This window comes from Caballeronia zhejiangensis, assembly GCF_022879815.1.
GTDB classification, from domain to species: domain Bacteria; phylum Pseudomonadota; class Gammaproteobacteria; order Burkholderiales; family Burkholderiaceae; genus Caballeronia; species Caballeronia zhejiangensis.
This window is the reverse complement of the sequence record NZ_CP084284.1, coordinates 114,700-572,838: the sequence shown is the minus strand read 5'-3', so window position 1 is coordinate 572,838 and position 458,139 is coordinate 114,700. Positions and strand designations below refer to the sequence as shown.

General features: G+C 63.7%; 414 protein-coding genes, 1 tRNA gene and 2 pseudogenes (2 of these 417 cut by a window edge). 179 read left to right on the top strand and 238 right to left on the bottom strand.

From position 1 onward, the window contains the following. Nucleotides 1-555, top strand: the 3' portion of a protein-coding gene (motA, locus tag LDZ23_RS17130) for a flagellar motor stator protein MotA (protein ID WP_008353577.1). The gene continues 318 nt to the left of window position 1, outside the view; only the last 555 of its 873 coding nucleotides appear in the window; its start codon lies off the left edge, out of view; the stop codon is at nt 553-555. A 30-nt stretch (nt 556-585) separates the two neighbouring features. Continuing rightward, nucleotides 586-1,566 (top strand): flagellar motor protein MotB, encoded by a 981-nt coding sequence (motB, locus tag LDZ23_RS17125; protein ID WP_008353578.1) that lies wholly within the window; start codon nt 586-588, stop codon nt 1,564-1,566. A gap of 61 nt (nt 1,567-1,627) precedes the next feature. Here the strand turns inward: motB and LDZ23_RS17120 are convergent, their stop codons facing one another. Then, nucleotides 1,628-2,959, bottom strand: a complete 1,332-nt coding sequence (locus LDZ23_RS17120; protein WP_008353579.1) for an Nramp family divalent metal transporter — start codon at nt 2,957-2,959, stop codon at nt 1,628-1,630. 264 nt (nt 2,960-3,223) lie between these two features. On the opposite strand from LDZ23_RS17120, the gene LDZ23_RS17115 reads away from it, so the two are divergent. The 6 genes from LDZ23_RS17115 to LDZ23_RS17090 all read left to right on the top strand — a co-directional run bounded on the left by LDZ23_RS17115 (nt 3,224) and on the right by LDZ23_RS17090 (nt 12,024). Then, nucleotides 3,224-3,505, top strand: a complete 282-nt coding sequence (locus LDZ23_RS17115) for a DUF4148 domain-containing protein (protein WP_008353580.1) — start codon at nt 3,224-3,226, stop codon at nt 3,503-3,505. 320 nt (nt 3,506-3,825) lie between these two features. After that, complete coding sequence (locus LDZ23_RS17110; RefSeq protein WP_244808198.1) at nt 3,826-7,011, top strand: efflux RND transporter permease subunit; 3,186 nt, start codon at nt 3,826-3,828, stop codon at nt 7,009-7,011. A gap of 21 nt (nt 7,012-7,032) precedes the next feature. Beyond that, nucleotides 7,033-8,274 (top strand): efflux RND transporter periplasmic adaptor subunit, encoded by a 1,242-nt coding sequence (locus LDZ23_RS17105; protein WP_008353583.1) that lies wholly within the window; start codon nt 7,033-7,035, stop codon nt 8,272-8,274. Further along, nucleotides 8,271-9,725 carry an efflux transporter outer membrane subunit gene (locus LDZ23_RS17100; RefSeq protein ID WP_008353585.1) on the top strand — a complete coding sequence of 485 codons (1,455 nt, stop codon included), beginning with the start codon at nt 8,271-8,273 and terminating at the stop codon, nt 9,723-9,725. Before LDZ23_RS17105 ends, LDZ23_RS17100 begins: the two co-directional genes overlap by 4 nt. A gap of 92 nt (nt 9,726-9,817) precedes the next feature. After that, complete coding sequence (locus LDZ23_RS17095) at nt 9,818-10,531, top strand: heavy metal response regulator transcription factor (protein WP_008353587.1); 714 nt, start codon at nt 9,818-9,820, stop codon at nt 10,529-10,531. An 89-nt stretch (nt 10,532-10,620) separates the two neighbouring features. Continuing rightward, entirely contained in the window at nt 10,621-12,024 is a 1,404-nt protein-coding gene (locus tag LDZ23_RS17090; RefSeq protein WP_051079086.1) for a heavy metal sensor histidine kinase, read from the top strand. A 10-nt stretch (nt 12,025-12,034) separates the two neighbouring features. Here LDZ23_RS17090 and LDZ23_RS17085 read toward each other — a convergent pair whose 3' ends face one another. The 9 genes from LDZ23_RS17085 to LDZ23_RS17045 all read right to left on the bottom strand — a co-directional run bounded on the left by LDZ23_RS17085 (nt 12,035) and on the right by LDZ23_RS17045 (nt 23,584). Then, entirely contained in the window at nt 12,035-12,661 is a 627-nt protein-coding gene (locus tag LDZ23_RS17085) for a hypothetical protein (RefSeq protein ID WP_008353589.1), read from the bottom strand. A gap of 144 nt (nt 12,662-12,805) precedes the next feature. Next, the gene (locus LDZ23_RS17080; protein WP_008353590.1) at nt 12,806-13,777 is read right to left on the bottom strand and encodes a hypothetical protein; all 972 of its coding nucleotides are present in this window, start codon (nt 13,775-13,777) and stop codon (nt 12,806-12,808) included. A 144-nt stretch (nt 13,778-13,921) separates the two neighbouring features. After that, the gene (locus LDZ23_RS17075) at nt 13,922-14,269 is read right to left on the bottom strand and encodes a hypothetical protein (RefSeq protein WP_008353591.1); all 348 of its coding nucleotides are present in this window, start codon (nt 14,267-14,269) and stop codon (nt 13,922-13,924) included. A gap of 123 nt (nt 14,270-14,392) precedes the next feature. Then, complete coding sequence (locus tag LDZ23_RS17070) at nt 14,393-14,743, bottom strand: hypothetical protein (RefSeq protein WP_008353592.1); 351 nt, start codon at nt 14,741-14,743, stop codon at nt 14,393-14,395. Between the two features lie 603 nt (nt 14,744-15,346). Beyond that, nucleotides 15,347-18,076 carry a nitrate reductase gene (locus LDZ23_RS17065; RefSeq protein ID WP_034471868.1) on the bottom strand — a complete coding sequence of 910 codons (2,730 nt, stop codon included), beginning with the start codon at nt 18,074-18,076 and terminating at the stop codon, nt 15,347-15,349. A 28-nt stretch (nt 18,077-18,104) separates the two neighbouring features. Beyond that, nucleotides 18,105-19,364, bottom strand: a complete 1,260-nt coding sequence (locus tag LDZ23_RS17060) for an NAD(P)/FAD-dependent oxidoreductase (RefSeq protein WP_008353594.1) — start codon at nt 19,362-19,364, stop codon at nt 18,105-18,107. Beyond that, nucleotides 19,361-19,705, bottom strand: coding sequence for a nitrite reductase small subunit NirD (nirD, locus tag LDZ23_RS17055; RefSeq protein WP_008353596.1), 345 nt, complete (start codon nt 19,703-19,705; stop codon nt 19,361-19,363). Before nirD ends, LDZ23_RS17060 begins: the two co-directional genes overlap by 4 nt. Nucleotides 19,706-19,723: 18 nt before the next feature. Next, on the bottom strand, nt 19,724-22,246 hold the full coding sequence (nirB, locus tag LDZ23_RS17050) for a nitrite reductase large subunit NirB (RefSeq protein WP_008353598.1): 2,523 nt from the start codon (nt 22,244-22,246) through the stop codon (nt 19,724-19,726). 12 nt (nt 22,247-22,258) lie between these two features. After that, nucleotides 22,259-23,584, bottom strand: a complete 1,326-nt coding sequence (locus tag LDZ23_RS17045; RefSeq protein WP_008353599.1) for an MFS transporter — start codon at nt 23,582-23,584, stop codon at nt 22,259-22,261. A gap of 619 nt (nt 23,585-24,203) precedes the next feature. Here LDZ23_RS17045 and cobA point away from each other — a divergent pair. The 9 genes from cobA (at nt 24,204) to LDZ23_RS17000 (ending at nt 35,433) form a co-directional block, all read left to right on the top strand. After that, nucleotides 24,204-24,971 carry a uroporphyrinogen-III C-methyltransferase gene (cobA, locus tag LDZ23_RS17040; RefSeq protein WP_008353600.1) on the top strand — a complete coding sequence of 256 codons (768 nt, stop codon included), beginning with the start codon at nt 24,204-24,206 and terminating at the stop codon, nt 24,969-24,971. A 72-nt stretch (nt 24,972-25,043) separates the two neighbouring features. Continuing rightward, the gene (locus LDZ23_RS17035) at nt 25,044-25,616 is read left to right on the top strand and encodes an ANTAR domain-containing response regulator (protein ID WP_034471835.1); all 573 of its coding nucleotides are present in this window, start codon (nt 25,044-25,046) and stop codon (nt 25,614-25,616) included. A gap of 15 nt (nt 25,617-25,631) precedes the next feature. After that, the gene (locus LDZ23_RS17030) at nt 25,632-26,753 is read left to right on the top strand and encodes a CmpA/NrtA family ABC transporter substrate-binding protein (protein ID WP_008353602.1); all 1,122 of its coding nucleotides are present in this window, start codon (nt 25,632-25,634) and stop codon (nt 26,751-26,753) included. Between the two features lie 45 nt (nt 26,754-26,798). Next, nucleotides 26,799-27,284 carry an adenosine-specific kinase gene (locus tag LDZ23_RS17025; RefSeq protein ID WP_008353603.1) on the top strand — a complete coding sequence of 162 codons (486 nt, stop codon included), beginning with the start codon at nt 26,799-26,801 and terminating at the stop codon, nt 27,282-27,284. A 279-nt stretch (nt 27,285-27,563) separates the two neighbouring features. After that, nucleotides 27,564-28,160 carry a DUF2760 domain-containing protein gene (locus LDZ23_RS17020; RefSeq protein ID WP_008353605.1) on the top strand — a complete coding sequence of 199 codons (597 nt, stop codon included), beginning with the start codon at nt 27,564-27,566 and terminating at the stop codon, nt 28,158-28,160. Continuing rightward, a complete protein-coding gene (locus tag LDZ23_RS17015; RefSeq protein WP_008353607.1) occupies nt 28,157-30,049 on the top strand; it encodes an Hsp70 family protein in 1,893 nt (630 codons plus the stop codon). The genes LDZ23_RS17020 and LDZ23_RS17015 overlap by 4 nt, the downstream gene beginning before the upstream one ends. After that, nucleotides 30,050-32,845, top strand: a complete 2,796-nt coding sequence (locus LDZ23_RS17010) for an Hsp70 family protein (RefSeq protein WP_244808197.1) — start codon at nt 30,050-30,052, stop codon at nt 32,843-32,845. Nucleotides 32,846-33,008: 163 nt separating this feature from the next. Then, a complete protein-coding gene (locus LDZ23_RS17005) occupies nt 33,009-33,167 on the top strand; it encodes a hypothetical protein (protein ID WP_160172890.1) in 159 nt (52 codons plus the stop codon). A gap of 250 nt (nt 33,168-33,417) precedes the next feature. Continuing rightward, nucleotides 33,418-35,433: an ATP-binding response regulator gene (locus tag LDZ23_RS17000; protein ID WP_241484858.1), complete on the top strand. Its 2,016-nt coding sequence runs from the start codon at nt 33,418-33,420 to the stop codon at nt 35,431-35,433. Nucleotides 35,434-36,087: 654 nt separating this feature from the next. Here the strand turns inward: LDZ23_RS17000 and LDZ23_RS16995 are convergent. After that, nucleotides 36,088-36,762: an alpha/beta hydrolase gene (locus LDZ23_RS16995; RefSeq protein ID WP_008353612.1), complete on the bottom strand. Its 675-nt coding sequence runs from the start codon at nt 36,760-36,762 to the stop codon at nt 36,088-36,090. Nucleotides 36,763-36,778: 16 nt separating this feature from the next. After that, the gene (locus LDZ23_RS16990) at nt 36,779-37,168 is read right to left on the bottom strand and encodes an MAPEG family protein (RefSeq protein ID WP_008353613.1); all 390 of its coding nucleotides are present in this window, start codon (nt 37,166-37,168) and stop codon (nt 36,779-36,781) included. A 104-nt stretch (nt 37,169-37,272) separates the two neighbouring features. Between LDZ23_RS16990 and LDZ23_RS16985 the strand changes: the two genes are divergently transcribed. Further along, nucleotides 37,273-37,668: a PPC domain-containing DNA-binding protein gene (locus LDZ23_RS16985; RefSeq protein ID WP_008353614.1), complete on the top strand. Its 396-nt coding sequence runs from the start codon at nt 37,273-37,275 to the stop codon at nt 37,666-37,668. On the opposite strand, the gene LDZ23_RS16980 is transcribed toward LDZ23_RS16985, so the two are convergent. From LDZ23_RS16980 to LDZ23_RS16970, 3 genes are all read right to left on the bottom strand, one after another. Then, nucleotides 37,652-38,503 carry a metallophosphoesterase family protein gene (locus LDZ23_RS16980; protein ID WP_008353615.1) on the bottom strand — a complete coding sequence of 284 codons (852 nt, stop codon included), beginning with the start codon at nt 38,501-38,503 and terminating at the stop codon, nt 37,652-37,654. The genes LDZ23_RS16985 and LDZ23_RS16980 overlap by 17 nt on opposite strands. After that, entirely contained in the window at nt 38,500-39,498 is a 999-nt protein-coding gene (locus LDZ23_RS16975) for a diacylglycerol/lipid kinase family protein (RefSeq protein WP_033537147.1), read from the bottom strand. The genes LDZ23_RS16980 and LDZ23_RS16975 overlap by 4 nt, the downstream gene beginning before the upstream one ends. A 116-nt stretch (nt 39,499-39,614) precedes the next feature. Then, nucleotides 39,615-40,055, bottom strand: a complete 441-nt coding sequence (locus LDZ23_RS16970; protein WP_008353617.1) for a CBS domain-containing protein — start codon at nt 40,053-40,055, stop codon at nt 39,615-39,617. A 286-nt stretch (nt 40,056-40,341) separates the two neighbouring features. On the opposite strand from LDZ23_RS16970, the gene LDZ23_RS16965 reads away from it, so the two are divergent. Continuing rightward, on the top strand, nt 40,342-41,295 hold the full coding sequence (locus LDZ23_RS16965; RefSeq protein ID WP_008353618.1) for a chemotaxis protein: 954 nt from the start codon (nt 40,342-40,344) through the stop codon (nt 41,293-41,295). A 106-nt stretch (nt 41,296-41,401) separates the two neighbouring features. Here the strand turns inward: LDZ23_RS16965 and LDZ23_RS16960 are convergent, their stop codons facing one another. The 3 genes from LDZ23_RS16960 to LDZ23_RS16950 form a co-directional block, all read right to left on the bottom strand. Beyond that, complete coding sequence (locus tag LDZ23_RS16960) at nt 41,402-41,677, bottom strand: hypothetical protein (protein WP_008353619.1); 276 nt, start codon at nt 41,675-41,677, stop codon at nt 41,402-41,404. A gap of 322 nt (nt 41,678-41,999) precedes the next feature. Continuing rightward, nucleotides 42,000-42,431, bottom strand: coding sequence for a response regulator (locus LDZ23_RS16955; protein ID WP_008353620.1), 432 nt, complete (start codon nt 42,429-42,431; stop codon nt 42,000-42,002). A gap of 62 nt (nt 42,432-42,493) precedes the next feature. Continuing rightward, the gene (locus LDZ23_RS16950; protein ID WP_033537148.1) at nt 42,494-42,838 is read right to left on the bottom strand and encodes a hypothetical protein; all 345 of its coding nucleotides are present in this window, start codon (nt 42,836-42,838) and stop codon (nt 42,494-42,496) included. Between the two features lie 259 nt (nt 42,839-43,097). On the opposite strand from LDZ23_RS16950, the gene LDZ23_RS16945 reads away from it, so the two are divergent. After that, nucleotides 43,098-44,120 (top strand): transporter, encoded by a 1,023-nt coding sequence (locus tag LDZ23_RS16945; protein ID WP_008353624.1) that lies wholly within the window; start codon nt 43,098-43,100, stop codon nt 44,118-44,120. A gap of 12 nt (nt 44,121-44,132) precedes the next feature. Here LDZ23_RS16945 and LDZ23_RS16940 read toward each other — a convergent pair whose 3' ends face one another. Further along, complete coding sequence (locus tag LDZ23_RS16940; protein WP_008353625.1) at nt 44,133-44,600, bottom strand: nuclear transport factor 2 family protein; 468 nt, start codon at nt 44,598-44,600, stop codon at nt 44,133-44,135. Nucleotides 44,601-44,698: 98 nt separating this feature from the next. Here LDZ23_RS16940 and LDZ23_RS16935 point away from each other — a divergent pair, with 98 nt between their 5' ends. Continuing rightward, entirely contained in the window at nt 44,699-45,277 is a 579-nt protein-coding gene (locus LDZ23_RS16935; protein ID WP_008353626.1) for a TetR/AcrR family transcriptional regulator, read from the top strand. A 14-nt stretch (nt 45,278-45,291) separates the two neighbouring features. Here the strand turns inward: LDZ23_RS16935 and pdxR (LDZ23_RS16930) are convergent, their stop codons facing one another. Next, a complete protein-coding gene (gene pdxR, locus LDZ23_RS16930) occupies nt 45,292-46,785 on the bottom strand; it encodes a MocR-like pyridoxine biosynthesis transcription factor PdxR (protein ID WP_034471872.1) in 1,494 nt (497 codons plus the stop codon). Between the two features lie 188 nt (nt 46,786-46,973). On the opposite strand from pdxR (LDZ23_RS16930), the gene LDZ23_RS16925 reads away from it, so the two are divergent. From LDZ23_RS16925 to LDZ23_RS16905, 5 genes are all read left to right on the top strand, one after another. Beyond that, nucleotides 46,974-48,080: an ABC transporter ATP-binding protein gene (locus tag LDZ23_RS16925; protein WP_008353628.1), complete on the top strand. Its 1,107-nt coding sequence runs from the start codon at nt 46,974-46,976 to the stop codon at nt 48,078-48,080. Nucleotides 48,081-48,136: 56 nt separating this feature from the next. Beyond that, the gene (locus LDZ23_RS16920) at nt 48,137-49,171 is read left to right on the top strand and encodes an ABC transporter substrate-binding protein (RefSeq protein WP_008353629.1); all 1,035 of its coding nucleotides are present in this window, start codon (nt 48,137-48,139) and stop codon (nt 49,169-49,171) included. A 64-nt stretch (nt 49,172-49,235) separates the two neighbouring features. After that, on the top strand, nt 49,236-50,507 hold the full coding sequence (locus LDZ23_RS16915) for an ABC transporter permease (RefSeq protein ID WP_051079071.1): 1,272 nt from the start codon (nt 49,236-49,238) through the stop codon (nt 50,505-50,507). Between the two features lie 5 nt (nt 50,508-50,512). Continuing rightward, on the top strand, nt 50,513-51,349 hold the full coding sequence (locus LDZ23_RS16910; protein WP_008353631.1) for an ABC transporter permease: 837 nt from the start codon (nt 50,513-50,515) through the stop codon (nt 51,347-51,349). A gap of 348 nt (nt 51,350-51,697) precedes the next feature. Further along, nucleotides 51,698-52,165 (top strand): DUF3331 domain-containing protein, encoded by a 468-nt coding sequence (locus LDZ23_RS16905; RefSeq protein ID WP_144403834.1) that lies wholly within the window; start codon nt 51,698-51,700, stop codon nt 52,163-52,165. Nucleotides 52,166-52,171: 6 nt separating this feature from the next. Here the strand turns inward: LDZ23_RS16905 and LDZ23_RS16900 are convergent, their stop codons facing one another. Then, nucleotides 52,172-52,786, bottom strand: coding sequence for an NAD(P)-dependent oxidoreductase (locus LDZ23_RS16900; protein WP_008353633.1), 615 nt, complete (start codon nt 52,784-52,786; stop codon nt 52,172-52,174). Nucleotides 52,787-52,939: 153 nt separating this feature from the next. Here LDZ23_RS16900 and LDZ23_RS16895 point away from each other — a divergent pair, with 153 nt between their 5' ends. The 12 genes from LDZ23_RS16895 (at nt 52,940) to LDZ23_RS16840 (ending at nt 70,834) form a co-directional block, all read left to right on the top strand. Then, entirely contained in the window at nt 52,940-53,176 is a 237-nt protein-coding gene (locus LDZ23_RS16895) for a hypothetical protein (RefSeq protein ID WP_033537140.1), read from the top strand. 52 nt (nt 53,177-53,228) lie between these two features. After that, the gene (locus tag LDZ23_RS16890) at nt 53,229-53,426 is read left to right on the top strand and encodes a hypothetical protein (protein ID WP_008353634.1); all 198 of its coding nucleotides are present in this window, start codon (nt 53,229-53,231) and stop codon (nt 53,424-53,426) included. Between the two features lie 576 nt (nt 53,427-54,002). Further along, the gene (gene bcsD, locus LDZ23_RS16885; RefSeq protein WP_008353636.1) at nt 54,003-54,458 is read left to right on the top strand and encodes a cellulose biosynthesis protein BcsD; all 456 of its coding nucleotides are present in this window, start codon (nt 54,003-54,005) and stop codon (nt 54,456-54,458) included. A 122-nt stretch (nt 54,459-54,580) separates the two neighbouring features. Then, nucleotides 54,581-55,315 (top strand): cellulose biosynthesis protein BcsP, encoded by a 735-nt coding sequence (gene bcsP, locus LDZ23_RS16880; protein ID WP_008353637.1) that lies wholly within the window; start codon nt 54,581-54,583, stop codon nt 55,313-55,315. Beyond that, a complete protein-coding gene (bcsQ, locus tag LDZ23_RS16875) occupies nt 55,312-56,100 on the top strand; it encodes a cellulose biosynthesis protein BcsQ (protein ID WP_008353638.1) in 789 nt (262 codons plus the stop codon). The genes bcsP and bcsQ overlap by 4 nt, the downstream gene beginning before the upstream one ends. Continuing rightward, nucleotides 56,097-58,313 carry a UDP-forming cellulose synthase catalytic subunit gene (gene bcsA, locus LDZ23_RS16870; RefSeq protein WP_033537141.1) on the top strand — a complete coding sequence of 739 codons (2,217 nt, stop codon included), beginning with the start codon at nt 56,097-56,099 and terminating at the stop codon, nt 58,311-58,313. The genes bcsQ and bcsA overlap by 4 nt, the downstream gene beginning before the upstream one ends. Before the next feature lie 2 nt (nt 58,314-58,315). Next, nucleotides 58,316-60,805: a cellulose biosynthesis cyclic di-GMP-binding regulatory protein BcsB gene (bcsB, locus tag LDZ23_RS16865; RefSeq protein WP_008353640.1), complete on the top strand. Its 2,490-nt coding sequence runs from the start codon at nt 58,316-58,318 to the stop codon at nt 60,803-60,805. A gap of 1 nt (nt 60,806) precedes the next feature. Beyond that, nucleotides 60,807-61,949, top strand: a complete 1,143-nt coding sequence (gene bcsZ, locus LDZ23_RS16860; protein WP_008353641.1) for a cellulose synthase complex periplasmic endoglucanase BcsZ — start codon at nt 60,807-60,809, stop codon at nt 61,947-61,949. Next, the gene (locus tag LDZ23_RS16855) at nt 61,943-66,448 is read left to right on the top strand and encodes a cellulose biosynthesis protein BcsC (RefSeq protein WP_008353642.1); all 4,506 of its coding nucleotides are present in this window, start codon (nt 61,943-61,945) and stop codon (nt 66,446-66,448) included. Before bcsZ ends, LDZ23_RS16855 begins: the two co-directional genes overlap by 7 nt. A 70-nt stretch (nt 66,449-66,518) precedes the next feature. Next, nucleotides 66,519-67,472 carry a LysR family transcriptional regulator gene (locus LDZ23_RS16850; RefSeq protein ID WP_008353643.1) on the top strand — a complete coding sequence of 318 codons (954 nt, stop codon included), beginning with the start codon at nt 66,519-66,521 and terminating at the stop codon, nt 67,470-67,472. 401 nt (nt 67,473-67,873) lie between these two features. Further along, entirely contained in the window at nt 67,874-70,087 is a 2,214-nt protein-coding gene (locus LDZ23_RS16845; protein WP_008353644.1) for a TonB-dependent receptor, read from the top strand. Between the two features lie 63 nt (nt 70,088-70,150). Continuing rightward, nucleotides 70,151-70,834, top strand: coding sequence for a Fe2+-dependent dioxygenase (locus LDZ23_RS16840; RefSeq protein WP_008353646.1), 684 nt, complete (start codon nt 70,151-70,153; stop codon nt 70,832-70,834). A 1-nt stretch (nt 70,835) separates the two neighbouring features. On the opposite strand, the gene LDZ23_RS16835 is transcribed toward LDZ23_RS16840, so the two are convergent. Both LDZ23_RS16835 and LDZ23_RS34845 read right to left on the bottom strand, forming a co-directional pair. Next, entirely contained in the window at nt 70,836-71,795 is a 960-nt protein-coding gene (locus LDZ23_RS16835) for a LysR family transcriptional regulator (protein WP_033537142.1), read from the bottom strand. Nucleotides 71,796-71,822: 27 nt separating this feature from the next. Next, on the bottom strand, nt 71,823-71,957 hold the full coding sequence (locus LDZ23_RS34845; protein WP_277621790.1) for a hypothetical protein: 135 nt from the start codon (nt 71,955-71,957) through the stop codon (nt 71,823-71,825). Here LDZ23_RS34845 and LDZ23_RS16830 point away from each other — a divergent pair. From LDZ23_RS16830 to LDZ23_RS16820, 3 genes are all read left to right on the top strand, one after another. Beyond that, nucleotides 71,956-74,007, top strand: a complete 2,052-nt coding sequence (locus LDZ23_RS16830) for an FUSC family protein (protein ID WP_008353650.1) — start codon at nt 71,956-71,958, stop codon at nt 74,005-74,007. The genes LDZ23_RS34845 and LDZ23_RS16830 overlap by 2 nt on opposite strands. Nucleotides 74,008-74,276: 269 nt before the next feature. Continuing rightward, nucleotides 74,277-75,773 (top strand): succinyl-CoA:acetate CoA-transferase ScpC, encoded by a 1,497-nt coding sequence (locus LDZ23_RS16825; RefSeq protein WP_008353652.1) that lies wholly within the window; start codon nt 74,277-74,279, stop codon nt 75,771-75,773. 123 nt (nt 75,774-75,896) lie between these two features. Next, nucleotides 75,897-76,253 carry a host attachment protein gene (locus LDZ23_RS16820; RefSeq protein WP_008353653.1) on the top strand — a complete coding sequence of 119 codons (357 nt, stop codon included), beginning with the start codon at nt 75,897-75,899 and terminating at the stop codon, nt 76,251-76,253. A 51-nt stretch (nt 76,254-76,304) separates the two neighbouring features. Here the strand turns inward: LDZ23_RS16820 and LDZ23_RS16815 are convergent, their stop codons facing one another. The 5 genes from LDZ23_RS16815 to LDZ23_RS16795 all read right to left on the bottom strand — a co-directional run bounded on the left by LDZ23_RS16815 (nt 76,305) and on the right by LDZ23_RS16795 (nt 84,911). Beyond that, a complete protein-coding gene (locus tag LDZ23_RS16815) occupies nt 76,305-77,693 on the bottom strand; it encodes an FAD-binding oxidoreductase (RefSeq protein WP_033537143.1) in 1,389 nt (462 codons plus the stop codon). 408 nt (nt 77,694-78,101) lie between these two features. Continuing rightward, complete coding sequence (locus LDZ23_RS16810) at nt 78,102-78,776, bottom strand: DUF799 domain-containing protein (RefSeq protein WP_244808196.1); 675 nt, start codon at nt 78,774-78,776, stop codon at nt 78,102-78,104. 9 nt (nt 78,777-78,785) lie between these two features. Then, nucleotides 78,786-79,148, bottom strand: a complete 363-nt coding sequence (locus LDZ23_RS16805; RefSeq protein WP_008353656.1) for a DUF4810 domain-containing protein — start codon at nt 79,146-79,148, stop codon at nt 78,786-78,788. A 28-nt stretch (nt 79,149-79,176) separates the two neighbouring features. Continuing rightward, a complete protein-coding gene (locus tag LDZ23_RS16800) occupies nt 79,177-79,860 on the bottom strand; it encodes a CsgG/HfaB family protein (protein ID WP_008353657.1) in 684 nt (227 codons plus the stop codon). Nucleotides 79,861-80,045: 185 nt separating this feature from the next. Next, nucleotides 80,046-84,911 carry an NAD-glutamate dehydrogenase gene (locus LDZ23_RS16795; protein WP_244808195.1) on the bottom strand — a complete coding sequence of 1,622 codons (4,866 nt, stop codon included), beginning with the start codon at nt 84,909-84,911 and terminating at the stop codon, nt 80,046-80,048. A gap of 221 nt (nt 84,912-85,132) precedes the next feature. Between LDZ23_RS16795 and LDZ23_RS16790 the strand changes: the two genes are divergently transcribed. Next, complete coding sequence (locus LDZ23_RS16790) at nt 85,133-85,558, top strand: cupin domain-containing protein (protein ID WP_008353659.1); 426 nt, start codon at nt 85,133-85,135, stop codon at nt 85,556-85,558. Here LDZ23_RS16790 and LDZ23_RS16785 read toward each other — a convergent pair. After that, the gene (locus LDZ23_RS16785) at nt 85,555-86,049 is read right to left on the bottom strand and encodes an LEA/WHy family protein (protein WP_008353660.1); all 495 of its coding nucleotides are present in this window, start codon (nt 86,047-86,049) and stop codon (nt 85,555-85,557) included. The genes LDZ23_RS16790 and LDZ23_RS16785 overlap by 4 nt on opposite strands. A 27-nt stretch (nt 86,050-86,076) precedes the next feature. Beyond that, nucleotides 86,077-86,592 (bottom strand): metal-dependent hydrolase, encoded by a 516-nt coding sequence (locus tag LDZ23_RS16780; RefSeq protein ID WP_008353661.1) that lies wholly within the window; start codon nt 86,590-86,592, stop codon nt 86,077-86,079. Between the two features lie 252 nt (nt 86,593-86,844). On the opposite strand from LDZ23_RS16780, the gene LDZ23_RS16775 reads away from it, so the two are divergent. Next, nucleotides 86,845-87,351, top strand: a complete 507-nt coding sequence (locus LDZ23_RS16775) for a M48 metallopeptidase family protein (protein WP_008353662.1) — start codon at nt 86,845-86,847, stop codon at nt 87,349-87,351. 16 nt (nt 87,352-87,367) lie between these two features. On the opposite strand, the gene LDZ23_RS16770 is transcribed toward LDZ23_RS16775, so the two are convergent. Genes LDZ23_RS16770 through nthA form a run of 5 tightly spaced genes read right to left on the bottom strand, consistent with a single transcriptional unit; the run spans nt 87,368 to nt 90,587 of the window. Continuing rightward, entirely contained in the window at nt 87,368-88,069 is a 702-nt protein-coding gene (locus tag LDZ23_RS16770; protein WP_244808194.1) for a 4'-phosphopantetheinyl transferase family protein, read from the bottom strand. Further along, nucleotides 88,066-88,452, bottom strand: coding sequence for a tautomerase family protein (locus LDZ23_RS16765; protein WP_008353665.1), 387 nt, complete (start codon nt 88,450-88,452; stop codon nt 88,066-88,068). Before LDZ23_RS16765 ends, LDZ23_RS16770 begins: the two co-directional genes overlap by 4 nt. Nucleotides 88,453-88,474: 22 nt before the next feature. Continuing rightward, nucleotides 88,475-89,272, bottom strand: coding sequence for a nitrile hydratase accessory protein (locus tag LDZ23_RS16760; RefSeq protein WP_008353666.1), 798 nt, complete (start codon nt 89,270-89,272; stop codon nt 88,475-88,477). Then, on the bottom strand, nt 89,269-89,931 hold the full coding sequence (nthB, locus tag LDZ23_RS16755; protein WP_008353667.1) for a nitrile hydratase subunit beta: 663 nt from the start codon (nt 89,929-89,931) through the stop codon (nt 89,269-89,271). The genes LDZ23_RS16760 and nthB overlap by 4 nt, the downstream gene beginning before the upstream one ends. Next, entirely contained in the window at nt 89,928-90,587 is a 660-nt protein-coding gene (gene nthA / locus LDZ23_RS16750) for a nitrile hydratase subunit alpha (protein ID WP_008353668.1), read from the bottom strand. The genes nthB and nthA overlap by 4 nt, the downstream gene beginning before the upstream one ends. Nucleotides 90,588-90,711: 124 nt before the next feature. Between nthA and LDZ23_RS16745 the strand changes: the two genes are divergently transcribed. Then, entirely contained in the window at nt 90,712-90,906 is a 195-nt protein-coding gene (locus tag LDZ23_RS16745) for a DUF1059 domain-containing protein (protein WP_008353669.1), read from the top strand. Nucleotides 90,907-90,922: 16 nt separating this feature from the next. On the opposite strand, the gene LDZ23_RS16740 is transcribed toward LDZ23_RS16745, so the two are convergent. The 5 genes from LDZ23_RS16740 to LDZ23_RS16720 all read right to left on the bottom strand — a co-directional run bounded on the left by LDZ23_RS16740 (nt 90,923) and on the right by LDZ23_RS16720 (nt 94,852). Beyond that, nucleotides 90,923-91,816 (bottom strand): GNAT family N-acetyltransferase, encoded by an 894-nt coding sequence (locus tag LDZ23_RS16740; protein WP_051079073.1) that lies wholly within the window; start codon nt 91,814-91,816, stop codon nt 90,923-90,925. Nucleotides 91,817-91,955: 139 nt separating this feature from the next. Further along, entirely contained in the window at nt 91,956-92,195 is a 240-nt protein-coding gene (locus tag LDZ23_RS16735) for a hypothetical protein (RefSeq protein ID WP_008353671.1), read from the bottom strand. 298 nt (nt 92,196-92,493) lie between these two features. Continuing rightward, nucleotides 92,494-93,000: a cupin domain-containing protein gene (locus LDZ23_RS16730; RefSeq protein WP_244808193.1), complete on the bottom strand. Its 507-nt coding sequence runs from the start codon at nt 92,998-93,000 to the stop codon at nt 92,494-92,496. 23 nt (nt 93,001-93,023) lie between these two features. Continuing rightward, entirely contained in the window at nt 93,024-93,818 is a 795-nt protein-coding gene (locus LDZ23_RS16725; RefSeq protein WP_008353673.1) for an alpha/beta fold hydrolase, read from the bottom strand. Next, nucleotides 93,815-94,852 (bottom strand): M14 family zinc carboxypeptidase, encoded by a 1,038-nt coding sequence (locus LDZ23_RS16720; protein ID WP_033537145.1) that lies wholly within the window; start codon nt 94,850-94,852, stop codon nt 93,815-93,817. The genes LDZ23_RS16725 and LDZ23_RS16720 overlap by 4 nt, the downstream gene beginning before the upstream one ends. Before the next feature lie 209 nt (nt 94,853-95,061). Here LDZ23_RS16720 and LDZ23_RS16715 point away from each other — a divergent pair, with 209 nt between their 5' ends. Then, nucleotides 95,062-95,313 (top strand): DUF4148 domain-containing protein, encoded by a 252-nt coding sequence (locus LDZ23_RS16715; protein WP_033537146.1) that lies wholly within the window; start codon nt 95,062-95,064, stop codon nt 95,311-95,313. Nucleotides 95,314-95,324: 11 nt separating this feature from the next. On the opposite strand, the gene LDZ23_RS16710 is transcribed toward LDZ23_RS16715, so the two are convergent. The 4 genes from LDZ23_RS16710 to LDZ23_RS16695 all read right to left on the bottom strand — a co-directional run bounded on the left by LDZ23_RS16710 (nt 95,325) and on the right by LDZ23_RS16695 (nt 98,279). Continuing rightward, the gene (locus LDZ23_RS16710) at nt 95,325-96,506 is read right to left on the bottom strand and encodes an acyl-CoA dehydrogenase family protein (protein WP_008353679.1); all 1,182 of its coding nucleotides are present in this window, start codon (nt 96,504-96,506) and stop codon (nt 95,325-95,327) included. 81 nt (nt 96,507-96,587) lie between these two features. Next, on the bottom strand, nt 96,588-96,968 hold the full coding sequence (locus LDZ23_RS16705; RefSeq protein ID WP_008353680.1) for a nucleotide pyrophosphohydrolase: 381 nt from the start codon (nt 96,966-96,968) through the stop codon (nt 96,588-96,590). A gap of 73 nt (nt 96,969-97,041) precedes the next feature. Then, nucleotides 97,042-98,022, bottom strand: coding sequence for a 2-dehydropantoate 2-reductase (locus LDZ23_RS16700; RefSeq protein ID WP_008353681.1), 981 nt, complete (start codon nt 98,020-98,022; stop codon nt 97,042-97,044). Between the two features lie 68 nt (nt 98,023-98,090). Further along, entirely contained in the window at nt 98,091-98,279 is a 189-nt protein-coding gene (locus LDZ23_RS16695) for a DUF2970 domain-containing protein (protein WP_008353682.1), read from the bottom strand. 318 nt (nt 98,280-98,597) lie between these two features. Here LDZ23_RS16695 and LDZ23_RS16690 point away from each other — a divergent pair, with 318 nt between their 5' ends. From LDZ23_RS16690 to LDZ23_RS16670, 5 genes are all read left to right on the top strand, one after another. After that, on the top strand, nt 98,598-99,032 hold the full coding sequence (locus LDZ23_RS16690; protein WP_008353683.1) for an Hsp20/alpha crystallin family protein: 435 nt from the start codon (nt 98,598-98,600) through the stop codon (nt 99,030-99,032). A gap of 13 nt (nt 99,033-99,045) precedes the next feature. Further along, nucleotides 99,046-99,450 (top strand): Hsp20/alpha crystallin family protein, encoded by a 405-nt coding sequence (locus LDZ23_RS16685; RefSeq protein WP_008353684.1) that lies wholly within the window; start codon nt 99,046-99,048, stop codon nt 99,448-99,450. Between the two features lie 178 nt (nt 99,451-99,628). Beyond that, complete coding sequence (locus LDZ23_RS16680) at nt 99,629-100,375, top strand: ABC transporter substrate-binding protein (RefSeq protein ID WP_284502730.1); 747 nt, start codon at nt 99,629-99,631, stop codon at nt 100,373-100,375. Nucleotides 100,376-100,501: 126 nt separating this feature from the next. Further along, nucleotides 100,502-101,098, top strand: a complete 597-nt coding sequence (locus tag LDZ23_RS16675; RefSeq protein WP_008353686.1) for an H-NS histone family protein — start codon at nt 100,502-100,504, stop codon at nt 101,096-101,098. A 190-nt stretch (nt 101,099-101,288) separates the two neighbouring features. Beyond that, nucleotides 101,289-101,549, top strand: coding sequence for a hypothetical protein (locus LDZ23_RS16670; RefSeq protein WP_008353687.1), 261 nt, complete (start codon nt 101,289-101,291; stop codon nt 101,547-101,549). 45 nt (nt 101,550-101,594) lie between these two features. On the opposite strand, the gene LDZ23_RS16665 is transcribed toward LDZ23_RS16670, so the two are convergent. After that, entirely contained in the window at nt 101,595-103,010 is a 1,416-nt protein-coding gene (locus tag LDZ23_RS16665; RefSeq protein WP_008353688.1) for an aminotransferase-like domain-containing protein, read from the bottom strand. A gap of 149 nt (nt 103,011-103,159) precedes the next feature. Here LDZ23_RS16665 and aptA point away from each other — a divergent pair, with 149 nt between their 5' ends. Next, nucleotides 103,160-104,488: an omega-aminotransferase AptA gene (gene aptA / locus LDZ23_RS16660; RefSeq protein WP_008353690.1), complete on the top strand. Its 1,329-nt coding sequence runs from the start codon at nt 103,160-103,162 to the stop codon at nt 104,486-104,488. Nucleotides 104,489-104,542: 54 nt separating this feature from the next. On the opposite strand, the gene LDZ23_RS16655 is transcribed toward aptA, so the two are convergent. The 5 genes from LDZ23_RS16655 to LDZ23_RS16635 form a co-directional block, all read right to left on the bottom strand. Continuing rightward, nucleotides 104,543-104,992: a PaaI family thioesterase gene (locus LDZ23_RS16655; RefSeq protein ID WP_008353692.1), complete on the bottom strand. Its 450-nt coding sequence runs from the start codon at nt 104,990-104,992 to the stop codon at nt 104,543-104,545. Beyond that, the gene (locus LDZ23_RS16650; protein ID WP_008353693.1) at nt 104,989-106,452 is read right to left on the bottom strand and encodes an efflux transporter outer membrane subunit; all 1,464 of its coding nucleotides are present in this window, start codon (nt 106,450-106,452) and stop codon (nt 104,989-104,991) included. Before LDZ23_RS16650 ends, LDZ23_RS16655 begins: the two co-directional genes overlap by 4 nt. Nucleotides 106,453-106,479: 27 nt before the next feature. Further along, complete coding sequence (locus LDZ23_RS16645; protein ID WP_034471854.1) at nt 106,480-108,054, bottom strand: DHA2 family efflux MFS transporter permease subunit; 1,575 nt, start codon at nt 108,052-108,054, stop codon at nt 106,480-106,482. 11 nt (nt 108,055-108,065) lie between these two features. Then, complete coding sequence (locus tag LDZ23_RS16640) at nt 108,066-109,157, bottom strand: HlyD family secretion protein (RefSeq protein ID WP_008353695.1); 1,092 nt, start codon at nt 109,155-109,157, stop codon at nt 108,066-108,068. 155 nt (nt 109,158-109,312) lie between these two features. Beyond that, entirely contained in the window at nt 109,313-110,251 is a 939-nt protein-coding gene (locus tag LDZ23_RS16635) for a LysR family transcriptional regulator (RefSeq protein ID WP_033537151.1), read from the bottom strand. Between the two features lie 174 nt (nt 110,252-110,425). On the opposite strand from LDZ23_RS16635, the gene LDZ23_RS16630 reads away from it, so the two are divergent. After that, the gene (locus LDZ23_RS16630) at nt 110,426-110,962 is read left to right on the top strand and encodes a carboxymuconolactone decarboxylase family protein (RefSeq protein WP_008353697.1); all 537 of its coding nucleotides are present in this window, start codon (nt 110,426-110,428) and stop codon (nt 110,960-110,962) included. Here the strand turns inward: LDZ23_RS16630 and LDZ23_RS16625 are convergent. The 3 genes from LDZ23_RS16625 to LDZ23_RS16615 form a co-directional block, all read right to left on the bottom strand. Further along, nucleotides 110,959-111,732, bottom strand: coding sequence for a slipin family protein (locus LDZ23_RS16625; RefSeq protein WP_244808192.1), 774 nt, complete (start codon nt 111,730-111,732; stop codon nt 110,959-110,961). The genes LDZ23_RS16630 and LDZ23_RS16625 overlap by 4 nt on opposite strands. 25 nt (nt 111,733-111,757) lie before the next feature. Continuing rightward, entirely contained in the window at nt 111,758-113,140 is a 1,383-nt protein-coding gene (locus LDZ23_RS16620) for an NfeD family protein (protein ID WP_372492556.1), read from the bottom strand. Between the two features lie 76 nt (nt 113,141-113,216). Then, nucleotides 113,217-113,699, bottom strand: coding sequence for a hypothetical protein (locus LDZ23_RS16615; protein WP_008353704.1), 483 nt, complete (start codon nt 113,697-113,699; stop codon nt 113,217-113,219). A 124-nt stretch (nt 113,700-113,823) separates the two neighbouring features. On the opposite strand from LDZ23_RS16615, the gene LDZ23_RS16610 reads away from it, so the two are divergent. Both LDZ23_RS16610 and LDZ23_RS16605 read left to right on the top strand, forming a co-directional pair. After that, the gene (locus LDZ23_RS16610) at nt 113,824-114,243 is read left to right on the top strand and encodes a secondary thiamine-phosphate synthase enzyme YjbQ (protein ID WP_008353705.1); all 420 of its coding nucleotides are present in this window, start codon (nt 113,824-113,826) and stop codon (nt 114,241-114,243) included. 81 nt (nt 114,244-114,324) lie between these two features. Next, complete coding sequence (locus tag LDZ23_RS16605) at nt 114,325-115,566, top strand: aspartate carbamoyltransferase (protein ID WP_051079088.1); 1,242 nt, start codon at nt 114,325-114,327, stop codon at nt 115,564-115,566. Between the two features lie 593 nt (nt 115,567-116,159). Here LDZ23_RS16605 and LDZ23_RS16600 read toward each other — a convergent pair. The 7 genes from LDZ23_RS16600 to LDZ23_RS16570 all read right to left on the bottom strand — a co-directional run bounded on the left by LDZ23_RS16600 (nt 116,160) and on the right by LDZ23_RS16570 (nt 125,259). Beyond that, nucleotides 116,160-116,435, bottom strand: coding sequence for a BrnT family toxin (locus LDZ23_RS16600; RefSeq protein WP_034471857.1), 276 nt, complete (start codon nt 116,433-116,435; stop codon nt 116,160-116,162). 109 nt (nt 116,436-116,544) lie between these two features. Continuing rightward, nucleotides 116,545-117,309, bottom strand: coding sequence for a CDP-diacylglycerol diphosphatase (locus LDZ23_RS16595; RefSeq protein WP_235366335.1), 765 nt, complete (start codon nt 117,307-117,309; stop codon nt 116,545-116,547). Nucleotides 117,310-117,438: 129 nt separating this feature from the next. Then, entirely contained in the window at nt 117,439-118,902 is a 1,464-nt protein-coding gene (gene hydA, locus LDZ23_RS16590) for a dihydropyrimidinase (RefSeq protein ID WP_008353714.1), read from the bottom strand. Between the two features lie 785 nt (nt 118,903-119,687). After that, a complete protein-coding gene (locus LDZ23_RS16585) occupies nt 119,688-121,175 on the bottom strand; it encodes an NCS1 family nucleobase:cation symporter-1 (RefSeq protein ID WP_008353715.1) in 1,488 nt (495 codons plus the stop codon). Nucleotides 121,176-121,248: 73 nt separating this feature from the next. After that, a complete protein-coding gene (preA, locus tag LDZ23_RS16580; protein ID WP_008353716.1) occupies nt 121,249-122,535 on the bottom strand; it encodes an NAD-dependent dihydropyrimidine dehydrogenase subunit PreA in 1,287 nt (428 codons plus the stop codon). Between the two features lie 21 nt (nt 122,536-122,556). Beyond that, nucleotides 122,557-123,891: an NAD(P)-dependent oxidoreductase gene (locus tag LDZ23_RS16575; protein ID WP_008353717.1), complete on the bottom strand. Its 1,335-nt coding sequence runs from the start codon at nt 123,889-123,891 to the stop codon at nt 122,557-122,559. 87 nt (nt 123,892-123,978) lie between these two features. Beyond that, nucleotides 123,979-125,259, bottom strand: a complete 1,281-nt coding sequence (locus LDZ23_RS16570) for a Zn-dependent hydrolase (protein ID WP_008353719.1) — start codon at nt 125,257-125,259, stop codon at nt 123,979-123,981. Between the two features lie 382 nt (nt 125,260-125,641). On the opposite strand from LDZ23_RS16570, the gene LDZ23_RS16565 reads away from it, so the two are divergent. Beyond that, a complete protein-coding gene (locus tag LDZ23_RS16565; RefSeq protein ID WP_075583504.1) occupies nt 125,642-126,364 on the top strand; it encodes a TetR/AcrR family transcriptional regulator in 723 nt (240 codons plus the stop codon). Between the two features lie 178 nt (nt 126,365-126,542). Here the strand turns inward: LDZ23_RS16565 and LDZ23_RS16560 are convergent, their stop codons facing one another. The 17 genes from LDZ23_RS16560 to LDZ23_RS16480 all read right to left on the bottom strand — a co-directional run bounded on the left by LDZ23_RS16560 (nt 126,543) and on the right by LDZ23_RS16480 (nt 142,815). Then, nucleotides 126,543-126,866 carry a DUF4148 domain-containing protein gene (locus LDZ23_RS16560; RefSeq protein ID WP_033536343.1) on the bottom strand — a complete coding sequence of 108 codons (324 nt, stop codon included), beginning with the start codon at nt 126,864-126,866 and terminating at the stop codon, nt 126,543-126,545. A 318-nt stretch (nt 126,867-127,184) separates the two neighbouring features. Further along, nucleotides 127,185-127,991 (bottom strand): N-formylglutamate deformylase, encoded by an 807-nt coding sequence (gene hutG / locus LDZ23_RS16555; protein ID WP_008353722.1) that lies wholly within the window; start codon nt 127,989-127,991, stop codon nt 127,185-127,187. An 8-nt stretch (nt 127,992-127,999) separates the two neighbouring features. After that, complete coding sequence (locus tag LDZ23_RS16550) at nt 128,000-129,379, bottom strand: formimidoylglutamate deiminase (RefSeq protein ID WP_008353723.1); 1,380 nt, start codon at nt 129,377-129,379, stop codon at nt 128,000-128,002. A 31-nt stretch (nt 129,380-129,410) separates the two neighbouring features. Beyond that, the gene (locus LDZ23_RS16545; RefSeq protein WP_008353724.1) at nt 129,411-129,983 is read right to left on the bottom strand and encodes a HutD/Ves family protein; all 573 of its coding nucleotides are present in this window, start codon (nt 129,981-129,983) and stop codon (nt 129,411-129,413) included. Between the two features lie 2 nt (nt 129,984-129,985). After that, complete coding sequence (gene hutC, locus LDZ23_RS16540) at nt 129,986-130,681, bottom strand: histidine utilization transcriptional repressor HutC (protein ID WP_008353725.1); 696 nt, start codon at nt 130,679-130,681, stop codon at nt 129,986-129,988. Beyond that, complete coding sequence (hutH, locus tag LDZ23_RS16535) at nt 130,678-132,207, bottom strand: histidine ammonia-lyase (protein ID WP_008353726.1); 1,530 nt, start codon at nt 132,205-132,207, stop codon at nt 130,678-130,680. The genes hutC and hutH overlap by 4 nt, the downstream gene beginning before the upstream one ends. Nucleotides 132,208-132,329: 122 nt before the next feature. Then, nucleotides 132,330-132,809 carry a GNAT family N-acetyltransferase gene (locus LDZ23_RS16530; RefSeq protein ID WP_008353727.1) on the bottom strand — a complete coding sequence of 160 codons (480 nt, stop codon included), beginning with the start codon at nt 132,807-132,809 and terminating at the stop codon, nt 132,330-132,332. Between the two features lie 167 nt (nt 132,810-132,976). Then, nucleotides 132,977-133,354, bottom strand: coding sequence for a fluoride efflux transporter CrcB (gene crcB / locus LDZ23_RS16525; protein WP_008353729.1), 378 nt, complete (start codon nt 133,352-133,354; stop codon nt 132,977-132,979). Between the two features lie 33 nt (nt 133,355-133,387). Continuing rightward, nucleotides 133,388-133,636, bottom strand: a complete 249-nt coding sequence (locus LDZ23_RS16520; RefSeq protein ID WP_033536342.1) for a hypothetical protein — start codon at nt 133,634-133,636, stop codon at nt 133,388-133,390. Nucleotides 133,637-133,693: 57 nt separating this feature from the next. Continuing rightward, a complete protein-coding gene (locus tag LDZ23_RS16515; RefSeq protein WP_008353731.1) occupies nt 133,694-134,512 on the bottom strand; it encodes a M55 family metallopeptidase in 819 nt (272 codons plus the stop codon). Next, on the bottom strand, nt 134,509-135,519 hold the full coding sequence (locus LDZ23_RS16510) for a DmpA family aminopeptidase (RefSeq protein ID WP_008353732.1): 1,011 nt from the start codon (nt 135,517-135,519) through the stop codon (nt 134,509-134,511). The genes LDZ23_RS16515 and LDZ23_RS16510 overlap by 4 nt, the downstream gene beginning before the upstream one ends. Continuing rightward, nucleotides 135,516-136,406: a glutathione ABC transporter permease GsiD gene (gene gsiD, locus LDZ23_RS16505; RefSeq protein WP_008353733.1), complete on the bottom strand. Its 891-nt coding sequence runs from the start codon at nt 136,404-136,406 to the stop codon at nt 135,516-135,518. Before gsiD ends, LDZ23_RS16510 begins: the two co-directional genes overlap by 4 nt. 7 nt (nt 136,407-136,413) lie before the next feature. Beyond that, on the bottom strand, nt 136,414-137,334 hold the full coding sequence (gene gsiC / locus LDZ23_RS16500) for a glutathione ABC transporter permease GsiC (protein WP_008353734.1): 921 nt from the start codon (nt 137,332-137,334) through the stop codon (nt 136,414-136,416). 46 nt (nt 137,335-137,380) lie between these two features. Next, nucleotides 137,381-138,931 carry a glutathione ABC transporter substrate-binding protein GsiB gene (gsiB, locus tag LDZ23_RS16495; RefSeq protein WP_008353735.1) on the bottom strand — a complete coding sequence of 517 codons (1,551 nt, stop codon included), beginning with the start codon at nt 138,929-138,931 and terminating at the stop codon, nt 137,381-137,383. Nucleotides 138,932-138,980: 49 nt separating this feature from the next. Further along, complete coding sequence (locus LDZ23_RS16490) at nt 138,981-140,873, bottom strand: dipeptide ABC transporter ATP-binding protein (protein ID WP_008353736.1); 1,893 nt, start codon at nt 140,871-140,873, stop codon at nt 138,981-138,983. Then, the gene (locus LDZ23_RS16485; RefSeq protein ID WP_008353738.1) at nt 140,870-141,844 is read right to left on the bottom strand and encodes an isoaspartyl peptidase/L-asparaginase family protein; all 975 of its coding nucleotides are present in this window, start codon (nt 141,842-141,844) and stop codon (nt 140,870-140,872) included. The genes LDZ23_RS16490 and LDZ23_RS16485 overlap by 4 nt, the downstream gene beginning before the upstream one ends. Further along, nucleotides 141,841-142,815: a MurR/RpiR family transcriptional regulator gene (locus LDZ23_RS16480; RefSeq protein ID WP_033536341.1), complete on the bottom strand. Its 975-nt coding sequence runs from the start codon at nt 142,813-142,815 to the stop codon at nt 141,841-141,843. The genes LDZ23_RS16485 and LDZ23_RS16480 overlap by 4 nt, the downstream gene beginning before the upstream one ends. Before the next feature lie 218 nt (nt 142,816-143,033). Between LDZ23_RS16480 and LDZ23_RS16475 the strand changes: the two genes are divergently transcribed. Beyond that, nucleotides 143,034-144,299 carry a mechanosensitive ion channel family protein gene (locus LDZ23_RS16475; protein ID WP_008353740.1) on the top strand — a complete coding sequence of 422 codons (1,266 nt, stop codon included), beginning with the start codon at nt 143,034-143,036 and terminating at the stop codon, nt 144,297-144,299. Between the two features lie 187 nt (nt 144,300-144,486). Further along, nucleotides 144,487-145,479 (top strand): LysR family transcriptional regulator, encoded by a 993-nt coding sequence (locus LDZ23_RS16470; protein ID WP_033536340.1) that lies wholly within the window; start codon nt 144,487-144,489, stop codon nt 145,477-145,479. Nucleotides 145,480-145,492: 13 nt separating this feature from the next. On the opposite strand, the gene LDZ23_RS16465 is transcribed toward LDZ23_RS16470, so the two are convergent. Further along, complete coding sequence (locus tag LDZ23_RS16465; protein ID WP_008353742.1) at nt 145,493-145,789, bottom strand: YciI-like protein; 297 nt, start codon at nt 145,787-145,789, stop codon at nt 145,493-145,495. A gap of 150 nt (nt 145,790-145,939) precedes the next feature. Between LDZ23_RS16465 and LDZ23_RS16460 the strand changes: the two genes are divergently transcribed. Beyond that, nucleotides 145,940-146,176, top strand: coding sequence for a hypothetical protein (locus tag LDZ23_RS16460; protein ID WP_008353743.1), 237 nt, complete (start codon nt 145,940-145,942; stop codon nt 146,174-146,176). Between the two features lie 140 nt (nt 146,177-146,316). Further along, entirely contained in the window at nt 146,317-148,131 is a 1,815-nt protein-coding gene (locus LDZ23_RS16455) for an OmpA family protein (protein ID WP_008353744.1), read from the top strand. A gap of 97 nt (nt 148,132-148,228) precedes the next feature. Here the strand turns inward: LDZ23_RS16455 and LDZ23_RS16450 are convergent, their stop codons facing one another. Continuing rightward, complete coding sequence (locus LDZ23_RS16450) at nt 148,229-148,717, bottom strand: hypothetical protein (protein ID WP_008353745.1); 489 nt, start codon at nt 148,715-148,717, stop codon at nt 148,229-148,231. 202 nt (nt 148,718-148,919) lie between these two features. On the opposite strand from LDZ23_RS16450, the gene LDZ23_RS16445 reads away from it, so the two are divergent. Next, nucleotides 148,920-149,171: a GlsB/YeaQ/YmgE family stress response membrane protein gene (locus LDZ23_RS16445; protein ID WP_008353746.1), complete on the top strand. Its 252-nt coding sequence runs from the start codon at nt 148,920-148,922 to the stop codon at nt 149,169-149,171. A 65-nt stretch (nt 149,172-149,236) separates the two neighbouring features. On the opposite strand, the gene hutI is transcribed toward LDZ23_RS16445, so the two are convergent. From hutI to LDZ23_RS16430, 3 genes are all read right to left on the bottom strand, one after another. Beyond that, nucleotides 149,237-150,457, bottom strand: a complete 1,221-nt coding sequence (hutI, locus tag LDZ23_RS16440) for an imidazolonepropionase (protein ID WP_008353748.1) — start codon at nt 150,455-150,457, stop codon at nt 149,237-149,239. After that, complete coding sequence (gene hutU, locus LDZ23_RS16435) at nt 150,454-152,130, bottom strand: urocanate hydratase (RefSeq protein WP_008353750.1); 1,677 nt, start codon at nt 152,128-152,130, stop codon at nt 150,454-150,456. Before hutU ends, hutI begins: the two co-directional genes overlap by 4 nt. Nucleotides 152,131-152,285: 155 nt before the next feature. Next, nucleotides 152,286-152,750, bottom strand: a complete 465-nt coding sequence (locus LDZ23_RS16430) for an Lrp/AsnC family transcriptional regulator (RefSeq protein ID WP_008353751.1) — start codon at nt 152,748-152,750, stop codon at nt 152,286-152,288. Nucleotides 152,751-152,879: 129 nt separating this feature from the next. Here LDZ23_RS16430 and LDZ23_RS16425 point away from each other — a divergent pair, with 129 nt between their 5' ends. Next, nucleotides 152,880-153,503, top strand: a complete 624-nt coding sequence (locus LDZ23_RS16425; protein ID WP_008353752.1) for a LysE family translocator — start codon at nt 152,880-152,882, stop codon at nt 153,501-153,503. A 1-nt stretch (nt 153,504) separates the two neighbouring features. On the opposite strand, the gene LDZ23_RS16420 is transcribed toward LDZ23_RS16425, so the two are convergent. Continuing rightward, nucleotides 153,505-154,734: an ROK family transcriptional regulator gene (locus tag LDZ23_RS16420; protein WP_008353753.1), complete on the bottom strand. Its 1,230-nt coding sequence runs from the start codon at nt 154,732-154,734 to the stop codon at nt 153,505-153,507. 172 nt (nt 154,735-154,906) lie between these two features. Between LDZ23_RS16420 and LDZ23_RS16415 the strand changes: the two genes are divergently transcribed. Further along, nucleotides 154,907-155,116, top strand: a complete 210-nt coding sequence (locus LDZ23_RS16415) for a hypothetical protein (protein WP_008353754.1) — start codon at nt 154,907-154,909, stop codon at nt 155,114-155,116. 10 nt (nt 155,117-155,126) lie between these two features. On the opposite strand, the gene LDZ23_RS16410 is transcribed toward LDZ23_RS16415, so the two are convergent. The 3 genes from LDZ23_RS16410 to LDZ23_RS16400 all read right to left on the bottom strand — a co-directional run bounded on the left by LDZ23_RS16410 (nt 155,127) and on the right by LDZ23_RS16400 (nt 160,003). Beyond that, nucleotides 155,127-158,096, bottom strand: a complete 2,970-nt coding sequence (locus LDZ23_RS16410; RefSeq protein ID WP_008353755.1) for a putative bifunctional diguanylate cyclase/phosphodiesterase — start codon at nt 158,094-158,096, stop codon at nt 155,127-155,129. Between the two features lie 154 nt (nt 158,097-158,250). Next, on the bottom strand, nt 158,251-159,027 hold the full coding sequence (locus tag LDZ23_RS16405; RefSeq protein ID WP_008353756.1) for an N-acyl amino acid synthase FeeM domain-containing protein: 777 nt from the start codon (nt 159,025-159,027) through the stop codon (nt 158,251-158,253). 553 nt (nt 159,028-159,580) lie between these two features. After that, nucleotides 159,581-160,003, bottom strand: coding sequence for a hypothetical protein (locus LDZ23_RS16400; protein ID WP_008353757.1), 423 nt, complete (start codon nt 160,001-160,003; stop codon nt 159,581-159,583). Between the two features lie 325 nt (nt 160,004-160,328). On the opposite strand from LDZ23_RS16400, the gene LDZ23_RS16395 reads away from it, so the two are divergent. Beyond that, nucleotides 160,329-161,549 (top strand): EAL domain-containing protein, encoded by a 1,221-nt coding sequence (locus tag LDZ23_RS16395; protein WP_144403698.1) that lies wholly within the window; start codon nt 160,329-160,331, stop codon nt 161,547-161,549. Between the two features lie 12 nt (nt 161,550-161,561). On the opposite strand, the gene pip is transcribed toward LDZ23_RS16395, so the two are convergent. After that, nucleotides 161,562-162,551: a prolyl aminopeptidase gene (gene pip / locus LDZ23_RS16390; RefSeq protein WP_008353760.1), complete on the bottom strand. Its 990-nt coding sequence runs from the start codon at nt 162,549-162,551 to the stop codon at nt 161,562-161,564. Between the two features lie 153 nt (nt 162,552-162,704). Between pip and LDZ23_RS16385 the strand changes: the two genes are divergently transcribed. Further along, nucleotides 162,705-163,418 (top strand): lysophospholipid acyltransferase family protein, encoded by a 714-nt coding sequence (locus LDZ23_RS16385; protein ID WP_008353761.1) that lies wholly within the window; start codon nt 162,705-162,707, stop codon nt 163,416-163,418. Nucleotides 163,419-163,425: 7 nt separating this feature from the next. Here the strand turns inward: LDZ23_RS16385 and LDZ23_RS16380 are convergent, their stop codons facing one another. Both LDZ23_RS16380 and pcaQ read right to left on the bottom strand, forming a co-directional pair. Continuing rightward, nucleotides 163,426-163,944, bottom strand: a complete 519-nt coding sequence (locus tag LDZ23_RS16380; RefSeq protein ID WP_235366236.1) for a response regulator transcription factor — start codon at nt 163,942-163,944, stop codon at nt 163,426-163,428. Between the two features lie 53 nt (nt 163,945-163,997). Beyond that, on the bottom strand, nt 163,998-164,936 hold the full coding sequence (pcaQ, locus tag LDZ23_RS16375; protein ID WP_034471860.1) for a pca operon transcription factor PcaQ: 939 nt from the start codon (nt 164,934-164,936) through the stop codon (nt 163,998-164,000). 115 nt (nt 164,937-165,051) lie between these two features. Here pcaQ and pcaH point away from each other — a divergent pair, with 115 nt between their 5' ends. The 3 genes from pcaH to LDZ23_RS16360 all read left to right on the top strand — a co-directional run bounded on the left by pcaH (nt 165,052) and on the right by LDZ23_RS16360 (nt 166,761). Then, nucleotides 165,052-165,753 carry a protocatechuate 3,4-dioxygenase subunit beta gene (gene pcaH / locus LDZ23_RS16370; RefSeq protein ID WP_033536333.1) on the top strand — a complete coding sequence of 234 codons (702 nt, stop codon included), beginning with the start codon at nt 165,052-165,054 and terminating at the stop codon, nt 165,751-165,753. Nucleotides 165,754-165,759: 6 nt separating this feature from the next. Beyond that, on the top strand, nt 165,760-166,368 hold the full coding sequence (pcaG, locus tag LDZ23_RS16365) for a protocatechuate 3,4-dioxygenase subunit alpha (RefSeq protein ID WP_008353765.1): 609 nt from the start codon (nt 165,760-165,762) through the stop codon (nt 166,366-166,368). Between the two features lie 87 nt (nt 166,369-166,455). Beyond that, nucleotides 166,456-166,761, top strand: coding sequence for a DUF2288 domain-containing protein (locus LDZ23_RS16360; RefSeq protein WP_008353766.1), 306 nt, complete (start codon nt 166,456-166,458; stop codon nt 166,759-166,761). A gap of 48 nt (nt 166,762-166,809) precedes the next feature. Here LDZ23_RS16360 and LDZ23_RS16355 read toward each other — a convergent pair whose 3' ends face one another. Further along, nucleotides 166,810-167,898 carry an AI-2E family transporter gene (locus LDZ23_RS16355; protein ID WP_033536337.1) on the bottom strand — a complete coding sequence of 363 codons (1,089 nt, stop codon included), beginning with the start codon at nt 167,896-167,898 and terminating at the stop codon, nt 166,810-166,812. A gap of 174 nt (nt 167,899-168,072) precedes the next feature. Here LDZ23_RS16355 and LDZ23_RS16350 point away from each other — a divergent pair, with 174 nt between their 5' ends. Further along, a complete protein-coding gene (locus tag LDZ23_RS16350; protein ID WP_167561848.1) occupies nt 168,073-168,600 on the top strand; it encodes an OmpA family protein in 528 nt (175 codons plus the stop codon). On the opposite strand, the gene LDZ23_RS16345 is transcribed toward LDZ23_RS16350, so the two are convergent. Genes LDZ23_RS16345 through LDZ23_RS16335 form a run of 3 tightly spaced genes read right to left on the bottom strand, consistent with a single transcriptional unit; the run spans nt 168,590 to nt 173,410 of the window. After that, nucleotides 168,590-170,593, bottom strand: coding sequence for an acetyl/propionyl/methylcrotonyl-CoA carboxylase subunit alpha (locus tag LDZ23_RS16345; protein ID WP_008353769.1), 2,004 nt, complete (start codon nt 170,591-170,593; stop codon nt 168,590-168,592). The genes LDZ23_RS16350 and LDZ23_RS16345 overlap by 11 nt on opposite strands. A gap of 17 nt (nt 170,594-170,610) precedes the next feature. Next, nucleotides 170,611-172,218 carry a carboxyl transferase domain-containing protein gene (locus LDZ23_RS16340; RefSeq protein WP_008353771.1) on the bottom strand — a complete coding sequence of 536 codons (1,608 nt, stop codon included), beginning with the start codon at nt 172,216-172,218 and terminating at the stop codon, nt 170,611-170,613. A gap of 10 nt (nt 172,219-172,228) precedes the next feature. Further along, nucleotides 172,229-173,410, bottom strand: coding sequence for an isovaleryl-CoA dehydrogenase (locus LDZ23_RS16335; RefSeq protein ID WP_008353773.1), 1,182 nt, complete (start codon nt 173,408-173,410; stop codon nt 172,229-172,231). A gap of 163 nt (nt 173,411-173,573) precedes the next feature. Here LDZ23_RS16335 and LDZ23_RS16330 point away from each other — a divergent pair, with 163 nt between their 5' ends. After that, nucleotides 173,574-174,308: a TetR/AcrR family transcriptional regulator gene (locus LDZ23_RS16330; RefSeq protein WP_008353774.1), complete on the top strand. Its 735-nt coding sequence runs from the start codon at nt 173,574-173,576 to the stop codon at nt 174,306-174,308. Here the strand turns inward: LDZ23_RS16330 and LDZ23_RS16325 are convergent. Further along, nucleotides 174,298-175,194, bottom strand: a complete 897-nt coding sequence (locus LDZ23_RS16325; protein WP_008353775.1) for a ferritin-like domain-containing protein — start codon at nt 175,192-175,194, stop codon at nt 174,298-174,300. The genes LDZ23_RS16330 and LDZ23_RS16325 overlap by 11 nt on opposite strands. Nucleotides 175,195-175,280: 86 nt before the next feature. Then, complete coding sequence (locus LDZ23_RS16320) at nt 175,281-176,693, bottom strand: MFS transporter (RefSeq protein ID WP_034471865.1); 1,413 nt, start codon at nt 176,691-176,693, stop codon at nt 175,281-175,283. A gap of 374 nt (nt 176,694-177,067) precedes the next feature. Here LDZ23_RS16320 and LDZ23_RS16315 point away from each other — a divergent pair, with 374 nt between their 5' ends. Beyond that, nucleotides 177,068-177,862 carry an ABC transporter substrate-binding protein gene (locus LDZ23_RS16315; protein WP_008353777.1) on the top strand — a complete coding sequence of 265 codons (795 nt, stop codon included), beginning with the start codon at nt 177,068-177,070 and terminating at the stop codon, nt 177,860-177,862. A gap of 199 nt (nt 177,863-178,061) precedes the next feature. Then, nucleotides 178,062-179,177 carry a succinylglutamate desuccinylase/aspartoacylase family protein gene (locus LDZ23_RS16310; protein ID WP_008353778.1) on the top strand — a complete coding sequence of 372 codons (1,116 nt, stop codon included), beginning with the start codon at nt 178,062-178,064 and terminating at the stop codon, nt 179,175-179,177. 15 nt (nt 179,178-179,192) lie between these two features. Here LDZ23_RS16310 and LDZ23_RS16305 read toward each other — a convergent pair whose 3' ends face one another. Continuing rightward, complete coding sequence (locus tag LDZ23_RS16305; protein WP_008353779.1) at nt 179,193-179,561, bottom strand: nuclear transport factor 2 family protein; 369 nt, start codon at nt 179,559-179,561, stop codon at nt 179,193-179,195. Between the two features lie 240 nt (nt 179,562-179,801). On the opposite strand from LDZ23_RS16305, the gene LDZ23_RS16300 reads away from it, so the two are divergent. Then, on the top strand, nt 179,802-180,998 hold the full coding sequence (locus tag LDZ23_RS16300; RefSeq protein WP_008353780.1) for a porin: 1,197 nt from the start codon (nt 179,802-179,804) through the stop codon (nt 180,996-180,998). A gap of 60 nt (nt 180,999-181,058) precedes the next feature. On the opposite strand, the gene LDZ23_RS16295 is transcribed toward LDZ23_RS16300, so the two are convergent. The 4 genes from LDZ23_RS16295 to LDZ23_RS16280 all read right to left on the bottom strand — a co-directional run bounded on the left by LDZ23_RS16295 (nt 181,059) and on the right by LDZ23_RS16280 (nt 186,013). Further along, complete coding sequence (locus LDZ23_RS16295; protein ID WP_244808191.1) at nt 181,059-182,705, bottom strand: bifunctional aspartate transaminase/aspartate 4-decarboxylase; 1,647 nt, start codon at nt 182,703-182,705, stop codon at nt 181,059-181,061. A gap of 49 nt (nt 182,706-182,754) precedes the next feature. Further along, nucleotides 182,755-184,446 carry an aspartate-alanine antiporter gene (gene aspT / locus LDZ23_RS16290; protein WP_008353783.1) on the bottom strand — a complete coding sequence of 564 codons (1,692 nt, stop codon included), beginning with the start codon at nt 184,444-184,446 and terminating at the stop codon, nt 182,755-182,757. A 157-nt stretch (nt 184,447-184,603) separates the two neighbouring features. Next, nucleotides 184,604-185,665: an alkene reductase gene (locus tag LDZ23_RS16285; protein WP_008353785.1), complete on the bottom strand. Its 1,062-nt coding sequence runs from the start codon at nt 185,663-185,665 to the stop codon at nt 184,604-184,606. A gap of 54 nt (nt 185,666-185,719) precedes the next feature. Next, nucleotides 185,720-186,013, bottom strand: a complete 294-nt coding sequence (locus tag LDZ23_RS16280; protein ID WP_008353786.1) for an ArsR/SmtB family transcription factor — start codon at nt 186,011-186,013, stop codon at nt 185,720-185,722. Nucleotides 186,014-186,199: 186 nt separating this feature from the next. On the opposite strand from LDZ23_RS16280, the gene LDZ23_RS16275 reads away from it, so the two are divergent. Beyond that, on the top strand, nt 186,200-186,607 hold the full coding sequence (locus LDZ23_RS16275) for a DUF6232 family protein (RefSeq protein ID WP_008353787.1): 408 nt from the start codon (nt 186,200-186,202) through the stop codon (nt 186,605-186,607). A gap of 110 nt (nt 186,608-186,717) precedes the next feature. Continuing rightward, the gene (locus tag LDZ23_RS16270; RefSeq protein ID WP_008353788.1) at nt 186,718-187,044 is read left to right on the top strand and encodes a hypothetical protein; all 327 of its coding nucleotides are present in this window, start codon (nt 186,718-186,720) and stop codon (nt 187,042-187,044) included. An 8-nt stretch (nt 187,045-187,052) separates the two neighbouring features. Here LDZ23_RS16270 and LDZ23_RS16265 read toward each other — a convergent pair whose 3' ends face one another. From LDZ23_RS16265 to LDZ23_RS16240, 6 genes are all read right to left on the bottom strand, one after another. Further along, nucleotides 187,053-189,506, bottom strand: coding sequence for a glycogen/starch/alpha-glucan phosphorylase (locus LDZ23_RS16265; RefSeq protein WP_008353789.1), 2,454 nt, complete (start codon nt 189,504-189,506; stop codon nt 187,053-187,055). Between the two features lie 245 nt (nt 189,507-189,751). Then, entirely contained in the window at nt 189,752-190,570 is an 819-nt protein-coding gene (gene phnV, locus LDZ23_RS16260) for a 2-aminoethylphosphonate ABC transport system, membrane component PhnV (protein ID WP_008353790.1), read from the bottom strand. 1 nt (nt 190,571) lies between these two features. After that, the gene (locus LDZ23_RS16255; protein ID WP_008353791.1) at nt 190,572-191,513 is read right to left on the bottom strand and encodes a 2-aminoethylphosphonate ABC transporter permease subunit; all 942 of its coding nucleotides are present in this window, start codon (nt 191,511-191,513) and stop codon (nt 190,572-190,574) included. Beyond that, a complete protein-coding gene (phnT, locus tag LDZ23_RS16250; protein ID WP_008353792.1) occupies nt 191,491-192,552 on the bottom strand; it encodes a 2-aminoethylphosphonate ABC transport system ATP-binding subunit PhnT in 1,062 nt (353 codons plus the stop codon). The genes LDZ23_RS16255 and phnT overlap by 23 nt, the downstream gene beginning before the upstream one ends. Continuing rightward, nucleotides 192,552-193,625, bottom strand: coding sequence for a 2-aminoethylphosphonate ABC transporter substrate-binding protein (phnS, locus tag LDZ23_RS16245; protein ID WP_008353793.1), 1,074 nt, complete (start codon nt 193,623-193,625; stop codon nt 192,552-192,554). Before phnS ends, phnT begins: the two co-directional genes overlap by 1 nt. A gap of 873 nt (nt 193,626-194,498) precedes the next feature. Continuing rightward, nucleotides 194,499-195,254, bottom strand: a complete 756-nt coding sequence (locus tag LDZ23_RS16240; protein WP_008353794.1) for a DeoR/GlpR family DNA-binding transcription regulator — start codon at nt 195,252-195,254, stop codon at nt 194,499-194,501. A 181-nt stretch (nt 195,255-195,435) separates the two neighbouring features. Between LDZ23_RS16240 and LDZ23_RS16235 the strand changes: the two genes are divergently transcribed. Then, on the top strand, nt 195,436-195,621 hold the full coding sequence (locus LDZ23_RS16235; protein WP_008353795.1) for a hypothetical protein: 186 nt from the start codon (nt 195,436-195,438) through the stop codon (nt 195,619-195,621). A gap of 87 nt (nt 195,622-195,708) precedes the next feature. Further along, nucleotides 195,709-196,593, top strand: a complete 885-nt coding sequence (locus LDZ23_RS16230; RefSeq protein ID WP_008353796.1) for a DMT family transporter — start codon at nt 195,709-195,711, stop codon at nt 196,591-196,593. A gap of 15 nt (nt 196,594-196,608) precedes the next feature. Here LDZ23_RS16230 and LDZ23_RS16225 read toward each other — a convergent pair whose 3' ends face one another. After that, on the bottom strand, nt 196,609-197,433 hold the full coding sequence (locus tag LDZ23_RS16225; protein ID WP_425306902.1) for a L,D-transpeptidase: 825 nt from the start codon (nt 197,431-197,433) through the stop codon (nt 196,609-196,611). 20 nt (nt 197,434-197,453) lie between these two features. On the opposite strand from LDZ23_RS16225, the gene LDZ23_RS35005 reads away from it, so the two are divergent. Continuing rightward, nucleotides 197,454-197,720 (top strand): hypothetical protein, encoded by a 267-nt coding sequence (locus LDZ23_RS35005; RefSeq protein ID WP_425306901.1) that lies wholly within the window; start codon nt 197,454-197,456, stop codon nt 197,718-197,720. Nucleotides 197,721-198,040: 320 nt separating this feature from the next. On the opposite strand, the gene LDZ23_RS16220 is transcribed toward LDZ23_RS35005, so the two are convergent. The 8 genes and pseudogenes from LDZ23_RS16220 to LDZ23_RS16185 form a co-directional block, all read right to left on the bottom strand. Further along, a complete protein-coding gene (locus LDZ23_RS16220) occupies nt 198,041-198,307 on the bottom strand; it encodes a hypothetical protein (RefSeq protein ID WP_008353799.1) in 267 nt (88 codons plus the stop codon). A gap of 227 nt (nt 198,308-198,534) precedes the next feature. After that, entirely contained in the window at nt 198,535-199,068 is a 534-nt protein-coding gene (locus tag LDZ23_RS16215) for a hypothetical protein (RefSeq protein WP_008353800.1), read from the bottom strand. A 125-nt stretch (nt 199,069-199,193) separates the two neighbouring features. Then, nucleotides 199,194-202,349: an ATP-binding protein gene (locus LDZ23_RS16210; protein WP_235366170.1), complete on the bottom strand. Its 3,156-nt coding sequence runs from the start codon at nt 202,347-202,349 to the stop codon at nt 199,194-199,196. 218 nt (nt 202,350-202,567) lie between these two features. Beyond that, a pseudogene (katE, locus tag LDZ23_RS16205) lies at nt 202,568-204,802 on the bottom strand (catalase HPII); the annotation flags it as partial. An 816-nt stretch (nt 204,803-205,618) separates the two neighbouring features. Next, a complete protein-coding gene (locus tag LDZ23_RS16200; RefSeq protein WP_033536950.1) occupies nt 205,619-207,316 on the bottom strand; it encodes a S10 family peptidase in 1,698 nt (565 codons plus the stop codon). 43 nt (nt 207,317-207,359) lie between these two features. Beyond that, nucleotides 207,360-208,946 carry a S53 family peptidase gene (locus LDZ23_RS16195; RefSeq protein WP_008353804.1) on the bottom strand — a complete coding sequence of 529 codons (1,587 nt, stop codon included), beginning with the start codon at nt 208,944-208,946 and terminating at the stop codon, nt 207,360-207,362. A 151-nt stretch (nt 208,947-209,097) separates the two neighbouring features. Then, a complete protein-coding gene (locus tag LDZ23_RS16190) occupies nt 209,098-210,009 on the bottom strand; it encodes a DUF72 domain-containing protein (protein ID WP_008353805.1) in 912 nt (303 codons plus the stop codon). A gap of 7 nt (nt 210,010-210,016) precedes the next feature. Next, nucleotides 210,017-210,439 carry a GFA family protein gene (locus LDZ23_RS16185; protein ID WP_008353807.1) on the bottom strand — a complete coding sequence of 141 codons (423 nt, stop codon included), beginning with the start codon at nt 210,437-210,439 and terminating at the stop codon, nt 210,017-210,019. Between the two features lie 62 nt (nt 210,440-210,501). On the opposite strand from LDZ23_RS16185, the gene LDZ23_RS16180 reads away from it, so the two are divergent. The 6 genes from LDZ23_RS16180 (at nt 210,502) to LDZ23_RS16155 (ending at nt 217,269) form a co-directional block, all read left to right on the top strand. Continuing rightward, nucleotides 210,502-211,830, top strand: a complete 1,329-nt coding sequence (locus LDZ23_RS16180; RefSeq protein ID WP_008353808.1) for a hypothetical protein — start codon at nt 210,502-210,504, stop codon at nt 211,828-211,830. A gap of 4 nt (nt 211,831-211,834) precedes the next feature. Next, nucleotides 211,835-212,350 carry an isochorismatase family protein gene (locus tag LDZ23_RS16175; protein WP_008353809.1) on the top strand — a complete coding sequence of 172 codons (516 nt, stop codon included), beginning with the start codon at nt 211,835-211,837 and terminating at the stop codon, nt 212,348-212,350. Nucleotides 212,351-212,659: 309 nt separating this feature from the next. After that, nucleotides 212,660-213,352: a (2Fe-2S)-binding protein gene (locus tag LDZ23_RS16170; protein ID WP_008353810.1), complete on the top strand. Its 693-nt coding sequence runs from the start codon at nt 212,660-212,662 to the stop codon at nt 213,350-213,352. Nucleotides 213,353-213,362: 10 nt separating this feature from the next. Then, a complete protein-coding gene (locus tag LDZ23_RS16165; RefSeq protein WP_008353811.1) occupies nt 213,363-214,352 on the top strand; it encodes an FAD binding domain-containing protein in 990 nt (329 codons plus the stop codon). Continuing rightward, the gene (locus LDZ23_RS16160; protein ID WP_008353812.1) at nt 214,349-216,571 is read left to right on the top strand and encodes a xanthine dehydrogenase family protein molybdopterin-binding subunit; all 2,223 of its coding nucleotides are present in this window, start codon (nt 214,349-214,351) and stop codon (nt 216,569-216,571) included. The genes LDZ23_RS16165 and LDZ23_RS16160 overlap by 4 nt, the downstream gene beginning before the upstream one ends. A 110-nt stretch (nt 216,572-216,681) precedes the next feature. Then, nucleotides 216,682-217,269: a nucleotidyltransferase family protein gene (locus tag LDZ23_RS16155; RefSeq protein WP_008353813.1), complete on the top strand. Its 588-nt coding sequence runs from the start codon at nt 216,682-216,684 to the stop codon at nt 217,267-217,269. Between the two features lie 7 nt (nt 217,270-217,276). Here LDZ23_RS16155 and LDZ23_RS16150 read toward each other — a convergent pair whose 3' ends face one another. Then, the gene (locus LDZ23_RS16150; protein ID WP_008353814.1) at nt 217,277-217,987 is read right to left on the bottom strand and encodes a glycosyltransferase family 2 protein; all 711 of its coding nucleotides are present in this window, start codon (nt 217,985-217,987) and stop codon (nt 217,277-217,279) included. A 199-nt stretch (nt 217,988-218,186) separates the two neighbouring features. Here LDZ23_RS16150 and LDZ23_RS16145 point away from each other — a divergent pair, with 199 nt between their 5' ends. From LDZ23_RS16145 to LDZ23_RS16125, 5 genes are all read left to right on the top strand, one after another. Then, the gene (locus LDZ23_RS16145; protein WP_244808190.1) at nt 218,187-219,683 is read left to right on the top strand and encodes a UdgX family uracil-DNA binding protein; all 1,497 of its coding nucleotides are present in this window, start codon (nt 218,187-218,189) and stop codon (nt 219,681-219,683) included. 139 nt (nt 219,684-219,822) lie between these two features. Beyond that, on the top strand, nt 219,823-220,329 hold the full coding sequence (locus LDZ23_RS16140) for a hypothetical protein (RefSeq protein WP_008353817.1): 507 nt from the start codon (nt 219,823-219,825) through the stop codon (nt 220,327-220,329). Between the two features lie 295 nt (nt 220,330-220,624). Continuing rightward, on the top strand, nt 220,625-221,212 hold the full coding sequence (locus LDZ23_RS16135) for a glycosyltransferase family 9 protein (RefSeq protein ID WP_008353823.1): 588 nt from the start codon (nt 220,625-220,627) through the stop codon (nt 221,210-221,212). Nucleotides 221,213-221,251: 39 nt separating this feature from the next. Next, nucleotides 221,252-221,401, top strand: a complete 150-nt coding sequence (locus LDZ23_RS16130; RefSeq protein WP_162483418.1) for a hypothetical protein — start codon at nt 221,252-221,254, stop codon at nt 221,399-221,401. A 138-nt stretch (nt 221,402-221,539) separates the two neighbouring features. After that, the gene (locus tag LDZ23_RS16125) at nt 221,540-223,081 is read left to right on the top strand and encodes a methyl-accepting chemotaxis protein (RefSeq protein ID WP_034474397.1); all 1,542 of its coding nucleotides are present in this window, start codon (nt 221,540-221,542) and stop codon (nt 223,079-223,081) included. Nucleotides 223,082-223,087: 6 nt separating this feature from the next. Here LDZ23_RS16125 and LDZ23_RS16120 read toward each other — a convergent pair whose 3' ends face one another. Both LDZ23_RS16120 and pdxR (LDZ23_RS16115) read right to left on the bottom strand, forming a co-directional pair. Beyond that, nucleotides 223,088-224,281: a M20 aminoacylase family protein gene (locus LDZ23_RS16120; protein ID WP_033536952.1), complete on the bottom strand. Its 1,194-nt coding sequence runs from the start codon at nt 224,279-224,281 to the stop codon at nt 223,088-223,090. A 121-nt stretch (nt 224,282-224,402) separates the two neighbouring features. Next, on the bottom strand, nt 224,403-225,890 hold the full coding sequence (gene pdxR, locus LDZ23_RS16115; RefSeq protein ID WP_008353827.1) for a MocR-like pyridoxine biosynthesis transcription factor PdxR: 1,488 nt from the start codon (nt 225,888-225,890) through the stop codon (nt 224,403-224,405). A gap of 187 nt (nt 225,891-226,077) precedes the next feature. On the opposite strand from pdxR (LDZ23_RS16115), the gene gabT reads away from it, so the two are divergent. Together gabT and LDZ23_RS16105 are read left to right on the top strand one after the other, a co-directional pair. Continuing rightward, nucleotides 226,078-227,301, top strand: a complete 1,224-nt coding sequence (gabT, locus tag LDZ23_RS16110; RefSeq protein ID WP_235366316.1) for a 4-aminobutyrate--2-oxoglutarate transaminase — start codon at nt 226,078-226,080, stop codon at nt 227,299-227,301. A gap of 199 nt (nt 227,302-227,500) precedes the next feature. Next, the gene (locus LDZ23_RS16105; protein WP_008353830.1) at nt 227,501-228,961 is read left to right on the top strand and encodes an NAD-dependent succinate-semialdehyde dehydrogenase; all 1,461 of its coding nucleotides are present in this window, start codon (nt 227,501-227,503) and stop codon (nt 228,959-228,961) included. A gap of 143 nt (nt 228,962-229,104) precedes the next feature. Here LDZ23_RS16105 and LDZ23_RS16100 read toward each other — a convergent pair. Together LDZ23_RS16100 and LDZ23_RS16095 are read right to left on the bottom strand one after the other, a co-directional pair. Next, nucleotides 229,105-230,213, bottom strand: a protein-coding gene (locus LDZ23_RS16100) for an IS3-like element ISBcen22 family transposase (RefSeq protein ID WP_124633364.1) whose coding sequence is annotated in 2 segments (ribosomal slippage) — nt 229,105-229,952 and nt 229,952-230,213 — 1,110 coding nt in all. Because the reading frame shifts where the segments join, the coding sequence is not laid out codon by codon here. 122 nt (nt 230,214-230,335) lie between these two features. Next, nucleotides 230,336-230,932, bottom strand: coding sequence for a hypothetical protein (locus tag LDZ23_RS16095; RefSeq protein WP_008353834.1), 597 nt, complete (start codon nt 230,930-230,932; stop codon nt 230,336-230,338). A 259-nt stretch (nt 230,933-231,191) separates the two neighbouring features. On the opposite strand from LDZ23_RS16095, the gene LDZ23_RS16090 reads away from it, so the two are divergent. Next, nucleotides 231,192-232,355: a metallophosphoesterase gene (locus tag LDZ23_RS16090; RefSeq protein WP_008353835.1), complete on the top strand. Its 1,164-nt coding sequence runs from the start codon at nt 231,192-231,194 to the stop codon at nt 232,353-232,355. A gap of 282 nt (nt 232,356-232,637) precedes the next feature. Here LDZ23_RS16090 and LDZ23_RS16085 read toward each other — a convergent pair whose 3' ends face one another. The 5 genes from LDZ23_RS16085 to LDZ23_RS16065 form a co-directional block, all read right to left on the bottom strand. After that, nucleotides 232,638-233,612, bottom strand: a complete 975-nt coding sequence (locus LDZ23_RS16085) for a patatin-like phospholipase family protein (protein ID WP_244808189.1) — start codon at nt 233,610-233,612, stop codon at nt 232,638-232,640. 61 nt (nt 233,613-233,673) lie between these two features. After that, nucleotides 233,674-234,255 (bottom strand): hydrolase, encoded by a 582-nt coding sequence (locus LDZ23_RS16080; protein ID WP_008353837.1) that lies wholly within the window; start codon nt 234,253-234,255, stop codon nt 233,674-233,676. A gap of 38 nt (nt 234,256-234,293) precedes the next feature. Then, nucleotides 234,294-234,773: a peptide-methionine (R)-S-oxide reductase MsrB gene (msrB, locus tag LDZ23_RS16075; protein ID WP_008353838.1), complete on the bottom strand. Its 480-nt coding sequence runs from the start codon at nt 234,771-234,773 to the stop codon at nt 234,294-234,296. 42 nt (nt 234,774-234,815) lie between these two features. Then, nucleotides 234,816-235,577, bottom strand: coding sequence for an ABC transporter permease (locus LDZ23_RS16070; RefSeq protein WP_008353839.1), 762 nt, complete (start codon nt 235,575-235,577; stop codon nt 234,816-234,818). Next, nucleotides 235,574-236,500 carry an ABC transporter ATP-binding protein gene (locus LDZ23_RS16065; RefSeq protein WP_008353841.1) on the bottom strand — a complete coding sequence of 309 codons (927 nt, stop codon included), beginning with the start codon at nt 236,498-236,500 and terminating at the stop codon, nt 235,574-235,576. Before LDZ23_RS16065 ends, LDZ23_RS16070 begins: the two co-directional genes overlap by 4 nt. Nucleotides 236,501-236,617: 117 nt before the next feature. Here LDZ23_RS16065 and LDZ23_RS16060 point away from each other — a divergent pair, with 117 nt between their 5' ends. Together LDZ23_RS16060 and LDZ23_RS16055 are read left to right on the top strand one after the other, a co-directional pair. Further along, on the top strand, nt 236,618-237,103 hold the full coding sequence (locus LDZ23_RS16060) for a 2,4'-dihydroxyacetophenone dioxygenase family protein (protein ID WP_008353843.1): 486 nt from the start codon (nt 236,618-236,620) through the stop codon (nt 237,101-237,103). A gap of 89 nt (nt 237,104-237,192) precedes the next feature. Further along, nucleotides 237,193-238,044 carry a 3-hydroxybutyryl-CoA dehydrogenase gene (locus tag LDZ23_RS16055; RefSeq protein WP_008353844.1) on the top strand — a complete coding sequence of 284 codons (852 nt, stop codon included), beginning with the start codon at nt 237,193-237,195 and terminating at the stop codon, nt 238,042-238,044. Here LDZ23_RS16055 and LDZ23_RS16050 read toward each other — a convergent pair. Further along, a complete protein-coding gene (locus LDZ23_RS16050; RefSeq protein WP_008353845.1) occupies nt 238,032-238,982 on the bottom strand; it encodes a glutathione S-transferase family protein in 951 nt (316 codons plus the stop codon). The genes LDZ23_RS16055 and LDZ23_RS16050 overlap by 13 nt on opposite strands. Before the next feature lie 55 nt (nt 238,983-239,037). Continuing rightward, complete coding sequence (locus tag LDZ23_RS16045) at nt 239,038-240,000, bottom strand: alpha/beta fold hydrolase (RefSeq protein ID WP_008353846.1); 963 nt, start codon at nt 239,998-240,000, stop codon at nt 239,038-239,040. A 106-nt stretch (nt 240,001-240,106) separates the two neighbouring features. Between LDZ23_RS16045 and LDZ23_RS16040 the strand changes: the two genes are divergently transcribed. Continuing rightward, nucleotides 240,107-241,021 carry a LysR family transcriptional regulator gene (locus tag LDZ23_RS16040; RefSeq protein WP_008353847.1) on the top strand — a complete coding sequence of 305 codons (915 nt, stop codon included), beginning with the start codon at nt 240,107-240,109 and terminating at the stop codon, nt 241,019-241,021. A gap of 73 nt (nt 241,022-241,094) precedes the next feature. Here the strand turns inward: LDZ23_RS16040 and LDZ23_RS16035 are convergent, their stop codons facing one another. Genes LDZ23_RS16035 through LDZ23_RS16025 form a run of 3 tightly spaced genes read right to left on the bottom strand, consistent with a single transcriptional unit; the run spans nt 241,095 to nt 244,108 of the window. Next, complete coding sequence (locus tag LDZ23_RS16035) at nt 241,095-241,742, bottom strand: ankyrin repeat domain-containing protein (protein WP_008353849.1); 648 nt, start codon at nt 241,740-241,742, stop codon at nt 241,095-241,097. Nucleotides 241,743-241,745: 3 nt separating this feature from the next. Further along, nucleotides 241,746-242,369 (bottom strand): c-type cytochrome, encoded by a 624-nt coding sequence (locus tag LDZ23_RS16030; RefSeq protein ID WP_008353851.1) that lies wholly within the window; start codon nt 242,367-242,369, stop codon nt 241,746-241,748. Beyond that, nucleotides 242,366-244,108 carry a pyrroloquinoline quinone-dependent dehydrogenase gene (locus LDZ23_RS16025; RefSeq protein ID WP_008353852.1) on the bottom strand — a complete coding sequence of 581 codons (1,743 nt, stop codon included), beginning with the start codon at nt 244,106-244,108 and terminating at the stop codon, nt 242,366-242,368. The genes LDZ23_RS16030 and LDZ23_RS16025 overlap by 4 nt, the downstream gene beginning before the upstream one ends. Before the next feature lie 342 nt (nt 244,109-244,450). Here LDZ23_RS16025 and ydiK point away from each other — a divergent pair, with 342 nt between their 5' ends. Continuing rightward, the gene (gene ydiK / locus LDZ23_RS16020) at nt 244,451-245,623 is read left to right on the top strand and encodes an AI-2E family transporter YdiK (protein ID WP_075583509.1); all 1,173 of its coding nucleotides are present in this window, start codon (nt 244,451-244,453) and stop codon (nt 245,621-245,623) included. A 191-nt stretch (nt 245,624-245,814) separates the two neighbouring features. Further along, on the top strand, nt 245,815-246,357 hold the full coding sequence (locus tag LDZ23_RS16015; RefSeq protein WP_008353854.1) for a DUF6572 domain-containing protein: 543 nt from the start codon (nt 245,815-245,817) through the stop codon (nt 246,355-246,357). Between the two features lie 88 nt (nt 246,358-246,445). On the opposite strand, the gene LDZ23_RS16010 is transcribed toward LDZ23_RS16015, so the two are convergent. The 4 genes from LDZ23_RS16010 to LDZ23_RS15995 form a co-directional block, all read right to left on the bottom strand. Then, nucleotides 246,446-247,156 (bottom strand): hypothetical protein, encoded by a 711-nt coding sequence (locus tag LDZ23_RS16010; protein ID WP_008353855.1) that lies wholly within the window; start codon nt 247,154-247,156, stop codon nt 246,446-246,448. Nucleotides 247,157-247,269: 113 nt separating this feature from the next. Then, complete coding sequence (locus LDZ23_RS16005) at nt 247,270-248,382, bottom strand: enoyl-CoA hydratase/isomerase family protein (RefSeq protein WP_008353856.1); 1,113 nt, start codon at nt 248,380-248,382, stop codon at nt 247,270-247,272. Nucleotides 248,383-248,390: 8 nt separating this feature from the next. Continuing rightward, on the bottom strand, nt 248,391-250,097 hold the full coding sequence (locus LDZ23_RS16000; protein ID WP_008353857.1) for an AMP-binding protein: 1,707 nt from the start codon (nt 250,095-250,097) through the stop codon (nt 248,391-248,393). Nucleotides 250,098-250,112: 15 nt separating this feature from the next. Beyond that, nucleotides 250,113-251,246: an acyl-CoA dehydrogenase family protein gene (locus LDZ23_RS15995; RefSeq protein WP_033536104.1), complete on the bottom strand. Its 1,134-nt coding sequence runs from the start codon at nt 251,244-251,246 to the stop codon at nt 250,113-250,115. Nucleotides 251,247-251,459: 213 nt separating this feature from the next. Between LDZ23_RS15995 and LDZ23_RS15990 the strand changes: the two genes are divergently transcribed. Both LDZ23_RS15990 and LDZ23_RS15985 read left to right on the top strand, forming a co-directional pair. Next, on the top strand, nt 251,460-252,455 hold the full coding sequence (locus LDZ23_RS15990; RefSeq protein WP_404989953.1) for an AraC family transcriptional regulator: 996 nt from the start codon (nt 251,460-251,462) through the stop codon (nt 252,453-252,455). A 62-nt stretch (nt 252,456-252,517) separates the two neighbouring features. After that, nucleotides 252,518-252,679, top strand: coding sequence for a hypothetical protein (locus LDZ23_RS15985; protein WP_008353861.1), 162 nt, complete (start codon nt 252,518-252,520; stop codon nt 252,677-252,679). An 8-nt stretch (nt 252,680-252,687) separates the two neighbouring features. On the opposite strand, the gene LDZ23_RS15980 is transcribed toward LDZ23_RS15985, so the two are convergent. After that, a complete protein-coding gene (locus LDZ23_RS15980; protein WP_033536103.1) occupies nt 252,688-253,359 on the bottom strand; it encodes a hypothetical protein in 672 nt (223 codons plus the stop codon). A gap of 234 nt (nt 253,360-253,593) precedes the next feature. Further along, the gene (locus LDZ23_RS15975) at nt 253,594-254,889 is read right to left on the bottom strand and encodes an MFS family transporter (RefSeq protein ID WP_008353864.1); all 1,296 of its coding nucleotides are present in this window, start codon (nt 254,887-254,889) and stop codon (nt 253,594-253,596) included. Between the two features lie 380 nt (nt 254,890-255,269). On the opposite strand from LDZ23_RS15975, the gene LDZ23_RS15970 reads away from it, so the two are divergent. Beyond that, complete coding sequence (locus LDZ23_RS15970) at nt 255,270-256,292, top strand: DUF2891 domain-containing protein (protein WP_008353865.1); 1,023 nt, start codon at nt 255,270-255,272, stop codon at nt 256,290-256,292. Between the two features lie 6 nt (nt 256,293-256,298). On the opposite strand, the gene LDZ23_RS15965 is transcribed toward LDZ23_RS15970, so the two are convergent. Next, the gene (locus LDZ23_RS15965) at nt 256,299-256,619 is read right to left on the bottom strand and encodes a YnfA family protein (RefSeq protein ID WP_008353867.1); all 321 of its coding nucleotides are present in this window, start codon (nt 256,617-256,619) and stop codon (nt 256,299-256,301) included. Nucleotides 256,620-256,769: 150 nt separating this feature from the next. Between LDZ23_RS15965 and LDZ23_RS15960 the strand changes: the two genes are divergently transcribed. Beyond that, nucleotides 256,770-258,062, top strand: coding sequence for an MATE family efflux transporter (locus tag LDZ23_RS15960; protein WP_051079090.1), 1,293 nt, complete (start codon nt 256,770-256,772; stop codon nt 258,060-258,062). A 215-nt stretch (nt 258,063-258,277) separates the two neighbouring features. Here LDZ23_RS15960 and LDZ23_RS15955 read toward each other — a convergent pair whose 3' ends face one another. Next, entirely contained in the window at nt 258,278-259,270 is a 993-nt protein-coding gene (locus tag LDZ23_RS15955) for an alpha/beta fold hydrolase (RefSeq protein WP_235366205.1), read from the bottom strand. A 179-nt stretch (nt 259,271-259,449) separates the two neighbouring features. Between LDZ23_RS15955 and LDZ23_RS15950 the strand changes: the two genes are divergently transcribed. The 3 genes from LDZ23_RS15950 to LDZ23_RS15940 are packed head-to-tail and all read left to right on the top strand — an operon-like array spanning nt 259,450 to nt 261,015. Further along, complete coding sequence (locus LDZ23_RS15950; RefSeq protein WP_008353873.1) at nt 259,450-260,208, top strand: DNA/RNA non-specific endonuclease; 759 nt, start codon at nt 259,450-259,452, stop codon at nt 260,206-260,208. Beyond that, nucleotides 260,201-260,461, top strand: coding sequence for a hypothetical protein (locus tag LDZ23_RS15945; RefSeq protein WP_033536088.1), 261 nt, complete (start codon nt 260,201-260,203; stop codon nt 260,459-260,461). Before LDZ23_RS15950 ends, LDZ23_RS15945 begins: the two co-directional genes overlap by 8 nt. Nucleotides 260,462-260,499: 38 nt before the next feature. Next, nucleotides 260,500-261,015, top strand: a complete 516-nt coding sequence (locus tag LDZ23_RS15940; RefSeq protein WP_008353883.1) for a methylated-DNA--[protein]-cysteine S-methyltransferase — start codon at nt 260,500-260,502, stop codon at nt 261,013-261,015. Between the two features lie 85 nt (nt 261,016-261,100). Here the strand turns inward: LDZ23_RS15940 and LDZ23_RS15935 are convergent, their stop codons facing one another. From LDZ23_RS15935 to LDZ23_RS15925, 3 genes are all read right to left on the bottom strand, one after another. After that, a complete protein-coding gene (locus LDZ23_RS15935; RefSeq protein WP_160297400.1) occupies nt 261,101-261,616 on the bottom strand; it encodes an OmpA family protein in 516 nt (171 codons plus the stop codon). A gap of 390 nt (nt 261,617-262,006) precedes the next feature. Beyond that, nucleotides 262,007-262,627 carry a DUF2968 domain-containing protein gene (locus LDZ23_RS15930; protein ID WP_008353885.1) on the bottom strand — a complete coding sequence of 207 codons (621 nt, stop codon included), beginning with the start codon at nt 262,625-262,627 and terminating at the stop codon, nt 262,007-262,009. Between the two features lie 112 nt (nt 262,628-262,739). Further along, entirely contained in the window at nt 262,740-263,216 is a 477-nt protein-coding gene (locus LDZ23_RS15925) for a hypothetical protein (protein WP_144403652.1), read from the bottom strand. A 203-nt stretch (nt 263,217-263,419) separates the two neighbouring features. On the opposite strand from LDZ23_RS15925, the gene LDZ23_RS15920 reads away from it, so the two are divergent. From LDZ23_RS15920 to LDZ23_RS15910, 3 genes are all read left to right on the top strand, one after another. Beyond that, a complete protein-coding gene (locus LDZ23_RS15920) occupies nt 263,420-264,934 on the top strand; it encodes an ATPase domain-containing protein (protein ID WP_244808188.1) in 1,515 nt (504 codons plus the stop codon). Further along, nucleotides 264,931-265,287: a response regulator gene (locus tag LDZ23_RS15915; protein WP_008353888.1), complete on the top strand. Its 357-nt coding sequence runs from the start codon at nt 264,931-264,933 to the stop codon at nt 265,285-265,287. Before LDZ23_RS15920 ends, LDZ23_RS15915 begins: the two co-directional genes overlap by 4 nt. Before the next feature lie 85 nt (nt 265,288-265,372). Continuing rightward, entirely contained in the window at nt 265,373-265,627 is a 255-nt protein-coding gene (locus LDZ23_RS15910; protein WP_008353889.1) for a CsbD family protein, read from the top strand. A 57-nt stretch (nt 265,628-265,684) separates the two neighbouring features. On the opposite strand, the gene LDZ23_RS15905 is transcribed toward LDZ23_RS15910, so the two are convergent. The 4 genes from LDZ23_RS15905 to frc all read right to left on the bottom strand — a co-directional run bounded on the left by LDZ23_RS15905 (nt 265,685) and on the right by frc (nt 270,748). Next, nucleotides 265,685-266,347 carry a hypothetical protein gene (locus tag LDZ23_RS15905; protein WP_008353891.1) on the bottom strand — a complete coding sequence of 221 codons (663 nt, stop codon included), beginning with the start codon at nt 266,345-266,347 and terminating at the stop codon, nt 265,685-265,687. Next, nucleotides 266,344-267,132 (bottom strand): fumarylacetoacetate hydrolase family protein, encoded by a 789-nt coding sequence (locus LDZ23_RS15900; protein WP_008353893.1) that lies wholly within the window; start codon nt 267,130-267,132, stop codon nt 266,344-266,346. Before LDZ23_RS15900 ends, LDZ23_RS15905 begins: the two co-directional genes overlap by 4 nt. 64 nt (nt 267,133-267,196) lie before the next feature. Next, the gene (locus LDZ23_RS15895) at nt 267,197-269,404 is read right to left on the bottom strand and encodes an acetate--CoA ligase family protein (RefSeq protein ID WP_008353894.1); all 2,208 of its coding nucleotides are present in this window, start codon (nt 269,402-269,404) and stop codon (nt 267,197-267,199) included. A gap of 81 nt (nt 269,405-269,485) precedes the next feature. Continuing rightward, on the bottom strand, nt 269,486-270,748 hold the full coding sequence (gene frc, locus LDZ23_RS15890) for a formyl-CoA transferase (protein WP_008353895.1): 1,263 nt from the start codon (nt 270,746-270,748) through the stop codon (nt 269,486-269,488). 410 nt (nt 270,749-271,158) lie between these two features. Between frc and sucC the strand changes: the two genes are divergently transcribed. The 3 genes from sucC (at nt 271,159) to LDZ23_RS15875 (ending at nt 273,518) form a co-directional block, all read left to right on the top strand. Beyond that, entirely contained in the window at nt 271,159-272,361 is a 1,203-nt protein-coding gene (sucC, locus tag LDZ23_RS15885; protein WP_008353896.1) for an ADP-forming succinate--CoA ligase subunit beta, read from the top strand. Beyond that, nucleotides 272,358-273,230 (top strand): succinate--CoA ligase subunit alpha, encoded by an 873-nt coding sequence (gene sucD / locus LDZ23_RS15880; RefSeq protein WP_008353897.1) that lies wholly within the window; start codon nt 272,358-272,360, stop codon nt 273,228-273,230. The genes sucC and sucD overlap by 4 nt, the downstream gene beginning before the upstream one ends. 90 nt (nt 273,231-273,320) lie before the next feature. Next, the gene (locus tag LDZ23_RS15875) at nt 273,321-273,518 is read left to right on the top strand and encodes a hypothetical protein (RefSeq protein ID WP_033536086.1); all 198 of its coding nucleotides are present in this window, start codon (nt 273,321-273,323) and stop codon (nt 273,516-273,518) included. 54 nt (nt 273,519-273,572) lie between these two features. Here the strand turns inward: LDZ23_RS15875 and LDZ23_RS15870 are convergent, their stop codons facing one another. From LDZ23_RS15870 to oxlT, 5 genes are all read right to left on the bottom strand, one after another. Further along, a complete protein-coding gene (locus LDZ23_RS15870) occupies nt 273,573-274,316 on the bottom strand; it encodes a GntR family transcriptional regulator (RefSeq protein WP_008353900.1) in 744 nt (247 codons plus the stop codon). Then, the gene (locus LDZ23_RS15865; protein WP_051079075.1) at nt 274,306-274,527 is read right to left on the bottom strand and encodes a hypothetical protein; all 222 of its coding nucleotides are present in this window, start codon (nt 274,525-274,527) and stop codon (nt 274,306-274,308) included. Before LDZ23_RS15865 ends, LDZ23_RS15870 begins: the two co-directional genes overlap by 11 nt. A gap of 113 nt (nt 274,528-274,640) precedes the next feature. Then, on the bottom strand, nt 274,641-275,654 hold the full coding sequence (locus LDZ23_RS15860) for a 2-dehydropantoate 2-reductase (RefSeq protein ID WP_008353901.1): 1,014 nt from the start codon (nt 275,652-275,654) through the stop codon (nt 274,641-274,643). Between the two features lie 157 nt (nt 275,655-275,811). Then, nucleotides 275,812-276,747 (bottom strand): LysR family transcriptional regulator, encoded by a 936-nt coding sequence (locus LDZ23_RS15855; RefSeq protein ID WP_008353902.1) that lies wholly within the window; start codon nt 276,745-276,747, stop codon nt 275,812-275,814. Next, on the bottom strand, nt 276,744-278,075 hold the full coding sequence (gene oxlT / locus LDZ23_RS15850) for an oxalate/formate MFS antiporter (protein ID WP_008353903.1): 1,332 nt from the start codon (nt 278,073-278,075) through the stop codon (nt 276,744-276,746). The genes LDZ23_RS15855 and oxlT overlap by 4 nt, the downstream gene beginning before the upstream one ends. A 120-nt stretch (nt 278,076-278,195) precedes the next feature. On the opposite strand from oxlT, the gene LDZ23_RS15845 reads away from it, so the two are divergent. The 3 genes from LDZ23_RS15845 (at nt 278,196) to LDZ23_RS15835 (ending at nt 279,934) form a co-directional block, all read left to right on the top strand. Further along, a complete protein-coding gene (locus tag LDZ23_RS15845) occupies nt 278,196-278,492 on the top strand; it encodes a hypothetical protein (protein ID WP_160172892.1) in 297 nt (98 codons plus the stop codon). 61 nt (nt 278,493-278,553) lie between these two features. Next, complete coding sequence (locus LDZ23_RS15840; RefSeq protein WP_033536098.1) at nt 278,554-279,498, top strand: LysR family transcriptional regulator; 945 nt, start codon at nt 278,554-278,556, stop codon at nt 279,496-279,498. 97 nt (nt 279,499-279,595) lie between these two features. Next, the gene (locus LDZ23_RS15835) at nt 279,596-279,934 is read left to right on the top strand and encodes a hypothetical protein (RefSeq protein ID WP_008353905.1); all 339 of its coding nucleotides are present in this window, start codon (nt 279,596-279,598) and stop codon (nt 279,932-279,934) included. Nucleotides 279,935-280,019: 85 nt separating this feature from the next. Here the strand turns inward: LDZ23_RS15835 and LDZ23_RS15830 are convergent, their stop codons facing one another. Beyond that, the gene (locus LDZ23_RS15830; protein WP_008353906.1) at nt 280,020-281,471 is read right to left on the bottom strand and encodes an aldehyde dehydrogenase family protein; all 1,452 of its coding nucleotides are present in this window, start codon (nt 281,469-281,471) and stop codon (nt 280,020-280,022) included. A 222-nt stretch (nt 281,472-281,693) separates the two neighbouring features. Between LDZ23_RS15830 and LDZ23_RS15825 the strand changes: the two genes are divergently transcribed. Further along, nucleotides 281,694-282,626 (top strand): M23 family metallopeptidase, encoded by a 933-nt coding sequence (locus LDZ23_RS15825; protein WP_008353907.1) that lies wholly within the window; start codon nt 281,694-281,696, stop codon nt 282,624-282,626. 44 nt (nt 282,627-282,670) lie between these two features. Here LDZ23_RS15825 and tssJ (LDZ23_RS15820) read toward each other — a convergent pair whose 3' ends face one another. From tssJ (LDZ23_RS15820) to LDZ23_RS15760, 13 genes and pseudogenes are all read right to left on the bottom strand, one after another. Next, on the bottom strand, nt 282,671-283,426 hold the full coding sequence (gene tssJ, locus LDZ23_RS15820; RefSeq protein ID WP_284502726.1) for a type VI secretion system lipoprotein TssJ: 756 nt from the start codon (nt 283,424-283,426) through the stop codon (nt 282,671-282,673). A gap of 118 nt (nt 283,427-283,544) precedes the next feature. Next, nucleotides 283,545-284,078: a type VI secretion system lipoprotein TssJ gene (gene tssJ / locus LDZ23_RS15815; RefSeq protein ID WP_008353910.1), complete on the bottom strand. Its 534-nt coding sequence runs from the start codon at nt 284,076-284,078 to the stop codon at nt 283,545-283,547. Between the two features lie 8 nt (nt 284,079-284,086). Then, entirely contained in the window at nt 284,087-285,217 is a 1,131-nt protein-coding gene (gene tssG, locus LDZ23_RS15810; RefSeq protein WP_008353912.1) for a type VI secretion system baseplate subunit TssG, read from the bottom strand. Further along, nucleotides 285,181-287,040, bottom strand: a complete 1,860-nt coding sequence (gene tssF / locus LDZ23_RS15805; protein ID WP_008353914.1) for a type VI secretion system baseplate subunit TssF — start codon at nt 287,038-287,040, stop codon at nt 285,181-285,183. Before tssF ends, tssG begins: the two co-directional genes overlap by 37 nt. A gap of 7 nt (nt 287,041-287,047) precedes the next feature. Continuing rightward, on the bottom strand, nt 287,048-288,631 hold the full coding sequence (gene tssA / locus LDZ23_RS15800; protein ID WP_033536085.1) for a type VI secretion system protein TssA: 1,584 nt from the start codon (nt 288,629-288,631) through the stop codon (nt 287,048-287,050). Then, nucleotides 288,628-289,326 (bottom strand): annotated as a pseudogene (locus LDZ23_RS15795) (type VI secretion IcmF C-terminal domain-containing protein); the annotation flags it as partial. The pseudogene LDZ23_RS15795 and the gene tssA, both read right to left, overlap by 4 nt. Beyond that, nucleotides 289,209-290,867 (bottom strand): type VI secretion system Vgr family protein, encoded by a 1,659-nt coding sequence (locus LDZ23_RS15790; protein WP_081987201.1) that lies wholly within the window; start codon nt 290,865-290,867, stop codon nt 289,209-289,211. The pseudogene LDZ23_RS15795 and the gene LDZ23_RS15790, both read right to left, overlap by 118 nt. A 457-nt stretch (nt 290,868-291,324) precedes the next feature. Then, nucleotides 291,325-291,819, bottom strand: coding sequence for a MaoC/PaaZ C-terminal domain-containing protein (locus LDZ23_RS15785; RefSeq protein WP_235366203.1), 495 nt, complete (start codon nt 291,817-291,819; stop codon nt 291,325-291,327). A 44-nt stretch (nt 291,820-291,863) separates the two neighbouring features. Continuing rightward, nucleotides 291,864-293,021: a dihydrodipicolinate synthase family protein gene (locus tag LDZ23_RS15780; RefSeq protein WP_008353921.1), complete on the bottom strand. Its 1,158-nt coding sequence runs from the start codon at nt 293,019-293,021 to the stop codon at nt 291,864-291,866. Between the two features lie 5 nt (nt 293,022-293,026). Continuing rightward, the gene (locus tag LDZ23_RS15775; protein WP_144403650.1) at nt 293,027-293,878 is read right to left on the bottom strand and encodes a shikimate dehydrogenase family protein; all 852 of its coding nucleotides are present in this window, start codon (nt 293,876-293,878) and stop codon (nt 293,027-293,029) included. Nucleotides 293,879-293,886: 8 nt separating this feature from the next. Then, the gene (locus tag LDZ23_RS15770) at nt 293,887-295,491 is read right to left on the bottom strand and encodes an acyl CoA:acetate/3-ketoacid CoA transferase (protein ID WP_008353923.1); all 1,605 of its coding nucleotides are present in this window, start codon (nt 295,489-295,491) and stop codon (nt 293,887-293,889) included. A gap of 49 nt (nt 295,492-295,540) precedes the next feature. Next, nucleotides 295,541-296,884: an MFS transporter gene (locus tag LDZ23_RS15765; RefSeq protein ID WP_008353924.1), complete on the bottom strand. Its 1,344-nt coding sequence runs from the start codon at nt 296,882-296,884 to the stop codon at nt 295,541-295,543. 61 nt (nt 296,885-296,945) lie between these two features. Then, nucleotides 296,946-297,704 carry an enoyl-CoA hydratase/isomerase family protein gene (locus LDZ23_RS15760; RefSeq protein ID WP_008353925.1) on the bottom strand — a complete coding sequence of 253 codons (759 nt, stop codon included), beginning with the start codon at nt 297,702-297,704 and terminating at the stop codon, nt 296,946-296,948. Between the two features lie 346 nt (nt 297,705-298,050). On the opposite strand from LDZ23_RS15760, the gene LDZ23_RS15755 reads away from it, so the two are divergent. The 15 genes from LDZ23_RS15755 to LDZ23_RS15685 all read left to right on the top strand — a co-directional run bounded on the left by LDZ23_RS15755 (nt 298,051) and on the right by LDZ23_RS15685 (nt 312,620). Further along, complete coding sequence (locus tag LDZ23_RS15755) at nt 298,051-298,644, top strand: TetR/AcrR family transcriptional regulator (RefSeq protein WP_033536083.1); 594 nt, start codon at nt 298,051-298,053, stop codon at nt 298,642-298,644. A gap of 77 nt (nt 298,645-298,721) precedes the next feature. Further along, a complete protein-coding gene (locus LDZ23_RS15750) occupies nt 298,722-299,768 on the top strand; it encodes a Gfo/Idh/MocA family protein (protein ID WP_008353927.1) in 1,047 nt (348 codons plus the stop codon). Further along, a complete protein-coding gene (locus LDZ23_RS15745) occupies nt 299,765-300,580 on the top strand; it encodes a shikimate dehydrogenase family protein (RefSeq protein WP_008353928.1) in 816 nt (271 codons plus the stop codon). Before LDZ23_RS15750 ends, LDZ23_RS15745 begins: the two co-directional genes overlap by 4 nt. A gap of 64 nt (nt 300,581-300,644) precedes the next feature. Next, entirely contained in the window at nt 300,645-301,673 is a 1,029-nt protein-coding gene (locus LDZ23_RS15740; RefSeq protein WP_008353929.1) for a LacI family DNA-binding transcriptional regulator, read from the top strand. Nucleotides 301,674-301,858: 185 nt separating this feature from the next. Next, nucleotides 301,859-302,845 carry a TRAP transporter substrate-binding protein gene (locus LDZ23_RS15735; RefSeq protein ID WP_008353932.1) on the top strand — a complete coding sequence of 329 codons (987 nt, stop codon included), beginning with the start codon at nt 301,859-301,861 and terminating at the stop codon, nt 302,843-302,845. A gap of 18 nt (nt 302,846-302,863) precedes the next feature. Continuing rightward, nucleotides 302,864-303,421, top strand: coding sequence for a TRAP transporter small permease (locus LDZ23_RS15730; protein WP_008353934.1), 558 nt, complete (start codon nt 302,864-302,866; stop codon nt 303,419-303,421). Next, nucleotides 303,418-304,683 (top strand): TRAP transporter large permease, encoded by a 1,266-nt coding sequence (locus LDZ23_RS15725; protein WP_008353936.1) that lies wholly within the window; start codon nt 303,418-303,420, stop codon nt 304,681-304,683. The genes LDZ23_RS15730 and LDZ23_RS15725 overlap by 4 nt, the downstream gene beginning before the upstream one ends. Further along, nucleotides 304,659-305,453, top strand: coding sequence for a 3-ketoacyl-ACP reductase (locus LDZ23_RS15720; RefSeq protein WP_008353938.1), 795 nt, complete (start codon nt 304,659-304,661; stop codon nt 305,451-305,453). The genes LDZ23_RS15725 and LDZ23_RS15720 overlap by 25 nt, the downstream gene beginning before the upstream one ends. Before the next feature lie 23 nt (nt 305,454-305,476). After that, on the top strand, nt 305,477-306,235 hold the full coding sequence (locus LDZ23_RS15715) for an enoyl-CoA hydratase/isomerase family protein (RefSeq protein ID WP_008353939.1): 759 nt from the start codon (nt 305,477-305,479) through the stop codon (nt 306,233-306,235). Between the two features lie 12 nt (nt 306,236-306,247). After that, a complete protein-coding gene (locus LDZ23_RS15710) occupies nt 306,248-307,066 on the top strand; it encodes an aldo/keto reductase (RefSeq protein ID WP_008353940.1) in 819 nt (272 codons plus the stop codon). Nucleotides 307,067-307,077: 11 nt separating this feature from the next. Next, nucleotides 307,078-307,542, top strand: a complete 465-nt coding sequence (locus LDZ23_RS15705) for a MaoC family dehydratase (protein ID WP_008353941.1) — start codon at nt 307,078-307,080, stop codon at nt 307,540-307,542. Nucleotide 307,543: 1 nt separating this feature from the next. Continuing rightward, the gene (locus tag LDZ23_RS15700; protein ID WP_008353942.1) at nt 307,544-309,067 is read left to right on the top strand and encodes an acyl CoA:acetate/3-ketoacid CoA transferase; all 1,524 of its coding nucleotides are present in this window, start codon (nt 307,544-307,546) and stop codon (nt 309,065-309,067) included. A 20-nt stretch (nt 309,068-309,087) separates the two neighbouring features. Next, nucleotides 309,088-310,248 (top strand): acyl-CoA dehydrogenase family protein, encoded by a 1,161-nt coding sequence (locus tag LDZ23_RS15695; protein ID WP_008353943.1) that lies wholly within the window; start codon nt 309,088-309,090, stop codon nt 310,246-310,248. Nucleotides 310,249-310,252: 4 nt separating this feature from the next. Then, nucleotides 310,253-311,848, top strand: a complete 1,596-nt coding sequence (locus LDZ23_RS15690) for an acyl CoA:acetate/3-ketoacid CoA transferase (RefSeq protein ID WP_008353945.1) — start codon at nt 310,253-310,255, stop codon at nt 311,846-311,848. Then, entirely contained in the window at nt 311,841-312,620 is a 780-nt protein-coding gene (locus LDZ23_RS15685) for an enoyl-CoA hydratase/isomerase family protein (RefSeq protein WP_034471896.1), read from the top strand. The genes LDZ23_RS15690 and LDZ23_RS15685 overlap by 8 nt, the downstream gene beginning before the upstream one ends. A gap of 3 nt (nt 312,621-312,623) precedes the next feature. Here the strand turns inward: LDZ23_RS15685 and LDZ23_RS15680 are convergent, their stop codons facing one another. Together LDZ23_RS15680 and LDZ23_RS15675 are read right to left on the bottom strand one after the other, a co-directional pair. Beyond that, a complete protein-coding gene (locus tag LDZ23_RS15680) occupies nt 312,624-313,469 on the bottom strand; it encodes a sugar phosphate isomerase/epimerase family protein (RefSeq protein ID WP_008353948.1) in 846 nt (281 codons plus the stop codon). 391 nt (nt 313,470-313,860) lie between these two features. Next, complete coding sequence (locus LDZ23_RS15675) at nt 313,861-314,655, bottom strand: IclR family transcriptional regulator (protein ID WP_244808186.1); 795 nt, start codon at nt 314,653-314,655, stop codon at nt 313,861-313,863. 156 nt (nt 314,656-314,811) lie between these two features. Between LDZ23_RS15675 and LDZ23_RS15670 the strand changes: the two genes are divergently transcribed. The 4 genes from LDZ23_RS15670 (at nt 314,812) to LDZ23_RS15655 (ending at nt 319,587) form a co-directional block, all read left to right on the top strand. Then, the gene (locus LDZ23_RS15670; protein WP_008353950.1) at nt 314,812-315,795 is read left to right on the top strand and encodes a hydroxymethylglutaryl-CoA lyase; all 984 of its coding nucleotides are present in this window, start codon (nt 314,812-314,814) and stop codon (nt 315,793-315,795) included. After that, nucleotides 315,792-317,066 (top strand): CaiB/BaiF CoA transferase family protein, encoded by a 1,275-nt coding sequence (locus LDZ23_RS15665; protein ID WP_008353951.1) that lies wholly within the window; start codon nt 315,792-315,794, stop codon nt 317,064-317,066. The genes LDZ23_RS15670 and LDZ23_RS15665 overlap by 4 nt, the downstream gene beginning before the upstream one ends. 80 nt (nt 317,067-317,146) lie before the next feature. Further along, a complete protein-coding gene (locus LDZ23_RS15660; protein ID WP_008353952.1) occupies nt 317,147-318,454 on the top strand; it encodes an MFS transporter in 1,308 nt (435 codons plus the stop codon). A gap of 2 nt (nt 318,455-318,456) precedes the next feature. After that, nucleotides 318,457-319,587: an amidohydrolase family protein gene (locus LDZ23_RS15655; RefSeq protein ID WP_008353953.1), complete on the top strand. Its 1,131-nt coding sequence runs from the start codon at nt 318,457-318,459 to the stop codon at nt 319,585-319,587. 93 nt (nt 319,588-319,680) lie between these two features. Here LDZ23_RS15655 and LDZ23_RS15650 read toward each other — a convergent pair whose 3' ends face one another. From LDZ23_RS15650 to LDZ23_RS15625, 6 genes are all read right to left on the bottom strand, one after another. Then, nucleotides 319,681-319,986, bottom strand: a complete 306-nt coding sequence (locus LDZ23_RS15650) for a hypothetical protein (protein ID WP_008353954.1) — start codon at nt 319,984-319,986, stop codon at nt 319,681-319,683. Nucleotides 319,987-320,511: 525 nt separating this feature from the next. Next, nucleotides 320,512-320,588 (bottom strand) — tRNA-Ile (locus LDZ23_RS15645). A gap of 125 nt (nt 320,589-320,713) precedes the next feature. Next, nucleotides 320,714-322,771, bottom strand: coding sequence for an RNA polymerase sigma factor RpoD (gene rpoD, locus LDZ23_RS15640; protein WP_075583507.1), 2,058 nt, complete (start codon nt 322,769-322,771; stop codon nt 320,714-320,716). 409 nt (nt 322,772-323,180) lie between these two features. Next, nucleotides 323,181-325,058, bottom strand: coding sequence for a DNA primase (gene dnaG, locus LDZ23_RS15635; RefSeq protein ID WP_008353957.1), 1,878 nt, complete (start codon nt 325,056-325,058; stop codon nt 323,181-323,183). Between the two features lie 19 nt (nt 325,059-325,077). After that, the gene (locus tag LDZ23_RS15630; RefSeq protein ID WP_008353959.1) at nt 325,078-325,524 is read right to left on the bottom strand and encodes a GatB/YqeY domain-containing protein; all 447 of its coding nucleotides are present in this window, start codon (nt 325,522-325,524) and stop codon (nt 325,078-325,080) included. A 213-nt stretch (nt 325,525-325,737) separates the two neighbouring features. Next, a complete protein-coding gene (locus LDZ23_RS15625) occupies nt 325,738-326,964 on the bottom strand; it encodes a BaiN/RdsA family NAD(P)/FAD-dependent oxidoreductase (RefSeq protein ID WP_008353960.1) in 1,227 nt (408 codons plus the stop codon). 75 nt (nt 326,965-327,039) lie between these two features. On the opposite strand from LDZ23_RS15625, the gene tsaD reads away from it, so the two are divergent. After that, nucleotides 327,040-328,068 carry a tRNA (adenosine(37)-N6)-threonylcarbamoyltransferase complex transferase subunit TsaD gene (gene tsaD / locus LDZ23_RS15620; protein ID WP_008353961.1) on the top strand — a complete coding sequence of 343 codons (1,029 nt, stop codon included), beginning with the start codon at nt 327,040-327,042 and terminating at the stop codon, nt 328,066-328,068. 6 nt (nt 328,069-328,074) lie between these two features. On the opposite strand, the gene LDZ23_RS15615 is transcribed toward tsaD, so the two are convergent. Beyond that, a complete protein-coding gene (locus tag LDZ23_RS15615; protein WP_008353963.1) occupies nt 328,075-328,701 on the bottom strand; it encodes a glutathione S-transferase family protein in 627 nt (208 codons plus the stop codon). 39 nt (nt 328,702-328,740) lie between these two features. Then, nucleotides 328,741-329,964 carry an MFS transporter gene (locus tag LDZ23_RS15610; protein ID WP_008353964.1) on the bottom strand — a complete coding sequence of 408 codons (1,224 nt, stop codon included), beginning with the start codon at nt 329,962-329,964 and terminating at the stop codon, nt 328,741-328,743. Between the two features lie 105 nt (nt 329,965-330,069). Between LDZ23_RS15610 and LDZ23_RS15605 the strand changes: the two genes are divergently transcribed. Beyond that, nucleotides 330,070-330,987 (top strand): LysR substrate-binding domain-containing protein, encoded by a 918-nt coding sequence (locus tag LDZ23_RS15605; protein WP_008353965.1) that lies wholly within the window; start codon nt 330,070-330,072, stop codon nt 330,985-330,987. A gap of 4 nt (nt 330,988-330,991) precedes the next feature. Here the strand turns inward: LDZ23_RS15605 and folE2 are convergent, their stop codons facing one another. The 4 genes from folE2 to LDZ23_RS15585 form a co-directional block, all read right to left on the bottom strand. Further along, nucleotides 330,992-331,798 carry a GTP cyclohydrolase FolE2 gene (folE2, locus tag LDZ23_RS15600; protein ID WP_008353966.1) on the bottom strand — a complete coding sequence of 269 codons (807 nt, stop codon included), beginning with the start codon at nt 331,796-331,798 and terminating at the stop codon, nt 330,992-330,994. A gap of 146 nt (nt 331,799-331,944) precedes the next feature. After that, nucleotides 331,945-333,861 carry a 1-deoxy-D-xylulose-5-phosphate synthase gene (gene dxs / locus LDZ23_RS15595; protein ID WP_008353967.1) on the bottom strand — a complete coding sequence of 639 codons (1,917 nt, stop codon included), beginning with the start codon at nt 333,859-333,861 and terminating at the stop codon, nt 331,945-331,947. An 88-nt stretch (nt 333,862-333,949) separates the two neighbouring features. Continuing rightward, nucleotides 333,950-334,837, bottom strand: coding sequence for a polyprenyl synthetase family protein (locus LDZ23_RS15590; protein WP_008353968.1), 888 nt, complete (start codon nt 334,835-334,837; stop codon nt 333,950-333,952). Then, entirely contained in the window at nt 334,834-335,169 is a 336-nt protein-coding gene (locus LDZ23_RS15585; protein ID WP_008353969.1) for an exodeoxyribonuclease VII small subunit, read from the bottom strand. Before LDZ23_RS15585 ends, LDZ23_RS15590 begins: the two co-directional genes overlap by 4 nt. 310 nt (nt 335,170-335,479) lie before the next feature. Between LDZ23_RS15585 and LDZ23_RS15580 the strand changes: the two genes are divergently transcribed. After that, nucleotides 335,480-336,586, top strand: a complete 1,107-nt coding sequence (locus LDZ23_RS15580; protein WP_008353970.1) for a putrescine 2-hydroxylase Put2H — start codon at nt 335,480-335,482, stop codon at nt 336,584-336,586. A gap of 105 nt (nt 336,587-336,691) precedes the next feature. Next, nucleotides 336,692-337,561 (top strand): sulfurtransferase, encoded by an 870-nt coding sequence (locus LDZ23_RS15575; protein ID WP_008353971.1) that lies wholly within the window; start codon nt 336,692-336,694, stop codon nt 337,559-337,561. Between the two features lie 6 nt (nt 337,562-337,567). On the opposite strand, the gene LDZ23_RS15570 is transcribed toward LDZ23_RS15575, so the two are convergent. The 3 genes from LDZ23_RS15570 to polA all read right to left on the bottom strand — a co-directional run bounded on the left by LDZ23_RS15570 (nt 337,568) and on the right by polA (nt 342,887). Continuing rightward, on the bottom strand, nt 337,568-338,443 hold the full coding sequence (locus LDZ23_RS15570) for a dienelactone hydrolase family protein (protein WP_008353973.1): 876 nt from the start codon (nt 338,441-338,443) through the stop codon (nt 337,568-337,570). Nucleotides 338,444-338,632: 189 nt separating this feature from the next. Continuing rightward, nucleotides 338,633-339,997 carry an NAD(P)/FAD-dependent oxidoreductase gene (locus LDZ23_RS15565; protein WP_008353974.1) on the bottom strand — a complete coding sequence of 455 codons (1,365 nt, stop codon included), beginning with the start codon at nt 339,995-339,997 and terminating at the stop codon, nt 338,633-338,635. A gap of 151 nt (nt 339,998-340,148) precedes the next feature. Beyond that, nucleotides 340,149-342,887 (bottom strand): DNA polymerase I, encoded by a 2,739-nt coding sequence (polA, locus tag LDZ23_RS15560; protein WP_244808185.1) that lies wholly within the window; start codon nt 342,885-342,887, stop codon nt 340,149-340,151. Between the two features lies 1 nt (nt 342,888). Between polA and LDZ23_RS15555 the strand changes: the two genes are divergently transcribed. After that, nucleotides 342,889-343,638: an LOG family protein gene (locus tag LDZ23_RS15555; RefSeq protein WP_008353977.1), complete on the top strand. Its 750-nt coding sequence runs from the start codon at nt 342,889-342,891 to the stop codon at nt 343,636-343,638. A 57-nt stretch (nt 343,639-343,695) separates the two neighbouring features. On the opposite strand, the gene LDZ23_RS15550 is transcribed toward LDZ23_RS15555, so the two are convergent. Further along, complete coding sequence (locus LDZ23_RS15550) at nt 343,696-345,222, bottom strand: AMP nucleosidase (RefSeq protein WP_008353978.1); 1,527 nt, start codon at nt 345,220-345,222, stop codon at nt 343,696-343,698. 231 nt (nt 345,223-345,453) lie between these two features. Here LDZ23_RS15550 and LDZ23_RS15545 point away from each other — a divergent pair, with 231 nt between their 5' ends. The 5 genes from LDZ23_RS15545 (at nt 345,454) to LDZ23_RS15525 (ending at nt 348,900) form a co-directional block, all read left to right on the top strand. Continuing rightward, entirely contained in the window at nt 345,454-345,864 is a 411-nt protein-coding gene (locus LDZ23_RS15545) for a hypothetical protein (RefSeq protein WP_008353979.1), read from the top strand. Between the two features lie 120 nt (nt 345,865-345,984). Continuing rightward, entirely contained in the window at nt 345,985-346,953 is a 969-nt protein-coding gene (locus LDZ23_RS15540) for a homoserine kinase (RefSeq protein ID WP_008353980.1), read from the top strand. Nucleotides 346,954-346,961: 8 nt separating this feature from the next. After that, complete coding sequence (locus LDZ23_RS15535) at nt 346,962-347,783, top strand: BPSS1780 family membrane protein (protein WP_008353981.1); 822 nt, start codon at nt 346,962-346,964, stop codon at nt 347,781-347,783. 104 nt (nt 347,784-347,887) lie between these two features. Further along, nucleotides 347,888-348,349 (top strand): MarR family winged helix-turn-helix transcriptional regulator, encoded by a 462-nt coding sequence (locus LDZ23_RS15530; RefSeq protein ID WP_033536081.1) that lies wholly within the window; start codon nt 347,888-347,890, stop codon nt 348,347-348,349. A 131-nt stretch (nt 348,350-348,480) separates the two neighbouring features. Beyond that, complete coding sequence (locus tag LDZ23_RS15525; protein ID WP_008353984.1) at nt 348,481-348,900, top strand: organic hydroperoxide resistance protein; 420 nt, start codon at nt 348,481-348,483, stop codon at nt 348,898-348,900. Between the two features lie 70 nt (nt 348,901-348,970). On the opposite strand, the gene LDZ23_RS15520 is transcribed toward LDZ23_RS15525, so the two are convergent. Both LDZ23_RS15520 and LDZ23_RS15515 read right to left on the bottom strand, forming a co-directional pair. Then, nucleotides 348,971-349,144 carry a DUF3563 family protein gene (locus tag LDZ23_RS15520; RefSeq protein ID WP_008353986.1) on the bottom strand — a complete coding sequence of 58 codons (174 nt, stop codon included), beginning with the start codon at nt 349,142-349,144 and terminating at the stop codon, nt 348,971-348,973. A 139-nt stretch (nt 349,145-349,283) separates the two neighbouring features. Continuing rightward, complete coding sequence (locus tag LDZ23_RS15515; RefSeq protein ID WP_008353987.1) at nt 349,284-350,444, bottom strand: extracellular catalytic domain type 1 short-chain-length polyhydroxyalkanoate depolymerase; 1,161 nt, start codon at nt 350,442-350,444, stop codon at nt 349,284-349,286. A gap of 332 nt (nt 350,445-350,776) precedes the next feature. On the opposite strand from LDZ23_RS15515, the gene LDZ23_RS15510 reads away from it, so the two are divergent. Continuing rightward, nucleotides 350,777-351,463: a phosphatase PAP2 family protein gene (locus tag LDZ23_RS15510; protein ID WP_033536080.1), complete on the top strand. Its 687-nt coding sequence runs from the start codon at nt 350,777-350,779 to the stop codon at nt 351,461-351,463. Nucleotides 351,464-351,492: 29 nt separating this feature from the next. On the opposite strand, the gene LDZ23_RS15505 is transcribed toward LDZ23_RS15510, so the two are convergent. Both LDZ23_RS15505 and LDZ23_RS15500 read right to left on the bottom strand, forming a co-directional pair. Next, a complete protein-coding gene (locus LDZ23_RS15505; protein WP_034471893.1) occupies nt 351,493-352,317 on the bottom strand; it encodes a molybdenum-dependent transcriptional regulator ModE in 825 nt (274 codons plus the stop codon). Between the two features lie 38 nt (nt 352,318-352,355). Beyond that, on the bottom strand, nt 352,356-353,813 hold the full coding sequence (locus tag LDZ23_RS15500) for a CHAD domain-containing protein (protein ID WP_008353990.1): 1,458 nt from the start codon (nt 353,811-353,813) through the stop codon (nt 352,356-352,358). A 182-nt stretch (nt 353,814-353,995) separates the two neighbouring features. Here LDZ23_RS15500 and LDZ23_RS15495 point away from each other — a divergent pair, with 182 nt between their 5' ends. Together LDZ23_RS15495 and LDZ23_RS15490 are read left to right on the top strand one after the other, a co-directional pair. Beyond that, complete coding sequence (locus LDZ23_RS15495) at nt 353,996-355,582, top strand: inorganic phosphate transporter (protein ID WP_008353991.1); 1,587 nt, start codon at nt 353,996-353,998, stop codon at nt 355,580-355,582. Between the two features lie 318 nt (nt 355,583-355,900). After that, a complete protein-coding gene (locus tag LDZ23_RS15490; protein ID WP_008353994.1) occupies nt 355,901-356,059 on the top strand; it encodes a DUF3309 family protein in 159 nt (52 codons plus the stop codon). An 82-nt stretch (nt 356,060-356,141) separates the two neighbouring features. Here the strand turns inward: LDZ23_RS15490 and LDZ23_RS15485 are convergent, their stop codons facing one another. Further along, the gene (locus LDZ23_RS15485) at nt 356,142-356,450 is read right to left on the bottom strand and encodes a hypothetical protein (protein ID WP_008353995.1); all 309 of its coding nucleotides are present in this window, start codon (nt 356,448-356,450) and stop codon (nt 356,142-356,144) included. 17 nt (nt 356,451-356,467) lie between these two features. Continuing rightward, nucleotides 356,468-356,692 (bottom strand): hypothetical protein, encoded by a 225-nt coding sequence (locus tag LDZ23_RS15480; RefSeq protein ID WP_008353996.1) that lies wholly within the window; start codon nt 356,690-356,692, stop codon nt 356,468-356,470. Nucleotides 356,693-356,968: 276 nt separating this feature from the next. On the opposite strand from LDZ23_RS15480, the gene LDZ23_RS15475 reads away from it, so the two are divergent. From LDZ23_RS15475 to LDZ23_RS15465, 3 genes are all read left to right on the top strand, one after another. After that, nucleotides 356,969-357,241 carry a DUF2866 domain-containing protein gene (locus LDZ23_RS15475; RefSeq protein WP_008353997.1) on the top strand — a complete coding sequence of 91 codons (273 nt, stop codon included), beginning with the start codon at nt 356,969-356,971 and terminating at the stop codon, nt 357,239-357,241. Nucleotides 357,242-357,334: 93 nt separating this feature from the next. Next, complete coding sequence (locus LDZ23_RS15470; RefSeq protein ID WP_008353999.1) at nt 357,335-357,772, top strand: MbcA/ParS/Xre antitoxin family protein; 438 nt, start codon at nt 357,335-357,337, stop codon at nt 357,770-357,772. After that, complete coding sequence (locus LDZ23_RS15465) at nt 357,772-358,503, top strand: RES family NAD+ phosphorylase (RefSeq protein ID WP_008354001.1); 732 nt, start codon at nt 357,772-357,774, stop codon at nt 358,501-358,503. The genes LDZ23_RS15470 and LDZ23_RS15465 overlap by 1 nt, the downstream gene beginning before the upstream one ends. Nucleotides 358,504-358,516: 13 nt before the next feature. Here the strand turns inward: LDZ23_RS15465 and LDZ23_RS15460 are convergent, their stop codons facing one another. The 5 genes from LDZ23_RS15460 to LDZ23_RS15440 all read right to left on the bottom strand — a co-directional run bounded on the left by LDZ23_RS15460 (nt 358,517) and on the right by LDZ23_RS15440 (nt 364,102). After that, entirely contained in the window at nt 358,517-359,845 is a 1,329-nt protein-coding gene (locus LDZ23_RS15460; RefSeq protein ID WP_008354002.1) for a DNA topoisomerase IB, read from the bottom strand. A 73-nt stretch (nt 359,846-359,918) separates the two neighbouring features. Further along, nucleotides 359,919-360,656 carry a metallophosphoesterase gene (locus LDZ23_RS15455; RefSeq protein WP_081851854.1) on the bottom strand — a complete coding sequence of 246 codons (738 nt, stop codon included), beginning with the start codon at nt 360,654-360,656 and terminating at the stop codon, nt 359,919-359,921. Between the two features lie 153 nt (nt 360,657-360,809). Further along, nucleotides 360,810-362,018: a cytochrome c gene (locus LDZ23_RS15450; protein WP_008354004.1), complete on the bottom strand. Its 1,209-nt coding sequence runs from the start codon at nt 362,016-362,018 to the stop codon at nt 360,810-360,812. Then, nucleotides 362,015-363,610 (bottom strand): GMC family oxidoreductase, encoded by a 1,596-nt coding sequence (locus LDZ23_RS15445; RefSeq protein WP_008354005.1) that lies wholly within the window; start codon nt 363,608-363,610, stop codon nt 362,015-362,017. The genes LDZ23_RS15450 and LDZ23_RS15445 overlap by 4 nt, the downstream gene beginning before the upstream one ends. 36 nt (nt 363,611-363,646) lie before the next feature. Further along, entirely contained in the window at nt 363,647-364,102 is a 456-nt protein-coding gene (locus LDZ23_RS15440) for a sugar dehydrogenase complex small subunit (RefSeq protein WP_235366202.1), read from the bottom strand. 98 nt (nt 364,103-364,200) lie between these two features. Here LDZ23_RS15440 and LDZ23_RS15435 point away from each other — a divergent pair, with 98 nt between their 5' ends. From LDZ23_RS15435 to treY, 9 genes are all read left to right on the top strand, one after another. Beyond that, entirely contained in the window at nt 364,201-364,857 is a 657-nt protein-coding gene (locus LDZ23_RS15435; protein ID WP_008354009.1) for a DUF1345 domain-containing protein, read from the top strand. Nucleotides 364,858-365,164: 307 nt separating this feature from the next. Beyond that, on the top strand, nt 365,165-366,814 hold the full coding sequence (gene glgA / locus LDZ23_RS15430; RefSeq protein ID WP_033536079.1) for a glycogen synthase GlgA: 1,650 nt from the start codon (nt 365,165-365,167) through the stop codon (nt 366,812-366,814). Between the two features lie 335 nt (nt 366,815-367,149). Then, nucleotides 367,150-370,551 carry a maltotransferase domain-containing protein gene (locus LDZ23_RS15425; RefSeq protein ID WP_008354011.1) on the top strand — a complete coding sequence of 1,134 codons (3,402 nt, stop codon included), beginning with the start codon at nt 367,150-367,152 and terminating at the stop codon, nt 370,549-370,551. A 31-nt stretch (nt 370,552-370,582) separates the two neighbouring features. After that, a complete protein-coding gene (gene treS / locus LDZ23_RS15420; protein ID WP_051079077.1) occupies nt 370,583-373,993 on the top strand; it encodes a maltose alpha-D-glucosyltransferase in 3,411 nt (1,136 codons plus the stop codon). Next, nucleotides 373,980-376,205, top strand: a complete 2,226-nt coding sequence (glgB, locus tag LDZ23_RS15415) for a 1,4-alpha-glucan branching protein GlgB (RefSeq protein WP_008354013.1) — start codon at nt 373,980-373,982, stop codon at nt 376,203-376,205. Before treS ends, glgB begins: the two co-directional genes overlap by 14 nt. 171 nt (nt 376,206-376,376) lie before the next feature. After that, nucleotides 376,377-378,602, top strand: coding sequence for a glycogen debranching protein GlgX (glgX, locus tag LDZ23_RS15410; protein ID WP_008354015.1), 2,226 nt, complete (start codon nt 376,377-376,379; stop codon nt 378,600-378,602). Between the two features lie 46 nt (nt 378,603-378,648). Continuing rightward, entirely contained in the window at nt 378,649-380,547 is a 1,899-nt protein-coding gene (gene treZ, locus LDZ23_RS15405) for a malto-oligosyltrehalose trehalohydrolase (protein ID WP_008354017.1), read from the top strand. Then, entirely contained in the window at nt 380,544-382,751 is a 2,208-nt protein-coding gene (gene malQ, locus LDZ23_RS15400; protein ID WP_008354018.1) for a 4-alpha-glucanotransferase, read from the top strand. The genes treZ and malQ overlap by 4 nt, the downstream gene beginning before the upstream one ends. Continuing rightward, a complete protein-coding gene (gene treY / locus LDZ23_RS15395; protein ID WP_244808184.1) occupies nt 382,748-385,693 on the top strand; it encodes a malto-oligosyltrehalose synthase in 2,946 nt (981 codons plus the stop codon). Before malQ ends, treY begins: the two co-directional genes overlap by 4 nt. Before the next feature lie 735 nt (nt 385,694-386,428). Here treY and LDZ23_RS15390 read toward each other — a convergent pair. Both LDZ23_RS15390 and LDZ23_RS15385 read right to left on the bottom strand, forming a co-directional pair. Continuing rightward, entirely contained in the window at nt 386,429-387,793 is a 1,365-nt protein-coding gene (locus LDZ23_RS15390) for a hemolysin family protein (RefSeq protein ID WP_008354020.1), read from the bottom strand. A 60-nt stretch (nt 387,794-387,853) separates the two neighbouring features. Next, the gene (locus LDZ23_RS15385) at nt 387,854-388,975 is read right to left on the bottom strand and encodes a sensor histidine kinase (RefSeq protein WP_244808183.1); all 1,122 of its coding nucleotides are present in this window, start codon (nt 388,973-388,975) and stop codon (nt 387,854-387,856) included. Between the two features lie 690 nt (nt 388,976-389,665). On the opposite strand from LDZ23_RS15385, the gene LDZ23_RS15380 reads away from it, so the two are divergent. The 10 genes from LDZ23_RS15380 to LDZ23_RS15335 all read left to right on the top strand — a co-directional run bounded on the left by LDZ23_RS15380 (nt 389,666) and on the right by LDZ23_RS15335 (nt 401,236). After that, a complete protein-coding gene (locus LDZ23_RS15380) occupies nt 389,666-390,949 on the top strand; it encodes a flippase (protein ID WP_033536876.1) in 1,284 nt (427 codons plus the stop codon). 296 nt (nt 390,950-391,245) lie between these two features. Continuing rightward, nucleotides 391,246-391,407, top strand: coding sequence for a hypothetical protein (locus LDZ23_RS15375; RefSeq protein WP_160297408.1), 162 nt, complete (start codon nt 391,246-391,248; stop codon nt 391,405-391,407). A gap of 414 nt (nt 391,408-391,821) precedes the next feature. Further along, a complete protein-coding gene (locus LDZ23_RS15370) occupies nt 391,822-392,976 on the top strand; it encodes a glycosyltransferase (RefSeq protein ID WP_008354025.1) in 1,155 nt (384 codons plus the stop codon). A gap of 10 nt (nt 392,977-392,986) precedes the next feature. Next, nucleotides 392,987-394,066, top strand: a complete 1,080-nt coding sequence (locus tag LDZ23_RS15365) for a glycosyltransferase family 4 protein (protein WP_008354026.1) — start codon at nt 392,987-392,989, stop codon at nt 394,064-394,066. Nucleotides 394,067-394,132: 66 nt separating this feature from the next. Beyond that, nucleotides 394,133-395,236: a glycosyl hydrolase gene (locus tag LDZ23_RS15360; protein ID WP_008354027.1), complete on the top strand. Its 1,104-nt coding sequence runs from the start codon at nt 394,133-394,135 to the stop codon at nt 395,234-395,236. Nucleotides 395,237-395,742: 506 nt separating this feature from the next. Further along, nucleotides 395,743-398,094 (top strand): polysaccharide biosynthesis tyrosine autokinase, encoded by a 2,352-nt coding sequence (locus LDZ23_RS15355; RefSeq protein ID WP_008354028.1) that lies wholly within the window; start codon nt 395,743-395,745, stop codon nt 398,092-398,094. A gap of 138 nt (nt 398,095-398,232) precedes the next feature. Then, complete coding sequence (locus LDZ23_RS15350) at nt 398,233-398,478, top strand: hypothetical protein (RefSeq protein WP_144403777.1); 246 nt, start codon at nt 398,233-398,235, stop codon at nt 398,476-398,478. A gap of 84 nt (nt 398,479-398,562) precedes the next feature. After that, the gene (locus LDZ23_RS15345; RefSeq protein ID WP_008354030.1) at nt 398,563-399,978 is read left to right on the top strand and encodes a hypothetical protein; all 1,416 of its coding nucleotides are present in this window, start codon (nt 398,563-398,565) and stop codon (nt 399,976-399,978) included. Nucleotides 399,979-400,085: 107 nt separating this feature from the next. After that, nucleotides 400,086-400,427 (top strand): FKBP-type peptidyl-prolyl cis-trans isomerase, encoded by a 342-nt coding sequence (locus LDZ23_RS15340; protein WP_008354031.1) that lies wholly within the window; start codon nt 400,086-400,088, stop codon nt 400,425-400,427. Between the two features lie 11 nt (nt 400,428-400,438). Continuing rightward, nucleotides 400,439-401,236, top strand: a complete 798-nt coding sequence (locus LDZ23_RS15335; RefSeq protein WP_008354032.1) for a helix-turn-helix transcriptional regulator — start codon at nt 400,439-400,441, stop codon at nt 401,234-401,236. Nucleotides 401,237-401,432: 196 nt separating this feature from the next. Here LDZ23_RS15335 and purF read toward each other — a convergent pair whose 3' ends face one another. The 16 genes from purF to leuC form a co-directional block, all read right to left on the bottom strand. Next, on the bottom strand, nt 401,433-402,980 hold the full coding sequence (purF, locus tag LDZ23_RS15325; RefSeq protein WP_008354035.1) for an amidophosphoribosyltransferase: 1,548 nt from the start codon (nt 402,978-402,980) through the stop codon (nt 401,433-401,435). 143 nt (nt 402,981-403,123) lie between these two features. Then, nucleotides 403,124-403,657, bottom strand: a complete 534-nt coding sequence (locus LDZ23_RS15320) for a CvpA family protein (RefSeq protein ID WP_008354036.1) — start codon at nt 403,655-403,657, stop codon at nt 403,124-403,126. A 9-nt stretch (nt 403,658-403,666) separates the two neighbouring features. Continuing rightward, complete coding sequence (locus LDZ23_RS15315) at nt 403,667-404,530, bottom strand: SPOR domain-containing protein (RefSeq protein WP_008354037.1); 864 nt, start codon at nt 404,528-404,530, stop codon at nt 403,667-403,669. Between the two features lie 41 nt (nt 404,531-404,571). Then, nucleotides 404,572-405,882: a bifunctional tetrahydrofolate synthase/dihydrofolate synthase gene (gene folC, locus LDZ23_RS15310; protein ID WP_008354038.1), complete on the bottom strand. Its 1,311-nt coding sequence runs from the start codon at nt 405,880-405,882 to the stop codon at nt 404,572-404,574. Nucleotides 405,883-405,960: 78 nt separating this feature from the next. Next, nucleotides 405,961-406,833 carry an acetyl-CoA carboxylase, carboxyltransferase subunit beta gene (gene accD / locus LDZ23_RS15305; RefSeq protein ID WP_008354039.1) on the bottom strand — a complete coding sequence of 291 codons (873 nt, stop codon included), beginning with the start codon at nt 406,831-406,833 and terminating at the stop codon, nt 405,961-405,963. 70 nt (nt 406,834-406,903) lie between these two features. Beyond that, nucleotides 406,904-407,707, bottom strand: coding sequence for a tryptophan synthase subunit alpha (gene trpA, locus LDZ23_RS15300; protein ID WP_008354040.1), 804 nt, complete (start codon nt 407,705-407,707; stop codon nt 406,904-406,906). 76 nt (nt 407,708-407,783) lie between these two features. Further along, nucleotides 407,784-408,659, bottom strand: a complete 876-nt coding sequence (locus LDZ23_RS15295) for a DNA-methyltransferase (RefSeq protein ID WP_008354042.1) — start codon at nt 408,657-408,659, stop codon at nt 407,784-407,786. A gap of 11 nt (nt 408,660-408,670) precedes the next feature. Beyond that, nucleotides 408,671-409,864: a tryptophan synthase subunit beta gene (trpB, locus tag LDZ23_RS15290; RefSeq protein ID WP_008354043.1), complete on the bottom strand. Its 1,194-nt coding sequence runs from the start codon at nt 409,862-409,864 to the stop codon at nt 408,671-408,673. A gap of 48 nt (nt 409,865-409,912) precedes the next feature. Next, on the bottom strand, nt 409,913-410,581 hold the full coding sequence (locus LDZ23_RS15285) for a phosphoribosylanthranilate isomerase (protein ID WP_033536877.1): 669 nt from the start codon (nt 410,579-410,581) through the stop codon (nt 409,913-409,915). Continuing rightward, entirely contained in the window at nt 410,578-411,381 is an 804-nt protein-coding gene (gene truA, locus LDZ23_RS15280) for a tRNA pseudouridine(38-40) synthase TruA (protein ID WP_008354045.1), read from the bottom strand. The genes LDZ23_RS15285 and truA overlap by 4 nt, the downstream gene beginning before the upstream one ends. Before the next feature lies 1 nt (nt 411,382). Continuing rightward, a complete protein-coding gene (locus LDZ23_RS15275) occupies nt 411,383-413,455 on the bottom strand; it encodes a motility hub landmark protein FimV (protein WP_008354046.1) in 2,073 nt (690 codons plus the stop codon). 149 nt (nt 413,456-413,604) lie between these two features. Then, nucleotides 413,605-414,726 carry an aspartate-semialdehyde dehydrogenase gene (gene asd / locus LDZ23_RS15270; RefSeq protein ID WP_008354047.1) on the bottom strand — a complete coding sequence of 374 codons (1,122 nt, stop codon included), beginning with the start codon at nt 414,724-414,726 and terminating at the stop codon, nt 413,605-413,607. An 82-nt stretch (nt 414,727-414,808) separates the two neighbouring features. After that, nucleotides 414,809-415,009, bottom strand: coding sequence for a hypothetical protein (locus tag LDZ23_RS15265; RefSeq protein WP_152563205.1), 201 nt, complete (start codon nt 415,007-415,009; stop codon nt 414,809-414,811). Between the two features lie 101 nt (nt 415,010-415,110). Next, nucleotides 415,111-416,178: a 3-isopropylmalate dehydrogenase gene (gene leuB, locus LDZ23_RS15260; protein WP_008354048.1), complete on the bottom strand. Its 1,068-nt coding sequence runs from the start codon at nt 416,176-416,178 to the stop codon at nt 415,111-415,113. A gap of 22 nt (nt 416,179-416,200) precedes the next feature. After that, nucleotides 416,201-416,851, bottom strand: coding sequence for a 3-isopropylmalate dehydratase small subunit (gene leuD / locus LDZ23_RS15255; RefSeq protein ID WP_008354049.1), 651 nt, complete (start codon nt 416,849-416,851; stop codon nt 416,201-416,203). A gap of 24 nt (nt 416,852-416,875) precedes the next feature. Then, nucleotides 416,876-418,285, bottom strand: coding sequence for a 3-isopropylmalate dehydratase large subunit (gene leuC / locus LDZ23_RS15250; protein WP_008354050.1), 1,410 nt, complete (start codon nt 418,283-418,285; stop codon nt 416,876-416,878). A gap of 344 nt (nt 418,286-418,629) precedes the next feature. Here leuC and LDZ23_RS15245 point away from each other — a divergent pair, with 344 nt between their 5' ends. Both LDZ23_RS15245 and LDZ23_RS15240 read left to right on the top strand, forming a co-directional pair. Continuing rightward, nucleotides 418,630-418,878 carry an AbrB/MazE/SpoVT family DNA-binding domain-containing protein gene (locus LDZ23_RS15245; RefSeq protein ID WP_008354051.1) on the top strand — a complete coding sequence of 83 codons (249 nt, stop codon included), beginning with the start codon at nt 418,630-418,632 and terminating at the stop codon, nt 418,876-418,878. After that, nucleotides 418,872-419,192, top strand: coding sequence for a type II toxin-antitoxin system PemK/MazF family toxin (locus LDZ23_RS15240; protein ID WP_008354052.1), 321 nt, complete (start codon nt 418,872-418,874; stop codon nt 419,190-419,192). Before LDZ23_RS15245 ends, LDZ23_RS15240 begins: the two co-directional genes overlap by 7 nt. Before the next feature lie 91 nt (nt 419,193-419,283). On the opposite strand, the gene gltA is transcribed toward LDZ23_RS15240, so the two are convergent. The 7 genes from gltA to LDZ23_RS15205 form a co-directional block, all read right to left on the bottom strand. Further along, nucleotides 419,284-420,585 (bottom strand): citrate synthase, encoded by a 1,302-nt coding sequence (gene gltA, locus LDZ23_RS15235; protein ID WP_008354054.1) that lies wholly within the window; start codon nt 420,583-420,585, stop codon nt 419,284-419,286. A gap of 136 nt (nt 420,586-420,721) precedes the next feature. Further along, entirely contained in the window at nt 420,722-420,991 is a 270-nt protein-coding gene (locus tag LDZ23_RS15230; protein WP_008354055.1) for an FAD assembly factor SdhE, read from the bottom strand. A 1-nt stretch (nt 420,992) separates the two neighbouring features. Next, nucleotides 420,993-421,694 (bottom strand): succinate dehydrogenase iron-sulfur subunit, encoded by a 702-nt coding sequence (locus LDZ23_RS15225; RefSeq protein ID WP_008354056.1) that lies wholly within the window; start codon nt 421,692-421,694, stop codon nt 420,993-420,995. A 22-nt stretch (nt 421,695-421,716) separates the two neighbouring features. After that, the gene (gene sdhA / locus LDZ23_RS15220; RefSeq protein ID WP_008354057.1) at nt 421,717-423,492 is read right to left on the bottom strand and encodes a succinate dehydrogenase flavoprotein subunit; all 1,776 of its coding nucleotides are present in this window, start codon (nt 423,490-423,492) and stop codon (nt 421,717-421,719) included. Nucleotides 423,493-423,497: 5 nt separating this feature from the next. Then, nucleotides 423,498-423,866, bottom strand: a complete 369-nt coding sequence (sdhD, locus tag LDZ23_RS15215) for a succinate dehydrogenase, hydrophobic membrane anchor protein (RefSeq protein ID WP_008354058.1) — start codon at nt 423,864-423,866, stop codon at nt 423,498-423,500. 2 nt (nt 423,867-423,868) lie between these two features. Further along, complete coding sequence (gene sdhC / locus LDZ23_RS15210) at nt 423,869-424,279, bottom strand: succinate dehydrogenase, cytochrome b556 subunit (protein ID WP_008354059.1); 411 nt, start codon at nt 424,277-424,279, stop codon at nt 423,869-423,871. A gap of 169 nt (nt 424,280-424,448) precedes the next feature. After that, nucleotides 424,449-425,246: a GntR family transcriptional regulator gene (locus tag LDZ23_RS15205; protein ID WP_033536962.1), complete on the bottom strand. Its 798-nt coding sequence runs from the start codon at nt 425,244-425,246 to the stop codon at nt 424,449-424,451. A 585-nt stretch (nt 425,247-425,831) separates the two neighbouring features. Here LDZ23_RS15205 and LDZ23_RS15200 point away from each other — a divergent pair. The 6 genes from LDZ23_RS15200 (at nt 425,832) to acnA (ending at nt 434,023) form a co-directional block, all read left to right on the top strand. Next, a complete protein-coding gene (locus LDZ23_RS15200; RefSeq protein ID WP_008354061.1) occupies nt 425,832-426,818 on the top strand; it encodes a malate dehydrogenase in 987 nt (328 codons plus the stop codon). A 157-nt stretch (nt 426,819-426,975) separates the two neighbouring features. Next, nucleotides 426,976-427,983 (top strand): HpcH/HpaI aldolase/citrate lyase family protein, encoded by a 1,008-nt coding sequence (locus tag LDZ23_RS15195; RefSeq protein WP_008354063.1) that lies wholly within the window; start codon nt 426,976-426,978, stop codon nt 427,981-427,983. 36 nt (nt 427,984-428,019) lie between these two features. Then, nucleotides 428,020-429,192, top strand: a complete 1,173-nt coding sequence (prpC, locus tag LDZ23_RS15190) for a bifunctional 2-methylcitrate synthase/citrate synthase (RefSeq protein ID WP_008354064.1) — start codon at nt 428,020-428,022, stop codon at nt 429,190-429,192. An 89-nt stretch (nt 429,193-429,281) separates the two neighbouring features. Continuing rightward, the gene (locus LDZ23_RS15185) at nt 429,282-429,794 is read left to right on the top strand and encodes a hypothetical protein (protein WP_008354065.1); all 513 of its coding nucleotides are present in this window, start codon (nt 429,282-429,284) and stop codon (nt 429,792-429,794) included. A 32-nt stretch (nt 429,795-429,826) separates the two neighbouring features. Further along, complete coding sequence (locus LDZ23_RS15180) at nt 429,827-431,278, top strand: bifunctional 2-methylcitrate dehydratase/aconitate hydratase (protein ID WP_008354066.1); 1,452 nt, start codon at nt 429,827-429,829, stop codon at nt 431,276-431,278. 39 nt (nt 431,279-431,317) lie between these two features. Then, the gene (gene acnA, locus LDZ23_RS15175) at nt 431,318-434,023 is read left to right on the top strand and encodes an aconitate hydratase AcnA (RefSeq protein ID WP_008354067.1); all 2,706 of its coding nucleotides are present in this window, start codon (nt 431,318-431,320) and stop codon (nt 434,021-434,023) included. Between the two features lie 96 nt (nt 434,024-434,119). On the opposite strand, the gene LDZ23_RS15170 is transcribed toward acnA, so the two are convergent. Then, nucleotides 434,120-434,443, bottom strand: a complete 324-nt coding sequence (locus LDZ23_RS15170) for a DUF2917 domain-containing protein (protein ID WP_008354068.1) — start codon at nt 434,441-434,443, stop codon at nt 434,120-434,122. Between the two features lie 301 nt (nt 434,444-434,744). On the opposite strand from LDZ23_RS15170, the gene LDZ23_RS15165 reads away from it, so the two are divergent. Continuing rightward, the gene (locus LDZ23_RS15165) at nt 434,745-436,169 is read left to right on the top strand and encodes an aminotransferase-like domain-containing protein (RefSeq protein ID WP_008354069.1); all 1,425 of its coding nucleotides are present in this window, start codon (nt 434,745-434,747) and stop codon (nt 436,167-436,169) included. On the opposite strand, the gene LDZ23_RS15160 is transcribed toward LDZ23_RS15165, so the two are convergent. Together LDZ23_RS15160 and LDZ23_RS15155 are read right to left on the bottom strand one after the other, a co-directional pair. Then, on the bottom strand, nt 436,166-436,996 hold the full coding sequence (locus LDZ23_RS15160; RefSeq protein ID WP_008354070.1) for an NAD(P)-dependent oxidoreductase: 831 nt from the start codon (nt 436,994-436,996) through the stop codon (nt 436,166-436,168). The two genes, LDZ23_RS15165 and LDZ23_RS15160, sit on opposite strands and share 4 nt — an antisense overlap. 127 nt (nt 436,997-437,123) lie before the next feature. After that, a complete protein-coding gene (locus tag LDZ23_RS15155; protein ID WP_008354071.1) occupies nt 437,124-438,575 on the bottom strand; it encodes an NAD-dependent succinate-semialdehyde dehydrogenase in 1,452 nt (483 codons plus the stop codon). Between the two features lie 153 nt (nt 438,576-438,728). Here LDZ23_RS15155 and LDZ23_RS15150 point away from each other — a divergent pair, with 153 nt between their 5' ends. Continuing rightward, nucleotides 438,729-439,145, top strand: coding sequence for a MarR family winged helix-turn-helix transcriptional regulator (locus LDZ23_RS15150; RefSeq protein ID WP_008354073.1), 417 nt, complete (start codon nt 438,729-438,731; stop codon nt 439,143-439,145). A gap of 58 nt (nt 439,146-439,203) precedes the next feature. On the opposite strand, the gene LDZ23_RS15145 is transcribed toward LDZ23_RS15150, so the two are convergent. Genes LDZ23_RS15145 through LDZ23_RS15135 form a run of 3 tightly spaced genes read right to left on the bottom strand, consistent with a single transcriptional unit; the run spans nt 439,204 to nt 441,248 of the window. Then, complete coding sequence (locus LDZ23_RS15145) at nt 439,204-439,815, bottom strand: hypothetical protein (protein WP_008354074.1); 612 nt, start codon at nt 439,813-439,815, stop codon at nt 439,204-439,206. 32 nt (nt 439,816-439,847) lie between these two features. Next, a complete protein-coding gene (locus LDZ23_RS15140) occupies nt 439,848-440,621 on the bottom strand; it encodes a molybdopterin-dependent oxidoreductase (RefSeq protein ID WP_008354075.1) in 774 nt (257 codons plus the stop codon). 3 nt (nt 440,622-440,624) lie between these two features. Beyond that, complete coding sequence (locus tag LDZ23_RS15135) at nt 440,625-441,248, bottom strand: cytochrome b/b6 domain-containing protein (protein WP_144403642.1); 624 nt, start codon at nt 441,246-441,248, stop codon at nt 440,625-440,627. 115 nt (nt 441,249-441,363) lie between these two features. Between LDZ23_RS15135 and LDZ23_RS15130 the strand changes: the two genes are divergently transcribed. Both LDZ23_RS15130 and LDZ23_RS15125 read left to right on the top strand, forming a co-directional pair. Then, nucleotides 441,364-442,035: a heavy metal response regulator transcription factor gene (locus tag LDZ23_RS15130; RefSeq protein ID WP_008354077.1), complete on the top strand. Its 672-nt coding sequence runs from the start codon at nt 441,364-441,366 to the stop codon at nt 442,033-442,035. Next, nucleotides 442,032-443,453 carry a heavy metal sensor histidine kinase gene (locus tag LDZ23_RS15125; protein ID WP_008354078.1) on the top strand — a complete coding sequence of 474 codons (1,422 nt, stop codon included), beginning with the start codon at nt 442,032-442,034 and terminating at the stop codon, nt 443,451-443,453. The genes LDZ23_RS15130 and LDZ23_RS15125 overlap by 4 nt, the downstream gene beginning before the upstream one ends. Here the strand turns inward: LDZ23_RS15125 and LDZ23_RS15120 are convergent. The 14 genes from LDZ23_RS15120 to otnK all read right to left on the bottom strand — a co-directional run. Further along, nucleotides 443,404-444,330 (bottom strand): LysR substrate-binding domain-containing protein, encoded by a 927-nt coding sequence (locus LDZ23_RS15120; protein WP_008354080.1) that lies wholly within the window; start codon nt 444,328-444,330, stop codon nt 443,404-443,406. The genes LDZ23_RS15125 and LDZ23_RS15120 overlap by 50 nt on opposite strands. 84 nt (nt 444,331-444,414) lie before the next feature. Then, on the bottom strand, nt 444,415-445,677 hold the full coding sequence (locus tag LDZ23_RS15115) for a cytosine permease (protein WP_008354081.1): 1,263 nt from the start codon (nt 445,675-445,677) through the stop codon (nt 444,415-444,417). 29 nt (nt 445,678-445,706) lie between these two features. Then, the gene (locus tag LDZ23_RS15110) at nt 445,707-446,099 is read right to left on the bottom strand and encodes an allophanate hydrolase-related protein (RefSeq protein ID WP_008354082.1); all 393 of its coding nucleotides are present in this window, start codon (nt 446,097-446,099) and stop codon (nt 445,707-445,709) included. A gap of 40 nt (nt 446,100-446,139) precedes the next feature. After that, nucleotides 446,140-447,102, bottom strand: a complete 963-nt coding sequence (locus LDZ23_RS15105; RefSeq protein ID WP_244808182.1) for a carbamate kinase — start codon at nt 447,100-447,102, stop codon at nt 446,140-446,142. Continuing rightward, the gene (locus tag LDZ23_RS15100) at nt 447,099-448,526 is read right to left on the bottom strand and encodes a YlbE family protein (RefSeq protein WP_008354084.1); all 1,428 of its coding nucleotides are present in this window, start codon (nt 448,524-448,526) and stop codon (nt 447,099-447,101) included. The genes LDZ23_RS15105 and LDZ23_RS15100 overlap by 4 nt, the downstream gene beginning before the upstream one ends. Before the next feature lie 15 nt (nt 448,527-448,541). Next, nucleotides 448,542-450,092 (bottom strand): acyl-CoA synthetase FdrA, encoded by a 1,551-nt coding sequence (fdrA, locus tag LDZ23_RS15095; protein ID WP_008354085.1) that lies wholly within the window; start codon nt 450,090-450,092, stop codon nt 448,542-448,544. Nucleotides 450,093-450,152: 60 nt separating this feature from the next. Beyond that, nucleotides 450,153-451,067, bottom strand: coding sequence for an oxamate carbamoyltransferase subunit AllH family protein (locus LDZ23_RS15090; RefSeq protein WP_008354086.1), 915 nt, complete (start codon nt 451,065-451,067; stop codon nt 450,153-450,155). A gap of 18 nt (nt 451,068-451,085) precedes the next feature. Further along, the gene (locus LDZ23_RS15085) at nt 451,086-451,754 is read right to left on the bottom strand and encodes a cysteine hydrolase family protein (RefSeq protein WP_008354087.1); all 669 of its coding nucleotides are present in this window, start codon (nt 451,752-451,754) and stop codon (nt 451,086-451,088) included. Between the two features lie 382 nt (nt 451,755-452,136). Beyond that, nucleotides 452,137-453,903, bottom strand: a complete 1,767-nt coding sequence (locus LDZ23_RS15080; RefSeq protein ID WP_372492631.1) for an FAD-dependent oxidoreductase — start codon at nt 453,901-453,903, stop codon at nt 452,137-452,139. 32 nt (nt 453,904-453,935) lie between these two features. Then, the gene (locus LDZ23_RS15075; RefSeq protein ID WP_008354090.1) at nt 453,936-455,048 is read right to left on the bottom strand and encodes a DedA family protein/thiosulfate sulfurtransferase GlpE; all 1,113 of its coding nucleotides are present in this window, start codon (nt 455,046-455,048) and stop codon (nt 453,936-453,938) included. Between the two features lie 274 nt (nt 455,049-455,322). Continuing rightward, entirely contained in the window at nt 455,323-456,288 is a 966-nt protein-coding gene (denD, locus tag LDZ23_RS15070; RefSeq protein WP_008354091.1) for a D-erythronate dehydrogenase, read from the bottom strand. A gap of 16 nt (nt 456,289-456,304) precedes the next feature. Continuing rightward, complete coding sequence (gene otnI, locus LDZ23_RS15065) at nt 456,305-457,093, bottom strand: 2-oxo-tetronate isomerase (RefSeq protein ID WP_008354092.1); 789 nt, start codon at nt 457,091-457,093, stop codon at nt 456,305-456,307. A gap of 335 nt (nt 457,094-457,428) precedes the next feature. Then, complete coding sequence (otnC, locus tag LDZ23_RS15060) at nt 457,429-458,070, bottom strand: 3-oxo-tetronate 4-phosphate decarboxylase (protein ID WP_008354093.1); 642 nt, start codon at nt 458,068-458,070, stop codon at nt 457,429-457,431. After that, on the bottom strand, nt 458,070-458,139 hold the final stretch of the coding sequence (gene otnK, locus LDZ23_RS15055) for a 3-oxo-tetronate kinase (RefSeq protein WP_008354094.1). Its footprint extends 1,208 nt past the window's final position; 70 of the gene's 1,278 nt are visible here — the last part of the coding sequence; its start codon lies off the right edge, out of view; its stop codon occupies nt 458,070-458,072. Before otnK ends, otnC begins: the two co-directional genes overlap by 1 nt.

The window sequence follows — 458,139 nt, the reverse complement described above, 5'->3', positions numbered from 1 at the left end:
AGCCCGGTCTTTCAGAAGTACGAGCACGTCATGGCCGATCATCATCTGCTCGACTTCATCGTCGACTATCTGCGCATGATGTCGGCGGGCAATGTCAACGCGCTCGAAATGCAGGATCTGATGGACGAAGAGCTCGACACGCACCACACCGAAAGCTCGATCGCCGCGAACGCCATTCAGAAAATGGCCGATGGCCTGCCTGCATTCGGTATCGTCGCCGCGGTGATGGGCGTCGTGCACACGATGGGCTCGGTCGGCGCCGCGCCCGCCGTGCTCGGCGAGATGATCGCGGGTGCGCTCGTCGGCACGTTCCTCGGCATTCTGCTGGCGTACGGCTTCATCGGCCCGCTCGCGGACCTGCTCAACGCGAAGGGCGCGGCCGAAGCGAAGCCGTTCCAGTGCGTGAAGTCCGTGCTGCTCGCATCGATGAACGGTTATGCGCCGACGATCGCGGTCGAGTTCGGCCGCAAGGTGCTCTTCACCGCCGATCGTCCGAGCTTCAAGGAACTCGACGACGCGGTTCGTGCCACCAAGATGCCGAAGGCGGCTTCGTGATGACATCGGGTACGCAAAGGACCAACGCACATGGCTGAGAAACCGTCACGCGATCCGCTGCAGTCCGTGCTTGCGCCGACTGTCGTCGTCAAGCGCAAGAAGAAGGCGCACGGACACGGCCATCATGGCGGCGCATGGAAGATCGCCTACGCCGACTTCGTCACCGCGATGATGGCGTTCTTTCTGTTGATGTGGCTGCTCGGATCGACATCGAAGTACGACAAGGAAGGCATCGAGCAATACTTCAATACGCCGCTTTCCGCATTGTTCGGCAACGATGGCGGCGCGTCGGCGCATACGAGCGTCATCGCGGGCGGCGGCAGGGATCTGTCGAGCACGCGTCCGGGTGAAGGCAACAAGACCCAGACGCAACCGGTGCCGCAATCGATCGCGCGCGCTGCCGTTGCGATGGACGACTTGCGCAAGCTGCAGCAACTCAAGCAGAAGCTGATGGCGCTCATCGAGCAGACGCCTGCGCTGCGCGCGTACAAGGATCAGATTCGCATCGCGATCACGAGTGAAGGCTTGCGTATCGAGATCGTCGATTCGCTCAAGCGGCCGATGTTCGCATCGGGCAGTTCGAGACTCGAAAGCTATGTGACGACGATTCTGACGAACATCGGCGCATCGCTGAACGATGTCGATAACCGCGTGTCGATCGCGGGGCATACGGATGCAGTGCCCTATTCCGGCGGTCAGGCGGGCTATTCGAACTGGGAGCTTTCGAGCGAGCGGGCGAATGCCGCGCGGCGCGCGCTCGTCGCGGGCGGCATGAAGGAAAGCAAGGTGCTGCAAGTGCGTGGACTGTCCGACGTGCTGCCGCTCAACAAGGATGTCGTCGACGAGCCGACGAATCGGCGGATCAGTATTCTCGTGCTGAACAAGGCCGCGGAACAGGCGTTCTTCCGCGATGGCGGCAGAACCACGGTCGATGAAACGCGGCCTGTCGAAGCGGCGCTTCCCGCGCCGGTCTCGGTCAAGTCGGATGCGCCGGCGGCGGTGGTGAAGTAGACAACGCTCGCGGCTTGACGAAGCGCCATGCACATCGAATCGTGCATGGCGCTTTTTCATTTCAGCCGAGCCACTCCGCGACCGTCTGCACCACGAGCCAGACGTTCGCCGCGCTGATGACCACGAACAGCGCCCACGCGACGAGCTTCATGGACGGTTTGTTCGCGAACGCTCCCATGAGGCCGCGATCGCTCGTCATCCGGATCAGCGGATAAAGCGCGAACGGCAGTTGCAGGCTCAGCACGACCTGACTCGCGACGAGCAGCTTGCCGACCGCGCCGTTGCCCATCACGTACACGCCGATCAACGCTGGCACGAGCGCAAGCGCCCGCGTGATGAATCGGCGCTGATAGCACGGGATTTTCAGTTGCAGGAACCCTTCCATGATGACCTGCCCTGCAATGGTCCCGGTGAACGTCGAACTCTGGCCCGATGCAAAGAGCGTCACCGCGAAGAGAATCGCCGCAAGCCCGGTTCCCACGATAGGCGCAAGCAGCTTGTACGCATCTTCGATCTCGGTCACTTGCGTGTGCCCCGTCGCGTGAAATGCCGATGCCGCGAGAATCAGGATCGCCGCATTGATCAGCAGCGCGAGAACGAGCGACACGATCGTATCGAGCCGCGAAAGATTGATCGCCGATGCAAGGCTCTTCGCATCGCGATTCACCACGCGCGTCTGCACGATCGAGGAATGCAGATACAGGTTATGCGGCATCACGGTCGCGCCGAGAATGCCTATCGCGAGATAAAGCGGCTCGCGATCGCTCAACGCGTGAATCGATGGCACGAGCCCGGCAGCAACCGAAGGCCAATGCGGTTTGACGAGCACGAGCTCGACGATATAACCGACGCCGATCGTCGCGATGAGCCCGAGCATGATGGCTTCGAGATCGCGAAAGTTCTTGCCTTTCAGGCCCAGCACGATGAGCGTATCGAATGCGGTGAGCACCACGCCCCACATCAGCGAAACGCCGAACAGCAAATGAAACGCGAGTGCGCCGCCGAGCACTTCCGCGAGATCGCACGCGATGATCGATAACTCCGCGAGCATCCATTGCACGTTCGCGACCGGTTTCGCGTAACGCTCACGCGATAGCTGCGCGAGATCCTTTCCCGTGACGATGCCAAGGCGCATCGAAAGACATTGCAGCACCATCGCCGCAAGACTCGACAACACGACGACAAAGAGCAGGCTATAGCCGTAGCGTGAGCCGGCTTCGATATCCGTCGCCCAGTTGCCCGGGTCCATATAGCCGATGGAAATGAGCAGGCCCGGCCCCGCGAATTGCAGAAGCTTCTTCCATAGCGGCGCGCCCGGCGAAACGGCGACGGAGCCTTTGACTTCCGATGGGCAAAACGGCGCGGTGGCCGTGGTCGGCAGATTGAACGGCAATTTATCGAGTCCTGATGGGATATCGGGGACAACATCCGCGAACGATGTTGTTCAGGTAGCTTACAAGGCGCGTCTCGCGGGCGAGTCTATCACCGGCTGCGCGCATTCACAGACAGCCCCAATCTGACCAAAGCGTCATCTCATCGCCAGCATCTCGTCACGGTACGACAAATAGAATTCAGTGGTGGCTGTAGCGAGCGTGCCGACGCTGCATATCGCGCAACCGCACGTCCCGTTCATTTTTACCCGCATGAGGAGTGCGCCATGAAACTAGTCACACGCATCGCTGTAATCGCCCTTGCTGCCGCGCCGCTCGCCGCGCTCGCACAATCCGAAGGTCTCACGCGCGCGCAGGTGAAAGCGGATCTGCAACGCGTCGAACAAGCCGGCTATAACCCGTCCGAGCGCGATGCGTTCTATCCGAACGACATCCAGGCAGCCGAAGCCAAGGTCAGCGCGCAAAGCGCATATGGCTCGTCCAGCGACGGTTCGTCGTCTTCGGGACGCACGATGTCGACGACGCCGCTCGGTCAAACCCCGCAGTAACGCACGCTCATCGAACGAGACACGCGCGGCCTTCCGCGCCGTCTCGCTCGCGTCCCTTCGAAGCGCGTAACCCGCGCTCGCGCTTCGCTATTCCCCGCTGTCCGATGCGAATGCTCCGCCCTACCATGGGCTTTCGCAAGCTTGCTTTCAAACCGCCTTATCTGACATCGGCGCCATATTCACGTCATATTGTCGTTGGCACCCGGCCACTACCATAACGACACTGATGGCGAACCGCACGCCCCGCTCCGTCATTGCGTCCCGCGCGTTGCATTCGCCTCATTCGCAGCGCCCTCTCCCAGCTTCTTCCGAACGACTCAATGTGGATAGTCAACGTTGCGCTTAAGCGGCCATACACGTTCATCGTGATGGCCATCATGATCCTGCTGGCGACGCCGTTCGTCCTCGTGACGACGCCTGTGGACGTGCTTCCCGAAATCGACATTCCGGTTGTCAGCATCATCTGGAATTACACAGGCCTTTCCGCGCAGGACATGGCCAATCGCATCACGTCGGTCAACGAGCGCAGCCTCACGACCACGGTGAACAATATCGAGCACATCGAGTCGCAATCGCTGCAAGGCATCGCGATCATCAAGCTCTTTCTGCAGCCCACCGCGAACATCCAGACCGCGATCGCGCAAACAGTGGCCGTCGAACAGGCGCAAGTGAAGCAGATGCCGCCGGGCGCGACGCCGCCCCTCGTCATCAGCTATTCGGCGTCGAGCATTCCGGTGATTCAGCTCGGGCTTTCGAGTCCGAAGCAATCCGAGCAGGACCTGAACGATACCGCGCTCAATTTCTTGCGCCCTCAACTCGTGACGATTCCGGGCGCGGCCGTGCCTTATCCGTATGGCGGCAAGACGCGCCTCATCTCCGTCGATCTCGACACGCGCGCGCTGCTCGCAAAAGGACTCACGCCGACCGATGTCGTCCAGGCCGTCAACGCGCAAAACCTGATCCTTCCGACCGGCACCGCAAAGATCGGCCCGCGCGAATATACGGTCGACATGAACGGTTCGCCCGCGACCGTCGCGGGCCTGAACGACATTCCGGTTCGCACGATCAACGGCGCGACGACCTATCTGCGCGAAGTCGCGCACGTCCGCGACGGCTTCTCGCCGCAGACCAACATCGTGCGTCAGGACGGGCATCGCGGCGTGCTGATCTCGGTGCTGAAGAACGGCAACGCGTCGACGCTGTCCATCGTAAATACGTTGCATGATCTCTTGCCGCAAGCGCGGGCGTCGCTGCCTTCCGATCTGAAGATCAGCGCGCTCTTCGATCAGTCGGTGTTCGTGAAGGCCGCCGTGCAAGGCGTCGTGCGCGAAGCGCTCATCGCCGCCGCGCTCACCGCCGCGATGATCCTGCTCTTTCTCGGCAACTGGCGCAGCACCTGCATCATCGCGATCTCGATACCGCTCTCGATTCTCTCGTCGCTGATCGTGCTGCATGCGCTCGGGCAGACGATCAACATCATGACGCTCGGCGGCCTCGCGCTCGCAGTCGGCATTCTCGTCGACGATGCCACCGTCACGATCGAGAACATCGAGCGTCATCTGCACATGGGCACGAATCTGCACGACGCGATCCTCGAAGGCGCAGGTGAAATCGCGGTGCCCGCGCTCGTCTCGACGCTGTGCATCTGCATCGTGTTCGTGCCGATGTTCTTTCTCACCGGCGTCGCCAAGTTCCTGTTCGTGCCGCTTGCGGAAGCCGTCGTGTTCGCAATGCTCGCGTCGTACATCCTTTCGCGCACGCTCGTACCGACGCTCGCGATGCTGTTGATGGGCCACGCGCACGCACCCGATGCGAAGGCAAAGCCGAATCTCTTCGTGCGTCTGCATCAGCGCTTCGATCGCGGCTTCGAGCGCATGCGCGGCGCGTATATCGTGATTCTGTCGAGCCTGCTCGTGAAGCGGCGTCTGTTCGCGACGCTCTTTCTCGGCTTCTGCCTGTTGTCGGCGGGCCTCGTGTTCGTGCTCGGCGAAGACTACTTCCCGAGCGTCGATGCGGGCGATATTCGCCTGCACATGCGCGCGCCGACCGGCACGCGCATCGAGGAGACCGCGCGACTCGCGGATGAAGTCGAAAAGGTCGTGCGCCAGATCGTGCCGCAAGACGAACTCGCGACGATACTGGATAACCTCGGTCTGCCTTATAGCGGCATCAACCTGTCGTACAGCAATGCCGGAACGATCGGCACGCTCGACGGCGAAATTCAGGTCGCGCTCAACGCGGATCATTCGCCGACGCAAAAGTACATCGACGAATTGCGTGCGCTCCTGCCGCGCCGCTTTCCCGGCGTCGAATTCTTCTTTCAACCTGCGGACATCGTCACGCAGATTCTCAACTTCGGCTTGCCCGCCGCCATCGACGTGCAGATTCAAGGGCAGAACGGCCAGGCGAATTTCGAAGTCGCGAGCAAGCTGATGAAGCAGATCCGCATGATTCCCGGCAATGTCGATACGCACATCCAGCAGAAGCTAGACGAACCGGCCATCGATTTGCAGATGGATCGCACGCGCCTGCAGCAACTCAATCTGTCCGCAAGCAACGTCGCGCAGAACGTGCTGGTTTCGCTTTCGGGAAGCTCGCAAACCGCGCCGGGATTCTGGTTCAACCCGCGCAACGGCGTCGAATACAACCTCGCGGTGCAGACGCCGCAGTATCAGATTTCATCGATCGACGAACTGCTGCGAACGCCCGTGTCCGCATCGCTCAACGGTCCCACGCAACTGCTCGGCAATCTCGTGCGCCTCTCGCCGAAGAATCAGTTCGCGGTGGTCACGCACTACAACATCCGGCCCGTGATCGATCTCTTCGTGAGCGTCGAAGGCCGCGATCTCGGCAGCGTCGCGCGCCAGGTTAATCAACTCGTCGATGAAGCGCAGAAGACGCTTCCGCGCGGCAGCCAGATCGTCGTGCGCGGTCAGGTCGAGACGATGCGGACGTCGTTCGTCGGCCTCGGACTGGGCGTCGCGATGGCGATCGTGCTCGTGTATCTGCTGATCGTCGTGAACTTCCAGTCGTGGATCGATCCGCTCGTCATCGTAAGCGCATTGCCCGCCGCGCTCGCGGGCATCATCTGGATGCTCTTTCTCACCGGCACGCACCTGAGCGTGCCCGCGCTGACCGGCGCGATCATGACGATGGGCGTCGCCACCGCGAACAGCATCCTGATGGTCTCGTTCGCGCGACAGCGTCTGAACGCGGGCATGCCGCCGCTCACCGCCGCGCTCGAGGCGGGCGCGAGCCGCATACGCCCCGTGTTGATGACCGCGTTCGCGATGATCATCGGCATGATTCCGATGGCGCTCGGCCTCGGCGAAGGCGCCGAGCAAAACGCGCCGCTCGGCCGCGCGGTGATCGGTGGCCTGCTGTTCGCAACGGTTTCCACGCTCTTTTTCGTGCCGCTCGTCTTCGCAGGCATTCACGCACGTCTTGCACGGCGCGCCGCGCGAAGAGGTAACACGCAACATGAAGACGGCAGCGGCCAACACTGACATCAAAGCATCCCGACGAACATGACTGAAAAGAACCACGCATCGCTTGCGATTCCCGCTCGCGACCCGAACGAAGGGCCCGCGCTGCCGCCGCGCAACGTCGAATGGAAACGCGCGAAGATCGCGCTCGTGATCGTGCTCGCGTTGCTCGCGATAGGCGCGGCGCGCACGGTCGTCACCGATGTGCTGCATAGCCATTCCATCGCCGCGCGCACGCAGCAGAACGCGCAGCAATACGTGAACGTCGTCATGCCTAAAGAGACCGATGGCGGCGGCGAAACGACGTTGCCGGGGACCTTGCGCGGCTTCGTCGAATCGCCGATCTATGCGCGTGCGACGGGTTATCTGCTGCACTGGTATGTCGATATCGGATCGCGCGTGAAGCAAGGCCAGTTGCTCGCCGATCTCGACACGCCCGAGATCGATCAGGAGCTTGCGCAAGCGGTCGCGCAACGCGATCAGACTGCATCGAGCCTCGGACTCGCGAAGAGCTCGCTCGAACGCTGGCAGCAATTGCGTCAGCGCGATGCCGTGTCGCAACAGGAACTCGACGAGCGTCAGAGCACGTACAACCAGGACGTCGCGAATCTCGCGGCCGCCGATGCCAACGTGAAGCGTCTGCGTCAGCTCGAATCGTTCAAGCGCATCGTCGCGCCTTTTGCGGGCGTCGTCACGCAGCGCAATGTGGATGTCGGCGATCTGATCGATGCGGGCAGCGGCACGAGCCGCGCGCTCTTCGCGCTCGCCCAGTCGGACCCGTTGCGCGTGTTCGTGCAGTTGCCGCAGGCTTACGCGCAGAACGTATCGGTCGGACAGGACGTGACGGTCACGCAGGCGGAGCTGCCCGGCGAACAGTTCCACGGCAAGATCACCCACATCTCCGGCGCGATCGACGTGCCCACGCGCTCGTTGCAAGTCGAAGTGACGCTGCCGAATCCCGATGGGCGGCTACGGCCCGGCGCGTATGTGCAGGTCGCCGTGCCCGCGACCGCGCACGCGCGTCTGCTCGTGCCAGGCAACGCGCTGCTCTTCCGTTCCGAAGGTCCACGTCTCGCGGTCGTCGATGGCAACGGTCATGTGAGCCTGCGCAAGATCGTGATCGCGCAGGATCTCGGACAATCGCTCGAAATCGAGAGCGGAATCGACGCGACCGACAAGGTCATCATCAACCCGAGCGATTCGATCGCCGATGGCGATCACGTCGTGATCGCGCCGCAGCAAACGCAACGACAGCCCGCGTCGGGCAGCAAGGCCGCATCATGAAGACCGCGCTTGGCATCACGCTCGTCTCGCTGCTTGCCGCGTGTACGGTCGGGCCCGACTATCATCGGCCCGTCGCCGCAACGCCGCCTACGTGGAAGACGGATTCGTACTGGCGCGTGGGCGAGCCGTCGCATGCGCCGCTCGCGCCCGACTGGTGGCAAGGCTTCGGCGATGTGACGTTGAACGGTCTCGAAACGCAGGCGCTCGCACAGAATCAGACGCTCGCCGCGGCGAGCGCGCACTACGCACAGGCTCGCGCGACGCTCGCGCAAACATCCGCGCTGGCGCTGCCTGAAGTCAATCTCGGTGCAAACGCGTCGCGCTCGCGCATTTCGAAGAACCGGCCCGTCACCAACTACGCGACGCCGAGCAATGCTACCGTTCAAAGCGATCTGAAGCTCGCGCCGACGGTCAACTACGACGTCGATCTGTTCGGCCGCATCCGTCGCGAAGTGGAGGCCGCGCATGCATCGGCGGATCAGTCGCGCGACGATCTCGCGAATGCGCGTCTCGTGCTGACCACCGATCTCGCCAGCGACTACTTCTCGATGCGCGAGCTCGATGCGGAGATCGACGTGCTGAATCGTTCTGTCGTGCTGCAAAAGAAAGCGCTCGATTACGTGCAGGCGCAACACGATCTCGGCGCGGTGTCAGGCCTCGATGTATTGCAGCAGCAAGCGCAACTCGATCAGACGCGCGTGCAGGCGCAACTGCTGCTCAATCAGCGCGCGCAATTCGAACATGCGATCGCCGCGCTCGTCGGGACGCCCGCGCCGCAATTCTCGATCGCGCCTGAATTGAACGAACGCCCGCTTCCGCCGATTCCACTCGGCGTGCCGAGCGATGTACTGCAACGCCGGCCCGATGTCGCATCCGCCGAGCGTGCGATGGCCGCGGCCAATGCGCAGATCGGCGTCGCGAAAGCGGCGTTCTTTCCGAGCCTCACGTTGAACGGCACGGTCGGCTGGGAAAGCACGGCGTTCTCAAGTCTGATTTCCGCGCCGAGCCTTTTGTGGACCATCGGGACGATGGCAAGCCAGGTCATCTTCGATGGCGGACGGCGCTCGGCAGCCGTCGATTTCGCGAACGAAGGCTATGTCGCGGCCGTCGCGAATTATCGGCAGACGGTGCTCGGCGCGTTTCAGCAAGTGCAGGACGGCATCGTCGGATTGTCGGTGCTGGACGGCGCGGCGAAACAGTCGCACGCCGCGGTCGTCGATGCGCAACGCTTGCTGTCGCTCGCGAACGATCGTTATTCGGGCGGGCTCGTCGCCTATCTCGACGTCATCACCGCACAGCAGCAATTGCTCACGAGCGAACGACAGGACGTGCAGATTCGCGGACAGCAGCGCACCGTATCGGTGGCGCTCGTGAAGGCATTGGGCGGCGGATGGGACACTGCATCGAACGACGATCAGAAGCTTGCGAACGCAACTACTTCGGGCGAGTAGAAAGAAAACGTAAGCACGATGCCCGCGAGGCTCGTATAGTTAGCAGTTGAACAATGCGGTAAACACACACTGAACGCGCACAGGTGCCAGGCATGAAAGTCCTGATAGTCGAAGACGAACACAAAGTGGTGGATTACCTGCGCTCGGGGTTGACCGAGCAAGGCTGGGTCGTCGATGTCGCGATGGACGGCGAGGAAGGCACGCATCTCGCCATCGAATACGACTACGACGTGATCGTGCTCGACGTGATGCTGCCAAGACGCGACGGCTTCGCGGTATTGAAGGCGCTGCGCCTCCAGAAGTCGACGCCGGTCATCATGCTGACCGCGCGCGATCACATCAACGATCGTGTGCGCGGGCTGCGCGAAGGCGCGGACGATTACCTCACGAAGCCGTTCTCGTTTCTCGAACTCGTCGAGCGTCTGCATGCGCTCGCCCGCCGCACGCGCGCGCAGGAATCGACATTGATATCGGTCGGCGATCTGTATGTCGATCTGATCGGCCGCCGCGCAACACGCGACGGCGTGCGGCTCGACCTCACCGCGAAGGAATTTCAGTTGCTCTCGGTGCTCGCGCGCCGTCACGGCGACATTCTCTCGAAGACCGCGATCACCGAGCTCGTCTGGGAAGTCGATTTCGAAAGTCACACGAACGTCGTCGAAACGGCGATCAAGCGGCTGCGCGCGAAACTGGACGGACCGTTCCGCACCAAACTGCTTCATACCGTGCGTGGCATGGGCTATGTGCTCGAAGTGCGCGAAGTTCGCGACACGCGCGAAGCAAGGGAAGACGCGAGACCATCATGAACACGCAGTGGATATCGTCGACGCCACGCGAGGCACGCGACGCGCGCGAGCCGCGCACGCAACGCTCCATTTCGCGGCGGCTCGCCGTCATGTTCGCGCTCGTCGCGCTGTTCGTGTTCGCGCTCGTCGGCTCGGGACTCTTTCTCGTGCTGCGCGTGCAATTGGAGCAGCATTTGCGCGACTCGCTCGACAATCGCGCGGAGATTGCGCGGCTCATCGTCACGCATGTATCGACGCCGGAGAAATGGAAGATCGCGAAGGAGAAGCTCGCCGACATCACCCCGCGCGACGGCTCCACGCTCTTTGCCGTGTCCAGCAACGATCCGCGCTATGAATACGGCTCGCCGCCCGCGGGCCGCGTCGTCAAGCGCGTGATGGGCGGTTACGTTCACTTCCGTCCGGAAGATCGCGCCTACGACATGCTGATGACCACGCTCACGATTCCGCCCAACGGGGATCGTCCGCCGCTGCAGCTCTTCGTCGCGATCGATTGCTCGCCGAACGTTCATACGATGCGCGCGTTCGGTCTCGCGCTCGCCGCGCTGATGGCGCTCGCCACGGTCGCGGTCCTGCTGCTGAGTTATTCGGTCGCGCGGCTCGGCCTCGCACCGCTCACGCGCCTCACGCGCGATGCATCGAAGCTGAGTCCGACCAATCGATCGCAACGCCTGAACACGCGCGCGCTGCCGATGGAACTCGAAGATCTCGCGAAGTCCTTCAATGGCGCGCTCGAACGGCTCGATCACGCATATGGCCGGCTCGAATCCTTCAACGCCGATGTCGCGCACGAATTGCGCACGCCGGTCACGATTCTCATCGGTCAGACGGAAGTCGCCTTGACGCGCGATCGTTCGATCGACGAGCTGCGTCACACGCTGCAATCGAATCTCGAGGAGTTCGAACGCGTGCGCGCGATCATCAACGACATGCTGTTTCTCGCGCGCGCCGATCAAGGCGAACGCGCGACGGGACTCGTCGAAGTGTCGCTCGCGGCGGAGGTCAATCGCACACTGGAGTTTCTCGAGATTCCGCTGGAAGAAGCGCGAGTGCGCGCCGTCGCGAACGGCGATGCGCGCGCGTTCGTCAATACGTCGCTATTCGGCCGTGCGCTGTCCAATCTCGTGATGAACGCAATTCAGCATTGCGCGCCCGGCGCGACGATTTCCGTGGCCATCACGCGGGAACATGGGCGCATTCGCATCGCCGTGGCCAATCCCGGCGAATCGATCCAGCCGCATGTGATGGCGCATCTCTTCGACCGCTTCTATCGCGCGGAAAGTTCGCGCACGAATAGCCGCGAGAATCACGGCCTCGGGCTTGCCATCGTGAAGGCGGTGGCCGAGATGCATCGCGGCACCGTGTCGGCGACGAGCGAGAACGGCGTCAACACGTTCTCGTTCTCGGTCGCGCGTTTCGGCACTGAATCGCGACCCGTCGAAGACGTCGCCTTGCCCGTGCCGCCGGTCGTGGAACGGAAGTCCGCCACGACATGAAGCGCGTGCATCACTGACAGAAGTATTCATCCGATGCGGCCATCGGCGCTTCGGTTGTCGCCGGCCTGAAGTGGCTGTACTTGCGATACGTCTTGCCGTTCACCGTCACCGATTCGGCGGCTTCGGTCTCGCCCGTTGCCGACGCGATCGCGCTGCTATGCGCTTCGACGTTGCCATTGCCCCAACTGCTCGCGCGCGCATACGATCCGCCTTTCGACGTATCCGTCTTGTTCGCTTCCGAGATCGTGCTCGTGACGGGATTGCCGAAGCTCTTCGTATCGATCGACGATTGCGGCGGCACGTAGCCCCACTTCGACGTGACCGTGCTCATGTCGATCTGCTGCGGCTTCCAGCCGATCACCTTCGCGCCGATCGCGAGCGGCGACAACTCCACTGCGACGATCTGCGTTCCGCGCCGCGCGACGAGCAGGCACTTGCCGCCCGACGTCTGCAAGGGCACGTAGCCGCTCGAAGGCAAGAGCGCGAGCGCCTGCGCATCGGGCATCGACTGCACGCCGACCGGGTTCGCGGCCCAGATCACGCCGGCGCTTGCATCGGCGCGCGCGCTCATCGGCATCATCGAGACCGTCGCACTCGCCGCGAGCGCGATGGCCGCCATTTTCTTGTGACTCTTCATCGCATGCCTCAGCGGGAAAACGAGGGTTGACTCTCCGGGACCAGTCTTTCAAAAGCCAACCCTTCAAAGGTAGAGACGGCCCGATTGCTCAGGCGCGTCTCTCTCGCTCCATGGCGTCACCCTGCCATTGGACCTGTTGCTTCCTCACTTCACCAGCGAGACTTCGATCTTTTCGCCGATGGGCGTGCTCGCCACTTCGACGCCATTCGTATCAGCCTGATCGTACACGCGAGCGGCGACCGGCGTCGGCTGCGCGACCTGCTTCGCGGGCGCCGGCTGAGCCTGCTTGGCCTCGTTCTGCGTCTTCATGCTGACTTCCGGATTGTTGGCGGCGGTCACCGGCAGGCCGAGGCGCGCGCGCACCAGCGGATCGCGATACTTCTCGTCATCCGACAGCACCGCGTCCTCGCCCGATTTCGCGAGCGGCGTGGTCGTGCCCGGGCACAGATGACCCGTCGCCTCGACGGCGCGGCGGTTCGCTTCGCTCTGGCAGAGGAGCGCGAGCGCGACATCGGTCAGGCCCATTGCGCGGAATTCGCGTGCATCGAGGCGGCGTACGCAAGCCTGATCGACGAGCGTCGTGCCGCCGGTCGCGCCGAAGCCGGTGATCGACAGGCCGAAGCTGGCCGAGCCCATGCAGGTGTCGGAGAGCGTCGTGGTGAGCGAGGGTGCGGCGATCGACGGCGTCGTGCGGACCGAGTACGAGCTCTGGTTGTAGTCGACCGTCGTGCGCGTGTCGAAGGCGCTCGTGCCGGGGCCGCTCGTGGCCGCCTTGCCGGTCGCATCGGCGCCGCTTGCATCCGTGCCGGATGTCGTCAGTTGCGGCATCGTCAGCGAGATGTTCACATTCGATGAGCCGCCCTGCGCGGTCGAACGGCCGCCGCTCGCCGTCGCGACGCCGAGGCCGCCGACCGACGACGAATTGGAACTGGTGTTGGCCGTCGAATTCGCCGACGTGCCGATGTTGTTGAGGCTCGATCCGCCGCCCTGGCCGATGCCCGTCGACGTCGAACCCGAAACCGAGCCCGACGAGGAATTGGCGGTGGTGTCGGCGTGGGCGAGTTGCGCGGCGCAAAACAGCACCGCGCATGCCAATTGCAGAGTGGTCTTGTTCATTTTGGTTCTCCGGAAGAAAAGGGGAACGCCACAGCGCATGACGGTCCCGGACGACTTAGAGTTTTTTTATGAGTTCGGCAAAGGCGGTATCCCGCAAGCGCACGCTCGTCATGACGCCGCCCCTGCCTTGAGTCGCCGACCAGCTTAGCGCCAGCCGCCGCCCAGCTTGCTCCATGCATTGGCCGCTGCGTCCGCGCCCGAGGTGCCGCCCGCTTGTGCGTTGCCGTGGCCGAAGCCGCTCACCGTCGACGTATTCGTGTGGCTCGTCGTTGCGTTGGTGGCGTTGCCCGTCACGCCGAACTTGTTGCCGGCGATCGATTGCGCATTGCCGTTGGCCGTGCCCGAGTTCGTCGCCGTGAAGCGGCCGAAGCCCGAGACCGAAGCGGACGTCGTGCCGCCCGAGGTCGAGGACGAGCTGGAGTTCGTGGTCGTGGCCATCGCGGCGACGGAGACGAGCGAGAGCAGTGCAGCAGCGATCAGAGTGCGTTTCATGATTTGCATTCCTTATCGAATCGGTAAGATTGGATTTCGTTTTTTGTTGTTCGAACCGGGATCACATCGGTTGCGGGAAAGCGAACCCCGTTGCGGCGAAGTTCGCCGTCCGTCGCCGTGTGCTTAGCGCCAGCCGCCGCCCAGCTTGCTCCAGGCATTCGCGGCAGCGTCGGCGCCCGAGACGCCCGTCGCCGTCGAGCCGCCGAAGCCCTTGCCGCCCACCGACGACGTGTTGATGTGGCTCGTCGTCGCGTTCGTCGTGTTGCCCGTCACGCCGTAGCCCTGGCCGGCGATCGACGAAGCGTGGCCGTTGGCGGCGCCCGCGTTGGTTGCGGTGAACGAGCCGAAGCCGAACACGGCTGCGCTGGTCGTGCCGCCCGAGGTCGAGCTCGAGCTGGAGTTCGTGCCCGTTGCGAAGGCAGCGGCGGAAACGAGCGAGAGGACGGCGGCTGCTGCGATCAGTTTGCGTTGCATGGTGAGGTCTCCAAGTGTAGGCGCACAGTCAATTCCAGCTACATCGACGCCGGTATGTAGCGGATACAGCAAATATCGTTTCGTTAGTATTCCTATCTCCGACGTCTGATCGAATCTGGCTTCGATGGATCAGCGAGCGTTTGAGAAAGGACGCCCCTTTGGGGCGGCTTGACGAATCAGACTGGGAATGAGGCTCGCACGTCGATCAGAAGTCGTCGTTCGTGCAACAGGTCGATGCTGGCCTGGGATGAGCGGATCGTGGCGCGCTGGCCTTCCGCTTGTTCGAATAGTTTTGCGTTCTTCATCGCAATCCCCGTATTACCTTTTGGTGTTGTTTTCAGGCATCCGTTTGTTTAGTGCCTGTGTTTTGAGGTGACTGTACGGAAGATGAACCGGCGAATGCGTTGGCAATCCAACACACCATTTCACGTGGTAATAAATCGTAAGGAGTTTGGTTGGCGAGCGCTCATTCGAGCATACCAATAGCCCGGAAACGCCCTGTTTTCGAGGGTTTTTCCGGAGATCTCCGCAGGAATCGGAAGGCTTGAAAACGCGAAACGCGGGCGACATGCGCCCGCGTTCGTTCGTTAGACCACGGACGAATCAGACCGTGGAGAGACGCGCCATTTCCGTCTCAACGATGAGCTTCTTCAACTCCGGCACGCACGATCCGCAGTTGCCGCCCGCCTTCACGCACGAGGTGATTTCGGCGGCTGTCTTCAATCCCTTGTCGCGGATCGCGTTGCAGATCGTATTGCGTCCGACGCCGAAGCACGAGCACACGGTCGGCCCGGTGTCCTCGCCCTTGCCTATCGGCTGACCGAGCAGGAGGCTCGCGCGGTCCTCGTCATCGAGGCGTCCCTTTTCGAACAGCGTCGCGAGCCACGCACGCGCGGGCAGATCGGGCCGCTCGGAGATGAACACGCAACTCTCGATACGCTCATTGACCACATGCGCCGCGCGATACACGCCCGCGCTCTTGTCCTCGTATTCGATCCAGTCAGCGTGCTCATCGTCGATATGAAAGAGCGCACGCGCCCAATCGTGATGATCGCCATGGGATGCATCGAAACGATTACGGCCCGCCATTTCGTAACGGACGAAGCCCGTGCCATGCACGCGCGTCCAGTGCGTGACCATGTCGAGGTGCGGCGCGGCGCGAGAGAGCGAAAAGCCGTGCCATGTCACGTGAAACTTCTCGATTGCGACAGGCGTGTGCTTGAACTCCGGTTCGCCCGAAACCGGATCGACGACGGGATTCACTACCGCACCGACGCGCGCGTCGGAGGCGGTCTGATCGTTCCAGTGGATCGGCACGAACACGCTGCCGCGCGGCATGCCACCGCCATGCTGCACGCGCGCGATCATCGAGCCCCAGCGACTCGACACGCGCGCGATTTCGCCTTCGCGCACGCCGCATGCGAGCGCGTCTTGCGGATGCATGTCGATGAACGATTCGCTGATATGGCCCGCGAGTTTCGAGGAGCGGCCCGTTCGCGTCATTGTGTGCCATTGGTCGCGCACGCGTCCGGTGTTGAGCACGAGCGGATAGTCGTCATCGGGCGCATTCACGGGCGCGCGTGCAACGGTTGCTACGAAGCGCGCACGGCCATCTGCATGACTGAAGCGGTGATCTTCGAAGAGCCGCTCCGTTCCTCCCTCTGCCGATTCGCGCAACGGCCATTGTGTCGGCTGCAGCGCATCGTATTGCGCGCGATCGAGCCCGGCCAGCCCACCGATATGAAACGCGCGATGCACGCCCGCCGACGCATCGTTGCGATACGCGCTCAACCGTGCGTGCTCGTCGAAAATCTCATGCGGACCCGCAAAATCGAAGCCTTCGAAGCCCATGCGCCGCGCGACATCGCAGATGATGCGCCAGTCCGCGCGCGCCTTGCCCGGCGCCGGAATGAACGCGCGTTGACGCGAGATGCGCCGCTCCGAGTTCGTCACGGTGCCATCCTTCTCGCCCCAGCCGAGCGCGGGCAGCAGCACATCGGCGAACGCGTTCGTATCCGTCTTTTCGATGATGTCCGATGCAACCACGAGCTCGCACTTCTCGAGCGCGCGCTTCACGCGATCGCCATCGGGCAGGCTGACGACAGGATTGGTGCCCATCACCCATACGGCTTTCACGCGGCCCGCTTCGATTGCATCGAACAACTCGACGGCCTTCAATCCGGCGCGCTCTGCAATCGCAGGCGAATTCCAGAACGTCCGCACCATCTCGCCATGCAGCGGATCGCCGAACTCGAGATGCGCGGCGAGCGTATTCGCGAGGCCGCCGACTTCGCGTCCGCCCATCGCGTTGGGCTGGCCGGTGAACGAGAACGGTCCCATGCCAGGCTTGCCGATTCGCCCCGTCAGCAGATGGCAATTGATGATGCAGTTGACCTTGTCCGTGCCGGCGCTCGACTGATTCACGCCTTGCGAATAGACCGTCACCACGCGCTCCGTGCGCGCGAAAAGACGATAAAACTCCATCAGATCGTGTTGATCGAGCTTGCAGTCTTTCGCGGTTTGCGCGAGATCCGAAGAACCCGCCGCTGCGAGCGCGTCGTCGGAACCGCTGGTATGTGCATCGACGAAAGCCGCATCGATTGCGCCGTGCTCCGCGAGGAACGCGAGCAGGCCGTTGAACAGCGCCACATCGCTGCCAGGCTTGAGCGGCAGATGCAGATCGGCCATTTCGCAAGTCGCGGTATAGCGCGGATCGATGACGACGATCTTCATCTCCGGCCGCTTCTCCTTCATCTTCACGATGCGCTGAAAGAGAATCGGATGACACCATGCCGTGTTCGATCCCACGAGCACGACGAGGTCCGCGAGTTCGAGGTCCTCATAACTCATCGGCACGAGGTCTTCGCCGAACGCGCGCTTGTGTCCCGCCACCGACGACGACATGCACAGCCGCGAGTTCGTATCGATGTTTGCGCTGCCGATGTAGCCCTTCATCAGCTTGTTGGCGACGTAGTAGTCCTCGGTGAGCAACTGACCCGATACATAGAACGCGACCGCGTCGGGACCATGCTCCGCGATGATGCGCGAAAAGCCGCTCGCAACCGTGCCGATGGCATCGGCCCACGATGCATCGGTAAGCGCGCCGCTGCGGCGGTCGCGCAGTTTCGGATTGAGCAGACGCCCTTCGAGTCCAATCGTTTCGCCGAGCGCCGAGCCCTTCACGCACAGACGGCCGAAGTTCGATGGATGCGTTTCATCGCCGGCGATCGACACTTCGGTCGCGCTCTTCGGCGATGCGTTCACACCGCAGCCGACGCCGCAATACGGGCAAGTCGTTTTAACAGAAGCCGTTTGAATGGGGATGATGGACATGCTCACGTTTCTCTATCCTTGGCCGTATTCAGGCTTCACAAAGCGTCTTGCCGAAAAGAAGCTTGCCGCGCAGATGCGATACGTCCGCGCGGCTCTGAATCAGATCGAAATACCAGCCGCCGTCCTTCACGTCGCCGTACAGCACCGCGCCGATCACGCGTCCCGCCTGCAGCACGACACGCTTGTACACGCCGCGGCGCGGATCGCGCAGCACGAGATCCTCGCTGTCCTCGCCGCCGATGAAATCGCCTGCCGAATACAGATCGACGCCCGTCACCTTGAGCTTCGTCGCCGTCGCGCGCTGCACGTAACGGCGATGCCCCGCGCCCGCGAGATGCGCGCCCGCCACGCGCGCCTGATCCCAGATCGGCGCGACGAGACCGAAGGTCGCCGAGCGATGCTGCACGCATTCGCCCACCGCATACACGCGCGGATCGAAAGTCTGCAAGGTGTCGTCGACGACGATGGCGCGCTCGCAATGCAGCCCCGCCTCTTTCGCGAGCGCGATGTTGGGCCGCACGCCCGCCGTCATCACGACGAGATCAGCGTCGATCTGCGTGCCGTCCGCGAAACGCACGGCGCGCACGCGGTCGTCGCCGACGATCTCCGTCGTCTGCGCGGCCATCGCGAAGTTGAGGCCTTTCGCTTCGAGCGAACGCTTGAGCAACGCGGACGCGGTGGCATCGAGCTGACGATCCATCAGGCTGCCGCTCGCATGCACGACCGTTACCGACATGCCCTGCCGCTGCAAGCCGTTGGCCGCTTCGAGCCCGAGCAGACCGCCGCCGATGATCACCGCGTGCCGATGATCGCGTGCCGCTTCGAGCATCGTTTCGACATCCTGAATGTCGCGAAATGCGATCACACCGGAAAGCTCGCAACCCGGCACCGGAATGATGAATGGCTTCGAGCCGGTCGCGATCAGCAGACGGTCGTAGTGCGCTTCCACGCCCTTCTCCGAACGCACGACGCGCCGCGCACGATCGATTTCGATCACGGCATCGCCCGCATGCAGCGTGATGCCGTTCGCGTCGTACCATTCGCGCGTGTTGAGAATGATGTCGTCGACGCTCTTCTCGCCCGCGAGCACCGGCGACAACAGAATGCGGTTGTAGTTGCCGTACGGCTCGGCGCCGAATACGGTGATGTCGTACAGCTCGGGCGCGATCTTCAGCAGTTCTTCGACCGTACGCATACCGGCCATGCCGTTGCCGATCACCACGAGCCGCTGGCGCGATGCGGCGTGCTTCAACGCCGCCATGCCCGCAACCGCATATTCGGTCTTCATGCCGCGACCCACACCTTGCCGCCCGCGACCTTCACGCGATACGCGCTCACCGAAAGCTCCGGCGCTTCCAGGCATTCGCCCGTGCGCAGATCGAAGTGCTGCTTGTAGATCGGCGATGCAACGACGATACGCTCGCCCAGACTTCCCACGATGCCGCGCGAGAGCACCGCGGCTTGCGAATGCGGGTCGTAGTTGTCGATCGCGTACACGGCTGCCTCTTCGCCCGCGACATGAAACACCGCGACTTGCGTGCCCTTCACGAGCGCGCACACGCCCGTATCCGGCACGATGTCGTCGAGTTCACAAACGGCGGTCCAGTCCTGTTCGATACGGTCGTTCATGATGTTTCTCCTCACGCGTTAAACGGTTTCGGCAAGCTTCGACTTGCGCTCTTCGAGCGTGGCGGGGCGAATCTGGCCGCGCTCTTCCACGAAGGTCACGTTCGCATCGCCCTGTTCGCTGTTGACGAAGTGACGGAAGCGCTTGCGCGTATGCGGATCGGTGACGGCCTTTTTCCATTCGTCCTCGTAGGTATCGACGACGAGTTGCATCTCCGCTTCGAGCTCGGCGGCGATGTCGAGCTTGTCGTTGATGACGACGTCGATCAGATACTCGAGTCCGCCTTCGAGGTTGTCGCGCCATACGCTCGTGCGTTGCAGGCGATCCGCCGTACGCACGTAGAACATCAGGAAGCGGTCGATGTACCGCACGAGCGTGTCGTGATCGAGATCGGACGCGATAAGCTCGGCGTGACGCGGCTTCATGCCGCCGTTACCGCATACGTAGAGATTCCAGCCCTTCTCCGTCGCGATCACGCCGACGTCCTTGCCTTGCGCTTCGGCGCACTCGCGCGTGCAGCCCGACACGCCGAACTTGATCTTGTGCGGCGTGCGCAGACCCTTGTAGCGATTCTCCAGTTCGATCGCGAGTCCGACCGAATCGCCGACGCCATAACGGCACCACGTCGAGCCGACGCACGACTTCACGGTGCGCAGGGCCTTGCCATACGCATGACCCGATTCGAAGCCCGCCGCGATGAGCTCTTCCCAGATGAACGGCAATTGCTCTACGCGCGCGCCGAACATGTCGACACGCTGGCCGCCCGTAATCTTCGTATAGAGGCCGTACTTCTTCGCGACCTGGCCGACCGCGATCAAGCCATCGGGCGTCACTTCGCCGCCCGGCATGCGCGGCACGACGCTGTACGTGCCATCGCGCTGGATGTTCGCGAGGTAGTAATCGTTCGAATCCTGCAGGCTCGCGTGCTCTTTCTTCAGCACGAACTCGTTCCAGCACGAAGCAAGAATGCTCGCGACGGCAGGCTTGCAGACATCGCAGCCGCGTCCCTTGCCGTGCTTCGCGAGCAGCGTGCCGAACGTGCGATGTCCTTCCACGCGCGCGATGTGATAAAGCTCCTGACGCGAATACGGGAAGTGCTCGCACAGATGATTGTTCACCGCGAGACCCTGCCGCTTCATCTCCGACTTCATCACTTGCGTGACGAGCGGCACGCAGCCGCCGCACGATGCGCCCGCCTTGCACGACGACTTGATCGCGCCAATGCTCGTTGCGCCCGCGCAGACAGCCGCGCAGATTTCAGCCTTGCTTACGTTGTTGCACGAACAGATCTGCGCCGCATCGGGCAAGGCTTCGACGCCGAGCGCGGGCTTCGCTTTTCCATCGCTCGACGGCAGGATCAGGAACTCGGGCGCTTCGGGCAACTCGATCTTGTTCAACATCATCTGCAGCAGCGTGCCGTATTCCGCTGCATCGCCGACCATCACGCCGCCGAGAAGAAACTTGCCGCAGTCGGACACGACGATCTTCTTGTAGACCTGCTTGCGCTCGTCGCTGTACTGATACGTCCGGCTGCCGGGCGTCTTGCCGTGTGCATCGCCGATGCTCGCCACATCGACGCCCATCAGCTTGAGTTTGGTGCTCATGTCCGCGCCCGCGAACGCCGCCTCCTCGCCGATGATCTGCTTCGCGACGATGCGCGCCATGTCGTAACCCGGCGCGACGAGGCCGAACAACTGGCCCTTCCACAACGCACATTCGCCGATGGCATAGATCGCTTCGTCGCTCGTGCGGCAGGCGTCGTCGATCACGATGCCGCCGCGCGCGCCGATGTCGAGACCCGCTGCACGCGCGATGTCGTCGCGCGGACGAATGCCTGCCGAGAACACGATCATGTCAGTGTCGAGATGCGTCTCATCGGCGAAATTCATGCGGTTGGCCGCGCCTTCGCCATCGACGATCGCAAGCGTGTTCTTACCCGTATGAACCGTGACGCCGAGCTCCTCGATCTTCGCGCGCAGCACGCGTCCGCCGCCGTCATCGACCTGCACGGCCATCAGGCGCGGCGCGAATTCGATCACATGCGTTTCGAGTCCCATGTCGCGCAGCGCCTTCGCTGCTTCGAGACCGAGCAGACCGCCGCCGACGACCGTGCCCGTCTTCGAGCGCGCGCCGCATGCCTGCATCGCTTCGAGATCTTCGATCGTGCGATACACGAAGCAGCCGTCGCGATCACGGCCTTCGATGGGCGGCACGAACGGATAGGAGCCGGTCGCGAGCACGAGCTTGTCGTACGCGAGCACTTCGCCCGTCGAAGCCGTCACCGTGCGCGCCGCGCGATCGATCGACACCGCGCGCGCATTCAGTTTCAGCGCATAACCCGAACGTTCGAAGAAGCCCTCTTCGACGAGCGAGAGATCATCCGCGCTCTTGCCCGTGAAGAATTCGGTCAGATGCACGCGGTCGTACGCGGCGCGCGGTTCTTCGCACAGGACCGTCACGTCGAGCGCTTCGTTGCCGCTCTCGGCGAGACATTCGAGGAACTTGTGGCCGACCATGCCGTGGCCGATGACGACGATTTTCATGACGGGGCCTTCTCAGTTTGCAATGACGTTATTGGCTGCGAGCGCGCTTTCGCGCAGTGCCGCTTCGCGTGCCTTGTGTTCGGGGGAGAAGCGCACGGCGAGCGCGCAGAGCGCCGTCGTCGCGACGATCACGCCGAGCATCGAGAGCGTGGCTTGCGCGTTGCCGAGGCCTTTCATCAGGAAGCCCGCTGCGACCGCGCCGACGTTGCCGCCGGCGCCGATCACGCCAGCCACGCCGCCGAGCGCCTTGCGATCGATGAACGGCACGAGCGCGTAAGTCGCGCCGCATGCCATGTGCGTGAAGAGGCCGAACGCAAGCATCGCGACGATGGCGAGCACGACGCTCGGCGCATGCGCGAACGCATAGAGGCCGATGCCTTCGCCCGCGATCAGCGCGAACAACAAGGTCGCGCGGATATCGAGGCCTTTCTTCGCGGCGGCTTTATCGGAGAGCCAGCCGCCGAGCGCGCGGGCGAAGAGCGCGAGCAGACCGAAGCTGCCCGCCGCCATGCCGGCTTGCGCGAGCGAGAGGCCGAAGTGATCGACGTAATAGATCGCCGCCATGTTGTGGATGAACACTTCGACGCCGAAGCACGCGCCGTACGTGACGAAGAGCATCCACACGCGATAGTTCGAGCACGCGGTCAGGAAGCTCTGCCAGCCGCCCTTCTTGCCGCCGTCGATCGCGACGCCGGCACGGCGCAGCGCGACGAAGTCGCCTTGCGGGCAATCCTGCGTATAGCGCCAGTAGAAGAAGGCCATCACCGGCATCGCGATGCCCGGCACGATCAAAGCGACGCGCCATGCCGATGCTTCGCCCACGCCGAGCGCGATCGCTGCCGCGACGAGAAGCGGAATGATCGCCTGCGCCGCGCCCGCGCCCGCGTTGCCCCAGCCGGCAGTCGTTGCGTTCGCGGTGCCGACGACGTTCGGCGCGAACATCACCGACGTGTGGTACTGCGTGATGACGAAGCTCGCGCCGATCGCGCCGATCGCGAGACGGCACCACAGGAAGCTGTCGTAGCCCGTAGAGAGCGCCGCGCCGATGACAGGCACCGAACCCGCGAGCAGCAGCGCGCCATACACGCGGCGCGGGCCGAAGCGATCGCACATCGGTCCGACGACGAGGCGCACCAGAATCGTCACGGCGACGGCCGCGATATTGATGTTCGCAACTTGATCCGCCGTGAGTCCGTATTCGCGCTTGATGAGCGGCATCAGCGGCGCGCAGGCGAACCACGCGAAGAAGCATACGAAGAAGGCCATCCACGTGAGATGGAAGGCGCGCATCGGCGCGCTGCGCATGCTGAAGAGATCGATCCGGGTGGCTTTGTCCATCGTCTTTCCGCAAAAAAAGAAAGGCGTCCCGCGCATGGGCCGGGAAGCCGATGCGGGGGACGCCGTTGTCCGATGCCCGCATGTTCTTCACTTGCCGGGCGCTGTATTCAGGACGGATCGCCGTTGATCCGATGGCGAGACATAAGGCAAGGCCTATGCCATGCGCGCCGCATCGACTTCGGACGCTTGTCGCGCAAGGCTTTGCGCGTTATATGCACGGACTGCGCGCATGAGCTTCACGTCATGTTTCGATGCAGGCGGGCACAGGGATGGTGCGACGCAGCACTGATGCCGTGCGAACGTGCAAGCGATCGCTTCGTACGCTCCTCGACTTTGTACTGCACGGTTAACGCACGCATTCACATCGAGCAAGCGCCCATGCGCCCTCGCGGTGCCACCCGCGCACAACGACAGTGCGGATAACGTGCTCGAAGCCCTATTCGACCAATGGCCCGCTTATTGCATTGTCGAAAGCGCTGCGAGCAACGGCGTTCGCGGCGCCCCGATACATGAAAGCAAGGACAAAGGCGTCCCCATCGTGCAGCGACACGAGCGGACGCTATCTGCGTTTGCCGCGCCGATGCCTCACACACGAAGCACGCAGACTCAGGAAGCAACGATGAGCACCATCAAAGGCAAAGTCACTCTGTTGAGCGCGGGCCCCGGCGATCTGGACTTGCTGACCTTGCGCGCCGCGAAGGCGCTCGCCGCCGCCGACGTCCTTCTCGTCGACGATCTCGCCAACGCCGACATCGTCACGCTTGCGCCGAACGCGCGCGTGATTCGCGTCGGCAAGCGCGGCGGATGCAAGTCCACGCCGCAAGCCTTCATTCAGCGCCTCATGCAGCGATACGCGAAGAAAGGACTGCATGTGGTGCGCGTGAAAGGCGGCGACGCGTTGCTCTTCGGACGCGCGGGCGAAGAGATCGCCGCATTGCGCGGGGCGGATATTCCGGTCGATATCGTCAATGGCGTGTCATCGGGATTCGCGGCGGCGGCTGGACTCGGCATCTCGCTCACGCATCGCGATCATTGTCAGGGCGTGACGTTCGTCACCGCGCACATGCAGGATCACAGTCAGCCGGATTGGGCCGCGCTCGCCGCAACGGGCACCACGCTCGCGATCTATATGGGCATGAGCCGCATCGCGAGTCTGACGGCATCGTTGCTCGATGCGTTGCCCGCGAGCACCCCTGCGGCCGTCGTGCAGCACGCGGGATCGTCGCAGGAAAAGCGGCTCGTGACGACGCTCGATCGTCTTGCCGATGATGCCAACGCTGCCGGCCTCGGCAGTCCGGCGGTGATTCTGATCGGCGGTGCGATCGGCGAAGCGGCGGAATTCGCGGCGCATGTGCAAAGCGCCAAAGGCTTCGCTCATGCCGCGTAAAGCGGGTTCTCAAAGCGCGGACGGCGCGTTAAAGTCTCAAGCGTCCCTCGCATGACCGCTTCCGCTTCCCGCATGCTTCGCGTTCTTCTCGTCACCGACACCGACAAGCCCATAGGCGATTTGCGCGAGCAACTCGCGCGCATGGGCTATGACATGCTCGCCGAAGCGGCCGCGCCTTCGGCGCTGCACAAGGCCGTCGAGAGCCAGAAGCCCGATGTCGTCATCATCGATACCGAGTCGCCCTCGCGCGACACGCTCGAACAGCTCGCGGTGATGAACAAGGCCGCGCCGCGTCCCGTGCTGATGTTCAGCAACGACGCGGATCAGCAGTTCATTCGCGCGGCAGTGGGCGCGGGCGTCACCGCGTATTCCGTCGAAGGACTCGCGCCCGAGCGTCTCGCGCCGATCATCGAAGTCGCGCTCGCGCGTTTCGCGCATGAAGCGCAGTTGCGTCAGCGGCTCGCGAAGGTCGAGGACGAACTGGAGCAGCGCAAGGTCATCGACCGCGCGAAACGTCTTCTGATGGACAGGCGCGGCATGTCCGAAAACGAAGCCTATGCGGCGCTTCGCAAGCGCGCGATGGATCAGGGCGTGAAGGTCGCCGAGATCGCGCGCCAATTGCTTTCGATGGCCGATCTGCTCTAGCTTTATCGACATCTCATGAACATCACTTCCTCCCAACCCGAACGCACGCATCTGCGGCTCGGCTTCGTCGCCCTTTCCGATGCCGCGCCGCTCGCCGTCGCCGCGTTGCGCGATCTCGGCGCGCGTCATGGCATCTCGATCGAGCTGTGCCGTCAGCCGTCGTGGGCGGCCGTGCGCGACAAGCTGCTGTCCGGCGAGATCGACGCGGCGCACGCGCTCTATGGCCTCGTGTACGGCGTGCAACTCGGTATCGGCGGGCCGCAGGCGGACATGGCCGTGCTGATGGTCCTCAATCGCAACGGTCAGGCGATCACGCTGTCGCGTCCGTTGGCCGATGCGATCCGGAACGGCGCCAGCGTGAAGGAAGCGTTGCATTCGCTCGGGCGGCCGCCGGTCATCGCGCAGACTTTTCCGACCGGCACGCACGCGATGTGGCTGTATTACTGGCTCGCGGCGCACGGCGTGCATCCGTTGCGCGATGTGCAGAGCATCGTGATTCCGCCGCCGCGCATGGCCGATGCGCTCGTCGAGGGCGCGCTCGACGGCTTCTGCGCGGGCGAGCCGTGGCACGCCGTCGCCGAGGCGCGCGACGCGGGCAGGACGGTCGCGTACACGAGCGAGATCTGGCCGGATCATCCGGAGAAGGTGCTCGCGTGCCGGCGCGATTTCGCGGCGCTCTATCCCGCGACGGCGCGCGCGCTCGTTCGCACGATGCTCGATGCGTGCGCCTGGCTCGATACGCGGGCGCATCGCGAGGAGATCGCCGAGGCGCTGTCGTCGTCCGCGCTGCTCGGCGTGCCGCGCGCGCTGATCGAGCCGCGCCTCGCCACATCCGATGGCGGCGATGCGCGCGCGCTGCCCGTGCGTTTCTTCGATGAAGGCGCGGTGAACTATCCGCGCGTATCGGACGGCGTCTGGTTCATTACGCAATACCGGCGCTGGGGCATGCTCGGCGCCGATATCGACGATGCGGCCATCGCGGCGAGCGTGAATCAGACCGCGCTTTATCGGGAGGCAGCGCAGGCGGCGGGCATTGCGATTCCCGGCGAACGGCGCGCGGCGACGTTCTGCGATGGCCGCGTCTGGGACGGCGGCGATGCGGCGGCGTATCTCGCGGGGTTCGAAATACGCGCGTAGAAAAGCGCCTACCATGGAATTTCCAGCGCGCACCGGAGATCCGCCATGGAACTGCTCGCCATCGCCATCGACAAGCCCGAGGACACCAACTTCATCCTCGGTCAGTCGCATTTCATCAAGACGGTCGAGGATCTGCACGAGGCGCTCGTCGGCGCGGTGCCCGGCATCCGCTTCGGACTCGCGTTCTGCGAGGCGTCGGGCAAGCGGCTCGTACGCACGTCGGGCACGGACGAGCATGGCGTCGAGCTGGCCGCGCGCAACGCGCAGAACATCGGCGCGGGACACAGCTTCATCATCGTGCTCGGCGACGGCTTCTTTCCCGTCAACGTGCTCAATACCGTGAAGGCCGTGCCGGAGGTGTGCCGCATCTTCTGCGCGACCGCCAATCCGACGCAGGTGCTTGTCGCGCAGACGGATCAGGGACGCGGGATCGTCGGCGTGGTGGACGGGTTCCCGCCGCTTGGCGTCGAAAGCGAAGACGACGTGAAGTGGCGCCACGACCTGCTGCGCAAGATCGGCTACAAGGCCTGAAGCGCGCCGCGAAGCCTGCCGCGCCTTGACTTGACGGCGCAAATCGCGAGAATGAGGCCCGCCGCCGCGCGCCCATCCGGAGCGATTTTCCCGGCCGGGGCGCGACATCATGGAAAATATCGGGATACGGTATAAAGGCCGTTGGCGTTTTTCGTGCCTTTTCTGAAAAGCCGCACGGGCAGACATTCCCGGCATCACCCCGCCGATACGGCACCGAACACCGGCCACCCGCGCCGCCCGAGGATAGGGTCGTCCTCGCGCGGCCTACAGGAGCATCACATGACCGACATGAATCCAGGCTTTTTCGGCAGGATAGGCATTGCCTTCGGCGCCTTCTTCGGCATTCTCGGCAATGCATCGTTCGCGGGCCGCGTGCAGCGCCTGCGCGAAGCGCCCGAAGCGCCTGAAGCCCCCGCAGCCGCGCCCGATTTCAAAGCCGAAGCGCCGAAGCCTGCCGCCGCGCCGGTTCAACCCGCGCCGTCCGCGCTGAAGGAGGCGAGCCCGGTCGCCGCGTTGCAACTGCTCGGCCTTTTGCAGCGCGACGCGCGTTTCATCGATTTCGTGGAAGAAGACATCGTCAATTACAGCGACGCCGATATCGGCGCGGCCGCCCGCCTCGTGCACGACGGCTGCCGTAACGTGCTGCGCGAGCATTTCACGGTCAAGCCCGTGCGCACCGAAGCGGAAGGCACGCGCATCACGCTGCAGGAGGGTTTCGATGCCGCCGCCATCCGGCTGACGGGCAACGTCGTCGGCAAGCCGCCCTTTTCGGGCAGCATCAGCCATCGTGGATGGAAGGTCGAGGAGACGCGCCTGCCGAAGCTCGCGCCGTCCCATGATGCGAGCATCGTCGCGCCCGCGGAGGTGGAACTGTGAGCGACATTCAAGCGAACGATAACCCGGCGCGCTACTCGATCGGCGTCGATCTCGGCACGACGCATTGCGCGCTCTCCTACGTCGACATGGGCGCGAGCGACGGCGAAAAGACCGCGCAAGGCGTGCTGCCCATCTCGCAACTGACCGCGCCCGGCGCCGCCGAAGAACGCGACCTTTTGCCCTCGTTTCTCTATCTGCCGCACGAGAACGAGCTCGCGCCCGGCGATCTCACGCTGCCGTGGACGCAGGAGCGCAGGTTCATCGTCGGCGAACTCGCGCGCAGCCGGGGCGCGGGCACGCCGATCCGCCTCGTTTCCAGCGCGAAAAGCTGGCTGTGCCATCCGGGCGTCGATCGCCGCGCGTCAATCCTGCCGTCCGATGCGCCCGAGGAAGTCGAGCGCGTGTCGCCGCTGGAAAGCTCGGTGCGCTATCTGACGCATTTGCGCGAAGCGTGGAACCACGCGCATCCCGATGCGCCTTTCGATCAGCAGGACGTCACCGTGACGATTCCCGCGTCCTTCGATCCCGCCGCGCGCGAACTCACCGCCGAAGCCGCCGCCGCAGCCGGCTACACGCGCATGACGCTGCTCGAAGAGCCGCAGGCCGCGCTCTATAGCTGGATTCAAAAATCGTCGGGCGGCTGGCGCAAGCAGGTCAAAGTGGGCGATGTGATTCTCGTCGTCGATGTCGGCGGCGGCACGACCGACTTGTCGCTGATCGCGGTCGTCGAGCGCGAAGGCAATCTGGAACTGCATCGCGTGGCCGTTGGCGAGCACATCCTGCTCGGCGGCGACAACATGGACCTCGCGCTCGCGCATACCGTCGCGCGCAAGCTCGCGCAATCGGGCACGCAGCCCGATCCGTGGCAGTTGCGCGCCCTCACCTACGCGTGCCGCTCGGCGAAGGAAACGCTGCTTTCCGATCCGTCCGTCGATGCGGTGCCGCTCGTCGTCCCGAGCCGCGGCTCGAAGCTGATCGGCGGGTCGCTGCGCACCGAACTCACGCGCGCCGAACTCACGCAGATCCTGCTCGAAGGCTTTTTCCCGCAAGTCGATGCCGCGGCTCGCCCCGTTTCGCGCGCGCGCGTCGGTCTCACGCAACTCGGTCTGCCGTACGCGCAGGACGCCGCCGTCACGCGCCATCTCGCCGCGTTCCTCGGCCGTCAGGTCAACGCGCTCGCGGAAGTCGAAGGCTTGCAGCATCAGGCGCCGCAGGGCGCGACGCTGCTGCATCCGACCGTCGTGCTGTTCAACGGCGGCGTGTTCAAGTCGCCGCTGCTCGTCGAGCGCGTGATGACGACGCTGAATTCATGGCTCGCCTCCGAAAACGCGCCCGCCGCGCGTCTGCTCGAAGGCGCGGACCTCGATCTCGCGGTGGCGCGCGGCGCGGCCTATTACGGCTATGTGCGGCGCGGCAAGGGCGTGCGCATCCGTGGCGGCACGGCGCGCGCGTACTACGTCGCGGTCGAATCGGCGATGCCGGCCGTTCCCGGACTGGAGCCGCCCGTGCAGGCGCTGTGCGTCGCGCCGTTCGGCATGGAGGAAGGCACGGACGCCGAATTGCCCGCGCAGGAATTCGGGCTCGTCGTCGGCGAGCCGGTGCATTTCCGCTTCTTCGGCTCCTCGGTGCGTCGTCAGGATCAGGTCGGCACGCTGCTCGATTACTGGCAACCGGACGAATTGCAGGAACTCGAAGAGATCGAAGCGTCGCTGCCGCCCGAAGGCCGCACGCCGGGCGAGGTCGTGCCCGTCAAGCTGCACGCACGCGTGACCGAAGCGGGCACGCTCGAACTCGAAGCGATTCCGCGCGGCTCGTCCGAGCGCTGGAAGGTCGAGTTCGACGTGCGCGGCGGCGCGAACGCGGGCGCGGATCAGGGCATGGGCCTGTAAGTGTCCGGGCGCAAGAAAAAGGTGTCCGGCGCGCGGTACAGCGTCGGCATCGATCTCGGGACGAGCAATACGGTCGTCGCGTACGCGGAAATCGGCTCGAACGATATCCGCGTGTTCGACATCGACCAGCTCGTCGGCGCGGGCGAAGTCGCGGCGCTGCCGCTTCTGCCGTCGCTGCGCTATCACTTCGCGTCAGGCGAACTCAAGTCCGAGGATCTGCAATTGCCGTGGGGCGAGATGGAAGCGCCCGCCGTCATCGGCAGATTCGCCCGGATGCTCGGCGCGCAGGTGCCGGGACGGCTCGTGTCGAGCGCGAAAAGCTGGCTGTCGCACGCGGCGGTCGATCGCCTCGCGGCCATCTTGCCGTGGGGCGCGGGCGACGACGTCGAAAAAATCTCGCCGGTCATGGCGAGCGCGAGCTATCTCGCGCACGTCCACGCGGCGTGGAACGAGCGCTTTCCGGATGCACCGCTCGACACGCAGGACGTCGTGCTGACCGTGCCCGCCTCGTTCGATGAAGGCGCCCGCGCGCTGACGCTCGAAGCCGCGCGCATGGCGGGACTCGAAAAGCTGCGGCTGCTGGAAGAGCCGCAGGCCGCGTTTTACGACTGGCTGTTTCATCATCGCGCGACGCTCGCGGATGATTTGAAGGCGACGCGGCTCGTGATGATCGTCGACGTCGGCGGCGGCACGACCGACCTCACGCTCATCCAGGTCGCGATGGAGAACGGCGAGCCGGTGTTGACGCGCATCGGCGTGGGCAACCATCTGATGCTCGGCGGCGACAACATGGATCTCGCGCTCGCGCATCTCGTCGAGAAGCGTCTCGCGGGCAGCGATGCGCGTCTTTCCGCCGGACGCCTGTCGCAACTCGTCGAGCGCTGCCGCGCGGCGAAAGAGCAATTGCTAGGCGACAACGCGCCCGCATCCACGTCGATCACGCTGCTCGGCGCGGGCTCGAAGCTGATCGGCGGCGCGCGTTCGGCCGATGTCACGCGCGACGAGATCGAGCGGATCATCGTCGAAGGATTCTTTCCGATGGTCGCCCCGAGCGATCGCCCCGGCCGTTCGCGCGGCGGCATCGTCGAATTCGGGCTGCCGTATGCGAGCGACGCGGCCATCACGCGGCATATCGCGGCGTTTCTCGGCCAGCATGCCGGCGAGGCGAAGAAGGCGCTCGGCCTCGTCGATGCGCCCGCCGAAACGCTCGCCATTCCGGACACCTTGCTGTTGAACGGCGGCGTGTTTCGCGCCGCTCCGCTCGCGCGCCGCATCGCCGATACGCTTTCCGGCTGGCGCGGCGAAGCCGTCAACGTGCTCGCGAACGGCAATCCCGATGTCGCGGTCGCGCGCGGCGCGGTCGCCTACGCGCTCGCGCGCGCGGGCAATGCGCCCAAGATCGGCGGTGGCTCGGCGCGCAGCTTCTTTCTGCTGCTCGAAGACGATGCCAACGCGATGCGTGGCGTCTGCGTCCTGCCGCGCGGCACCGAAGAAGGCCAGGCGATCCATCTCGCCGATCGCACCTTCGCGCTCACGCTCGGCGCGCCGGTGCGCTTTCACCTGGCGTCGTCGGTGTCGGAGACGGCTTACGAAGCGGGCGCGCTCGCAGACCTCGCGGCCGCATCGGGCGATTTCATCCGTCTGCCGCCGATCGCGACCGTCGTCGATCCGCATGCCGCCGGCAAGGGCCGAGCGCGCGAAACGGCGGTTCAGCTGACGACCTCGCTTACCGAAGTCGGCACGCTGGAGATGCACTGCATCGCCGTCGACGATCCCGCGCAACGCTGGCTGCTCGAATTCCAGTTGCGCCGCGAGGCGCCGCAGACCGACGAGACCGTGAGCGAATCGCATCCGGCGCTGCCGAAAGCCATCGAACTGATAGACCGCACGTTCGGCGCGAAGTCGCACGATGTCGGGCCGAAGGAAGTCAAACGCCTGCGCGCGCAGCTCGAACAGACGCTCGGCCCGCGCGACACCTGGGACATCGCACTCTTGCGCGAGGTCTTCGGCGCGCTGTTCGAGCGCGCGAAAAAGCGCCGCCGCACCGCCGATCACGAGCGTCTGTGGCTCAATCTCGCGGGCTACTGCATGCGTCCGGGCTTCGGGCATCCGCTCGACGAATGGCGTGTCGAGCAACTCTGGACGCTTTTCGATCAGGGCATTCAGTACAGCAACGAAAGCCAGATCTGGTCCGAATGGTGGACGCTCTGGCGCCGCGCGGCCGGTGGCCTGCCCGAAGCGGCGCAACTCAAGCTGCTCGACGACATGGCCTTCGTGCTGCAACCGCCAGGCACGAGCCGCTATCGCAAGGCGGCGGGCGCTGCGCGCGCGGGCTACGAGGACATGGTGCGGCTCGCGGCGTCGCTGGAACGCGTGCCGGTCGAGCGCAAGATCGAGGTCGGCGAATGGCTGCTCACGCGCCTGAAAAAGCCTTCGGAGAGCGTGCAAAGCTGGTGGGCGCTGGGCCGCATCGGCGCCCGCGCGCCCTTTTACGGCAGCGCGCACGGTGTCGTGCCGCCCGAGGTCGCCGTCGTCTGGCTCGATGCGATCCTCGCGCTCGACTGGAAGAAGGTCGATCCTGCCGCGTTCGCCGCCGTGCAGATCGCGCGCATGACCGGCGACCGCTCGCGCGATCTGCCCGACGATGCGCGCGCGGCTGTCGTGCAGCGTCTCGAAACGATGGGCGCGGCGCAGGCGTGGATCGCGATGGTCCGCGAGACCGTCGAGCTCGATCGCGCCGACGTCGGACGCGTGTTCGGCGAAACGCTGCCGGCGGGGCTGAAGCTCCTCCACTGATCGCGCTCGTCGCGCTCGTTGCGGGCATCGGGCGAAATGCTTCGCTCTCAGAAGTTTTTTGGCCGATGCGCCGCGCGAGAAGCCCGCCGAGTCTTGAATACCGGCTGACCGCATCCTATGGTTATCAATGTGTCGATATGGACACATACTGAAGGAGGTCAACATGCCATCCCCACGCAAGGCTCAAGCGAGCCAACCCGCAGAAACGGAAATGTCGAGCCGCAAGAAAACGGCCGGCAGCAAGGCATCGCCCGCGAAGGCCGCAGGCGCGAAGGAAACGCAGGTCACGAAGCGCACCACCAAGGCCAAACCGAAAAGCTGAACGGTTCTCCTCGAGACCGCCCTCGTCATCGTGCGGGGGGCATTCGTTGTGGCTGTCCTTCGAATCGGCGGGCAAACGATCAAACGCCCGCCGATCGGCTCCCTTCCTCCTTCCTTCCGTCTCGCCGCGTGCCCTCGCAACTCGCCAAAAAAGCGCAATAATTGCCGGAGATAATGGCCGATTGCTAAAAAAAGGCGTATTTGTCTGACCGCGTTGGCCTAAAGTAGATATCCCGATTCCCTGAGCGAGCATGAAGATGGCCGTACCGCAACGCGCCGCCGGCGTGCGCAATCCAGGCATTCTTCTCTCGGCGGCCCGCGAGGCCGGCGCGAGCCTGGTGCGCAATCTCTCGATTCCGGCGCCGTTTTCCGATCCCGTCCTCGAAGCGCAGTTTCTCGAAGACCACAGCCAGCGCTTCTGCGCATTCCGGCGCGCGTCGACGCTGCTCGCGCTTGCCATCTGGACGTGCTTCCTCTGGTGGGACTTCAGCTTCGCGCGGGGCAACCGCGCGCTCGATTCGCGCCTGCCCGACATCCTCGCGCTGCGCTTCGCGGGCATCGCGCTGCTGTTTTTTGTCGGCGTGCTGGTGCTGCGGCCGTCGTTCCGCTCGCACGCCACCGCGCAACGCATCATTCTGACGGGCATTTACGGGCTCTTGTGCCTGATCCTCGCAATGGTCGCGATCACGCCCGCGCCCTATAACTACACGCAGCATTTCATCGGGCTGTGCCTTGCGCTGTTCTTCCAGTTCAGTTTCTTTTATCTGCGCTCTCGCGTCGCGCTGACAGCGGGCATCATCACGCTGGCGTCGATCGTGGTGTTGCAGGTGACGATTCATCTGCTCAACCCCGAGGATTTCTTCGCGGGGCTCTTCTATATGTTCAACGTCGTGGTCGTGGGGCACGGCGTCTGCACGCACGCCGAGCGCGTCTCGCGCGAGCGCTATAGTTCGGAGCGCGCGCTGGCTTCCCTCAACGACGAATTGCGCACCGCGAATGTTTCGCTCGGCCGCAAGAATCGCGAGCTCGAAGTCTCCAAGAAGGATCAGGAGAACAAGACCAACGCGCTGCTCGCGCTGCGCGAACAGCAGATGATCGCCGCGCAGACCGCGAGCCGCGAGAAATCCAACTTTCTCGCCGCGGCGACGCACGATCTGCGTCAGCCGATGCACGCGCTCAATCTGTTCCTGCAGGCGGCGGCCGAGGCCATCCGCAACGGCGAATTCGATCAGGCCGAACGGCTCATCAACGAGTGCGGGCGTTCGTCCGTGATCCTCGCGCGGCTGCTGAACGCGGTGCTCGATCTCTCGCGGCTGGAATCGGGGCGCGTCGTGCCGCGCTATCACGTATTCGACGTGCGACAGATCGTCGAGGAAGCCGCCGAGCAGTTGCGTCCGTTCGCGATGAGCCGCGGCGTCGAATTGCGCCTGCGGCTCCCGAAGGACGATGTCGTCTGCGTGCGCAGCGACGCGCACTGGCTCGGGCGCGCCGTGGCCAATCTGGTGTCCAACGGGATCAAGTATGCAGATCAGAGCAAGACTTCGAAGCCGACCGTGATCGTCGGCGTGGTGCGTTCGCCGACGCGCGCGCGTATCGACGTGCTGGATAACGGCATCGGCATTCCGGCCGATTATTTCGATGCGATTTTTCAGCCGTTCTTTCAGGTCGACAATCCCGAGCAGGATCGCGACAAGGGGCTGGGGCTCGGGCTGTCGATCGTCAATGCGGTGATGTCGATGCTCGATCAGCATCGCATCGAACTGAAGTCCACCGAAGGGCGCGGCTCGCGCTTTTCGCTCGAAATGCCGCTGTGCGGACCGTCGCCCGACACGCCGTCGGCGCGTGCGCCGGCGCGTTCCGAGGCGGCGGAAATGGCGCAGCTCAAGGGGCGTTATGTGTTGCTCGTCGAGGACGATGGGCTCGTGCGGGCGTCGACCGAAGCGCTGCTGTCGCAATGGGGCGTGCTTTATGACTCGGCGGCGAGCTTCGAGGAGTTCGAGACGATTCTCGGCGATATCGAGCGGTTTCCGGATCTCATCATTACCGACTTTCGACTGCGTGATGCCAAGACCGCGCGGGAAGTGGCGATGCTCGGTGCGACGCGGCTTGGGCGGCCTTGTCCTTGTCTCGTCGTTACCGGTGAACCGGCCGCGTGTATCGTGCCGCTCGCGTGTGAGCAGGACGTGCTTTCCAAGCCCGTTAGTCCTGGGGAATTGCGGCGTGGGATGCTTGCCTTGATTGCTGGTTTTTGTGACTCGGGTGCGTGAGTCTTTTTTTCGCCGGATCCCGGTTTCGCGTCGTTCTATTAGCACTGCCCCTGTGCGGGGCGGCACTCACTTTCTTTGCTGCTGCAAAGAAAGTAAGCAAAGAAAGCAGCTACTGATACGCCCGCGGTCACACGCAATTTGGGTAGTCCTCTCGTCCATCGTGGGCTGCCTAAAGAGTGCCCCCAAACACCCCATCGGGCTTGGTTCGCGCACGGTCTGTCACATCGCACCACACAACAAACTGGTTCAGCACCAAATAGCTCCGGCCCGCTTCGCGGCCGACCGGTCAAGCGGGTCCGCGCGTGCTTCTCTACTAACGTCTCCATCTCACTGCAATCGCCGCCCTTTGGTTTCCCTTGCATACCCGGCGGCAGCGCGTAGCGCTGTGCCGAAGCTCTTTCGTGCTGAACCAGCGCGCTCAACGTATTCGGGCGGCGGACCGTGCGCGATCCAAGTCCCGTTATTGTGATGAGGGCACTCTTTAGGCGAGTGCCATCGAGGACGAGAGGACTACCCAAATTGCGTGTGACCGCGGGCCTGAAAAGCTGCTTTCTTTGCTTACTTTCTTTGCAGCAGCAAAGAAAGTGAGTGCCGCCCCGCACAGGGGCAACGCTAATAGACCGACACGAAAACGGGATCCGGCGAAAAAAAACCTCACCCTCGCAACCGCCCCCCCAACCAAGCCCGCAACGCCTCAACCTCCTCCATACAAACCGAATGCGCCATAGGATAGGCATGCCATTCGACCTCACACCCTTGCCCGCGAGCGAATTCGCACGCCTGCTCACCGAGAGCCACATTGAGCACATCATCGAAGCTCCCATGCGCGGCAAAGATGGGAACCGATCGGTTCGCTTCGGAAAGCGATTCATCGATCAGCCCTTCGGAAGGAATGTAGCCCGACAGCACGATCAACCCAGCGAGCTTCTCGGGATGAGTGAGCCCCGCCTGATAGGTCATCGCACCGCCCTGCGAAAATCCCGCGATAAAAATGCGCTCACTGGGAATTCCCCGCGCGTTCTGCGCCTCGATAAGCGCCCGCACGCGCCCGACCGAAGCGACGATGCCCGCCTCGTCCACGCGCCGGTTGATGCCCTCGAACGACAGAATGTCGTACCACGCGCGCATCACATAGCCGTTATTCGCCGTCACGGCGATCTCCGGCGCGTTCGGAAACACGAAGCGGATCGCGGGCGCATCGGCGAGACGCAATTCGGGCACGAGCGGCACGAAGTCGTTGGCATCGGCGCCGAGGCCGTGCATCAGGATCACGGCGAATTCGGGATTCGGCGCGGTTTCGATCTCGATGGTCGAAGCTTGATCGGTCATTGCCCTTCACTCCTCGTCAGATGATGGGAACGAGAATCTGCACGATGCCCACGACCGACACCAGCCACACCAGCGAGCGCACGAACGGCACGCCGGCAGCGTAGAGCGGCACGTAGACCAGACGCGCGACGAAATACGCGAGCGCGCCATAGTGCGTGAGCGTGTTCTCGCGCCCCGTGACGTGCACGATCAGCACCGCAATGGCGAAAATCGGCAGCGTCTCGAACAGATTCGACTGCGCCCGCATCAGCCGTCCGGAAAGCTTGCTGGGCGGCGGCGTGGCGGCATCGCGCGGGCCGGCCTGGTATCTGATGCCGACTTCGCGGTTGCGCACGACCGCAGGGAGCAACACTTGCACCAGCGCGAGCACGAGCGTCCAGGCAAGCATCGTCAGTTCGAAACTCATGGCGTCTCCACAGTAAGAAATAGCCACGGCGGACCGCGCCCATGATGCCACCGCGATCCGCCAGCGTGTAGTCTTGAACGTGATCCCCTACGAGTCCTTCATCCATGCATGCGATGACCCTTCGTCTGTCGCCCGGCGACGATCTGCGCGCCGCGCTCGATCATGCCTTCCGCGCGCACGCGCTCTCCGCCGCGTTCGTCCTTCAGGGCATCGGCAGCCTGAACGTCGCGCGTCTGCGCTACGCGGGCCGCGACGAAGCCGTTGAATTGCGCGGCGATCTCGAAATCGTCACGCTCGCCGGCACGCTGTCAGCGCAAGGCCCGCACCTGCACATGAGCATCGCCGATGCCGATGGCCGCGTCTCCGGCGGCCACGTCACGCCGGGCTGCATCGTGCGGACGACGGCGGAGATCATCGTCGCGCATCTGCCCGGCGAACGTTACACGCGTGAGCACGATGCCGCGACGGGCTTCGCCGAACTCGTCATCCGGGCGACGTGACAGCATCCGTCGGTTGCGCGACGCCGAGCGCGAGATCGTGGCGCGCGATCATCTCGAATGCTTCGGTCGTCTCCGAATAGTCCCAGCGTTCGACCGTCGCGCGACGCCCGTCGCCATTGCCAACGCTTGCGTCGTGGCGGATCACGTTCACCGAATTGTCGATCGTGCCGCGCGTGCGCGACGACAGCGCCGTGCCCGCCTGCACCGCCCACATGCGGCGCGTGAGTCCCGCGAAGGTATCGTGCAGCGGCAACACGTAGGGCAGATGAATATGCCCGCCGAGAATCAGGTCCGCGCCCGCACGCGCCCAGCGCGGCACCGCGCGCTCGCGTCCGTGCAGCAGATTCTTTTCGTCCTGAGTGCGCGTGACGGCCACCGGCTGATGCGTGACCACGACGCGCAACTGCGCCGCGCTCGCCGCCTCCAGCCGCGCGGCGACGCGCCTCACCTGCTGCATCGACACTTCGCCGTCCTTGTGACGATACGCCCGCGTCGTGTTCACGCCGAGCACGAGCAACCCCGCCGAATCGAACGCCGGTTCGAGATCGGCGCCGAACGCGCGCTGATGATTCGCGTACGGATAACACAGCCGCGCGAGCGGATCGAAAAGCGGAATGTCGTGATTGCCGGGGATGACGAGCGTCGGCGTCGCGCCGAGCGCATCGACGAACGCGCGCGCCGACGCGAACTGCCGCTTGCGCGCGCGCTGGGTGATATCGCCGGACAGCACGACGAGATCGGGAGCGAGCGCATCGGCGAGCCGCAGGAGCGCTGCGACCACCGGCGGCCGCTCGGTGCCGAAATGCGTATCGGAAATCTGCAACAGCAAGGTCATGAGCGATTGGCTTCGGCCACTGTCGGCTCAGGCTTGAGCAGGAAAAGCGGTTTGTCGGACACGCGAAATTCCAGCGGCATCTGCAGTTTCGCGACCTCGCCATCCGTCGCGATCTTGACGAGTCTGCGCTTCTTCGACGGATGCGTCACCGTGATGCGCTCGAACGTGAAGCTCACGACGTGATCGGAATCCGACAGACGCCCCGCCGCGCCGTGCAGCGACAGCCACAGATGCATGAGCCGTCCGACCGGCCGCGGCGCAATCGCGACGAGCAAGCCCTGTTCCAGCGCGCGCGCTTCGTCCGGCATGCCGATCTGCTCCATCTGCAGGCGGTTGTTGCCGACGAAGAGCGTCGACGAGCGAATTTCGGTCGTGCTGCCATCGTGATCGATATGCAAACGCAAATGGCGATGCGGCTTGAGCATCGTGGAAAGCGCCGACCAGAGCGCGACGAGCCGGCTGCGCCCGAATTGCCGCTTGTAGATTTCGCGATCTTCGAGCAAGCGCGGATAAAGCCCGAGGCTCGCGTTGACGAGAAACATGCGCGCGTTCACGAAGCCGACCTGCACCGGATAGGCGCGCGCGTCGAGCAGAAGTTTCGTCGATTGCTCGAGATCGGCGGGAATGCCGTGGTCGCGGCTGAAGTAGTTGAACGTGCCGCGCGGCAGCACGGCGAACGGGCAGCCGGCGTCGTGCGCCGCGTGCGCGACCGTGCAAAGCGTGCCGTCGCCGCCCGCGCCGACGAGCACGCCGCCCGCTTGGCACGCCGCCGCCGCGGTTTCGCGCGCGACGTCCGCGAGACCGCGCGGATCGTCGACGACGCGCAATTCGAAACGTCGCCCGGCCGCGCCGAGTTCGCTTTCGAGCAGGCTGCGGGTCGCGTCGGACTGACGGCGTCCCGAGCCCGCGTTCATCACGATGAAGAACGGCGCGTCGGCGGCGAGCGTTTTTGCGGTGTCGGCGGATGGAGATGCGGATGCGGCAGTCGGTGTCATCGGCGGCGCTCCCTCGATGCTCCGCGCGCGCGGATCGCGCACGACGAGCGTGGCTCCGCGCTCATAGGCGAAGCCTGCCGATTATAACGAAATGCTTACAGCCGGATCGCCGGCAATCAAGTGTGCTCGCCGCGAATGTAGTACTCGAGCTGCTGGATGGTGTACTGCTGCTCGGCCATGATGTTCTTCACCAGATCGCCGATGGAGATCATGCCGATGAGCCTGCCGTTGTCGATCACCGGCAAGTGACGCATGCGCTTGTCGGTCATGAGCGCCATGCAGTCGTCGGTGGTCTGGTCGGGGCGCACGTAGCGCACGTGCGACGTCATGATGTCGCGCACCGGCGTGTGCTTCGAGACGCGGTCCATCAGGACGACTTTGCGCGCATAGTCGCGCTCGGTCATGATGCCCACGATCTCGTCGCCTTCGGTGACGATCACCGCACCGATGTGCTTGTCGGCCATCAGCTTGATTGCATCGAAGACCGACGCCGTGGCTGGAACGGTAAAGACCGTCTGGTCGGGTTTCGAATTCAGAACCTGTGCGACTGTTGCCATCGAGCGCCTCCGTTATGAGCGGGGAACGTTGTTGCGCCTGGGCGACGGGTTATCTTGCGCCTGTATGCAGCGTAAAGCCTCGCGCGCGATGCCTTCATCGGCATTAACCCGACCATTCGAAAAAAGTATAGATCACCGGTGCCGCGCGAGACGTGCGCCGCGCGTTTCATCTCGCGCGTCGTCACGCATGCCTTCAGTTTCGCCGATTAATGCCGCTAATCAGGCATCTGGTGGAAAGTGAAGCCACCGGCAAACACACGAAGGCATCGCTTAGAGGGAGAACGAGGTGAGCAGTTCACAACAGGATATCGAGCAGCGCGTGCGGCTCGCGGGCAGCAACATGTTCGAATTGCTTCTGTTCAGGCTCGGCGAGTCGCCGGGCTCGGAGCAACGGGAGCTGTACGGCATCAACGTGTTCAAGGTGCGCGAGATTCTCGCGATGCCGACGATCACCGCCGTCGCCGGTTCGAGCGAGGAGATTCTCGGCGTCGCGGATATCCGCGGCCAGATCATTCCCGTGATCGATCTCGCGCGCATCACCGGCTGCCGGCCGAAAAACGGTCCGAAAATTCTGCTCGTCACCGAATTCGCGCGCACGACGCAAGGCTTCGCGGTCGAGGAAGTCGACGATATCGTGCGGCTCGAGTGGAATCAGGTGCTGTCGGCGGAATCGCACTCGGGCGGCAAGACCGTGACGAGTTTCGCGCGGCTCGATGGCAACGTCGACGGCTCGCGGCTCGCGCAGGTGCTCGACGTCGAGCGCATCGTGCGTGATGTGCTGCCGTCGCAGGAAACGGATATCACCGAGGCCAACACCGGTCGGCTGCAGCTCAAGCCGGGCGCGCGCGTGCTTGCGGCAGACGATTCGGGCGTCGCGCGGGCGCTCATCGAGCAAAGTCTCACGGCGATGGGCGTGCCCTTCGTGATGACCAAAACCGGCCAGGAAGCGTGGGACGTACTGGAAGCGGCGCTCAGAAAGGCGGAGAAGGACGGCACCGAGGTCGCGGATCACATCGCGCTCGTGCTCACCGATCTGGAAATGCCCGAAATGGACGGTTTCACCCTCACGCGCCGCATCAAGGCGGAGACGGGGCTGATGCACATTCCGGTGGTGATTCACTCGTCGCTGTCGGGATCGGCGAACGAGCAGCACGTGCGCAAGGTCGGTGCGAACGCGTATGTGTCGAAGTTCGAGGCGTCGGAGCTCGCGAACGTGATGCGCGGCGCGCTCGCGGCCTGAAACGCGTTCGGCGCGCGCAACGCAGACCTTTTGAGCCTGCGCGGCGCGCGCCGAATCAGTCTTTCAGCCTGTCGGCCCGGCGGATGAGCCGGGCTGGCCGAACCGGTTATTGACCGAAGAAGACGGACTGAGCCTTGTTGGCCGATTGCGTGCGGGTGCCCGACTGAGCCAGCGCGTCGCGCGAGCCGCCGAAAGCGGTCGTGCTCGTGCCGTTCGCGTTTTCTTCGGCGGCGATCGCTTGTGCGCTCGGACCTTGTTGCGACGTCGGCGCGCCGACAGCCGGACGGTAGAACGGAGCCGGACCGTAGCCGCTTGCAAAAGCGGGAGCGGCGAGCGTGGCGGTAGCGGCGATCAGAAGGGTAGCGAGAAGATTGCGTTTCATGGTGTGAGCTCCAAAGACGGTTGACGTTCAATCAGAAAGCGCCGCAGCGGTCTTGCGAGAAACTGTCTGCTACGTCGATGGAATGCAGTGTATACCCCTACTATCGCTTTTTTATCTCCATAAATTTCAATTCAGTTTTCGGTATGGACCAACAATAGTTGGCCGCACGATCGTTCAAAATCGTCCTAAACGTCCGCCTGGCGGGCGATTGCGCGTGTTGACAAGCGGCGCGCTCGGCTGCTTCGTTTAGCGGGGAACGAACAATTATCTAGCGCACGGGCGTGCGAATTTGCCGCTAGCGCGAACGACATCCCGCGTTATCTCAGTGAACGAGCCGTCCGATCAGGCGGAGCAGTTCCGTGGGCGGGTTGCCCTTCTGGCAATAACCGTCGAATCCGGAATGCATGCCCTCCGCCCGCACGATGTCCTCACCGAGCGCCGTGAACGCGATGATCACCGCGTCGCGCGTGCGGGCGATACGGCGAAGCACGCGCGCGGTTGCGAAACCGTCGTGTTCCGGCATCGTGATATCGAGAATGACGATGTGCGGCACCCAGTTGTCGATCGTATGGAGTGCATCGACGCCGGACAACGCAAAACGCGTGTCGAAGCCCTCCGCTTCGAGCGCGGCGCAAAGCGCTTCGGCGCTATGGGCGTTGTCGTCGACGATGAGGATGCGCCACGAATCGCGGTCGACATCGACGCTGCGATTCGTCCAAAGCGCGCAATGAGGAGAATGCAAGTACAGGGGCATGGGCGTTCGACGGAAACATACGACTGCCCAACAGCATGTTTCGCGCCCGCCCGCCGCCAAGCTCAGGCGTCGCCGCTCTTCCGGCTTTTGCGACGCTTTCCCGACGCGCTTTCGCTCTCGCGCAGCCGCGCATTCGCCTCGACGAGCGATGCCGCGTCGCGCTGGCGCAACGCGACATCCAGTTCTCCGAGCGCCCCGAACAGCGCGGACTGCTCCGTCTCGTCGAGCGGCGCGCCGCCGGGTTCGGATACGCGCCGCGCTTCCTTGTCGAGCCGCTTGAGGAGCTTCGCGCCGAAGCGCGTATCGATCGCGCCTTCGCGCGCCAGTCCCGCAATCACCGACGCCAGGCGAACCAGCCCGTTCGCGGTGGTTTGCGTCGCCCCGTCCATGTCGTCATGGTCTTCCACTGCCTTCTCCCCAGTTTCGCGCGCGGCGCCTCGCGTGCGCCCGTCTTGCGTGGCGCGATGATACGCCGACAAAATGACAGTCATATTTGCACGGCGCACCGCGTTCGTGGCCATCGTTTCGCTCGCTTTCACGCGATACGATCGCGATCCGGGGCGCGACCGATGGCACACTAGCGCGTGGCGACGCGCATGCCAGAAGCGTCGGGGCCGCGTCATCCGCCGACACGCCGACATACTCAGAATGTAACCGAACGCCCGCATGAATCCCGCTACCCTGCAAAGACCGCCTTACGGCTCCGACTTTTCCGGCCTCGTCTGCGGTTTCCGATTTCATGCCGATCTGCCCGGCGTGCCGATCGATGCCGAAGCCGCAAGCGAATGGCTCGCCCGCGACGACACGCCCAAGGAATTCGTCTGGCTGCACTTCGATCTCGCGAACAGTTCGTGCGAACGGTGGATGCGCGGCCGCCTCGGCCTGCCCGACGCGTTCTTCGACACGCTCAACGAAGGCTCGCATTCGACGCGCATCGAGCATCAGGAAGGCGCGCTCCTCGCCGTCATCAACGATGTGATGTTCAACTTCGAGCTGACGCCCTCGGAGATCGCGACGCTGTGGGTCTACACGCATCAGAAGCTGATCGTGACGGCGCGGCTCAAGCCCTTGCGATCGGTCGATTCGCTGCGCGAGTCGGTTAGACGCGGCGAAATCTTCCGTTCGCCCGCCGAGTTGCTCGCGCATCTGTTGCGCGATCAGGCGGATCTGCTCGTGCATATCGTGCGGCGCACGAGCGTCGAGGTCGACGGCATCGAAGACCGTTTCCTGTCGATGCGCGGCGCCGCGACCCGCACCGATCTCGGCGGACTGCGGCGCGTGCTCGTCCGGCTGCAGCGCCTGCTCGCGCCCGAACCCGGCTCCGTGTTCCGGCTGCTCGCGCGGCCGCCGCGCTGGCTGCATTCGCAGGACATTCAGGACCTTCGCGACGCGACCGAAGAGTTCTCGCTCGTGCTCAACGATCTCGCCGGGCTCGTCGAGCGCATCAAGCTCCTGCAGGAAGAAGTCGCGACGCGCATGGACGAACAAAGCAACCGCACGCTCTTCACGCTGACGCTCGTGACCGTGCTCGCGCTGCCGATCAATATCGTCGCGGGTTTCTTCGGCATGAACGTCGGCGGCATTCCGCTCGCGGAAAATCACCACGGCTTCTGGCTGCTCGTGGCGATCGTCGCGACCTTCACCGCGCTCGCCGGATGGTGGGCGTTCCGGCGACGACGCGATATGTAGCCGGCCCCGAAGTCAGAAGCCCAGGTCGCTCAGGCCCGGATGATCGTCGGGCCGGCGACCGAGCGGCCAATGATATTTGCGGTCCGCTTCCTTGATCGGCAGATCGTTGATCGAGGCGTGACGGTGCGTCATCAATCCCGCTTCGTTGAATTCCCAGTTTTCATTGCCGTAGCTGCGATACCAGTTGTTCGCGTCGTCGTGCCATTCGTACGCGAAACGCACCGCGATGCGATTGCCCGTGTACGCCCACAATTCCTTGATAAGCCGATAGTCGAGTTCGCGCGCCCATTTGCGACGCAGAAACGCGACGACTTCCTCACGCCCGTTCGCGAATTCGGCGCGATTGCGCCAGCGCGTGTCCACGCTATACGCGAGCGATACGCGCTCCGGATCGCGCGTGTTCCAGCCGTCTTCGGCGAGACGGACTTTCAGCTTGGCGGATGCTTCATCGAACGGCGGAAACGGCGGCTTGGATTCCATGGCGAGTCCTCTTTGCTCTAAGCGATGAGATGAGTAGACAGGTCTGTCTACCCGACGCACTCTAGCGCAGGTAGACGAACCTGTCTACAATCGATTGCATGAATACTTCCGCAATCTCCAGCGATTTCTCCGAGCTCGCGCCGGACGCGCGCATCCTGTACACCGCGCACGATCTCTTCTATCGCGATGGCATTCGCGCAACGGGCATCGATCGCGTGATCGCCGAATCGGGCGTCGCGAAAAAGACGTTCTATCGCTATTTCCCGAGCAAGGACGATCTGATCGTCGCGTTCCTCACGTTTCGTCACGATAACTGGATGGCATGGTTCCGCGACGCGCTCGCGCGCCACGGCGGAACGCTCAACGCGCTCGTGCCCGCGCTCGCCGAATGGTTCGGCAGCGAGAATTATCGTGGCTGCGCGTTCATCAATTCGGTCGTCGAAGTCGGCGCGACGCTGCCGCAGGCCATCGATATTTCACGTCGCCACAAGCGTGACATGACCGCGGCGATCCGCGCGCTGATGCCGGCTTCGCGCACCGCCAAAGCCGATGCACAAGCGCTCGCGCTCGCCGTGGATGGCGCGATCGTCGCCGCGCAATTCGCCGATTCGCCCGCCGATGCATTGAAGGCGCTCGCACGCGTCGTCCGCGCGGTCCGGCGCGGCGCAGCCGAGTAGCGCGATGAACGGCTTCATGCCTGCGCGACCTGCATGGGCGCCATTGCGTGCTCGATCACATCGGCGAGCTTCGCGAAATTCGGCGCGATGTCATGATTCGGCACGCACGCGTAGCCAAGCATCAAACCGCGCAACGCCTCGTCGCGGTTCATGAAGTAATTGACCAGTGGGCGCGTGACGACGCCGGCCGCCAGCGCATCGGCGGCGACCGCGCGATCGTCGACGAACTGCGGCAGTTCGAGCACGAAATGCAGTCCGGCTTCGTCGCCGCGCACGGCGAGCGTATCGCCGAAACGCGCGCGGATCGCGTTGATCAGCAATTCGCGACGCTCGCCGTACAGTCCGCGCATGCGCCGCACATGCGACGTCAGGTGCCCGTCGAGAATGAACTCGGTCAGCACCGCCTGCTGCATCAGTTGCCCTTCGCGATACAGTTCCGCCACGCCGATGCGAAACGTTTCGACAAGCTCCTCCGGCACGACCATGTAACCCATGCGCAAGCCGGGATAAAGCATCTTGCCGAGACTGCCGACATAGATCACCTGCCCCGCGTCGTCGAGTCCCTGCAACGACGAAAGCGGCCGGCTGCCGTAGCGGAACTCGCTGTCGTAATCGTCCTCGATGATCCACACCTTGTGCTGGCGCGCGAACTCGAGCAGCGCGCGACGCCGCGCGAGACTCATCACCATGCCGAGCGGATATTGATGCGACGGCGTCACGAGCGCGATGCGCGGCGGCTCGGTCATGTCGCGCGCGGCCGGATTGAGCCCTTCCTCGTCGACGGGAATCGGCACGAGCGTCAGCCCCGACGATTGCAGCACGCTGCGCGCGCCCCAGTAGCACGGCTCCTCGACCCACGCGCGATCGCCGAAGTCGGTGAGCAGGCGCACGGCGAGATCGATCGACTGATGAATGCCGGTCGTGATGATGATCTGGTCTGGCTGACACTTCACGGAGCGCGCGACGCGCAAATAATCCGACAACGCACGCCGCAGCGGACGATAGCCGCCGCCCGGCGCATACGTCAGCAGATCGGGGTTCGCGCGCTTCCATAGACGCGCCTGCAAGCGGCTCCATGTGCGTGCCGGAAACTCGGCGACGTCCGGCACGCCGGGCATGAACGCGCCCCACTGTTTCGGCGACACGCCCGCCTGCGCGATCAGGCGCTCGCCGCGCCGCGAGATCGTGCACGACGCCTTCGTTTCCTCGGCTTTCGCTTTCTTCGCGACGCCATCGCGCGGCGCGGTGTCGGCGACATACGTGCCGCTGCCGGTCGTCGAATTCACATAGCCTTCGGCCGTGAGCTGATCGTAGACATGCAGGACGGTATTGCGCGCGATGCCGAGATCGATCGCGAGCGTGCGCGAACTCGGCAACTTCGTGCCCGGCGCGAGCTGGCTCGTGAGAATGGCCTGCTGCATCAGTTCGAGCACTTGCCGGTACATCGGCTCGGCGGCCGTGCGATCGAGCCGCGCGCTCAGCCAGTCGGCCAGGATGATCGTATCCACGGTATCTCCCATCGCATGAAAACCACTATTCCGGTCACCCTCAAGTGGTTCTATTTTGAATATTGAAATGGCTCCACATTGTAGAACCGTGGCGGGCTATAGTTATCGCAGGTAGTGGAAATAATTTCCGCACGTCGGCAGCCGTCCGGCAGTCAGCAACAGGGTTTTTCCGAAGGAGACACGGACAGATGAAATCCGATCAGGTGATCGTCAGTTTTCGCGGCGTTCGAAAGACGTACGACGGCGAAACGCTCGTCGTCAAATCGCTCGATCTCGACATCTATCAGGGCGAATTTCTCACGCTGCTCGGGCCATCCGGCTCGGGCAAGACGACCTGTCTCATGATGCTCGCCGGCTTCGAGTTCCCGACCGGCGGCGAGATCTGGCTCGACGGCAAGTTGCTCAACAAAGTGCCGCCGCACAAGCGCGACATCGGCATGGTGTTTCAGAACTACGCGCTCTTTCCGCATCTTTCGGTGCAGCAGAACGTCGAATATCCGCTGACCGTTCGGAAGATGTCCGCCGAAGAGCGCGCGCATCGCGTGAACAACGCGCTCAAGATGGTTCGCATGGAGAGCTTCGCGAAGCGTTATCCGGCGCAGCTTTCCGGCGGGCAGCAGCAGCGTATCGCGCTCGCCCGCGCGCTCGTGTTCGAACCCAAGCTCGTGCTGATGGACGAACCCCTCGGCGCGCTCGACAAGCAGTTGCGCGAGCACATGCAGATCGAACTCAAGGCGCTGCACGAGAAGCTCGGCGTCACGTTCGTCTACGTCACGCACGATCAGGGCGAAGCGCTCACCATGTCCGACCGCGTCGCCGTATTCGACAAGGGCATCGTGCAGCAGCTCGACACCGTCGATCATCTGTATGAAGCGCCGTGCAACGAGTTCGTCGCGAACTTCATCGGCGACAGTAACCGGCTGCGCGGGACCATCGAACAGATTCAGGGCGAATTCTGCGAGATCCGTTTAGCCGACGGCACGCGCGTGTCCGGGCTCAATGTCGCGAACGCGAAGCCCGGCGCGGAAGCGATTGCGTGCATCCGGCCCGAACGCATGAAGCTCACGGATCTCACGCAAGGCAACGGCCATGCGAACGGCAACATCAACGCGCTGTCCGGCGAAGCGAAAAGCCTCATCTATTTCGGCGACCACGTTCGCATGCGCTGCGGCGTGCGCGAACAGGACGAATGCTTCGTCAAGGTGCCGCTCGGCACGCCCGCGCTCGACGGCTTCACGCCCGGCGCGCCCGTCGCGCTCGAATTCGCGCCCGAGCATCTGCGCGTGTTCGCCTGAACTTCCCAACCGTAGGTCCACTGACAAAACCAAGTCGAAGAAGAGAGGAAACCATCATGAAGAAGTTCGCTTTGTGTTCCATGGCGGCGGCGCTCGCATGCGCGTCGGCGATGTCGGGCGCGGCGGAAATCACCGTCGTCAACTTCGGCGGCGCGAACGGCGACGCGCAGAAAGTCGCGTTCAACCAGCCCTTCGAGCAGTCGTCGAAGAACAAGGTCACGGCCGTCGAATACAACGGCGAGCAGGCCAAGGTCAAGGCGATGGTCGAAGCGAAGCACGTCAACTGGGACGTCGTCGAAGTGGAATCCGGCGATCTCGGCCGCGGCTGCGACGAAGGTCTCTATGAAAAGCTCGACTGGTCGAAGATCGCGAAGAAATCCGATCTCGTGCCCGAATCGCCGCAAACCTGCGGCGTCGGCTTCTTCGTGTGGTCCACCGCGCTCGCCTACAACGGCGACAAGCTGAAGACCGCTCCGGCCGGCTGGGCGGACTTCTGGGACACGAAGAAATTCCCCGGCAAGCGTGGCATGCGCAAGGGCGCGCGCTACAACCTCGAATTCGCGCTGATGGCCGACGGCGTCGCGCCGAAGGACGTCTACAAGGTGCTCGGTACCAAGGCGGGCGCGGATCGCGCATTCAAGAAGCTCGACGAACTCAAGCCGTCGATTCAGTGGTGGGAAGCGGGCGCGCAGCCGCCGCAATTCCTCGTCGCGGGCGATGTCGTGATGTCCACCGCGTACAACGGCCGTATCGACGCTGCGCGCAAGGAAGGCAAGAACCTGAAGGTCGTCTGGAACGGCAGCATCTACGACCTCGACTACTGGGCGATTCCGAAGGGCTCGCCGAACAAGGACGTCGCGCAGCAGTTCATCGCGTATTCGGTGTCGCAGAAGCCGCAGGAAACCTATGCGAAGAACATCGCGTACGGCCCGGTGAACAAGGCCGCGATCGCCGCGCTCGACGCGAAGACCAAGGCCGACATGCCGAACTCGCCTGAGAACGCGAAGAACGCCGTGCTGCAGGACATGGCGTTCTGGACCGATCACGGGGACGAGCTCGAGCAGCGCTTTACCGCGTGGGCGTCGAAGTAAGCACTGGCTGGCGCGACGGTCGCGCGTCGCCAGGAGGCGCGACCGTCAAGAAGGAGACACAAGCGTGAACACCATGACGATCCCCGCGGAAGAATCGCGCGAATCGAGCGCGCGTCTGAAGCGCGAACTGAAGATCGCCGATGCGAAAAAGCGCGCGATGGCGCTCGCGCTGATCGCGCCGCTCGCCATCTTCCTGTTTCTGATTTTCGTCGTGCCGATCGGCGCGCTGCTCACACGCGCCATCGAAAATCCCGAAGTGGCCAATGCGCTGCCGCACACCGGCGCCGCGCTCGCGAAATGGGACCGCAAGACGCCGCCATCCGATGAAGCGTATGCCGCGCTCGCGCAGGATTTGACCGCGATTTCCGAAGGCGAATCGATGGGCGCCCTCGCCCGCCGGCTGAACACCGAGATTCCGGGCTACCGCTCGCTCGTCGCGAAGACCGCGCGCGCGATGCCGCTCACCGGCGACGACGGCAAGCCACTGCCCGCCGCGCAGATCAAGTCGAAGATCGTCGAACTCGACGAGCGCTGGAACGATCCCGCCTATTGGCAGGCGATCGCGAAGAACGCCGGCCGCTATTCGCCGTTCTATGTCCTCGCGTCGCTGGATCACAAGCAGGACGGCTTCGGCAATATCGTCCATGCGGACCCGGATCAATCGATCTATCTGAACGTATTCGGCCGCACGTTCGTGATCGGCGTCGGCGTGACGCTGTTTGCCTTGCTGCTCGGCTATCCGCTCGCGTACTGGATTTCGACGCTGCCCGAACGCCGCGCCAACCTCGTGATGGTGCTCGTGCTGATCCCGTTCTGGACGTCGGTACTGGTGCGTGTCGCCGCGTGGATCGTGCTGCTGCAAAGCGAGGGCCTCGTGAACACGGCGCTGATCGGCGCGGGACTGATCGGCTCGCCGCTCGCGCTGCTGTTCAATCGTGTCGGCGTGTATATCTCGATGACGCATATCCTGCTGCCGTTCATGATCCTGCCGCTCTACAGCGTCATGAAATCCGTGCCGCCGACGTATCAGCGCGCGGCCGTGTCGCTCGGCAGTCATCCGTTCGCCGCGTTCTGGCGCGTGTACGTGCCGCAGACGTATCCGGGCATCGGCGCGGGCGTGCTGCTCGTGTTCATTCTCGCCATCGGCTATTACATCACGCCGGCGCTCCTCGGCGGGCCGAACGATCAGATGGTCAGCTATTACATCGCCTACTTCACCAACGTGACGATCAACTGGGGCATGGCGTGCGCGCTCGGCGCGCTGCTGCTCGCCGCGACGCTGCTGCTCTACGTGGTCTACGGCCGCTTCACGCGCGCGAACGTGAGCCTGGGGTAAAGAAGATGAAACTCGCCAAACCGATGTTCGCGCCGCACACGTCCGCGATCGAGCGCATCTGGTATTTCGCGCTGCGCATCCTGTGCGTGCTGACGCTCCTGTATCTGATCCTGCCTGTGCTTGCAATCGTGCCGCTGTCGTTCTCGTCGAGCACGTTCCTCGTCTATCCGATTCCCGGCTGGTCGATGCGCTGGTATCACAACCTCGTCATGTCGCAGGAATGGCGCATGGCGGCGAAGAACAGCTTCATCGTTGCACCTTCGGCAACGCTCGTCGCGACGATCCTCGGCACGCTCGCCGCGGTCGGACTGACGAAGGCGAATTTCATCGGCAAGAGCGTGCTGATGGCCGTGCTCATCTCGCCGATGATCGTGCCGGTGATCGTCGTCGGCGTCGGCATGTATCTGTTTTTTGCACCGCTCGGCATCGCGAACACGTATTTCGGGCTGATTCTGGCGCACGCGGCGCTCGGCGTGCCCTTCGTCGTGACGACCGTCGGCGCGACGTTGCAGAACTTCAACCACAATCTCGTGCGCGCGAGTCAGTCGCTCGGCGCGAGCCCGCTCAAGACATTCTTCCGCGTGACGCTGCCGGTCATCGCGCCGGGCGTGATTTCGGGCGCGCTGTTCGCGTTCGCCACTTCGTTCGACGAAGTCGTGGTCACGCTCTTTCTCGCCGGCGCCGACCAGACGACGCTGCCACGGCAGATGTTCACCGGCATCCGCGAAAATATCAGCCCGACGATAGCGGCGCTCGCAACGATTCTCATCGTGTTCTCGACGAGCCTGCTGCTCGCGTTGGAGTGGCTGCGAGGCCGCGCGGCGGCGCGCGCCGTCGCGTAAATTGGCCGGTCCGCGACGCGCATCGAGGACTATGCGAAGGGCCCATCCCGCGAGGCTCCGATCGGGGCCTCGCTGTCGCTCTCGCATCCGCGCCAGGTGCTCTTGCCGTACAAATCGCGCAAAACGCTCGCGAACGAGGAAGATTCCGGTCGGTTTTTCGGTCTGCACCGGCCCGCGAGGGAGCTTACGAATCGCTTAAACGCCCGCCCACCAAGGCGCGACGAAGGGTCGCTTGTGTTGCCGCCCGATTATTCGCAGCAACGGGATAGTGTATTCACTGATGCGGTATTTATCGGAATATGCTTAATGACGTACGTTCTAGGTCGAGTCAAAGCCTGGAACAATGCCATGACAGCTTTTACGAAAAGAGCGGACCCGTGGTCACAGACGGTTCACCTGCTCGAGGCGATGCCCACGGATATCGCCCGCACCGCACCTTCCCAGAAATCCGCCCGCGCGGAGAGCGCGTTTCTCGAACGCCTGACGCGCGACTGGAATCGCACGCATCCGCATCATTCGGATGATCGGCTGCCGTTTCCGCAAGCCATCGTGCGCGTGATCGAGCGCCCGAGCAGCGCGACGGCGCTCGTGTACTGGTCCGATCCCGGTACGTGCCACTACGGCTATCAGGGCTGGCGCGCAACCACGGCGACGGCCGAAGGCGTGTGCTCGCTATCGGGAATGCCGATTCATCGCGGGGATCAGGTTTATCGGCCGTCGCAGCGCGATCCGAAGCCGCAAAACGCATCCGCGATGATTCTGGCCGCCGCGATGCCCAAAGACGCCGAGCAAATGGAAGTCGATTTGCACGGCTGACGGCGTTCAATATCCGATGGTGATGCGCTGTTTGATGTGCGATTCGCGTTCGAACTCGTTCAGAAACGCGATCGCGTAATCATCGAACGAAATCCAGCTACGGCCGCTGCCGTCGACGAGCAATTCGTCGACGCCGAGCCGGAATTTCTGCGTCCGCGGACCCGGTACGAATTCCGCCGACGGCGAGATGAACGTCCAGTCGACGTCGCGTTCGCGCCGCAACGCGTCGAGAAATGCCGCGCCCGCCGTAGCTTCCGGTTTGTACGCCGGGGGGAAATCGGGCAAATCGAGCACGCGCTGGCCGGGCGCCGCGTACAGGCTGCCCGCGCCGCCCACGACCAGCAGGCGCCGCACGCCCGCCCGCTTCACCGGCTCCACGATGGCCGGCTCGGAGACCGTGGCGAAGCGCGTCGCGCTGAACACGGCGTCGTGTCCGGCGAGCGCGGCGGCGAGCGCGTCGGCATCGAGGGCATCGACGTTCAGCGGAGTGAGGCCATCGCGCTGCGCGAGCCCGGACGTATCGCGCGCGATCGCCGTGACCGTGTGTCCGCGGCGCAACGATTCTTCCACCAGACGGCTGCCGACATTGCCCGTCGCCCCGATGATCGCGATTCTGCTCATTGCCACTTTCTCCTTTGCATGTGCGGCAGGCGCGCCGGCGTGATCCGACCGCGCGGTTGATGATAGAGCGAAATAACCGGCGCCACAGCCGACGCTTTCGATGGAGTTTGTTTCCGGAGAATACCGATTCGTAGAATCGAATAGCGTGCGGCGATGATTAAAAACTTACCTGATAAACATGGACTCATGCAATTTCCGGGCCGAATTCGCGAGGCGGGCGCAATATCGGCATGCGATCGTCATAATGAAACGGCGCTTTCGGAGGCGCGCCGCACCATTAAACTAGAGGCCCCGCACTCTTTCGAGATGCGCGACAGCGGCGATTACCGGCGCGCCGCCCGCAGCAGTTTCGGAGCGAGTTTCCAAATCGAAGTCGCCAAAATGTCATGACATTGGTTTATATTGCAGTTCCTCGCCGCTCCATTACCGGAAGGAGTTAACCGTGAAGAATCCGCAATTGCAGGGTGCCATCGAAGGACGCGACAATCCGGCAGGCGAAACCGCCTACGAACCGATTCCGGTTCACGCTGTCCCCAAGGAGTCCGCCGACGAACCCGGCTACTCCGATTCGCTGGACATCCCGCTCAATTACGGCATTGTGATGGACGCAGTCAGGGACGCCGTACGCGCGAATCCCTGAACGTTCTAAACGTCATACGAAACGCCCCATTCGGGGCGTTTTTTTTGGCCTTGCGAAACCCTTTGAAGCGGCGTTTCGATTGCCTGTCGGCCGTTGCCTGCGGGAGATAAATGCCCCGCAACGCGTCCGATTGCGTTTAGGCCGTTTAATCAGACAAAACAATGGCTTAGTTCACGCCGTGGCTGCGCCGTTTCGCGAAAAGTCAATCGGTGTGATTCAGAGCCAACGCTCTGATTTTGCTCATTAACGAGATGGTACACTTCCGCCGCCGTTGCGGGCGAGCCCGAATCCGACTTCGGAATAGCGCGCGTCTGTCGATATTTCGTCCATCCTCGCGAGGGCCGAACGCCCGAATTGGGTCGTCTGCTGCGTCCTGATCGCCCGATCCGACAAAAAATCCTCTGCTAGTGTTTCTACTGGCGAAAACAACTGCATTGAAGTAAGTTCAGACGTGTCATAGCGCCTGGACAAACGTCCGGATCCATCGTCGCGGTTCGGCAGTCCCCCGCGAGAACGCAAACAAGTCTGCAGGACCGATCAACCACGCGCGGCGGCTCACGCCCTGCCGAACAAAACATGGCCGCTATTTTCGATTATCTGTTGGACAGTCAGATTTCCAGACAATGGCGCGGCCTTTTGGCAGCGCTCGCGGAGGAGTTCGAAGCGCAGATCGGGCGCAACGAACTGCGTCAACTGATGCACAACGTCGGCAGCCGCTTCGCCGAAGCCCGGCCGCTGCCGCCCTGCGATTCCACGTCGGCGCTCGCCGACGCGCTCAACGCGCTGTGGCACGACACCGACTGGGGCTTCGTCGAGCTCTCCGACGAGCGCGACTATCTGAGCATCGTGCATTTCTGCGCGCCGCTGCCCGCCTTCGGCGAAAGCGCGCTCGCATGGACGCCCGCGTTCCTCGAAGGCGCGTATCAGCGATGGCTTGCCGGGCTCGGCGCACAAGGACTCGCGATCCGTCAGGCTAGCGACTTCGGCGACGACGCGGCCATCGAATTCAGGCTCGCGCGCGTCGCGGCCTGAAGCATCTTCAGCACATTGCGACCGCCGCCTCGACGCGGCGGCATCGACCGCCCCGAACGGGCGGCTAAAAACAGGCAGCACCGGCCAGGCATCAAGAACAGGCACGACGAGGAAGCGGCATCATGAATACTTCGCGCGATATCGAGAAGCTCTTCGATCATTTCGGCGGCAATGCAGGCGACTATCAGGAAATCGGCCGGGAGAAGGAGGCCACGACGGCCCGCACCCGCTGGCCGCTGCTTGCCACGCTCGACTTCGCGCAGCCGGCGATTCCGGAGATCGCGCCGCGCCACGACGTGCAGCCGAACGCCGCGCGGGCGCGCCCGGACGAAGCCGCCGCCCCGCCCGCCGCTCACCATGCCGACAAGCCGACGCCGATCCATCGCGGCAGGCAGCCTCTCTTCACGCGGCCGCATCGCCGCACGATTCCGGCCGTCAATCCGCCGGCGGCGGAGTCGTTGAGCGCGCTGCGCTTTTCGGTGCTCGGCGAATCGGCGCCGGCGCAAACGGAAACGATTCCAGATTCGGCGACCGTGTCCAAGACGAACGCAGCGCCGGTTCATACAATGGTCCCGCCGGTCGAATCGAACGCTACTGAACTCGCGCGCCCCGCCGCCTCGTTCGGAACGGACTTCGCGGCGCGCCGCACGCCTGCGCAAGTCGCGCCGGTGACAGCCGCTGCGCCCGCCGCGCCGCAATCGATCCTCGGCAAGCTCTTCAAGCCGCAAACGCAGAGCGCGCCGAGCGCGTCCGCGAACTCGCTCGACGCCATGTTCGAGCGCCTGCGCCACGCCCGTCCGCAGGGCGACGAATTCACGAACGCGCACGCTCGCGCGAGCCGCCTCTCACGCTCATGAAAGTCATCACGGTAGTTTCCGCGAAAGGCGGTGTCGGGAAGACGACGCTCGCCGCCAATCTGGCGTCGGTGCTCGCCGCGCGCAATCGTCGCGTGATCGTGCTCGATCTCGATCCGCAGAACGCGCTGCGCCTGCACTTCGGCATTCCGCTCGACAGCATCGACGGCATCTCGCGCGCGACGCTCAGCCGCGATCCCTGGCAGACGGTGATGTTCGATGGCGTCGACGGCGTGACCGTGCTGCCTTACGGCGCGGTGACCGAAGACGACCGCCGCCGCTTCGAGGCGCTCGTCGATAGCGATCCGGCGTGGCTCGCGCATGCGCTCGGTTCGCTCGCGCTCGACCCCAACGACATCGTGATCGTCGATACGCCGCCGGGCTCGTCCGTCTACACGCGCACCGCGCTGACGGCGGCGAACTTCGCGCTGAACGTCGTGCTGGCCGATGCCGCGTCCTACGCCGCGATCCCCGGCATGGAGCGCATGATCGACGCCTACGCTGCGCCGCGCGCCGATTTCGCGGGTCAGGGCTACGTCGTGAATCAGGTCGATCAGTCGCGTCAATTGAGCAAGGACGTGCTGAAGGTGCTGCGCAACATGCTCGGCACGAAGCTGTTTCCGGGCGTCATCCATCAGGACGAAGGCGTCTCCGAATCGCTCGCGTGCGACACGACGCTCATCCACTACGATCCGCTGTCGCAAGCCGCCGCCGATTTGCGCGCGTGCGGCGAGTGGCTCCTCTCGGCCGTCGATGCGATGGCCGCTTCGCCGAGGAAGCTCGCATGAGTTCCGCCAAGATCCCGTCGCCCGAGACCGAAGTGAGCGTCGCGACCTCGCGCCTCGAACGTTTCGTCGATGCAGGCATCTGGAGCAGCCGGATCGTCGTGATCCTGCTCACGCTCTTCGCCGCGTTCGCGCTTTACTTCGTCGTCACGGTGCCGCTCGCGTTCGGCCAGCAACTCGCGTTCGCGACGATCTGCTTCGTCTGCGCGCTCGGCTTTCGCCGCCTGCAAGGCCAGTACGCGACGCTCGTGATGATCATGCTGTCGATCGTCGCGTCGGGCCGCTACATGTTCTGGCGGCTCACGGAAACGACTTACTGGGAACGTCCGCTCGACGCCGCCTGGGGCATGTTGCTCGTCGCCGCCGAAGTCTACGCGACCCTCGTGCTCATGCTCGGCTACTTCCAGACCGCGTGGCCGCTGAAGAGAAAGCCCTTGCCGCTGCCGGCCGACCGCAGCCAGTGGCCGACCGTCGACGTATTCATCCCGACGTACAACGAGCCGCTTTCCGTCGTGAAGCCGACGATCTACGCGGCGCTCGCGCTCGACTATCCGTCGGACAAGCTCGCGATCCACGTACTCGACGACGGCCGTCGCCCCGAATTCAAGACGTTCTGCGAGGAAGTGGGCGTCAACTGGACGATCCGCACGCATAACCGTCACGCGAAGGCGGGGAACATCAACGAGGCGCTCAAGATCACGAAGGGCGAATTCCTCGCGATCTTCGATTGCGATCACATCCCGACGCGCTCCTTCCTGCAAATCTGCCTCGGCTGGTTCCTGCGCGACAAGCTGCTGTCGATGCTGCAGACGCCGCACCATTTCTTCTCGCCCGATCCGTTCGAACGCAATCTCGGCACGTTCCGCAAGGTGCCGAACGAAGGCGAACTGTTCTACGGTCTCGTGCAGGACGGCAACGATCTCTGGAACGCGACCTTCTTTTGCGGCTCCTGCGCCGTGCTGCGCCGTTCGATGGTCGAGGAAATCGGCGGCATCGCGGTCGAGACCGTGACCGAAGACGCGCATACGGCGCTCAAGCTGCATCGGCTCGGCTATACGACCGCGTACCTCGCGATTCCGCAGGCCGCCGGTCTTGCCACGGAAAGTCTTTCAGGGCATATCGGGCAGCGCATCCGCTGGGCGCGCGGCATGACGCAGATCTTCCGCATCGACAATCCGCTTACCGGCAAGGGCCTCAAGATCGGCCAGCGGCTGTGTTATCTCAACGGCATGCTGCACTTCTTCTACGGCGTGCCGCGTCTCGTGTTTCTTACCGCGCCGCTGTCGTATCTGTTCTTCGGCGCGCATGTGATCGAAGCGGCGGCGAGCACCATCGCGATCTTCGCGCTGCCGCACATGATGCACGCGAGCATCACCAATTCGCGCATGCAGCGCAGCTTCCGCCATTCGTTCTGGGCCGAAGTGTACGAATCGGTGCTCGCGTCGTACATCACCGCGCCGACGCTGCTCGCCGTCATCAACCCGAAGCTCGGCAAGTTCAACGTGACGGCCAAGGGCGGGCAGATCGCGAAGGATTACTTCGACTGGTCCATCTCGCGGCCGTATCTGTTCCTGCTGCTCCTCAATCTGCTCGGCTTCGTCGCGGGCATCGTGCATATCGCCATCAACTGGCATGTGCGCAGCGAAGTGAACACGACCATCCTCAACCTCTGCTGGACGGTCTACAACATGCTGATTCTCGGCGCATCGGTGGCGGCGGCGAGCGAGCGCAAGCAGGTCCGCGCGACGCATCGCGTCACGATGAAAATGCCCGTCATGCTCAAGTTCTCGACCGGCCGCACGCTCGCCTGCGAGACCATCGATTATTCGGAAGGCGGCGTCGGCGTCGCGTTGCCGAGCAAGATCGAAGTGCCGATGCACGAGCGCGTCACCGTCTCGCTCTTTCGCGGCGACGAGGAATACGCGTTTCCGGCGACGGTCGGCTATACGGAACCCGGACGCGTCGGCCTGCGCTTCTCGCAACTCACGCGCGAGCAGGAATACGACTTCGTGAAGACCACTTTCGCGCGCGCGGACGCCTGGACCGGATGGTCGGAGGGACGCCGTCCGGACACGCCGTTGCGCGGCCTGTCGCATGTGCTGCTCGTCGGCACGCGCGGCATCGCGGGACTGTTCGAGCACTTGTACAGCGACCTTCGAACCTGGATGAACAAGCGCCCGGTCGATGTGAAGAAGCTGAAAACCAAAGACCAATAAAAATGGGCATCGGTATGTCGAAGTTGCGCGTTGAAAAAGAAACGGGCGAGCGCGCGCCGCGTTTTTGCGAACGACCCTTTGCACGCGCGCTGGCCGTCTTCGTGGCCTTGCAGACGGCGTTCGCCGCGCCCTTCGCGTCCATCGCGGCGGCGGCCGAAAGCGCTGCGGCAACCGGCGGCGCGCAGCAGGCGACCGGCGTCGGCGCCGTGCCCGCGCCGAGTCCCGCCGTCGTCTACAACCCGGCGTCGATTCAGCAAGCGCCGCTCGCGATGCCCGTGCCCGCGTTTTCCGGCAAGCCCGAGAAGCCGCTCACGTCGCGCATTCCGACGACCGCCGATCCCGGCACGCTGGTTCCGGGCGGCCGCCGTCAGACGCTGACCTTCGCCGATTACGGCGCGCTCGATCCGCTGCAACTGCGCGGCACCGATGGCCAGAACGGCATCGCGTTTTCGGTGCGCGGCGACGAAGTCGTGACCGGCGCGATCCTGCATCTGATCTATAGCTATTCGCCGTCGCTGTTGCCGTCGATTTCGCAGTTGAAGGTGCTCATCAACGGCGAAGTGGCCGCGACGCTGCCGGTGCCGAAAGAACAGGCCGGCACGCTGGTCGCGCGCGACGTGGCGATCGATCCGCGCTTCATCACCGAGTTCAATCACCTCAACGTGCAGTTGATCGGCCACTACACGCAGCAGTGCGAGGATCCGTCGAACTCGACGCTCTGGGCGACCGTCAGCAACGCGAGTTCGCTCGATCTCACGTATGCGTCGATCGCGAACAAGCCCGATCTCGCCGCGCTGCCGACTCCGTTCTTCGACCGGCGCGACGTGCGCCGCCTCGAACTGCCTTTCGTGTTCGCGGGCAAGCCGAGCCTGCCGACGCTCGAAGCCGCCGGCATGGTCGCGTCGTACTTCGGCTCGCTCGCGGGCTATCGCGGCGCGATCTTTCCGGCGCAGACGGACAACGTGCCGCTGTCGGGCAATGCCGTGGTGTTCGCCATCGGCGATGCGAAGATCGCGGGCGTCGACATTCCGGCTGTCTCCGGTCCGACGATCGCGCTCGTCGAACGCGACGCGAACGCGCGCGGGCGTCTCTTGCTCGTGCTCGGCCGCGACGACAACGAGCTGAAGACCGCCGCGAAGGCCCTTGGCGTCGGACAGAACACGCTGTCCGGCACGAGCGCGACGATCACGCAGTTCAACGACCTTCAGCCGCGCCGCCCGTACGATGCCCCCAACTGGCTGCCGACCGACCGCCCGGTGCGCTTCGGCGAGCTCGCGGAAGCGCGCGACCTGACCGCCTACGGCTACGACGCCGATGCCGTGCGCGTGAATCTGCGCGTGCCGCCCGATCTCTTCATGTGGCAGACGAAGGGCGTGCCCGTCGATCTCGGCTATCGCTACACGGTGCGGCCCGCGCCGGATCGCTCGTCGCTCAATATCAGCGTCAACAATGGCTTCGTGCAGTCGCTGCGCATTCCGGCCGTATCCACATCGACGTTCGATCTCGGTCACTACTTCAGCCGCGTGATGCCGGACAAGACGGTCGCCGCGCGCCGCGAGATTTATCTGCCGCCGCTGCTCATCACGCCGCGCGCGCAACTGCGTCTGCATTTCTATTACGACATCCCGAAGACCGGCGAATGCCAGGGCCGCGTGCTCGATAACGTCGTCGGCGCGGTCGATCCGAATTCGACCATCGATCTCTCCGGTTTCCCGCACTACATGGCGCTGCCCGATCTGGCCGCGTTCGCCAACGGCGGCTTCCCGTTCACGCGCATGGCCGATCTTTCGCAGACGGCGGTCGTGCTGCCGAACGAGCCGAACTCGGCCGACTACAGCTTGTATCTGCTCGAAATGGGCCGCATGGGCGCATCGACGGGTTATCCGGTGACGGGCGTGACGGTCACGAGCGCGAACGACGTCGACCGCTTCGCCGACAAGGATCTGCTGATACTCGGTTCGCCCGGACGCCAGCCGCTGCTGCAACGCTGGGCGAAGCAGATGCCCTTTTCCGGCGACGGCGACGCGCGCACGTTCCAGCTTTCCGATGTCGCGTTCAAGCTCGTCGACTGGTGGCATGGCGAGCAAGGCCCGGAACGCTCGCCCGCACGCGCGGATTTGTCGCTCGTCAGCTCGAACGGCGATGCGCTTCTGACCGGCTTCGAATCGCCGCTCAAGAGCGGGCGCAGCGCGGTGGCGCTCATCAGCGCGGCGGGCCAGTCCGACGCCGATCTTTCCGCGGCGCTGCTCGACAACGACCTGCTGCCGTCGATTCAAGGCGCGATGGCCGTGATCCACGGCCGCACGGTGACGGTCACGTCGAACGGCGAGGCGTACTACGTCGGCCATCTTTCGCCGATGCACTACATGCGCTGGGCGCTGTCGTCGCATCCGATTCTGCTGGTGCTCGCCGGCGTGCTCGCCGCGCTCATCATCGCGGCCCTGTTCTACCGTACGCTGCGCTCGATCGCCGCGCGGCGCCTGAGGGACTGATATGCGGGTATCGACCGCCAAGATTTTCGCTGGTGCAACGATTGCCGCGTCCGTGACGGGCGCAAACGCGGCGCAGCAATGCGACTGGTCCGCGTATCGGCTGTTCGTGGAGCGCGTCGTTCAGGCCGATGGCCGCGTGATCGACCGTTCGACCGAAGCGCAGCAGACGACCTCCGAAGGCCAGTCCTACGCGCTGTTCTTCGCGCTCGTCGCCAACGACCGCGCGACCTTCGACCGGGTGCTCGGCTGGACGCGCACGAACTTGTCGGCCAATCAGTTCGATTCGAATAACGTGCGTCTGCCCGCATGGCAATGGGGCAAGAAACCGGACGGCTCGTTCGGCGTGATGGACCCGAATTCGGCGTCGGACTCGGATGTGTGGATCGCGTACGACCTCTTCCAGGCCGGTCGCCTGTGGAAGGAACCGGCGTACACGAAGCTCGCCTACGCGCTCGCGACGCAGATCGTGAAGCAGGAAACCGTCGACCTGCCCGGCCTCGGACCGATGCTTCTTCCCGGTCCGCAAGGCTTTCGCATCGGCGACGTGACGCGGCTGAATCCGAGCTATCTGCCGCTGCCGGTTTTGCGCGGGCTCGCGCACGACATGCCCGACGGCCCGTGGACGAAGCTCGCGCAGAGCGCCGCGAAAACGATCAAGGTGACGTCGCCGCGCGGCTACGCGCCGGACTGGGCCGCGTATCAGAACGGCCGGTTCGTCGTCGATCCGAAGAACGGCGATGTCGGCAGCTACGACGCGATCCGCGTCTATCTGTGGGCCGGCATGACGTCGCCGGGCGATCCGCTCGCGCGTCCGTGGCTCGATGCGCTCGGCGGCATGCGCCAGAGCGTCGCGCAGGCGGGCTTTCCGCCGGAAAAGGTCAACGTGACGACCGGCGCGGCGACGGGCGAAGGTCCGCTGTCTTACTGGGCCGCGCTCGCGCCGTACTTCAAGGCGCTCAACGACGACCGCGGCCTGGGCCTCGCGCGCGCGCATCTCGAAGCGCTGACCGCGCCGCCGGGCGCGGGACGCGAGCCGGTCTATTACGATCGCGTGCTCGGTCTCTTTGGCGGCGGTTTCATCGACGGTCGATATCGCTTCGATGAAAACGGCCGTCTCGTGCCGAACTGGAGAAGCGCATGCTGATCCAGACCAGAAAACGCGTGATCGCGGCGCTGATCTGCGCCGCACCGGCGATGGCCTTCGCGCAGGCCGCCGCCGATCCGCTGAACGTGCTCATCGATCAAGGCAAATACTGGCAGGCGCACAAGCGCGGCGATCTCGCGGAACAGGCGTGGCAGAAGGTGCTGCGCATCAATCCGAAGCAGCCCGATGCGCTTTTCGGCATGGGCATGGTGCTCGCCGATCGCAAGGACGGTAGCGGCGCGCAGCAGTATCTCGCGCAGTTGCGCCAGGTCGCGCCGAGTTATCCGAACATCGACGAACTCGGCCGGCGGCTTGGCGAAACCAGTTCGCGCGATCAGACCGTGAACGACGCGCGGCGTCTCGCGCAAAGCGGACAAAGCGCGTCGGCGGTGCAGGAATACAAGCGCGCGATCGACGGCAAGCCCGCGACGCCCGGACTTCAGCTGGAGTATTACCAGGCGCTCGCCGCCACGCCGCAAGGCTGGGACGAAGCGCGGCGCGGCCTCGAACAACTGGCGCGCGAGAATCCAGACGAGCCGCGCTATCAGCTCGCCTATGCGCAGCATCTGACGTATCGCGATACGACGCGGCGCGACGGCATCGCGCGGCTCGCGAAGCTGTCGGGCGACAGCGCTGTGGGCGCCGACGCGAAAAAAAGCTGGCGGCAGGCGCTCTTGTGGCTCGGCGCGCGCGCATCGGATGCGCCGCTTTATCAGGCGTATCTGCAAGTCGCGCCCGATGACGCCGCCGTCAAAGCGCGCTTCGATTCGATGGTGCAGCAGGACAAGTCGGCACGCGAGCGCTCGCAGGCCGACGCCGCCGTCGATGCGCGCGGACGGACCGTCGCGGAAGGTTTCACCGCGCTCGATCGCGGCGATCTCGTGACGGCGCGCGCGCGTTTTTCGTCGGTGCTGGCGAGCAATCCGAACGACGCCGATGCGCTCGGCGGCATGGGCGTCGCGTCGTTGAAGCAGGAGCGTTTTTCCGAAGCGCGCACGTATCTCGAACGCGCGTCGCGGGCCGGCAATGCGGCGCGCTGGAAAGACGCGCTCACGAGCGCGACCTACTGGACCTATACGAGCGATGCCATCGGCGCGCGCAGCAACGGCCAGATCGCGCAAGCGAAGGCGCTGTTCGAACGCGCGATCGCAACCGATCCGTCCGAAGTCACCGCGCAAGTGCTGCTCGGCGAAATGCTGCTCGCGAACGGCGACCCGCGCGGCGCGGAAGCGGCGTATCGCATGGCGCTGCGCCGCCAGGCCGACAATCCCGATGCGATTCGCGGACTCGTCGGCGCACTGGCCGCGCAAGGGCGCGGCGACGAAGCGCTCGAGTTCGCCAATCGGCTGAACACGGAACAGCAGGCGAAGGCCGGCGGCATCAACAAGCTGCGCGGCGAAGCGCAGGCGGCACAGGCGCGCGCGGCGGAAGCACGCGGCGATCTCGGTGCGGCGCGCAGTCTCTTCGAAGACGCGCTGCTCAACAATCCCGACGATCCGTGGCTGCGGCTCGATCTCGCGCGCATCTACGTCCGTCAGGGCGCGGTCGGCAATGCGCGCAGCATGATGGACGGCCTGCTCGCCACGCATCCCGACATGACCGACGCGCTCTACGCGAGCGCGCTGCTCTCCGCCGAAACGCAGGACTGGCCGGCCGGGCTCGCGCAACTCGACCGCATTCCGGCCGCGCAACGCACGCCGGCGATGACCGCGTTGCAACATCGCCTGTGGGTGCATCAGCAGGCCGATCTCGCGACGCGCGCCGCTACGTCCGGTCAGCGTCAGCAGGCGTTCGCGATTCTGCGCCGCGCGGAACCCGTTGCGGCGGGCAATGCGGAACTGATGGGCGCGGTGGCATCGGCCTACGTCAAGGCGGGCGATCCGGCGCGGGCGTTGTCGCTCGTGCGCGGCGCCATCGCCAATGCGCCGAACGATACCGGTCTTCTGCTGCAATACGCGGGCATTCTGTCGGCGACGCAGCAGGAAGCCGAGCTCGGCTCGGTGATGCGCCGTCTGCAATCGATGCCGCTCACGACGCAGCAGCGCGCGGACTTCAACAATCTGAACGTGGGCATCGTCATCGCGCGTGCGGATGTCGTGCGCCGGCAAGGCGATCTCGCCGCCGCCTACGACGTGATCGCGCCGTGGCTCGCCGCGATGCCCGACAACGCCGACCTGCAGGCGGCGCTCGGCCGCATGTACACATCGGCGGGCGATGACCGCAACGCGCTCTCGTGCTATCAAAAAGCGCTGTCGCGCCGTCCGGACGATATCGGCTTGCAGACGGCGGCGATGTCGGCGGCGAGCGGCGTGCGCGATTTCAAGCTCGCTCAGACCTACGCGAATCAGGCGTACGAAGCCGCGCCGAACGATCCGGGCGTGCTCGCCGCGATCGGCCGGATGTATCGCGCGCAAGGCAAGCTCGATCTCGCCGCGCAGTTCCTGCAACGCTCGCTCGTCGCCGCGAATACGCCCGCGCCGGCGGCGTCGGCGCAGGGACGCGGCAATGTCCCGCCCGGCTGGGAAACCGCGATGAGCCGTGTCGGCTCGAATCCGCTGCCCGGCACCAATCCGTTCGAAGGCAAGACGGCCGTCGATACGGCGTCGAACCCGGCGCTCGCATCGGACGCGTCTTATCGTCAGGCCCTTCCTCAAGGTTATTCGCAGCCCGTGCCGAACTATCTGCCGCCTCCTCAGCCCGCGCCGTATTCCGTGCCTTACGTCGCGCCGTCCTCCGCTCCGATGACGATGCCCAACGCCGCGCCGCGCCCGGTGCCGAGCGGCGGCTACGGACCCGACGCGTATGGCTCGGGTCAATCGGGCGCGCCGTTGCAGCCGTATCCGGGACAGGATGGCGGGTATCAGCCGGCTTATACGCAGCCGCAGCAGTATCAACCGCAGCCGTATCAGCAGCAGCCTTACGCCGCGCAGGATCCGTATGCCGAGCCCTGGCCGATGTCGCCCGGCGCGCGCGAGGCGCAAGCCAATGCGTACAACGCGCCGCTGCCCGCCAGCTCGAAGAAAAAGCCGGCGTCATCGCCCAAGACCGCGACGACGCGTCCCGCCGATCCGTACGCCTACGGCGCGCCGCCGCCGCAGCAGCAGCCTTATTACCAGCAGCCGCAACAGTACGCGCCGCAGCCATACGCGCCGCCGCAGTACGCGCAGCAGCAGTACATCCCGCAGCCGCCCGCGGGCTACGCGCAGCCTTATTACCCGTCGCAGGCGCAACCCGCGCAGCGCGCCGCCGCAGCCGCGACGATGAGCACGGGCGGCGTTCCCGCGCCGGTCGCGAATTCGCAGACGGCGGGCGTCGCGGAGGAACTCGCGCAGATCAATCGCGAGCAGGCGAGCACGATTTCCGGCGGCCTCATCTTCCGCAGCCGCGACGGCGAGGACGGCCTCTCGAACCTGACCGATATCGAAGCGCCCATCGAAGGCCGCATCAAGGCCGGCAACGGCCACGTCATCGTGCGCGCGACGCCCGTCACGCTCGACGCCGGCACCGCGAGCAGCGAGCCGAACACGCTCGCGCGCTTCGGCTCCGGCCTCGGCGCGACCGCCACGCCGCCGACCAACAACTACGGCTCGCAGACGGCGACGGGCGTCGGGCTCTCGCTCGGCTACGAGAACCGCAACTTCAAGGGCGATGTCGGCACGACGCCGCTCGGCTTTCGCGAGACCAATGTCGTCGGCGGATTGCAGTATCAGAACGCGATCACCGACAAGGTGTCGTATTCGCTCGCCGTCGCCCGCCGCGCCGTCACCGACAGCCTGCTTTCGTACGCCGGCGCGCGCGATCAGGGCGCGAACCTCGAATGGGGCGGCGTGACATCGACGGGCGCGCGCGCCGACCTCGGCTGGGACGACGGCACGAGCGGCGTCTACGTGAACGCGGCGTATCAGTTCCTCGACGGCAATCAGGTCGCGACCAACAACGCGGTGAAGGGCGGCGGCGGCATCTACACGCGTCTCATCAAGGATGCCGACCAGACGCTGACCGTCGGCGCCAACACCACGCTGATGCACTACGACAAGAACCTGTCGTACTTCACGTATGGCCAAGGCGGCTACTTCAGCCCGCAGCAGTACGTGATCCTGAACTTCCCGGTCGAATACATGGGACGCACGGGGCTTTTCACGTACGACCTGAAGGGTTCGATCGGCGTGCAGCATTATCGGCAGGACGCGTCGGACTATTTCCCGACGAACGGCACGTATCAGGCGCGAGCCGCGAGTTCCGGCGCGACGCCGGATGCGGGCGCGATCTATCCCGGCCAGAGCAAGACGGGCGTGTCGTATTCGCTCAGCGCGACGGGCGAATACCAGCTCGCGCCACAACTCGCGTTCGGCGCGACGGCATCGTTCGGCAACGCGTATCAGTATCGCGAGTGGCTCGCCGCCGTTTATGTGCGCTACAGCTTCACGCGTCAGGGCGGCGCGCAGCCGGTGTTTCCGCCGCAGGCGTTCAGCTCGCCGTATCTGTCGCTGTCGAACTGATGTTCTTGCGCGTGCGCCGCGCTTGCGGCTAGGCTTGATCCACTGCCGCAAGCGGGCCAACATCGTTCGAATGAAAACGCAAAGCGCGCTCGTCGCGAACAACGACCAATTCCTGCGCGACTTGCAGTTGTTCTGCATCGTCGCGCGGCGTTCGAGCTTCATCGCCGCCGCGACCGAGACCGGCATCTCGCCGGCGCACGTCAGCAAGCGCATTGCGATGCTGGAGACGAGTCTCGGCGTCAGGCTCTTCACGCGCACGACGCGCCGCGTGTCCATCACGAGCGACGGCGAAGCGGCGTTCCAATGGACGCAAAAGATTCTCGACGACGTCCAGGGCATGGCCGACGCCTTCGCCGGCCTCGACGATCCGCGCGGCGTCTTGCGGATCGGCACGAGTCTGCGGCTCGGGCGCGAGCATGTTTCGCCCGCGCTCACCTTGCTACGGCGTCGCCATCCGGGGCTGGAAATCTGGCTCGAACTGCTCGACCGGCGCGTCGATCTCGTCGGCGAGAACTTCGATATCGACATTCGCGTCGGCGAAGTGCTGGAGCCGCATCTGATCGCGCACAAGATCGTCGACAGTTTTCGCGTGCTCGCCGCCGCGCCCGCGTATCTCGAACGGCGCGGCACGCCTAGAACGCTGGCCGAACTGGCGCATCACGATTGCCTGCTGTTTCGCGGGCGCGATCAGCGTTTCGGCGTCTGGCGGCTCGCCGGGCCGAACGGCGAGGAAAGCGTCAAAGTGACCGGGCCGATTGCTTCGAACCACAGCGACATCGTGCGGCAGTGGGCCGAGGAAGGTTTCGGCATCGTGATGTGCTCGATCTGGGACGCCGCCGGCAGTCTTCAAAACGGCCGTCTCGTGCCCGTTCTGCCGGCTTATCGGCAGCGCGCGGACGTGTGGGCGGTGACGTCGGCGCGCTCGTCGCATTCGGCGAAGATTCGCGTGTGCATCGAGTTTCTCAGACAGCAATTGACGAGCGGACCTTACTCGCTCGTTACATCGGGCGTCGCGGGGTTCTGAAGCGCTTCGTCGTAGCGTCGTTCTTCATCGCCTGCTGCTCGCCCGCTCGATCCCGTCCAGCAAGCCTTCAGCGGCGCCGCCCAAGCGCCAAAGCCAACCTTACATAATCGTACGTTGCGCCACCGTCACAAAAAGGGGCAAAAAGACCCGTCGCGAAACTAGGATATTTCCAAATGTTTCTGAGACATGTAATGATACTGATTCGCATTTAACATGATCGCGCCGATAGGTTGACTCAATGAAGCCCGTCGAGCGCGACGTGCGCTCTCAGGGCGCCGCCGCCGGTTCTTTCTCGACGACGTCGCCCGCCTTCGCCTCGATCTCGGATCGGTCAACGTCGGCAGTCGAAAACCCGCTTCGCTGCCGATTTGAATTTCACTAACAAGCATCGGGAAAACGACATGTTGAGAAAGACGCCGCTTGCTGCGGCATTGGTGACTATTGCCGCCGTGCCCATGGCCGCGCCGCTTTACGCCCAGACCGCACCGCAATCCGCACAAGCCGCACCGCAAGACACGCCCCCCGCCGCCGCACCCGAAACCGCGACCCTGCCCGCCGTCAAGGTGACGGGTCAGGCCGACGCGCCCGACTTCCAGCCGGAGATGTCGAGCGTCGGCGCAAAGGTGCCGACCGCCCTGCGCGACATTCCGCAAGCCGTCGTCGTGGTGCCGAAGGCGGTGCTGCAATCGCAGGCCGTGAGCTCATTCTCCGATGCGCTGCGCAACGTGCCCGGCGTCACGCTCGGCGCGGCCGAAGGCGGCCAGATCGGCAATAACATCAACCTGCGCGGCTTCTCGGCGCGCACCGACATCTATCTCGACGGCTTCCGCGATCGCGGCCAGTACTATCGCGATACGTTCAATCTGGAATCGATCGACGTGCTGTACGGGCCGTCGTCGCTGTACTTCGGGCGCGGTTCGACGGGCGGCGTCATCAATCAGGTCAGCAAGCAGCCGACGCTGAATCCGCGCGCCGATGTCTCGCTGCAAGCCGGCACGCACGACCGCTATCGCACGACGGTCGATATCAATCAGCCGATGACGGATACCTCCGCGTTCCGCATCAACGCGTTCGGCCAGTCGATGGGCTCGACGCGCGACGAGATGATCAACAAGGACTACGGCATCGCGCCCGAAGTGAAATTCGGCATCGGCACGCCGACGCAGGTGACGTTGTCGGCGCTGATCCAGCACAACCGCGATCAGCCCGACTACGGCATTCCGCCGTTGAACGGCCATCCCGCGCCCGTCGATACGAAGACCTTCTACGGCTTCACCGACGACCGCACGATTCAGGATGTGCAGACGGTTAACGCGCGCATCGAACATCGCTTCGACGACATGTTCACGCTGCGCAACCAGACGCAGTTCAGCCACTACAGCACCGAAGCGCGCGCGACCAACGCGGCGGCCGTGCTGACGGGCCCGCTCGGCACGTCGCCCGCGCTCTCGAACGGCAATTACACGACGCTGCCGCTCTCGTCGCTCTTCGTGCGTCTGCAAGGCAAGGACCGCACCATCAACGATCACTCGGTCTACAACACGACCGACGTTCAAGGCAAGTTCGCGACCGGCCCCTTGAAGCACGACATGCTCGCGGGCGTCGATCTGAGTCACGAAACGTATAGCAACCAGACCTTCACGGCGACCACGCCGGGTCTGCCGTCGAACACGCTCGCCATCGTGCCGCTCGTGGATCCGGCGTATGTGCCGCGTCCGGCGAACTATCGCGAAGTGGCGACCAATCTCGCGGAGTCGAGCGCGAACGGCATCGGCGTCTATTTGAACGACACCATCTCGATCGGCGAGCACTGGAAGTGGATCGGCGGCGTGCGCTGGGACCGCTATGAAGCGGCGATCAACAACTCGATCAATCAGCCCGGTTACGCGACGCAGACGAACTATTTCACGAGCGTGCGCACAGGCGTCGTATGGCAGCCAACGGACTGGCAGTCGTACTACGTCTCTTACGGCACGTCGTTCGATCCGTCGCTCGAAGCGCTCACGCTCACCAACGGCCAGCAAAACCTGCCGCCCGAGCACAACAAGTCCTATGAAATCGGCTCGAAGTGGGATCTGCTGAACGGCGGCCTGTCGATCACGCAATCGCTCTTCAACATCGAGAAGACCAATGCGCGCACGCTCGCTTCGGACGGCAGCTATTCACTCGATGGCGACGTGCGCGTGCGCGGCTATCAGCTCGGCATCGCCGGCCACATCACGCGGCAATGGCAGATGTTCGGCGGCTACACGTACATGGATGGCACCATCCTGAAGGCATTCGACGGCACGCAAGGCAACACGCCCGCCAACACGCCGAAGCACATGTTGACGCTGTGGACGACGTACGACTTCACGCCCGTATGGCAGATCGGCGGCGGGCCTTCGTATGTATCGTCGCGCTACGCGGCGAACAACAATCTCGTTCAAGCGGGCGGCTACGTGCGCTGGGACGCGATGGCCGCATATCATCAGAAGCGCTACGATATCCAGTTCAACGTGCAGAACCTGTTCGACAAGAAGTACTACGACGCCCTGATTCCGTCCGATGGCGGACGCGCGGTGCCGGGTCTCGGCCGCACGTTCATCGCGACGTTGAATTACCGCTTCCGTTGATGTGATGTGATGCGAATGCGCGCGCCATGCGACTCATGGCGCGCGCTCGCGAAGGCAATAACAATGATCCTCTCGATACCGAACGTGCTCTCCCCCGAGGACGCCGCCGCAATGCGCGCGCGTCTCGAAGCAAGCGACTCATGGGTCGATGGCCGCGCGACCGCGGGCTATCAGGGCGCGCCGGTCAAGCGCAACATGCAGATCGCGGAAGGCTCGCCGATCGCGCTCGAACTCGGCGACGCGCTCGTCGGCGTGCTGGAGCGTCATCCGCTTTTCATCAGCGCGGTGCTGCCCAATCGCGTGTATCCGCCGCTTTTCAATCGCTATGAAGGCGGCATGCATTTCGGCAGTCATGTCGATGGCGCGATCCGCATCGTGCCGGGGCATGGCGCGCGCGTGCGTACCGATGTATCGATCACGCTCTTTCTCACGCCGCCCGACGAATACGACGGCGGCGAGCTCATCATCGAAGACACGTACGGCGTGCAGGAAGTGAAGCTGCCCGCGGGACATGCGATCGTCTATCCCGCGACGAGCCTGCATCAGGTGCGGCCCGTCACGCGCGGCGCACGCGTGTCGAGTTTCTTCTGGGCGCAAAGCCTCGTGCGCGACGATGCGCAACGCGCGCTGCTCTTCGATCTCGACAACTCCATTCAACGCCTGAATGCGACCAACGGCGACGAAAGCGCGAAACGCACGCTCGTCGGCTGCTATCACAACCTGTTGCGCATGTGGAGCGATACGTGATTCACGCGGCGCGCAGAACCTTCGATGGCGTTCGGCCCACTTCCGCGAGCAACGCTTCATCGCGCGCGATCACGTCGGGAAGATGCGCGCGCAGGAATTCGACCCACGTACGCGTCTTCGCATCGACGAACTTGCGCGACGCATAGAGCGCATAGAGATTCGTGCGCTGCAGCGTGTGCTGCGGCAGCACGCGCACGAGCGAGCCATTGCGCAAGCCTTCGATCGCAGCATAGAGCGGCAACATGCCGATGCCCATGCCTTCGCGAATCGCGACGACGAGCGATTCCGCGATGTTCACCTGCACCGTTCCGCTGATCTGCATCGTCTCGCGGCCTTCCGGCCCTTCGAGCGTCCACTCGCGCGCGGGAAACGCGGGCGTCTGCAGCGTGAGGCAATCGTGTTGCGCGAGATCGGCGGGCACGTCGGGCGCGCCGCGCGAACGTATGTATTCCGGCGACGCGCACAGAATGCTGAAGGTCTCGCCCAGCTTGTGCGAAATCACTTCAGAATCCGACAGCGCGCCCGCCGACACCACCGCTACGTCGCTGCTGCCTTCGAAGAGATCGGGCATGCGCTGCGATAGCGTGAGTTCGACTTTCACATCGGGATAGAGCGCGCGATATCGCGCGATCGCAGGCAATATGTAATGTTGTCCGACGCTCGCGAAACTGGACATGCGCAACGTGCCCGTCGGATGCTCATACGCGCAGCTTGCTTCTTCTTCGGCGCCGTCGATATCGGCGAGAATCTGCCGCACGCGCTTCAGATAACGCTCGCCCGCCGATGTCAGCGCGAGACGCCGCGTGGAGCGGTTCATCAGGCGCGTGCGCAAATGGGCTTCGAGTTCGGATACGGCGCGCGACATCGCGCCGGTCGTCGAGTTCATCGACTGAGCCGCAGCCGTGAAGCTGCCGGCTTCGATCACGCGAGTGAAAACCCGCATGTTCTGTAGGGTGTCCATCAAACCGTCACATTCACTTCGGAAGCGCTATTGTCCGCCTTGGCGCGCGATCGATTGTTGTTGAATCAGGAAAGAATGTTCCCTGATTTGCACATTAATCCGCCCGGTCCGCTTGCCTACAATCGGCGCCTTCATGACGAGAGGACTATCGGCGGTCAGCATGTCGCTCCAGCAAGCACGCCTGTCGATGCGCGACTGGCTCGTCACCGATGGCCACGTCTGGCTGCATCTCGCAAAGACCTTGCTGGCCGCGTTCATCGCGATGAGCATCGCGATGCGGCTGGAATTGCCGCAGCCGCGCGTCGCGATGACGACCACCTTCGTCCTGATGCAGCCGTTCTCCGGCATGGTGCTCGCGAAGAGCGTCTATCGTTTCGCGGGCACGGCGCTCGGCATGATCGCCGCGCTCGCGCTCGGCGCCGTGTTCGTGCAACAGCCCGAGCTCCATGCGCTCGCGCTGACGATATGGGTCGCGGCGTGCACCGCGCTCGCCGTGCGTTACCGGCACTTTCGCTGGTATGGCTTCGTGCTCGCGGGCTATACGGCTGCGCTGATCGGCATTCCCGCCGTCACCGATCCGAACAGCCTGCTCATCGCAACGCTCACGCGCGGTGCGGAAGTGATGCTCGGCATCGTGTGTTCGAGCGTGGTGAGCGCGCTCGTGTTTCCGCGTCATGCGAGCGCGACGCTCACGCAGTCGCTCGATGCGCGCCGGATGCGTTTCGCCGCATTCGCCGCCGACGTATTGCGCGGACGTCTTTCGCGTATCGCGCGCGAACGCCGCTTCGCCGATTTCGTCGATGAGATCGTCGGCTTCGAAGCGACGCGTGGTTTCGCCACGTATGAGTCGCCCGCGATGCGTCAGGGCAACGGCAAGCTGGCGCAACTGAACAGCGCCTTCATGGACGCGTGCGCGCGCCTGCATGCGCTCGATCAATCGATGAAGCGCCTGCGCGCGAGCGATGCACTCGCGCCCTTCTTCGAAGAGCTTGCGCAGAACTTCGAAAGCGAAGCGCTGAAGGAACATCTGGAGCGCTACAAAGCGACGCTGCCGAAACGCCTGCGCGATGCACAACGCGCGCTCCCTCACACCGATCACGCGACGCAACTCGATTTCACGACATCGGCGGAGCTGCTGTATCGCTTCATCGCCGATACGATTCGCTATCTGTCGATTCCGAACCATCGCGCGGCGCCGCGATACGACGCGCGGACCAGCCGCTTCGTCGTCGTCGCGACCTTCATGCGTACAGGCATCGTGATCGCGGCGACGGCCTGGTTCTGGATCGTGACGGCGTGGCCGAGCGGAGGCTACGCCGTCATCGGCGCGACGCTCGCGTGCGCGTTGTCGTCGGCATTGGCGCGGCCTTCGAAATTCATCGCGCAGATGGCCGCGGGTGCGGCGCTCGCGATCGTCATCGGATATGCATATCTGTGTCGCGTGTATCCGGCGATCGACGGCCTGGCGCTCCTGTGCGCGATGCTCGCGCCGCCGCTCGCGGCAGGCGCTTTTCTCGCGATGCGTCCGTCGAGCGCGGGCTATGGCATCGGCTTCTGCGTGTTCTTCTGCCTGCTCGCCGCGCCCGACAATCGCATCGTCTACGATCCGGGCCTGTTGCTGAACAACGGCGTTGCCGTTCTCGTCGCGATGCTCGGCGCGGCCATCGCGTGCGCGGTCATCGTGCCGCCACGCACGCGTTGGCTCGTCGGCAAGACGCTCGCGCAATTGCGCGCGCAAGCGGCGCTCGCATGCGAAGGCAAGCTCGCGGGACTCGGCGAGCGCTTCCATTCGGGCACGCACGATCTGATGTCGCAATTGCGCGCCTTGCTCACGCGACGCTCGCGTGAACATCGGCATGCGCTTTTGTGGATGCTCGTCACGCTCGAAGTCGGACAAGCGATGATCGATCTTCGGCGCGACTCCCGCGCGCTGCATACGGCGTGCATTCCCGATGCATTGCGCATCGCGTGGAGCACGTCGCTCGCGCGTGTGTTGCGCGATATCGCCGTGCTGTTCCGCACGCCGGATAGCCGGACGCTGCGTCGCGCGATAGCTTCGGTCGTCGCGTCGATCGTGATCGCAGAAGACATGCTCGAACGCACGCGCGACGAACGCAGCAGGCGGCGCGAGGTGCAGCGCGTGCTCGCGTGCCTGCACTTCGTCCGCACGGCGCTGGTGGATCCGGATGCGCCCTTCGACGCGCATCGCTGAACGCATCCTTCCTCGCCATGCAAAGCTGACTTCCTGGTCCGGCGATTAATCCACGGCGTCGCGCGTCTTATAGTCGAATCGATTTTTCGCCAGCGCGCTCTTTTGCCGCACTTTCATGGCGCGTGCGAACGCGCTTGCGTGCATCGATTTGGACAAAGCGCAATGTCGCACGGCATTGGAACAATGTCTTTCAACGTTGCGATTTCGACGGCAAACCGCGCTACCTATAATCGCCTTCGGTTAAACGAAGCTCTTGAAGATAGACGTCGATGTACGAAGATCGTATTCGCTGTGCCGCGTTGCGCGGAAAAATCACCACGGCCGCCGAAGCGGCTCAACTCGTTCGCGACGGCATGATCGTCGGCGCAAGCGGCTTTACGCGCGCGGGTGACGCGAAAGCCGTGCCGCTCGAAATCGCGCGCCGCGCCCGCGAGGAAGACGAACCGTTGCGTATCACGCTCATGACGGGCGCATCGCTCGGTCATGACACGGACCGCATCCTGACCGAAGCCGGTGCGATTGCGCGACGCCTGCCGTTTCAGGTCGACACGACCTTGCGCCGCGCGATCAACCGCGGCGACGTAATGTTCGTCGATCAACACCTGTCGGAGACGGTCGAACTGCTGCGCGCGAATCGCCTCGGCAAGCTCGACCTCGCGATCGTCGAAGCAGCCGCGATCACCGAGAGCGGCGGCATCGTGCCGACGACCTCGGTCGGCAATACCGCGAGCTTCGCGATCCTCGCCGAACGCGTGATCGTCGAGATCAATCTGGCGCAGCCGCTCTCGCTCGAAGGCCTGCACGACATCTGGATTCCCGAGCGCCGTCCCGCGCGCGAAGCGCTGCCGATCGTGCGCCCGCATGACCGGATCGGCGCGGCCGCCATCGAGATTCCGATCGAGAAGATCGCCGCGATCGTCATCACCGACAAGCCGGACAGCGCATCCACCGTGTTGCCCGCCGACCAGGACACGGCGTTGATCGCCGGTCATCTCATCGAGTTCTTTCAGCATGAAGTCTCGCGCGGGCGTCTGCCGAAACAGTTGCCGCCGTTGCAGGCCGGCATCGGCACCATTGCGAACGCTGTGCTGTCGGGGTTCGCGGCGTCGCCGTTCGAAGCGCTGACGATCTATTCCGAAGTGCTGCAAGACTCGACCTTCGATCTGCTCGACTCAGGCAAGGCGACGTTCGCATCGGGCGCGTCGATCACGCTGTCCGCGCAACGGCAGGAGAAAGTGTTCAACGAGATCGAACGCTATCGCGACCGGCTCGTGCTGCGGCCGCAGGAAGTGAGCAATCATCCTGAAGTGATTCGGCGCCTCGGTCTCATCGCGATCAACACGGCGCTCGAAGCCGACATCTACGGCAACGTGAATTCGACGCACGTCGGCGGCACGCACATGATGAACGGCATCGGCGGCTCGGGCGACTTCGCGCGCAATGCGGCGTATGCGGTGTTCGCGACGAAATCGATCGCGAAGGACGGCCGTATCTCGAGCATCGTGCCGATGGTGCCCCATTGCGACCACAACGAGCACGATGTCGATATCGTCGTGACTGAACGCGGGCTCGCCAACCTCACCGGCCTCGCGCCACGCGAACGCGCGATGAGCGTGATCGAGCACTGCGCGCATCCGCTCTATCGCGATCTTTTGCGCGACTATTACCGCGATGCAGCAGCGCTCGGCGGACATACGCCGCATCGCCTCGATCAGGCGTTTTCGTTCCACACGCGCTTCGCAGCGAGCGGTTCGATGCTGCCTTGATGCACATTCGCGCGCGCGTTGCTGCGCCGCGAAAACGAATGCGGGGCGACAACGAAGCCGCTAAACGAAGATTAGGCGCACAATGGCGGGAGCCCGCTTGGGCTGGCGAACAGGAGGAGCATCATGACCGCCATCACCTGGGTTCTCGCCGCCGACGGCAGCCGTGCCCGGATCTTCGAAACGCAGGGATTGAAGCTGGATTTGCGGCAAGTCGAGGACCTCAGGAACCCCGCGCCGCGCGCGACCGAAACGGCAGAAATGGATCGTGAGAAGTTCGCGCGGACCGTCGCGGATTATCTCGAACGGAGCCGCTTGCATCAACGATTCGACCGGCTGCGTCTCGCGGTCGAGCCAAAATTTTTGGGCCTCTTGCGTCAATATCTGAGCGTCGAAACGCTCAAACTCGTCTATGAAGAAGCCGATAACGACGCGTCGAGGTTCGGCACGCGCGATATCGGCCGTCAACTGAACCGGCCCTGAACGACGCTTGCGGTGCGTCGTGTTTCATCGCGAAACACGACGCACCTGCCGTCACGCCGCCGGCGTGATGTTCTGATTGCTGCGGAACAGGTTATCCGGATCGTAGCGCCGCTTCACTTCGGCGAGCCGCTCGTAATTCGGACCATACGCCGCTCTCACACGGTCTCCTTCTTCTCCCGTCATGAAGTTCACGTAGACGCTGCCGATTGCATGCGGCGTCATCGCGGAGAACATGTCGCGCGCCCACTTCGTGCACTTCTCGTCGTCCGCGGCCTCGCTCCAGCGGCCGTGAATGTTGATCGTGTAGATCGAATCGCGATTCGCATAAGCGGTTGCATCGACCGGCACGCGATTCGTCTGGCCGCCCATCGCGCCGATGAAGACCTCGCACTGCGTCGACGGAAGCGACTTCACCGCATTCGTCAGGATGTCGAAGGTTGCGTCGTTCAGACTCGCGAAGTTGTGCGATTTCCAGTAGTTGCGCTCACCCGGCGTGAGCAGCGGATCGAATGCCTTCTGCCATGCTGCGAACGGCATCGCGCCGAGATGTTCGCCATAGGGCGCGCCGAAGCTGCGTACGGGCGCGAGCGCCCTTTCGCCGTTTTCGACCGGGCCGACATAGCAACTCGCCAACACGACCACGGGCTTGCCGTGCGCGTCCTCGGGAAGAAACGGCAGCGGCGGCGCGAGACGCAGCACGGCCCACACGGTGAGCTCGTCGGGACATTGCGCGACGAACTCGCGATACTTCGGCAGAACCTCATTCGCCTGTTCGAGCGGAAAGACGACGAGGCCGCCGTATATCTGCGGACCGACTTCATGCAGCTGATATTCGAAGAGCGTCACGACGCCGAAGTTGCCGCCGCCGCCGCGCAATGCCCAGAAGAGATCGGGCTCGCTGTCCGCGCTCACGCGGCGCCAGGTGCCGTCGGCCGTGACGATCTCCGCTGCGACGAGATTGTCGACTGTCACGCCGAACTTGCGGCTGATCCAGCCGAAGCCGCCACCGAGCGTGAGACCGGCGACGCCCGTCGTCGAGTTGATGCCGAGCGGTGTCGCGAGGCCGAATGCCTGCGCTTCGTGATCGAAGTCGGAGAGCAGCGCGCCGGGCTCGACATAGCCGCGCTTCGCTTGCGGATCGATACGCACGGACTTCAGCGCGGAGAGATCGATCATCAAGGCGTCGTCGCTGACTGCGCTGCCCGCGATGTTGTGCGATCCGCCGCGAATCGAAACGAGTACGCCCTGCTCGCGCGCGAACGCTAGCGCGGCGATGACGTCAGCCGCGCCGGCGCAACGCACGATGAGCGCGGGGCGCCTGTCGATAGTCGCGTTCCAGACCTTGCGCGCTTCGTCGTAATCGGAATCCGACGGTGTGATGAGCCTGCCTCGCACCGACGCCTTGAGGGTGTCGATCGCTTCGCCTGAAATGTTGCTCATTGTGAGACCTCGCTGCTATATGAAGCGCCGCGACGTGTCCGACCCTGCCAGTTGGTACGCGAAAGCGCAAGGAACCCGCCATCGGATCGTGCGTGGCATGTCGATCGGATGCACGTCGGAGAAATCACGAGAACGGGGATGAATTGCAACAAGCGGACGCTTCGGCCCGCCTGTTGATTTAATGCCTTGATTTACGCGATGTAAAGTGCCCGAGCAGTTAAATCGTGCATGCGATCTAGCATGTATCGGACAAAGTTGCCGATGCGGCGAGCGAGTGGATACAGTGCTTCATGGCTTTGCTGTGTATTCCTTATTTAACGATCATCTATTAAGGAAACGACGGTTTAATCGGCGAAAAAAAACGCGCCGATGATTCGGCGCGTTGTCGCTTCTCGCGTTATGTCCCGGTCAGTCCGTTCCGTATTTCGGCGAGCGTGGCCCATACAGCAGACCGTTCGATCCACCCGTTGCCAGCAAGCGCTGACTAGTGAGTCCCGCAACGGCCCATGACTTGTTGCTGGTGACATTCACGACATGCGTGACAGCAGCTTGCGCAAGCGCGCCAATGAGACCGGACCCGACGCTCACGTTCGTGCCGACCTCGTTGCCATTCGCCGTGGCCGAACCGCTCCAAAGCGTTTCGCCTGAGCGCAGATCGACGAGCTTCGCCGCGGCCGTGACCTGAGTCGTGCTCGCGACCACTTGATACGACGAGCCGTATGCGGTGATCTTCGTGTACAACGCTGCGTCCGCGCCGAAAATGCTGCGCAGCTTCGCCGCCGAAACGTCCTGAATGTCGTTTGCAGTCGTCAGACCGTTGTGCCTGAAGGTCTCTTCCATCTCGGCGACCGGCACGACGTAGTAACCGCCCTCGGCGAGCGGCATCGTCATCTGGGACAGCATGCCGTAGGTCGCGCCGACATCCTTCGAGTCGTTGACAGGCGGAAGAACGAGAATCGAACGCGGCTTGCTGTTGCGGAACGCCGTGTAGTCCGTCTGGCTCGGCGAGCGCGAAGCGCATGCGGTCATCGTCAAGAGGATCGACAGCACCGCGATGAGTTTGCGGGAAATATTGAAAGTCATGGTCGGTGCTTACTGAAGTTTGCTCAACAGAAAATCCATATACGTAGACGACTCGGGAAAGCGCTCCTTTTCCTCGGTCAATTGCTGACGAGCCTCGGCGCCCTTGCCCACGGTCGCGTACAACATGCCGAGATGCGCGCGAAAGCCCGGAGGCAATGTCTTGTCCTTTGCGAAGACCTTCTCGCGGGCCGCTTCGAGTGCGGCGATCTGGTCGGACGGACTCGTTTGTCCCTTGAAGTATTCGTAGACCTGCGGCTGATAGCCGTCCCATTGATAAAGCGACGTGGTCTGTGTTGCGCAACCCGTCAGCAGCGAGCACGCCACCGCGACCGGCAGCGCGAAGCCGGTCAGTTTGTGAATCTTGACGATCATGTTGTTGTTCGGATGAAAACGAGTGGAATTACTTTGCGGCCGGCAGGGCGCCGGCATCGACTTGTTCGGCCAGGTGATTGACCGCTTCGCTGATCGCAAAATCGAGCACCTTGCCATTGAGCGTGGAGTCATAGCTCGACGTTCCGCCGAAGCCAATCACTTCGCGGCTCGACAAACTGAATTCACCGGCGCCCTGGCTCGACGTCACGATCTCGGACGTGGCGATATCGACGATATTGAGGCTGACCTTCGCATAGGCCACCTGAGTCTTCCCGCGTCCGAGAATGCCGAACAATTGCTGATCGCCGACATCCTTGCGGCCGAACTCCGTCACGTCGCCGGTGATGATGTAATTCGCGCCTCGAATCGACTGCGCCTTGTTCGCGAACCCGGCTTCCTGTTTCGTTTCGCCAAGGTTGTCGCGATCCAGCACGGTGAAGCGTCGGCTTTGCTGCAAGGCCGTGGCGAGGATGGTCTTCGCCTGACTGCCGAGGCGATCGACGCCATCCGAGAACACGCCACGCATGTAATTCGAGCGATTGTCGAACTTGCCGATGGCGACGGGCACGGGCTTGCCCGCGAACGGCTTCTGGGAACTCGCGACGGCGGGAACCGCGACCGAGTGCGACGCCTCGGTCGCGCATCCGCCAAACAGAACTGCAACGGACGCGACCGCAACCGCGATCGCCAGGCGCCCTTTGATAACGCTCATGAATTGCCTCCAAAACGTCGAATCTTGAAAACACCTGCCGTCAGACAGGTGCTTTCGAAAAATCGACAATTATTTGGCAATTCAAATCTTTCAAAAAGAAGGACAGTTCCTAAAAATGAGTGCCGAGGGGAACGCCTGAGACGATTTGTTGAGAATTGATAAAAGGCCGCCAATCCCCACGGTCCCTACGCTCTCTCCAGCACCGCCATCTCCCTCACGACCACCAGCAGCATCGACAAACTCGCGCCGCCGCTCGCCCGCAATTCGGCCAGCAAGCGCGTGTACCGATCCAGCGCGTCCTGCCGTTTCGCGCGCCAGCTCTCGACAATGACATCCGGCGCATCGATGCCGCGCGACTGTTCGAGCGCGCTCACCGTCAGCGCGCGCTTCAATCGCGCGAGCTCTTCCAGCGCCGCCGCGCGCGCGAGCAAGTCCCAGTGCGTCGTGATCGGCAGTGCCATCGCCCGTTCGGCGATGCCGCGATAATCGAGCAACGTGCCGATGCCGAAATACACGCTCGCCACAAGTTCCAGGCCGCGCCCGGAACACGCCGCCACTTCCGCGCTGTCGAGCACGGCGGTCGCGATCTCGCCGCTCGCGACGCGCGCCGCGAGACTGCTCTCGACGCCCGCATCCTCCAGATCGCGCCGCCGCGCGTACCACGCGTCGAGCTGCGTCGCGGGCAAGAGCGCCGGCAGTTGCGGCGCGAGTCGAAGCGCCGCCTCGCGGCAACGCGCGAGCAAACCCTTCGCCTCGTTCGAGCCCGATCCGTTGTGCTTCAGATGACGCAGGAACCACAGCGACGTATCGTCGAGCAGACGCACGACATCGACGAACATGCGCGCCTGCACTTCATCCGCGACGATGTTGTCGAGTCCGTCGATGCTGCGCCACAAATCGTCGAGATCGAAGACATCGCGCGACATCAGCGCCGCGCGCACGATATCGCTCGGGCGCGCATCGGTCTCTTCCATCAGCCGATGCACGAACGTACAGCCCACACGATTCACGAGCGCGTTCGTCAGATGCGTCGCGAGAATCTCGCGCTTCAGCGGATGGCGCTGCATCGTCTCGCTATAGCGCTGCTGCAAGGGCTTCGGGAAATACTCGGGCAGCATGTCCGCGACGAGCGCGTCTTCGGGCACGTCCGATTCGAGCAGTTCGTCGTAGAGCCACATCTTGCCGTACGCGAGCAGCACCGCGCGTTCTGGCGACGTCAGCCCCGACTTCGCCGCCGCGCGCTCGTTGATGTCGTCGTCGTTCGGCAGGAACTCGATACGCCGCTTCAGGCGCCCGGCGCGTTCGAGGAAGCGCATCATGCGGGCTTCGGCGTCGAGCGTTTCGGCGACATGGCGCTTTGCGATCGACAGCGCCTGCGTCTGCGCATAGTTGTCCTTCAGCACGAGCAGGCCGACTTCATCGGTCATTTCGGCGAGCAGCGCGTTGCGTTGCTTCTCGGTCATCTCGCCATCCGCGACGACGAGGCCGAGCAGAATCTTGATGTTGACCTCGTGATCCGAACAGTCGACGCCCGCCGAGTTATCGATGGCATCCGTATTGATGCGGCCGCCCTTCTGCGCGAACTCGATGCGCCCCAGTTGCGTGAGCCCGAGATTGCCGCCTTCCGCGACGACCTTCACGCGCAGTTCCGCGCCGTTCACGCGCACGCCATCATTCGTTCGATCGCCGACTTGCTGATGCGTCTCCGCGCTCGACTTCACATACGTCCCGACGCCGCCGTTATAGAGCAGATCCGCCTCGGCCAGCAGGATCGCGCGGATCAGTTCGTTCGGCGCGAGCACCGATGCGCTGATGCCGAGCGCCGCCTGCACTTGCGGCGAGATCGGAATCGACTTCGCCGTGCGCGGATAGACGCCGCCGCCCGTCGAGATCAATGCGGGATCGTAGTCGGCCCAGCTGGAGCGCGGCAGCGCGAAAAGACGCGCGCGCTCATCGAAGCTCGTGGCCGCATCGGGCGTCGGATCGAGAAACGCATGCCGATGATCGAACGCCGCAATCAGCCTGATATGGCGCGACAGCAGCATGCCGTTGCCGAAGACGTCGCCGGACATGTCGCCGATGCCGACCACGGTGAAATCGGTCGTCTGCGTATCGAAGTTCATCTCGCGGAAATGCCGCTTCACCGATTCCCACGCACCGCGCGCCGTGATGCCCATCTTCTTGTGGTCGTAGCCGACCGACCCGCCGGACGCGAAGGCATCGTCGAGCCAGAAGCCGTATTCGTGCGCGATCGCGTTCGCGTAGTCGGAGAACGTGGCCGTGCCCTTGTCGGCGGCGACGACGAGATACGGATCGTCGGGATCGTGGCGCACGACATCGGGCGGCGGCACGATGCCATCGGGCGTGCGGTTGTCGGTCACGTCGAGCAGGCCGCGCAGGAACATCTGATAACACCCGATGCCTTCATTGAGAAACGCTTCCCGATCCGATACGGGCGGCGGATTCTTCACGACAAAGCCGCCTTTCGATCCGACCGGCACGATTACCGTGTTCTTCACCATCTGCGCTTTCATGAGGCCGAGCACTTCGGTGCGGAAATCCTCGCGCCGGTCCGACCAGCGCAGCCCGCCGCGCGCAACGCGTCCGCCGCGCAAATGCACGCCCTCGACGCGCGGCGCATAGACCCAGATTTCGAACATCGGCTTCGGCTCGGGCAAGCCCGGCACTTTCGACGGATCGAGCTTGAACGACACATACGGACGCGGCTGGCCTTGCGCATCGCGATGGAAATGATTGGTTCGCACCGTCGCCGTGATGACGCCCAGAAACTGACGCAGGATGCGGTCTTCGTCGAGATTCGGCACCTTGTCGAGCGCGGCTTCGATATCGGCGAGCACGCGTTCGGCGGCCTTGTCGCGATCTTCCGCCGAGCCGCCGCGCGCCGGATCGAAACGCACCATGAAGAGTTGCAGCAGCTTCTTCGCGATCAGCGGATTGCCGATCAGCGCGCGCTCGATATACGCATCGCTGAAGGTCGAGCCAACCTGCCGCAGATACTTCGCATAGGCGCGCATGATCGTCACGTCGCGCGCGCCGAACTCCGCGCGCAGAACGAGACGGTTGTAGTCGTCGTTCTCGATCTCGCCCGACCACACGCTCGCGAACGCGTTTTCGAAGAGCGGCTTCACGCGGTCGATATCGAACTCCACGTCGTCCTGCAACTCCAGCCCGAAATCGTGGATCCACGCATTCGGCGCGCCGGTCGGCTCGATCAGATACGGCCGCTCTTCATCGACACGCACGCCGAGATGCTCCAGCATCGGCAGGCTGTGCGACAGCGCGATCGGATCGCCGACGCGATACACCTTGAAGCGAAACGCGCGGCGTCCGGCTTCGATCGGCCGGTACAGGCTCATCGACAAGCCGCCGGGCCGCGTATGCGTCGCCTCGATCAATTCGATGTCGCGCACCGCCGTGCGCGCCGGATAGTCCTCGCGATAACCCGCCGGGAACGAATCGGCATAACGCTGCAGGAGCCGGTTGCCCGCTTCCTCGCCGTGACTGTCGATGAGCGCATCGGCGAGATCGTCCTGCCAGCGGCGCGCGACCTGCACGACGCGCGCTTCGAGTTCGCGGGTATCGACTTCGGGCATCGCGCCTCTGTCCGCACGCACGACGATATGAATGCGCGCGAGCGGCGATTCGGACAGGAGCGGCGTGAACTCGATGCTCTTGCCGTTGAACGCTTCCATCAACACACGGCTGATGCGGCGGCGCAAGTCGGTGTTGAACTTGTCGCGCGGCACGAAGACGAGGCACGACACGAAGCGGTCGAAGCGGTCGCGCCGCACGAAAAGCCGCGTGCGCTGATGTTCCTGCAAACGCAGCACGCCGATGGCGATATCGAAGAGCACGTCTTCATCGGCCTGGAACAGTTCGTCGCGCGGATATTGTTCGAGCACCGTGATAAGCGACTTCGCCAGATGCCCCTTCGCGAGAAAGCCCGCGCGCCGCACGATGTTCGCGCATTTGCGGCGCACGATCGGGATCTCGGACGTGGGCACGAGATACGCCGTCGACGTATAGAGACCGAGGAAGCGCCGTTCGCCGATCACCTTGCCATCCGGCGACGTGCGCTTCACGCCGACATAGTCGAGATAGCCCGGCCGATGCACCGTCGCGCGCGAATTCGCCTTCGTCAGAAAGATCGGCGCCGCGCCTTCGATGATCGCGGCCGCGCCCGGCGGCAGCGGCGTCACGTCCCCGTCGGACGGCGCGCGCAAGGTTTCGCGCAAAATGCCGAGGCCCGAGCCGGCCACGCCGCGCAGCGCGAAGCCGCCTTCATGCTCGACGAGTTCGTAATCGCGGCAGCCGAGGAACGTAAAGTGATCGGCGACCATCCATTCGAGGAACGCGCGGGACTCGATGCCGTCGGGCGTCGTATCGCGCGCCTTCAGATCGTCTATCGCTACACGCGCGGCCTCGGTGACTTTCGGCCAGTCTTCGACCGCCGCGCGCACGTCGCCGAGCACGCGCGCGATGTTCTCGCGCACTTCGTCGAGACGCTCGCCGTCGCCGCAGCGATTGACTTCGAAATGGATGAACGATTCGAGCTCGGAGTTGCCGTCGCCCGCTTCGGCATGACCCTGACCGATGCGCTCGATCTCGCCCGTATGCGCGCCCTTGCTCGCGCGCCAGACGCGAAACACCGGATGAATCGCCGAATGCAGCGCGAGCCCCAGGCGGTTGAGTTCCATCGTCACCGAATCGACGAGAAACGGCATGTCGTCGTTGACGATCTCGACGACCGTGTGATCCGAATGCCAGCCGTGCTGCTCCAGATTCGGGTTGTAGACGCGCAGCACCTCGCGCCCCGGCACGAACTTCTGCGCGGTCTGCCAGTGCGCCATCGCGGCGCCGTAGAGATCGGCGACATCGCGGCTCGCGATATCCTCGACATCGACCTGCTCGTAGTAATAGCGAAGCAGCGGCTCGATGACCTTGAAGCTTGGCTCCGGCAATCGCCCTCTCGCGAACTCGAGAAGATCGTTGATGAGATGTTCGACCCGCGCTTCGTTCTTGACCAGCATGGTGTCCTCCCGAGGCTTTCGGTTGCGGTGCGATTGCGGCTCGCGCTTCGAATCAAGGAGATTATGCGCCGCCCCGGCGCATCGCTCGCGGGTCGGGCATGTGCGGTTGCACAAAGACGGTGCGCGCATTCCGGCTACGTTAGCCGCATCGCATGACCTTTGCGCGACATCGGCTTTCGACTATTGTCGATAGCTGAAGAGCGGCTCACGGAGGCATCGCCATGCAGGATTTCACTGAAGAGACAGCGCAGCAGACGGTCGTCACGGTGCGTCCGAAAGAGCAACTCGCGACGGTTCAGCATCTGCCGTATTTCATCGGGCTGTCGGCGAAGACGGCGGGCACGCGCGGACTCGCGATGCATATCGTCGTCGTGCCGCCGGGCGGACGCGGCGAGCCGCACATCCACGTTGGCTACGAGACCGGCATCTACATACTCGAAGGACGCATCGAGACGCGCTATGGGCCGGGACTGGCGGAATCGGTCATCAACGAGCCGGGCGACTTCGTATTCATTCCGCCGGGCGTGCCGCATCAGCCGGTCAATCTGAGCGCGACGCAAGCAGCGCGCGCCGTGATCGCCCGCAACGACGCCAACGAGGCGGATCGCGTCGTGCCTTACGATCCGTGGGAGCCGTCCGCGCCCTAGTAGCCGGGCGCGCCCATGCCCGGCAGATCGACGTAACCGCTGTCGGCGAAGCGCGCGCCGCCGAACGCGCCGCCCGCGAGTTTGCCGCGCACCGCATACGACACCTTGCTGACGGTGTCGCCGCTCGCGAAGCCGAACGCCTGGCGCGCCATCGAGAATGCCGATACCGTCACCGGCACGGACAGCACCGTTTCGCCGAAACGCGGCACCGTTCCGCGCTGATCGCTGACGCCGCTCGCGAATGCGCGGCCGTTGAGATCGAGATCGAGCGCGACGCCATCGAAGTCGATCGGCGCGTCGTTCGGGTTCTGAATGCGCAGCTTCACGGCGAAACGCATCTCCAGCCCTTGCCCTTCGAGCGGCTCGATGCCCGCGACGCTCACGCGCATCGCGTCGCGATTGAAGAAGCCCGCGCAGCCGCCGAGCGCGAGCATCGCGAGAAAGGCGGCAAGGAAGTAAGCGAAGCGGTTGCGCATGGGATTCGGTTGCATGAGAACGTGACTCCTCGCGATGTCGTGCTAGATATGTAGTGCGTTCAGCAGCATGCGGCCATAGACATGATGAAACCAGACATCGTCGACGACGAAAAGCGCTGCAGCCCACGCAGCCGCGACGATGATCAGATCGCAATGGCCGCTCGTCCATAGATTGAGCGAATGGCGCGCGGCGATCCAAGGCACGCCGAGCGGGTTCGGCCAGTCCGCGAAGAGATGCATGAGCCCGCCGCACGCGAAGCCGAACGCGACGGGCGCCGCCGGATGCCGGCCGAGAAAGTGATACGAAAGCGCGAGCAGCGCAACCCAGCCGATGCCCCAGTGCGTGAGCGTGCGATGCGTGATCCAGAGCTTGCGCGCGCGCGTCCACCACGCGACTTCGAGCCAGTCCGGCGCGGTCGCCCCGGCGACGCCCGCGAGCAGCGCGAAAACGCCCGCGAGCATGTTCGCGCCGCCCGCCGTGGCCGGATGCGTCACGATCGCCGCCGCGATGATGCCTGCCGCCCATCCCGTCGCATGATGAGCCTTGCTCGATGCCATGAAGAAACCGCCTTTGTCGCCCTTGCCCGAAGAGGGCGCATGTTCGCACGGTCGCTGGGGTCGAAACCGGCCTGAAACATAAACTTACGCAATTGCGTGCGTCGAAACACGCTTGTGCGAACGGCGTCGGCGAGGCCGCGCGGCGTTGACTAAAATGATTGCTGAATCGCTGCGCAAATCACGCTGCGGACGCTGCCCGATGCGTCCCACGCCCGCCTGCGCACGCAGGCATTTTTATCGAATTTGGCCGTCATGCAACACCTGAAATACCTGAGCGCCTACCCGAACGTGCTGCAGGACAAGGTTCGCCGACTGATCGCCCAGCAACAACTGGGTTCGTATCTCGACGCGCGCTATCCGAACAGGCACGCCGTACAGTCCGATCGCGCGCTTTATGAATATTGCTCAGATCTGAAGCAGGAATTTCTGCGCGTCGCGCCTGCAATCGACAAAGTCTTCTACGACAGCAAGCTCGACGTGCTGCGTCACGCGCTCGGCCTGCACACCGCCATCTCGCGCGTGCAGGGCGCGAAGCTCAAGGCGAAGAAGGAAATCCGCATTGCGTCGCTTTTCAGGGACACCGCGCCCGAGTTTCTTCGGATGATCGTCGTGCATGAACTCGCGCATCTGAAGGAAAGCGATCACAACAAGGCCTTCTATCGCCTGTGCGAGTTGATGCAGCCCGGCTACCATCAGATCGAATTCGACTTGCGGCTGTATCTCACGCATCGGGATTTGCTCCGCACGAAAGTGGCGTGAGCGTCGCTGCGGCGCATCAATAGGACCAGGCTAGCGCGGCAGCGTATCCGTCGGGCGCGGTGAGCGAAATAGCGTCGAACGCGCCCGCGCCGCGCGTCACCGCATAGCGAACGTCCCTGCGCGGAAGAACCGAAAAGCCGTGCATCGCGACATCCGTGCTGCCGATGCCATCGCCGTGCGCCTTCAGCACCGCCTCTTTCGCCGTCCAGCAGTCGAAGAACGCGCGGTTTCGGGCGGCATCGTCGGGCAAGGCTTCGATTTCGCGCCGGTCGATATCCCCGAGCACCGCGGGCGCGAGATCGCGCCAATCGAACGTCGCGCGCGCTTCCTCGATATCGGCGCCCACGCGCCTTTCTCGCGACATCGCGATCAAGCCATAGCCGCCCGAATGCGACACGTTGAAATCCGGCGCGTTCCGGTGAACGAGAAACGGCCTGCCGCGATCGACGGCATCGAACGCGAGACGCGCGGGATCGTCGCCCGTTTCGGCCGCGAGCAGATGCCGCAGCGCGCAACGCACCGCGCCAAAAAGCGCGCCATCCGCGTGGCGCAGAAAACGCGCGGCGCGCGCGCGTTCATCCGCGTTCATCACGGCGTAGGCGGCGCTGTCGAGCGGCATCGAAAAATCGATATGAAGCAGCCACACGCGCACGTCACCGGGCGCGTGATCGGGAAGCGGCATCGGGCGGACATCGAAGGGAATCGTTGCTTCGGTCATTTGGGAGCGTACTGCGCCTCGCCGTTGCCGAAGGACCAGTTCTCCTTCTTCACTTCGACGAGGCTGATGAAAACATCCTCGCGCCGCAGCTTGAGACGTTCGTGCAAGCCATCGGCGACCGCCTTGTAGAACGCGCTCTTTTTCGCGAGGTCGCGGCCTTCGTTGAGCGTGACCTGGATCACGACGCAATCGTCCGTGCGGCTGATGCCGAGATACGTGCGATCGACGATGAAGTCCGTCGCGCCGTGCTCCGCGACGATCTGAAAGCGATCGTTCTCGGGTACGTCGAGTGTCGAGCGCATCGCGTCGTACACGACATCGCCGATAGTCGTGCGATACGCGCTGTCCTTGCCTTTCTGCAGATCGATGCGAACGAGCGGCATGGGTTTCTCCTGTTGGTTAGTTTCAGCGATGATCCGGATGCAGCAGCAATTCCGGCACGCCCGCGCGGTCGACATACACGACGGCGTTCTGCGCGAATTGCGTCATCAGCGTATCGGCGGTGTCGCGGGTCGCGCCGAGCGCGAAGAGGCTCGCTTCGGCCACCCAGACATGCTGCGGATCGACGCCCGCGCCCGGCAGCGCCTGCAATCCCATCTGTCCGACGCGTTCGATCAGCGCCCGCTGGCGCAGCGCATTTTCTTGCGGCGTGAGCACATGACCGAACGGATTGAACGCCGTGACGAACACCGCGCTTGCGACGCCATGCTTTTCGAGCAAGGCAACGACATCGCGATTCCCGACGCCGATCTTCATGTCGATGTCCGGCTGCGCTTCGATCCGATAGATCGCCGCGCGATACGCATCGAGCGTCGCGGCGGGCAATGCGCGCGTAAGCACGATCGGCTGGCCATGCGGCGTGGCGCGCGCGGCCTCGTGCCATTCGTCGCGCCGCTGCGCAAGCATCGCGTCGCTCACGCATCCCTTTTCGGCAGTGAGGCGTTCGAGCGCGCTGAGCCAATGCGCGTAATACGTGTCGCCGTGATCGGGATCGCCCGCCGCCTGCGCGTCCTCGATCGCGATGCTCAACGCGTGCGCCCACTCCTTCCAGGTGAACACGCCGCGCTCGTGCAACGCGAGCGCCATCGCGAACGCCTGCGCTTCCCACGGCGCGCGAAACACGGGACCGTCGCCGTCGAAAGGCAGTTCGGGCAACGCGGCGCGCAGTTCTTTCAGCTTCGATTCAGCGTCGGTCGAGGTCATTCGAGATACGGCTCCCAGCAATCGACACACACCGACGACGCGGTCGTGTCCGCGCCCCACAAGTCTTTCGCCTCGAAACGCACGGTGTAGAGCCATTGCGGATGCTCGCCGTGACCGAGCGCGTTTTCATCGGGAAAGACGTGCGTGCCGCGCACCGCGACGACGCGCCCGAGCTTGCCGCGGCAATAGCGCGGCAGACGCGTGTGCGTCGGCGGATTCATCAGTTTCGTGCGGACTTCATCACCGATGGAAAAGCGCGCCGCCGACGCAGCCGGACGATCGACCGGCGCACCGCGCAACAGGGCGGCGCTTACGTCCTCCGCTTTCAGCACGCGCACGTTCGGCTTCGCGGCGGATTGCGAACGGCCGCTCGCGATCTCATCGGCGCTCGCGAGTCCCTTCGCCGTCAAGAGTTTCTTCAAGCCTTCGAACCAGATTTCGTAATAGCTGCTGCCGAGATACTGCGCGGGCGGCAGGCTTTCGCGCGCGGCACGGGACGTGTCGATGTTCCATTGGCCCGTCGCGCCCATCGCGAGCGTGACGGCCAGCACGCGGCGCTCCCATTCCGCGTGAAACGGCGATGCGCCCGGCGCGTCGCAGGCATCGATTTCGATGGGGCCGAACGCCTGCATGCCGCCCATGTCGTGCGCCGCGTTCATGCCGATGCTCCCGTTGCCTGCGACGGCGCGAGCGCGACGCCCGTGCCGATCATCGAATCGCGTGTGACGAGATCGGCGAGCGCGTCTTCGTCGAGATGATCGGTGTCGGCGGGACGCATCGGCACGACGAGATAGCGCACTTCGGCGGTCGAATCCCATACGCGCAACTCGACCTGTTCCGGCAATTCGACGCCGAAATCCCGCAGCACGCCGCGCGGATCGATCACCGCACGCGAGCGATACGGCGCCGACTTGTACCAGACCGGCGGCAGCCCGAGCACCGACCACGGGTAGCACGAGCACAGCGTGCAGACGACCATGTTATGTACGTCCTCCGTGTTCTCGAGCGCGACCATGTGCTCGCCTTGCCGGCCGGTGAAACCGAGCGAGGCGATGGCGGCGGTGGCATCGTCCAAAAGCCATGTGCGAAACGCGGGATCGCTCCACGCCTTCGCGACGACGCGCGCGCCATTGCGCGGCCCGACCTTGTGCTCGTAGGTTTCGATGAAGACGTCTAGCGCTCGCGGATCGATATACCCTTTTTCGACCAGCAGCGATTCGAGCGCGCGCACGCGCAGGTCCATCTCCGGCAATTCACTGCCGGCGTGATCGTGATCGTGGTCGTGGTCGTGATGGTGCGGATGATCGTGGCTCATGAGCGGGCTCGCGCGTGGCACAGACGTCACACGTTACCGGAGTGTGCGCGCGCGCGCAAACCTCGTCACCGTGACGCGGCGCGCCGCCTATACTGGATTCAGCGTCTCATGCGAGGAGGATGCCATGACACGCAAGTACATCGATTGTCGCGAGTGCCCGAGCGACGTGAAATGCAGCGTCGTCCTGTCCGCCGACAGCGAGGACGAGTTGATGGAAGCGGCCGTGCAGCATGCCGTCGCCGTCCATCAGCACACGGATTCGCCCGAACTGCGCTCGCAACTTAAGACCTTCTTTCACGACGGCACGCCGCCGGCCTGACCGGTCTTTGGCGTTCTCAGCCGAGCTCGAAGGTCGTTACACCGAAGACACGCGCGAGCGGCACGTCCGGGGCCGCACGCGTGTACATGCGCGCCGTTTCGAAGACGCTCGTCATGTCGTGTTCGACCGCCAGCGCCACCGCCGCAGGATTGATTTCGGGCACGTCGAGGAACACGGTCTCGCCGGGCAGCACGGAAACGAGCCCACGATACAGCGCGCGCGCCGTGCTCAGATCGTCGGCGAAGAGCGGACCGATCTTGTGGCCCGCGCCGCAACGCCGGATCACGGCGAGGCCGCTCACCGCGTCGCCATCGAGCGCGGCGAGTGCGCGCGCGTGCGCCTGCGGTTGCGACAGCCACGCTCGCAGGAACGCGGTGCGCTCGCACGCGAACACGCGGGTGTCGTAATCGAGAAGCCGCGCGAAGGGGATGTTCAGCGCATCGGTGATCGTGGCTCCATCGGCAGGATCTTCATCCGCCGATGCGATGCCTTCATAGCGCACGTTGCGATACGCCAGCACGAAGCCGGATTTCCGATAGTTGGGCTGCTGCGCGAGCACGCCATCGAGCCCGATAGTGCGCGCGCCGAGATACGCCATGCCTTCGTTCCACAAGCGCATGCCGAAGCCCTTGCCGCGCCATTCCGGAACCACGATATAGAGGCCGATGAAACCGAACGCATCGCCGTATGCGACCGCCGAGATGCAGCCGACCGGCGCGCCGTCCCACGTGCCGACGAAAAATCCGTGCGGATCGGCGGCGAAGAACGAGCGGGCGTCGTCGAGACCGGGATTCCATCCTTCGGTCGCGGCCCATTCGAGCGCGACGTCGACATCGCGCGGCGTCATGCGGCGTATTGCGAAACGGGGATTGTCGGGTGTCGCGTGCGAGGGACAGGGAACGGACGGCATGGGACGCGCCTTGTCGGAATGCGGATGCGTTCAGTGTCGCGCGTTTCCGGTGCAGGCGAAAGATGCAGCGAGGCGTGGGTGCAACGAGGGGAAAAAAGAACGGTGGGACGATAACGGGGGCGAGCGTGTGCCGCCCCGATCAGGAATACCCTTGACGCCGCTCGCTGCGGCTGAAACTCTGGCGCGAGCGCCAGTCTTCCGAGCGCAGGACGTGTTCGCCGTCCTCGCGTGCCTCTTCCTCGGATCCGAAGCCTTCGTCGCTATACGCGACGACCTTCATTCCGCCTCCCGCCGCTCGCTCGACGGTGATGCCCCAATGCCACCCTCCTTCCTGATGAAAGACGTGCAGCGTCGGTTGCGACGATGTGGTCAGTTCCATATGTGCGGCTCCCTCAGGCTGACGACCGTAATGCTTACCGGCCCGCCCGATGAAACGCTCTGTGCTTGCCGGCGTTTGATTGTTCGTGTCGATGCTCGAATGCGTGCGGCGGCGGCCTGTGCCACCTGCCAGGAACAGCATACGCAATGGGATGCTGCGTTGCAACACGAGATTTCCCCTATGCGTCGCGCGAAACGCACGTCCGTTACATGCGCTAACGGGAAATTCGTGACGGTTACATGACGAAGCATGGAAGGCAGCGACGACGGTGTTCGCCATCGTCGTGCCTGCTGTATTTCTATTCGCCGTCCCAGTAGTGCAGCGAATCGCTTGCGCGAAACACGGCGCGCAAGCCCTTCACGCCCGGCTCGTCGGCGACGAGCACGGCCTGGCGGCCCGTATCCGGATACTCGACCACTTCGGGCGATTGCATCGTGCTGACCGCAAGGTAGCGGAACGGTTGCGCGCCCGTGTTGACGATCTGATGCGCCGTCGATGCATCGCCCGGCGGGCAGGCGATGACGTCGCCCGCGCGAATCGCATGCGTCTCCTGGCCGATGCGGACTTCGCCCTCGCCTTCCACCACGAAGAACATCTCCTCGTTCACGCGATGATGATGAAACGGAAACGCGCGCTTGCCCGCTTCGAGCACGATGAGGCTATAGCCGAGCTTCCTCGCGCCGAGCATGCCGCCGATACGCGCAATGCGCGGCGCGTAACGTTCGGCGGCGGCACCCGTCGGCGCGAATTCCGGCGGCAGCGGTTGCGGTTCGAGCGCATCGAGATTGATGATCGGCGGTTTCATATTGACCTTGAAACAAATGGGTGTCATGCATTCGTCACTGAAACGTCACGCGTGCGCTTGCGCTCGTCGAGCCACGCGGCGATGGCTGCGCACGTCCAGTTGGCATCGTCGTGAGGCAGATCGTGGCCCGCCCACGGATGCACCGCGTGCGAGGCACGCCATTGCGCCGCGATGCGCAGCGAGCATATCGGATCGACGAGCCGGTCCGCCGCCGACGATAGCAGCAATACGGGACATGGCGGTGCATCGACGCGCGCGCGAAAGCGCGCCGCCGCCGCGAGTTGACGCAGCGCGTTCGCCGCGCTCGCGCCATGCGTGCGCCGAAGATGCGCCCAGTGCGCGATATCCGCGTCACGCGTGTCGATACGATTGCACGTCAGCGCGTGGATGAGCGTTTCACATCGCTCAGGCTGCGTCCACGTCATTGCGATTCGCGCGAGCATCGGCCACGCATTGGGACGCAGGCGTTCGGACACGCCCGCGAACGGGCGCATGCTGGTGTTGATCAGCACGAGCCGCTCGATCTCGCCGGGATGATGTTCGGCCCACGCAGTGGCGACCATCGCGCCGAGCGACATCGCAAGCACGCGGCACGGCATGCGTATGTTCAGCGCGGCGGCGCGCTCGCGAACGAACGCCATCATCCTGACGACGGAAAGCGGCGCCCCATGCGCGCGTTCGACGCCATTGCCCGGCAGATCGATGCATATCGCGCGCTCGCCCGCGCCTGCGAGCCCATGCGCGGCGAGCGCCGCATCGAACGCGCCCCAGTGACGCGCTTCACGCGTGAGGCCGCGCAGAAGGATCCACTGGCTCATCGCAGGGCCGTGCGTTGCCAGTGCTCGCGCGCGCGCCGCAGCACGTCCTCGCGGAATTCGCCGCTCGGCAGCCAGCGACGCGACGAGAACGCCGCGCGCGTGAGGAAATCGAAGAAGTTCGGATGACGCCGCAGCACGCGCCTCGTCCGGTGCGCCTTGATCGGATTGAAGATGCCGAGGCGCGAGAAAAGCTGCATCGGATTCTTTCGAATCCAGCGCCACGAGCCGAGTTCGAGCGTCATCGGAAGGAAGATGTTGGGTGCGCGCGAGCGGTCATACGCGAAATCCCACAGATCGCCGTGCAGCAGGTATTGATGACTCTGCGGCTCGAACGCGTAGCCATGATGCGGATACGACTCCTCGAACATCGTCTTCAGCAGAAACATTTCCGGCAGATGCGCCATTTGCCGCTCGGTGCGCGCGTAGGGAAACCAGATGCTGTCGTCCCAGCCGAAGCCCGAATGACAATCGAGCGCGAAGCTCAACGGCCGCGACATCAACTGTTCCTCGACAACGGAAAGCAGCGCCGCGCTCTCCACTTCCATGCGGCCATCGGCCGGGCCGCGATACCACGGCAGCCACGGCCCGATGCGCTGTCCGCCCGCGAGAAACGGCACGCGTCCTTCGGCGCTTTGCGGCGCGTTGCGCATCAGATCGACGCCATTCGGATTCGCGCGGGTGCGCGCGAACATGCCGCCGGGATTGACGATCGGCATGAAGATGAGCCGCACCGCGCGCAGTTGATGATGCAGCGTGTCGTCCCATTCGAGCCGTCGCAACAGCGCGCGCATGTATTCGAGGACGAGTTGCGTGCCGATGCATTCGAGCCCATGCACGCCGCCGAAAAAGCCGATGGCGGGCGCTTGCGGATCGTCCGAGCCGATCGCCGCGGTCAGGATCGGAAACATATGCTCGCGTGCGCGCACTTCGCCGATCGTGTGCCACGCGAAGCGCGCGCCGCCCGCGACGCGAATCGCTTTCAGTTCGTCCATCTCCGGAAAACTGCTGGTGATGGCAACGCTCGACGTGCTCATGACTGGGCCTGTTTGTCGTGTATTCGTTGGCTCAGGCTATGGTTCTATGAATCGCCGGAACGCCCCGCCCGAAGAAATCGAGTATAGGGCGGTTCGTCAGCACACGACATATGAAACGCGACGCGCCGAACGCGAACAACGTGTTCTGCGCGTTTTCGTTCCGTCACCTAGAATGAAATCGCCGTGCTACGCGGTGTGAGGTATTCGTCATGACATCCATTTCCCGCATCATCCTCGGCGCGCTCGCTTTGTGCTGCGCCGCGTCCGCGCTCGCGCAACCGCCGGCGCAAACCACCGATCCGAACGCGCCGAAAACGCGCGACCAGGTCCGGCAGGAATTTCTGCTGTGGCGCTCGGTCGGCTACGATCCGAACGACTGGCTGGACTACCCGGACAACGCGATGCGCGCGAGCCGCATCATCGCGCAACGGCAGGCTCGCGGCGAAACCCGCGTGCAGTAAGCGCGCATTCGTCAGGCCGATTCGCCGCGCGGCTTCGGCCCGCGCAGGATGCGCCGCGCGATGCTCCATCGATGCACTTCCGACGGACCGTCGTAGATACGGAACGCGCGCATGTCCGCGAAAATCCGCGCGACGACGGTTTCGTGCGTGACGCCCTGCCCGCCGAGCACCTGCACCGAGCGGTCGACGACCCGCCACAGCGCCTCCGACGACACCACTTTCGCGATGCTCGATTCGTGCTTGCCGAGCACGCCCTGATCGAGCACCCACGCGCAATGCCAGATGGCGAGACGCGTGACGTGCAGATCCATTTCGTTATCGGCGAGCATGAAGCCGACGCCTTCGTGCTCGCCCAATGCCTTGCCGAACGCCTGACGCTGCCGCGCATGCGCCGTCGCGACATCGTGCGCGCGCCGCGCGGCGCCGAGCCAGCGCATGCAGTGCGTGAGACGCGCCGGCGATAGCCGCACCTGCGCGTAGCGAAATCCTTCGCCCGGCTCGCCCAATACGTTTTCCTTCGGCACGCGCAGGCCCTCGAAGCGCACGACGCCGTGGCCGCCGGGAAAGCACGTATCGAGCGAATCCATCGCGCGCTCGATCACGATGCCGGGGCTCGACATATCGGCGAGGAACATCGTCGCGGGACCGTCGGCGAACTTCGCCATGATGATCGCGACCGCCGCGCCTTCCGCGCCCGTGATGAACCATTTGCGTCCGTCGATCACGTAGTCGTCGCCGTCCTGCACGGCGATGGTCTGCAGCATCGCCGGATCGGCGCCCGCACCCGGCGGCGGCTCGGTCATGCAGAAACACGAGCGAATCTCGCCCGCCGCGAGCGGACGCAGCCAGCGCTCCTTTTGCTGCGGCGTAGCGATGGCTTCGAGCAGATGCATGTTCCCTTCGTCGGGCGCGGCGATGTTCAGCGCGACCGGACCGAGCGGCGAATAGCCCGCCTCCTCGAACAGAATGGCTTTCGCGACGTGATTCAGGCCCAGGCCGCCGAATTCGGGCGATACGTGGCTCGACAACAGCTTCGCCGCGCGCCCTTTCGCGATCAACTCGGCGCGCAGCGCTTCGTTCGGGCCATGCGGCGTGCAACGCGGATCGCGCTCGAACGGCACGATCTCTTCAGCGATGAAAGCGCGCACGCGCGCCTGCAGATCGGTCAACTCCGGCGAAAGCGAAAAGTCCATCGACAATCCTCTAAGGGAACGGGCTGAACGCCAAGCTTAACCGCGCGGGCGCATCGTGCGCCAGTGGCGTTCGTCCGGGTGTCAGTCGTCGTACTCCGTGTACTTGCGCGCGTCGCCCTTCACTTTGTGCGCCGGATATTTCGACCGGTTCAGCGCCATCTTCTCGATCAGCGCGCGATGCAGATCGACGTCGAGGGAGTCGGCGAGCATCACGAGATAGGCGAGCACGTCCGCCATTTCGTGGCGAATGGCTTGCAGCTTCGATTCGTCGAGTTCGGTTCTGTCGCCGGTGGCGAGCCACGTGAACGGTTCGAGCAACTCGCTCGCTTCCACCGACAACGCCGCAGCCAGATTCTTCGGCGAATGAAAGCGGCTCCAGTCCCGCTCGCGGACGAACTCGCGCAGCATGTCGCGCATTGCGACGAGCTCGCTCGCGGTTTCCCGCTGATCCTGTTGCTCCATGGGGTTCCTCTGAAGATGTCGGGTGTGCGCGAAGGTGCTGCCTTCGCCGGACAGAGTGGCGCGGTGAACCGGCTTAGGCCGGATAGAGCCCGAGCGTGCGCGCATGCAGGCGTGCGAGCCCGAGAAGCGCATCGGTGAACGGCGTCGGCACGCCGGTCATCGCGCCCAACTCGCGCACGGACGCGACGAGCGCATCGAGCTCGACCGCCTTGCCCGCCTGAACGTCCTGCAACATCGACGTTTTCATCGCGCCGAGCTTGAGCGTCACGGCGTGGCGATCCTCGGGCTTCTGTTCGATGGGAATGCCGAAGCGCGCGCCGATTTCCTTCGCTTCGAGCATCACGTTCGTGACGAAGCCGCGCACGAGATCGTCGCTGAGAATGCGGTCGGTGGTCGCGCCGGTAATCGCGCTGATGGGGTTCATCGTCATGTTGCCCCATAGCTTGAACCAGACGTCGCGTTGAATCTGCGCGGAGAGCGTGGCGTCGAAGCCCGCCTTCGAGAAGAGCGAAACGAGCGATTCGGTGCGGGCGGTCGGTGCGCCCGTCGCCTCGCCCAGAATCAGCCCCTTGCCCTGATGATGCCGGATGACGCCCGGCGCTTCTACGAAGCAACTCGCGTGCACGACGCAACCGACCGTCTGCGTGCCCGGAATCGCCGCGGCGATCTTGCCTTGCGGATCGACGGACGAAAGACGTTTGCCGGTGAATGGTTCGCCAAGGCCGTCGCAGAACCACCAGGGCACGCCGTTCATCGCGGTCAGCACGGGGGTTTCATTCGACAGCAGCGGCGCGATATGCGCGGCGACGGATTCCATCGCGGGCGCCTTCACTGCAACCACGACGAGATCCTGCACGCCGAGATCAGCGGGTTCGGCGCTCGCCGCGACCTTCACGACATGCGTGGCGTCCTTTTCGACGAGCCGCAACCCTTCCGTCTTCAGCGCATCGAGGGTCGCGCCGCGCGCGACCACGCTGACATCGCAGCCCGCCTGCGCGAGCTTCACGCCGATCCATCCGCCGATGGCGCCCGCGCCATAAACGCATACTTTCATCGTTCCCGTCCTCGCTCGTGGCAATCATCCGATCGCCATTGTAAGAGCGGGACGGCGCGCTCGTGCGTTCAGTGCGCGATACCCGTGGCGAGCTTCGCCACCGTCAGCAGCGTCAGGCCGAATGCGCCCGCGAGCATCACGGCGATGACCGGCAATAGCGGCAACCTGACCTGCGCGAAGTCTGCGTTGTGCGAAGCGCGCTTGCGCACGCCGAAAAAGCTCCAAAGCACGATGCGCAACATCTTCAAGAGTTCCATGAGCGGCTCCTTCGCCTGAATCCGTATCGATCTTTCACGCGATGATGATGCCGGCTTCATGAGATGAAAAACAGCAGCAGTTGCGCTGTATTCGACGGTAGCAGAACGACCTGCAAGAAGCGCATTCGGACGGATGTAAGCGCGCTTCGGCTTCTTTCAAGAGCCGCCCGGAGAAAAAAAATTGCGCTTGAAACATAGCGCGGCGGTATTGAAACGATAGCCTTCGCTCCTACTTTCGATGCACTGACGGCGATAACCGCGTCGTCGATTCAACTTCCTGTTGCAGGCCGCGCTGGCCGCACTATCGGAGACTGGACCATGAGTGACTTTTATTTCAGCGGCGACGTTTTCTCTGAACTGGACCGCATGCAGCGGCAGATGTCCTCGCTCTTCGGCAATCTTCCTTCGAGCATGCGTTCGAGCCGCGCGGATGCTTTCCCGCGTCTGAACATCGGCAGCACGGACGATGCGATTCATATCGTCGCGTTCGCGCCGGGCGTCGAGCCTGCATCGCTCGATGTGACCGTCGATAAAGGCACGCTCACCATTAGCGGCGAACGCAAGGCGCAGGCAACGGTGGAAGGCGCGCGCACGTATGCGAAAGAGCGCTTCACCGGCAGCTTCCGCCGCGTGATCGAACTGCCGCAAAACGCGGACGCAGACAAGGTCGAAGCGCGCTATGAGAACGGCACGTTGTCCATCACCATCGGCAAGCGCGAAGCATCGAAGCCGCGTGCGATCACCATTCAGTAAGAGGAAGCACATCATGACCGAGAACACTCAAGTCGCCGCGCAAAACACGAACGACGCTGCGCGCAAGAACGAAGACAATGCACGCCGCGCAACGGTCACACCCGCGGTCGATATCGTCGAGGATAGCAATGGCATCACGCTGTGGGCCGATCTGCCCGGCGTGTCGCGCGAGAAGCTCGACGTGAAGGTGCACGATGCGCGCCTCACCATCGAAGCCGAAGCATCATTGCCTGTGCCGGGCACGGTGCGCGTGCATCATGCCGAACTGCGCGCGCCGCGTTTCGTACGCGCCTTCACGGTGAGCGAAGACTTCGACACGACGAAGATCGACGCGAATCTCAGCAATGGCGTGCTGAGACTCACGATTCCGCGTCGCGAGCAAGCGCGTCCGCGCCGCGTCGAAGTACGCGCGGGTTAAGCATCGGAAAAGTTATCAGTTTTGCCTCGAGCGGCCGCGATTTTTCGCGGCCGCTTTTTCTTTTGCACTGCGCGCACGCCTCTATAATCTTCAACGGCGGTTAAATTCGCCACCATTCGAATACTCATAGAAAGAAGGGACTATCGTGAAGAGGCTGGTAACGGTGTTGTTGGGTTCGATGCTTGCCGTATCGATCGGAGCGCATGCAAAAGAGTGGTCGACTATCCGCTTCGGCGTCGATGCGAGTTATCCGCCTTTCGAATCGAAAGCGCCCGACGGCACGCTGGTCGGCTTCGATATCGATGTCGGCAATGAACTATGCCGGCGTCTCAACGCGAAATGCGTATGGGTCGAAAATGCATTCGACGGCATGATTCCCGGCCTCAAATCGCGCAAGTTCGACGGCGTGCTCTCCACGATGTCGATGACGCCCGCGCGCGTCAAGCAGATCGCGTTCTCCAGCAAGCTCTTTCACGTGCCCACGCGCCTCGTCGCCAAGCGCGATTCGAACATCCAGCCGACGGCGGAATCGCTCGCGGGAAAAGCTGTCGGCGTCGAGCAAGGCTCGATGCAGGAAACGTATGCGAAGGTGCATTGGGGCGCGAAAGGCGTGAAGGTCGTGTCCTATGCGGATCAGGATCAGGTTTATCAGGATCTGCTCGCCGGACGGCTCGATGCGTCGCTGCAAAACGCGGTGCAAGCCGAACGCGGCTTTCTCGAGACGCCGCGCGGCAAGCCCTACGGTTTCGCGGGCGGCGCGCTGGAAGACAGTGCGATCTTCGGTCCGGGCACGGCAATCGGCCTGCGCAAGGAAGATACGGACCTGAAGGATAAGCTCGACGGCGCCATCGCCGCGATGATCAAGGATGGCACGTATAAGCGCATCGAACAGAAGTACTTCGACTTCGATATCTACGGCGAGTGATTTGGAATACGTTGCCCGCGAACGATCCATCCAATGCGGATAACTTCGTGCGCGGGCGGCGAGGTTATCCCGCTTGCTTCGCTCTCGCCTAGACTCACATACATAACCGACAACAAGGAGACAACGATGGCGACGCTCAAGCAGATGCAGGCGAAGTTGAAGAAGCTCCAGGCGCAGACCGAGAAGCTGATCGCGAAACGCGCGCAAGCCGTACTCGACGATATTCGCGCGCTGATGGAAAGGCACGGCCTCACGACCGCGGATATCGACCGTCACGGCAAGAAGGCCAAACGCGCGGGCAAGCCGCAGGTCGCGTACCCCGCGCCCGCCGGCCGTCACGAAGCGATGACCAAGCTCGCGAAGAAGGGAAAGCTGCCCGCGAAGTATCGCAATCCGAAGACGGGTGAAACGTGGAGCGGCTGGGCGCGCCCGCCCGCGTGGATCGCGAACGTGAAGGATCGCAGCAAGTTTCTGATCGATGCGGAAAGTGCGGAGAACGCGGTCAAACCGAAGGCTGTAGCGAGGAAAGCGGCGGCGAAAAAAACTGCTGCGAAGAAGAAAGCAGCGGCGCCGGCAGCAAGGAAATCCGTCGCGGCGAAACCGGCAGTGGAACCGGCGGTGAAGCGCAGCGCGCCCCGCAAACGCGCGGCAAAAGCCGCATTGCCGGAACAAGGCGGTGCCGAAACATCGCCATCCACGACAACGGGCGATGCTTCCGTATGAAACCCTGACGTCATCCCATTGTTTGAGATCGACGAAAACTCAATTGGCTTTTCGTGCGATTAAAAAAAGGCTCAGTCCTTCTACACTGCGTTCACATGTCGGGGGCGTTTCGTAGCAACGATTCGCTTCTCCGATTGCAGTTGTCGCTTCAGACAACCGCATCTCCTCATATCTTCGTTGGAGCGTCCTCGTGAACAAGCGACTCGTAGTGGGCTTTGCTATTGCATTGAGTTCTCTTTTCGCCGGCTCGGCATTTGCAAGCGGTTATGGACCGGCGCCGCATTATCGTCCCGATGTCGGAGCGCCGGCTTCGCAGCATGGCGTCAGCGCGCAGACCTTCGCTGCGGAAGAAGCCGCACAAGGACGCGGCGATTTCGGCAATACGGAACGCACCGCGCAGATTCAACGCGGGCAAGTTTCGGCTTCCGCTTCTTCGCAAGTGGCGCAATAAATATCCGATTAACGGACACGATGATGCGAGTTTGTCGTGTCCGTTTTAAAAGCCTTTTATCGTTCTTTCCAGAAATGTCCAAAGCGCATCGTCCACGGAATAAGGGACGTTGAATCGAAAACATGCGCTTTGAGCATCGTCCGGACGGAAATAAGAGCCGGGCGCGAGCCATATGCCGTGCTGCAATGCGCGTGTCGCGACGTCGCTTCCATCCGCCGGATCGATCGGCAACGCGCCCCACAGGAAAAGCCCCGCGCGCGGACGCCGGAACAACTCAACGCCCAGCGCATCCATGCGTTCTTCGACGAGCGCATGCGCATCCTTGAGCTTTTCCACGACGAATTCGACATGCCGCGCGTAGCGCCCTTCCGTCAGCACTTTCTCGACGATGCGCTCCGTCGCCTCCGATGACGTCAGCCCGACCGCCATCTTCGTGCGCGCCAGTTCGCGCAATACGTCGCGCTCGGCGATGACATAACCGCAGCGCAACGCGGGCGTGATCGTCTTCGCGAAACCGCCGACGTAGAGCACGCGGCTGAGCCCTTCCATGGCGGCGAGCAAGGGCGCGCCGGGCGCGGCGAGCTCGCGGTTCACATCGTCCTCGACGACCCACAGGCCGTGCCGCTCCGCAATCTGCATCAGCCGAAACGCCGACGCCATGCCGAAGGTCGCGCCCGTCGGATTCTGCAAGGTCGTGTTGAGAAAGACCGCTTTCGGACGATGCTCGACGACGATGCGCTCGAACACATCGGTATCGACACCGGCCCCCGTGCGTGGCACGCCATGCACCTGCAAACCCGCGAGCCGCAGAATCTGCAGCAGATTGCAGTAGCCCGGATCTTCGACGACGACCGCATCGCCCGGACGCAGCAGCGTGCGCACGATGAGATCGAGCGCCTGCGTCGCGCCCGCGGTCAGCAGCACGTTCGATGCGGCGTCGATCGGCAAGCCGTGGCGGTCCATCTGCTCCGCGATCCGCTCGCGCAGCGGCGCGAAGCCGTACGGATGCCCGTAATCCGCGATGCGCGCCGCCGGTACGCGGCTCACCGCGCGCAACGCGTGCTGCAGACCGCTCTCGTTGACCCATTCGTTAGGCAGCCAGCCGCAGCCCGATTTGATCGGCACGGAATGATCGGCGAATACGTCCGACAAAAGCCACGTCGCGGTGAGGCTCGGCGGCTGCCATTCGACGGCGCGCACGCGCTCGCTGCGCCCGCGTATTGCCACGCGATAACCCGATCCGCGCCGCGCCGTGACGAGGCCCATCGACACGAGCCTGCCATACGCTTCCGTCACCGTGAACGTGCTGAGACTTTCGGCTTCGGCAAGACGCCGCACCGATGGCAGAAGCGCGCCCTCGCGCAACGTCTGCTCCTCGATCGCCGAGGAGAACGCGCGCACGATTTGTTCGACGAGCGTCGGCGCCTGCCGCGCGCCGCGCTCCAGCTTGAGTTCGATCATGGCGTCCGAGAATAACGCGGAGAAAGTCCGCCGGCCAATACAGTTTGCAGCATTCTGCCAGCACAGTTGGCAGCGCAGTGAAGCAACTGTCTATGCCTTGCAATTTTGCCGGGGAATACAGTGGCCGTACTTCTTCAGGAGACCCCGTGATGACCGCTCGCCCCGTGATCGAAGACCTCTCGTCGTTCTGGATGCCGTTCACCGCCAATCGCCAGTTCAAGGCCGCGCCGCGCATGCTCGACAGCGCCAAGGGCATGTACTACCGCTCGACCGATGGCCGCGAAGTGCTCGACGGCACGGCCGGACTGTGGTGCGTGAACGCAGGCCATTGCCGCGACGAGATCGTCGATGCGGTGCAAAAGGCACTTTCGACGCTCGATTTCGCGCCGACCTTCCAGATGGGCCATCCGCTCGCATTCGAAGCGGCGACCAAAGTCGCGAGCCTGATGCCCGAAGGCCTCGACCGCATCTTCTTCACGAACTCGGGCTCCGAGTCGGTCGATACGGCGCTCAAGATCGCGCTGGCGTATCACCGCGCGCGCGGCGAAGGCCAGCGCACGCGTCTGATCGGCCGTGAGCGCGGCTATCACGGCGTCGGCTTCGGCGGCATTTCGGTCGGCGGCATCGCGCCGAATCGCAAGACGTTCTCGGGCGCGCTGCTGCCGTCGGTCGATCATCTGCCGCATACGCACGATCTCGCGCACAACGCATTCACGAAAGGCCAGCCCGCGTGGGGCGATCATCTCGCCGATGACCTCGAGCGCATCGTCGCGCTGCACGATCCGTCGACGATCGCCGCCGTGATCGTCGAGCCGCTCGCCGGGTCGACCGGCGTGCTCGTGCCGCCGCAAGGCTATCTGCAAAAGCTGCGCGATATCTGCACGAAGTACGGCATTCTTCTGATCTTCGACGAAGTCATCACCGGCTTCGGACGTTTGGGTAAAGCGACGGCCAGTGAATACTTCGGCGTAACGCCCGACCTCATCACGATGGCCAAGGCCATCAACAACGCGACCATTCCGATGGGCGCCGTCGCCGCGCATCGCAACGTGCACGACACGGTCGTCAACGCGGGCGCGGCCAACGCCATCGAACTGTTCCATGGCTACACCTATTCGGCGCACCCGGTCGCGGCCGCAGCGGCCATCGCGACGCTCGATCTGTATCAGCGCGACAAGCTGTTCGAGCGCGCGGCATCGAAGGCCGCGAAGTTCGAAAGCGCCGCACACGCGCTGCGCGATGCGCCGTTCGTGAAGGACATTCGCAATCTTGGCCTCGTCGCGGGCATCGAGCTCGATCCGCGCGAAGGCGCACCCGGCGCGCGCGCGTATGAAGTGTTCGTCAAGTGCTTCGAGGCGGGCGTGCTCGTGCGCTACACCGGCGATATCCTCGCGTTCTCGCCGCCGCTCATCATCGAAGACGATCAGATCGATCAGATCTTCGCGACGGTGCGAAAGGCGCTGGAAAGCGTGAAATAAGCGGCTTTTGCGGTTGCTCGCGGCCCGGCTTCCTGCGATGGAAAGCCGGGCTTTTTATCGCTCCATGACAAGCAACGTAGATGTCGCCGATGCGAACAATCTGCCGCTCGCGTCCTTGAGCGTCGCTTCGGCGAACGCGGCGCGCCGTCCGATCGACAGCACGCGTCCTTCCGCGCGCAACACGCCCGAGTCGCGCGTGAGCGCCTTGTGATACGCGACCTTCAGTTCGAGCGTCGTGTACGCCTGCGTCGCGGTCAGGCATGAATGCACCGAGCAGCCGCACGCGGAATCGAGCAGCGTCGCCGCATAGCCGCCGTGCACGGTGCCGATCGGGTTATACGCGTGATCGCCGGGGACGCCCGCGAACACTGCCCTGCCCGCTTCCACTTCGATGAAATCGAAATCCAGCGATACCAGAATGCCCGGCTTGCGCCCGCTTGCGATCAACCTGCGCAATTGCGCGAGACCGTCGAGGCCGGCGGCGGTTTCTTCGATCAAACTCATTTCGGCGTCTCCGTTTTATCGCTGGCGGTCTTGATCGCATCGTCGTCGCCGGTCACGCTCCAACCGCCGCCGAGCGAGCGATAAAGCGCCACCGCGGCAAGCGCGTGTTCGCGCTTCGATTGATTCAGCGCATCGGCATCGCGCAGATACGATTGTTGCGCGTCGAGCACATCGAGAAAGCTGGCCGCGCCGCCCTTGTACAACTGCGTCGACAGCGTGAGCGATTGACCGGATGCCGAGAGCGCTTCGGTGAGACGCGCGGTCGATTCGGTCGTGCTGACGAGATCGCTGCGCGTATCCTCGACATCCTTCAGCGCTTCGAGCATCGTCTGACGCAGATGCAGTTCCGACTCGCGCATCCGGCTCTCGTTCTGCTCGATCTCCGCCGTGATGCGTCCGGCGTTGAAGATCGGGCTCGTCGCGTTGAGCGCGGCGGAAAAGAGGTTATCGGTCAGCGTCGGCAAGCCGAGATACGACGAGGCGAGCAAGCCATCCGACAAGCGCAGCGAGAACTTCGGATAACGCTCGGCACGCGCGACGCCCACTTCCGCCGCGCGCTGCTGAACGGTCGCATACGCGACGAGCACATCGGGGCGGCGCAACAAGGCATCGGACGGCAACATCTGCGGCGCGCCGCTGGCGGGAACGGGAATCACGGGCGCGTCGCCCGCATCCGCGAGCATCAGCCTGTCGATGGATTCCGGCGTGCGGCCCGAATACACCGCGATCAGACTCAGCTGATGCTGGATCGTCGATTGCGTGCGCGGGATGCGCGATTGCAGGTCGCTCAACTGATTCTGCGCACGCGCGACATCGAGTTGAGTCGACAGACCGTATTGCAGGCGTCGTTGCGTGAGTTCCAACGCGCGTTCGCGAATCTGCAGATTGTCTTGCAGGATCTTCGATTCCGCCTGCGCCCAGCGAAGGTCGACATACGCAGCGGCCGTGTCCGCGGCGAGCGCGAGCCTGATCTGATCCGCGGCGTGTTCGCGGCCGACGAGCTGCGCCTGCGATGCCAGCAGTTCCAGCCGCTCGCCGCCGAACACGTCCGGCGTCCAGCTCAGCGCGAGGCCGAAGCCCGCCTGCTTCACATAGCCGAGCGGCGGCGGCGTGTTCTGCCGCGTGTACGCGCCGCCCGCGTTCGCATCCAGTTGCGGGAGCAAGGCCGCGCGGCGTTGCGTCGTGAGCGCTTGCGCCTGCTTCACGCGCTCGACGGCGGCTTGAACATCGAGGTTATCGTTCAGCACCGACGCGACGAGTTCATGCATCACCGGATCGTTGAACTGATTCCACCATGCAGCGGGATCGACGGCCTGTCTCGGCACATCGACGCTCCAGTCCGTGGGCGCGGTCGCGTTGACCGTCGCGGGAAGATCGGCGTGCGTGGCGGGCTGCACCGCGCACGCGGCGAGCGTCAGCGCGGTCACGCCGGAAAGTATTGCGACGAGAAGTTTCTTCATGATCGAAGGATCCAGATAAGGCCCGGTTCAATGCGCGTCGGACGAAGGCGGCGCGCTCGTGATCGGCTTGGCGAACATCACCGTCATCAGGCCGAAGAGGAAACACAGCGCGAGCACGTAGAAGCAATCGGCGAAGGTCAGCACGAGCGCCTCGCGCATCACGAGCGCGTGCAGCGATGCCAGCCCCGCTTGCGACGCGTTCAACGCATCGCCGGCGACGGAAGCGAGATGCGCCGAACTGCGCGCGATCATGTCGTCGACGATCGGCCGGCCAATCGTCACACTCTCGTTCAGATGCAGGTAATGCAGATTGAGGCGATCGTTGAGCATCGTCGCGCTCACCGCGATGCCGATTGCGCCGCCGAGATTGCGCATCAGATTGAACAGCCCGCTCGCCGATTTGAGCCGCGATGGCGGAAGCGAACCGAGCGCCATCGTCACGATGGGCGGTACCGCGAATTGCTGGCCGATGCCGCGCAGCGCCTGCGGCAGCAGGAACTGTTGCCAGCCCCAGTCGTGCGTCAGCGGCGTATAGAAGTAACAGCCCGCGCCGAAGCAGATCAGACCGAATGCGAGCAGCACGCGCATGTCGATGAAGCGCGACGCGAACCCGTACACGCCGATGGAAAGCAGTTGAAAACAGCCGACGGAAAGCAGCGCGAGACCCGTATGCAGCGAATCGAAGCCACGCACGCGCGCGAGGAACACGGGCGTCAGAAACACCGACACGAAGATGCCGATGCCCGTCACGAACGAAAGCAGACTGCCGATCGCGAAGTTGCGCACCGCGAGCGCACGCAGATCGACGATCGGATCCTTCGCCGTGAACGCATGCACGAGGAACAGGAAGCCGCAGATCCCCGAAATCCACGCACAGACGATGATGACGTCGTCGCCGAACCAGTTCTTGCGCGGCCCTTCTTCGAGCACGTATTCCAGACAGCCGAGAAAGCCCGACATCAGCACGATGCCGATGTAATCGCCCTTCTTCAGCAGCGAAACATTGGGCTCGTCGACGTGCACGTACTTCGGCACGAGCAACGCGACGACGAGACCCGGCACCACGTTCAGATAGAAGAGCCAGTGCCACGACCATTGATCGGTGATCCATCCGCCGATCACCGGTCCGACTGCGGGCGCGAGCGACGCCAGCGCGCCGATAGTTGTAGATGCAATCAATCGCTGCTTGCCGGGGAACAGCACGAAGGCGGTCGTGAAGACGGTCGGGATCATCGCGGCGCCGAGCGCGCCTTGCAGTCCGCGAAAGAGGATCATCGAATTGATGTCCCACGCCATGCCGCACAACATGCTCGTGAGCGTGAAGCCGATTGCCGATGCGACGAACAGCCAGCGCGTGGAGAACACTTTCGAGAGCCAGCCCGACATCGGAATGACGAGAATTTCGGCAATCAGATACGACGTCTGCACCCACGACAGCTCGTCCTGGCTCGCCGACAATCCGCCGCCGATATCCTTGAGCGACGACGCGACGATCTGAATATCGAGCGTCGCCATGAAGAAGCCGAGGCACATCAGCGCGAAGGCGAACACGCGTTGCCGTATCGGCTGGCTCGCGGGATCGGAAGGAATGGTGTGTGTCATCGCCGCGCTCCTCAGCCGTTCGACTGCTTCGCGAGATGCACCTTCACCGTCGCCGACAAGCCCGGACGCAGCACCGTTTCCATGCCCTTCGGCACATCGAGGCGGATGCGAACCGGCACCCGCTGCACGATCTTCGTGAAGTTGCCCGTCGCGTTCTCGGCGGGCAGCACGCTGAAGGTCGCGCCGGTCGCGGGCGCGAGACTTTCGACGTGACCGGTGAGCGGCACGCTCGATGCGTCGAGTTCGACGTCGGCTTCGTCGCCCGCGCGCATCTTCTTCAACTGATCTTCCTTGAAGTTCGCATCGACCCAAAGGCCCGTCGACGGAACGATGGTCAGCAGCGATGTGCCCACGTTCGCGAGCACGCCCACGCGCGCCGTGCGATTGCCGACATAGCCATCGACCGGCGAGCGGATCGTCGTGTATTCGACGTTCAGCTCCGCGACACGACGTGCCGCTTCCGCTGTCGCGACGCGCGCCTGCGCATCGGCGATCTGCGCTTCGATCACGCTTAACTGACGCTTGGCCGCGACGAGCGACGCGCCGCTGCGATCCACCGCCGCCTGCGCCTTCGTGTAGTCCGCGTCCGCGCGCTCGACGATCTGGTTCGACACCGCATCGTCCTTCACGAGTTCGCGATAGCGGGAACGGTCCTGCCCGGTGCGCGTGAGTTCCGCCGACGACGCGCGCACTTCCGCCTGCTGCTGGTTGATGACGGCCGCCTGCAGCGCGTCCTTCGCCTGCAACTCGACCACCGCCGCGCGCGCGCCCGACAATTCGGCGTCGGCTTGAGCGAGGCGCGCATCGTAATCGCGGGCGTCGAGGCGGATCAGCACTTGCCCCGCCTTAACGGGCTGATTGTCCTGCACGAGCACGTCGGTGACGAAACCGTTCACCTTCGGCGCAAGCACGGTGACATCGCCGCCGACGTAGGCATCGTCGGTCGTCTGAATGAAGCGCAGCACGAGCGCCCAGTACGTGGCCGCCGCGATCAGCACGAGCCCGACCAGGCCAAGCGCGAGCAGCATCCAGGGAATCTTGCGCGCGGGCCGCGCGAGCGCCGGCGCCGCTACCGAAGGAATATTCGTCGTAGGAGTCGTCATCTGCGATGAGTGCATATGCACAATTAAGTTTGAAGGAAGGCTTGAATCCATTGCCCGTCATAGCCCGGAAGACTAGTTGTGCATATGCACCAAGTCAACCGTCACGGCGCGCATGAATGAATGACGCAGACGGAAAGAATCGCGCCGAGCCTGTGCTACAAGGCGCGAAGACGGTTTGCCGGCGCGTCGGGACGCAGGCTCCCGTCGGCGCAGAAGCGCACGGCATGCTCGACGAACGCGCGCACCTTGGCCGGCAACAGCGCGCGCGTGCTGTACGCGATCCGGATTTCGATCGCGGAATCGACGCGCTCGTAGGCGTCGAGCAGCGTGACGAGCCGCCCCGACGCGACCTCGTCGGCCACGAGCGCCGTCGGCAACACGCCGATGCCGAAGCCCTGCAAGGCCATCTCGCGATTGAACACCGCACTGTTCGACGTGATGTCGTGACTGAGCGGCACGCGCAGTTCCTCGCCGCCGATGCGGAACGTGAGCGCCGGCTTGCGGATCGACGGCGACATCGGCACGAAAACATGATCGGCGAGTTCGGACGGATGGCGCGGCGCGGGACGTTGCGCGAGATACGCGGGGCTCGCGACGAGCACGAGCGGAATGGTTTCCAGCAGGCGCGTGACGGCGGTATCGGTCGATAGCATGAAAGGCAGCACGATGGCGAGATCGTAGCCTTCGCCGACGAGATCGATGGGTCGCTCCGTCAGCGTCACGTCGAGGCGCACATGCGGATGCGCGCGCCTGAAGCTCGCGACGAGCGGCGCGTAGCGGCTCATCATCACGGTCGTGTGCGAGACGAGCCGCAACAGGCCGGTCGCTTCGCTCGCGCGGTTCGACGCGCGCTCTTCCATCGCCTGCAATTCGTCGAGCAGACGCGAGCAGTCGGCGAAGAAGCGCTCGGCGGTTTCCGTCAGCGAGATCTGCCGCGTCGTGCGATTGAAGAGCCGGCTGCCGAGGCGGTCTTCGAGGCCGGCGATGGCACGCGATACGACGGGCGGCGACAAGCCGAGTATGTCGGCCGCACGCGCGAAGCTCTTCGCTTCGACCACCGTGCAAAACACCTTCAGGCTCGTCAGATAGTCCATGTGCGCGTTCGCGATGCGTGCGGAAGCCCCGATCATGGCACGAAGCCGCCGCATTCGCACGATGAGACGATCGCGCGGTTTTACGAGCCGCGCGAGCATTCACGCGAAAGACGCACGCGCCTAAAGTTCAACCCATGCCATCCACATGGCCAACACCGAACGAAGGAGCACACCATGTCACGTCTTTCCCAAATCAACGTCAACGAAGCAACGGGCGTCACCGCCGATCTTTTCGCCGCGATCAAGAAGGCCGCGGGCAAGGTGCCGAACGCTTACGCGACCATCGGCACGCATAGCCCGGCCGCGCTCGGCGCAGCGCTCAACGGCGATGCGATTCTCGCGAAGAGCAGCCTCGACAAGGCCGATGTCGAAGCGATCAAGCTCGCCGTCAGCGAACTCGCGGGCTGTGATTACTGTGCCGCCGCGCATACGCTCGTCGGCAAGATGGTCGGGCTGTCGCAGAAGGAAACGCAGCAAATTCGCGCGGGCGAAGCGACCGGCAATGCAAAGCGCGATGCGCTCGTGCGCTTCGTGCGGCATGTCGCGGGCACGACCGGCACGATCGACGCGGCGCGTCTTACCGAAGTGCGCGAAGCGGGCTATTCGGAAGCGCAAGTCATCGACACGCTGTTTGCGATGAGCGTCATCAATTTCACGAACCTCGTGAACCGCGTGAACGACACGGTGATCGACTTCCCTGCTCTCGTCTAAGTTTGCGTCGAGCCTTTGGTCAGCCGGTCGATGACGGAACTCACGAGATCGACCGGCACCGGAAAGACGATCGTCGAGTTCTTGTCGCCGGCGATCGACGTGAGCGTTTGCAGATAGCGCAACTGCATCGCCTGCGGCTGCTGCGCGAGCATCTGCGCAGCTTGCAGCAGCTTCTCCGATGCCTGCAACTCGCCTTCCGCATGGATGATCTTCGCGCGCCGCTCGCGCTCCGCTTCGGCCTGGCGGGCGATCGCGCGGATCATCGTTTCGTTGATGTCGACGTCCTTGATCTCGACGTTCGATACCTTGATGCCCCATGCGTCCGTCTGCGAATCGAGCACGCGCTGGATGTCGGTATTGAGGCGCTCGCGCTCGGACAGCAACTCGTCGAGCTCGTGCTTGCCGAGAATCGCGCGCAACGTGGTTTGTGCGAGCTGGCTCGTCGCTTCGAGAAAACGCGCGACCTGAATCACCGCCTTCTCCGGATCGACGACGCGAAAGTACACGACCGCATTCACCTTCACCGACACGTTGTCGCGCGTGATGACGTCCTGCGGCGGCACGTCGAACACGACGGTGCGCAAGTCTATTCGCACGACCTGCTGCACGACCGGAATGATGAGCACGAGCCCCGGCCCTTTCACCTTCCAGAAGCGCCCGAGCATGAACACGACGCCGCGCTCGTACTCGCGAAAAATACGCACCGCCGACGCGACGATGAAGACGACGAACGCAATGACAATGCCGCTGAAACCGAAGGTAAGCCCCATTTTTCAAGCCTCGTTGTCGATGTGTTCAGGAATGGCCCGCCTCGCGTTCGCCTTCGAGCGGCTCGACGGTCAGCGTAAGACCGTGGCGCGACATCACCCGCACGCGCGCGCCTTCTTGCGGCAACGCTCGCGGCGCGTCCGCCTGCACGCGCCAGCGTTCGCCCTGCACGCGCGCCCAGCCGCTGCCGGATTCGTGCGCCAGCATCACGCCGATGGTGCCGAGCATCGCTTCCCCGCCGCTCACGACGGGCCGCTTGCGCGCTTTCAACGCGACGCCCGACACGGTGAACACGAAGAGCGCCGTGAAGAGCGCGAGCCCGGCAACGAGCCCGACGGGAATGCCGAAGCCGGGAACGTCGGTATCGATCAGCATGAGCGCGCCGATCGCGAACGCGATGATTCCGCCGATGCCGAGCGAGCCGAATGTCGGCAGAAACATTTCCGCGACGAGAAAGCCCATGCCGAGCACGATCAATCCGAGTCCGACGAAACTGATCGGCAATAGTTGCAAAGCGAACAATCCGACGAGCAGGCAGATCGCGCCCGCGACGCCCGGCAGCACCATGCCCGGATTCGCGAACTCGAAGAAGAGGCCGTACATGCCGATCATCATCAGGATGAGCGCGACGCTCGGGTCGGTGATCGTCGCGAGAAAGCGGCTGCGCCAGTCGGGTTGCAGCACGACGAGCGGCGCCTGTTTCGTCGCGAGAACGCGATCGCCGCTCGCGGTTTTGACATGACGGCCGTCGAGTTTCGCGAGCAGGTCGGGAACGTCGTTGGCGGTCACGTCGATGACCTTCTGCTCCAGCGCTTCCGTCGCCGATAACGCGACCGCCTCGCGCACCGCGCGCTCGGCCCATTGCACGTTGCGTCCGCGCAATTGCGCGAGGCCGCGGATGTAGGCGGCGGCGTCCTGCATCTGCTTGCGCGTTTCGGTCGATTGCGCGTCTGCGTTCGACGCCGCCTTGCCCTCGCGCTCCGATCCGCCGATGCCAAGCTGCACCGGCGACGCCGCGCCCAGATTCGTGCCGGGCGCCATCGCGGCGATATGGCTCGCGTACGTGATGTACGTGCCCGCGCTCGCAGCGCGCGCCCCGCTCGGCGCGATGAACGCGGCCACCGGCACCGGCGACGCGAGCATCGCCTGAATGATCGAGCGCATCGAGAGATCGAGGCCGCCGGGCGTGTCGAGTTCGAGCACGACGAGTTGCGCGTGCTCGTCTGCGGCGCGGGCGAGCGAGCGCACGACGTAATCCGCGCTCGCCGGCCCGATCGCGCCCTTCAGCGGAATCACGACGACGGGCGCCGCCACGGCGGCTACGGCGCTCATCGGCACGAGGGCGAACGCCATCAGCAGCAGCGCGTGGCGCACGCGTCTGCACAGCCAGTCAGCGAAGTTCGTTTTCATCGGCGAAAGCCGGACGCGCATATGCGCGGCGGTTCCTCGTGTTTGGTCTCTCTTTTAGCTTAGGTCAATTGCGAGATCACGGCCGGCGCGTCGTTCGGTCGATGACCTTTTCGACATCGGCCGTTTCGCCGAGCTCTTTCACGAAGCGCGCCGTGTCGAAGTCGCCCGACACGCAGCCGTCGAGATAGATGAAGCGGCGCTGCAACGTGAGCCACAAACTCGTTTTCTCGCGCCACTGCAGCGAGGCGTTGAGCGAATTCAGGCGCCGCGTCACGCTTTCGGCGATTTCCTTGTCGTAGTCGTAGCTGTTGGCGAGCCGGCAGCGCCCCGCGATCCAGCAGCTATTGCCGCGTTCGATGCGGTAATGCGCTTCGTCGAGCCATTCCTGATGCGTTTCGACCGGGCCGCGCGGAGCGGCGCAATCGGCGATGGCGCTCGAAACGTGCAGAAACGGATCGTTGCCGCGGTTCTCGCGCCTTTCTTCGGAGTGTGTCCCGTACGGGGCCGCGGCGAGCACAGCCGCCAGCGCGAGCGTTCCGTAAGCCGCGTTTCGTGTCATCGTGCGCGCCTTTCGTGGAGCCATCGTCCAGACAGCATAGTTCATCGCGTCGAATCGAACGCCACGCGGGAAGCCGGTAAACTCACGATGTGGCGCACCGCCCATTCCTCGCACCGAGACCGACATGAAACAGGCACTCCACCATCTGACGGTCGCGACAGGCTCGCGCGGCCTGCACGAAGTCACCCGCGACGTCGATCACTGGATCGACCTTCAGGACATCCGCACTGGCTTGCTCACGCTGTTTTGCCGGCATACGTCGGCATCGTTGCTGATTCAGGAGAACGCCGACCCCGACGTGCGCGTGGATCTCGAACGCTATTTCGAGTCGGTCGCGCCGGAAGCGCCCGGCCGCTACGTGCACGACACCGAAGGCCCCGACGACATGCCCGCGCATCTGCGCACCGCGCTGACCACGGTGCAGCTTTCGATTCCCGTCGAGGCTGGCCGGATGGTGCTCGGCACTTGGCAGGGCATCTACGTGTTCGAGCACCGGACGGCGCAGCATCAGCGCGAACTCGTCTTGCATCTGATCGGTGAGTGACCTAATATACGCACCGCGTATATTTCGGGAGCGGTGACGGTGACTCAGGAACTTCAGCAGCAGACGATTCTTCGCGATGCGATGCGGCGTCTGAACATGACGCGCGACGCGTTCGCATCGCGCATCGGCGTGTCGCGGCGTGCGTTGGACACATGGTTGCTGCCGGACGAATCGCCGGAGTCGCGCGCGATGCCGGAGATCGCCGCGCGCTATGTCGGCGAGATTCTCGGCGGTTTGCCGGAAGGTGGCCCATATACGCAAAGCGCACATTTGACCATCGACTTCGAAGGCCGGCCGCAATTGCTTTCGATCGACCAGTTTTCGCGCGACTCGGCTGAAGCGCTGTTCCGCACGGCCGACATGATGCAGCCCATCGCGCGGCGCAAAAAAATCACGCGCGTGCTCGAAGGCGCGGTGCTTGCAAATCTGTTCTTCGAGGCCAGCACGCGCACGCGCGTGAGTTTCGGCGCGGCGTTCGCGCGCCTCGGCGGCTCCGTGTGCGACACGACCGGCTTCACCTTTTCGTCGATGGCGAAAGGCGAGTCGATCTACGACACGAGCCGCGTCATCAGCGGATACGCCGACGCGATTGTCGTGCGGCATCCGGAGCAAGGCTCCGTCGCGGAATTCGCGCGCGCGACGAACATTCCCGTCATCAATGCCGGCGACGGCCCCGGCGAGCATCCGAGTCAGGCGCTGCTCGATCTGTATACGATCCAGCGCGAGTTTTCGCGTCTCGGCAAGATCGTCGATGGCGCGCATATCGCGATGGTCGGCGATCTCAAGTACGGCCGCACCGTGCATTCGCTCGCCAAGCTGCTCTCGCTTTACAAAGGACTGAAATTTACGCTCGTGTCGCCGGGTTCGCTGGAGATGCCGGCGCATATCATCGAGCGCATCGCGCGCGGCGATCATGTGATCGAACAAACGAGCGACTTGCGCGCGGGACTCGCGGGCGCCGACGTGGTCTACGCGACGCGCATCCAGAAAGAGCGTTTCGCCGATGAGTCCATCGAAGGCTATACGCCGGATTTCCAGATCAACCAGGCGCTCGTCGACGATGTATGCGGACGCGACACGCTCATCATGCATCCGCTGCCGCGCGACAGCCGCCCCGGTGCGAACGATCTCGCCACCGACCTGAATCACGACTCGCGCCTCGCGATCTTCCGTCAGACCGACAACGGCATTGCGGTTCGCATGGCGATTTTCGCGGTGCTGCTCGGCGTCGAGCATCAGGTGCGTCACTCGATGCGCGATGCGGCATGGAAGTCGCCTGCTTCCATCGGTCCGGACGATGCGGTCTTTCATGGCTTCGATTGATACGTTTTTTACACGCGGCGCACATGTCTTTGCGTGACGTTGACGCGAGCCGCCGTATCCTTCTACACAAGGGAAACGTGATGGAGCAACGGCCATGGATATGTCGCTTGCGTGGGCGGTCAGCCGTCGAAAATTGCAGGATGATGGGTTAGGTGCATGTCAACGTGTGCGGGTTCTGGCGCTTGCGCATTTCGCGGATAGCGAAGCGTCGCGGGAACGCATACGCGCGTTGTTTCATTCGCCGCTTGGCATCTACGTGAGTCAGGCGCAGCGTGAAGGTTGCGAACTGCGGCTCGAATTCGATACTGCTAGCGAAGACCTTGCGTTCACCTTGCGAACGTTGAAGCGCGTGTTGCCGGAAGCGCGTGTCGAAGGGATTGCGCCGCGTGTGTTTGCGCATCGGATGAACACGCGCGACGCGGGGTGAGGGTCATGCGGCCGGAAGCTCGCCAGACATCGACTGCCGACGATGATAAGCGGCGGATGATTCCAGTCGCTCAAACTCTTCGTAGGACAGATTCCACGTATCCGGATCGAGTTCGATGCCGCGCTGAATCGCCGCCTCTTCCTCGGGCGTAGGAAGGATGAATCCTTTATACGTTTGTTGCATACCGATTTATCTCTCTTCTGTTGGCGCGGCGCAAACTGATGATGCGCCGCGTTTCGCTTCTCTGCGTGAACACTACGCAAAACATGAAGCCTCGAATGGGCGCGAAATTGACTTCGCGTACCTCTCCATAGTCGCGACGACCATCAACCTTCGGCGCGACATCGTCCCACGCAATCTCCCTCGCAAGCTCCAGCGACACACCATGCTGAAGCCGATTGATCGCGTCCTTCAACGGGTCAAACGTGATGTCGAAGTGCATTCATTGTGGTTCCCAGAAGTAGAAGTGACAAGGCGCGAAAGTTCTGATTTGCGGATTGCGATTCATCCGAACTCCGAACGATTTGCGTCACTTCATTCTTCTGAAAACCTCACGGCTTTTCTATAGACCGATTGGCCAACGAGCACGTATGATCCTGCAGCTCTTCGGATGACGCCCAGTTGCCTGGCTGAACGTGATCGTTGAGAAGAAAGAACGCATGCACGCCATCGCCACGCACGGCGCCGACGAGCAGCAGCGTCTGTTCGCCCATGGTCTGGCCGCGGCTTGCGGCATAGGGCGCGACGAGCTTGAAGGGATCCGTATGCGCGAGATCAGCATCATCGATACGCATCGCGCTGTACACATGGCCGCGCAATCTCACCGGCAGCGGCTTCCACGCCGTGCCGATGCCCGGTCCCAGTTCGCGCAGCGTCTGGGCGACATCCGACGCGAGACAGTCGATATGAATGTGCAATTGATTCTGCGTGCGCCCGCTTGCCGAGTTGATCGCGAGCGAAATTTCGTCGCGCGGCAGCGTCCGGCGCAACGCGCGAAAGACATAGCCGCGCGCATTCCATGCGTCGCGAAAGTAATTCGGCGCGTGGGGCTCGAGCAGTTCGGGACTTTCGATGCCGCTCACGCGCGCGGTCGGAATCAGCAGATACTGCGCGGCGCCGACGATATCCTTCAGCACCGCATAGCCGCCCGCCAGATTCACGTCCGCGCATTTCTGCCGGACCTGCGCGCCCTCGGCGGCGGGCTCGCAGTAGTCGTGGACGATTTCCCACAGCGCGTTGGGATTTGCCGCGCACGCGAGCGGCAGACAGAGCAAACCTGGCGCGGCGAGGCGGCGTAGCTTCTTTGTGATTTTCATCGGCATGATCGGGCGGCGCAAAAAATCGATAGCCTGCCGGATTATGCTTGCAGGCGCGTGACCACGCCGCGAAACGTGACAAAACTCCGCGTCGAATGCAACGCGGAGCTTCGTCGACCGATGCGCAAATCAAGCCGATTCAGCGCGATTCACCGGATGCGGTTCCTTCAGCTTGTTGGCGACGCGCGCCGCCTCGAAGTACGACGCGTTCGGCGGACGCTTCAGATACTGTCCCGCGCCGCGTTCCGCGCGCAGATCGCCGCCGGTCCACGCGAGCGCGCCGCGCGTGAGCGTGTGCGTCGCGACGCCCTGCACTTGCATGCCTTCGAAGACGTTGAAATCGACCTTTTGATGATGCGCCTTTACGGAGATCGTGCGGGTCGCGTTCGGATCCCATACGACGAGATCTGCGTCCGCGCCTATCTGCACCGCCCCCTTTCGCGGATAGAGATTGAAGATTTGCGCCGCGTTCGTCGATGTCACGCGCACGAATTCGTTCGGCGTGAGACGTCCCATGTTGACGCCGTGATGCCACAGCACCGACATGCGATCTTCCACGCCGCCGCAACCGTTGGGGATCTTCGTGAAGTCCTCGCGGCCCATCGCCTTCTGCGATGCGCAGAACACGCAATGATCCGTCGCCGTCGTATGAAGCTGTCCCGATTGCAGCCCGCGCCACAATGCTTCGCGGTGCTCGCTCGTGCGAAACGGCGGGCTCATCACGTGCGCGGCGGCGCGCGTCCAGTCGGGATCGCGATACACCGATTCATCGATCACCAGATGGCCCGGCAACACTTCACCGAACACGCGCAGTCCTTCGTTGCGCGCCTTGGCGATGACATCGACTGCATCTTTCGCCGACACATGCACGATATAGAGCGGCACGCCGAGCACTTGCGCGATGCGGATCGCGCGATTGGCCGCCTCGCCTTCCACTTCGGGCGGACGCGACAACGGATGCGCCTCCGGTCCCCTGAAGCCTTTCGCAAGTAGTTGCTTCTGCAACTGAAAGACGAGCTCGCCGTTTTCCGCGTGCACGGTCGGCAGCGCGCCGAGTTCAAGGGAGCGCGTGAAGCTGTTCACGAGCACTTCGTCGTCGGCCATGATTGCGTTTTTGTAGGCCATGAAGTGCTTGAAGCTCGACACACCGTGTTCGTGAACGAGCAGGCCCATGTCGCGATGCACCGACTCGTCCCACCACGTCACCGCGACGTGAAAGCCGTAGTCCGCCGATGCTTTCTCAGCCCAGCCGCGCCATTCTTTGAACGCATCCATGAGTGGTTGCTTCGGGCTCGGAATCACGAAGTCGATGATGCTCGTCGTGCCGCCTGACAATCCCGCTGCGGTGCCGGTATAGAAATCGTCGCTCGCGGTGGTGCCCATGAAGGGCAGTTCCATGTGCGTGTGCGGATCGATGCCGCCCGGCATGACGTACTGACCGCCGGCGTCTACAGTGTGCGTATCGGACGGTGCCTCTATGTCGAGGCCTATCGCCAGGATCGTGCCACCGGCTTGCGGGTCTGCGCAGAGAACATCGGCGCGGTAGGTGCGGTCAGCGTCGATGATGGTGCCGCCGCGGATCAATGTTGGCATTGAAGTGTCCCTCCGGGGGGTTGTCGTTGCGTTGCGTTGCGTTGCGTTGCGTTGCGTTGCGTTGCGTTGCGTTGCTTGTTCGCTTCCGCTCTCGTGAAATCCTTTGTTCGTGTCGGTCTATTAGCACTGCCCCTGTGCGGGGCGGCACTCACTTTCTTTGCTGCTGCAAAGAAAGTAAGCAAAGAAAGCAGCTCCCGATACGCCCGCGGTCACACGCAATTTGGGTAGTCCTCTCGTCCATCGTGGGCTGCCTAAAGAGTGCCCTCATAGGCCCCATCGGGCTTGGCTCGCGCACGGTCCGTCTCATCGCACCACACACCAAACCGGTTCAGCACCAAATAGCTCCAGCCCGCTTCGCGGCCGAACGGCCAATCGGGTCCGCGAGTGCTTCTTTACTTCCCCTTCCCTCTGACCACGCCGCGTGTTCCTCACGTTGGTTTCCCTTGCAGACCCGGCGGCAGCGCGTAGCGCTGTGCCGAAGCTGTTTCGTGCTGATCCAGCGCCCTTGGAAAACTAGCTTGTCAGACCGTGCGCGATCCAAGCCCGGTTAGTCCTTCGATGGCACTCTTTAGGCGAGTGCCATCTGCGACGAGAGGACTACCCAAATTGCGTGTGACCGCGGGCCTTAACGAGCTGCTTTCTTTGGTTACTTTCTTTGCAGCAGCAAAGAAAGTGACTGCCGCCCCGCACAGGGGCAACGCTCATAGACCACAAAGAAAACGGGATCCGGCGAAGCAAAAGCAAAAGCAAAAGCAAAAGCGAAAGCGAAAGCGAAAGCAAAAAACTCAAGCACTCAAAACCCTGGCCCGCGCGCCACCGCGCAACTTCATCCACGATCCATACACAACGGCAGCCAGCACGAGACCAACGAACCACGCATACGTATAGAGCGTATTGAAAAACGCGGGCACGTTAGGAAAGGAACCCGGAAACGCAGTGTGCAAAAAACCCGGCAGATTCGGCAGCACGCCGACCAAAAGCGCCACCACCGCCGCCACATTCCATCCGCCGCTATACGAATACTCACCGTCTTCATCGAAGAGTTCGCGCTGATCGAGCCGCGTGCCGCGAACCAAAAAGTAATCGACCATCAGAATGCCCGCGACCGGACCGAGCAGCGCCGAATAGCCCACGAGCCACGTGAAGATGTAACCCTGCGTAGTCGCGAGAATCTTCCAAGGCATCATGACGATGGCTATCGTCGCCGTAATCATGCCGCCCGCGCGATACGAAATCCCCTTCGGCCAAAGGCTCGAAAAATCGTAAGCCGGTCCAACAAGATTGGCCGCCAGATTGCAGCACATCGTATCGAGCGTGAGGATGATCAGTGCCACGCCTACACCGATGCCCGTCATGCGGCTCGTGAGATCGATCGGATCCCAGATCGCCTTGCCGTAGATCACGACCGTCGCCGACGTGACGACAACCGAGATCACCGAGAGCAGCGCCATCGGCACAGGCAGGCCGATCGATTGCCCGATCACCTGATCGCGTTGCGTGCGCGCGAAGCGCGTGAAGTCGGGAATGTTCAGCGCGAGCGTCGCCCAGAAGCCGACCATCGCCGTGAGCCCCGGCCAGAACGTGGCCCAGAAAAGCCCCTCCTTCTTGCCGCCCGCGACGAACTGCGACGGCGCCGAAAGCATGGAACCGATGCCGCCCGCCTTGCTCGTCGCCCACCACACGAGCGCGATGCACATCACAACCTTGATCGGCGCAGACCAGCTTTCGAGCCAGCGAATCGAATCGGTGCCGTGCCAGATGAAGTAGAGCTGCAAGGCCCAGAACACGAGAAAGCACGCAAGTTGTCCGAGCGAGATATCGATGAGCGGCAGCGCCGCGCCATGCAATGCGTTTCCCGTCAGGATATTCAAGAGCGTATAGATGGCGCTGCCGCCCAGCCACGTCTGAATGCCGTACCAACCGCACGCGACGATCGCACGCAGCAGCGCCGGCAACTTCGCGCCTTGCGTGCCGAACGACGAGCGCACGAGTACCGCATACGGAATGCCGTGCTTCGCGCCCGCATGGCCGATCAGCAACATCGGCACGAGCACGATCATGTTGCCGAGCAGAACCGTCAACACCGCCTGCCACGGCGACATGCCCTGGTCCGTGAGACCCGCGGCCAGCATGTATGACGCAATGTTCATCACCATGCCGACCCACAACGCCGCGAAGTGATACCACTTCCACGTGCGCTGTGCGGGGCCGGTCGGTGCGAGGTCATCGTTATACAAGCTGCTCGTCTCGACGTCATGCGCTGTCTGATTCATCGGATGCACTCCGGTTGAGTGTGCGGTTGATCATGGGGATTCAACGACGACGAGCGCTACGTTATGTCTATGTTCATGCCGCTTTCGCGGGTTCTTCCGCATCGATGCGCGCGGGATTGTTCGGATGCGTGGTCCAGTTCGCATATTCGCCCGCATCGACGCGTTCCATCGTGATGCACTGCTCGACAGGACAAACGTGCATGCACAGATTGCAGCCGACGCATTCCGAATCGACCACTTCGAAATGACGCTTGCCGTCCTTCTCCTTCAGGATCGCCTGATGCGATGTGTCCTCGCAAGCGATATGACACAGCCCGCACTGGATGCACTTGTCCTGATCGATGCGCGCCTTGATGTCGTACTTGAGATTGAGATGCTTCCAGTCCGTGACGTTCGGCACGGCGCGCCCGCGAATGTCATCGAGCGTTGCGTAGCCTTTCTCGTCCATCCAGTTCGAGAGGCCATCGGCGAGATCGGACACGATGCGAAAGCCGTAGTGCATCGCGGCCGTGCACACCTGCACGCTGCCCGCGCCAAGCACCATGAATTCCGCCGCATCGCGCCACGATGAAATGCCGCCGATGCCGGAGATAGGCAGATTCGGCGTCTGCGGATCGCGCGCGATTTCGGCGACCATGTTCAGCGCGATCGGCTTCACGGCGGGACCACAATAGCCGCCGTGCGTGCCCTTGCCGTCGACGGTCGGCATCGGCGCCATCTGATCGAGATCGACCGCAACGATCGAGTTGATCGTGTTGATGAGCGACACGCCATCGGCGCCGCCTTTGAACGCGGCGCGCGAACCCATGCGAATATCGCTGATGTTCGGCGTGAGCTTCACGAGGCACGGCAGCTTCGTGCCTTCCTTCACCCAGCGCGTCACCATCTCGACGTATTCAGGCACTTGTCCGACGGCCGCGCCCATGCCGCGTTCGCTCATGCCATGCGGACAACCGAAGTTCAGTTCCACCGCATCTGCGCCCGTGTCTTCCACTTGCGTGAGAATCCACTTCCAGTCCTTCTCGTTGCACGGAACCATCAACGAGACGATAAGCGCGCGGTCGGGCCAGTCGCGCTTCACCTGTTCGATCTCGCGCAAGTTCACGTCGAGCGGTCTGTCCGTAATCAGTTCGATGTTATTCAGTCCTGCGATTCTTTGTCCGTTCCATTGCACCGCGCCGTAACGCGAACTCACGTTCACGACGTGCGGATCAAGCCCGAGCGTCTTCCACACGACGCCGCCCCAGCCCGCTTCGAAAGCGCGGTTGACGTTGTAGGCTTTGTCGGTCGGCGGCGCAGACGCGAGCCAGAAAGGATTCGGCGACGTGATGCCGGCGATGTTGCAAGTCAGATCAGCCATGTTCGTGGTTCTCCTTTTGGCTCAGGCGGCTTTGATCGCAGTCAGTTCGAACGACGCGTCGATGGACGCGGCCGCCAGCTTGCCGTCCTGTACGGCCTGCACGGTGAGATCGAGTCCTTCATGGGTCGCGCAATCGCCGCCGGCCCAGACTTTCGCGAGCGTCGTCTGACGGTTCTCGTCGGTGACGATGCGCCCGCCATCGAGCGTCAATAACTCGCGATCGATTCCGACGGGAACAAGCGTTTGCCCGATCGCCTTCAGCACCATGTCCGCTTCGATCACGAAGCGCTCGCCGCCGCGTTCGAACTCGACGCCCGTCACCTGCCCGTTATCGCCGACCAATCGCACCGGATTCGCGTGCGTGACGATGCTCACGCCGTTCGTCTGCGCGAACTCACGTTCGGCCCACGTCGCGCTCATGTTCTCGACGCCCCGTCGATACGCCATCGTCACGTTCGTCGCGCCAAGTTTGCGGCTTTGAACGCACGCATCGACCGCCGTGTTGCCGCCGCCGATCACGACGACGCGCCGCCCGACCGGCACGCTCGCGAGATCATCGGCCTCGCGCACTTGCTCGATGAAATCGACCGCGTTCATCACGCCTTCGAGCGCTTCGCCTTCGAGCGCCAGCTCGCGCACGCCAGCAAGGCCGAACGCGATGAACACTGCGTCGTATTGCTTGCGCAACCCGTCGAGCGTGAAGTCGCGGCCGAGCGACTGACCTATGTTGATCTCGATACCGCCGATCGAATACAGCCATTCGATTTCGCGCTGCGCATAATCCTCGACGGTCTTGTACGCAGCAATGCCGTATTCGTTGAGTCCGCCTGGCTTCTCGCGCGCATCGAAGATCACCGCGCGATGCCCCGCAAGCGCAAGCCGATACGCACACGCGAGTCCCGCCGGTCCCGCACCGACGATCGCAATGCGGCGCCCCGATTCCGGCGCGCGTTCGAATAACGCGACGCCTCTGGCCATCGCCCAATCGGTCGCATGACGCTGCAACGCGCCGATCTTCACCGGCTCGTCGCCCTGATGGTTGCGTACGCAACTACCCTCGCAAAGAATCTCCGTCGGGCACACGCGCGCGCACATTCCGCCGAGCGGATTGGCCGACAGGATATCGACGGCCGCGCCCTTCAGATTGCCGTTGCCGATCTTGCGGATGAAGCCTGGAATGTCGATGCTCGTCGGACATGCCTGGACGCACGGCGCGTCGTAGCAGTAGTGGCAGCGGCTCGCGGCGGCAGCGGCGGCGGTGGCGTCGAGGAGCGGCGCGACATCCGCGAATTCGCATGCGAGCTGTTCCTGCGTGAGGCGATGGCTCGCGATATCGCCGGTCGATTTCATGGTCATGCGCGTTCCTTGTGAGGACGTACGAGTGCCCGCCGTCCGCGTTCGATCGACGCGGACAGTGCTGAACGTAACAACAGAAAACGTCGCTTATGAAGCCGGTTCCGACGCGCGCTCCAGCATTGCGTGCAGCAGCACGTTCGCGCCTGCCTCGATCCATTCCTGCGTCGCGTCTTCGATCTCGTTGTGGCTGATGCCATCGACGCACGGCACGAACACCATCGACGTCGGCGCGACCTGCGCGAGATAGCACGCATCGTGGCCCGCGCCCGACACCATGTCGCGATGCGAATAGCCGAAGCGCTGCGCCGCCGCCCGCACGGAAGCGACGCACGCGGCGTCGAACTTGACGGGCTCGTAGTAGAAGATCTGTTCGAGCGCGGTCTCCAGACCGATCTCGCCCGCGATGCGTGCCACGCCCTCGCGCAACGCGGCATCCATGCGCGCGAGCACGGCATCGTCGGGATGACGGAAATCGACGGTGAAGAACACGCGGCCCGGAATCACGTTGCGCGAGTTCGGATGCACTTGCATCATGCCGACCGTCGCGCACCCGAGCGGCGCGTTGTCGAGGCCGATGCGGTTCACGAGATCGACCACGCGCGATGCGCCGAGGAGCGCATCCTTGCGGCGCGGCATCGGGGTCGGGCCTGCGTGGGCTTCCTGGCCCGTCAGCGTGATCTCGTACCAGCGCTGACCTTGCGCATCGGTGACGACGCCGATCGTCTTGTCTTCGGCCTCGAGTATCGGCCCTTGCTCGATATGCAGCTCGAACGCCGCGTGCAGCTTGCGGCCGCCGCACGGCACATCGCCCGCATAACCGATGCGCTCGAGTTCTTCGCCGATCGTCTTGCCATCGACGTCCTTGCGCGACAGACCGTAATCGAGCGAGAACACGCCCGCGAACACGCCCGACGCAACCATCGCGGGTGCGAAGCGCGAGCCTTCCTCGTTGGTCCAGATGACGACTTCGATCGGATGCTCGGTTTCGATGCCGCGATCGTTGAGCGAGCGGATCACTTCGAGTCCGCCAAGCACGCCGTAGATGCCGTCGAAGCGCCCGCCCGTAGGCTGTGAATCCGCGTGCGAGCCAGTAACCACCGGCAGCGCGTCGAGATTGCGTCCTGCGCGGCGCATGAACACGTTGCCCATCTGATCGACGCTCACCGTGCAGCCCGCTGCCTTCGCCCAGCTCACGATGAGATCGCGCCCTTCGCGATCGAGATCGGTCAGCGCGAGACGGCAGACACCGCCCTTCGGGGTCGCGCCGATTTTGGCCATCGTCATCAGGCTGTCCCATAGACGCTGACCGTTCACCTTGATGGACGTATCGAGACCAGCTTCTCTGATTGCATCCGTTACGACGTTCATTCGCCTCGCTCCTTACGATCGGACTTCGTATGTGAGTGACTTCGTTTCGTGCATGCCGGACGTTTGCGGTGCGATGCTGCACGCGCCCGGTGCACGTTTTTCTTATGCGATGAATGATGCGAACGACACGCCTCTTCGATAAATCGAGCGCTCTTCAAATCCTGTCCAGTTGGACAGGTTGTAGCCGATTAAAATAAGCAAATCAACGTCTTTCGTGTGCGGGCAAACACCGAGCAAATAAAGCGATAAGCGTGCCATTGCGATGCAGCATCGGCAGCTATTGGTTGCAATGGCTTTTTCGACGCGATGCAGCGCCAAACATGCGAATGGCACGAATGACGCGAATCAGGCACGATGCGGCACACGGCCCAAGAATTCGACGATGAAGAACTCGACGATGAGATACGACGACGCGGCGAACGGCATCGCCGGAAACGAAGACACTGCGCCGCCTTCACGGCGTAGCAAGGCGCAAATCCGCGAGAGCAACGAAGCGCAGCTTCTCGCTTGCGCCGAGGAAGTGTTCGCGGAGAAAGGACTCGAAGGCGCGAGCACGGCGATGATCGCCGAACGCGCCGGCTTGCCGAAGGCCAACCTGCATTACTACTTTCCGACAAAGCTCGCGCTCTATCGGCGCGTGCTCGAAGATCTGTTCGAGGACTGGCATCGCGCGGCGGATACCTTCGAATGCAGCGACGATCCCGTGGAAGCGATCGGCGGCTATGTGCGCGCAAAGATGGACCTGTCGCGACGCAGGCCGCTCGGCTCGAAGGTGTGGGCGAGCGAGATCATCCACGGCGCGCATCACATGCAGGACATTCTCAACGAACGCGTGAAGCCCTGGCTCGATACACGCGTCATCGTCATCGAAAGCTGGATCGCGCGCGGCTTGCTCGCGCCGGTCGAGCCGGACACGTTCATGTTCATGATCTGGGCGATCACGCAGCACTATGCCGACTTCGATGCGCAGATACGCGCGTTGAAAGGCAAGCGCGCGCTCACACGCAAGGCCTTCGATGAACAGACGGAAGAAGTCGTGCGACTCGTGATTCGCGCGTGCGGGGCGGTGTCGCCGCGCATGGAAGAGAAAGACGACGCGCAATAAAAAACGCCGGCCGCTCGATGGCGGCCGGCGTTCACTGCTTGCTTCTTGCTTCTTGCTGCTGTACTGCTTTACTACGCACTACTACTGCATTCTCGCAAGTACTGCACTTTCTGATGCTTGCTGCTACTTCAACCGCTACTGCTCACCACATCTACTGCCCTGCTGCATCAACCTTCGATTAGTGACCGAAGTAGACCGAGTTGCGATCCGACATCGACACGTTGGCGCGTGCGGCCGGAGCAGCTACGCCCGATTGCGAAGTGCCAGCGGTCGAAGGACCATAAGCGTTCGCGCCATTTTCAGCGTTCACGCGTGCTTGAGCGGCCTGCAGATTCTGCGGATAGTTCACGCGGTCTTCCGACGGGTTGTAGCCAGCCTTTTCCAGTTGAACCAGTTCAGCGCGGACTTGAGCGCGAGTCACCGGCGCATTGCTTTGTGCCGAAGCGAAAGTCGGGGCAGCCAAAGCAGCAGCGACGACGAGTGCGGGAACGAATGCCTTGATCATGATGAACCTCCAGTAGTCTTGTTTTGAAATCGAAACCGAATCGGAAGCTTTTTAAGCGTTTTCTGATTTCGTTTCGCTTGAAGACAGTGTAGGAGGCCGCGGACTTAGGGGAAACCCCAATTTCAAGGAAACATAATTGTCCGGACCGCAACAATGCGTTTCGCTCCGGTGTTGCGCGGCGTGCGCGGGACGTGTGGCGGACCCTGCTTAAGTTACTGTTTTTCCAGCGTAATTTTCACGTCCGCCGCGCGCACGCGAGATCGCTGCGAATCCGGCCATTGCGCCGACGCCAGCAATTCGTCATCCGGCTGACAGTCAGCAAGCCGCGGTCGCATAGGCAAGCGCGGCCGATACGAGCTCGCGCAACAGCGGTTCGATCGCGTTCGCCTTGGCTTCGTCGTAAGCGAATGGCGGCGCTTCTTCCATGTAGCTGACCTGCGTAAGCTCCAGTTGAACCGCGTGAACGCCCTCTTCGGGCCGCCCGTAACGCCGGGTGATATAGCCGCCCTTGAAGCGCCCGTTGGCCACCGTCGTGTACCGGCCGTCGCGCTCGACGATGCTCGCAAGCCGTTCCGCCAGCCCCGGCGCCGCCGACGCGCCATCCGCCGTGCCGAAGTTGAAATCGGTCAGGCGGCCATCGAAAAAGCGCGGCACGACCGAGCGGATCGAATGCGCTTCCCATAGCAGCACGCGGCCGTGCGTCCGCCGCAGCGCATCGAGCTCGCCGGCGAGCGCATCGTGATACGGCTGCCAGTACATCGCGCGGCGCGCATCGATCTGATCGCGCGACGGCTCGTGGCCCGGCTTGTAGAGCGGCGCCTTGTCGAAGGTATCGACCGGACAGAGCCCCGTCGTGTCGCGGCCGGGATAGAGATTCGCGTCGTCGGGCGGGCGGTTCAGATCGACGACATAGCGCGCGTAGTGCGGCGTCAGGATCGATGCGCCCAGATCGCGCGCAAACGCATAGAGGCGTTCGAGATGCCAATCGCAATCCTCGGTGAGCTTGGCGACGGGCGTCATCTCGTCGGCGAGGGCGCAGGGAATCTGCGTGCCGCGGTGCGGAATCGAAATCAGGAGCGGCGCGTTGCCGCGTTCCAGCGTGAAGATCGAAGAGCCGTTCATGTGAGACCTCAATCCAGCAAGCCGCGCAAGGCGGCGCGATAACGCGCGAGCGCTTCGTCTTCGTCGGCGTGACGGCGCGCGTTGATCACCTTGCGGCCGGAGACGAAGACATCGCGGATCGGCGTCTCGCCATGCTCGCAAAACACCGCGCTCGACATCCACGCGTCGCTCGCATGTCCGCCGATGCCCGGATGCGCGTCGTCGAGCACGAGCCAGTCGGCGCGCAAGCCTTGCGCGAGCGCACCGACAGCGCGTCCCGTCGCGTGCGCGCCGCCATCGAGCGCGGCATCGAAAAGACGATCGGCCGGACGGCTTTGCGTCGGCGACGCCAGCACGTTGCGTTGCTGGCGGCAAAGGCGCTGCCCGTATTCCAGCAGACGCAGCTCCGAGCGCCAGTCGACGCCGACATGACTGTCGGACCCGACGCCGATGCGCCCGCCCGCGTCGAGATAATCGCGCGACGGGAACACGCCGTCGCCGAGATTCGCTTCGGTCGTGAGACACAGACCCGCGACCGCGCCGCTCGCCGCGAGACGCGCGCATTCGTGGGCATCGACGTGCGTCGCGTGCACGAGGCACCAGCGCTCATCGACGTTGAAATGTTCGAGCAGCCAGTCCACCGGACGATGCCCCGTAGCCGCGACGCAGGCGTCCACTTCGGCCATCTGTTCGGCGATATGGATATGCACCGGCGCGCGCTCAAAGCGCGCATCGATTCCCTCGATGAGCGCCGCGAGCGATTCGCCCGACACCGCGCGCAACGAATGCGGCGCGACGCCGTAACGCCGCGCGCCGTTTTCGGGCCGCGAGCGCGCGAGGGCGTCGATGAGCCCGAGCAGCGAATCGGGCGTATTGAGAAAGCGCCGCTGATCGTCGCGCGGCACGCTCTTGCCGAAGCCGCTGTATTCGTAGAGCACCGGCAGCATCGTCATGCCGATGCCCGCGCGCTCCGCCGCATCGACGACGCGCTCCGCGAGTTCCGCGCGATTCGCGTACGGCGCGCCATCGGGCGCGTGATGCACGTAGTGAAACTCGCACACCGACGTGTAGCCCGCCTTCAGCATCTCGATGTAAAGCCAGTGCGCGATATCCGCGATCGATTCCGGGCCGATCCGCGCGGCGAAGCGATACATGAGATCGCGCCAGCTCCAGAACGTATCGGCGACGCTCGCGCGATACTCGGTGAGGCCCGCCATCGCACGCTGGAACGCGTGCGAGTGCAGATTCGGCATGCCGGGCAGGATCGGTCCTTTCGCGCGCTCGACGCCCGCGGGCGCCGCGCTGTCCGGCGTGACGCGCACGAGCGTGCCGGCGTCGTCCCATTCGAGCAGCACGTCGCGACGCCAGCCATCGGCGAGGCGCGCGTGCTCCGCGAAGAATGCGTTCATCGCTTGTCTCCGTTGTTATGTCGATGCGCGTCTACATCATGTCGATGCCGATATGCAGCCACGATGCGCCATCCTGAACCGCGCATTCGAGCGCGCTCGCGCCATCGATGCGCGAGGTGTCGCCTGCTTCGAGCGTATGGCATGTGTCGTCGGCGAACTTGATGTCGAGCCGCCCTTGCACGCAGAACAGAAACGTCACGTCGTGTTCGAACGCGAGCGAGCATGACGCGCGCCCGGCGTTCACCGTTGCGCGCGCGCGATCGCGGCGCACCATCACGTTGAAATCGCGCGTCGGGCCGGCGAGGAGCGTGGCGTGAATCGGCGTCTCGCCGGCAAAGCGCGCGATTGCGAGCGGCGCATCGAGAACATGCACGTCGCCGTGCGCTTCCGTCAGACGCATGCCCGCGCCGTCGAGCAGCACGAGCACGCGATCGACGCCCTCGAACTTCGAGAACGCACCGTCGGATGCGACGTCGGCGAGCGACAGACGCCACGCGAACGCATCGAGCGACACGCCCTGCGGCCCCGCCGCGATCTCGCGCGTGATGCCGCCGCCGTTCTTCCACGGCGTGGGCGTCAGCGAATCGGCACGAATGATCGTCACGTTCAGAAGTGTCCGGTGAATTGGTAGCGGTCGCCGGGATGCCAGAGATTCGCAACCGACGCCACCGCATCGCGCGACCACGTGCGCCGATGCAGCAGCAGACACGGCTCGTGCTCGGCCATCGCGAGCGCGAGCCGAATTTCCGCCGACGGCACCGATGCCTCGATCCGATACTCGACGCGCTGCAGCGGCGCGGCGGTCATCAGATACTGGTTCGGCGTGATCGTCGTGAAATCCTGGCGCGCGTATTCCGGCGCCAGCGCGGGATTCACGTAACGTTCTTCCATCTGTACCGGCTCGTCGTTTTCGAAATGCAGCACGCGCGAATGAAACACCGGGCTGCCGAGCGCGAGATGCATTTCGGCGGCGAGCGCTTCGTCGACGATCGACGCGCCCAAATGCAGCACCTGCGCGCGATACGTGTGACCGCGCGCGACGATTTCATCCGAAATGCTGCGAATCTCGACGAGCGTCGACGCGTATTTCGGCTGCGCGACGAAGGTGCCCGCGCCTTGCACGCGCGTCAGCACCTGTTCGGCGGTCAGTTCGCGCAGCGCGCGGTTCACGGTCATGCGCGCGACCTTGAATTCGCGCGCAAGCTCGTTTTCGGAAGGCACCTGGTCGCCCTCCTTCCACTCGCCGATATGAATGCGCTGGAGAATGTAGTCCTTGATCTCCTGATACGCGGGCGTGCTCATTCAGCTTGTTCCGACGCGAACGAGAACGGGCTGTGCCGCGCGATCGCGCCTTGCTGCACGAGCGTCGCGATCGCGGCGATGTCGGGCGCGAAGTAATGGTCGAGGTCGTAGTGCGGCACGTGCGCGCGCAGCGTCTTCATCACTTCGGCGAGCGGCGCGCTCGTCTGATGCGGCGCGCGCAGATCGACGCCTTGCGCCGCCGCGAGCAGTTCGATCGCGAGGATGTTCGCGGTGTTGCTGGCGATGTCGCCGAGCTTGCGCGCGGCGAACGTCGCCATCGAGACGTGATCTTCCTGATTCGCGGACGTCGGCAGCGAATCGACCGACGCCGGATGCGCGAGCGTCTTGTTCTCCGATGCGAGCGCGGCCGCCGTCACGTGCGCGATCATGAAGCCGGAGTTGACGCCGCCATCGCGCACCAGGAACGGCGGCAGGCCCGAGAGCGTCGCGTCGATCAAAAGCGCGATGCGGCGTTCCGCGAGCGCGCCGATTTCGGCTGCGGCGAGCGCGAGATTGTCGGCCGCGAACGCGACCGGCTCCGCGTGGAAGTTGCCGCCCGAGAGCACTTCGCCCGTATCGGGGAAGATCAGCGGGTTGTCGGAGACGGCGTTCGATTCGATCAGCAGGACATCCGCCGCGTGGCGCATCTGGTCGAGGCACGCGCCCATCACCTGCGGCTGGCAGCGCAGGCTGTACGGGTCCTGCACCTTGTCGCAATCCGCGTGCGACAGATTGATGCCGGAGCCCTTCAGCAGCGTGCGATACGCCGATGCGGCTTCCATCTGCCCGCGATGACCGCGCAGTTCATGGATGCGCGCATCGAACGGAACGACCGAGCCGGCGGCTGCATCGACGGACAGCGCGCCCGCGACGAGCGCGGTGCGGAACAGATCTTCGATCGCGAAAAGGTTGTAAAGCGCGAGCGCCGCCGACGCCTGCGTGCCGTTCAGCAGCGCGAGTCCTTCCTTCGCCTGCAGCGTGAGCGGCTTGAGGCCCGCGACCGCCAGACCGTCGAGCGCACTGGCGCGCTCACCGCGAATCGTGACTTCGCCGATGCCGAGCAGCACCGTCGACATATGCGCGAGCGGCGCGAGGTCGCCCGATGCGCCGACCGAACCCTTGATCGGGATGATCGGCAGGACGTCGGCGTTGAAGAGCGTGATGAGCGCGTCGATGACTTCGCGGCGGATGCCCGAATGGCCGCGCCCGAGACTCGACAGCTTGAGCGCCATCAAAAGCCGCACGACCGGACGCGACATCGGCTCGCCCACGCCCACCGCATGCGACAGCACGAGATTCTTTTGCAGCAGTTCCAGCTGATCGGCCGGAATGTGCGTATTGGCGAGCCGCCCGAAGCCCGTATTGATGCCGTAAGCCGGATCGCCCTTCGCGGCGATCGCGGCGACTGCGCGCGCGCTGGCATCGATCGCGTCGAAGCTGGCCGGATCGAGCAGAAGCGGGTCCGAGCCTCGCGCGATGCGGCGCAGTTGCGGCAGCGTCAGTTTTCCGGGCGTAAGCGTGATCATGGTTCGTCCTGTCTATACAAGTTAGACTCAAGTCTAATCGCGCAGAAAGGACGAAACAAGGGGTTATCCGGGATTTCACTAGGCTCGCCCCGGAAGATCGACGCGTGTTGTCTATACAGATTTCACAGATCCAGCACTTTCTCCATCACGAACTGGACAAAGCGCTGCTGCCGCACGACGACGGCGCGCGCCAGCAGCATCGTGAAACCGCAATATTCGAAGAAAGGCCGCCCCGTGACGCTCGAATAGGTATGCAGCGTCGTCAGGCCGAGCACCTCCGCTTCGGCCTCGATGCGCGCGAGCAGCGACGTCGCCACGCTTTTGCGCTGATGTATCGGATCGACGAACATCATGTCGATGAGACCGTTCTTCTCGAGATCGGCGAAGCCCGCGAGTTCGCCGTCGACAAGTCCGACCCAAGTCGGGCGGCTCAAGCGCGCGAGTTCCCATTCGTCGCGATCGGCTTGCGACCAGGCTGCGATCTGCGCTTCGTTATAGTCGGCCGATGCCGTTTCGCGAACGGCGCGTTGGAACAGATCGATTACACCGTCGAGATCGCTCGCACGATACGGTCTGACTTCGATGAGCGGCAGGCCTGGCATTTCATCACCTTCGTTACTGTCAAAAGAAAAAACCGCTGCCGAAGCAGCGAGGGTCTAGCGTTCAAAACGCGGGAAAAAAACTTTACGGGAATGAGCGGAATCGGCGCGCGCAAACGTTCAAATCGATAAAAAGACGGATGCCGATGCCGCGCCGCCGATCGGGTCCTTCAGGAAGCGACGGCCACCGTCGCGATGCCGAGCGCGGTCATCACGAGCGACGCGCCAACGTGAATCGCGATCTCCCCGAGCGCCCAGCCGAGCCGCCCTTGCTGCAGATGCGCGACCACTTCGGCCGAGAACGTGGAAAACGTGGACAGGCCGCCCATCAATCCGGTGATGATGAACAGGCGCCATTCCACCGAAATATCGGGAAAGCGCGCGAAAAAAGCGACCGCTACGCCGATGATGTAGCCCGCAATGACGTTCGCCGCAAAGGTGCCGAGCGGCAGATTCGGAAAAATCGCATTCAGGCGCAAGCCGAGGACCCATCTGAGCAACGAACCCAGCCCGCCGCCGAGCCCCACGGCGATGATCGACAGATACATGAAATGTGTTAAATCAGTTCGAAGAAAACTGCGTTATGCCCCGCGGGCGAGCCGCTCGATCAGCGCGCCACGGCTCGTCTCGACGATCCAGCCGCCCTTGTGCCGCACATGCGCCGCCCATGTGCCGTCGCGCCGCTCTTCCCAGCAACCGGCATCGTGACCGTCGATGAAGAGCGAGCCGCGCACGACAAGTTGCGGATCGGCGGGATCGAGGACTTCGTCGTCGTTATGTTCAAGCTTCACGGTATGCATGAGCGTCGTCTGCAAGCAAGTCGAAACCATGAGCGGTCTCGCGAAAGACGCCATTCTAACGATACTCGAAGCGCCTGGTTCAACCACTCACCGTATCATGAAAGACATTGCCGAAAGGCAATTGAGTATCCGCACGACATGCTCCATCGAAGGCGCATCGAAAGCGAGCGTCACGGCATCGATGCGTTCGAGCGTCGGCCATTGGCAGAAGAGATCGGCGAATGCGCTCGTTTGCGCGCGCAACTCGCAGCGGTGTTCCGTGATCGCCGGACGGCGGGCATGTCCGGAAGACGTTTCGATCGTTTCGCGCGCGGCGAGCCGGATCGCCTCGCACGCTGCGGCGGGCGTTTCGGTGACACCGCTCGAATAGCCGTGCGCCGTCTTCACGCAGAGAAAGCGCGCGCCTGGGAATGCGGGCAGCGTTTCGGCGCCGAACACGTCGTCGCCGGTCAGCAGCGCGATGCGTGCGCCGCGTTCCTCGGCAAGCCGCCCATAGAGTCCGGCCTCGCCCACTTCCTCGCCGTCGAGCATGACGCGCGCAAAGGCCGCGCTGTTGATCGTATGCGCGAGAATGCCGCGGCTTTGCGCGCGCGCGTGATAGCCGATCATGAACACGATTTCCGGCGATGCTTCCAGTCCCGCCATCATGCCGAGCGTGCGCGGCTTGCCGAGCACGAGCCGCGCGCGTTGATCGATGAGATCGGGCATCAGATTGCGAAAGCCGCCATGCGAATCGTTGATCCAGACTTGCGTCGCACCGCCATCGAATGCACCTTGTGCGGCCGCATCGGCTTCGCGCGACATCCAGCGGCGCGCCTGTTCGTATTCCGTGTTGCCGGCGCGCGTCTGCTCCGGATGAAACACGCCCGCGATGCCTTCGATATCCACCGAGATCAGCACTTTCATGGTCGTGTTCTCAATGCGTCCTTGAGTGAGATGCGCCGATGACCGTTGCGCCCGGCGACCGTTTCCGCGCTGTAAAGCGCATCGAGGATCGCCTGTTCGGTGGCATCGGCGGCGGCTTGAAACAGCGGATCGAGACGCGCGTCGTTGATGAGCGGCGGCATCGCGATGAAGTCTGCATCGTGCGGCACGGTGTACGCGGTCGTGAAGGCGAGCGAGATGTCGCCGCTGCCGTGTCCGAAGACCGATCCGGTGCGTGCGAGACCGGCGGCGGCGCGCATCGCGAGACGGCGCAACTGACGTGCATCGAGCGGCGCATCGGTGGCGATCAACATGATGATCGATCCTTGCTCGGGCTTCTCATCGATGCTCGATTGAAGTTTGCGACCGAGCGCTTCGCCTTCGACAATCAATTGCTGCAGCTTGCCGAAATTGGCGAGCACGAGCGCGCCCGTCGTATAAGCGTCGCCGCCGATATGCACCACACGCGAAGCCGAACCCATGCCGCCCTTCAGTTCGAAGCACGACATGCCCCGCCCCGCGCCGACCGCGCCGCGCTCGAACTCGACACTGCACGCCTCGAGTGCGCTCGTGTAGTGCGCTTCGTGAATCGCGAGCGCCTGCATGTCGTTGAGATAGCCATCGTTGCATTCGAACACGAGCGGATTCACGCTCGGGTCTTCGCGTCCGATGCGCGGATTCGCAGCAATGGCCGCGCGAATCTGCGCATTGGCGAGCGTGCCGACGCCGAACGTGTTGGTCAGCGCGATCGGCGTTTCGATCACGCCAAGCTCGTCGATCTGAACGAGCCCGACGCTCTTGCCGAACCCGTTGATGACGCACGCCGCAGCGGGCACCTTGTCGCGATACACGTCGCCGTCATGCGGACGAATCACCGTGACGCCGGTCTGCACCGCACCTTGCGCAAGCGTGCAATGACCGACCGTCACACCCGCGACATCCGCGATCGTGCCGCGCGGCCCCGCGACGAGCGAGCCGATGTGCATCATGGCCGGTCGAGCTTCGGATCGAGCGCGTCGCGCAGGCCGTCGCCGAGCAGATTGAACGCGAGCACCGTGAAGAAGATCGCGAGACTCGGGAAGATGGCGACATGCGGCGCCATCGCCATGTCGGCGCGCGCTTCGTTGAGCATCGCGCCCCACTCGGGCGTCGGCGGCTGCGCGCCGAGTCCGAGAAACGACAGGCTCGCGGCCGTGATGATCGACGTGCCGATCCGCATCGTGAAGTACACGACCACCGATGAAATCGTGCCGGGCAGAATGTGCCGCGCGAGTATCGTCCAGTCCGAGGCGCCGATGCTCTTGGCCGCCTCGATATACGTGAGATGCTTCAGCGCGAGCGTATTGCCGCGCACGAGCCGCGCGAACGCGGGAATGCTGAAGATCGCGACCGCGCACACGACATTCACCATGCCGTTACCGAGAATCGCGACGACGCCGATCGCGAGCAGAATGCCGGGAAACGCGAAGAGCACGTCCGCGATACGCATCACGATGCGGTCCCACCATCCTTCGTAGTAGCCCGCGAGCAAGCCGAAGAACGTGCCGATCACCGCGCCGAGCACGACCGAGAGCAATCCCGCCGTCAACGATATGCGGCTGCCGACGAGTATGCGGCTCAGAATGTCGCGGCCCAGAGCATCGACGCCGAACCAGTGCGCAGCCGAAGGACCGGCGTTGAGGGCGTCGTAGTCGAAGTAGTTTTCCGGGTCATACGGCGCGATGTACGGCGCGATGATCGCGATCACGATCAGCAGCAGCACGAACACGGCCGCGATCATCGCGATGTGTTGCCGCCTGAACTTGCGCCAGAACTCGGTCCACGGCGTGCGGATCTCTTGCGGCGCGGTTGTCGCGCTTTCGGCTGTCACGCTCATCGCGTCCTCACTTGAAGCGAATGGTCGGATTGATGATCGCGTACAGCACGTCCACGATCAGATTGATCACGATGAACTCCAGCGAGAACAGCAGCACCTCTGCCTGAATCACGGGATAGTCGCGCATCTCGACGGCATCGACGAGCAGGCGGCCAAGGCCCGGCCAGTTGAACACCTTCTCGACGACGATCGAGCCGCCGAGCAGAAAGCCGAATTGCAGGCCCATCATCGTGACGACGGGAATCATCGCGTTGCGCAGGCAGTGCTTCACGATGACCATCGGCTCATGCACGCCCTTTGCGCGCGCGGTGCGCACGAAGTCCTCGCCGAGCACTTCGACGAACGACGCGCGCGTGAAGCGCGCCATGACGGCGGCCACCGCCGCGCCCAGCGTGATCGATGGCAGCACGTAGCCTTTCCACGTTCCGTCATCGACGATGGGCAGCCAGCCGAGCTTCACCGAGAAGATTTCCATCAGCAGCATGCCGAGCGCGAAGGCCGGAAACGAGATGCCCGACACCGCGAGCGTCATGCCCAGTCGATCGGGCCAGCGATTGCGCCACACCGCCGACACGATGCCGATGGTCATGCCGAAGATCACGGCCCATACCATGCTCGCGAGCGTGAGCCACAAGGTCGGCATGAAGCGCTCGGCGATTTCCGTCGACACGGGCCGCTTGCTGCGCGTGGACATGCCGAAATCGAAATGCACGACCTTGCCGAAGAAGCTCACGAGCTGTTGCGGCAGCGGCTTGTCGAGGCCGAGATCGGCGCGCACGAGCGCGACCGTGGCTTCGTCGGCTTCCGCGCCTGCTGCGAGACGCGCGGGATCGCCCGGCAGCATGTGCACGAAGAAGAACACCAGCACTGCGACGATGAAGAGTGTCGGCAGCAATCCGAACAGGCGTTTGGCGATGAAGTTGAGCATCGTGTTCGTCAGATAAGGCCGGGCGATGAAGCCCGGCCGTCGTCCATCACTTGATTGCGATTTCGTCGAAGTTGAACGAGCCGTCCGGCATCACGTATGCGCCCGACAGACGCTTGCTGCGCGCATACACGACCTTTTCCGTGACGAGGAAGATCCACGGTGCATCGGCCCAGATGCGTTTTTGCGCATCGGCGTAGAGCTTCGCTTTCTCGTTGCGATCGGTCGTCGCGAGCGCTTTTTGCAGATCGTCATCGACTTGATCGTTCTTGTAGTACGCCGTGTTGAAGAGCTTCGGCGGGAACGAGCCGCCGCTCAGGAGCGGCGAGATCGCCCAGTCCGCTTCGCCCGTCGACGACGACCAGCCGATGTAGAGCATGCGTACCGGCGCGGTCTTCGGATCGGGCGCGCTCTCGATGCGCTGCACGCGCTGCCCCGCTTCGAGCGCTTCGACCGATGCCTTCACGCCCACTTGCGCGAGTTGCTGCTGCACGAACTGGATGATCTTCTGCGCGGTCGTATGGTTATAGCCGGACCACAACACGGTTTCGAAGCCGTTCGGATAACCGGCTTCCTTCAACAGCTCGCGCGCCTTCGCGGGATCGTATTTCCACGGTCCGAGCTTCGGCGTCGCGTAGTCGACGCCCGGCGGCACGACGCCTTCGGACGGCACGGCATAACCCGCGAACGCGACCTTGACGAGCGCTTCCTTGTTGATCGCGTAGTTCATCGCCTCGCGCACCTTCGGATTGTCGAAGGGCTTCTGCAGCGTATTCATGCTGACGTAGCGCTGAATGATCGAAGGCGCCGCGATCAGATCGACCTTCGGACTCGACTTGAGCGTCGCGGCCTGCTCGAACGGAATCGAGAACGCGAAGTCCGCTTCGCCCGTTTGCATGAGCGCGGCGCGCGTGTTGTTATCGACCACGGGCTTCCAGTCGATCATGTCGATCTTCGGCAAGCCCTTGCGCCAGTAGCCCGCGAACTTCTTCACTTTCAGGTCGTCGGTCTGCTTCCATTCGACGAACTCGAACGGCCCCGTGCCGACCGGATGGAACGCGATGTCCTTGCCGTATTTCTGCAGCGCGGTCGGCGAGATCATCACCGCCGACGGGTGCGCGAGCACGTTGATGAACGCCGAGAACGGAATCTTCAGCGTGATCTTCACCGTGTACGGATCGACCACTTCGGTCTTCTCGATCTTGTTGAAGAGGTTGTAGCGCTTCAGCTTGTTGTCCGGATTCGTCACGCGGTCGAAGACGGCCTTCACCGCATCGGCGTTGAAGTCGGTGCCGTCCTGGAACTTCACGTCCTTGCGCAGATGGATCGTGTACACCTTCGCGTCGGGGCTCGCCTCGTAGCTCGTCGCGAGCACGTTGCGAATCTTCATGTCCTTGTCGAAACCGAACAAGCCTTCGTAGAACGACTTCGCCACGGCTTGCGAGAGCGTGTCGTTGGCGTCGTACGGATCCATCGTCGTGAAGGTCGAGGCGACGGCCATCACGGCGGTGCTTTGCGCGTGCGCAGCGACCGGCGCGAGAACGGTCAATGTGGCGAACGCGCTTGCTGCGAGCATCGCGCGCAATTTGAAGGACGGCATCGTTGGACTCCTTGTTGAAGTGCTTTTCGAGGTGCTCTTCGAATTGCTTTTAGTAAGCGCCGCCAACGTGATGCTCGGCGACAAAGTGATCAGGTCCGACAGCAACCAGTTTTGCGACGATCGGCTCATCGCCGAGCTTGCGGATCGGGCTTGGAATCTCGTCGGCGGCGAGCATGCGCTTCGCGTGCCGACGCGACGGATCGGCGACCGGCACCGCGCTCATCAGCTTGCGCGTGTACGGATGACGCGGCGCTTCGAACACCGCCGCGCGCGGCCCGATCTCGACGATCTGCCCGAGATACATCACCGCCACGCGATGACTCACGCGCTCCACGACCGCCATGTCGTGCGAAATGAAGAGATACGCGACGCCCAGTTCGCGCTGCAAATCCAGCATCAGATTGACGATCTGCGCGCGCACGGAGACATCGAGCGCGGACACGGATTCATCGGCGATCACGACTTTCGGGTTCAACGCGAGCGCGCGCGCAATCGCGATGCGCTGCCTCTGACCGCCCGAGAATTCATGCGGATAACGTTGCGCGGCTTCGGGCGGCAAGCCCACTTTGTCGAGCAGCCAGTCGACCCGCGCCTGTGCTTGTCTTCCGCTCGCGACGCCATGCACGAGCAGCGGTTCCATCACCGAAAAGCCCACGGTCAGACGCGGATTGAGCGACGCGAACGGGTCCTGAAAAATGAACTGGATATTGCGCCTGAGCGCCTGCAACGCGTGACCTTCGAGCTTGCTGATATCGCGTCCATCGAATTCGATGGACCCGCTCTGGCTCTCGACGAGCCTGAGCAGCGAACGTCCCGTCGTCGATTTGCCGCAACCCGATTCGCCGACGAGCGCAAGCGTTTCGCCAGGCCGCAAGTCGAAGCTCACGCGTTCGACCGCGTGCACTGCCGCCGTCGTTCGGCCAAAGAGGCCGCTCTTCACCGGAAAGCGCGTGACCAGATCGCGCACGCGCAGTATCGGTTCAATGGCTTCATCGACGGCGGGCTGCTTCTCCTTCTCGACCGCTTCCGACGGACGCAACGCGCTCGCATCGTCGGGCGCGATGTCGGCGGACTCGACTTCGAGGATCGGGAATTTCGCGGGACGATCGGTGCCGCGCATCGCGCCGAGCGTCGGCACGGCGGCGAGCAGCGCTTTCGTGTACGGATGCTTCGGCGCATGAAACAGCGCGTCCGATGGCGCCTCTTCCACCTTCTCGCCGCGATACATGACGAGCACGCGATCGGCCACTTCCGCGACCACGCCCATGTCGTGCGTGATGAAGATCACGCCCATGTTCATCTCGTCCTGCAAGCCGCGCACGAGTTGCAGGATCTGCGCCTGAATCGTCACGTCGAGCGCGGTCGTCGGCTCATCGGCGATCAAGAGCGCGGGCTTGCACGAGAGCGCCATCGCGATCATCACGCGCTGGCGCATGCCGCCCGACAACTGATGCGGATAGCGCGCGAACACGCGCCTCGCCTCGGGAATCCGCACGAGATCGAGCAGACGCAATGCCTCGGCGCGCGCATCGGAACGGCTCTTGCCTTGATGCAACGCGATCGCTTCCGCAATCTGGTCGCCGACCGTGAACACGGGATTGAGCGATGTCATCGGCTCCTGGAAGATCATCGCGATGTCCGCGCCGCGTACACCGCGCATCGTCGCCGACGATGCTTTCGCGAGATCGAGCACTTGCCCGTTGCGCCGGCGAAACGCGATGCTGCCCGACACGATCTGTCCGCCGCCATGCTCGACGAGACGCATGAGCGCGAGCGACGTGACCGACTTGCCCGAGCCCGATTCGCCGACGATCGCAAGCGTCTCGCCGCGGTCGACGCTAAACGAGATGTTGCGCACCGCTTCGATGGTGCGCGAGCGCGAGCGGAAATTCACGGACAGGCCGTGTACGTCGATGACGCACGCTTCGGGCAGCGTCATCATCGATAGATCGCCGTGACGGGCGCTTCGCCCACGCGCGCGAATCCGCGATACATGCCTTCCGTGTTGAACGGCAGCACGACGTTGCCTTTCGCATCGACGGCGACGAGTCCGCCGCGTCCTTCGATGCGCGGCAGCTTGTTCATCACGACATCGTTCGATGCTTCTTCCAGCGACACGCCGCGATATTCCATCTGCGCCGACACGTCATACGCCGCGAGCATGCGGATGAACATCTCGCCCGTGCCCGTCGTGGAGACCGCGCACGTCGCGTCGTTCGCATAGCAGCCCGCGCCGATCAGGGGCGCATCGCCGACGCGACCCGCCTGCTTGTTCGTGATGCCGCCCGTCGACGTCGCCGCCGCGAGATGACCGTTCGAATCGAGCGCGACCGCGCCGACCGTGCCGAACTTCTTGTCGGGATCGATAGGATCGTCCGGGCCGTTATCGAAGGCGAATTTCGTCATCGCATCGTGATCGAGCATGGTGCCGGACGTGCCACGCGCCTTCTGCCATTGCTGAAAGCGCGCTTCCGTGTAGAAGTACGACGGATCGACGAATTCGAGACCCTGCGACTGCGCGAAGGCTTCCGCGCCGGCGCCCGTAAACATGACGTGATCGCTCGCGTCGAGCACGCGGCGCGCGGCGAGCACCGGGTTCTTCACGCGCGTCACGCAACTGATCGCGCCCGCTTCGAGCGTCGCGCCGTCCATCACGGAGGCGTCGAGTTCGTGCGTGCCGGCCGCCGTGAACACCGCGCCGTGCCCCGCGTTGAAGAGCGGACAGTCTTCGAGCAGACGCACGGCTTCGGTGACGGCGTCGAGCGCGCTGCCGCCATCGGCGAGCACGCGCTGAGCCGCGCTGAGAATGTCGGTGAGCGCGGCGAGATAGCGCCCTTCCGTTTCGGCGTTCATCGCGCTGCGCAGGAGCGTGCCCGCGCCGCCGTGAATCGCAATGACTGGTGTGACCTTCATGAGTCGCGCGGTTCCCTGTGAGTGTGTCGTTTCGCGGTCGTGCGGCGCGTCGTATGAGCGGCGCGCGCATCTTTGGCGAGCGCCGGGGCGACGAGCCACGGCAACACGAATTCGGTCAATCCCGATGCCGCCTCCACCGAACGCTTCGCCCGATGCGCGACCGCATCGCACAGCGCTTCGATGACGGCGAGCACGGCGGTATCGCAATTCGCCGCGAGCCTGCGCTCGGCGCGGATCGCGAGCACGAGATCGGCGACCTGCGCGAGCGGCGACGCGGCGCTGTCCGTCAACGCGACCACGCGCAAGCCGTGATCGCGCGCGAGCCGCGCAAGCGTGATGGTGTCGTCGACATAGCGCGGGAACGCGATCGCGACGAGCACATCGCCGCGCGAAGCCGTGAAAAGCCTGCGCGCCGCGTGCGACGGCCCGCCCATCAGCGCGAGCGATTGCACGTTCGCGCAATACGGCGTGAGACCGTGCTCCATCAGGCCGGCGAGAAACGCGCTCGCGCCGTAGCCGATCACGAAGACGCGCGGCGCGGCGAGAATCGTATCGACGATCGCTTCGGCCCTCGCGCCATCGACGGATGTTTGCGCGAGACGCAGATTCGCCGCCGCCTGTGCAAGCGATGCATCGAATACTTCGGCGCCGCTCGCCGGCGATTCGAGCGCGGTGCGCAAGCGCTCGACCGGCGCGATGGTCGCCTCGAAGCCGCGCACGAGCGCCTCGCGAAACGCGGGATAGCCGGAGAATCCGAGCGCACGCGCAAAACGGTTCGCCGTCGCCACCGACGCGCCCACCGCGCCCGCCAGTTCGTCGATACGCATCGTCGCCGAGCGGAACAGATTCGCGAGCACGAACGCCCCCATGCGCCGATGGATCGGCGTGAGCGTCGGCATGGCCGCCGCGATGCGCGCGGAGATCAGATCGTCGGCGCTCGCCGGCGCACGGACCGATAGTGAACGGGACATGAAATGCGCTGCGCCCTCATGGCGATTGAACGCGATGAAAGTATATTTACTCGAAAATCCGGCCAAAAAAAATTCATTTTCATCGAACTCGGGTTTTCGATAAGGCGCGCCACGGCCCGCAACTCGGCCGCATCCGATGCCTCGGACGCGCACGATCATGCACAATACGGAGCGCGTCGCGATGCAAGATCGCGCGTCTTCAGTCCTCCACGATCCCTATGAATTTCGATTTCCTGCCCGATCCGCTGCCGCATCTGCTCGCCATTCATCCGTGGGCGCAAACGGTCGCGGGTCTCGTCGCGCTCGCGCTGATCGCGCTCTTCGTGCAATGGGTCGTGGCCCGCATCGTGCTCCATGTCGCGCATCGCCTGCTCGTGCTCGCGGGGCATCAGAAGTGGGACCGCGCGTTCATCAAGCATCGCGCTTATCACCGGCTTTGGTATGCGGTGCCGTTCGCGACGGTCGCGCTCGGCATCGACGAAGTGCCGCGCATCGGTCACTGGGCGACGATCATCGGCCGCGTCGCGCACGGCGGCGCGTGGATCTGCATGTTCTTCGCCGCGGGCAGCGCCCTGTCCGCGTGGCAGGACGTTTATGCGGAAAGCAAGGAAGCGCAGACACGCTCGATCAAAGGCTACATCCAGATCGGCAAGCTCGGACTCGCGCTCGTATGCGGCGTGCTCGTCCTGTCGATACTGATCGACCGTTCGCCGCTCTGGATGCTCTCCGGTCTCGGCGCGCTCTCGGCCGTGCTGCTGCTCGTGTTCAAGGACACCTTGCTGTCGCTCGTCGCGAGCACGCAACTGACGTCGAACGACATGCTGCGCATCGGCGACTGGATCGAAATGCCGCAAGCCGCCGCCGATGGCTTCGTGAAGGACATCGCGCTGCACACCGTCAAGGTGCAGAACTGGGACAACACCGTGACCACGGTGCCGACCTACAAGCTCTTTTCGGAGAGCTATCGCAACTATCGGCACATGTTTGAATCGGGCGGGCGGCGCATCAAGCGGACGATGCGTATCGACGCGCAATGCGTGCGCTTTCTCACCGAGGAAGAGACTGCGCGCCTGAAACGCTTTCGCCTGCTGCACGATTATCTGGAACAGAAGCAGACCGAGGTGGAGCAAACCAACCGCAATCTCGGCGAACTCGCGAACGAGCCCGCGAACCGGCGGCGGCTCACGAACATCGGCACGTTCCGCGCGTACGGGCTTGCGTTTTTGCAGCGCCATCCGGAGATTCGCCAGGACATGGCGATCATGGTGCGAATGATGGAGCCGCAATCGGACGGCATCCCTGTCGAGGTTTATTGCTTCACCGCGACCACCGCGTGGACGCAATACGAGCGCATTCAGGGCGACGTCTTCGATCATCTGCTCTCGATCCTTCCCGAGATGGGCCTGCGGCTTTATCAGGCGCCGTCGGGCAGCGACTTCTCGGGCGTCGCGGGCCGCCTGCGCGGCGAAATGCCGATGCTGTAACGCGCGCAGGATTCGCCGTCGAAAAGAATCAGGCAAGAATCCGCCATTTTTGTGTATTCACGTTGACGCTTCCCGTCCGTACGATTCAACCATCGCCGATGCGCCTTTTTTCCGCGGTTTCGCAGCCGCGGTGAAGTCGTTTTTTCTCGCGCATCGCCATTCAATCGTCATAAAAGGAAAACTCAACGTGATCGATCGCGTCCATGCCATGCGTGTCTTTACGCGTGTCGTCGATACGAACAGTTTCACGCGCGCCGCCGAGTCGCTCGGCATGCCGCGCGCGAGTGTTTCGACGACCGTGCAACAACTCGAAGCGCTAGTCGGCGTGCAATTGCTCGCACGCACGACGCGGCGCCTGAATCTCACCGTCGACGGCGCCGCTTATTACGAGCGCTGCGCGCAAATTCTCGCCGATATCGACGAGCTCGAATCCGGTTTCGGCGCGGGCGAAGAGCGCCTGCGCGGACGGCTGCGCGTCGAAATGCCGGATACCGTCGCGACGTCGATCGTCGTGCCCGCGCTGCCGGAGTTCCACGCGCGCTATCCGCAGATCGAACTGTCGATCGGCATCGGCAATCGCAATGTGGATCTCGTCGGCGAAGGCGTCGATTGCAGCGTGCAGCTCGGCGAATTGCCCGATTCCGGATTGATCGCGCGCCGGCTCGGCATGCTCGAACAGGTGACGTGCGCGAGTCCCGCGTATCTGGAGAAGCACGGCACGCCGGAAACGCTCGACGAGCTCGCGCAGCACGTCGCGGTGAACTGTCTTGCGGAGAAAAGCGGGCGCCCGGCCGACTTCGATTTCGCTGTCGACGGCGAAGCCGTCACGATGAAGATGCGCGGTTTCGTTCAGGTCGCGGACGAGCACGCGTACCTCGCGTGCGGCGTCGAAGGGCTCGGGCTCATTCAGCCGCTGCGGATCGCGGCGCAGCCTTATCTGCGCTCGGGACAGTTGCGCGAAGTGCTGCCGCAATGGAAATCGCCGCCGCTCAAGGTGTCGGTGGCGTTCCTGAAGAGCCGTCAGGCGACGCCGCGCGTATCCGCGTTCGTCGACTGGCTCGCGACGCTCTTCGAGCGTTCGCAACAGATCGACGATACGTTGACGAGCCTGTATCGCTCGGCGCAGCGGCGCGGTTCCTCGCGGCGGGACCGGCCGGAGGAAGAAACCGCCGACGCGTGATCTTCGCGTCGCGCTATCGCACGGGCGTGGCTGCGTTCGCGCCCACGACCGTGTTCCACTTGCGCACTTCCCAACGCTCCACCAGCCCGTTCGTCACGTAAGGATCGTTCTTCGCGAAATCTTCGGCGGCGGCGGGCGATTCGCTGTGAAACAGCAGCATCGCGCGATCGGTGGGTGCATCGAGCGCCCCGGCGAGCACGATTTCGCCCCGTTCGACCGCCGCCCACGCGAGCGCCAGATGCTCATCGCGAAACTGCGCGCGGCGCTCCAGATAGTCAGACCGAAGTTCGTAAATCAACAGATAGTGCATCGCCATCTCCTTTGGTGCGAACAGTGCCGGATTTATCAAGCTAGTTTGTCCTATTTCCGAAAATAAAACCAAGAGTTCAATCGGAAGGCTCTGATCGCCTTGCGATCCCGTATCGAAGATCATGTGCGGATACTTGTAAAGGACTCTGCCATGAACCGCGATCAACCTCCCTGCAATATGTGCGCGAAGCACGATTGCCGCTCGTGCGCGTGGACGTCGCCGCTCGACGCTTCGTATCGCACGCTCATCCAGTCTCATTCCATGCTGTCGCTCGTCGCGCTTTCCGTGAAAAGCGCGGAAACCGCGCCCGCCGAACCGTCGTGGCTCGGCATCGCCTGCAAGCGGATTCTCAAATTTTTCTCGCAAATGAGCCCGCTTGCACGCTAAAAAAAGCGTAAGGCAAGTCGCATCGAAGCACCGTTTTTGTAAAGAAGTTTGCACGATTCTTTTTAGGATAACTGTGCATATAGAATCCGCTGCGCTTCTGCGCTTGCGTTAAGCGCTCATGTAGAAAGGAAATTCAGTCGATGAGCATCAATCTGGTCCAGGCGGTCAACGCCGCGATCTCGGAAAACGTCGCGGAGCAGTTGTCGCAGCAGTTCGGCATACCTGGGCAAATGGTCCGGCAACTCGCGGCGCGCATCGCGCCCGGACTCGTCGCCTCGCTCATGGACCGGGCGACGCTCGTGCCCGGCTCGCAGTCGGTCTACGCCGTCATCATGCAGCCGGAGACCAACGCCTACATCGCGGAACAGTTCTCAAAGCTGATCGCCACCACCGGCGGGCTCAAGCAGCTCGAAACCACCGGGCACTCGCTTGCCGCGCTCGCGACGGGCCAGCGTGTCGATGCCCTGACCGACGCCGTCTCGGCAGAAACCGGCGTTCCGACGCAAGCGACGTCGGCGCTCGCCGGCATCGTGGCGGCCGTGCTGTTCGGCGTCATGAAACGCCACTTCCTGCTTGCACAGTGGGGACTGCCGCAGGTGCCCAAGCTCCTGCGCGATCAGGTCGGCGAGATCAATTCGTCGATGTCGAACGCGGTCGCGACGGCCATCGGCGTTGGCAACACCGAAGGCTTCACCAGTTGCATCACGCCGCGCCTCGATACCGTCGCATCGAGCCTCGAACCGCGCATCGACGGCGACGTCGCGGTGGCGCTTGCGCCCGAACCCGTCGTGAAAGCCGTCACGCAAAGCGCCCCGGCGCCCAAGCCCGCGCCGTCCTTGCCCCCCTCGCCGCCGCCGATGCGCGCACCGGTTCGCAAGCCGGCGGAGAAGCGTTCGAACAAGTGGATCTGGCTGCTTTTCGCTGTGTTGGCCGTCATCCTCGCGCTCGTCTATTACCGTGGCTTCACGCATGGCGAAAGCGTCGATCTGAGCGCCGCGCCAGCCACGCAGCCGGTCGCCGATGCGTCGACGCAGGCTTCCTCCGCGACGCCATCGGTCTCGCCGGTCAGCGATGAAACGCCGGCCGTGTCATCCATCGATGCGTCGGCCAACACGGCGGCGGCACCGCAATCGGCCTCGGCAATGAAAGCCGCGCCGGCTTCATGGAAAAACGCGCAGTTGCTGTTCAGCGTCAACTCGGCGGGCATCCCGGCGATCGAGGCGACGGTCGGCACTGAAGCAGAGAAGAAGCATCTCATCGACGCATTGACGGCTCGCTTCGGCAAAGCCTACACGGCTGATATTTCCGTCGTTGCCGAAACACGCCCGGCAGCCTGGCTTTCGCGTCTGAGCGACTTCTTCCCGCTCATGGCCGTGCCCGGCGCGGAAGCCAAGATCACCGGCTCGAAGGTGGAACTGAGCGGCGCGGCCGCAAACGCGAAGCTCGGCTGGGTCGATAGGATGAGAAGCTCGCTCGGCGGCATGTTCCAGGTCGCGGCGTTCGACGTGGACGGCGCGGTCGCCACGGCGACACGATCCTTTCGCAGCGCGCTAAAGAGCCTGCTCGCCACGGACACGCCTTGCTCCGGCGACAAGCTGACGCGCGTGCTCGACCTTCAGGTTGTTAATTTCGAGCGTTCGAGTGCGCAGGTGCCGGAAAGCGCCTACGCCACGCTCGGCGAGACGGCGCAACTGCTCAAGAACTGCGCAGCCAAGGGTTCGATGGTGAATCTCGAAATCGCGGGTTATTCGGATGCCCAGGGCGGAGCGGCGGCCAAGCTGGAAGTGTCAAAGGAACGCGCTCAGGCGGTCCGAGGCTTCCTCGTGCGTAACGGCGTGCCGCCGCAATCGCTCACGGCAGCGGGCTACGGCGACGCCAATCCGATCGCCGACAACGATACTGCCAGCGGACGTTTCGCGAATCGCCGAATCGAGTTCGTCGTCAGAAAGGGCTGAGCGCCGCTTCGACTCGCAAGATTTCTTCAAACGCCGTCGCACGAAAGCGCGACGGCGTTTCTATTTGTGCCCGCGCCATGCGCGCTCTGCAGCCGATTCAGTTCGGCTTGGCGAAATCGTTCTCGGCCCAGCGTTCGGCGCTCGCCTTGCTGAGCTTGAACGCCGGCGACACACGCACGAACGCGAGTTGCGCGCCGTACGCATCGAAGGCTTTGAGATTGGCGTAGGGATCGTCTTCATCCGGAACGATCTCCAGCGTGACGGTGATGTCCTCACCCCGCACGTCGATGGTGACGTTCTTGTTCAACATCGCATGACGTTGCTGTTCATGGCGACGCAAGACTTCCGACGCCGTCTTGACGAGCGTGCGGAACGCGCCTGCATCGAGCGGCTTCGGATTTTTCTTGTCGCGGCCCATTGTCCACGGGCCGACGAGCGCGGGTTCCGCCTCGCCCGCCTGAATCATCTCGACGGCCCAGCCGTCGTCGTCCTCGTTCTTGATGACGCGCGCGGTCCAGCCGTCGTCGCGCCAGAGGCGGTCTTCGTGGATGGCTTCGTCGGTGGAGGGGAATTCGGAATCGGTCATATCGTAGCAACGCATGCAGAGGCAATGCGACGAATTTTACCTTGGGGCGGGACGCGGCATCGTTCGTGCTCCACGGGTTAGCCGAACGGCCAGTGTCATACCCAAACGCATTGCGCCGTGCTACTTTGGATGTACCGGATCGTCCGGAATCCTTCCGCAAACGCAATCAAAACGCCGTAAAACTTAGTCAAGGAGCGACCGCATGCTTGCATTTATCGGTACTTTGATCGTCGGACTCGTCGTCGGTCTCATCGCGCGCGCACTGAAGCCGGGCGACGACAGCATGGGCTGGATCATGACCATCGTCCTCGGCATCGCCGGATCGCTGATCGCGGGGTACGTCGGCCGGGCGCTCGGCTGGTATCAGCCGGGACAACCGGCGGGTTGGATCGCCTCGGTGATCGGCGCAATCATCCTGCTCGTCGTCTGGGGAATGATCCGCAAGCGCACGTAACGCCGCGCCTCATCGTTTCTTTTCTTGGTGAAACGCCTCGTTCCGGTTCGGACGAGGCGTTTGTTTCATCGGGCGATGCGCTCGATATCGACCTCCGCACCGCCCCGCACGACGCGGTTCGGGAGCGCGCCGCCGAGCCAGTACGAAAGCTCGGCCGGCCTGCCGATGCGCCAGGCGACGAAATCGGCGGTCTTGCCCGCTTCGAGCGATCCGTGCGTCGCGTGCAAGCCGAGCGCCTTTGCCGCATGCAAGGTCACGCCGGCGAGCGCTTCTTCGGGCGTCAGGCGAAAGAGCGTGCAGGCCATGTTGAGCATCATGCGCAGCGAAAGCGCGGGCGACGTTCCCGGATTCAGATCGCTCGCGAGCGCGATCGGCACACGATGCCGCCGCAGTGCGTCGATGGGCGGCAACTGCGTTTCACGCAACATGTAAAACGCGCCCGGCAAAAGCACGGCGACGGTGCCGGATTGCGCCATCGCGATGGCGTCGTCCTCGGTCATGTATTCGAGATGATCCGCCGACAACGCCCGATACCGCGCCGCCAGCGACGATCCATGCAAGGACGACAACTGCTCCGCGTGCACTTTGACTGGCACGCCGAGATCGCGCGCGCATCGGAACACGCGCTCGACTTGCTCCGTGGAGAACGCGATGTGCTCGCAAAACGCATCGACGGCATCGACCAAGCCTTCTTCGACGAGCGCTGGCAGCATCTCATCGCAGATATGGGCGATATAGTCATCCGCGCGATTCGCGTACTCGGGTGGCAACGCGTGCGCGGCGAGGCAGGTCGCGCGCACGGTCAGCGGCAGCGCTTCGCCGAGACGACGCGCGACGGCGAGCATCTTCCGCTCGTTCGCGAGATCGAGCCCGTAGCCTGACTTCACTTCGAGCGTGGTCACGCCTTCGCGCAGCAGGCCGAGCGCGCGTGTTTTCGCCGCTTTGAACAGCGCGTCTTCGCTGGCTTCGCGCGTCGCGCGCACCGTACTCGCGATGCCGCCGCCGCGCGCCGCGATCTCCGCGTAGCTCACGCCTTCGAGCCGCTCCTCGAATTCGCCGCTGCGATCGCCGCCGAAAACCAGATGCGTGTGACAGTCGATCAGACCCGGCGTCACCCACGCGCCATCGAGTTCGACACGTTCGCATTCGCCGATATCCGGCGCGGCCGCGCGCGGTCCGATCCACTCGATGCGCGCGCCATCGGTCAGGATCGCCGCGTCGTCGATGACCGAATACTTGCCGCCGGCCATCGTCGCGGCGTGGCAGTGTTGCCAGAGCTTTTTCATCGCTTGTCGATCATCGGCAGATCGAGCCCTTGATCGCGCGCGCATTCGACCGCGATGTCGTAACCGGCATCGGCATGGCGCATGACGCCCGTCGCCGGATCGTTGTGCAGCACGCGCGCGATGCGTGCATCGGCTTCACGACTCCCGTCGCAGACGATCACGACGCCCGCGTGCTGCGAAAAGCCCATGCCGACGCCGCCGCCGTGGTGGATCGACACCCACGTCGCGCCGCTCGCCGTGTTCAGCAGCGCGTTGAGCAGCGGCCAGTCGGACACGGCGTCCGAGCCGTCCTGCATCGCTTCGGTTTCGCGATTCGGGCTCGCGACGGAGCCGGAATCGAGATGATCGCGGCCGATCACGACCGGCGCCGACAATTCGCCGTTGCGCACCATCTCGTTGAACGCCAGGCCGAGCTTCGCGCGCAGCCCGAGGCCGACCCAGCAGATGCGCGCCGGCAAGCCCTGAAAACTGATCCGCTCACGCGCCATGTCGAGCCAGCGATGCAGATGCGCGTCATCGGCGATGATCTCCTTCACCTTCGCATCGGTCTTGTAGATGTCCTCGGGATTGCCCGACAGCGCGGCCCAGCGGAACGGCCCGACGCCGCGGCAGAAGAGCGGCCGGATATACGCCGGCACGAAGCCCGGGAAGTCGAACGCGTTCTCGACGCCCTCTTCCTTGGCCATCTGGCGGATGTTGTTGCCGTAGTCGAAGGTCGGCACGCCCTGTTCGCGGAACGCGAGCATCGCGCGGACGTGCTCCGCCATCGATTGCTTCGCGGCCCTCACGGTCGCCGCCGGATCGCTTTGCGCGCGATCGCGATACTGCGCCCACGTCCAGCCTTTCGGCAGATAGCCATTGAGCGGATCGTGCGCGCTGGTCTGATCGGTGACCAAGTCCGGCCGAACGCCGCGACGCACGAGTTCGGGCAGCACGTCCGCCGCGTTCGCGCACAGTGCGATGGAGATCGCGCGGCCTTCGGACGTGTAGCGCCGGATGCGCGCGAGGGCGTCGTCGAGATCGGTCGCCTGTTCGTCGACGTAACGCGTCTTCAGACGGAAATCGATGCGGCTCTGCTGACATTCGATGTTCAGCGAACACGCGAGCGCGAGCGTCGCCGCGAGCGGCTGCGCGCCGCCCATGCCGCCGAGACCGGCGGTAAGCACCCAGCGGCCTTTGAGATCGCCGCCGTAATGCTGGCGCCCGGCCTCGACGAAGGTTTCATACGTGCCCTGCACGATGCCCTGACTGCCGATATAGATCCAGCTTCCAGCGGTCATCTGGCCGTACATCGCGAGACCTTTCGCGTCGAGCTCGTTGAAGTGCTCCCAGTTCGCCCAGTGCGGCACGAGGTTCGAATTCGCGATCAGCACGCGCGGCGCGTTTTCGTGCGTCTTGAACACGCCGACTGGCTTGCCCGACTGGACGAGCAGCGTCTCGTCCGCTTCCAGACGCTTCAGCGTTTCGACTATCTTGTCGTAGCACGCCCAGTCGCGCGCCGCCCGGCCGATGCCGCCGTACACGACCAGTTCCTTCGGATTCTCGGCCACTTCGGGATCGAGATTGTTCATCAACATGCGCAGCGGCGCTTCGGTCAGCCAGCTCTTTGCGCTGAGTTGCGTGCCGCGCGGCGCGCGGATCTCGGTGTCGCGAAAACGGGAAGTCGAAGTCACGGATTGCTCCTGCGCATCAAGAAGTGAGTGTGGACAGACGCGAACGACAACCCGCGTCGAGTTCACTTCATCTTCTTGTATATACAACTTACGTTGTATTAGGGGAATCCCGAGGCTTCCCATTCGAGCGATGTCGCTCCTTGTCTAGACAATCTTCACGGCAGGGGAAGCCCGCTGTCGCGTTTGACTTCACGCAGCGAGAGCATCGATTCCACGGCGGTGACGCCCGGCAAAGTCCGCAGCACGTCGCGCATGAAGATGCCGTATTCGTCGAGATCGCGCGCGATGATCTGAAGCAGATAATCCGCCGTCCCTGAAATGTTGTGGCACGACACGATGCGGGCAATGCCCTGAATTTCGCGCTCGAAGCGATCCGAGAGCGCGCGGTCGTGCACGCTGAAGCGCACCTGCGCGAACGCGACGACGCCCAGTTCCAGCGCCTTGCGCGACAGCACGGCGCGATAGCCGTCGATGAATCCCTCGCTTTCGAGACGCCTGAGACGGCGCGCGCACGGCGTTTCGCTCAGGCCGACGCGCTCGGCCAGTTTCGCGACGGGCATGCGGCCGTCGTGTTGGAGCGCAGCAAGCATCGCGCGATCGATGCGGTCGATTTCGGTCATGGTGCTATCCCCTTTAAACTCTTCTGATCTTAGAGGAAAGCTGCAACCCGACTCGCAAAATCGCCTCAAAAGACCATAAATCGCTCTTTCCGAAGTGGCACGATAAAGCCTTCTGAACAGGAGCGCATCATGGTTTCGGCACACTTGCTTTGGGTTTTCATCGGCGCGCTCGCGGTCGTCTACGCGCTGCCCGGACCGGACATGGCGCTCGTGCTGCAGACGAGCGGCACGCGCGGATTCCGCCACGGACTCGCCGTCGCCGCCGGTCTCGCCACGGCACGCGCGACGCACGTCACGCTGTCGGCGCTCGGCGTTGCAGCGCTTTTGCGCAGCGCGCCGTGGCTTTACGACGGCGTGCGTATCGCGGGTGGCCTATATCTCTCGTACGTGGCGATCCAGATCTTCCGCTCGCCCGCTTTCGGACTCGAAGCCGCATCCGGACACACTGCATCCACGCTGCGCTCTGCCTACGCGAAAGGCATTCTGAGCAGCATCCTCAATCCGAAGGCGCTGCTGTTCTGCTCCGTGCTGCTGCCGCAATTCGTGCGGCCGGAGACGGGGCCGGTCTGGTCGCAAGTGGTGGAATTGGGCGTCGTGCTGGTCGTTGTCGGCGTCGCGTTCGACCTGACGCTCGCGGCGGGCGCGGTGCGTATTTCCGGCTGGCTGCGCCGTCATCCGAAAGCGCAGACGGTGCAGCGCTGGACGTTCTCCGCGGCGCTGCTCGCATTCGCGGCGCGCCTTTCGCTCGAATGATTCAGACGTCGAGCGGCTTCAGAAAGAGCTCGTGCTTCGGCGCGAAGTGCGCGTAAAGCGGCAGGATCGCGCCGCCCATCGCGCGGGCGTCGGGGCCGATCTGCCCTTCGACGAGACGCGGCCGCGTCATGCCTTGCCAGTCGAAGTTGCCGAGCGCCGCATCGGTGCGGCCAATGACTTCGCGCAGCAGATTCCGGTCGATTTCACCGTCGATGACCACGGCTTCGAGATCGAGCAATGCAGCCGACGACGCGATGCCCGTCGCGATCGCGGGACACGTCTCGCGCATCCACGCTTCCGACAGCGCGCGCCACTCCGGCGACCACGCGCGCTCATCGTGCGCCGCGGCGGCCGGCGCGCCCGCCGCGGCGAGCGCCTTTTCCAGCACGTACACCGACGCCGTGTTGAGCAACTGCCCGGCGCGCTTGCCTTTCCCTCCGCCTCCGCCGACGAGCGGCAGCGATCCGATCGCGCCCGCATTCCCGCCCGGTCCCGCGTGCAATCGGCCATCGATGACAAGCCCGCCGCCGATGAACGTCCCGATGAACACATACAGGAAATCGCGCAGCCCGCGCCCCTGGCCCATCACGAGTTCGGCGGCGCACGCGGCGGTCGTGTCCTTCGCGAATTCGACCGGCAGCGCGGTCATCGCTTCGATGCGCGCGCGGATGTCGATGTCGTCCCACGCCGCGAGCGCGTCGGGCGGCGTGTCGAAGAAATCGCGCCAGCCGCCGATCCACAACGGCGCCGCGACACCGATGCCCGCGATCTTGCGCGCGTCGTCGCCGAGCGCGGCGGTGACGCGCGCGAGCCGCTCTTCCAGCGCGGGAAACAGCGTATGCGGATCCGGATACGGATACTCCAGCGTTTCGCGCGTGCGCACGTTGCCGGCGAAGTCCATCGACAGCACGTCGAGGCTGCGCCGCCCCACTTTCACGCCGATGGAAAACGCGCCGTCCGCGCGCAGCGAAATCGGCACCGACGGTTGCCCGATGCGCCCGCGCACGCGCGAACGCGGCTCTTTAGCGAGCAGGCCGTCTTCGATCAGATGATCGACGATCAGCGAAACCGTCTGCATCGACAGGCGCGTCATGCGCGCGACTTCGGCCTTCGGCAGCGCGCCATGCAGGCGGATTGCCTGCAAGACGATGCGCTCGTTGAACTGGCGCATGCCCAGTTGATTCGAGCCGATGGAGTGCATCGAAGCTTTGTGCGCGGGCCGCTCAGACATCGGCGCGTGCCTCGTGGCGCGAGCGTGCGCGCCGTGAGCGATTCATGTGTTTGTCCCCGCTGGATTAATTCGAGTCCTTTTATTTAAACATCCGCGCCGAATTTTTTCCGGATTTTTAGTCGGTTATGTTCGGGAGAGCGTCATCGCCGATCAACCTCGTCTTATCGAAAACATGAGCACCCTGGAAGCCCTTCACGCGATCGTCAACGACGAAAACGCGCCGCAAATCATTCGCGATCACATCGTCGATTCTTTGCAGTTCGCGCTGCGCAACCATCCCGGCTATTTCACGCGCAAGGAGATTCAATGGCTCGCGCAATGGGAAGACACGCGCATTCCCATCGCGGCGGCGAAGATTTTGAACGAGATGAAGACGGCTTGACGCGCGCCGCTCAGTGCGTGCCCGAGGCGCGCGCGTGCCATTCGTAGTCGAAGACGGTCGCCTGCACCGGCTCCGACAGGCTTTCGACGAAACCGATGACTTCCGGATCCTTGACGAAGCTCGCAGCCGAGCTCGCCGCGAGAATCGCCGAGCTGTCCTGCGGGCGCGCGACGAGGAAACCCTGCACATAGTCCACGCCGATCTCCTGCAGCGCGCGCAAGGTATCGATGTCCTCGACCCACTCCGCGACGCTGCGCATGCCGAGATTGCGCGCCAGCGCGACGATCGCCTCGACAATGGCGATATCGGCCGGATGCGCGCACATCGAGCGCACGAATTCGCCGTCGATCTTGAGCGCATCGGCGGACAGCGCCTTCAGATATTTGAACGACGTGTAGCCGGCGCCGAAGTCGTCGAGCGCGATCTTGCCGCCCATGTCGTGCACGCGCGCGATGAAACGCTGCGTGTTCTCCAGATCGTGCAGCGCGACGCTTTCCGTGATTTCGAGGCACAGGTAATGCACGATCGACTGATGCCGCGCGAAGAGCGCGAAGATGTCCTCCATGAACTGCTCGTCGTTCAGCGAACCGCCTGAAAGATTCACGCAAATGAACTGCGTGTTGCCGAGCTGATGCCGATGCGCTTCGATCCAGTCCAGCAGCGTCGAGATGACCCAGCGATCGATCGCCGCAATGTTGCCCGATTCCTCCGCCGCGACGATCACCTTGCCTGCAGGCAGCGTTGCGCCATCGGGCGCGCGCATGCGCAGCAGCACTTCGAAGTTGAGCGATTCGGTCGGCTTGGTGAGCGACATGATCGGCTGCATCACGAGGAAAAGTCCCGGCGGCAGGCGATTGCGCCCGAGCGTCTCGACGAGCTTCAGTTCCTCCGCGCGCTCCTCGAACGCCGCCGCGCCCTTGCGGTACGTGACGAGATGCGTGTGCGCGACCTTTTTCGCTTCCCGGCACGCGCGATCCGCGTGTGAGAGCGCGTCCTGCACGCGCACGCCCTGCGAGCATTCGACGAGACCGATCGACGCCTTCACCTGAAACGCGCGATTGCCGACCTGATACGGCGCATCCGACAAAATGGAGATGAGTTCGCGGCATTGCGCGATGGCGTCTTCGATCGACGTGTCGTGCATCACGCAGACGAACTCGTCGCCGCCGATGCGTCCGACCGGATAACTGCGCGCGAAGTGCGCGCGCGTGCGGGCCGCGACCTGGCGCAGCACTTCGTCGCCGCTGCGATGGCCGAAGAGATCGTTGACGAGCTTGAAGCGGTCGAGATCGACATAGGCCAGTGCCCACGGCAGCGTCTCTTCGCTTTGCGCGGCAATCGCCTTCTCGACGCCGCGCCGGTTGAGCGAGCCCGTCAGCGAATCGTGCTCGGCGAGAAAGCGAAGGCGCTCGACGGCCTTCGACCGTTCGGTCGTGTCCTGCAGCGAGCCTTCGATCCAGCCGTTCGAGCGGATTGCCTTCAACAGATAGCGGCGCTCGGCGGTGCCGCGTTCGGGCGAGCCGCCCATTTCGAGTTCGCCGTCGCTGCCCTTCGACGCGAGCGCCTGCAGCGCGCCCCACGCGCCGGCTTCGAAGTAGTCGTTCCAGTGCCGCACCTTGTAGTCGGCCTTTTGCAGATCGAGCATCGCGCGCAACGCCGGATTGGCGCGCACGAAGTGACCGTCGGAATCGAGCGTGAAGAGGCCGATCGGCGTGACTTCGTAGGTGTTGCGCAGTTCCATCTGCGCCTGGCGGCGAAAATCGCGTTCCGCGCGCATCTGCTCGGCGATCGCGAACGCCGCCATCATGCTCGACGACAGCGCGGCCATCACCGTATTGACGCCGCCGACGAGCACCTTCAGCCCGAAGGCCGCGCCGAGCACTTCGGAGAACGTGGAGAAAAGCACGATCGCGAGCGACGCGACATACCACAGCACGGTGCGCGAACGCGCCATCCACACGAGCCGCGCGAGGAAGAACAACAGCACGCATATGCCGAAACCCGCGATGACCCAGAGCGTCGGAATGAAAAGCTCATACGGCAACGCGATCGCGGCGGCGAGCAGCACAATGCCGACGTACTGAATGACGCGCAGCAGCCAGCGATAACCGACCACGCGCAACTCGCGCCGGAAAAGCTGTTGAAACAGCGCGGCCGTCAACAGGTAATAGGCCGCGAAGGTGATTTGCCGCAATGGCTGAATGTATTCGGTCGGCAATACGCGGCCGAGCCATTGCATGTCCCAGCCCATCGCATTTGCGCAGAGGCGCAGATTGCCGACGAGCCATACCGCGAAAATCACATAGGTCCATTCGTGATTGATGAGCGCCGTCACGAAGACGAATACCGCGAGCGTCAGCAAACCGCCGGCGATCAATCCGGAGCTTTCCTGAAAATCGAGCGCCGAATTACGGAGGCCTTGCCATTCCCATGTAAATGCGTTGATTTGCGCGGGTCCGGAAAATGTGCCCCGGCAGAGAATGTTTTCCGGTTCTTTCAATCGCCCGACGTGAATCGAGAAACCGGCTTTAACCGCGCGCATCTGGCCGCTGACGGATTCGCGGCTCGCCTCGCCGAGCGGCGCAAGCGTGTCCGCGTTCCAGCAGGCAAGCGTTTGCGCGTGACGCGACGGCAATTCGACGACCGTCGATGAATGCGCGCTCATGCTTGGCGTGGTGAAACTGAACCAGACCGGCTTTTCCGAAAGACGCGTGCTGTAGCGCGATACCGGCGTGACGCCTCGAAGCGCCACGAGCGCGTCGCCGGGATTCATGATCGCGGCTTTATCGGCGACGACGCGCAGTTGGAGCGGAACCGCGCCGCGCGTTTCGTATTGACGCGGAAGGAAATAGAGCGTGGCGATCGTACCGAGCAAAATCAGAAAAGGCACAGCGTAAACGGCGACCGCGTACAGCGCGTCGTCGATCCACGAGCCCGTGCGTCTGAATCTCGATAAGGAAGCTGGAATAACCGACGCCATTCTTGGAAAAACCCCCGTTTGCGCCCAGCGCGAAATGCGCCGGCGCAGACAGCGGCGGAGGCCGAAGCCCCGCGCGCCGCCGCTTTTGGCCAACCGGACCGCTCTTGGTCCGGTTATTCGCTATTACCGTCCTAAATACGATCGTCCGTTTCTTTTACCTGCCGTAAGCCATCAACGGAGCGTCTGGGCATCGTACCGGTTCCCAGTCAAAAGATAAATCTACAGAATGCAAATCGATGTCCGGGTGATGCGTGTTCACCATGTAATTGAAGAGCGGATGACGGGCTTCTTCCCAGCGCTGGCGCGCGGCTGCGACGTCCTTCGCGAGCACGCGATGCGGCAGCCCGCCGACATGCGACATCGGCAGGAATTTGTTGACGCCGAAAACATCCTTGAAGAGCATCGCCTCATACTCCCGATCCAGCGGCGTGCGCGCCGTGATCACCATGTAATCGATCCCGTGCAGTTCGCAGAACATCCAGAGCGCCTTGCACAGCGCCACTTTCACCACCCGCCCCACCATGCCGCCCGCGACGCCGAGACGCGTCGCTTCCGCGAGGCGGCTCGTCGCCAGATGATCCGGCAGACGCACCGACTGTTCGACGGCGAGCGGGCCGTACGCATTGGTCTGAATACGCATCGTCCCGAGCGGTGCGCCGTCGAGTTTCGATTCCGCGAGAAGCACCGCCGTGCCGCGATCGCGGTCCGACGGCTCGATCGTCATCTTTTCGGCGAATTCGGGCAGATGCCGCCCGTAGGCCGAACGTCTGATGCTCACGGCTTTCTGAAGTCCGCCATCGTCTTCGACGATACGGATAGTAAACGGCATGCGCTCCGTTTTCTGAAGCGCGGGGACGACCGTGAGAGTCGGGCGTACCGCCGATTCGGTCTGGTTAGCGGCGGCATTGTTGGCAAGGTTCAGACGTTCCATTTGTAAACCCCATTTTTTCTTGGCGATTGGAAAGGTGCCGCGTGTTGAGGACGTTTATTGGAGGGTTCCTTACACGGGCGGGTCGAGCCTCTCACGAAGTCGAAAAAGGGGGTGCGTGCTTGCCGCTGTTTCTCAGCAACTTTTGGGCTAATTCAGTGGAAGAAAGCTTCTAATCGGCGAAAAAGCCAATCGTCGGCCGCAGCCGCAAACCGAAATATGCATATGCCAGGAAGGTATATGCGCGCCCGATGAGGGTGAAAGAACGAGGGTAAGCAGCCACCGGCCGACGCGAGAGGCATTCAGGAGAATAGCGTTCGGCGAACAGTCGCGGAGCATCGCGTAAACGCTGGAAAACATTTAATAAAAGGGGTTCGGTAACGTTTGCTTACATTTTTCTTCGCAGATTCTGCGAAACCAAAAAAATGCAAAGTTTGGGATTGCCGAAAGGCGATCGGGGAGGACGAAAAAAGCGGGCGTCCTTCCGAAAGGACGCCCGCTCTATCACGACATAATCGTGTCGGCAGTATGAAACGCGCTGAAGCGAATTAAAAAATCAGTCCTCTTCGTCTAGCCAGGGGATATCCACGTCGGTAATGAACGCGACCATCGCGAGCGGACGGCCTTCCTGCCGCCCGATATTGCCGTCGGCGCGTTGCCACTCGCAGCGGAAAATCGTCGCGGGCGTGTCGGCGAGCAGCGTGATGGTGCGGATTTCGTCCGGATCGTTATCCTCGACCGGACCGTCGAGCGACACGAGCAATTGCTGCGGCCAGACGCCGTCGGCCGGATCGTAGATCTTGTCGCCGTCGTGGATGACGACGTGCGCCTCGACGCCGATCGTCGCCGACGCCTCGACGATCATCTTGCCGAGCGCGCGCAGCACCGCGGTGGCGCGGCCCGAGTTGGCCTGGCGGATCGCGAGATCGCCGCGCGTCAGCGCCTGCTCGAGTTTGGGGTTGGTTTTCTGTTGCGCCATCTATCTCTCTCAAGGGGTTCGTTGCGACTTTCGACGGGCACGGCCCGGCTTAAGTTGCACGCGGATCGTAGCATTGCACCAACAAAGATAGGTCGCGCGGGCGTCGGCGGCAAACCGGAGACGACAAAGCCCGCTCGACGCATGGACGGATCGCGCTCAAGTTTGCACGCGACCAGCCGATATTGCGCTCATCCCCACCGAAACGCGTGACTGCCGTGCCGTTCATCGACCTGACTGCTCCTTTGTGCGTTCGTCCGCCGGCGCTCGCTTCCCGCATGCCGTCTCCGGGCACCGCCGTGCGGCCGCCGCGACAGCGTCCCTGAACGTGCTGACCGGACATACGGAGATCGTCGACGGCATCACGCTGCGCACGCATCTGCAACCGATCTACAGCCTGCCGCACCAGCGCGAGGTGGGCTACGAGGCGCTGTTGCGCGGCGAAGCCGAAGACCGCGCGCTAGTCGGACCGTTCGATCTCTTCGCGCGCGCGATCGTCGCGGGCAAGCTGACCGAGCTCGACCGCATGAGCCATCTCACGCACCTGCGCAACGCGGCGCCGATGCTGCCCGCCGCGCACTGGCTCTTCGTCAACATCAATCCGGCGACCTTCACCGATCCCGGCTATGCCGCGCGGCTCGCGGCGGCCACGCGCGCATCCGGTCTCGCGCCCGAGCAACTGGTGATCGAAGTGCTCGAATCCGGCGGCACGGACGTCGCGGAAATCGCGCGCGCGACGCGTTCCTTTCGCGCGCAAGGCTTTCTCGTCGCGGTCGACGATTTCGGTGCGGGGCATTCCAACATCGACCGGCTGCTGACGCTGCGGCCGGACATCGTCAAGCTCGATCGCAGTCTCGTGCGGGCGAAAAGCGCTCACATGCGCGACGCGTTGCTGCCGAAGCTCGTCGATCTGCTGCACGAGTCGGGCATGTTCGTGGTCGCCGAAGGCATCGAGACGCACAAGGATCTGATGCTGGCGGCGCGCTCGAACGTCGATTTCGTCCAGGGCTATCTGCTCGGCATGCCGTCGGTGCGGCTCGCCGAGCGCGGCGCGGTCACGCCGCTTTTCGAAGACGTGTTCGACACGCTCGCGCAGATGCGCCGCACCGAGCGCCTCGCGGGCGATCTGCTTCTGCTGCCCTATCGCGCGGGACTCACGCAGGCGGCGCGGCGTTTCGCGTCGGGCGCGACGGCCGAAGCCTCTTGCGCCGACCTGCTCGCGCAGCCGTGCACGCTGAGTTGCTTTTTCCTCGATCAGGGCGGCCGCGAGTTCATGCCCGGCCTGGCGGGCGCGGCCGCGAGATCGCCGACCGCGCGGTTCGCGCCGATCGCCGATCCGTCGACGGGCCGCTGGGACAATCGTCCGTATTTCGTCGATGCGCACGCGAAGCCGCAGCAGGTCGTCGCGAGCACGCCGTATCTCTCGGTGACGGGCACGTCGCTATGTGTGACGCTGACGATCGCGACGCAGCGCAACGCCAAACCGGTCGTGATTGGCGTCGATCTCGACTGGCGTCGCCTGAGCGAAGCGGCGCCCGCGATTCTCTGACTCTTCAGCGTCTCAGGCGGTCGCGCGCTTCGTCCGCGCGATCGCATCGGCCAGCGCCGCCGCGCCCGCGCGCAGCGCCGCGACATTGCCGGGCTCGAAAGTCCAGTGTCCCGCCGCATTCACGACGGTCAGTTCCGCGCCCGGCCAGTGAGCCGCGAGGTCGAGCGCCTGATCGGCCGGACACACCATGTCGAAGCGGCCATGCACGATCCGGCAAGGCAGATGCGCAATCCGCGCGATGAGCGGCAAGAGCGGGATCGGCGGCAGCTCGTTCGCCATGTAGTGCCGTTCGAGCAACGCCATCGAGATCGCCGCCGCGTTCGCTTCCGCGCTCGGACGTTTCTCTTCCTCGGCCGGTTCCTTCTCGGGCTTGTTGACGACGGAAAGCGTCGTCTCGTACTGCGTCCACGCGCGCGCGAGCCGCGTGCCGGCTTCGTCGAAGCGCGCGAGCGGCGCTTCGGTCATCCGCAAAATGTCCTGCCCGTTCGCGGGACGCTGGCCGCACGCCGCCTCGATGGCATCGAGGAACGCGCGATGCGCTTCCGGAAACACGCGCCGCACGTCCCATAGAAACCAGTCGATGTCCTCGCGCCGCGCGAGAAAGATGCCGCGCAGCAGAAAGCCCGTGCAGCGCTCGGGATGCGCGACGCCATACGCGAGCCCGAGCGTCGTGCCCCACGAGCCGCCGAAAATCGCCCATTGCTCGATCTGTAACGCGACGCGCAGCTTTTCCATATCGCCGACGAGCGCATCGATGCCGTTCGCTTCCAGCTTGCCGAACGGCGTGGACTTGCCGCAGCCGCGCTGATCGAAGAACACGACGCGCCATTTGTCCTGCTCCAGCACCTCGGCCCATTTGACGTTCATCGCGCCGCCGGGGCCGCCGTGCACGACGAGCATCACCGGCGCGTCGCGCGGGCCCTGCGCGCGCCAGTAGATCGAATGACCGTCGCCCACGTCGAGCATGCCTTCGTCGAACTGCACCGGCGTCTGATTTTCCATTGCGCTGTTTCCTTGCTGTGTGTTTCGTCGGGGTCCATTGTTGCATCGCTTCGATGACGCCGCATGACGCGAAACGCCGATCCGGGGCGTTTCACCCGATACGCTATGCTTGCGGATTCCCGCCGTTCATCCCACAGTCATTCACGAATCCCGATGCGACGCACCCTCGTCAAGTGGCTCTTTGCAACCTATCTGCTGGGCAGCGGCATCGTTTGGTCGATTCTGATCCTGCCGCTCTTTCCGTTCGTCGGCCGCAACGGACGTTACCGGCTCGCGAAGCTCTGGTGCCGCGCGATGGTCGTGATGATGCGCGTCATCACCGGCGTGACGTGCTCGATCGAAGGTCTGGAGCATCTGCCCGACGGGCCGTGCATCATCCTGTCGCGTCACGAATCGACGTGGGAAACGCTTTCGTTCATGGCGCTCTTTCCGCGACGCATCAGCTTCGTGTTCAAGCACGAACTCATGAACATTCCGTTTTTCGGCTGGGTGCTGCGCGGGCTCGACATGGTGAGCCTCGACCGCGGCTCGATCCGTCAGGCGCATACGGCCGTGACGCGCGAATGCGCCGCGCGGCTGAAAAAGGGCGATTCCGTCGTGATCTTTCCGGAAGGCACGCGCGTCGCGCACGATGCGCCGCTCAAGCTGGCGTCGGGCGGCGTGCGTCTCGCGTGCGCGACGAAGGTGCCGGTCGTGCCTGTCGTCCACGACGCGGGCAAGGTCTGGCCGGCGAAAGGGTGGCCGGATCGCGGCGGGCATATCCGCGTGATCGTCACGCCCTGCCTGCCGCTCGACTGCCAGATTCCGCAGGAATTGAACCGCCTCGCGCAGTCGCAAATGGACGATGCGCTCGCCGTGTTGCGCTAGACGGCGCTCAATACGGCGGACGTTTCTTTGCGGCGCACAAGCGGTTCACCGCGGCGATCAGCGTCCCCACGTCGACGGGCTTGCGCAAATAGCCGTCGTAGCTGACGAACGCCGGCGGGTTCGGATGCCCCGAAATCATCAGGAAAGGAATGTGCGCGAGCGACGCGTCGTTCTTCATCGTCTGGCAGAGCAGCGCGCCGCCCAAGCCCGGCATCATCCAGTCCGATACGACGATGTCCACGCTCTGTTCGCCGAGTATCGATAACGCCTTGTTGCCGTCGAACGCGCATAAGACATTGCAATCCTCGCCTTGCATAGAGAGGGTCCAGGCTTCGATGGTGGCGGGGTCGTCGTCGACGAGCAGTACAGTCTTCATCTTGCGAACTTGTTCGAGTGCGGCGCGTTTGTGCGGCGGGAGGTGCAGGACAAAGGCTGCCGGCAACATCGGTAGTGACTGCCGCCAAGGCCGATGGTTGCCGTCACCGCTTATCTGCAGCTTTTTGTCATAGTATTTCTTTCGCGCCAAATCTGCGCGGTAAATGCTGCTTCAGCAACTTGCGCGCCGCCCGGCGTCGGCGGTCATTTGCTCCCGGCGCGCGAGCGGCCGGCGTCGCGCAGTGCGTCGACGAGCGCCTCTTCCACCGGCGTGCGCGCGGCGTCGTTGCGGCGGATCAGGCCGATGGGCTCGTCGGTGCCCGCGAAGGGCATCGGCAGCGCGGCGAGCAGTCCGAGGCCGATGTCCTGCTCGACCGCGCCGGCCGGCACGAACCACACGGCGTCGTTGTTCATCGCGAGCGCGCGCCCAAGCGACACCGACAACGTTTCGACGAGCGCCGTCAGCGCGTGCGCGCCGAACGCGGTCAGCACGCTTTCCGCCGATTGACGGATCAGCGTGCCGAAAGGCGGCACGACGATCACGAACCGCGCGAGCAGCGCGGGCGTGAGCGGCGTTTCGAGCGTCAGCGGATGCTCGCGCCGCACGACCACCGCGAGCGGCTCGCGATAAATCTGCTCGAAGGACAGCCCGTGCATCGCTTCCGGCTCGGACAAGCGTCCGACGACGAGATCGACGTCGCCCGCCTTCAGCTTTTCCAGCAAGAGCGCGTTGGAATCGGTCCAGACGGACAGCGACACCGCCGGCCACTGCTGCCGGAACGATGTCAGCGCGGGCGAAAGCAGCACCGGCGCGACCGTCGGCAGAACGCCTATCGAAATGGATCCCGGCACGTCGCCACGTTCCCGCAGAAGCATGTCGACGCCCTCGCGCAGCGACGCCACGCACGCGCTCGCGTGCGGCGCGAAGAGCCGGCCCTCGCGCGTAGGCACCGCGCCGCGCCGCCCACGCTCGAACAGCCGCACGCCTAGAATGGATTCGAGCTCGCCGATCGTTTTGGAAACGGCGGGCTGCGTGATCGACAGACTATCGGCGGCGCGCTGCACGCTGCCGAGTTGCGTGACGGCCAGAAAACACTGGAGATGCCGGAACTTGACGCGGGTGTTGGTGAAATCGGTATCCATGACGATCCGTTATGCAAGATGGCACGAAACATCATTTTCCATAACTTGTGTCGTTCTATAAAGTAGCCGTCAGAAACATCCTATTCAACTTCCACAAATACAGGAGACAGTCGACATGACCTCCCCCATCCTCACACCGCGTGACTGGGAATCCCATCCCGCGTATCTGTCGCCGGGTTACCGGTCGTCGGTCCTGCGCAGCCCCGGTTTGCCGCTCATTCCGCTGAAGGAAAATCTGCGCAACCGCCGCGTGCCGGTCTACGGTGCTGAAGACTTGGGCGTGCTCGACAACGACCTCACCCGTAACGCCGCGAAAAACGGCGAACCGCTCGGCGAGCGGATCATCGTGACGGGCCGTGTGCTCGACGAAGGCGGCCGTCCGGTGCGCAACACGCTCGTGGAAGTGTGGCAGGCGAACGCCGCCGGCCGCTACGTGCACAAGGCGGACCAGCACGATGCGCCGCTCGATCCGAACTTCCTCGGCGCGGGCCGCTGCCTGACCGACGACGAAGGCCGCTATCGCTTCATGACGATCAAGCCGGGCGCGTATCCGTGGGGCAACCACCCGAACGCGTGGCGTCCGCAGCACATCCACTTCTCGCTCTTCGGCGAATATTTCGGCTCGCGCCTCGTCACGCAGATGTATTTCCCCGGCGATCCGCTGCTCGATCTCGATCCGATCTACCAAGGCATTCCCGAGCACGCTCGCAAGCGTCTGGTTTCGGCCTTTTCGATCGACACGACGCAGGAAAACTACGCGCTCGGCTACGAATTCGACATCGTGCTGCGCGGCCCGGACCAAACGCCGACGGAGTAACCGAACATGACCACGCTGAAACAGACCCCTTCGCAGACCGTCGGACCGTACTTCGCTTACGGCCTCGTTCCCGAGCAGTACAACTTCGATCTGAAGAGCCTCTTCACCGCATCGGCGGCGGATCGTGAAGTGCCGGGCGAGCATATCGCCGTCGTCGGCAACGTGTTCGACGCGGAAGGCAAGCCCGTCAACGACGCGCTCATCGAAATCGCCCAGGCCGATGCGAACGGCCGCTACGTGCAGAGCGCGCAGGAAGCGCGCGAGTCTGGCTTTCGCGGTTTCGCGCGCTGCGGCACGGGCACGGATCCGAAGCTGCGCTTCATCTTCGATACGGTGAAGCCGGGCGCAACCGCCGACGATTCCGCGCCGCACCTCGATGTCATCGTGCTGATGCGCGGCATGCTGCTGCACACCTACACGCGCATCTACTTCGAGGACGAAACCGAAGCCAACGCGAAGGACACCGTGCTGCAGAGCGTGCCGGCGGAGCGCCGTCATACGCTGGTCGCGAAGCGCGAAGCGGGCGCGTCGGCCAAGCCGGGTTCGTCGGGCACGATCTATCGCTTCGACATCCATCTGCGCGGCCCGAACGAGACGGTTTTCTTCGATCTGTAAAGTTTCTCGCAGCAGTCGTTCGAAACGAGGGCGTCCGGCACTGCGCTATAGTGTCGGACGCCTTTCGTTTTTCTCCGCACTCTTTCCATGTCCGACGCTCCCACGCCCAGCCCGCTCTACGTCAAGCTTCTCGCCGAAACCGCCCAGATCGGCTGGTCCGAGCTTGAGCGCTTTTTCGCGCAAGGCAAGCTCATCTGGGTGAAGGGCGATCTCGATCTCGTAAGCGTCGCGGAAGCCATCGCCAACGACGACAAGCAGCAGGTCACGCAATGGCTTTCGGCGGGACTCGTCGAACGCATGCAGGCCGAGACCGCCGCCGATGTCGCCGCGCGCGATCCGCAATTGTGGGCGGTGGTGCTGTCGCCGTGGGTATGCGTGCAGGAACGCGGGTGAACGGATGCAGTCGCGCTGCCTCGCGACACCGCAGTAAGCGCTGAAGCGCTAACTGCGGTTGTCGACGTAATCCGTCCACAGCACGACGAGAATCGTCATCAGCGCCGGGCCGATGAAAAGGCCGATCAGCCCGAACGTCTCCGCGCCGCCGAGAATGCCGAACAGCACGAGCAGAAACGGCAGCCGCGCCGATCCGCCGATCAGCACCGGCCGCACGAAGTGCTCCGCCACGAACACCACGATCAGCCCGAACACGGCGACGCACGCCGCCGCGATGGTCGAGCCTTGCGCGAGCAGCCATAGCGCCGAGCCGAGAAAGACGATCGGCGCGCAGAACGGCAGCATCGCCGCGACGGCCGTCAGCATGCCCAGCAGCGTCGCATGCGGCACGCCCGTCACCGCATAGGCGACGCCGAGCAGCGCGCCCTCCCCCAAGCCGACGACCACGAGCCCCACGACCGTGCTGCGCACCGATTCGGCCATCCGGCGAACGATCGCGGCGCCATCCGGGCCGAACGCGCGGCGCGAACCCGCGAGCAGTTGCTCGCCGAGCTTCGAACCCGCGAGAAACACGAAGAAGAGCGTCATCAGCATGAAGCCGAAGATGACGAAACCATGCACGACGCGCCCGCCGAAGTGCCGCGTCATCGCGACGACCGTCGCGCTATGCAGGTTCTTCACTGCGGGCGATGCTTCGAGCGGCGTCGCGAGATTCTCCTGCCACCAGCGCGCGACTTGTTGCGAACCCATCGGCAGATGCTCGATGAACGCGGGCATCGGAAGGCCGGTGCGCAGCACTTCGTGGAACCAGTGGAGCATGTCGCGCGCTTCGCTCACCGTCTGCGCCGCGACGATGAAAAACGGCACGACGAAAAGCAGGCCGATGGCCGCGGTCAGCCCGACAGCAAGCACGTTGTGATGCCGTCTGAACATGGGCCGGCGTTCGAGCCAGCCGAAAGCCGGCCACAGCGCAATCGCGATCACGCTCGCCCAGACGACCGCCGGAATGAAGGTACGCGCCGTATAGAGCGCGACCAGAACGAGCACGGCATAGAGCGCGGCGGAAGCGGTGCGCTGCATCTTTCGCGTGCGCTCGGATGAGTCCGGGGTCGGGTCGTTGCGCGGCTGGATCGGCATGGATGATGAGGCTCTGTTCGAGAGATCGATGACCGGCGAAACATGAAAGCTCGCCAGCATTGTAATCACGCACGAATCATTCCACTCGATGCGCGCAGTCAGGCAACGTTATTTACAGAAGGCACCTTTCGCGCTCCCTATAATCGAGACTCGATTTCGATGCAGGACTATGCAATGAAGGCAATGGCTTCGCGCGCAACGGTGGGCGCATGTGTGTCGCTCGCGCTGCTCGCCGGATGTTCAAGCGGGCTCAATCGGTCGAAGGAAGACCGGTTGAACGCGCAATACGGCATCACGATGTTGCCGGTCAAGGGAGGCGTGGAGATGCGCTTGCCGAACACGCCGCTCTTCGATACCGATGAATCGACGCTTCGCCGCAGCGATTCGCCGATGCTCGATCGCGCGGCGCAAGTGTTGAAGCGCAGCATGCGGCCCGTGCTGATCGAAGGCCATACCGACAACGAAGGCTCGCTCGCCTATAACCGCGCACTGTCGGCGGCGCGCGCCGATGCCGTCGCGCAGGCGTTGATCGCGCGCGGCGTGCCCGCCGAACGGATCACGACGAAGGGCATGGCGTATCTGCGGCCCATCGCGACGAACGACACCCGTGAAGGGCGCGCACTGAATCGCCGCGTGGAAATTCTCGTGCGCGCCGAGAGCGAAGAGACGCTGCTCGGCGCGCCCGCCAAGGTCAAGCGCTAGCGGCCTGCTCGACTTCCAGCACGAGCAATTGCGAGCCGTCGGCGACCTGATCGCCGACCTCGAACAGAATCTCGCCGATCTTGCCCGTCGCCGGAGCCACGATCGTGTGCTCCATCTTCATCGCTTCCATCACCATCAGCGGCGCGCCCTTCGTCACGGATGCGCCCGTTTCCACGAGCACCGCGATCACCTTGCCGGGCATCGGCGCGGTGAGACGGCCTTCGTGCTCGGCATCGCCCGCGTGCGCCATCAGGTTCTGCCATTCGAACTGGAACGCCGCGCCTTCGTGGAAGACGTGGAAGACGTCGCCGTCGGTGAAGACATGGCCTTTGATCAGCGCATCGTCGAGTTGCACCGCGAACGATGTCTCGCCGCTATGCGACCAGTCGAAGCGCGCGCTGGCATCGTCGAGACGCAGGCGCTTCTCGCCGTTCTTCGTGAACACGACCTTGAGCGTTTCGTCGGTATCGAGCGCGCGCCAGTTCAAATCCTGGCTGTAGCCGCCCGCCATGCGCCAGTGCGACAGCGCATCCCACGGCGAATGTCCGTGCGCCTCGCCGCCCTCGCGCGTGAGCAGCGCGGCGCATGCGAGCGCGAGCCCCTTCTTGCGCGAGACGTGCGTCGGCGCGAAGAGCGCATCGTGATGACGCTCGATCAGGCCCGTATCGAGATCAGCCGACGCGAACGGCTCGCTCTTCACGATGCGCTGCAGGAACTCGACGTTCGTCGACAAGCCGACGATCTCGCATTCCGCCAGCGCGCGCGCCATGCGGGCGAGCGCGTCGCGACGGTCGCGCCCATGCACGATCAGCTTCGCGATCATCGGATCGTAGAACGGCGTGATGGCATCGCCCTGACGCACGCCGCTATCGACGCGCACGTCGCCATCGATCGAAAACTCAACCGCGTGCGGCATGCGCACGTGCTTGAGCGTGCCCGTCGACGGCAGAAAGCCGCGCGACGGATTCTCCGCATAGATGCGCGCCTCGATCGCGTGGCCATGCACCTTCAGCTCGTTTTGCTTCAACGGCAGCGGCTCGCCCGCCGCCACGCGCAGTTGCCACTCGACGAGATCGAGGCCCGTAACCATCTCTGTCACCGGATGCTCGACCTGCAGGCGCGTGTTCATCTCCATGAAGTAGAACTGGCCGTCCTGCGTCATGATGAATTCGACCGTGCCCGCGCCGACGTAATTCACGGCGCGCGCCGCCGCGACCGCAGCTTCGCCCATCGCGCGACGGGTTTCGTCGTTGAGGCCGGGCGCGGGCGCTTCTTCCAATACTTTCTGATGGCGCCGCTGCACGGAGCAATCGCGATCGAATAGATAGACCGCGTTGCCGTGCTTGTCCGCGAAAACCTGCACTTCGACGTGACGGGGACGCAGCAGATACTTCTCGATCAACACGCGATCGTTGCCGAAGCTCGACGCCGCCTCGCGCTTGCACGACGCGAGCGCCGCCGCGAAATCCTCGCTTCTCTCGACGACGCGCATGCCCTTGCCGCCGCCGCCCGCGCTCGCTTTCAGCAGCACCGGATAACCGATGCGATCCGCTTCGCGCTGAAGCAGCGACGGATCCTGATCGTCGCCGTGATAGCCGGGCACGAGCGGCACCGATGCGGATTGCATCAGCGCTTTCGCGGCGGCTTTCGAACCCATCGCGCTGATCGCCTCGACGGGCGGTCCGATGAACACGAGTCCGGCTTTTTCGCACGCGTTCGCGAATGCTTCGTTTTCCGAAAGAAATCCGTAGCCCGGATGAATTGCTTGCGCGCCGGTTTTCTTCGCTGCATCGACGATGCGCTCGATGCGCAGATAACTCTCCGACGCCGCCGATCCGCCGACATGCACCGCTTCATCGCAGACATCGACGTGTTTCGCTTTGGCATCGGCGTCCGAATACACCGCGACGCTGCCGACGTTCAGGCGCTTCGCCGTCGCCGCGACGCGGCATGCGATCTCGCCGCGGTTCGCTATGAGTATTTTGTTGAACATGGCGTTACATCCCGAGGTCACATGCGGAACACGCCGAAGCGTGTTTCTTCGATAGGTGCGTTCATCGTCGCGGCCAATCCGAGGCCCAGAACGTCGCGGGTCTGCGCGGGATCGATCACGCCATCGTCCCACAGACGCGCGCTCGCGTAATACGGATGCCCTTGCACTTCGTATTGATCGCGGATCGGCGCCTTGAACGCTTCCTCGTCCTCCTTCGACCACGTGCCGCCCTTCTTCTCGATGCCGTCGCGCCGCACCGTCGCGAGCACGGACGCGGCCTGCTCGCCGCCCATCACCGAGATGCGCGCGTTCGGCCACATCCACAGAAAGCGCGGCGAATACGCGCGGCCGCACATGCCGTAATTGCCCGCGCCGAACGAGCCGCCGATGATCACCGTGAACTTCGGCACCTTGGCGGTCGCGACCGCCGTCACCATCTTGGCGCCGTTGCGCGCGATGCCTTCGTTCTCGTACTTGCGGCCGACCATGAAGCCCGTGATGTTCTGCAGGAACACGAGCGGAATCTTGCGTTGCGCGCACAGTTCGATGAAATGCGCGCCCTTCAAGGCGGATTCGCTGAAGAGAATGCCATTGTTCGCGACGATGCCGACCGGATGCCCCCAGATATGCGCGAAACCGCAGACGAGCGTCGTGCCGTAGCGCGCCTTGAATTCGTCGAAAGCGGAATCGTCGACGATGCGCGCGATCACTTCACGCACGTCGAAAGGCTTGCGCGTATCGACGGGAATCACGCCGTAGACGCTTTGCGGGTCATAGCGCGGCGGCAGCGGTTCTTTCAATGCGAGCGTCGGCGTCTTCACGCGATTCAGATTGCCGACGATGCTGCGCGCGATGCCGAGCGCATGCGCGTCGTTCTGCGCGAGATGATCGGCGACGCCGGACAGACGCGTATGGACATCGCCGCCGCCGAGATCTTCGGCGCTGACTTCTTCGCCCGTCGCGGCTTTCACCAACGGCGGACCGCCGAGAAAGATCGTGCCTTGATTCTTGACGATGATCGATTCATCGCTCATCGCGGGCACGTACGCGCCGCCCGCCGTGCACGAGCCCATCACCACGGCGATCTGCGCGATGCCTTGCGCCGACATGTTCGCCTGGTTGTAGAAGATGCGGCCGAAGTGATCGCGATCGGGAAACACGTCGTCCTGATTCGGCAGATTCGCGCCGCCCGAATCGACGAGATACACGCACGGCAGGCGGTTCTGCTCCGCTATTTCCTGCGCGCGCAAATGCTTCTTCACGGTGACGGGATAGTACGTGCCGCCCTTGACCGTCGCGTCGTTGCACACGACGACGCACTCCTGCCCCGCAATGCGCCCGATGCCGGTGATGATGCCCGCGCCGGGCGCGTCATCGTTGTACATACCGTACGCCGCGAGCTGCGACAGTTCGAGAAACGGCGTGCCCGGATCGAGCAGTTGCGCGATGCGATCGCGCGGCAGCAGCTTGTCGCGCGATACGTGCTTGTCGCGCGCGGCCGCGCCGCCGCCTTCCGCGATCTTGGCGATCTTCTCTTTGAGGTCCGCGACGAGCGCTTCGAGCGCCGCCGCGTTCGTGCGGAATTCCTCGCCGCGCGGATTCAGTTTCGATTCGATGATCGTCATGACGCGCGCCTCAAGCCGTCTCGGCGAACAGTTCGCGGCCGATCAGCATGCGGCGGATTTCGCTCGTGCCCGCGCCGATTTCATAGAGCTTCGCATCGCGCCACAGACGGCCGACCGGATATTCGTTGATGTAGCCGTTGCCCCCGAGCACCTGAATCGCTTCGCCCGCCATCCACGTCGCTTTTTCGGCGGTGTAGAGAATGACGCCCGCGCAGTCCTTGCGCACTTGCCGCACATGGTCCGAGCCGAGCGTATCGAGCTGACGGCCGACGGCGTAAAGATACGCGCGGCACGCTTGCAGCGTCGAGTACATGTCCGCGACCTTCCCCTGAATGAGCTGGAATTCGCCGATCGCCTGACCGAACTGCTTGCGATCGTGGATATACGGCACGACCGCGTCCATGCACGCGAGCATGATGCCGGTCGGCCCGCCCGCGAGCACCGCGCGCTCGTAGTCGAGGCCGCTCATCAGCACTTTCGTGCCGCCGTTCAGTTGACCGAGAATGTTCTCCTTCGGCACTTCGACGTTCTCGAACACGAGTTCGCCGGTATGCGAGCCGCGCATGCCGAGCTTGTCGAGCTTCTGCGCAACCGAAAAGCCTTTCATGCCCTTCTCGACGATGAACGCCGTGATGCCGCGCGGACCGGCTTCGATGTCCGTCTTCGCATACACGACGAGCGTGTCGCAATCCGGCCCGTTGGTGATCCACATCTTGGTGCCGTTGAGCACGTAGTGATCGCCCTTTTCCTCGGCGCGCAGCTTCATGCTGACGACGTCGGAGCCGGCGTTCGGCTCGCTCATCGCAAGTGCGCCGATATGCTCGCCGGACACGAGCTTCGGCAGATACTTGCGCTTTTGCACCTCGGTGCCATTGCGATGAATCTGGTTCACGCACAGATTCGAATGCGCGCCGTACGACAACCCGACCGACGCCGACGCCCGCGAAATCTCTTCCATCGCGATCATGTGCGCCGTATAGCCCATGTTCGCGCCGCCGTATTCCTCGGAGACCGTCATGCCGAGCACGCCGAGATCGCCGAATTTCTTCCAGAGATCCATCGGGAACTGATCGCTGTGATCGATCTCGCCCGCGCGCGGCGCGATTTCCTTCGCTGCGAAATTGGCGAGCGAGTCGCGCAACATGTCGATGTCTTCGCCCAACGCGAAATTCAGGCCGGGTACGTTGCTCATGGGTCGTCTCCTCCAGATGCGATGTTTTCGGTGCGTCCTGAAATATGAGCCTCACTCACACAGGACCACAAACCACGGAATGGGGCAATTTCACGCTCAAATCGCCTAGCCGTCAATAGATTTTTGAGCTACGCTCACATTTATTTCCCCACGTTTCCCGCCAATGTCGACGCAAACCACCGCCACCGGCCGCCGCGCGCCCGCCGGCGTCAAATCGCAGCAGCGCGTGAAGGACATCCTGCAGGCGGGGCGCGACGTCTTCGCCGAGAAAGGCTACGACGCCGCGACGAGCGCCGAGATCGCGCAGCGCGCGGGCATTTCGGAAGCGACGGTGTTCAGCTATTTCAGCGGCAAGCGCGAGTTGTGCGCGCGCGTCATCGCGGATTGGTACGACGAAATCATCGATGCCTTCGAGAGCGGCCTCCCGCGCGACGGCTCCGTGCGGCAGCAGTTCGCGTTCATCGTCAGAACGCACATGCGGCTGATGCTGATGAACGGCACCGGGTTGTGCGCGCTCGTGCTGTCCGAAGGCCGCACGAAGCAGCACGATCTCTCCGACACGCTGACCGAACTGCAGCGCCGCTACACCGCGCCGCTGATGGACGTGCTCGCGCGCGGCCAGGCGCTCGGCCACGTGCGCGCCGACATGCCGTTGCGTCTGTTGCGCTCGCTCGTTTTCGGGCCGATGGAGCACGTCCTGTGGGACGCGACGCTCGCGAAGCGCCGCCTGAGTCAGACTCAGATCGAGACGACGGCGAACGAATTGGTGGAAGTATTGTGGGCGGCGCTGCAGCCGCCGAACGCGCAGCTGGCGGCGCTCGCGCAGTTCCGGCAGGACGTCGAGGAAGCGTCGCGGCGCTTCGAAGCGAGCGCCGCGCGCGAGAAACCTACTTCTTGACGAAGCGCAGCGCGAGCCGCGCGAGTTTCGGCACGGTCGTCGGACGCAGCAGGCGCGCGTCGTAACCGCCCATGCGGCGATCATTTTCGGCGAGACACAGTTCGATCAGCGAGCGAACCGATACATCGCCCGCGACCGAATCGCCGACATTCGCCGGAAAGTTCGCATCCTGCGCCGCGCCGCTCTTGTCGAAGCCGCGCGCGAGCGAGATGCGGTCGCGAATCAGCGAAATCCACACGCTCGCGGTCTTGATCAGGAACCACGGCTTGCGATACCAAGGCAGACTCCGCCGATACCACGCGACCCAGTTCGCGAAAAACAGGATGTGCCGCGCCTCTTCCTGAATCACCGGCTCGAAGGTTTCGACGAGTTCCTCGGGAAAGTAACCCGATTGTCGCGCCGCCTCGAATAGGCCGAACGCGAAAAAACTGTCGATGCACTCGCTGTAACCCGTGAGCATCCACGCGCGCAATGCATCGTCGGGAGCGGGATACGGCGGTTCGGGCGCGAGCTCGATGCCATATGCCTCGACGAGCTTCGACAGCACCAGCTTGTGCCGCGCTTCCTCGCCGCCGTTCATGCGCAAGGCTTCGCGCAATTGCGGATCGCCGACGGTGCCCGCGTAGGTCGCGACGCGGATCGACGCGCGCCCTTCCGTCTGCACCGCGATATCCCAGATCGGCAGCGACGTCACGCGCTTCAACGCCGCGGGATCGAGCTTCGGCCAGTCGATGACGGCCGGCTTGTACGGATTGTGCGTCGTCAGCAACATCTCGCAGAACATGCGCTTGTGCAGGTCCGAACCGATCGGAATCTTCCCCGTCGACCGGTACGTCCAGTTGCGCATCGCATGATCTGCTTCCACCGGGTTGAGCGTGTCGGACATATTCGAATATTGGCCGCCGAATGGGTAGGTCCTGCGGATTTTGGCATACAGGGCGCTGACTCGCAGCATCATGCGCGCATTTTCGCCTATCGCGAGATTTTCTCCAGCGCGAGATCGCGCGTTCGCGGGCCCATGAAACCGATCGCGGCCATCACGATCAGCATCGCCGACGCGATGAACACGAACACGCCCGTCGTCCCGAAACCCTTCAGCACGCCCGCGATGATGAACGACGTGAAAATCGCGGAGAAACGGCTCCACGAATACACGAAACCGACGGCGCGCGCGCGGATGCTCGTCGGAAAGAGTTCGGTCTGATACGCGTGATAGCTGTACGACATGATGTTCGCGGAGAGCGTGAGGCCGACGCCCATCGCGATCAGAAACGCCGGGTTGCCCGACTGGCTGAAGGCCAGCCCGCAGACGATGTTGAGCGCGGCCATCGCGACGATCGCGGTCTTGCGCTCGATCCTGTCGGCAATGGCGAGCCCGATGATCGGTCCGACCGGCGCGGCGATCGCAATGATGCTCGAATACATCAGGCTCGACGTCACCGTGATGCCCTGCTTGACCAGCAGCGTCGGCACCCAGTTGGCGAAGCCGTAAAAACCGACCGTCTGAAATATGTTGAAGATGATCATCATCGCGGCGCGCTTGCCGTAGGGCGGCTTCCACATGTCGGCGAACGCGCCGCGCCGCTCCGCTGTCTCGACGGCGGGTTCGGGCGGCGGCAGCGGCTTGCCGTATTCGCGCGCGACTTTCTCTTCGAGCGCGCGCATCACGCGATCGGCTTCGTCGAGGCGTCCTTTCTGCGCGAGCCAGCGCGGGCTTTCGGGCAGCGTGCGGCGAATCCACCAGACGAAGAGCGCCCCGTGCGCGCCGATGATGACGACCCAGCGCCAGCCGTCGATGCCGAAGGGCGCGCGCGGCACGAGCAGATAGGCGAGAAACGCGACCACCGGCACCGCCATGAAACCGACCGCCTGCTCGCACGCGAACGCGCGCCCGCGGATGTGTTTCGGCGCGAGTTCGGAGATATACGTGCCGATCGTCACCAGTTCCACCCCGATGCCCACACCCGCGACGAAGCGCCAGATGTTCAGGCCGGTCGCCGTGTCCTGGAACGCCATGACGAGGTTGGCGCCGGTGTACCAGAGCAGCGAATACGTGAAGATCGCGCGCCGTCCGAAGCGGTCGGCGAGAAATCCGCAGGCGATCGTGCCGATGAAAAGCCCCGCGAACAGCGACGCGATAAAGCTCGCGACGCCCGTCATGCCGAAAAGTCCGCTGGTCGTCGGCGTGAGAATGCCGCTTTTGACGAGACCCGGCGCGACGTATCCGGAATACAGCAGATCGTAGAGCTCGAAGAAGAAACCGAGGCTCAAAAGGACGATGAGCGTCCAGACGGAGCGCGTGGCGGGCAGGCGATCGAGCCGGGCGGAAATGCTGCCGGCGGTGACGGGAAGCGCCTCTGCGTGTGCGCTGCGGGGTGTTGCCATCGGGGTGTCTCCTCATGAGGCGGGGTGCGCCGCGCGGCATCGCTGGCGCGGCGCGGTCGGACGAGGGACGAATTTTAACCGGGTGGGTAACATGAGCTGGAAGCTGAATCCCGTCGCCTCGTGCGTCACACCGATCGCCATCGGACTGCCGGGCTTCCGGAAGAACCATCCGCTCAGCCCCCGATACGAAGAAAAGCTCTAAAGCCCCGCTATCCGGGCTTTTACTAGCTCCCGAACTATTTTGGCTTGGTAACCTTCTGCCGATTCTGAACGGACACGATCCGCGGAATATCATGCTCTGGCGCCCAACGACGCGCCGGACGTCCGGTACGAGACCTTCCGGGCTGAACTGACCACCTTCTGGAGTTAAAACAGTGAAGAAACTGCTCGCGGCACTGACGATGTCCCTTCTCGCCGCCACGTCGCTCACCGCCGTCACGCCGGCGCTTGCGAAGGACTATTCGACGATCCGTTTCGGCGTCGACGCAAGCTATCCCCCGTTCGAGTCGAAGGGTTCCGACGGCAAGCTGGTCGGTTTCGACATCGATCTCGGCAATGAGATCTGCGCGCGCCTGAAGGCAAAGTGCGTGTGGGTGGAAAACGACTTCGACGGCATGATTCCCGCGCTCAAGGCGAAGAAGTTCGACGGCGTGCTTTCCTCGATGTCGATGACGCCGCAACGCGCCGAGCAGATCGCCTTCTCGAGCAAGCTCTTCAACACGCCGACGCGCCTCGTCGCGAAAAAGGGCAGCAACATCCTGCCGACGGCCGAAAGCCTGAAGGGCAAGAACGTGGGCGTCGAACAGGGCACGATCCAGGAAACCTACGCCAAGACCTACTGGGCGCCGAAGGGCGTGACGGTCACGCCGTACCAGAACCAGGACCAGGTCTATGCCGATCTGATCTCGGGCCGCCTGGACGCCGCGCTGCAAGACGCGGTGCAGGCTGAAATCGGCTTCCTGAAGACGCCGCGCGGCGCGGGCTACGACTTCGCCGGTCAAAACATCGACGATCCGAAGACGCTCGGCAACGGCGCGGGCATCGGTCTGCGCAAGGAAGACACCGATCTGAAGGCGAAGATCGACAAGGCTATCGCCGACATCATCAAGGACGGCACCTACAAGAAGCTCGAAAAGAAGTACTTCGACTTCGACGTGTACGGCAGCTAAGCCGCTCGCCACAAGCCACACCGGCTGACGAACGGGCTCCGCGCTCAAGGGCGCGGAGCCCGTTTGCTTTTCGGACAGCGGTTTCGGCGGCCGATTTCCGCTAAGATCGAACGTTCGAGACAGCGCCGACGGAAGGAGACGCCGCGGCGCGGAGCACTTTTCCGAGGCAAGACCGCGCACTCGCCTGCGCGCGACCAACATGCAAACCAGAACTCATTCCCTGATCTCGCCGACGCTCGGCACTTCCCGCAACATCACGAGTTTTCACTACGGCCCCGGCGGCGGCCAGAAAATCTACGTCCAGTCGTCGCTGCACGCGGACGAACTGCCCGGCATGCTCGTCGCATGGCGTCTGCGCCGCCAGCTCGCCGAATTCGAAGCGGCGGGCAAGCTGCGCGGCGAAGTCGTCATCGTGCCGGTGCCGAATCCGATCGGCCTGTCGCAACATCTGCACGGCACGCTGATGGGCCGCTTCGAGACCAACAGCGGCCACAACTTCAACCGCAATTTCCACGATCTCGCCGCGCTGATCGCGCCGCGCATCGAAGCGCGCCTCGGCAAGGACGCCGGCGCGAACAAGCTCGCCGTGCGCGCCGCGATGAAAGAAGCGCTCGACGAGCAGACGCCGCACACCGAGCTCGAATCGCAACGCCTCGCGCTGCAAAAGCTTTCCTTCGACGCCGATGTCGTGCTCGATCTGCACTGCGATCTCGACGCCGCGCTGCATCTCTACACCAATCCGGACATCTGGGACGAAGTCGAGCCGCTCGCGCGCTATCTCGATGCAAGAGCGTCGTTGCTCGCGCTGAATTCGGTCGGCAATCCGTTCGACGAAATCCACAGCTTCTGCTGGTCGGATTTGCGCCAGCGTTACGGCGAGCGCTTCCCGATTCCGAATGGCGGCATTTCGGTGACGGTCGAACTGCGCAGCCAGCACGACGTGTCCTACGAACTCGCGGATAAAGACGCGCAGGCCATCGTCAAGTATCTGATCCACCGCGGCGTGATCGACGCGCCCGTGCCCGAGCAGCCGCCGCTCGCGTATCCGGCGACGCCGCTCGCGGGCGCGGAGCCGATCGTCGCGCCGGCGTCGGGCGTGCTCGTGTTTCGCGCGCAAGTGGGCGCGTTCATCGAAGCGGGCGAGCCGATCGCCGATATCGTCGATCCCCTCACCGATGTCGTCACCACGCTCAAGTGCACGACCTCCGGCGTGATGTACGCGCGGCATATCACGCGCTTCGCGACGGCCGGGCTGGAAGTGGCGCGCATTGCGGGCGCGAAGGCCTATCGCACGGGCTCGCTGCTGTCGGCGTAAGCGTTTCGCGGCGGATCAGAACGGCGCGAGACAACATTGCGCCGCGACGATCTTCCACGCGCCGCCAATGTCGCCCCACGTTCGCGTGTAGCGCAAGCTGCCCGCGAACGGCGCGCCCGCGAACGTTCCCGAAAGCGTCACGCGCGTGACCGTCACGGCAAACGCGCCGTACACGCGCACGCTCTGATCCTCGACGTCCAGTTTCTCGATGCGCTGCATGCCGTAACGATGCCCGTTGAGATCGTCGGACTTCGTCCAGACCTTGCCGGTCGCATCGACGAAGCTGAGGTCGTCGGCCATTAGCGCATCGAGTGCGTCCACGTCCGATGCCAGCATCGCCTTCTTCAGGCGCTCCTCCAGTTCGCGGATTCCTTGCTCGTCCATGTTTTCGCTCGCGGTGACGGAACCGAGAGCATCGCATCGGACGCGCCGAATACACAAGCGCCGATATTTCGCCATCCCTGTTGCACGCGCGACACACCGCAAGGCGGCTGAAAGCACTGTCACATTTCTTTCTTTAGCGCCCGCTACATTTGCGCCCGTCGAACGCCACGCGCCATCAGAGCGCGACGCACTGCAGACACCGTCAACAACCACACCGCGAACCATCATACGGAGCTTGTTTTGAAGAAGAATCTCTTGGCGACCGCCGCGCTCGCCACCTTTGCCGCCCTCGCCGCCACGTCCGCGCAAGCGCAAAGCAGCGTAACGCTCTACGGCATCATCGACGCCGGCATCAGCTACGTGAACAACAGCACGCAAACCGCGACGCGCGCGGGCGATAAGCTCTTCAAGTACGACGACGGCGTCGCGCAAGGCAGCCGTTGGGGCCTGAAGGGTTCGGAAGACCTGGGTGGCGGCCTGAAGGCGATCTTCACGTTGGAGAACGGCTTCAATAGCGGCACCGGCACGCTCGGCCAGGGCGGCGCGCTGTTCGGCCGTCAGGCATACGTCGGTCTCGCGAAGAACGACGTCGGCTCGCTGACCTTCGGCCGTCAATATTCGTTCTCGACCGATTACCTCGGCAGCAACTATTCGATCGGCGGCCAGACGCTCGCGGGCAACTACGCGTATCACATGAACGACGTCGACCAGCTGACGTCGAGCCGCATCAACAACGCGGTCAAGTTCAGCAGCGCGAGCTTCTACGGCGTGACGTTCGGCGCGATGTACAGCTTCTCGAACCAGGCAGGCGCGTTCGCGGGCACGCCCAACACGACCGTCGGCACGACCACGACGGCGGGTTCGTCGCGCGCGTACAGCTTCGGCCTGAACTACAAGGCGGGTCCGTTCGGCATCGGCGCGGCGTACACCGACATCCGCTATCCGGCGGCATCGACGCCCGCGTTCAGCACGGCCGTCGCGAACATCCAGACGATGGGCACCGCGAACGCCGGCAAGGATCTGCGCACGTTCGGCGTCGGCGCGAACTACGCGTTCGGCGCGGCGACCGTGTTCGGCCTGTGGACCAACACGCTGTTCGAGCCGATCAACGGCGCGAGCTCCAAGCTCAACGCGTTCGATATCGGCGGCAAGTACAGCTTCACGTCGGCGCTGTCGGCCGGCCTCGGCTACTCGTACCTGAACATGACGGGCAACTCGAGCGGCCACTGGAACCAGGTCGACGCGAGCGTCGACTACGCGCTTTCCAAGCGCACCGATGTGTACGTGCTCGGCATCTATCAGAAGGCTTCGGGTTCGAACCGCGGCGTCGAGAATCAGGCGTCGATCGGTTCGTCGTCGTCGAGCTACTTCGGCACGTCGGGTCTGGGCGAAGACGATCAGCTTGCGTTCCGCATCGGCATCCGCCACAAGTTCTGAGCTTGCTTGCTGAGTTGACATGAGATCGGGCCGCCAGACGTATCGGGCGGCCCGATTTGTTTACCTCTTGTCGGACTTCTTGCCGACGGCCTTGTTATAGCGCTCGATGTACTCGTCCATCAGCTTGCGGATCGCGCGGCCGATCTGCATGTAGTCGCTCTCGTTCAGATTCGCGAGCGACACGCGCCCCGACGGATGCTGCGTGCCGAAGCCGCGCCCCGGCAGCAGCACGACACGCGCTTCTTTCGCGAGCCTGAAGAGCATCTCCGAAGGCTCCGTGTTCTTGATGACCCAGTCGACCAGTTCGCGGCCGTGCCTGCGCTCGCCGAGATATTCGATATCGAGGATCGTGTAGTAATCGACTTCGTTCTTGTCCTCTTCTTCGAGCGCGATGCCGATCTCGCGATACAGCGCCTGCTTGCGGCTGCGGATCAGGCGCTTCAACGCGTTCTTGTACGCGTCGGGCGTGTCCATCAGCGAGAAGAGCGAGAACAGCACCATCTGCACCTGCTGCGGCGTCGACAATCCCGCCGTGTGATTCAGCGCGACGGTACGGCTGTCCGCAACCAGCCGGTCGATGAACTTGAGCTTGTCGGGCTCCGTCGTGATCGATTCGTAGCGTTCGTGAAGCTCCGCCCGTTTGTCCTTCGGCAGCGCGGCGAGCTGCTTGTCGAGCACGTTGTCGCGATGCGTCGCGATCGCGCCGAGACGCCAGCCGGTCGCGCCGAAATACTTGGAATACGAATAAACGAGGATCGTGTTCTTCGGGCACAACGCGAACAGCGACACGAAATCGTCGGCGAAGGTGCCGTAGACGTCGTCGGTCAGAAGGATCAGATCGGGCCGCTCCTTCACGATCTCCGCGATGTATTCGAGGCTTTCGTCGTCCATCTTCACCGATGGCGGATTGCTCGGATTCACGAGGAAAAACGCCTTCACTTTCGGATCGCGCAGCTTGTCGAGCTCGGCCTTCGAGTATTGCCAGCCGCGGGCGACGTCCGCCTCCAGATTGACGACCTTCAGCTTGTAATCGTTCAGGCGCGGAATCTCGATGTACGGCGTGAAGATCGGGGTGCCGAGCGCGATCGTGTCGCCGGGCGCGATCAGGAAGTTCTCGCGCATCGTGTTGAAGATGTAGGTCATCGCGGCGGTGCCGCCTTCGACCGCGAAGACATCGAATTCGCCGACGAACGGATGCTTGCCGATCATCTCGCGCCGCAGATATTGCGCGACGATCTGCTCCGACAGCTTCAGCATGCGGTCCGGCACGGGATAGTTCGATCCGAGGATGCCTTCGCACATCTCATAGAGAAAGTCGCCCGCGTTCAGGCCCAGCTGATCGCGTACATACGACACCGCGCCCGCAAGAAACGCGATGCCCGGCACGCCCTTGTTCTCGCGCGCGAAAATCTCGAAGCGCTCTTCGAGCCCTTCGCGCTTCGGAAAACCGCCGACGCCTTCCGGCATGTACGCGAACGAGCGCTCGGACTCGCGCATCGCGAAGAGGCCGAGTTGCCAGAAACCGTGACGCGGTATCGTCGCGAGAAAGTTCGGAGTGCCGCGCCCCGCATTGAGCATCGCGAGATTGGCCGGACGCTCGACCGCCCCGCCGCCCGCCGCCTTGATGAGCTCGTCCTTCAGCTCGAACGGGCTGAGCGCCGCCATGCCGGCGCGGTCGTTGGAACCCGATTTATCGGACTTTGCCATCCAACACCTCCAGAATTGATGATGGAAACAATGCGGCAGGAAGACCGCGTCACGTCAGCAGCATCACGATGACCATGCCCCAGATCGTGAGCAGCGTATTGCCGACCGCGTACGTCACCGTGTAGCCGAGGCCCGGCACCTGGCTTTTCGCGGCGTCGCAGATCATGCCGAGCGCGGCGGTGGTCGTGCGCGCGCCGGCGCAGATGCCGAGCAGGATCGCGGGATGAAATTTGAACACGTACTTCGCGATGTACATGCCGATGATGAGCGGCACCGCCGACGCAAAAATGCCCCACAGAAAGAGACTCACGCCGAGCTTCTGCAAGCCCGCGACGAAGCCCGGCCCCGCCGAAATCCCCACGACCGCGATAAAGACGTTCAGGCCGACTGAGTTCATGAACCAGATCGTCGGCGACGGAATGCGGCCGAACGTCGGATGGATCGCGCGCAGCCAGCCGAACACGATGCCCGCGATGAGCGCGCCGCCCGCCGTCGACAGCGTGAGCGGAATCGCGCCGACATGCAGCACGAGCGCGCCGATCAACGCGCCGAGCGTGATCGCGAGGCCGACGAACGCCATGTCGGCGGCGTCGGTCGGACGGTCGAGCACGCCGATCGCCTTCGCCGCCGCCGACGTGTCCTGCGTCCGGCCGACGAGCGTGATCGTGTCGCCGCGATGCAGCTTCGTGCTCGGCAGAATCGGTATCTGCGTTTCGGTCGCGCCGCGCTTGATCTTGCGCAGAAACACGCCGCGCGACGCGGGCATATGCGCGAGCTCCTGCAGCGTCTTGCCGTCGACGGCCTTGCTCGTCACGTAGATATCGACGCCTTCGATCGGCACGGCGAGCAGTTCGGCGTCGTCCACTTCGGTCGCGACGCCGCCGAGCAGATCGACGAGCAGCTCGCGCCGCCCGGAGACCGCGACGACATCGCCCGGTTGCAGCACGTCGTCGATCTTCGCTTCCTGAATGGTTCCGCCCCGCCGAATCCGCTCGATGAAGAGCCGCGCGCCTTCCGGCTCCAGCGCTTCGGCCTGCGCGACCGACATGCCCGCCGCGCGCCCGTGCTCGGCCACGCGATACGCGCGCAGTTCGAACTTGTGCCACGCCTGCCCCGCGCCGCCGAGATCGCCGCCGCCGCCGAGCGTCGCCTCGTATTCCTTGCAGGCCGCGACGAGGTCGATGTTGAGCAGCTTCGGCCCGAGCATCGCGAGAATCAGCGCGGAGCCGATCGTCCCGAAGATATAGGTCACGGCGTAGGCGGTCGGCATCGCGTCGAGCAGCGCCTTCGCCTGATCCGGCGGCAGGCCGAGCCGGTTGATGGCGTCGGTGGCAAGGCCCATCGAAGCGGAAATCGTCTGCGAGCCCGCGAACAGGCCCGCCGCCGAGCCGACGTCATAACCCGCGATCTTCGCCGCCGCGTAAGGCGCCGCGAGGCACAGCACGCACTGGATGACGGAGAAGATCGCCTGCGGCAAGCCGTCTTTCGCGATGCCGCGCACGAACTGCGGACCGACGCCGTAACCGACGGCGAACAGGAACATCAGAAAGAAGACCGATTTGACGTTCGACGAAATGGTGATGCCTAGTTGCCCGATGGCGATGGCCGCGAGCAAGGTCGCCGTCACGGCGCCGAGGCTGAAGCCGCGAAAGCTTTTTCCGCCGACCCAATAGCCGACGCCGAGCGACAGAAAGATGGCGATTTCAGGATAACTGCGCAGTGTTGCCGTAAGCCAGGACATAGGCACTCCTTTGCGGTATGAGCCGCTCGCACATCAGCGATGAAGGGAATGAATGATCCGAACGCCAGCAATACACTATTTGGTGCAGCTTTGAAACCATCAATGAAAACAGCGGCCGGAGCCGCTGTTTTCATCGAGACGCTAACTTCGACGCGTCTTATTCCGCCGTTTCGAGCAACGGGTAATCCGTATAGCCCTTCGCGCCCGGCGCATAGAACGTCGACGTGTCCCAGTTGTTGAGATCGGCATCGACTTCGAAGCGGCGCACCAGATCCGCATTCGCGATGAAGGGCTTGCCCCACGCGACGGCATCGGCGTCGCCGCGGGCGATGATCGCTTCGGCGCTGGCCTTCGTGAAGCCTTCGTTGGCGATATACACGCCGCCGAACGCCTTCTTCAATTGCGGCCCGAGGCTGTCGGCGGCTTCATGCTCGCGTGCCGCGATGAACGCGATCTTGCGGCGGCCCAGTTCACGCGCGACGTAACCGAAGGTCGCGGCGCGATCGCTGTCGCCCATCGTGTGCGAATCCGCGCGCGGTGCAAGATGCACGCCGACGCGATCCGCGCCCCAAACTTCGATAGCCTGATCGACGACTTCGAGCAGCAGGCGCGCACGATTTTCGATCGGGCCGCCGTAGGCGTCGGTACGCTTGTTCGTGCTGTCCTGCAGGAACTGGTCGAGCAGATAGCCGTTCGCGCCGTGCACTTCGACGCCGTCGAAGCCCGCGCGCTTCGCGTTTTCCGCGCCCTTGCGGTACGCCGCGACGACACCGGCGATTTCATCCAGTTCGAGCGCGCGCGGCGTCACGTACGGACGCTGCGGACGCACGAGGCTCACGTGTCCTCCCGCCGCGATCGCGCTCGGCGCGACCGGCAGTTCGCCATTCAAAAAGATCGGATCGGAAATGCGGCCGACGTGCCACAGTTGCAGGAAGATCTTGCCGCCCGCTTCGTGCACGGCCTTCGTGACGAGCTTCCAGCCTTCCACTTGCTCGTCGGACCAGATGCCCGGCGTGTCGGCATAGCCGACGCCTTGCGGCGTCACCGACGTCGCTTCGCTCAGAATCAGCCCCGCCGATGCGCGGTCTGCGTAGTACTGCGCCATCAACGCGTTCGGCACGCGTTCGACGCCCGCGCGCTGACGCGTGAGCGGCGCCATGATGATGCGGTTCTTCAACGTGAGTGCGCCAACTTTAAGCGGATCGAAAAGAGTCGACATGAATTGGATTCCTAATGAAATTGAAAGCAGACTTTCACCGAATGGCAAGCAAGCTCAGAGATTCCCGATGGAATCGCGAAACGCCTGAATGACCGCTTCGTCGCGCTTGAAGAACACCCACTGTCCAACGCGCTTCGTGGTGACGAGTCCGGCTTTGTGCAAGGTCGCGAGATGCGCCGAAACGGTGGACTGCGACATGCCGCAGCGCCCATCGATCTGACCCGCGCAAACGCCGTGCACGTGCGGCAATTCCTGATCAGGGAAATGCAGCTCGGGTTCCTTCAGCCATTCCAGAATCTCGCGGCGAAGGGGGTTGGCGAGGGCCTTGTGAATTGCGTCGATGTCCATTTCGTTGCTCGTGCGTCTGACGGACGGAACGTGCAGCCTGTTCCGAATCGTCTTGCTGCGAAGTATATATCGTAAATTTACGATATGCAAACCCCGCCGAATGCGTCGATGTGCGACATGCCGCCGCGCCGCGCCGTCTGGTACGCTCCCCGGTTTCATCGGCTGCAAGAAGACTGCACAACCCTTATGGATACTCCTTTCAATGAACGTGGCGTGACGCTTTCGCGCGCCGGACTCTCGGCGTCCGGTCAGATGATTCCGCTGCGCGATCTGCGCGCCGCGCGCGTCGTGATGATCCCGCGCCAGAAGCCTTTGCCGATCATCATCGCGCTGATCGGGCTGATCGTGCTCGGCGCGGGCATCTTCACCGGCTCGGGCGCGGCGCTCGTGCTCGGCGTGATGATCGTCGTCGTGGGTTATCTCACCTGGATCACGCAGGACGTGATCTATCAGTTGATGGTCGCGACGCCCGACGGCGAGCGCGAAGTGCTCATCACGAAGGATCAGGAATTCGCGGACAAGGTCGCGGCGCTCGTCGGCGAGGCGGTCGCGAAACATGCGGCGAGCGCAGGCGCGAAGTCATCGCAAGCCTGATCTTGATGCGCCGTTTACACGGCGGCGCGCTTCTTTAGCCCGGCCTTTAGGCGCGCGGCGCTAGAGTGCGGGCATCGCCACAACGAGCCGTCGCCGGACGGCTTCCATCGATGGATATCCGCACATTCGACTCGATCGCTCTTTCGCGCGTGGTCAACGGCGGCTCGCCGCGCCGCCGCGAAGCACGCCACTGCGTCGCGTTCGATCTCACCGTTCCGGGACTGGATTCGTCGGCCGCACGCGACATGCTCGCGTATGCGTTCGGCGCGGGCACGCAGGCTTATATCGTGGAGACGAGCCGCCTCCGCGATTGCACCACGCTCCATGTCGAGACCGATCGCGATGACATCAACGATGTCATCGGCACGCTCACCGCGCATTTTCCCAACGCAACGCTCGGCCGCGTGACGCGCATTACGCGCATCACACGGCGCTGAACGCGTCGTCAGGTGATCTGCAACGGCTCGACGTGCCAGATGTCGCGCGCATACTCCGCGATCGTGCGGTCCGACGAAAAAATGCCCATGCCCGCGACGTTCTCGATCGCGCTCCGCGTCCACGCATCCTTGTCGCGGTACTTGAGATCGACTTCGGTCTGCGTCTTGTCGAAGCTGTCGAAATCGGCGAGCACCATGTAGTGATCGCCCCAGTCCACGAGCGTATGGAAGATGTCGTAGAAACGGTGCGGCTCTTCCGGCGAGAAGTGCCCGAGTCGAATCTGGTCGAGCGCGACTTTGAGCTCCGCGTTTTCCTCGTAAATCTGCCGTGGCCGATAACCCGCCGCGCGCAACGATTCGATCTCGTCGGTCGTGTTGCCGAAGATGAAAATATTCTCGCGCCCCACGGCATCGCAGATCTCGATGTTCGCGCCATCGAGCGTGCCGATTGTCAGTGCGCCGTTCAACGCGAGCTTCATGTTGCCGGTGCCCGATGCTTCGGTGCCCGCCATCGAAATCTGCTCCGACAGATCCGCCGCCGGAATGATGAGCTCGGCCACGGAAACGCCGTAGTTCGGAATAAAGCCGACCTTCAGCCGATCGCCGATGAGCGGGTCCGTGTTGATCTTGCGGGACACATCGTTGATGAGCTTGATGATGTTCTTCGCCATCTTGTACGCGGACGCCGCCTTGCCCGCGAACATCACGACGCGCGGCGTCCAGTCCTGCTCCGGATTTTCGCGGATGCGGTTATAGCGCACGATCACATACAGGATGTTGAGCAATTGCCGCTTGTATTCGTGGATGCGCTTCACCTGCAGATCGAACAGCGCTTCCGGATTGATGATCGCGTTGGCGTCCCGTTTCGCGCGTTCCACGAGCCGCAGCTTGTTGGCGAACTTCGCATCGTGAAAGGCCTTGCAGAACTCCGGATCGTCGCGCCATTCGCGCAGCCTGCCAAGCTCGAAGAGATCGGTGCGCCAGCGCGGCCCGAGCCGCTTGTCGATCAGCGATGACAGCGACGGACTCGCCTGCGCGAGCCATCGGCGCGGCGTGATGCCGTTCGTCACGTTCGTGAAGCGCTCCGGATACATGCGCGCGAAGTCGGAGAAGATGTTCTGCACCATCAGTTGCGAGTGCAGCTTCGATACGCCGTTCACCTTGTGACTCGCGACGATCGCGAGATGCGCCATGCGCACGCGCCGCTGGCCGAATTCATCGACGAGCGAGATGCGCCGAATCAGCTCGACATCGCGCCCGAACTTCTCGGTGACTTGCTTCAGGAACTGCGCGTTGATCTCGAAGATGATCTCCAGATGCCGCGGCAGCAAGCGCGCGAGCATCTCGACGTCCCATGTTTCGAGCGCTTCGGGCATCAGCGTGTGATTCGTGTAGGAGAACATCTGCTGCACGAGCTTCCACGCCTTGTCCCACGGCAGATGATGCCGATCGACGAGCAGGCGCATCAGCTCCGGAATCGCGAGCACCGGATGCGTGTCGTTCAGATGCACGGCGACCTTTTCCGCGAGCCGACCGAAGTGCGTATGCGTGCGCTGATAGCGGCGTATCAGATCCTGCATCGTCGCGGAGACGAAGAAGTATTCCTGACGCAGACGCAACTCGCGTCCGGCCTGAGTCGAGTCGTCGGGATACAAGAGACGCGACACATGTTCCGATGTGTTCTTCGCCTCCACCGCGCGCCGATAGTCGCCCTGATTGAACGCGGAGAGATCGAACTCGTCGGTTGCGCGCGCGGACCACAGGCGCAGCGTGTTGGTGGCCGTTGTCGCGAAGCCGGGAATGACCGTGTCGTAGGCCATCGCGTTGACGTGCTCGGTGTCGATCCAGTCGGTGCGATCGTCATGTTGCACCGTGCGCCCGCCGAAATGCACGGTGTACACGACTTCGGGCCGCGGAAACTCCCACGGATTGCCCGCGCGCAGCCAGTAATCGGGCATCTCGACCTGATTGCCGTCGACGATCGTCTGACGGAACATCCCGTATTCGTAACGGATGCCATAGCCGAAGCCCGGCACGCCGACCGTCGCCATCGAATCGAGGAAACAGGCCGCAAGGCGTCCGAGGCCGCCATTGCCGAGCGCGGCGTCCGGCTCGAGTTCCTCGAGCGCCGCGAGATCGACGCCCAAGCCGGCGAGCGCATCGCGCACTTCGTCGTAGATGCCTAGCGCGAGCAGCGCATTGCTGAAAGTTCTGCCGATGAGAAATTCCATCGACAGATAGTAGACGCGTTTCACGTCCTGTTCGTATTGGAGCCGCGTGGTGCGCATCCAGCGCGCGACGAGACGATCCCGCACGGCCAGTTCAGCGGCGTGAAGCCAGTCCCGCGGCTGCGCGGTGACTGCATCCTTGCCGACGCCGTACATCAGGCGGTTCGAGATGGAGCGCCTGAGCGCATCGACGGTACTGTTGAGCTGGTCGAATTCCAGATCGACGGATGTCATCGAAACCTCCGGTGTTTGCAACATATGCAACGACCGCGAAAGCCTGACGGGAGTTCAATCCGGACGCACCGAATTGGCGCCCTGCCCCGGTCTGGCGGGTGCGGACGTGCCTGAACGTGCAGGTTACGCCAGTTTTATTTTTTTTGGTATGACAAGGCGGAAACGGAGAGCGGCCCGCAAATTGCTAACGAAGAGCTTGCGGGCACATGATGGCATCGATATTTAGTTCGGATTCCGTATGTTTGTCATGCGATGGAGCGGCGTGGCGCGCGTGCGGCGATCAGCAGAAGCGCCGCGAGCGATACGCCCAGCAGAATCAGCGAGAGCGCGGACGCCGGCAGATAGTAACCGCGATTCACCTGCCCGACGACGACGATCGGCACCGTCGCGAATCCGGGCGGATACACGGTGAGCGTCGCGCCAAGTTCGCCGAGCGAGAGCGCGAAACCGAGCGCGAGGCTCGCGCGGATCGCGGGCACGAGTTGCGGCAATACCACGCGCGAGAGCACCATGCGCGGCGGCGCGCCGAGACTCGCGGCGGCTTCGCGCAGCGTCGTGAGCTCGGGGCGCAGCGCCGCGGCGGCGCATCGATAACAGAACGGCAACACGAGCGCGAGTTGCACGAGCACGACGATTGCGGCCGATCCCGACAGATCGAGCGGACGCTTGTGATACGCGATCAACACGGCGAGCCCGAGGACGACGCTCGGCACGCCGCTGCCCATCATCGCGACGGCATCGACGAGTGCGCCGAGACCGCGCCGGTCGCGCCCTTCCAGCGCGAGCGCGAGCCAGAGTCCCAGCGCGGTGCCGAGAAACGCGACGCCCAGGCCGACTTCGAGACTCGTCGCGACCGCATCGAGATCGCTCGATGAAAGACGCGCGAACCAGCGCGTGGAAAAACCATCGGGCAGGATCGTGCCGGACCAGTGCGACGCGACGCTCGACAACGCGACGACGATCACCGGCAGCACGAAGAGCCAGAAGCACAGCAACGCGAAGAGGCCCGTGAACGCATGACGCAGGAGCGCGCGAGGTCTGAACGCAGCAGCGATGAGTTGCATGTCAGCGCTCTCCCGAACGGCGACTCGTTTGCCGATTCACGCGTCGATACAACGCATAGAGCGATAGCGACATCAACAGCATCACGACCGAACCCGCGGCCGCGGTGGCCAGATCGAGGTCGACGGTCGCGGCGCTGTAGATCGCGATCGGCAAGGTGATCAGATGTGCGCTGCCGAGCACGAGCAGAATGCCGAACTCGTTCAACGTCAGCAGAAAGCAGAGGATCGTGCCTGCCGCGATGCCCGGCCACGCGAGCGGCAAGACGACTTTCGTCGCGACCATCCAGCCATCGGCGCCGAGGCTCTTTGCGGCTTCGACGAGCCGCATGTCGAGCGTCGCATACGATGCGAGCGTCGGACGCACGACGAACGGCGCATAGAACACGACCTCCGCGAGAATCACGCCGCCGATGCCGAAAAGGAAATCGAGCGGCGGCGCATCGAGCGAAAAGATCCGCTGCAGACCGATGCTCACCGAACCTTGCGAGCCGTATAGAAAGATCAGCGTGAACGCGACCAGAAACGACGGAAACGCGACGAACAATTCCAGAAAACGCGTGAGCAGGCGCGCGAGCGCGAACGGCCTGAAGAACAGCATCGATGCGAGCGCGACGCCGAGCAACGAAGCGATGCTCGCGCTCGCGAAGAGAATACCGAGCGTCGTGCCGATCATCCCGCGCGTTTCGGGGTTGCTGAAGAACGCGCTGTACGCGTGCAGCGAGAAACCGTGCGGCCCGGTCACACTCGACATGACGAGGCGCGCGAGCGGATACACCACGAGCGGCCCGAGCACGACGACGAGAATGAAGAGCAGATGCCACCGCGCCTTGCGCTCGCGGCGTTGCGCTTCTTTGGCGTGCGCTGCGAATTGCGCGGAGAGATAGGCGTCGCAGATGCCGCGTTCGTCGCGCGCGACGCTGTCAGCGACGAACAAGGACGACATCGTCAGCCTCGAAGCGAAGGGAAACGCGCGCGCCCTTGTCCGGCATGCGCGAATGGCCGCGCTGCGTCGTCACGAGCACGGGCTCGCCGGGCAACGCATCGAGCGCAACGGAAATGGAAAGCGCCGCGCCATACCATTCGACGGACGCGATCGTGCCATGCAGATGGCCTTCTCCCAACGGCGCGATCGCGAATCGTTCGGGACGAATGCACGCGAGACGTTCGCGCTCGTCGTGCCGCGCATCGCCGACGGGATACACCACGCGCGGCGGCAGCAAATTCGCGGCACCGAGATAGCGCGCGACGAACGCATCGTTGGGCGCGTCGTACAGCTCGCGCGGCGCACCGAGTTGCGCGATGCGGCCATCGCGCATCAGCAGCGTGCGGTCGGAGAGCACGAGCGCATCGTCCTGATCGTGCGTCACGCAGACGATCGTCAGATTCGGCAAGCGCTCATGCAACGCCTTCAGCTCGCTGCGCACCGAAGCGCGCAGATTCGCATCGAGCGCCGAGAGCGGCTCGTCGAGCAGCAGCACGTCCGGCTCGATGACGAGTGCGCGCGCCAGCGCCACGCGCTGCTGCATGCCGCCGGAAAGCTGCGCGGGCATGACGTGACCGGCATCGGAAAGCTGCACGAGCTTGAGCGCATCGGCGACGCGTCGCGCGATCTCGCCCGTCTTCAGCTTGCGTGCGCGCAAGCCGAACGCGACGTTGTCGAACACCGAGAAATGCGGGAACAGCGCATAGCTTTGGAACAGCAGCCCGAGATTGCGCTGATGCGGCGGCACGTGCGTGAGATCGCGGCCCGCGACGGCGAGCGTGCCCGCGAGCGCATCGGCCTTCACGAAGCCGGCGATGAAGCGCAGCAGCGTGGTCTTGCCGCATCCGCTCCGGCCGAGCACGGTGAGGAATTCGCCGCGTTGGATCCGAAGCGAGAGATCGTCGAGCACGGTACGCGTGCCGAAGCGCACCGTCAGACGATCGATGTGCACGCCCGGCGTTTGATCGACGCCGAACGCTTCCTTGGGGACGGCGCTCATCAGGACTTCGGCTTGACGACGTCGGTCTGCTTGCCGGTGTTGCCGATCACTTCGGTCTTCCAGCGCTCGGTCCAGCCCGCCTTCTTCTGCATGACTTCGTTCCAGTCGACGGGAATGAGCTTCACGCCGGAGATCGCCTGCTTGACGGCTTCGCCGTTCTTGCCGGCGAGCGGCACGTCGGTGCGGCCGGGGATGCCGTAGATATCGGGCACTTTCGACTGCACATCCGACGACATCAGATAGTCGATGAGCTTCTTGCCCGCCGCCTGATTCGGTCCGCTCTTGATGAGGCCGATTGCATACGGAAGCTGGAATGTGCTCGGCGCTTCGCCTGCCTTGTGCGACAGGAAGAGCGGCTTGATGGAGAGACCGCCGTTCGCGGCATCGTCGAGGTCCATTTGCAGATCGCCGTTCGCGAATGCGATCTCGTTACGCGAGAGCAGCACGTCGAGATAGCCCGTGCCCTTCGTATGGAACTTCGCGTGTTGTTCGAGATCCTTCAGGTAATTGAAAGCCTGGTCTTCGCCCATCAGCGCGGACGTCAGGATGATGACGGCCATGCCGTCGCCTGCCGTGGCTGGATTCGAGTATGCGATCTTGCCGGAGTAGCTCGGATGCAGGAGATCGGCGAAGGTCTTGGGCGCGGTTTTCGTGACTTCGGGATTGATCGCGAACGAGAAATAGTTGTTCACGAAGGTGGCCCATGCGCCGTCTTTTTCCTTCGCGATGGCGGGCACGTTCTTGTAGTTCACGCTCTGATACGGCTGCAGCAGGCCGCCTTGTTGCGCTTGCTGGATGAACGGCGGCAGCGTGACGAGGACGTCTGCTTTCGGCGAATCCTTTTCGACGGTCGCGCGGTTCACCACTTCGCCGCTGCCCGCCGTGACGATGTTGACCTTCACGCCTTCCTTCTTTTCGAATGCGGGAAGCACGTCCTTGTAGAGATTCTCGAGGCCATCGGCGGTGTAGAGGACGACGGCGTCGGCGGCGTGAGCGGGCATCGCGGCAAGCAGAGCAAACGCGGCGGCGAACGCCGGCAGCACAGTGCGCGCGAAGCGGGAATCGCGGGTCATGGTGGTCTCTCGTGTCGGGGATCGATGAAGGTCGGGGGCGACCTTCGACCCGGAATATTGCAGAGATGTGTGACATCGACGTGAAGGCGCCACGGGTCGCCACGTATTTGCATATTTCGCCAAGGGGCTTGTGGTTTGTTTTTAGCTCTCTGCTTTTAGCTCTGTGCTTTTAGCTCTGTGCTTTTTGCCGGATCCCGTTATGGTGTCGGTCTATTAGCGTTGCCCCTGTGCGGGGCGGCACTCACTTTCTTTGCTGCTGCAAAGAAAGTAAGCAAAGAAAGCAGCTCGTCACGGCCCGCGGTCACACGCAATTTGGGTAGTTCTCTCGTCACAGGCGGCACTCGCCTTACGAGTGCCCTCAAACACCCAGTCGGGCTTGGCTCGCGCACGGTCTGCCGCCCGAAAACGTTAAGCGCGCTGGTTCAGCACGAAATAGCTTCGGCACAGCGCTACGCGCTGCCGCCGGGTCCGCAAGGGAAACCGGCGAGCGGCGAGTGCCGTGAGATGGAGACGTTAGTAGAGAAGCACATGCATCCCCGATGGACCGGTCGGCCGCGAAGCGGGCCGGAGCTATTTGGTGCTGAACCCGTTTGTTGTGTGGTGCGATGACACAGACCGTGCGCGAGCCAAGCCCGATTAGGTGTTTGAGGGCACTCTTTAGGCAGCCCACGATCGACGAGAGGACTACCCAAATTGCGTGTGACCGCGGGCGTATCAGAAGCTGCTTTCTTTGCTTACTTTCTTTGCAGCAGCAAAGAAAGTAAGTGCCGCCCCGCACAGGGGCAACGCTAATAGACCACTAAGAAAACGGGATCCGGCGAAAACCCCGGAGCCGACACGAAAACGAGACCCATCGAAAGCGAACAACAAAAATCAAGCAACAACGACCTCAAGCCCCCGCGCGGCCAGCGCCCTTCGGACCCCCCGCTCAGGCAGAGCTTCACAAACCAGAAACCGAACCGCCTCGAACCCGGCGATCCTAACTGGCAAAACCAGGCCGAACTTCGAGCAATCAGCAACCACGACCGGGCACGCAGCAGACGCGATCATGCTCCCGCGCACCTCAGCGGCGAGCCGCGAATAATCCGTCAGATGCGCGTCATTCGTAATCCCCCCCGCCCCGACGAAAGCAAAATCCGCGTGATACTGCGCAAGCTGCTGAATGGTATCGAGCCCGAACGTCGCATCTTCGAGATCGGCGATCTCGCCACCCAGCAAAGTCACGCGATTGCCATTGCGCCGCGCCAGCAACATCGCGATACGCCAGTCGTTCGTATACACCGTCAGCCGATGCCGCTGCCCCAACGCACGCGCCAACGCCTGCGTCGTGCTTCCCGAATCGATGACGAGCGACGCCCCGTCCGGCACGAACGCCGCCGCGCGCACGCCGATCGCATGTTTCGCCGCCGCGTTCTTGGCTTCGCGCACATCGACGTGGGGCTCGCGCCGGTCGACCGATAACGCGCCGCCATGCGTCGTCGTCACGAGCCCGCGTCCGGCGAGCGCGTTGAGATCGCGCCGCACCGTCTCGCGCGACACCGACAACGCACGCACGAGATCCGCCACCGCGAGCGCGCCATGCTTGTCCAATTCGGAGAGGATGTACTGGTGACGTTGTTCGGCGAGCATCGTTCGATGAAGAAAGGCAAGGCGGCGTGTGGAGTTTAGCGGCCCTATGTGGCATTTCTCTGGCAAGCGCGATTCGTCAAGCCACGACGCGCAATGAATTCTTTCCCCCGGGTACGCAATCGACAAGCACGCCTCCGCTAGACTTCGTGCCTTATGCACGAGCTTTGAACGAGGCAACACGATGTACAAGAAAGGCGTGGTGATCGAAATCCAGTTCCCTCCCGAACGTCTGAACGACGCGGCTGGCGATCCCTACTGGATCGACCTCACACTCGACGAGGCAAAGCGCTTGCATGCGCAACTATCGCGGCGTTTCGAGGGCGAAGCGCGCGCCAATCAGCCGCTCGATACGTTCACCATCGAATGACGCGCCGCGCCGAAGTGCACGGTTAGACAAGACGCGCGCAAGCGTTCCGGCCGATACTGCGGCATTTCGTTTCGCCGCTTGCCTCACATGGTCTCGATTCTCGCCGCACCCGTCTTCGTGTTTCTCTGGTCGACGGGTTTCATCGTCGCAAGGGCGATCACGCCCTACGTCGATCCGAATCTCTATTTGCTCGCGCGCTTCGGCGGCACGACGCTGCTGTTTCTCGCAATCGCCGTCGTCACGCGCGCGCCATGGCCGAAAGGCGGGGACATCGGCCGGCATCTGTTCGCCGGCGCGCTGCTGCAAGGCGTCTATCTCGGCGCGGGCTACTGGGCCGTCGCGCAAGGCATGGGCGCGGGCATCATGGCGCTGCTCGGCGCGCTGCAACCGCTTTTGACCGCCGCCGTCGCCGCGCGGCTCTTCGGTGAACGGCTCTCGCCGCGCGCATGGAGCGGGCTCGTGCTCGGCCTCTTCGGCGTCGCGCTCGTGCTCGCGCCGAAGATCGCGGCGAGCGGCGCGCCCGTCACGCACGCATCGTCCGGACACGCGCCGCAATGGCTCGTCGCGACGATCGCCGTGCTCGCCGTCGTCGCGATCACCGCGGGCACGCTGTATCAGAAGACTTCGCTCGCGCGCGCCGATATCCGCAGCGCCAGCGCGTTGCAGAACGCGGGCGCGACGATCGTCGCGCTCGTGCTCGTGATCGCGCTAGGCGAGCATCGCTTCATCGTCTCCACGACGACGTGGCTCGCGCTCGCGTGGGGCATCGTGATGCTCTCGGGCGTCGCGACGACGCTGCTCGTATGGATGGTCCGTCGCGGCGACGCATCGCGCGCGACCGCCCTGCTCTTTCTCGCGCCGCCGCTCGCCGCGCTCGAAAGCTATCTCGCATTCGGCGAGACGCTCGACGCGATGCAGCTCGCGGGCTTCGGCCTCGCGCTCGCGGGCGTGCTGCTCGCGCGCTCGGAATAGCACGCCCGGCACGCCTCAATCGACCGTGTCCGCGCCCGCCGGGATGTGCTCGCGCACCGCCTTGCCCGGACCCGGCGCCCACGCGGGCCGCGTCTTCCTTCCGGTATCGACGACGACGAGATAATGCCCCGCCCAGGGCGTCGTCTTGCGCGTGGCCTTCAGCACCCACATCGACTGGCCTTCGGATACGCGCGCCTCGTATTGCGCATCGAGAATGCCGTGATGATCGAAGAACGTGTTGAGCGTCGACGGAATCCGCACGCAGCCCTTCGAGTGCCGCATGCCGAGCAGCGGCTCCAGTTTCTCGGGATCGGTGGCGTGCATCTGAAAGCGCATCGGCGACTTGCCGCCATGGCCCCAGCCGCGCTCGCCTTCGGCCCAGCCGAAATCGTAGATACGCATATCGCGCGCGCCGTAGCCGCGAATCTTGAACTCGTTGAGCGTGCCCTCGGCGCGAAAGTCCATGTTGCCCGGCACATGCTGGAAGACGCCGAGCGGCGTGAGGAAGTGATCGTAACTGCCGGGACGCCCCGTCGATACCGGCGATGCGCCGATCATCGACCACGCATCGTCGGCCTTCGCGCGGAAATAGACGAAGATCGCCTGCACGTTCGCGCTGCGATCGACCATCACGACGAATTCGTTGACGAGGCCGCCGTGACCGTCTTCTTCCAGCGTACGTTGCAGCAGACGGCCGTAGCCCTGCTGATCCGCGACGGGCACATTGAGCCGCCGATCGACTTCCTTCGCGAAGGTCTGCCGCATCGCATACGCGCCGGCCGGCTGCATGCCGCTGCGCTGCGCGAGATTCGGCTCGGGTGTTTCCGGCGGCAAGGGCACTTCGGGCGCGGCCGCTTCCGATGCCGCGCTCGCCGCCGATGCCGCGCTGGCTGCGCTCGCCGCCGATCCAGCCGATGCAGCCGATGCAGCCGACGCTTCCGGAGCCGGTTTGCGCGGGCATCGGCACGGGCATGGCGGGAAGCGCGCGCTCGGGCGCGCTCGCGGCTTGCGGAATGCTTGCGCCCTGCGGCATCGGCGGCACCGGGATAGAGCGGGCCACGGGCGCGACGGGCAACGCCGTCACGCGTCCCTGCGCGACCGCTCCCGATGCGCCCGAGGCCGCCTGAGGCTGCGCGCGAGCCGCCGTCGAGATCGAAAGAAGCGCGCCCGCCGCCGCGCACACGAGAAACCTTGCGCCGATCGGCGTCTTGTTCGTCCTGCTCTTTCCTGCCTGATGCATTGATTTGATTGATCCGCTTTGCCATTCGCCAACGGACGATCCACCGGATCGCCCGGTTCGAGCGGCCCATGCGCGAGACTGCGCGCATCGACAAAAAAGCCGGCGCGCACGACGCGCCGGCTTCGCCGCTACTTGAGGTTCGTCAACGGAAGCGCAGCAAAGTTCGTTCCGACCGCACGCGCGACGATGCGCGGCGCAGCGGAAACATCAATGCAGACGGATGGAGGCGTCGCCGGACGCGGAAGCCCGGGCACGCAAAGGTTCGTCGTGAAAGCGCTGATGGCACAGCTTCTGGGCGATCGCCTCGCCGATGTAAGGCACATCGGTCGCGAGCCTGGCGGTCGCGTAGGCGTGAGCGGTGCCCGCGCCGTGAACTTCGATGTCGCTCGCATACTGCCCGAGTTCGTGCTCGAGAAATCGCCGCACGTCGCGCGCGGCGCAGCGTTGAGGAAGATTCCAGACGAGCAGGTTCATCGCCGTCACCTTCTTGCGCGTGCGAAAACAGGCCGCCGGCTCTGCCTCGCGATCATCCGCGCCGCGAGCGTACCGACAACGAAGAGGGACACATACGCGAGCATCATGGCGACTCCAGGACTAATTTCGAGATAGCTCCATACTAATCCCGTTAATGGCGCGTGTGATGCGACATTCCGCCTATTTCAATAGATGTTCTAAATCGGACGGATAAGCCGAACGCATCGTTACAGGCCCGTACAGGTCATGCTGGAAAGATTCGGATACCGATTCGGCCAGTCGCCCGCCATTGCGGTTTGCGCTTCTTTCAGCGTCATGTCGCCGGTGCAGACGCAGCGCTTCAGGTACACCGCGAGCCGTTCCTTTCGGCGCTGGCCCTCGCGCCCTTCCCAGCGGCGCAGATCGAGATTCGCGGGCGAGTTGGGCGAGCCGCCGAGCAGCACCGGCATACGATGATCGAGCGCGTATTCCGACGCGAACGACGGATCGATGCTGCGCTGCTTGAGCAGCCGCTCCTTCTGACGCATCTGGATTTCAAACGACGGCAGCACGCGGTCGACGTAACCCGGAATGCAGATCGTATCGACGATGGTCGCCTGCGTGACGCGCGCATCGAGCCATTCGGCGCGCTGGGCGCGCGGCGTGCCGGGCACGCATGCGAGCATCGCGCAGCAGCACGCGAGCGCCGCGCGCGCGGCCCGGCGGGCGCGGCGCGCGCCCGGTTTCGGTTCCTCGGTGAACCCGGTATCCCTTCGACTCATGCGTTTCGTGCGCCATCGATCGCGGCCTCGGTCCGCCGCTTGTTTTCAAGATGATCGGAGGTTCAATTAAAGCACACGAAACGCGCGCCGCACGCGAAGAGTTGCTCGCGATCCGCGAAGCCGCGTCACGTCGACGCGCCGGACGCCGGACAAACCGATGCCGACGCCGCGTCGAGCGCCGCATCGAGCGCCTCGGCCGCCGCGACGAACGCCGCGAACGATGCCGCGATGCGCGCATCGTCCTCGCCGTTGCGATCGTCGTCGACCGCCAGTTCGCAGTCGCGCTGCAACGTGACGCACGCGCGCATGAACGACGCCGCGCCGATCACCGCCGCCGCGCCCTTCATGCGATGGGCGATGTCGCGCAGCAAGGCGTGGTCGTTGTCGGCGAACGCGGCGTGCGCGTCGGCGAGATCGCTCGCGTTCGCGGACTTCAGCGTATCGACGAGCGTCCCGGCCTGCTCGCCGAAACCGGCGAGCAACGCGGCATCCAGAACCGGCTCGCCGGATTCGCGCGTCGCCGATGCGACCGGCGCTGCAACCGGCACGCGGCCGTCGCGCGTCGCGGCGAGCAAGGCCTCGCGCAGCGCGTCGAGGCCGAGCGGCTTCACGAGGCACGCGTTCATGCCCGATGCGACCGCGCGCAATGCCGCCTCGGGCTGCGCGTTCGCTGTCAGGCCGATGATCGGCACGGCGCGCGTCGCCGGATGCTTCGCTTCGTCCTCGCGAATCGTGCGGGCCAGTTCCTCGCCGCTCATTTCGGGCATCGAGCAGTCGGTCAGAATCACGTCGACGGCGTGCGGCGCGGCGCGCCAGCGTGCGAGCGCGCTCTTGCCGTCTACGGCCAGTTGCGCGACGCCGCCGAGCAGCCGGATTTGTCCGTCGAGCACGATGCGGTTCGCCGGATGATCGTCGACGACGAGCACGCGCAAGCCCGCAAGCGATTCCGCCGATACGCCCGTCTCCACGGCCGGCGCATCGGCGGCGCACGCGACGGCATCCGCCTCGGGCAAATCGAGCCGCACGGTGAAGCGCGTGCCGCGCCCCGGCTCGCTCGCCAGCTCGATCGCGCCGCCCATCATCTCGACGAGCCGCTTGCTGATCGTGAGGCCGAGGCCGGTGCCACCGACGCTGCGCGCACGGCCATCGTGCGTCTGCACGAACGGCGTGAACAGCAGCGCCTGCTTCCCGGGCGCGATGCCGATGCCCGTATCGGACACCGCGAGCGTCACCGCGCGCCTGCCGTCCAGCGCCGGCGCGATGTCGTGTGCGAGCGTGACCGCGCCGGTATCGGTGAACTTGATCGCATTCGAGAGCAGATTGCCGACGATTTGCCGCAAACGCTGACCATCGGCACGAATCCAGACGGGACCGTCGCCGGAAAGCCGCTTCACGACGAGCGCGATGCCCTTAGCGCGGGCGGCCGGCTCGTAGATCGCCGCGACGCCCGCGATCCACGATTCGACCTCGAGCGGCGCGGGCGCGAGCACGAGGCGCTCCGCCTCGATCTTCGCGACGTCGAGCAGATCGTCGATCATGCCGAGCAGATCGCGCGCGGCGTGATGCGCGGTCGACAGCGCGCGCTTGGTCGCGGCGCGCTCGCCGGGCGCACGCAGCTCCATTTCCAGCAGGCCGAGCACGGCGTTCATCGGCGTGCGGATTTCGTGGCTCATCGTCGCGAGGAACGTCGATTTCGCGCGATTCGCCGTTTCCGCCTCTTCCTTCGCGGCGCGCATGGCGCGTTCGGCGGCGATCCGTCGCGCGATCTGCACGCGCAGCGTCAACGCCCAGCCCGCGAGCGCGAGCAAAAGCGCAATGCCGAGCAGCGCGCCCAGCTCGACTTGCGGACGGCGGCGCTCCCACATCATTTCGGGATGCTCGGCGAGCTTCCAGCGCGTGCGGATCGATTCGAGTTCCGGCGGCGGCAGGCTCGCGATCGCGCGATTCACGATGCCGAGCAGCACCGGCTCGCCCGCACTGACGATGAGTCCGTGCGGAATCGGCTTCGTCGACAGCACGCCGCTGATCGTGAGCGTGCCGCGAAACGGATTGCCCACGGCGTAATTGGCGAAAGGCAGATCGGCGACGGCCGCATCGGCGTCGCCGTTGGCCACGGCGCGAAACGGACCGTCGAACGGTTTCGAATCGACGATGCGCGCTTGCGGCGCATCCTCGCGCACGAAGTTCAGGATCGGCCAATCGTGCGGAATCGCGATGCGCTTGCCGGCGAGCGCGGCGGCGTCGCGCAAGGGCGGACGGCCCACGGCGGTCACGATCGCAAAAATGCTTTCGCCCGTCGGCGTGGTCGCCTCGCCGCCGGGCAACGGCGACAACGCGCCGAGACTGAACGGCACGATCGCGGACGCGCCGCTCTTCAGATCGGCGCGCAACTGCGCCATCGACGTGCGTATGCGCGGCTCGAAGCGCAAGCCGGTCACGCGCGCGATCGCGTCGAGGATATCGACGGCGATGCCCGCCGCGTTGCCGCGCTGATCGCGGAACATCAGCGGCGCGGCCTGCGCGAGCATCGAATAATGCACGACGGGATGCGCCGCGATCCACGCTGCTTCCTCGCGCGTGAGCGGGATCGGCGTGTTGCGCGTGATCGCGGACGCCGCCGGCTGCCAGCGCTCGTGCGTCACGAGCGCGAAGCTCGGCGGCAATGCGGCGAGCGCATCGTCGACGCGCTTGCGCAGCGCATCGGCGTCGGCGCGTCCGGGCGCGAACGCGAAACTGTAGCCGCCTTCGTCGAAGGTCGCGAAACCGGTGATCGTCAGGTTCGGCAAATCGAAATGATCGATCGTGTACGAGGCCACGGTCATGTCGCCGACGAAGGCGTCCGCGTCGCCGAGCGACACCGCGAGCAGCGCGCCGGTCAGATCGGGATAAACGACGGGTTCGAGCGATGGATACGCCGCGCGCAGACGCGCCGGCGATGTCTGCGCGGCCACGTAAGCGAGCCGATGCGTCGGCGGATGGGAATGGAGCGGCTCGACGTAGATCAGCTTCGTCGGCAGATACGGGCGGCTGAACGCGAGCGGTTCGCCGGCGTCTTCGCCTGTCGCGCCCGTCGCCATGTCGATGTCGCCGAGCCTGAGCGCCGCGATCATCGCCGGCCTGTCGGGAAAGAAGCGCCAGTCCGGATCGATTCCGAGCGCACTCGCGACGGCGTTCGCAAAATCGGCCGAGATGCCGCGCGGCAAGCCCGGCCGCGCCGAACAATGATTCACCGAATCGGCCATGTCGAGCGGCGGCGCCATGCCCGGCACCGCGCCGATCACGATGGACTCCTTCGCATGCGCAAACCCGCACGCGATGCAGAGCACACACGCGAGAACAGCGCACGCGCCCCGCCCGGCGCCGGCGCGATGCTGCGCTAGATTGAACACGTCACGCCCCGATGGACCCGAGTGCGGCTAGTGTCTCAAAAACACCCGGGCGCGTATATCGACGGCGTGACGCATGAAGCCGCGCTTCGTTGCGCGGCGCGAAACGCGCGTCAGGCGGGCACCGACTCCGCCTTTTGCGCGCGCGACCACACGCGATGCTTGCTCATCGCTTCGATGAAGCTCTTCAGCACGGCATTCGCGTCGCTGCCCACGGCGACGCCTTCCTCGCCGCCCGGCAGATGCGCGGCCGCGAGCAGGTCCTCGCCGTCGCCGATCGCGCCGATGGCCTTCAGATGCTTGAACGCTTCGAGCACGAAGTGACGCGCGTCGCCGGATTCCGACAGCGTCTTCGCGCTGTCCTTGCCGCCCGCGACGATCACGCCGTCGAACATGATCGACGGCATGCCGAGGATGGTCGCATCGGCCTCGATGCCTTGCGCGGGCGAGCCGAGCGTCGGCGAGATGACCTTTGCGTGCGCGCCCTCGGCTTTCAGCGCGTCCTGCACGGCCTTGATGCTCGCGGCATCGGCGCCGGGCGCGGCGAGAATGGCGACTTTGCGCGTCTTGATCGACGGCTTCGTTTTCGCGACGATCGACAGCGCCGGCGATTCCGTCACCGAAGACTTGCCGAGCTCGTCGGCATCCGCGTTCTTCTTCGGCGCGGGCAAGCCGAGATTCTCGGCGACGCGCGCGGCGAGCGTCTCATCGATGTTCGCGAGAATGCCGAGCTGGCGCTCGCGGATGTGCTTGCGCTCGACCTTCGACAACTCGAACGAATACGCGCCGACGATGTGATCCTTTTCCGGATCGGTCATGCTGTTCCAGAAGAGCGTGGCTTGCGAATAATGGTCCTTGAACGACGGGCTGCGCACGCGGATCTTCGAGCCTTCGACGCGCTCCGTGTAGCTTTCGAAGCCGCCGCCCGATGCGGCGGGCGGGGTTTCCTTCGGCCATCCGCCGTCGATGGAATTCGGCTCGTAGGACGCCTGTCCCTTGTCGATCGTCTGGCGATGCATCGCGTCGCGCTGGCCGTTGGCGAGTGGCGCGAGTGGCCGGTTGATCGGAATTTCGTGGAAGTTCGGGCCGCCGAGACGGCTGATCTGCGTGTCGGTGTAGGAGAACAGACGCCCTTGCAGCAGCGGATCGTTGGTGAAATCGATGCCCGGCACGATGTGCCCGGGGCAGAACGCGACCTGCTCGGTTTCGGCGAAGAAGTTATCGGGATTGCGATTCAGCGTGAGCTTGCCGATCATCTTGAGCGGCACGAGCTCTTCGGGAATGATCTTGGTCGGATCGAGCAGATCGAAGTCGAACTTGTGTTCATCCTCTTCTTCGACGATCTGCACGCCGAGTTCCCATTCGGGATAGTCGCCGTTGTCGATCGCTTCCCAGAGATCCCGCCGATGGAAGTCCGAATCCTTGCCCGCGAGTTTCTGCGCTTCGTCCCAGAGCAACGATGCGGAGCCGATCGTCGGCCGCCAGTGGAACTTGACGAAGCGTCCTTTGCCTTGCGCGTTGATGAAGCGGAAGGTGTGGATGCCGAACCCTTCCATCGTGCGCAGGCTGCGGGGAATCGCGCGATCGGACATGGTCCAGAGCACCATGTGCGCCGATTCGGGCACGAGCGAGACGAAGTCCCAGAAGGTGTCGTGCGCGGATGCGCCTTGCGGCATTTCGTTGTGCGGCTCGGGTTTGACCGCGTGGACGAAGTCGGGGAACTTGATCGCGTCCTGAATGAAGAATACCGGCATGTTGTTGCCGACGAGATCGAAATTGCCTTCTTCGGTGTAGAACTTGACGGCGAAGCCGCGCACGTCGCGAACGGTATCGGCTGAGCCGCGCGAGCCTTGCACGGTCGAGAAGCGCACGTAGACGGGCGTTTCCTTCGACGGGTCTTGCAGGAAGGCGGCCTTCGTCAGTTCGGCCTGCGATTCGTACACCTTGAAGACGCCATGAGCGGCCGAGCCTCGGGCGTGGACGATGCGTTCCGGAATGCGCTCGTGGTCGAAGTGCGTGATTTTTTCACGCATGATGAAGTCTTCGAGCAACGAAGGGCCGCGTTCGCCGGCGCGCAGGGTGTTCTGGTTATCGGCGATCTTGACGCCCTGGTTTGTCGTCAGGGCCTGGTTGGTCGCGTCGGAGCGGAACGTTTCGAGGGATTCGACTTTTTTGTTGGTGTTGCTCTGCGAGGGGGTGCGGGCTACGCCGCCTTCGGGCGGTTGCTTCTCCATTGCCATTTTTTTGCGGACTCCGGGTTTGGGTGAGGACTTGCGGTCCTCTACCGCAATTGATGTTCCCGGGCGGGGGTGCTTTTCGCCGTGGTTGTTTTCGCCGGATCCCGTTTTCTTTGTGGTCTATTAGCGTTGCCCCTGTGCGGGGCGGCACTCACTTTCTTTGCTGTAGTCGCCGGATCCCGGTTTCGCGTCGGTCTATTAGCACTGCCCCTGTGCGGGGCGGCACTCACTTTCTTTGCTGCTGCAAAGAAAGTAAGCAAAGAAAGCAGCTTTTCAGGCCCGCGGTCACACGCAATTTGGGTAGTCCTCTCGTCCGAGGCGGCACTCGCCTAAAGAGTGCCCTCAAACACCTAATCGGGCTTGGCTCGCACACGGTCTGCCAACCAATAACTTCGAGGGCGCTGGTTCAGCACGAAAGAGCTTCGGCACAGCGCTACGCGCTGCCGCCGGGTCTGCAAGGGAAACCATCGGTTTGCGCGCGCAGTGCGATAAAGATGTTAGTAGCGAAGCACGCGCGGACCCGATTGACCGGTCGGCCGCGAAGCGGGCTGGAGCTATTTGGTGCTGAACCAGTTTGTTGTGTGGTGCGATGTGGCAGACCGTGCGCGAGCCAAGCCCGATGGGGCCTATGAGGGCACTCTTTAGGCAGCCCACGATGGACGAGAGGACTACCCAAATTGCGTGTGACCGCGGGCGTATCGGAAGCTGCTTTCTTTGCTTACTTTCTTTGCAGCAGCAAAGAAAGTAAGTGCCGCCCCGCACAGGGGCAGTGCTAATAGACCACTAAGAAAACGGGATCCGGCGAAAAACCGGAGCCGACACGAATACGGGATCCGGCGAAAAACCGGAGCCGACACGAATACGGGATCCGGCGACAACAAAACAAAAAACCCCCGAACCCCACCGCCTCGCGGTAAAAGCAAACCATCACCCCACCGGCGACAACGCCCCCAACTTATCCGCCGTAGTCTTCTGCAACGTAATGATCCGGCTCATAGCCGCATGATTCGTGGTCGCTTCGTCGTACATCTTCGCGAGATCCGCCTTGAGCTGCGTCCTCGATCCGCCATCGAGATAGACCATGTGTCCGGAAGGATAAAACGTCGCCGAAAGATTCTGCCGCACCGTCTTGTCGATCAGCGGCATCTGCTGCAAGTCGATGATCGTCTGATAGAACGGCGTCACGAAGTCGTACATCCCATTGGCGGCCAGCACCTTCAGATCGACGTTCAGCGCCATCACCGCGGCGAGATCGCCCGCCGTGTAGAGAATGATGTTGCCCTTCGAATCCAGGCCCTTCTGTTCGCCCGTCGGGTCCGTATGCTTGAAGTCCCAGTTGAGGAACGCCTGATCGTTCAGGTCCGTGAACGACGACGTCGACGTGAACTTCAACTGCTCGTTCAGATAGCTGTTCCACATCGTCGTGTAGACGCCGCTCACCGCGGTCATCGTCGGATCGTTGCCGCCCGAATTCGGATCGATCTTGCCCGCGATGCCCGTCGATATCGCCGTCACGCGACCATCGTAGGAGCCGAGCGATTCGCCCTTCGACTTCAAGAGCGTCGTGAGAAAAAGCGAATTCCCCCGGCTGTCGTAAGCCGCGATATCGAGACTCCACGCCAGCAACGTCGCGCGGTCGATGCCCGTGTATTCGGAGAGCTTCTCGACCACTTCATCGTCCGTCTGCGGAAATTTGCGCAGCGCGTTCAGATAATCCGTGCGCGAGAACTCCGCGACTTCCTCCACGAACGTCAGCAAGTTGGTCGGCGTCGGATGCACGCCGAGTTTCTTGTGATACCACGCGTCGGCGGCGGCGGTCGGCAACGCGCCGACAGGATTGCCCGCCTGCGCGTAATCGAGAATCGACGATTGCAGCGTGACGCCGTTCAAATCGATGCCGTCCTCATGCAGCTTGTACGCGAGCACGCAACTGCGCGCCGTGCCGTACGACTCGCCGAACAGAAACTTCGGCGAATTCCAGCGATTGTTCTTCGTCAGATAACGCTTGATGAACTGCGCGATCGACCCCGCATCCTGATCGACGCCCCAGAAATCGCGATTCTTGTTCGGCGCGATCGCCGCCGAATAGCCCGTGCCGACCGGATTGATGAAGATGAGATCGCTGCGGTCGAGCAGGCTGTCCGGGTTGTCTTCCATCTGATACGGCGCGGGCGGCGTGAAGCCCGGCATCGCCGTCTTGATGCGGCGCGGCGCGAACGAGCCGAGCAACACGAACACCGACGACGACCCCGGCCCGCCGTTATAGAAGAAGGTCAGCGGACGCGCCTCTTCCTTCGCGCCGTCTTTCGTGAACGCGACGTAGAACATCTTCGCGCTCGGCTTCGAACTGCTCGGATCGACCGTGACGAGATGGCCGACCGTCGCCGTATAAGCGATCTTCGCGCCGCCGATCGTCACGCTGTGATGCGTGATCGCCGCGTTCTCGTCGGCCTCGGTCGCCGCGACGGCGTCGTCGGGACCGTTGCCGTACGCGACCGGATCGAAATACGGCTGATCCTTCTTCGCCGTCGTGGTCTTCTTCGGCGCTTTCTTCGCGGCGGCGGTCAAGGCCGGTTCTTCCGCGTTCGCAGGTTTGTCGCTCGCTGCCAGTGGATCGGAGTTCATCGTGATCGCTCCAGAATCGTCGTCGTGGTTGTTGTTCACTGTCTTACGCCTTGCTCAAAGACTTCGCGGGTTTCAACGCGGCCGCGATCTTCGCGCCGTCGGGACTGCCCATGCCGGTGCACGCGTCCCAGCCGGCCGCCGCGGAAAAACTTCCGTTGTTGCCTTCCGTGATGTCGCGAAACGCCGTCTTCGCCGTGTAGAGCTTCGGATTGACGAAGCCCGATGGCGAACCGTTGATCGCGTTGATGCGCGCGATCAGCGCAGCCCACAACGGCGCGACCGCGCTCGTGCCGCCGACGACCGTATCCTCGCCGTCGATCAGCACCTCATAGCCGGTCAGCGGCGATGCGTCGCCCGCAACGTCCGGCACGCCGCGCTTCGCGAGCACCGTCTGCTTGCCGTTACGCATCACCGACAAACCCTTCTGCCATGCCGGCAGCGCGAACACGCCCGACACGCCGCCGCCGCCCGAGCCGCCCTGATCGCCGTCGTTCCAGACGACTTCCTTCGCGATGCCCGTCGCCGACGCCTTCAGGCTCGTGCCGCCGCAGCCGAGCACATACGGGCTCGACGCCGGAAAGTCGACGTGATCCGCGCCGTCGCCCGTGCCATCGGACGAGCCGCTGTCGCCCGATGCCGCGCACACCGTCACGCCGAGCGCGGCCGCGCTTTGCAGCACGTCGTTGAACGCGCCGATCGATTGCGACGACCAGTTCGCCTCCGGCCCGCCCCAACTGATGGATATGACCGAAGGCTTGTTGGTGGAATCGTGCAGCGCGCGATTGACGGCATCGACGAAACCGGCGTCGCTGTTCGGCGCGAAGTACACGGCGATGCGCGCGCCCGGCGCCACCGCGCCCGCGACCTCGATATCGAGCGTCACCTCGCCGTCCGGGCCGTTCGGATTGCCCGTGGGCGCGTTCTTGCCGCCATCGACGCCGACCGACACGACTTGCGGCGACTTCACGCCGAGCTTCGAGAAGTACGCGGAAAGATCGGCATCGCGATAGCCGCCGCCCAGTTCGATGATGGCGATGCATTGGCCCGCGCCGTCGCCATCGGGGAAATCGTAGAGACGCGCGAGATCGACCGGCGTGAACGACGCGCTCGCCGCGCCGCGCGCCGGCTTGAACGGCGGACGGAAACGAAAGTGCGGACGCGCCTGCGGCTTGCTGTCGAGGCCGAGAACGGCGGTGACGGCGTCGTGCACTTCGTCGGGCACCTTCACCGGCCCCGAGCGTCCGCGATATTCGCCGATGTTGTGATGTTGAAAGCGTTCGAGCTTGACGTCGAAAGCCTTCTGGAATTGTTCGATGGTCCCTTTCAGCACGACGCTGCGCGTTTCGGTTTCCGCCCGCACGACCGTCAGGCCGTACTGCTGCGCGAACGCCTTCACTTTGGCGATGTCGTCGTCCGAGGCGGTGAAACGTTTGTCGAATTCCTCGCGCGATACGGCTTGCGCGGGCGCTTCGCCGGAATCGATGCGCGCCATCATCTGCTTGAAGCCCGCCTCGTCCTTGCGCCGCAGCATCACGATGACTTCGATCTGTTCGGACGGATCGCAGTCGCCGATGCATTGCGCGCCTTCGGGATGAATCTTGTCGCTGCCGCTGACCGGTTGCTTCGTCATGGTATCGATGCTCCTCGTTGGCCATGAAAATCAAAGTTTCTCGATCCTGCCGCTGCCCGCGCTTATCGTCTTATTTTCCGGGCGCGAATGCAATTGCTCGGACCGTTGACGAGAGCATGCAGTTCCAGCGAGACAAAAGCTGTCCCGGTCTTCAACGTTTCGTCTCGATGTGCGGCTCGGCGGGGAGCGCGATGCCGAGGCGCTCCATCAGGCGTCGCGCGTCGAACGGGGCGCGCACTTTCTGATCGTTGTCGAAGTAGCAGAAGACGTCGCGGCCCGCGCGCGGCCGTGCTTTCGCCGATGAAATCAGCCGCGCGTCGGCGATCTGTCCGCCCGACGCCCAGCATTCGATGCGGCGTGCCCATTCGTCGAGCGCCTCGTCCTTATAGCTGCCGCCATAAAGCGTTTCGCTGCCGTGAAGCCGCAAATAAGTGAAGTCGGACGTGAGATCTTCGGCATAGGGCCAGCCGGCCACCGAATCCGACACGACCAGCGCCGCGCCGTATTTGCGCAGCAGCCGCACGAATTCATCGGTGCAGAAACTCGGATGACGGATCTCGATCGCGTGCCGCAGCGCGCGCTTTCTTCCGGGCTCGAACCACGGGTCTTTCACGCGCGTGTCGTGGCCCTGGGCGAGCCGCGCGGCGGCGACCGTATCCTTCGGCAGCAATTCGAGAAAGCGTTCGAAGGCTTCGGGACGGAAGGAAAAGTTCGGCGGAAACTGCCAGAGGAACGGACCGAGCTTGTCGCCGAGCGCGAGCACGCCGGACGCGAAGAAGTTCGAGATCGCCGGAATCGCCGTTTCGTCGCGAAAACGCAGCATGTGCGTCAGATAGCGCGGCCCCTTCACGCTGAAGACGAAGCCATCGGGCGTCGCGTCGCGCCACGCGCGATAGCTCGTCACGCTTTGCAGCGAATAATGCGATCCGTTGATCTCGACCGTCTGGACCGCGCGCGACGCGAAATCGAGCTCGCGGGCCTGCGCGAGCTTTTTCGGATAGAACACGCCGCGCCAGCCGGCATAGCGCCAGCCCGAAATGCCGATGCGGATGCGCCCTGTCATCGCGCGCCTAGTGCGGACGGCCTTCGTCGTATTCCGCCCGCGCGCCCTGCGGCAGCCACGGCTCGCGATGCTTGCACCAGAGCTCGTAAGTCGGCTCGAAGACGCCGGTTTCGTCGAATGCGCCGATGGGCAGATCGACTTCGTCGCGCGTCGTGAATTCCATGTACGCGACCGAGCCGCACGCCGGGCAGAAGTGCCGCCGGCCATCGTCGGAACTCTTCCACGTCGAAAGGCTGCCGCTCATCATCACGTTGCCGCGCGCGTAAATCGCATAAGCTCCGAAGGCGGAGCCATGCACTTGCCGGCACGTCGTGCAGTGGCAGATGCAGACGCGAATGGGCTTGCCCGTCGCGCGAAAGCGGAACGCGCCGCACGCGCATCCGCCTTCATGAACCGTAGCCGCCCGCGTTTCGTCCTTTTCAACGCTCATCGATCTCTCCCGTAAATACGATGGTTTGTTACGATAACCCTTCACGATCGGAGATGGCACTCATGAGCACACCAAGCACGACCGGCACCACGTATACCGCGAGTACCTTGTCCCTGCTGAAGCTGCTTCCCGGCGCCGGATCGGAGTTCGGTCCGGCCGCATCCGACCTCGTCGCCCACGTGCTGTCGCATGATCGCTTCGACGCGGTCGCGAATGCGAACGCGCCGCGCGAAACGTTCCGCGGCGTCACCGTCGACGACGTCATGAACGACGAGTACGTGTTCCCGCTCGGCCGCACCGGCCAGTCGATCGTGCTGACGGGCTATCGCATCGCGGCGGGTTTCATCGCCGAACGCGCGGCCGACGAATGGCTCGAACTCGCGCACAAGGAACGCGTTGCAAAAGGCTTGCCCGCCGAGCCGCAAGGCAGCGAGCCGCATCTCGCGCCCGATCCCGCCGAAGCCGATCAGCTGCTCGACCGCGCCTACGAGTGCGCCCAGCGCATTCTCGATCCGGTCGCGGGCGAGCCGGTTCTTTCGCTCTTCGAGACGCACTATCGCGGCGGACGGGAGTTTTTGCGTCTGAGCTGGGAAGGTTTGCCGGAGGATCTCGTGCCGGAATCGCGCCGTCCGCTCGCGGCGCTCGCCGCCGCGCAAAACGGCGAGCGGCGAGAAAAGCGCGATTACGATCCGTACGGTCTCGACGGCGTCGACGATTACGACGTCGACAGGCCGCTCGCGTATCGCGAGAAGATCGGGCCGTTTCTCTTCACGATGACCTATCGTCACGAATACCCGCAGGTCGACGACGAGCGGCTCGGCACCGCGTTCGCCGTCTTCCACGAGGCGGGCAGCGATATCGTCGCGGCGGCGGTGCGGCTGAAACTCGTCAAGGTGCCGCCGCTCACGAGCAGCGCCGATCTCGTCTACACGCTCGACACTTACTCGGGCGAAATGCTCTCGCTCGCGCTCGCATCGACGGAAGCGCTCGGTCCGGAGAAGCTGTGCGAGGTCTACAACGCGCATCGCGTGATTTACATCAGCCTGTGGGAAGTGAGAAAGCCGTGGCGCGGCGAGGGCCTCGGCGTCGCGCTGCTGCATCAGGCGCTGGAACGCCTTCCCGTCGATGTCGATGGCCGGCCGAACGCGCTGTGCGTCGCGCCCGAGCCGTATCAGACCGACATGCGGCACTTCGAGAAGCTGCCCGGCGTGCTGCGCGAGGAACTGAAGACGCCGGCGAAGCGCCTCGCCGCGCATCTGACCAACTGGCTCGAACGCTCGAAGCTGCCGATCGCCACGCACTTCTTCGTGCCGATGGCCAAGCATGCGGGCATCGGCTCCGCGGGCGAGAACGCGCGGCTCATCGACCGGATCATGGAGAGCGAGGCCTGACGCGATGCTCGTCATCGTCGACATGCAGGCGCGGCTCCTGCCGCATCTGGATGGCGCGCAACGTCTGACGGAGCGCGCCGGCACGCTCTTGCGCGCGGCGAACCTGCTCGACGTGCCGGTGCTTTTTACGGAGCAGAATCCGCGCGGGCTCGGCGGCACGGTCGAAAGCCTGCCCGTCGATCTCCGGTCTGCGAAAGTCGTCGAAAAGCACACATTCGATGCGACGCTCGAACCCGCGTTCGTCGATGCGCTGCCGCCCGCGCCCGCGACGCTGTGGGTCGCCGGCGCGGAGGCGCATGTGTGCGTGCTGCTGACGGTGCTCGGAGTGTTGCGGCTCGGCTATCGCGTGGAATTCGTGGCGGACGCGGTCGCGTCGCGGCGAGCCGCGGATCGCGCCGTCGCGATCGAGCGGGCGCGGCAGGACGGCGCGCGGCTCACGACGGTCGAAACGACGATCTTCGGATGGATGGGCAGTTGCCGGCATCCGCGCTTTCGGGACGTGCTTGCGCTGATCAAGTGACGTGGGTTTCGAACCAGACCGTTAGTTTTACGCGCGCATGCAGCATTTACCCGCACGGCCCGCTCATAAGCCAGCCAGCGTCCGTCCCGAGCGCATGGCACCCCACTTGCTGTAGTCTGCGATTGCGGCTCGACGAACGTTCGGTTCCCTTACAGTTGCCGAACGATCGCGAACCGCGCCTCTTGCGCCGCCCCGAGGACTCGAGCATCGGCGCTCCGCCCGATCCGTCGCAATCGGCTGCGAGCGAATCCCCGTGAAGACTTGAGCCCGTCGACGCCCTTCCGAACGAGCGAGGAGCAACCGATCGCCATGTCCCCAGCCGATACCCATCCTCACGACGACGCCAGCGACGCGGCGCGAAAGCCGTCGCGCCGTCGTTTCCTGCAATCCGCCGCCGCGGCCGCAGCAGTGACCGCCGCGCCGCACGCGCGCGCGCAGCAACCGGCCGCGACGCCGGCCTTGGCGCCGCCGCCCGCCGCCACGCCGATGTTGCCCGTGAAGCTCACCATCAACGGCCATCCGTATGAACTGCAGGTCGAGGCGCGCACGACGCTCCTCGACGCGCTGCGCGAATATGCCAACCTCACCGGCACGAAGAAAGGCTGCGACCGCGGCCAGTGCGGCGCGTGTACGGTGATCGTGTCGGGCCGGCGCATCAACTCGTGCCTGACGCTCGCGGTGATGCACGACGGCGAATCCGTCACGACCGTCGAAGGCCTCGCGCCCGACGGCGACACGCTCGCGCCGATCCAGCGCGCGTTCATCGAGAAGGACGCCTTTCAGTGCGGCTACTGCACGCCGGGGCAATTGTGCTCGGCGACGGCGCTCATCGCCGAATATCGCAACGGCGACGCGAGCGCGGTCACGGCCGACGTGCGCTTTCGCCCCGCGCAACTCTCCGACGACGAAATTCGCGAGCGCATGAGCGGCAACATCTGTCGATGCGGCGCGTATCCGAACATCGTCGCGGCGGTAAAAGCCGTCGCGTCGGGCAACGCATAAGGAGACGCACATGGACGCGATCTCCTATCAGCGCGCGCCGGATATTGGCGCGGCGCTCGCGGCCGCGAGCCAGCCGGGCACGATGTTCATCGGCGGCGGCACGAATCTGCTCGACCTGATGAAAGGCGGCGTCATGCGGCCGATGAGGCTCGTCGACATCACGCACATCGACGGCCTGAATGGCATCACCGCCCTGCCCGATGGCGGTCTGCGGCTGGGCGCGCTCGTGCGCAACAGCGACGCCGCCAATCATGCGTGGGTGCGCGAACGCTATCCGCTTCTGTCGCAGGCGCTGCTCGCGGGCGCATCGGCGCAACTGCGCAACATGGCGACCGTCGGCGGCAATCTGATGCAGCGCACGCGTTGCGCGTACTTCTACGACACCGGCTTTCCTCAATGCAACAAGCGCTCGCCGGGCAGCGGCTGCGCGGCCATCGACGGCAACAATCGCATGCACGCGATTCTCGGCGCGAGCCGTCAGTGCATCGCGACGAATCCGTCCGACATGAGCGTCGCGCTCGCGGCGCTCGATGCCGTCGTGCGCGTCGCGGGCCCGAACGGCGAGCGGACGATTCCGTTCGCGGAGTTTCATCGGCTGCCGGGCGACAGGCCCGAGCTCGACACGACCTTGCACGCAGGCGAGCTCATCACGTCGGTCGATCTGCCGCCGCCGCTCTTCGCCGCGCACTCGAAGTATCTGAAAGTGCGCGATCGCGCGAGTTATGCGTTCGCGCTGGTGTCGGTCGCGGCCGCGTTGCAGATGGACGGCAACACGGTGAAGAGCGCGCGCATCGCGCTCGGCGGCGTCGCGCACAAGCCGTGGCGCGCGAACGCGACCGAACGCGCGCTCGTCGGCCAATCGCTCGATAAAGCCACGCTGCAGAACGCCGCCGCGCTCGCCGTACAGGGCGCCCAGCCGCAGCGCGACAACGCGTTCAAGATCGTGCTCGCGCAGCGCGCGATCGTGCGCGCGGTTCAACAGGCCGGAGGTGTCGCATGACTGTCATCGGAAAACCGCTCGATCGCACCGACGGCGTGCTGAAAGTCACCGGCCAGGCGCGCTATTCCGCCGACAACACCGACGCCAAGCTCGCGCATGCGGTCATCGTCACGAGCACGGTCGCGCACGGCCGTATCGCGTCGATCGACACGAGCCGCGCGCAATCGATGCCCGGCGTGCTTCTTGTGATGACGTATCGGAACGCGATGCGCCTGCCGAACAACGGCGTCCCCGACGCGCAGCCGCCCGCCGTGCGCAAGCTGACGCTCTTGCAGACCAACGAGGTGCGCTACAGCAACGAGCCGGTCGCGGTCGTCGTCGCGGACTCGCTGGAGCACGCGCAAGGCGCGGCGCGTTACGTCGACGTGCGCTACGAAGCCGCGATGCCCAACGCGGATTTCACGCGCGCGAAGGCCTCGGCGTATCAGCCGGAAAAGATGATGGGCCGCGCGATCACGACGAAACGCGGCGACGTCGACGCCGGTTTGAAACAAGGCCCGACGCGCCTCGACGCCGTCTACACGACGCCGTACGAACATCACAATCCGATGGAGCCGCACGCGACCGTCGCGCGCTGGGACGGCCCGAATCTCACGCTCTACGACGCGACGCAAGGCGTGTCCGGCGCGAAAAGCGCGGTCGCGAAGTTCTTCGGCATCTCCGATGAGAACGTGCGCGTGATCTGCCCGTTCGTCGGCGGCGGCTTCGGCTGCAAGGGGTCGGTGTGGTCGCACGTCGTGCTGGCGGCGATGGCGTCGAAGCAGACCGGCCGCCCCGTCAAGCTCGTGCTCGAACGGCCGCAGATGTTCGGCATGGTCGGCAACCGGCCATTCACCGAGCAGCGCTTTCAGGTGAGCGCGCGCGATGACGGCATCATGACCGGCATGCGTCACGACGTCGTTTCGACGACATCGACGTTCGAGGACTGGACCGAAAGCTCCGCGATCGTCACGCGCATGCTGTACGCGGTGCCGAACCAGTCGACGTCGCACAAGCTGGTCAAGCTCGACATCGGCACGCCGACCTTCATGCGCGCGCCCGGCGAGACGAGCGGCTCGTTCGCGCTCGAATCGGCGATGGACGAAATGGCGTATCGACTGAACATGGATCCGCTCGCGTTTCGCATCAAGAATCACGCGAACATGGAGCCGCAGGAGAAGAAGCCGTGGTCGGAGAAGGCGCTGCTCGAATGCTATCGGCGCGGCGCGGATACCTTCGGCTGGTCCAAGCGCAACCACGCGCCGAAGTCGATGCGCGAAGGCAATACGCTCATCGGCTGGGGCGTGGCGACGGCGACGTATCCGGCGAATCGCAGCGAGGCGTCGGCGGTGGCGCGCATCCTGCCCGACGGCACCGCGATGGTCGCGTCCGGCACGCAGGATCTCGGCACCGGCACGTACACGATCATGACGCAGGTCGCCGCCGACGCGCTCGGCTTTCCGCTCGATTACGTGCGCTTCGCGCTCGGCGATTCGTCCTTGCCGAAGGCGCCGGTCTCGGGCGGCTCGCAATCGGCGGCGAGCGTGTCGCCGGCGGTGCGGGCGGCGTCGATGGAGGCGCGCGATCAACTCATCGCGATGGCGCTCGCGGATCGCGGATCGCCCGTCGCCGGTCTCGCGCGCGAGGACGTGACCGTGTCCAACGGCTGGGTCGTGAGCCTGTCGAATCCTGACAAGCGCGATCCCGCGGCGGCGATCATCGCGCGCAACGGCGGCAAGCCGATCGAGGCGATCGCCACGACCCGGCCCGGCGACGAGAAAAAGCAGTATTCGTTTCACTCGTTCGGCGCGGTGTTCGCGGAAGTGCATGTCGATGCGGACCTCGGGATCATCCGCGTGCCGCGCATCGTCGGCGTGTACGACGTCGGCACGCTCTTCAACGAAAAGACCGCGCATAGCCAGTTGATGGGCGGCATCGTGTGGGGCGTCGGCTCGGCGCTGCTGGAAAAGAGCGAGATGGATTCGCGCTACGGGCGCTATACGAACGCGAATCTCGCGGAATATCACGTCCCGGTGAACGCGGATATCGGCATGCTGGATATCGCGTTCGTCGGCGAGCCGGACCCGCATATCAATCCGCACGGCGCGCGGGGCATCGGCGAGATCGGCATTACGGGCGTGGCAGGCGCGCTCGGCAACGCGGTGTATCACGCGACGGGGGTGCGTGTGCGCGATCTGCCGATTACGCTCGACAAAATCCTGCCGCCGACGATGGCGTGAAGTGAAACGACGCACACGGCGGTCCGCCCGGCCGCCGTGTGTTTTTTTATGCTTGCGACGCCGTTCGATGCGCCGCACAATCGCGATTCATCCCCACACGAGCACCCGCGATGACCTATTCGTCGAACGCGACCGGCATTCTGCTGGCGGCGGGTCTCGGCACCCGTTTCGACCCGTCCGGACTCCACAACAAGCTGCTCGCCACCCTGCCCGACGGAACGCCCATCGTGTTCCAGTCGGCGCGCAGGCTGCTCGCCGTGTGCGCCGAAGTGATCGCGGTCGTGCGTCCCGGCGCCGAAAAGCTCGCCGACGTGCTCAACGAAGCAGGCTGCAACGTCATCTTCAGCGTCGACGCCGAGCGCGGCATGGGCGCGACGCTCGCCGCGGCCGTGCGCGCGACGTCCGAAGCCGATGGCTGGCTCGTCGCGCTCGGCGACATGCCGTGGATCGAAGCGTCGTCGTATGAAGCGGTCGCGCGTGCGCTCGACGGCGGCGAAGCGCTCGTCGCGCCGTTCCATCGTGGCAAGCGCGGGCATCCGGTGGGCTTCGGCATCGCGCATCGCGAGATGCTCGCCACGCTCGACGGCGACGCGGGCGCACGCGCCATCTTCACGACGCACAAGCCGTTCATCGTCGAAGTGGACGATGCGAACGTGCTGCGCGACGTGGATTTGCCGAGCGACCTCGGGCAGACTTGAGCGCGACCTAAGCCGCGATCGCCGCCGTTTCCGCGGAATCTTCGGCGTCGGCGCCGATCGGCAGATAGCGCCGGCTGACGTCGAGCAGCGTCGCGCCGAATCCCTTCTTCGCCCGGAAATCCGTCCGCGCGCTCGTCACCACGCGCGGCGACGCACTCCACTCGATCCGTGCGCCGGTCGCGATCAGCGCTTCGACGAGCGCCACGTCCTCGCTCGTCTCCAGCGGCGCAAATCCGCCCGCCTTCACGTACGCGCTCGCCGACACGCCCATGTTCGCGCCGTGAATATGCCGATGCCCGTCCGCATCGGTATAAGTGCGCCCGAAGTGCTCGCGCACCGCGCCGATATGCGGCGACCAGTCGTGCACGCCGATCACGCCGCACACCGCGTCCGCGCAGCAGTCGAGCTGGCGCACGAGCCAGTCTGCGGCGACGGTCGTATCGGCATCGGTGAATGCGAGCCAGCGCGCGCCCAGCGCCAGCGCCCGCTGTGCGCCATGCGCGCGCGCGACGCCGACATTGCACGCCTCGATGCACGTCACTTCCGCGCCCAGCGCCCGCGCGATGGCGGCGGTGTCATCGCTGCAACTGTCGGCGACGACGATCACGCGCGCCGCCTCGCCAAGCAGTTGATGATGATCTGCCGCGCGACGTGCAGCCGCGACGCACGCGCCGATATGCGCGGCTTCGTTGTGAGCAGGAATGACGATGGCAAGCATTGGCGGCTCCGTGTGTGAGTTTTTTTCCGTTGGCAATCGAGACGGCGCGATGGATGAATTTCAGCAATGGCCGTTCCCGTGAATGGCGGGCCGCTCCGCCGTATAAGGGCGCGATCGTCTCTAAATAGTTGCTGAAAAGCGGCGGGAATCGCTAGAATTACTGTATGGATATACAGTGCTTTTATGATTCCGCTCGCCGATGAAAAGCGTCACCATCGATCCGTCGTTCGCTGCCTGGCGTACCGAGGCGCGCAATCTCCTCATGGAAGACGCGCGCCCGGAAGACGTGGAATGGCTCGAAACCGATGCATCGGCAACGGTGTTCGGCTCCATCGTTGCGTCGCGCGGCCCGTCGGATCCGAATGCGAAGAAGCCGGTCAAGATCGCGCGCGAATTCCTCGCCATGCTCGAAACGGCGGCGTGCTTTCGCGCGCCCGACCGCTGGCGGTTTCTCTACAAGGCGCTGTGGCGCTGGACGCAGGGCGACCGCGCGATCGCCTCGCCGGAAGATCCGGACGGGCATCGGCTGCGGCGCATGATCGAATCGGTCGAGGCCGAAGAAAGCGAAATGCGCAGAGTGCTGCGTTTCCGGCATCGCGATTCGTCGCTCGGGCCGCCCGAGTTCATCAGTTGGTTCGAGCCGGTGCACGATGTGCTGGAGCACGCCGCGATGCACTTCGCCACGCGCATGGGCAGCGCCACGTGGATGATCGCCACGCCGCACGGCGCCGCGTTCTGGGACGGCGCGCTCCTGCGCGTGGACCGCACGAGCGAGCCGGAAGAAAAGCCGATGGATTTCGGCGACACCGCGATGAGCGGCGAAGCCATCAGCGGCGACGCCATCGAGGCGCTCTGGCTCGCGTATTGCGAGAGCACGTTCGCGCCGGCGCAGGAAAACGCCGCCGAAATGGCGTCGCATATGCCGGTGCGCTACTGGAAAAGCCCGGAGAACGCGCGCACCGATCCCGCGCTGATCTCCCGCGCCGATCCCTATTCGCGGCGCGACCGTCATCCGCGTAATGTGCCGCCCGACATGGAAGTCGCCATCAACACGGATCTGGAGCCGATCAAGGGCACGATGCTGATCGAGCCGCCGTCGCTCGATGCATGCAGGCGCTGCGCGCTGTGGCGCAACGCGACGCAGGCGGTGCCGGGCGTCGGTCCCGGCGACGCCCGCGTGATGCTGGTCGGCGAGCAGCCGGGCGATCAGGAAGACCGCGAGGGCAAGCCGTTCGTCGGTCAGGCGGGCAAGCTGCTCGACGAAGCGCTCGCCGAGGCGCAGATCGCGCGCGAATCGCTCTATCTGACCAACGCGGTGAAGCATTTCAAATGGGAAGCGCAAGGCGAGGAGCGCGCGCATCTCGCGCCCGCGCAGCGCGAACGCGAAGCCTGCCGCTACTGGCTCGACGAAGAACTGAAGCGCATCGGGCCGAAAGTCGTCGTCGCGCTCGGGGCGACGGCGCTCAAGGCGCTCACGGGGCATCGCACGGCGTTGTCCGAGTATCTCGGCAAGACCATCGAGCATAAGGGGCACATCATCGTGCCGACGTATCACCCGTCGTATCTGATGCGCCTCGCCGACGACAAAGTGCGCGCGGAAGTCTTCGGGACGATCGTCGAGGCGCTCGTTTTCGCGCAGCAGATCGCCGACGGCACCGCGACCATCCGCACGCCGGTGAAGGACCCGACGCGCTGAACGAGCCGCAGATGCAACAGGACGAAACAGGACGAAACAGGACGCAACAAGACGAAAGCGTCGTCAACGTTCCTGTAAGCCGCGCGTTATACCGGTGTCGCGCCGACTGGCGCTCACCGATGGTCCACATCACACCCAAATGGCCGCTCTCCCGCTCGAAGAACTCCGCCGTCAACAATCGCAGGGCTTGCACACACGCGCGCTCGTGCCGAAATCGGCCGGGCAACTGAAGACCGAACGCGAGCGCATCGTCGCGCGTCTGCAATTGCTGCTCAACGTGACCATCGCGGTGGCGCTCGCGGGCGTCGCGCTCATCGCGTGGCTGCCGTTCTCGCCTGTGCCGCACGCATTCCGCTTCGGCGTGCAGGAAGTGCTCGGCGTCGCGGTGTTCGCGTCGTGCCTGTTCATCCTGCACGAGCGCGCCGAACTGGAGCTCGGTCTTTACGACTACGAGCCCGTCGAGCAGACGACGCAAGGCGAATTGCGCGCGCTGCTGCATCGCGTGCCGGAAGGCGTGTCGTATCAGGAAGCGCTCGCCGCGGACAAGCGCACGTTCGTGACTGGCGAAGTCGACGGCATCCGCCGCCGCGCCGAAGCGTTCACGCCGAAGACGCTGCCCGCCGCCGACGGCAACACGGAAACCTGAGCGCCGCTCGACGCCGCATCCAAGCCGCCGCCTCGCCATCGCGAGGTGGCGGCTTTTTTACATCGACGCTGAAAACTTCGCGCCTTGACGAGCGCCGCCGCGCCTCCTTCAATACGTGACAGATGCCGCAATCGACGCTCAAACTGTCACGCTTCGGAACGCAATCTGTGTCCAACGCGGGCATTTTCAGGCGGAACCTGCCGCAAACGCGCCGGGCATGGCGGGTGCTTGCCAAGCGCGCGGCCCCGCGAGTTGCGCCGAATCGAGCGAGGCCACGCCACTTGCAGGAGCCAAGATGCGAGCCAATCCCCTTTCCACGTTGAGCGACGACCTCACGACAACGCTCGTCCCCGACGCGCCGAGCGCCCCGCCCGCCGCCGCGCGTGACGGGAGCGACGATTACGACACGCTCGCCGCGTTCCACGGCATCGAGCGCGAGCGCCTGGTGCTGATCCATCCGGGCAGCCATCACGCCGCGCCCGCCTGGCCCGCCGAACGATATGCCGATGTCGCCGACCAGCTCGCCGCCGATGGCTGGCAGATCGCGATCGTCGGCGATTCGCCCGATCCCGAGCGCACCGCCGGCGTGCTCGGCGCGATGCAGACGGCCGCGCTCTTTCTCGCGGGCGCCGTCGCGCCGGCGACGCTGCCGCGCCTGATCGCCAATGCGCGGCTGCTCCTGTCCGACGACGCCGAAGCGTCCTCGCCCGTCGCCGCCGCCCGCGCGCTCGGCACGCCGCATATCGTGCTCGACGAACATCCGCGCGACACCGGCAGCGACGCGATCGCCGCACACGCCCGCGACGCGCTCTCGCACACCGGCGGCGCGCATCCGGGCGAGCCGTTCACGCTGCACATGCCGGCGGCGCACGAATCGGCATAGACGAAGAGCCACCTTTCGGGGGACATCATGAAATTCGACATGCAAACCAATCCCGTTCCGGATCCCGTAGCGGACCCGAACCGCGATCCGGAAGCCGATCCGCTCACGCCGCCTTCGCCCGGTCATCGGCCGGAGGAGCCGCAGCATCCCGACGCGCCGCCCGACAAGGATCCGATCCGGCGTCTCTGATCCGACGCTTCCCTACGGGAATTCCCGCCCTACATTCGCCGCCCATGCCTGCCGTAAAGCGGGCATGCGGCGGCGTGCGCCGTCGCAAACGACAACGCGAATACAACGCAAACAGGCGACGGGCGCAACATGAACAGAATGACGTTGAACAAGAAGCTCGGCTCGTTGATCGCCGTGCTGTGGATCGGCTTGATCGCGATCGGGATCATCGGGGCATGGCAAAACCGGACGTCGATGATCGACGACCGCAAGGAGCAGTTGAAGACGCTCGTCAACGAGGCGCACTCGATCACCGCGCACTACGCGGCGCTCGCCGCGAACAAGACGCTCACCGAAGACGAAGCGAAAAAGCGCGCGCTGGAAGTGGTCGGCGCGATCCGCTACGGCACGGACGGCTATCTCTCGATCAACGACTCGCATCCGAGGATGGTGATGCACCCGATCAAGTCCGCGATGAACGGGCAGGATCTGTCGAGTTATGCCGATCCGGCGGGCACTCGCCTGTTCGTCGATATCGTCAAGGCGGGCGATCAGCCCGGCGGCGGCTTCATCAGCTATCTGTGGCCGAAGCCCGGCAGCGACAAGCCAGTCGGCAAGCTCTCCTACTCGCAGCGCTTCGGGCAGTGGGACTGGTACATCGTCACCGGCATGTACATGGACGACGTGCAGAGCGCGTTCTGGGCAAGCGCGCTGCGCTGGCTCGCGATCACGGCCGTGCTCGGCGGCTTCGCGACGGCCGCGATGCTCATCGTTCTGCGGAGCATCAAACGCAATCTCGGCGGCGAGCTCGAACTGGCGGTCGACGCGGCGCATCGCATCGCGCGTGGCGATCTGACGAGCAGCGTCGACGTCCGTCCGAACGACACGACAAGTCTGTTGCACGCGCTCAGCGTGATGCAGAGCGGTCTCGTCGATACCGTGTCGCGCGTGCGCAGCGGCACGGACAACATCAACGTGGGCGCGTCGGAGATCGCGGCGGGCAACACCGATCTGTCGCAGCGCACCGAGGAACAGGCCGCGGCGCTCGTGCAGACCGCGTCGAGCATGGACCAGATGACCGCGAACGTGAAGAACAACGCGGAGAGCGCCGCGCAGGCGGCGCGTCTCGCGGAGCAGGCGGCGGACGTGGCGACGCGCGGCAGCGGCGTGGTCGACGACGTCATCGACACGATGACGCGCATCACCGCGAGCTCGCAGCAGATCGGCGACATCATCGGCGTGATCGACGGCATCGCGTTCCAGACGAACATCCTCGCGCTGAATGCGGCGGTCGAAGCGGCGCGCGCGGGCGAACAGGGACGCGGCTTCGCGGTCGTGGCGGCGGAAGTGCGCAGTCTCGCGCAGCGCTCGGCGACGGCGGCGAAGGAAATCAAGGCGCTCATCGAAACGTCGACGCAGACGGTCGAGCAAGGCGCGTCGCTCGTGACGAACGCGGGCGCGACGATGACGGAAATCGTGCAATCGGTGCGCCGCGTGAACGAGATTCTCGACGAGATCAGCCACGCGTCGCGCGAGCAGAGCGCGGGCATCGAGCAGGTGAACCGCGCGGTCGTCGAGATGGATCAGGTGACGCAGCAGAACGCCGCGCTCGTCGAGGAAGCCGCCGCCGCCGCGCATTCGCTGAAGGATCAGGTCGATGTGCTGCGCGAGGCGATCGGAAGTTTCAGGCTGCCGGCGTGATTTCGGTCACGCCAGGAATCGTTCGACGAGGCGCGCCCAGTAAGCCGCGCCGACCGGCAGATTCTTGTCGTTGAAATCGTAGTGCGGGTTGTGGACCATGCAGCCGTCCTCGCCCGCACCGTTGCCGAGGCGCAGGAACGAGCCCGGCCGCTGCTGCAGCATGAACGCGAAGTCCTCGCTGCCCATCAGCAGATCGGCGTGCGCGACGACGTTCTCTGCGCCGACCAGTTCGCGCGCGACCTCCATGGCGAACTCCGTTTCCGCGTCCGAATTCACGACGACCGGATAGCCTTCCAAATACTTCACCGTCGCGCTCGCGCCGTAGCTCGCCGCCTGCGATTCCACCAGTTCCTTGATGCGGCGCCTGAGCAGTTCGCGCACTTGCGGGTCGAAGGAGCGCACGGACAGTTCGAGCGTCGCGCGATTCGGGATGACGTTGTTGACCGTTCCGGCGTGCATCGAGCCGACAGTGACGACGGCCGGCTGCGCCGGATCGACGTTGCGCGCGACGATCGTCTGCAGCGCCATGACGATGCTCGCCGTCACGACGACCGGATCGACCGACAGATGCGGCCGCGCCGCGTGCCCGCCGACGCCTTCGACCACGATCGACACCTGATCGCCCGCCGCCATGAACGGCCCCTTGCGGAACAGGAACGTGCCGGGCTGCGCGCCGGGATGGTTGTGCACGCCGAACACGGCGTCGCAATGAAAGCGCTCGAAAAGACCTTCCTCGATCATCTTCTGCGCGCCGCTCGGCACGCCGTGCTCTTCCGCCGGCTGAAAATACAGATGCACCGTGCCGTTGAAATTGCGCGTGCGCGCGAGATGGCGCGCCGCGCCGAGAAGCATCGTCGTGTGGCCGTCGTGGCCGCACGCGTGCATCTTGCCGTGCGTCTCGCTCGCCCAGGGCTTGCCGCTCTGCTCGATGATCGGCAGCGCGTCCATGTCCGCGCGCAGTCCGATGCTCTTCGTGCCGTCGCCCACCTTCAACGTGCCGACGACGCCCGTCCCGCCGACGCCGCGCGTCACCGTCCAGCCCCACTCTTCGAGCCGCTCCGCGACGAGCGCCGCAGTGCGCGTCTCCTCATACGACAACTCCGGATGACGATGGATATCGTGGCGAATTTCGCGCAGCGAAGGCGCGTCGTCGGAGAGATCGGCGATGACGGTGAAGTGGTGGTCGGACGAGATCGTCATGGAGAAGCCCTTGCGGTTGATCGGAAAACGGCGCACATGATCCTCCACATGCGCCGCGCTTGCCAGTTCCGCGCGCGTTTTTTTCGCTGACCGTAAGCGAATCGTGAAATTTCGACCGCTTTTAGCGCAGAAACCGGTCGATCACGTCGGCGAGCGTGGCGAAAGCCGGCGCGATGTCGTCGTCCGGCACGCATGCATATCCGATCAGCAAGCCGGATTCCGCGTCCGGCCGATGCGCGTAATACCCCGACAGCGGCCGCACGACGATGTTCTGCGCGAGCGCGGCGGCGGCGAGCGCGCGATCATCGACGTGGCGCGGCAGTTTCAGCACGAGATGCAGCCCGGCATCGCCCCCGGCGATCGAAAGCGTGTCGCCGTAGCGCGCGGCGATGGTCGCGAGCATCGCGTCGCGGCGCTGGCCGTAGAGCGCGCGCATCCGCCGGATATGCGACGTGAAATGCCCCTGCTCGATGAATTCCGCGAGCACGGCCTGCTGCAGCAACTGCCCTTCGCGATACAGCTCGGCGCTCGCCATCGCGAAGCTCTCCGCGAGCGCTTCCGGCACGACCACATAACCGATGCGCAGCCCCGGAAACAGCGTCTTGCCGAAACTGCCGACGTAAATCACCTGCCCCGCCGTGTCCATGCCCTGCAGCGACGCGAGCGGCCGGCTGCCGTAGCGGAATTCGCTGTCGTAATCGTCCTCGATGATCCAGCAGCGGTGCTGGCGCGCATATTCGAGCAACATGCGGCGGCGCGCGAGGCTCATCACCATGCCGAGCGGATACTGATGCGACGGCGTGACGAGCATCAGCTTCGGCGGCGACGCGAGATCGGCGGATGTCGGCGCGATGCCTTCCGCGTCGACGGGAATCGCCTTCAGATCGAGCCCCGAAACCTGCAGAACGCTGCGCACGCCCCAGTAGCACGGATCCTCCGTCCAGATCGTGTCGCCCGGATCGGCGAGCAGGCGCGCGGCGAGATCGATGGATTGATGGATGCCCGTCGTCACGACGATCTGCTCCGGCGTGCAACGCACCGAGCGCGACGTGCGCAGATAGTGCGCGAGCGCGTGGCGCAGTCCCGCGTGGCCGCCGCCCGGCGCGTAGGTGAGCAGATCGGGCAGCGGCTTGCGCCAGTATTTCGCGTGCAGCCGGTTCCACACGCGCGACGGAAACCGCGATACGTCCGGCACGCCCGGCATGAACGCGCCGCCCTGACGCTTCGACACGCCCGCGCCCGAAATCAGCCGCGCGCCGCGCGTGGAGAGCGTCGATTGTGCATCGGATGGCGCGATCGCCGCGGGCGGCGCGTCGTCGAACACGATGTCGTCGGGCGTGCTGTCCGCGACAAAGGTGCCGCGCCCCGTCGCCGACGACACGTAGCCCTCGAGCGCGAGTTGCTCGTAGACCTGCGTCACCGTGTTGCGCGCCACGCCGAGCTCGGCGGCAAGCAAGCGCGACGACGGCACTTTCGCGCCCGCCGCGAGCTCGCGCGTGAGGATGGCCTGCTGTAGCAGCCGATGCAATTGCCGGTAGATCGGCTGGCCGTTCGTGCGATCGATGCGCTGCGCCAGCCAGTCGGACAGCACGCTTGCGCGCGTCGACATCGAATTGGCTCCTATAGATTTATTGAAATGGCTCTGAACTTGAGGGCCAAATCTTACTATAGTCGTCTCTATATTCAGTCGGCCGATGCGGCCACCAACGATCCAGGAGATTTCCGTGAGCACCAACCTCAAGAACGCCGATCTGCACGCCCGCAAGAACGCTGCGACGCCGCGCGGTGTCGGCGTGATGTGCGATTTCTACGCGGCGCGCGCCGAGAACGCGGAACTGTGGGATGTCGAGGGCCGCCGCTTCATCGACTTCGCGGCGGGCATCGCGGTGTGCAATACGGGGCATCGCCATCCGAAGATCGTCGAGGCGATTCGCGCGCAGCTCGACTGCTTCACGCACACGGCGTATCAGATCGTGCCGTACGAGTCGTATGTGTCGCTCGCCGAGAAGATCAGCGCCCGCGCGCCGGGCTCGCACGCGAAGAAGACGGCGTTTTTCACGACGGGCGCGGAGGCTGTCGAGAACGCGGTGAAGATCGCGCGCGCCGCGACGGGCAGGCCGGGCGTGATCGCGTTCACGGGCGGCTTTCACGGCCGCACGCTGATGGGCATGGCGCTCACGGGCAAAGTCGCGCCGTACAAGATCGGCTTCGGGCCGTTCCCGTCGGACGTGTTCCATGCGCCGTTCCCGAATTCGCTGCATGGCGTGTCGGTCGAGGATTCGCTGCGCGCGATCGAGCATCTTTTCAAGGCGGATATCGAAGCGACGCGTGTTGCCGCGATCATCTTCGAGCCGGTGCAGGGCGAAGGCGGTTTCGTTCCGGCGCCGACGGAATTCGTGCGCGGCCTGCGCAAGATTTGCGATGACCACGGCATTCTGCTGATCGCCGATGAAGTGCAGACGGGCTTTGCGCGCACCGGCAAGCTGTTCGCGATGGAGCATCACGGCGTCGTGCCGGATCTGATGACGATCGCGAAGTCGCTGGCGGGCGGGATGCCGCTGTCGGGCGTCGTCGGGCGCGCGGAGATCATGGATGCGGCGGCGCCGGGCGGGCTCGGCGGCACGTATGCGGGCAATCCGCTGGCGGTGGCGGCGGCGCATGCGGTGCTCGACATCATCGACGATGAAGAGCTCTGCGAGCGCGCGGTTGTGCTCGGCGACAAGCTGAAGGCGAAACTCGAAGCGCTGAAGGGCGATGTGCCGCAGATCGCCGATGTGCGCGGGCCGGGGGGGATGATCGCGGTCGAGTTCTGCAAGCCCGGTTCGCATGATGCGGATGCTGCTTTTGCAAAGCTCGTGCAGACGCGGGCGCTGGAGCGCGGGTTGCTGCTGTTGGTTTGTGGCGTTTATTCGAACGTGGTTCGGTTCCTGTTTCCGCTCACCATTCAGGATGCGGTTTTTGATGAGGCGCTCGGTATTCTTGAAGATGTGTTGACGGAGACTGTTGGCGTTGCGGTTTGATTTGGTTTTTGGTTTTTGGTTTTTGGTTTTTTGTTTTGCGTTGGTCGCCGGATCCCGTATTCGCGTCGGTCTATTAGCGTTGCCCCTGTGCGGGGCAGTGCTAATAGACCACTAAGAAAACGGGATCCGGCGAAACACCGGAGCCGACACGAGAACGGGATCCAGCGACAACCCCGAGCCGACCCGAAAGGACTAGCAAATGAGCCTGAAAGAACACCTGAAAGACCCGACGCTCTTGCGTCACGCAGCGTACATCGACGGCGAATGGCAACAAGCCGACAACGGCGAAACGTTTGAAGTGGTGAACCCGGCAACGGGAGAATCCCTCGGCAAAGTCCCCAACATGGGCGCAACCGAAACGCGCCGCGCGATCGATGCCGCCAACACCGCCTGGCCCGCCTGGCGCAAAAAAACCGCCAAGGAACGCGCAGCCATCTTGCGCCGCTGGTTCGACCTGATGATGGCAAACGCCGACGATCTCGCCCTCATCCTCACGACCGAGCAAGGCAAGCCGCTCGCCGAAGCCAAGGGCGAAATCACCTACGCGGCGTCGTTCATCGAATGGTTCGCGGAGGAAGGCAAGCGCGTCGCCGGCGATACGCTCGCCACGCCCGCCGCCGACAAGCGCATCGTCGTGACCAAGGAACCGATCGGCGTCTGCGCCGCAATCACGCCGTGGAACTTCCCCGCCGCGATGATCACGCGCAAGGTCGGACCGGCGCTCGCAGCCGGCTGCCCGATCGTCGTGAAGCCCGCCGAAGCAACGCCCTTCTCCGCATTCGCGCTCGCGGTGCTCGCAGAACGCGCGGGCCTGCCGAAAGGCGTGCTCAGCATCCTGACCGGCGATCCGAAAGCGATCGGCGGCGAAATGACGGGCAATCCGATCGTGCGCAAGCTGTCGTTCACCGGCTCGACGGCGGTCGGCCGTCTGCTGATGGCGCAAAGCGCGCCGACCGTCAAAAAGGTGACGCTGGAACTCGGCGGCAACGCACCGTTCATCGTATTCGACGACGCCGATCTCGACGCCGCCGTGGAAGGCGCGATTGCATCGAAATATCGGAATAGCGGACAAACCTGCGTGTGCACGAACCGCTTCTACGTCCACGAGCGCGTCTACGATGCCTTCGCGCAAAAGCTCGCGGCAGCCGCGAGCAAGCTCAAGGTCGGAAGCGGCACGGAAAGCGGCGTCGCGCTCGGGCCGCTCATCAACGAAGCGGCCGTGCAAAAGGTCGAATCGCATATCGCGGACGCGCTCGCGAAAGGCGCCGCGCTCGCTTCGGGCGGCAAGCGGCACACGCTCGGTCACGGGTTCTTCGAGCCGACCGTACTGACCGGCGTCACGCCGGACATGAAAGTGGCGAAGGAAGAAACTTTCGGCCCGCTCGCGCCGATCTTCAAATTCTCGTCCGACGACGAAGTCGTGCAGCTCGCCAACGACACCGAGTTCGGCCTCGCCGCGTACTTCTATAGCCGCGACATCGGCCGCATCTGGCGCGTCGCCGAAGCGCTGGAATACGGCATGGTGGGCATCAACACCGGCCTCATCTCGAACGAAGTCGCGCCGTTCGGCGGCGTGAAGCAGTCGGGCCTCGGGCGCGAAGGCTCGCATTACGGCATCGACGATTACGTCGTCATCAAGTATCTCTGCATGGCGGTGTGATCGCGTTTCGTTGACGCGAAAAGAAAAAGCCTCGGCGCTTTCTGAACTGACCCCGCAAAGTTGGACAGTTTTGGGCTAGGCCGCTAAGGGCTGTTGAACCGCTTGGATTTCTTGGACAGTGCCGAGCGTTAGTGTTCGGTCTTTCATGAGCCTTCGGCCGTGGGCCGGAGGCTGTATTGCCGGGCGAATTCACCCGGTGTTAGCTCTTTGAGCGCCATGTGAGGTCGAGTCTCATTGTAGTCGCGGCGCCAAGCCTCGATCTCTCGTTTGGCTTCCGCCAACGATTCGAACCAGTGCAGGTTCAGACATTCGTCCCTGAACGAGCCGTTGAATGTCTCGATGAAGCTGTTGTCGGTGGGCTTGCCTGGCCGGCTGAAGTCGATCTGCACCTTGTAGTGGTAGGCCCACATGTCCAGCAGGCGACCCGAGAATTCGCTGCCGTTATCGGCGAACAGGAACCTCGGTGCGCGGCGCTGAGCCACCAAACGATTCAGCACTGACACGACGTCCTCGGCACGCAAGCGCTTGCCTACTTCAATGGCCAGCGCTTCACGGCTAAAGATGTCCACGACCGTCAGGGCGCGCAAGCGGGTGCCGTCGGCTAACTGGTCCGCCACAAAGTCCAGACTCCAGACTTCATTGGGACGAACCGGCACGCAACGCTCGCGGCGCGATACCACCATCTTGCGGCGCTTGGGTAGCTTCGAACGCAGTTGAAGCTGCTCTTCGGCGTAGAGCCGATAGACCCGATTACGGCTCACACGCCAACCTTCACGCTTGAGCAGCACGTGCACGCGCCGGTAGCCATATCGAACGCGCGTCTGCGCAATCTCGCGCATGCGTTGACGCAGTGCCGTTTGCGGGTCCTTGACGCTGCGATAGTAGTGGGTACTGCGAGCTTGCTTGACCAGCCGGCACGCCCGCTGCGTCGGAAGACCGTAGTGATCCACGATGTAGCTCACTGCCTGTCTCTTCAGCGCGGGCGCGGCCACTTTTTTGTGGCGATATCCTGCAGGATGGCCTTGTCCAGACTCAGTTCCGCAACTAGCTTCTTGAGCCGCTCGTTCTCATCCTGGAGTTGCTTCAGTTCGCGGACCTGGTTCGACTCCAGACCCGCGTACTGCTTCTTCCATCGGTAATACGTCTGCTCCGATATCCCGAGCTGCCGAACCAGATCCGCCACCGGCATGCCCAGCTCAGCCTGCTTGAGCGCGGCCACGATCTGCTCCACCGAATATTGCTTGCGCTTCATCGCCAACCTCCCGTTCCTATTGGGAAAATTGCCTCCGAAACACTAACACTCATTTGTGTCCAGGATTTCTAGAGCAGATCATTTCGTGCCGAGGCTTTTTGCCGTTCAGAACGTCCTGCCGATCATTGTGCCGACGTCACTTGCACCGCCGTCGCCGACACGTACACCGCATGGATCGTGTCGCCCTTCTTCAGCTTCTCGGCAGCCATGCCCGGCGTGAGGTCGAGCGTCTCGGTGCGCCATGCGCCGCGCAGCGTGATCTTGCGCTTCTTCACGTCGACGCTTTCGACGGTCGCGATCGTCTCGATGCGGCGCGTCGCATCGAAACCCGTCACGCCGTCGGCACCCACGGTCGGCTGATAGGTCGTCGTATCGATGCGCGTACGGTCGCCCTTGGCCGCGCCCGTCACTTTCTCGGCGCTGACGAGCAACGCGGCCTTGTAGGTGACGTCGATCTGGTCGCCGACTTTCAATTGCTCGAAGCCTTTGACTTCCTTGCCCACCTGGACGGTCGAATCACCGTTCGCGCCGCGCACCATCAGCGCGCGATTCGCGCGATCGATGCCGACGATCTGCGCCCGGATATGAACCGGCTGCTCCTGGCTCACGACTTGTTCCGCGGTCGCCGCCAGCGTTCTGTCTTGCGCGAGCGCCGTGCCCGTCGAAGCGACGATTGCGGACAGGGAAAGGATTGCAGCGGCACACAGTTTCAGATTCATTGAATGGACTCCTCGAATAAAAACGCGATGCGGAAATTCCGCCGTGCGACTGTCGCAACGACAGTCGAGGCGGCGTATTTATAACGTCCGCGCCGCGTGCGCCGAGCCATTCGAACGATATATTACGATTCGCCATCTTCTCCGCGACGCGCGTCGACAAAGGCGCGCCCGGCGTCTAACCGGTAGAATCGGCCCCATATCCGCCACGGGCGCGCGCCGCCCGTCTCCTTGCCGCTTCCCCGATCTCTCCAGGAGCGCTATGCGACGCTCGGCATTCTTTCTCCGCTTCATCGGCATCGGCGTTCTGTTTCATATCTATGTGGGCGTCCGGCTCATCCCGGATGCGCCCGTCGGCCTGCCGCTCAAGGTGCTGGCGGCGCTGTTGCTTGCGGCATCGGTCATCACGATTCCGCTCGGCATGGCGGCCCGGCAGATCGAACCGCAGTCGCTTGCGGATCGCCTCGCCTGGTTCGGGCTGACGGCGCTCGGTTTTTTCTCGTCGCTGCTCTTGCTGACCTTCGCGCGCGACGTGATGCTCCTCTTCGTGCATCTCGCCGACTGGCTGCGCGGCGCGCCCGTCGGTTCGCCGATGCTCGTCGGCTATAGCGCGCTCGCCGTGCCGCTCCTCGCCGTGCTCTTCTCCGCGATCGGTTTCTACAACGCGCGGCGGCGCGCGCCGGTCGTGAGCGTGGATGTGCCCATCGACAATCTCCCGGCCGCGCTCCAGGGTTTCACGATTGCGCAGATCAGCGACATCCACGTCGGCCCGACGATCAAGCGGCACTATGTGGAACGCATCGTCGCCGCCGTGAACGGGCTCGAACCTGATCTCATCGCCGTGACAGGCGATGTCGTCGACGGCAGCGTGCCGAATCTCGCCGATCACACACGCCCGCTCGCGGGCCTCAGCGCGCGGCATGGCGCGTTTCTCGTCACCGGGAATCACGAATATTACTCAGGCGCGGACAAGTGGATCGCCGAATTTCGGCGTCTCGGCCTGACCGTGCTGCTCAATCAGCATGTCGTGCTGAATCATGACGGCGCTCAAGCCGTGGTCGCGGGCGTCACGGATTTCAGCGCGGGCAGTTTCGATCCGGCGCATCGCAGCGATCCCGCGAAGGCGATCAGCGGCGCACCCGACGACGCCATCGTGCGCGTGCTGCTCGCGCACCAGCCGCGCAGCGCCACGGCCGCCGCCGAAGCGGGCTTCACGCTACAGCTCTCGGGGCACACGCATGGCGGTCAATTCCTGCCGTGGAATTTCTTCGTGCGGCTGCAACAGCCGTTCGTCGCCGGACTCGTTAAGTTCAACGGACTGTGGGTCTATACGAGCCGTGGAACCGGCTATTGGGGACCGCCCAAGCGGCTGGGCGCGCCTTCAGAGATCACGCTGGTTCGACTGGTTGCGGCTACGGCCGCATAAAAAAAGGGACGCGCGCCGTAGGGTGCGGCGCGCGTCCAGCGCTCGGGGACAAGCGCTACTCCCGATCACGGTGATGAACGGGCAACTCGATTGACGGGCGGGGCCCCGCCAGCGAGTAAGTGAAAAATAGGCGAACAGAAAAACCGAGGACATAAGAAATCTCCTAAACAATGAAACGCAGTTCGATTGTCACGGAGTCCGAATCTCCACTCACGCTTTCGCCGACATCGCCGCGGGCGTCGTCGCATAGACGCTTCTGTGCGGGGCGGTGCCCTCGCGCGCTCAGTCGGAGCGGGCGTCGAAGAACCATTCCGCGCGCTCGCGTCCTTTGCGCATCAACGCATGAATCAGCGCCGGATTGCGATCGAGCTTGGATGCATAGTCGAGCGGCCCGGGATAATCCTTCGCGTCGAGATGCATCTCCACGACGCGAACCTTGATCGGCTTGTAGCGCTTTTCGAGCGACGCATCGGCTGCAAGCAGTTCGTTCACGCGCGTCGTGAAGTAAAGCTCCTGCCCGAGCGCGAGATTGCCGGACAACTCGTTGCGACGGTCGATGATCTCGTTCATCGATTCAGGCAACTCGCGCCGATACTGCGGATTGATCTGCACGACCCAGATTTCGTCGGGCCGCGAATCGAGCGCGAAGTCGGTGAATTCGCGCACCGGCGGATTGCTGCTGAAGAGGCCGTCCCAGCACATGCGCCCATCGGCCGCGACCGCGCGATACAGCGGCGGCACCGCAGCCGAGGCGACCAGTTGGTCCTGATCGAGCCTGTCGCCGGGAAAGATCACGCGGTCGCCCGAACGCACGTCCGTTGCGCCGACGAGAAGCGTCGGCTTCGCGCGCAGTTGCGGATCGGCGGGAAGCGACGCGAAAGGCAGATGCTTGGCGAGCAGTTCGCGCAGGCGTTCTTCGGCTATCGGCGGATACAGATACGGACTGATCTCCGCATTGACGGGCAAGCGTGCATACCACGTACCGACCGCGTTGACGACGATATCCGGCCCGTCGCGCGCCTCCAGATCCTTCCAGAACGCGGCGAGACGCCGCCTGGCGTCGGGCGGGCCGCCGAGCAGCAGTCCGCACCACGCGAGCGCGCTGCACATCGCGCCGCCCGACGTGCCGGACAGCGCCACCAGTTCGAAGCGGTTGACGAACTCGCCGCTCAGCAGCCGGTCGAGCACGCCCGCGGCGAATGCCGCATGGCTGCCGCCGCCCTGACACGCGATCGCTACTTTGGGAATGGCCGCCATCGCCGCACCTCTCGCGTCCGTCGATATCGGACGTACGCTACAGGATAGGCGACACGCGCCGCTATGCCAGCGCGGCGAGCACCTGCTGCGTCGAACGAATGCGCCCGATGCGCGGAAAGATGTAGCGGCAGGTCGATTCGTGCGTGTCGGCGTTGAGATCGCTCATCGCGTCCTCGACAAACACTTGCTGATAACCGCGCTCGTGCGCGCCGCGCGCCGTCGAATCGACGCCGATCGCCGTCGCGATGCCGCCCAGCACGATCGTGCCGATGCCGCGCCGGCGCAGATGCGAGTCGAGGTCGGTATTGTAGAACGCGCCCCACTGCCGCTTCGTGACGACGATATCGGTTGCTTGCACGTCCAGTTCCGCGCACAGGTCGCTCCAGCCCGCCGGCTCGGGCGCTTCCTGCGCCTGACCTGCGTCGGTGATCGGCCGCAAGCCGCCGGGGGCGTTCGGAAACGCGACCTTGACGAACACGACCGGCGCGCCGAGCGCGCGAAAGCGGTCGGCGAGCGCGCGCGCATTGGCGAGCACGCTCGCGGCGGAGTGAGGTTGCACGGGCAAGGCGGCGATGCCCGCCTGCAAATCGATCAGCACGAGCGCGGTCTTCGCGGCATCGAGCTTGAGTTCAGGTGCGTTCATGGCGAGTCGGCTAGAAATGGATGGATGACTGCGCGATGTCAGGCTTCGTCGTGCAGGAATTCAAGCGCCGCGCCGTTCATGCAATAGCGCAGGCCGGTAGGTTTCGGACCGTCGTCGAAAACGTGGCCGAGATGCCCGCCACAGCGCCGGCAATGGACCTCGTTGCGCATGTGGCCGGTTGCGTCCGCGTGCGTCGCGACTGCGCCATCGACCGGCTTCCAGAAGCTCGGCCAGCCGGTGCCGCTATCGAATTTCGTCGCCGACGAAAACAGCGCGGATCCGCATCCCGCGCACGCGTATGTGCCGTCGCGGCGTTCCTTGAGCAGCGGGCTCGAGAACGGCGGCTCGGTGCCGCCGCGCCTCAGCACGCGGAATTGTTCCGACGACAGACGGCGCCGCCAGTCCGCGCTGGTGTGATCGATTTCGTACGATCTGGCGGGCGCCGAGGGAAACCCGCCCGTGAAGGCGGCCGCCATCGCACCGAGAAAATTGCGCTTCGTGCGCCTCATGATCTTCATACGATGAACGCCCTCATGCCTTGGTTGACAGCCGGCGCCGCGCTACGTCTTGAACCGGTATCCCGTCTTGAAGATCCACGCGACGATCGCGATAAACACCGCAAGAAACACCAGCGTCATGCCGAAACTCACGCCGACGTGGACATCGGCGAGTCCGTAAAAGCTCCACCGAAAGCCGCTGATCAGATAGACGACCGGATTGAACAACGCGACCGCCTTCCAGAACGGCGGCAGGATATTGATCGAATAGAAGCTGCCGCCGAGGAACGTGAGCGGCGTGACGATCAGCAGCGGAATGATCTGCAGCTTCTCGAAGCCGTCGGCCCAGATGCCGATGATGAACCCGAGCAGGCTGAACGTTACCGACGTGAGTAGCAGAAAGACGATCATCCACACCGGATGATCGATTCTGAGCGGCACGAATAACCGCGCGGTCAGAAGAATGATGAGCCCGAGAATGACGGACTTCGTCGCCGCCGCGCCGACATAGCTCACGACGAGCTCGAAGTACGACACCGGCGCGGACAGCAATTCGTAGATGGTGCCCGTGAACTTCGGGAAATAGATGCCGAACGACGCATTGGCGATGCTTTGCGTCAGCAGCGACAGCATCACGAGGCCGGGCACGATGAACGCGCCGTAGCTGATGCCGTCGACTTCCGGAATGCGCGAGCCGATGGCCGCGCCGAAGACGACGAAATAAAGCGATGTGGAAATGACCGGCGACACGATGCTTTGCATCAGCGTGCGCCCGGCGCGCGCCATCTCGAAACGGTAGATCGCGCGAACGGCGTATAGATTCATTTGGCTTCCCTGACGAGGCTCACGAAAATATCTTCAAGCGAGCTTTGCGTCGTTTGCAGATCCTTGAAACGCACGCCGGCTTCGTCGACGTGACGAAGCAGCGCAATAATGCGGCCCGGCTCGTCCTGCGCGTCATATGTGTACGTGAGTTCGCCGCCGTCCGCCGAACGCGCGAGGCCGTAGGGCTGAAGCTGCGTCGGAATTTCGGCGAGCGGATGTTCGAGTTGCAGCGTGAGCTTCTTCTGCCCGAGCTTGCGCATCAGCTCGCGCTTTTCCTCGACGAGCACGATTTCGCCGCGATTGATGACGCCGATGCGATCCGCCATCTCCTCCGCTTCCTCGATGTAGTGCGTCGTCAGGATGATGGTCACGCCGTTGCCCTGCAGCTCTCGCACAAGGTTCCACATGTCGCGGCGCAATTCGACGTCGACGCCCGCGGTCGGCTCGTCGAGAAACAGAATCTCCGGTTCGTGCGCGAGCGCCTTCGCTATCAGCACGCGCCGCTTCATGCCGCCCGAGAGCGTCATGATCTTGTTGTCCTTTTTCGCCCAGAGCGACAGCGATTTCAGCACCTTCTCGACGTAAGCCGGATTCTTCGGCCGCCCGAAAAGCCCGCGGCTGAACGACACGGTCGCCCAGACGGTTTCGAAGGCGTCGGTGGTGAGCTCCTGCGGCACGAGACCGATCATCGCGCGCGCGGCGCGATAGTCGGTGACGATATCGTGACCGGCGACGGTCACTTTGCCCTCGCTCGGATTGACGATGCCGCAGACGGTGCTGATGAGCGTCGTTTTGCCCGCCCCGTTCGGGCCGAGCAGCGCAAAAATCTCGCCGCGACGGATTTCGAGGTTGATGTCCCTGAGCGCGCGAAAGCCCGACCCGTAGGTCTTGGACAGATTGGAAACGGTGATGATGGTCGACATGGCGTGGACGATAGCAGATACCGCGCCTTCCGGCTTGAATGAAGGGGTCGGCCATTCGGCCAATGTTCGACGCGCGCGGCAGTGCATAAAATGGCCGTTCCCGAAAGGAGCCACATCATGCTGTTCGAACAGATCCAGACCTCGTGCCTCAACGACGCCGACCTGCCGTGGGTGCCGTTCACGCCGTACAGCGAGCGCGTGCTCGTCAAGTATTTCAAGCTCGACCCGGTTCGCGGCGAAGTCATCGCGATGATGAAGGCGCCGGCGAAAGGCGAGATGCCCCGTCATCGTCATACGGGAACCGTGATCGTCTATACGGTGCAGGGGCGCTGGAAATATCGCGAGCACGAGTGGATCGCGGAGCCGGGCAGCATCGTGTACGAGACGGCGGGTTCGAGCCACACGCCCGAGGCGCTGCCACCGGATTCGGGGGGCGCGGACATCGTCACGCTCAATATCATTCAGGGCGAACTGCTGTTCGTGAACGACAAGGGCCACGTCCTCGCCGCCGAAAACTGGAAAAGCGGACTCGACCGATACCTTGCGTTTTGCGACGCAAACGGCATCGCGCCAAAAGATCTGACCGCCTTTTCCGCTGGTTAGAATCGATGCCAGGACGCGCCTCGCGCGCTTTCGACCATTTCCGGTTTGCCGGCCGCACGCGCCGGCGCAGATCAAGGAGGAGCAAAAGCATGAAGATTCAGACCGTCGGCATCGTCGGCGCAGGAACCATGGGCAACGGCATCGCGCAGGTCGCCGCCGTCGCGGGCTTCAAGGTCGTGATGATCGACGTCACCGACGCCGCGCTCGCAAAAGGCATCAAAACGCTGACGGGCAGCCTCGAGCGGCTCGTGTCGAAGGACAAGCTGGAGGCATCGGCGCGCGACGCGGCGTTGACGCGCATCGAAACGTCGACCGATTACGGGCGTCTCGCCGCAGCGGACATCGTTATCGAAGCCGCGACCGAGAACGCCGAGCTCAAGAACCGCATTCTGAAGCAGATCGAAGACGCCGCGCGCGCCGATGCGATCATCGCGTCGAACACGTCGTCGATTTCGATCACCGCGCTCGCCGCGACGCTCGCCACGCCCGAGCGCTTCATCGGCATGCACTTTTTCAATCCGGTGCCGCTCCTGCAACTCGTCGAAGTGATTCGCGGCGTGCAGACGAGCGATGAAACCGCGTCCGCCGTGCGCGAACTCACCGAGAAGCTCGACAAATCGCCGATCGGCGTGCGCAATTCGCCGGGCTTCGTCGTCAACCGCATTCTCGTGCCGATGATCAACGAAGCGTTCTTCGTGCTGTACGAAGGCGTCGCGAGCGCGGAGGAAATCGACGCCGGCATGAAGCTCGGCGCGAATCATCCGATCGGACCGCTCGCGCTCGCGGACCTGATCGGCCTCGACGTGTGCCTCTCGGTGATGGACGTGTTCCTCAAGGACTTCGGCGATTCCAAGTACCGCGCCTGCCCGCTGTTGCGCGAGCTCGTGTCGGCGGGACGCCTCGGTCGCAAGACGAAGCGCGGCGTGTATCAGTACGATTGAGAAGCGACGAAATCGAGCACCGGTCCGGCGGGCACGATGCCCGTCGGATTGATCGTCCGATGGCTCTCGTAGTAATGCCGCTTGATGTGCTCGAAGTTCACGGTCGCGGCGATGCCCGGCATCGCGTAAACGTCGCGCACGAACTTTGACAGATTCGGATAATCCGCGATGCGCCGCAGATTGCACTTGAAGTGGCCGAAGTACACGGCGTCGAAGCGCACGAGCGTCGTGAAGAGGCGAATGTCGGCTTCGGTGAACCGGTCGCCCGCGATATGGCGGTGCGTGCCGAGGCGTTCTTCGAGAAAATCGAGCGTCTCGAAGAGCGGCATCACCGCTTCCTCGTAGGCGGCTTGCGTCGTCGCGAAACCCGCCTTGTAGACGCCATTGTTGACCGTGTCGTAAATGCGCGCGTTGAGCGTGTCGATCTCTTCGCGCAACTCGCGCGGATAGTAATCGCCCGGCTTCGCGCCGATGCCGTCGAACGCCGAATTCAGCATCCGAATGATTTCCGACGACTCGTTATTGACGATCGTCCCGCGCTGTTTGTCCCACAGAATCGGCACCGTGACGCGACCGGTGTAATGCGGATCGGCGGCGGTGTACACCTGATGCAGATAGCGCGCGCCGTTGATCGAATCGGGCACGACGCCCGGCGCGTCGTCGAAGGTCCAGCCGTTTTGGAGCATCAGCCAGTTGACGACCGATACGTCGATCATCGCTTCCAGCCCCTTGAGCGCGCGCATGATGAGCGTGCGATGCGCCCAAGGGCACGCGAGACTCACATACAGGTGATAACGCCCTGCCTCGGCCTTGAAGCCGGTATCGCCGTCCGCCGTGACCCAGTTGCGAAACGCCGCGTCCTTGCGCACGAAGCGTCCGCCCGTGGATGACGTGTCGTACCACTTGTCCTGCCATTTTCCGTCGACGAGCAGTCCCATTTCGATTCTCCTTGCGTGGGGTGGCGCAATCGGCGCGCCACGGCATTCATATCAATCAGTCTTGTTCGATGAAGCGCACGAGTTGCGCCATCGTCGCGTCCGGCGCTTCTTCCATCAGCCAGTGGCCCGCGCCCGGCACGACCACGCCTTGCACGTTCGTCGCGACGAGCTTCGCCTGATCGATCAGAAACGTGCCCGACGCGCGCTCGCCGGTGAGGACGAGCATCGGCATCGGAAGCGGCGTCTTCGCGAACGCGGCAAAATCGTCCGCGTCTTGCGGGAACGCATGAAAGTATTCGAAACCCGCGCGCATGCGGCCGTTGCGCGCGTATTGCGCCGAATAATAGCGGCGATCGGCTTCGCTCACCGAATGCGCGGGATCGGCGGCGAAGTCGTTCCAGAAGTGCTCGAAGAAAACGCGCTCGCGTCCGCGAACCAGCTTTTCGGGCGTGTCGCCGTAGAAATTGAAGTGCCATTTATCGCGCAACAGCCAGACTTTCTGCCAGTCGCCGACGCCCGGCAGAAACGCGTCCATCAGCACGATGCTTTCGACTTCGTCGGGATATTGCGCGGCGTACGCATACGCGACCATCAGCCCGATGTCATGCCCGACCAGCTTCACCTTGCGATAGCCCAGCGCTTGCACCATCGCGTGAATGTCTTGCGCGAGCGTCTTCTTGTCGTAGCCGGAAGCGGGCATCGCGGAGCCGCCCGCGCCCGGCAGATCCGGCGCGATTACGACGCGCTCACCGCCAAGACGCGTCATCAGCGGTTGCCACATGCGGCTCGTTTCCGTGTAGCCATGCAGGAGGACGACGGGCGTCGCGTCGCCGTGTCCAACTTGCAAATAGTGCAGTTCGACGCCGTTCGCATCGATCGTGCGGGACTGCATCGCGCTCGCGGCGGCGACGGGTTGCGGCGGGCGCGGCGCGTTCGCGGCATACGCGGACGGTTGCAGCGCAGCGGCGGCGACAAGCACGCCAACGGCGCGGCGGATCGTGTGTAGGAAGGTTTTCATCGTTCAGCTCCATCGAAGGTTCGGTTATCCGATGACGCTCAGGTTGGCCCCCCGCCGCGCTTTTGCCGTACGATCCGGACGATGAACTCGTTCGATGGAGTCGAACATGTTGTCAGAGGAAGAACTCTCGCTGCTCGATGCGATTCGTGAAACCGGCAGCTTGTCGCGCGCGGCGGCGCGGCTCGGCAAGGCGCCGTCCACCGTGTCGCACGCGGCGCGGCAACTGGAAACGCGTTTCGACGCGCTGCTCTTCGACCGGCGGCGTTATCGGCTGCAACTGACGCCCGCCGGACATCTTCTCGCCGATGAAGCCTCGCGCCTGATGCTCGACGTGTCGCGGCTCACGCAGCGCGTGAAGCAGGTCGCGAGCGGCTGGGAAGACCGGCTGTGGCTCGTCTGCGATGAAATCCTCGAATTCGAGACGCTGCTGCCGGTCGTGCAGGCGTTCGATGCGCTCGGTTCCGGCGTGGCGCTGCGCATCACGCACGAAGTGCTCTCCGGCACCTGGGAAGCGTTGCGCGACGGCCGCGCGGATCTGATCGTCGGCGCGACCAACGAGCCGCCCGCGATTCCCGGTCTGCGCTGGTTCGAGCTCGGCGTGATGCAGTGGGTGTTCGCCGTGTCGCCGCGTCATCCGCTCGCGAGCGTCAGCGGGCCGCTCAAGCGCGAGCAGATCGCGGCGCATCGTGCGGTTGTCGTCGCGGATTCGTCGCGTTCGGCGGGACGCGCTTACGGCGTGCTCGGCGGTCAGGCCGCGCTCGCCGTGCCGACGATGCGCGCAAAAATTCTCGCCCAGCGGCAAGGCCTGGGCACGGGCTGGGTGCCGCGGTATCGCGTGCAGGCGTTGTTTGCGCGCGGCGAACTCGTCGAAAAGGAAACCGCCGATCCGCGCGAGCCGAACGTGTTGTATGTGGGCTGGCGCGGCGATCACGAAGGCCGCGCGCTGCAATGGTGGATCGAGCAGTTGCGGCAACCGCGTCTCGCGCAACGTCTCGTCGATGGCATCGACGCGTTCGCGTGACGCGGCCGCGTGTTCGCGAAACGGCCGAAGCCAGCGATTTGCAGCGCGTCGGCGCGCAACGCTCCCCGGCCGATTAACCCTTCGACAGCAACTCGACGACGCGCATCGAATGCGTCTGCTCGGCGATGTCCATCGCTGTCAGGCCGCGATCGTCGCGCAGATCGCGTTTCGCGCCGCGCGCGAGCAACATCGACGCGGTTTCGTCGCGATCGTAGCCTGCCGCCCACATCAGCGCGGTCAGATGATTGCGATACGCCGCGTTCACATCGACACCGGCATCGAGCAGAAGCTGCACGATCGCCGTGCGCCCCTGCCCCGCCGCGTATTCGATCGCCGTCTTGCCGACGCGATCCGTCGCGGCGACATCCGCGTGACGCGCGATCAACAGCGCGGCGATTTCGTCGTTGCCGTCGAAGGCCGCGGCCATCAGCGGCGTGATGCCCTGCACGTTGGCCTGGCTGACGTTCGCGCCGCGCTCGATCAGTATGCGCGCCATCGGCGCGAGGCCCTTCTTGCACGCGCTGATGAGCGGCGTGTCGCCGATGCGATTGCGCGAATCGATCGCCGCGCCTTCATCGAGCAAGCGCGCGACGGACGCCTGATCGCCTTCGCGCGTCGCGGAAAGCAGGCGTTCGTTGAGCGTGTAGGCGTCCTCTTGCGCGTAAGCGATCGCGCATGTCATCGACAGGAAAATGGTCAGCAAGCGTAGGCGTTTTGTCATGCGTCATTGCAGATTCGCGATGTAGTTCGCCAGATTCTCGATGTCCGCGTCGGTCAGATTCTTCGACACGCTCGTCATGTTGCCCGCGTCGTTGGTGCGCTTCCGGTCGCGGAAGTCCTGCAACTGCTTCACGATGTACGGATACTGCTGTCCCGCCACGCGCGGGATCTCGTTCTGCCCGGAGAAGCCGCCGAGATGGCACATCGTGCACAGAATCTCTTCGGACTTCTTCCTGCCCGCTTCCACTTTCACCGGGTCCGCCTTGAAATCGGCGGCGATGGGCTTTTGCGCGGCGAAGTAATCGGCGAGCAGGTGCATGTCGTCGGGCGTGAGATTCGCGGCCATCGGCGACATCCGCGGATCGCTGCGGCGGCCCGCCTTGAAGTCGCGCAATTGCAGATAAATGTAGCGCGACGTTTGCCCCGCGAGCGACGGATAATCGCCCGTCGTCGAATTGCCGTTGATGCCATGGCACGATGTGCAGATGGCGGCCTTCGTCGCGGCAGCCGTCTGCGCGTCCGCGGCGCGCGAGAGCGACGGCAGCGACAACAGCAGACACGCGACGAGCCACAGCGCGTAGACGAGCCAGACACGCACGCGTTTCGATCGCTTCGAAGGCGTCATCATCGAGGCAGCGCGAACACGAGCAGGCTGTTGCCGCGCTTGAAGTCGAGCTGCGTGTTGCCGCCCGCCGCGACCGCGATGTACTGCTTGCCGTTCACCATGTACGACACCGCCGGCGCGTTGACCCCCGCGCCGCACTGGAACTCCCAGAGCTTGCGGCCGGTGGCGGCGTCGAAGGCGCGGAACAGGCCGTTGCCTTCGCCGTTGAAGACGAGCCCGCCCGCCGTCGCGAGTACGCCGCCGATCAACGGCTGATCCGTCTTGAAGCCCCACGCGATCTTGCCGGTATCGACGTTCACCGCAACAAGCCTGCCCCATTGCTGCTCGGAAGGAATCACCTTGAACGCGCCGCCGAGCCACAGCTTGCCGCCGGGGTACGCGACTTCCTCGACCTGATACGTCATCGGCTGATGCAGGTTCGCCGCATACGCCATGCGCGTCTTCGGGCTGAAGGCCATCGGCGACCATTCGACGCCGCCGTTCGCGCCCGGCAGCATCCGCGCGCCGGTGGGCGTCGGCAGTGTCCACACGCCTTCCTGCGGAATCATCGCTTCGGAGACGCGAATCAGCTTGCCGTCGCGGCGATCGTGCACATAGACGAAGCCCGTCTTGCCGCCGTGGATGATGCCCGGAATCATCTGCCCGTTCTTGTCCTTCACGTCGATGAGAATCGGCGGGCTCGCCGCGTCGAGATCCCATACGTCGTGCGCGATGTACTGGAAGTGCCACTTGTACTTGCCGCTGTCGAGATCGACGGCGACGAGCGAATCGGTATAGAGATTGTCGCCGGGACGAATCGCGCCGTAGAGGTCCGGCGACGGATTGCCGACCACGAAGTACACCGTGCGCGTCTTGCGATCGATCGCGGGCGCCATCCACACGCCGCCGCCGAGCGTCTTGTTGAAGTCGCCGCCCTTCTCCGCGAGCGTCTTCTTTTCCGCCGCGATGTCGCGCTTCATGTTGCGGCCGACGGCGTCGTTCTCGGCCCAGACGCCTTCGCTGCCGGTATCGGGAATCGTGTAGAACGTCCACAGCAACTGGCCGGAGTTCGCGTCGAACGCCTTCACGAAGCCGCGTATGCCGTACTCGCCGCCGTTCGTGCCGATCAGCACCTTGTCTTCGACGACGACGGGCGCCATCGTCTCCGAATAGCCTTCTTCGGGATCGGCGATCTGCGTCGACCAGAGCACGTTGCCGGTCTTCGCATCGAGCGCGACGAGCTTCGAATCGAGCGTGCCCATGAAGAGCCGGTCGCCCGAGATCGCCACGCCGCGATTGTTCGGACCGCAGCAGAACGTCGTGACCGGACCCATCTTGTGCTTGTAATGCCAGAACTCCTTGCCCGTGACCGCGTCGATCGCGTAGACGTGGTTGTAGGACGTGGTCAGGAACATCACACCGTTCGAGACGATCGGCGCGGTTTCCATCGACTCCATCACGGCGGTCTGGAAGATGAACGCCGGTTTGAGCTTGGCGACGTTCGACGTGTTGATCTGCGTCGCGGGCGCGTAGCGCGTTTCGGCATACGATCCGTTCGAATGCAGCCACGACGCGCTGTCGCCCGCGGCGCCGTCGAGCTGCTGCTGCGAGATGGATCGCAGCGAGCTCGGGACTGGCGAGGCTTGCGTCGTGTTGGCGTTCTGGATTTCGTCGGCGGCTTCGATTCCGGGCGATGTCACGATCCCGAAAGCACCGACGGCAACAATGAGCGCAACGAGCGAGGTACGGGAAAAACCGGCCATGTCAGTCTCCCAAATCGTTCTTGTGTGGGCCTCGTTATGCGCGGCGGAACATTGCGTGCCCTCTTCTGCGCCCGCAAAAAAGAATAGGCAATTTAAAAATGCATTTCCAGATTTCGTTAAAGGCGCGCGTTCGTTTCGGCACGCGCTGCACGAAGGGTATTTCAGGGGAAGACGGGCGCCGATTTTTAGTAGTATGGATTGGAGTGCCGTTATGATTGCGCCCGTCGATGCCGGGAGCGGCTTGCCGGATCGCCGGCTTTCGCTTATCGCTCGTTCATCCTCGTCACGCGCGTGGCCTTTGCGCGGGCGCCGCTTCGATCATCACCTTTATCCGGACGCATCATGCCCATCCTATCCAACGGACAGCCGAATCCGAATCCCCGCCAGCCGGTGGACATCGCGCGCATTCTGCTCGTCATCACGATCCTGACCGCGCTCACGGTCGGCAGTCTCTACGTGCTGCGCCCGTTCCTGCCGGGACTCATCTGGGCGACGACGATCGTCGTCGCGACCTGGCCGCTCATGCTCGCCGTGCAGCGCCGCTGCGGCAACCGCCGCTGGATCGCGACCACCGTCATGCTGCTGATGCTGCTGGTCGTCATCGTGCTGCCGCTCTATTCGGCGATCTCGACGCTCGCGGAGCACGGCGGCGAGATCATGGCCGCCGTCAAGAGTCTGCCGAGCTACGCGCTGCCGCCGCCGCCGGGCTGGATCCATGACGTGCCGCTCGTCGGCGCGCGCGTATCGAAGGAATGGCAGATGCTCTCCGACGCCGGCCCCGGCGGCCTGCTCGCGAAGCTCGAACCCTACGTGACGATCGTCGCGCGCTGGATGCTTTCGCATGCGGCCGTGGTCGGCGTGTTCGTCATGCACATGGTGATCACCGTCATCATCTCCGGCATTCTGTACACCAACGGCGAGGCGGCCGGCCGCTTCGTCACGCGCTTCGCGACGCGCATCGCCGCGCAGCGCGGCGCCGAAGCCGTCAAGCTCGCCGGCCTCGCGATCCGCGCGGTCGCGCTCGGCATCGTCGTGACGGCGGTCACGCAATCGGCGCTCGGCGGCATCGGGCTTGCGGTTGCGGGCGTGCCCGCCGCGGGCATCATCACCGCGGTCATGCTGATGCTCTGCCTCGCGCAGATCGGCCCGCTCCTGCCGCTGCTCGGCGGCGTTGCGTGGCTCTTCTGGAACGGATCGACCGTCGTCGCTTCGATGCTGCTCGTGTGGTCGATCATGATCGCGATGCTCGATAACTTCCTGCGCCCCATTCTCATCAAGCGCGGCGTGAATCTCTCGATGCTGCTGATTCTCTCCGGCGTGCTCGGCGGCATGTTCGCATTCGGAATAGTCGGATTGTTCATCGGTCCGGTGATTCTCGCCGTGACGTCGACGATTCTGAACGCGTGGATCAACGAGCAACCGCCGCTGCCGCAAGTCGAAGCGATGAGTAACGAGGAAATCGCGAACACCCCGTCGGCGCGGGGTCTCGCGGATACATCGGGAAGACAGGGTTAATTGATAAAGATATTCTCGATTTGTCGCATTTTTTATCGACAATCGGAATGCGCTTAAATCGAGAATTCGGACTCTTACGAAAATGAGATTTTGTGCCGGTTAACACGGTGTTTCACGGTTTTTGGGCGATGCATATCCGTTACAATGCAATCCTTCGTTATTTGCCCGATTGAGGGCGCAGGGGATTGACCATGTCTTTGCGTGACGTGGACGACATCGATTACATCGGAGTGAATATTCTCTTCAAGCGCGTATATGTCGGGCTCTTCGACGATCTGGACTGGCGCGATGAAGAGAAGCATCAGGATTTGCTCACAAAGAAGATCGACCGCTACATCCGTTATATTCGTTCAGGCAAATTGCTGTTGAATTATCCGAAAGTTCGCGGCTATGAGATCGTGGTCGAATACGTGTCGATGCATCCCATGACGCCGTCGGGACTCGAATTCTGGAAATCGCGCGAACGCGTCGTGACCGACGCGGGTTACAAGGTGCATATCCGTGGCGTCGACGTGCGTCATTCGCTCGGCATTTCCGTCGATAAACCGGAGCGCGTCGCAGCCGAACCGGTCGAGCCGCCCGCGCTGGAAGTGCTCGATCCCGACCCGCGCATGCAGCAACTCGCCGACGTCGCCGACGTTTCGTATCTTCCGCCCTCGATGCCCAAATCGGGCCTGCCGCAGGCGCTGCCCCTGCTCAGGCGTCTCGCGATGCGTCAGGCGGCAAGCTACTGAACCAACTCCCGCGATCGAAAAAAGCGGCGTGGCTCGCATGAGCCCCGCCGCTTTTCCTTTGCGCGCGTGATCGCCGCTTCACATCGCGTTACTGCGCGCCGCTCAGCGCCGCTGTCGCGATCGACGGCACCGAAATGCCATTGGTCTTCGCGTACTGCACCGCTTGCGAGAGCGTCTGCATGAGCGACTGCAACTGCCCCGGCGCCGATTGCGCGACATAGCTCGCCGCCTGCACGGTCGACGGATTCGAACCCGCCTCCAGCAGCGACGACATGTTCATCGAATTCGTCACCGAGCCGAGATTCGATTGCAGGCCGGCGTACTGCTTTACGCCCTGCCCGAGCGACGCGAGGCCGTCGCTGAAGGTCTTCTTGCTGGCGGCTGTCGGCGGCGTCGCGGAGCCGTTCGTGAATGCCTGCATCAGCGATTGGGACACGCTCTGCTGCGTGCCGCCGAGTTGCGACAATACGCTCGTGCTCGGAACGGCGTTCCCGCCCGATGCGCCGGAGAGCAACCCCGCCGCCGATTGCGCCTGGCTCGCGACGCTCGACATGCCCATCGCCGAGGCGAGGGTCGACTGCCCGGTCAGCACTTGCTGGTTCGCGCCGACATAGCTTTGCAGAAGCGAATTCAGCGCCGAAGGCTGCGTCGCGCCGTTCGCGCCCGACGTCACGTCGGACTTGCCGCTGCCGAAGCCGAACTGTTGAAGATTGAGTTGTGCGTACGATGCCCCCGGCGCGATTACCGCAAATGCGATCCCAGCCGAAAGAAGCGCCGTTCGATACGTACGGTTCGCCATGTTCGGTTCCTCCTCAGAATTGTCCGATGTTCGATAAGCCCGATTCGACCATCGGTCATCTGGACGGTTCGCTGCAGAAACATTTGCTTGCGAATTCCGTCGAGAGGTCCCGCCTACAGATCGGCGAGCGGATGCATTTCCCTGCGCCACGGCGATGACAGGAAGTGCTGCACGCGCTCGGCGCGCACTTGCGCGAGCGTCGTCGGCGCGAAACGCGGCCGCTCGTCCTTGTCGATGATGAGCGCCCGCACGCCTTCGACGAAATCGCCGTCATCGATCGCGCGGTACACGACGCCGAGTTCCATGCGAAAGCAGTCCGCGAGCGACATCTGACGGCCACGCAAAAGCGCGTGATACGTGACTTCGAGCATCGTCGGCGAATGGCTTTCGAGCAGCGCGAGCGTCGCGCGCGCCCAGTCGGATTCATCCGTTGCGAGCGATGCGACGATGCGTTCCACGCCGCCCGTCGCGCACACGGCGAAATGGCGTTTGATTTGCGCGCGCATATCGTCGAGCGGCGCGTGCCGTTCGATATTCGCGCTCGGCACGAACACGCGCGCCAGTTGCGTCATCGTGTCCTGCGCATCGTCCCAGCGGATAGCTTCGAGACGCTCGACGAAACTGCGCAGCCACGTCGACGGCACGCATTCGTCCGCGAGACCGACACGCCGCGCATCCGCGCCCGACAGACGCGCGCCCGTCAACCCGACGTAAAGCGCGAGATCGCGCGGCAGCACGCGCAGGAAATGCGTCGCGCCGACATCGGGCAACAGGCCGATGCGCGTCTCCGGCATCGCCATGCGCGTGCGCTCGGTCGCGATGCGCAACGCCGCGCCTTGCGCGAGGCCCATGCCGCCGCCCATCACGATGCCGTCCATCAGCGCGATAACCGGCTTCGCAAAGCGATGCACCGTGAAATCGAGCCGATATTCATCGATGAAAAACTTGAGCCACGGCGTCTCGTGATGCGGATCGTTGCGCGCCGCGTGATAGAGCTTGCGCACGTCGCCGCCCGCGCAAAACGCCTTCTCTCCCGCGCCGCGCAAGACGACCGCGGCGATCGAATCGTCCGCGGCGCATTGCGCGAAACGTTCGGCGAGATGCGCGATCATGCCGTGCGAGAGCGCGTTCAAGGCATGCGGACGGTCGAGCGTGACGATCGCCACACGGTTCACGACCTCGAAGGCGACTTCCGGCGCGTCGCGTGAAAGTTCAAGCGTGCTCATGAATTCCTTTAGTCGGCCTTGCTGGTCTGGCGCAGCTCCGGGAAATCTTCCTCCCAGAACTCGAACTCGCCGCGCGCGCCGTCCTGCGTGCGCGCGATTTCCTGCCGGCGCAAATCGACGCGGCGAATCTTGCCGGAGATGGTCTTCGGCAATTCCGCGAATTCGAGCCGGCGGATGCGCTTGTACGGCGCGAGCCGTTCGCGCGAGAACGCGAACACGCTTTTCGCGAGTTCGGGTCCGATCGAATAGCCGTGACGCAGCGTGACGAACGCCTTCGGCACCGAAAGTCGCAGCGGATCGGGACTCGGCACGACAGCCGCCTCGGCGATCGCTTCGTGCTCGATCAGCACGCTTTCCAGCTCGAACGGGCTCAAGCGGTAATCCGACGACTTGAACACGTCATCCGCGCGGCCGACGTAGACGAAGTAGCCGTCCGCGCCACGCGCGGCGACATCGGATGTGCGATAGAAGCCGCCTCGCATCGCGTTTTCGGTGGCCTTGGGGTTATCGGCGTAACCGGTCATCAGGCCGAGCGGCGGCGGATCGAGCGCGAGCGCGATTTCGCCTTCTTCGGCAGGATTGCCATCCGGATCGAGCAAGGCCACGCGATAACCCGGCAGCGGACGGCCCATCGAGCCCGGCACGAGCCGCTGGCCCGGCGTGTTGGCAATCTGCGCGGTGGTTTCGGTCTGGCCGTAGCCGTCGCGGATCGGCAATCCCCACGCATGCTGCACGCGCTCGATGATCTCCGGATTCAGCGGCTCGCCCGCCCCGACGATCTCGCGCAGCTTCACCTCGTACGACGCGAGTGGCTCCTGCACGAGCATGCGCCACACGGTCGGCGGCGCGCACAGCGTCGTGACTTCGTGCTTCACGAGCACATCGAGCGCGCGGGCGGCGTCGAAACGGCTGAAGTTGTAGATGAACACGCACGCCTGCGCGTTCCACGGCGCGAAGAAGCAGCTCCACGCGTGTTTCGCCCAGCCGGGCGAGCTGATGTTCCAGTGGACGTCGCCGGGTTGCAGGCCGATCCAGTACATCGTCGAGAGATGCCCGACCGGATAACTCTGATGCGTATGCGCGACGAGCTTCGGCTTCGACGTCGTGCCGGACGTGAAGTACAGCAGATACGGATCGTTCGCGGACGTTTCGCCGTCCTTGGCGAATTCCGCCGATGCGTCGTACGCGGCTTCATACGCGAGCCAGCCGTCCTGCGCGCCGCCCACCGCGATGCGCAAGCCCGGTACGTCGATGCCATCGAATTTCCTCGTTTCGGCTGCATCGACGATGACGTGCTGCACGCCGCCTAGCGCGATGCGGTCGCGCAAATCCGCGCTCGCAAGCTGCGTCGTCGCGGGCAGGACGATCGCGCCGAGCTTCATCGCGGCGAGCATCGTGTCCCATAGCTCGACGCGATTCGGCAGCATCAGCAGAATGCGCTCGCCGCGTTTCACGTTCAGCCCCCGCAAATGATTCGCGACGCGCGCGGAACGCTCGCTCATCTGCGCAAACGAAAGCCGTGTCTCGTCGCCGCTTTCGCCGACGATCTGCAACGCGGGCGCGTCGTTGCCACGCGCCATCGGATCGAAATAATCGAGCGCCCAGTTGAAGCGATCGAGCGACGGCCATCTGAAGTCGCGATATGCGGTGTCGTAGTCCGTGCGATGAGCAAACAGGAAGTCTCGTGCTTCGATGAATGCCTGGGCTTCGTTCATTGCGTCTCCAAAGATTTATACGTTGCGCGCGATCACCATCCGCTGCACTTCGCTGGTGCCTTCGTAAATCTGCGTGATGCGTGCATCGCGATAATGACGCTCCACCGGATAATCCTGCAGATAGCCGTATCCGCCGTGAATCTGGATCGCGTCCGAACACACGCGCTCCGCCATTTCCGACGCATACAGCTTCGCCTGCGACGCCTCCGACAGACACGGCACGCCTTCGGTACGCATGCGCGCCGCGTGATGAATCAAGAGGCGCGCGGCGTTGATCTGCGTTTGCATGTCGGCGAGCATGTTGGCCACCGACTGATGTTCCTGAATCGGCTTGCCGAACTGCACGCGCTCCTTCGCATAGGCGCGCGCCGCATCGAATGCCGCGCGCGCGATGCCGAGCGCCTGCGCCGCAATGCCGATGCGCCCGCCTTCCAGATTCGACAGCGCGATCTTCAAGCCCTCGCCGCGCTTGCCGAGCAGATTCGCGGCGGGAATCGCGCAATCGTCGAAGTTGATCGGACACGTATCCGACGCGCGGATGCCGAGCTTGTGCTCCGGCGCGCCGACGTTGAAGCCGGGCGTGTCCGTCGGCACGACGAACGCGGAGAGGCCGCGCTTGCCCTGATCGGGATCGGTCACGGCGAAAACGATCGCCACGCCCGCGCGCTTGCCGTTCGTCACGAACTGCTTGTTGCCGGAAATGACCCACTTGCCGTCTTTCTCGACGGCGCGCACGCGCAGGTTGTTCGCTTCGGAGCCCGCCTGCGGCTCCGTCAGGCAGAACGCGCCGATAACCTCGCCGCTCGCGAGCTTCGGCAGCCATTCGGCCTTCTGCGCGTCGGTGCCGTACGCGAGGATCGGACCGCAGCCGACCGAGTTGTGCACGCTCATCATCGTCGCGCAGGACGCGCAGCCGGCGGCGATCTCTTCCATCGCGAGTGCGTAGGCGGTGTAGTCGCTGAAGGTGCCGCCGAGTTCGGCGGGCACGATCATCCCGAGCAGGCCGAGTTCGCCCAGTTGCCGCACGACTGCGTCGGGGATCGCGCCGTCCTTGTCCCACTGGCCCGCGTTCGGCGCGAGCGCTTCGGTTGCGAACTGGCGAGCCGCGTCGCGGATCATGCGCTGCTCTTCGGTGAGAAATGCGTCGATCATGTTCTGAATTCGGTGATGGGGGCTTGCGCGGCGAGGCTCGCCGCATCGATCGTTTAAACTTTCTGGCCGCCGCTCGCCCGGTCGATGATGGGCGGCTGGGCCGTCTGAGCACGAGTCTAGGCAATCGCCTAACGTTAGCCGATGCCCAAAACGATCACGCTAACTGAGCGCTTTGGCCACCTAGTGACAACCCCAAGTACCAAAAAAAAGATCGAGCGCGACTCGATTTCCGTGAGCCTCGTCGAAGCCGCATTGCGATGCGCCGAATCGCGCGGCGTCGCGCGCGGGCATTTGCTGGCCGCGGCGGGCATCGCGCCGGCGACGCTCGATTCGCCGCGCGCGCGGGTGTCGCCGGTCCAGTACGGCAAGCTGTGGAACGCCACCGCCGACGCGCTCGACGACGAGTTCTTCGGCCAGGACGCCCATCCGATGCGGCGCGGCAGCTTCGTGCTGCTATGCCACGCGGCGCTTTCCTCGCGCGACGGCGCGCAGGCGCTCGGGCGCATCGCGACTTTCATGCGGCTCGTGCTCGACGATCTGAGCTTCGAGCCGGACATCGACGACAAGCGCGTGCGAATCTGGCTCGCCGACAAAGCCGGACCGAAGTCGATGTTCGCCTACGCGACGGGCTTCATCCTCGTGTATGGGCTCTTGTGCTGGCTGGTCGGGCGGCGCATTCCGGTGCTCGCGGCGCACATGCGCTGCCCCGAGCCCGCCGACAGCGACGAATATCGCCTCATGTTCTGCAACGACCTGCGTTTCGACGCGACGCGCTCGTTCGTCGACCTGTCGGCCGAATGCGCGGCGCTGCCGATCGTGCAGACGTCCGCCACGCTCAAGCGCTTCCTGCGCGATGCGCCGGCGAATTTCATCGTGAAGTATCGCAATCCGGATTCGCTCGCGGCGCGCATCCGGACGCGTCTTCGGCAAACCGCGCCGACGGACTGGCCGGAAGCCGAAAGCATCGCGGCCGCGCTGCATATGGCCGAAGCCACGCTGCGGCGGCGTCTGAAGCAGGAAGGGCTGACCTATCAGACGATCAAGGACGCATTGCGGCGCGATCTGGCCATCGCGCGTCTTGCGCATACGCAGGAGACGATTCCGCAAATCGCCGATGCGCTCGGCTTCGCGGAACCGAGCGCGTTCCGGCGCGCATTCAGGAAGTGGACGGGCGTGCGCCCCGCGGATTACCGGCGGGAGAGCTGAAGCGCGCGAACATCGAGGCTGCTATATTGAATCGTCCATGATTTCGCACCTTGGAGCGCACCATGACCAAAGCCAGCCGGGATGAACGTTCGAAGCAGGAACAACCGAAGAAGGAAACCGAAGAGGATTTGCTCGACGAGGCGCTGGAAGAGACCTTCCCCGCAAGCGATCCGATCGCGGTGCATCCGGAGCCGGAATCGCCTGAAGACCGGAAAAACAAGTAGTCGTTCGGTTATTCGCCCGAGTCGGGCTCATCCGGACTCGAGAGCAGCACCACGAGCTTCTCGACGTGCTGATGTAACAGCTTGACGTGCTTGTCGATCTGTTCGAGACGCCCGGTCAGATCGGCCTTCGCCGACTCGCTCATGCGATCGGACGCGATGAGTTCATCGACCTTCGGCTGCATCGATTCGACCTGCAGCAAGCCGAGCTGGCGCTCCAGGCGGCGTAAGTCCTGCGACAGCAGCTCGCGATTCTTCCGAAAAACCAGATCGCGGCGGTTGGCTTCAGCCTGTTGCTGGGCCTGATCGGCGACACGGCGCGTCGCTTCGGTCTGGGAAAGCAGCGGTTCCGGGCCGCGCAACACGGAACGCTTCGGCGCGGGATGGGCCGTGCCGCGGAACACGGCCATCGGCGTTTCCTCGTCGATCGCGCGCAGGACGTCGGGCGGAATCTCGTCCAGCGTGCGGCGCTCGTCCATCCAGTGCGGCGGCAGGCCGGTCACGAGCTCGATGCCGCGTACGAATTCCTCGTTGAAATCGCGCTGACCGCCGACGATCAGCTTCATGAACGTCGGCGAGAAGTTCATCATGCGCGCGAGGCGGCCAGCGCCGCCCGGCGAGCCGACCAGGACATTGAGGTTGGCTCGCCAGACTATGAACAGCGTTTCGTCGAAATCTTCCATGAACAGGCTCCAGGCAGTCCGACGCGCCCGAACGTGCACATCGGATTTGCGCGCGGCGGCGCTGCGCGCATGCATATCCGGTTCCCGCGCTTTCCGATCAACATCGTGCACCGTGGCCGGTGCGTCGTCTACATACCGCATAAAACACCATACTACCTTCATCGGCAAGCCGGGCGGACAACGGCGTCCGCGCCGATGCGGGCGTGCGACACGACGCGCACGCCGCCGGCCGGCTTACGGTTCGTTGCGCAGATACCCTTCCTTGCTCGGATCGAGCATGCGCCAGGAGACGATGAGCGAAATGGCGCACATCGCCGTGACATACCAGAAGAACGTCGATTCGCTGCCCGCCGATTTCAGCCACAGCGCCACATACTCCGCCGAGCCGCCGAACACCGCGTTGGCGACCGCGTACGACAGGCCGACGCCCAGCGCGCGCACTTCCGGCGGGAACATTTCCGCCTTGATGAGACCGCTGATCGACGTGTAGAAGCTCACGATCGCGAGCGCGATCACGACCAGCACGAACGCCATGACCGGGCTCGTCACCGTGGAGAGCGCGTGCAGCAGCGGCACCGTGCAAATGGTCGCGAGCGCGCCGAAGCAAAGCATCGAGGCGCGGCGGCCAATGCGGTCCGACAGCGCGCCGAACAGCGGCTGCAGCAGCATGTAGACGAAGAGCGCGGCGGTCATCACGTTGCTGGCGGTCTTCGCGTGCATGCCCGCCGTGTTGACCAGATACTTCTGCATGTAGGTCGTGAACGTGTAGAAGATGAGCGAGCCGCCCGCCGTGAAGCCGACGACCGTCATGAACGCGGCCTTGTGCTGCATCAGGCCGGCGAGCGTGCCCGCTTCCTTGCGATCGCGCGTCTCGGCGGTCGACGTTTCGTCGAGCGAACGGCGCAGGTACAGCGAGATCAGCGCCGCGCACGCGCCGATGAAAAACGGAATGCGCCAGCCCCACGCCTTCAGCTCTTCCGTCGACAGGAACAGTTGCAGGATCACGAGCACGAGCAGCGCGGCGAGCTGGCCGCCGATCAGCGTCACGTACTGGAACGACGCGAAGAAGCCGCGCCGGCCGCGCAGCGCGACTTCACTCATGTACGTCGCGCTGGTGCCGTATTCGCCGCCCACCGATAAGCCCTGGAACAGGCGCGCGATCAGCAGCAGGAACGGCGCCCACGCGCCGATCGACGCGTACGTCGGCAGGAAGGTGATGACGAGCGAGCCGCCGCACATCATCAGGACGGAGATCATCATCGCGTTGCGGCGGCCGTGCTTGTCGGCGATGCGGCCGAAGAGCCACCCGCCGATCGGGCGCATCAGGAAGCCCGCCGCGAACACGCCCGCCGTGTTCAGCAACTGAACCGTCGGATTGCCGCCGGGAAAGAACGCCGCCGAAAAGTACAGCGCGAGGAACGAATAGATATAGAAGTCGAACCATTCGACGAGGTTGCCCGACGAGGCGCCGACGATGGCGAAAACGCGGCGCCGGGTGTCCTCTGCGGTGTAAGCGGGAAGGTCGGTCATGTTGTTTCTGATCTCTTGGTCACTGTCTGGATGGCGTATGTCGGGGTTTCATCCCCGATCCGGGCGCTCTTGGCGGCGTTCGGGCGCAAGTTTATACGCGGTTTCGCAACCGGCGCGCGATCGTGGCGCGCGAAACACGGCCGGACGGAGTAGGAAAATTCGCGCAAGGACGCCCCCGCATCGCGTTCACCGATGACCGCCCCACCCGCTCAGGCTTGCCGCAAAAGCATTTGCCGCCCTTGCGACGGCATCGTTCAACGCTTTCGACATAAATCGTCTTTGCCTCGATCGTTCGTACTAGGTAATTACCCTGATTAAAGATTTTGACGATTATTTATCGATAAAGTCTCGGGATCACGATTCACATCGACGAGGACTGCATGAGTCAGCATCAACCGATCATTCTCGACGCCGCGCTCGCGTCGACATTCGCGCAAGTCGCGCTCGGCCACCTGACGCGCGAATATCCCAACAAGCTCGATCACGTCATGGCAAGCGTTGCCGACGTGCAAAGCCCGCGCGCGCTGCATCCGATTTTCTACGGCAGCTTCGACTGGCATTCGTGCGTGCACGGTTACTGGCTGATCGCTCGGCTGATCGACCGCTTTCCGGATCTGCCGGAAGCGCCGCGCATTCGCGCCGTGATCGACGAGCATGTCACCGAGGCTAACGTCGCCGCTGAAGTCGCTTATCTGCAGCGTCCCGCCGCGCGCGGCTTCGAGCGGCCTTATGGCTGGGCGTGGCTGCTCGCGCTCGCAGGCCAGCTGCGCTCGATGCGTTCCGACGACGGCGCGCGCTGGGCCCGCACGCTCCAGCCGCTCGCGGACGCATTCGTCGCACGCTTCGAGGAATTCCTGCCGAAATCGACGTATCCGCTTCGCGTCGGCACGCACTTCAACATGGCGTTCGCCTTGACGCTTTCGATCGGTTACGCGCGCGTCGCGCAGAACGCCGATTTTGAGCATCTGCTGAAGGAAACCGCCCTGCGCTGGTTCGAGAAGGACGAAGGCTGTCAGGCGTGGGAACCGGCGGGCGACGAGTTCCTGTCGCCGTCGCTGATGGAAGCCGTGCTGATGCGTCATGTGCTGCCGGGCGAGCGCTTCGTCGGCTGGTTCGACCGGTTTCTGCCGCGCATCGCCGAGCGAGAACCCGCGACGCTCTTCGCGCCGGCCACCGTCACCGATCGCAGCGACGGCAAGCTCGCGCATCTCGACGGCCTGAACCTCTCGCGCGCGTGGTGTCAGCGCACGATCGCACGCGCGCTGCCGGCGGGCGATGCGCGTATCGCCGTGCTCGAGACGGCGGCGCACGAACATCTGGCGTCGGGCATTGCGCATGTCGCGGGCGATTACATGGGCGAGCACTGGCTCGCGACGTTCGCGCTGCTGGCGCTGGAAGCCTGAGCGGTTCTAGACGCGCGGCTGGAACGCGATCACGCCCATGCCGATGAGCGCGATCGCCGCGCCCGCGACATCCCACGCCGTCGGCCGGATGCGCTCGACGGCCCATAGCCACGCGATCGCCACGCCGATATACACGCCGCCATACGCCGCGTAGACGCGCCCCGCCGCCGCGGCGTGCAGCGTGAGCAGCCACGCGAACAGCGCGAGCGACAGCGCGCCGGGCACGACGAGCCACGGCGAGCCGCCCTCCTTGAGCCATCGATGAGGGAAATAGCAGCCGGCGATCTCGGCGATGGCGGTGACGACATAGAGCGCGAACGTTTTCATGAGGCGCATTATCGGCGTTCGCGAGACGTTGCGTGGTCCGCGTCCGCTGCGGACAATGACGCCCTTGCTCGAAACTTCAGGCCGCCGACCTTGCAGACCGATTCAACCGATGCCGCCGCGCTGCCCGTGCACTGGCACAGGCGCGTGCTGATGCTGGCCTTTCCCATCGTTCTCGCGAATCTCACGCAGCCGATTCTCGGCGCCGTCGACACGGCTGTCGCCGGGCATCTCGACGGGCCGCAGTATCTCGGCGGCGTCGCGCTCGGCGGGCTCGTCTTCAGCTTCGTGTTCTGGGGCTTCGGCTTTCTGCGCATGGGTACGACGGGACTCGTGGCGCAGGCGTTCGGCGCGCGTGACGACGACGCCTTGCGCAAGAGCGTGCTGCGCGCGTTGCTGCTCGGACTCGCGATCGGCGCGGCGGTGCTGGTGCTGCAAGTGCCGATCATTCGTTACGCGCTCGTCGCGCTGGGCGGCAGCGCTGCCGTGCAGGGCACCGCGAGCGCGTACTGTCACGCGCGCATCTGGGCCGCGCCGTTCGCGCTCGGCAATTACGTCGTGTTGGGTTATCTGCTCGGCTGCCAGCGCGTGAGGCTCGCGCTCGTCACGCAGATCTTCATCAATCTGGTGAACATCATCGCGGTGCTGCTTTTCGTGTATCGCTTCGATTGGGGCATCGCGGGCATCGGCGCGGCAACGGCGTTCGCGGATTTCTGCGGCTTTGCGCTCGGACTCGCGATTCTTTGGCATCTGCGTCCGCGCGGTCTCGCGCCGCTCGTCCCGCGCTCGCTCTTCGACGCGCACGCGTTGAGGCGGGTCGTCGCGATCAACCGCGACATCTTCATCCGCACGATCTGCCTGCTCGGTTCGTATGGCTGGTTCGCGCATCTCGGCGCGCGTCAGGGGGATGCGATCCTCGCCGCGAACGCCGTCCTGCTGAACTTCCAGACCTTCATGTCCTTCGGTCTCGACGGCTTCGCGCACGCGGCCGAAGCGCTCGTCGGCGCGGCGGCGGGCGCGCGCGACCGGTACGCGTTCCGTCAGGCCGTGAAGGTGACGATGTTCTGGTCGGCAATCGGCGCGGCGGGCTTTTCCATCGTCTTCTGGTTTAGCGGCGAATGGATCATCGGCAAGCTCACGGATCAGGCGGTCGTGAAGGCGGCGGCGGTGCGCTATCTGCCGTGGGCGTCGGTTCTGCCGCTCGCGTCGGTCGCGGGCTTTCAGCTCGACGGCGTGTTCATCGGCGCGACGCGCACGCACGAGTTGATGAAAGCGATGGCCGTCTCGCTTGCTGTCTTTCTGCTTGCTGCGTGGGCGCTCGCGGGATCGCTCGGGAATCACGGGCTGTGGCTGGCGCTCACTGTTTTCATGGTGGCGAGAGGTATTACGTTGGCGATTCAGGTGCCGGCGATCGAGCGGGCTTCGTGTGCGACTTTGGGAAGGTGAGGTATGGTGCGTCGGGTTCCAGCGCGGATGGCAAGTCTGCCCTCGCTTCGTCCAACGATTTTCTTGGAGGTCGGCACAGTCAGCATCGACAAGAGAAGACCTGCCATAACGTGCGCCAGATAATGGCCGCCCTGCGTCGGCGTGGCACGATCATGGTCACGTTGAGCGAAATCGCAATGCAGAACAGCCAACGAAACTTTGCGAGCGAATCGAAGCTATTGCCCCGCCAGCCCCTCCAGCAGCGCCTTATGAAACGCCGCCGGATCCTGCATCTGCGGCGCGTGCCCAAGCTCCGGAAACTCGACGAGTTTCGCGCCTTCGATACGCTCCTTCGCCAGCTTCGCGAGATCCGGATATCGCCCGAGCATCGGTCGAATCTCGGGCGGCGCGAAGTCCTTGCCGATCGCGGTCGTATCCTTGTCGCCGATAAGCAATAGCGTCGGCGTCTTCAACTGATCGAATTCGTAGACGACGGGCTGCGTGTAAATCATGTCGTACAGCAACGCCGAGTTCCACGCGACGATGTCCTTGCCCGGTCCGCGATACATGCCCGCCAGCATCTGCACCCACGGTTCGTAGTCGTCGCGCCACTGGCCCGAGTAGTACGTGCTCGTCTCATAGCGGCGGATGCCGTCGGCGCTCGTCTTGAGCTCGCGCGCATACCAGTCGTCGATGGAAATCGACGGCACGCCCTTCGCCTTCCAGTCTTCGAGCCCGATCGGATTCACGAGCACGAGCTGCTCCGTCTCGCGCGGATACATGAGCGCGTAGCGCACCGCGAGCATGCCGCCCGTCGAATGCGCGATGAGCGTCGCCTTCGACACGCCGAGCGCGGTCAGCAGCGCATGCGTGTTGCGGGCAAGTTGCTGGAAACTGTATTGATAGCGCGCGGGCTTCGTCGATTTGCAAAAGCCGATCTGATCCGGCGCGATCACGCGATAGCCCGCATCGCTCAAGGTCTGGATCGTCTGCTTCCACGTCGCCGAACAAAAATTCTTGCCGTGCAGAAGTACCGCGGTGCGTCCATTCGGATGCGCCGGATGCACATCCATATACGCCATGCGCACGACCTGGCGCTGCGACGTAAGCGCGAAGCGCGCGACCGGATACGGATAGTCGAAGCCCTGCAACTCGGGGCCGTATGCGGGGCCGTCGTTGCCGGCCGCTTGCGTGGCTTCGTCGGCATGTGCTTGTAAAGCGAAGGACATCGCGAGACACAACATCAAGGATCGAACGACGGACGGCTTGCTGCGCGCTGGTTTCATTTTTTGATCTGAAGATGACGTCGGCCGACGCATTCTAGCGCGGCTGAATTTCGCACGCGCCCGCATGCTGTATTCAGCGCTTATACTTTGCGACCCCGATCGTCGTCAGGATCATTCCAAGCATGCAACGCCGCATCAAGGCATTCGCCGCCGCGCTCCTCGCATTCGCGTGCATCAGCGCATCCGCGAGCGACTGTCCGCAGTTCAGCCCGAACGGCCGCGCGCCGGTCGTCGTCAATTCGAAGATGCGCGCGTCGACGCAGGAAGTCTGCTATTCCGACTTCGCGCTGCTGCACTCCGGCATCACGAAAGGGCCGCTGTGGTCGGCGGAACATCTGACCGCGAGCAGTGTCGACCAGGCGAAGAACAACACGCGCACGAATCGCTTCTTCGTCGACAAACGTCTGCCGCCCGACGAGGCCGCGCAACTGTCCGACTACAAGAGGAGCGGTTACGACCGCGGCCACATGAGTCCCGCGGGCGATCGCGCAAGCAAGAAAGGCATGGCCGAATCGTTCTCGCTCGCGAACATCGTCCCGCAGGATCCGTCGAACAACCGGCGCATCTGGTCGCGCATCGAGCAAGCGGTGCGCAGGCTCACGGAGGAATCGGGCGAAGCGTATGTCGTCACCGGGCCGCTCTTCTCGGGACGTCAGTTGCAGACGATCGGCGAATCGCGCGTGTTCGTGCCCACGCAACTGTATAAAGTAGTCTATTTGCCGCAGCGTCAGATCGCGTTCGCGGTCGTGATCGAAAATACGCCGACGAACACGTACACGATGAAAACCGTGCACGAACTGGAAGCGATGAGCGGACTCGCGTTTCCCGGCATCCCGGACGGACTGAAGGACAAGCGAATTGGAGGATTGCGCGGTGTTTAAGCCATTTGCAAACGATACGGATGTGATGAACATCGCGGGCGACGCGATCAACATCGAGAACGGCGTGAAGCGCCTCACGATCAGCGGCAATTTGACGATCGCCCGCGACAAGGCCGGACTCGCGAACGCGCTGGCGCTTCAGAAGGCGATCGGTGCGATCGTCGAAGCGTTGCAAAGCGATGCGTCGCTGCCCGCGAAGCTGCCCGACGAGCCGGATGCGCCGTCAGGCACCGCCGATAATCCGTTCATCTGAAGCGGCCGTCGCCGAAGACAGCCGCGCGGAGAATCGAAGTGATCGAATGCCATGTCGGCCCGAGCCCGCTCGGGCACATTTTGTATCGCGCCGAAGACGAATGTCTGACGGGTCTCTTCTTCATCGGACAGAAGTATTTTCCCGATGGTCTGCACGCGCCGACGCTGTCGGAGACAGCGCCGAGATCCCGCGTGATTGCCGATGCGCGCGAGCAGGTCGGCGAATACTTCGCGGGTACGCGTCGGAAGTTTTCGATTGCGGTGCAGTTTCGCGGAACACCCTTTCAGCGACAAGTCTGGGACGCGCTTTGCCAGATCCCTTTCGGCGACGCGTGGACGTACAGCGATCTCGCGCGCCGGCTCGGCTTGCCCGCGGGCGCATCGCGGGCCGTCGGCGGCGCGAACGGACGCAATCCGGTCGCGATCATCGTGCCGTGTCATCGCGTGATCGGCGTCGACGGGGAATTGACCGGCTATGCGGGCGGCGTCGAACGCAAACGCCATTTGCTCACGCTGGAGGGCGGTCCGGGGCGCGAACAACTCGCGCTCTTCTGAAGCAGCGCACAGTCGGCGACAAAACAAAAACCCCCGCGAACCATCGGTTCGCGGGGGGTTTTTTTCGACATCGTCCGATGATGAATTACGGCGTAAGCATCACTTCCACACGACGATTTTCCGCACGCCCGACGCTCGTTGCGTTCGACGCAATCGGATTGGCCTTGCCGAAACCCTTCATCGCGAAGTTCTCGGCGCTCAGGCCATGTCCCTTCAGGTAGTCGAGCACGGCCTGCGCGCGACGCTGGGACAAACCGAGGTTGTAGGCATCCGGGCCCATCGAATCCGTGTAGCCCTCGACCGTGACGGACGCGAAATTCGCACCCTTCGAGTCGGCGACGAGCTTATCCAGAATGCTCCTGGCCTTCGGCGTCAACGCGGCGCTGTCGAAGGCGAAGTTCGTCTTTTCGTCGAGCGAAATCTTGCGCGGCACGACAGCCGGGGCCTTCGCTGGCGCCGGTTCCGGCGTTGCAACGACCGGCTGGGGCGGCGTCACGCAGTTGAAGATTACGTTGCGCGGATCGCTCGGCGTCTTCGTTCCGGCGAGCGTCTGAAGCACGTTCACCTTTTGATCGCCGCACATCTTTTGAGCCGCGGTCATGCAGGCGCTGCCGTTTTCGAACAGACCGTAGCATTCGGCGCGAAAAGCCTTCTGGCCATCCGACGTTTGAATTTCGCTGATATTGAAGGCCGGTCCCGACGTGGACGAACAGCCCGCAAGTACGGCAGCGGCGATAAGACTAACAGCAAGGGTTTTCGTGAGCATCTTGGTGGTCATGCAAGTCAATTTCAAAGTGCGAGCCGCTGAGCGCGCACCTCGATTCCGGGCCGGGGAACAACCCAAAGGTGACGTGAAAAATGATGGATCGATTTCGGGTGCGCCAAACGTTCGATAAGCAATCCGAAAGCTGCGCGATTGTAGCGTGACAATTCGTGCGATTTAAGCGGACAACTCCCAAATACAAGGCCGGCGGCGCCCGTATCGAAACCCCTATTTGGGCGGGACCGGAAGGTCGCCGTCGGATTGCTTCTGAAGCTCCTGCACGCGGGTCTGCAGCGCGCGAAGTTGCGCCTGCGCCGCTGCCTGCTCCGTGCGAAGTTCGCGGATCGCATTCTGCTGCTCCACTTGATAACTCGTCACCTGATTTTGCTGCGCGCGTGCAATATCGAGATCGGCTTGCAGCCGGTTCGCGCGCGCCTGCTGGGCGGCGATCTGCCGGTCCGCATATGCCTTCTCCGCTTCGAGCTTGATGCGCTTTATTTCCGCATCGGCGAGCGTGTTCGACGTCTTGGCGAAATCCGCATAGACCGTTTCGGCCCGCGCGTCATTTTGCGTTTTGAACACGCGCCAGATATTGCTTTGCTGAAACAGCGCGGCGTAATAAATCATCTCGTCGGGATAATACGAGAGACTCGCGCCATAACTGCCATTCAACGTCCTGCGTAACGCCGTGATTTTCCCGGCGGCAAGCAGATTCTCGAGTTCCGCGACATCGCCATTGCTCGCAATAGCCGCTTCGGGCCTCATCGGCGATGAATCAGCGGCCCGCGCCAACGGACCGGACAAACCGGCGGCAATCAGCACGATTTCCGCAATTACCCAGCGCTTCATTGCGATTTTCCGTAATGGCAACGCGCGTCGCCCGGAAAGAATTATGGCGCGGCAAGGCAATCGATTCCAGACGACTCAATACTTCATTCGAACGCCGTTAATCCGTGCGTCTTTAAATGGTCGATGTGCGCTTGAAACTTACTTGCGACAAACGCGGCTCGCTCAGGTTGCGGATCGTTTCGACCGGCATGAAGATGCGCGAATCGGACGGCTCCACGGACATGCGCGAAAAAATATGGCGGTCGCCGTGGAAAACGAAAGGCGCGGCCGAGAGAATGCGCGCGTCGGGCAGGCTTTCGGTGGCGTGCGGCGCGGCGGCCGAAGCTGTCGCGGCAAAAAGAACAAAAAAGCTGGCGGCGAGCGCAAGAGCGCCCGGAATCGAGTGCGAACGGTGCATGGCGAGATGAAGGCAATGAAGGCGCGCGAGCGCCGGAGTGAAGCGGCGGGAGAAAACACGGCGCCTCTGTAAGACGTTCGTCATTTCATCACCCGCTGCTCCGAGTGCCCATGAGACAGTTCTCAAAGAATTCCTGTTGGCGGGCAATCGCTCCCATCCGCAAAAACGCTCGGGCGCAGAAAATGCGTGCATGATGCATTCGCCCGCGCGCGGCCCCGGCGGGCTCGCTTCAAAAGGCCGCAGCGACGACGCAAAGGCGCGTGGCCGCCCAAAACCGCGCACGCAAAGGCGCGACGGCGGGCATGAGCGGTATGGCTTCCAGCACGGCTTGCCAATAGTCAGCCATAATTCGCCTTCTCAAAAAAGCCGGTACGCCGAGTAAAAAAGAAAATCCCATGAACCAAGACGACAAGCACTCCACCGCTCAACCCCGGCAACACGCTGCCAACGACGGCAACGTGACGACGGGCGTCGCGGGCCTGGATGACATCCTGGGCGGCGGGTTCGTCGAGGGCGGCCTGTATCTGATCGAAGGCATGGCGGGCGCGGGCAAGACGATTCTTTCATCGCAGATCGGCTTTCATCGCGTCGCGCAGGGCGACATGGTCCTGTACATCACGCTGATCGCCGAATCGCACACCAAGCTTTTGTCTCATCTTCGCGGACTGTCGTTCTACAACGCCGACGCCATCTCCGACCGGATGCTCTTCGTCTCCGGTTATCACGAACTGATGCGCGACGGCCTGTCCGGCTTTCTCGCGCTGATCGCGGCGACGATCAAGACGAGGCGGCCGCGCTTCATGGTCATCGACGGCTTTCGCAGCGCGCGCGAATTCAGCTCGACGGAACTCGAACTCTCGCAGTTCATCCACGAGCTTTCGGCGTTCGTGAGCGCCGCGCGCTGCACGACGCTGATCCTCGCGCCGCTTTCGGGCAACGAGCCGCATCCGGAGCACACGCTCGTCGACGGGCTCATCGAACTGAACCGCTACAACACCGGCATGCGGCGTGCCCGCGAAATCGAAGTCCACAAGCTGCGCGCCCGCGATCATCTGCTCGGCAAGCACTTCTTCAAGATCACGGAGAACGGTCTCGTGACCTTTCCGCGCATCGAGGCGTCGCCCGCGAACGATGACGGCGCGCCGGACTTCAAGAACAAGTTGAGCTTCGGCTTTCCCGATTTCGACCAGATGCTCGGCGGCGGCATCGTGCGCGGCTCGACGACGACGCTCGTCGGGCCATCGGGCATCGGCAAGACGCTGCTGTCGCTGAAGTTCCTGCAGGCGGGCGTCGAACGCGGCGAGCGCTGCGTCTACTTCGGCCTCTACGAATCGCCCGAGCGGCTTCTCGCCAAAGCGTTGTCGGTCGGCATCGATCTCGCGCCGGCCGTGCAGGACGGACGTCTCGCGATCCGCTGGCATCCGGCTGTCGAACTCGCAATCGACGAGCTCGCCGTCGAACTGATGACCGCGGTGCGGAACACGAATGCGTCGCGGCTCGTGGTCGACGGCATCGACGGCTTTTTTCAGTCCGCGAACCGCACGGAGCGTTTCGGCCTCTTCCTCAACGCGCTCACGCACCGTCTGCGCGACGCGGGCGTGACGACCCTGCTCACCGAGGAAATGCCGCTCTACGGTGATTCGGTGCAGCCCACGACGTTGCGCGCGTCCGCGATGACCGAGAACATCGTGCTCATGCGTTATGTCGAGGCGAATTCCTCGCTGTATCGCATGGTGTCGATCGTCAAGCAGCGCGAAGGCCCGCACGATTCGGCGATCCGCCGTCTCACGATCGACTCGCGCGGCCTGCATATCAGCGAAGGCTTCATTGGCTCGACGGGTATCTTGTCCGGACACCCGTCGATCGCCGCGCCCGCGCTGTCTGTGTCGGACCCCGGCGCGCGCGCATGAAGAAGATCCTCGTCGTCGACGATGAATTCGACATTCTGACCACCTGGCGCCTCGTGCTCGAAATGGAGGGCTACGAAGTTTCGACCGCGTCCAACGGACGGACCGCGCTCGACGCGGCGCGCTCGAATCCGCCCGCCCTCGTCATCACCGACTGGATGATGCCGCACATGGACGGCGTCGAACTGATCCGTCAACTGGCCGCGAGCGACGCCCTCGCACGCGTGCCGGTGATCCTCATGAGCGCGGCGGCGCATGCGCCGGCGCTCGAGCATCCGCATGCGCAGTTTCGCCGCAAGCCGCTTTCTATCGACGATTTGATCGACGCCGTGAAGGGACTGATCGGTTCGGCCTGAATTGGCCCGGGCACGCTGCGTGCTGCTGATGAGCGTTCCGGCGAATCCGGATTTACGAGAAACCGCTCAACCGAAGGGAGGCACCATGGTGCAGGATCAAGTGGAAGGCGCGGCACAGAAGGTCGTCGGCAAAGTGCAGGACGCAGTCGGCGCACTGACGGGCGATGAAGGCACGCAAGCCGAAGGCAAGGTGCGGCAGGCTTACGGCAACTTGCAGCAAAGTTATGGTCAGACCGTCGACAACGTGCGTCTCGCGGTCGCGAGCCAGCCGATTCAGGGCGTGCTGATCGCGGCGGCCGTCGGCTTCGTGCTCGGCGCGTTGTGGAATCGCGATCGCTGATGTGTCTCGGGCATCGCGATGCAAAGCCGGCGCGAAGGTTGCGCCGGCTTTGTCGTTTCATGGCGTCTCGCGCACGATGCCGACGAGCGTCGCCGACCGCGTGCAGCCGACGGCGATCGCGACTGCCGCCACGACGAGCGCGCCATGCGAACCGCCGATCGCTGCCGCGAGCGCAAGTCCGCCAGCCGCCGCCGCGCTCATCGCGTATGCGACCGGCGCGGCCGCGTTGCCGCCCATCGCGAGCGACAAGTGCGCGCCGATGAGCGCGAGCATCGCGATGACGGAAATCACGTCCGACTGAACGCCGAGCACATAGGCGAACGCCGCGCATGCGCCTGCGCAGGCGAGATGCATCGATTGAAGGTTCGCGCTTGCTCCGTTCGTGTGCCGGCGAACGACGACGCAAGCCAATGCCGCCAGCGCGCCGCCCGCCAGCACCGCATACGCGCTGTCCGGGCCCGGCAGCGCCCACGCGACGAACGCCATCGTCGCGAAGAGCGATTGCGCCGATACACCCGGCGTCGCACGCGCGGATCGATACCCGATGAATCCCGCGACCAGCGCGAGCACGAGCGCGGTTCCGCCCGATGCGCCGCTCGCGAAGCACGCGGCGGCAACGAGCGCGCCCGTTTCCCGCCTTCCGCGCGACGCACGCATCGACGAACCCGCCGACAGCGCCGCGAGCACGCAGAGCGCGCCCGCGAGTCCATCCGCGATCATGCTTCGAGCACGTTCGACAGCGTGCCGATTCCGGCGATCGACACATCCACGCGCGCGCCGTCCTTGATCGAGCCGACGCCGATAGAGGTGCCGCACGCGATCACGTCGCCGGGAACGAGCGTCATGTCTTGCGACAGCATGCTCACTTGCTCGGCGGGCGAGAAAATCATGTCGTCGAGCGGATAGTTCTGGCGCTCGACGCCTTCGAGTGTCGTGACGACGCTCGCCGTGCGCCAGTCGAAGCCGTTGCCCGTCGTGACGATCACCGGCCCGAGGCAGGTGAACGTGTCGAAGCCCTTCGAGCGGCACCATTGCGCGAAGTTGGGATCTTCCTGCAGCAGCTCGATCGCGGTGACGTCGTTCACGCACGTGTAGCCGAAGATCGCGCTTTCGGCTTCCTCCACGGACGCCCCGCTCACCGTCTTGCCGATCACGATGCCGAGTTCGCCCTCGTACGCGATCTTGCCGTGATAGCTCTTCGGCCGGCGGATCGACTCGCCCGGCCCGATCACCGACATCGGCGGCTTGATGAGAAAGAGCGGATGCTGCGGCGGCGCCTTGTCGAGCTTCTGCGACAGCGCGTAATAGTTGTTCCACAGCGCGATGACCTTGCTCGGCTGACAGGGCGCGAGCAGCGTCAGGTCGTCGACGGCGAACGACATGTCGGTCGGGCGCGGATTGTCGAACATCGCGCCGTCGTGCTGCACGACGCGGCCAGAATGCTGATCGAGCGTACCGAAACCGATGCTGCCGCCGGCATCGCGAAAACGAATCCAGTGTGTCAAGTGTGTCTCCCTTATAAAGGGCGCGGACATACGTGGTCCGCGCCCCTGTCCCCTCCTCCAAACCTCAGATCAAACCTGCGCCGCGCGCCCACTTGTACTTCGCGCCGAGCACGGCAACGGGCAGTTCCGTCGAATAAGCGTAGGCCGGCACGCCATGCTCGTACAGGTATTCCGCGGCTTCTTCCACTTGCACGTCGCCCGCGAGCGACGCCACGATCGGCTTCTCGATGCCGAGCGCCTTCATCTCCTCCTTCACTTCGATGACGAGTTTCGCGAAGACCATCGGCGGCGTGATGATCGTGTGCCAGTAGCCGAGGATGATCGAATGGATGCGATCGTCCTCGAGCCCGAGGCGGATCGTGTTCTTGTACGTCGACGGCGGCTCGCCCCCGGTGATGTCGACGGGATTTCCGGCCGCGCCGAACGGCGGGATGAACTTGCGGAACGCGGCATCGAGATCGTCGGGCATCGCCATCAGCGAGAGGCCGTTGTCGACGCATGCGTCCGACAAGAGCACGCCCGAGCCGCCCGCGCCCGTGATGATGACCGTGTTCTCGCCTTTGGGCGTCGGCAGCTTCGGAATGCCGCGCGCGAACTCGAGCAGATCGCGCAGCGACCGCGCGCGGATCACGCCGCATTGCTCGAAGACGTCTTCGTAGATCTTGTCGTTGCCCGCGAGCGCGCCCGTATGCGAGCTGGCCGCGCGCGCGCCGAGGCTCGTGCGCCCCGCTTTCAGCACGACGACCGGCTTCTTCTTCGACACGCGCTTTGCGGCTTCGGCGAACGCACGGCCGTCCTTCAGATCCTCGCAATGCTGCGCGATGATTTCGGTGTTGTCGTCCTGCTCGAAGAACGTGAGCAGATCGTCTTCGTCGATATCGCTCTTGTTGCCGAGACCGACGATCGCGGAAACGCCCATCTTCGCCGAACGCGAGAACCCGATGATGGCCATGCCGATGCCGCCCGACTGCGACGACAGCGCCGCCTTGCCTTTCACGTCGTACGGCGTGCAGAACGTCGCGCAAAGATTCTTCGGCGTGTAGTAAAAGCCGTAGATGTTCGGGCCCATCATGCGGATGTCGTATTGCCGCGCGATTTTGACGATCTCTTCCTGACCTTCGTGATTGCCCGTTTCCGCGAAGCCCGACGGAATCAGCACCGCGCCCGGAATCTTCTTCTCGCCGACTTCGACGAGCGCCTGAGCCACGAACTTCGCGGGAATCGCGAACACGGCGACATCGATCACGCCGGGCACGTCCTTCACGCTCTTGTACGCCTTGCGGCCCATGATCTCGTCGGCTTTCGGGTGAATCGGATAGATCGTGCCCTGATAGCCGCCGTTGATGAGGTTCTTCATCACCGAATTGCCGATCTTGCCGTCCTCGTTCGACGCGCCGATCACCGCGACCGCATCCGGCTTCATGATGCGGTTCATCTGCGCGACGATCTGCTCTTGCGTCGGCCGATAGCGCGGTTCGGCGGGCGCGAAATCCATCACGATGCGCACGTCCGCCGCGACCGCGCCGTTCGGGCTCGCGAACACCGGATTCAGGTCCATCTCGGCGATTTGCGGGAAATCGTCGACGAGACGCGACACGCGCTCGATCAGGGTAATCAGCGCCTCGCGATGTACCGGTTCGGTGCCGCGCACGCCGCGCAGCACTTCTGCGGCCTGAATGCCGTCGAGCATCGATGCGGCTTCTTCGCGCGTGACGGGCGCGAGCCGGAACGTCACGTCCTTCAGCACTTCGACGAGCACGCCGCCGAGACCGAACGCGATCAGCTTGCCGAACGACGGGTCCGTCACCGCGCCGATGATGACTTCCTGCCCCGCGCCGACCATCTGCTGAATCTGCACGCCGACAAGCGTCGCCTTCGGGTCGTACTTCTTCGCGTTCGAGATGATCGTGTCGAAACCGGCACGCACATCGGCTTCATTCTTCAGGTTGACGAGCACGCCGCCCGCTTCGGTCTTGTGCAGGATTTCCGGCGAAACGATCTTCAGCACCACCGGAAAGCCGATGAACGACGCGAGCTTCGCGGCATCGTCCGCCGATTTCGCGACGCCTTCCTGCGGCACCGCGATGCCGTATGCATCGCAGACGAGTTTGCCTTCCGGCGCGGTCAGCGACGTGCGGCCTTCCGCCTTCACTCGGGCGAACACTTCCGCGACGCGGCGTTTCGCGTCGGGCGCGTGGAGCGGAACGACCGCCGCCGCGTGCGTGGATGAATTGGCTGCTTCGCCGCGGTCCTGGGCAACCGTGCTGTTCATTTGGTGCGTCTCCGTTATAGGGGCGTGCAGGGGCCTGCGCCGCCCTCTTTCGAAGGCGGACGTCAGTGCAAGGCAATGTGCTCAGATCGCGCCGAGGCTCTTCAGCGTGGCGATCTGATCCGGCGTGTAGCCGAGTTCGGCCATGACTTCGTCGGTGTGTTCGCCGAGCAGCGGCGAGCGCACGACTTCGGTCGGACTGTCGGACAATTTGATCGGATTGCCGACCGTCAGATACTTCCCGCGCACCGGATGATCGACTTCGACGACCGTTCCCGTCTTGCGCAGCGACGGCTCTTCGGCGATTTCCTTCATCGACAGGATCGGGCCGCACGGAATGTCGTGCTTGTTGAGGATTTCCATCGCCTGGAACTTGGTCTTCGACATCGTCCAGCGCTCGATTTCCTCGAAAATCTGCTTCAGATGCGGCAGGCGCGCGTTCGGCGTCTTGTAATCCGGATGATCGATCCATTCCTCCTTGCCGATCACCTTGCAGATTTCGCCCCAGACCGGCGCCTGCGTGATGAAGTAGATGTACGCGTTCGGATCGGTCTCCCAGCCCTTGCACTTGAGAATCCAGCCCGGCTGGCCGCCGCCCGATGCGTTGCCCGCGCGCGGCACGGCTTCGCCGAACGTGCCGTTCGGATATTGCGGGTACTCCTTCATCACGCCAGTGCGTTCGAGGCGCTGCTGGTCGCGCAATTTCACGCGGCAGAGATTGAGCACGCCATCCTGCATCGCGGCGAGCACTTTCTGACCACGTCCGCTCGTGTTGCGCTGATACAGCGCCGTGACGATGCCGAGCGCCAGATGCAGGCCCGTGCCCGAATCGCCGATCTGCGCGCCGGTGACGGTCGGCGGACCGTCTTCGAAACCGGTCGTCGACGCCGCGCCGCCCGCGCACTGCGCGACGTTCTCATACACCTTGCAATCTTCGTACGGTCCCGGGCCGAAGCCCTTCACCGACGCGACGATCATCCGCGGATTCAGTTCCTGGATGCGCTCCCACGTAAAGCCCATGCGATCGAGCGCGCCCGGGGCGAAGTTCTCGACGAGCACGTCGCACTTCTTCACGAGCGTCTCGAGCACCTTCTTGCCTTCCGGATTCTTCGTGTCGATGGTGATCGAGCGCTTGTTGTGGTTGAGCATCGTGAAGTAGAGGCTGTCGGCGTCGGGGATATCGCGCAACTGCTCCCGCGTGATGTCGCCCGAACCCGCGCGCTCGACCTTGATGACGTCGGCGCCGAACCACGCGAGCAACTGCGTGCAGGTCGGTCCCGACTGAACGTGCGTGAAGTCCAGGATTCGCACGCCGTCCAGCGCCTTGCCAGATGTGTTCACCGTCATGGCTTTGTCTCCCACTCTCTTTCGACGTTTATAGATTCGCGATTATTTGTACATCGTCCCGCGCCGTCGTGCCCGGAGCGCGTAGACCGTCGGACCGCAAAGCGACCCGCCTCCTGTGATATACAATATTCCACACACAGTATTAGTCAACCGTCCGCCGGTCGATGAAAACCCTGTGATGCAGCGCACGATCCCTTGAACGCCGCTGTGAGCAACGCTCGACCGATTTTTAATTCTGCAGTGCATCAATCACCGTCGTCCGCCTCGGCCCGTTAAGCACTCATTTAACGCTGCAGAAGCCCGCAAACGAAAGTTTTGCGCGTGGTGAAATCTGATATACAGTATTTCAGCGCGCCGACGATGCTGTTGCTCGGCTCGCTCATTCCCATCAGAGGACATCAGGAGACGAGATGAACATCCACGAATATCAGGCGAAGGCGCTGCTGCGAAAGTACGGCGTCGCGGTTCCGGAGGGCCGCGTCGCCTTTTCCGCGACGGAGGCCGCCGATGCGGCGCGCGCGCTGCCCGGACCCGTCTGGGTCGTGAAGTCGCAGATTCACGCGGGCGGCCGCGGCGCCGGGCGCTTCGCCAACGATCCGGACGGAAAAGGCGGCGTGCGCGTGGTGAAGTCGGTCGACGAAGTGCGCGAGAACGCGCAGAAGATGCTCGCGTCCGTGCTCGTGACCAAGCAGACGGGGCCGGCGGGCAAGGAAGTGAAGCGGCTCTACGTCGAAGAAGGCTGCGATATCGCGCGCGAGCTGTATCTCGGCATGCTGGTCGATCGCGCCAACTCGCGCATCACGATCATGGCGTCGACGGAAGGCGGCATGGAGATCGAGGAAGTCGCGCATCGCACGCCGGAAAAAATTCTCAAGGTCGCGATCGATCCGGCGACCGGGCTTCAGCCCTTTCACACGCGCCAGATCGCGTTCGGACTCGGGCTCACCGGCAATCAGATCAAGGCTGCGTCGAAGTTCGTCACGGCGCTGTATCAGGCGTTCGTCGATCTGGATGCGTCGATCGTGGAAGTGAATCCGCTCGTCGTGACCGGCTCCGGCGACGTGATGGCGCTCGACGCGAAGCTCAATTTCGACGACAACGCGCTGTATCGCCATCCCGACATCGAGAAACTGCGCGACGAGGACGAGGAAGATCCCGCCGAAATCGAAGCGGCGAAGCACGGTCTGAACTACGTCAAGCTCGACGGCAATATCGGCTGCATGGTGAACGGCGCGGGCCTCGCGATGGCCACGATGGACATCATCAAGCTCTACGGCGGCGAGCCGGCGAACTTTCTCGACGTCGGCGGCGGCGCGACCCAGGAGCGCGTCGCGACCGCGTTCAAGCTGATCCTGCGCGACCCGAAGGTGCAGGGCATTCTCGTCAACATCTTCGGCGGCATCATGCGCTGCGACGTGATCGCGCAAGGCGTCGTCGCGGCCGCGCGCGAGATCGATCTGAGCGTGCCGCTCGTCGTGCGCCTCGCAGGCACGAATGTCGATGCGGGCCGAGAGATTCTGCGCACGTCCGGTCTCACCATCATCCCCGCCGAAAATCTCGCCGATGCCGCCGACAAGATCGTCAGCGCCGTCGCTCAAGGAGTGGCCCAATGAGCGTTCTCATCAATAAAGATACGAAGGTCATCTGCCAGGGCTTCACCGGCGCGCAAGGCACGTTTCATTCCGAACAGGCGATCGCGTACGGCACGCGCATGGTCGGCGGCGTGACGCCGGGCAAAGGCGGCACGACGCATCTGGACTTGCCCGTGTTCGACACCGTCGCCGATGCCGTCGCGAAAACGGGCGCCGACGCCTCCGTCATCTATGTGCCGCCGCCCTTCGCCGCCGATGCGATTCTCGAAGCCATCGACGCGCAGGTGCCGTTCATCGTCTGCATCACGGAAGGCATTCCGGTGCTCGACATGCTGCGCGTGAAGCGCGCGTTGAGCGGTTCGTCGAGCCGGCTCGTCGGGCCGAACTGTCCGGGCGTCATCACGCCGGGGCAGTGCAAGATCGGCATCATGCCGGGGCATATTCACCGGCCGGGGAAGATCGGCGTCGTATCGCGTTCGGGCACGCTGACCTATGAGGCCGTCGCGCAGACGACCGCGGCCGGCCTCGGGCAGACGACGTGCATCGGTATCGGCGGCGATCCGGTGAACGGGACGAACTTCATCGATTGCCTGTCGCTCTTTCTGGAGGACGATGCGACCGAGGGCATCATCATGATCGGCGAGATCGGCGGATCGGCGGAGGAAGAAGCCGCGCAGTTTCTCAAGGACGCGAAGACGACGAAGCCAGTGGTCGGTTTCATCGCCGGAACGACCGCGCCGCCGGGACGCCGCATGGGTCACGCGGGCGCGATCATCTCGGGCGGATCGGGCACGGCCAGCGCGAAGATCGACGCGATGAAATCGGCGGGCATTCACGTCGCCGATTCGCCGGCCGCGCTCGGCGAAACGATGCTGCACGCGATGCGTTAGTCACGCGGGCAACCGGCGCGGGCCGAGCAAGGGCGCGCGCTATTGCTGAGAAAGGGCAGCATCGATAGACTTGCGCCTTTTTTCCGCGCCATGTTCGTCTACCTCGACTCTGCGATGGCGGTGGCCTTGCGCATCGGCCAGGTCACTGCCCTGTCGTTCGCGACATCGCAAGCCGTCGCGCCGGCTCCGAGTCATGCGCCCGGCTTCGTGCCCGTCGAGACGCGCGGCGCGCTGCCGAGCGACGACTATCCGCTTCGCGCATCACCGTTTCGATCGACGACGAAATAAAAAAACCGCACGGCGAACGCCATGCGGTTTTTTGCTTTCCAACTCAATCCGTCATCAGTCCAGAAAGTCGCAATTCGCCTCGACGAACGCCGCCAGATCGAGCGAATGCTGCTTCACGAGCCGCTCGACCAGCTCCGTGTCGCGCTTCTCCAGCGCCTCGATGATCCGCATGTGATCGACGATCGAGCGCGACGCCCGGTCGCTCTGCGAGATCGTCATCTTACGGATCGCGCGGACGTGCACGAAGATGTTCTTGATCGTGTCGAAGATGATTTCCGACTTCGACAGCCGCACGATCGCCGAATGGAACGCGATATTCGCTTCCGAATACTCGTCGATATGCTCGGCGGGCGTCGAGTCGCGGAAATTGTCGAACATGTGGCGCAGATGGGCGATTTCCTCGTCCGTCGCGCGCTGCGTCGCGAGGCGCGCCGCCATGCTTTCCAGCGCCGCCCACATGTGAATCATCTCGACGATCTCGCGCTTGGTCTTGCGCAAGATATAGACGCCGCGGCGCGGCACCGTGCGCAGAAAACCTTCCTGCTCGAGCAGCGTCATGGCCTCGCGAATCGGCGTGCGGGACACGCCGAGCGCTTCGGTCAGTTCTTTCTCGTCGAGACGGATTTCTTCCCGCGAACGATAGATGTCCGCCTCGGCGATCGCCTGCCGCAGCTTCGCGTACGCCTGATCGCGCAGCGAAACCGTGGCATTGATCGGCTCCAGCGAAAGCGTCAGCCCGGGCGGACGTACATCGGGGCGAACTTCCGGACTATCTACGGATTGAGTATCAGATGGCATTGATGGCTTGATTTCCCAAGTGCGGACGGCGAGCGTCGACACGCTTGCCCGAACCGCCGTTCTGGTCATCCGCCGCGAGACCGGCGAAGCGACCGTGATCCTGTGCGCGCTGCAGCATGCTTTGCGGCACGGCCGACGCAATCATAAACGTAACACCTACACCAACGGCAACCAGCGCGAATCCGACAACAACCAGCAGGGCGATGCTCATTTCAGGCTCCAGTTGAATCACTCAAGAGCCCTCAGTATATGCTGCATCGCAACAGCACGCAAGTATTTTGCATCTTGTATATCAGAAACAACGCTGGTCCCTTCGTCTGCAGTTTAGGCGGCTTTTTGAGATTGCGGGAGCGGCAGCGGCTTCGCCGTGCCCTGATTCACGCCTTCGCGCAGCTTGATCAATGCGAGAACGGCATCGAGCATCGGAGTTTCGACGTGCACGAGGCGGCCGATTTCCTGCACGACCGTCATCAGCGGATCGATTTCCATCGGGCGTCCGGCCTCGCAGTCCATCAGCATCGACGTCTTGTGCGCGCCGACCGCGCCCGCGCCGTTGATGCGCCGCTCAACGTCGACGCGGAAATTCACGCCGATCCTGTCGCCGATCGCCTTCGCCTCCAGCATCATCGCCTTCGAGAGCGCGCGCGTGCCGGGATCGCTCGTGAGCACGTCGAGCGTCGCGCCGGTCAACGCGCTGATCGGGTTGAAGCACAGATTGCCCCAGAGCTTCAGCCAGATTTCATCGCGGATGTTGTCGCGCATCGGCGCTTCCATATCCGCCTTCGCCATCATGTCGTGCAGCGCCTGCAGACGCGGCGTGATTTCGCCGCTCGGCTCGCCGATGGGAAATTTCTTGCCGTAGTGATGTTCGATGACGCCCGGCTCCGCGATTTCCGCCGCCGGCAGCAGCACGCAGCCGATCGCGCGTTCCGGACCGAACACGTCCCACTGGCGGCCGCCAGGATCGACGCTCTGCAGTTTCGTGCCTTCGAGCTCGCCGCCGTGTTTGTAGAAATACCAGTAAGGCAGACCGTTGACGGCCGTGACGATCGCGGTTTCCGGGCCGAGCAGCGGCGGAATCAGATCGACGACGCCCGGAATCGAATGCGCCTTCAGCGCGACGATCACGTAATCCTGCGGGCCGAGTTCGGCGGCATTGTTCGTGCAGCGCACCTTGACGGTGTGCTCCTCGCCATCGATCCGGAGCTTGACGCCGTTCGCCTGCATCGCCGCGAGATGCGGCCCGCGCGCGACGAAACTGACGTCCGCACCCGCTCGCGCCAGTTGCGCGCCCATATAGCCGCCGATCGCTCCGGCGCCGTACACGCAGATCTTCATGGTTCGTCTCCTGAGGGTTGTAGCTTTATATCTCTCTGATATACAAGATACTACATTCCGAGTGCAGACAGGACAAGGCGAATCGTGCGCTCGCAGACGAGCGAAAACCCGCATGCGCGAGATGCGCCGCGGGCTTCCTTCAGCGGCAAGAAGTCGGTCAGACCTCGACGGCCTGACCCGAGATGAAAGTATGCGACGAGGATGCGACGATGTGTGACCAGACGTTCGCCGCGCTCGAGCGCAGCGCGCGGCTCTTGCGCCGTACGAGCATGATCGTGCGCGACGTGTCCGGCACGAGCGGGATGATGCGCGTCTGCGCGCAGTCAATGGCAGCGCGCGCGTGCATCGGCAGGATACCGACGCCGAGGCCGGCTTCCGCCATGCGCGCAACCGCGGCAGCTTGCGTGAATTTCTGGCGCACCGCGCCCGCGACGCCGTGCAGCGCGAGCGCAGCCTCGATGGCGCCCAGGCTGCCGGTGTCATCGTCGAGCAGGAGAAGCGGCGTGCCGCGCAACTGCTGCCAGTCGATGCCCGCCGCCGCGCTCAGTCGATGTGACGCGCTGACGACGGCAGCAAGTCCATCGGCGAAAAGAGGCTCGGCGGCGAGTTCGTCGAGATTGTCGGGCGCGATCGCGACGCCCAGTTCCGCCTCGCCCGAACGCACGAGTTGCAGCACGGCGTTTTGCGGCCGATCCATCACGATGATCGTGACTTCCGGCAGACGTTCGCGACACGATGCGAGCATCGCGGGCAAAACGCTCGCCGTGAGAGCGCAACTGCTCGCGAGATTGACGACGCCCGGCTCGCCGCCCTCTTGCGCGCGCGGCCGCAGAGTCGCTTCCAGTTCCTCGACGAGCGGCGCAATGCGGGCGAGCAGCTTGCGTCCGGTTTCGGTGAGCGCGACCTGACGCGTCGTGCGATCGAAGAGCCGCAGCGCGATTTCATCTTCGAGTTCGCGAATGCTGCGGCTCACCGCCGATTGGGTGATGCCGAGATCGTCGCCCGCGCGCGTGAAGCTGCGATGCCGCGCGAGGGTGACGAAAAGCCTCAGTTGATGCAGCGATACGCTCAACGTCGGCGTGCCCTGTTTCATTGAATCGAGCCGGTCCGTAACGACGCGTTGATCGACGATTCGGCCGACGACTCTTCCGTGAGCGTGTTTTCGATCCAGCGCTTTCGCATCGGCGCGAGAACGAATTTCGCGCACAGTCCCGCCGCGATCGACGTCACCGCCGCCGTGATGAACACCGCGTTCCACGACCCGATCGACGCGAGCACCGAAGCGAGCGGCACCAGCATCGACGCCGTGCCTTTCGCGGTGTAGAGCGTGCCCGCGTTGGCGGCGGCGTACTTGCTGCCGAAGGTGTCCGCGCAGGTCGCCGGGAAGATCGAGAAGATTTCGCCCCAGCAGAGGAACGTCATCGCCGCGAACAGCATGAAGAGATACGGATTGTGGCCGAACTCCATCAGCCCGAGCAGCGCGACGCCTTCACCGAGAAAGATGATGAACATCGTGTTTTCGCGGCCGATCTTGTCCGAGATGAAGCCGCACAGCGGACGCGTGAAGCCGTTGCACAGATTGTCGATGGACAGCGTCATCGCGAGCAGCGGCAGCGTTACGCCGAGCAGATTCACCGGCATCTTGGCGAAGCCGTATTCCTTCGCGATCGGCCCGAACTGCGCGGTCGCGATCACGCCGCCCGCCGCGACGAACACGAACATCAGATACAGCACCCAGAAGAGCGGCGAGCGCACCATCTGTCCTGTCGTGTAGTCGATCTTCGTCGACACGATGCGCTTGGCCGGCACGATGCCTTTCGGCGGATTCGGCCGCACGAGCATCAGCGCGAGCACGAAGATGCACGCGCCCTGCAGGATGCCGAAGAACATGAACGCGTGCTCGTAGCCTGAGCTCTGGATCATGTTCGAGATCGGAATCACCGTGACAGCCGCGCCCGCGCCGAAGCCAGCAGCGGTCAGGCCCGCCGCGAGACCGCGCTTGTCCGGGAACCACTTGAGCGCCGTGCCGACGCAGGTGCCATACACGCAACCGGCGCCGATACCTGCGACCACGGCGGCGATGTACAGATGCGTGAGCGTGGTGGCGTGGGCGTCGATCATCCAGCCGATGGCGGCGCAAAGTGCGCCGCCCATCACGACCGGGCGCGGTCCGAATTTATCGACGAGCCAGCCCTCGACGGGCACGAGCCACGTTTCAGTGACGATGAAGATGGTGAAGGCGGTTTGAATCGCCGCTTGACCCCAATGGTGCTTCGCATCCATCGGAACGACGAAAAGAGTCCATGCGTACTGGAGGTTGGCGACCAGCCCCATGCATACGATGCCGACTGCGAGCTGGATCCATCTGTTGTGGTGACGCCCGTGCGATTGCCCGGACACAACCGTGTCTGCGCTTGCCATGTCTGTCTCCGTTATCTGTCTTAGCGCTCGTACGGCGCTTGATGTGCTGCGAGAAGCCGGCGCGGTGCGTCGGCGGCGAGCGGTCGGTCAGGGGAAATGCTCGGTCCAGGCGGCATGGGCGTGAGGCCGCCGGTCACGGGTATTGCGCATGTCGCGCGTTTTGAGGTGGGCGATCGATTCGCACATCCGGCAAACATCCGCTTCAGGCGATCGAAGAATCATTTCAAAGCGATTCCCAATAAAGTCCGGATGGGTTGTGCAGCCTTTGCAGGCTTCCATGCTGCGAGTGTGCTCGTGTTGCTTTGCGGCAAACTGGCCGATGCCTGGGGTCTGGCGTGGCCGGTTCGCTCTTGGCGCAACCGTCCGCCTTACAACTTTCGCGGACGTGAAAGCATCGTGGGGGAGAAAAACGATTAAGGAAAGTTAGAAAAAATTATTGTATAAATTAGTGATCGTTAATGGATGAGGGATTGCTGTGCTGCGCAACGCCACCCTGCGTCAACTCAAGATCTTCGAGACCGTCGCCCGTCGACTGAGTTTCTCGCGCGCCGCTGAAGAGCTCTACCTTACGCAGCCGGCTGTTTCGACGCAGGTGAAGCAACTGGAGGAGCACGCCGGGCTGCCGCTGTTCGAGCAGCTCGGCAAGAAAATCTATCTGACGCCGGCCGGAAATGAAATGCTTCACTACAGCCGCGCGATTCTGGAGCAATTCCGCGAAGCCGACGATGCGATGGCCCGACTCAAAGGCATCGCGGGCGGCACGCTCAACGTCGCGGTGATCAGCGCGGGCGATTACTTTTTCCCCCGCTTGCTCGCCGCGTTCACGCAGCGCAATACCGATGTCCGGCTCAATCTCGCGGTACACAATCGCGAGGAACTGCTGCATCAGCTGTCCGACAATCTCACCGATCTCGCCGTGATGGTCCGCCCCCCGCGCGATATGGACACGGTGAACGTCTCATTCGCGCCCCATCCGTACGTGATCGTCGCGCCGCCGGATCATCCGCTCGTCGGACGGAGGAACTTGCCGCTCGAAGCGCTCGCCGACGAACCGTTCATCGTGCGCGAGCGTGGCTCCGACACCTGGAATTCGATGGAAGAAGGATTCGGCGGACGGCTGCCGAACCTTAACGTCGCGATGGAAATCACCAGCACGGAGACGATCAAGCAGGCGGTGATCGCCGGCATGGGCCTGAGCTTCTTGTCCGCGCACACGATCAGCATGGAATTGCAGGTCGGAAAGCTGGCGGTGCTCGATATCGAGGGCTTTCCCGTGATGCTCAACTGGTTCGTCGTGCATCGGAACAACAAGCGGCTACCGCCGGTGGCGCTTGCGTTCAAGCAGTTTCTGATCGAAGAAGGCGCAGCGCAGATCGAAGCGATCACGCAAATCGTCGCGAAGACGGGCAAACCGAACGCATAATTCTTTCTGAATAGATAAGCGAAAAAACTTTAACTATCGTATATGGATCGACTTTTCTATCCTGCATTCAAGCCCCACGGCCATACAGGAGACGATCATGATCCATGCAACGCACGACGATGACCGCGAACTTCAGGCGCAAGTCTGCGCGTTCAACACGGCTTTCGAAGAACTCGACCTGATGTTCCGCTGGGATGTGCAGACGTATCGCGCGCTGGCATCGGCGGATAGCGATTACGGGAAGATCGCACAGTACATCGCAACCCATTCCCCGCATTTGCTGACGGCCTACAGCGCCGAGTTTCTTTGCCAGGCGATCGTCGAGCGCAAGAATTCGACAATCGAAGCCTGCCGGCAAAACACGGTCCAATATGAAGACAGCACGCAGCGGGCGCGGCTCTGGCGGGCGCGCAACGAGGAAACGGCGCGCGTCTGACGGGTCTTTCCGATCCAAACGGGCGGTTCGATGAGTCGGACCGCCCGTTTCCCTTTCGCCGCGGTTGGCCGCGGCGTTCATTCCGTCAAGGCGTCAGCGCCACCCAGACCGCCTTCGGCTCGGTGAAATTCTCGATGGCGACGTCGCCATGTTCGCGGCCGAAGCCCGAGTCGCCGCCGCCGCCCCACGGCAGGCGCACGTCCGTGAAACCGTAGGTATTGACCCAGACCGTGCCCGCTTTCAATTCCGCGGCCATGCGATGCACGCGGCCGATATCCGCGCTCCAGACGCCCGCTGCGAGACTGTACGCGGTGCCGTTGGCGATGCGCAGCGCGTCGGCTTCGTCGTCGAAGGGAATCACGCTCGCGACCGGCCCGAAGATCTCTTCCTGCGAGATGCGCATCTCGTGCTCGACGTTGGCGAACACCGTCGGCTCCACGAAATAGCCGCGTTCGCCCGCGCGCTTGCCGCCTGTCACGAGCGAGGCGCCCTCGCCCGTGCCGATGTCCACGTAGTCGAGCACGCTCTTCATCTGCTTGGCGGAAATGAGCGGGCCCATGTTGGTTTCGCGTTTGGACGGATCGCCGAGCTTGATCGTCTGCGCGCGCTGGGCGAGGCGCTCGACGACTTCGTCGTATACGGCGCGCTGCGCGAGAATGCGCGAGCCCGCCGAGCAGACTTGCCCCGCGTTGAAGAAGATGCCCGATGCGGCCGCGCGCACGGCGCCGTCGATGTTCGCATCCGCGAAGATCACGTTGGCGGACTTGCCGCCTAGTTCGAGCGTGACGCGCTTGAAGTTGCCCGCCGCGCCCTGCAGAATGCCGCGCCCGACGGACGGCGAGCCGGTGAACGTCACCTTGTCGACGCCCGGATGCGCGACGAGGGAATCGCCGACGACCGAGCCCTTGCCGGTCACGATGTTGAGCACGCCCGGCGGCACGCCGGCTTCCAGCGCGAGCCGCCCGACCATCAGCGCCGAAAGCGGCGTGATTTCGGCCGGCTTGACGATCAGCGTGCAGCCGCACGCGAGCGCGGGCGCGATCTTCCACATGCCGATCATCAGCGGGAAATTCCACGGCACGATCGCCGCGACGACGCCGATCGGCTCGCGCACGGTGTAGGTCAGCGCGTCGGGGCGTGCGGGCACGACCTGGCCGTTGATCTTGTCGCACCAGCCGGCATAGTAGGCGAGCGTATCGATGGCGGCGGGCACGTCCTGGCGTTGTACGCCGGAGATCGGCTTGCCGGCATCGAGACTTTCGAGCGCCGCGAGTTCTTCCTGATTTTCGCGCAGGAGATCGGCAAGCTTCATCAGGATTCGGCCGCGTTCGGCGGCGCGGATCGCATTCCACGGCTTGAGCGCGGCGCGCGCCGCCTGCACCGCGCGGTCGACATCGGCGGACGTGCCTTGCGCGACGTGGGCGATCGGATTCTCGTTCGAAGGATCGAGGTTCGTCGAGTAGTCGCCTCCGCTCGGCGGGACGAACTCGCCATTGATCAGCAATTCATAGCGCTTCAAATCCGCGGTGCTTTCCATGTCTCGCTCCAGTTGCTTTTTCGGATCACTTCATGTTGAGGGAGAAGAACCATCTATGAAAGCAAAACATTTTTATTGTTTATATAGGGCGGAATGTATGAGCGGATATAGCGCAGGCCGCGGAATCGACTCTTGTCCCAAATTTCTCTGATTCGTCCGATAGGCCGAGATCCGGCGCGCTCCTACCATCTCAAAACTCGCACTGATTGCAGGGAGATAAGGGTGGTGTCAGTCATCTCGCGCTCGAAAAACGATCTTTACATCGTGATGCGGCGAGGCGCGCTGCGCGCCATCGTTGGTACTGCCTGCTCGGTGGCGGTGCTGGCGCTGGCAGGCGGTCTCGCGCTGGGCCAGTATGACGTTCAGATGCGGCGTGCGCAGGAGCCCGCCGCCGTCCGATACGCCCAAGCCCCTTACAACGCCGATGAGCTCGCGCGTCTGAAGGCGTCGAACGCCGCGCTCGATGCGCGCGTGGAGCGGCTCGCTGCGCAGTTGGACACGCTCAGTGGGTTCGATCAACGCTTGCGCGCAAAACCGCCGCGCGCCACGGCGACCAGCGCAGTGGCCTCGGTGCGCGCGGCCTCCAGCGACGCAGCGGGCGGCCCAGAGCTTCCGCCCCGCCCTTGCCAGGCCGCCGACGCGCGACCGGAGCCGCGAAACCGAAGCAACGAACTCGACTGCCTGGCGACGACGCTTGGCGCGCTCGAACAAGACGCGGCGCAGCACGAGGCGGCGTGGGAAGCCTTTCCGGGGCGTCGTCCGCTCGCGTTCGGACGAACGAGTTCATCGTTCGGGAACCGTCTGGATCCGTTCAATCGTCACCTGAGTTTCCACCCGGGCGTGGATCTGGTCGCCCCGACAGGTACGCCGATTCTCGCGGCCGCCGGCGGCCGCGTGATCCACGCCGGACCGATGCCGGGCTATGGCAATACGGTCGAGATCGATCACGGCAACGGCTTTATCACGCGATACGCTCACGCTTCGAAGATCGAAGTGCGCGTCGGACAGCAGGTCGAGCCGCGCGAGACTATCGCCGAGGTGGGCTCGACGGGTCGATCGACGGGACCGCATCTGCATTTCGAGGTGCGTGTGGGCGGGAAGCCGGTCGACCCGGAAGGATATCTCGCGCTGTTTGCGGGCGACTCGCATGCGTGAGACGAGGTAAGAATTGGTCTGCCGGGTGGACCATTCCGACACGTTCAATTTGAAAGCAACCCGCCGGCGCTCTTCGAGAGCGAACTTGCGCTCGCTTTGGCGCTTGTGAGCGCGTCGGTCGCCGTGTTGACGCTCTGCGCCGCCGCTTTGCTCGCGGCGGCGGCTCCCGAGACACTCGACGCCGCCGACGCGGCAGCCGCCCCGGCGTTCGATACGGACTGCTGCGGCGCATCGCGTTTCACGGCTTTCGGATCCGCACCTTCGAGCACGAGCAGATTGCTCTGCACACTGATTCTCACCGGATCGGTGTCCTTCCACTGCTTCTTCGGAATCAACAGCTTCCACACGCCGTTGCTGCTCGGCGAGCGGAAGAACGCCACTACGCCAACGTACTCGGCGTCCTTCTGCATCGGTTCGGCAACGCTCGCGCTCGCGCCCGGGCGCAGCACGACGTCCTTGGTGGCGACGAGATCCGTCTTGAGCAGTTCGAGATCGGCGTTCTGCAACTGGACGTATTCGAGTTGCGCGAAGGTCTTCGAATCCTTGAGCTGATAGAACCGCACCACCGTCGAAAGCGGCTGGCCGGTCGCGTTCTCGTTCAACGCGGCGCGACCGTTCAGTTCGACGTTCATCGACTTGACTTGCGTGGTGAAGAGCCACTCGGCTGCGCTTACCGTGCTGTCCTTGGTGGCCTGCCATGCGCCGCAGCCGGCGAGCGTAAGCGCGCCGATGAAAAAGAGCGCCGAGTTCACGCTTCGGGTCGCGCGGGCGACGAGGCCATCGCCGCGTAATTCGTTCAATCTGTTGTGCCGCATTGCTGGTTATTGTCGATTTCGATTCGGTTTGATGTTTGAAGCCATCGGTCTTTTGTCGCGACCGCCCTTTAGCTACGATGGCGACGACAGACGCTGCCGCGCGTCATTTCTTGCCCGCCTTCGCCTTGCTTTCCATATCGAGCTTGCTGTCCGCCAGCGTCAGCTTTACCGGCGCGTCGTCAGGGAGCTTCCTGGCCGCGATGACCTGCTTCCAGCCGCCCGCCTGATCGGCGTTCCGATAGAACGCGGCAATTGCGATGAACGCGGTCTCCTTTTGCATCGGCTGCGACACGCTCGCCGATGCGCCGGGATTGACCACGGCAGACACGCTCGCTTGCAGATCGCGCCCAAGCACGCTGCGGTCGTGGTGGAGAAGCTCGTTGAACGACGCGCTGTCGAAGCGCGCGCGATCCTTCAACTGATAGACGCGCACCGCCACCGGATGCGGATGGCCCGAAGCGTCCGGATTCAGGCCGGCACGGGCGCGCATGTCGACGTCGACCGCTTTCACGCGCCAGTCGGTCATCGCTTGATAAGCGCTCGTGGCTCCGTCGGAGGTCGCCTGCCAGAGGCCGCAGCCTGACAGCCCGAGAATGAGCAACACCGCGCAGGCCATTTGATTCGGTTTCGACATCATTCGGCCTCTCATGCGGCATGCGGTTCGAGGTATGGGTTCGGCTGCGGTGCCGGAAACGCTTCGCAGACGCCCAACTCGACCGTGATCTCGCGTTCCTGCCGAACGGGCAGCACCACCGTCCAGCCCAGGCGCGGCGATACGGGCGCACGCGCTTTGCCCACCATTGGCTCGGGCGTGAATCGCGAGGACATCTGCATGCGCAGATGCACGTCCGCCTTCGTGCCGATATAGAGCCGCGCCAGGGCCATCAAATCGCGATGGAGCCACGCACCAGGCAACAAGTCGTGCGCCTGTTGCGCGTTCGTCGGACGCAGCGTCACGCGCACCGCGCGACTGCGGTAATGCACGCGCTTGCCGAGCACGTAGCCGCCGCCCAACCCGCGTGGTTTGCCTTCCATCATCGCTTTCGCGCTTAGCGGCTGGCCTTGGCCCGCGCGCCTCGCCACGGGCCAGAATTCGTCGACGCGCACATCCACGCCCGGCGCACCCAAAGCGATCACGCCCGCCAGCCCTTCCGGCGTGCGCGTGCGCTGAATGAGCAGACCAAGAAGCGCGAGCATGCGGGAGTCGGGCAAGCCCGCACGCGCGGGTTTATTGCCCCAGCCGAAGCCGGCGAGACACAGCAGGTTCCTTGAGTACGGATCGGCGCCGCCGTGCCGGAAGGTCTCCGGGTAGCGGTACTTCTTCCACGCGCGATACAACAGCGTCACGAACCGGTGATTGAACTGGTCCAGAAACGCTTCGACGGCTTCGTGCCCTTCCTCGCGCATGGCGATGTCGTCGAGGTAGTGCGTCGGCATCACCGCGTCTACGCCGTACAGGCCCATGAAGGTCGTGCGGATCGTCGGCGGCAGCGGTTCGCCGTATCCGCCGTCATCGAGGTCATCGAACTCGACGGCAGCGATTTCGCCAGCGGGAAAACCCATGCGCGCGCGCGACCGGAAACGCACCGGCTCGTGCGCGGGCGTATCGCGTTCACCGAAACCGGGACGATCCGGCGCGCTCGCTTCGAACAGCCGGCACAACTGCATGAAGTTCATGCGCGGGGCGCGTGCGAGCAACGCCGCGACCAGCGGCTCGACATTCGGAAAATCGCGCGGCTTCATAGCGGCGCCCGATGCGTCTTGCTGCGCGGCCATTCGATGCGCGCCTTCGATGGCAGCGTCACCAGCGCGAGCTTCGTGAAGAGGTTCACCTCTGCATACAGCTCGAAGAAGCGATGCAGCAGCTCCCCGAACAACATCACATCGCCTTCGCCCGAGAACGCTTGCGAATCCAGCGTGACTTCGACCAGCACGCCGCGCTCGACCGCGCCGCCCGTGATCTCTTCGAGCAATTCCTCCGACACATGCAGGATGCCCGCCAGCCGCCTTCGGTTCAACTCGTCGTTGGTCCAGTCGTAGAGCGCGAGGGCGCCACGCAGCACTTCTGCGTTCATCATCGACAGGAAGTTCGGCGCGAGATGCGACAGCACGCGCCATTGAAAGCGGTCGCCCGTGGGCGGATAGAGCGGTAATGTGGGCGCCACGAGATTGCGCACGCCACCGACGTTCGGCGTACTCTCGGCGAGTTCGTCCAGACGTGCTTCGCGCAGGCCCTTGCGCGGCAGCAGCCCGTTGGTGCCGGTCACGCGCAGCGACAGGCTTTCCTCGGGCAGATCCGCCATCGACTCCCATGCGTTGCCGCCCAAGATCAGCCACGTTTCATGCAGACCATCCAGCCCCGCGCGCACCCGCGTATGGAAATACCGCTCGGGCGACTCGTGCCGCAGCATCCCGCCGCGATGCCGAAAGGTCGCGAACGGCACGTACTCGTAGCGCTCCGAGGTAAGGTGATCGAACGACTCTACTGCGTCGACGGAATACGTTTCGACGTGCCCGCCCTGATAGCCTGCCGGCACCACGCGATACTCGGTCTCGTGATGATCGATCGTGACGGTTTCCGCGTCGAGTTGAAACAGATTGATGACCGGCGAACAGAACAGGCGCACGTTGTCCTTCGTGAAACGCTGGTCTGCCGGATACGCCTTCTTGAGCACGAACTCCAGTTCGAATTGCGTCGATGCTTCGGGAAGCTGATTGAGATCGAATCCGCAGATATCGACGAAGAGGAACTTCTCGCGGAACGTGAAGTATTCGAGCAGCAGTTGATAGCCGGAAAACGCGGCGTCCGCCTTCGGCCACAGGCGTTCTTCCGGCGAGAAACCCGCTGCTTCGAGCGTGACGCCCGAGAGCGCGCGCGCCTCGCCATCGCGTATTTCCGGCACGCGCCATTCGATCGATTCGACATGGCGGGTAAGCGCCAGATGCATCGCGAAAGCCGTCGGAAGTTCCGCGCTCAAGTGAAGGCGGATGCGGGACAGATCCGTTTCCGCCCGACGCGTCGAACGATCCAGCTCGAACGCGATGCGAATGACCGATTTGCCGTCGTTCCGCACGGCGGGGCCGGCGCGCGCGATCTGGATCGGCTGAAGCGTCACGGCCTGCGTCGTGCGATAGAGGCACTGCACCGTCTCGGGCGTGATGCCTTCACCGCCGTCCTTCGGGACCGGAATCGGCGCGGACCGTACAGCCACGCCCGCGGGGACGAGAATCGTGCTCTGCATCTTCTCGCCGAGCGGAATCAGCTCCACGACCGACAACGACGGAATCATCCGCAGATAGTGCGGCCACAAGAGGCTGACGAGGCCTTCGGTCAACTCGGGCAGTTCGTCGTCGAGCTTCTGCTGCAGACGGCCGGTCAGGAACGCGAAGCCTTCGTAGAGCCGCTCGACATACGGATCGCGGTCGCCGACGCGGTCCAGATTGAGCATGCGCGCACGGTCCGGATGCGCGCGGGCGAATTCGCGCCCGGACTCGCGCAGATAGCGCATCTCGGCTTCGTAGTAGCCGAGCACCGGATCGTCGTAACGGCTGTCGACATCGGCGTTCAGATCGCCGTCGATTACGTAGGGGTTCTTCATTGCCTTGTTATGAAAGCGTCAGCGCGCGGGCGGGATCGAGCACGGTCAGTTCGTTGCGCAATTCGTTGATGCGCGAGCCCAGAGCGATTTTGTCGGCGTCTTTGCGCGTGGTTTGCGTTTTGAGCGCGCGCATCAATTGCTGCTTTACTTCGAAGACCAGCGCCGGTTCCCAGCGCGTGAGCGGCAGCGAGTGCGACGCGGCGTCCAATTCGGCGAGCAGCGCGAGCGCGGTATCCGCACGGCCCGCCGAGTCGGCGACGCGCGCCATCACCAGGCGTTGCAGATATCGATGGCGTTCGGTCTTCATGCCCGGTAACGCATCGAGCCACGCAAACGCCGCTTCGATGCCTTCGCGTGACGACAGATCGCGCGCTTGCGCTTCGATTTCGGGCCAGTCGCCTGCCGCGTGCTCATCGGCATCCGCGGATACCGGCAGCGACGCCACGCTCTCGCCCGCTTCCAGATCGCGCACCACGGCGTGGCGGGCGATCCATTCGAGCGTGGCGTCGTCGGCGAACGGAGTGCCGTCGTTGAACGCGAGCCGCTCGATGCCCGGCAGCCGTTCGAGAAAGAGCGCGAAGTCGGCGCGCAGCAGATCGCGCCATGCGTTGTAGGGCGCGCCCACGTTATCTAGCGCGACGTGCTGGAAATACTGCAGGTCGAACCACAGATGGTTGACGCCCTCCATGAACGCGCCTTCGACGCGTTCGAGCAGTTCGTTCCACTGTTTCTGCAGCACGAGCCGCTTGAAATGCTGGCGGATTTCGCTGCGTGGCGGCTCGATCCGCGTGCGCCCGCTCGCATCCCCCGGCGGCACTTCGTGCAGCGTGTCCCAGCGGATGCTGCGCACCAGACGCGCCGCCGGCAGATAGCCGTTTTCCTGATCGCGCAGCCATGCGGCCATCGTGCGTGCCTGATCGAGCAGATCGCGTGCGGAGACTATCGGACCGCATGACGGCAGCGACGAGCTTGCGGGAATCGGCGCGCTCGCGCTCGGTTCGGCGCTTTGTATGGCGTCGTCGTGGCGCTCAAAGCGCGCGACGAGCGCCTGCAGGTTCGGACGCGCGCCTTGCGCCCATGCGTTGGTGCGCCCGACGATCACATCGAGCGCGGCGATCGCGCGTTCCAGATCGGCGGGGGCGAACGCGCCACGGGCGTCGAGCAGATCGAGGATGCGCGCGGTCGCCAGCATCTCGAGCGCGCCCTTCCTGGCTTCGGCACGGGATGGATGCACCGACTCGCCGAACCGGTCTACCAAGGCGGCCGTCAGTTCGAGCCCATCGGCAAAGCCTGCTGGCCCATCCTGGCGCAGACGCGCGAAGGCATAGAAACCCGCCACGCGCAGATCCTTGCCGACTTCCTTGGTCAACTGCTCGCACGCGCGAACGATCAACGCGTCGTCGATATTCGAGAGCTTGCCCGCTTCGTCCTTCACTTCGAAGAAGGCATCTTCATAGCCGGGATCGCGGCCGACGCCGTTCTCGCCAGACAACGGCGTGAGCCACGTGTTCCATGCATCGAGACGCGCTCTAGTGAGCTGATCGGCGTCCTGAGACGGGAGAAGTTTCTTGAGCAATCCGGCCAGCATCATCGACCTCCCGGCAGCGGCACGCCAACTTTCTGCGCCGCTGAGAACGCGCCTGGCGGTAAAGGCGGCGGGTTCGGGCCCGAACCTCTCTCAGCAACGGACTTTGTCATGAAGATGTGCGTCGGCAGCGTGAAGTGGCGCAGCGCCAGCACATCGAGCGGCCCCGCGCCGCTTTCAGCGCGCAGTTGCACCGAAAGCGCCGGACCCACGCCCTGGTCGGGCGTCCACGACAACACGTAGCGCGCGTTGTCCTGCTGCGAGACCTTGGCGCGCTCCATCAGACGGATGAGCGCAAAGCGGCCTTGCGCGTACATCGTCGAGCGCAGGCCGCCTTCCTCCGTTTCCCATTGAAGCTGCGCGTCGTTATCCAGCGCCTGGCCTGGCCATTCGAACGGCACCCACTGTTCCATCTGATTGAAGTAATGAAGCTGCTGTCCCGATGACACCAGCTTCATGTCCGTGATGCCCGGTGTGGGCGCGCCGCGTAGCTCGAAGCGCACGCGGGCGTCGCCCGAGGGGAACAGCGCGGTCGATACACGCGTCAGCTTGTTCAGCGCAGCGAGGAACGCGGGATCGAGCGTCAGCGTGCCCTGGTCGGATCCCTGCGCCGCGACCCACTGATCACCTTGACGCTTGACCACGCCCGCCAGTTCCGTCGCCACAAACTGAGCGATGACACCGTTATCCATTCGCATGAAGCGCGCCATGTCGGGCAGCGACGCGTCGTTGTCGGAATCCGCGAACGGATATCCTCCATGCGAAGTTCGTTCTTCGCAGCCGTGCGGATGAGATTTCGGGTGTTGTTCAGGTTGTTGACCAGATCCGGATTCAGGCTGTCGTGCAAGCTCCCCACGATCACGGGCCGATTCGGATCCTGTGCCGTGAAGATGAGCGCCACCTCCGTGCCGTGGATCAACGGCATGTGATGACCGTAGTCCGCCCCCGCATAAGGCTTGGCCATACGAATAGGACGGCTCGCGCCCCCCGGACTCCACTCGTCCAGATCGAACGGCATCTTGACGACATACCGTCCCTTTTCATCGAGATAGCCATAGTGATAGTTGCCGGGAGAATCCACCCTGGCCGGCCAGATGCCTTCGGCCTTGGGACGCTCGATCACGTCGATGCTCGTGCGCCACTTGCGATCCGCCGGGATCGCCCGAAAAGTGTTCCAGTACGACACGCCCCGGCCGCCGCCGCAACGCATCGACGTAACGAGCAGGCCGTTGGGCGCATCCTTGGGATTCACGTCCAGCCTGATCACCTCGCCCACTTCGAGCGAGAACGGATTGCCCCGAGCGCGATAGCTGATCTGCGTGGCGATGTGCGCTTCATGGCGCAGACGCGCGATCTGGCGACCTTCCTCCAGCGTTTCGTAATGCTCGCCCCACGTCCCATCGACACCATCGGTGGTCTTGTCCGCGCGCGCGGTGTTCTCCTCGACCAACAGATTGACGTCCGCCTGACGATGGTTGTAGTCGTTCAGTTGCACCGCCTCGGGCACGCGCTGCGTGATCGTCCTGAGCGAACGGATCGATTCGGCACCCACGCTTTCCAGCCCCGAGTGGCTGCGATACGGAACCACCCGCTGCTTGCGGGCATACGCATCCAGATCATCCCCGAAGATGATCACCGTCCGATCGCTCTTCTGCTCGAAGCGAAACCAGATGCCCGCTTCGGCGCAGAGGCGCTGAATGAACGCGAACGTGGTCTCGTAGAACTGAGTCTCGTATTCGAGCCGCTTATACGTGCCGCGCAGACTCTTGAAATCGAAATCGACACCGAGGCGATAATCGTAGTGGCGCAGCGTATCGGTGATGATCTCGACGACCGATTGCTTCTGAAACAATCGGCATGTGCGGCCTCTCGCCAATTCCGCGATCTTCGGCACCAGGGTGACGCGATACCGGGTTTCATCGGTCGATGTGCCGAGCGTCTCAAACCTGTCAATGACGCCATGCGTGACGCTAGGCTCCGGCGCCTTGCTGAAGTCCTTCCATCGTTCACCGAACATCTGCCGCAGATAAGCTTCTTGAGGATCGATGGGGGCGATGGTCAACACCGCAGACCGCCCAACGACCTGATCCATCGGAATATCGGCGACAGGGCTCGTAAATTCGATATTGAACTTGTAGAGCGCGCTAATTTGCGCCTCGCCATTGAAGCTCAATACTGAGATGGGCGCGGGGTGGGGCTTCAACTGGAGGCCGTAGGCCTGACTTGGCAATACCATTGACATGCGAAAGCACTCTCCCTGCTAAGCGCCACTTCGACGACAACTTAGGTAGACGTTTTAACGACCCGAGGATTGCATCGCGCAATCGCTTGGCATTCCGAATCGGGATAATTTAGCAGGGGATTGTGACCTAATATTCCGTCGCTCGGAGCGACGTCATTGTCATTTAGGAATGGTCCGAAGACGCTTGCGGCACTGATCGGAGGTGGGGCCGCTCGACATGGAAACTGCACCCAGCCTTTAGCATGTCCAGGTTAAAGCAGCGATCGCAGCGATCGCAGTGACGCGCACCCAAACTGCAATTCTGCACGTTGCTCGTGCTCGCAGAGGCGGTGCGGAGCGGGAGGTCATGACACAACTGGTTGCGCGCATCGGGCTCGACCGCCCGAGCTTCGGTCAAACGATGATCGTTAACGCCCGCTGATGGGCAATCGTCGCGCGTATCGAATATTTGAGAAAACTAAGCCCGATTCTGCATCAACAGCAGCGTCTCCCCGTCCTGCACGACGTTCCCCAGTTGATTCAGCACGCGCAGCTTCAGCGTCGCGATTCCTCGGTCGATGCGCTTCGTCACCCGCTTACCGACGACTTCGATTTCGACCTGAATGCGATCGCCGATATGAAGCGGCGCCCGAAACGACCAGTTCCATCCCAACGTCGCCAGCGCGCTCATGCGCACCGGTGAGCGCGTCTTCAGACCATCGGTGAGCGCGAGGCCGAGCAGTCCGTGCGCGATCCGGCCGGAAAATCCCGCCTGCTGCGCGGCCACATCGTCGAGATGGATGTCGTACATATCGCCCGATACACCCGCGTAATTGACAATATGCGCTTCCGTCAACGTCATGCCGGACGTGACGAAATGATCGCCTATCTCGAGGTCGTTCAGGTCATACATGCCCGGCGCGAGCAAACGCCCGCGCTGTACGGCGGCTTCTTCGTTCTGTAATTGGGTCATGTCTTCCATCTGTCCTTGTAATGTGCCTTCAAGAAAGTCGGCGTTCAAAGTCCGAGCGTCTGCATGACGAGCCGCATTCGCTGAACCGCGAGATCGGGATTGCGCAGCAGGCCGGCCTTATCGGCGAGACGGAACACGTCCGCGAGATAAACCGGCGGACGTGCGCCGTGGTGACCGCCGAGCATGAAGAAATGCGGCTGAAATCCGTTCAGGTAGGCGAGAAAGACGACGCCCGTTTTGTAGTACTGCGTCGGCATGCGAAAGATGTGGCGCGAGAGCGCCACCGTCGGCGCGAAAACCCGCTCGTATCGCGCGAGATCGCCTGCAGCGAGCGCCGCGAGCGCCTGCGATGCAGCCGGCGCGATCGCATCGAAGATGCCGAGCAACGCGTGCGAGTAACCTTCTGCATCGCCCTTGATGAGCGACGGATAGTTGAAATCGTCGCCCGTATACATCCTGACGCCTTCGGGCAGGCGTCGCCGGAAGGCAATCTCGCGGGCATCGTCGAGCAGGGAAATCTTGATGCCGTCGATCTTGCCAGCGTTCTCCGTGATGACCGTCAGGCACGCGTCGGCTGCTTCGTCGAGATTGTCGCTGCCCCAGTATCCCTTCAACTCCGGATCGAACATGTCGCCGAGCCAGTGAAGGATCACGGGCTTGTCGCACATCGCGAGCACTTCGCCATACACACGCAGATAGTCATCGCGACTTCGCGCCACGCGGGTGAGCGCGCGGCTTGCCATCAGGATCACCCGGCTGCCCGTGCGCTGAATCGCTTCGAGCTGCGTCGCATAGGCGCGGATGACGTCACCGCACGACGTGGCCGACTGCGCGGGAAGATGATCCGTGCCGCATCCCGACGCGATCCGCGCACCGGCCATGTCGCGCGTTTCCTGCATCGTCCGCTCGATGAGCTCGAGCGCCGTGTCCCATGTGAGGCCCATGCCGCGCTGCGCGGTGTCCATCGCCTCCGCGATGCCGAGCCCCTGGCCGATCAGATATCGCCGATATTCGATCGTGCGCGCCCAGTCGAGTGCGGCGGGCTGATTCAGTTCGCCGCTGCGAAGCGGATCGGCCACGACGTGCGCGGCGGAATAGGCGATGCGGTTGAATGTCGATCCCGCCGGCGCGCCGCCGATCGGATCGCCTTTGAGCGTGTAGTTTTCGAACTCGCCGGAAGCGGTCGGAAGAACGATATGCATGGTAGTCAGGTCCGGATAGGCGCGTCGAAAAGGATAGGGAACGCTGCGGGCATGTCGATGCCGAAAAACGTCGCGAACGCCGCGAGCTGCCCGTCGATCATCGGCCGTCCGTTGGTCGCGCGACAGCCGCACTGCCGCGCATGTTTCAGCAGCGGCGTTTCGGCGGGCGTCATGATGATGTCGACGACCTGCATCGCTTCGGAAAATGCGCCAAAGGAAGCCGGCATGCCATCGCCCGGCTTCATGCCGACCGGCGAACAGTTGATGAGCAGATCCATGCCCGCGACATTCGCCGGATCGACATCGACGCGAGCCTCGCAATCCGGATAGAAGCGGTTCAGTCGCGCCGACAACTGCTCGGACAGCTCGCGCTGCGGATCGCTCAGCGCGATGCTCGCCGCGCCCGCCTCGGCCAGCGCGTGCGCGACCGCGGCGCCCGCACCGCCCGCGCCGAGCTGCTTCACGCGCTGGCCGCGAACCTCGAAGCCGAGTCGCGTCAGTCCCTGCACGAGGCCTGTGCCGTCGAACATATCGCCGTACCAGGTGCCATCCGGCTGCTGCCGCATCACGTTGATCGCGCCGACGCGCCGCGCCGTGTCCGACATGTCGTCGACCATCGCCATCGCGCGCACCTTGTGCGGCACGGTGACGACCAGGCCATCGAGATTGCCGAGCGCCTGAAGTCCGGCTACGGCCGGCTCGAACACGTTCACGGGCACATCGAACGGCAGGCATGTCGCATTGATGCCGCTTGCGTCGAAGAGCGCGTTCATCAGTTGCGGTGTCTTCACCTGCGTCACCGGACTGCCGACGATGCCGAAGAGGCGCGTCGATCCATCGATTCGAAGAGCTTGCAACTCGCGCTTCACCGCTCGCCCCCCGCTAACTCAGCAAGCCGCGGATGACACGGCCAGCCTTGCGACGCCATCACGGCATCGAGGCCCATCGGTTCGGGACGGAAGAGTCGCTCGTCCATCAGCTTGAGATCGGGCGAGATGACGGGGCGAAACGCCATGTGCGCGAGCACGTCGCGCTCGAGATCGATGCCCGGCGCGATCTCGATCAGTTCGAGCGCGCCATCGATGGCGCAAAACACCGCGCGCTCGGTGACGAAGAGTGTCGTCTGCTTGCGCTCCTGCGCGAAAGGTCCGCTGTACGACACCTGCTGCAGCTTCGACACGAACTTGCGATGCGCGCCTTCCTTCAGGATCTGCAGCTTGCCGCCTTCGCAGGACACTTGCAGGTTGCCCGCCGTGAACGTGCCGCCGAAGACCATCTTGCGCGCGTTCTGGCTGATGTTGATGAACCCGCCCACGCCGATCAGCTTGTTCGCGAAGCGGCTGATATTGACGCTGCCCTGCGCGTCGATCTCGACCGCCGAGAGAAACGCGATATCGATGCCGCCGCCATCGTAGAAATCGAATTGATACGGCATGTCGACGATCGCGCTGTAGTTGCGCGCGGCGCCGGCATCGAGTCCCGCCGCGGGCGCGCCGCCGATCAGCCCTTGCTCGTTCGTCAGCACGATGTGATGCAGCACGTCCTCTTCCGCCGCGACGAGCCCGATGCCCGTGCACACGCCCGAGCCGACGTTGCACACCGCGCCCATGCTCAGTTCCATCGCGAGACGCCGCGCGATGATCTTGCGTTCGTCGAGCGGAAGGCGCGGAAAACCGCCGAGCGGAATACGCATTTCGCCGGTAAACGACGGATCGTAAGCCGTCTGATACGTCACCGGCTGATCCTCCTGAACGACGACCGCGTCGACGAGCATGCCCGGAATCTTCACCGTCTTCGCGGGCAAGGTGCCGCGCTTCGCAAGCCGCTTCACCTGCACGATCACGACACCGCCGTTGCGCTTCGTCGCCTGCGCCATCGAGAGCATGTCCGCGAAAACGGCTTCATGCTCCATCGATATGTTGCCGTCTTCGTCCGCCGTCGTGCCGCGCAGAAAAGCGACATCGACTTCGAACGGCTTGTAGAACAGCCACTCGCGGCCGTCGAGCTCGATCAGGCTGACGAGTTCGTCATCGCTCGGCGCGCCCTGAAGCCCACCGCCATTGCGCGGATCGACGAAGGTATGCAGCCCGACATGACTGACGAGCCCCGGCCGCCCCGCCGCCATCTCGCGCGTGAGCTGCGAGAGCGCGCCCTGCGGCAGTGTCCACGCTTCGACTTCCTTGTTCAGCGCCATCTGCGCGAGCGCCGGCGAATCGACCAGCGTGCCGCATACGACACGCTTGAGCAGCCCCGTATGCGCGAGCCGCGATGCGCCGCGTTCGCCGCGATCGCCGAGGCCGACCGGATGAAACGACGTGATCCGGCGCGGCTCGCCCTGCGCGAGAAAGCGCCGCTCGAGCGCCTCGATCAGCGCTTCCGGCACGGCGTGCCCGCTTCCCGATCCGCCGATCATCAAGGTATCGCCATCCTTCAGCAGGGATGCAGCCTGGTCGGCGGTCAAAATTTGCATGTCATCTACTCCGGTATTGTCTGTGTTTGCGTCGATGCCCGCATCGGCGTCAGATTGCCGAATGCGATTCCTGGAACACGGGCTGATCGTCCCGATGACGCGAGAGGCGTTTGCCGAACAGCGCCGCGATCAGCGTGAGCAGGCAGAAGACGGCGAGGAACACCATCACGTAAGTCGGCTTGCCGCCCGCGTATGCGACGAGCGCGGTCGCGATGAACGGCGTCGGCCCGCCTATCAGCGCGCCGGAAAACTCGCGGCACATCGCGATGCCGGAGAAGCGGTACTGCGTCGGAAACAGATTCGACAGGAACGCGCCCTGTGCGCCGCAGGTGCAGCCCCAGCTGATTCCATAGACCGCGCTCATCGCGATCGTGGCGAGCACGATGTCCTTCGAATCGATGGCGCGGAAGAGCGGCCACACGAGCGCGAGCGCGATCATCGCGCCGGCGGCGAACACGTTGCCGCTGCCGTATTTGTCCGCGAGCATGCCGCCGACGGGCGCGCAGAAAAGCGAGAAGCCCAGCGCGATGATCAGTACGACGAGGCTGTCAGCCTTCGCCATGCCGACCGTGTTGGTCATGTAGCTCAGCGCAAAGGTATTGAGCACATAGCTGAGCGCCTGATGGCCGCCCATCGCGAAGAAGCCGCACAGCAACTCGCGACGGCTGTTGCGAAACAGGTCCGCGACGGGCACTTTCTCGGCCTTGGCCTTCGCGCTCGCCTTCTCCATCGCGGCGACGTATTCGGGCGTTTCATCGAGCTTCGAGCGGATGTAGATCGCGACGCCGAACAACCCGAGCGACAGGATGAACGGCACGCGCCACGCCCACGTGAACAGGATGTCTTCCGGCACGTACGAGATCATCAGGAACGTCGCGATCGCGATCATCACGCCGAAGTTGGTGGCCGCGTTCGGAATCGACGTAAAGAACGCGCGCCGGCTCGGCGGCGTGTATTCGGCGATCAGCGTGATTGCGCCGGCGAGTTCCGCGCCGGCGCCGAAGCCCTGCATCATGCGCAGCAGCACGAGCAGGATCGGCGCGATCACGCCTGCCTGCTGCCACGTCGGCAATATGCCGAGGCCGACGGTCGCCGCGCCCATGATCGTCACGCAGAACACGAGCGCGGGTTTGCGGCCGTATTTGTCGCCGATATGCGAAATGACGATGCCGCCAACCGGCCGGATGATGAAGCCGACCGCGAAGGTCGCGAACGCCGCGAGCGTGCCCGCAAGCGACGACAACTGCGGAAAGAACAGCTTGTTGATGATGAGGCCCGATGCCGCTGCGTAGAGCCCATAGTCGTACCATTCGATGATGGTGCCGAGCGTCGACGCGAACACGGCGCGTCGGATGTTCCTGCGGTCTGCGTTCTGCGCATGTGCGACTTGCATGGCGCTGTCTCCTGCTTCTCTTTGGTCTGGTTATGTTCGACGTGACGTACTTGTCCGCGAATCAGTTCCGGCTTGCGCGATTGCCGAATGCGTTGGCGCCCTCCTCGTAGTTGCCCGAGGCGAAGCACAGCGACGTCAGCTCGTTCTCGTAGCGAATGCCCTGTTCGACGCTCATCGAAAGCGATGCGCGCACGGCCGCCTTGACCGACTGCGTCGCGATCGGGCTGAACTCGGCCATCTTGCGGCACAGCGCCATCGCGGTTTCGACGACGGCCGCATCCTCGACCACCATCTCGACAAGGCCGATGCGGAGCGCCTCGTTCGCATCGATGGTGTCGCCGGTCAGCAGAAGGCGCATGGCCTGCCCGTAGCCGATGAGGCGCGGCAGCATTTGCGACGCACCGCCGCCGCCGACCCAACCGCGCACCACTTCAGGCGCGCCGAACTTCGCGCTTTGTCCCGCGACGCGGACATCGGCGCCAAGCATCATTTCCAGGCCGCCGCCCAGCACCCAGCCTTTCAATGCCGCGACGACGGGCTTGGTGAATTCGCGCACGACCATCGCGTAATCGGTGCGGGCGCGAAACTCCCACGTCGTGCGATACGTCTTGAGCGAATGGAGATCGCTTCCCGCGCTGAATGCGCGCTCGCCTTCGCCGCGCAGCAGCACCGCGCGGATCGCTTCGTCACGCTCGATGTCCTGCCGGATGCCGGCGAGCGTCTGCGTCATCTCGGGCGTGATCGCGTTCATCTTCTCCGGTCGATTGATGACGATCTCCGCGACCGCGCCGTGTTTGCGCACCACCATGTGTTCCTGCATCGCGCCTCCTTTTTTTTCACTGCCGAAGCAGTGATGTCCCATTCGAGTATTCCCTTATACTTACTTACTAGTAAGTACGTTGAGCGGACATTAACATCATTTCCGGGCACTACGCAACGAGATTTTCGGGAGGCGAAAAATGGAACGCGCGCAGTCGTTTGCGGAGAAGGCGGCGAAGAGATCGACAAATGGGGGTCGTGTAAAATCGACCGCAAATTCCGCAGCATCCCCGTCCGTTGCTTCGCCTCGTTCGAGGCCGAGCCGGCAGTCCGATCCCCACCGAGATGAACCGTTGAGTCAGAACGACAAGACCGACAAAACAAGCGCCGCGCCCAAAAAATCTCCGATGTACGACAGCATCAAGGATCTGGCGAAGAAGCTCCTGATCGCGCACGGCTATCACAAGACAACGTTTGGCGTGATCGCCAAGGAGCTCGGCATCACGACCACCAACATCCACTATCACTTCGGCAACAAGAACAGTCTCGTCGAGGAAGTGGTGAAGGAATACGTGGCCGGCGCCACCGCGGGACAGAAGAAAATCTGGCTCGACGAAACGCTGTCGCTGCGAGAGAAGCTGCAGGCGGAAGTCGCCTACAACCGCAATCTGTTCCGCAAATACAATCCCGGCGGCAAGACGCGCAGGCCGTGGAGTCTGATTGGCCGGCTGCGCCTGGAAAGCGACGTCCTGACCGACGAGGCGCGCGCGGCGCTCGCGGGCTTCACGACCGAGATCCACGCGGCCGTCGAAGTCGCCGTCGAGCATGCGAGCCGCACCGGCGAGCTGAAGCGCGACACGCCGAAGGAAGACCTGATCTTCCTGCTCACGCACCTCGTCGACAGCCTGTCGGTATTCGCACAGGACGCGGGCGGCTTCGAGCGCGTCGAACAGTTCATGAACTCTTTCTCCGTCGTGGTGCTCGCGAAATACACCAAGTGAATCTTTCCCGTCGATGTCATCGGCGGCTGGACAATTAGATCGATCTACCTTATTGTCTTTCAACGGAGACAATAGACATGAACGAGACCGGTTTCAAGCTCGCAGTCGTCGGCGCGGGCATGGCATCCGCGCCGCATCTGGCGAGTCTGCTGGCCTTGCAGGACCGCGCGACCGTTCGGTATGTCGTTGCGAGGTCGCAGGAACGCGCAAGCGCTTTCGCCCGACAATTGCCGCATGCGCGCGTCACGCTCGATCTCGACACGGCGCTCGCCGATGACAACGTCGACGGCGTGCTGCTGCTGACGCCGCCGAACACGCATCTCGAACTCGGCGCGATGATCGCGGCAGCGGGCAAACATCTGCTGGTCGAGAAGCCCATCGACGTCACCACGTCTCGCGCGCGCGAGCTGGTCGCGCTATGCGAGCAACGCGGCATCGTCGCGGCTGCGGTGCTGCAACATCGCACGCGCGACGCAGCGCGCAAGCTCCGTCAATTGCTCGACGCGGGCGCGCTCGGCGACATCCACAGCGCGAGCATCGCCGTTCCGTGGTGGCGTCCGCAGTCCTATTACGACGAACCCGGACGCGGCACGCGCGAGCGCGACGGCGGCGGCGTGCTGATGACGCAGGCCATCCATACGCTCGATCTTTTCTTGTGGCTGGTCGGCCTTCCCGACGAAGTGTTCGCCTACGCGATCACGAGCCGCGCGCACCGCATGGAATGCGAGGACACCGTCGCGGGCGTCATGCGATACCGAAGCGGCTGCGTCGCGTCGCTGCACGCCAGCACGGCCATCTTTCCCGGCTTTCCCGAACGCATCGAATTGAGCGGCAGCAACGGCAGCGCGACGCTCGGCGGCGGCAGGCTCGTCGTGCAGTACATGGACGGCACCACGCTCGACGAAGGCGAAACCGCTTCGCTCGGTTCAGGCGCGAACCCGATGGCCTTCTCTCATCACGCCCATCAGGCCGTGATCGCCAATTTCATCGACGCCGCCACGCACGGAATCGAGCCGGTCGCGTCATTGCGCAGCGCCTTGAATGCGCATCTGCTGATCGACGCGCTGATCGCCTCGTCGGATGAGCATCGACTCATGATCGTCAACCCGGACTCGTCATCATGACTTTCGCACTGAACGCCGCAGTTTCCGGAGACACGCGCCTCTTCGCCATCGTCGGCGATCCGATTGCGCAAGCGCGCTCGCCGCTCGTCTTCAACGAGATATTCCAGCGCATGGGCGTGAACGCGGTGCTCGTGCCGATGCAGATTCCCGCCGCGTCGCTCGCGACCGCCATCGCCGGACTGAAGACGATCGGCAATCTCGATGGCATCGTCGTCACGGTGCCGCACAAGATATCGATGACCGGCCTCGTCGACCGGCTCCTGCCGATTGCGCGGAAAGTGGGCGCGATCAATTGCATGCGCCGCGTCGAATCGGGCGAATGGGTCGGCGAGATGTACGACGGCGAAGGCTTCACGCGCGGACTGCGAAAACAGGGCCACGAGCCGCGCGGCATGTCGGTGTTTCAGGCGGGTGCGGGCGGAGCCGGAAAAGCGCTCGCGCATGCGCTGTCCCGCGCGGGCGTGAAAGCGCTGCAATTGATCGATGTGGATCGCGCGAAGCAGGACGCGCTGATCGCGGAGCTTGCGCACGCTTATCCCGATGCGAACGTCTCGGCCGGAAGCGCCAGTCCCGCGGATGTCGATATGGTCGTCAACGCGACGCCGTGCGGCATGGCGGCCGGAGATCCGTTGCCGTTCGACATCGCCCGGCTCGACCGCCGCGTGCTGGTGGCGGACATCATCATGAAGCCTGAACGCACACAACTGCTCTGTCAGGCCGAGGAACGCGGCCACCGCATCCATCTCGGGCGTCATCTGCTGGAGAATCAGGCGGAGATCGTCGCCGAGTTCTTCGGCATCGCGCATGGCTGACCGGAAGACGGATCTCGCGGCCGATTCGGATACACTCCGGGCATACGACTCATCGACCGTTCCAATGACCCGAGGCAAACCAGGTTCTCCCGTCACGCTGCTGGATATCGCAAACGATCTCGGCCTGTCCCGCGCCACGGTCTCGCTCGTGCTGCGCAACAGCCCGCGCATCTCCGAAGCCACGCGCGAGCGCGTGCTGGAAGCGTTCAAGCGCAAAGGCTACGTCTACAACCGCCATGCGGCGGGCATGCGCAGCAATCAGACGAACACCGTCGGCGTCGTCGTCAACGACCTCGCCAATCCGTATTTCACGATGCTCGTCCGCTCCATCGAGGCGAGCCTGAGCACGCAAGGGTTCATCACGCTGCTCGGCAACACCGACGAATCGCTCGAACGCCAAGGCCGCTTTCTCGATACCGTGCGGCAGCACAATATCGACGGTCTCATCGTCTGTCCGACCGAATCGACGACGGCCGCGCAGATGCGTCAGGTGCTCGCGTGGGGCATTCCGTGCGTCTTCGCTTCGCGTTACGTGCCGGGCCTCAAGGCCGATTACGTCGGCGTGGACAATCGTCGCGGCATGGCGCTCGCGACCTCGCATCTGATTTCGCTCGGGCACAAACGCATCGCGATGATCGGCGGCGTGATGCGCGCGTCGACCGGCAGCGACCGCGCCGAGGGCTATCGCGACGCGCTGCGCGACGCGAAGATCAAACTCGACGAACGGCTGCTCGTGCCGTCGCCGCTCACGCGTCACGACGGAAAGCGCATCATCACCGAACTGCTTGCGCTGAAGAATCCGCCGACGGCCGTCGTATGCGGCAACGATATCGTCGCGTTCGGCGTGATGCTCGGACTGCGCGCCCACGGCATCGAGCCTGGCGCAGACTTCGGCGTCGTAGGCTTCGACGACGTGCCGGAAGCCGAACTCTGGGAGCCGCCGCTGACCACGGTCCAGGTCTTGCAGGACGACATCGGCCGCGCCGCCGCCGATCTGCTGCTCAAGCGCATGACGGAGCCTTCGCGGACGCCCACGCGCATCGTCTCGGAGCCGGTTCTCGTCATCCGCGGAACCTGCGGCGCGCGCAAATAAGCGCTTCATACCCGGACGTGCTCCGTTCGGGTTTCCCTTATAAAAATCTCCTTGCACCGTATCCGCGCAGCTTTTACCCTGTAGTAGATCGATCTAACAGATTTTCGCAGTCGCATCGGCAGCGTCTCTTCGCGCCTTTTTCGTCGCAATGCAATATGGACATCAGACCCATAGGAGTCCGAGACATGCATGACTATCTGCTTTCTCGCCGCAAGATTTTGATGCTCACGGCTGCGTCGGCGGCCGCGGGTTGCCTGCCGCGCCTGGCGAGCGCCGACACCCCGACGATCCGCATCGGCGATGTCGTCGACCGCCACAATCCCGAGGTCATCACCGAGAATCTGATGGCCAAGCGTCTGAAGGAAACGACCGGCTTCGACGCGCGCGTATTTCCGGACGGCGTGCTCGGCTCCCACACGCGCATGAACGAGCAACTGCGCAACGGCACGCTCGAAGTCACGGTGACCAACGTGGCGGATCTAGAAGGCTACGACAAGCGTCTCGGACTCTTCGCGATGCCCTTCGCGTTTCCCGACCGGAAGTCGCTCTTCGCGGCTCAGGACGGTGCGCTCGGCAAGGCCTATGCGGGCATCCTCGACAATCTCGGCTTCGTGCTGCTGGGCTGGTTCGACTCGGGCTTGCGCAGCGTCTACAACCGCACGCGTCCGATCAACGAACCCGGCGATCTGAAGGGCCTGAAGATCCGTACGCAAGGCAATCAGATCATGATCGCGACGTTCAACCAGCTCGGCGCACAGGCGACGCCGCTCGACACGACGCAAATCTATTCCGCGTTGCAGCAGGGCGTCGTCGATGGTGCGGAGAACTCGGTGACGTTCTTCGTTCAGCAGCATCACAGCGAGGTGGCGAAGCACTACTCGTACACGAATCACTTCTTCTCGATCGATCCGATGCTCGCCAGCAAGAAGTGGTTCGACTCGCTCGACCCCAAGAAACAGGACGCCGTGAAGGAAGCCGCCGCGCAGGCTCAGCAGCACGAACGCGATCTGTGGCTGGCTTCCGATGCGAAGTATCTGGCCGAAGCGAAGAAGGCCGGCGTGGCGTTCAACGACGCGAATCTTCCCGCGTTCCAGGCAGCGGTCAAGCCGATCTATACGAAGTACCGCGCCAACTTCGCCGAACTGGGCACCTACCTGCCCGCCCTCGGATAACCGCCGGAGGTTCCCGACATGAAACCCGATCCGCGTTCGCGCGAGCCACGGGACAGCATCAACAAGGTTGCGGCGTTGCGCGTGCTCGCGAGCGTCGAAGACCTGCTGATAGCGGTCCTGGTTTTCGCGATCTTCTGCGTCGTTCTTGCGGGCATCCTGTCCCGCTTCGTCTTCCACGTCTCGCTCTCGTGGAACATCGAGGTCAGCGTCACGTTGATGATCTGGATGACCTTCATCGGCATCGCGGTCGGGGTGCGCGACAAGGTGCACGTCGCTTTCGAACTCTTCGAAGACAAGCTGAGCGGCCGATGGCTCGCGCTGGCGTCATTCGCGCAGATGCTGTTGATGGGCTTCCTGCTCGTGGCGCTCACTTGGGGCGGCTGGCAGTTCATGCAGCTCGGGCTCAACCAGATGACGCCGAGCGGCATCCCGCAATGGATATCGTTCGCCGCGATTCCCGCCGGCAGCGCGCTGGGTCTGCTGCATCTCGCGGCGCACGCATGGGACCTGGCCGCCCACGCTAACCTCGAAAGCGCGCAACACGGCCACGGCCATACCGAGACGAGGACGCAATGATTCTGACCGTCGGACTGCTCGCGCTATTCGTCGTCGCCGGCGCGCCGATCATCGCTTCGCTGGGCGCGGTCGGCACCATCGACGGCCTGATGCAAGGCCTGCCGCTGACCAACATCGCGCAGGCGATGTATCACGGCGTCGATTCGTTCACGCTGCTCGCCGTGCCGCTGTTCATCCTCGCCGGAGAAATTCTCTTTCACTCGGGCTCGGCCGGGCGCCTCGTCAACTTCATGAATCTGCTGGTGGGCCGCGTGCCCGGCGGGCTCGGCGTTTCCGCCGTCGCCTCGACGATGGTCTTCTCCGGCTTGAGCGGCTCCGTCAACGCGGATGCCGCCGCGATTAGTTCGGCGATGCTGCCGTCGATGGAAAAAGCCGGCTATCGCAAGGAATGGTCGTCCGCGATTATCGCGGCGGCGGCCGGCACGGGCATTCTGATTCCGCCGTCGATCACGATCATCGTGCTGGCGACGGTCGCGAACATGTCGGTCACGAAGCTCTTTCTCGCGGCGACGCTGCCTGCCCTGCTGGTCGGCATCACGAAGATGCTCATCATCATGTATCGCGCGCGCTCCGAGCCGCCGGTCGCGCCGGTCCACTTCAGCGTGCGCGAGCTCGGCCGCGCGTTCATGCTCGCGATCCCCGCGCTCGGTGCGCCGATCATCATCCTGGGCGGGATCTTCATGGGCTTCTTCACGGCGACCGAGTCCGCTGCGGCGGCGGTGGCCTACGTGACGATCATCACGCTCGTGCAGCGATCCATTCCGAACCGCGCATGGCTCGGCATTCTGATCAAGGCGGGCCGCACCAGCGCAATCGTGCTGTCGCTCGTCGGCGTCGCGCAGATTCTCGGATACATGCTGGCGTACAACTCGGTCGGCGAGCAGGTCGCCGAATTCGCTACGCAACTGACCGGCAACAAGTTCGTCTTCACGGTGTTCATCGTGGTCGTGTTCTGGCTGCTGGGCGCGTTGCTCGACGGCATTCCCGCGCTCATCCTGCTGATTCCGCTATTCCTGCCGATCGCGCAGGACGCCGGCTTCAGCGACATCCATTTCGCGATTCTCGCCATCGCCATCGTCGGCATCTCGCTCGTGACGCCGCCGATCGGCACGGCCTGCTTCATCGTCACCGGCGTCGCCAACATCCGAATGGTGAATCTTGTGCGGCCCATGCTGCCATTCATGGCCATCATGTTCGTGACCATCCTGCTGCTGGCTTTCGTGCCGGCGTTCTCCGAATGGCTACCTCATCTCCTGTACTGACGCCGCGCCGCGCCCCGCCGCTCGCGCTCGTCACCGGCGCGCGCCGCGGCATCGGCGCGAGCATCGCGATCGAGCTGGCGACGCGCGGGTTCGATCTCGCGCTGATCGACATCGATGACGACAACGCGAACGAAACGATGGCCGCCGTCGAAGCGCACGGCGCGCGCGCACGCTTTTACCGGCACGATCTCGCCGATAGCGCCGCCCATCGCGCGCTCGTCGAGCGCATCGTTTCGGACTGCGGGCCGATCACCTGTCTCGTCAACAACGCGGGCGTCTCGGCCGGGCAGCGCGGCGATCTGCTGGAGGTAGACGAGCAGTCCTATGACCGCGTCGTCGATATCAACATGCGCGGCACGTTCTTTCTCACGCAGGCCGTGGCGCGCCACATGGCCGCGATCGGCAGCGAAGATTCGCGCAGCATCGTCTCGGTGTCGTCGGTCAGCGCCGAACTCGCGTCGACGGAGCGCGGCGAATACTGCATGTCGAAGGCCGGGCTGGGCATGCTCACCAAGCTGTTCGCGCTGCGCCTCGCGCCGCTCGCAATCGGCGTATTCGAAGTGCGCCCCGGCATCATCCGCACGCCGATGACGGAAGGCGTCGCCGCGCGCTACGACGAACGCATCGCCGGCGGCATCGTCCCGATGAAGCGCTGGGGCGCGCCGCAGGACGTCGCGTCGGCCGTCGCGGCGCTCGTCTGCGGACAGATGGCGTTCGCGACGGGCAGCGTGCTCAACGTCGACGGCGCGCTCTCCGTTCCGCGCCTGTGACCACGACGACCGAGGAACCATCGATGGGACACATTCTCTCGCGTCGCGAAGATGCCGTGCTCGTGCTGGAACTCAGCAATCCGGGCAAGGCCAACGCGCTCGACTTCGCGATGCTGGCCGCGCTCGACGAGCAGATCGCGCAAATCAACCGGGACGACGGCATTCGCGCCGTCGTGCTGCGCGGCACGCCGGGCGGCGTGTTTTCGTCCGGCGCCGACATCCGCGAATGGTCGGCGCTGAGTCCGGAGACATTCGCGACGCAATGGGTCGGCGAAGGCAACGCGGTGTTCCGGCGCTTCGAACGGCTGCGCTGCCCGACCGTGGCCGTCATCGAAGGACTGTGCTTCGGCGGCGGCCTGGAACTCGCGCTGTGCTGCGATCTGCGGCTCGCTGGCACCGGCGCGCGCCTGCGCTTTCCGGAAGTTTCCATCGGCGCCATTCCCGGCTGGGAGGGCGGCGACCGCTTGCAGCGCATCGCGGGCCGCGGGCGCGCGCTCGAAGCGGTGCTGCTGTCGCAGGAGATCGATGCATCGACCGCGCTGCAGTGGGGCATCGTCAATGCGTTCTGCGCGCCGCAGGAAGTCGAAGCGCAGTTGCAGGAATGGACCGCGCGCCTGTGCCGCGTATCGCCGCGCGCCGCCGCGCTCGCCAAGGCGCTGATCGTCGATGACCACGACGATCCGCACGCAGCCTATACATCGGCCGCGCTCGCGGTCCGCTCCAGTCCCGACGCGGAGCTCGGCATCCGCGCCTTTTTCGCGAAGACGGCCGCCGTCTTCTGATGTCACGACACCATGAACATACTTTTCCAACGCACGCATCAACGATCTTTCGGCACCTGGCCGCTCAACGGACAGCAACTGCGCGACGCGCTGACGGACGCGATCGAAACCGGCTATCGCGCGATCGATACCGCGCAGCTCTACGACAACGAACTCGGCGTCGGCTCGTCGCTGCGGGCGATCGGCATCCCGCGCGACGAGTTGTGCATCACGACCAAGATCGCGCCCGCCAACGATTCCGACGAACGTTTCATGCCGTCGCTGCGCGAAAGCCTCGAGAAGCTGAAGATCGAGCAGGCCGACGTCCTGCTGCTGCACTGGCCGCCCGCGGACGGCAACGTCGCGCCTTCCGTGCGGCGCCTCGAAGAAGCGGCGCGCGCGGGCCTGACGCGTCATATCGGCGTCAGCAACTTCAACGCCGCGATGATGCGCGCCGCGAAAGCCGCGACCGCGCTGCCGCTCGTCACCAATCAGGTCGAGTTCCATCCGCTCTTGAACCAGCGTGTGCTGATGGATACCGCCATCGAGACCGGCATTCCGCTTTCGTCGTACTGCTCGGTCGCGCGCGGCGAAATCTTCAACTATCCGCTTTTCGAGGAAATCGGTGCGCGCTACGGCAAGTCGGGTGCGCAGGTGGCGCTGCGCTGGATTCTCCAGAAAGGCGTCCCGATCAACACGATGTCGACGCAGCGCAGGAACATCGAGGCCAACTTCGACGTGATGGACTTCACGCTGTCGAGCATCGACATGCATCGAATCGACGCGCTGAACGACACCAATTACCGCATCGTCAATCGCGAACGGGTGCCGTATGCGCCCGAGTTCGACTGATAAGGAACCGCATGAGCCATCCCCTGCTCTTCGACGAGATCGAACGCGGCCTCGGCTTCACGACGTCGGGCATCGTCGTCACCGAAAGCCATGTCGTGCAGTTCGCGGGCATCTCGGGCGATTTCTTCGATGTCCACATGGACGACGAATTCGCCCGCGATGTCGGCTTTCCCGGCCGCGTCGCGCACGGTCTGCTGTGCCTCGCCATGCTCGACGGCCTCAAGAACCGCGCGGCGACGCGCTTTGCCGCCGTCGCGACGCTCGAGTGGACGTATCGCTTTCACAAGCCGGTGCTGATCGGCGACCGCGTCCAGGGGCGCATCCGCGTGCTGGACAAGCGTCCGACGCGCCGCTCTGATCGCGGCATCGTGCGTTTGCAGGTCGAAGTACACAACCAGGACGGCGTGCTGATCCAGGACGGAATCAACGTGCTGATGGTCCGCGCGGGCGCACGGACGGACAACGAGAACCGATGAAATGAAGCGTGCACACCTGACCGATGCGGATTTCATGGCGGCGGCGATCTTCGACGGCGCGGTCGTCGTATTGAGCGGCTCGGGCGGCGGACTCGTCGAACCCGATCACATCACGGAAGCCATCGAGCGCCGCTTTCTCGCGACGGGCCATCCGCGCGATCTCACGCTGATCCACGGCCTCGGCATCGGCGACGGCGTCAAGAGCGGCATCAGCCGCTTCGCGCACGAAGGCATGGTGAAGCGCGTGATCGGCGGCCACTGGACCTGGTCCAAGCCGATGCAGAAGCTCGCGCGCGAGGAACGCATTGAGGCCTACACCCTGCCCGCCGGCGTGATCCAGACGCTGATCCGCGAAGCCGGCGCGGGCCGCCACGGACTCGTCACGCACATCGGCCTCGATACCTTCGCCGATCCGCGCCACGGCGGCGGGCGCGTCAACCTGCGCGCGCGGGACGATCTCGTCGAAGTCGTCACGCTGGGCGGCAAGGAACTGCTCTGGTACAAGCCCTTCGAAATCGACTTCGCGATCGTGCGCGGCACCACGGCGGACATGCAGGGCAATCTGACATCGCGCGAAGAGCCGGCCGATATCGACGCTTTCGCCGCCGCGCTCGCCGCGCACAACCGCGGCGGCCGCGTGTTCGCGCAGGTGCGCGACGTATGCGCCACGCCGATCACGCCGGCGCGCGCGGTCACCGTGCCGGGCGTTCTCGTCGACGATATCTGCGTGTACGCGGATCAGAAGCAGACGACCAGCGGGCACTACGATCCGGCCATCAGCGGCGAAGCGCCCGCGCCCGACACGCGCATGCCGCCGCCGCTGCCCGAGGGCATCCGCTACATCATCGCGAAACGCGCCGCGAAGGAGCTGAAACCCGGCGCGTGCGTCAACTTCGGTTACGGTTTGCCCGATGGCATTCCCGCGGTGGCGCATGCGGAAGGCGTGGACATCAGCTGGACCGTGATCGAGCAGGGATCGCACAACGGCGAACTGCTGGGCGGCGATCTGTTCGGCGCCACGCGCCATGCGAGCGCGATCCTCAAGTCCACCGATCAGTTCGACCTGTTCAGCGGCGGCGGCATCGATATCGCGTTCCTCGGCATGGGCGAGCTGGACGCGCAAGGCAACGTCAACGTCTCGTGGCTGGGGGAGAACATCGTCGGGCCGGGCGGCTTCGTCGACATCACGCAGCGCACGCGCAAGGTCGTCTTTTGCGGCACGTTCGAGGCGAAGGGGCTTGAAGTCGAGCTGGAAGACGGGCAAGTGCGCATCCGGCGTCACGGCGCGGTCCCGAAGCTGGTCGAGCAAGTGCGTCACATCACGTTCAGCGGCAAGCGCGCCCGCGCGGACGGCCAACAAGTGCTTTACGTCACCGAGCGTGCCGTCTTCGAACTCGCGCCCGAAGGCTTGCGGCTGATCGAAATCGCGCCGGGCGTCGACCTCGTTCGCGACGTGCTCGAACGTATGCCCTTCGAAGTCTCGTTGCATCCGTCGCTGCGTGTCGCCGCGACCAGTGCTGACTAAAACTCGAATCGGAGAGATCGATGGACTTCACGCTGAGCGACACGCAGAAAATGATGATCGAGACCGCGCGCCGCTTCGTCCGGTCCGAGTTGCAGCCGCTCGAACAGCAAGTGGAAGAGGAAGGCGCGCTCGCGCCCGAGATCGCCCGCGACTTGCAGGCGCGGGCGCGGGCGCTGGGTCTTTATGCGGTGAACATGCCCGCCGAACTCGGCGGCGGCGGACTGAACACGGTCGATTCGATGCTATGCGAGGAGCAGTTCGGCCACAGCTCCGACATACTCGTGCGGCGCGCGTTCGGCAACGTCTACGACGCGCTGCTCGCCTGCGAAGGCGAACAGATCGACCGCTGGCTGAAACCGGCGATTGCCGGCGCGCGAACCTGCGGCCTCGCGATCACCGAAACGGGCGCGGGTTCGGACGCCCAGGGCATCGAAACCACGGCGCGCAAGACGTCGTTCGGCTGGGCGCTGAACGGCAGCAAGCACTTCATCAGCGATGCGCAATGGAGCGATTTCTTTCTCGTCTCGGCCCGCACCGGCGAGAAGGAAATCTCGCTCTTCGCGGTCGACAAGAATCTTCCGGGTTTCACTGTCGGCCGCGATCAACGGATGATGGGTCTTCGCGGCACGCCGCACCACGAACTCTTCTTCGACGACGTCCCGCTAGAGCCGATGGCCCTCATCGGACGACAGGGCGAAGGCTTCAAACTCGCGATGAACATGCTCGGCCGCGTGCGCCTCGCGTTGATCGGCGCGCGCGGCATCGGCAAGGCGACGCACGTGCTCGAAATGATGATCGAGTACGCCGGCGAACGGCGGCAGTTCGGCACGCGCATCGGCGATTTTCAAATGATCCAGCAACTCATCGCGGACAGCGTGATGGAGATCAACGCGGCGCGGCTGATGCTGCTCAACACCGCGAGCATGATGGACGCGGGACAGGACGCGCGCGACTGGATTTCAATGGTCAAGGTGCAGGCTTCCGAGACGCTTGGGCGCGTCGTCGATCGCGCGGTGCAGGTCTTCGGCGGCATGGGCTTCTGCAAGGAGCTGGCCATCGAACGCTATTACCGCGATGCGCGCGTCTATCGCATCTTCGACGGCACCTCGGAGATTCATCGCGGCATCATCGCCCGCAACGCGATGAAGCGCGGCGCAGCGCTGTTCGACCTTCATCGATAAAAACATGAGAAAGCTCATTACCGCGGACGCGGCGGCCAGGCTCGTGCGAACCGGCGATGTCGTCAGCATCAGCTCGTCCAGCGCGCTCGGCTGCCCCGACAAGATTCTCGCGGCCATCGGCGAGCGCTTCGAGCGCGAGGGACAGCCGCGCGACCTCACGACGCTGAACCCGATCGCCGCGGGCGACATGTACGGCGTCAAGGGCATCGATCATCTCGCCCGGCCCGGGCTGCTCGCGCGCACGCTCGCGGGCTCGTATCCGAGCGGCCCGTCGTCGCTGCCGATGCCGAACATCTGGCGCATGATCGCCGACAACGAAATCGAGGCCTACAACGTTCCGAGCGGCATCCTGTTCGACATGCACCGCGACGCCGCCGCGAAGCGTCCCGGCGTGCTGACCAAGGTCGGAATGGGCACGTTCGTCGATCCCGATTTACAGGGCTGCGCGATGAACGCCGCCGCCGCCGCGCGTCCGGTCGTGCGCAAGGTGTCCTTCGATGGCGATGACTGGCTCTACTTCCCGGCGATCGCGCCGCGCGTGGCGATCATCCGCGCGACCACGGCCGACGAAGCGGGCAATCTCGGCTACGAACACGAAGGCGCGCTGCTGGGCGGCATCGATCAGGCGCTGGCCGCGCGCAACAACGGCGGCATCGTGATCGCGCAGGTCAAGCGCGTGGTGAAATCCGGCACGCTGCGGCCGCACGACGTGCGGGTGCCCTGCAATCTGGTCGATTACGTCGTGGTCGATCCGGACCAGTGGCAGACCACGCAGACGCCCTACGATCCCGCGATCAGCGGCGAAGTCACGCTTCCGATGGATTCGTTCGAGCCGACGCCGTGGGGACCGGAGAAGGTCATCGCCCGCCGCGCCGCGATGGAGCTCGCGCATGGGTACGCGGCCAATCTGGGCTTCGGCATTTCGGCCAATGTGCCGCGCATCCTGCTCGAGGAAGGCTTGCACGGCGAAGTGACGTGGGCGATCGAACAGGGCGCGGTCGGCGGCATGCCTTTGCTCGGGTTTGCGTTCGGTTGCGCATCGAACGCGGACGCGATCGTCGCGTCGCCGAATCAGTTCACGTATTTTCAGGGCGGCGGCTTCGACATCGCACTGCTGTCCTTTCTGCAAGTCGACGCCGATGGCAGCGTGAATGTCTCCCGGCTCGCGTCGAAACCGTATCTGACGGCGGGATGCGGCGGCTTCGTCGATATCACCGCTCATGCGCGCCGCATCGTGTTCTCGGGCTTTTTCACCGCGGGCGCGCAGCTGGAAGTCGGCGGCGGCAGGCTCGCGATCGTCAAGGAAGGCCGCACGCGCAAGTTCGTCCGGACGGCCGAGCAGATCACGTTCTGCGGCCGCGTGGGGCGCGAGCGCGGGCAGCGCGTGACCTACGTGACCGAACGCTGCGTCATCGATCTTCTCGATGACGGGCTGACCGTGCGCGAGATCGCTCCCGGCGTGGATTTGCAGCGCGACATTCTGGATCAGGCCGAGGTTGCGCTAAAGGTCGCCTCGGATCTGCGTCAGATGGATGCAGCGCTTTTCACCGATGCGCCCTTCGGACTCCGGCTCAAACCTCGCGAAGGACGCCATGACTGATCGCTTCGTTTCCATCGTTCGCGATGCGGCTGTCGCCATCGTCACGCTGAACCGGCCGGACAAGCTCAATGCGCTGACGCCCGCCATGCTGGATCAACTCGAAGATGCGGCCCGCGCGATCGAAGCCGACGATGAGACGCGCGTCGTCATCCTCGCGGGCGGCGGCGTGAAGGCGTTCTGCGTCGGCGCGGACATCAACGAATGGGCCGCGCTCAGGCCGCTGGACATGTGGCGCCACTGGGTACGGCGAGGTCATCAGGTCTTCGACCAATGGGCGCGGCTGCGTCAGCCCGTGATCGCGGCGATCAACGGTCATGCCTTCGGCGGCGGGCTGGAACTGGCGATCACGGCCGACGTGCGTATCGCGGCCGAAGAGGCCCGTTTCGCGCTGCCGGAGGCATCGATTGCCACTTGCCCCGGCTGGTCGGGCACGCAGCGGCTCGTGCGTCTGACCGGCGCGAGCCACGCAAAATACCTCGCCTTGAGCGGCGCGCGCGTGACGGCCGCGGACGCGCGGGCGTGCGGCCTTGTGCACGAGGTCGTGCCGCAGGACCGCGTGCTGGAACGTGCGCATCGACTGGCGCTGGACATGGCGGCGCGCGCGCCGGTGGCGCTGCAACTGACCAAACAGTTGCTCAACGCCGCCAGCGGCGAGGAAACCGGCTCGACTCTCGAAGCGATGGCGGGCGCGCTCGCCGCGAGCACCGAGGATGCCGCGGAGGGCATCCGCAGTTTTAGCGAGAAGCGGCCGCCGATTTACGTCGGACGTTGATGCTCAGCAGCACTCGAACAGGCGCTCGCGGCAGATCCGCAACGTCTCGTCGGCCGGGCGCGCCCACCAGTCGAGCCGGGAAAAAATCTCCACTTCGACGGGACCGTCGTAACCGGCGGCTTCCACCGCCGCGCGCAGCCGCTTGAGATCGATGACGCCATCGCCCATCATTCCGCGGTCCTGCAACGGATCGCGGGTTTCGACCAGCCAGTCGCATACGTGCAGCGCGAGGATCCGGTCGCCCGCGCGCGCGATGGCGGGCATCAGCGCCGGATCCCACCAGACATGGTAAGCGTCGATGGCCACGCCGAAGCCTCCCTCGCGCGACGGGTCCAGCCGGTCGCACCAGTCCAGCGCCTGGTCGAGCGTATTGAGCAGGCTGCGATCGGCCGCGTACACCGGATGCAAGGGCTCGAGCGCGACGCGCACGCCTGTTTCGTTCATCGTCGGCTGCAAGGCGGCGAGACCGTCGAGAATCTGCTCGCGTGCATCGTCGATATCGCGCGAACCGGGCGGCAATCCGCCGACGACGGCGACGAGCATCGGCGCGCCCAGCACGGCCGCGGTCTCCAGCGCGCGGCGGTTGGAATCGATCGCGGCGCGACGGCCCGCGGCGTCGTTGGCCGCGAAATACGCCGTGCGGCAATACGCGCCGACCTTCAGGCCGGCCGCGCGGATCGCACTGGCGGCTGCTTGCGGATTGTTCTCGTCGATTTCCTGACGCCACGGCGTGATCCAGCCGAAGCCCTGTTCGGCGATGCGTCCGGCCGTGACTTCGATCGGCTCGCGATAGCCGAGCGTGCCCGTGTTGATGCAGCAGAGATCGCCGCGCCCGTTAAGTTCACGCATGGTTCACCTCAGAAACGTTGGATCATCGGGCCGCCGTCGACGCAGCCATCGTGCGGATCACGCGGGCCACGTGTGCCCGCGAGGCCGAGCGCGGCGGCCGCGTCGGGGTCACGTTATCGGCGAGCAGATTGTTCGTGCGTCGACCTGGGCGGGGCGGTCAGGGCACGCTCGGCCTGGTCAAAAGACTCTAAGGCAAGTAGATCGATCTAGCAAGTGCTACGCGGCCGCGTTACGTTCAGCGGCATCGGATCGTGTGCGGTGAAACGCTGATCTGCGAATTTCGCGCGACGCGCGCGCTGTGTGTCAAGCAAGCCGATGGAAAGCTGAAAGCCGTCGAGATTCCCGACTTCATCCGTGCGGCGTGCGCGTGAAAGCATGTGACTGCCGTCCTTCAGGCAGAGCGCTCGCTTCCATCGGCGGCTGGCGGCGCTTTCACGAAGCTCGCGATGCTCGCGTCATATCTCGATCCGTTTCCGCCCAGTGCGACGGTCGCTCGCCGCGCGCTATCGAGCAACATCGCCAATGCTGCATCGATGACCGCCGGAGCATCGAAACGGCCCTTGGGTCCTGAAAGCGTCAACGCGCCCTGCAACTCGCCGGTCGAATTGAACACGGGCACCGAGGCCGATGCCGTTTCCGGATCCCTCTCGCCAAACGAGGTGGCCCATAGCCGTTCGCGGATCTCTTGCCAGCGCGGATCCTGTGTCTCCGAGAACGCGAGCAGGACTTTGCCGGAGGCGCCCTTATCGATCGCGAACTCCTCTCCGACGCGAATCGATACCCGAACGCTGCGGCTAGGTTCGACGCGATACAACACGAGACGTTGATCGCCCTGGCGTACGTAGAAACTGGCCGTTTCGCCCAAGTCCCGGCTCAACTGCTGAAGCAACGGTTCGATCACAGGCCCCACCTGAAACGACCGCTGATAGAGCGTCGCAAGCCGCAACGGCTGATGACCGATTGCGTATTGCCCGTCGCTCAACTTCCGGATGAATCCGCCATGCTCCAAAGCGCCGAGCAGTCTCAAAACCGTACTCTTATAAAGCTCGGTCCGGCGTGAAAGCTCGGTCAGGGTCAGCTGGTCGTCGGTCGGCCCGAAGGCATTGAGTATGGCGAACGCCCGGTCAAGAACGGCGACGCCGCTCGACGCCTCGTTCGTATCGGACGGCTGGTCTTCCTTGGTCATGCACCGCTCCCGAATCAAATTCCACGACTATACAGTTCTATCCGGTAGAACTCTAGTTCTGAAATCCGGGGTTAACCCCGCTTTCAGTGATAGACATCTTCGCCTAAAGTTCTCTCTAACAAAACACAGGTCTATCTGACAGAACGAAGGAGCGAAATGAGCGCCTCACATCGCCGAATACTGATCAGCGAAGTCGGCCCGCGCGACGGCTTGCAGAGCATCCGAAGCGTCATGCCGACGTCCGCGAAACTCGAATGGATATCCGCGCTGGCGGCAGCGGGACTCAAGGAGATCGAAGTGGGATCGTTCGTTCCGCCGAAACTTCTGCCCCAAATGGCCGATATCCGCGAAGTCGTCGCTCACGCGTTATCCATTCCGGACCTTCGTGTCGCTGTACTGGCGCCGAACCTGCGCGGCTCGCAAAGCGCGTTCGAAGCCGGCGTCCATAAAGTCACGTTGCCGGTGTCCGTCACCGATGAACATGCGTTGGCTAATGTCCGCAAAACGACCGCGCAGTTGATCGATGAGGTGCGCAGCATCGTCGCGCTGCGCGATGAGCAGTTCCCCGGAACAGAAATCGAAGCGGGTGTATCGGTCGCATTCGGCTGCACGATCGCGGGCACCGTGACCGACGACCAGACGATGCGCATGTGCCTCGCGATGGCCGAATGCGGTGTCGACGAAATCGGCCTGTCCGATACGAGCGGTTATGCCAACCCCGTTCAGGTTCGCCGCCTGTTTCGCCGGCTGCAATCGGAAGTCGGCGCGAAGGCGGGCGGCGCTCATTTCCACAACACGCGCGGTCAAGGCCTGGCGAATGTCGTGGCGGCACTCGATGCCGGCGTCACCACGATCGATTCGAGTCAGGCGGGCCTCGGCGGCTGTCCCTACGCGCCGGGCGCGACGGGGAACATCGTTACCGAAGACCTCGCGTTTCTACTCGAGGCGATGGGCTACGACACGGGCATGGACATCGACAAGCTCATTGCCGCGCGCTCGATCCTCGCACAGGCGCTTCCGGGCGAAGCGCTCTACGGACACGTACAGGACGCGGGATTGCCGAAAGGTTTCTCGTACGCAGACGGGCGCGCGCCGAGTGCGCCCCAGCCGGAAGGCTGTTTGTTGGGAGCGGCGCAATGAGCGAAGTGCAATCGGATCAGTCCTTGCCGTACAGCGGCGTGCGCGTCGTAGAGATGACGCACATGGTGATGGGGCCGACGTGCGGCATGGTGCTGGCAGACCTCGGCGCGGAAGTGATCAAGGTCGAGCCGATCACCGGCGACAGCACCCGCAATCTGCGAGGCTCGGGAGCAGGCTTCTTCAGCACGTTCAACCGCAACAAGAAAAGCATCGCCGTCGATCTGAAGGACCCGCGCGGCGTGGAGATCGTGCACAAGCTGCTTGCGAACGCCGATGTCTTCAGCGAGAACTTCAAGAGCGGCACCGTGGACAAGCTCGGCCTCGGCTATTCGGCCTTGTGCAGACTCAATCCTCGTCTGATCTATGTGTCGCACAAGGGCTTCCTGCCCGGTCCCTACGACCATCGCACCGCGCTCGACGAAGTCGTGCAGATGATGGGCGGTCTCGCGTACATGACCGGTCCCGAAGGCAGACCCTTGCGGGCAGGCACGAGCGTCAACGACATCATGGGCGGCATGTTCGGCGCGATCGGCGCAATGGCGGCGCTGGCACAACGCGAGCGGACCGGCCGCGGACAAGAGGTGCAGAGCGCCCTGTTCGAGAACAACGTGTTTCTCGTGGCGCAGCACATGATGCAATACGCCGTGACGGGACAAACCGCCGCGCCGATGCCAAGCCGCATTTCGGCCTGGGCAGTCTATGACGTCTTTTCGGTGAAGAACGGCGATCAGATCTTCCTGGCGGTCGTCTCCGATACGCAATGGGCGCTCTTCTGCGATGCCTTCGGCCTCGACGATCTGAAGGCCGACGCGCGTATCGCCAGCAACAATCAGCGCGTGCAAGCCCGCGAATGGCTGATGCCGCGGCTTCGCGCCCACATGGAAGCGTTCACTGCTGCCGAGATCGGCGCCATCTTCGAGCGCTGCGGGCTGCCGTACGCGCCGATCACGAAGCCGCAGGATCTTTTCGACGATCCGCATCTGCTCGCAACGGACGGACTTGCCGATGTCACCCTGCCATCCGACGCAAGCGGCGCGGGCAAAGCAGTACAGACGAAGACCGCATTGCTGCCTTTGACCCTTGGCGGCGAGCGTCTGCGGCTTCGCGCAGGTCCGCCTTCGCTGGGTCAGGACACGCAGGCGCTGCTTCTGGAGCTGGGTTACTCATCGGAAGACCTGAGGCAGTTGGCGGACGCCGGCATCGTGAAGTGCCAGGCGGCCTTTTCCCACGATCCTTCCAGTCCCTCCGCCAACGAACTGGCGAGCGCCTGAGCACAACAGCATAAAAGGAACGCCGCTTCGCGTAGGCCGGCATGAGCCCGCGCGTTGGGTATTCCGTCCGGAGACGAAGCATGACATCCATTTCATCGAACATGACGGCCGAGAGCGCGGTCGATACGACGCTCGAACAGCAGGCCGTCAGAAAGGCCGCGTGGCGTTTCATCCCCTTGCTTGCGCTCGCCTATTTCTTCAACTATCTCGATCGCACCAGCGTCGGGTTCGCCGCGCTGACGATGAACCGCGACCTCGGCTTGACCGCGACGCAGTTCGGCTGGGGCGCGGGCATCATGTTCGCGGGTTATTGCCTGTGCGAAGTGCCGAGCAACCTGGCGCTGTATCGCTTCGGCGCCCGGCGATGGCTCGCGCGCATCATGATCACGTGGGGCTTCTTCGCCGCCGCGACGGCGCTCGCGGTTGGACCGACGAGCTTCTACGTGATTCGTCTTCTGCTGGGAATCGGCGAGGCCGGATTCTTCCCTGGCGTGATCTTCTTCCTCGCAGTGTGGTTTCCGGCCAGTTATCGCACTCGGGTGCTCGCATGGTTCACGGTCTCGACGCCGCTTTCGTCGCTAGTGGGCGGACCGCTGTCGACCTGGCTGCTGAAGATGGACGGCTTGCTCGGCCTTGCCGGATGGAAATGGATGTTTATCGTCGAAGGCCTGCCGGCGTGCATTCTCGGCTTCTTCGTCCTGAAGATGCTCGCGGACAAACCCGCCGATGCGAAGTGGCTCTCGCCCGAGGAGCGTCAGGCGCTGCAAAGCGCGTTCGATCGCGAGGGCACTGCGAGCCAGAAGAAAAAGGATTTCGGCGCAGCGCTCAAAGATGTGCGGATGTACATCCTCGCGATGATTTCCTTCGGCTTCACGATGGGCTCCTACGGCATCGGCATATGGCTGCCGCAGATGCTCAAGGCGCACGGCATGAGCGTGACCCAGACGGGCTGGGTATCGGCGGTGCCGTATTTCTTCGCGACCATCGCGCTCTTGTGGTGGGCGAAGCGCGTCGATCGCCGCGGTGGCCATATCGCCAACCTCGCGGCTGGTCTTTTCATCGGCGCGATCGCGCTCGGCATCTCGACATATTTTCAGCAACTGGTGCCTGCGTTGACGGGCATCACGCTGGCGTTGATCGGCACCATCGCAGGCCGAACGATTTTCTACACGCTGCCTGCCCGGTTCCTGTCGGGTCAGGCGGCCGCCGGCGGACTGGCGCTGATCAACTCCATCGGCGCGCTGGGCGGCTTTGCCGGTCCGTATCTGGTCGGCTATCTGAAGGATAGTTTCGGCACGTTCACCGCGGGCATGATCGGTCTGGCCGTCGTACTCGCGTTCACGACGTTGCTGACGCTTTCCCTCTACGCGTTCAACAAGGGAAAGTGACCATGCAAACTCTTCAATCGATTCACCGGCGCCGGCTGCTTGGCGCGGTCGCCGCATCCATCGCGATGCCCGCGCTGAGCGTGCGCCACGCATTCGCCAAAGAGGAAACGCGCAGTATGAGTACGACCAGCAATTACCTGCCGGTTCGGGCAGAGTGGCTTGCATCCGGAAAGGAAGCGGCGCTCGAACCGGAGATGCCGATCATCGACGCGCATCACCACTTTTATGAGCGCCCGGGTTGGACGTATTTGCTCGACGAGTATCTCGAGGATGCACGGTCCGGGCACAACATTACCGCGTCTGTCTTCATGCAGGCGCTTACGCGGTACCGCACCACGGGTCCGGAACCGATGCGGCCGATCGGCGAAGTGGAGTATGTGGCTCAAGTCACCGCGCCGATGCAGGAAGAGAAGCCGCAGGTAGCGAAGGGCATCGTCGGATACGCGGATCTCCGTCGCGGCGCTGCCGTGCGAGACGTACTCGAAGCGGAACTCGAGGCCGGCGACGGCCGCTTGCGCGGTGTACGGCACCTCGTAACCTGGGATGCGGACGCCACGCTAGTGAACCCGCTTTCGGCAGTTCCTCGCGGGCTTCTGCTCGACTCCGGTTATCGTGCGGGCGTCGCGCAGTTGAAAGCCTTGGGCCTCTCCTACGACGCATGGCTGTTCTTCCCTCAGCTTCCCGAATTGTTCGATTTGGCGAAGGCAAATCCCGACACGCCGTTCATCGTCAATCACTGTGGGGGAGTGGTCAGAATCGCCAGCTACGCGGATCAGCGCAAGGAGGTCTTCGATGCATGGTCGCGTTCGATGCGCGAACTTGCGCGGTTGCCGAACGTTTATGTGAAGGTGGGCGGACTCGGAATGCGTATCAACGGTTTCGACTTCGAAAAAGGTGAGCGGCCACCTTCATCGATTGAATTGTCCGAAGCCTGGAAGCCGTGGATGCTGACCTGCATCGAAGCGTTCGGCGCGGATCGCTGCATGTTCGAAAGCAATTTTCCGGTCGATAAGGGTTCTTACCCGTTCAGTAACGGCTGGAACGCGTTCAAGCGATTGACTTCACAGGCAAGTGCTGCGGAACGTCAGGCGTTGTTTCGGGGGACGGTTTCGAGGGTGTATCGCCTGGGCTGAGTTGGCTGAGCTGTCAGGGGCGAGATCGCCCCTGACCCGCAAGCGTCACCGCGTTTGACCCACCAGCGCCATCAGAGAACCAATCCGGACTCTTCACAGCAGAATCGGGACTTTGCCCTTCGAAACCTTCTTCAAATTTAAGCCGGATTTTCTGGCCTGCGCTATTTTCACCGCTCGGCACACCGGACAGCAGCTTCCGGTCCGAATGGTGCTCTCGGGCCTTGCACTCCAGGTATGCCCGTCCATGCATTGCCATTCCAACGGCGTGATGGTGTTGACGTCGGTCTCCGACAAACACTTGCCACCGTGCATCGCAGCGGCGTCGTGCATCTTCTCAACGCCTAGACGTGTCCGTTCGACCGCACAGGTCCGGCACCAATGGCCGATCATGATCTTCACGGGCTTCGCCTGCCACGTATGCCCCTTTGCACATCCCCAGCGCAATAGGACACTATTGTTTGTGTAATCGTCGGACAGGCACTTTCCGCCGTAACCTGCGGCAAATTTCGTGCGTGTTTCCAATGCCCAGACGCTTGCGATCGAAGGCACACACCGGACACCGGCTTCTGTTGACCTTACCGAGCTTGGCACGCCAGCGATGTCCTTCTTCGCACTGCCAAAGCAGAGACGTTTGCGCATCGGTATAGTGCTTCGAAACACAGCGCCCGCTATGTTTTGCTGCCAGTACCTGCATATCGTTCTGCATTCGCTCGACAGGCATAGCCCGCCGCGCTCCTCGGCGATCTCGCAAATATGCTCAAGCGTATCGGCAAGCGTGAACGTCTCTTGAACCGGCGGCGGTGAGATGCGCGAGTGTCAAAAAGCCCGAGTGGGTCACGTGACCCACTTTGTCCCCGAGTGTCCCCGAAAGCGCCTTATCAGGGACGCAAATCCGCTAACCCCCTGATACTTTTGAGCAAGTGCTGGTGGGCCGGGTGGGGCTCGAACCCACTATCGGTCGATTATGAGTCGACAGCTTATACCAGTTAAGCTTCCGGCCCTGTGCAGGCAGAGCGTGCAAAAAGAAAGCGCCGCAAACGGCGCTTCCTGTCACTTCAGATCATTGCGCGAGGCGACTACGAAGGGTAGCGAGTTTGCCTCACAACGCCTCTCAAAACAAGTCCCGTCAGTTGCCTTCGAGGAACGACTTCAACTTGTCCGACCGGCTCGGATGCCGCAGCTTGCGCAGCGCCTTCGCCTCGATCTGGCGAATCCGCTCACGCGTCACGTCGAACTGCTTGCCGACCTCTTCCAGCGTGTGATCCGTGCTCATCTCGATCCCGAACCGCATGCGCAGCACCTTCGCCTCGCGCGGCGTCAGCGAATCGAGCACGTCCTTCACGACGTCGCGCATCGATGCATGCAGCGCGGCATCGGACGGCGCCACCGTGTTCGTATCCTCGATGAAATCGCCGAGATGCGAATCGTCGTCGTCGCCGATCGGCGTTTCCATGGAGATCGGCTCCTTCGCGATCTTCATGATCTTGCGGATCTTGTCCTCGGGCATTTCCATCTTCTCGGCGAGCGTCGCCGGATCCGGCTCGAGCCCGGTCTCCTGCAAGATCTGCCGCGAAATACGGTTCATCTTGTTGATCGTTTCGATCATGTGGACCGGAATGCGAATGGTGCGCGCCTGATCCGCGATCGAACGCGTGATCGCCTGACGAATCCACCACGTCGCGTACGTCGAAAACTTGTAGCCGCGACGATATTCGAACTTGTCCACCGCCTTCATCAAGCCAATGTTGCCTTCCTGGATCAGATCGAGGAACTGCAGGCCACGATTCGTGTACTTCTTCGCGATGGAAATCACGAGGCGCAGATTCGCCTCCGTCATTTCGCGCTTCGCCTGACGCGCCTTCAACTCGCCCGCCGCCATCTGACGGTTGGTTTCCTTCAGATCCTTCAACGGCAGAACGACGCGCGCCTGCAAATCCAGCAGACGCTGCTGCTGCTCGCGGATCGCCGGAATATTGCGCTCCAGCACCGCGCTGTACTCGTGACCCTCGGCGACGACCTTGTCGGACCATTCGAGATCCGTCTCGTTGCCGGGGAATCGCGTGATGAACTCGGCGCGCGGCATGCCGCACTTGTCGACAACCGTATGCAGGATCTGCCGCTCGACCTGACGCACTTCGTCCACTTGCGCGCGCAGCGTATCGCACAGGCGCTCGACGGTACGCGCGGTGAAGCGAATGTTCATGAGTTCCGTCTGAATGGCTTCCTGCGCCTTCAGATACGCCTTCGATTTATAGCCTTCCTTCTCGTAGGCGCGGCGCATCTTGTCGAACCATTCGCTGATGAGCGCGAACTTCTCGAGCGACTGGAGCTTGAGTGCTTCGAGTTGAGCGGCGTTCGCGCTTGCCTGCGCGCTGCCGTCGTCCTCTTCTTCCTCTTCCTCTTCGCCCTCTTCCGCGGTCTCTTCTTCTTCCGATTCGATCGCTTCCGCTTCCTGCTCGGAGAAGCCATCGGTGTCCTGCGCGTTCGGATCGATCAGGCCGTCGACGAGTTCATCGACGCGCACTTCCTCGTTCTGCACGCGCTCGGCCATCGCGAGAATGTCGGCGATGGTCGTCGGGCACGCGGAGATCGCCATGACCATGTGCTTGAGGCCGTCTTCGATGCGCTTCGCGATCTCGATTTCGCCTTCGCGCGTCAACAGTTCGACGGTGCCCATCTCGCGCATGTACATGCGGACCGGATCGGTCGTGCGGCCGAATTCGGAATCGACCGTGGAAAGCGCGACTTCGGCCTCTTCCTCGACTTCGTCGTCGGACGACGCGTTCGGCGCGTTGTCGTTCAGCAGCAGCGTTTCGGCATCGGGCGCTTGCTCGTACACCGCCACGCCCATGTCATTGAACGTGCTGATGATGCCTTCGATCGCCTCGGTTTCCGTGAAGTTGTCCGGAAGGTGGTCGTTGATCTCGCCGTAGGTGAGGAAGCCGCGCTCCTTGCCGAGCTTGATGAGCGCGCGCAGCTTGCCGCGCCGCTCTTCCAATTCCTCGACGGTGCCGGGCGCGCTCGACGAGAACGCGTCCTTCAGCAGCGCTTTTTCCTTCGCGCGGCGATCGCGGGCCTTCGCCTTTTCGACCTTCGCCGCAGGAGCGGCGCCAGACTCTGCGTTTTGCATTGCGTCGTCTTCGACGGATACATCGTTCAGCTTTTTCGTCATGGAGTTCGCCATACCGGCTTTAGTCTCGACTCGCGGCTGCTGGACAACAGCCGATGGAACCGTGAATACCCAATACGCGCACGCTGCTTCGTCCTGCGTGCCCTGCCCGGGGCGCCATCGCGGTTCGGACGAGTGTGAATCGTCTCCTCGCCCTACCCTCGATAGCAGCCGCTTCCCTTGCGCCCGTCTGTTCGCCGGCGTGCTTATCGGCCCGTTTCGTGTGACTTATGCGGCGTGTGCCACCTTCGTCGCCTACGGCCCATTCAGCCAGCGCCTTCCTGCTTCGCTTCCCTCTGCAAACAACTTCACATGCCCTTTGCCAACTGCTCGACCGCTGCCGCCCATCTACCGTGAAAAAACGACGAAAGCGCCTGAACAGTTGACAAAAAGCAATTCACTTGAACTTTTTATTATAGCATTCTCACCTTGCGCCATCCGCGCCGGCGCCCCGCCCAGCCTTGATCTGCGCCACTCTCGCCGACAACTCCGAGAACTCCGCGACCTCTTCCGCCGACAGACTCGATTGCCGCGCCAGTTGATCCAGCCGCGCCCGGTAGCTGTCGTGCCTCAGCTTCACCACTGTTGCTTGCAATTCTTCCGCCAGCAGACGCTTTTGTTCCTCGACTCGCTGCGCCGCGTCCTCATCGGACGGATCGCGCATCAGCAAATCGCGAACGTTTTCATCATAGGCGAGAATTTCCTGAAAGATATCGTCGTATGTGGGCGCGTTTGCTGCATTTCTCAAGATCTCCGACAGCAACTGGAACTGCGCGGCATCGCCGAGTTCGCGCGCGTGCGAGATCACTTCGCTGAACAATTCGCCGTGCTCGGTCATCGTTACGAGGGTGCGCTCGCTGTCCTGATCGAGCGAAACCGCGATGCCCGGATACATCACCAGATTGCGCAGCGCGCGCTGTTCCTGTCCGGTGACGCGGCGCCGCTCGCTCTTCGGCACGTTTGCCCGCGCGACGGCCGCAGCGCGCGAATCGATGTCGCATAGCGCGGCGATTTCGGTGAACGGCGTGTCGAGCCGGTCCGCGAGCATATGCAGGATCTGCACCCGCAACGCGTTTGCGGGCAGCGCCTGCAGCAGCGGTTTAGCGTCGAAGAGCGCTTTCGCTCGGCCTTCGGGCTGCTCCAGCTCCTTGTCGTTCAGTACCTCGTTCAGTAGGAACTGCGACAGCGGCATCGCGCGATCGACCTGCTCGCCGAACCCGTCCGTGCCGAACTCGCGCACGTAGCTGTCCGGATCGTGCTCCTTCGGCAGAAAGAGGAACTTGATGGTCCGGTTGTCCGCAGCGTGCGGCAGCGCCGCTTCCAGCGCGCGACGCGCGGCTCGCCGCCCGGCCGAATCGCCGTCGAAACTGAAGACGACGGTATCCGTCTGACGAAACAGCTTCTGCACGTGGATCGGCGTACACGCCGTGCCGAGCGTCGCCACGGCGTTCGCAAAACCCAGTTGAGCGAGCGCGACGACGTCCATATACCCTTCGACGACGAGCACGTAACCCAGTTCACGAATCGCCAAGCGCGCTTCGAACAGGCCGTACAGCTCGCTGCCCTTGCTGAACAGCGGCGTCTCCGGCGAGTTCAGATATTTAGGCTCGCCCCCGTCGAGCACGCGCCCGCCGAAGCCGATCACGTTGCCCTTCACATTGCGGATCGGGAACATCACGCGTTCGCGAAAACGATCGTAACGTCGCGCCTGTCCTTGAGAATCCGTTTTTTCGCTGACGATCACCAAACCCGACTCGACCAGGTTTTCATCCCGATAATCGGGAAAGGCCGCCTCGAGGTTCTGCCAGCCATCCGGCGCGTAGCCGAGCCCGAAGCGCGCGGCGACCTCACCGGTCAAGCCGCGCTTTTTCAGATATTCGATGGCGTTCGGCGCGCCGCGCAACTGCTTGCGATAGAAATCGCACGCCGTCTGCATGACGTCCGTCAACGCGACGCTGACCGCCTTGCTCGGTGCGCTGTCGCCGCCGCCACCGCGGAACGAGTTGGAAGGCTCCTGCGGAACCGTCAGGCCGGCGCCTTGCGCCAGGTCTTTCACGGCCTCGGGAAACGTGAGCCCGGTATGCTCCATCAGAAAGCCGATCGCGGTGCCGTGCGCGCCGCAGCCGAAGCAGTGATAGAACTGCTTGGTCGGGCTGACCGTGAACGACGGGCTTTTCTCGTTGTGAAATGGGCAAAGGCCCATGAAATTCGCGCCGCCCTTTTTTAACTGGACGTAGCGGCCCACCACGTCGACGATGTCGACGCGGTTGAGCAAATCCTGCAGGAAAGCGTGCGGAATCACCGATCGAAAGCTGCGGACGTTACTTGGCGAGTGCGGCTTTCACCTGCGCGGAGACGGCGGTCATGTCGGCCTTGCCGGCGAGCTTCGGCTTCAGCACGCCCATCACCTTGCCCATGTCCTGCGGCCCGGCGGCGCCGGTCGCGGCGACGGCTGCCTGGACTTCGGCAGCGATCGCTTCGGCGGAAAGCTGTTCGGGCATATACGCCGCCAGCACCGCCAGCTCCGCTTTCTCCTTGTCGGCGAGATCGGTGCGGCTCGCGGCTTCGAACTGGCTGATCGAATCCTTGCGCTGCTTGATCATCTTGTCGATGACGGCGGTGATGCCCGCGTCGTCGAGCGTGACGCGATCGTCGACTTCGCGCTGCTTGATTGCCGCGAGCAGCAGACGAATCGTGCCGAGACGCTCGGTTTCCTTCGCGCGCATGGCAGTCTTCATGTCGTCGTTGATCTGGTCTTTGAGGCTCATCGTTCACCCGGTGCAATTGCGAAAGTTTGAATTCCGGCCGGCGCGCGGCGGTCCCGCGAAAGCAAAAACCCGCTTGGGAACGCCTCCTCAAGCGGGATTAGCAGACAGCCTTCCTGGCGCCAGCGGAAAGCGGAGAGAATCCTCCGATGACCGTCCGAGTATAGCAAACGGGTCCGCGTTTCGAGACTCGCCAAAACCCCCGGACGGACGCCCTCAGGCGGTCGTCGCCGCGTCTCGCGCGTACTCCGCGGCGGCCTTGCCCGCGGCGACGCCCGAAGCCCACGCCCACTGGAAGTTATAGCCGCCGAGCCAGCCGGTGACATCGACCGCCTCGCCGATGAAATACAGCCCCGCGACGCGCTCGCTCATCATCGTCGCGGATGAAAGCTCGCGCGTGTCGACGCCGCCGCGCGTGACTTCCGCCTTGCGATAGCCTTCGGTGCCGCTCGGCGTGAGCGTCCAGTCCGACAGCGATGCGCCGATCGCTTTCAGCGTGCGATCCGGCAGATCGGCGAGGCGCGCGTCGACCGGCACGCGCTGCGCTTCGAGCCACGCGTGCGCGAGACGCGCGGGAACGTGCTCGGCCAGAAAATTGCCGATCTGCTTTTTCGAGCCGGCTTTGGCTTCGATCAGCATGGCGGTCGGATCGAGGTCGGGAAGCAGATCGACGTGAATCGGCTCCGACGTGTTCCAGTAGCTCGAAATCTGCAGCACGCCCGGCCCCGACACGCCGCGATGCGTGAGCAGCAAGTCTTCGTCGAATTCGCCGCGCGTCTTGCCTTTGCCCGTGCTGATGCGAACCGGCAGCGAAAGCCCCGACAGCTGCGCGAACGGCGCCCAGTCGGCGGACGTGAACGTGAGCGGCACGAGCGCCGGACGCGTATCGACGAGCTTGTGGCCGAACTGCTTGGCGACGCGATAGCCGAAATCCGTCGCGCCGATCTTCGGAATCGACAGGCCGCCGGTCGCGATCACGAGCGCCGCCGCGCCGATCGTGCCCGCGTTCGTATCGAGCGCGAAACGCGCGCCGTCGTGACGGACCTCATGCACGGCGACCGGACGCCGCCACGCGACGCGACCGGCATCGCACTCGCTTTTGAGCACGTCGATGATGGTCTCGCTGGAGTCGTCGCAGAAGAGCTGGCCCTTGTGCTTCTCGTGCCACTTCACGCGGTATTGCTTGAGCAGCGCGAGAAAATCGCGCGGCGTGTAGCGGGCGAGCGCGGAGCGGCAAAAATGCGGATTCGCCGACAGAAAATTGGCAGGCTGCGCGTTGATGTTCGTGAAGTTGCAGCGCCCGCCGCCGGAGATGCGGATTTTTTCGGCGAGACGCTCTGCGTGGTCGAGAAGGACGACGCGGCGTCCGGATTGAGCGGCCACGGCCGCGCACATCATGCCGGCCGCGCCCGCGCCGATGACGGCGATATCGAAGGATTCCATGGCGCGCATTTTACCTTCGACACGCTCGATCACGCCCGCTGCTATACTTTTCTGTTCCTCTAACGCATTGAATCCATGCTAGTTCTAGGCATCGAAAGCTCCTGCGACGAAACCGGCCTCGCACTCTACGACACCGAGCGCGGCCTGCTTTCGCACGCCCTTCATTCGCAGATCGCGATGCATCGCGATTACGGCGGCGTCGTGCCCGAACTGGCTTCGCGCGATCACATCCGCCGCGCGCTGCCGCTGCTGGAGGAAGTGCTCGACAAGTCCGGCGCACAGCGCGGCGACATCGACGCCATCGCGTTCACGCAAGGGCCGGGGCTCGCGGGGGCGCTGCTCGTCGGCGCGAGCATCGCGAATGCGCTGGCGATGGCGTGGGACAAGCCGACCGTCGGCATCCATCATCTGGAAGGGCATTTGCTGTCGCCGCTGCTCGTCGACGCGCCGCCGCCCTTTCCGTTCGTCGCGCTGCTCGTGTCCGGCGGACACACGCAGTTGATGCGCGTGACCGATGTCGGCGTCTACGAGACGCTCGGCGAAACACTCGACGACGCCGCCGGCGAAGCCTTCGACAAGACCGCGAAGCTGCTCGGCCTCGGCTATCCGGGCGGGCCGGAAGTGTCGCGGCTCGCGGAATTCGGCACGTCCGGCGCGGTCGCGCTGCCGCGTCCGATGCTCCATTCCGGCGATCTCGATTTCAGCTTCAGCGGCCTGAAAACCGCCGTGCTCACGCACAGCCGCAAGCTCGGCAACAACGTCTGCGAGCAGGCCAAGGCCGATCTCGCGCGCGGTTTCGTCGATGCGGCCGTGGACGTGCTCGTCGCTAAATCGCTCGCCGCGCTGAAGAAAACGGGGTTGAAGCGGCTCGTCGTGGCGGGCGGCGTCGGCGCGAACCGGCAGTTGCGCGAGGCGCTGTCGGCGGCGGCGAAAAAGCGCCGCTTCGACGTGCATTACCCCGACCTGTCGCTATGCACCGACAACGGCGCGATGATCGCGCTCGCGGGCGCGCTGCGCCTGTCGCGCTGGCCGGAGCAGGCCCTGCGCGACTACGCGTTCACCGTGAAGCCGCGCTGGGATCTCACGTCGCTCGCGCGCGCCTGAGCCACTTTATCGAGGCGGATTGAACGGCTGCACGATCGCCTTGAAGACGGGCAGCGTTTCGCAGCGATCGCTATGGCCGATGAGCGTCGGCCAGCGCGTCGCGCTGAAAATTTCCGGATGCGCCTCGCGCGCGAAGCGCAGCGCGCAGGCCACGGCGATATCGGCGTGGCCGATTGCATCGCCGAACCAGTAAGGCGTCGCACGCGCAGCGCGGTCCGCTTCCAGCGCATTCAACACACGCTCGACCTGCCCCGTGCAGCGATCGAGCCACGCCTGCGATTTCTCCTTGTGCAGCACGCGTTCGTAGACGAGCGCGACGGCCTTGTCGGCGAGACCGGTCGCGAGCGCGCAGACCTTCAGCGCCTGACGTCGCTCCGGCCCGCCCGATGGAATCAAAGCGCGCGCATCGCCCGCCTCTGCGTCGAGATAGTCGAGGATCATCGTGCTTTCGATGAGCGTATCGCCGGAATCGAGCACGAGCGTCGGCACGCGGCACAGCGGGTTGTACGGCGCGATCTTGTCGGCGTCGCCGAACACCGACCACGGGCGATGCTCGAACGCCATGTCGTAGAGCTTCAGCGCGATGCCGACGCGCCGCACGAACGGGGAATCGTATTGGCCGATGAGAATCAAGATGCGCTCCGCGTGGTGGTGATGACGTGGACGGCCAGTTTAAGCGCGCGCGTGCCTCGGAAACAACGGCCACGCGAGCGACGCGCACACGCCCGCCCCGAGCCAGACCATCGGCCAGGAACCGATCGCGAGCACGTGCGGAATGGCGAGCGGCGTCACGAAAAAGCCGACGAAGACCGCCGTGTTCGCCATGCCGAGCGCGGTGCCCGCGCGTTCGGTGCCCGCGAGCGTCGCCAGTTCCGTGTACGCGACGCCGTGCCATGCCGACACGCAGACGCCCGCGAGAATCAGCATCGCCGCGAGCAAAACGGGCCAATGGACCGCGCCGAGCGCCGTCGCGATACCGAGCACGACGAACGACGCGCACGCGACGATCGTCGATACGCGCAGGTACGTGCGGCGGTTGCGGTGCCGGTCGGTGTGGCGGCCGCTCCAGACGCGCATCGCGATCGCACCGATCTGGAGCGTCGCCATCGTCGTGCTGATCGCGGTCAGGCCGAAGTGCGCGGCGGCGTGCATGAAGATCGTCGCGAAACTCAGCACCGCGAACTGCGGCACGCACAAGATGCCGATGCCCAGCACGACGCGCCAGACCAGCGCGTTTTTCAGCGGCGCGGCGCCTGCGCTCCGAATCGCCCGATGAACTGCTTCAGCCGGCTCGTGAAGCCAGCGCCAGGCGAAAATGCCGGACAGCGCGCACATCGCGGCGAGCGCGCCGAATACCGCCCCGAAACCATGCGACGACGCGAGCCACGGCAGCAACGCCGCGCCGATGCCGCCGCCGAGCGGCACAGCCGTCTGGCGAATGCTCATCGCGAGGCCGCGCTCGCCTTCGCCGAACCACGCCATCACCGCGCGTCCGCTCGACCCATTGACGCTGCCGCCGAGCAGGCCGAGCGCGCACATCGCGAAGACGAGCCAGCCGAAGCTCGCCGTCGCGGGCGTCGCGAACAAAGTCATCGCGACGAGCACCGCGGCCGTCGAAAAAAGACCGGTCAGCAGGACGGGACGGTCGCCCCACTTGTCGGTGAGAACGCCACACGGCAATTCGGACAGCGCGACGCCCAAGCCTAGGGCGCCCAGCACGACGCCCAGTTGCCCGTTGCTCAGATGGTAGGCGCCGCGCACCCAGACGGCGGTCGTCGGAAAGCCCGTCGCCGCCGCCGACACGCTCGCGTTCGCCGCGACGCCCACGCCGAGCACTTTCCAGCGGTGTCCATCGCCGAGTGCGGTTTTGGTGTTCAAAGCGAGAGAAATGGCCATGTCGCAGTCCATCGAAAAGTTGACTGGGGCCAGTTTGAACGCTTAACATCATCCTGAAAATCGCAAAGTTTGCGACGGACCGTTCATCAAATCGGGACTGTCATCATGAGCCAGACAACCTTCGACCTCGCGGTGTTGCGCAGCTTCGTCGCGGGCGTGGACCTCGGGAGTTTCGCGAAAGCAGCCGATCGCGTCGGGCGTTCGACGTCCGCCGTCAGCGCCCAGATTCACAAGCTGGAAGAACAGGCGGGCACACCGCTGTTTCGCAAATCGGGACGCGGGCTCGCACTCACCGATGCCGGCGAGGTCATGCTCAACTACGCGCGGCGGCTCGTCGAGCTGAACGACGAAGCCGCGGTCGCGGTTCGCGGCGTCGATCTGGAAGGCTGGATCCGGCTCGGTCTGCAGGAAGATTTCGGCGAAGTCGTGCTGCCCGATGTGCTCGGACGCTTCGCGCGAGCGCACCCGAAAGTGCGGATCGAAGCGCGCGTCGCGCGGAATACGGAACTGCTGGAGCGCATCGGCGGCGCGCAGCTCGATCTCGCGCTCGTGTGGGGCGCGGCGGGCGTGCCGGATGAAAGTCAGGCGTCGAATCTGCCCGAGCCGATCGCCGCGCCGCCGATGCGCTGGATTGCGTCATCGACCGTTCCCTGGCATTTCGACGCCGACGAGCCCTTGCCGCTCATCGTTTTCGATCGGCCGTGTCTCTTCCACAGCGCGGCGGCGGCGGCGCTCGACCGTGCGGGCATCAAATGGCGTGTGGCGTTCACGAGCCCGAGCCTGTCCGGACTGTGGGCGGCGGCAGCGGCGGGACTCGGCGTGACGGTGCGAACGAGCTACGGCCTGCCGTCGACCGTTCGTCCGCTCGATGGCGGCGAAGGCGGTTTGCCCGCGCTGCCGTCGATTCCGCTCGCGCTGCATCGCGCGTCGGGAAAGGGCTCGCCGCTCGTCGAGCGGCTGGCGTCGCTCGTGGTGGAATCGGTGCGGGAAGCGCACGTTTCCACGGAAACGGCGCTTGCCTAGACGTTCAGGCGTCGCGGCGCTTGTCGCGCTCGATCACGGCATACGCACTGTGATTGTGGATCGACTCGAAGTTCTCGGCTTCGAGCGTATAGGCGACGATGCGCGCGTCGGCGTTCAGGCGCGTCGCGACATCGCGCACGAGGTCCTCGACGAACTTCGGATTTTCATACGCGCGCTCGGTGACGAACTTCTCGTCCGGACGCTTCAGCAAGCCCCACAGTTCGCACGACGCCTCTTCCTCGGCGATGCGGATCAGTTCCTCCACCGCCATCTCGTCGGCCAATTCCGCCGCAATCGTGACGTGCGAGCGCTGGTTGTGCGCGCCGTACTGCGAAATCTTCTTCGAGCACGGGCACAGGCTCGTCACCGGCACGAGCACCTTGATCGACATGCGCGTGTCGCCGTCACGCCGCTCGGCGATAAACGTCACTTCGTAGTCCAGCAAGCTCTTCACGCCCGAGACCGGCGCGGTCTTCATGACGAAGTACGGCATCGTCACTTCGATACGGCCGGAGTGCGCTTCGAGCTTCGCCAGCATCAGCGAGAGCAATCCGCGCAGCGCGTGCTGATCGACCGGCAGCCGGTGCTCTTCCAGCAACGCGACGAAACGCGACATGTGCGTGCCCTTCTGTTCCGCGGGCAGATGCACGTCGAGGTTCCATACGCCGACGGTCGGCTTCAGCCCGTCTTCCGTCAGCACCGTCAGCGGATAGCGCACGCCCTTGACGCCGACGCGCTGAATCGCGATCTGACGCGTGTCGGGCGTGCTCTGGACGTCGGGCATCACGAAGGCGGGATTCATCTGATTCATTTGTTTTGTCCTTATGCGCCGCGCGTCGCGCAAGACGCGAGCGGGTCGATACGTTCAAGCGCACACGGCGCGGGACGATGCCCGCGCCGTGTGCCAAAGCGTTGATGCACGGCGCACCCCGAGCGCGCCGTTCGAGCGAAGCGTCGTCAGGCGACGCGCTTCGTCAGCTTCCCTGCGTTGGCGCTTTCGATTGCGTCGATGAAGCGCTCGCGAATCGACTTGGCGATGCCAGCCGCGTCCAGTCCGACGCTCGACAGCAGCTTGGCCGGATCGCCGTGATCGATGAACACGTCCGGCAAGCCGAGTTGCAGCACGGGCTTCACGATGGAGCTTGCAAGCAGCGCTTCGACGCACGCGGAACCCGCGCCGCCCATGATCGTGCCTTCTTCGATCGTGACGATCGCGTCGTGCGTGGCGGCGAGTTCGCGCAGCAGATCGGCGTCGACCGGTTTCACGAAGCGCATGTTGGCGACGGTCAAATCCAGTTCCTCGGCGGCGGCGAGCGACGGCGCGACCATCGTGCCGAACGCGCAAATAGCGATGCGCTTGCCCGAGCCCAGCTTTTGCGACGACTCGCGGCGAATCTCGCCCTTGCCGACCGGAATCGCGGTCATCTGCTTGACCGTCGCCACGCCGGTGCCCGCGCCGCGCGGATAGCGCACGGCCGTCGGGTTCGGCTGCTGCAGCGCCGTGTAGAGCATCTGGCGGCACTCGTTTTCGTCCGACGCGGCCATCACCGTCATGTTCGGGATGCAGCGCAGGAACGCGAGATCGTAGTTGCCCGCGTGCGTCGCGCCGTCCGCGCCGACGAGGCCCGCGCGATCGATCGCGAACACGACTGGCAGATTCTGCAGCGCGACGTCGTGGATCAGTTGGTCATACGCGCGTTGCAGGAAGGTCGAATAGATGGCGACGACCGGCTTCATGCCGTCCGCGGCCAGGCCGCCCGCGAAGGTCACCGCGTGCTGTTCGGCGATGCCGACATCGAAATAGCGGTCCGGGAAGCGCTTCTCGAACTCGACCATGCCGGAGCCTTCGCGCATCGCCGGCGTGATGCCGACCACGCGCGAGTCTTGCGCTGCGGCGTCGCACAGCCATTCGCCGAACACCTGCGTGTAAGTCTTCTTCGATGGCGCCGTCGACGGCTTGATGCCTTCAGCCGGATTGAACTTGCCCGGACCGTGATACAGCACCGGATCGGCTTCCGCGAGCTTGTAGCCCTGGCCTTTCTTCGTGACGACGTGCAGGAATTGCGGGCCGCGCAGTTCCTTGATGTTCTGCAGCGTCGGGATCAGCGAATCGAGATCGTGACCGTCGATCGGGCCGATGTAGTTGAAGCCGAACTCCTCGAATAGCGTGGCCGGTACGATCATGCCCTTCGCGTGCTCTTCGAGCTTGCGCGCGAGATCGAGCACGGGCGGCGCATGGCGCAGCACGCGTTCGACGCCCGCGCGCGCGGCGGCGTAGAAACGGCCCGACATCAGACGCGCGAGATGGCGATTCAACGCGCCGACCGGCGGCGAAATCGACATGTCGTTGTCGTTGAGGATGACGAGCAGCGGCACGTCGTCGGCGACGCCCGCGTTGTTCATCGCTTCGAAGGCCATGCCCGCGGTCATCGCGCCGTCGCCGATCACGGCGATCGAAAAGCGGTTGTCGCCCTGCAGCTTGTTGGCGATCGCCATGCCGAGCGCAGCCGAAATCGACGTGCTCGAATGCGCGGTGCCGAAGGTGTCGTATTCGGATTCGGCGCGGCGCGGGAAACCGGAGATGCCGCCGAGCTGGCGCAGCCCCGGCATCTGATCGCGGCGGCCGGTCAGGATCTTGTGCGGATACGTCTGATGACCGACGTCCCAGACGATGCGGTCATTAGGCGTATCGAACACATAGTGCAACGCGATGGTCAGCTCCACCGTGCCCAGATTGGACGACAGATGGCCGCCCGTCTGGGACACGCTATCGAGCACGTAGGCTCGCAGCTCGTCGGCCAGCGGTTGCAATTGGCGGCGATCGAGGGCGCGGAGATCGGCCGGATCGTCGATGGTTTTCAGCAAGTCGTACATCGTCGTCCCATTTTAGGAAAACTGGCGTGATTCGTTCGGTGCGATTGTTTCTTTCTTCGCACCGTGGGGTTCGTCACGCGTTCAACAATCAATTCACCCGGTTCACGACCAGGTCGGCAAGCTCGGCGAGACGCTGGCCGCGCGCGCCGAACGGCTCGATCGCGGCGTGCGCGTCGCGGCCCAGTTGCGCAGCGAGTTCGCGCGACGCATCGAGCCCGATGATCGATACGTAAGTGGGCTTGTCGTGCTGCGCGTCCTTGCCGGCGGTCTTGCCGAGCGTGGCGGAATCGGCGGTGACGTCCAGGATGTCGTCGACGACCTGGAATGCGAGACCGATCGCTGCCGCATACCGATCCAGCGACGTCAGCGCTTCCGCGCCCGGATGCGTGCCCGCGAGCGCGCCCATGCGGACCGATGCGCGCAGCAGCGCACCTGTTTTCTTGCGATGCATCGTCTCGAGCTCGGGGCGCGACAGCTTGCGGCCGACGCTTTCCAGGTCGATCGCCTGACCGCCCGCCATGCCGAGCGAGCCGCTCGCGACCGCCAGCTCGCGCACGAGCGCGGCTTGCTGGGCATCGCTCAGACCGTTGCCTTCCGCCGTCAATGCGACGAACGCTTGCGATTGCAGCGCGTCACCGACGAGCAGTGCCGTCGCTTCGTCATATTGGATGTGTACGGTAGGCTTGCCGCGACGCAACGCGTCGTCATCCATGGCGGGCATATCGTCATGCACCAGCGAATAGACGTGGATCATTTCGAGTGCCGCGCTCGCCGCTTCGACGGCCTGCGCGCTCGCGCCGGTCAGCTCGCCCGCCGCGTGGACGAGCAGGGGCCGCACGCGCTTGCCGCCGCCCAGCACCGCGTAGCGCATGGCTTCGTGCAGGCGCGCCGGCGCGACGTCCGTGCCCGGAAGATAGTGTTCCAGCGCCGTCTCGACGCGATCGAGCGTCGCGCGCATCCATTGTTCGAAGGTCATAGGTCGTCGTCCCCGTCGTCGTTCGTCGCTCCGGCACCCTGCGTGGCGCGCTGCACCTCGGCGGGCAACGGTTTGAGCGTCTCGCCATCGAGAACGCGTACCTGCTGCTCAACTTTTTCGAGTTGCTGTTGGCAAAAGCCGACAAGCGCTGCGCCGCGGCGGTATGCCGCAAGCGATTCCTCGAGGCTCAGCGCGCCCTCTTCCATGCGCGCGACGAGCGATTCGAGTTCTGCCAGCGCCGCCTCGTAATTCTCGGGAAGCGGGGCGGCGTCCGCGCTCTGTGCGCTTGCGCCGGTTTGCTCGCCTGTTTCCTGGACAGCGGTCTTCGCCATGAATCGTGGATGTGCAATTGAATTTTTGGAACCAAGTCGCACATTCTACGGCAAAAGCCAAATTTTCGACCCGCATCCCGTCCACGCGGGACCGTCGAGATTGCTTTGCCGGATTCTCCGCCAATCGGGAAGGAACGTGCGATTCAAGCGCGCGGGCGCAACGATTGCGAGGAACTCTCGCGACAATTTATACCCAAATCAAGACCTTAAGCACCCCAAGGATGCGGATTTCGGTATAATCGCGGGCTCCCTAAATCGAATCTTCGATGGTTGGGTTGTTCACTGCTTTCACGTCTTAACGGGAGTGGGAATGTCCAATCTGAGCAATGCATTGCAGCTGAACGCCATTCACAGTCAGCTGCCAGTCACGGCTTACTTTGACGAAGCGCTTCTTACGCGCGAACTCGACACACTTTTCAAGCAAGGTCCACGCTACGTCGGGCACGAACTCATGGTTCCCGAAGCGGGCAACTATTTCGCGCTTCCGGGCGAAGGCGAAGGGCGCGTGCTCGTCCGCAATCAGCAGAACAATATCGAACTGCTGTCCAACGTGTGCCGCCATCGCCAGGCGATCATGCTCAATGGCCGCGGCAGCGCGGACAACATCGTCTGCCCGCTGCATCGCTGGACCTACGATCTCAACGGTCAACTGCTCGGCGCGCCGCATTTCGCGGACAAGCCTTGCCTGAACCTCGGCAAGACTTCGCTGCAGAACTGGCAAGGCCTGCTCTTCGAATCGGAGGGCCGCAACGTCGCCGCGGATCTCGCGAGGCTTGGCACCGCAAAGCACTTCGACTTTTCGGGCTTCATGTTCGATCACGTCGAAGTGCACGAGTGCAATTACAACTGGAAGACGTTCATCGAAGTCTATCTCGAGGACTATCACGTCGCGCCGTTCCATCCGGGACTCGGCAGCTTCGTGTCGTGCGACAACCTCGAGTGGGAATTCGGCGACTGGTACAGCGTCCAGACCGTGGGCGTCCACAAGAACTTGGAAAAGCCGGGCAGCCCGACGTATCGCAAGTGGCACGACGAAGTCCTGCGCTTTCGCAACGGCGCGCCGCCCGAGTTCGGTGCGATCTGGATGGTGTATTACCCCGGTCTGATGATCGAGTGGTATCCGCATGTGCTGGTCGTGTCGTGGCTGATTCCACAAGGCACGCAGAAGACGACGAACATCGTCGAGTTCTATTACCCCGAGGAAATCGCGCTTTTTGAGCGTGAGTTCATCGAGGCCGAGCGCGCTGCGTATATGGAAACCGCGCGTGAGGACGACGAAATCGGCGAGCGCATGGACGCGGGCCGGCGCGCGCTGATGTCGCGCGGCGAGAATCAGGTCGGGCCGTATCAGAGCCCGATGGAATCCGGCATGCAGCACTTCCACGAGTTCTTGCGGCATCAGCTCGGCGCGATCTGATATAGGCCGTTCGGCCAGAGTTACGAAAAGGCGGGCTTTCAGGCCCGCCTTTTTGTTTAGACTAACGGTTCAAGTCTCGCACATGAGCGACGCACAGGAGCCGTCATGCCGCACACCCACTACACCACGCTCATCTCGGCGGCGAATCTCGCCGAACGGCTCGCCGCCGCGCCCGGCAGCATGCTCGTCTTCGATTGCCGCTTCGATCTGGCCGCGCCCGAATCCGGCGAAGCGGCCTATGCGCAAGGGCATATTCCCGGCGCGCACTATCTTCATCTGGATCGAGATCTGTCCGGCGTCAAGACGGGCACGAACGGGCGTCATCCGCTGCCGGAGCGCGCCGCGCTCGTCGCCAAACTGGCCAGCTTCGGCCTGAACGAGGGCCAGCAAGTAGTCGCGTACGATGCCCACGGCGGCATGTACGCCGCGCGTCTCTGGTGGCTGCTGCGCTGGCTCGGGCACGATTCCGTCGCGTTGCTCGACGGCGGCCTGCAGGCCTGGGAAGCCGCGGGCAATCCGCTCGATACCGCCGTGCCGCCGAAGAGGCAGGGCACGTTCAAGGCCGGCGCGCCGCTTCAGGTGACGATCGACGCCCCGGCGATCGAGCGCAGCATCGGCACGCGCGATCATCTGCTGATCGATGCGCGCGCCGCCGATCGTTACCGCGGCGAGAATGAGACGATCGATCCCGTCGGCGGGCACATTCCCGGCGCGCTGAATCACTTTTTCAAGAACAATCTGACGGCGGAAGGCCGCTTCAAGACCGCGCACGAACTGCGCGAGGCGTTCGGTTCGCTCGTCGGCACGACGCCGGCGGACCGCGTCGTCCTGCAATGCGGCTCGGGCGTGACGGCATGCCATAACGCGCTCGCGATGGAGATCGCCGGCCTGCACGGCGCGGCGCTCTATCCCGGCTCGTGGAGCGAGTGGAGCGCCGATCCGGGCCGGCCCGTCGCGACCGGCCCGAATCCGTGAACGCCGTTATTTGACGCCGTGCTCGCGGAACCACGCGAGCGCGCGCTTCCATCCGTCCTCGGCGTCGGCTTTGCGATAGCTCGGCCGATAATCCGCGAAGAACGCATGCGGCGCGTCGTCGTAGACGACGAACTGCGAGTCTTTCGCGGGCGGCGGGTCGTTCGCGAGCGCCTGTTTCATCTGCTCGATCGTATCCTGCGGGATGCTCTGATCCTGCCGGCCATATAGGCCGAGCACCGGCACTTTGAGCTGGCCCGCGAGGTCGATCGGATTGGCCGGCGTGTTCTCGGTCTTGTTGCCGACGAGCCGTCCGTACCACGCCACGGCCGCCTTCACATTGGGATTGTGCTCGGCATAGAGCCAGGTGATGCGCCCGCCCCAGCAAAACCCGGTAATGCCGACGCGCTTCGGATCGCCGCCATGCTCGCCCGCCCATTTGACCGTCTGATCGATGTCGGAGATCACTTGTGCATCGGGCACTTTCGACACGAGTTGTTCGTTGAGCTGCTGCATCGACTTGTAGGCCGATGCATCGCCCTGACGCGTGTAGAGATCCGGCGCGATGGCGAGATGACCCTGCTTGGCGAAGCGCCGGCAGACGTCGGCGATATGCTCGTGCACGCCGAAAATCTCGTGAATCACGATGATGACCGGCAAATGCGTCTTGCCTTTGGGCTGCGCGCGGTACGCCGGCACGAGCGTGCCATCCGCGCCGCGTATGCCGATGGCGCCGGCTTCCAGCCCATCGCTGTCGGTGTGAACGGTTTGCGCGGACACCGGCAGCACGGCGGCCGCGAAGCCGGTGCCGAAGGTCGCCTTGATGAAATTGCGTCGGTTGAACGGGACGTGCGGAATGAGGCTGTCGACTTCAGGGTCTAGCATACGAAGCTCCCGCGGCAATGCCGTCGCGGCGCGTACTCGATCGCGCGACGGCGAGGATCGTTGAAATCCGCGCGACGCGATCAAGGCGTCACGACGCGCGGCGCTGCACGACGATGAACGCGCGTTATGCATTAAGCGCGCCGCTCATTCTAAACAGCTTTAAACGAACGGCGCAGCGGATCTGTTCCGTCAGTGCAGCTTGACACGCGGGGCGGTGGAACGGCGCAGCCAGTGCGCGACAGTATCGAGCACCATGCGCGCATAGCCGTGCAGCGCGGCCACATGCAGGCGATACAGCGACATGTACATGAAGCGCGCGAAGAGGCCTTCGATCAGCATGTTGCCACCGATCAACCCGCCCATCAGATTGCCGACCGCGCTGTAATGGCCGAGCGACACCAGCGAGCCGAAATCGCGATACGTGTACTCGGGCAACGGCTTGCCCTGCAACATCCGCTCGAACGACTTGAAGAGGAAGCTCGCCTGCTGATGCGCGGCCTGCGCGCGCGGCGGAACGTTGCGCTCGTTGCCGGGCCACGGACACGCGGCGCAATCGCCGAGCGCGAAGACGTTCTCGTCGGTTTCGGTTTGCAGCGTGCGGCGCACGACGAGCTGGCCGAGACGATTGGTCGGAAGTCCGTCGAGATTGTTGAGAATCGCGGGCGCCTTGATGCCCGCCGCCCAGACTGTGAGATCCGCGCGAATCGTCTTGCCGCTCGCCGTGCGGATCGTGTCGCGCGAGACCTGCGCGACGGTTTCGCCCGTCATCAGCTTTACGCCGAGCTTCATCAGCAGTTCCGCCGTCGCGCTGGACACGCGTTCCTGCAATGCGGGCAGAATGCGTGGCCCGGCCTCGATCAGCACGATGCCGATATCGTGCTTCGGATCGAGCTTGTGCAAGCCGTATGCGGAAAGCACTTGCGCGGTATTGCGCAATTCCGCCGACAATTCGACGCCCGTCGCGCCCGCGCCGACGATCGCCACCTGAATGCGCGGCACGGGATCGACGCCGGGCTCTTCGTCGACTTCGTCCACGCCCGCCGCGACGGGTTCCGGTGCGAAATGCTCCGCGCGCATGCAGGCCGCGATCAGGCGCTTGCGGAAGAGCTCCGCCTGACCGACGGTATCGAGCGCGATCGAATTCTGCTGCGCGCCTTCGACGCCGAAGAAATGCGTCGTGCTGCCGATCGCGATGACGAGCGTGTCGTACTCCAACTCGCGCTCGGGCAGCAGTTCGCCGGCTTCTTCATCGCGCAACGCGCCGATCGTGATGCGCTTCGCCGCCCGATTCAGTCCGACGAGTTCACCCTGCTGAAACTCGAAGCCGTGCCACAGGGCTTGTGCCGCGTATTCGAGTTCCTGCGTGAAGGGATCCATGCTGCCCGCCGCGACTTCATGCAGGAGCGGTTTCCAGATATGCGTCGGGTTGCGGTCGACGAGCGTGACTTGCGCTTTCGGCGGCGTTTTGGAATCCGTCGAGCCGAAACGGTCGCCGAGACGAGTTGCGAGTTCGAGGCCGCCTGCGCCTCCGCCGATGATGATGAAGCGATGCATGGAACTCTCCCTGTGCTTTTATATTCGATCGGCCTTCGTGCTTATCTTCCTCGATTGAAACATTGTGCGGAGCTTCGGTGACAGTCACAAGCGAGTCACCAACATGTCGGACATATGCGACATCCGCGCATATGTCCTTGCACCGGGAATTTCAGTGCGCTTCTTCCCAGTTGGTGCCGACGCCCACTTCCGCGACGAGCGGCACTTTCAGCTTCGCGACGCCGCACATCAGTTCAGGTAAGCGCTTCCTGACCTCGGGCAGCGCCTCTTCGGGCACTTCGAGCACGAGTTCGTCGTGCACCTGCATGATCATCTTCGCGCCGATGCCCGACGCTTCGAGCCAGTCCTGCACCGCGATCATCGAGAGCTTGATGAGATCGGCGGCGGTGCCCTGCATCGGCGCGTTGATCGCCGCGCGCTCCGCCGCCTGACGGCGCGGCCCGCTGCCGCCATTGATCTCGGGCAGCCACAGACGCCGGCCGAACACAGTTTCGACGAAGCCGTTCGCCTTCGCGATCACGCGCGTATTTTCCATGTACGCGGCAACGCCGGGATAACGCGCGAAATAGCGGTCGATATAAAGCTTCGCCGCATCGCGCGTGATGCCGAGATTCGACGCGAGCCCGAACGAGCTCATGCCATAGATCAGGCCGAAGTTGATGACCTTCGCGATGCGGCGCTGATCGTTGTCGACTTCGAGCGGCGTGACGCCGAACACTTCCGACGCCGTCGCCCGGTGCACGTCTTCGCCTTCGCTGAACGCGCGCATCAGCGATTCGTCGCCGGAAATGTGCGCCATGATGCGCAGCTCGATCTGCGAGTAATCCGCCGATACGATCTTGCAGCCCGGCGATGCGATGAACGCTTCGCGAATGCGCCGCCCTTCGCCCGTTCGCACCGGAATGTTCTGCAAGTTCGGCTCGTTCGACGACAAACGCCCCGTCACCGCGACGGCCTGCGCATAGTTCGTATGCACGCGTCCCGTCGATGCGTTGACCATGCGCGGCAGCTTGTCCGTGTAAGTGGACTTGAGCTTGGACAGCCCGCGATGCTCGAGCAGCACCTTCGGCAGCGGATAGTCTTCGGCGAGCTTCTGCAGCACTTCTTCATCGGTGGAAGGCGCGCCGCTCGGCGTTTTCTTCACGACCGGCAATTGCAGCTTCTCGAAGAAGATCTGGCCGATTTGCTTCGGCGAGCCGAGATTGAACTCGCCGCCCGCGAATTCGTACGCCTGCGCCTGCAAATCGATGAGCCGCTTCGCAATCTCGTTGCTCTGCGCTTCGAGCCGTTCGCGATCGATCAGGACTCCGTTTCGTTCCATCTTGCGCAGCACGCGCGAAGTCGGCATTTCGATGTCGCGATACACGCGCAACAAGCCTTCCTCCTGCGCCACTTGCGGATAGAGCGCCTGATGCAGACGCAACGTGATATCGGCGTCTTCGGCCGCATACGCGGAGGCTTTGTCGAGCGGCACTTCATCGAAGCCGATCTGCGATGCGCCCTTACCCGCGACGTCTTCGTACTTGATCGTCTTCACGCCGAGATGACGCAACGCGAGGTTGTCCATGTCGTGCGGACGATGCGATTCCAGCACGTACGATTGCAGCAGCGTGTCGTGCTCGACGCCGCGCATTTCGATGCCGTAATTGGCGAGCACCTGCTCGTCGTACTTCAGATGCTGGCCGACCTTTTTCTTCGATGCATCTTCGAGCCACGGCTTGAGTTTCGCGAGCACTTCGTCGCGCGGCAGTTGCTCGGGCGCGTCCGGCCCGCGATGCGCGACCGGAATGTACGCCGCATGCCCCGGCTCGACAGAGAACGACATGCCGACGATCTGCGCGGTCATCGGATCGAGCGACGTGGTTTCGCTATCGAACGATGTGAGCTCCGCTTCATTGATGCGCTCGAGCCACGCATCGAACTGCTCCCATGTCTGCACCGTCTCGTAGTGATGCACGATTTCGGTGACTTCGGCGGGCGGCGTATCGGTCGGGCCTTCGACGGCATCGGCGATTTCGACTTCGCGCAGCCACGTCTTGAAGCCGTGACGCAGGAACACGTCGCGCAGTTCGTCGCGCGACTCGGGACGCGATTGAAGCGTCGCATCGATCGATTCGATTTGCGATGTGAGGTCGCACTCCGTGTGCACGGTAACGAGCTTTCGCGCCATCGGCAGGAAGTCCAGAGCCTTGCGCAGATTGTCTCCTACCGCACCCTTGATCTCGTTCGCATGCTCTACGATGCCATCAAGGGTTTCGTATTGCGTGAGCCATTTGATCGCTGTCTTGGGACCGCATTTTTCGACCCCCGGCACGTTGTCGACGGTATCGCCGATGAGCGACAGATAGTCGACGATGCGCTCCGGTGGCACGCCGAACTTCGTGAGCACGCCGGCGCGGTCGAGCGTTTCGTTGGTCATCGTATTGATGAGGGTGACATGATCCGTCACGAGTTGAGCCAGATCCTTGTCGCCCGTCGACACGATCACCTTCATGCCGCGCTTTTCGGCTTCGACCGCGAGCGTGCCGATGACGTCGTCCGCCTCGACGCGCTCGATCATCACGAGCGGCCAGCCGAGCGCGCGCACGGCGACGTGGATCGGCTCGATCTGCTTCGCGAGGTCTTCGGGCATCGAAGGGCGGTTGGCCTTGTAGTCGGCGTACCAGTCGTCGCGGAAAGTCTTGCCTTTGGCATCAAATACGCACGCGCTATACTCTGCATTGATTTCGCGCCGCAAGCGCCGCAGCATGTTGATCATTCCATACAGAGCGCCGGTGGGCCCGCCGTCGGGGCCTCGCAAGTCCGGCATTGCATGGTAGGCCCGGTACAAGTAACTAGAACCGTCGACCAATAGCAGGGTCTTACCTTCAAGACTTAGTTCTTCAGGCATTATGAACAAGAGAAAAGTGATTCCGAGTCTGCGATCGCTCGCAGATCAAGAGCGCGCGACGGCCAAGAAGGCTCGCGCATCGTGGCAGATGTTCACGATTATGGCAGAGTTTATCGAGGCGACCGAGTACCTCTCGGAGATCCGCCCTGCCATCAGCATCTATGGTTCGGCGCGTCTGAAACCGGAGTCGCCGTACTATCAGCTCACGATCGAAATCGCGCAGAAATTCTCCGACGCGGGCTTCGCCGTCATATCCGGCGGCGGGCCGGGCATCATGGAAGCGGCGAATAAAGGCGCGCACGCGGGCAAGTCGCCTTCGGTCGGCTTGAACATCGAGTTGCCGCACGAGCAATCGGGCAATCAGTGGCAGGACATTTCGCTCCGCTTCCGTCACTTCTTCACGCGCAAGGTCACGTTCGTGAAGAACTCGGACGCGGTCGTGGTGATGCCGGGCGGCTTCGGTACGCTGGACGAGCTCGCGGAAGTGCTCACGCTCATCCAGACGAAGAAGTCACGTCACGTTCCGATCGTGCTCGTCGGCGCGGAGTTCTGGGCCGGCCTGCTCGACTGGTTCAAGAACACGTTGCTGACCAACGGCGTCATCAGCGAAAAGGATCTCGACCTGATGCAAGTCATCGACGATCCGGATCAGGTGCTCGAAGCCGTGTTGCGCTTCTATGAAGATCGCGAGGAATCGGTCGAACAGCCGGCTGAGAGCAAGTCGGATGAGGATCGGATGTTCTATCTTTAATCGAGACTCGATGCGAGCGGTTTCATGAACCGCTCGCATCGTCTCACGCAGAAGGCATCATTGAAACGCCACTTCCGCGAAGCTGCGCAACTTCCGCGAATGCAGCTTCGACAACCCATTCTCGCGCAGCAGTTCCATCGCCTTGACGCCGATTTGCAAGTGCTGATCCACCTGCGCGCGATAGAACTGATCCGCCATTCCCGGCAGCTTCAATTCACCGTGCAGCGGCTTATCGGACACGCATAGCAGCGTTCCGTACGGCACGCGGAATCTGAATCCATTGGCCGCAATCGTCGCACTCTCCATATCGAGCGCCACCGCGCGGCTTTGCGACAAACGCCGCACCGGCTCGCGATGATCGCGCAACTCCCAGTTGCGGTTATCGACGCTCGCGACGGTGCCCGTACGCATCACGCGCTTCAGTTCGACGCCTTCGAGCTGCGTCACCTGCGCCACCGCGCGCTCCAGCGCAACCTGCACTTCCGCGAGCGCAGGCACCGGCACCCAAAGCGGCAGATCGTCATCGAGAACGTGATCCTCGCGCACATAGCCGTGCGCCAGCACGTAATCGCCGAGACGCTGCGTATTGCGCAGCCCCGCGCAATGTCCGAGCATGATCCACGCATGTGGACGCAGCACCGCGATGTGATCCGTGATCGTCTTCGCGTTCGACGGCCCCACGCCGATGTTCACCATCGTGATGCCGCTGCCGTCCGCGCGTTTCAGGTGATACGCGGGCATCTGCGGCAGACGCGCGGGCTGCGCGCCTTCCTCCGGCTGCTCGCCGAGATTCGCGTTGTACGTGACGACATCGCCCGGTTCGACGAACGATGAATACGCGCTGCGATACGCGCGCGTTTCCTCGTCGTCGGCGCGCGACATCATCGTGCGGCCGAGCTTCACGAACTCGTCGATATAGAACTGGTAGTTCGTGTACAGCACGTAATTCTGGAAGTGCGTGGGCGACGTGGCCGTGTAATGCCTCAGCCGATGCAGCGAGAAATCGACACGCGCGGCCGTGAAGAGCGCAAGCGGGTGCGGCTCGCCCGGCCCCGGCTCGTACGTGCCGTTGACGATGCGATCGTCGAGCAGCGCGAGGTCGGGCGTATCGAAGATATTGCGCATCGCGAGCAGCCGGTCGCGATCGAGATCGCCTTCGAGATGGATGCCTTCCGCGAACGCGAAGTGAATGGGGATGGGATGCGCCGACACACCGACTTCGAGCCCGACGTGATGGTTCTTCGTCAGCAGTCGCAATTGCTCGCGATAGTAATCGCCGAAAAGATCGGGACGCGTCAGCGTCGTTTCGTAGATGCCCGGCCCCGCCACGAAGCCATATGAGCGCCGCGAATCGATCTGCGAGTTGAGCTCGGTACGCACGCGCACGAACGGATAGCACGCGCGCACGCGATGCGTGAACTGCTCGTTGCGGCGATAGCGCGCGAATGCATCGCGCAGAAATGCGGTATTCGCTTCATAGATCGCCGACAGACGCGCGACCGCCGCAGCGGGATCTTCGAAGGATTCGGTCGGAAAATCGTTGGCAGGCGTGCCCTGCGTGCTTTGAGTCCGGTCGTTTGTCATGATCTTGTGTCTTTCTTCGATGCCCTCGTAATGAATCGACATTAACACGGAAGAATGTGCGGACCATGAAGTCCCTCCTCACGTGAGTGCGTGCGATCACACCTCGCAACACGTTTTTGACGTTCGAAGTCGAATTTCGCGAAAGCGGCGCAAAATAAGGCGTTGGCTGCGCGCGCGCCGCTCAGTCAGCAACCGTTTTGTTAGAATCCGGCCATCGCCTGGAGAACCATCATGAAGCCGCACCTTTGCGCCGCCGCCGCGGCAGTCCTCGCCGCAGCAAGCTTCGGCGCATTCGCGCAGCCGGCGCAGCAAGCCGCCAACGCAGAACCCCAACCGGCGGTGCAGAAAATGTCGCCGGAAGAAGCGGCGGGCCTGCCCGATCTGAAATCCATCAACCGTCCGCCCGCGAACGTCAGCTCGAAAGTCGAGATTTCGCCGCCGCGCACACCGAGCTATCACGAGCTGAGCACCAACGGCACCGAGATCACCGAATTCCGCGACAAGGGCAAGCCCGTCGAAATCGACGTGCGTTCCAATTTCGGCACGCGCTATCAGATGAGCGCGCCCGCCGACACGTCGCCGCAAGTGCGCGACAACGGCAAGGCCAGTACGCGCCTGCCGTCGATCAACCTGCATTACTGATCACTTAAAGATGGCTTCGGACCCGCTCTTTCCGGGCGGGTCGCGGCACCGTGGCTGCATGCCCGGCGCCACCGTTCACCGGCCTCTTCCTGGCCGTCCAACCTGACCGACGTTTCCCGCATGGCCGTCTTCACTCCCGTCACCAACGCCGACCTCGGCGACTGGCTGCAAGACTACGATCTCGGCGATGTCGTCGAATTTCGCGGCATCCAGTCGGGCATCGAGAACAGCAATTTCTTTCTCACGACGACGCACGGCGAGTACGTGCTCACGATCTTCGAGAATCTCACGGCAACGCAACTGCCGTTCTATCTCGATCTGATGCGCCATCTGGCTTCGCATCGCGTGCCGGTGCCCGATCCGATGCCGCGCCGCGACGGCTCGCTCTTCGGCATGCTGCATGGCAAGCCCGCGTCGATCGTGACGAAGCTCGAAGGCGCGCCCGAACTCGCGCCGACGTCCGCGCATTGCATCGAAGTGGGGCAGATGCTCGCACGCATGCATCTCGCGGGGCGCGACTTTGCGCAGCATCAGCCGAATCTGCGCAGCCTTTCATGGTGGCAGCAGAAGGCGCCGTCGATCGCCGAATTTTTAAGCGGCGAGCAGCGGGCATTGTTCGAAGACGAACTCGCGCATCAGGCTGAATTTTTCGGCTCGGCGGATTACGCGTCGCTGCCGGAAGGCCCGTGCCATTGCGACCTGTTCCGCGACAACGTGCTGTTCGCGCACGGCCGCGAGCACGCGCGCCTCGGCGGTTTCTTCGACTTCTACTTCGCGGGCGTCGACAAGTGGCTGTTCGATGTCGCCGTAACGGTCAACGACTGGTGCATCGATCTCGCCACCGGCGTGCTCGATCCCGCGCGCGTCGATGCGATGCTGCGCGCCTATCAGACGGTGCGTCCGTTCACGCCCGCCGAAGAGCGTCACTGGAACGACATGCTGCGCGCCGGCGCGATGCGCTTCTGGGTCTCGCGCCTTTTCGACTTTCATCGCCCGCGCGAAGCGCAAATGCTCAAAGCGCACGATCCCGGCCATTTCGAACGCATTCTGCGCGAACGCGTCAAAGCCGCTTCTCCCGCCAATCGATAACCAGCAACATGCGACTGATCGAAGTTCCGGCCAAGACCGGCTACGTGTGGTTCCGTCAGGGCATCTGGCTGTTCCGCCGCAACCCGTTTGCCTTCCTCACGGTGTTCTTCGCGTATCTGTTCGTGATGACGCTGATCTCCCGTGTGCCGCTCGTCGGCCCGTTGCTGCCGCTGCTGTTCATTCCGGGGGTCGCGGTCGGCTTCATGGCGGCGTGCCGCAACACGATCGCGGGCAAGCCCGTCTGGCCGACCATTCTCGTCGACGGATTCCGCTCGTACGGCAGCGTCGTCGCGCGCAGGCTGCTCGCGCTGGGCGCGCTGTACATCGTCGCGATGATGGTCATCTTCATGGCGTCGGCGCTCGTGGATGGCGGCACGCTGCTCAGCATCATGATGGGCGACGGCCCGAGCGGCGATCCGGAAACGGTTGCCGCGAGCTTCAGTCCGCTCGCGGTGCTCGTCGCGATGGCGTGCTATGTCCCGATCGCGATGCTGTTCTGGTTCGCGCCGATCCTCGTCGCGTGGCACGACGTGCCGCCCGCGAAGGCGCTGTTCTTCAGCCTCGTCTCGTGCTGGCGCAATCGCGGCGCGTTCATTTTTTACGGCGTGCTGTGGATCGTGATCGCGCTCGCGGTCTCGTTCGGCCTGACCACGCTGATGCAGGCGCTCGGCGTGGGACAGGAAATGGCGCTCGCGGTGCTGATGCCGGCATCGATCATCGTCACGACCGCGCTGTATTGCTCGTTTTACGCGACGTATCGCGGCTGTTTCGGCGTGCAGTCCCCCGATTCGCCGGACATTCCCGACGCACCGGGCACGCCCAAGGCTTGACCGGATGCCGCGCTCTTCGAACGGGCGCGGCGATCGTTCGTGCGCGAAGCATTGCACGTACACTAGCGAGATCGGCCATCCCGGCCTTTCGCCGCGCCTCTGTCATGACCTCGTCAAACGCTTTGCCTGAGTTTCCGCTCGAACTCGATCAGCAGCTGTGCTTCGCGCTCTATTCGACTTCGCTCGCGATGACGAAGGCGTACAAGCCGCTGCTGGAGAAGCTCGGGCTGACGTATCCGCAATACTTGGCGATGCTCGTGCTTTGGGAATCCGACGACCTCACGGTCAAGGAAATCGCCGCGCGTCTTTCGCTCGATTCCGCGACGATGACACCGCTTCTCAAGCGTCTCGAAGCGCAGGGCTATGTCGAGCGCGTGCGCGGCGTGGAAGACGAGCGCCAGGTTCACATCCGACTGACCGACGCCGGCGCCGCGCTGAAACAAGCCGCCCGCGCGATTCCCAGTGAAATCTACTGCGCCTCCGGTTCGGACATCGACGCGATGCTGCGTCTGCGCAACGATCTAGTGCGGCTGCGCGCCTCCCTCGGCGAGTACATCGACGACTGATCCGAACCGATAGCAGCACGCTAACGGCCCCATCGTCGAATTTTAATTTGCACACTAATTAATAGCGCGATATATTTACGCCGTGGTGAACGCAACATTGATCTGACAACCGAAACATAAGGAGAGAAACGATGAGCATCCTGTACAAGGCGACGGCAACCAGCACCGGCGGACGCGATGGCCGCGCCATTTCCTCGGACGAGCAATTGAATGTGAAGTTGAGCGCGCCGAAGGAACTGGGCGGAACGGGCGCACCGGGTACGAATCCCGAGCAATTGTTCGCTGCGGGCTATTCCGCCTGCTTTCTCTCAGCGATGAAGTTCGTCGCGGGTCAGCAAAAGCGCGCAGTGCCGGCCGATACAAGCGTCACGGCGGACGTGGGCGTCGGTCACAACGATGCAGGCGGATTCAAGCTCGATATCGAGCTGCGCGTGTCGCTGCCGGGCCTCGACGCGCCCGACGCTCAGGCATTGGTCGATGCAGCACACAAGGTTTGCCCGTACTCGAACGCGACACGCAACAACGTGGATGTGCGCGTGAAGCTCGTCTGAGACGACGCGAGCGGAAACAAAAATGCCGGCCTAAAAGGCCGGCATGTTCCAGAACCGTCGAAGGCAGAGCTTAGTTGGACATCCACGCCGGGTGACGCGCCGTAGCACGCTGATCCAGCTTCTTCATACGATATTCGAGATCGTAGATGTCCGTGGCTTCGGCGAGATAAGCGTCGTCGCGCGCGCGATCGCGTTCATCGGCGGATTTGGTCAGGAACAGGAAAATACGGCTGAGCAGGAACATGGTGGGCCTCGCTTGAATACTGGGGTTACTACCTATGAAGCGGATTATAGGGTAATCCCTGATCCAACGCCAGCCCTAATCGCTAGAACGCTGATACTAAAGACTAAATTGCAACACCTGCAACACGGCGCGCCCGGCGTCAGGCGACGTACGCATCGCGCGCGGCCTCGCTCGGACGCCGCTGGTGCTTGAAAAACTCCCACATCACCGCTGAAGAATCCGGTCCTTTGGACGAGTGGAAAGCGACGGTATCGTCGCCGCCGGCCCATGAATGGCCCAGGCCGCGCACGATCGACGTCTTCACCACGCGTCGGCCGTTCTTGAAATAGTCCGTCACGACACCATCCGGATGCGCTTCCTCGCGCGCCTCGCCCGCGCGGCGATTGCCTGCGGCGTCGATGAAGCCGTTCAGCCGCAGAAACTGCTTGGCGAGCTGCTCCGCGTTCGCGGCCGCGACCACCGAATCCAGTTCTCCGTGCACGATGATCGCCGGCATGCCCGGATAATCGCGAACGTCGACAGCCGCGTCGATGAGCGTGACGGGATCGCTGCGCGCGCCGCGGCGCATGACGTCCATCGCGCCGATGGCCGAACGCGCCTCGCCGAACACCACGCCCGAGTGCAGGCCGACGGCCGCGAACACGTGCGGATAACGCACGGCGAGCAGCGCCGCGAGTCCCGCACCGGCGGACATGCCCGCGAGATAGACGCGCTCCGGATCCAGATCGTGCTGCTCGACCATCGCGTTCACCAGCGAGACGACGGACGCAGCTTCGCCACCGCCGGCGCTACCGGAATCGTCATACCAGCGCCAACAGCGATGCGCGTGATCGTGCTTCGATTGCTCCGGATACAGCACCGCGAATCCGTATCGATCGGCAAGCAGATTGATGCGCGTGCCTTGCGCGAATTCGTCGGCGTTCTGCTTGCAACCGTGCAGCATGACCACGAGCGGAACCGGCTCGGACCCGGCTTTCGGCGGCAGATAGAGCGCGTACGACATGTGATTGACGAAGCGGCCGCTCGTCGGCGGGGCCGAATGATACGAGCGCGCCCACTTCCCGCGCGCCCACGCCGACGCGCGCGGACGCACACGCGATTCGCGCGGCACGGGACGCGCGCTGGCGCGGGGCGCTGTTGCCGCCTTCGCAGACGCCCCCGATTTCAGTTTCGACTTGACGGTTTTCGCGCGCGCGGGCTTGGCCGCCGCACGGGGCTTGGGTGTGCGGATCGCTTCGACTTGGCCGGCGACCAGGCGTCTCAAGCCGCGCAACCAGAGCTTGGTAAGGCTTTTGGACATTTCGGCTGGGTCCTCCACTTCATGCAATGGGATGGCGCGACGAAAACGCGCGCCGTGTTGTGCATTGCACAATAACATTAAAACGGCTGGATAACCTGCCTTGAGCGCACAGATCTCGGGATGAATTAACAGCAAATCGCGAAGATACCCGAAATTAGACGATAGTTACGCGATGTAACCGTCAACTCGCTTTAAGCAATGTCGGATAATTCAGTATGTTCCCAAGCGTTATACTGGAGCGAATTTGCGGCAGCGTGTCGAAGCGCCAGCCGCCGGCAGAACGGCCCCCTCGCCGCTGCCGCACTGCAGCAACCCTTATTCCCACAAAACCAATGACCGTAGACCTACCCGTTTCCGCCTGGATCTCCGTGACCGCGCTCGGCAGCGTCGGCGTGATGGGGCCGGTGGCCCTCATCGTCGCCGCATGGCTCGCCGTCGGCTATCGATGGAAATATTCTGTCGCGTGGCTCGCACTGCTCGGCGCGGCGAGCGGCCTCGTCGCGTTGAGCAAGATCGCGTTTATCGGCTGGGGTATCGGCGTGCGCCATCTCGACTTCACCGGCGTCAGCGGACATGCGCTGATGTCCACAGCGGTGCTGCCCGTCGCGATTTTCGTCGCGCTGTTGCCCGCGCGCGGCGCGTGGCGCGCCATCGGCGTCGCGCTCGGTCTGTTGCTGGGCGTATGGGTGGGCGTGTCGCGCGTCGTGCTCGACGCGCATTCGGTATCGGAAGTGGTCGCTGGTTGCGCGCTCGGCGCGGTCGTCGCGCTCGCGTTCGTGTGGTTCGCGTGGCGCGCCGAGTCCGGCAGGCTCGCGCCGGCGCCCGTCGCCGCGAGTCTCGCGGCGGTCGTCGTGGCGCTGCACGGCGTGCCCGTGCCGACGCAGCAATGGATCACGGAAATCGCGCTCGGGCTGTCGGGCCATGAGCGTCCGTATGTGCGGGCAAGCTGGAAGTCGAAGAAATTTCGCGCGCCGGAACGCCGCACTGAACTGCCGCAGGACGACCGCGCGGCCGCCTGACGCGGCCGCTGCGTTCACTGCATGATGCCTTAATCGTTCACGCCGATAATCACGCTCGACGCCTTGATCACCGCAACGGCCTTCTGACCTTGCGTCAGGCCGAGCGTGTCCGCGCTCTGGTTCGTGATGATCGCGGTGATGGTCGTGCCGCCGTCGAGCGACAGCGAAACCTCCGCGTTCACCGCGCCCTTCGTCAGACTGGCAACCGTGCCACGCAACTGGTTGCGCGCCGACAGCTTTGCGCCGGTGTCTTCCATCAGCATGACCCACGACGCCTTGATAAGCGCGAACGCATCGCTGCCTTCCTTCAGGCCCAGCGCCTGCGTGCTCTCGTGCGTGACGACCGCGACGATCGTCTGCCCGCCGGGCAAGCCGAGTTCGATTTCGTCGTTCACCGCTCCACGCGTGACCTTCGTCACCTTGCCGGCCAGTTGGTTGCGTGCGCTTGTTTTCATTCCCAATCTTCCGATCAGTTCCCAATCGTGGGCGAAGCCTTCGATGGCCGCGCCCGCCCGTTCCAGAAATTTCCGATGCTCGCGTTCGATCGCGTGATACGTGTCGATGAGACGCAACGCTGATGGCGTGAGCGTTGTGCCGCCGCCGCCCTTGCCGCCCGCCGCGCTGGTCACGAGCGGTTCGCCGGCAAGGTTGTTCATGGTGTCGACGGCGTCCCACGCGCCCTTGTAGCTCATGCCCACGGCCTTCGCCGCGGCGGTGATCGATCCCGTGTCGCGGATCGCGGCCAGAAGCGCAATGCGCGCCGCGCCCCCGAGCGTCTCCGTGCCGCTGCGCAGCCATACGGAGCCACCGAGTTCCAGCGGATCGCGCACCTTCGACGGTGCTGTTTTACTCATCTCTAGCCTCTGTGATCGTGCTGAAACAATGGGACGGATTATATCGATGCCTTCACACGCGGACGGTGCATCGAACGCAGCAGCCGCTCGCCTTCGCGCGCGTCCTTGCGCGCCGACGCCGCACCCCAGGCCCGCGCGAAACCGCGCTGATAATCGGTGGCTTCGGGGAGCGCCGCGAGCCGATCGGCGGCGACGGCTGCATCGTTTGCTTCGCCGAGCACCGTCTGCAATTCGCCGAGCAGCTTCGCCGTGTCGGTACGCGTTCTCCGCGACGTCACCGAGCGGAAGAATTCGAGCGCATATCGCAGGCGCTTGGCATGGATGCGGACGCGATGCCGCTCATGCGCTTCGAGCGACGCGAGATCGGGCGCGCGCGCGATACGCCGGTAGTCCTTGCGGATGCGTTTTTCGGCAAAGCTGACAAAGCGCATCGGCGACTCGTCTTCCTGCGATGAGAACCGCGCGAGCCATTCGACGAACGCGAGCATCAGGCGTGCATGGCGCTTCGACGCCAGCGCGTCGTGCACGTTGTCGCGCGCGACGCGGCGCTTCACGTCCGCAGCGGCGATGACCGGTTGCCAGCGCGCGGCGTCGTCGTCCGATTCGGCGTAGGCAGGCAGCGTCCTGTCGGTGAAGACGTCCCAGTCGCGTGCATCGGCGAGCAGGTCGCCGAACCACTTCAGATCGGGCGCGATGCGCGCATTCCACGTGTCGTCGATATCGTCGCGAAAGAGCTTCAGCAGCGTCTTCAGCCGACGCTGCGCGACGCGCAACTGATGCACGTGCTCGTCGCCCAGACCCGCGCGCGACGCGGCCGCGTTGCCGAACCACTGCCCCGCCACCGACGCCGCGATGGCGACGAACGCTTCGCGGCGCGTCGCCGTGCGCGGCAGGTCGAGTTTCGCGGCATGCACAGGTTCCGCTTGCGATGCGTGCTCGTCGTCCGGCGCGATGAACAACGGCGCGGCGTCGATCACCTCGCCCGCGAGCCCGAAGACGGCGTCCAGCGCGCCGTTCAGCGCGGGCGCCGCGAGCCGCAAGATCGGCGGTTCCCCTTCCGAAGTTTCGAGCGACGCGAGAATGTCCGCGCCGCCGGCATCGACGCGCCGTTCGATGCGTTCGATCTCGCGCCCGGCTTCCGAGTCCGCCGCCATATCCCGATGCGCGTTCGCGAGCGGCTCGGCGAGCGCGTCGTCGGCATGCGCGAATTCGATCAGCGACGCCGCCAGATCCTCACCCGCAGGCCGCGCGAAAGTCCGATAGCGCGTGAAGCCGGGCATCGGCACGCTCTCTTTTTGCACGGCGCACAGCGTGCGCGCGCCCTCGAGCGTTTCGATCGACAACCGCCATCGCGGCGTTTTCAGCGGAATCTCGCGCGTCGTGAAGCGCGTCCGGACGGGTTCCGCGCCCGCGAATGCGGCCACGCGATGCAGCGCGTCCTCGGCTCCATCGTCCGATCGATGCGCGTGCAGCGTCACCTCGATCCACATCGTCATGAAGTCTCCCCGGGCGATCTGACGCCGCCCGTCAATTCATACGAAATGGCTGCCGTTTCCCGATTCATGAAATCGACACACGCGCCGGGAAACATGCCCATTTGAGCTTCTGAAACGCTTCTCGTCTGCTTTTTCACCTTTCCGATACGACCTCGCGCAGGACCAGCCCCAAGGACGCGTTCATGAACCAGATTGCCTTTCCTCAATCCCAGACGGGCCGCACGCTCGGACAACGCCTCGCGCTACTGCTCTTTCTGCTTGCCATCGGCGCGGGCGCGGTGTACTGCGTCCTGCATCTGCTCGAAGATCTCGCGCCGGTGCGCGAATCGTCGGCGTTTCCATACATTCTGCTCGGCGTCGCGCTCCTGATTGCGCTCGGCTTCGAATTCGTCAACGGTTTTCACGACACGGCGAATGCTGTCGCCACTGTAATTTACACGCACTCGTTGACGCCAAACTTAGCGGTAGTCTGGTCGGGAGCATGGAATTTCATCGGCGTGTTGATTTCGAGCGGCGCGGTCGCGTTCGGCATCCTGCAATTGCTGCCGGTGGAACTGATCATCGGCGTCGGCAGTTCGCAGGGCTTCGCGATGGTCTTCGCGCTCCTCATCGCGGCGATCATCTGGAATCTCGGCACCTGGGCGCTCGGCCTGCCGTCGTCGAGTTCGCATACGCTGATCGGCTCGGTGATCGGCGTCGGCCTCATGAACCAGATGTTGCACGGCACGAACGGCACGTCGGGCGTCGACTGGAGCCAGGCGATGTCCGTCGGCAAGTCGCTGCTGTTTTCGCCGCTCGTCGGCTTCATCCTCGCGGGTTTTCTGCTTTACGTGCTGAAGCTCGTCGTGCGCGTGCCCGCGCTCTACAAAGAGCCGGAGAAGAACACGCCGCCGCCGTTCTGGATCCGCTGTCTGCTGATCCTGACATGCACGGGCGTGTCGTTCGCGCACGGCTCGAACGATGGCCAGAAAGGCATGGGCCTCATCATGCTGATCCTGATCGGCACCGTGCCGACCGCCTACGCGCTGAACAAGGCCGTGACGGCGAGCGAAACGCAGACGTTCGTCGCGGTGAGCCGCAGCGCATCGGACGTATTGCAGCGCTACAGCAACGGCGCTCCGCCCGCCGCCGACGCGCGCGCCCAGGTCGAGAAATACGTGCAGACGAAGACGCTCGCGCCGGACACGATCGCGTCGCTGAAGCGCGTCGTCGACTCGATCGAAGCGCAGATCCGCCCGAGCCAAACGATGGCCGAAGTGCCGCAGGGCAACGTCCGCAACGTGCGCAACGAGATGTACATCGCGTCGGAGGCGCTGCGCATCATGGAGAAGCAGAAAGCGCCCGCCTTTTCCAAGGACGACGACGCCGTGCTCGGCAACTACAAGAAGCAGCTCGACCACGCGACGAAGTTCATCCCGACGTGGGTGAAGGTCGCCGTCGCCGTCGCGCTCGGATTGGGCACGATGGTCGGGTGGAAGCGGATCGTCGTGACGGTCGGCGAGCGCATCGGCAAGACGCATCTGACGTACGGACAAGGCGCGTCGGCGGAACTCGTTGCGATGCTGACCATCGGCGCCGCCGATGTCTACGGCTTGCCCGTCAGCACGACGCACGTGCTGTCGTCGGGCGTCGCGGGCACGATGGCCGCGAACGGCTCCGGCCTGCAATGGCGCACCGTGCGCAGCCTCGCGCTCGCGTGGATCCTGACGCTGCCGGTTTCGATCGCGCTCGCGGGCCTGCTGTTCTGGGCGTTCCGCGGCCTATTCTGAGCGGATCGCTTGCGTAAAAAGCGGCGCGCGAAGGCTTTCGCGCGCCGTGCAAGTTTTGCCCGCCCCGCCTCGTTTCGCCTCTCCTTTTCGACATTCGTCTGCGCTGGCGCACGTTCGCTCACTGCCCGCAATGCCTGATGCCGCGGGCTTTCGTCGCTACTGGCACGGCCATTGCTCGTATGCAGTCGTCGATCGCAAGACTGATCGTGCCGGCGGCCACGAACCGCCGCTCCTTCGGCGCATGACTGTCGATGACAGTTGGGAGGCTGCGCCGGACGCCGATCCGTCACGCGATCATTTGAATAAGGAGAAGTCGAAATGACGATCGGAACCATACTGCTGATCATCCTGATCCTGCTCTTGATCGGCGCCATTCCTTCCTGGCCGCACAGCCGCAGTTGGGGCTACGGGCCGAGCGGGATCGTCGGCGTCGTGCTGATCGTAGTGATCGTTCTGTTGCTGATGGGTCGGTTGTGACATCGCGCGGCTGCTGTTGGCCGCGCAAGAAAAAAGGGGCGCTCCCGGCGGGACGCCCCTTTTTGTCGATTGCGGCCGCGGTCTAGACGCGCATCACCTGGCCGTTCGGCTCGATCTTGCGCGGGATGACCGGCTCGCTCTGCTTCGGCGACGATGCCTTCGAACGCGGCGTGACCGGCGCCTGTTCGATAGCGGCTTTATCGGCGACCTGCTTCACGGACGTGGCGCTCTTGTGCTTCTTTTTGGCTGCCGTCTGCGGCGCCGCGTGCGTCTTGCTCTTGCCCTTGACGGACTGTGCTTCGGGAGGATTCCAGACTTCCGTGTAGCGCTCGGCCGCAAAAAGCGACGACGAGCCGATCAGAAGAACGACGATCAGGAATACGCGCTTCAAGTGATTCGCTCCAACGGTTAGTGGCCCGCTCTGCGCGAGAGGATGGCGTCGAGCGTCTGCTCGGATGTTTCCAGCTCGAGCAACGCGGCGTCGAGACGCTCGATCGAGCGCGCGACGGAGCGCCCGTCCCGCTCGAAATCCGGCTCGCCGCGCGTGGCGTCGAACGCCGCGTTGACCGCGCGCGTCGCGCGCATGAAACGTTCGAGCGCAGCGGCTTCGAGCGGATCGTTGCGTGGGTTCATCGGCGAGCTCCTGTTGCGGACAAGCTGTACGAATATACAGTAAGCCGACGCCGTGGCAAACAGGCGGCGCGCGTCGTGGCGAAAATGCCGAAGCGCCTCTTGACCGGCGCATGCATCGGGCTTCGGCGGCTCGCAGCGGCGTTTTGCCGCGCATCGATGCGGCGTCGCGCGCGATTAAGTCCCTCTTAATTCTGCGCCGACACACTCGTCTCGCGATCCGGCTCCGTTGCCGCCGTCCGCACCGGACGGCCGAGCCATCACCGTGAGGAACGTGCCATGCCAGCCAACACCGCCGCGCGCCGCAGCTTCGCCAATCTCGCTCCGACGATGCGCAAACAATACGCGCTCACCCTGCGCGAATGCCGTCTTTCCCTGCCGGTCGAGCCGCCGTGGGGCGCGCCTTACCGAATGGTCGAATGGGCGTCGAAGACCGACCAGCGCGTGCAGCGACGCGTCTTTCCCGCCGACTGCACGCCGTCGCAAATCGCCGATGCGCTCAAATCCCACGTACCGGGCCGCCGCTACGGCCCGACCGACGACGAAGACTGATCCGGCGCTTCGAGTCAAAAAGCGCATGGCGGGCTTGCATTAATCCGAATGTGGACTAATATTATTGCAAAGTTCCTTTGGAGACTTAACGACATGCCCAACGCCGCACGCGCCGAACATGCGTCGGCCGGCCGTCCGGTGCCGCGTCCGGCGCTGGATTCGGGTGATCTATCCGCTGCCGGTCTACGCGCCTTCTTCAATATCGCCCGCGACTGGGCGCTATCCGCCGAGGAGCAGATCACGCTGCTCGGCTCGCCGGGGCGCTCCACCTATTTCAAATGGAAGCAGGACCCCGAATCCGCCCGCCTCGCTCGCGACACGCTCGAGCGCCTTTCGCTGATTCTCGGCATCTACAAGGCGCTGCAAATCCTTCTCCCCGATCCGAAAGCCGCCGATACCTGGATCCGCCGCCCCAATGCCGCGCCGCCGTTCGGCGGGCGTCCGGCGCTCGATCGGCTGCTGGCGGGCAATATCAGCGATCTCGTCGCCGTGCGCCAATATCTCGACGCGATGCGGGGCGGCTGGGCGTGATGGGAATTGCATTCAGCAAGGACACACCGAACTGGCGCGAACAGTGGCCGCACAGTCTGCTCGACTGGTCGCCGGCGTATCGCGTGATTCCCACGCGCTTTCCTGCCGTCAATCTCTTCGATCGCGTGGCGTCGCCGCAGGATTTCGAAGCGCTCTACGCACTGGAGGCGATGACCAACGACCGCCTGCGCACCGAAATCGGCGAACTCGATCTCGTGCCCGCGGAAGAGCGCTGTTTCGGGCCGGGCTGCGGGCCGATCATGGCGGCGTTCACGCATCTGAATCCGAACGGCAGCCGTTTCTCGGACGGCAGCTACGGCGTGTTTTACTGCGGCCGCGAGCGGCAGACGGCGATCGCGGAAACGCGCTATCACTCCGGGCTTTTTCTCGCCGCGACGAACGAAGCGCCGACGCGCCAGCAGATGCGTCTCTACACAGTGCGCGCGCACGGCGATGTCGTCGATCTGCGCGGCGACGCGATCGCGCGAACGGGCCTCGATCCGCGCATCCTCGCGCCGGACGACTACGGCCCGGGCAAGGCGCTCGGACGCGCGGTGCGGGCGGCCGGTGCGCCGGGGATCGTGTATCCCTCGGTGCGCGATCCGCAGGGCGAATGCCTCGCCGCCCTGCGCACGACGATGCTGCGCGACTGCCGGCACGCGGCGTATCTCGAATACAACTGGAACGGCGAGGCGATCGACTACGTGTTCGAGCTGAATCAGGTCGGCTGAACGGGCAAACGTTTCACCTTCCCGAGCCGATCGCCACAGCCGTTTCGGTGCGCGTGCGCGAGAGCTTCTTCGACGCCGGGCGCGCCGCCTTTCTCGCCGCTTTCTTGCCGACCTGCTCGAGCGCCTGCGACGCCGCGTTCTTGCCGCTCGATTTCAGCGCACCCGCGCGCGCCTTGCGGCTCGATTCGCCGAGCAGCCGGGTCAGGCGCGCGTCGCTTGGCGTCGCGCCTTTGCGGTTCTTGCGCGCCGCCTCGCGCGTGCGGCGTTTCGCTTCCTTTTCGAGGAAGATCGCGAGCGCGGCTTCATCGGTCTTGAGACCGTGACGGCGCGACGCGGGCATCGATTCGGCGAGCTCGCCGGCTTCGAACGCCTCGATCACGGCCGGATGCACATAGCATTTGCGGCACACGGCGGGCGTATTGCGCAGCAGTTGCGCGACTTCCTTCACCGTGCCGACGACATGCTTGCGCGCCTCGGTCACCGTCTCCCATTTCAGCTTTCTCAGCGCCGCGAGCGCGAACACGCTGCCCGCCCACGTCCGGTAATCCTTCGCCGTGAAATCCGCGCCGGTGATCTCGCGCAGATATTCGTTGATGTCGGATGAAGAAACCGAATGGCGCTCGCCGTCCTCATCGAGATACTGGAAGAGATCCTGCCCCGGCAGATCCATGCAGCGCTTGACGATGCGCGCGACCCGCGCGTCGCTCACGGCCACATCGTGCTCGATGCCGCTCTTGCCGCGAAACTTGAACCGCAACGTTCCCGCCGACACTTTCAGATGCCGCTTTCTCAACGTCGTCAGGCCGTACGAGCGGTTTTCGCGCGCGTATTCCTCGCTGCCGACGCGGATCAGCGTCGTATCGAGCAGACGCACCACGGTCGCGAGCACCTTGTCGCGCGGCATGCCGTCGAGCGCCAGATCGCGCGTAACCCGCGAGCGCAGTTTCGGCAGCACCGCGGAAAACGCGAGCATGCGTTCGTACTTGTTCGCGTCGCGCGTTTCGCGCCATTGCGGGTGATAGCGATATTGCTTGCGACCGCGCGCATCGCGTCCGGTCGCCTGGAGATGGCCGCGCGAGTCGGGGCAAATCCACACATCGGTGTAAGCGGGCGGAATCGCGAGCGCGTTGATGCGGCGAATCTCGGCTTCGTCGTCGATGCGCTTGCCCTGCGTGTTGAAGTACGCGAACGCGCCGTCGATCCATTCGCGCGTATAGCCGCGCCGCGAATCGTCCACGTAGCGCAGGCCGGGCGGCAAATCATCCGGGCAGCCCTGCACGTCGGCCGTCAGGCGGTCGCCGGCGCCGCCGCCTGTCTCGTTGTTCGTTCCGATTTTCGCCACCGCGCGCCTCGCCTGATTGGTCTTCTATCGATGGCGAAGATTCGAGCAACGTGCGTGCCGCGTTGCACCGGAGTCACGGCAGCGCGAGTTCGCGCGCGCCTTCGGACGACGCCCAGCGCTCTTTTACGGACCAGCGCTCGTCGGTGCCGGCCTGCACGATCGTGAGCCGGCCTTCGGGCGCGAACGCGCACGTATCGATGTAAATCTGCGAGCCGATCTGCTTCACCGCGCGCGTCGGCGTATGGCCGCAGTAAGTGGGCGACAGGCCGAATTGCAGCCCGGGGTCCGCGTGACCGAGCGCAAGGCTGCGGCCCCAAAGTATCTGCCCGCGGACGTCTTCGTGATAGTCGCCGGCATCGAGTTCGGCGTCGTTGCCGAAGAACTCCGCGTGCAGCACGTTGAAGCGCCGCTCGCCCTCGCCGACGATCCGCACGAGCGGCAGCGTCGAGAGCCGCGCGGCGAGCGCGGCAAGCTGATCGTCGGGCACGGTTTCAGCCCACGCGCCGCCGATCGCGTACCACGATTGACGGCGCATCGCGCCGGTCGCGACCGCGATCAGCGCATCCTCGTGATTGCCGAGCACGGGATAAAACCACGGCTTGTCGATGAGATCGATGGCCGCGAGCGAATCCGTGCCGCGATCGACCAGATCGCCGACGGAGAACAGCCTGTCCCGCGCGCCGTCGAAACCGATTTCGTGCAGAAGATAACGCAGCGCATCGACGCAGCCGTGCAGATCCCCGACCACGAAATCGCGGCCGAGATCATTGGCGGGATGCCTGCAGACGATAGGATAGGTAGGACCATTCATGCGCCGATGATAGCGCTCGTCAATGACGCCGTGTGCGGGGTGGATCGCTTTTGCAAGCAATACGCAAGCCGCGCGCACACTCGTTACAGCGGCGTTACCGGGGCGCGTCCGGTCGACGTAAAAAGTGCTGTTCCCGACCTTTTTGCAACGCAGTTATTGCCCGATGACGCGAAGCCGCGCGACGGCTTTCGCATCGATCGACGCGCGTGGATCGCCGAATTGACGCGTCACGAAGTTGCTCAGAACGGCGATCTGCTCGTCGGTGAATTGCGCGTCGAATGCGGGCATCAGCGCGTGCGCATCGCGGGTCTTGCGATTCACGCCGCGCAGGATCACGAGAACGAGATTGCTCGCCGCCGCCGCGCCGCCATCACGCGCGAGCGGCGGAAACGGCTTGCTGCCCTCGCCTGTCGCGCCGTGGCAACTGGCGCACGCGGCGGCGTAAAGACGCGCGCCTTCCGAATCGATCGATGTCGTGTCCGCCCTCGCCGGGTCGCTCACGCGCGCGTCTTTCGCCGCGACGGGCGGCACGGCGCGCAGATACACGATCATCGAACGCAGATCCGCGGGCGTCAGATGCTGCGTGCCAGTCGCGACGACTTCGGCCATCGGTCCGAGCGCATGGGCACGGCCGGGCGCGGCGCCCGTCGACAGAAAGCGCAGCAGTTCGTCGTCGCGCCACGCGCCGATGCCCGCGACGCGATCCGGCGTCAGATTGCCCGCCTGCCATCCCGCGACCGTCGCCCCGGCAAGCCGCTTGCTTCCCATCAGCCCGCCGATGCCGTTGCGCGGCGTGTGGCACTCGCCGCAATGCCCGAGCCCTTCGACGAGATACGCGCCGCGATTCCACTCCGCGCTCTTCGACGGATCGGGCACGAAGCGCCGCGGCGAAAACTCGAGAAGATTCCACAGCGCCATGAGCCAGCGCTGATCGAACGGAAACGCGAGCGTGTTGCGCGGCGTCGCGGACCGCACGGGCGGCACGGTCGCGAGATAGGCGCGCATCGCGAGCAGATCGGCGTCGGAAAGCAGCGTGTACGACGTGTACGGAAACGCGGGATAAAGCCGCTCGCCGTTCCTGCCGATGCCCTCGCGCATCGCGCGGATGAACTGCGCGTCGGTCCATGCGCCGATGCCCGTTTCGCGATCGCTCGTGATGTTCGGCGCGAACACGTCGCCGAACGGCGTCGGGATCGGCCTGCCGCCCGCGAACGGCCGCGCGGATTCCGAGCGGGCGGTATGGCAGCTCATGCAGCCGCCCGCGCGCACGAGGTATTCGCCTTGCTGGACTCTGGTTTGCGCTTGGGCGGCGCCGGACGCGCACGCCAGCAGAACGATCAGGCACGCGAGCCGCGCCTTCATCGCAGGGACGCCTCGATCGTGCCGGCGAGCCGCAGCGACAACGCCGCGATCGTCAGCGTGCAGTTGACGGAGCCGCCCGCGGGCATCACCGCGCTCCCGGCGATGAACAGGTTCGGATGATCGTGCGCGCGGCATTCGTCATCGACCACGGAATCGTTCGGATCGCGGCCCATGATCGCCGTGCCCATGATGTGGCTGCTCGCGCCGAGCGAATCGTCGTGCTCGATTTCCGTGCCCTCGAAAATCCCGGCGATGCGCGCGAACTGCGCGTGCGTGTCGGCGGCGCTCTTGCGCACGTAATCGTCGATCGAATACGCGATTTCCGGGCGCGGCAAGCCGAGCGCGTCCTTTTGCGCCGACAGCATCACGCGATTTTCGCTCGACGGCAGTTGCTCGTGAAAGCTGCCGAACGTGAGCCTGCGCGCGCATTGCTCGCGAATCTGCCGGTCGAGCTCGCCGCCGGTCAGCCCTTTATCCAGCAGATTCCGGGTGACGGCGAGCGTCGGCGCCGCGTTCGACAGATGCAGCTTCTTCGCCGCCTGCTGCGCGCGAAACGGCCCGTCGCGGAAATCGACGATCGACGACATCTCCACTGGCCCGCGTCCCGGCCACAGCGCCTCGTTGGCGAGAAAGCTGACGCTCGCGGCGGGATGATCCATCAGATTGCGCCCGACCTGATCCGAGCCGTTGCCGATGCCCTTCGGAAACCGCGCGGACGTCGACATCAGAAGCAGCTTGGGCGTCTCGATGCCGTTCGCCGCGATGACGAAGCGCCTGCCGGTCACGCGCGTCGAGAGGCCGTTCGGGTCCTTGCAATGGATCGCGACGATCTCGGCGCGATCGTTCGCCTCGATGCGATACGCGACCGCCTGCGCGACGAGCGCCGCGCCCGCGCGTTCGGCCTTGTCGGCGTGCGACGCTGCGTGATACAGCGCGCCGATCGGACAAATCGGCATGCAATTGTTGTTGCCGCAGCACGCGGGGCGCGCGTCGTACGGACGGCTGTTGCGCGCCATCGGCTCGGGCACCACGCGATACGACTGCGCGCCGAGCAACTCGGCGACGCGCCGGTCCATCCACGAGAGCGGCAGCGCGTCCATCGGATAAGGTGTCGAGCGCGGCGAGCCGAGATCGATGTCCGGTCCCGCGACGCCCAGATCGGCTTCGGCCTGCCCGTACCACGGTTCGAGCGTCTCGTAGGGAAACGGCCAGTCGCGCCCGACGCCGTACAGCGTTTTCACGCGAAAGTCAGAAGGCAAAAGGCGCCACGCCGCGCCGGCCCAATGCCACGTCGTCCCGCCGACGAGCCGCAGATATTGCGGCTGATAGGGCGTCGCGCCGCGATCGACGAGATAGGCGCCGGGATTCATCGGCTCGGGGCGCGGCGCGTGACGCACGAGCGGATACGGCGCGCAGAGATCGCGCTTGTCGGCGGCGCGGCGAAAGTTCTCGACGATCTGCCAGCGCGCAAGACGCGGCCCGGCTTCGAGCAGAATCACCGACGCGCCCGCTTTCGCCAGCCGGTACGCGACGAGACTGCCCGCCACGCCCGAGCCGACGACCACGACGTCCGCCGAAGTGGAACCCGCCATGCGCGTGCCCTTGTCTTGAATGGCGATGCGCGGCGCTCAGGGCTTCTTCGCCCAGTCGGCCGGCTCGCCGCGGCAGTATGAGGGAACCGTGAGCATGTCGCCGACGGGATCGAACATCAGTGCGCGTTCGTACGCAACGACTTCGACATGCGGCGGCTCGCCGACGACGCCGAGATACCACGCGCGCATCACGCTGCCGACCGTCTTCGCAAGCTCGGGACGCGTGGCTTCGAGCGCGGCGGTGATGATGTCGGTGGGCGTGCCGCCGTGCGTCGCGATCCACTTGTCGAGCGCGGCGATCTTCGCGGCGAAGTCCGCATCGTGCCGGACGAGCGCCGCGTGCACGCGTTCGGCGAGAAGCGGATCGAAGTGCGTGCGGCCGGTGAGTTTCATCGACACGGCGAGAAACGCGCCGATTCCGCTCGCGGGCGGTTCCTGAGCGCGCGCCGGCACGAGCAGCGCACACGCGCCCGCCATGATTCCCCTTCGCATCGCAAACGACGTCATCTCTGGCACTCAGCTTGTTGAAAGGCGATCGGGCAATAATCGCAGCGTCGGGCGATGCCTGCCTCACATGCGGACAAAACGAAATGAAGCCGATCTTCCCGCCCGTACTGCGCAACCGGCCGCGCGCGCTGATCGGCCTGGCTGTTGGTTGCGTCGCCGCCGCTTTGGTTCCGGCGCACGTGCGGCCGACGGCGCGCGCGCTGATCGGCTGGGACTCGGCCGTGTGGCTCTACCTCGCGCTCATCTGGGTGAAGATGGCGTCCGCGCGCCAGAGCGACGTGCAGGAACTCGCCGAGCGCGAAGACGAAAACGCCGCGACCGTGCTGATGGTCGTGAGCGTCGCGGCGATTGCGAGCATCGTGGCGATCGTCGTCGAGCTGTCGACCGCGAAGCACATGGGCGCCGGCGCGGTGCTGCATTACGTGCTCACCGGCGCGACGATGCTCGGCGCATGGTTCCTGATCCCGACGATGTTCACGCTCCACTACGCGCGGCACTACTATCAGTCGCCGGACAACGATACCGCGCTGAGATTTCCCGACCGTCATCTGAAGCCGGGTTACTGGGACTTCCTCTACTTCTCCTTCACGATCGCGGTCGCGTCGCAGACCGCCGATATCGCGCTTGCATCGACGTCGGCGCGCCGCACGGCGCTCGCGCAATCGGTGCTGTCGTTCTTCTTCAATCTCGCGGTGCTCGGGCTTTCGATCAACATCGCCGCGAGCATGGTCGGCGGCTGAAACGACGCTGTCACGCGCGCGCCATAAGCTCGACGAACGGCTCATCGAACGCGCCGTGTAAAAACGCGGCGCGCGCCGCAGTCAGTTTTACACGCGGCACGTTCGTGCCTTTCTTGCTCTGCGGGACGTGGGCGCCGGCGGTCTCGTCGTGCCATAGGCGGAAATGAACGTGCCGCAGCGCACACACGCCCCCGCCCGGTGGCACAGCGATTGCTGCATTGCGCCAGCCCAATCAGAAGAAACCCGGATCAGCACTCGCTCGCGCGGCCTCGCGCTCGTGCGTTCCGCATGCACAGGAGAGCCCATTTTGCCTTTGAACGTTCTGCTGGTCGCCTCCGAAGCCGTCCCGCTCGCCAAGACCGGCGGACTCGGCGATATGGTCAGCGCCTATGCTGCCGCGCTGCGCGAAGCCGGCGTCGATGCCACCATCCTGCTTCCCGCCTATCCGAACGCCATTGCCCAAGCAGAAGGCCTGAGCAAGATCGGCACGCTCACCGGCCTGCCGGGCGGCAACGCGGCGCTGCTGCGCGGCCGCATGCCCGATACCGGCGTGCCGGTTCTGCTGCTGCGCTGCGACACGCTCTACGCGCGCGACGGGCTTTATCAGGACGAACAGGGCCGCGACTATCAGGACAACGCGCTTCGCTTCGCGACGCTTTCCGCCGCCGCGGTGCGGATCGCGCGAGGCGTGCGCGGCGTGAAGAAGCCGGACATCGTTCATGCACACGACTGGCACACGGGCCTGACGCCGCTTCTGATGAAGCACGCGGACGTGCACGCAAAGAGCGTATTCACGATCCACAATCTCGCATTCCAGGGCAACTACGCGCTCTCGCTTGGTGCGTCGCTCGGCGTGCCGGAAAAGTGGCTCGTGCATGCGTTGAGCGACCCGAAGAGCATCGAGTTCTATGGCGCATTGAGTCTGATGAAAGCGGGCATCGTCCACGCCGATCGCGTAACGACCGTCTCCGAAACTTACGCGCGCGAAATTCTCACGCCGCGCTTCGGTCATCTGATGGAAGGCGTGCTGCAAAGCTGCGCCGACAAGCTGTCGGGCGTCGTGAACGGCATCGACGAAGAAACGTGGAATCCCGCCGCCGATCCGCTCATCGAACGCACCTATTCCTTCGACGATATGCGCGGCAAGCACGCGTGCAAGCGCGCGCTGCAACGCATGTTCGGTTTGCCCGTCGATCCGTTCGCGCCGCTGATGGCGATCGGCAGCCGCATGACCGGTCAGAAACTCGCCGATGTCGTGCTCGATGCGCTGCCGCGTCTGCTCGCGCGACATCCGCGTCTGCAGCTCGCCGTGATCGGCAAGGGCGAGGCGCATATCGAAGCCGGTTTCAGGAAGCTCGCGCAGGAATGGCCGGATCGCGTGGGCGTGCATATCGGATACGACGAACGGCGCGCCCATGCCCTGCACGCGGGCGCGGACATCCTTCTGCACGGCAGCCGCTTCGAGCCGTGCGGCCTCACGCAGATGTATGCGATGCGCTACGGCACGCTGCCGGTCGCATCGCGCGTGGGCGGCCTCGCCGACACGATCGTCGATGCGGCGCAAAACGAACTGCACGGCATGCGCGACGTGCTCCGTCCATCGGCGTGGCTGCGCGACGGCACGCATGATCTGCCTGTCGCGCCGGTCCCCGCGCCGCGCTCCTCGCACGCGCCTACCGGCTTTCTCTTCGATGGCGAACGCGCGGACGATATCGTCTACGCCGCGAGCCGCGCGCTCGACGCCTACATGCGTCCGCAAGTGTGGCGCGCGTTGCAGCGCAACGCGATGTCCTGCGATTTCGGATGGAACGAAGCCGTGACGACGATGGTCGCACTGTACGTCGGCCTGAGCGGCGCGCGTCCGAGCCGCACCGCATTGCGTGCGCGCCGCGTGGCCGATGTCATGCCGACGCCCGCACCGGCACAGGACGCGCATTCGATGGCGCGCACCGCGTGAGCGTGCCGGCGGCAGTTGCTCCATAGTAACGACCAGGGTTCGAACCGGGCGCGGCACGCAACGTGCTGTCCCGCCCGTGCATGAGCCCGAAGGAAATCACTTGGGGACCGTGGCGCCCACCGTGATGCAAGAAGGCATTCGATGCACGGTGCATCGCGACAACGCGGCCAGGCAGGCGTCGAAATCCGGCGCCAAGGTGTAATCTGAGTTCCGCCTGAGAGTTCGCGTGATTCGTGACGCGCGGACCAGCTCTTCAGCCAGTTTGGCCCGTGAGCGTGATCGCGATTGATGCCCGCATCCCCGCCACCGCAGGACGACTCTGGAAAAGACGAACGATGGAAAACCATCAAGCTCCTCATGCGTACGCGCCGCGTATCTACTTCATCGATCCCCTGCTCGTCGGCCCGCTCGCGAACTGGCCCGCCCAGTTCGAGCACGCGGCAGGGCTCGGCTTCGATCACGTCCTGATCGGCTCGCCGTTCACGCCGGGCAGCAACGGACATCGCGAGGCGGTCGCCGATCATCATCGGCTGCATTCCGTCTTCGAATCCGATGCGAGCGCATCGGACGGCCTGCGCCAGCTCGCCGACGCCGCGAAAAAGCACAAGCTCACGCTGCTCGTCGATATCGTGATCGACCGCGTGAGCGCCGAAGGCGGGCTTTATCAGGACAACAAGCACTGGTTTCAGCCGTTCGAAAGCGCGGATGCGCGCCTCGATCCGCGCAAGCCGCCGCGTCAGCGCGACGTCGCGTGGGCGAATTTCGCCGATGGCGAGGCCGCGCATCATCTGACCGAATGGTGGGCGCGCGAGCTGAACCTGCTCGCCGATGCGGGCGTGGGCGGGTTTCGCTTCGATGCGCCGGACGCGGTGCCCGCGCATGTGTGGCGCAGGCTCGGCGCGGCGGTGCGCGAAAAGCATCCGGAGACGCGCTGGCTCGCGTGGACCGTCGGCGTCACGCGGCATGATCTGCACGGTCTCGCCGACGCCGGTTTCGACGCCGTGTTCGCATCGACGCGCTGGTGGGACTTCAAGAGCGCGTGGCTCTTCGACGAGCACGCGGCGCTGTCGCGCATCGCACCGCCCATCGCGTTTCCGGAAGATCCGTTCGGCGCGCGGCTCATCAGCGATCTCGCCGATACGAGCGACACCGCGCTCGTCGAACGCGCCTACACGCGCGCGCTCGACACCGCCGCCGCGCTCGGCACCGGCATCATGGTGCCGATGGGCTTCGAATACGGCGTCGCCCTGCCGATGTCGCCGCAATACGGCATCGCGGCGGAATACGAGCGTGCGAAGAGCGAGAAGCGCATCGATCTCACCGCGCGCATCCGGCGTGCGAACGAGTTGCAGCGCAACGTCGGCACGCTCGCGAGCGTCGGCGAACTGCGCGCGCTGACGGGGGCGGGCACGCCCTACGCGGCGCTGATTCGCGCGGATGGCGGCGATCTGCGCCATAGCAGCGACGCCGTGCTCGCCGTCATCAATCCCGATCTCGTCGCGCCCGTGCACGTCGATACGTTGCATCTGCTCGAATCGGTGCCGGGCAACTACACGCGCTTCGCGCTGATCGACGACACGATGGGCAAGCCCGAGCGCCTCGCGCCCTTCACGCTCAAGGCGGGCGAAGTGCGCCTGTATCGCGCGGAAGCCGAGCCGTTCATCCTGCTCGCGCAGCCGCAAGTGAAGCGCGGCGCGAAGGCCGCCGACAAGAAGTCCGTCGCCGAGGCGATCGCCGCGCCGCGCGTGTCGATCGAGAGCGTGACGCCTTCGGTCGATCACGGACGCTTTCCGGCGAAGCGCATCGTCGGCGAGGCGGTGGAGATTCAGGCAGCGATCTTCGCGGAAGGCCACGACAAAATCGCCGCCGCCGTGCAATGGCGCGCCGCCGATGAAACCGAGTGGCACGAAGCGCCGATGACCGCCGTGCAGCCCGCCGGCCTCGATCTGTGGAGCACGCGCGTTCCGCTCGAACGCGTGGGCCGCCATGAATTCGTCGTGATGGCGTGGCGCGACGATTACGCGTCGCTCGTCGATCACATGCAGAAGAAGCTGAAGGCCGGTCAGACGGTGGAGCTCGAAGTCGAGGAAGCGAAGCATCTGTTCGCGCTGATCCTCGCCGAAGTCAAAACCTCCGACGATGCCGACAGCGACAGCGCGCCGCTCGAAGCGATCGTCAAGGAATTCACGAAGGCCGACGACGCGCGCAAGCTCGAACTCGTGCTCGCGAGCGCGACCGCGAAAGCCGTTGCAGCGGCGCGGCATCGTCCGTTCCTGTCGCGCGATCCGGTCGTGTACCGCATCGATTCGGAACGCGCCGCCGCGCGCTTCGCGAGCTGGTACGAGATCTTCCCGCGTTCCATGAGCGACGACGTGAATCGTCACGGCACGTTCATCGACGTGATCGGCAAGCTGCCGCGCATCCGCGAGATGGGCTTCGACGTGCTGTACTTTCCGCCGATCCATCCGATCGGCGTCGCGAACCGCAAGGGCAAGAACAACTCGCTGACCGCGCAGCCGGGCGATGTCGGCAGCCCATATGCGATCGGCGGCAAGGAAGGCGGCCACGACGCGCTGCATCCCGAACTCGGCAATCTCGACGACTTCAAGCGCATGCTCGAAGCCGCGCACGAACACGGGCTCGAGATCGCGCTCGACTTCGCGGTGCAATGCTCGCCGGATCATCCGTGGCTCAAGGAGCATCCGACGTGGTTCGCATGGCGTCCCGACGGCACGCTGCGTTATGCGGAAAATCCGCCGAAGAAGTATCAGGACATCGTGAATCCGGACTTCTACGCGCAGGACGCGAAACCCGATCTGTGGCTCGCGTTGCGCGACGTGTTCCTGCACTGGATCGCGGCGGGCGTGCGAATCTTCCGCGTCGACAATCCGCATACGAAGCCCTTCCCGTTCTGGGAATGGGTGATCGGCGACGTGCGCGCGCGCCATCCCGATGTCATCTTCCTCGCCGAAGCGTTCACGCGGCCGCGCGTGATGAACCGTCTCGCGAAGCTCGGCTTCTCGCAGTCGTACACGTACTTCACCTGGCGCGAGAGCAAGCGCGATTTTCTCGAGTACATGCACGATCTCACGCAGACCGATGCGAAGGAATTCTTCCGCCCGAACTTCTTCGTGAACACGCCGGATATCAATCCGCGCTTCCTGCAAAGCTCCGGACGGCCGGGTTTCGTGATTCGCGCGGCGCTGGCGGCCACGCTATCCGGATTGTGGGGCGTGTATAGCGGCTTCGAGCTGTGCGAATCGGCGGCGCTGCCGAACAGCGAGGAGTATCTCGACTCCGAGAAGTACGAACTGAAGGCGTGGGACTGGAACCGGCCCGGCAACATCGTCACGGAAATCACCGCGCTCAATCGCATCCGCCGCGCGAATCCCGCGTTGCAGACGCATTTGGGCGTCAACTTCCTGCCCGCGCATAACGATCACATCCTGTTCTTCGAAAAGGCGAACGCATCGCGCGACAACGTCGTGCTCGTCGCGATCAACCTCGATCCGTTCAACGAGCAAGGCGCGGATATCGAACTGCCGTGGCAGACGCTCGAACGCTGGGGCGTGCATGAGTGGGACGCGATCGCGGTCGAGGATCAGGTGACGGGCGAGCAATTCGAATGGCGCGGACGGCGCCAGCATGTGCGGCTCAATCCGCATTCGCTGCCATTCGCGATCTGGCGCATATCGCCGACATGGGGTTTGCCGAAGCCGCAGCCTGACGCAGCGTGATTCATCGACGTACGAAAGCACACCAAGAACATTGGAGCGAAACGTGGATACAAGGGTGAAGCGCAACAAGAAGGCGTCGATTCTCAACGACGATCCGCTTTGGTACAAGGACGCGATCATCTATCAGGTTCACATCAAGTCTTTCTTCGATGCGAACAACGACGGCATCGGCGATTTTCCCGGCCTGCTCGCGAAGCTCGACTACATCGCGGAGCTGGGCGTCGATGCGATCTGGCTGCTGCCGTTCTATCCGTCGCCGCGCCGCGACGACGGCTACGACATCGCAGACTATCGAAACGTGCATCCGGACTACGGCACGATCGCGGACGTCAAGCGCTTCATTCAGGAAGCGCACGCGCGCGGCATACGCGTGATCACCGAACTGGTCATCAATCACACGTCGGATCAGCATCCGTGGTTTCAGCGCGCGCGTCATGCGAAGCCGGGATCGAATCATCGCAACTACTACGTGTGGTCCGACACGGACAAGAAGTACGAAGAGACGCGCATCATCTTCATCGACTCGGAACCTTCGAACTGGACGCACGATCCGGTCGCGGGCCAGTATTACTGGCATCGCTTCTACGCGCATCAGCCCGACCTGAACTTCGATAACCCGGCGGTCATCAAGGAAGTGCTCTCCGTGATGCGCTTCTGGCTCGACATGGGCATCGACGGGCTGCGGCTGGACGCGGTGCCGTATCTCGTCGAGCGCGAAGGCACGAACAACGAGAATCTGCCCGAGACGCACCAGATCCTCAAAAAGATTCGCGCCACCATCGACGCGGAGTATCCGAACCGCATGCTGCTCGCGGAAGCGAACCAGTGGCCGGAAGACGTGAAGGAATACTTCGGCGACGAAGACGAATGCCACATGGCGTTTCACTTCCCGCTGATGCCGCGCATCTATATGTCGATCGCGAGCGAGGATCGCTTTCCGATCACGGACATCATGCGGCAGACGCCGGACCTCGCCGAAACCAATCAATGGGCGATCTTCCTGCGCAATCACGATGAACTCACGCTCGAAATGGTCACCGACTCCGAGCGCGACTACTTGTGGAACACATATGCGAGCGATCGCCGCGCGCGCCTGAACCTCGGCATTCGCCGCCGTCTCGCGCCGCTGATGGAACGCGACCGGCGCCGCATCGAGCTCATCAATTCGCTGCTGCTGTCGATGCCCGGCACGCCCGTGATCTATTACGGCGACGAGCTCGGCATGGGCGACAACATCCACTTGGGCGATCGCGACGGCGTGCGCACGCCGATGCAATGGTCGTCCGACCGCAACGGCGGTTTCTCGCGCGCCGATCCCGAGCAACTCGTGCTGCCGCCCGTGATGGGCTCGCTCTACGGCTATGACGCGGTGAACGTCGAATCGCAAAGCCGCGATCCGCATTCGCTGCTGAACTGGACGCGCAAGATGCTCGCGGTGCGCCGCTCGAAGCATGCGTTCGGCCGCGGCACGATCCGCTTCTTGCGGCCCGCGAATCGCAAGATCCTCGCGTATCTGCGCGAACTCGAAGGCGAGCCGCCGATCCTGTGCGTCGCGAATCTTTCGCGTGCGCCGCAAGCGGTGGAGCTGGATCTGTCGGAATTCGACGGCTCCGTGCCGCTCGAAATGACCGCCGATTCGCCGTTCCCGGCTATCGGCAAGCTCACGTATCTGCTCACGTTCCCGCCCTACGGCTTCCTGTGGTTCCAGCTTTGCCCGGGCAACATGCGGCCCGCGTGGGCGCAGGCGCCGTCCGAGCAATTGCCCGAGTTCGTCACGATGGTGATTCGCGCCGGCCAGACCGGCCCGACGCCGGAAAACGTCCGGCTGCTCGAATCGGAAGTGCTGCCGAACTATCTGAGCAAGCGCCGCTGGTTCGCATCGAAGGATCAGAAGCTGCATGCGGTGCGCCTCGCCGCGCTGACCACGATCGAAGGCGCGGGCTTCGCGTTCACCGAGATCGAAGCCGATGTCGGCGATCATTGCGAGCGCTACGTGTTGCCGCTGTCGATCGCGTGGGGCACGGAGACGACGTCGCCGCTCTACATGCAGCTCGCGCTCGCGCGCGTGCGGCGCAACCGCAACATCGGGCATTTGACCGATGCGTTCTCGGTGCCGCAATTCACCTATGGCGTGATCCGCAAGCTCAAGGAGCGCGCGGTCGTGCCGACGGTGCAAAAGAGCGAGATCCGCTTCATTCCGACCGAGCTCTTCGACACGCTCAATCTCTATCCCGCCGATCCGCCCGAGATCCGCTGGCTCGCCGCCGAACAGAGCAACAGCTCGCTCGTGATCGGCGACAAGATCGTGCTCAAGCTCGTGCGTCGCGTCGTGGGCGGCATTCACCCCGAAGCGGAAATGAGCCGCTATCTGACGCAACTCGGCTACGCGAACACCGGCCCGCTCTACGGCGAAGTCGTGCGCGTCGATCCGCAGGGCGTGCCGCATACGCTCATCATCCTGCAGGGTTACATCGACAATCAGGGCGATGCGTGGAACTACGCGCTCGACTATCTGCGCCGCACCGTCGATGAGCTCGCGGTCGCGGTCGAATCCGAAGAGCACGCGCAGGAACGCGACGCGCAGGCGGAAGGTTTAGCGGGCTACGGCAACATCGCGGGCATCATCGGCAAGCGGCTGGGCGAACTGCACGTCGCGCTCGCATCGCCGACGGAAGACGAAGCGTTCTCGCCGCAGCGCGCATCGGCCGAGGACGTCGAGGGCTGGATCGACGGCACGCTGAAGCTGCTCGAATCGGCGCTCGACATCCTCGCGCAGAAGATCGGCGAATTCAACGAGCACGACCGTTTCCTCGCGCAAAGTCTGCTCGACCGGCGTGAACTGCTCGTCGATACGGTCAAGAAGCTCGTCGCGCCCGATGCCGATGCGTTGTGCATCCGCATCCACGGCGATTTCCACCTGGGCCAGGTGCTGATGGCGCAAGGCGATGCGTATCTCATCGACTTCGAAGGCGAGCCCGCGCGACCGCTCGACGAACGCCGCAAAAAGACGAGTCCGCTGCGCGACGTCGCGGGCCTGTTGCGTTCGCTGTCGTATGCGAGCGCGGCAGCGCAATCGACGACGGAAAACGCGCCCGCGCAGACGGCGGATCGCAAGCGGGCGCTCTTCGAACGCCTGCGCGCGTTCGCCGAGGAGAGCTTTTTGCGGGAGTACACCGGGGCGATCGCCACGTCGCCCGAAACGATCGCGGCCGAAGACGTGTTTCAGCCGTTGCTCGATCTTTTCCTGATCGAGAAGGCCGCTTACGAAATCCGCTACGAAGCAGCGAACCGGCCGACCTGGATCGGCCTTCCGTTGCGGGGTCTCGCGTCGCTCGCGAGCCGCCTGCTGGGAGATACGGGCGAGCCGCCCGCTCCGGGCACGCGACCCGTATTCGGAGCCAACAAGGACAATCCGGATGGAACTCACCATGAACACTCGTAGCGATCCGGCGGATACCAGGAACCCCGCGCACGGCCTCAATCCGCTCGATATCGACGCACTCGTCGAGGCCCGGCATCCCGATGCCTTCTCGATGCTCGGCCTGCACGAAACCGATCTGGGGCACGTCGTGCGCGTGTTCCTGCCGGGCGCATCGTCAGTGAGCGTCGCGGATGCGGGCAACGGCGAGCATCTCGGCTCGCTCGCGCGCATCCACGATGCGGGGCTTTACGCGGGCTTCGTCACGAGGCCGGCGGCGTATCGCCTGAAGATCGACTGGCACGGCACGCCGCAGGAAACGCACGACACGTATTCGTTCGGCCCTGTGCTCAGCGACGAATGGCTCGACCGTCTCTCGCAAGCCGATCCGTATGCGGTGCTCGAATGCCTCGGCTCGCGGCCCATCACGCATGGCGGCGTCGCGGGCGTGCGCTTCGCGGTGTGGGCGCCGAATGCGCGGCGCGTCTCGGTGGTCGGCGACTTCAACACATGGGATGGGCGGCGCCATCCGATGCGCCTGCGTCACAACGCAGGCGTGTGGGAGCTGTTCATTCCGGGCATCGGCGCGGGCACGCGTTACAAGTACGAGATCGTCACGCGCGACGGTCATACGCTGCCGCTCAAGGCCGATCCGTGCGCGATGCAGAGCGAGAAGCCGCCGTCGACGGCATCGGTCGTCGCGGATGCCGATGCGATCGATCATTACGCATGGACCGACGCCGAGTGGATGAACACGCGCGGCGACAAGCAGACGCCGCAATCGCCGATCACCATATACGAGGCGCATGCCGAGTCGTGGCTGCGCGTGCCGGAGGAAGACAATCGCGGCATGAACTGGCACGAGCTGGCCGAGCGTCTGATTCCGTATGCGAAGGGCATGGGCTTCACGCACCTCGAATTCATGCCGATCGCGGAGCATCCGTTCGGCGGTTCGTGGGGTTATCAGCCGCTCGGGCAGTTCGCGCCGTCCGCGCGCTTCGGCACGCCGGAGCAGTTCGCGGAGTTCGTGAATCGCGCGCACGAGGCGGGGCTCGGCGTCATCATCGACTGGGTGCCGGCGCATTTTCCGAACGACGCGCACGGTCTCGTGCAGTTCGACGGCACGCCTTTGTACGAGCACGCGGACCCGCGCGAGGGTTATCACCAGGACTGGAACACGATGATCTACAACCTCGGCCGCAACGAGGTGAGCGCGTTCCTGATCGCATCGGGGCTGGCGTGGCTGAAGCGCTATCACGTCGATGGCTTGCGTGTCGATGCGGTTGCGTCGATGCTGTATCGCGACTATTCGCGCAAGGCCGGCGAGTGGGTGCCGAACATTTACGGCGGGCGAGAGAATCTCGAATCGATTGCGTTCCTGAAGCGGCTGAATCATGAAGTGCGGCAGATTCCGGGCGCGATCACGGTTGCGGAGGAATCGACTGCATGGCCGGGCGTGACGGCGAATGTCGAGAGCGGCGGACTCGGCTTCGACTTCAAGTGGAACATGGGCTGGATGCACGACACGCTGCACTACATGCAGGAAGATCCGGTGTATCGGCAGTATCACCATCATCTGTACACGTTCGGGATGGTGTATGCGTATTCCGAGCGCTTCGTCTTGCCTTTGTCGCACGATGAAGTCGTGCATGGCAAGGGGTCTTTGATCAACAAGATGCCGGGCGACCGATGGCAGAAGTTCGCCAATCTGCGCGCTTACTTTGGCTTCATGTGGACGCATCCGGGCAAGAAGCTGTTGTTCATGGGCGGCGAGTTCGGCCAGTTCGCGGAGTTCAATCACGATGAATCGCCGCATTGGCATCTGCTCGATGATTCGATGCATGGCGGGTTGCAGAAGCTCGTGCGCGATCTGAATCATCTCTATACGAGCGAGCCGGCGTTGCACAAGCTGGATAGCGATTCGCGCGGCTTCGAATGGCTCGTCGGGGATGACAACGCGAATAGCGTTTATGCGTATCGGCGTACGGATGCCGAAGGGCGCGATGTCGTCGTGGTGTGCAATATGACGCCGGTGCCTCGTCTGGCTTATCGGATCGGGTTGCCGCGGCGCGGGCGGTGGAGCGAAGTGTTCAACTCCGATGCTTCCATTTATGGCGGGTCGAATATGGGGAATGGCGGGGTGATTCATACGGATGACTATCCGAGTCATGGGAGGGAGCAGTCGGCGGCGTTGACATTACCGCCGTTGGCGACCATCGTGTTGCGGGCCGATTGATGGTCTTTTTTTTCGCCGGATCCCGTAATCGCGTCGGTCTATCAGCGTTGCCCCGCACAGGGCAGTGCTGATAGACCACTAAGAAACCGGGATTCCATAGAAGCGCAAGCAATACGAAGAACAAGAGCAGGAAACAGAAAAGGCAGAAAAACCCCAAAAGGATGCGCCAACATGGCAAATGCACTCCCCGACAAGTTGCTCCCGGGCGCGCCCTACCCGCTCGGAGCCAACTGGGACGGTCTGGGCGTCAACTTCGCGGTGTTCTCATCGAATGCTCATCGCATCGAGGTATGTCTCTTCGACAGCACCGGCCGCAAGGAACTGATGCGCTTCGACCTGCCCGAGTGCACCGACGAAATCTGGCACGGCTATCTCCCCGGCGCGCACCCCGGCACCGTCTACGGCTTTCGCGCGCATGGCCCGTATCAGCCGCAGCAAGGTCATCGCTTCAATCCCCACAAGCTGCTGCTCGATCCCTACGCGAAAAAGCTCGTCGGCCCCTGGCGATGGTCCGACGCCCTCTTCGGCTATCGCGTGCATTCGAATCGCCTCGACATGTCGATGGATCGCCGCGACTCCGCACCCGCGATGCCCAAATGCATCGTCACCGACGACGCCTTCGACTGGTCGCGCGACGTGCGCCCCGACACGCCCTGGGGCGAAACCATCGTCTACGAAACGCACGTGCGCGGTGCATCGATGATGCGCCACGACATCCGCCAGCACGAACGCGGCACCTTCGCCGCGCTATCGTCGCCTTGGTTCATCGAGCACTTGCAGAAGCTCGGCATCACCGCCGTCGAATTTCTTCCGGTGCACGCGTTTCTCAACGACCGCTTTCTCGTCGAACGCAGTCTCAGGAATTACTGGGGCTACAACACCGCCGCGTTCTTCGCGCCAGAGCCTTCCTATCTGTCGACGCATCGGCTCAACGAAATGCGTATCGCCGTACGTCAACTGCACGCGGCGGGCATCGAAGTGATTCTCGACGTCGTCTATAACCACACTTGCGAAGGCAACGAACTCGGCCCGACCGTCTCGTGGCGCGGCCTCGACAACGCAAGCTACTACCGCCTCATTCCCGGCGACGAACGTCACTACATCAACGAAACCGGCTGCGGCAATACGGTGAATCTGTCGCATCCGCGCGTCTTGCAGATGGTGATGGACTCGCTGCGCTACTGGTGCACGGCGTTCAACATCGACGGCTTCCGCTTCGATCTCGGCGTCACGCTCGGCCGCGAAGGCCACGGCTTCGATCCCGGCTCGGGCTTCTTCGATGCCGTGCGCCAGGATCCCGTTCTCTCCACGCGCAAGCTCATCTCCGAGCCGTGGGATATCGGGCCGGACGGCTATCAGGTCGGCAATCATCCGCCGGGCTTCGCGGAATGGAACGACAAGTATCGCGATGGCGTCCGGCGTTTCTGGCGCGGCGATGCCGGCATGCGCCCCGATCTCGCCGCGCGTCTCACCGGCTCGGCGGAACTTTTCAACCGGCGCTTCAGGAAACCATGGGCGTCGGTGAACTTCGTCGCGTCGCACGACGGCTTCACGCTTGCGGACGTCACCGCGTATTCGCACAAGCACAACGAAGCGAATCAGGAAGGCAACAACGACGGCCACAACGAGAATTGCAGCGCGAACTGGGGCATCGAAGGTCCGACCGACGATCCCGCGATTCTCGAAGTGCGCGCGCGTCTCGCCCGCTCGATGATCGCGACGACGCTGCTCTCGCTCGGCACGCCGATGCTTCTCGGCGGCGACGAATTCGGCCGCACGCAGCAGGGCAACAACAATGCCTATTGCCAGGACAACGAGATTTCGTGGATCGACTGGGACGCGGCGCAAAGGCCCGCCGGCGTCGAGATGACGGAGTTCGTCGCGAAAGTTATTGCACTGCGCAAAAACTACCCGGTGTTGCGCGAAACGCGCTTCCTTTACGGCGACCGCGAAGTGCTGCCGGGACTCTACGATGTCAGTTGGTTCGATGAACGCGGCAACGCGCTCGCGATCGAAGCATGGCAGGATCCGGAAGGCCGCGCGCTCACGCTGCGGCGCGCGGGCCCGGGCGTCGACGGTGAAATCGACGTGCTGCTGCTCATGTTCAATGCATCGTCGCAAAGGCTCGTGTTCACACCGCCCGCGCCGCACTTGGAATGGAACGTGCTCCTGGATAGCGCGGAGCCCGATTCGGTGACGCGGCCTCTCGTCGGCAACGAGTTGGAAGTGGCCGCGCACAGCGTCGTGGTGATGCTGGCCGAGCCGACCGGCGATGCCGACTGGCAAGCGGTCTGGATGGCGGGCGCGCATCAGGGGCCGCGTCTTCTGACGGCATTGCCGCCCGATCCGGGCACGATGCCCTCGCATCGCGATTCCGAGATCGATTCGCCTCACTGACGCACAACCCATACGCAGTCCACCGCAGCATTAGAGGCAGGAAATCATGTCCGAACGTCCGATCGATCCGCACAAGCATCAATATGCGTATTGCCTTCCTTTCGGCGCTCATCTAACGGGCGCCGCACGCGACAATCCGCGCACGCGCTTTCGTTTCTGGGCGCCATCGCGCGATGCCGTGCAAGTGGAAATCCTGCGCGCGGGCGGCACGCCCGAACGCGTCGACATGCAGCCGACCGGCGACGGTTGGTTCGAAGCCGAAGCCGATGGCGGCGCGGGCACGCTGTATCGCTATCGGCTCGACGAGGACCTCGCCGTGCCCGATCCCGCCTCGCGCTATCAGCCGCAGGACGTGCATGGACCGAGCGAAGTCATCGACCCGCGCGCGTATCGATGGACGCACACGAACTGGCACGGCCGGCCGTGGGAAGAAACCGTGCTTTACGAACTGCACGTCGGCGCGATGGGCGGTTTCGCGGGCGTCACCGCGCGCCTGCCCGAACTCGCGCAACTCGGCGTGACGGCCATCGAGCTGATGCCGCTCAACGATTTCTCCGGCACGCGCAACTGGGGCTACGACGGCGTGTTGCCCTACGCGCCTGACTCGGCGTATGGCCGTCCCGAAGATCTGAAGAGGCTCGTCGACACCGCGCACGGTCTCGGCCTGATGGTCTTTCTCGATGTCGTCTACAACCACTTCGGACCGGACGGCAATTATCTGCACGCGTATGCGAAAACCTTCTTCCGCGAAGGCGTGAACACGCCGTGGGGCCCGGCGATCGACTTCGAGCGCCCGCAAGTGCGCGACTTTTTCTTCGACAATGCCCTGTACTGGCTCAACGAATATCGTTTCGATGGCCTGCGCCTCGACGCGGTGCACGCGATCAACGATGACGAATGGCTGCGCGAACTGGCGCATCGCATCCGCAGTTCCGTCGAGGCGGGGCGTCATGTGCATCTCGTGCTCGAGAACGAGCACAACACGGCGAATCTGCTGGAAACGCATTTCGACGCGCAATGGAACGACGACGCGCACAACACGCTGCACGTTCTGCTGACCGGCGAGGACGAGAGCTACTACGGCGCGTATTCCGACAAGCCGATCGAAAAGCTCGCGCGCATTCTCAGCGAAGGTTTCGCGTATCAGGGCGATCCGTCGCCGATTCATGACGGCAAGCCGCGCGGCGAACCGAGCGCGCATCTGCCGCCCACGCGCTTCGTCGCGTTCCTGCAGAACCACGATCAGATCGGCAATCGCGCGATGGGCGATCGCCTGCGCGCATTGACCGACGACGAATCGCTCTTCGCCGCAACCGGCCTTCTGCTGCTTTCGCCGCAGATTCCGCTGCTTTTCATGGAAGAGCAATACGGATCGAGGCAGCCGTTCCTCTTCTTCACCGACTATCACGATCAACTCGCCGATGCGGTGCGCGAAGGCCGTCGCAAGGAATTCGCGAAGTTCTCCGCATTCACCGACGAAAAGCGCCGCGCGCAGATTCCCGATCCGAACGACGAGAAAACGCTCGACATGTCCTCGCCGAAGATCAGCGACAAGCAGGACGAAGAAGACCGGCTCGAATGGCTGCACTTCTATCGATCGGCGTTGACGGTGCGCGCGAAGCTCATCACGCCGCGTCTGAAGGGCGCCAAAGCGCTCGGCGCGGACGTGCTCGGCGACAAGGCGCTCGTCGCGCGCTGGAAGCTCGGCGACGGCGAAACGCTCTCCATCGCGCTCAATCTCGGCGACGCGGCTGTCGCGCTCGACAAGCAGCCGCCGGGCAAGATCATCTTCGAGACCCCGGCGCGCGCGCAGGATCGCGTGCGTAACGGCGAACTCGGCGCCCGCACGTTCATCGCGTGGATCACCGGCGAAGTGAACGAATATGCGATTGCGCACGACGCGCGCCGCTTCGAACCGGCATCCGCGGAAGGAAAAGTCTCGTGAACGCCGCCGCGACGAAAACGACCCAGACGGGCGCCACGCGTTCCGTGAGCAGCATCGAGGCGCTCGCGGAGCGCGCGGGCTTCGAGATCGAATGGCAGGACGCGCACAAGAACACGCAGCGCGTGCCTGAAACGACGCTGCGCATTCTGCTCGAAAAGCTCGGCCTGCCGTGTGGCAACGCCACGCAGATCAAGCAGAGCATGAACGCCGTCGATGCCGAAATGAGCGGCCGCAAGCTGCCGCCGCTCATCACGGCCGAAGTGGATCGCGGCATCGCGCTGCCGGTGTCGGCGGCGAAACAGGGCGCGCGCTATCGCATCGAACTGGAAAGCGGCGAAGTGATCGACGGGCGCTTCACGTCGCCGAAGGGCGAGACCGCGCTGCTCTCGCCGATCGCGGAGCCGGGCTATCACACGCTCGTCATCAACGACCATCGCACGACGCTCGCGGTCGCGCCCGCGCGCTGCTACACCATCGACGATGCGTGGCGCACGCTGCACGAAGATGCGGCGAAGGCGCCGCCGCTGTGGGGCGTCGCGGCGCAAGTGTATGGCTTGCGGCGTGACGGCGACGGCGGCATCGGCGATTTCACCGCGCTCGCATCGCTCGCGACGCAAACTGCGAAGCGCGGCGGACATGCCGTCGCGATCAGCCCGATGCACGCGATGTTCAGCGCCGAGCCGAACAAGTTCAGCCCGTATTCGCCGTCGTCGCGGCTCTTTCTCAACATCGCGCACGTCGATCCTGCCGCGGTGCTCGGTGCGCCTGCCGCGCGCGCCGCGATCGACAAAGCGGGCGTCGCGAAGGAACTCGCCGAACTCGAAGGACTGACGCTGATCGACTGGCCGCGCGCATCGAAAGCGCGCCTCGCGATTCTGCGCGCCCTCTTCGACGCGTTTTCCGAAGATCGCGATTCGCCCTTCGCGAAAGACTTCGCCGCATTCGTCGAGGAAGGCGGACGTCCGCTCGAAGACCATGCGCGCTTCGAAGCGCTGCAGGCCGCGCAGATCGCGCAAAACGGCGAAGGTCACTGGCGCAACTGGCCCGAAGCGTTGCGCGATCCGCGCAGCGACGCGGTGACGGAATTCGCCGATGCGCATCGCCGCGAGGTCGATTTTTATCTCTTCACGCAATGGCTTGCCGCGAAGGGACTCCTGCACGCGCAACACGCCGCGCGCGATGCGGGCATGGCGGTCGGGCTCGTCGCGGATCTCGCCGTCGGTTGCGACAGCGCGGGCAGCCACGCATGGTCGTATCGCGATGAAATGCTCACGGGCGTGTCGGTCGGCGCGCCGCCGGATCTATTCAACCAGGCCGGGCAATCGTGGGGACTCACGACGTTCTCGCCGCGCGCGATGCGTACGCAAGGCTTCGCCGCGTTCATCGACATGCTGCGTTGCGCGTTCAAATGCGCGGGCGGCATCCGCATCGATCACATACTCGGCTTGCGCCGGCTGTGGCTCGTGCCCGAAGGCGAAAGCGCGAAGGACGGCGCGTATCTGCGCTATCCGCTCGAGGACATGCTGCGGCTGATCGCGCTCGAATCGTGGCGGCATCGCGCGATCGTCGTCGGCGAGGATCTCGGCACCGTGCCGCCCGGCTTTACCGAGCGCTTGCAGGAGCACGGCTTGCTTGGCATTCGTGTGCTGTGGTTCGAGCGCGAAGTGGACGGGCCGGGCTTCAAACCGCCGCGCGAATGGGACAGCGGCGTCACCGCGACGACGACGACGCACGATCTGCCGACCGTCACCGGATGGTGGCGCGGCGAGGACATCGTGTGGCGCTCGAAGATCGGCCAGACGATGGCGCGCGCCGATGGTCGCGATGCCGTCGAAGCCGCGCTCGAGGAACGCGGCGAAGATCGCGCGCATCTGTGGCGCGCGTTTCAGGACGCGGGCATCGCACCGGATGACGTGGAGGCGCCCGATATCGACAATGCGCCCGTCGACGAGGCGCTCGCCTTCGTCGCCGCGACGCCCGCGCCGCTCGTCACCTATCCGCTCGAAGATTTGCTCGCGCTCGTGGAGCAGCCGAATCTGCCCGGCTCCATCGACGAGCATCCGAACTGGAGAAGGCGCATCACGCGGCCCGTCGACGAACTGTTTCTCGACGATGCCTTCGCCGATCGCCTGCTCGCCGTCGATGCCGCGCGCAAGCGTTCCGCGCAACCGAACGAACCCAAATCGAAACCCGAATCACCATGACCGTACCGCGTTCCACGCTCAGGCTTCAGCTTCACAAGGGCTTCACTTTCGACGATGCCGCCGCGCTCGTGGACTACTTCGCGCTGCTCGGCGTGAGTCACGCGTACGTCTCGCCGATCACGACCGCGACCGCCGGCTCCACGCACGGCTACGACGTCGTGGACTACACGGCGGTCAATCCCGAACTGGGCGGCGAGGACGGCCTGCGGCGCTTCGTCGAGAAGCTGCGCGCGCACGAGATGGGACTGATCGTCGATATCGTGCCGAATCACATGGGCGTGGGCGGCTCGGAGAACGCGTGGTGGCAGGACATCCTCGAATGGGGACGGCATGCCGCGCATGCGCGCTTCTTCGACGTCGACTGGCATTCGCCCGATCCCGCCTTGCGCGGCAAGGTGCTCGCGCCGTTTCTCGGCGCGTCTTACGGCGACGAGTTGCAGGGCGGCAAGATCAAGCTCGCGTATCGCGCGGATGAAGGGCGCTTCGTCATCGAGTATTACTCGAACGTGTTTCCAGTCTGTCCGGTCGATTACCCCGCCGTGTTCCAGGAAGCGCCCGAGCTCGCGCAACGCTTCGTCGGCCTGACGACGCAGCCCGCCGATCAGCCGCGCGCCGCCGATGCGCGCACCGCGCTCATCACCATCGCGCAGACGGAAGGCGGCCAGGCCGCGATCGAGGCGATTCTCGCGGCGCACTCGCCAGATACGTCGGCGGGTCGCGACCGGCTGCATCGGCTGCTGGAGCGCCAGCATTATCGGCTGGCATGGTGGCGCACCGCCGCGGACGAAGTGAACTGGCGGCGTTTCTTCGATGTGAGCACGCTCGGCGGCGTGCGCGTCGAGCGGCCTGAAGTGTTCGAGGCATCGCATGCGCTCGTGTTCCGGCTCTTCACCGAAGGTCTGATCGATGGTGTGCGCGTCGATCACGTCGATGGTCTCGCCGAACCGCGCGAGTATTGCCAGCGCCTGCGCGCGCGGCTCGAAGAGTTGGCGGCGGAACGGCCCGAGGCGTTGCGGCATGGCAATGGGCGCACGTATTTCGTCGTCGAAAAGATTCTTGCGCGCGGCGAGCCGTTGCGCCGCGACTGGCAGGTCGATGGCACGACCGGTTACGACTTCATGAACGATGTCGGCGCGCTGCTGCACGATCCGGCGGGCGCGGAGCCGCTTGCCGCGCTTTGGGCCGAGATCACGGGCAAGAGCGCATGCTTCGCCGACGAAGCGCTCGCCGCGCGCCGCAAGATACTCGCGGAGAATCTTGCGGCGGAACTGGATCGCGTGACGCGCGCGCTGCATCGCATTGCACGCGATGCGCAGACCACGCGCGATTTCACATTCACGTCGATACGGCGCGCGGTCGCGGAACTCGTCGTGCAGTTTCCGGTGTATCGCATCTATCCCGTGGGCGGCGTGCGCAGCCCCGATGACGAGCACTTTTTCGCGCAGGCGCTCGAAGCCGCGCGCGCGGTGCTCGCGCGTGCGGACCATGTGGTGCTGGATCAGGTCGCGCAATGGCTCGGCGGCAAGCTGCCCGATGAACTGCCGCAGCCCGAGCGTGGCGAACGCAACGACCGTCCCGAACGCGGCCGGGATCGCGCGGCGGAGCGCAATCGCGAACGTGAGCGCGATCGCAATCAGGCGCAGGCGGGGCCGAATCCCCCGTCGTCGAGCGGCTCGCAGCGTCGCGCGGCGCAGACGCTGTTCTCGCAGCTGACATCGCCCGTGGCGGCGAAGGCGGTCGAGGATACGGCGTGTTATCGCTACGGACGGCTGATTTCGCGCAACGAAGTGGGCGCCGATCCGGGCGAGTTCGCGTTGTCCGTCGATGCGTTTCACGCGGGCAATCGCGAACGCCTCGATGCGTTTCCGCACGCGATGCTTTGCACGGCGACGCACGATCACAAGCGTGGCGAGGACGTGCGCGCGCGCATCGCTGCATTGAGCGAATTTCCCGACGAATGGGCCGCGACGCTCAGGCAATGGTCGACGTTGAACACACCATTGCGACGCGGCCCGAGCGGCGGACATGGCGAAACCACCGGTATCGACGACTGGGCGCCGGGGCCGGCGGCGGAAGCGATGCTGTATCAGACGCTCGTCGGATGCTGGCCGACCACACTCGCGCCCGATGACGAAGCGGGCGTTCGCGAACTCGCCGAACGTGTCGCCGGATGGCAACTGAAGGCGCTGCGCGAGTCGAAGACGCGCACGAGCTGGTTTGCACCCGACGAAGCGTATGAGAACGCGTGCAGGGACTTTCTGTTCGATATCGTCGCGCCGCAGCGCCGCGATGGCTTTCTGCGTGAGCTATCGGCGTTCATCACGCGGCTCGGACCGCTCGGCGCGATCAACAGCTTTCAGCAAACGCTTTTGCGGCTCACGTCGCCGGGCGTGCCGGACCTTTATCAGGGCACGGAGTTGTGGGATTTCAGTCTTGTCGATCCGGACAATCGTCGGCCTGTCGATTATGAGTTGCGTCGCAAGTGGCTTCTCGAGATCGAAGAGCAAGGGCCGCCTTCGGAGCAATTGGCGAACTGGCGCGATGGGCGCGTCAAGCTTGCAATGGTGCGGCGGGCTTTGGCCTTGCGCAAGCATTGCGAGTCGTTGTTTGCGCAGGGCGAGTATTTGCCGCTCGAGGTCGAGGGCGAGCATGCGGGGCGCGTGATTGCGTATGCGCGGCATGCGGGGAGCGCGTTTGCTGTCGTTGTTGCGACGCGGCTTGCAGCGCCGCTGCTGGACGTCGGGCGCGACGTGCCGCTTGTCGAGGCCGAGCGTTGGGGCGATACCGCCATCGTGTTGCCAGAAGCGCTGCATTCAAGGGCTTTGTTTGACTGGCTCAGTCCTAGTGCGCCTAAAGCCGATGGGGCGAGGTTGTTTTTGCGCGATGCGCTTGGGGTTATGCCGGTGGCTTTGCTTGTTGAGGAAGGGGTGCCTAAGGCTTAGGTTTCTGCTTTTCGCTTTCGCTTGTTGCTTTCGCTTTTTCTTTTGCTTTCGCTCTTGCTTTCGCTTGTCGCCGGATCCCGGTTTCGCGTCGGTCTATTAGCACTGCCCCTGTGCGGGGCGGCACTCACTTTCTTTGCTGCTGCAAAGAAAGTAAGCAAAGAAAGCAGCTCGTTAAGCCCGCGGTCACACGCAATTTGGGTAGTCCTCTCGTCCACGGTGGCACTCGCCTAAAGAGTGCCCTCATCACAATAACGGGGCTTGGATCGCGCGCGGTCCGCCGCCCGAAAACGCTGAGGACACTGGTTCAGCACGAAATGGCTTCGGCACAGCGCTACGCGCTGCCGCCAGGTATGCAAGGGAAACCAACGTGCGGCACTTGCGGTGAGATGGAGACGTTAGTAGACAAGCACATGCATCCCCGATTGACCCATCGGCCGCGAAGCGGGCCGGAGCTATTTGGTGCTGAACCACCTCGTTGTGTGGTGCGATGTGACAGACCGTGCGCGAGCCAAGCCCGATTGTGATGAGGGCACTCTTTAGGCAGCCCACGATGGACGAGAGGACTACCCAAATTGCGTGTGACCGCGGGCGTATCGGGAGCTGCTTTCTTTGGTTACTTTCTTTGCAGCAGCAAAGAAAGTGACTGCCGCCCCGCACAGGGGCAGTGCCAATAGACCACTAAGAAAACGGGATCCGGCGAAATCACTAGCGAAAGCGAAGAAAAACCCAAATAGGTCATTCCGCTTCCTCAAGCGCCTCCTCCCGCGGATACACCCGAACCAGCACAATCCTCGGCCCCTTCATCTTCTTCACCACGATATCGAACCGATCGAACTCCACCCGCTGCCCTTCACTGGGCAAATCGCCCAAAGCATTGATTACGAGCCCGCCAACCGACTCCGCGCGTCCTTCATCGATATCGATCCCCAACGCGCGCTCGAGCGAAACAACCGGCAAGCTGCCCTTGCCCATCAACGTGCCGTCATCCATGCGCGACCAATCGGCATCGCCCTGACGAAACTCGTCGTGAATCTGCCCCACGAGCGCGCCAAGCAGGTTATCGAGCGTGATGAAACCGATTGGCTTCGCGCCCTTGCGCCCAACGATCGCCAGATGCGGCGCGCCCTTGCGAAAGCGCCGAAACAGCTCGAGCGCCGACAGATTCGGCGCCACGTACTGCACCGGCCGCACATGACGCGAAAGCTTGTCGATCTTCCCGACCGCATCCTTCGAAAAGTTGAAGTGGATGCCACGCGCGCCGCCATCGCCTGAAAGCAGAAGGTCCTTCAGATGGATCATGCCGATCACGCGCTCGCCCGACGCATCGGCGAAAAGCGGATAGCGCGAGAAACGATGCCGCGCGATCACGGCGAGGTTGTCGCGCATCGGCAGATCATTGCGCAAGCCGACCAGCTCGTGCGCCGGACGCATCAGATCCGACACCGTCATGCGGCTGAAATCGAGCGAATGCGCGATCGTATTCCACTCGTCCTCGTTATACGAGGAGCCGCCGCCATGACGGCGCCCGCGCAGGATCAGCTTGAGCTCGTCCGTGGAGTAATGCGCGTCGTGACCATGTTCGGCCGAAATGCCGAAAAGACGCAGCACGAAGTTCGCGCTCGTATTCAGCACCCAGATGAACGGATACATCAGCCAGTAAAAGCCATATAGCGGCGTGGCAAGCCACAGGCCCACCTGTTCCGCGCGACGGATGGCCCACGACTTCGGCGCCAGTTCGCCAACGACGATATGCAGGAACGAAATGACGGAGAACGCGAAGAAGAGCGAGATCGAGTCGATCAGCTTCTCCGACTCGACGCCGAGCAGTGCAAAGAGCGGATGAAGCAGCGCCGCGAACGCGGGCTCACCGATCCAGCCGAGTCCGAGCGATGCCAGCGTAATGCCGAGCTGACATGCGGAAAGATAAGCATCGAGCTGCCCGTGCACCTTTGCGAGCAGTCGGCCAGGCAAGCCATTGGTGCGTGCCAACGCCTTGACGCGCGTGGCCCGCAGCTTGACGAGCCCGAACTCCGCCGCGACGAAGAAACCATTCAACGCGACGAGCAACAATGCGCCGATCAGCGCGACAACCTGAGCCAAAGCAACTCTCTTCGAAAGTGGAAAGCGTCAGTATATGGGTGACAGCTGATCGAAAGTCAATTACATGCCCGCGACCGGCACGCGCACCGATAACGTCACTTCGGCGTTGTCGGCGATATCGCTGTGCTCGAACGCGCCGCCATGCGCCTCCGACACGCGCTTGCACAATGCGAGGCCCCATGCGATGCGTCCGCCTTCGCGCGGCTCGAGCGCCTGACACCGCGCGAACGCTTCGAGCACGTGCGGCGAGGCCGTATCGCCGAGCGCCTGTGCCGATGCCGTGAATTGCACGTCCGTGCGCCACATGCTGCCCTCGACGTTGCTCGACACACGCACCGTCGCGCCCGCGGGACTCGCTTCGGCGGCGAACGCGAGCATGAGCCAGAGCGTCTGCAACAGACGTTCGCCATCGCCTTCGACTTGTTCTTCCGCGAGCGGCGAATCGATGTCGATCGTCACGTCACGCGCGCGCGCGACGCCGGCACGCGCGAGCGCCGCGCTCTTTTCCAGAAGTGGTCGCAACGCGACCGGCGCGAGCGCGACCTGTAGCGCCTTGGTCTCGGCGCGCGTCGTATCGACCGATTGCTCGATGAGCTTCACCTGTTGCTCGACGCCCGAGCGAATGCCCGCGAGCGCGCGCTGCGCGGCGGCATCGTTGGCGTCGACCTTGCGCTCCAGCACATAACCCCAGCTATGAATTGCGTTGAGCGGGCCGCGCAAATCGTGCGATACGACCGACAGCACATGATCGCGCATGAAAAGCGCAGCCTCGGCTCGCAGATGCGCGATGCGATCCTTTGCGCTGGGCTCGCCGTCCGGCGCGTTCGCCGGCGATACGATCAGCGTCACGCAATCCGGGCCCGGCAGCGCGATGATCGAGAAGGCGCGCCGCGCGTCGTCTTCGCCGAAGCTCACATGCGCGCGACGCGTGCCGTTGCCTGCGAGCGCGGCATCGGCAGCCTCGGCGAGCACCGCAGTGAGCGGCCGTGGCAACGGCGTGTCGGCGAGTGCGCGGCCGTTCAGCGCGGCGGGATCAAGATCGAAGAGATGAGCGAGAACGGAGTCGGCGGAGAGGCATCGCTGGGCGGCGTCGAGCACCAGCACGCCGTCGTTTCCTGCGACGGCCGCATCGAAGGACTTGTCGCCTTCGAGTTCGACCGTACTGGAAAAAGACGTTGTCACGGTTGTGGATCCTTGGTGTATCGGTGTTGCGGTTGATGTCGCGGAAGCTGGATGCGTAGTGGCAGTGCGCGTATTGGCCTGACGAACGAGGACGCGCGAGAAACCTTGCAAGTCATTATATGTGAGCGCCTACCACGCCTGCGGCAGCGGTGCGCAACGCGCTCCGCTGCGCCGCTCGCAGCAATTCGCGTGCACGACCGATTCGGCATCATGCGCATGCGTTTTCATTCGACGCTCGCACAAGATGCTATCGGCGAACTATTGCGACACGTCATGTGTCGGAAGGGAAGGCCACGTGGTTCACGCGCCTTTCGCTTACCAGCACTTCGCGAAAATTTCAATCGAACGATCGCATCCGATCATCGTATTACGTGTGCAAACCCACTGACAAATACGGGTTTTCCTTGTTAAATAGCTTCTGTCGCACAGACAGCGCACTCTCCGGAAGTGTACGACGGTCCGGAACCGGCGCATTTCGTTCAACTTCAGCGCGCTTGATGCCAGGCCAAGGCACAAGTGCGCAGACCTCTTTGGCCCGCGCCGCATTGACGGCAATACGTACGAGCGAAACTAATCGCTTCATGCGTTGTCACGCAATGGCCCGCCCGTAACGGGCGAGCATGCAGGGTTCGTAGCCCTGCGTCATAGTCATAAAATCAAGCTGCGCTAAAGCCGGGGAAAAACCGTTCAATGGCTTCATTTCGAAAGAACTTCACGATATTGATGACGCTGCAGGTATCCACATACCTCGCACCGTTGCTGACGCTGCCATGGCTCGCACGCGTCCTCGGCCCCAGCGAATACGGACGCCTTTCGTTCGGCCTCGCCTTCACCGCATACTTCATCTCAATCACCAATTACAGCTTTTCGCTGACCGCGACGCCGAAGATCTCGATCAATCGTCAGAGCCGCGAAATGCGCTCGAAGCTGTTCTGGGAAACCATCGTCACGCAGGCCGCGCTTGCATTAGCTGGCTTCTTCGTTGTCATCGCGCTGACGTCGGTCGTACCTTATCTGCAAGAGAACCGCGAGTTGCTTCTCATCGGCTATGGTCAGGCAGTCGGTGCAATGTTAATTCCGACGTGGTACTTTCAGGGCATCGAAGATCTCGGCATGTTGAGCCTGTTCGTATTCATCGGACGTGCCCTCAGCATTCCTGCGATGTATCTCTTCGTGCGCGAGCATGACGATGTCCATAAAGCGATGGCCGTCAATGCTCTGGTGCCGCTGCTGTCGGGCATCGCGATTTGCACGTACCTTTATCTGCGGCGCGAGCTCGACTTCGTGCGCGTGTCGCTCCGTACCATCGTCGTTCGTCTGAAGGACGGATGGAGCGTATTCATGGCGACGTCGATCGTCGACATCTATGCATCGAGCAACATCGTGCTCCTGACATTTATTTCGGGTAATGTTGCAGCAGGTTATTTCGCCGCGGCCGACAAGCTGATCCGTGCCGCGTTGAACATGCTTCAGCCGCTCAAGACCGCAGCCTATCCGCGCGTGAGCTTTCTCATGCATCACGCAAAGGATGATGCGTTTGCATTCCTGCGCAAGATGTTCGTCGTGCAAGGCCTGATCGTGTCGCTGATCTCGGTGTGCATCTTCTTCGGCGCGCCGCTTGCAGTAAAACTCTTGTATGGGCCGAAGTTCTTGCCTACCGTAGAGGTGTTGCGCTGGATGGCATTCGTGCCGTTGATGGTCGGCCTGACGGATCTGTTCGGTGTTCAGACGATGCTGCCGCTCGGCATGAAGGCACAGTTCAGCCGCGTGCTGATGGCCTCCGCGGTACTGAATTTCAGCTTGCTTGCCGTGCTGGCGAAGCTCTTCGGCGAGCAAGGCGCGGCGGCTACGGTGCTGATCGTCGAGACGCTGGTTGCTGCGGCCATGGCCTTCACGCTGCATCTGCAAGGCGTGCCGTTGCTCAAGCGTCAGCGCCCGATCGCGGGAGGAAGTGCCGGGTCTGAAACGACGTGAACCCTATGGGGAAATACGTCGTAGCTAATAAGCTTTCCCAGGCTGCATATTCGCTTTTCCATAAATGTGAAACTGGCGTGTTAAAAACAGTAACAAGTGATTCTAATTGGTAACGCATTTATCGAATCACGCGCTTTAACAAAGCTTTGTTTTGCACCCGAAGAGCGCAGCGGATGCTTTCGACTTGCGCTCTACTCCAAAGTTGCATTTAAGTATGTGAGTCAACGAACCGACCTATGCAGGTCGAGTCGTTATCTTAATGGTATGAGCAGCATTTAATTAAGAGAGCCTGCAGAATGGAAACAGAAGAAATGTCGGTCGAGCATGTACAAAGGCTGGCCGATCAGGCCGAGAGCCTGCGCATGCAGTCGGTCGCGGTACCGCTCAAGGATCTGCAGATCCTTCTGCAGATTTGCGAGACGGCGATAGCTCAGCAGAATGCTGCGGCCGCCAAATAAGCTTTATTTTCCGTATTTGTCAGCACGATTTCGCTGACTTCACGATGTTTCCAAAAAAGACCGACATCGGGGCGCCCATCCGACCAAAGCTGATTGGTCCGGGAGCTTGCGGCAGGTAAATCCAGGCTTGTCATCAGGCTTGACGGGGCTCTTGGCATCCCCGTGCGCAAGGAACGAGTAATGCTATGCCGGATCTCGTGTGTGCTTTTCGGACGCGTATTCAAATCGTGCGATTAGTACTCGCCACGCATATCCCGGCTTTTTGACGCGTTCCTCGAAGTGGCCATAAACCGCCGCTTCGGATGCGTTCGCCCTGCGTGAACGTGTCACGTCATTTTCCATAACGACTAGACCATTCCTTCTCATTGCGTATCGCCGCGGGCGCTCGGCGCAACGCCATTCGAAGAGTTGAATATGAAAGAGATCGTCCATATCACCGAAGCCTTCGGCGGCGGTGTACTGTCCATGCTGACGCAGCTTTCCAATCGCGCGGCGGCCGCTGGCGTCGGCGTAACGATCCTTCATTCGATCCGGCAAGAAACACCCAATAATTTCGCCAAGCTCTTCCATCCGGCAGTAAAGCTAACCTACGTCAGCATGTTCCGCGAAGTGAGCGTGAAGAATGACCTGACGAGTCTCTGGAGCCTCGTCCGCAAGTTGAAGGAGTGCGATCCATCGGTGATCCATCTGCATTCGTCGAAGGCGGGCGTTCTCGGACGCGCGGCCGCGCGCATCGCCGCGCCGCGCGCACGCGTGTTCTATTCGCCGCACGGTCTCGCGTTCCTGCGCCGCGACGTGTCGCCCGCGAAGCAGTTTGCTTATCTGAGCTTCGAGCGCATCGCCGCGAAGCTCGGCGGCACCATCGTCGCGTGTTCGAAAAGCGAGCTCTCCGAGATCGAAACGAAGATGCATGCGCGACGTGCCCGCATGATCGAAAACGGCGTGAACGTTCCGGAGATTCCGCCGCGCGTCGACACGAACGCGGGCGGCATCGTCATCGGCATGAGCGGCCGTGCGATGTTTCAAAAGAACCATGAAGCGTTCGTGAAGCTCGCGAGCGAGTTGTCCAACCCTTCGGTGCGCTTCCTGTGGATCGGCGGCAACGAAACCGAATTGCCCGCCGGCACGCCCAAGGATGCCGTCGCGTGCAGCGGCTGGGTCACGCGCGATCGGGCGCTCGAACTCACGGCTGGGCTCGATATCTATGTGCAGACGTCCCGGTGGGAAGGCATGCCTATCGCACTCATCGAGGCGCAGGTCGCGGGCATTCCCGCCGTCGTCACCGATGTGGTCGGCAATCGCGATGTCGTGCAGCACGGCGTGACCGGCTTCGTTGCATCGAACATGGAGGATATGGCGAAGTACATCGCGATGTTGCGCGATGACCCGTCGTTGCGCGCACGCATGGGGGCCGCAGCGAGAGCATCCGCAAGCAAGCGCTTCTCGATGGACGCGATCTTCCGTCAATGGCTTTCGATGTACGAGTTCGGCTCCGACAAGCCCACGCGCGAACCGCTCGGCGCGAACGAGGTTGCATCGTATGAAACCAGCTCCGATTCACAGTTCTGACGCCCTGCACATGGATACGACAATCGCCACGAACAAGCTCGTCTATAACGGCCGCTTCACGAGCCAGAAGACCACCGGTGTGCAACGCGTCGCGCGCGAACTCGTCGCCGCGCTAGGAAAGTTGCCGCAAGGCTCGCATGTGACGCTCGCGGTGCCGCCGCAGGACGGACTCGATCCCGTGCAAGGCGTTCAGACCGTCAAGCTCGGCTTCGGCAAGGGCGTCTTCTGGGAGCAGATCGTCCTGCCGCTCTTCGCGGGGCGCTCGCGTATCGTGAATCTTTCGAACTCGGGTTCCATCTTCCGCCCGAACCAGATCATCTACATGCACGATGCCGCGGTGTTCGATACGCCCGCGCATTTTTCGTGGAAGTTTCGCACCTGGTATCACGTGATGTTCTGGATTCTCGCGCGCACGTCGAGCTGCGTGCTGACGAATTCGAAGTTCTCGCGCGACCGGCTCGCGCATCATGTCGGCGTGCCGGCGGAGCGTATCGGCGTGGTGCCGCTCGCGGCCGATCACCTCGATCAGATCACGCCCGATCTTTCGGTGATCGACGAGCTCGAGCTCACGAAGCGGCGTTACGTGCTCGCCGTGAGCAGCATGAATCCGACGAAGAACTTCAAGCGCCTCGTCGAGGCGTTCATGCGTCTGAGCGATCCGTCGATCGATCTCGTGATCGTCGGCATGAAGAACGCCGCGATCTTCGGCAAGGCGCACGATCTGTCGAGCGCGCCGAACATCAAGCAGGCGGGCTATGTCAGCGACGAAAAACTGCGGGCGCTCTACCAGAATGCGGCGTGCTTCCTCTATCCTTCAATCTACGAAGGCTTTGGCATTCCGCCGCTCGAAGCCATGCGCAACGGTTGCCCGACACTCGTCGGACGCGCGGCCGCATTGCCGGAAACGTGCGGCGATGCATCGATCTATTGCGACCCGTACTCGGTCGAAGACATTTCGAACAAGTTGCGCGAGCTGCTGGATTCGCCTGAACTGAGCGAAGACCTTAGACGTCGCGGCCTCGCGCATGCCGAGCGCTTCCGGTGGACGGAAAGCGCCCGCTTGCTGATGCAGTTCATCGACAAGCCATGATGGCAACGACGTCACATCATTCCCACGCGCCCGCCGAAGCACGGCGCGCGCTTACATGAGGGCCGAATGTCGATGCGAACTCTGGTGGCTGCCGTCTCGCTCTTCGGTGCGCTGTGCTGCGCATCCGTTCTGATCTATGCGCGCAGCGGCACGTCCGACGCCTATTCCAGCAAGCACTCGGCAACGCACAAGGCGGACGCCGCGAGCAGCGCGACGCCCAGGATCGCGTGCGGAAACGGATCGACGGGTGTGTTCTACGGCATCGCGGGACATCTGGAACATCACGGCGCATACGGCACGAGCGATTACGACTTGCAGATTTCACAGCTCCGCGATCTCGGCGTCACGATGTATGCGCAGGATGTATCGAGTGAACGAAGCGCGCATATGGTGGCGGATTTCGCGCGCGCGGCGGCGAAGCAATGCATCGGCGTACTCGCGCTCGTCACGCCCTTCGAGCCGGAAAAGCGCGCGAACGAGCAGGAAACTTTCGAGCGCGGCTATGCGCTCGGCAAGACGGCGGGAAGCGTGCTGAAGGGACTCGTAACGTACTACCAGGTCGGCAACGAATACGACAACTGGTCGATACTCGGCTCGGATCGCAGCGGCGAGCATCCGCAGGACTACGACAACGCGATGTTCATGAAGGCGCGCGGCTCGATCCTCGGTCTGATCAAAGGCATACGTGAGACGAATCCCGACGCGAAGATCCTGCTGACATCGTTCAGCTGGCTGCATTACGGCTTCACGGACATGCTGTATGCGGGCACGCAGCCCGACGGCTCGCGCGGCCATCCGATTCCGCAGTGGGATATCACTGCATGGCATTGGTATTCGAACATGGGTTCGATCACGGCGGCGGGCGACAAGAAGGTCAACGTGCTCGAACGCCTGCGCGACAGTTACGGCAAGCCGATCTGGATCACCGAGTACGGCGTGCGGCCCACGCACGCGGACCCGGGGGGCTATCTCATCGGCAAGGACGCATTGAAGGGATTCGTGTCGCTCGCGAAGACCTACAACATCCAGAACGTGACGTTGTACGAGCTATACGACGATCAGCGCTTTGGCGGCGATGGCAACTACGGCGTGATCCACGATGACGGTAAAACGCGCAAATCGCGCTTCAATACGGTGCGCGACTTCATCAAGGCCAATCCGATGCCATGAAACCGCAATCTATTCGTGTTACGAATGAAGTATGGGCGGAACTTGCGATTATCGCGTGAAAATGGGCTTGCGCAACGGGGGACCCCACCCTTATGACGCCCGCAACGTTCGCTACATAACAGACGCATGCAGTTTGTGTCCGGAAGATAGATTCAGCACCGTTTTTTCCGGACTCAACGTATCGTTTTACAGCAAGCGATTCGTAGGGCTTCGCGAGTTTCATCCGCCGAATCCCGAGACGCGGTTCCGAGGCACGGAGTGTGCTTCCAAGGAATATCGCACTCCGACGAGCCGACGCGCTTCGTCACGCGAACTCGAAGCATCGCGCGCTTCGCCCGCTTTTAAGAGCCTTTCGCGTCTTTAGTCTGTCTGGAAGTTCCGACGGCCCTGCGCCGGATCAAATAACACGTAAGACGTACCGCGGACATGTCGCGCGGGCTTTCTGTTTTTTCTCGGCCCGGGAAACAACGCTCAACTTATCGACTTATCGAACTGAGGACGCGCCATTGAACACCCTCTATGTCAACTCCGGATCCTCGCGCCCTGGCAAGGACGACGGCGAATTCACCGCGGGCGACATGCTCAGGCTCCTGCGCGATCACCTTGGCATGCTGTTCCTGTTCATCGGGATCACGGCCGCGCTCGCGACCGCCTATGCGTTTCTTGCCACGCCCATCTATTCGTCGGATGTCGTGGTGCGGGTCGATCCACCTGATCCGAACGCGCTCGGCATCGCGCCGCAAAACCAGGCGCAGATGCAGCAGGCTCAACCCACGGCCACGCAGCTCGCACCCGCGGAAATCTCCGTGATGCAGAGCCGCTCCGTGCTCGAACCGGTCGTGAAGCAGTTCCACTTCGACATCAAGGTCAAGCCGGACACGTTCCCGGTGCTCGGTCAGATCGCTTCGTTGTTCGCGAAGAAGGGACATCTCTCGCCGGCATGGTTCGGCATGGACTCGTACGGATGGGGCGGCGAGTCGCTGCAGATCGGCCGCCTCGATGTGCCGCCTTCGCTCGAAGACCAGAAGCTCGACTTCGTTCTGCTCGACAACAACCAGTACGAACTCCGCGACCCCGACGGCGCGGTGCTCGTGCGTGGCACGATCGGTCGTCCGGCATCGGCGAACGGCGTGTCCATTCTCGTCAATAGCGCGCTCGGTCATCCGGGCGTGCACTTCGACGTGACGCGCCTCAACACGCTCGACGCGATCGCGATGATGAAGAAGACGATGAAGGTCGCCGAGTCCGCGAAAGACACGGGCGTCGTGCAGATCACGTTCAACGCCGACGATCCCGCGCTGACCGCCGATGTCGCGAACGCGCTCGGCCAGGCGTATCTGACGGCAGCCGTGCACGCGCGTCAGGCCAACGACACGAAGACGCTCGAATTCATTCGCGGAGAATTGCCGCGCCTCGAAAGCGATCTGCGTCGCGCGGAAAGCAACTTGAGCGCGTTCCGTTCGAAGTCGCAATCGGTGACGCCGCTCAACGAAGCGCAGGCCTATCTGCAAGGCAGCATCACGTCGATGCAGCAACTCGCGACGCTCAAGCTGCAACGCACGCAACTCTTGCAGCGTTTCCAGCCCACCAGCCCGCAAGTCGTCAATCTCGATCAGCAGATCGCGGAGCTCGAAGCATCGAACAAGCAGATTCAGCAGCGCTTCGACAGCATGCCCTCGTCCGAGCGCCAGAACGCGACGCTCACGCGCGATGCGCGCGTGGCCGAAACCATCTACATGGGGATGGTGAACAAGGCGCAAGAGCTGTCCGTGCGCCGCGCAAGCACGAGCGGCGGCGCGCATATCGTCGATAACGCGCTGCGTCCGTATCGTCCGGTGAAACCGAACAAGGCGCTCGTGATCGCCGCGGGCACGGGTCTCGGCTTTTTCATCGGCACGTTCTTCATCTTCCTGCGCCGCCACGCGATGATCGGTGTGACCGATCCGATGTTCGTCGAGCGCCGTCTTTCGGTGCCGGTACTGGGCGAAGTGCTGTATAGCCGTCAGCAGGCGATGCTCGATCACGAGATTGCCGTATCGCCCGTGGAGCACGCGCCGCTCACCTACTCCGGCGCGCAGGACGGCGGCGCGCCGAAGGCGTTGCCGCATATTCATCTGCCAGAGCACGACGCGTTCGCGATGCCGCACGTCGCCGACACGGACCGCGACGCCCGCGTGCTGGCGACGCGCTTCCCGCACGATCCGGCCGTCGAGGCGCTGCGTGCGGTGCGTACCGAGCTGTATCGCGATCTCGCCAATGCGCCGAACAATATCGTGATGCTGACGGGCCCGATTCCGTCCGCGGGCAAGAGCTTCGTCGCAGCGAATCTTTCGGTGCTGCTCGCGGAAATCGGCCTGCGCGTGCTGCTGATCGACGGCGACATGCGGCGCGGCCACATCGCATCGTTCTTCAAGCAGTCGAATCCGGGCGGTCTCTCGGAAGTGCTGAAGGGCGAACTCGCGCTCGGCGATGCGATCCGTTATGTCGGCGTGCCGGGACTGTCGTTCATGTCGTGCGGCGGCTATCCGGAGAATCCTTCCGAACTTTTGATGATGCCGGGCTTCCGCAACATGCTCGCGCGCATGAGCGATCAGTTCGACCTCGTGATCGTCGATACGCCGCCGTTCCTCGTCGTCACCGACGCGGCGATCGTGGCGAGCGATGCGGGTTCGACCGTGCTCGTGCTGCGCTCCGGCATCCAGAGCGAGGAAGAGATCGAGGAAACCGTGAAGAAGGTGCAGCGTTCGGGCGGCAGGCTCGTCGGCTCGGTCTTCAACGCGATTCCGCGACGCCCGAGCAATCGCCGCAGTTATGGTTACGCGGCGGCATATACGAGCACGTTCAAGTCGATGACCTAACCGCGGCGCATAATCGAGCGCAGCGGATGAAGCATCGCGCCGCGTGCCTGTCACGCGGCGCTTCACGTTGTAACGGTGGAATCTGCACGGACTTCCGATGTAAGCACGTCGTCAACCGGGTCGATGAGAGAGACGCATATGAGCGGACATTTTTCATTCGGGCATCGGCTCGTGCACTGCCCGCGTTGCCGCAGGCAAGTGGGCGCGACGTTGAGCGTGTGTCCGCATTGCGATTTTCATCGCGTGCGAAAGGCGCGACCCGAGCGGCAGTTGCCGCCGCCCGTGCAAGAACCGGTCGTCATCCGGCGCGCGCCGCTCGTGTCGCTGCGTTCCGCGCTCGTGATCCTGCTCGCGCTCCTGGCGACGTTCCGGCCCAGAGTGTGAGCGTGCCGACGATCCATCCGGCAGGCGTTTTGCTCCCGATAACGAACGACAGCCCGTCATGAAGCGGGCGCATCCTACCCTTCGATGATGAAAGATAAAGCGTCGCTGACCGACCTCTACTACCGAATCTGGGCCTTCGCGATGCCGGTGACGTCGTTTCTCGTCATGCCATCGATTCAGGGCACGACGATCGGCTATCTGATGTGCTTCCTGTCCGTGCCGCTCGTGCTGCTGTTCGGCGGGCGCGCGCGCAAGAACTGGATGCACTTCGTGATCGCGGCGATCGCGGTCTGGCTGCTGATGGTCTGCACCTCCCAGCTCGCGGACGTCATGGCGCCCTTCGATCCCGACTTCAGCAAGATCTCGCTCGTCGACGACACCGATCCCCTCACGTTCATCATGCGCAAGAGCATGTTCACGCAGTCGCTTTACGTGGCGGCGGTCGTGCTCTATGCGGCGTATGTGTACCACTACTACAAGCCGACCTGGGACCAGTGGATTCTCGCGGCCGTCACGCTGCTCGCGATTTACGGCATTTACGAAGTGGCGTACTTCATCGCGACGGGACAGCCGGGCGACTTCATCTCGAACCGCGCATTCGGCGATCAGTTCGGCAAGGGCATCGTGCGTTCGGACGGCACGGTGAACGGCAGTTCTTTCCAGCAGATCGACATCAAAGGCTTTCCGATCCAGCGCTTGAAAGCGCTGACAGGCGAGCCGTCGATGTACGCCATGTCCATCTTCCCGTTCTGGGTCTACTTCAACGCGACGTCGCGCGTTCGCTGGCCGGTGTGGGTGATCGGACTGTCGCTTCTGATGACCACTTCTTCGACGGTGCTGATCGGCTATGCGGTGTATTCGCTGATCCGCGTGCGCAAGCTCGGCATCAACCCGGTGAAGGCGCTGATCGGACTTTTCGTGCTGTGCGTGATCGGGTATCTGCTGCAGGATTACATCGCCGAGCTCTTCAAGCAGATGGTGACCGACAAGCTCGAAGCGAAGACCGAGTCGGGTTCCGACCGCAGTCTGCTGTTCCTTCACTCGATGCAACTGTGGCTCGATCTCGCGCCGCTCAATAAGCTCTTCGGCATCGGCTTCGGCTATGTGCGCTCGACCGATCTCTTCTCGACGCTGCTCGTCAATACCGGCATCATCGGCACGGTCTTCATCAGCGCGTTGATGCTGTACCCCGCGTTCAAGCTCGACTGGGATCCGCGCGGCATGGCGCTGCGCCAGTGCTGCGCCGCGACCTGGACGATGATGATGGTGTCCGTGCCCGAGTTCGCCTATCTCGCGCCGTGGACGCTCGTCGCGATGGCCTATGTCCGCGTGCGCGCGCTGAAGATCGCGAGGCAGCAGATCGGCGATCAGGCCGCCGCCGCCGCGATGCATGATTCGCAAGACGGCGCGTCGATCGGCACCGCGATCGGCCGGCACGTAAGGCCGGAAATCGGCACACGCATCGGTTCGCGCTTCGGGCCGCACAGCCGTCATCTGTAATCGACGCGGCGCTTCCGGGCGCCGCCCGCTTCCCTGCGACGTTCTACAATGTCGGTTTCGACCACCGGTTCATCCATCGCCGATGACCGGGCAACCAGGGAGCAACCATGTCGACTGTCACGACCGATTCCGGTCTCAAATACGAAGACGTCACCGTTGGCGAAGGCACTGAAGCCGTCGCCGGCAAGACCGTCAGCGTGCATTACACGGGCTGGCTCACGGACGGCCAGAAGTTCGATTCGAGCAAGGACCGCAACGACCCCTTCGCCTTCGTGCTGGGCGGCGGCATGGTCATCAAGGGCTGGGACGAAGGCGTGCAGGGCATGAAAGTGGGCGGCGTGCGCCGTCTCACGATTCCGCCGCAACTCGGCTACGGCGCGCGCGGCGCGGGCGGCGTGATTCCGCCCAACGCCACGCTCGTGTTCGAAGTGGAACTGCTCGACGTCTGAGCGTTTTCCGCATGAGCGCGCCGCTTCATCGTCCTGCCGTGTCGTTGCGCCGCTATGAGGCGGCGCAGGCGTCGGACGTGCACGACTTTCATCAGATCGTGCTCGGCCTCGACGGGTCGATGGAGATGGCCGTCGACGGCAACGGCGCACGCATCGATTGCAGGGGTGCGTGGATCATCCCGGCGGGCGCGCGCCACGATTACTGGGCCGAGGGCGACAATCGCCAGCTCGTGCTCGATCTGCCCGCCACGTCCGTCGCGGTGCCCGAGCGCTACTTCGAACGGGCGCGCGCGATCGTCATCGATCCGCGCATCACGCAAGCCGTCGCCGATGTCGCCCGTCGCGCGCATCTCGCGGATGCGCATCTCGCGGACCGCTTCGCATGGCAAGCGGCTGCGCATCTGTGCGGCGCGCTGATGCACGACACCGACGATTCCATCGACGCGATGCGCGGCCTCGATTTCGCGCGCATCGACCAATGGTTGCGCTCGCAACTATCGGCGCCGCTGCGTATCGCCGATCTCGCCGCGCATTGCGGCTTCGGCATGCGGCGCTTTCATCAGCTCTTCAACGAAGCGTTCGGCGAGACGCCGCATCGCTATCTGCATCGGCTGCGGCTCGACACCGCGTTGACGTTGCTCGCCGACTCGCGCGCGTCGCTCACCGATATCGCGCTCGATGTCGGTTTCGCCGATCAAAGCGCGTTCACGCATGCGTTCTCGAAACGCTTCGGCATCTCGCCGGGGCAATGGCGCAACGGCGGTTCATCCGATTCACGCGACAGACCGGCGCGTATGACGGATGCGTGACAGCGCGCGATTTCGAGCGCATTCGCCGATTGCTTCTCGACGCGCAACACGAGCGTCTCCATGCCATTCAACAGCACCCACGCAAGCGCTTGGCCGCTTCCGCCGCGCTCGAAAAGCAGAAGCTCGAAGGCTCGAGACGCAAAAAAGCCCGCTTGGTCCTTGCAGACGAAGCGGGCTCGTTCGAAGCGCCGAAAACTTACTCGACCGATAGTTGCAAATGCAACTGTGAGCGCGCCATGCCGCCCTCTTGCGCGTCGCTCGCAGCATCGCGATCCGACTGCGATTGCGGCGCAAGACGTGCGGACTCGATGCGATCGAGATAATCGGTCGTCACGTCGCCAGTGATGTAGTTGCCGTCGAAGCACGACGCTTCGAATTCCTTCAACGCCGGATTGATGTCGCGGATCGCGTTCTTCAGGTCTTCCACGTCCTGATAGACGAGATAATCCGCGCCGATCATGCGTGCGACTTCCTCATCGCTGCGGCCGTGCGCAACGAGTTCGCCGCGCGTCGGCATGTCGATGCCGTACACGTTCGGGAACTTCACCGGCGGCGCGGCGGACGCGAAGATCACTTTGTTCGCGCCGGCATCGCGGGCCATCTGCACGATTTCATGCGAGGTCGTGCCGCGCACGATGGAATCGTCGACGATCAGCACGTTCTTGCCCTTGAACTCGATGCCCATCGCGTTGAGCTTCTGACGCACCGATTTCTTGCGCACCGCCTGACCCGGCATGATGAAGGTGCGGCCCACGTAGCGGTTCTTGAAGAAGCCTTCGCGATACTCCACGCCGAGCTTCGCGGCGACCTGCATCGCGGCGGGGCGCGACGAGTCGGGAATCGGCATGACGACGTCGATCGGCACATCCGGCAGCACGCGCTTGATTTTCTCGGCGAGGTAATCGCCCATGCGCAGACGCGCGTTGTAGACCGGCACGCCGTCGAGGCACGAATCCGGACGCGCGAGATACACGAGCTCGAAAATGCACGGATTGAGCTCGGGCTTCTCGGCGCATTGGTGGCTGTGCAGATTGCCTTCCGCGTCGATGAAAATCGCTTCGCCCGGTTCGACATCGCGCACGAATTCGAAGCCGATGCCTTCGATCGCCACCGATTCCGACGCGACCATCCACTCGACGCCCGTCGACGTTTCGAGCTTGCCGAGCACAAGCGGACGAATGCCGAACGGATCGCGGAACGCGACGAGACCGTAGCCTGCGATCAGCGAGACGATCGCGTACGAGCCCTTCACACGGCGATGCACGCCCGCGACGGCTTTCCACAGCGCGGTCGCATCGAGTTGCAGACCCGAGCTCGCGAGCTGCAGTTCGTGCGCGAAGACGTTGAGCAGCACTTCGGTGTCGGATGCGGTGTTGATGTGCCGGCGGTCGATGCGGAACATCTCGTCCTTCAGCTGCATCCAGTTCGTCAGATTGCCGTTATGCGCGAGGATGATGCCGAACGGCGCATTCACGTAGAACGGTTGCGCTTCTTCCTCGCTCGATGCGGACCCGGCGGTCGGATACCGCACCTGGCCGATGCCGACGTTGCCCGGCAGACTGCGCATGTTGCGCGTGCGGAACACGTCGCGCACCATGCCGTTGGCTTTGTGCATGTGGAAGTTATTGCCGTTCGCCGTGGCGATGCCCGCCGCGTCCTGTCCGCGATGCTGGAGCAGGAGCAAGCTGTCATAGATCAGCTGATTGACGGGACTTTGGGAAACTACACCTACGATGCCGCACATGGCATGGTCCTTCAAAGAGTCGAAACGGGTAGACAAGGCGTTGCCCGGATCTCTTCGACGCTTCTCTCAAAAACTGGCCGTGACGTGGCCGGGGCGAAGCGTCTTCGAGCCGTCGCGCGTTCCTCGTGTAGCCGGCCGTTCGTCTATTGTGCGGCGTTGGGCGCCAGGCCGCCCGGTTCGGGAGCGACGTGCACATACGCGGCGAGCGTATCGGGGAGCAGCGGTTTCAATTCGCGCACGCCTTGCTCGGCCATCGGCCGCAGCAGCGCATTGCGCCAAAAATCTTTCTGAGGCAGTTCGGTCAGGCCAGCCAGGGCGACCAGAATAACTACCAATATAGCCCCTCTGACGAGGCCGAACAGCAAGCCCAACGAGCGGTCCACGCCGCGCAGGCCGGTGACTTCCGTGATGCGCGTCAATAGCGCCGACAGCACGCTCGATACGAGCAGCACCGCCCCGACCACCAGCACGAACGCCACGAGCCACTGCGTAAGCGCGCCGCCGGGCCACGTCGACGGGATATACGGCACGACAAGCCCGACGAACCGTCCCGCGATCAGAATGGCGGCGACCCAGCCGACCAGACCGAACGCTTCGGCCAACAGGCCGCGCCACATGCCGCGCAGCGCGGACAGGCCGATCACGGCCATCACGGCGTAGTCGAAAGCGGTGAACATCGAGCCGGCTTAGTTCGATGCCCGGGTGCCGCCGCCCAGGCCGGCCTGCCGCACCTTCACGAGCGCGGCCTGCGCCGACGCGCGATCCGGGAACGGCCCCGCGCGCAACAGCGACTTGGTCGCGCCGTCCGACTGCTTGCGATGTTCGAGATATGCGGGCACACCCGCGGACTTCAACTTGTTGACCCAATTCTGCGCGGCGGTTTCGTCGTCGAACTGGCCGATCTGCAGCACGAAGCGGCTGCCCGCCGGCGACGACGGCGTGTTGGCCGCGCCTGCTGCGGCGTTCGCCGCGGTGTTTGCGTTGGCTTGTTCGGAAGGCTCGGCCGCTTGCGGCTTCGCGTTCTGGCTCGCCACGGCTGCGGGCTTCGACGGCTTCGCTTCCGGCTTGGCTTCGGCTTTCGCGTCAGGCTTCGCTTCCGGCTTCGGCTCGGGCTTTGCCGTCGCGGCAGGTGCCGCGGCTTGCGGCTGCGTCACGCCGGCGGAAGCACTGCCCGACGCACCCGACGGCGCGTCGTGCGCGACACCGGCTTGCGTGTCGGCGTCGTTGGCGTCGCGCGACTGCTTCGCGGCGGGCGCCGGGCGGTTGGGAATATCAATGGAAATGTCGTCGGTGACGGGCTTCGGACGCGAATCGAGCACCATCGGCAGGACGATGACGGCGGCGAGCACCAGCGCGATCGCCCCGACGAGCCTGCGGCGCGCGCGCTGCTTCTCGGGCAGGGTGGGATCGAGCATCATCGCGTCGGCGTCGGTGCGCTCGGATCTGCGCGTGCGGCGTTCCGTGCGGACGGTGTGACGCGAGCCGCGCGATGAATCGGAATATGCGTCGCGACCGGAGTCGTCTTTCTTGCCGAACGAAAAGAGTCCCATGTATCGCTTGGTGCTGACGGCCGACCGTCTCAATGATGCTGCTAGTTATGCTGCATTCGACGGTAGGCCATGACGCCGGCTACCGTGTAGAAACTGCCGAAAACCAAAATTCTATCATTTTCAGACGCCCGGCTTAACGCATCTTGAAAAGCCGCCGCAGGTGTTTCAAAGCGAGAAACGCTGCTGTCGGCGCTGTCGTTGACACCAGCGTCGCGCAATGCGTGTTCCAGTTGCTCCGCCGACGCGGCGCGCGGCGTGGGCAGCGCGGTCACGTTCCAGTGATCGATCTCGCCCTTGAGTTGCTTCACGACGCCTTCGATGTCCTTGTCGCCCATCGCGCCGAACACCGCGTAAGTGTACGGAAAATAGCCCATGTTGCCGAGATTTTGCGACAACACGGCGGCTGCGTGAGGATTGTGCGCAACGTCGAGAATGATTTGCGGCTTGCCCGGCAGCACCTGGAAGCGCCCCGGCAACTCGACGTTCGCCAGGCCAAGGCGAATGTCCTGCGCCGAAACCGGCAGACGGCCGCGCAGCGCTTCGAGCGCGGCCAGCGCCGCCGACGTGTTGATGAGCTGATTCGCGCCGCGCAGCGCCGGATAGGCCAGCGCCGAGCGCCGCTGCTCGCGCCCGATATAACTCCATTGCTGGCGCTCGTTGCCGGGCTGGGCTTCGTAGCGGAAATCGCGTCCGACGAGCCACAGATCCGCGCCGATCGCCTCGGCATGTTCGATGAGAGTCTGCGGCGGCGACGGATCTCCGCACACTGCCGGCTTGCCCGTCCGAAATATGCCCGCTTTCTCGAAGCCAATTTTTTCGCGCGTGTCGCCGAGATAGTCCGTATGGTCGATGTCGATGCTCGTGATCACAGCACAATCCGTATCGACGATATTCACCGCGTCGAGACGCCCGCCGAGCCCGACCTCGAGAATCACCGCGTCGAGCTTGCGCGACGCGAAGAGATGCAGGATCGCAAGCGTTGTGAACTCGAAGTACGTCAGCGAAACCGGCTCGGGCAGGCTGGCGCGCGCCTTTTCCACGGCCGCGAAATGTTCGAGCAGATCGGCGTCGCTCGCCTCCGCGCCGTCGATGCGGGCGCGCTCGTTGAACGTCAGCAGATGCGGCGACGTATGGCAACCGACGCGATACCCCGCGCGCAGCAAGATCGTTTCGATGATCGCGCAGGTCGAGCCCTTGCCGTTCGTGCCGCCGACGGTGATGACCGGGCAGTCGAAACGCAGGCCGAGCGCATCCTTCACCTTGCCGATGCGCGCGAGGCCCATGTCGATGCCGACCGGATGCGCCGCTTCCAGATGGGCGAGCCAGGCGTCGAGAGTCGGGAATGTGTTCATTTTCGAGATCGCAAAAACAAAAGCGCCGCGCGGAACCTCGCGGGGTTCACGCGCGGCGCGGCGCTACGTACATTCGGGTCAGGCGACGGAATCGGCGGGTTGCCGCGTCATCAGCGCCATCAATTGGGCGATTTCTTCGCGCATCTTGCGGCGATCCACGATCATGTCGACCGCGCCCTTCGTCAGCAGGAACTCGGCGCGCTGGAAACCTTCCGGGAGCTTCTCGCGCACGGTCTGCTCGATCACGCGCGGGCCGGCAAAGCCGATCAGCGCCTTCGGCTCGGCAATCACGACATCGCCCAGGAACGCGAACGATGCGGACACACCGCCCATCGTCGGGTCGGTCAGCACGGAAATGAACGGCAGCTTCGCGTCCGCGAGTTTGGTCAGAAGCGCAGTGGTTTTGGCCATCTGCATGAGCGAAAGCAGGCTTTCCTGCATGCGCGCGCCGCCCGAGGCCGTGAAGCAGATGAACGGCACGTTCTGCTCCAGCGCGTTGCGCGCGCCGCGCACGAAGCGCTCGCCGACCACCGAGCCCATCGATCCGCCCATGAACGAGAATTCGAAGCACGCGACGACACACGGAATCGTGTGGATCGCGCCGCCCATGACGACCATGGCGTCGGTCTCGTCCGTATCTTCCATCGCTTCCTTGATGCGATCCGGATACTTGCGGCTGTCCTTGAACTTCAGCGCGTCGACCGGGACGACTTCCTGGCCGATTTCGTAGCGGCCTTCCGGGTCGAGCAGGCGGTCGAGCCGCTCGCGCGCGCCGATTCGCATGTGATGGCTGCACTTCGGGCATACGTGCAGATTCGCCTCGACGTCGTTGCGATACAGCACCGCTTCGCACGACGGACACTTCACCCAAAGGCCCTCGGGAATGCCCTTGCGGCTTTTGGGATCGGTTTGCTTGATCTTCGGCGGCAGCAGTTTGTCGAGCCAGCTCATCGTTTTTCCTTGACTGATCGGTTGCCGCGCGGCGCACGCCCGAATCGGGCGGCCCGCGGCGGCGCGTATTTTACTGTGCGGCGTCGAGCGCCTGACGAATTTCGGCGATGAAGCTCGTCAGCGACGCGGCCGCGGTGTCCGGCTTCGCGTCTTCGAGCAGCTGCACGAGGCGGCTGCCGATGACGACGGCGTCCGCGACATCGGCGACGGCGCGCGCGGTCTGGGCGTCGCGAATGCCGAAACCGACACCGACCGGCAGGGGCACACGCGACTTGATGGCCGGGATTTTACTCGCGATGCTGGAAACGTCCAGATTTGCCGCGCCGGTCACGCCTTTCAGCGATACGTAGTAGACATAGCCGCTCGCGATCTTGCCGACCGCCGCGACGCGCTCGTCCGTCGATGTCGGCGCGAGCAGGAAGATCGGATCGATGCCGGCGGCGCGCATCGACGCGCCGAAGCTCTCCGCTTCCTCGGGCGGGTAATCGACCACCAGTACGCCGTCGACGCCCGCTTCCTTCGCAGCTTTCGCGAACGCGTCGGCGCCCATGCGCTCGATCGGATTCGCGTAACCCATCAGCACGACGGGCGTTTTGTCGTCGGTTTCGCGGAAACGCGCGACGTCGGCGAGCACGCGCTTGAGCGTCACGCCGCGCGCGAGCGCCCGCTCCGACGAACGCTGGATGACGGGGCCGTCGGCCATCGGATCGGAGAACGGCACGCCCAGTTCGATGACGTCCGCGCCGGCCTTCGCCAGCGCGTGCATGAACTCGACGGTTTGTTCCGGATTCGGGTCGCCCGCGGTGATGAACGGAATCAGCCCTTTCTTGCCCTGTGCGGCGAGCGCCGCAAAAGTATTCTTGATGCGGGACATGAGATTTCTCTTAGTCGTATTCGTTGGCGTCGGACGCATTTGAATGCATTTGACGCGATCAGCAGCGAAAAAGACGCTATTCGGCTTGGGCGGCGGTGCCGGTCGCGACGAGTGTCTTGCGTCGAACGCGGGCGGGCTCTGCCGGCTCGAGCCGTGCAGCGCGCGCTTCGGCAATGCGGCTTTCGGCGATCGCGCAGTAATCCGCGTTGATCTCGTAGCCCGTGAATTGCCGGCCATGACGTGCGCACGCGACCGCCGTCGTGCCGCTGCCCATGAACGGATCGAGCACGCGCCCACCCGGCGGACAGCTCGCGAGCACCATGCGCTCGACGATCTCCAGCGGCTTTTGCGTCGGATGATCCACCCGCTCCGCGTGCTGCCGATGCAGACGCGACACGGACCAGACATCCTTCGGGTTGTAGCCCAGTTCGAGCCACTTGCTGCCTTCGAAAATCTTCCGCGACCGCGCCTTTTTCGTTTCTGCGTCGTAAGGGATGCGCACCGGATCGAGATCGAAGTAGTAGTCCTTCGATACCGCGAAATAGCCGATGTTGTCGTGCACTGACGTGAATTTCCGCGTCGTTCCGCCCATGCTCGGCACGCGACGGTCCCAGACGATCTCGTTGATCATCAAAAGGCGGCGCTTGAGGAACACGAACAGTTCGGGCGAATACTGCCAGGTGCAAAAGATATACAGCGAACCGCTCGGCTTGAGCTTCGGAATCGCGAGATCGAGCCAGCGATAAGTCCACTCGAGAAAAGCGTCGCCGGACAACATGTCCGAGTCGTTCCCGTAGTCCTTGCCCAGACCATAAGGCGGATCCGCGACGATCAGATCGATCGACGCGTCGGGAATATTCTCGGCATCGGCCAGGAAGTCGCGGTTGCGGATGTCGCTGCCGGCGCCCTGCAAGGCGCCGACGGACAACGGCTCGTCGATGACGTTGCGCATCTATCTGAGGCTCAGAACTGAATGCCCGATCGCTCGGCGACCGTATGCATGTCCTTGTCGCCCCGGCCGGACAGATTGACGAGCAACACCTTGTCGCGCGGCAACGTCTTCGCGAGCTTCGCGCCATAGGCGAGCGCGTGGCTCGATTCCAGCGCGGGGATGATGCCCTCGATCCGGCAGCAGTCGTGGAAGGCCTTGAGCGCTTCGTCATCGGTGATGCCGACGTATTCCGCGCGTCCCGCGTCCTTCAGCCACGCGTGTTCCGGACCGACGCCCGGATAGTCGAGCCCCGCCGACACCGAATGCGTTTCGATGATCTGCCCGTTTTCGTCCTGCAGCAGATACGTGCGATTGCCGTGCAGCACCCCCGGGCTGCCGCCCATCAGCGACGCCGCGTGGCGCCCGGTGTCGATGCCGTCGCCCGCCGCTTCGACGCCGATCAATCTGACGTCTTTATCGTCGATGTACGGATAAAAGATGCCCATCGCGTTCGACCCGCCGCCGACGCACGCGATCACGGCATCAGGCTGGCGACCGGCCATTTCGGGCATCTGCACGCGACATTCGTCGCCGATCACGCGCTGGAAGTCGCGCACCATCATCGGGTAAGGATGCGGCCCCGCCACCGTGCCGATGATGTAGAACGTGTTTTCGACGTTCGTCACCCAGTCACGCATGGCTTCGTTGAGCGCGTCCTTGAGCGTCTTCGACCCGGATTCGACCGGCACGACCGTTGCGCCGAGCAGCTTCATCCGATAGACGTTCGCCGCCTGACGACGCACGTCTTCCGCGCCCATGTAGACCACGCACTCCATGCCGAATCGCGCGGCAATGGTCGCCGTCGCCACGCCGTGCTGGCCCGCGCCGGTTTCGGCAATCACGCGCGGCTTGCCCATCTTGCGGGCGAGCAGCGCCTGGCCGATCACGTTATTCACCTTGTGCGCGCCCGTGTGATTCAGGTCTTCGCGCTTCAGATAGAGCTGCGCGCCGCCAAGCATCTCGCTCCAGCGCTTCGCGTGATAAATCGGCGACGGCCGACCCACGTAATGCTTGAGCTCGTACTCGTACTCGGCGATGAATTCGGGATCCTGACGTGCCGCGTCATACGCGACGCGCAATTCGTCAAGTGCATGGATGAGGGTTTCGGAGACGAACACGCCTCCATATTGGCCGAAATGGCCTCTTTCGTCTGGCAAGTTGTACATTGCGTCACTCTCTCGGTTACGTAGCCGGCAGCGCGGCCCACGTTCGATTCACCCGGCGTCCGCCTCGCGCACCGCGCGCACGAACGCCGCCATTCGGGCGGGATCCTTCACGCCCTTGGCGCCCGGCACTTCGATGCCGCTCGAGACATCGACCGCGTATGGGCGCACACGCCGAATGGCGTCACTGACGTTTTGCGTGTTCAACCCACCACTCAAAACGGCCCGATGCCCGAGATCTGTTGGGATAAGTGACCAATCGAATACCTTTCCACCGCCGCCGAAGCCCTCGACGAGCGCGTCGAGTAAAAGGCCGCCTGCGGCTTTGAACTTGAGAGACGATTCTATCAAATGGCTTGTGGACGCATCAGACCCAATTCGCAATGCGCGCCAATAGGATAAACCCGCAATCGATGCCAGCGCCTCGCATTGTTCCGGCGTTTCGTCGCCGTGAAACTGCAGCAGCGAGAGCGGCACGTTCGACGTGACTTCGCGAATCCATTCGGGCGTCGCATTGACGAAAAGCCCGACCGCCGACACGAGCGGCGGCACGTGCCGCGCCAGTTCGACGGCCTGTGCGACGCTCACCGAACGCGGGCTCGGCGGATAGAACACGAAACCCACGGCGTCCGCGCCCAGCGCGACGGCGTGCTGCACGTCCTCGACGCGCGAAAGTCCGCATAGCTTGATGCGGGTGCGATGCAAATCTCGGTCTGTCATTTCGGCTCTGCCCAAATGGCGCTCCAGGGCATGCTGGCGATATGCGGCGGCGGCACCGCGAAGTGTTCAGGATAGCCGACCTCGGCCAGATACAGCCCGTCGGGCATGAAAGTCGGCGCGGCAGCGCGGCGGTCGCGGGCGGCGAGCACGTCCGCCATCCACGACGATGGATGACGGCCCCGTCCGATCGCGACGAGGCATCCCATCAGATTGCGCACCATGTGATGCAAAAACGCGTTGGCGCGAAAGCGAAAGTGGACGAAGTCGCCCTGCTCGCGTACATCGATCTGATAAAGATGCTTGACTGGCGTTTTCGACTGGCAATCGGCGGCGCGGAACGACGAAAAATCGTGCTCGCCGATCAGGCACGCCACCGAATCGCGCATCGCTGCCACGTCGAGCGGCGTGTGCACCCAGCCCGCGCGTTTCGCGAGCATGGGCGAACGCACCGGATTGACGTAAAGAACGTAGAAATAAGTGCGCTCGAAAGCCGCGAAGCGCGCGTGGAAATCGTCGGGCATCGGCTTCGCCCATTGCACCGCGACGGTGTCGGGCAGGAACGCATTCGTGCCGCGCACCCACGAAAACGCGGCGCGATCCAGAGCGGTATCGAAATGCACGACCTGACCGAGACCGTGCACGCCCGTATCGGTGCGCCCGGCGACGACGGTCGGAAGCGGCGTCTGCGCGAATTGCGCGAGCGCGCGCTCCAGTTCGTTCTGGACCGTCTTCCCGTGCGGCTGCGACTGCCAACCGCAAAACGCCGCGCCGTCGTACTGAATCCCTAAAGCGATACGCATCTCAGGAATGCGGTGCGAGCGTCGACAAGAGCGTGGCGGCCCGCTGGCGCGTCGCCGGATCGTTCGATTCGATCACTTCCTGGAGCAACGTGCGCGCGCCCGAAAGGTCGCCCAGTTCGATGTATTCGGCTGCCAATTCGAGCTTATTGCGCGCGATGGTCGCCAGTTGGCCCGGCGTCAGGGCAGGCAAAGCCTCCGTCGCGTTCGACGTCGGCCCGAGATCGAAATCGAGACTGAGCGGGCCGAATTTTGTCGCGCCCAGGCCAGCGACCGATGCCGCGCCCGCCGTACCCGCTTCGATTTGAGACGCAACGGACTGGGCTTGCGACTGGCCTTGCCGCGCTGCTTCGAAATGCGCCACCGGCTGCGGCATGAACGGCGCCTGCTGGATTGGCTGCGTGCCGCCAGGCGGCTGTTCCAGCGCTGCGGGAGGCGTCTCGAGCGGCGGATTTTTCAGCGACGATGCAGCCGTCTCCGGTCCGGTCGCGCCGGGCGGCTTGATCGTCAGTTCCAGACGCGGCGGCAGTTCCATTTCGAGCGAACCGAGCGCCTGGATTGCGTCCTGGGGGAACTTCGGCATTGGGAAGCGATGCGCGAGCACCGGCTCTTCGTCCGGCGCGATGCCGGATTTTTCCGCCTCGCGCGCTGCCAGTTCTTCGATGTCGCGCTGCTCGGCGGCGCGTTGCTCTGCGGCTTGCTCTTCGGCGGCGCGCGCCTGAAGTTCGCGCAGTTCCGCCTCGCGCGCGATGATCTCGCGTGCCGCGTTCTCACGCGCCAGCTCTTCGCGTTCGGTGACCTGACGCAATTCGGCCTCGCGATCCGCGCCGGCATGACCGGCCTGCTCGCGTGCGAGTGCTTCCCGCGCGGCGGCTTCGCGCGCCCGGATTTCACGCTCCTCGGCCTCGCGCGCGGCGGCCTGGCGTGCCGCGGCTTCGCGCTCTTCGACTTCCCATTTCTCGGCTTCCCGGCGCGCCGCTTCGCGCGCTTCGATCTCGCGCGCATGCTGCTCACGCTGTTCGTGGGTGTCCGGTTCGCTGGCTGGCGGTACGAAATCGGGATGACGTGCAGCCGGCGCAACCGGAACGAACGGCTCTTCCGGTTGCGAGCGGTTCGCCTCGACGAGTGCTTCATCCGCCGCGGTCGACGGCTTTGCCTCGGTCGCCGGCGGCAACGCATCTTCGGACGGAGCGACGGGCGTCTGGGCTACTTCAGCGTTGCCGATGCTCGCGGCGGCCGCAGCCAGTCCGGACTGATCGCGCGCCGGCGACTTGCCTTGAGCACCGGCCGCCGCCTCGCGCGCCTTGCGCAGCGCTTCGTTGCGGGCGTCGGCGTCGGCCTGGGCTTCTTCCAGACTTGCGAACGTACGGGGCGCGCGATCGACGTCGTTGTCGTTCGTCGCGACTGCTCGCTTCTTGCGCCGCATTCTGAGCAGCAGGACGCCGATCACGACGATCACGATCGCGATGATGAAGGGCGACAGACCGATGGTCGCCGCTGCCACGCCGCTGCGGCTGGCCGGTTCCGGTGCGGCCGTGGCGGGCGCGCTTGCGGGCGCGGCGATTGCCGATGCGGCCTCCGGCGTCGCACGCTCCGGCGCCGCCGTCGCGCTGGCTTGCGGCTCCACAGCCGATGCGGGCGCCGCGCTCTCCGGCGCCGGTGTGGCGGTATCCGCCGACGAAGACGCAGGCGCGGACGTTTCGGCGGGCGCGGTCTGCTGCGCCTCGGGCGCCGACGCTGCGGCCGGCGGCGCGCCGCTCAGATCGGCGGGCACGTTCAGCACCGCGCCGAGTTTCAGCTTGTTGATGTCGTGGCTGCTGAAGGCGCTCGGATTGGCGTCGAACAGGGCACGCGCGGCTTTCGCGCGGACGTCGCGATCTTTGGATCCGGTGAGTTCGCCGGCGACATCGCTCAACGATTGTCCCGGCTTGACCGCGTAGGTTTGCCCGGTGGCGGCGGAGGCCTGCGCGAGCGCATCGCCGGGATTCGCCCAGAACATCGCGCATGCGGCGAGACTTGCCGCGGCGAGCGCCGCACGCGATGACGAAACGAAAGACCGGCGAGTTCGATGGATCATTGAGGCTCCGGGTGCGGCAAAAATTGAAACATAAAGCGAAGACCGCTCGATAAACACGGCGTTGCAACAAAGCTCCACAAAAACAAAAAAGCGCCGCGTGAAACGCGACGCTTTCGAGCAAGACACGCGCTTCAGGCGCGTAGTTTACTTTACTTGTCGAGCAGAATGCGCAGCATGCGGCGCAGCGGCTCGGCGGCGCCCCACAAGAGCTGATCGCCGACCGTGAACGCCGACAGATATTCGCCGCCCATCGCGAGCTTGCGCAGACGGCCAACCGGCACCGTCAGCGTGCCCGTGACGACCGCGGGCGACAGATCGCGAATCGATGCTTCGCGCTCGTTCGGCACGACCTTCACCCAGTCATTCGCCGACGCGAGAATGCCGTGCACTTCGTCGAGCGGCACGTCCTTCGTCAGCTTGATGGTGAGCGCCTGCGAGTGGCAGCGCATCGCGCCGATACGCACGCAGAGGCCGTCGACGGGAATCGAGCCCGGCGTACCCATTGCCGGCTTGCCGAGGATCTTGTTGGTTTCCGCGCCGCCCTTCCACTCTTCCTTCGACATGCCGTTGCCGAGATCCTTGTCGATCCACGGAATCAGCGAGCCCGCGAGCGGCACGCCGAAGTTGTCGACGGGCATGCGCTCGCCGTTCATCGCGGCGAGCACGCGGCGGTCGATGTCGAGAATCGCCGACGACGGATCCGCCAGGTCTTCCTTCGCCGAACCGTAGAGCACGCCCATTTGCTGAAGCAGCTCGCGCATGTTCTGCGCGCCCGCGCCCGACGCGGCCTGATAGGTCATCGCCGTCGTCCATTCGACGAGGTTCTCGCGGAACAGGCCACCGAGCGCCATCAGCATGAGGCTGACCGTGCAGTTGCCGCCGATGAAGTCGCGGCCGCCCTTCACGAGCGAATCCTTGATGACGTCCAGGTTGACCGGATCGAGAATGATGACCGCGTCGTCCTTCATGCGCAGCGCCGACGCCGCGTCGATCCAGTAGCCCTTCCAGCCCGCCGCGCGCAGCTTCGGATACACCTCGTTGGTGTAGTCGCCGCCCTGGCACGTGATGATGGCGTCGCACTTTTTCAGGTCGTCGATGCTCGTTGCGTCTTTGAGCTTCGTCTCGTTTTTGGCGAACGACGGCGCGTTGCCGCCCGCATTGCTGGTGCTGAAAAACACCGGTTCGATCAAGTCGAAATCGCCTTCCTGCTGCATGCGCTGCATCAGGACGCTGCCGACCATACCGCGCCAACCAACGAGACCTACGTTCATGACTAACCTTTAACTGTGGACGCTTCCCCGCATCTTTACCCGGCGTGGCCGCGCGGGGAAGACGCTCGGACACGAGGGACGATCAGCGAATCGTGATCGCTTTGATGGAGATTTTCGTAATGCGCGTTTTAGCCGTGGCTCGAGTGGCCACGATGCGCGTGCTGATGGCGAGTTCCGTCGCGAGCGACTTTGAGCCGCGTCCGATGGAATCCAGAGAGAATTGAGAGTTCTTCGCCATAGCAAAGCAATATACACGATAACCGGACGTTTTCGACGGCGTCATGCTGCAGATGCGTGAAAATCGGGCGGATCGTGCGCGAACATCGGTAAAAAGAGACGATCGGCCGCTTTAATGCTTCAGCGCGCCGATCGTCTTTCTCGCGATTACAGCGCCTTCAGCACCGCGTCGCCCATTTCCTTCGTGCCGACAACCTTGCCGTCCGCCGTCGCGATATCGCCGGTGCGGTAGCCCTGCTCGAGCACTTTCTTCACCGCGCTTTCGATGCGATCCGCCTGCTCCGTCTTGCCGAGCGAGTAGCGCAGCATCATGGCCGCCGAAAGAATGGTCGCGAGCGGATTCGCCACGCCCTTGCCCGCGATGTCCGGCGCCGAACCGTGCGACGGCTCGTACAGGCCCTTGTTGTTCTTGTCGAGCGACGCGGACGGCAGCATGCCGATGGAGCCGGTGAGCATCGCCGCTTCGTCCGACAGAATGTCGCCGAACATGTTGCCGGTCACGACGACGTCGAACGCTTTCGGCGCCTTCACGAGCTGCATCGCGGCGTTGTCGACGTACATGTGCGACAGCTCGACATCCGGATATTCCTTCGCGACGTCGATCATCGTGTCGCGCCACAGCTGCGACGTTTCGAGCACGTTCGCCTTGTCGACGCTCGTCAGCTTCTTCTGGCGCTTTTGCGCGGCGGCAAACGCGACGTGCGCGATGCGCCGCACTTCGGGCTCGGAATAGCGCATCGTGTCGAAGCCTTCCTTCGCGCCCGCGAACGGGCCGTCCGGGGCTTCTCGCAAGCCGCGCGGCGCGCCGAAATAGATGTCGCCGTTCAATTCGCGGACGATCAGGATGTCGAGACCCGACACGATCTCCGGCTTCAACGACGACGCGCCCGTCAATTGCGGATAGCAGATCGCCGGACGGAAGTTCGCGAACAGTTGCAGATGCTTGCGCAGGCCGAGAATCGCCTGCTCGGGACGCAGCGCGCGTTCGAGCTTGTCGTACTTCCAGTCGCCGACGGCGCCGAACAGGATCGCATCGGCTTCCTTCGCGAGCGCCAGCGTGGAATCGGGCAGCGGGTGCCCCTTCGCCTCGTAGCCCGCGCCGCCGACCGGCGCCTCTTCCAGCTCGAACTTCTCGCCGAGCGCGTTCAGGACTTTGACCGCTTCGGCGGTGATTTCGGGACCGATGCCGTCGCCGGGGAGAACTGCAATTTTCATCTTTCGCTTCCTTTATGCGCGGTTATCCAACGAGCCGGTTATTCAGCCACGGCTGCTTCGCGAGGCGTTCGGCCTCATATTGCTTGATCTTGTCCGCATGACGCAGCGTGAGACCGATGTCGTCGAAGCCGTTCAGCAAGCAATACTTGCGAAAGCCCGGCACTTCGAACGCATACTCGGTGCCGTCGCCGGTACGCACGACTTGCGCTTCGAGATCGATCGTCAACTGGAAACCAACGAACGCGTAGGTCTCGTTAAACAGCTTGTCGACCTGCTGCTCCGTCAGCACGACCGGCAGGAGACCGTTCTTGAAACAGTTGTTGTAGAAGATGTCCGCGAAGCTCGGCGCGATGATCGCGCGAAAGCCGTATTGATCGAGCGCCCACGGCGCGTGTTCGCGTGAGCTGCCGCAGCCGAAATTCTTGCGCGTGAGCAGAATCGACGCGCCTTGATAACGCGGCTGATTCAGCACGAAATCCGGGTTGAGCGGACGCTTGCTGTTGTCCTGTCCGGGCTCACCGACGTCGAGATAACGCCATTCATCGAACGCGTTCGGACCGAAGCCGGTGCGCTTGATCGACTTCAGGAACTGCTTCGGGATGATCGCGTCCGTGTCGACGTTCTCGCGATCGAGCGGCGCGACGAGGCCGCTGTGCACAATGAATTTTTCCATGATCTTTCTCAGTGTCCCGATCGATTAAGCGAGCTTGCGTACGTCGACGAAATGGCCTTCGATCGCGGCGGCGGCGGCCATCGCGGGGCTCACGAGATGCGTGCGTCCGCCCGCGCCCTGACGGCCTTCGAAGTTGCGGTTCGACGTCGATGCGCAGCGCTCCCCCGCTTCCAGGCGGTCGGCGTTCATCGCGAGGCACATCGAGCAGCCCGGCTCGCGCCATTCGAAGCCGGCGTTCGTGAAGATCTTGTCGAGGCCTTCGCGTTCGGCTTGCGCCTTCACGAGACCCGATCCCGGCACGACCATCGCGAGGCGAATGTTCGACGCGACGCGCTTGCCCAGCGACTTCACGACGTACGCGGCGGCGCGCAAGTCTTCGATGCGCGCATTCGTGCACGAGCCGATGAAAATCTTGTCCGGCTTGATCGATTCGATCGGCGTGTTCGGCTGCAATGCCATATAACTCAGCGCGCGTTCCATCGCGTCGCGCTTGACGGGATCTTTTTCCTTGTCGGGATCGGGCACGCGGCCGTCGATCGACGTCACCATTTCCGGCGACGTGCCCCACGTCACTTGCGGCACGATCTCGGCGGCATTCAGCTCGACGACGCGATCGAAGTGCGCGCCGTCATCGGATTTGAACTGACGCCAGTATTCGACCGCCTGATTCCACTCGACGCCCTGCGGCGAGTACGGACGGTCCTTCAGATAGTTGATGGTCGTGTCGTCGACCGCGACCATGCCGGCGCGCGCGCCCGCTTCGATCGCCATGTTGCAGACGGTCATGCGGCCTTCCATCGTGAGCGCGCGGATGGTCGAGCCGCCGAATTCCATCGCGTAGCCCGTGCCGCCCGCCGTGCCGATCTTGCCGATGATCGCGAGCACGATGTCCTTCGCCGTGCATCCGCGCGGCAATTGGCCTTCGACCTTCACGAGCATGTTCTTGCTCTTCTTCTGCAACAGCGTTTGCGTCGCGAGCACGTGCTCAACCTCCGACGTGCCGATGCCGTGCGCCAGCGCGCCGAACGCGCCGTGCGTGGACGTGTGCGAATCGCCGCAGACGATGGTCATGCCCGGCAGCGTCGCGCCCTGCTCCGGCCCGATGATGTGCACGATGCCCTGACGCAGGTCGTTCATCTTGAACTGCGTGATGCCGAAGGCGTCGCAGTTCTGGTCGAGCGTATCGACTTGCAGCTTCGAAACCGGATCGGCGATGCCGTGCGAGCGGTCGGTCGTCGGCACGTTGTGATCGGACACCGCGAGATTCGCGCTGATGCGCCACACCGGGCGCTCGGCCAGCTTCAGGCCCTCGAAGGCCTGCGGGCTCGTCACTTCGTGCAGCAGGTGACGGTCGATGTAGAGGATCGAGGTGCCGTCCTCTTCCGTGTGGACAACGTGCGTATTCCACAGTTTGTCGTAGAGAGTCTGTGCCATGGTGAGCGCTTTCGTGTGTGACTGCGGGGATTTATCGGTGTACGGCTCGTGAATCGATTATGCCACCACCCGATGAGAATTGGATACTAGGATACGGAAAAAACCCATTAAAAACAGATAGTTATTGTAGTGGTTCCAGTACCCGGATGACGACTACCCGGCTGAACCTCGAGCGCATCGCGACGCTGTCCTTAGATCCTATGCCATTTGGCCGAATGTTCGCCGCACGATACGCGCAATAGGCTGTCGTCAGCGCTCACGATCCGCGCAGTAATAACATTGTATTGACGGCTCTTTCGACAGGTAATAACATCGTGCTTCCATACTCTTCAGTAGTCGACGACATGCGAACCACCATCAGAAAAATGGGCAACTCCCAGGGCATCCTGATTCCCAAGCCGCTGCTCGCGCAATTGGGCTTGGAGAACGAGGTCGACATGGAGGTCGAGAACGACGCGATCGTCCTGCGTCGGCCTCGCGACAAAGCGCGTCAAGGTTGGGCCGAGGCCAGCAAGCTGATTGCGCAAAGCGGCGAGGACGGACTCGTCATGGGCGAATTCGGCAACGACGACGACGGGGAGCTCGAATGGTAGTGCGTGGAGAAGTCTGGTCGGTCGCGCTCGATCCCACCTTGGGCAGCGAAATTCAGAAAACGCGTCCGTGCGTAGTGGTGTCGCCGCCGGAGATGCACGACCATCTGCGCACGGTCATCGTCGCGCCGATGTCGTCGAAGGGAAAGCCTGCGCCTTTCCGCATTCCCATTGCTTTCAAGCGGAAGCAGGGATTGATTCTTCTGGATCAGATTCGCACGGTGGACAAGCTGCGGCTCATCAAGCGGGAAGGCAGCATCGCGGACAACACGCTGACCGACGCGCTTCATACCTTGCAGGAGGTGTTCGCGGATTGAATCCGGCGCCGTCTCTGCGCGCGGCGAGCAAAAAAGCAAAAGCCCCGGCGATTTCTCGCCGGGGCTTCGATACAACTAAAACTCGAGCAGCTTAGCGCTTTGCCAGCGGCTTCGCTTCACGCGGCGTCTGGCCGATGAACAGCTGACGCGGACGACCGATCTTCTGCTCAGGATCGGCGATCATCTCGTTCCACTGCGCGATCCAGCCGACCGTACGAGCCATCGCGAAAATGCAGGTGAACATCGACGTCGGAATGCCCAGCGCGCGCTGCACGATGCCCGAGTAGAAGTCGACGTTCGGATACAGCTTGCGCGACACGAAGTATTCGTCTTCCAGCGCGATCTTTTCAAGTTCCATCGCGAGCTTGAAGAGCGGGTCGTCGTGCAGGCCGAGTTCGTTCAGCACTTCGTGGCACGTCTCGCGCATCAGCTTCGCGCGCGGGTCGTAGTTCTTGTACACGCGGTGTCCGAAGCCCATCAGCTTCACGCCCGAGTTCTTGTCCTTCACCTGCTTGATGAACTCAGGAATGTTGTCGACCGAGCCGATCTCTTCGAGCATGTTCAGCGCGGCTTCGTTCGCGCCGCCGTGCGCCGGACCCCACAGACATGCGATACCGGCTGCGATACACGCGAACGGATTCGCACCCGACGAACCCGCGAGACGCACCGTCGACGTCGACGCGTTCTGCTCGTGGTCCGCGTGCAGGATCAGAATACGGTCGAGAGCGCGCACGAGCACGTCGTTGACCTTGTACTCTTCGCACGGGTTCGAGAACATCATGTGCATGAAGTTCGCGCTGTACGACAGTTCGTTCTTCGGATACACGAACGGCTGACCGATGCTGAACTTGTACGCCATCGCGACGAGCGTCGGCAGCTTCGCGATCATGCGGATCGCGGAGACTTCACGGTGACGCGGATCGTTGATGTTCAGCGAGTCGTGATAGAACGCCGACAGCGCGCCGACCGCAGCCGTCAGCACGGCCATCGGGTGTGCGTCGCGACGGAAGCCGCGGAAGAAGAAGTGCATCTGCTCGTGCACCATCGTGTGACGCGTGACGGTGTCCACGAATTCCTTGTTCTGCGCCTCGTTCGGCAGTTCGCCCTTCAGCAGCAGATAGCACGTTTCGAGGAAGTCCGCGTTCACGGCCAGTTGCTCGATCGGGTAGCCGCGATACAGCAGTTCGCCCTTGTCGCCGTCGATATACGTGATCGCCGAATTGCACGCCGCCGTCGACATGAAGCCCGGGTCATACGTGAACTTGCCGGTCTGACCGTACAACTTGCGGATGTCGATCACGTCCGGGCCCATCGTGCCCTTGTAGATCGGCATTTCGACGCTCGGCGAGTTGTCGCTGAACGATAGCGTGGCTTTAACATCTGACGGGGTCATAGCACATCCTCAATCGAAGTATGGATACAGGTTTTCGATAATTTGCACGACGGAAGCTGCGCGGCAAAACTGTTTTATCGGCCTGTGTGCAGTGCAACAGGCCTATTTTGCAAAACTCCGCGAATTCCTGCTGGAATCACACGGTGCGCAGCATTTCCAGCAAGCGGGTTACGTCCGGCGTCGCCAGGTCGCCTTCAGGCTCCGTGCGCGCCAGCAGCAAGTCCATCAGTTCGTTGTCGCTCAGCTCCAGCAGGCGGGTCAATGCGGCCACGTCGGCGTCGCTGAGGTCATGCTCATATCGGCTGAAGAAACGATCGAAGATCAGATCGTTTTCCAGCAGGCCGCGCCTTGCGCGCCAACGAAGGCGCGCGCGGCGAAGAGGGTCGGACTGGTGAGATTCGTCCATTTCAAACCGCCCGTCGCACCATCAATTCCTTGATCTTGCCGATCGCCTTGGTCGGGTTGAGCCCCTTCGGGCACACGTCGACGCAATTCATGATCGTATGGCAACGGAACAGACGATACGGATCTTCCAGGTTATCGAGGCGTTCGCCCGTCGCCTGATCGCGGCTATCCGCGATGAAGCGATACGCCTGCAGCAAGCCCGCCGGTCCCACGAACTTGTCCGGGTTCCACCAGAAGCTCGGGCACGACGTCGAGCAGCTCGCGCACAGAATGCACTCGTACAAGCCATCGAGTTCATCGCGCTCGACGGGCGACTGCAGACGCTCCTTCTCGGGCGGCGGCGTATCGTTGATCAGATACGGCTTGATCGAATGATACTGATTGAAGAACTGCGTGAAATCGCAGATCAGATCGCGCACCACCGGCAGACCCGGCAGCGGACGCAGCACGATCTTCTGCGGCAGTTCGTTCAGATTCGTCAGGCACGCGAGGCCGTTCTTGCCGTTGATGTTCATCGCGTCCGAACCGCACACGCCTTCGCGGCACGAGCGACGGAACGACAGCGTCTCATCGACTTCCTTCAGCTTCACCAGCGCGTCGAGCAGCATGCGTTCATGCGTCAGATCGAGCTCGTAGCTCTGCATGCGCGGCGCTGCATCCTTGTCCGGATCGTAGCGATAGACTTCAAAAATTCTCTTTGCCATTTTCGATTTCCTTGCGCTTTCCTTAGAAGGTACGCGCCTTGGGCGGCACCGATTCGACCGTCAGCGGCTTCATCTGCACCGGCTTGTATTCGAGGCGATCGCCTTCGCTGAACCACAGCGTGTGACGCATCCAGTTCTCGTCGTCGCGATGCTCGTAGTCGCTGTGCGCGTGCGCGCCACGGCTTTCCTTGCGCGCTTCGGCGGAGACCATCGTCGCGCGCGCGACTTCGATCAGATTCGCCAGTTCGAGCGCCTCGACCTTCGCGGTGTTGAACACCTTCGACTTGTCCTTCAGATGCACGTGCTTCACGCGCTCGGCGAGTTCGGCGATCTTGCCGACGCCTTCTTCGAGCAGCTTCGACGTGCGGAACACGCCCGCATGCGCCTGCATCGATGCGCGGATGTCGTTGGCGATGTTCTGCGTGTATTCGCCCGACGTCGACTTCTCCAGCACCGCGAGACGTTCCATCGCGAAGTCGGCGGCATCGGCCGGTAGCGGCTTGTGCTCCTTCAATTCCTTCGCGTGCTTGATGATGTGATTGCCCGCCGCGCGGCCGAACACGACGAGATCGAGCAGCGAGTTCGTGCCCAGACGATTCGCGCCGTGCACCGACACGCACGAGCATTCGCCAACAGCATAGAAGCCGTTGACCGGATCGTTGTAGCCCTTCGCGGTGCCCACGACCTGACCATGCATGTTCGTCGGAATGCCACCCATCTGATAGTGGATGGTCGGCACGACCGGAATCGGCTCCTTGATGCAATCGACGTTCGCGAACTTCAGCGCAATCTCGCGAATCGACGGCAGACGCTTCATGATCGTCTCCGCGCCGATGTGCGACAGATCAAGCAGCACGTGATCCTTGTTCGGACCGACGCCGCGGCCTTCCTTGATCTCCTGATCCATCGAACGCGAAACGAAGTCGCGCGGCGCGAGATCCTTCAGCGTCGGCGCATAGCGTTCCATGAAGCGATCGCCATTCGAGTTACGCAGAATGCCGCCTTCACCGCGCACGCCTTCGGTAATCAGCACGCCCGCGCCGGCGACGCCGGTCGGGTGGAACTGCCAGAACTCCATGTCCTGCAGCGCGATGCCCGAACGCGCGGCCATGCCGAGGCCGTCGCCCGTATTGATGAATGCATTCGTCGATGCCGCGAAGATACGGCCCGCGCCGCCCGTGGCGAACAGCGTCGTCTTGCCTTCGAGGATATAGACCTCGCCCGTTTCCATTTCGAGCGCGGTGACGCCGAGCACGTCGCCATCGGCGTCGCGGATCAGATCCAGCGCCATCCATTCGACGAAGAAGTGCGTCTTCGCAGCCACGTTCTGCTGATACAGCGTGTGCAGCAACGCGTGACCGGTACGGTCGGCGGCCGCGCAGGCGCGTTGCACGGGCTTCTCGCCGTAGTTCGCCGTGTGGCCGCCGAACGGACGCTGATAGATCGTGCCATCCGGATTACGGTCGAACGGCATGCCCATGTGTTCCAACTCGTACACGGCGTTGGGCGCTTCGCGGCACATGAACTCGATCGCATCCTGATCGCCGAGCCAGTCGGAGCCCTTGATGGTGTCGTAGAAGTGATAGTGCCAGTTGTCTTCGCTCATGTTGCCGAGCGATGCGCCGATGCCGCCTTGCGCGGCCACCGTATGCGAGCGCGTGGGGAACACTTTCGAGAGCACCGCGACGGACAGACCCGCGCGCGCGAGCTGCAGCGATGCGCGCATGCCCGATCCGCCCGCACCGACGATGACCACGTCAAAGCGACGACGCGGCAGGGAAGTCTTGATTGCAGCCATGTTCTTTAAACTCTCCAGAGAATCTGTGCAGCGTAGCCGGCGCATCCGACGAGCCAGAGGATCGTCAGCACTTGCAGCAGCAGGCGCAGACCCATGGGCTTCACGTAGTCCATCCAGATGTCGCGAATGCCGACCCACGCGTGATAGAAGAGGCAAAGCAAGGCTACGAAAGTCGCAAGCTTCATCCACTGGGTCGCGAAGATGCCCGCCCAGCCTTCGTACGAGAAGTTGTGCGCGGCGAAGAACCAGAAGAGAAGAATGACGGTGTACACGGCCATCACGACCGCGGTGATGCGTTGCGCGAGCCAGTCGCGCAGACCATAGTGCGCGCCGACGACCAGGCGCTTGGGGCCGACCCGATTTTGCGTTGCCATGTTTAGAACACTCCGAAGATCTTGAGAGCCATCGCGAGCGTGAGCAACAGCGAGACGATCAGCACGATGAGCGCGCTTTGCTTGCCGCCTTGCTTGTTCACGCCGACGTGCGTGTCGAGCAGCAAGAAGCGGATACCCGCGCAGAAGTGATGCAGATACGACCACGACAACACGAGCGTGATGATCTTGACGATGGGGTTGGCGAGAAAGCCCTTGAACGCGTCGAACGAGATTTCCGACGTGAGGCTCTGATCGAGCAGATACAGGATGAACGGCAGACACACGAAGAGCAGCAGGCCGCTCACGCGATGCAGGATCGATACCTTGCCCGCCAGCGGCAAGCGATACTTCGCGATCTGACCGATCCCGATGTTCCGGTATTCCGGCCTTGGTTTTTTTAATGCTTCAGCCATGCTAGACCCCAACTTGTTAACACACTAATCCGCGATTTTAGCGCCTTTTTATATCGCGCTGCAGCGAGAAGTCCTCTAAAAGACCGTTGCTCCATGCGCGAGAATGGGCCTGCTAACGTGCGTGTTCCGCGAGCACTCAGCCAGTGCTCGCGGCCCGTTCTTCACTCGATCAACTCAAGTCGTTCTGATAAAAATAGCCGGTCGTGACGTACCATCCGCGACGCACTTCGACAGGCCGATCGCCATAGGTATAGGACACGCGCTCGACCGATAACAGCGGAAATCCCTGCGCCACATCGAGGAACTGCGCGACGGTTTCATCGGCGGCGACGGCGCGGATCTTCTCGGTCGCGCGGATCATGCGCGTGCCAAACTCCGTCTCGAACATCGCGTAGAGCGGACCCTTGTACTCGGCGAGACGCTCGGCCGTGAGTCCGCGAAACACCGCGCCCGGCAGCCAGATTTCGTCGAACACGGTCGTCACGCCATCGAACTGCAACAAGCGCTTGATAAGAACGACGGGGTCGGCAGGCTTCAAATCCAGTTGGCGCGCGATCTCCGCCGGCGCGCGCAGGCGCCTGCATTCGAGCAGACGGCTTACGTGAGGATGGACGTCGCCATCGTCGGGCAGAAGGCGCAGGAAGCGGAACTGCACGCGGTCTTCGTTGTGCGTCGCAACGAACGTGCCTTTGCCCTGACGTCGAACGAGAAGATTGTCGGCGGCGAGTTCATCGATCGCCTTGCGGACGGTGCCCTGGCTCACCTTGTAGCGCGCGGCCAGCTCGACCTCGCTCGGGATGATTTCGCCAGGCTTCCATTCGCCGGACTCGAGTCCTTGCGTGATGAGCGCCTTGATTTGCTGATACAGCGGGCTGAACGTCGGCGACGGCGTGCTCGCGGCCTCAGCCGCCGGTGCTGTGCCGTTGGGGGTCGTCGTGCTCGCCGGGTTGGAATTCATGCCGCGCATTTCAACACAAGGCCCGCCGTGCGTCCAGACTTTTCCCGAAGATTCCTATGTCTTATATAAGACATAAGATAGTGTTGACTTTACCTCGGACGGCTCCTACACTCCTTGTCGAGCAAGGGTTTGCGGGTCGTTGCGAAAGCACGGGAACCGCCGCTCAGCGCGTTTTATCATGGCCCTTTTCGCCTCGAGTACGCTCTGAACACGGCATCCGGCGCAGCGTGCAACATACCGCCAGGCACGCCCTTTCGCTTTCGCCTCACGCCGATCGGCCACTCGATTCGCGCGCCGCTGCCTGCCCCTCGCCTCGCAACGTCAAGCGCCGTCTCGTATGGGCGCGTTGCCGTCAGACCCAAGCGAAATCACCGCGTCCTTCCAGAACACTCCGCACGCTCTCGCTCGAAGAGAAGGATTCATGGCATGACGGTCAAGCCGTAACGCCGATGCACGGCACGGGCGCGAACGCTCGGTCGAGCTTCGAAGCGTTTGGGCACGGCATGGCCGGCATGTCTTCATCAACGCTTTGCGTAACGCGCATAAAATGGCGTTTTTCCCTAGCGTTCCACGCACCGTCCAGGAGAGTTCTCAATGGCTAAGTCCGCAAAGCGCGTTGCCGTAACCGGCGCCGCAGGTCAAATCGGCTACTCGCTGCTGTTCCGCATCGCCAATGGCGATCTGCTCGGCAAAGACCAGCCCGTGATTCTTCAGTTGCTCGATCTGCCGCAAGCGCAAGCCGCCGTGAAGGGCGTCGTGATGGAGCTGGAAGATTGCGCATTCCCGCTGCTCGCGGGCGTGGTCGTCACGGACGACCCCAAGGTCGCGTTCAAGGACGCCGACGTCGCGTTGCTGGTCGGTGCACGTCCGCGTTCGAAGGGCATGGAGCGCAAGGACCTGCTGTCGGCGAACGCCGAGATCTTCACGGTTCAGGGCAAGGCGCTGAACGATGTCGCGAGCCGCGACGTGAAGGTGCTGGTCGTCGGCAACCCGGCGAACACGAACGCTTACATCGCGATGAAGTCGGCGCCGGATCTGCCGAAGAAGAACTTCACCGCCATGCTGCGTCTGGACCACAACCGCGCGCTGTCGCAACTGGCGGCCAAGTCGGGCAAGCCGGTCGCGTCGATCGAAAAGCTCGCCGTGTGGGGCAACCACTCGCCGACGATGTACCCGGACTTCCGTTTCGCAACGGCGGAAGGCGAGAGCCTGACGAAGCTCATCAACGACGACGAGTGGAACCGCAACACGTTCATCCCGACCGTCGGCAAGCGCGGCGCGGCGATTATCGAAGCGCGCGGCCTGTCGTCGGCGGCATCGGCGGCGAATGCTGCGATCGATCACGTGCGTGACTGGGTGCTCGGCACGAACGGCAAGTGGGTCACGATGGGCATTCCGTCGGACGGCTCGTACGGCATTCCGGAAGACATCATCTACGGCGTGCCCGTCACGTGCGAAAACGGCGAGTACAAGCGCGTCGAAGGCCTCGAAATCGACGCGTTCTCGCGCGAGAAGATGGACGGCACGCTGAACGAGCTGCTCGAAGAGCGCGACGGCGTTTCGCATCTGCTGGGCAAGTAAGTACGTCGTTCAAGGGGGAGTCTGCAAAGGCTTCCCGTCTGCGCGAACGCTACGCGGCGTTCGTGCATGATTCGAACGCGCTTGAAAAACATCGAGCGTGTTCGAATCATCGAGCAAGATGGAATTTCCCAACTTCCAATCGGACCCGACGCCGACGATGCCTGCTCTCACTCCCGCCGAAGTGCTGTTTGACGGCGAAGCGCAACCCGCCGTGCTTCCGACCTGTGATCATTACGCCGGCAGCGAGAAGCTGATCCGCAAATCCCTGGCGCTGCAGGCGCAACTCGGTCCGGTGTTCGACATCACGCTCGATTGCGAAGACGGGGCGCAAGTCGGTCACGAGGCCGAACATGCGGAAATGGTTGCGTCGTTCGTCGGTGGCGAGGACGACCGCTTCGGGCGCGTGGGCGTGCGCATCCACGACTTCGATCATCGTGCGTGGCGCGACGACGTTCGCATCATCCTGCGTCGCGCGAAGAAAGCGCCCGCGTTCATCATGCTGCCGAAAATCCGCAGCGCCGCCGATGCCACCGAAATGGTCGCGTTCATCGAAGCAACACGACGCGAGTTCGGCATCGAGCAACCGATTCCCTGCCATCTGCTGATCGAGACGCACGGCGCGCTCGCGCAAGCGTTCGAACTGGCCGCGCTGCCGGGCGTCGAATCGCTGAGCTTCGGCCTGATGGACTTCGTCTCGGCGCACAACGGCGCCATTCCCGATACCGCGATGCGCTCGCCCGGCCAGTTCGATCATCCGCTCGTGCAGCGCGCGAAGCTGGAGATCGCGGCCGCGTGTCACGCGCACGGCAAGGTGCCGTCGCACAACGTATCGACGGAAGTGCGCGACATGAGCGTCGTCGCGAACGATGCGGCACGCGCGCGCAACGCGTTCGGCTATACGCGCATGTGGAGCATCCATCCGGATCAGATCAGGCCGATCGTCGAGGCCTTCTCGCCGCGCGCCGATGAAATCGCGCTCGCGGCGCAGATTCTGCTTGCGGCACAGCGCGCACAGTGGGGCCCGACGCGGCATGGCGATACGCTGCACGATCGCGCGAGCTATCGCTATTACTGGTCCGTGCTGCGCCGCGCGCACGCGACCGGCCAGACGCTGCCCGACGAATGCGCGCCGTTTTTCAACTCATCATCTCGACAAGACAAATAACGCCGCATCGCGAGCGTGCAAAGGAGGCTAGAGACAATGACCGATCAGGCATCGACCGAAGCACCCGCAACCGGCGCATTCAAGCCGAAGAAATCCGTCGCGCTGTCGGGCGTGACGGCGGGCAACACCGCGCTGTGCACCGTCGGCAAGACGGGCAACGACTTGCACTATCGCGGCTACGACATTCTCGATGTCGCGACGACGTCCGAGTTCGAAGAGATCGCGCATTTGCTCGTGCACGGCAAGCTGCCGAACGCCGCCGAACTGAAGGCATACAAGACGAAGCTGAAGGCGTTGCGCGGCCTGCCCGCGAATCTCAAAGCCGCGCTGGAATGGATTCCCGCGTCCGCGCATCCGATGGACGTGATGCGTACCGGCGTCTCCGTGCTCGGCACGATCCTGCCGGAGAAGGACGATCACAACGTGCCGGGCGCGAAGGATATCGCCGACAGGCTGATGGCCTCGCTCGGCTCGATGCTGCTCTACTGGTATCACTATTCGCACAACGGCAAGCGCATCGAAGTCGAAACCGATGACGATTCCATCGGCGGGCACTTTCTGCATCTGCTGCATGGCGTCGCGCCGTCCAAAGCGTGGGTCGATGCGATGCACGTATCGCTCAATCTTTACGCCGAACACGAGTTCAACGCATCGACGTTCACGGCGCGCGTGATCGCGGGCACGGGTTCGGACATGTATTCCGCGATCACCGGCGCGATCGGCGCGCTGCGCGGTCCGAAGCACGGCGGCGCGAACGAAGTCGCGTTCGAAATTCAGTCGCGCTATCAGACGCCGGATGAAGCGGAAGCCGATATCAAGCGCCGCGTCGAGAACAAGGAAGTCGTGATCGGCTTCGGCCATCCGGTGTACACGATCTCCGATCCGCGCAACAAGGTCATCAAGGAAGTCGCGAGGAATCTGTCGAAGGAAGCCGGCGATACGAAGCTGTTCGATATCGCCGAGCGCCTCGAATCGGTGATGTGGGACGCGAAGAAGATGTTCCCGAACCTCGACTGGTTCAGCGCGGTTTCATATCACATGATGGGCGTGCCGACCGCAATGTTCACGCCGCTCTTCGTGATCTCGCGCACGTCGGGATGGAGTGCGCACATCATCGAGCAACGCATCGACAACAAGATCATCCGGCCGAGCGCGAATTACACCGGTCCGGAGAATTTGAAGTTCGTCCCGATAAATAAGCGAAAATAGCGGACTGCGCGATCGGATTTCACGATGAGGAAATCCACCCCGCGCGGCAAACGCCATCCAACCCCAATGTTTTTGAAAGGTTTTTTTCGATGAACAAACTTCTGATCGCTGCAATCGCCGGCACGCTGGCTACGACGAGCGTCTTCGTCAGCGCCGACGCCTTCGCTGCGACCGCGACCGATGCAAGCAAGGCCAAAACCACGGCCAAGCGTCCCGCTCCGGCGCGCCGCCTGATCAAGCGCAGTCCCAAGGCCGAAGCGGCCGCGGCGGCCAAGGTTGATCCGATTCCCGAAGGTGCAGTGAAGTGGTCGTGCAAGGACGGCAACGCTTTCTACCTGAAAGGCGACATGAAGCGTGACGCAATCGTCACCGTGAACTGGGCCAAGAAGGATTACAAGCTGCCGCGTCAGGACACGACGACCGGTGCGGATCGTTTCCACGATTCGGCATCGGGCATGGATCTCGTCGTGATCCCGACCAAAGCAATGCTGTTCTCGGACAAGGACTCGTCGCGCCTCGCCGACGAGTGCATGACGCCCGAAATGGCAGCGGGCGGCGCAGCGCCGACCCAATCGAACGCGCTGATCAAGAACGCGGAGTAAGTTAGCTCGGCACTTAAATCAGGAATCCCTCGATGTCCGCACCGATTTCCAATGTCCGGCCCGAGCCGGACAAGGTACTCGTCGAAATAGTCGATTACGTGCTCGACTACAGTGTCGACAGCACGCTTGCGCTCGAAACGGCGCGCAACTGCCTGATCGACACGCTCGGCTGCGGACTCGAAGCCCTTTCGTACCCCGCCTGCACCAAGCTGCTGGGACCGATCGTGCCGGGCACGATCGTCCCCAACGGTGCGAAGGTGCCAGGCACCCGGTTTCAACTCGACCCCGTTCAGGCCGCCTTCAACATTGGCGCAATGATCCGCTGGCTCGATTTCAACGATACGTGGCTCGCCGCCGAATGGGGTCATCCGTCGGATAACCTCGGCGGCATCCTCGCCACGGCGGACTGGCTTTCGCGCAACGCGATCGCGTCAGGCAAGAAGCCGCTCGTCATGAAAGACGTTTTGATCGCGATGGTCAAGGCGCACGAAATTCAAGGCTGCATCGCGCTCGAGAATTCGTTCAACAAGGTCGGTCTCGATCACGTTTTGCTCGTCAAAGTGGCCTCCACCGCGGTCGTCGGGCAGATGATCGGCCTCACGCGCGACGAACTCGTCAACGCGGTGTCGCTCGCCTTCGTCGATGGTCACGCGTTGCGCACGTATCGCCACGCGCCGAACACGGGCTCGCGCAAGTCGTGGGCAGCGGGCGATGCAACCTCGCGCGCCGTGCGCCTCGCGCTGATCGCGAAGACCGGCGAGATGGGTTATCCGTCGGTTTTGACCGCTGAAACATGGGGCTTTTACGACGTGCTCTTCAAGGGCAACGCGTTCGCGTTCCAGCGTCCGTACGGCTCGTATGTGATGGAGAACGTGCTGTTCAAAATTTCGTTTCCCGCGGAATTCCATGCGCAAACGGCCGTCGAAGCGGCAATGACGCTGCACGGCGAGCTCAAGCAAGCCGGCAAATCCGTCGATGACATCCGCAAGATCACGATTCGCACGCACGAAGCCGCGCTGCGCATCATCGACAAGAAGGGGCCGCTCGACAACCCCGCGGACCGCGATCACTGCATTCAGTACATGGTCGCGGTGCCGCTGATTCACGGCCGCCTCACCGCGGCCGATTACGAAGATTCCGTCGCGCAGGACCCGCGCATCGACGTGCTGCGCGCGAAGATGGAATGCGTGGAAGACCCGCAGTTCACGAAGGACTATTTCGATCCGGACAAGCGCTCGATCCCGAATGCATTGACCGTCGAATTCAACGACGGATCGAAGCTCGCCGAAGTCGAAGTGGACTATCCGATCGGTCACAAGCGTCGTCGCGCGGACGGCATACCGCTGCTCGTCGAGAAGTTCAGGACGAATCTGGCGCGCCGTTTCCCGCAGAAGCAGCAGCAAGCGATCCTCGCGGTATCGCTCGATCAGGCAACGCTCGAAGCGATGCCGGTCAATGAATATGTCGATCTGTACGTGATTTAAGCAGCGCAATTTCCTCGTCTTAGTCCAAGGAAAATAACCATGGCCCACAATCTCCACAACACGCTCAAGGAATTCGACAGCGGTTCCGGCAAAGGCAAGTTCTACTCGCTGCCGCAACTCGGCGACGCGCTGAAGGTCAAGATTCAGCGTCTGCCGGTTTCGATTCGTCTGGTGCTCGAATCGGTGCTGCGCAACTACGACGGCAAGAAGATTTCCGAAGAACACATCGAACAGCTTGCGAACTGGAAGCCGAATGCCGCTCGCGTCGATGAAATTCCGTTCGTCGTCGCGCGTGTCGTGCTGCAGGACTTCACCGGCGTGCCGCTGCTCGCCGACATCGCCGCGATGCGCGGCGTCGCGAAGCGCGCGGGCAAGGATCCGAAAGCGATCGAGCCGCTCGTACCGGTGGATCTCGTCGTCGATCACTCGGTGCAGATCGATCACTTCCGCGAGCCGAACGCGCTCGATCTGAACATGAAGCTGGAATTTCAGCGCAACAACGAGCGCTACCAGTTCATGAAGTGGGGCATGCAGGCGTTCGACACGTTCAAGGTCGTGCCGCCCGGCATCGGTATCGTGCACCAGGTGAACCTCGAATACCTCGCGCGCGGCGTGCATCAGAAGGACGGCGTCTACTATCCGGACACGCTCGTCGGCACCGACTCGCACACGACGATGATCAACGGCATCGGCGTGGTCGGCTGGGGCGTGGGCGGCATCGAAGCGGAAGCGGGCATGCTCGGCCAGCCGGTGTATTTCCTGACGCCGGACGTCGTCGGCGTGGAGCTGAAGGGCAAGCTGCGCGAAGGCTGCACGGCGACCGACCTCGTGCTGACCATCACCGAAATGCTGCGCAAGGAGAAGGTCGTCGGCAAGTTCGTCGAGTTCTTCGGCGAAGGCACGGCGTCGATCGGCGTGCCGGATCGCGCGACCATCGGCAACATGGCGCCCGAGTACGGCGCGACCATGGGCTTCTTCCCCGTCGATGAAAAGACCATCGACTACTTCAAGGGCACGGGCCGCACCGACGCCGAAATCGCCGCGTTCGAGCAGTATTTCAAGGCGCAGAAGCTGTGGGGCGTGCCGAAGGCCGGCGAAATCGACTACACCAAGACGCTCACGCTCGATCTGGGCACGGTCGCGCCGTCGCTGGCTGGTCCGAAGCGTCCGCAAGACCGCATCGAAATCGGCAATGTGAAGAGCACGTTCATCGACCTGTTCTCGAAGCCGGTGGGCGAAAACGGCTTCAACAAGAAGGCCGCCGAGCTCGAAGCGAACTACACGACGGCCGACGGCGTGAATCTCAAGAACGGCGACGTGCTGATCGCCGCGATCACGTCGTGCACGAACACGTCGAACCCGAGCGTGCTGCTCGCCGCCGGCTTGCTGGCGAAGAAGGCCGTCGAAGCGGGTCTGACGGTCGCGCCGCACATCAAGACGTCGCTCGCGCCGGGATCCCGCATCGTCACCGAATATCTGACGAAGACGGGCCTCCTGCCCTATCTCGACAAGCTCGGCTTCACGCTCGCCGCGTACGGTTGCACGACGTGTATCGGCAATGCGGGCGATCTGACGCCCGAACTGAACGATGCCATCACGAAGAACGACGTCGTCGCGGCAGCCGTGCTGTCGGGCAACCGCAACTTCGAGGCGCGCATTCACCCGAACATCCGCGCGAACTTCCTGGCCTCGCCGCCGCTGGTCGTGGCCTACGCGATCGCTGGCAACATCACGCGCGATCTGATGACCGAGCCGGTCGGCAAGGGCACGGACGGCCGCGACATCTATCTCGGCGACATCTGGCCGACGAGCGACGAAGTTCATGCGCTGCTCAAGTTCGCGCTCGACGCGAAGGCGTTCCGCGAGAACTACTCTCAGCTCACGAAGGAAGGCGACCTGTGGAGCAAGATCGCGGGCGAAAGCGGCCAGGTCTATGACTGGCCGAAGTCGACGTACATCGCCGAGCCGCCGTTCTTCGGCAGCGAATTCTCGATGAAGCCAGCCGATTCGATTCCCGCGGTCAAGGGCGCGCGCGCGCTCGGCATCTTCGGCGATTCCGTGACGACCGACCACATCAGCCCGGCCGGCTCGATCAAGGAAACCTCGCCGGCCGGCGTGTGGCTGAAGGCGAACGGCGTGCAGAAGGCCGACTTCAACAGCTACGGCTCGCGTCGCGGCAATCACGACGTGATGATGCGCGGCACCTTCGCGAACGTCCGCATCAAGAATTTGATGATCCCGGCGAAGGCCGACGGCACGCGCGTCGAGGGCGGCCTGACGATTCATCAGCCGAGCGGCGAGCAACTGTCCATCTACGACGCAGCGATGAAGTACATCGCCGCCAATACGCCGACCATCGTGTTCGCGGGCGAAGAGTACGGCACGGGTTCGTCGCGCGACTGGGCGGCGAAAGGCACGCAACTGCTCGGCGTAAAGGCCGTGGTCGCGCGCAGCTTCGAGCGTATCCATCGCTCGAACCTCGTCGGCATGGGCGTGCTGCCGCTGCAGTTCAAGGGCTCGGACAGCGTGCAGTCGCTGAACATCACCGGCGAAGAGACGTACGACATCGAAGGTCTCGGCGACGACTTCAAGCCGCAACAGGAAGTCACGCTCGTGATCCATCGCAAGGACGGCAAGGACGATCGCGTGCAGGTGCTGCTGCGTATCGATACGCCGATCGAAGTCGACTACTACAAGCACGGCGGAATTCTGCCGTTCGTGCTGCGCTCGCTGCTCGCGGCGTAAAAGGCTCAAGCAGTTTTGCAGGTGACCGCGCTCGAAAGAGCGCGGGAACATTGGACCCGGCCACGGCCGGGTTTTTTTTCGCCCTTCTTTGGCTCCCTACGCTTTGGAGATCGCGATGCGCGGCCACGTCGTCCGGCGGGCGAACAACGCGCGCACCATCTCCCTCAGGCGACGCGCGCCCGCCCGCGTCGAATCGGACGACATCGAGAACCAACTGGCGTCCGTCGTCCCGCTGACCCAGATCGTCGTGTAAGGCTTCAGTTCGACGGACGCGCCCGCGTCCAGCCAGTAATCGTCGGCGCCGCCTTCGATGGTCAGCCAGATTTGCCCGCGCGTCACGCGCAGCGTTTGGGGCCGATCGATCACCCAGCGCGTAGGCGCATCGCGCCCGTCGAGTTCGAATGTCCGGATTTCACGCATGATGCCGCTCCTTCAGATCGCGTAACTGAAAGGCCGCCCGACAGAGATGCAAGAGCAGCCGTTGATCCTATTATTCGACCGATTGCGAACAGCTTGAATGAACACTTGTGAACAGTTTGACCGAAACTGTTAAGCCGAATTGCCCGAACAGTTCGCATCGATCCGACACTTTAAAAACACTCTAGCTAGCCATTCGGCCAGTCTTGACGCGGGTTTTCGGATGCGTTCGAATGGCAAGACGACACTGGCGAACAGCGAACTCGAACTGTTCACAGCAAATCACTGAACAGTTTCAGACATCATGAATGCACTTCCGCTTCACATCGACAGCGGCACCGGCGTGCCGCTGACCGAACAGATCGTCAGTCAGATCGAAGCGATGATCCGCTCGCGCCGCGTGCTCGCGGGCGCGAAGCTGCCGTCGATTCGTCAGCTTGCCGCCGAGCAGCGCATCAGCCGCTTTCCGGTGATCGAGGCTTACGACCGTCTCGCGTCGCGCGGGCTCATTCAGCCGAAGCACGGCTCCGGGTTCTATGTGGCGAATCACGTCGATGAACGCGACAGCAACGCGGGCAATTGCGATCCGCGTCTGGCCGAAGAGGAATCGAACCAGATCCTCCAGCAGTTCAACTATCCCGGCGAGACGCTGAAGTTGTCGAGCGGCTTCATTCCCGAGGCATGGCGCGATGTGGACGGCCTGACGCAGGCGATCCGTCAGGCGTCGCGCACCGACGTATCGAGCGTGATCGATTACGCGATTCCCCACGGCGACACCGATTTGCGTCAGCAAGTCACGATGCGGATCAACGCGCTCGGCATCGACGCCGATCTTCCCAACGTGATGATCACGAACGGCGCGAGCCAGGCGCTCGATCTCGTCGTGCGCTACATGCTGAAGCCGGGCGATACGGTCTTCGTCGAGGATCCCGGTTACTACAATCTCTTCGGGCTCCTGAAGCTGCAGGGCGTGCGGCTCGTCGGCGTGCCGCGGCTCGCGAACGGACCCGATATCGACGTCGCGGAAGAACTGCTGAAGCAGCATCAGCCGAAGCTCTTCTTCATCAACACCGTGTTCCAGAATCCGACTGCGACGAACGTCGCGCCGCAAGTCGCGTTCAAGCTGCTGCAACTCGCGACCCAGCACGGCTTTTCCATCGTCGAGGACGATATCTACGCCGACTTCCAGGCCGTGCCGACGCAACGGCTGGCATCGCTCGATCAGCTCGATCGCGTGATCTATGTGGGCGGCTTGTCGAAGACCTTGTCGTCGTCGCTGCGCATCGGCTATCTCGCGGCGAATCGCGAGCTCGTGAAGAATCTCGTCGACGTAAAGGTGCTGACGAGTCTCGGCGGCACGCGCTTCGCCGAAAGCGTCGCGGCGGGCCTGCTGGAGCGCGGCACGTATCGCAAGTATCTGGAGCGCTTGCGCAAGCGCGTGCGCGATTCGCTGTCGAGCGCGGTGCAAACGCTCGAAGGCTATGGATGGGACGTGTTCGACGAGCCGAGCGGCGGCAACTTCGTATGGGCGAAAGTGCCCGGCATCGACGATTCATCCGTGCTCGTCGACGAAGCCGTGAAGTTCGGCGTCACGCTCGCGCCGGGCAGCTATTACCGCCCGAACGGCGAGGCGTGTGCGTGGGTGCGCATCAATTCGGCCTATGCGGGCGACCGGCGCGCGGCGCGCTTCTTCGAGTACATGACGGAAACCGCGGCCGCGCGCGGTTAACGACGTTCGCTGAAGAAACGTTCGAGCGCGTCCGTCGCGTCCTTGTCTTTCGCAAGCCGCGCGTAAAGTCCGGCCGCGCCTTCGTAGATGCGATGCTCCGCGAACTCGTCGCCGACGAACTCCGCGATCTCTTCCATCTCCGCGACCCAGCGATAGGCCTTCGGCGGCATGCGCGGCACATTGCCCGCGAGCCACGCGGCAAGCGCGGGCTGGCTCGCCGCGAGTTCGCTGAGAAGCGCATCGCCCGCGCCGTTGCGCATCGCGGCGAGCGCCATCGCCGAGCCGAGCGCCGTCAGCCCTTTCGTGATGCCCGCATACGACATCTTGAGCGCGGATGCGGCGCCGTTCGGGCCGTCGAGCACCCGCACGACGAGACCGTGATCGGCGAGTAGCTGAGTGCGCTTCGCATGCGGTCCCGACATGTAGAACTTCGGCGCCGATGGCTGACCGATGATCGATGCATCGACGAACGGCGTGCGCGTCGGTTCGAGCGCGCGCTCGATCTGGCCGACGGTAGCGGGATTGATCGCATTGCAGTCGATGTAGACGGGCTGCGCGCTCGCGCGTTCGAACAGAGGAGCGAGGCGCTGCGCGGTATCGACAGCGACCGAGGGCGGCACGATCGACAGAATGAAGTCGCACGCCACGAGATCGTCGAGGCTTGCATCTTCCATGCTGGCTTCGCGCGCACGCGCTGCGCTCGCCGCGCTGCGTCCTTCGAGCGATGTCAGCACGCGCGCACCGCCTTGCGTGAAGGTACGGCCAATGGCCGATCCCATGCTGCCTGCGCCGAGAATTGCGATCGTGGGTTGTTTCGATTGCGTCACTTGCTGGCTCCTGTAGCTTTGTTCGATGACGATTCATACCGCGCTCATTCGTCATCCGAACTATCGGATCATCAAGGAAAGCGGCCCGTCGAAGGGCCGCCGTCCAACTAACCTACCGACTCGCGAATCAACGATGCTCCGTCACGAACTTCGTGACGAGATACGCTTCCATCGCTTCGCTGCCGCCTTCCGAGCCGTAGCCCGAATCCTTGACCCCGCCGAACGGCGTCTCCGGCAATGCGAGGCCGTGGTGATTGATCGAGAGCATGCCGCTTTCGATATCGTCCGACACCGCCGCTGACGTCGCCGCAGAGCTCGTGTAAGCGTAAGCGGCAAGCCCATAAGGCAGGCGATTGGCCTCGGCGATCACTTCGTCATACGACTTGAACGATGCGATCGGCGCGATCGGGCCAAACGGCTCTTCGGTCATGATGCGCGCGGAGAGCGGCACATCGGTCAGCACGGTCGGCGCGAAGAAGTAGCCTTCGCGGCCGATGCGCTCGCCGCCCGTCAACACCTTCGCGCCGTGCTCGCGCGCATCGGCGACGAGGCGTTCCATCGCTTCGAGGCGGCGGCCGTTCGCGAGCGGACCCATCTGAACGCCATCGTCGAGACCGTTGCCCACTTTCACCGCGCTCGCGGTGGCGACGAAGTGCTGCACGAACTCGTCATACGCGGATTCTTCGACGAGAAAGCGCGTCGGCGAGATGCAGACCTGACCCGCGTTGCGGAATTTCGCCGATGCGAGCATCTTCGCGGCGCGGGGGATGTCGGCGTCCTTGAACACGATGGCCGGCGCGTGGCCACCTAGTTCCATCGTCACGCGCTTCATGTGCTCGCCCGCGAGCGACGCAAGCAGCTTGCCGACCGGCGTCGAACCGGTGAACGAAATCTTGCGGATCGCGGGATGCGCGATCAGATACTTCGAGACATCGGCGGGCACACCGAAGACGAGATTCAGCACGCCGGCGGGCAGGCCCGCATCGGCATAAGCCTGCACGAGCGCCGCGCAGCTTGCGGGCGTTTCCTCGGGGCCTTTGAGCACGACCGAGCACCCCGACGCGAGCGCGGCCGATACCTTGCGCACCGCCTGATTGATAGGGAAATTCCACGGCGTGAACGCGGCGACCGGACCGACCGGCTCACGCGTCACGATCTGGCGCACGGCATCCGTTCGCGACGGAATCACGCGGCCATACGTGCGGCGCCCTTCTTCCGCGAACCATTCGATGATGTCCGCTGCCGACAGCGTTTCGATGCGCGCCTCGCCGAACGGCTTGCCCTGCTCCATCGTCATGATGGCGGCGATCTGTTCCGCACGCTCGCGAATGTTCTGCGCCGCGCGACGCATCAGCTTGCTGCGCTCGTAGGGCGAAACCTTGCGCCATTCCTTGAAACCGCGCGCGGCGGCGTCGGCGGCGAGCGAAAGCTCGGCTTCGCCCGCGAGCGCGAGACGGCCGATCTCCGCTTCGTTCGCCGGATTGATGACGGCCGTGTCGCGCGAACCGTCGCGCCACGCGCCGTCGATATAAAGCCGGGTATTCGGATAAGCGGGAAGGTCGGAACGAGTGTTGCTCATGCATGTCTCCTTGAGAGTGGCGTGGCCAATGTTGCTTGCGCCGGACCATATGACGCAGACGGCCATGGTATCGCGGCCACGTAAAATCTGCTGACGCGCGCTACGTTCAATCGATAGTTGCAGATCGAATTACATGACACGACGGTGACCCGTATGTTCGACCAATGCCTTTATTTCAACACCACCGCACTCGCGCGCGCACTCGAACGCGAATGGGCCAAAGCGTTCAAGCCGTTCGGACTCACGCCGTCGCAGGCGTTCATGTTGCGCGCGGTTGTCGAGCATCCCGGGCAGCTTCAAGGCACGCTTGCCGATGCACTCGCGATCACGCGCCCCACTGCCACGCGCACGCTCGACGGACTGGCGAAACTGGGGCTCGTCGAGCGCTGGTCCACTGAACGCGATGGCCGCGAATCCGCCATTCATCCGACCGATTCCGCGGTCGCGATGATGAAGCGCATCGGCGCGGTCAGCTCGGAGGTCACGCGGCGCATGAAGCGCAAGCTCGGCAACGCGCGTTTCGACGACACGGTGTCGAGCGTGAGGCATATACGCACGACGCTCGAATGACAAACGCCCGCGATCGATGATCGGCGGGCGCGTGCAGGGACTTTATCGAAGGTGACGCTTACATCGGCGGCGCGACGCCATCCTTCTCCACGACGATGCGTTGCGCCGCGAAGTCCGAACCAGCCGGAGTCGCGACGACGAACACTTTCTTTCCGGGCTTCAGGTCATCGTGCGTCGCGGGGGCGAACGTCACAACGGGCACGTTCTCCGGTACGGTCACCGAGTTCGCGCCGCCCTTGTACGAGAGCTTCAGATCGCGGCCGCTCGTGCCTTGCACGACCTGATCGACGTTCGCGTTGGTCATCGAGCTCTTCGGTCCGAGATCCCATTCATAGTGGCCTTCGCCTGTGCCGCGCGCGGCTTCCGGGAACACGAGTACCTCGGTCGCGGTGAGCTTGCCGTCGGTGCCGGTGGTCGCAGCCGTGCCGACGAACGAGCCCGGCTTGATGTCCTGCAGCTTGATGTTCTTCAGCGCGGTGACGGGCGTATCTGCCTTGACGGCGATCTTCACGGTGTCGCCGCTGCGTCGATGAACGGTCAGCGTATCGCCCGACAGCGACACGATATCGCCGCGAATGCGCGCGGGTTTCGCGGCGGGCGTCTGAGCAAGAGCCGCGGATGCGAGTGCGAGCGTCACGATGCTGACGCCAAGTTTGAGTCGAATCGACATGCAATCTCCTTCTGGTGATGAAAGCAAAGGCTTCAGGAACCGCCGAACCAGTTGTAGCCCTGGTTCTCCCAATAGCCGCCGGGATAATCGTTCGTCACAGTGATCGCGACGATGTGCTTCGGATTCTTGTAACCGAGCTTGGTCGGCATGCGCAGCTTCATCGGGAAGCCGTACTTCGCCGGCAAAATCTGGCCGTCGTAGGTGAGCGTGAGCAGCGTCTGCGCGTGCAGCGCGGTCGGCATGTCGATGCTCGTCGAGTAGTTGTCGGCGCAATGAAAGGCCACGTATTTCGCGCTCGTATCGGCGCCTGCACGCGCGAGGATTTGCGCGAATCGCACGCCGCCCCACTTGCCGATCGCACTCCAGCCTTCGATACAGATATGCCGTGTCACCTGGCTTTCCTGCGGCATCGCGTGCAGTTCGTCGAGCGTCCACGCACGCTTGCCCTTGACGAGGCCGCCTATCTCCAGCTTGTATGTCGATGGATCGACTTCGGGCACTTCATCGATGTCATAGAACGCGTTGAACGGAAACGGCCGCGTGATCATCGAGTCGGGATAAGTCGGCGCGAGCTGGTTCGGGTCAAATAGCAACGCCTGCATGTCGTCGTTGAAGGATGAAATGCGGCGCAGCATTGCGTTGACCGATTTGTCGTCGGTGATGTTGCAGCCCGACAGCATCGCGAGGCCGCCCAGCGAAAGAATGCGCTTGCCGAACAAACGGCGCGCCGGCGCCTTCAGTTCCTTCGCGGCATCCTTGATGATGAGTTCAGCGTCGGGTCTCGATTTGAATAGCTTGAGCGACATGTGTTAGCGACCTCGGATCATCAGCACGAGCGAGCGCGGCACGAGCGCGACCATCGCGACGTGCACGACGAAGAACGCCACGAGAAAACTCATGCCCAAGAAGTGCACGATGCGAGCGTTGTCGTAACCGCCCATCAACGTGCGAAGCAAGGGAAACTGCACCGATTTCCACACCGCGAGTCCCGACAGGATCACGATCGCGATGTCCACGATCACCGCGAGATACGCGAACTTCTGCACCGCGTTGTAATGCGTGAGATCGTCGTGACCGAGCTTGCCGCGTAGCGCGGCGAAGGCGTCGGTGAAAATGCTCTTGATGGAGAGCGGAAACATGCGGCGGCGCAGGCGTCCGGTGAAGAGATTCATCGCGACGTACACGATAAAATTCGCGACCAGCAGCCACATCGCCGCGAAATGCCATTGCAGCGCGCCGCCGAGCCAGCCGCCGAGCGTGATCGCGGACGAGAAGGTCAGCGATTTGAAAATCGGCGATGCGTTGTAGATCTGCCAGCCGCTCGTCACCATGATCAACACGGCGAACGCGTTGAGCCAGTGCGTGATGCGCAGCCATAACGGTTGGATTTGCACGTCGTCGAGCCTCGCGAGTCGTTGAGATTTCGAGGGCATGGTAGCGACGCGCCGCTGATCGATCGATGACCTCTCGATGACTTTTTTGTCATCTTTGCGAGCGTCGCGCGCGCTCTGGCTAGAATGTCGGCAATCCATCGAATGCAGTGCGAGCATGAGCATCCTCGTTATCGAAGACGACCGCAAGACAGGCGACTACCTGAAGAAAGGGCTCATCGAGTCCGGCTATCAGGTCGAGCTCGTTCGCAACGGTACGGACGGTCTGCACCAGGCGCTCGCGAATTCCTACGAACTGATCGTGCTCGACGTGATGCTGCCGGGCATCGACGGCTGGCAGGTGATGTCGGCCTTGCGCGCGAAACGTGACTTGCCTGTCATTTTTCTCACCGCACGCGATCACGTGACGGACCGCATTCACGGACTCGAACTCGGCGCGGACGATTATCTCGTCAAGCCCTTCTCTTTCACCGAACTCGTCTTGCGCATTCGCACGCTGCTCAGACGCGGCGTGATGCGCGAATCCGATACGTTCCAGATCGCGGATCTTCATGTGGATGTGCTGCGTCGCAAGGTGACGCGCAAGGGCATCGACATCGTGCTCACGAACAAGGAATTCGCGCTGCTGCATCTCTTTTGCAAGCATCAGGGCGAGGCGCTGTCGCGCACCCTGATCGCATCGGAAGTGTGGGACATGAACTTCGACAGCGACACCAATGTCGTCGACGTCGCGGTGAAGCGGCTGCGCGCGAAGATCGACAATCCATTCGATCTGAAGCTCATTCATACGGTGCGCAGCATCGGCTATTCGTTCGGGGAGAATCCTTGAACCGGCCATCGCGCTCGCTTGCGGTACGTATCGCGTTGTCGTTTGCGGTGATCGTGTGCATCGTCGTCGGCATGATCGGCGCATCGCTCTATCACGCGACGAATCGCGCGCTGTCCACGCGCGCGGATTACCAGCTGATCGCGCGCGTCGAGCATTTCCGCTCGCTTCTGCACGATCTCTACACGATCAAGGAAATCGAAGCGCGACCTCGGCTCTTCGAAACGATGCTAGGCGATCGTCAGGACGTCATCCTCTTTCGACGCGCGGGCTCGGGGCCTTTCATCTACGTCAATCCGGAGAAGATGCCGTTGCCGCCGCTCGATGTCGTGCCTGTGACGCGCGCCATCGGACTCGATGACCTGTACGAAGGCTCGCGCGCGGACGGCGTGCGGATGCGCTGGGTCGGCGCGCAGGCGCGCATCGGCGAGAACGGCGAGGTCGTCGAGATCATCGCCGCGCATGTGATGACGCAGGAAGCGATCGTGTTGTCGGCGTATCTGAAGCGCGTATGGATCAACGTGATCGGCGCGGTGCTCGTGACGTTGCTGCTCGCTTACTGGGTCACGAGCCGCGGACTCATGCCGCTCAAACTGATGGCCGATAAAGCCGCCGAAATCACGCCGAACCGATTGTCCGCGCGGCTCGACGTCGCCCATGCGCCCGCCGAATTGCAAAGCCTCGCGGCGTCGTTCAATGCGATGCTCGACCGGCTCGAACACGGCTACGAGCGTCTGGTGCAGTTCTCCGCCGATCTCGCGCATGAACTGCGCACGCCGATCGGCGTGTTGGTCGGTCAAACGCAGGTCACGCTCGCGCACGAGCGCAGCGTCGCGGAGTATCGCAGCGTGCTCGAATCGAATCTGGAAGAACTGGAGCGCCTCGCGCGCATCGCGCAGAACATTCTCTTTCTCGCGCAGGCGGATCATGAGCAGCAACAGATCGAACGGGAGCGGCTCGATATCCGCGAAGCGCTCGAGACGATCGGCGCTTACTTCGAAGGCATCGCCGATGAACGCCGCATCACGTTCGATATCCAGGCCGAAGGCGAAATGCTTGCGAATGCAATCATGTGCCGCAGGGCGATCGGCAATGTCGTCGTGAATGCGGTGCGTTATGCGACGGCGGGCACCGTGGTCCGGCTGCGCGGTTACGCGGATGAACAAGGCGCGAGCATCGTCGTGGGCAATCGCGGCGCGCACATCGAGAAGGAAGAGCTCGCGAAGCTGTTCGACCGCTTTTATCGCGGCGACGCGGCGCGCAGCGAGTTCACGGAATCGAGTGGACTCGGCTTGTCGATCGTTCAGGCGATCATGCGGCTGCATGGCGGCGTCGCATCCGCCGAATCCACGCCGGACGGGTGGATCGAATTCACCTTGCGCTTCCCTGCTGCGGAGCATCGCCGCACAACCACGCCCTGAATTCCGGTCGCATCAGATAGTCGACGCACCATGCCCGCACCTTGCCGACGCCATCCGAACGATGCGCGAGGAAGAGCCGCGTCGCGTGCTTCTGCTCCTGAATCGACTTACTGACGAGCCCGGCGTCGCCGAATGCCGCGCGGATATGCGTGGGCACATAGCCGATCGCGACATTGCGCGCGATGATTCTCACGGCCATCGAAAAGTCGGGAACGAAGATCGGCTTCTGCCCTTCCAGAAGCCACGCATGCATCGGATCGAAATCGATCGACGTGTCCTTGATGCAGACCGCCGGATACTTCCGCAACTCCGCGCTTTGCAGGATATGCGGCGCATCCGCGAGCGGATGATCGGCGCCCACGAGAAAGTCCCACGCGAGATGGCCGAGCGCGACGCTCGTGATGCCGTCGGTCTTCGGCACGAAATGCGGCGCGCCGACGACGATATCCGCCTTGCTTGCATAGAGCGCGTCCCAGCAGCCGTTGTACACCTCCTGCTGGATCGTGACGCGCGTCGTCGGATACGCATCTTCCAGATCGCACAAGAACTGGATGATCGCGTCGCGCGGCACGATGTTGTTGACGGCCACGGTGAGCTCGGGCTCGATGCCCCCCTGAACGATGGCGAGATTGCATTTGAGCGCCTGCAGATCGTCGAGAATCGCCTTGCTGTGCGCGATGAAGTATTCGCCCGCCTCGGTGAGCCGGATATAGCAACCGCGGCGCTCGAACAGCTTCGCGCCGAACGATTCCTCGAGCTTCCTGACGGTGTAACTGATCGCCGACGGAACCTTGTTCAGCCGTTCCGCGGCCGCCGTGATGCTTTGATACTGCGCAACCAACCGGACTATCCGAATGCTTTCGTCCGAAGTGAACATCGAGCCTGCTTCCACATGAGTATTTGTCCTGCCACATGAGCGAAGCGCGCGATGAACACCGTGCGCTTCGCTCACATCGTTGCGTCAGTGCCCGCTGGGCTTGACAGTGCCGCTCGCCTGCGCGAACCGGCTCAGGATCATGTAGCCGATGCACGCAACGAGAATCGAATCGAGTGAGGGAATCGACGTGACCGTGAACATGCCGTTCACCGTCGCGAAACCCGTGAGCGATCCGAGAATCCACGCGACGAAGGTCATGATCTTGATCTGCGGTTCGCGCGCTGGCGCGGCAGCATCATACCCGTTGCGCCGATACATCACGAAGTCCGCGATATAGATGCCCGCGACGGGGGGCGTCGCGATGCCGAGGAACAGCAGGAACGGAATGAACCACGACATGATGTTCATGCTGCCGACGATCGCCGCCAGCACGCCGAGCGCAACCGTGATCTGCCACTTCGGAAAGCGCGTGATGAGCGTCGATGTGACGAGCGTGCCCTGGAACATGTTGCCCGCGTTGCCCGTGACCGTCGCGAAGATCAGCAGCAAGGCGGCCGGCAAGGTCGCGCCGAACACGGCCATCGCGGTGAGCAGCGAGCTCTTGCCCGTGAGCACGCTCGGCGTCGCGCCCGCCCAGTACAGCAGCGGATAGGCGATCAGGAACGTGAGCAGCGCGCCGCCGACCGCGTGTTTGCGGTTATGCGTGAAGCTGCCGAAGTCGGGCAAGGTCGCGACCAGCACGATGATCGTGCCGACGACCGTCGATACCGCGACGCCCATCGGCATGCCGGCGATCGCATCGACGGCAGGCGCCTGGCCATTGAGCGCGACGCGCACGATATAGCACATCATCAACGCGATGACCGGCACGGCGAACTGCGCCACCTTGCCGAGCACTTCGAAGCCGAACGCGGTGGACGCGACGAAGATCACGCAGCCGATCGCGACGAGCAGCGGCGCGGGCACGTTCACGCCATGTTGCGCGAGCAGGTCGGCGACCGAGTGGCCGAACATGTTGGCCGTCACCGCGATCCATCCGAACAGGCTGACCGCGAGCAGCACGTTGATGGCGATCGCGCCTTTCTCGCCGAACGGATACTTCACGATGCCGTAGGTCGGCAGCCGTGCTTTCTCGCCGACCGAGATCGTGATCGACGCGAGAATCGCGAGGATCAGGCTGCCGATCCCGACGACCTTGATCAGATCGCCGTTCGACATCTGATTGCCGAGACTCGACGACGACAGCAACACCGGCGTGACGGCGATGCCGAGCAGGATCATCGCGATGCGATAGCCCGGCGCAGTGCCGGGCGAAGCGCTGACCCGGCTCTCTTTCGATTGACTCATGACAGTTCCTTTGCTGATGCCGATTCCATTCAGGGCGTGTAGTGGTGGCCGGTGTATTCGCGCCATCCGCCGGATGCCGTGATCTCCTTCTGTCCTTCGACGAGCCACGGTTCGGCGAGGACGCCGAGCACTTCGCTGCCGTCCGCGAGCACGACCTTGCCGATCGAAAGACCCGCCGGTTCGCTGAGCAAGAGCGCGCCGAGATTGGCCATCGGCAATTCCCAGACTTCCAGCGATACGGCCACGCCGCCGCTCTTCACGCGCAACATGCCGGGATGACGATCGTTGATGGTCCAGATGCGATAGCACGCGTCCGTGCGATCCTCGCGCACGAATTCGCCCTTCGCCGCCAGCATGTTGTGGTTCAGCCCGAGGCCGCGCATCAGCGTGCCGTTCACGGCGAGCAGTATCTTGTCGTTCATGTGTGTCCTTCTCCTTGTTGATGTCGGGGGCGTATGCGCGTTACGGCGTGATCCACGTACCCGTGCGCCGTTCGAGCGCGGGCCTGATCGCCGCCGGACTCGTGATGAGCCCTTCGCCCGCGTGGCCGTCCGGTTCGATGTGCGACACGAAGCGCAGAATCGCCTCCACTTTCGGCAGCATGCTGCCCGCGCCGAACTGACCCTGCGCGATCAGCTCGCGCGCTTCGCTCACGCTCATCGTGTCGAGCCAGCGCTGCTCGGGCGTGCCGAAGTTCACCGCGACCTGTTCGACGCCGGTCGGGATCAGCAGCAGATCCGCTTTCAGTTGCTGGGCGAGCAGCGCCGATGCGAGGTCCTTGTCGATGACCGCCTCGACGCCGGACAGCTTGCCGTTCTTGCGCACCACCGGAATGCCGCCGCCGCCGCACGCGATCACCACGCAGCCTTGCGCGAGCAGGCTCGCGATGACATCGCGCTCGATGATTTCAAGCGGCTCCGGCGACGGCACCGTGCGCCGCCAGCCGCGTCCCGCGTCTTCCATCGAGGTCCAGCCGAGCTCTTCCTGACGCTTCTTCGCGGTCGCTTCGTCGAAGAACGCGCCGACCGGCTTGGCCGGCTTCTCGAACGCGGGATCGTCGGCGCTGACGCGCGTCTGCGTCACGAGCGCAACGACGCGCCGTTCGATGCCGCGACGGTGCAGCTCGTTGGTCAGCGCCTTCTGGAACATGTAGCCGATCGCGCCTTGCGTATCGCCCACCGCGTAGTCGAGCGGCACGGGCGCGACTTCCTGAGACGCGAGCTCGGAACGCCGCAAGATGAAGCCGACTTGCGGCCCGTTGCCGTGCGTGAGCACGACGTTCCATCCCGCCGCGATCATGTCGGCGATATGTGTCGCGCTCTCCGTCACCGCTTCGTATTGATCGGGAATGCTCAGATGACGATCGTCGCGAATCAGCGCGTTGCCGCCCACGGCGACGACTGCCAGAGGTTTTCGAACTGTCATGATGCTTGTCCGCTGTGTTGTTTGACGGTCTCGGCGAGCGCGCGAATGGCTTCGACGAAGCACTCCATCGGCGCGGTCGTGATGCCTGCGCCGATCTGCCCGACGCCTGCTTGCTTGTGAGCGATGCCCGTATTGATGACGGGCAGGATGCCGCGGTCGGCCACCTTGCGCGCATCGATGCCCGCGGCGGTCGGCGCGAAGTTGAGCGCGGGCAGCGTGAACGCCGGATTGCCGCCGAGCGTGATGGCCTGCATGCGGCGGCTGTTCGCGGTCGCATCGGCGGGCGTGCCGCCGACGAACTTCACGATCGCGGGCGACGACGCCATCGCGAAACCGCCCACGCCGGCCGTTTCGGTGATCGCGCTGTCGCCGAGATCGGCGGCTGCGTCATCGACGCCATAGCCCGGAAAGAACAGGCCCTCGACCGGATTCGCCTTCGCCTGGAACCAGCGGTCGCCGGTGCCCGACAGACGGATGCCGAAGTTCACGCCGTTGCGCGCCATCACCGAGGCCATCGAGCTGAAAGGCACGTTGGCGCACGCGTCCATCATGGCCTTGCACGCGGCCATCGAGATGTTGAGGAAGAAGTGATCGTTGGCGATGATCGCCGCGCTCGCTTCGCGAATCTGCGCGAGCGGCAGTTGCGTGCCGAGCAGCGCGGGCACGATGCGCTTGATGAAGAGGCCCGTCGCCGCGCTGTTGCGGTTGTGGACTTCATCGCCCATATGCAGCGCCTGCGCCATCAGCGGCTTCAGCTCGATCTCGCCGGACACCGCGAGCGCGGCCTTCAGCGCGGGCGCGAGCGTCGCTTTCATCCAGCGCAGACGGTCGAGCACTTCCGTGCTGTTCGCGCCGAAGCGCAGCACCTTGCCGAGACCTTCGTTCAGATTGCTGTACGTGCGATGCCCGTTCGCCTTGTTCTCGACGACGAAAAGCGGCATCGACGGACTGATGATGCCCGCCATCGGACCGACGGCCTGATGGTGGTGACACGGTTCGAGATCGACCTTGCCGTCGAGAATCAGGCGTTCGGCGGCGGCGTGATCGGCGGCCCAGCCTTCGAGCATCACCGCGCCGATGATCGCGCCCTTCACCGGCCCGCACATGTTCTCCCACGCGATCGGCGGACCGGAGTGGAGAATCAGCTTGCGCATGCTCATCGCGCTGATTGCTTCGGATGCCGTAGCGATGTCTTTCAACACCGGCTGCGCTTCGAGATAACGCGCGAATGCAATGTCGTTCGCCTGCTCGACGAGCGGATGACGCATCAGCCACGCGAGATCGAGGCCCGCGGCGACATCGCCGAGAGCGGGCGGCTGCCAGTTGACGTGACTGACTTCGCCGCCCGCGAGACGCAGGTTGTCGGCGAAGCTCGTGAGCCCGCAGTTCACCACTTTCAGTGGCTGACCAAACAATCGGTTCATTCTTTTTGCTCCTTTTTACGCGTGGCGTCGCGCCTGCAGACGCGCGACGCGGCTCGCCCACAACGCGGCCTCGGCGTTGCATCCGGCGACGAGAACGCCTGCCTCGCGCAATGCGTCGATCTGACGGCTTCTGACTTGCGGATCGGATTCCGTGCCGCACACATGCGCGATCAACAGCGGCGCGTTTTCGCGCGGCAATTGCGCCAGCAATGCGATGAGCCCTTGCGCCGGTTCGTCCGCCGCGCCGTAACCGAGCACGAGATCGAACAGCACGACGGCAGTTGCGGGATCGAGCATCTCGGCGCGCACGCGTTCGTCGCGCAGGGTCGGGTCGATCATCGGATGCGGACGGCCGCGCGTGAAATCGTCGTCGCCCATGTCGACGATCGTGTGGCCCTCGCTTTTCCAGATATCCGCGAGCTTCGCGTTGCCTTTCACCGGCGTGTTCGAACTCGCCATGAAACCTTCCGCTTTGCAGAGCAGTTGGCTCTCGTAGCAGAACGTGCCGCCCGCGAACACGCCGCGAATGAACTTGCGGCCCGCGCCGAGCGTTTCGCTCCGCTTGACGAGCGTCGCTTCGTCGTTGGCTTCCACGCGCGCGACGCTCGCCGGCAGCGGCGCGCCGTTCAGCAACGCGACGGCGAACTGCGCGGCATCGGCGAGCGTGTGCGCGGGCGTGAGGCCCGGTGCGCGCATCTCGTCTTCGGAAGCGCCGAGAAAATTCACGACGACGGGCTTGCCCGCCTTGCGCGCGCTCTCCAGAATGCGCTCCGCGACCGCGCGTGCGGGCGGCTTGGAGATCAGCACGATCACGCGCGTGTCGGGATCTTCGGCGAGCGCGTCGAGGCCGAATTGCATCGAAATGCCGCCGATGTCCTCATGCAGATCGTGTCCGCCCGTGCCGAGCGCCTGCGAAATGCCCGCGCCGAGCTGGTCGATACGGCAGGTGACTTCCTGCAGCCCCGTGCCCGATGCGCCCACGACGCCGATGCCGCCGCGCCGCACCACGTTGGCGAAGCCGAGCGGCATGCCGTTGACGATGGCCGTGCCGCAGTCGGGGCCCATGACGATGAGGCGCTTTTCGCGCGCGAGCGTCTTGATGGCCTTTTCGTGCGCCATGCTGACGTTGTCGCTGAAGAGCATGACGTTCATGCCGAGCTGCAGCGCCTTGATGGCTTCGGCGGCCGCGTAATCGCCCGGCACCGAGATGAGCGCGAGGTTCGACGCGGGTTCGTCGTCGCAGACCATCGCGAGACTGGTGGCCTTGAGCGCTTCGCGCGTCTGCGTGTCGGATGTCGACACGCGCGCGCTCAGGCGTTCGCGAGCGAGACTGAGCGCTTCTTCGCAAGCGGCTTCGTCGCCGCGCACCGCGATGACGAGATCGTTCGGGCTTGCTTTCACGTCGTCGCCGAGTCCGGCGTCGGCGAGCTGCACGAGATTGGCCGGCGTCCCCATGACGACGGACGCCTGCTCGACGCCCGGCAGCTTGCCGATATGCGCCGAAATCTGCATCAGGGAAACCGAATCCTGATACAGATTTTTGAATATTTCGATTTTGATGGCCATTGCACCTCTCCGTTCTTTAAATGCGATTCGCGGTTTCTTGAAAACTGAATCGCAAATGCTTCAAGCCGATTCCGGGAATAATGATTTCGCTTCGCGCATTCGAATCGTTTCTCGCCATGCGCGCATGCCGTGCAAAATGCCGCCGAGACAATCCACGCCGGACGACGCGCCCCAGCGCATCACGGCATCGGCGGCATGTTCGATATCCGCGCTTTCGTCCGCCGCCGATGCAATCGCGATAAATCGATCGACCGGTTCGTTGAAATGTCCGTCGAGCGCGAGTTGCAGGTAATGGCGGCTGATATCGTTCGTGCGATGCAGATTCGCAGGCAGCTCGGTCGACAAGACATGCCGATGCGCGTCGATTTGCGGATCGCCGAGCGCGGCCCAAATCGCCGCGAGATAGCCGAGCAGATAATCGTCGCCGTCGGGCGTGAGACCGCCGCCGAGGCCGACGAGCGCGTGAACCGTGGCAGCGAGCGTGGCGGGGTCATCGTATGGACTCAGCCTGACGGCGCGCGCGTGCGCCGGCCAGCCCGGCAGCCACTGCAGCGCGCCTGCCACGGCGTGCCGCGCGCAGTGCGCCGCAAGCCGCGCCGCGACGCGCTCATGCCGCGCCGACAACGCATCCGGCGACATCCGCACGCCGGTTCCGCTTTGCAGAGCGGGCTGCCAGCACGCCGCGCCGGTCAGATCGGCCTGCCACGTCGCGCCGGTCAGACGGCCATTGGAAAACGCGACGCGCTCGCCAGGCCGCGCATGGTCGCGCCAGTCCCAACCCGGCGGCGCGCTCACGCGCGCGCCGCACGACAGGTTCTCGCACGCGGCATCGACGAGCGTGAACCAGTCGCCCGTCTGCGCGACGAGATTGAGCGCGTGCCTGAAACTGCTGTGCACCGCGAAATCCCCGGTGCGCGACAAGCCCGGCCGCGCCAGATAGCCGATGCTCAGGCCGCGTAGCGTGATCGGACTCATTCGCGGGCTCAGCGCGCCTTAGCCGCGCAGCGCTTCGATGACCGCGCCTGCGTCGCTGACCCAGCCGAAGATCGCGCCTTGCGCCTTGATCATCTCGAGCGCGTACTTCTGGAACTCGGGGAAGTACGAACCGACGCAATCCTGCGGCACGATGCATTCGAAGCCGCGATCGTTGGCCTCGCGCACGGTCGTCGTCACGCACACTTCGGTCGTCACGCCGCACACGATCAGCGTGCGGGTATCGTGATTCTTCAGGATGAGATGCAGGTCGGTTTCATAGAACGCGCCCTTGCCCGGCTTGTCGATGACCGGCTCGCCCGCGACCGGATACAGTTCCGGAATCAGGTCGTGGCCCTTCTCCCCACGCACGAGAATGCGGCCCATCGGACCGTCGGAGCCGATGAAAGTCTTGCCGCCGCGCGTGAGTTTGGCCGGCGGGCAATCCGTCAGGTCGGCGCGATGGCCTTCCCGCGTATGAATGACGAGCATGCCGGCGTCGCGCGCCGCGGCCAGCACGCGCTTGCACGGTTCGATCGCGGTGCGCACGAACGACACGTCGTTGCCCAGCGCTTCGCCGAATCCGCCGGGTTCGACGAAATCGCGTTGCATGTCGATCATGACGAGCGCCGTGTGTTTCGGCTCGAAAGCCAGATCGAAAGGTTCGGCGCGGAAATGTTTTTGCGTCACGGCATACTCCTCTTCTTCGTTGAATTAAATGGATCGGTTCGATTGGTTTAAGCACACGAACTCATAAGGAATTCGAAATAATTGAATTCTCCGTTCGCGCGATTATTCGATTCTTAATGCCACTGAAAATCAGTGCGGTTCAAATTCGACAGAACTTCGAACTGATTATAGGCAGCGCGAATTGGAACACGATGAAATGATTGAACGCCGAGGATCAAATTTCTCGAAGCTCAATAATGAGCGCCCAGAGCGTCAATACTGGCGCGGCTTTAGACAGTCTTTTGCAACTGAGTCGGAATGTCGCGTGAGTCGCGTGATATTCGAAAATAAAAACGGCCACTGTCGAGTGGCCGTTTTTATCGTCCGGAGCGTGATGCGCGTTTTACGCCACGGGCACGCTCAAAGCTTCGCGCTTCGCGAGCAAGCCGTGAATCTGCGCGACGACCGCAGCGCCTTCGCCGACCGCCGCCGCGACGCGTTTCGTCGAACTCGAGCGCACGTCGCCGATAGCGAACACGCCCGGCACGCTGGTTTCCAGCGCCATGACGCCTTCCGTGCGCCCTTCGTGGGCCTCCGGTCCAGTCAGCACGAAGCCTTTCCCGTCGACGTTCACGTTGCAGTTGCGCAACCAGTCGGTATTCGGGTCCGCGCCGGTGAAGAGGAACAGATGCCGCGACTCGATCGTGAGCGGCCCATCCGGCGACTTGCAATTGACCGCGGTGAGCGCGCGGCCGTCGCCGTCGAGCGAGGTGATCTGCGTATGCGTTCGCACCGTGACGTTCGGCAGCGAGCCGATGCGCTCGACCAGATAGTGCGACATGCTCGACGACAGCCCCGCGCCGCGAATCAGCACATGGACGTGCTTCGCATGCGTCGCGAGATAGACGACGGCCTGTCCCGCCGAATTGCCGCCGCCGACGAGCACGACTTCCGCGTTCTTGCAGAGCTTCGCCTCGACCGGCGACGCCCAGTAATACGTGCCGTGCCCTTCATACCGATCGAGCCCCGCGATGTCCGGCCGCCGATACGCCGCACCCGAAGCGATCACGACCGTCTGCGTCGTCACGCGCGTGCCGTTCTGTAGTTCGATCTGGATCGGATTGCAGTCGCAATGCAGCGCCTTGATCTTCGTCGGAATCGCGATATGCGCGCCGAACTTCTGCGCCTGCACGAACGCGCGCCCGGCGAGCGCCTGACCCGAGATGCCGGTCGGAAAGCCGAGATAGTTCTCGATGCGCGAGCTCGCGCCCGCCTGCCCGCCCGGCGCGCGGCAATCGAACACCGCGACCGACAGACCTTCCGACGCCGCGTACACCGCCGTCGCGAGACCGGCCGGACCCGCGCCGACGACGGCGACATCGTAGACATGCGCGGGATCGAACTCCGGCAGCCAGCCGAGCTGCGTCGCGACCTGATTTTCATCGGGCGCGCGCAACACGGTGCCGTCCGGGCAGATGACGAGCGGGAAATCGGCCGTCGATGCCGAAATGCGTTCGAGCAGCGAGATCGCATCGGGGTCGGTGCAGGCGTCGATCACCGTGTGCGGATAACCATTCCGGCGCAGGAAGCCTTGCAGCGACACGAGACGGCCGTCGTCGGACGGGCCGAGCAGCACCGGTCCGCTGCCCTTTTCGATGAGGCCGACGCGCCGCAGGATCAGCGCGCGCATGATGCGCTCGCCCAGTTCCGCTTCGGCGACGAGCAGCGCCCGCAGACGCTCCGGCGGAATCACGATGCCATCCACTTCGCCGACCGCCATGCCGTCGACGAGACACGGCTTGCCCGAGAGTTGCGCCACTTCCGCGAGAAAATGCCCCTCGCCGTGCTCGCGCACGATGTGCTCGATGCCGAGCGCATCGCGCCGCGTCACGCGCACCGCGCCCTTCAGGACGATCACCATGCCGCGCCCGGTTTCGCCGACGCGGAAAATCCACTCGCCCGCGCGATAGTGCGCCGGCGTGCCGAAGCGGCTCATGCGCTCGATCTCGTTATCGGTCAGGCGCGGGAACATCTGGTGCACGCGGCTTTCGAGCGGCGAGAAGGGCGCGTTGTCGTCGCTCGTCGAGGATGCGGCGGCGGGCGTCGGCACCACGTTCGGATTCGGACTCTCCATCGGCTCGCGCGCGCTCCATGCGACGACATTCGGCATGTCCTGAGAGGACTCGTTGAACGGCGTGGTACTCATGCGCGATCTCCGTGTGGAAAACCAGCTTCATGCAGGGATGCGGTGCCCGCGGGCGATGCCGACGCCGATCCCGATACCGACGACTTGACGGGCCACGGGCACATCGCCGCCATTTCCGCGACTTCCTCGGGCGACGACGCCGCGAGCTCGCCGAACTCGGTCAGCGTCGCGACGTGAAAACCGGCGAGCCGCCACGCGTCGAGCCCGCCCGTGAGCGGCACGACGTCGCGAAAACCCGCGTTACGCATGGTCTTCGCCATCCACGCAGCCGACACTTCGTTCGGACACGAGCAATAGATGACGACCTTGCGCGACTTGTCGTAGCTCTCGATGATCTTCGCGAGATCGCGTTCGTCGGCGAACATCGAGCCGGGAATCGCTTCGGGATCGAGCATGCGTTTTTCGGGCGAACGGATGTCGAAGATTACGGGCAGCGGCTCGTCGTTCATGAGCGCATACAGCTCGTCCACGCTGATGCGCGCTTTTTCCAGCGTCGCCATGAGCGCGCGGCGGCGCCACCAGCGGTACGTGACGTAGATCGCGAGCAGCACCGCGACGACCGCCACCGCCTGCCGCCCGAGCTGCGAGATCATCGCGAAGACCATCTCCAACTGCGCCGCGAAGATGACGCCGACCGTCAGCCCGACCGCGCCCCACAGCGCGATGCCCGCGCCGTCGTGCGCGATGAAGCTGCGCAGCTTCACGCCCATCGCGCCCGCGAGCGGCACGGAGACGAGCGAAAGACCGGGGATGAACTTCGCGACGAGCAGGATGCGTACGCCCCAGCGCCCGAAGAAGCGTTCGGTCTTCTTCACGCAGGTATCGCGCGAAAGCGAGAGCTTGCAGATGGTCTTGAGCGTTTTGTCGCCATACTTGCGCCCGCCCTGGAACCAGACGAGATCGCCGAGCACGCCGCCCGCCACCGCGACGCACAGCACGCCCACGAGCGGCGGCCAGAATGCGCCGCCGTCGACCGCCATCAGCGCGATGGATGCGCCGACGACGATCATCGTCGGCATGGCGGGCACGGGCAGCCCGAGCGCCGAGCCCATCACGTTGACGAACACGATCGCCGGGCCGAATCGATCGACTAGCTGATGCAACAACATGGGAATCTCCCGCGCGGGAATGGTCTGTTCACGGGACGACGGGACGCGCGCCGCGAACGGCGCTGCGAAGGCGCACGGAGCACGTTAGGCACGCAAGGCACGAAAGCGAAAGAGATACGAGCGCTTGCGGCCGCTCGTGGTTCAACGCGATACGCCCGGCGCCGGGCCGACGTTCGTCACATTTAAGAGATAAGTGTAGCCCGGAAACGCGATCGTAAGCATGACAGGCGCGCGGGACGCGGGCATCGCGCGCGCGATGCCCGGAGAGTGGGATTCAGGCGAGGTCGTCGGCGATATAGGCGCGGATCACGTCGGCGAAATTTTTATCGCCCGACAGGCCGAGTTGCTCCGCGCGCGCCGTATTCCACGCGCCCGGCCAGCTGCACACGATCTTCTCGATGCGTTCGTCGCGCTGCCAGTCGATGCGCTGCACGACTTCGTCGCCCGCCACTTCGCGCAGCGCCGCGACCATCTCGTTCACGCTGACCGACAGCCCCGGCAGATTGATGACTGGCCGCAAGCCGAGCTTTTCGCGCTCGATTTCGCAGCCGGCGATCAGCGCCTCGACCGCGCTTTTCGGCGACAGCAGCCACAGACGCGTTTCGCCATCGACGGGACACGTCGAACGCTCGCCGTTCAGCGGCTCGCGGATGATGCCGCTCGCGAACGACGACGCCGCCGCGTTGGGCTTGCCGGGGCGCACGCTGATCGTCGGCAGGCGCAGCACGCGGCCATCGACGAAACCGCGCCGCGCGTAATCGGAGAGCAGCAGCTCGGCGATCGCCTTTTGCGTTCCGTACGACGATTGCGGATTCAGCGCGGTGTCGTCCTGCACGACGTCGGGCAGCGCGCCGCCGTACACCGCGACCGAACTCGTGAACACGACGCGCGGCTTGTGGCCCGCCGCGCGGCACACTTCGAGCAGCGCGCGCGACGCGTCGAGGTTGATCTTCATGCCGAGATCGAAATCCGCTTCGGCCTGGCCGCTCACGATCGCAGCGAGATGGAAGATGGCTTCCGTCCCCGTGTCGACGTGGCGTTGCAGCACCGCCGGGTCGGAAATGTCGCCGGTTTCGGCGCGCACGCGTTTGTCGTTCAGCAGGCTGTCGTCTTGCGGACGCGCTACGTCGAGCAGCACCAGTTCCGTGATCGGCTTGCCATTGAGCTCGTTGCGCGCGAGCAGCCGCTTTGCGAGTCGCTGACCGATGAAGCCCGCGCCGCCCGTGATGAGTATCTTCATGTGGTCGCTTCCGTTTTTACAGATAAGGTTTGAGCCAGCCGAGACCTTCCGACGTGCCGGCCTTCGGTTTGTATTCGCAGCCGATGAAGCCCTCGTAGCCAAGCGAATCGATCAGTTCGAAGAGATACGGATAGTTCAATTCGCCGATGCCCGGTTCGTGGCGCTCCGGCACGCCCGCAATCTGGATATGGCCGATGCCCGCATTCGGGCGCTTCATGTCGCGCTTAAGCTTCATCGCGATGTCGCCTTCCACGATCTGGCAGTGATAGATGTCGAATTGCACCTTTAAATTCGGCGCATTGATCTCATCGCAGATTTGCTGTGCTTCGTCTTGGCGGTTCAGGAAGAAACCGGGTATGTCGCGGGTGTTGATCGGCTCGATCACGATCGTTATGCCCGCTTTCTGCGCTTCTTTTGCCGCGTATTCGAGGTTCTTCAGATACACCGCGCGATGTTGCTCTCTGTTCTGATCTTTTGCGATCAGGCCGGCCATGACGTGCAGTTTCTCGTTGCCCAGCACGGCGGTGTATTCGAGTCCCTTTGCGACGCTCTGCTTGAACTCTTCCTCGCGGCCCGGTAACGAGGCGATGCCGCGTTCGCCCTTCGCCCAGTCGCCCGGCGGGGCGTTGAACAACGCCTGCGTCAAGCCATTGTCCGTTAAGCGCTGCTTGATTTCGTTCGCTTCAAAGTCGTAAGGGAACAGGAATTCCACCGCCTTGAAACCATCCTTCGCCGCTGCGGCGAAGCGGTCCAGGAAAGCGTGCTCGGGGTACATCATCGTCAGGTTTGCTGCGAATCTTGGCATTTGCTTGTGCTCCGTCTGTTCCGGTTTCGAATGCGCCTGCTTCCATGGAATCCTGTGTTCGAGTCGGTCTATTGGCGTTGCCCCTGTGCGGGGCGGCACTTACTTTCTTTGCTGCTGCAAAGAAAGTAAGCAAAGAAAGCAGCTTTTCAGGCCCGCGGTCACACGCAATTTGGGTAGTACTCTCGTCCACCGTGGCACTCGCCTAAAGAGTGTCCCTCATAGGCCCCATCGGGCCTGGCTCGCGCACGGTCCGACCAGCTAGTCCGTTTCGCGCGCTGGTTCAGCACGAAATGGCTCCAGCCCGCTTCGCGGCCGATCGGTCAGTCGGCTCTGTGTTACCAGCGCGCGCCGAACGTCTTCTTCAATTCCTCTATCGCTTCTTCCGCCAACGGCTCCGGGCGCGGCATCGTCGATAGATACAGCCGCGCCGTCTCCTCCAACTCCTCCAACGCATAGCTCGCGTGCGACACAGACTTCTCCCACACCACCGGCCCCAACCGCTCCAGCAACACCGCCGTCACCCGCGACGCCAACGCCGCCACTTCCTCCGCCACCGACTCGTCGCCCGGTCGGCGGTACGCTATCAGCGGAACATGGCCCACCTTCATCACGTAGTACGGCGTGATCGGCGGCAATACATCGTCGTTCTTCCACACGCCCGCCAACGTCAGCGCCACCAGATGCGTCGAATGCGTATGCACCACGCCGCGCGCGTTCGCATCGTTTTCGTAGATCCGGCGATGCAGCGCCAACGTCTTCGACGGACGTCCGCCCGATACGTGATTGCCTCGCGCATCCACCTTCGCAATATCGTTCGGATCGAGGCGGCCCAAGCACGCATCCGTCGGCGTGATCAACCAGCCATCGTCGAGCCGCGCGCTGATGTTGCCCGCGCTGCCCACCGTATATCGGCGCTCGTACAGGCTTCTGCCCGTCACGCAGATCTCTTCGCGAATAGCGTTCTCGTTCGATGCCATCACAGTGCCTTCAACGCCTTTTCAAAGAAATCGGTCGTGCCGAAATTGCCGGACTTGAGCGCCAGGCCC

What these genes read in the sequence shown, in the direction of transcription:
- LDZ23_RS16445 (WP_008353746.1), top strand. Translation starts at nt 148,920, where the DNA reads ATGCTTGCATTTATCGGTACTTTGATCGTCGGACTCGTCGTCGGTCTC.
- LDZ23_RS15920 (WP_244808188.1), top strand. Translation starts at nt 263,420, where the DNA reads ATGAACCAAGACGACAAGCACTCCACCGCTCAACCCCGGCAACACGCT.
- tssF (WP_008353914.1), bottom strand. Translation starts at nt 287,040, where the DNA reads ATGAAGAACCCCTACGTAATCGACGGCGATCTGAACGCCGATGTCGAC.
- asd (WP_008354047.1), bottom strand. Translation starts at nt 414,726, where the DNA reads ATGAACGTAGGTCTCGTTGGTTGGCGCGGTATGGTCGGCAGCGTCCTG.
- LDZ23_RS15710 (WP_008353940.1), top strand. Translation starts at nt 306,248, where the DNA reads ATGAACATACTTTTCCAACGCACGCATCAACGATCTTTCGGCACCTGG.
- pcaG (WP_008353765.1), top strand. Translation starts at nt 165,760, where the DNA reads ATGACCACGCTGAAACAGACCCCTTCGCAGACCGTCGGACCGTACTTC.
- LDZ23_RS16175 (WP_008353809.1), top strand. Translation starts at nt 211,835, where the DNA reads ATGCTCGTCATCGTCGACATGCAGGCGCGGCTCCTGCCGCATCTGGAT.
- LDZ23_RS15230 (WP_008354055.1), bottom strand. Translation starts at nt 420,991, where the DNA reads ATGGACGAATCTCACCAGTCCGACCCTCTTCGCCGCGCGCGCCTTCGT.
- LDZ23_RS15145 (WP_008354074.1), bottom strand. Translation starts at nt 439,815, where the DNA reads ATGTCGATTCGACTCAAACTTGGCGTCAGCATCGTGACGCTCGCACTC.
- sucC (WP_008353896.1), top strand. Translation starts at nt 271,159, where the DNA reads ATGAACATCCACGAATATCAGGCGAAGGCGCTGCTGCGAAAGTACGGC.
- LDZ23_RS15935 (WP_160297400.1), bottom strand. Translation starts at nt 261,616, where the DNA reads ATGACCGCGGCTCAAAAGATGTGCGGCGATCAAAAGGTGAACGTGCTT.
- LDZ23_RS16720 (WP_033537145.1), bottom strand. Translation starts at nt 94,852, where the DNA reads ATGAGCACGTCGAGCGTTGCCATCACCAGCAGTTTTCCGGAGATGGAC.
- ydiK (WP_075583509.1), top strand. Translation starts at nt 244,451, where the DNA reads ATGCCCATCCTATCCAACGGACAGCCGAATCCGAATCCCCGCCAGCCG.
- LDZ23_RS16180 (WP_008353808.1), top strand. Translation starts at nt 210,502, where the DNA reads ATGAGCACACCAAGCACGACCGGCACCACGTATACCGCGAGTACCTTG.
- LDZ23_RS15140 (WP_008354075.1), bottom strand. Translation starts at nt 440,621, where the DNA reads ATGTCGCTCAAGCTATTCAAATCGAGACCCGACGCTGAACTCATCATC.
- LDZ23_RS15735 (WP_008353932.1), top strand. Translation starts at nt 301,859, where the DNA reads ATGCATGACTATCTGCTTTCTCGCCGCAAGATTTTGATGCTCACGGCT.
- glgX (WP_008354015.1), top strand. Translation starts at nt 376,377, where the DNA reads ATGGCAAATGCACTCCCCGACAAGTTGCTCCCGGGCGCGCCCTACCCG.
- rpoD (WP_075583507.1), bottom strand. Translation starts at nt 322,771, where the DNA reads ATGGCGAACTCCATGACGAAAAAGCTGAACGATGTATCCGTCGAAGAC.
- LDZ23_RS15590 (WP_008353968.1), bottom strand. Translation starts at nt 334,837, where the DNA reads ATGACCTTCGAACAATGGATGCGCGCGACGCTCGATCGCGTCGAGACG.
- pcaQ (WP_034471860.1), bottom strand. Translation starts at nt 164,936, where the DNA reads ATGGATACCGATTTCACCAACACCCGCGTCAAGTTCCGGCATCTCCAG.
- LDZ23_RS15525 (WP_008353984.1), top strand. Translation starts at nt 348,481, where the DNA reads ATGAGCATCCTGTACAAGGCGACGGCAACCAGCACCGGCGGACGCGAT.
- LDZ23_RS16680 (WP_284502730.1), top strand. Translation starts at nt 99,629, where the DNA reads ATGCTTGCCGTATCGATCGGAGCGCATGCAAAAGAGTGGTCGACTATC.
- LDZ23_RS15910 (WP_008353889.1), top strand. Translation starts at nt 265,373, where the DNA reads ATGGTGCAGGATCAAGTGGAAGGCGCGGCACAGAAGGTCGTCGGCAAA.
- LDZ23_RS15915 (WP_008353888.1), top strand. Translation starts at nt 264,931, where the DNA reads ATGAAGAAGATCCTCGTCGTCGACGATGAATTCGACATTCTGACCACC.
- LDZ23_RS15515 (WP_008353987.1), bottom strand. Translation starts at nt 350,444, where the DNA reads ATGTCCAAAAGCCTTACCAAGCTCTGGTTGCGCGGCTTGAGACGCCTG.
- LDZ23_RS17085 (WP_008353589.1), bottom strand. Translation starts at nt 12,661, where the DNA reads ATGAAGAGTCACAAGAAAATGGCGGCCATCGCGCTCGCGGCGAGTGCG.
- LDZ23_RS16585 (WP_008353715.1), bottom strand. Translation starts at nt 121,175, where the DNA reads ATGAATCAGACAGCGCATGACGTCGAGACGAGCAGCTTGTATAACGAT.
- LDZ23_RS16935 (WP_008353626.1), top strand. Translation starts at nt 44,699, where the DNA reads ATGAATACTTCCGCAATCTCCAGCGATTTCTCCGAGCTCGCGCCGGAC.
- LDZ23_RS16820 (WP_008353653.1), top strand. Translation starts at nt 75,897, where the DNA reads ATGACCGCCATCACCTGGGTTCTCGCCGCCGACGGCAGCCGTGCCCGG.
- LDZ23_RS15495 (WP_008353991.1), top strand. Translation starts at nt 353,996, where the DNA reads ATGAACCAGATTGCCTTTCCTCAATCCCAGACGGGCCGCACGCTCGGA.
- LDZ23_RS16240 (WP_008353794.1), bottom strand. Translation starts at nt 195,254, where the DNA reads ATGCTCGCCGAACAACGTCACCAGTACATCCTCTCCGAATTGGACAAG.
- LDZ23_RS16195 (WP_008353804.1), bottom strand. Translation starts at nt 208,946, where the DNA reads ATGACGAAGCAACCGGTCAGCGGCAGCGACAAGATTCATCCCGAAGGC.
- cobA (WP_008353600.1), top strand. Translation starts at nt 24,204, where the DNA reads ATGAGCACCATCAAAGGCAAAGTCACTCTGTTGAGCGCGGGCCCCGGC.
- LDZ23_RS16135 (WP_008353823.1), top strand. Translation starts at nt 220,625, where the DNA reads ATGCGAGCCAATCCCCTTTCCACGTTGAGCGACGACCTCACGACAACG.
- LDZ23_RS15520 (WP_008353986.1), bottom strand. Translation starts at nt 349,144, where the DNA reads ATGTTCCTGCTCAGCCGTATTTTCCTGTTCCTGACCAAATCCGCCGAT.
- LDZ23_RS34845 (WP_277621790.1), bottom strand. Translation starts at nt 71,957, where the DNA reads ATGCTGACCGCCGATAGTCCTCTCGTCATGAAGGCGCCGATTGTAGGC.
- LDZ23_RS15425 (WP_008354011.1), top strand. Translation starts at nt 367,150, where the DNA reads ATGGAAAACCATCAAGCTCCTCATGCGTACGCGCCGCGTATCTACTTC.
- LDZ23_RS16280 (WP_008353786.1), bottom strand. Translation starts at nt 186,013, where the DNA reads ATGGACATCGACGCAATTCACAAGGCCCTCGCCAACCCCCTTCGCCGC.
- LDZ23_RS16850 (WP_008353643.1), top strand. Translation starts at nt 66,519, where the DNA reads ATGAAAACGCAAAGCGCGCTCGTCGCGAACAACGACCAATTCCTGCGC.
- LDZ23_RS15110 (WP_008354082.1), bottom strand. Translation starts at nt 446,099, where the DNA reads ATGAACGACAAGATACTGCTCGCCGTGAACGGCACGCTGATGCGCGGC.
- folE2 (WP_008353966.1), bottom strand. Translation starts at nt 331,798, where the DNA reads ATGAATCAGATGAATCCCGCCTTCGTGATGCCCGACGTCCAGAGCACG.
- frc (WP_008353895.1), bottom strand. Translation starts at nt 270,748, where the DNA reads ATGACGGTGAACACATCTGGCAAGGCGCTGGACGGCGTGCGAATCCTG.
- LDZ23_RS16005 (WP_008353856.1), bottom strand. Translation starts at nt 248,382, where the DNA reads ATGAGCACGCTTGAACTTTCACGCGACGCGCCGGAAGTCGCCTTCGAG.
- LDZ23_RS16690 (WP_008353683.1), top strand. Translation starts at nt 98,598, where the DNA reads ATGAGTGACTTTTATTTCAGCGGCGACGTTTTCTCTGAACTGGACCGC.
- LDZ23_RS16285 (WP_008353785.1), bottom strand. Translation starts at nt 185,665, where the DNA reads ATGTCGACTCTTTTCGATCCGCTTAAAGTTGGCGCACTCACGTTGAAG.
- LDZ23_RS16620 (WP_372492556.1), bottom strand. Translation starts at nt 113,140, where the DNA reads ATGAAAACGAACTTCGCTGACTGGCTGTGCAGACGCGTGCGCCACGCG.
- sdhA (WP_008354057.1), bottom strand. Translation starts at nt 423,492, where the DNA reads ATGGCTGCAATCAAGACTTCCCTGCCGCGTCGTCGCTTTGACGTGGTC.
- LDZ23_RS15780 (WP_008353921.1), bottom strand. Translation starts at nt 293,021, where the DNA reads ATGCATATCGTTCTTCCGACCGCTTCCGGCGAGTTCGAAAACTACACG.
- LDZ23_RS15335 (WP_008354032.1), top strand. Translation starts at nt 400,439, where the DNA reads ATGAGCGCGCCGCTTCATCGTCCTGCCGTGTCGTTGCGCCGCTATGAG.
- LDZ23_RS16355 (WP_033536337.1), bottom strand. Translation starts at nt 167,898, where the DNA reads ATGCCGATCCAGCCGCGCAACGACCCGACCCCGGACTCATCCGAGCGC.
- LDZ23_RS15505 (WP_034471893.1), bottom strand. Translation starts at nt 352,317, where the DNA reads ATGAGTAAAACAGCACCGTCGAAGGTGCGCGATCCGCTGGAACTCGGT.
- leuB (WP_008354048.1), bottom strand. Translation starts at nt 416,178, where the DNA reads ATGAAAATTGCAGTTCTCCCCGGCGACGGCATCGGTCCCGAAATCACC.
- LDZ23_RS16150 (WP_008353814.1), bottom strand. Translation starts at nt 217,987, where the DNA reads ATGCTTGCCATCGTCATTCCTGCTCACAACGAAGCCGCGCATATCGGC.
- LDZ23_RS15980 (WP_033536103.1), bottom strand. Translation starts at nt 253,359, where the DNA reads ATGGAAGATTTCGACGAAACGCTGTTCATAGTCTGGCGAGCCAACCTC.
- LDZ23_RS17075 (WP_008353591.1), bottom strand. Translation starts at nt 14,269, where the DNA reads ATGAAACGCACTCTGATCGCTGCTGCACTGCTCTCGCTCGTCTCCGTC.
- LDZ23_RS15630 (WP_008353959.1), bottom strand. Translation starts at nt 325,524, where the DNA reads ATGAGCCTCAAAGACCAGATCAACGACGACATGAAGACTGCCATGCGC.
- LDZ23_RS17005 (WP_160172890.1), top strand. Translation starts at nt 33,009, where the DNA reads ATGCCATCCCCACGCAAGGCTCAAGCGAGCCAACCCGCAGAAACGGAA.
- LDZ23_RS16960 (WP_008353619.1), bottom strand. Translation starts at nt 41,677, where the DNA reads ATGAAACGCAATCTTCTCGCTACCCTTCTGATCGCCGCTACCGCCACG.
- LDZ23_RS15090 (WP_008354086.1), bottom strand. Translation starts at nt 451,067, where the DNA reads ATGAGTCCGATCACGCTACGCGGCCTGAGCATCGGCTATCTGGCGCGG.
- hutI (WP_008353748.1), bottom strand. Translation starts at nt 150,457, where the DNA reads ATGAAAAAGCTCTGGCAACACTGCCACGCCGCGACGATGGCCGGCGGC.
- LDZ23_RS15345 (WP_008354030.1), top strand. Translation starts at nt 398,563, where the DNA reads ATGATGAAAGATAAAGCGTCGCTGACCGACCTCTACTACCGAATCTGG.
- LDZ23_RS15315 (WP_008354037.1), bottom strand. Translation starts at nt 404,530, where the DNA reads ATGGGACTCTTTTCGTTCGGCAAGAAAGACGACTCCGGTCGCGACGCA.
- LDZ23_RS16455 (WP_008353744.1), top strand. Translation starts at nt 146,317, where the DNA reads ATGAGCATCAATCTGGTCCAGGCGGTCAACGCCGCGATCTCGGAAAAC.
- tssG (WP_008353912.1), bottom strand. Translation starts at nt 285,217, where the DNA reads ATGGCCGCGCAGCAAGACGCATCGGGCGCCGCTATGAAGCCGCGCGAT.
- LDZ23_RS15075 (WP_008354090.1), bottom strand. Translation starts at nt 455,048, where the DNA reads ATGTTGTTGCATCAGCTAGTCGATCGATTCGGCCCGGCGATCGTGTTC.
- LDZ23_RS15745 (WP_008353928.1), top strand. Translation starts at nt 299,765, where the DNA reads ATGACTTTCGCACTGAACGCCGCAGTTTCCGGAGACACGCGCCTCTTC.
- LDZ23_RS15180 (WP_008354066.1), top strand. Translation starts at nt 429,827, where the DNA reads ATGTCCGCACCGATTTCCAATGTCCGGCCCGAGCCGGACAAGGTACTC.
- LDZ23_RS15370 (WP_008354025.1), top strand. Translation starts at nt 391,822, where the DNA reads ATGAAAGAGATCGTCCATATCACCGAAGCCTTCGGCGGCGGTGTACTG.
- LDZ23_RS16400 (WP_008353757.1), bottom strand. Translation starts at nt 160,003, where the DNA reads ATGGCGCAACAGAAAACCAACCCCAAACTCGAGCAGGCGCTGACGCGC.
- LDZ23_RS16015 (WP_008353854.1), top strand. Translation starts at nt 245,815, where the DNA reads ATGTCTTTGCGTGACGTGGACGACATCGATTACATCGGAGTGAATATT.
- LDZ23_RS16125 (WP_034474397.1), top strand. Translation starts at nt 221,540, where the DNA reads ATGACGTTGAACAAGAAGCTCGGCTCGTTGATCGCCGTGCTGTGGATC.
- LDZ23_RS16415 (WP_008353754.1), top strand. Translation starts at nt 154,907, where the DNA reads ATGAGCACCCTGGAAGCCCTTCACGCGATCGTCAACGACGAAAACGCG.
- LDZ23_RS16465 (WP_008353742.1), bottom strand. Translation starts at nt 145,789, where the DNA reads ATGCACTATCTGTTGATTTACGAACTTCGGTCTGACTATCTGGAGCGC.
- LDZ23_RS16990 (WP_008353613.1), bottom strand. Translation starts at nt 37,168, where the DNA reads ATGAGTTTCGAACTGACGATGCTTGCCTGGACGCTCGTGCTCGCGCTG.
- LDZ23_RS16730 (WP_244808193.1), bottom strand. Translation starts at nt 93,000, where the DNA reads ATGAAACCGCCGATCATCAATCTCGATGCGCTCGAACCGCAACCGCTG.
- LDZ23_RS15295 (WP_008354042.1), bottom strand. Translation starts at nt 408,659, where the DNA reads ATGCGCAACGTCATCGACGAGCCGTTGTCCGTCGGCGCCTTGCAGGGC.
- LDZ23_RS15115 (WP_008354081.1), bottom strand. Translation starts at nt 445,677, where the DNA reads ATGAGTCAATCGAAAGAGAGCCGGGTCAGCGCTTCGCCCGGCACTGCG.
- LDZ23_RS16765 (WP_008353665.1), bottom strand. Translation starts at nt 88,452, where the DNA reads ATGCCGCTCGTTCGCATCGATCTGCAGAAAGGCAAGGACAGCGCGTAT.
- LDZ23_RS16975 (WP_033537147.1), bottom strand. Translation starts at nt 39,498, where the DNA reads ATGACACCGACTGCCGCATCCGCATCTCCATCCGCCGACACCGCAAAA.
- LDZ23_RS15350 (WP_144403777.1), top strand. Translation starts at nt 398,233, where the DNA reads ATGAGCGGACATTTTTCATTCGGGCATCGGCTCGTGCACTGCCCGCGT.
- LDZ23_RS16085 (WP_244808189.1), bottom strand. Translation starts at nt 233,612, where the DNA reads ATGGCGGCCATTCCCAAAGTAGCGATCGCGTGTCAGGGCGGCGGCAGC.
- LDZ23_RS16655 (WP_008353692.1), bottom strand. Translation starts at nt 104,992, where the DNA reads ATGAGTTTGATCGAAGAAACCGCCGCCGGCCTCGACGGTCTCGCGCAA.
- LDZ23_RS15905 (WP_008353891.1), bottom strand. Translation starts at nt 266,347, where the DNA reads ATGATCGCGGATGGACTCGCGGGCGCGCTCTGCGTGCTCGCGGCGCTG.
- LDZ23_RS15670 (WP_008353950.1), top strand. Translation starts at nt 314,812, where the DNA reads ATGAGCGCCTCACATCGCCGAATACTGATCAGCGAAGTCGGCCCGCGC.
- LDZ23_RS15785 (WP_235366203.1), bottom strand. Translation starts at nt 291,819, where the DNA reads ATGACCCAATTACAGAACGAAGAAGCCGCCGTACAGCGCGGGCGTTTG.
- prpC (WP_008354064.1), top strand. Translation starts at nt 428,020, where the DNA reads ATGACCGATCAGGCATCGACCGAAGCACCCGCAACCGGCGCATTCAAG.
- LDZ23_RS15265 (WP_152563205.1), bottom strand. Translation starts at nt 415,009, where the DNA reads ATGACGCCGTCGAAAACGTCCGGTTATCGTGTATATTGCTTTGCTATG.
- LDZ23_RS16855 (WP_008353642.1), top strand. Translation starts at nt 61,943, where the DNA reads ATGCTGATCCAGACCAGAAAACGCGTGATCGCGGCGCTGATCTGCGCC.
- LDZ23_RS16475 (WP_008353740.1), top strand. Translation starts at nt 143,034, where the DNA reads ATGAATTTCGATTTCCTGCCCGATCCGCTGCCGCATCTGCTCGCCATT.
- LDZ23_RS16420 (WP_008353753.1), bottom strand. Translation starts at nt 154,734, where the DNA reads ATGTCTGAGCGGCCCGCGCACAAAGCTTCGATGCACTCCATCGGCTCG.
- LDZ23_RS16615 (WP_008353704.1), bottom strand. Translation starts at nt 113,699, where the DNA reads ATGACACGAAACGCGGCTTACGGAACGCTCGCGCTGGCGGCTGTGCTC.
- tssJ (WP_008353910.1), bottom strand. Translation starts at nt 284,078, where the DNA reads ATGATGTCGAAACCGAATCAAATGGCCTGCGCGGTGTTGCTCATTCTC.
- LDZ23_RS16785 (WP_008353660.1), bottom strand. Translation starts at nt 86,049, where the DNA reads ATGCAACCGAATCCCATGCGCAACCGCTTCGCTTACTTCCTTGCCGCC.
- otnI (WP_008354092.1), bottom strand. Translation starts at nt 457,093, where the DNA reads ATGCCAAGATTCGCAGCAAACCTGACGATGATGTACCCCGAGCACGCT.
- denD (WP_008354091.1), bottom strand. Translation starts at nt 456,288, where the DNA reads ATGAAGATACTCATCACGGGCGGCGCGGGCTTCATCGGTCAGCGACTC.
- LDZ23_RS16305 (WP_008353779.1), bottom strand. Translation starts at nt 179,561, where the DNA reads ATGGACGAGCAAGGAATCCGCGAACTGGAGGAGCGCCTGAAGAAGGCG.
- LDZ23_RS16575 (WP_008353717.1), bottom strand. Translation starts at nt 123,891, where the DNA reads ATGACCATGAAATCGACCGGCGATATCGCGAGCCATCGCCTCACGCAG.
- LDZ23_RS16835 (WP_033537142.1), bottom strand. Translation starts at nt 71,795, where the DNA reads ATGGACACCCTACAGAACATGCGGGTTTTCACTCGCGTGATCGAAGCC.
- LDZ23_RS15705 (WP_008353941.1), top strand. Translation starts at nt 307,078, where the DNA reads ATGAGCCATCCCCTGCTCTTCGACGAGATCGAACGCGGCCTCGGCTTC.
- LDZ23_RS15720 (WP_008353938.1), top strand. Translation starts at nt 304,659, where the DNA reads ATGGCTACCTCATCTCCTGTACTGACGCCGCGCCGCGCCCCGCCGCTC.
- LDZ23_RS15725 (WP_008353936.1), top strand. Translation starts at nt 303,418, where the DNA reads ATGATTCTGACCGTCGGACTGCTCGCGCTATTCGTCGTCGCCGGCGCG.
- LDZ23_RS16970 (WP_008353617.1), bottom strand. Translation starts at nt 40,055, where the DNA reads ATGGCAACAGTCGCACAGGTTCTGAATTCGAAACCCGACCAGACGGTC.
- LDZ23_RS16900 (WP_008353633.1), bottom strand. Translation starts at nt 52,786, where the DNA reads ATGAGCAGAATCGCGATCATCGGGGCGACGGGCAATGTCGGCAGCCGT.
- nthA (WP_008353668.1), bottom strand. Translation starts at nt 90,587, where the DNA reads ATGAGCCACGATCATCCGCACCATCACGACCACGACCACGATCACGAT.
- LDZ23_RS16335 (WP_008353773.1), bottom strand. Translation starts at nt 173,410, where the DNA reads ATGAGCAACGTACCCGGCCTGAATTTCGCGTTGGGCGAAGACATCGAC.
- LDZ23_RS16810 (WP_244808196.1), bottom strand. Translation starts at nt 78,776, where the DNA reads ATGACTTTCAATATTTCCCGCAAACTCATCGCGGTGCTGTCGATCCTC.
- tsaD (WP_008353961.1), top strand. Translation starts at nt 327,040, where the DNA reads ATGCTAGTTCTAGGCATCGAAAGCTCCTGCGACGAAACCGGCCTCGCA.
- LDZ23_RS16105 (WP_008353830.1), top strand. Translation starts at nt 227,501, where the DNA reads ATGAGCCTGAAAGAACACCTGAAAGACCCGACGCTCTTGCGTCACGCA.
- LDZ23_RS15675 (WP_244808186.1), bottom strand. Translation starts at nt 314,655, where the DNA reads ATGACCAAGGAAGACCAGCCGTCCGATACGAACGAGGCGTCGAGCGGC.
- LDZ23_RS16080 (WP_008353837.1), bottom strand. Translation starts at nt 234,255, where the DNA reads ATGAACGCACCTGAACTCAAGCTCGATGCCGCGAAGACCGCGCTCGTG.
- LDZ23_RS15680 (WP_008353948.1), bottom strand. Translation starts at nt 313,469, where the DNA reads ATGCGTGAACTTAACGGGCGCGGCGATCTCTGCTGCATCAACACGGGC.
- gabT (WP_235366316.1), top strand. Translation starts at nt 226,078, where the DNA reads ATGTGCGATTTCTACGCGGCGCGCGCCGAGAACGCGGAACTGTGGGAT.
- LDZ23_RS17045 (WP_008353599.1), bottom strand. Translation starts at nt 23,584, where the DNA reads ATGGACAAAGCCACCCGGATCGATCTCTTCAGCATGCGCAGCGCGCCG.
- LDZ23_RS15690 (WP_008353945.1), top strand. Translation starts at nt 310,253, where the DNA reads ATGAGAAAGCTCATTACCGCGGACGCGGCGGCCAGGCTCGTGCGAACC.
- LDZ23_RS16330 (WP_008353774.1), top strand. Translation starts at nt 173,574, where the DNA reads ATGTCGACGCAAACCACCGCCACCGGCCGCCGCGCGCCCGCCGGCGTC.
- LDZ23_RS16145 (WP_244808190.1), top strand. Translation starts at nt 218,187, where the DNA reads ATGAAAAGCGTCACCATCGATCCGTCGTTCGCTGCCTGGCGTACCGAG.
- otnC (WP_008354093.1), bottom strand. Translation starts at nt 458,070, where the DNA reads ATGGCATCGAACGAGAACGCTATTCGCGAAGAGATCTGCGTGACGGGC.
- LDZ23_RS15790 (WP_081987201.1), bottom strand. Translation starts at nt 290,867, where the DNA reads ATGTCAATGGTATTGCCAAGTCAGGCCTACGGCCTCCAGTTGAAGCCC.
- sdhD (WP_008354058.1), bottom strand. Translation starts at nt 423,866, where the DNA reads ATGGCAACGCAAAATCGGGTCGGCCCCAAGCGCCTGGTCGTCGGCGCG.
- LDZ23_RS16770 (WP_244808194.1), bottom strand. Translation starts at nt 88,069, where the DNA reads ATGACCGAAGCAACGATTCCCTTCGATGTCCGCCCGATGCCGCTTCCC.
- LDZ23_RS16745 (WP_008353669.1), top strand. Translation starts at nt 90,712, where the DNA reads ATGACACGCAAGTACATCGATTGTCGCGAGTGCCCGAGCGACGTGAAA.
- sucD (WP_008353897.1), top strand. Translation starts at nt 272,358, where the DNA reads ATGAGCGTTCTCATCAATAAAGATACGAAGGTCATCTGCCAGGGCTTC.
- LDZ23_RS15155 (WP_008354071.1), bottom strand. Translation starts at nt 438,575, where the DNA reads ATGAGCAACACTCGTTCCGACCTTCCCGCTTATCCGAATACCCGGCTT.
- LDZ23_RS16550 (WP_008353723.1), bottom strand. Translation starts at nt 129,379, where the DNA reads ATGAACGCATTCTTCGCGGAGCACGCGCGCCTCGCCGATGGCTGGCGT.
- LDZ23_RS17035 (WP_034471835.1), top strand. Translation starts at nt 25,044, where the DNA reads ATGCTTCGCGTTCTTCTCGTCACCGACACCGACAAGCCCATAGGCGAT.
- LDZ23_RS15375 (WP_160297408.1), top strand. Translation starts at nt 391,246, where the DNA reads ATGGAAACAGAAGAAATGTCGGTCGAGCATGTACAAAGGCTGGCCGAT.
- LDZ23_RS16140 (WP_008353817.1), top strand. Translation starts at nt 219,823, where the DNA reads ATGGCCGCTCTCCCGCTCGAAGAACTCCGCCGTCAACAATCGCAGGGC.
- LDZ23_RS15185 (WP_008354065.1), top strand. Translation starts at nt 429,282, where the DNA reads ATGAACAAACTTCTGATCGCTGCAATCGCCGGCACGCTGGCTACGACG.
- LDZ23_RS15275 (WP_008354046.1), bottom strand. Translation starts at nt 413,455, where the DNA reads ATGATCCATCGAACTCGCCGGTCTTTCGTTTCGTCATCGCGTGCGGCG.
- folC (WP_008354038.1), bottom strand. Translation starts at nt 405,882, where the DNA reads ATGAACACATTCCCGACTCTCGACGCCTGGCTCGCCCATCTGGAAGCG.
- nirD (WP_008353596.1), bottom strand. Translation starts at nt 19,705, where the DNA reads ATGAACGACCGTATCGAACAGGACTGGACCGCCGTTTGTGAACTCGAC.
- LDZ23_RS17090 (WP_051079086.1), top strand. Translation starts at nt 10,621, where the DNA reads ATGTTCGCGCTCGTCGCGCTGTTCGTGTTCGCGCTCGTCGGCTCGGGA.
- gsiD (WP_008353733.1), bottom strand. Translation starts at nt 136,406, where the DNA reads ATGAGCGTGACAGCCGAAAGCGCGACAACCGCGCCGCAAGAGATCCGC.
- LDZ23_RS15960 (WP_051079090.1), top strand. Translation starts at nt 256,770, where the DNA reads ATGCTGGCCTTTCCCATCGTTCTCGCGAATCTCACGCAGCCGATTCTC.
- LDZ23_RS15855 (WP_008353902.1), bottom strand. Translation starts at nt 276,747, where the DNA reads ATGAAACAGGGCACGCCGACGTTGAGCGTATCGCTGCATCAACTGAGG.
- accD (WP_008354039.1), bottom strand. Translation starts at nt 406,833, where the DNA reads ATGAGCTGGCTCGACAAACTGCTGCCGCCGAAGATCAAGCAAACCGAT.
- LDZ23_RS17105 (WP_008353583.1), top strand. Translation starts at nt 7,033, where the DNA reads ATGACTGAAAAGAACCACGCATCGCTTGCGATTCCCGCTCGCGACCCG.
- LDZ23_RS16010 (WP_008353855.1), bottom strand. Translation starts at nt 247,156, where the DNA reads ATGGCGAACCGTACGTATCGAACGGCGCTTCTTTCGGCTGGGATCGCA.
- LDZ23_RS15360 (WP_008354027.1), top strand. Translation starts at nt 394,133, where the DNA reads ATGTCGATGCGAACTCTGGTGGCTGCCGTCTCGCTCTTCGGTGCGCTG.
- LDZ23_RS15450 (WP_008354004.1), bottom strand. Translation starts at nt 362,018, where the DNA reads ATGAAGGCGCGGCTCGCGTGCCTGATCGTTCTGCTGGCGTGCGCGTCC.
- LDZ23_RS15970 (WP_008353865.1), top strand. Translation starts at nt 255,270, where the DNA reads ATGAGTCAGCATCAACCGATCATTCTCGACGCCGCGCTCGCGTCGACA.
- gsiC (WP_008353734.1), bottom strand. Translation starts at nt 137,334, where the DNA reads ATGCTCAACTTCATCGCCAAACGCCTGTTCGGATTGCTGCCGACACTC.
- LDZ23_RS16230 (WP_008353796.1), top strand. Translation starts at nt 195,709, where the DNA reads ATGGTCTCGATTCTCGCCGCACCCGTCTTCGTGTTTCTCTGGTCGACG.
- LDZ23_RS16825 (WP_008353652.1), top strand. Translation starts at nt 74,277, where the DNA reads ATGTACGAAGATCGTATTCGCTGTGCCGCGTTGCGCGGAAAAATCACC.
- LDZ23_RS15365 (WP_008354026.1), top strand. Translation starts at nt 392,987, where the DNA reads ATGGATACGACAATCGCCACGAACAAGCTCGTCTATAACGGCCGCTTC.
- LDZ23_RS16170 (WP_008353810.1), top strand. Translation starts at nt 212,660, where the DNA reads ATGTCCCCAGCCGATACCCATCCTCACGACGACGCCAGCGACGCGGCG.
- LDZ23_RS15660 (WP_008353952.1), top strand. Translation starts at nt 317,147, where the DNA reads ATGACATCCATTTCATCGAACATGACGGCCGAGAGCGCGGTCGATACG.
- LDZ23_RS15135 (WP_144403642.1), bottom strand. Translation starts at nt 441,248, where the DNA reads ATGCCCTCGAAATCTCAACGACTCGCGAGGCTCGACGACGTGCAAATC.
- msrB (WP_008353838.1), bottom strand. Translation starts at nt 234,773, where the DNA reads ATGAAGATCATGAGGCGCACGAAGCGCAATTTTCTCGGTGCGATGGCG.
- LDZ23_RS16790 (WP_008353659.1), top strand. Translation starts at nt 85,133, where the DNA reads ATGCAGGATTTCACTGAAGAGACAGCGCAGCAGACGGTCGTCACGGTG.
- trpA (WP_008354040.1), bottom strand. Translation starts at nt 407,707, where the DNA reads ATGTCCCGCATCAAGAATACTTTTGCGGCGCTCGCCGCACAGGGCAAG.
- LDZ23_RS16190 (WP_008353805.1), bottom strand. Translation starts at nt 210,009, where the DNA reads ATGACAGGGCGCATCCGCATCGGCATTTCGGGCTGGCGCTATGCCGGC.
- LDZ23_RS15750 (WP_008353927.1), top strand. Translation starts at nt 298,722, where the DNA reads ATGAACGAGACCGGTTTCAAGCTCGCAGTCGTCGGCGCGGGCATGGCA.
- acnA (WP_008354067.1), top strand. Translation starts at nt 431,318, where the DNA reads ATGGCCCACAATCTCCACAACACGCTCAAGGAATTCGACAGCGGTTCC.
- LDZ23_RS15100 (WP_008354084.1), bottom strand. Translation starts at nt 448,526, where the DNA reads ATGAACCGATTGTTTGGTCAGCCACTGAAAGTGGTGAACTGCGGGCTC.
- LDZ23_RS16255 (WP_008353791.1), bottom strand. Translation starts at nt 191,513, where the DNA reads ATGTCGTCCTTGTTCGTCGCTGACAGCGTCGCGCGCGACGAACGCGGC.
- LDZ23_RS16705 (WP_008353680.1), bottom strand. Translation starts at nt 96,968, where the DNA reads ATGGAGCAACAGGATCAGCGGGAAACCGCGAGCGAGCTCGTCGCAATG.
- LDZ23_RS15925 (WP_144403652.1), bottom strand. Translation starts at nt 263,216, where the DNA reads ATGCACGCATTTTCTGCGCCCGAGCGTTTTTGCGGATGGGAGCGATTG.
- LDZ23_RS16645 (WP_034471854.1), bottom strand. Translation starts at nt 108,054, where the DNA reads ATGACACACACCATTCCTTCCGATCCCGCGAGCCAGCCGATACGGCAA.
- LDZ23_RS15510 (WP_033536080.1), top strand. Translation starts at nt 350,777, where the DNA reads ATGACCGTAGACCTACCCGTTTCCGCCTGGATCTCCGTGACCGCGCTC.
- gltA (WP_008354054.1), bottom strand. Translation starts at nt 420,585, where the DNA reads ATGACCCCGTCAGATGTTAAAGCCACGCTATCGTTCAGCGACAACTCG.
- LDZ23_RS16800 (WP_008353657.1), bottom strand. Translation starts at nt 79,860, where the DNA reads ATGAGCGTTATCAAAGGGCGCCTGGCGATCGCGGTTGCGGTCGCGTCC.
- LDZ23_RS15985 (WP_008353861.1), top strand. Translation starts at nt 252,518, where the DNA reads ATGACCAAAGCCAGCCGGGATGAACGTTCGAAGCAGGAACAACCGAAG.
- LDZ23_RS15875 (WP_033536086.1), top strand. Translation starts at nt 273,321, where the DNA reads ATGTTCGTCTACCTCGACTCTGCGATGGCGGTGGCCTTGCGCATCGGC.
- pcaH (WP_033536333.1), top strand. Translation starts at nt 165,052, where the DNA reads ATGACCTCCCCCATCCTCACACCGCGTGACTGGGAATCCCATCCCGCG.
- crcB (WP_008353729.1), bottom strand. Translation starts at nt 133,354, where the DNA reads ATGTATCTGTCGATCATCGCCGTGGGGCTCGGCGGCGGGCTGGGTTCG.
- LDZ23_RS15700 (WP_008353942.1), top strand. Translation starts at nt 307,544, where the DNA reads ATGAAGCGTGCACACCTGACCGATGCGGATTTCATGGCGGCGGCGATC.
- LDZ23_RS15440 (WP_235366202.1), bottom strand. Translation starts at nt 364,102, where the DNA reads ATGCGAAGGGGAATCATGGCGGGCGCGTGTGCGCTGCTCGTGCCGGCG.
- LDZ23_RS15475 (WP_008353997.1), top strand. Translation starts at nt 356,969, where the DNA reads ATGCCAGCCAACACCGCCGCGCGCCGCAGCTTCGCCAATCTCGCTCCG.
- LDZ23_RS16480 (WP_033536341.1), bottom strand. Translation starts at nt 142,815, where the DNA reads ATGTCCCGTTCACTATCGGTCCGTGCGCCGGCGAGCGCCGACGATCTG.
- LDZ23_RS17060 (WP_008353594.1), bottom strand. Translation starts at nt 19,364, where the DNA reads ATGAAGACCGAATATGCGGTTGCGGGCATGGCGGCGTTGAAGCACGCC.
- LDZ23_RS16845 (WP_008353644.1), top strand. Translation starts at nt 67,874, where the DNA reads ATGTTGAGAAAGACGCCGCTTGCTGCGGCATTGGTGACTATTGCCGCC.
- LDZ23_RS16650 (WP_008353693.1), bottom strand. Translation starts at nt 106,452, where the DNA reads ATGAAGAAACTTCTCGTCGCAATACTTTCCGGCGTGACCGCGCTGACG.
- phnS (WP_008353793.1), bottom strand. Translation starts at nt 193,625, where the DNA reads ATGACCCGCGATTCCCGCTTCGCGCGCACTGTGCTGCCGGCGTTCGCC.
- LDZ23_RS15950 (WP_008353873.1), top strand. Translation starts at nt 259,450, where the DNA reads ATGCAACGCCGCATCAAGGCATTCGCCGCCGCGCTCCTCGCATTCGCG.
- LDZ23_RS16000 (WP_008353857.1), bottom strand. Translation starts at nt 250,097, where the DNA reads ATGAACGAAGCCCAGGCATTCATCGAAGCACGAGACTTCCTGTTTGCT.
- LDZ23_RS15465 (WP_008354001.1), top strand. Translation starts at nt 357,772, where the DNA reads ATGGGAATTGCATTCAGCAAGGACACACCGAACTGGCGCGAACAGTGG.
- LDZ23_RS16130 (WP_162483418.1), top strand. Translation starts at nt 221,252, where the DNA reads ATGCAAACCAATCCCGTTCCGGATCCCGTAGCGGACCCGAACCGCGAT.
- LDZ23_RS16520 (WP_033536342.1), bottom strand. Translation starts at nt 133,636, where the DNA reads ATGGTTTCGACTTGCTTGCAGACGACGCTCATGCATACCGTGAAGCTT.
- LDZ23_RS15715 (WP_008353939.1), top strand. Translation starts at nt 305,477, where the DNA reads ATGGGACACATTCTCTCGCGTCGCGAAGATGCCGTGCTCGTGCTGGAA.
- LDZ23_RS15245 (WP_008354051.1), top strand. Translation starts at nt 418,630, where the DNA reads ATGCGAACCACCATCAGAAAAATGGGCAACTCCCAGGGCATCCTGATT.
- LDZ23_RS15975 (WP_008353864.1), bottom strand. Translation starts at nt 254,889, where the DNA reads ATGACCGACCTTCCCGCTTACACCGCAGAGGACACCCGGCGCCGCGTT.
- LDZ23_RS16570 (WP_008353719.1), bottom strand. Translation starts at nt 125,259, where the DNA reads ATGAACGTCGTAACGGATGCAATCAGAGAAGCTGGTCTCGATACGTCC.
- LDZ23_RS15530 (WP_033536081.1), top strand. Translation starts at nt 347,888, where the DNA reads ATGACCTCGTCAAACGCTTTGCCTGAGTTTCCGCTCGAACTCGATCAG.
- LDZ23_RS16775 (WP_008353662.1), top strand. Translation starts at nt 86,845, where the DNA reads ATGCAACACCTGAAATACCTGAGCGCCTACCCGAACGTGCTGCAGGAC.
- LDZ23_RS16695 (WP_008353682.1), bottom strand. Translation starts at nt 98,279, where the DNA reads ATGGAACTCTTGAAGATGTTGCGCATCGTGCTTTGGAGCTTTTTCGGC.
- dxs (WP_008353967.1), bottom strand. Translation starts at nt 333,861, where the DNA reads ATGTACGACTTGCTGAAAACCATCGACGATCCGGCCGATCTCCGCGCC.
- LDZ23_RS15580 (WP_008353970.1), top strand. Translation starts at nt 335,480, where the DNA reads ATGTCCAATCTGAGCAATGCATTGCAGCTGAACGCCATTCACAGTCAG.
- LDZ23_RS16675 (WP_008353686.1), top strand. Translation starts at nt 100,502, where the DNA reads ATGGCGACGCTCAAGCAGATGCAGGCGAAGTTGAAGAAGCTCCAGGCG.
- LDZ23_RS15605 (WP_008353965.1), top strand. Translation starts at nt 330,070, where the DNA reads ATGAGCCAGACAACCTTCGACCTCGCGGTGTTGCGCAGCTTCGTCGCG.
- LDZ23_RS15770 (WP_008353923.1), bottom strand. Translation starts at nt 295,491, where the DNA reads ATGCAAATTTTGACCGCCGACCAGGCTGCATCCCTGCTGAAGGATGGC.
- LDZ23_RS16955 (WP_008353620.1), bottom strand. Translation starts at nt 42,431, where the DNA reads ATGCCCCTGTACTTGCATTCTCCTCATTGCGCGCTTTGGACGAATCGC.
- LDZ23_RS15200 (WP_008354061.1), top strand. Translation starts at nt 425,832, where the DNA reads ATGGCTAAGTCCGCAAAGCGCGTTGCCGTAACCGGCGCCGCAGGTCAA.
- bcsB (WP_008353640.1), top strand. Translation starts at nt 58,316, where the DNA reads ATGGGCATCGGTATGTCGAAGTTGCGCGTTGAAAAAGAAACGGGCGAG.
- bcsP (WP_008353637.1), top strand. Translation starts at nt 54,581, where the DNA reads ATGAATACTTCGCGCGATATCGAGAAGCTCTTCGATCATTTCGGCGGC.
- LDZ23_RS17000 (WP_241484858.1), top strand. Translation starts at nt 33,418, where the DNA reads ATGAAGATGGCCGTACCGCAACGCGCCGCCGGCGTGCGCAATCCAGGC.
- LDZ23_RS15755 (WP_033536083.1), top strand. Translation starts at nt 298,051, where the DNA reads ATGTACGACAGCATCAAGGATCTGGCGAAGAAGCTCCTGATCGCGCAC.
- LDZ23_RS16665 (WP_008353688.1), bottom strand. Translation starts at nt 103,010, where the DNA reads ATGATCGAACTCAAGCTGGAGCGCGGCGCGCGGCAGGCGCCGACGCTC.
- bcsZ (WP_008353641.1), top strand. Translation starts at nt 60,807, where the DNA reads ATGCGGGTATCGACCGCCAAGATTTTCGCTGGTGCAACGATTGCCGCG.
- polA (WP_244808185.1), bottom strand. Translation starts at nt 342,887, where the DNA reads ATGCCTGAAGAACTAAGTCTTGAAGGTAAGACCCTGCTATTGGTCGAC.
- LDZ23_RS16920 (WP_008353629.1), top strand. Translation starts at nt 48,137, where the DNA reads ATGAAGAAGTTCGCTTTGTGTTCCATGGCGGCGGCGCTCGCATGCGCG.
- LDZ23_RS16610 (WP_008353705.1), top strand. Translation starts at nt 113,824, where the DNA reads ATGAAACAGGCACTCCACCATCTGACGGTCGCGACAGGCTCGCGCGGC.
- gsiB (WP_008353735.1), bottom strand. Translation starts at nt 138,931, where the DNA reads ATGCCGTCCTTCAAATTGCGCGCGATGCTCGCAGCAAGCGCGTTCGCC.
- LDZ23_RS16600 (WP_034471857.1), bottom strand. Translation starts at nt 116,435, where the DNA reads ATGCACTTCGACATCACGTTTGACCCGTTGAAGGACGCGATCAATCGG.
- LDZ23_RS17080 (WP_008353590.1), bottom strand. Translation starts at nt 13,777, where the DNA reads ATGAACAAGACCACTCTGCAATTGGCATGCGCGGTGCTGTTTTGCGCC.
- LDZ23_RS15830 (WP_008353906.1), bottom strand. Translation starts at nt 281,471, where the DNA reads ATGGAAAGCACCGCGGATTTGAAGCGCTATGAATTGCTGATCAATGGC.
- bcsA (WP_033537141.1), top strand. Translation starts at nt 56,097, where the DNA reads ATGAGTTCCGCCAAGATCCCGTCGCCCGAGACCGAAGTGAGCGTCGCG.
- LDZ23_RS15955 (WP_235366205.1), bottom strand. Translation starts at nt 259,270, where the DNA reads ATGTCCTTCGCTTTACAAGCACATGCCGACGAAGCCACGCAAGCGGCC.
- LDZ23_RS16450 (WP_008353745.1), bottom strand. Translation starts at nt 148,717, where the DNA reads ATGACCGATTCCGAATTCCCCTCCACCGACGAAGCCATCCACGAAGAC.
- LDZ23_RS16340 (WP_008353771.1), bottom strand. Translation starts at nt 172,218, where the DNA reads ATGACGATCATCGAATCGAAACTGAATCCGCGCGGCGAGGAATTCCGC.
- LDZ23_RS17025 (WP_008353603.1), top strand. Translation starts at nt 26,799, where the DNA reads ATGGAACTGCTCGCCATCGCCATCGACAAGCCCGAGGACACCAACTTC.
- LDZ23_RS15895 (WP_008353894.1), bottom strand. Translation starts at nt 269,404, where the DNA reads ATGAACAGCACGGTTGCCCAGGACCGCGGCGAAGCAGCCAATTCATCC.
- fdrA (WP_008354085.1), bottom strand. Translation starts at nt 450,092, where the DNA reads ATGGCCATCAAAATCGAAATATTCAAAAATCTGTATCAGGATTCGGTT.
- nthB (WP_008353667.1), bottom strand. Translation starts at nt 89,931, where the DNA reads ATGAACGCGGCGCACGACATGGGCGGCATGCAGGCGTTCGGCCCCATC.
- LDZ23_RS16605 (WP_051079088.1), top strand. Translation starts at nt 114,325, where the DNA reads ATGCGGCGTCTGAACATGACGCGCGACGCGTTCGCATCGCGCATCGGC.
- LDZ23_RS17095 (WP_008353587.1), top strand. Translation starts at nt 9,818, where the DNA reads ATGAAAGTCCTGATAGTCGAAGACGAACACAAAGTGGTGGATTACCTG.
- LDZ23_RS16625 (WP_244808192.1), bottom strand. Translation starts at nt 111,732, where the DNA reads ATGGGGCTTACCTTCGGTTTCAGCGGCATTGTCATTGCGTTCGTCGTC.
- LDZ23_RS16060 (WP_008353843.1), top strand. Translation starts at nt 236,618, where the DNA reads ATGCTGTTCGAACAGATCCAGACCTCGTGCCTCAACGACGCCGACCTG.
- LDZ23_RS16350 (WP_167561848.1), top strand. Translation starts at nt 168,073, where the DNA reads ATGAAGGCAATGGCTTCGCGCGCAACGGTGGGCGCATGTGTGTCGCTC.
- LDZ23_RS15835 (WP_008353905.1), top strand. Translation starts at nt 279,596, where the DNA reads ATGATCCATGCAACGCACGACGATGACCGCGAACTTCAGGCGCAAGTC.
- LDZ23_RS15205 (WP_033536962.1), bottom strand. Translation starts at nt 425,246, where the DNA reads ATGCGCGGCATGAATTCCAACCCGGCGAGCACGACGACCCCCAACGGC.
- LDZ23_RS15585 (WP_008353969.1), bottom strand. Translation starts at nt 335,169, where the DNA reads ATGGCGAAGACCGCTGTCCAGGAAACAGGCGAGCAAACCGGCGCAAGC.
- LDZ23_RS15195 (WP_008354063.1), top strand. Translation starts at nt 426,976, where the DNA reads ATGCCTGCTCTCACTCCCGCCGAAGTGCTGTTTGACGGCGAAGCGCAA.
- LDZ23_RS15470 (WP_008353999.1), top strand. Translation starts at nt 357,335, where the DNA reads ATGCCCAACGCCGCACGCGCCGAACATGCGTCGGCCGGCCGTCCGGTG.
- LDZ23_RS15765 (WP_008353924.1), bottom strand. Translation starts at nt 296,884, where the DNA reads ATGCAAGTCGCACATGCGCAGAACGCAGACCGCAGGAACATCCGACGC.
- LDZ23_RS15570 (WP_008353973.1), bottom strand. Translation starts at nt 338,443, where the DNA reads ATGCTAGACCCTGAAGTCGACAGCCTCATTCCGCACGTCCCGTTCAAC.
- LDZ23_RS15965 (WP_008353867.1), bottom strand. Translation starts at nt 256,619, where the DNA reads ATGAAAACGTTCGCGCTCTATGTCGTCACCGCCATCGCCGAGATCGCC.
- LDZ23_RS17070 (WP_008353592.1), bottom strand. Translation starts at nt 14,743, where the DNA reads ATGCAACGCAAACTGATCGCAGCAGCCGCCGTCCTCTCGCTCGTTTCC.
- LDZ23_RS16360 (WP_008353766.1), top strand. Translation starts at nt 166,456, where the DNA reads ATGTCCGACGCTCCCACGCCCAGCCCGCTCTACGTCAAGCTTCTCGCC.
- LDZ23_RS16045 (WP_008353846.1), bottom strand. Translation starts at nt 240,000, where the DNA reads ATGAAAACCTTCCTACACACGATCCGCCGCGCCGTTGGCGTGCTTGTC.
- LDZ23_RS16830 (WP_008353650.1), top strand. Translation starts at nt 71,956, where the DNA reads ATGTCGCTCCAGCAAGCACGCCTGTCGATGCGCGACTGGCTCGTCACC.
- LDZ23_RS16700 (WP_008353681.1), bottom strand. Translation starts at nt 98,022, where the DNA reads ATGAAAGTATGCGTTTATGGCGCGGGCGCCATCGGCGGATGGATCGGC.
- LDZ23_RS15740 (WP_008353929.1), top strand. Translation starts at nt 300,645, where the DNA reads ATGACCCGAGGCAAACCAGGTTCTCCCGTCACGCTGCTGGATATCGCA.
- LDZ23_RS16345 (WP_008353769.1), bottom strand. Translation starts at nt 170,593, where the DNA reads ATGTTCAACAAAATACTCATAGCGAACCGCGGCGAGATCGCATGCCGC.
- hutC (WP_008353725.1), bottom strand. Translation starts at nt 130,681, where the DNA reads ATGAGCACGCCCGCGTATCAGGAGATCAAGGACTACATTCTCCAGCGC.
- LDZ23_RS16895 (WP_033537140.1), top strand. Translation starts at nt 52,940, where the DNA reads ATGATTAAAAACTTACCTGATAAACATGGACTCATGCAATTTCCGGGC.
- LDZ23_RS16530 (WP_008353727.1), bottom strand. Translation starts at nt 132,809, where the DNA reads ATGCCAGGCCTGCCGCTCATCGAAGTCAGACCGTATCGTGCGAGCGAT.
- LDZ23_RS15480 (WP_008353996.1), bottom strand. Translation starts at nt 356,692, where the DNA reads ATGAACCCACGCAACGATCCGCTCGAAGCCGCTGCGCTCGAACGTTTC.
- LDZ23_RS15240 (WP_008354052.1), top strand. Translation starts at nt 418,872, where the DNA reads ATGGTAGTGCGTGGAGAAGTCTGGTCGGTCGCGCTCGATCCCACCTTG.
- LDZ23_RS16925 (WP_008353628.1), top strand. Translation starts at nt 46,974, where the DNA reads ATGAAATCCGATCAGGTGATCGTCAGTTTTCGCGGCGTTCGAAAGACG.
- trpB (WP_008354043.1), bottom strand. Translation starts at nt 409,864, where the DNA reads ATGTACAACTTGCCAGACGAAAGAGGCCATTTCGGCCAATATGGAGGC.
- LDZ23_RS15340 (WP_008354031.1), top strand. Translation starts at nt 400,086, where the DNA reads ATGTCGACTGTCACGACCGATTCCGGTCTCAAATACGAAGACGTCACC.
- LDZ23_RS16275 (WP_008353787.1), top strand. Translation starts at nt 186,200, where the DNA reads ATGGATACTCCTTTCAATGAACGTGGCGTGACGCTTTCGCGCGCCGGA.
- LDZ23_RS15555 (WP_008353977.1), top strand. Translation starts at nt 342,889, where the DNA reads ATGAACAAGAGAAAAGTGATTCCGAGTCTGCGATCGCTCGCAGATCAA.
- LDZ23_RS15445 (WP_008354005.1), bottom strand. Translation starts at nt 363,610, where the DNA reads ATGGCGGGTTCCACTTCGGCGGACGTCGTGGTCGTCGGCTCGGGCGTG.
- LDZ23_RS16295 (WP_244808191.1), bottom strand. Translation starts at nt 182,705, where the DNA reads ATGGCAAAGTCCGATAAATCGGGTTCCAACGACCGCGCCGGCATGGCG.
- leuC (WP_008354050.1), bottom strand. Translation starts at nt 418,285, where the DNA reads ATGGCACAGACTCTCTACGACAAACTGTGGAATACGCACGTTGTCCAC.
- LDZ23_RS16460 (WP_008353743.1), top strand. Translation starts at nt 145,940, where the DNA reads ATGAACCGCGATCAACCTCCCTGCAATATGTGCGCGAAGCACGATTGC.
- LDZ23_RS15610 (WP_008353964.1), bottom strand. Translation starts at nt 329,964, where the DNA reads ATGGCCATTTCTCTCGCTTTGAACACCAAAACCGCACTCGGCGATGGA.
- LDZ23_RS16485 (WP_008353738.1), bottom strand. Translation starts at nt 141,844, where the DNA reads ATGAAGGTCACACCAGTCATTGCGATTCACGGCGGCGCGGGCACGCTC.
- pip (WP_008353760.1), bottom strand. Translation starts at nt 162,551, where the DNA reads ATGGAAAATCAGACGCCGGTGCAGTTCGACGAAGGCATGCTCGACGTG.
- LDZ23_RS15380 (WP_033536876.1), top strand. Translation starts at nt 389,666, where the DNA reads ATGGCTTCATTTCGAAAGAACTTCACGATATTGATGACGCTGCAGGTA.
- LDZ23_RS15225 (WP_008354056.1), bottom strand. Translation starts at nt 421,694, where the DNA reads ATGGCAAAGAGAATTTTTGAAGTCTATCGCTACGATCCGGACAAGGAT.
- LDZ23_RS16565 (WP_075583504.1), top strand. Translation starts at nt 125,642, where the DNA reads ATGAAGAACTCGACGATGAGATACGACGACGCGGCGAACGGCATCGCC.
- LDZ23_RS15105 (WP_244808182.1), bottom strand. Translation starts at nt 447,102, where the DNA reads ATGACAGTTCGAAAACCTCTGGCAGTCGTCGCCGTGGGCGGCAACGCG.
- LDZ23_RS15865 (WP_051079075.1), bottom strand. Translation starts at nt 274,527, where the DNA reads ATGAGCATCGCCCTGCTGGTTGTTGTCGGATTCGCGCTGGTTGCCGTT.
- LDZ23_RS16325 (WP_008353775.1), bottom strand. Translation starts at nt 175,194, where the DNA reads ATGTCCGACACGCTCAACCCGGTGGAAGCAGATCATGCGATGCGCAAC.
- LDZ23_RS16410 (WP_008353755.1), bottom strand. Translation starts at nt 158,096, where the DNA reads ATGGCGTCGGTTATTCCAGCTTCCTTATCGAGATTCAGACGCACGGGC.
- LDZ23_RS15930 (WP_008353885.1), bottom strand. Translation starts at nt 262,627, where the DNA reads ATGAAGCGCTGGGTAATTGCGGAAATCGTGCTGATTGCCGCCGGTTTG.
- LDZ23_RS16840 (WP_008353646.1), top strand. Translation starts at nt 70,151, where the DNA reads ATGATCCTCTCGATACCGAACGTGCTCTCCCCCGAGGACGCCGCCGCA.
- LDZ23_RS16740 (WP_051079073.1), bottom strand. Translation starts at nt 91,816, where the DNA reads ATGCCGTCCGTTCCCTGTCCCTCGCACGCGACACCCGACAATCCCCGT.
- LDZ23_RS16735 (WP_008353671.1), bottom strand. Translation starts at nt 92,195, where the DNA reads ATGGAACTGACCACATCGTCGCAACCGACGCTGCACGTCTTTCATCAG.
- LDZ23_RS15120 (WP_008354080.1), bottom strand. Translation starts at nt 444,330, where the DNA reads ATGTTCACTTCGGACGAAAGCATTCGGATAGTCCGGTTGGTTGCGCAG.
- LDZ23_RS15870 (WP_008353900.1), bottom strand. Translation starts at nt 274,316, where the DNA reads ATGCCATCTGATACTCAATCCGTAGATAGTCCGGAAGTTCGCCCCGAT.
- LDZ23_RS16235 (WP_008353795.1), top strand. Translation starts at nt 195,436, where the DNA reads ATGTACAAGAAAGGCGTGGTGATCGAAATCCAGTTCCCTCCCGAACGT.
- LDZ23_RS16710 (WP_008353679.1), bottom strand. Translation starts at nt 96,506, where the DNA reads ATGGACTTTTCGCTTTCGCCGGAGTTGACCGATCTGCAGGCGCGCGTG.
- LDZ23_RS16065 (WP_008353841.1), bottom strand. Translation starts at nt 236,500, where the DNA reads ATGTCGACCATCATCACCGTTTCCAATCTGTCCAAGACCTACGGGTCG.
- LDZ23_RS16185 (WP_008353807.1), bottom strand. Translation starts at nt 210,439, where the DNA reads ATGAGCGTTGAAAAGGACGAAACGCGGGCGGCTACGGTTCATGAAGGC.
- LDZ23_RS15545 (WP_008353979.1), top strand. Translation starts at nt 345,454, where the DNA reads ATGAAGCCGCACCTTTGCGCCGCCGCCGCGGCAGTCCTCGCCGCAGCA.
- LDZ23_RS16640 (WP_008353695.1), bottom strand. Translation starts at nt 109,157, where the DNA reads ATGACGACTCCTACGACGAATATTCCTTCGGTAGCGGCGCCGGCGCTC.
- LDZ23_RS16120 (WP_033536952.1), bottom strand. Translation starts at nt 224,281, where the DNA reads ATGACGATCTCGTCCGACCACCACTTCACCGTCATCGCCGATCTCTCC.
- LDZ23_RS15285 (WP_033536877.1), bottom strand. Translation starts at nt 410,581, where the DNA reads ATGACAGACCGAGATTTGCATCGCACCCGCATCAAGCTATGCGGACTT.
- LDZ23_RS16430 (WP_008353751.1), bottom strand. Translation starts at nt 152,750, where the DNA reads ATGACCGAAATCGACCGCATCGATCGCGCGATGCTTGCTGCGCTCCAA.
- LDZ23_RS16945 (WP_008353624.1), top strand. Translation starts at nt 43,098, where the DNA reads ATGAATCCCGCTACCCTGCAAAGACCGCCTTACGGCTCCGACTTTTCC.
- LDZ23_RS16070 (WP_008353839.1), bottom strand. Translation starts at nt 235,577, where the DNA reads ATGAATCTATACGCCGTTCGCGCGATCTACCGTTTCGAGATGGCGCGC.
- LDZ23_RS16035 (WP_008353849.1), bottom strand. Translation starts at nt 241,742, where the DNA reads ATGACAAAACGCCTACGCTTGCTGACCATTTTCCTGTCGATGACATGC.
- hydA (WP_008353714.1), bottom strand. Translation starts at nt 118,902, where the DNA reads ATGCCAACATTGATCCGCGGCGGCACCATCATCGACGCTGACCGCACC.
- LDZ23_RS16025 (WP_008353852.1), bottom strand. Translation starts at nt 244,108, where the DNA reads ATGGCCGGTTTTTCCCGTACCTCGCTCGTTGCGCTCATTGTTGCCGTC.
- LDZ23_RS16200 (WP_033536950.1), bottom strand. Translation starts at nt 207,316, where the DNA reads ATGAACTCCGATCCACTGGCAGCGAGCGACAAACCTGCGAACGCGGAA.
- LDZ23_RS15760 (WP_008353925.1), bottom strand. Translation starts at nt 297,704, where the DNA reads ATGCAGGAACACATGGTGGTGCGCAAACACGGCGCGGTCGCGGAGATC.
- LDZ23_RS16095 (WP_008353834.1), bottom strand. Translation starts at nt 230,932, where the DNA reads ATGAATCTGAAACTGTGTGCCGCTGCAATCCTTTCCCTGTCCGCAATC.
- LDZ23_RS15625 (WP_008353960.1), bottom strand. Translation starts at nt 326,964, where the DNA reads ATGGAATCCTTCGATATCGCCGTCATCGGCGCGGGCGCGGCCGGCATG.
- LDZ23_RS16780 (WP_008353661.1), bottom strand. Translation starts at nt 86,592, where the DNA reads ATGGCATCGAGCAAGGCTCATCATGCGACGGGATGGGCGGCAGGCATC.
- LDZ23_RS16220 (WP_008353799.1), bottom strand. Translation starts at nt 198,307, where the DNA reads ATGAACCTGCTCGTCTGGAATCTTCCTCAACGCTGCGCCGCGCGCGAC.
- LDZ23_RS16805 (WP_008353656.1), bottom strand. Translation starts at nt 79,148, where the DNA reads ATGATCGTCAAGATTCACAAACTGACCGGCTTCGCGCTGCCGGTCGCG.
- aspT (WP_008353783.1), bottom strand. Translation starts at nt 184,446, where the DNA reads ATGTCCTGGCTTACGGCAACACTGCGCAGTTATCCTGAAATCGCCATC.
- LDZ23_RS16630 (WP_008353697.1), top strand. Translation starts at nt 110,426, where the DNA reads ATGTCACGTCTTTCCCAAATCAACGTCAACGAAGCAACGGGCGTCACC.
- LDZ23_RS16160 (WP_008353812.1), top strand. Translation starts at nt 214,349, where the DNA reads ATGACTGTCATCGGAAAACCGCTCGATCGCACCGACGGCGTGCTGAAA.
- LDZ23_RS15500 (WP_008353990.1), bottom strand. Translation starts at nt 353,813, where the DNA reads ATGACGATGTGGATCGAGGTGACGCTGCACGCGCATCGATCGGACGAT.
- LDZ23_RS15565 (WP_008353974.1), bottom strand. Translation starts at nt 339,997, where the DNA reads ATGCATCGCTTCATCATCATCGGCGGAGGCGCAGGCGGCCTCGAACTC.
- bcsQ (WP_008353638.1), top strand. Translation starts at nt 55,312, where the DNA reads ATGAAAGTCATCACGGTAGTTTCCGCGAAAGGCGGTGTCGGGAAGACG.
- leuD (WP_008354049.1), bottom strand. Translation starts at nt 416,851, where the DNA reads ATGGAAAAATTCATTGTGCACAGCGGCCTCGTCGCGCCGCTCGATCGC.
- LDZ23_RS16490 (WP_008353736.1), bottom strand. Translation starts at nt 140,873, where the DNA reads ATGATGACGCTGCCCGAAGCGTGCGTCATCGACGTACACGGCCTGTCC.
- LDZ23_RS15165 (WP_008354069.1), top strand. Translation starts at nt 434,745, where the DNA reads ATGAATGCACTTCCGCTTCACATCGACAGCGGCACCGGCGTGCCGCTG.
- LDZ23_RS16760 (WP_008353666.1), bottom strand. Translation starts at nt 89,272, where the DNA reads ATGACCTCGACCGACGCTGAATCGAAGCTGAAAGAACTGCGCGCCGCG.
- LDZ23_RS35005 (WP_425306901.1), top strand. Translation starts at nt 197,454, where the DNA reads ATGCCGCGCTCGCCGCCGATGCCGCGCTGGCTGCGCTCGCCGCCGATC.
- LDZ23_RS16320 (WP_034471865.1), bottom strand. Translation starts at nt 176,693, where the DNA reads ATGGCAACACCCCGCAGCGCACACGCAGAGGCGCTTCCCGTCACCGCC.
- LDZ23_RS15535 (WP_008353981.1), top strand. Translation starts at nt 346,962, where the DNA reads ATGCGACTGATCGAAGTTCCGGCCAAGACCGGCTACGTGTGGTTCCGT.
- LDZ23_RS16715 (WP_033537146.1), top strand. Translation starts at nt 95,062, where the DNA reads ATGACATCCATTTCCCGCATCATCCTCGGCGCGCTCGCTTTGTGCTGC.
- LDZ23_RS16310 (WP_008353778.1), top strand. Translation starts at nt 178,062, where the DNA reads ATGCAAACCAGAACTCATTCCCTGATCTCGCCGACGCTCGGCACTTCC.
- LDZ23_RS17100 (WP_008353585.1), top strand. Translation starts at nt 8,271, where the DNA reads ATGAAGACCGCGCTTGGCATCACGCTCGTCTCGCTGCTTGCCGCGTGT.
- LDZ23_RS16510 (WP_008353732.1), bottom strand. Translation starts at nt 135,519, where the DNA reads ATGATGCACATCGGCTCGCTCGTCGCGGGGCCGCGCGGCACGATCGCG.
- LDZ23_RS16385 (WP_008353761.1), top strand. Translation starts at nt 162,705, where the DNA reads ATGCGACGCACCCTCGTCAAGTGGCTCTTTGCAACCTATCTGCTGGGC.
- LDZ23_RS16405 (WP_008353756.1), bottom strand. Translation starts at nt 159,027, where the DNA reads ATGGAACGTCTGAACCTTGCCAACAATGCCGCCGCTAACCAGACCGAA.
- LDZ23_RS15550 (WP_008353978.1), bottom strand. Translation starts at nt 345,222, where the DNA reads ATGACAAACGACCGGACTCAAAGCACGCAGGGCACGCCTGCCAACGAT.
- treY (WP_244808184.1), top strand. Translation starts at nt 382,748, where the DNA reads ATGACCGTACCGCGTTCCACGCTCAGGCTTCAGCTTCACAAGGGCTTC.
- LDZ23_RS16595 (WP_235366335.1), bottom strand. Translation starts at nt 117,309, where the DNA reads ATGAAAATCACAAAGAAGCTACGCCGCCTCGCCGCGCCAGGTTTGCTC.
- pdxR (WP_008353827.1), bottom strand. Translation starts at nt 225,890, where the DNA reads ATGTCGACGCGCGCAAGCGTGCTGTCCGACTGGCTGGCGCAGCGCATC.
- LDZ23_RS16985 (WP_008353614.1), top strand. Translation starts at nt 37,273, where the DNA reads ATGCATGCGATGACCCTTCGTCTGTCGCCCGGCGACGATCTGCGCGCC.
- oxlT (WP_008353903.1), bottom strand. Translation starts at nt 278,075, where the DNA reads ATGGCAAGCGCAGACACGGTTGTGTCCGGGCAATCGCACGGGCGTCAC.
- LDZ23_RS16265 (WP_008353789.1), bottom strand. Translation starts at nt 189,506, where the DNA reads ATGACATCCGTCGATCTGGAATTCGACCAGCTCAACAGTACCGTCGAT.
- LDZ23_RS16725 (WP_008353673.1), bottom strand. Translation starts at nt 93,818, where the DNA reads ATGAGCCAGTGGATCCTTCTGCGCGGCCTCACGCGTGAAGCGCGTCAC.
- LDZ23_RS16270 (WP_008353788.1), top strand. Translation starts at nt 186,718, where the DNA reads ATGGATATCCGCACATTCGACTCGATCGCTCTTTCGCGCGTGGTCAAC.
- LDZ23_RS15655 (WP_008353953.1), top strand. Translation starts at nt 318,457, where the DNA reads ATGCAAACTCTTCAATCGATTCACCGGCGCCGGCTGCTTGGCGCGGTC.
- LDZ23_RS16155 (WP_008353813.1), top strand. Translation starts at nt 216,682, where the DNA reads ATGACCTATTCGTCGAACGCGACCGGCATTCTGCTGGCGGCGGGTCTC.
- sdhC (WP_008354059.1), bottom strand. Translation starts at nt 424,279, where the DNA reads ATGGCTGAAGCATTAAAAAAACCAAGGCCGGAATACCGGAACATCGGG.
- LDZ23_RS15695 (WP_008353943.1), top strand. Translation starts at nt 309,088, where the DNA reads ATGGACTTCACGCTGAGCGACACGCAGAAAATGATGATCGAGACCGCG.
- LDZ23_RS16090 (WP_008353835.1), top strand. Translation starts at nt 231,192, where the DNA reads ATGCGACGCTCGGCATTCTTTCTCCGCTTCATCGGCATCGGCGTTCTG.
- motB (WP_008353578.1), top strand. Translation starts at nt 586, where the DNA reads ATGGCTGAGAAACCGTCACGCGATCCGCTGCAGTCCGTGCTTGCGCCG.
- LDZ23_RS15685 (WP_034471896.1), top strand. Translation starts at nt 311,841, where the DNA reads ATGACTGATCGCTTCGTTTCCATCGTTCGCGATGCGGCTGTCGCCATC.
- treZ (WP_008354017.1), top strand. Translation starts at nt 378,649, where the DNA reads ATGTCCGAACGTCCGATCGATCCGCACAAGCATCAATATGCGTATTGC.
- LDZ23_RS15860 (WP_008353901.1), bottom strand. Translation starts at nt 275,654, where the DNA reads ATGAAGATCTGCGTGTACGGCGCCGGAGCGATCGGCGGCTATATGGGC.
- LDZ23_RS16425 (WP_008353752.1), top strand. Translation starts at nt 152,880, where the DNA reads ATGGTTTCGGCACACTTGCTTTGGGTTTTCATCGGCGCGCTCGCGGTC.
- LDZ23_RS16030 (WP_008353851.1), bottom strand. Translation starts at nt 242,369, where the DNA reads ATGATGACGCCTTCGAAGCGATCGAAACGCGTGCGTGTCTGGCTCGTC.
- LDZ23_RS15575 (WP_008353971.1), top strand. Translation starts at nt 336,692, where the DNA reads ATGCCGCACACCCACTACACCACGCTCATCTCGGCGGCGAATCTCGCC.
- LDZ23_RS16215 (WP_008353800.1), bottom strand. Translation starts at nt 199,068, where the DNA reads ATGAGTCGAAGGGATACCGGGTTCACCGAGGAACCGAAACCGGGCGCG.
- LDZ23_RS16905 (WP_144403834.1), top strand. Translation starts at nt 51,698, where the DNA reads ATGACAGCTTTTACGAAAAGAGCGGACCCGTGGTCACAGACGGTTCAC.
- LDZ23_RS15455 (WP_081851854.1), bottom strand. Translation starts at nt 360,656, where the DNA reads ATGAATGGTCCTACCTATCCTATCGTCTGCAGGCATCCCGCCAATGAT.
- LDZ23_RS16685 (WP_008353684.1), top strand. Translation starts at nt 99,046, where the DNA reads ATGACCGAGAACACTCAAGTCGCCGCGCAAAACACGAACGACGCTGCG.
- hutH (WP_008353726.1), bottom strand. Translation starts at nt 132,207, where the DNA reads ATGATCACGCTTACGCCCGGAAAACTGACGCTGCCGCAACTGCGCCGC.
- tssA (WP_033536085.1), bottom strand. Translation starts at nt 288,631, where the DNA reads ATGATGCTGGCCGGATTGCTCAAGAAACTTCTCCCGTCTCAGGACGCC.
- LDZ23_RS15540 (WP_008353980.1), top strand. Translation starts at nt 345,985, where the DNA reads ATGGCCGTCTTCACTCCCGTCACCAACGCCGACCTCGGCGACTGGCTG.
- LDZ23_RS15490 (WP_008353994.1), top strand. Translation starts at nt 355,901, where the DNA reads ATGACGATCGGAACCATACTGCTGATCATCCTGATCCTGCTCTTGATC.
- LDZ23_RS15730 (WP_008353934.1), top strand. Translation starts at nt 302,864, where the DNA reads ATGAAACCCGATCCGCGTTCGCGCGAGCCACGGGACAGCATCAACAAG.
- LDZ23_RS16165 (WP_008353811.1), top strand. Translation starts at nt 213,363, where the DNA reads ATGGACGCGATCTCCTATCAGCGCGCGCCGGATATTGGCGCGGCGCTC.
- LDZ23_RS17110 (WP_244808198.1), top strand. Translation starts at nt 3,826, where the DNA reads ATGTGGATAGTCAACGTTGCGCTTAAGCGGCCATACACGTTCATCGTG.
- LDZ23_RS15080 (WP_372492631.1), bottom strand. Translation starts at nt 453,903, where the DNA reads ATGCCGAATGTCGTCGCATGGAGCGCGCGCGAGCCGATGGAGAGTCCG.
- LDZ23_RS15320 (WP_008354036.1), bottom strand. Translation starts at nt 403,657, where the DNA reads ATGTTCACCGCTTTCGACTACGCCGTGATGGCCGTGATCGGCCTGTCC.
- LDZ23_RS16635 (WP_033537151.1), bottom strand. Translation starts at nt 110,251, where the DNA reads ATGGACTATCTGACGAGCCTGAAGGTGTTTTGCACGGTGGTCGAAGCG.
- glgB (WP_008354013.1), top strand. Translation starts at nt 373,980, where the DNA reads ATGAACACTCGTAGCGATCCGGCGGATACCAGGAACCCCGCGCACGGC.
- LDZ23_RS17115 (WP_008353580.1), top strand. Translation starts at nt 3,224, where the DNA reads ATGAAACTAGTCACACGCATCGCTGTAATCGCCCTTGCTGCCGCGCCG.
- phnV (WP_008353790.1), bottom strand. Translation starts at nt 190,570, where the DNA reads ATGCAACTCATCGCTGCTGCGTTCAGACCTCGCGCGCTCCTGCGTCAT.
- LDZ23_RS16980 (WP_008353615.1), bottom strand. Translation starts at nt 38,503, where the DNA reads ATGACCTTGCTGTTGCAGATTTCCGATACGCATTTCGGCACCGAGCGG.
- LDZ23_RS16995 (WP_008353612.1), bottom strand. Translation starts at nt 36,762, where the DNA reads ATGACCGATCAAGCTTCGACCATCGAGATCGAAACCGCGCCGAATCCC.
- phnT (WP_008353792.1), bottom strand. Translation starts at nt 192,552, where the DNA reads ATGAGCGCCGTCCCCAAGGAAGCGTTCGGCGTCGATCAAACGCCGGGC.
- purF (WP_008354035.1), bottom strand. Translation starts at nt 402,980, where the DNA reads ATGTGCGGCATCGTAGGTGTAGTTTCCCAAAGTCCCGTCAATCAGCTG.
- LDZ23_RS16055 (WP_008353844.1), top strand. Translation starts at nt 237,193, where the DNA reads ATGAAGATTCAGACCGTCGGCATCGTCGGCGCAGGAACCATGGGCAAC.
- LDZ23_RS15435 (WP_008354009.1), top strand. Translation starts at nt 364,201, where the DNA reads ATGAAGCCGATCTTCCCGCCCGTACTGCGCAACCGGCCGCGCGCGCTG.
- LDZ23_RS15130 (WP_008354077.1), top strand. Translation starts at nt 441,364, where the DNA reads ATGAGCATCCTCGTTATCGAAGACGACCGCAAGACAGGCGACTACCTG.
- preA (WP_008353716.1), bottom strand. Translation starts at nt 122,535, where the DNA reads ATGGCTGATCTGACTTGCAACATCGCCGGCATCACGTCGCCGAATCCT.
- truA (WP_008354045.1), bottom strand. Translation starts at nt 411,381, where the DNA reads ATGCGTATCGCTTTAGGGATTCAGTACGACGGCGCGGCGTTTTGCGGT.
- LDZ23_RS16040 (WP_008353847.1), top strand. Translation starts at nt 240,107, where the DNA reads ATGTTGTCAGAGGAAGAACTCTCGCTGCTCGATGCGATTCGTGAAACC.
- LDZ23_RS17020 (WP_008353605.1), top strand. Translation starts at nt 27,564, where the DNA reads ATGACCGACATGAATCCAGGCTTTTTCGGCAGGATAGGCATTGCCTTC.
- LDZ23_RS17030 (WP_008353602.1), top strand. Translation starts at nt 25,632, where the DNA reads ATGAACATCACTTCCTCCCAACCCGAACGCACGCATCTGCGGCTCGGC.
- LDZ23_RS17065 (WP_034471868.1), bottom strand. Translation starts at nt 18,076, where the DNA reads ATGTCCATCATCCCCATTCAAACGGCTTCTGTTAAAACGACTTGCCCG.
- LDZ23_RS16815 (WP_033537143.1), bottom strand. Translation starts at nt 77,693, where the DNA reads ATGAGCAACATTTCAGGCGAAGCGATCGACACCCTCAAGGCGTCGGTG.
- LDZ23_RS16515 (WP_008353731.1), bottom strand. Translation starts at nt 134,512, where the DNA reads ATGAAAGTGCTGATCTCGGTGGATATCGAAGGCATCGCGGGCGTGTTT.
- nirB (WP_008353598.1), bottom strand. Translation starts at nt 22,246, where the DNA reads ATGAAAATCGTCGTCATCGGCCACGGCATGGTCGGCCACAAGTTCCTC.
- bcsD (WP_008353636.1), top strand. Translation starts at nt 54,003, where the DNA reads ATGGCCGCTATTTTCGATTATCTGTTGGACAGTCAGATTTCCAGACAA.
- LDZ23_RS16940 (WP_008353625.1), bottom strand. Translation starts at nt 44,600, where the DNA reads ATGGAATCCAAGCCGCCGTTTCCGCCGTTCGATGAAGCATCCGCCAAG.
- LDZ23_RS16795 (WP_244808195.1), bottom strand. Translation starts at nt 84,911, where the DNA reads ATGCTGGTCAAGAACGAAGCGCGGGTCGAACATCTCATCAACGATCTT.
- LDZ23_RS15150 (WP_008354073.1), top strand. Translation starts at nt 438,729, where the DNA reads ATGTTCGACCAATGCCTTTATTTCAACACCACCGCACTCGCGCGCGCA.
- LDZ23_RS16050 (WP_008353845.1), bottom strand. Translation starts at nt 238,982, where the DNA reads ATGGGACTGCTCGTCGACGGAAAATGGCAGGACAAGTGGTACGACACG.
- LDZ23_RS15170 (WP_008354068.1), bottom strand. Translation starts at nt 434,443, where the DNA reads ATGCGTGAAATCCGGACATTCGAACTCGACGGGCGCGATGCGCCTACG.
- LDZ23_RS15665 (WP_008353951.1), top strand. Translation starts at nt 315,792, where the DNA reads ATGAGCGAAGTGCAATCGGATCAGTCCTTGCCGTACAGCGGCGTGCGC.
- hutG (WP_008353722.1), bottom strand. Translation starts at nt 127,991, where the DNA reads ATGAACGGCTCTTCGATCTTCACGCTGGAACGCGGCAACGCGCCGCTC.
- aptA (WP_008353690.1), top strand. Translation starts at nt 103,160, where the DNA reads ATGACCGCTCGCCCCGTGATCGAAGACCTCTCGTCGTTCTGGATGCCG.
- LDZ23_RS16910 (WP_008353631.1), top strand. Translation starts at nt 50,513, where the DNA reads ATGAAACTCGCCAAACCGATGTTCGCGCCGCACACGTCCGCGATCGAG.